General features: G+C 59.8%; 330 protein-coding genes, 1 tRNA gene, 2 rRNA genes and 1 pseudogene (1 of these 334 running past the window's edge). 176 read left to right on the top strand and 158 right to left on the bottom strand.

Going from position 1 to position 461373, the window contains the following annotated elements:
- The 3 genes from Mal15_RS19705 to Mal15_RS19695 all read right to left on the bottom strand — a co-directional run.
- Positions 1-718: the 5' portion of a 2-hydroxyacid dehydrogenase gene (locus tag Mal15_RS19705; protein WP_233902901.1), read on the bottom strand. The gene continues 428 nt to the left of window position 1, outside the view; the window shows 718 of its 1146 coding nt (coding positions 1-718); it begins with the start codon at positions 716-718; its stop codon lies off the left edge, out of view.
- Positions 719-1454: 736 nt separating this feature from the next.
- Positions 1455-2381, bottom strand: a complete 927-nt coding sequence (locus Mal15_RS19700) for a hypothetical protein (protein WP_147869333.1) — start codon at positions 2379-2381, stop codon at positions 1455-1457.
- A 540-nt stretch (positions 2382-2921) separates the two neighbouring features.
- Entirely contained in the window at positions 2922-4016 is a 1095-nt protein-coding gene (locus Mal15_RS19695; protein ID WP_147869332.1) for a DUF1573 domain-containing protein, read from the bottom strand.
- A gap of 803 nt (positions 4017-4819) precedes the next feature.
- Between Mal15_RS19695 and thrS the strand changes: the two genes are divergently transcribed.
- Positions 4820-7027 (top strand): threonine--tRNA ligase, encoded by a 2208-nt coding sequence (gene thrS, locus Mal15_RS19690; RefSeq protein WP_147869331.1) that lies wholly within the window; start codon positions 4820-4822, stop codon positions 7025-7027.
- 261 nt (positions 7028-7288) lie between these two features.
- On the opposite strand, the gene Mal15_RS19685 is transcribed toward thrS, so the two are convergent.
- A complete protein-coding gene (locus Mal15_RS19685) occupies positions 7289-8011 on the bottom strand; it encodes a pyridoxine 5'-phosphate synthase (RefSeq protein ID WP_147869330.1) in 723 nt (240 codons plus the stop codon).
- 158 nt (positions 8012-8169) lie between these two features.
- Entirely contained in the window at positions 8170-9894 is a 1725-nt protein-coding gene (locus Mal15_RS19680) for a HEAT repeat domain-containing protein (RefSeq protein WP_147869329.1), read from the bottom strand.
- A 774-nt stretch (positions 9895-10668) separates the two neighbouring features.
- Between Mal15_RS19680 and Mal15_RS19675 the strand changes: the two genes are divergently transcribed.
- The 5 genes from Mal15_RS19675 to Mal15_RS19655 all read left to right on the top strand — a co-directional run bounded on the left by Mal15_RS19675 (position 10669) and on the right by Mal15_RS19655 (position 16451).
- Entirely contained in the window at positions 10669-11394 is a 726-nt protein-coding gene (locus Mal15_RS19675; RefSeq protein ID WP_147869328.1) for a hypothetical protein, read from the top strand.
- A 692-nt stretch (positions 11395-12086) separates the two neighbouring features.
- Complete coding sequence (locus Mal15_RS19670; protein WP_233902900.1) at positions 12087-13367, top strand: MFS transporter; 1281 nt, start codon at positions 12087-12089, stop codon at positions 13365-13367.
- On the top strand, positions 13364-14413 hold the full coding sequence (locus Mal15_RS19665) for a Gfo/Idh/MocA family protein (protein WP_147872236.1): 1050 nt from the start codon (positions 13364-13366) through the stop codon (positions 14411-14413). Before Mal15_RS19670 ends, Mal15_RS19665 begins: the two co-directional genes overlap by 4 nt.
- Positions 14410-15051 carry a cyclase family protein gene (locus Mal15_RS19660; RefSeq protein ID WP_147869326.1) on the top strand — a complete coding sequence of 214 codons (642 nt, stop codon included), beginning with the start codon at positions 14410-14412 and terminating at the stop codon, positions 15049-15051. Before Mal15_RS19665 ends, Mal15_RS19660 begins: the two co-directional genes overlap by 4 nt.
- Positions 15048-16451, top strand: coding sequence for a four-carbon acid sugar kinase family protein (locus Mal15_RS19655; protein WP_233902899.1), 1404 nt, complete (start codon positions 15048-15050; stop codon positions 16449-16451). Before Mal15_RS19660 ends, Mal15_RS19655 begins: the two co-directional genes overlap by 4 nt.
- A 154-nt stretch (positions 16452-16605) precedes the next feature.
- Here the strand turns inward: Mal15_RS19655 and Mal15_RS19650 are convergent, their stop codons facing one another.
- Entirely contained in the window at positions 16606-17310 is a 705-nt protein-coding gene (locus Mal15_RS19650) for an RsmE family RNA methyltransferase (RefSeq protein WP_147869324.1), read from the bottom strand.
- A gap of 7 nt (positions 17311-17317) precedes the next feature.
- Positions 17318-18643, bottom strand: a complete 1326-nt coding sequence (locus tag Mal15_RS19645; RefSeq protein WP_199773693.1) for an outer membrane protein assembly factor BamB family protein — start codon at positions 18641-18643, stop codon at positions 17318-17320.
- 286 nt (positions 18644-18929) lie between these two features.
- Here Mal15_RS19645 and Mal15_RS19640 point away from each other — a divergent pair, with 286 nt between their 5' ends.
- Positions 18930-19838, top strand: a complete 909-nt coding sequence (locus Mal15_RS19640) for a sugar phosphate isomerase/epimerase family protein (RefSeq protein ID WP_199773692.1) — start codon at positions 18930-18932, stop codon at positions 19836-19838.
- Here Mal15_RS19640 and Mal15_RS19635 read toward each other — a convergent pair.
- Together Mal15_RS19635 and polA are read right to left on the bottom strand one after the other, a co-directional pair.
- Complete coding sequence (locus tag Mal15_RS19635) at positions 19833-20498, bottom strand: hypothetical protein (protein ID WP_147869321.1); 666 nt, start codon at positions 20496-20498, stop codon at positions 19833-19835. The genes Mal15_RS19640 and Mal15_RS19635 overlap by 6 nt on opposite strands.
- 278 nt (positions 20499-20776) lie before the next feature.
- On the bottom strand, positions 20777-23581 hold the full coding sequence (gene polA, locus Mal15_RS19630; protein ID WP_147869320.1) for a DNA polymerase I: 2805 nt from the start codon (positions 23579-23581) through the stop codon (positions 20777-20779).
- Between the two features lie 532 nt (positions 23582-24113).
- Between polA and Mal15_RS19625 the strand changes: the two genes are divergently transcribed.
- From Mal15_RS19625 to Mal15_RS19575, 11 genes are all read left to right on the top strand, one after another.
- On the top strand, positions 24114-25226 hold the full coding sequence (locus Mal15_RS19625; protein ID WP_147869319.1) for an SPFH domain-containing protein: 1113 nt from the start codon (positions 24114-24116) through the stop codon (positions 25224-25226).
- Positions 25227-25544: 318 nt separating this feature from the next.
- Positions 25545-25955 carry an S-adenosylmethionine decarboxylase family protein gene (locus Mal15_RS19620; protein ID WP_147869318.1) on the top strand — a complete coding sequence of 137 codons (411 nt, stop codon included), beginning with the start codon at positions 25545-25547 and terminating at the stop codon, positions 25953-25955.
- Positions 25952-27505 carry a DUF4178 domain-containing protein gene (locus Mal15_RS19615; RefSeq protein WP_147869317.1) on the top strand — a complete coding sequence of 518 codons (1554 nt, stop codon included), beginning with the start codon at positions 25952-25954 and terminating at the stop codon, positions 27503-27505. The genes Mal15_RS19620 and Mal15_RS19615 overlap by 4 nt, the downstream gene beginning before the upstream one ends.
- Positions 27506-27700, top strand: a complete 195-nt coding sequence (locus tag Mal15_RS19610) for a hypothetical protein (protein WP_147869316.1) — start codon at positions 27506-27508, stop codon at positions 27698-27700.
- Between the two features lie 16 nt (positions 27701-27716).
- On the top strand, positions 27717-27983 hold the full coding sequence (locus tag Mal15_RS19605) for a DUF350 domain-containing protein (protein ID WP_233902898.1): 267 nt from the start codon (positions 27717-27719) through the stop codon (positions 27981-27983).
- Positions 27980-29515 carry a polyamine aminopropyltransferase gene (locus Mal15_RS19600; RefSeq protein ID WP_147869314.1) on the top strand — a complete coding sequence of 512 codons (1536 nt, stop codon included), beginning with the start codon at positions 27980-27982 and terminating at the stop codon, positions 29513-29515. Before Mal15_RS19605 ends, Mal15_RS19600 begins: the two co-directional genes overlap by 4 nt.
- Complete coding sequence (locus Mal15_RS19595) at positions 29512-31149, top strand: flavin monoamine oxidase family protein (RefSeq protein WP_167546922.1); 1638 nt, start codon at positions 29512-29514, stop codon at positions 31147-31149. Before Mal15_RS19600 ends, Mal15_RS19595 begins: the two co-directional genes overlap by 4 nt.
- Before the next feature lie 389 nt (positions 31150-31538).
- A complete protein-coding gene (locus tag Mal15_RS19590) occupies positions 31539-32078 on the top strand; it encodes a SixA phosphatase family protein (protein WP_147869312.1) in 540 nt (179 codons plus the stop codon).
- A 12-nt stretch (positions 32079-32090) separates the two neighbouring features.
- Positions 32091-33293 (top strand): metallophosphoesterase, encoded by a 1203-nt coding sequence (locus Mal15_RS19585; RefSeq protein ID WP_147869311.1) that lies wholly within the window; start codon positions 32091-32093, stop codon positions 33291-33293.
- 364 nt (positions 33294-33657) lie between these two features.
- Positions 33658-35187, top strand: a 16S ribosomal RNA gene (locus Mal15_RS19580).
- A 2038-nt stretch (positions 35188-37225) separates the two neighbouring features.
- Positions 37226-38755 (top strand): 16S ribosomal RNA (locus Mal15_RS19575).
- Between the two features lie 413 nt (positions 38756-39168).
- On the opposite strand, the gene Mal15_RS19570 is transcribed toward Mal15_RS19575, so the two are convergent.
- Positions 39169-40491: an IS4 family transposase gene (locus Mal15_RS19570; protein WP_167546921.1), complete on the bottom strand. Its 1323-nt coding sequence runs from the start codon at positions 40489-40491 to the stop codon at positions 39169-39171.
- Positions 40492-40908: 417 nt separating this feature from the next.
- Here Mal15_RS19570 and Mal15_RS19565 point away from each other — a divergent pair, with 417 nt between their 5' ends.
- Positions 40909-42180, top strand: a complete 1272-nt coding sequence (locus tag Mal15_RS19565) for a BBP7 family outer membrane beta-barrel protein (RefSeq protein WP_167546920.1) — start codon at positions 40909-40911, stop codon at positions 42178-42180.
- Between the two features lie 227 nt (positions 42181-42407).
- Here the strand turns inward: Mal15_RS19565 and Mal15_RS19560 are convergent, their stop codons facing one another.
- Complete coding sequence (locus Mal15_RS19560) at positions 42408-47057, bottom strand: beta strand repeat-containing protein (RefSeq protein ID WP_233902897.1); 4650 nt, start codon at positions 47055-47057, stop codon at positions 42408-42410.
- Positions 47058-47600: 543 nt separating this feature from the next.
- Here Mal15_RS19560 and Mal15_RS19555 point away from each other — a divergent pair.
- Together Mal15_RS19555 and Mal15_RS19550 are read left to right on the top strand one after the other, a co-directional pair.
- Positions 47601-48767 carry a cohesin domain-containing protein gene (locus Mal15_RS19555; RefSeq protein ID WP_147869307.1) on the top strand — a complete coding sequence of 389 codons (1167 nt, stop codon included), beginning with the start codon at positions 47601-47603 and terminating at the stop codon, positions 48765-48767.
- Positions 48768-48936: 169 nt separating this feature from the next.
- Positions 48937-49527 carry a hypothetical protein gene (locus Mal15_RS19550; protein ID WP_147869306.1) on the top strand — a complete coding sequence of 197 codons (591 nt, stop codon included), beginning with the start codon at positions 48937-48939 and terminating at the stop codon, positions 49525-49527.
- Here the strand turns inward: Mal15_RS19550 and Mal15_RS19545 are convergent.
- The 4 genes from Mal15_RS19545 to Mal15_RS19530 form a co-directional block, all read right to left on the bottom strand.
- Positions 49524-50492 (bottom strand): AraC family transcriptional regulator, encoded by a 969-nt coding sequence (locus Mal15_RS19545; RefSeq protein WP_167546919.1) that lies wholly within the window; start codon positions 50490-50492, stop codon positions 49524-49526. The genes Mal15_RS19550 and Mal15_RS19545 overlap by 4 nt on opposite strands.
- 218 nt (positions 50493-50710) lie before the next feature.
- Positions 50711-51871 (bottom strand): hypothetical protein, encoded by a 1161-nt coding sequence (locus Mal15_RS19540; RefSeq protein ID WP_147869304.1) that lies wholly within the window; start codon positions 51869-51871, stop codon positions 50711-50713.
- Between the two features lie 22 nt (positions 51872-51893).
- Positions 51894-54686 carry a serine/threonine-protein kinase gene (locus tag Mal15_RS19535; RefSeq protein WP_147869303.1) on the bottom strand — a complete coding sequence of 931 codons (2793 nt, stop codon included), beginning with the start codon at positions 54684-54686 and terminating at the stop codon, positions 51894-51896.
- Positions 54687-54701: 15 nt separating this feature from the next.
- Positions 54702-55406 carry a sigma-70 family RNA polymerase sigma factor gene (locus Mal15_RS19530; RefSeq protein WP_147869302.1) on the bottom strand — a complete coding sequence of 235 codons (705 nt, stop codon included), beginning with the start codon at positions 55404-55406 and terminating at the stop codon, positions 54702-54704.
- A gap of 352 nt (positions 55407-55758) precedes the next feature.
- Between Mal15_RS19530 and Mal15_RS19525 the strand changes: the two genes are divergently transcribed.
- Positions 55759-56487, top strand: coding sequence for a hypothetical protein (locus Mal15_RS19525; RefSeq protein WP_147869301.1), 729 nt, complete (start codon positions 55759-55761; stop codon positions 56485-56487).
- 392 nt (positions 56488-56879) lie between these two features.
- On the opposite strand, the gene Mal15_RS19520 is transcribed toward Mal15_RS19525, so the two are convergent.
- Complete coding sequence (locus tag Mal15_RS19520; RefSeq protein WP_147869300.1) at positions 56880-57614, bottom strand: hypothetical protein; 735 nt, start codon at positions 57612-57614, stop codon at positions 56880-56882.
- 548 nt (positions 57615-58162) lie between these two features.
- On the opposite strand from Mal15_RS19520, the gene Mal15_RS19515 reads away from it, so the two are divergent.
- On the top strand, positions 58163-58366 hold the full coding sequence (locus Mal15_RS19515) for a hypothetical protein (protein WP_147869299.1): 204 nt from the start codon (positions 58163-58165) through the stop codon (positions 58364-58366).
- 94 nt (positions 58367-58460) lie between these two features.
- Here Mal15_RS19515 and Mal15_RS35150 read toward each other — a convergent pair whose 3' ends face one another.
- Entirely contained in the window at positions 58461-58892 is a 432-nt protein-coding gene (locus Mal15_RS35150) for a WD40 repeat domain-containing protein (protein WP_147869298.1), read from the bottom strand.
- A 245-nt stretch (positions 58893-59137) separates the two neighbouring features.
- On the opposite strand from Mal15_RS35150, the gene Mal15_RS19505 reads away from it, so the two are divergent.
- The 5 genes from Mal15_RS19505 to Mal15_RS19485 all read left to right on the top strand — a co-directional run bounded on the left by Mal15_RS19505 (position 59138) and on the right by Mal15_RS19485 (position 64801).
- Complete coding sequence (locus Mal15_RS19505) at positions 59138-59944, top strand: hypothetical protein (RefSeq protein ID WP_147869297.1); 807 nt, start codon at positions 59138-59140, stop codon at positions 59942-59944.
- Positions 59945-60007: 63 nt separating this feature from the next.
- Positions 60008-60649 carry a hypothetical protein gene (locus Mal15_RS19500; protein ID WP_147869296.1) on the top strand — a complete coding sequence of 214 codons (642 nt, stop codon included), beginning with the start codon at positions 60008-60010 and terminating at the stop codon, positions 60647-60649.
- On the top strand, positions 60646-62964 hold the full coding sequence (locus tag Mal15_RS19495) for a serine/threonine-protein kinase (RefSeq protein WP_233902896.1): 2319 nt from the start codon (positions 60646-60648) through the stop codon (positions 62962-62964). Before Mal15_RS19500 ends, Mal15_RS19495 begins: the two co-directional genes overlap by 4 nt.
- The gene (locus Mal15_RS19490) at positions 62961-63563 is read left to right on the top strand and encodes a hypothetical protein (protein WP_147869295.1); all 603 of its coding nucleotides are present in this window, start codon (positions 62961-62963) and stop codon (positions 63561-63563) included. Before Mal15_RS19495 ends, Mal15_RS19490 begins: the two co-directional genes overlap by 4 nt.
- 620 nt (positions 63564-64183) lie before the next feature.
- Positions 64184-64801: a response regulator transcription factor gene (locus tag Mal15_RS19485; RefSeq protein ID WP_233902895.1), complete on the top strand. Its 618-nt coding sequence runs from the start codon at positions 64184-64186 to the stop codon at positions 64799-64801.
- 126 nt (positions 64802-64927) lie between these two features.
- Here Mal15_RS19485 and Mal15_RS19480 read toward each other — a convergent pair whose 3' ends face one another.
- The 5 genes from Mal15_RS19480 to Mal15_RS19460 form a co-directional block, all read right to left on the bottom strand.
- The gene (locus tag Mal15_RS19480; RefSeq protein WP_147869293.1) at positions 64928-68152 is read right to left on the bottom strand and encodes a hypothetical protein; all 3225 of its coding nucleotides are present in this window, start codon (positions 68150-68152) and stop codon (positions 64928-64930) included.
- Complete coding sequence (locus Mal15_RS19475) at positions 68149-68676, bottom strand: KdsC family phosphatase (protein WP_147869292.1); 528 nt, start codon at positions 68674-68676, stop codon at positions 68149-68151. Before Mal15_RS19475 ends, Mal15_RS19480 begins: the two co-directional genes overlap by 4 nt.
- 27 nt (positions 68677-68703) lie before the next feature.
- Positions 68704-69804, bottom strand: coding sequence for a KpsF/GutQ family sugar-phosphate isomerase (locus Mal15_RS19470; RefSeq protein WP_233902894.1), 1101 nt, complete (start codon positions 69802-69804; stop codon positions 68704-68706).
- A 127-nt stretch (positions 69805-69931) separates the two neighbouring features.
- Positions 69932-71017 carry a redoxin domain-containing protein gene (locus Mal15_RS19465; protein ID WP_233902893.1) on the bottom strand — a complete coding sequence of 362 codons (1086 nt, stop codon included), beginning with the start codon at positions 71015-71017 and terminating at the stop codon, positions 69932-69934.
- Positions 71018-71175: 158 nt separating this feature from the next.
- Positions 71176-72417 (bottom strand): NAD(P)/FAD-dependent oxidoreductase, encoded by a 1242-nt coding sequence (locus tag Mal15_RS19460; protein ID WP_147869291.1) that lies wholly within the window; start codon positions 72415-72417, stop codon positions 71176-71178.
- 566 nt (positions 72418-72983) lie between these two features.
- Between Mal15_RS19460 and Mal15_RS34150 the strand changes: the two genes are divergently transcribed.
- The 6 genes from Mal15_RS34150 (at position 72984) to Mal15_RS19435 (ending at position 79337) form a co-directional block, all read left to right on the top strand.
- Positions 72984-73130, top strand: coding sequence for a hypothetical protein (locus Mal15_RS34150; protein WP_167546918.1), 147 nt, complete (start codon positions 72984-72986; stop codon positions 73128-73130).
- Between the two features lie 84 nt (positions 73131-73214).
- The gene (locus Mal15_RS19455) at positions 73215-73808 is read left to right on the top strand and encodes a hypothetical protein (RefSeq protein WP_147869290.1); all 594 of its coding nucleotides are present in this window, start codon (positions 73215-73217) and stop codon (positions 73806-73808) included.
- Between the two features lie 92 nt (positions 73809-73900).
- A complete protein-coding gene (gene radC / locus Mal15_RS19450) occupies positions 73901-74854 on the top strand; it encodes a RadC family protein (RefSeq protein ID WP_147869289.1) in 954 nt (317 codons plus the stop codon).
- Positions 74855-74983: 129 nt separating this feature from the next.
- Positions 74984-76714, top strand: coding sequence for an alkaline phosphatase (locus Mal15_RS19445; protein ID WP_233902892.1), 1731 nt, complete (start codon positions 74984-74986; stop codon positions 76712-76714).
- A gap of 371 nt (positions 76715-77085) precedes the next feature.
- The gene (locus tag Mal15_RS19440) at positions 77086-77937 is read left to right on the top strand and encodes a suppressor of fused domain protein (protein WP_199773691.1); all 852 of its coding nucleotides are present in this window, start codon (positions 77086-77088) and stop codon (positions 77935-77937) included.
- 23 nt (positions 77938-77960) lie between these two features.
- Positions 77961-79337 carry a DUF1501 domain-containing protein gene (locus Mal15_RS19435; protein WP_147869288.1) on the top strand — a complete coding sequence of 459 codons (1377 nt, stop codon included), beginning with the start codon at positions 77961-77963 and terminating at the stop codon, positions 79335-79337.
- 235 nt (positions 79338-79572) lie between these two features.
- Here the strand turns inward: Mal15_RS19435 and Mal15_RS19430 are convergent, their stop codons facing one another.
- From Mal15_RS19430 to Mal15_RS19415, 4 genes are all read right to left on the bottom strand, one after another.
- Positions 79573-82389, bottom strand: coding sequence for a c-type cytochrome domain-containing protein (locus Mal15_RS19430; protein WP_147869287.1), 2817 nt, complete (start codon positions 82387-82389; stop codon positions 79573-79575).
- Positions 82390-82502: 113 nt separating this feature from the next.
- Complete coding sequence (locus Mal15_RS19425; RefSeq protein ID WP_147869286.1) at positions 82503-82814, bottom strand: hypothetical protein; 312 nt, start codon at positions 82812-82814, stop codon at positions 82503-82505.
- Between the two features lie 196 nt (positions 82815-83010).
- Entirely contained in the window at positions 83011-83907 is an 897-nt protein-coding gene (locus Mal15_RS19420) for an aminotransferase class IV (RefSeq protein ID WP_147869285.1), read from the bottom strand.
- Positions 83882-85024, bottom strand: coding sequence for an alpha/beta hydrolase (locus tag Mal15_RS19415; protein ID WP_167546917.1), 1143 nt, complete (start codon positions 85022-85024; stop codon positions 83882-83884). The genes Mal15_RS19420 and Mal15_RS19415 overlap by 26 nt, the downstream gene beginning before the upstream one ends.
- A gap of 214 nt (positions 85025-85238) precedes the next feature.
- On the opposite strand from Mal15_RS19415, the gene Mal15_RS19410 reads away from it, so the two are divergent.
- Complete coding sequence (locus Mal15_RS19410; protein ID WP_147869283.1) at positions 85239-85727, top strand: hypothetical protein; 489 nt, start codon at positions 85239-85241, stop codon at positions 85725-85727.
- A gap of 289 nt (positions 85728-86016) precedes the next feature.
- Complete coding sequence (locus Mal15_RS19405; protein WP_147869282.1) at positions 86017-86994, top strand: transglutaminase-like domain-containing protein; 978 nt, start codon at positions 86017-86019, stop codon at positions 86992-86994.
- A 137-nt stretch (positions 86995-87131) separates the two neighbouring features.
- Here Mal15_RS19405 and Mal15_RS19400 read toward each other — a convergent pair whose 3' ends face one another.
- Positions 87132-89324: a family 16 glycoside hydrolase gene (locus Mal15_RS19400; protein ID WP_147869281.1), complete on the bottom strand. Its 2193-nt coding sequence runs from the start codon at positions 89322-89324 to the stop codon at positions 87132-87134.
- Positions 89325-89455: 131 nt separating this feature from the next.
- On the opposite strand from Mal15_RS19400, the gene Mal15_RS34145 reads away from it, so the two are divergent.
- Positions 89456-91483 (top strand): alpha/beta hydrolase fold domain-containing protein, encoded by a 2028-nt coding sequence (locus Mal15_RS34145; RefSeq protein WP_167546916.1) that lies wholly within the window; start codon positions 89456-89458, stop codon positions 91481-91483.
- A 218-nt stretch (positions 91484-91701) separates the two neighbouring features.
- Here the strand turns inward: Mal15_RS34145 and Mal15_RS19390 are convergent, their stop codons facing one another.
- Positions 91702-93591 carry a sulfatase-like hydrolase/transferase gene (locus Mal15_RS19390; protein WP_147869280.1) on the bottom strand — a complete coding sequence of 630 codons (1890 nt, stop codon included), beginning with the start codon at positions 93589-93591 and terminating at the stop codon, positions 91702-91704.
- Between the two features lie 208 nt (positions 93592-93799).
- A complete protein-coding gene (locus tag Mal15_RS19385; protein ID WP_147869279.1) occupies positions 93800-95419 on the bottom strand; it encodes a DUF1559 domain-containing protein in 1620 nt (539 codons plus the stop codon).
- Positions 95420-95884: 465 nt separating this feature from the next.
- Here Mal15_RS19385 and Mal15_RS19380 point away from each other — a divergent pair, with 465 nt between their 5' ends.
- The 5 genes from Mal15_RS19380 to Mal15_RS19360 all read left to right on the top strand — a co-directional run bounded on the left by Mal15_RS19380 (position 95885) and on the right by Mal15_RS19360 (position 100276).
- On the top strand, positions 95885-97309 hold the full coding sequence (locus Mal15_RS19380; protein ID WP_147869278.1) for a CmpA/NrtA family ABC transporter substrate-binding protein: 1425 nt from the start codon (positions 95885-95887) through the stop codon (positions 97307-97309).
- 20 nt (positions 97310-97329) lie between these two features.
- Positions 97330-98235: an ABC transporter permease gene (locus Mal15_RS19375; protein WP_147869277.1), complete on the top strand. Its 906-nt coding sequence runs from the start codon at positions 97330-97332 to the stop codon at positions 98233-98235.
- A 1-nt stretch (position 98236) separates the two neighbouring features.
- Positions 98237-99142: an ABC transporter ATP-binding protein gene (locus Mal15_RS19370; RefSeq protein WP_147869276.1), complete on the top strand. Its 906-nt coding sequence runs from the start codon at positions 98237-98239 to the stop codon at positions 99140-99142.
- Between the two features lie 78 nt (positions 99143-99220).
- Entirely contained in the window at positions 99221-99679 is a 459-nt protein-coding gene (gene cynS / locus Mal15_RS19365) for a cyanase (protein ID WP_199773690.1), read from the top strand.
- Positions 99680-99682: 3 nt separating this feature from the next.
- Entirely contained in the window at positions 99683-100276 is a 594-nt protein-coding gene (locus Mal15_RS19360) for an ANTAR domain-containing response regulator (protein WP_147869275.1), read from the top strand.
- 225 nt (positions 100277-100501) lie between these two features.
- Here the strand turns inward: Mal15_RS19360 and Mal15_RS19355 are convergent, their stop codons facing one another.
- Positions 100502-101569 carry a nucleoside hydrolase gene (locus Mal15_RS19355; protein WP_147869274.1) on the bottom strand — a complete coding sequence of 356 codons (1068 nt, stop codon included), beginning with the start codon at positions 101567-101569 and terminating at the stop codon, positions 100502-100504.
- Positions 101570-101760: 191 nt separating this feature from the next.
- Between Mal15_RS19355 and Mal15_RS19350 the strand changes: the two genes are divergently transcribed.
- Together Mal15_RS19350 and Mal15_RS19345 are read left to right on the top strand one after the other, a co-directional pair.
- On the top strand, positions 101761-102699 hold the full coding sequence (locus tag Mal15_RS19350) for a putative 2-dehydropantoate 2-reductase (RefSeq protein WP_147869273.1): 939 nt from the start codon (positions 101761-101763) through the stop codon (positions 102697-102699).
- A 496-nt stretch (positions 102700-103195) separates the two neighbouring features.
- Positions 103196-103603, top strand: coding sequence for a hypothetical protein (locus Mal15_RS19345; RefSeq protein ID WP_147869272.1), 408 nt, complete (start codon positions 103196-103198; stop codon positions 103601-103603).
- A 446-nt stretch (positions 103604-104049) separates the two neighbouring features.
- Here the strand turns inward: Mal15_RS19345 and Mal15_RS19340 are convergent, their stop codons facing one another.
- Together Mal15_RS19340 and Mal15_RS19335 are read right to left on the bottom strand one after the other, a co-directional pair.
- Complete coding sequence (locus Mal15_RS19340; protein ID WP_147869271.1) at positions 104050-108285, bottom strand: beta strand repeat-containing protein; 4236 nt, start codon at positions 108283-108285, stop codon at positions 104050-104052.
- 187 nt (positions 108286-108472) lie between these two features.
- The gene (locus Mal15_RS19335) at positions 108473-110128 is read right to left on the bottom strand and encodes a BBP7 family outer membrane beta-barrel protein (protein ID WP_147869270.1); all 1656 of its coding nucleotides are present in this window, start codon (positions 110126-110128) and stop codon (positions 108473-108475) included.
- 704 nt (positions 110129-110832) lie between these two features.
- On the opposite strand from Mal15_RS19335, the gene Mal15_RS19330 reads away from it, so the two are divergent.
- Both Mal15_RS19330 and Mal15_RS19325 read left to right on the top strand, forming a co-directional pair.
- Positions 110833-111906: a hypothetical protein gene (locus Mal15_RS19330; protein WP_147869269.1), complete on the top strand. Its 1074-nt coding sequence runs from the start codon at positions 110833-110835 to the stop codon at positions 111904-111906.
- A 45-nt stretch (positions 111907-111951) separates the two neighbouring features.
- On the top strand, positions 111952-113205 hold the full coding sequence (locus tag Mal15_RS19325) for a DEAD/DEAH box helicase (protein ID WP_233902891.1): 1254 nt from the start codon (positions 111952-111954) through the stop codon (positions 113203-113205).
- A gap of 214 nt (positions 113206-113419) precedes the next feature.
- Here Mal15_RS19325 and Mal15_RS19320 read toward each other — a convergent pair whose 3' ends face one another.
- A complete protein-coding gene (locus Mal15_RS19320; RefSeq protein ID WP_147869268.1) occupies positions 113420-114187 on the bottom strand; it encodes a HisA/HisF-related TIM barrel protein in 768 nt (255 codons plus the stop codon).
- A 40-nt stretch (positions 114188-114227) separates the two neighbouring features.
- Positions 114228-114779 carry a DUF2617 family protein gene (locus Mal15_RS19315; RefSeq protein ID WP_147869267.1) on the bottom strand — a complete coding sequence of 184 codons (552 nt, stop codon included), beginning with the start codon at positions 114777-114779 and terminating at the stop codon, positions 114228-114230.
- Between the two features lie 339 nt (positions 114780-115118).
- Between Mal15_RS19315 and Mal15_RS19310 the strand changes: the two genes are divergently transcribed.
- Both Mal15_RS19310 and Mal15_RS19305 read left to right on the top strand, forming a co-directional pair.
- A complete protein-coding gene (locus Mal15_RS19310) occupies positions 115119-115697 on the top strand; it encodes an anthranilate synthase component II (protein WP_147872216.1) in 579 nt (192 codons plus the stop codon).
- 218 nt (positions 115698-115915) lie between these two features.
- Positions 115916-116674: a hypothetical protein gene (locus Mal15_RS19305; RefSeq protein ID WP_147869266.1), complete on the top strand. Its 759-nt coding sequence runs from the start codon at positions 115916-115918 to the stop codon at positions 116672-116674.
- A 130-nt stretch (positions 116675-116804) separates the two neighbouring features.
- Here Mal15_RS19305 and Mal15_RS19300 read toward each other — a convergent pair whose 3' ends face one another.
- The gene (locus Mal15_RS19300; RefSeq protein WP_147869265.1) at positions 116805-117269 is read right to left on the bottom strand and encodes a hypothetical protein; all 465 of its coding nucleotides are present in this window, start codon (positions 117267-117269) and stop codon (positions 116805-116807) included.
- Positions 117270-117408: 139 nt separating this feature from the next.
- The gene (locus Mal15_RS19295) at positions 117409-117945 is read right to left on the bottom strand and encodes a hypothetical protein (protein ID WP_147869264.1); all 537 of its coding nucleotides are present in this window, start codon (positions 117943-117945) and stop codon (positions 117409-117411) included.
- Between the two features lie 299 nt (positions 117946-118244).
- Here Mal15_RS19295 and Mal15_RS19290 point away from each other — a divergent pair, with 299 nt between their 5' ends.
- Together Mal15_RS19290 and Mal15_RS19285 are read left to right on the top strand one after the other, a co-directional pair.
- The gene (locus Mal15_RS19290) at positions 118245-120356 is read left to right on the top strand and encodes a multiheme c-type cytochrome (RefSeq protein WP_147869263.1); all 2112 of its coding nucleotides are present in this window, start codon (positions 118245-118247) and stop codon (positions 120354-120356) included.
- A 5-nt stretch (positions 120357-120361) separates the two neighbouring features.
- Positions 120362-122263: a hypothetical protein gene (locus tag Mal15_RS19285; RefSeq protein ID WP_199773689.1), complete on the top strand. Its 1902-nt coding sequence runs from the start codon at positions 120362-120364 to the stop codon at positions 122261-122263.
- Positions 122264-122351: 88 nt separating this feature from the next.
- Here Mal15_RS19285 and Mal15_RS19280 read toward each other — a convergent pair whose 3' ends face one another.
- Positions 122352-124016: a glutamate ligase domain-containing protein gene (locus Mal15_RS19280; protein ID WP_147869262.1), complete on the bottom strand. Its 1665-nt coding sequence runs from the start codon at positions 124014-124016 to the stop codon at positions 122352-122354.
- A 136-nt stretch (positions 124017-124152) separates the two neighbouring features.
- Positions 124153-125130, bottom strand: coding sequence for a uracil-DNA glycosylase (locus Mal15_RS34925; protein ID WP_147869261.1), 978 nt, complete (start codon positions 125128-125130; stop codon positions 124153-124155).
- Between the two features lie 105 nt (positions 125131-125235).
- Here Mal15_RS34925 and der point away from each other — a divergent pair, with 105 nt between their 5' ends.
- Together der and Mal15_RS19265 are read left to right on the top strand one after the other, a co-directional pair.
- Positions 125236-126573: a ribosome biogenesis GTPase Der gene (der, locus tag Mal15_RS19270; protein ID WP_147869260.1), complete on the top strand. Its 1338-nt coding sequence runs from the start codon at positions 125236-125238 to the stop codon at positions 126571-126573.
- Positions 126574-126577: 4 nt separating this feature from the next.
- Positions 126578-127972 carry a hypothetical protein gene (locus Mal15_RS19265; RefSeq protein ID WP_147869259.1) on the top strand — a complete coding sequence of 465 codons (1395 nt, stop codon included), beginning with the start codon at positions 126578-126580 and terminating at the stop codon, positions 127970-127972.
- Positions 127973-128026: 54 nt separating this feature from the next.
- Here Mal15_RS19265 and Mal15_RS19260 read toward each other — a convergent pair whose 3' ends face one another.
- Together Mal15_RS19260 and pgsA are read right to left on the bottom strand one after the other, a co-directional pair.
- Complete coding sequence (locus Mal15_RS19260) at positions 128027-129160, bottom strand: CPBP family intramembrane glutamic endopeptidase (RefSeq protein WP_147869258.1); 1134 nt, start codon at positions 129158-129160, stop codon at positions 128027-128029.
- Between the two features lie 7 nt (positions 129161-129167).
- On the bottom strand, positions 129168-129806 hold the full coding sequence (gene pgsA, locus Mal15_RS19255; RefSeq protein ID WP_390623378.1) for a CDP-diacylglycerol--glycerol-3-phosphate 3-phosphatidyltransferase: 639 nt from the start codon (positions 129804-129806) through the stop codon (positions 129168-129170).
- A 366-nt stretch (positions 129807-130172) separates the two neighbouring features.
- Here pgsA and Mal15_RS19250 point away from each other — a divergent pair, with 366 nt between their 5' ends.
- The 5 genes from Mal15_RS19250 (at position 130173) to Mal15_RS19230 (ending at position 134202) form a co-directional block, all read left to right on the top strand.
- Complete coding sequence (locus tag Mal15_RS19250; RefSeq protein ID WP_147869256.1) at positions 130173-130649, top strand: 3-hydroxyacyl-ACP dehydratase FabZ family protein; 477 nt, start codon at positions 130173-130175, stop codon at positions 130647-130649.
- Entirely contained in the window at positions 130646-131485 is an 840-nt protein-coding gene (locus Mal15_RS19245) for an enoyl-ACP reductase FabI (RefSeq protein WP_199773688.1), read from the top strand. The genes Mal15_RS19250 and Mal15_RS19245 overlap by 4 nt, the downstream gene beginning before the upstream one ends.
- A gap of 47 nt (positions 131486-131532) precedes the next feature.
- Positions 131533-132390 carry a branched-chain-amino-acid transaminase gene (gene ilvE, locus Mal15_RS19240; RefSeq protein WP_147869255.1) on the top strand — a complete coding sequence of 286 codons (858 nt, stop codon included), beginning with the start codon at positions 131533-131535 and terminating at the stop codon, positions 132388-132390.
- Between the two features lie 408 nt (positions 132391-132798).
- Positions 132799-133197, top strand: a complete 399-nt coding sequence (locus tag Mal15_RS19235; protein WP_147869254.1) for a hypothetical protein — start codon at positions 132799-132801, stop codon at positions 133195-133197.
- Positions 133198-133542: 345 nt separating this feature from the next.
- Positions 133543-134202, top strand: a complete 660-nt coding sequence (locus Mal15_RS19230) for a 3-keto-disaccharide hydrolase (RefSeq protein WP_147869253.1) — start codon at positions 133543-133545, stop codon at positions 134200-134202.
- Positions 134203-134732: 530 nt separating this feature from the next.
- On the opposite strand, the gene Mal15_RS19225 is transcribed toward Mal15_RS19230, so the two are convergent.
- Positions 134733-135431 carry an RsmD family RNA methyltransferase gene (locus Mal15_RS19225; protein WP_147869252.1) on the bottom strand — a complete coding sequence of 233 codons (699 nt, stop codon included), beginning with the start codon at positions 135429-135431 and terminating at the stop codon, positions 134733-134735.
- Positions 135432-135621: 190 nt separating this feature from the next.
- Between Mal15_RS19225 and Mal15_RS19220 the strand changes: the two genes are divergently transcribed.
- Positions 135622-136998 (top strand): peptidylprolyl isomerase, encoded by a 1377-nt coding sequence (locus tag Mal15_RS19220; RefSeq protein WP_147869251.1) that lies wholly within the window; start codon positions 135622-135624, stop codon positions 136996-136998.
- Positions 136999-137198: 200 nt separating this feature from the next.
- Positions 137199-138596, top strand: a complete 1398-nt coding sequence (locus Mal15_RS19215; protein ID WP_147869250.1) for an asparagine synthase-related protein — start codon at positions 137199-137201, stop codon at positions 138594-138596.
- A gap of 157 nt (positions 138597-138753) precedes the next feature.
- Here the strand turns inward: Mal15_RS19215 and Mal15_RS19210 are convergent, their stop codons facing one another.
- Positions 138754-140067 (bottom strand): CCA tRNA nucleotidyltransferase, encoded by a 1314-nt coding sequence (locus tag Mal15_RS19210; RefSeq protein WP_233902888.1) that lies wholly within the window; start codon positions 140065-140067, stop codon positions 138754-138756.
- Between the two features lie 84 nt (positions 140068-140151).
- On the opposite strand from Mal15_RS19210, the gene Mal15_RS19205 reads away from it, so the two are divergent.
- On the top strand, positions 140152-140595 hold the full coding sequence (locus tag Mal15_RS19205) for an NUDIX hydrolase (protein ID WP_147869249.1): 444 nt from the start codon (positions 140152-140154) through the stop codon (positions 140593-140595).
- A gap of 353 nt (positions 140596-140948) precedes the next feature.
- Here the strand turns inward: Mal15_RS19205 and Mal15_RS19200 are convergent, their stop codons facing one another.
- The 3 genes from Mal15_RS19200 to ubiE are packed head-to-tail and all read right to left on the bottom strand — an operon-like array spanning position 140949 to position 143391.
- Positions 140949-141887 carry a 4-hydroxybenzoate octaprenyltransferase gene (locus tag Mal15_RS19200; RefSeq protein ID WP_147869248.1) on the bottom strand — a complete coding sequence of 313 codons (939 nt, stop codon included), beginning with the start codon at positions 141885-141887 and terminating at the stop codon, positions 140949-140951.
- Positions 141884-142588 (bottom strand): UbiX family flavin prenyltransferase, encoded by a 705-nt coding sequence (locus tag Mal15_RS19195; protein WP_147869247.1) that lies wholly within the window; start codon positions 142586-142588, stop codon positions 141884-141886. Before Mal15_RS19195 ends, Mal15_RS19200 begins: the two co-directional genes overlap by 4 nt.
- Positions 142585-143391, bottom strand: coding sequence for a bifunctional demethylmenaquinone methyltransferase/2-methoxy-6-polyprenyl-1,4-benzoquinol methylase UbiE (gene ubiE, locus Mal15_RS19190; protein WP_147869246.1), 807 nt, complete (start codon positions 143389-143391; stop codon positions 142585-142587). The genes Mal15_RS19195 and ubiE overlap by 4 nt, the downstream gene beginning before the upstream one ends.
- A 511-nt stretch (positions 143392-143902) precedes the next feature.
- Between ubiE and Mal15_RS19185 the strand changes: the two genes are divergently transcribed.
- The 3 genes from Mal15_RS19185 (at position 143903) to Mal15_RS19175 (ending at position 146606) form a co-directional block, all read left to right on the top strand.
- Positions 143903-144577, top strand: a complete 675-nt coding sequence (locus Mal15_RS19185) for an HAD family hydrolase (protein ID WP_147869245.1) — start codon at positions 143903-143905, stop codon at positions 144575-144577.
- A gap of 338 nt (positions 144578-144915) precedes the next feature.
- The gene (purE, locus tag Mal15_RS19180) at positions 144916-145440 is read left to right on the top strand and encodes a 5-(carboxyamino)imidazole ribonucleotide mutase (protein ID WP_233902887.1); all 525 of its coding nucleotides are present in this window, start codon (positions 144916-144918) and stop codon (positions 145438-145440) included.
- A gap of 5 nt (positions 145441-145445) precedes the next feature.
- Complete coding sequence (locus Mal15_RS19175) at positions 145446-146606, top strand: 5-(carboxyamino)imidazole ribonucleotide synthase (RefSeq protein WP_315854271.1); 1161 nt, start codon at positions 145446-145448, stop codon at positions 146604-146606.
- Between the two features lie 301 nt (positions 146607-146907).
- Here Mal15_RS19175 and Mal15_RS19170 read toward each other — a convergent pair whose 3' ends face one another.
- Positions 146908-147576: a redox-sensing transcriptional repressor Rex gene (locus Mal15_RS19170; protein ID WP_147869244.1), complete on the bottom strand. Its 669-nt coding sequence runs from the start codon at positions 147574-147576 to the stop codon at positions 146908-146910.
- A gap of 527 nt (positions 147577-148103) precedes the next feature.
- Between Mal15_RS19170 and Mal15_RS19165 the strand changes: the two genes are divergently transcribed.
- Both Mal15_RS19165 and Mal15_RS19160 read left to right on the top strand, forming a co-directional pair.
- Positions 148104-149858, top strand: a complete 1755-nt coding sequence (locus tag Mal15_RS19165) for a hypothetical protein (RefSeq protein ID WP_147869243.1) — start codon at positions 148104-148106, stop codon at positions 149856-149858.
- 366 nt (positions 149859-150224) lie between these two features.
- Positions 150225-152054: a prenyltransferase/squalene oxidase repeat-containing protein gene (locus Mal15_RS19160; RefSeq protein WP_233902886.1), complete on the top strand. Its 1830-nt coding sequence runs from the start codon at positions 150225-150227 to the stop codon at positions 152052-152054.
- Positions 152055-152353: 299 nt separating this feature from the next.
- On the opposite strand, the gene Mal15_RS19155 is transcribed toward Mal15_RS19160, so the two are convergent.
- Positions 152354-152812, bottom strand: a complete 459-nt coding sequence (locus Mal15_RS19155) for a DUF2752 domain-containing protein (RefSeq protein WP_147869242.1) — start codon at positions 152810-152812, stop codon at positions 152354-152356.
- A gap of 184 nt (positions 152813-152996) precedes the next feature.
- Between Mal15_RS19155 and Mal15_RS19150 the strand changes: the two genes are divergently transcribed.
- The 3 genes from Mal15_RS19150 to Mal15_RS19140 all read left to right on the top strand — a co-directional run bounded on the left by Mal15_RS19150 (position 152997) and on the right by Mal15_RS19140 (position 156685).
- The gene (locus Mal15_RS19150) at positions 152997-153809 is read left to right on the top strand and encodes a sugar phosphate isomerase/epimerase family protein (protein ID WP_315854270.1); all 813 of its coding nucleotides are present in this window, start codon (positions 152997-152999) and stop codon (positions 153807-153809) included.
- Entirely contained in the window at positions 153809-154738 is a 930-nt protein-coding gene (locus tag Mal15_RS19145; RefSeq protein ID WP_147869241.1) for a glutamate--tRNA ligase family protein, read from the top strand. The genes Mal15_RS19150 and Mal15_RS19145 overlap by 1 nt, the downstream gene beginning before the upstream one ends.
- 282 nt (positions 154739-155020) lie before the next feature.
- Positions 155021-156685, top strand: a complete 1665-nt coding sequence (locus tag Mal15_RS19140) for a BBP7 family outer membrane beta-barrel protein (protein WP_147869240.1) — start codon at positions 155021-155023, stop codon at positions 156683-156685.
- A 161-nt stretch (positions 156686-156846) separates the two neighbouring features.
- On the opposite strand, the gene Mal15_RS19135 is transcribed toward Mal15_RS19140, so the two are convergent.
- Positions 156847-157788 (bottom strand): nucleoside hydrolase, encoded by a 942-nt coding sequence (locus tag Mal15_RS19135; RefSeq protein ID WP_147869239.1) that lies wholly within the window; start codon positions 157786-157788, stop codon positions 156847-156849.
- A gap of 119 nt (positions 157789-157907) precedes the next feature.
- Here Mal15_RS19135 and trpD point away from each other — a divergent pair, with 119 nt between their 5' ends.
- From trpD to Mal15_RS19115, 4 genes are all read left to right on the top strand, one after another.
- Positions 157908-158918: an anthranilate phosphoribosyltransferase gene (gene trpD, locus Mal15_RS19130; RefSeq protein ID WP_147869238.1), complete on the top strand. Its 1011-nt coding sequence runs from the start codon at positions 157908-157910 to the stop codon at positions 158916-158918.
- 99 nt (positions 158919-159017) lie between these two features.
- Positions 159018-160160, top strand: coding sequence for an aminofutalosine synthase MqnE (mqnE, locus tag Mal15_RS19125; protein ID WP_147869237.1), 1143 nt, complete (start codon positions 159018-159020; stop codon positions 160158-160160).
- Positions 160161-160405: 245 nt separating this feature from the next.
- Entirely contained in the window at positions 160406-161845 is a 1440-nt protein-coding gene (locus tag Mal15_RS19120; RefSeq protein ID WP_147869236.1) for a pectate lyase, read from the top strand.
- A gap of 269 nt (positions 161846-162114) precedes the next feature.
- On the top strand, positions 162115-163455 hold the full coding sequence (locus Mal15_RS19115) for an outer membrane protein assembly factor BamB family protein (RefSeq protein WP_147869235.1): 1341 nt from the start codon (positions 162115-162117) through the stop codon (positions 163453-163455).
- 110 nt (positions 163456-163565) lie between these two features.
- On the opposite strand, the gene Mal15_RS19110 is transcribed toward Mal15_RS19115, so the two are convergent.
- From Mal15_RS19110 to Mal15_RS19100, 3 genes are all read right to left on the bottom strand, one after another.
- A complete protein-coding gene (locus Mal15_RS19110) occupies positions 163566-164969 on the bottom strand; it encodes a DUF1552 domain-containing protein (protein ID WP_147869234.1) in 1404 nt (467 codons plus the stop codon).
- A 66-nt stretch (positions 164970-165035) separates the two neighbouring features.
- On the bottom strand, positions 165036-167729 hold the full coding sequence (locus Mal15_RS19105) for a DUF1592 domain-containing protein (protein ID WP_147869233.1): 2694 nt from the start codon (positions 167727-167729) through the stop codon (positions 165036-165038).
- A 200-nt stretch (positions 167730-167929) separates the two neighbouring features.
- Entirely contained in the window at positions 167930-169504 is a 1575-nt protein-coding gene (locus Mal15_RS19100) for a BBP7 family outer membrane beta-barrel protein (protein ID WP_167546915.1), read from the bottom strand.
- Positions 169505-170093: 589 nt separating this feature from the next.
- Here Mal15_RS19100 and Mal15_RS19095 point away from each other — a divergent pair.
- Together Mal15_RS19095 and Mal15_RS19090 are read left to right on the top strand one after the other, a co-directional pair.
- Entirely contained in the window at positions 170094-172433 is a 2340-nt protein-coding gene (locus tag Mal15_RS19095) for a hypothetical protein (protein WP_147869231.1), read from the top strand.
- A 221-nt stretch (positions 172434-172654) separates the two neighbouring features.
- Entirely contained in the window at positions 172655-172894 is a 240-nt protein-coding gene (locus Mal15_RS19090) for a hypothetical protein (protein WP_147869230.1), read from the top strand.
- Between the two features lie 464 nt (positions 172895-173358).
- Here the strand turns inward: Mal15_RS19090 and Mal15_RS19085 are convergent, their stop codons facing one another.
- Positions 173359-173613, bottom strand: a complete 255-nt coding sequence (locus Mal15_RS19085; RefSeq protein WP_147869229.1) for a hypothetical protein — start codon at positions 173611-173613, stop codon at positions 173359-173361.
- A gap of 246 nt (positions 173614-173859) precedes the next feature.
- Here Mal15_RS19085 and aroH point away from each other — a divergent pair, with 246 nt between their 5' ends.
- Together aroH and Mal15_RS19075 are read left to right on the top strand one after the other, a co-directional pair.
- On the top strand, positions 173860-174288 hold the full coding sequence (gene aroH, locus Mal15_RS19080) for a chorismate mutase (RefSeq protein WP_147869228.1): 429 nt from the start codon (positions 173860-173862) through the stop codon (positions 174286-174288).
- Between the two features lie 22 nt (positions 174289-174310).
- The gene (locus Mal15_RS19075) at positions 174311-175321 is read left to right on the top strand and encodes a hypothetical protein (RefSeq protein WP_147869227.1); all 1011 of its coding nucleotides are present in this window, start codon (positions 174311-174313) and stop codon (positions 175319-175321) included.
- A 166-nt stretch (positions 175322-175487) separates the two neighbouring features.
- On the opposite strand, the gene Mal15_RS19070 is transcribed toward Mal15_RS19075, so the two are convergent.
- Entirely contained in the window at positions 175488-176255 is a 768-nt protein-coding gene (locus Mal15_RS19070) for a hypothetical protein (RefSeq protein ID WP_199773687.1), read from the bottom strand.
- A gap of 290 nt (positions 176256-176545) precedes the next feature.
- On the opposite strand from Mal15_RS19070, the gene ndk reads away from it, so the two are divergent.
- Positions 176546-177004 carry a nucleoside-diphosphate kinase gene (gene ndk, locus Mal15_RS19065; RefSeq protein WP_147872199.1) on the top strand — a complete coding sequence of 153 codons (459 nt, stop codon included), beginning with the start codon at positions 176546-176548 and terminating at the stop codon, positions 177002-177004.
- Between the two features lie 264 nt (positions 177005-177268).
- Here ndk and lexA read toward each other — a convergent pair whose 3' ends face one another.
- Entirely contained in the window at positions 177269-177949 is a 681-nt protein-coding gene (lexA, locus tag Mal15_RS19060; RefSeq protein ID WP_233902885.1) for a transcriptional repressor LexA, read from the bottom strand.
- Positions 177950-178775: 826 nt separating this feature from the next.
- Between lexA and Mal15_RS19055 the strand changes: the two genes are divergently transcribed.
- Together Mal15_RS19055 and dnaB are read left to right on the top strand one after the other, a co-directional pair.
- Entirely contained in the window at positions 178776-180551 is a 1776-nt protein-coding gene (locus tag Mal15_RS19055; protein ID WP_167546914.1) for a DnaA/Hda family protein, read from the top strand.
- Positions 180552-180777: 226 nt separating this feature from the next.
- A complete protein-coding gene (dnaB, locus tag Mal15_RS19050) occupies positions 180778-182220 on the top strand; it encodes a replicative DNA helicase (RefSeq protein WP_147869225.1) in 1443 nt (480 codons plus the stop codon).
- Positions 182221-182503: 283 nt separating this feature from the next.
- On the opposite strand, the gene Mal15_RS19045 is transcribed toward dnaB, so the two are convergent.
- The 5 genes from Mal15_RS19045 to Mal15_RS19025 all read right to left on the bottom strand — a co-directional run bounded on the left by Mal15_RS19045 (position 182504) and on the right by Mal15_RS19025 (position 187099).
- Positions 182504-183004, bottom strand: a complete 501-nt coding sequence (locus Mal15_RS19045; protein ID WP_147869224.1) for a glycine cleavage system protein H — start codon at positions 183002-183004, stop codon at positions 182504-182506.
- Complete coding sequence (locus tag Mal15_RS19040; protein ID WP_147869223.1) at positions 182988-184304, bottom strand: coproporphyrinogen-III oxidase family protein; 1317 nt, start codon at positions 184302-184304, stop codon at positions 182988-182990. The genes Mal15_RS19045 and Mal15_RS19040 overlap by 17 nt, the downstream gene beginning before the upstream one ends.
- A gap of 69 nt (positions 184305-184373) precedes the next feature.
- Positions 184374-185345 (bottom strand): RluA family pseudouridine synthase, encoded by a 972-nt coding sequence (locus Mal15_RS19035; RefSeq protein WP_147872194.1) that lies wholly within the window; start codon positions 185343-185345, stop codon positions 184374-184376.
- A 322-nt stretch (positions 185346-185667) separates the two neighbouring features.
- A complete protein-coding gene (locus Mal15_RS19030) occupies positions 185668-186546 on the bottom strand; it encodes a tetratricopeptide repeat protein (protein WP_147869222.1) in 879 nt (292 codons plus the stop codon).
- A gap of 181 nt (positions 186547-186727) precedes the next feature.
- Positions 186728-187099: a DUF2237 family protein gene (locus Mal15_RS19025; protein ID WP_147869221.1), complete on the bottom strand. Its 372-nt coding sequence runs from the start codon at positions 187097-187099 to the stop codon at positions 186728-186730.
- 184 nt (positions 187100-187283) lie between these two features.
- On the opposite strand from Mal15_RS19025, the gene Mal15_RS19020 reads away from it, so the two are divergent.
- A complete protein-coding gene (locus Mal15_RS19020) occupies positions 187284-189737 on the top strand; it encodes an ATP-dependent helicase (RefSeq protein WP_147869220.1) in 2454 nt (817 codons plus the stop codon).
- 334 nt (positions 189738-190071) lie between these two features.
- On the opposite strand, the gene Mal15_RS19015 is transcribed toward Mal15_RS19020, so the two are convergent.
- The 4 genes from Mal15_RS19015 to Mal15_RS19000 form a co-directional block, all read right to left on the bottom strand.
- Positions 190072-191538, bottom strand: a complete 1467-nt coding sequence (locus Mal15_RS19015) for a sulfatase-like hydrolase/transferase (protein WP_147869219.1) — start codon at positions 191536-191538, stop codon at positions 190072-190074.
- A gap of 207 nt (positions 191539-191745) precedes the next feature.
- Positions 191746-193146, bottom strand: coding sequence for a 3-phosphoshikimate 1-carboxyvinyltransferase (aroA, locus tag Mal15_RS19010; RefSeq protein WP_147869218.1), 1401 nt, complete (start codon positions 193144-193146; stop codon positions 191746-191748).
- Positions 193147-193219: 73 nt separating this feature from the next.
- Positions 193220-193492, bottom strand: a complete 273-nt coding sequence (locus Mal15_RS19005; protein WP_147869217.1) for a hypothetical protein — start codon at positions 193490-193492, stop codon at positions 193220-193222.
- A 517-nt stretch (positions 193493-194009) separates the two neighbouring features.
- Positions 194010-195041 (bottom strand): hypothetical protein, encoded by a 1032-nt coding sequence (locus Mal15_RS19000; RefSeq protein ID WP_147869216.1) that lies wholly within the window; start codon positions 195039-195041, stop codon positions 194010-194012.
- Positions 195042-195306: 265 nt separating this feature from the next.
- On the opposite strand from Mal15_RS19000, the gene Mal15_RS18995 reads away from it, so the two are divergent.
- Complete coding sequence (locus tag Mal15_RS18995) at positions 195307-197979, top strand: PSD1 and planctomycete cytochrome C domain-containing protein (RefSeq protein ID WP_147869215.1); 2673 nt, start codon at positions 195307-195309, stop codon at positions 197977-197979.
- A 352-nt stretch (positions 197980-198331) separates the two neighbouring features.
- Here the strand turns inward: Mal15_RS18995 and Mal15_RS18990 are convergent, their stop codons facing one another.
- Complete coding sequence (locus Mal15_RS18990; RefSeq protein ID WP_233902883.1) at positions 198332-199075, bottom strand: HEAT repeat domain-containing protein; 744 nt, start codon at positions 199073-199075, stop codon at positions 198332-198334.
- A gap of 172 nt (positions 199076-199247) precedes the next feature.
- A complete protein-coding gene (locus Mal15_RS18985; protein ID WP_147869214.1) occupies positions 199248-199799 on the bottom strand; it encodes a hypothetical protein in 552 nt (183 codons plus the stop codon).
- Positions 199800-200356: 557 nt separating this feature from the next.
- On the opposite strand from Mal15_RS18985, the gene Mal15_RS18980 reads away from it, so the two are divergent.
- From Mal15_RS18980 to Mal15_RS18960, 5 genes are all read left to right on the top strand, one after another.
- Positions 200357-207289: a hypothetical protein gene (locus tag Mal15_RS18980; protein ID WP_147869213.1), complete on the top strand. Its 6933-nt coding sequence runs from the start codon at positions 200357-200359 to the stop codon at positions 207287-207289.
- Positions 207286-212727, top strand: coding sequence for a protein kinase domain-containing protein (locus Mal15_RS18975; RefSeq protein WP_147869212.1), 5442 nt, complete (start codon positions 207286-207288; stop codon positions 212725-212727). Before Mal15_RS18980 ends, Mal15_RS18975 begins: the two co-directional genes overlap by 4 nt.
- Before the next feature lie 250 nt (positions 212728-212977).
- Complete coding sequence (locus tag Mal15_RS18970) at positions 212978-215503, top strand: DEAD/DEAH box helicase (protein ID WP_233902882.1); 2526 nt, start codon at positions 212978-212980, stop codon at positions 215501-215503.
- A gap of 583 nt (positions 215504-216086) precedes the next feature.
- A complete protein-coding gene (locus Mal15_RS18965) occupies positions 216087-217109 on the top strand; it encodes an SPFH domain-containing protein (protein WP_147869210.1) in 1023 nt (340 codons plus the stop codon).
- 65 nt (positions 217110-217174) lie between these two features.
- Entirely contained in the window at positions 217175-218062 is an 888-nt protein-coding gene (locus Mal15_RS18960; protein WP_147869209.1) for an SPFH domain-containing protein, read from the top strand.
- 212 nt (positions 218063-218274) lie between these two features.
- On the opposite strand, the gene Mal15_RS18955 is transcribed toward Mal15_RS18960, so the two are convergent.
- Together Mal15_RS18955 and Mal15_RS18950 are read right to left on the bottom strand one after the other, a co-directional pair.
- Entirely contained in the window at positions 218275-220617 is a 2343-nt protein-coding gene (locus Mal15_RS18955; protein ID WP_167546912.1) for a PVC-type heme-binding CxxCH protein, read from the bottom strand.
- Between the two features lie 116 nt (positions 220618-220733).
- A complete protein-coding gene (locus tag Mal15_RS18950) occupies positions 220734-221897 on the bottom strand; it encodes a c-type cytochrome (protein WP_167546911.1) in 1164 nt (387 codons plus the stop codon).
- Between the two features lie 602 nt (positions 221898-222499).
- Between Mal15_RS18950 and Mal15_RS18945 the strand changes: the two genes are divergently transcribed.
- From Mal15_RS18945 to Mal15_RS18930, 4 genes are all read left to right on the top strand, one after another.
- Positions 222500-224035: an efflux RND transporter periplasmic adaptor subunit gene (locus tag Mal15_RS18945; protein ID WP_147869206.1), complete on the top strand. Its 1536-nt coding sequence runs from the start codon at positions 222500-222502 to the stop codon at positions 224033-224035.
- A complete protein-coding gene (locus Mal15_RS18940) occupies positions 224032-227292 on the top strand; it encodes an efflux RND transporter permease subunit (protein WP_233902881.1) in 3261 nt (1086 codons plus the stop codon). The genes Mal15_RS18945 and Mal15_RS18940 overlap by 4 nt, the downstream gene beginning before the upstream one ends.
- Before the next feature lie 35 nt (positions 227293-227327).
- The gene (locus tag Mal15_RS18935; protein ID WP_233902880.1) at positions 227328-227717 is read left to right on the top strand and encodes a hypothetical protein; all 390 of its coding nucleotides are present in this window, start codon (positions 227328-227330) and stop codon (positions 227715-227717) included.
- Positions 227718-228069: 352 nt separating this feature from the next.
- On the top strand, positions 228070-229521 hold the full coding sequence (locus tag Mal15_RS18930) for a leucine-rich repeat domain-containing protein (RefSeq protein ID WP_147869205.1): 1452 nt from the start codon (positions 228070-228072) through the stop codon (positions 229519-229521).
- A gap of 154 nt (positions 229522-229675) precedes the next feature.
- Here the strand turns inward: Mal15_RS18930 and Mal15_RS18925 are convergent, their stop codons facing one another.
- Entirely contained in the window at positions 229676-232090 is a 2415-nt protein-coding gene (locus Mal15_RS18925) for a CehA/McbA family metallohydrolase (RefSeq protein ID WP_199773686.1), read from the bottom strand.
- A gap of 223 nt (positions 232091-232313) precedes the next feature.
- On the opposite strand from Mal15_RS18925, the gene Mal15_RS18920 reads away from it, so the two are divergent.
- From Mal15_RS18920 to Mal15_RS18910, 3 genes and pseudogenes are all read left to right on the top strand, one after another.
- Complete coding sequence (locus Mal15_RS18920) at positions 232314-232583, top strand: hypothetical protein (protein ID WP_147869204.1); 270 nt, start codon at positions 232314-232316, stop codon at positions 232581-232583.
- Positions 232584-232763: 180 nt separating this feature from the next.
- Positions 232764-233162, top strand: a pseudogene (locus tag Mal15_RS18915) (ABC transporter permease); the annotation flags it as partial.
- 8 nt (positions 233163-233170) lie between these two features.
- A complete protein-coding gene (locus Mal15_RS18910) occupies positions 233171-233629 on the top strand; it encodes a hypothetical protein (protein WP_147869202.1) in 459 nt (152 codons plus the stop codon).
- Positions 233630-233631: 2 nt separating this feature from the next.
- Here the strand turns inward: Mal15_RS18910 and Mal15_RS18905 are convergent, their stop codons facing one another.
- Entirely contained in the window at positions 233632-234258 is a 627-nt protein-coding gene (locus Mal15_RS18905; protein WP_147869201.1) for a BON domain-containing protein, read from the bottom strand.
- 204 nt (positions 234259-234462) lie between these two features.
- On the opposite strand from Mal15_RS18905, the gene Mal15_RS18900 reads away from it, so the two are divergent.
- Entirely contained in the window at positions 234463-236391 is a 1929-nt protein-coding gene (locus Mal15_RS18900) for a hypothetical protein (protein WP_147869200.1), read from the top strand.
- A 117-nt stretch (positions 236392-236508) separates the two neighbouring features.
- Positions 236509-238698, top strand: a complete 2190-nt coding sequence (gene recG, locus Mal15_RS18895; protein ID WP_147869199.1) for an ATP-dependent DNA helicase RecG — start codon at positions 236509-236511, stop codon at positions 238696-238698.
- A gap of 287 nt (positions 238699-238985) precedes the next feature.
- Here recG and Mal15_RS18890 read toward each other — a convergent pair whose 3' ends face one another.
- Positions 238986-240335, bottom strand: a complete 1350-nt coding sequence (locus tag Mal15_RS18890) for a DUF1598 domain-containing protein (protein ID WP_147869198.1) — start codon at positions 240333-240335, stop codon at positions 238986-238988.
- A 217-nt stretch (positions 240336-240552) separates the two neighbouring features.
- Between Mal15_RS18890 and Mal15_RS18885 the strand changes: the two genes are divergently transcribed.
- Entirely contained in the window at positions 240553-242697 is a 2145-nt protein-coding gene (locus Mal15_RS18885) for a sigma 54-interacting transcriptional regulator (RefSeq protein WP_233902879.1), read from the top strand.
- 408 nt (positions 242698-243105) lie between these two features.
- On the opposite strand, the gene Mal15_RS18880 is transcribed toward Mal15_RS18885, so the two are convergent.
- From Mal15_RS18880 to Mal15_RS18850, 7 genes are all read right to left on the bottom strand, one after another.
- Entirely contained in the window at positions 243106-244278 is a 1173-nt protein-coding gene (locus Mal15_RS18880) for a cadherin repeat domain-containing protein (protein ID WP_147869197.1), read from the bottom strand.
- The gene (gene pilM / locus Mal15_RS18875) at positions 244275-245855 is read right to left on the bottom strand and encodes a type IV pilus biogenesis protein PilM (RefSeq protein WP_147869196.1); all 1581 of its coding nucleotides are present in this window, start codon (positions 245853-245855) and stop codon (positions 244275-244277) included. The genes Mal15_RS18880 and pilM overlap by 4 nt, the downstream gene beginning before the upstream one ends.
- Positions 245856-245934: 79 nt before the next feature.
- Positions 245935-247644, bottom strand: a complete 1710-nt coding sequence (locus Mal15_RS18870; RefSeq protein WP_233902878.1) for a type II secretion system minor pseudopilin — start codon at positions 247642-247644, stop codon at positions 245935-245937.
- The gene (locus tag Mal15_RS18865; RefSeq protein WP_147869195.1) at positions 247641-248618 is read right to left on the bottom strand and encodes a prepilin-type N-terminal cleavage/methylation domain-containing protein; all 978 of its coding nucleotides are present in this window, start codon (positions 248616-248618) and stop codon (positions 247641-247643) included. Before Mal15_RS18865 ends, Mal15_RS18870 begins: the two co-directional genes overlap by 4 nt.
- Positions 248615-249127, bottom strand: a complete 513-nt coding sequence (locus Mal15_RS18860; RefSeq protein ID WP_147869194.1) for a type II secretion system protein — start codon at positions 249125-249127, stop codon at positions 248615-248617. Before Mal15_RS18860 ends, Mal15_RS18865 begins: the two co-directional genes overlap by 4 nt.
- The gene (locus Mal15_RS18855; RefSeq protein ID WP_147869193.1) at positions 249124-249762 is read right to left on the bottom strand and encodes a pilus assembly FimT family protein; all 639 of its coding nucleotides are present in this window, start codon (positions 249760-249762) and stop codon (positions 249124-249126) included. Before Mal15_RS18855 ends, Mal15_RS18860 begins: the two co-directional genes overlap by 4 nt.
- Positions 249763-249980: 218 nt before the next feature.
- A complete protein-coding gene (locus Mal15_RS18850) occupies positions 249981-250427 on the bottom strand; it encodes a type II secretion system protein GspG (RefSeq protein ID WP_233902877.1) in 447 nt (148 codons plus the stop codon).
- Positions 250428-251352: 925 nt separating this feature from the next.
- Here Mal15_RS18850 and Mal15_RS18845 point away from each other — a divergent pair.
- From Mal15_RS18845 to Mal15_RS18835, 3 genes are all read left to right on the top strand, one after another.
- Complete coding sequence (locus tag Mal15_RS18845; protein WP_147869191.1) at positions 251353-252834, top strand: hypothetical protein; 1482 nt, start codon at positions 251353-251355, stop codon at positions 252832-252834.
- 240 nt (positions 252835-253074) lie between these two features.
- Positions 253075-253614 (top strand): hypothetical protein, encoded by a 540-nt coding sequence (locus Mal15_RS18840; RefSeq protein ID WP_199773685.1) that lies wholly within the window; start codon positions 253075-253077, stop codon positions 253612-253614.
- Between the two features lie 52 nt (positions 253615-253666).
- A complete protein-coding gene (locus Mal15_RS18835) occupies positions 253667-254446 on the top strand; it encodes a class I SAM-dependent methyltransferase (RefSeq protein ID WP_147869190.1) in 780 nt (259 codons plus the stop codon).
- 831 nt (positions 254447-255277) lie between these two features.
- Here the strand turns inward: Mal15_RS18835 and Mal15_RS18830 are convergent.
- Together Mal15_RS18830 and Mal15_RS18825 are read right to left on the bottom strand one after the other, a co-directional pair.
- Entirely contained in the window at positions 255278-255634 is a 357-nt protein-coding gene (locus Mal15_RS18830; RefSeq protein ID WP_199773684.1) for a nucleotide pyrophosphohydrolase, read from the bottom strand.
- Positions 255631-256896, bottom strand: coding sequence for an FG-GAP repeat domain-containing protein (locus Mal15_RS18825; protein WP_147869189.1), 1266 nt, complete (start codon positions 256894-256896; stop codon positions 255631-255633). Before Mal15_RS18825 ends, Mal15_RS18830 begins: the two co-directional genes overlap by 4 nt.
- A gap of 381 nt (positions 256897-257277) precedes the next feature.
- Between Mal15_RS18825 and Mal15_RS18820 the strand changes: the two genes are divergently transcribed.
- The 3 genes from Mal15_RS18820 (at position 257278) to Mal15_RS18810 (ending at position 260349) form a co-directional block, all read left to right on the top strand.
- Positions 257278-257808 carry a MaoC family dehydratase gene (locus tag Mal15_RS18820; protein ID WP_147869188.1) on the top strand — a complete coding sequence of 177 codons (531 nt, stop codon included), beginning with the start codon at positions 257278-257280 and terminating at the stop codon, positions 257806-257808.
- Positions 257809-258157: 349 nt separating this feature from the next.
- Entirely contained in the window at positions 258158-259522 is a 1365-nt protein-coding gene (hflX, locus tag Mal15_RS18815) for a GTPase HflX (RefSeq protein WP_147869187.1), read from the top strand.
- Positions 259523-259551: 29 nt separating this feature from the next.
- On the top strand, positions 259552-260349 hold the full coding sequence (locus tag Mal15_RS18810; RefSeq protein WP_147869186.1) for an SDR family NAD(P)-dependent oxidoreductase: 798 nt from the start codon (positions 259552-259554) through the stop codon (positions 260347-260349).
- A 101-nt stretch (positions 260350-260450) separates the two neighbouring features.
- Here the strand turns inward: Mal15_RS18810 and Mal15_RS18805 are convergent, their stop codons facing one another.
- The 5 genes from Mal15_RS18805 to Mal15_RS18785 form a co-directional block, all read right to left on the bottom strand.
- Positions 260451-260651, bottom strand: a complete 201-nt coding sequence (locus tag Mal15_RS18805; protein WP_147869185.1) for a hypothetical protein — start codon at positions 260649-260651, stop codon at positions 260451-260453.
- Complete coding sequence (locus tag Mal15_RS18800) at positions 260629-261465, bottom strand: hypothetical protein (RefSeq protein WP_147869184.1); 837 nt, start codon at positions 261463-261465, stop codon at positions 260629-260631. Before Mal15_RS18800 ends, Mal15_RS18805 begins: the two co-directional genes overlap by 23 nt.
- A gap of 308 nt (positions 261466-261773) precedes the next feature.
- Positions 261774-262877 (bottom strand): quinolinate synthase NadA, encoded by a 1104-nt coding sequence (gene nadA / locus Mal15_RS18795; RefSeq protein WP_233903558.1) that lies wholly within the window; start codon positions 262875-262877, stop codon positions 261774-261776.
- A 532-nt stretch (positions 262878-263409) separates the two neighbouring features.
- Entirely contained in the window at positions 263410-263928 is a 519-nt protein-coding gene (locus Mal15_RS18790; protein WP_147869182.1) for an adenine phosphoribosyltransferase, read from the bottom strand.
- Positions 263929-264200: 272 nt separating this feature from the next.
- A complete protein-coding gene (locus Mal15_RS18785; protein WP_147869181.1) occupies positions 264201-266117 on the bottom strand; it encodes a hypothetical protein in 1917 nt (638 codons plus the stop codon).
- A 302-nt stretch (positions 266118-266419) separates the two neighbouring features.
- On the opposite strand from Mal15_RS18785, the gene Mal15_RS18780 reads away from it, so the two are divergent.
- Positions 266420-267391: an ABC transporter substrate-binding protein gene (locus tag Mal15_RS18780; protein WP_147869180.1), complete on the top strand. Its 972-nt coding sequence runs from the start codon at positions 266420-266422 to the stop codon at positions 267389-267391.
- A 78-nt stretch (positions 267392-267469) separates the two neighbouring features.
- Here the strand turns inward: Mal15_RS18780 and Mal15_RS18775 are convergent, their stop codons facing one another.
- The 5 genes from Mal15_RS18775 to Mal15_RS18755 all read right to left on the bottom strand — a co-directional run bounded on the left by Mal15_RS18775 (position 267470) and on the right by Mal15_RS18755 (position 270836).
- Positions 267470-268012 (bottom strand): hypothetical protein, encoded by a 543-nt coding sequence (locus Mal15_RS18775; RefSeq protein WP_147869179.1) that lies wholly within the window; start codon positions 268010-268012, stop codon positions 267470-267472.
- A gap of 325 nt (positions 268013-268337) precedes the next feature.
- Entirely contained in the window at positions 268338-268607 is a 270-nt protein-coding gene (locus Mal15_RS18770) for a WXG100 family type VII secretion target (protein WP_145387697.1), read from the bottom strand.
- 10 nt (positions 268608-268617) lie between these two features.
- The gene (locus Mal15_RS18765) at positions 268618-269511 is read right to left on the bottom strand and encodes a tetratricopeptide repeat protein (RefSeq protein ID WP_199773683.1); all 894 of its coding nucleotides are present in this window, start codon (positions 269509-269511) and stop codon (positions 268618-268620) included.
- Positions 269512-269801: 290 nt separating this feature from the next.
- Entirely contained in the window at positions 269802-270164 is a 363-nt protein-coding gene (locus Mal15_RS18760; protein WP_147869178.1) for a hypothetical protein, read from the bottom strand.
- 57 nt (positions 270165-270221) lie between these two features.
- Entirely contained in the window at positions 270222-270836 is a 615-nt protein-coding gene (locus Mal15_RS18755) for a hypothetical protein (protein WP_233902876.1), read from the bottom strand.
- Between the two features lie 506 nt (positions 270837-271342).
- Here Mal15_RS18755 and Mal15_RS18750 point away from each other — a divergent pair.
- Positions 271343-273772, top strand: coding sequence for a DNA gyrase/topoisomerase IV subunit A (locus tag Mal15_RS18750; protein WP_147869176.1), 2430 nt, complete (start codon positions 271343-271345; stop codon positions 273770-273772).
- A gap of 59 nt (positions 273773-273831) precedes the next feature.
- Positions 273832-275748 (top strand): DNA gyrase/topoisomerase IV subunit B, encoded by a 1917-nt coding sequence (locus Mal15_RS18745; protein WP_147869175.1) that lies wholly within the window; start codon positions 273832-273834, stop codon positions 275746-275748.
- Between the two features lie 156 nt (positions 275749-275904).
- Here the strand turns inward: Mal15_RS18745 and ribH are convergent, their stop codons facing one another.
- The 9 genes from ribH to Mal15_RS18700 all read right to left on the bottom strand — a co-directional run bounded on the left by ribH (position 275905) and on the right by Mal15_RS18700 (position 285830).
- Positions 275905-276375, bottom strand: a complete 471-nt coding sequence (ribH, locus tag Mal15_RS18740) for a 6,7-dimethyl-8-ribityllumazine synthase (RefSeq protein WP_390623538.1) — start codon at positions 276373-276375, stop codon at positions 275905-275907.
- A complete protein-coding gene (rho, locus tag Mal15_RS18735; protein ID WP_147869173.1) occupies positions 276368-277882 on the bottom strand; it encodes a transcription termination factor Rho in 1515 nt (504 codons plus the stop codon). Before rho ends, ribH begins: the two co-directional genes overlap by 8 nt.
- 181 nt (positions 277883-278063) lie before the next feature.
- Positions 278064-278747: a dephospho-CoA kinase gene (gene coaE, locus Mal15_RS18730; RefSeq protein ID WP_147869172.1), complete on the bottom strand. Its 684-nt coding sequence runs from the start codon at positions 278745-278747 to the stop codon at positions 278064-278066.
- 19 nt (positions 278748-278766) lie between these two features.
- Entirely contained in the window at positions 278767-279483 is a 717-nt protein-coding gene (locus Mal15_RS18725; protein ID WP_147869171.1) for a zinc ribbon domain-containing protein, read from the bottom strand.
- Between the two features lie 62 nt (positions 279484-279545).
- Positions 279546-280940 carry a class I adenylate-forming enzyme family protein gene (locus Mal15_RS18720; RefSeq protein WP_147869170.1) on the bottom strand — a complete coding sequence of 465 codons (1395 nt, stop codon included), beginning with the start codon at positions 280938-280940 and terminating at the stop codon, positions 279546-279548.
- A gap of 316 nt (positions 280941-281256) precedes the next feature.
- A complete protein-coding gene (locus Mal15_RS18715) occupies positions 281257-282597 on the bottom strand; it encodes an excinuclease ABC subunit UvrC (RefSeq protein ID WP_147869169.1) in 1341 nt (446 codons plus the stop codon).
- Between the two features lie 604 nt (positions 282598-283201).
- The gene (rpoN, locus tag Mal15_RS18710; RefSeq protein ID WP_449336641.1) at positions 283202-284689 is read right to left on the bottom strand and encodes an RNA polymerase factor sigma-54; all 1488 of its coding nucleotides are present in this window, start codon (positions 284687-284689) and stop codon (positions 283202-283204) included.
- A 165-nt stretch (positions 284690-284854) separates the two neighbouring features.
- Positions 284855-285454, bottom strand: a complete 600-nt coding sequence (gene recR, locus Mal15_RS18705) for a recombination mediator RecR (protein WP_147869168.1) — start codon at positions 285452-285454, stop codon at positions 284855-284857.
- A gap of 19 nt (positions 285455-285473) precedes the next feature.
- Complete coding sequence (locus Mal15_RS18700; protein WP_147869167.1) at positions 285474-285830, bottom strand: YbaB/EbfC family nucleoid-associated protein; 357 nt, start codon at positions 285828-285830, stop codon at positions 285474-285476.
- Positions 285831-286214: 384 nt separating this feature from the next.
- Between Mal15_RS18700 and Mal15_RS18695 the strand changes: the two genes are divergently transcribed.
- Together Mal15_RS18695 and Mal15_RS18690 are read left to right on the top strand one after the other, a co-directional pair.
- Positions 286215-287285, top strand: coding sequence for a formylglycine-generating enzyme family protein (locus Mal15_RS18695; RefSeq protein ID WP_233902875.1), 1071 nt, complete (start codon positions 286215-286217; stop codon positions 287283-287285).
- 343 nt (positions 287286-287628) lie between these two features.
- Positions 287629-288996 (top strand): Gfo/Idh/MocA family protein, encoded by a 1368-nt coding sequence (locus tag Mal15_RS18690; RefSeq protein WP_147869166.1) that lies wholly within the window; start codon positions 287629-287631, stop codon positions 288994-288996.
- A 120-nt stretch (positions 288997-289116) separates the two neighbouring features.
- Here Mal15_RS18690 and Mal15_RS18685 read toward each other — a convergent pair whose 3' ends face one another.
- The 7 genes from Mal15_RS18685 to Mal15_RS18655 form a co-directional block, all read right to left on the bottom strand.
- The gene (locus Mal15_RS18685; RefSeq protein ID WP_233902874.1) at positions 289117-290814 is read right to left on the bottom strand and encodes a TolC family protein; all 1698 of its coding nucleotides are present in this window, start codon (positions 290812-290814) and stop codon (positions 289117-289119) included.
- A 26-nt stretch (positions 290815-290840) separates the two neighbouring features.
- Positions 290841-292184 (bottom strand): HlyD family secretion protein, encoded by a 1344-nt coding sequence (locus Mal15_RS18680; RefSeq protein ID WP_147869165.1) that lies wholly within the window; start codon positions 292182-292184, stop codon positions 290841-290843.
- A gap of 25 nt (positions 292185-292209) precedes the next feature.
- Positions 292210-294402 carry a peptidase domain-containing ABC transporter gene (locus tag Mal15_RS18675; protein ID WP_147869164.1) on the bottom strand — a complete coding sequence of 731 codons (2193 nt, stop codon included), beginning with the start codon at positions 294400-294402 and terminating at the stop codon, positions 292210-292212.
- 187 nt (positions 294403-294589) lie between these two features.
- Positions 294590-296251, bottom strand: coding sequence for a putative ABC exporter domain-containing protein (locus tag Mal15_RS18670; RefSeq protein WP_147869163.1), 1662 nt, complete (start codon positions 296249-296251; stop codon positions 294590-294592).
- Positions 296244-297014, bottom strand: a complete 771-nt coding sequence (locus tag Mal15_RS18665) for an ABC transporter ATP-binding protein (RefSeq protein WP_147869162.1) — start codon at positions 297012-297014, stop codon at positions 296244-296246. Before Mal15_RS18665 ends, Mal15_RS18670 begins: the two co-directional genes overlap by 8 nt.
- A gap of 116 nt (positions 297015-297130) precedes the next feature.
- Positions 297131-297346 carry a DUF4827 domain-containing protein gene (locus tag Mal15_RS18660; protein ID WP_147869161.1) on the bottom strand — a complete coding sequence of 72 codons (216 nt, stop codon included), beginning with the start codon at positions 297344-297346 and terminating at the stop codon, positions 297131-297133.
- Positions 297347-297559: 213 nt separating this feature from the next.
- Positions 297560-297949, bottom strand: a complete 390-nt coding sequence (locus tag Mal15_RS18655; RefSeq protein ID WP_147869160.1) for a hypothetical protein — start codon at positions 297947-297949, stop codon at positions 297560-297562.
- A gap of 141 nt (positions 297950-298090) precedes the next feature.
- On the opposite strand from Mal15_RS18655, the gene Mal15_RS18650 reads away from it, so the two are divergent.
- The gene (locus Mal15_RS18650; RefSeq protein ID WP_147869159.1) at positions 298091-298798 is read left to right on the top strand and encodes an ankyrin repeat domain-containing protein; all 708 of its coding nucleotides are present in this window, start codon (positions 298091-298093) and stop codon (positions 298796-298798) included.
- A 167-nt stretch (positions 298799-298965) separates the two neighbouring features.
- Here the strand turns inward: Mal15_RS18650 and Mal15_RS18645 are convergent, their stop codons facing one another.
- The 3 genes from Mal15_RS18645 to Mal15_RS18635 are packed head-to-tail and all read right to left on the bottom strand — an operon-like array spanning position 298966 to position 303774.
- The gene (locus tag Mal15_RS18645) at positions 298966-299334 is read right to left on the bottom strand and encodes a VOC family protein (RefSeq protein ID WP_147869158.1); all 369 of its coding nucleotides are present in this window, start codon (positions 299332-299334) and stop codon (positions 298966-298968) included.
- Positions 299335-299359: 25 nt separating this feature from the next.
- Positions 299360-299851 carry a hypothetical protein gene (locus Mal15_RS18640; protein ID WP_147869157.1) on the bottom strand — a complete coding sequence of 164 codons (492 nt, stop codon included), beginning with the start codon at positions 299849-299851 and terminating at the stop codon, positions 299360-299362.
- Positions 299848-303774, bottom strand: a complete 3927-nt coding sequence (locus tag Mal15_RS18635; protein ID WP_147869156.1) for a S1 RNA-binding domain-containing protein — start codon at positions 303772-303774, stop codon at positions 299848-299850. The genes Mal15_RS18640 and Mal15_RS18635 overlap by 4 nt, the downstream gene beginning before the upstream one ends.
- Before the next feature lie 403 nt (positions 303775-304177).
- On the opposite strand from Mal15_RS18635, the gene Mal15_RS18630 reads away from it, so the two are divergent.
- From Mal15_RS18630 to Mal15_RS18615, 4 genes are all read left to right on the top strand, one after another.
- Positions 304178-304561: a hypothetical protein gene (locus Mal15_RS18630; RefSeq protein ID WP_147869155.1), complete on the top strand. Its 384-nt coding sequence runs from the start codon at positions 304178-304180 to the stop codon at positions 304559-304561.
- 92 nt (positions 304562-304653) lie between these two features.
- On the top strand, positions 304654-305517 hold the full coding sequence (locus Mal15_RS18625) for a ParA family protein (RefSeq protein ID WP_147869154.1): 864 nt from the start codon (positions 304654-304656) through the stop codon (positions 305515-305517).
- A gap of 422 nt (positions 305518-305939) precedes the next feature.
- Positions 305940-307190 carry an outer membrane protein assembly factor BamB family protein gene (locus Mal15_RS18620; RefSeq protein WP_147869153.1) on the top strand — a complete coding sequence of 417 codons (1251 nt, stop codon included), beginning with the start codon at positions 305940-305942 and terminating at the stop codon, positions 307188-307190.
- The gene (locus tag Mal15_RS18615; protein WP_147869152.1) at positions 307190-308911 is read left to right on the top strand and encodes a hypothetical protein; all 1722 of its coding nucleotides are present in this window, start codon (positions 307190-307192) and stop codon (positions 308909-308911) included. The genes Mal15_RS18620 and Mal15_RS18615 overlap by 1 nt, the downstream gene beginning before the upstream one ends.
- A gap of 30 nt (positions 308912-308941) precedes the next feature.
- Here Mal15_RS18615 and Mal15_RS18610 read toward each other — a convergent pair whose 3' ends face one another.
- Complete coding sequence (locus tag Mal15_RS18610; RefSeq protein ID WP_147869151.1) at positions 308942-309574, bottom strand: adenylate kinase family protein; 633 nt, start codon at positions 309572-309574, stop codon at positions 308942-308944.
- Between the two features lie 327 nt (positions 309575-309901).
- On the opposite strand from Mal15_RS18610, the gene Mal15_RS18605 reads away from it, so the two are divergent.
- On the top strand, positions 309902-312169 hold the full coding sequence (locus tag Mal15_RS18605; protein ID WP_199773681.1) for an alpha/beta hydrolase family protein: 2268 nt from the start codon (positions 309902-309904) through the stop codon (positions 312167-312169).
- 131 nt (positions 312170-312300) lie between these two features.
- On the opposite strand, the gene Mal15_RS18600 is transcribed toward Mal15_RS18605, so the two are convergent.
- The gene (locus Mal15_RS18600; protein WP_147869150.1) at positions 312301-313296 is read right to left on the bottom strand and encodes a C-terminal binding protein; all 996 of its coding nucleotides are present in this window, start codon (positions 313294-313296) and stop codon (positions 312301-312303) included.
- 132 nt (positions 313297-313428) lie between these two features.
- Entirely contained in the window at positions 313429-314859 is a 1431-nt protein-coding gene (locus Mal15_RS18595; protein WP_167546909.1) for a sulfatase-like hydrolase/transferase, read from the bottom strand.
- Between the two features lie 169 nt (positions 314860-315028).
- Here Mal15_RS18595 and Mal15_RS18590 point away from each other — a divergent pair, with 169 nt between their 5' ends.
- The gene (locus Mal15_RS18590; RefSeq protein WP_147869148.1) at positions 315029-315286 is read left to right on the top strand and encodes a putative signal transducing protein; all 258 of its coding nucleotides are present in this window, start codon (positions 315029-315031) and stop codon (positions 315284-315286) included.
- 314 nt (positions 315287-315600) lie between these two features.
- Here Mal15_RS18590 and Mal15_RS18585 read toward each other — a convergent pair whose 3' ends face one another.
- Complete coding sequence (locus Mal15_RS18585) at positions 315601-316680, bottom strand: Gfo/Idh/MocA family protein (RefSeq protein WP_167546908.1); 1080 nt, start codon at positions 316678-316680, stop codon at positions 315601-315603.
- A gap of 332 nt (positions 316681-317012) precedes the next feature.
- Here Mal15_RS18585 and Mal15_RS18580 point away from each other — a divergent pair, with 332 nt between their 5' ends.
- From Mal15_RS18580 to Mal15_RS18560, 5 genes are all read left to right on the top strand, one after another.
- A complete protein-coding gene (locus tag Mal15_RS18580) occupies positions 317013-318014 on the top strand; it encodes an aldo/keto reductase (protein WP_167546907.1) in 1002 nt (333 codons plus the stop codon).
- 210 nt (positions 318015-318224) lie between these two features.
- Positions 318225-319076, top strand: coding sequence for a TauD/TfdA dioxygenase family protein (locus tag Mal15_RS18575; protein WP_199773680.1), 852 nt, complete (start codon positions 318225-318227; stop codon positions 319074-319076).
- Between the two features lie 95 nt (positions 319077-319171).
- Entirely contained in the window at positions 319172-319609 is a 438-nt protein-coding gene (locus Mal15_RS18570; RefSeq protein WP_147869144.1) for a hypothetical protein, read from the top strand.
- Between the two features lie 47 nt (positions 319610-319656).
- Positions 319657-321648 (top strand): redoxin domain-containing protein, encoded by a 1992-nt coding sequence (locus tag Mal15_RS18565; RefSeq protein WP_147869143.1) that lies wholly within the window; start codon positions 319657-319659, stop codon positions 321646-321648.
- 35 nt (positions 321649-321683) lie between these two features.
- Positions 321684-323987, top strand: coding sequence for an efflux RND transporter permease subunit (locus Mal15_RS18560; protein WP_147869142.1), 2304 nt, complete (start codon positions 321684-321686; stop codon positions 323985-323987).
- 367 nt (positions 323988-324354) lie between these two features.
- Here Mal15_RS18560 and Mal15_RS18555 read toward each other — a convergent pair whose 3' ends face one another.
- The 7 genes from Mal15_RS18555 to Mal15_RS18525 all read right to left on the bottom strand — a co-directional run bounded on the left by Mal15_RS18555 (position 324355) and on the right by Mal15_RS18525 (position 336855).
- Complete coding sequence (locus tag Mal15_RS18555; protein WP_147869141.1) at positions 324355-324936, bottom strand: hypothetical protein; 582 nt, start codon at positions 324934-324936, stop codon at positions 324355-324357.
- An 869-nt stretch (positions 324937-325805) separates the two neighbouring features.
- Positions 325806-327188, bottom strand: a complete 1383-nt coding sequence (locus Mal15_RS18550; RefSeq protein ID WP_233902873.1) for a DUF1552 domain-containing protein — start codon at positions 327186-327188, stop codon at positions 325806-325808.
- Between the two features lie 4 nt (positions 327189-327192).
- Entirely contained in the window at positions 327193-329142 is a 1950-nt protein-coding gene (locus Mal15_RS18545; protein ID WP_147869140.1) for a DUF1588 domain-containing protein, read from the bottom strand.
- Between the two features lie 345 nt (positions 329143-329487).
- Complete coding sequence (locus tag Mal15_RS18540; protein ID WP_147869139.1) at positions 329488-331035, bottom strand: sulfatase-like hydrolase/transferase; 1548 nt, start codon at positions 331033-331035, stop codon at positions 329488-329490.
- A gap of 61 nt (positions 331036-331096) precedes the next feature.
- Positions 331097-333775, bottom strand: a complete 2679-nt coding sequence (locus Mal15_RS18535; RefSeq protein WP_147869138.1) for an FAD-dependent oxidoreductase — start codon at positions 333773-333775, stop codon at positions 331097-331099.
- A 126-nt stretch (positions 333776-333901) separates the two neighbouring features.
- Positions 333902-335311, bottom strand: a complete 1410-nt coding sequence (locus Mal15_RS18530; protein ID WP_199773679.1) for a DUF1501 domain-containing protein — start codon at positions 335309-335311, stop codon at positions 333902-333904.
- Positions 335312-335751: 440 nt separating this feature from the next.
- Positions 335752-336855: a hypothetical protein gene (locus Mal15_RS18525; RefSeq protein WP_167546906.1), complete on the bottom strand. Its 1104-nt coding sequence runs from the start codon at positions 336853-336855 to the stop codon at positions 335752-335754.
- Between the two features lie 355 nt (positions 336856-337210).
- Between Mal15_RS18525 and Mal15_RS18520 the strand changes: the two genes are divergently transcribed.
- Positions 337211-338803, top strand: coding sequence for a sulfatase family protein (locus Mal15_RS18520; protein ID WP_147869137.1), 1593 nt, complete (start codon positions 337211-337213; stop codon positions 338801-338803).
- A gap of 27 nt (positions 338804-338830) precedes the next feature.
- On the opposite strand, the gene Mal15_RS18515 is transcribed toward Mal15_RS18520, so the two are convergent.
- From Mal15_RS18515 to Mal15_RS18485, 7 genes are all read right to left on the bottom strand, one after another.
- Positions 338831-339784 carry an amidohydrolase family protein gene (locus Mal15_RS18515; protein WP_147869136.1) on the bottom strand — a complete coding sequence of 318 codons (954 nt, stop codon included), beginning with the start codon at positions 339782-339784 and terminating at the stop codon, positions 338831-338833.
- Between the two features lie 156 nt (positions 339785-339940).
- Positions 339941-340273 carry a hypothetical protein gene (locus tag Mal15_RS18510; RefSeq protein ID WP_147869135.1) on the bottom strand — a complete coding sequence of 111 codons (333 nt, stop codon included), beginning with the start codon at positions 340271-340273 and terminating at the stop codon, positions 339941-339943.
- Between the two features lie 313 nt (positions 340274-340586).
- Complete coding sequence (locus Mal15_RS18505; protein WP_147869134.1) at positions 340587-342152, bottom strand: sulfatase family protein; 1566 nt, start codon at positions 342150-342152, stop codon at positions 340587-340589.
- A gap of 86 nt (positions 342153-342238) precedes the next feature.
- The gene (locus Mal15_RS18500; protein WP_147869133.1) at positions 342239-343684 is read right to left on the bottom strand and encodes a sulfatase family protein; all 1446 of its coding nucleotides are present in this window, start codon (positions 343682-343684) and stop codon (positions 342239-342241) included.
- 382 nt (positions 343685-344066) lie between these two features.
- Positions 344067-345662: an ankyrin repeat domain-containing protein gene (locus Mal15_RS18495; protein WP_167546905.1), complete on the bottom strand. Its 1596-nt coding sequence runs from the start codon at positions 345660-345662 to the stop codon at positions 344067-344069.
- Between the two features lie 17 nt (positions 345663-345679).
- On the bottom strand, positions 345680-347026 hold the full coding sequence (locus Mal15_RS18490; protein ID WP_233902872.1) for a DUF1552 domain-containing protein: 1347 nt from the start codon (positions 347024-347026) through the stop codon (positions 345680-345682).
- Positions 347023-349467 (bottom strand): DUF1592 domain-containing protein, encoded by a 2445-nt coding sequence (locus tag Mal15_RS18485; protein WP_147872164.1) that lies wholly within the window; start codon positions 349465-349467, stop codon positions 347023-347025. Before Mal15_RS18485 ends, Mal15_RS18490 begins: the two co-directional genes overlap by 4 nt.
- A gap of 468 nt (positions 349468-349935) precedes the next feature.
- Here Mal15_RS18485 and Mal15_RS18480 point away from each other — a divergent pair, with 468 nt between their 5' ends.
- Both Mal15_RS18480 and Mal15_RS18475 read left to right on the top strand, forming a co-directional pair.
- A complete protein-coding gene (locus Mal15_RS18480; protein WP_233902871.1) occupies positions 349936-351666 on the top strand; it encodes a Na+/H+ antiporter NhaC family protein in 1731 nt (576 codons plus the stop codon).
- Positions 351663-352571 (top strand): DMT family transporter, encoded by a 909-nt coding sequence (locus Mal15_RS18475; protein ID WP_147869130.1) that lies wholly within the window; start codon positions 351663-351665, stop codon positions 352569-352571. Before Mal15_RS18480 ends, Mal15_RS18475 begins: the two co-directional genes overlap by 4 nt.
- Positions 352572-352972: 401 nt before the next feature.
- Here Mal15_RS18475 and Mal15_RS18470 read toward each other — a convergent pair whose 3' ends face one another.
- Positions 352973-354214 (bottom strand): lipase family protein, encoded by a 1242-nt coding sequence (locus tag Mal15_RS18470; protein WP_147869129.1) that lies wholly within the window; start codon positions 354212-354214, stop codon positions 352973-352975.
- 91 nt (positions 354215-354305) lie between these two features.
- Complete coding sequence (locus Mal15_RS18465) at positions 354306-355112, bottom strand: hypothetical protein (protein ID WP_147869128.1); 807 nt, start codon at positions 355110-355112, stop codon at positions 354306-354308.
- A gap of 340 nt (positions 355113-355452) precedes the next feature.
- On the opposite strand from Mal15_RS18465, the gene Mal15_RS18460 reads away from it, so the two are divergent.
- The 3 genes from Mal15_RS18460 (at position 355453) to Mal15_RS18450 (ending at position 357837) form a co-directional block, all read left to right on the top strand.
- A complete protein-coding gene (locus Mal15_RS18460) occupies positions 355453-355647 on the top strand; it encodes a hypothetical protein (RefSeq protein WP_147869127.1) in 195 nt (64 codons plus the stop codon).
- Positions 355648-355764: 117 nt separating this feature from the next.
- Positions 355765-357015, top strand: coding sequence for a DUF1559 domain-containing protein (locus tag Mal15_RS18455; protein WP_147869126.1), 1251 nt, complete (start codon positions 355765-355767; stop codon positions 357013-357015).
- 129 nt (positions 357016-357144) lie between these two features.
- Positions 357145-357837, top strand: a complete 693-nt coding sequence (locus Mal15_RS18450; protein ID WP_147869125.1) for a gamma-glutamylcyclotransferase family protein — start codon at positions 357145-357147, stop codon at positions 357835-357837.
- Positions 357838-357962: 125 nt separating this feature from the next.
- On the opposite strand, the gene Mal15_RS18445 is transcribed toward Mal15_RS18450, so the two are convergent.
- The gene (locus tag Mal15_RS18445; RefSeq protein ID WP_390623537.1) at positions 357963-359288 is read right to left on the bottom strand and encodes a Gfo/Idh/MocA family protein; all 1326 of its coding nucleotides are present in this window, start codon (positions 359286-359288) and stop codon (positions 357963-357965) included.
- Between the two features lie 153 nt (positions 359289-359441).
- Between Mal15_RS18445 and Mal15_RS18440 the strand changes: the two genes are divergently transcribed.
- On the top strand, positions 359442-361766 hold the full coding sequence (locus Mal15_RS18440; RefSeq protein ID WP_147869123.1) for a serine/threonine protein kinase: 2325 nt from the start codon (positions 359442-359444) through the stop codon (positions 361764-361766).
- Between the two features lie 25 nt (positions 361767-361791).
- Here Mal15_RS18440 and Mal15_RS18435 read toward each other — a convergent pair whose 3' ends face one another.
- The 3 genes from Mal15_RS18435 to Mal15_RS18425 form a co-directional block, all read right to left on the bottom strand.
- Positions 361792-363582, bottom strand: a complete 1791-nt coding sequence (locus Mal15_RS18435; protein ID WP_147869122.1) for an acyltransferase family protein — start codon at positions 363580-363582, stop codon at positions 361792-361794.
- A gap of 78 nt (positions 363583-363660) precedes the next feature.
- On the bottom strand, positions 363661-364770 hold the full coding sequence (locus Mal15_RS18430; RefSeq protein ID WP_147869121.1) for a glycoside hydrolase family 26 protein: 1110 nt from the start codon (positions 364768-364770) through the stop codon (positions 363661-363663).
- A complete protein-coding gene (locus tag Mal15_RS18425; protein WP_199773677.1) occupies positions 364757-366478 on the bottom strand; it encodes a glycosyltransferase family 2 protein in 1722 nt (573 codons plus the stop codon). The genes Mal15_RS18430 and Mal15_RS18425 overlap by 14 nt, the downstream gene beginning before the upstream one ends.
- A gap of 725 nt (positions 366479-367203) precedes the next feature.
- Here Mal15_RS18425 and Mal15_RS18420 point away from each other — a divergent pair.
- Together Mal15_RS18420 and Mal15_RS18415 are read left to right on the top strand one after the other, a co-directional pair.
- Positions 367204-368139, top strand: coding sequence for a PEP-CTERM sorting domain-containing protein (locus Mal15_RS18420; protein WP_167546903.1), 936 nt, complete (start codon positions 367204-367206; stop codon positions 368137-368139).
- 279 nt (positions 368140-368418) lie between these two features.
- Positions 368419-370227, top strand: coding sequence for an arylsulfatase (locus tag Mal15_RS18415; protein WP_147869119.1), 1809 nt, complete (start codon positions 368419-368421; stop codon positions 370225-370227).
- A 268-nt stretch (positions 370228-370495) separates the two neighbouring features.
- On the opposite strand, the gene Mal15_RS18410 is transcribed toward Mal15_RS18415, so the two are convergent.
- A complete protein-coding gene (locus Mal15_RS18410; protein WP_147869118.1) occupies positions 370496-371245 on the bottom strand; it encodes a carboxylesterase family protein in 750 nt (249 codons plus the stop codon).
- A 766-nt stretch (positions 371246-372011) separates the two neighbouring features.
- Between Mal15_RS18410 and Mal15_RS18405 the strand changes: the two genes are divergently transcribed.
- Positions 372012-373151 carry a DcaP family trimeric outer membrane transporter gene (locus Mal15_RS18405; RefSeq protein WP_167546902.1) on the top strand — a complete coding sequence of 380 codons (1140 nt, stop codon included), beginning with the start codon at positions 372012-372014 and terminating at the stop codon, positions 373149-373151.
- 144 nt (positions 373152-373295) lie between these two features.
- Here Mal15_RS18405 and Mal15_RS18400 read toward each other — a convergent pair whose 3' ends face one another.
- Positions 373296-373679, bottom strand: a complete 384-nt coding sequence (locus Mal15_RS18400; RefSeq protein ID WP_147869116.1) for a hypothetical protein — start codon at positions 373677-373679, stop codon at positions 373296-373298.
- A gap of 128 nt (positions 373680-373807) precedes the next feature.
- Positions 373808-373881: transfer RNA gene (locus Mal15_RS18395), tRNA-Arg, on the bottom strand.
- A gap of 218 nt (positions 373882-374099) precedes the next feature.
- Between Mal15_RS18395 and Mal15_RS18390 the strand changes: the two genes are divergently transcribed.
- The 16 genes from Mal15_RS18390 (at position 374100) to Mal15_RS18315 (ending at position 386869) form a co-directional block, all read left to right on the top strand.
- Positions 374100-375281 (top strand): tyrosine-type recombinase/integrase, encoded by a 1182-nt coding sequence (locus tag Mal15_RS18390; RefSeq protein WP_167546901.1) that lies wholly within the window; start codon positions 374100-374102, stop codon positions 375279-375281.
- Positions 375278-375739: a hypothetical protein gene (locus tag Mal15_RS18385; RefSeq protein ID WP_147869114.1), complete on the top strand. Its 462-nt coding sequence runs from the start codon at positions 375278-375280 to the stop codon at positions 375737-375739. The genes Mal15_RS18390 and Mal15_RS18385 overlap by 4 nt, the downstream gene beginning before the upstream one ends.
- 127 nt (positions 375740-375866) lie before the next feature.
- Positions 375867-376115: a helix-turn-helix domain-containing protein gene (locus tag Mal15_RS18380; protein ID WP_147869113.1), complete on the top strand. Its 249-nt coding sequence runs from the start codon at positions 375867-375869 to the stop codon at positions 376113-376115.
- Positions 376116-376245: 130 nt separating this feature from the next.
- Positions 376246-376536 carry a hypothetical protein gene (locus Mal15_RS18375; protein WP_147869112.1) on the top strand — a complete coding sequence of 97 codons (291 nt, stop codon included), beginning with the start codon at positions 376246-376248 and terminating at the stop codon, positions 376534-376536.
- A 3-nt stretch (positions 376537-376539) separates the two neighbouring features.
- Positions 376540-376914: a hypothetical protein gene (locus Mal15_RS18370; RefSeq protein ID WP_147869111.1), complete on the top strand. Its 375-nt coding sequence runs from the start codon at positions 376540-376542 to the stop codon at positions 376912-376914.
- Positions 376914-377237 carry a hypothetical protein gene (locus Mal15_RS18365; protein ID WP_147869110.1) on the top strand — a complete coding sequence of 108 codons (324 nt, stop codon included), beginning with the start codon at positions 376914-376916 and terminating at the stop codon, positions 377235-377237. Before Mal15_RS18370 ends, Mal15_RS18365 begins: the two co-directional genes overlap by 1 nt.
- Complete coding sequence (locus Mal15_RS18360) at positions 377234-380092, top strand: hypothetical protein (RefSeq protein ID WP_147869109.1); 2859 nt, start codon at positions 377234-377236, stop codon at positions 380090-380092. The genes Mal15_RS18365 and Mal15_RS18360 overlap by 4 nt, the downstream gene beginning before the upstream one ends.
- The gene (locus Mal15_RS18355) at positions 380089-380592 is read left to right on the top strand and encodes an ERCC4 domain-containing protein (RefSeq protein WP_147869108.1); all 504 of its coding nucleotides are present in this window, start codon (positions 380089-380091) and stop codon (positions 380590-380592) included. The genes Mal15_RS18360 and Mal15_RS18355 overlap by 4 nt, the downstream gene beginning before the upstream one ends.
- A complete protein-coding gene (locus Mal15_RS18350; protein ID WP_147869107.1) occupies positions 380589-381143 on the top strand; it encodes a hypothetical protein in 555 nt (184 codons plus the stop codon). The genes Mal15_RS18355 and Mal15_RS18350 overlap by 4 nt, the downstream gene beginning before the upstream one ends.
- Before the next feature lie 190 nt (positions 381144-381333).
- Positions 381334-381594, top strand: a complete 261-nt coding sequence (locus Mal15_RS18345) for a hypothetical protein (protein WP_147869106.1) — start codon at positions 381334-381336, stop codon at positions 381592-381594.
- Positions 381595-381927: 333 nt separating this feature from the next.
- On the top strand, positions 381928-382152 hold the full coding sequence (locus tag Mal15_RS18340) for a hypothetical protein (RefSeq protein ID WP_147869105.1): 225 nt from the start codon (positions 381928-381930) through the stop codon (positions 382150-382152).
- A complete protein-coding gene (locus tag Mal15_RS18335; protein WP_147869104.1) occupies positions 382139-382843 on the top strand; it encodes a hypothetical protein in 705 nt (234 codons plus the stop codon). Before Mal15_RS18340 ends, Mal15_RS18335 begins: the two co-directional genes overlap by 14 nt.
- Positions 382828-383493, top strand: coding sequence for a hypothetical protein (locus tag Mal15_RS18330; RefSeq protein ID WP_147869103.1), 666 nt, complete (start codon positions 382828-382830; stop codon positions 383491-383493). Before Mal15_RS18335 ends, Mal15_RS18330 begins: the two co-directional genes overlap by 16 nt.
- A gap of 177 nt (positions 383494-383670) precedes the next feature.
- The gene (locus tag Mal15_RS18325; protein WP_147869102.1) at positions 383671-386193 is read left to right on the top strand and encodes a phage tail tape measure protein; all 2523 of its coding nucleotides are present in this window, start codon (positions 383671-383673) and stop codon (positions 386191-386193) included.
- Positions 386193-386438, top strand: coding sequence for a hypothetical protein (locus Mal15_RS18320; RefSeq protein ID WP_147869101.1), 246 nt, complete (start codon positions 386193-386195; stop codon positions 386436-386438). The genes Mal15_RS18325 and Mal15_RS18320 overlap by 1 nt, the downstream gene beginning before the upstream one ends.
- Positions 386438-386869 (top strand): hypothetical protein, encoded by a 432-nt coding sequence (locus Mal15_RS18315; protein ID WP_167546900.1) that lies wholly within the window; start codon positions 386438-386440, stop codon positions 386867-386869. Before Mal15_RS18320 ends, Mal15_RS18315 begins: the two co-directional genes overlap by 1 nt.
- Here the strand turns inward: Mal15_RS18315 and Mal15_RS18310 are convergent.
- Entirely contained in the window at positions 386866-387504 is a 639-nt protein-coding gene (locus tag Mal15_RS18310) for a thermonuclease family protein (protein ID WP_147869099.1), read from the bottom strand. The two genes, Mal15_RS18315 and Mal15_RS18310, sit on opposite strands and share 4 nt — an antisense overlap.
- A gap of 363 nt (positions 387505-387867) precedes the next feature.
- Here Mal15_RS18310 and Mal15_RS18305 point away from each other — a divergent pair, with 363 nt between their 5' ends.
- The 3 genes from Mal15_RS18305 to Mal15_RS18295 all read left to right on the top strand — a co-directional run bounded on the left by Mal15_RS18305 (position 387868) and on the right by Mal15_RS18295 (position 389265).
- Complete coding sequence (locus tag Mal15_RS18305; RefSeq protein WP_147869098.1) at positions 387868-388440, top strand: hypothetical protein; 573 nt, start codon at positions 387868-387870, stop codon at positions 388438-388440.
- Positions 388441-388494: 54 nt separating this feature from the next.
- Positions 388495-388917, top strand: a complete 423-nt coding sequence (locus Mal15_RS18300) for a hypothetical protein (protein ID WP_147869097.1) — start codon at positions 388495-388497, stop codon at positions 388915-388917.
- A gap of 126 nt (positions 388918-389043) precedes the next feature.
- Positions 389044-389265: a hypothetical protein gene (locus Mal15_RS18295; protein ID WP_147869096.1), complete on the top strand. Its 222-nt coding sequence runs from the start codon at positions 389044-389046 to the stop codon at positions 389263-389265.
- Positions 389266-389411: 146 nt separating this feature from the next.
- Here the strand turns inward: Mal15_RS18295 and Mal15_RS18290 are convergent, their stop codons facing one another.
- Positions 389412-390332, bottom strand: a complete 921-nt coding sequence (locus Mal15_RS18290) for a hypothetical protein (protein ID WP_147869095.1) — start codon at positions 390330-390332, stop codon at positions 389412-389414.
- A gap of 1656 nt (positions 390333-391988) precedes the next feature.
- Between Mal15_RS18290 and Mal15_RS18285 the strand changes: the two genes are divergently transcribed.
- The 4 genes from Mal15_RS18285 to Mal15_RS18270 all read left to right on the top strand — a co-directional run bounded on the left by Mal15_RS18285 (position 391989) and on the right by Mal15_RS18270 (position 396696).
- Positions 391989-393746: a sensor histidine kinase gene (locus Mal15_RS18285; RefSeq protein WP_147869094.1), complete on the top strand. Its 1758-nt coding sequence runs from the start codon at positions 391989-391991 to the stop codon at positions 393744-393746.
- A 10-nt stretch (positions 393747-393756) separates the two neighbouring features.
- Positions 393757-395100 (top strand): sigma-54-dependent transcriptional regulator, encoded by a 1344-nt coding sequence (locus Mal15_RS18280; protein WP_147872160.1) that lies wholly within the window; start codon positions 393757-393759, stop codon positions 395098-395100.
- A gap of 474 nt (positions 395101-395574) precedes the next feature.
- The gene (locus Mal15_RS18275; protein WP_147869093.1) at positions 395575-395859 is read left to right on the top strand and encodes a hypothetical protein; all 285 of its coding nucleotides are present in this window, start codon (positions 395575-395577) and stop codon (positions 395857-395859) included.
- A gap of 186 nt (positions 395860-396045) precedes the next feature.
- Positions 396046-396696 carry a hypothetical protein gene (locus Mal15_RS18270; protein ID WP_147869092.1) on the top strand — a complete coding sequence of 217 codons (651 nt, stop codon included), beginning with the start codon at positions 396046-396048 and terminating at the stop codon, positions 396694-396696.
- Positions 396697-396963: 267 nt separating this feature from the next.
- On the opposite strand, the gene Mal15_RS18265 is transcribed toward Mal15_RS18270, so the two are convergent.
- A complete protein-coding gene (locus Mal15_RS18265) occupies positions 396964-398970 on the bottom strand; it encodes a hypothetical protein (RefSeq protein ID WP_147869091.1) in 2007 nt (668 codons plus the stop codon).
- Between the two features lie 1057 nt (positions 398971-400027).
- Between Mal15_RS18265 and Mal15_RS18260 the strand changes: the two genes are divergently transcribed.
- Positions 400028-401671, top strand: a complete 1644-nt coding sequence (locus tag Mal15_RS18260; protein WP_233902869.1) for a S41 family peptidase — start codon at positions 400028-400030, stop codon at positions 401669-401671.
- A gap of 216 nt (positions 401672-401887) precedes the next feature.
- Here Mal15_RS18260 and Mal15_RS18255 read toward each other — a convergent pair whose 3' ends face one another.
- The 3 genes from Mal15_RS18255 to Mal15_RS18245 form a co-directional block, all read right to left on the bottom strand.
- On the bottom strand, positions 401888-402649 hold the full coding sequence (locus Mal15_RS18255; RefSeq protein ID WP_147869089.1) for a polyprenol monophosphomannose synthase: 762 nt from the start codon (positions 402647-402649) through the stop codon (positions 401888-401890).
- A gap of 245 nt (positions 402650-402894) precedes the next feature.
- Positions 402895-404457 carry an ExeA family protein gene (locus tag Mal15_RS18250; RefSeq protein WP_147869088.1) on the bottom strand — a complete coding sequence of 521 codons (1563 nt, stop codon included), beginning with the start codon at positions 404455-404457 and terminating at the stop codon, positions 402895-402897.
- A 124-nt stretch (positions 404458-404581) separates the two neighbouring features.
- A complete protein-coding gene (locus Mal15_RS18245; RefSeq protein ID WP_147869087.1) occupies positions 404582-405397 on the bottom strand; it encodes a hypothetical protein in 816 nt (271 codons plus the stop codon).
- A gap of 142 nt (positions 405398-405539) precedes the next feature.
- On the opposite strand from Mal15_RS18245, the gene Mal15_RS18240 reads away from it, so the two are divergent.
- From Mal15_RS18240 to Mal15_RS18200, 8 genes are all read left to right on the top strand, one after another.
- A complete protein-coding gene (locus tag Mal15_RS18240; protein WP_233902868.1) occupies positions 405540-406205 on the top strand; it encodes a phosphoribosylanthranilate isomerase in 666 nt (221 codons plus the stop codon).
- A 1173-nt stretch (positions 406206-407378) separates the two neighbouring features.
- On the top strand, positions 407379-408725 hold the full coding sequence (gene ahcY, locus Mal15_RS18235; protein ID WP_147869086.1) for an adenosylhomocysteinase: 1347 nt from the start codon (positions 407379-407381) through the stop codon (positions 408723-408725).
- 662 nt (positions 408726-409387) lie between these two features.
- A complete protein-coding gene (locus Mal15_RS18225) occupies positions 409388-410134 on the top strand; it encodes a ParA family protein (protein ID WP_147869084.1) in 747 nt (248 codons plus the stop codon).
- Complete coding sequence (locus Mal15_RS18220) at positions 410127-411098, top strand: ParB/RepB/Spo0J family partition protein (RefSeq protein WP_147869083.1); 972 nt, start codon at positions 410127-410129, stop codon at positions 411096-411098. The genes Mal15_RS18225 and Mal15_RS18220 overlap by 8 nt, the downstream gene beginning before the upstream one ends.
- A gap of 763 nt (positions 411099-411861) precedes the next feature.
- A complete protein-coding gene (locus tag Mal15_RS18215; protein ID WP_167546899.1) occupies positions 411862-413985 on the top strand; it encodes an NfeD family protein in 2124 nt (707 codons plus the stop codon).
- Between the two features lie 3 nt (positions 413986-413988).
- Positions 413989-414576, top strand: a complete 588-nt coding sequence (locus tag Mal15_RS18210; RefSeq protein WP_147869081.1) for an NfeD family protein — start codon at positions 413989-413991, stop codon at positions 414574-414576.
- A gap of 416 nt (positions 414577-414992) precedes the next feature.
- Positions 414993-416060, top strand: coding sequence for a flotillin-like protein FloA (floA, locus tag Mal15_RS18205; RefSeq protein ID WP_147869080.1), 1068 nt, complete (start codon positions 414993-414995; stop codon positions 416058-416060).
- Positions 416061-416077: 17 nt separating this feature from the next.
- A complete protein-coding gene (locus Mal15_RS18200; RefSeq protein ID WP_147869079.1) occupies positions 416078-416518 on the top strand; it encodes a hypothetical protein in 441 nt (146 codons plus the stop codon).
- Positions 416519-416674: 156 nt separating this feature from the next.
- Here the strand turns inward: Mal15_RS18200 and Mal15_RS18195 are convergent, their stop codons facing one another.
- The 8 genes from Mal15_RS18195 to Mal15_RS18160 form a co-directional block, all read right to left on the bottom strand.
- The gene (locus Mal15_RS18195; RefSeq protein ID WP_147869078.1) at positions 416675-418030 is read right to left on the bottom strand and encodes a serine/threonine protein kinase; all 1356 of its coding nucleotides are present in this window, start codon (positions 418028-418030) and stop codon (positions 416675-416677) included.
- 2 nt (positions 418031-418032) lie between these two features.
- Positions 418033-420216: an APC family permease gene (locus Mal15_RS18190; protein ID WP_233902867.1), complete on the bottom strand. Its 2184-nt coding sequence runs from the start codon at positions 420214-420216 to the stop codon at positions 418033-418035.
- Between the two features lie 221 nt (positions 420217-420437).
- Complete coding sequence (locus Mal15_RS18185) at positions 420438-421250, bottom strand: TatD family hydrolase (RefSeq protein ID WP_147869077.1); 813 nt, start codon at positions 421248-421250, stop codon at positions 420438-420440.
- A gap of 48 nt (positions 421251-421298) precedes the next feature.
- On the bottom strand, positions 421299-421574 hold the full coding sequence (locus tag Mal15_RS18180) for a hypothetical protein (RefSeq protein ID WP_147869076.1): 276 nt from the start codon (positions 421572-421574) through the stop codon (positions 421299-421301).
- Positions 421575-421705: 131 nt separating this feature from the next.
- A complete protein-coding gene (locus Mal15_RS18175) occupies positions 421706-424033 on the bottom strand; it encodes a hypothetical protein (protein WP_147869075.1) in 2328 nt (775 codons plus the stop codon).
- Positions 424027-425136: an HlyD family secretion protein gene (locus Mal15_RS18170; protein WP_167546898.1), complete on the bottom strand. Its 1110-nt coding sequence runs from the start codon at positions 425134-425136 to the stop codon at positions 424027-424029. Before Mal15_RS18170 ends, Mal15_RS18175 begins: the two co-directional genes overlap by 7 nt.
- Before the next feature lie 17 nt (positions 425137-425153).
- A complete protein-coding gene (locus Mal15_RS18165) occupies positions 425154-426920 on the bottom strand; it encodes an efflux RND transporter periplasmic adaptor subunit (RefSeq protein WP_147869073.1) in 1767 nt (588 codons plus the stop codon).
- Positions 426921-426947: 27 nt separating this feature from the next.
- Positions 426948-427253 carry a YidH family protein gene (locus Mal15_RS18160; RefSeq protein ID WP_147869072.1) on the bottom strand — a complete coding sequence of 102 codons (306 nt, stop codon included), beginning with the start codon at positions 427251-427253 and terminating at the stop codon, positions 426948-426950.
- A 1089-nt stretch (positions 427254-428342) separates the two neighbouring features.
- Here Mal15_RS18160 and Mal15_RS18155 point away from each other — a divergent pair.
- Positions 428343-431336, top strand: coding sequence for a vitamin B12-dependent ribonucleotide reductase (locus Mal15_RS18155; protein ID WP_147869071.1), 2994 nt, complete (start codon positions 428343-428345; stop codon positions 431334-431336).
- 613 nt (positions 431337-431949) lie between these two features.
- Here Mal15_RS18155 and Mal15_RS18150 read toward each other — a convergent pair.
- The 6 genes from Mal15_RS18150 to Mal15_RS18125 all read right to left on the bottom strand — a co-directional run bounded on the left by Mal15_RS18150 (position 431950) and on the right by Mal15_RS18125 (position 440347).
- Positions 431950-432696 (bottom strand): YebC/PmpR family DNA-binding transcriptional regulator, encoded by a 747-nt coding sequence (locus Mal15_RS18150; protein WP_147869070.1) that lies wholly within the window; start codon positions 432694-432696, stop codon positions 431950-431952.
- A gap of 76 nt (positions 432697-432772) precedes the next feature.
- Complete coding sequence (locus tag Mal15_RS18145; protein WP_147869069.1) at positions 432773-433882, bottom strand: hypothetical protein; 1110 nt, start codon at positions 433880-433882, stop codon at positions 432773-432775.
- A gap of 108 nt (positions 433883-433990) precedes the next feature.
- Entirely contained in the window at positions 433991-434437 is a 447-nt protein-coding gene (rbfA, locus tag Mal15_RS18140; protein ID WP_147869068.1) for a 30S ribosome-binding factor RbfA, read from the bottom strand.
- Positions 434438-434541: 104 nt separating this feature from the next.
- Positions 434542-437526, bottom strand: a complete 2985-nt coding sequence (gene infB / locus Mal15_RS18135) for a translation initiation factor IF-2 (protein ID WP_390623370.1) — start codon at positions 437524-437526, stop codon at positions 434542-434544.
- Between the two features lie 387 nt (positions 437527-437913).
- Entirely contained in the window at positions 437914-439362 is a 1449-nt protein-coding gene (gene nusA, locus Mal15_RS18130) for a transcription termination factor NusA (protein ID WP_147869066.1), read from the bottom strand.
- 151 nt (positions 439363-439513) lie between these two features.
- Positions 439514-440347, bottom strand: coding sequence for a hypothetical protein (locus Mal15_RS18125; RefSeq protein ID WP_147869065.1), 834 nt, complete (start codon positions 440345-440347; stop codon positions 439514-439516).
- A 547-nt stretch (positions 440348-440894) separates the two neighbouring features.
- Here Mal15_RS18125 and Mal15_RS18120 point away from each other — a divergent pair.
- The 11 genes from Mal15_RS18120 to Mal15_RS18070 all read left to right on the top strand — a co-directional run bounded on the left by Mal15_RS18120 (position 440895) and on the right by Mal15_RS18070 (position 453342).
- Positions 440895-441323, top strand: coding sequence for a type II secretion system protein (locus Mal15_RS18120; protein WP_167547224.1), 429 nt, complete (start codon positions 440895-440897; stop codon positions 441321-441323).
- Between the two features lie 81 nt (positions 441324-441404).
- Positions 441405-441914 carry a response regulator gene (locus Mal15_RS18115; RefSeq protein WP_147869063.1) on the top strand — a complete coding sequence of 170 codons (510 nt, stop codon included), beginning with the start codon at positions 441405-441407 and terminating at the stop codon, positions 441912-441914.
- Positions 441907-443439 (top strand): ATP-binding protein, encoded by a 1533-nt coding sequence (locus Mal15_RS18110; RefSeq protein ID WP_147869062.1) that lies wholly within the window; start codon positions 441907-441909, stop codon positions 443437-443439. The genes Mal15_RS18115 and Mal15_RS18110 overlap by 8 nt, the downstream gene beginning before the upstream one ends.
- 18 nt (positions 443440-443457) lie before the next feature.
- A complete protein-coding gene (locus Mal15_RS18105; protein ID WP_147869061.1) occupies positions 443458-443790 on the top strand; it encodes an STAS domain-containing protein in 333 nt (110 codons plus the stop codon).
- A gap of 18 nt (positions 443791-443808) precedes the next feature.
- Entirely contained in the window at positions 443809-445644 is a 1836-nt protein-coding gene (locus Mal15_RS18100) for a GspE/PulE family protein (protein ID WP_147869060.1), read from the top strand.
- Positions 445645-445675: 31 nt separating this feature from the next.
- Positions 445676-446908, top strand: a complete 1233-nt coding sequence (locus Mal15_RS18095; RefSeq protein ID WP_167546897.1) for a type II secretion system F family protein — start codon at positions 445676-445678, stop codon at positions 446906-446908.
- A 206-nt stretch (positions 446909-447114) separates the two neighbouring features.
- Positions 447115-448227 (top strand): hypothetical protein, encoded by a 1113-nt coding sequence (locus Mal15_RS18090; protein WP_147869058.1) that lies wholly within the window; start codon positions 447115-447117, stop codon positions 448225-448227.
- Complete coding sequence (locus tag Mal15_RS18085) at positions 448224-449093, top strand: hypothetical protein (protein WP_147869057.1); 870 nt, start codon at positions 448224-448226, stop codon at positions 449091-449093. Before Mal15_RS18090 ends, Mal15_RS18085 begins: the two co-directional genes overlap by 4 nt.
- Entirely contained in the window at positions 449090-449785 is a 696-nt protein-coding gene (locus Mal15_RS18080) for a hypothetical protein (RefSeq protein ID WP_147869056.1), read from the top strand. The genes Mal15_RS18085 and Mal15_RS18080 overlap by 4 nt, the downstream gene beginning before the upstream one ends.
- On the top strand, positions 449775-450407 hold the full coding sequence (locus tag Mal15_RS18075) for a hypothetical protein (RefSeq protein ID WP_147869055.1): 633 nt from the start codon (positions 449775-449777) through the stop codon (positions 450405-450407). The genes Mal15_RS18080 and Mal15_RS18075 overlap by 11 nt, the downstream gene beginning before the upstream one ends.
- Positions 450408-450555: 148 nt before the next feature.
- A complete protein-coding gene (locus Mal15_RS18070) occupies positions 450556-453342 on the top strand; it encodes a type II secretion system protein GspD (protein ID WP_147869054.1) in 2787 nt (928 codons plus the stop codon).
- A 266-nt stretch (positions 453343-453608) separates the two neighbouring features.
- Here the strand turns inward: Mal15_RS18070 and zwf are convergent, their stop codons facing one another.
- The 3 genes from zwf to Mal15_RS18050 form a co-directional block, all read right to left on the bottom strand.
- Positions 453609-455069 (bottom strand): glucose-6-phosphate dehydrogenase, encoded by a 1461-nt coding sequence (gene zwf, locus Mal15_RS18065; protein ID WP_147869053.1) that lies wholly within the window; start codon positions 455067-455069, stop codon positions 453609-453611.
- A 276-nt stretch (positions 455070-455345) separates the two neighbouring features.
- Entirely contained in the window at positions 455346-455816 is a 471-nt protein-coding gene (bcp, locus tag Mal15_RS18060) for a thioredoxin-dependent thiol peroxidase (RefSeq protein WP_147869052.1), read from the bottom strand.
- Between the two features lie 1714 nt (positions 455817-457530).
- Complete coding sequence (locus tag Mal15_RS18050) at positions 457531-457734, bottom strand: hypothetical protein (protein ID WP_147869050.1); 204 nt, start codon at positions 457732-457734, stop codon at positions 457531-457533.
- 61 nt (positions 457735-457795) lie between these two features.
- Here Mal15_RS18050 and Mal15_RS18045 point away from each other — a divergent pair, with 61 nt between their 5' ends.
- The 3 genes from Mal15_RS18045 to Mal15_RS18035 all read left to right on the top strand — a co-directional run bounded on the left by Mal15_RS18045 (position 457796) and on the right by Mal15_RS18035 (position 461223).
- On the top strand, positions 457796-458668 hold the full coding sequence (locus Mal15_RS18045) for a hypothetical protein (RefSeq protein ID WP_147869049.1): 873 nt from the start codon (positions 457796-457798) through the stop codon (positions 458666-458668).
- Positions 458668-460131, top strand: a complete 1464-nt coding sequence (locus Mal15_RS18040) for an NAD(P)/FAD-dependent oxidoreductase (RefSeq protein WP_233902866.1) — start codon at positions 458668-458670, stop codon at positions 460129-460131. Before Mal15_RS18045 ends, Mal15_RS18040 begins: the two co-directional genes overlap by 1 nt.
- 108 nt (positions 460132-460239) lie before the next feature.
- Positions 460240-461223 carry a 2-hydroxyacid dehydrogenase gene (locus Mal15_RS18035; RefSeq protein ID WP_147869047.1) on the top strand — a complete coding sequence of 328 codons (984 nt, stop codon included), beginning with the start codon at positions 460240-460242 and terminating at the stop codon, positions 461221-461223.
- Positions 461224-461373: the final 150 nt, after the last annotated feature.

Below are 461373 nucleotides of genomic sequence, written 5' to 3'. Positions count from 1 at the left end.
GGTTCTTCATGTCGTGGTAGGTGACACCTGAACGGTCCACGAGATCCGGATTTGGGTGTTTGTCATAGGCGATCACTCGGCAACCGAAACCGAGCAGAATGTCTGCCAGGCACTTTCCGATCGTACCCGTTCCCACGACGCCGACCACTTTTCCTCGCATGTCAAACCCGGTCAAGCCGTCCAATAAAAAGTAACCCGCACGGTTGCGTACGTAGGCTTGATGCAACTTTCGATTCAGCATCAACATCAAAGCAACGGAGTGCTCGGCAACGGCGTAGGGGGAATAGGCCGGAACCCGCGTAACGCTAACTGAATGACGCTGACAGGCGTCGAGGTCGACATTGTTGAATCCGGCGCAACGCAAGGCGATCATTTCAACCCCTTGTGACTTCAACGCCTCGACGACGGACTCATCGCAGGAATCATTCACGAAGATACAGACAACTTTACAGTTTTCCGCTGCTCCGGTCGTGTCCCTCGTCAGTGACGCCGGGATGTACTGCCAGGCAACTCGGTCGCTGGCGGTCTGGTCGAAGGATGCGCGATCATACGACTTCGCGTCAAAAAAGGCGACGCGGAGTTTTCCGTCGGGATCGTAGCCAAACGGTTGCGACGATTGACCAATCTGCCGCATCAATCGTTCGTAGGTGGCAGCGTCGACACCATGGACCGATGCCAACGCTTCCTTCAACTTCGACAACCGCTCTTGGTCATTCATGAGGAATCTGTCAGGTGGTTTTGTTCGGAAATTTGATCGCGGAACAGGCGGCAACCTGACGCTCGCAGCAGCGTAGCGGATCGGAAAGGGTGTGTCCGTCGCTGCCGGGGTGAAGTAAACGACGGCTCAGTTTGGGGCGGCGTTTTTCTCAGCGTAGGGTGGCGTTTCAGGGCTATCGCCCGTGGGGCTCTAAGCGACGCCCCAGAAAGGACGTCGCCCCCTTCCACCGACCGGTTTCAACTCAATTGTTCAGGCCATTTGGGTTGATTGCGTCTGGCCTTTGCCAGACGCTGGACGGTCCCTAGGGGCCAGGACCGCTATGTTTAGGCCGCTCGCCCTTACGCGAACCGGCTGATGTCAATCGATGATCCGCCGTTCGTCGCGAGTTCACGTGCCCTCCTTAGAGGAAACGACATTTAACGATGCGGTATTGCCCAAAAAAACAGTCGCTATCACTCAGCCTCGTCCATTGTGTCCTTGATCAAATCAGGGCACGCGAGCTTAAGAGCGGCTGAGCGAAGTCTGCGGATCGCTCGCACTTCTTTTGCGATGTCGCTCCCTTGAACTGCTGACGAAGATCGGACGACTGGCCATTGTTCGCGCAGAAGCAAAACCTCTGGGCAATAGATAATCCTGTCTATGAGTGCCAATCTGCGTGATTCAGGGCGCACAACGGAAGTCACAGCCCACCCGTCTTAGCATGTCAGTACAGGATGCCGGGGTTTCGCCTGTATGATTATTGTTGACTTTTCGATTGCTCACTTTCTTCGGTTGGCGAACTAAGCTTGAGAAGCAAATTTGCATCGCCGAGGGTTTTTTTAGTGAAGTATTTGTCGTCGAGCGTCTCGTTGACTCTGAGCCAATGAAAATCGGCGATAAGGATCGATGTGCCGAAAACCTTTTTAGAATTTATTTCTTTGCTCTGGATTCGCTCTTGAACAATCTTGTCCGGCAATCGAATCCCCTGATGAAGGGAAAAGAAATAAGATTCCTTCCAGGAAATGACCGGTTCACCGCTTTGTGGGGTAAACCATTCTGTTGATGATCGAGGTACCATATTCGTTCGGTCAAACAATAGAATACGATGTCTCGAATCGGTGACTTGAAACTCCACTTTAAACTGCCGGTCACCAAGGTCGATCTTGTTGATGTTTGCCAATAATCGCTTGCGCTCTGCAGAGCGTTTTTCGTCCTTCTGCGCGCGAAACCCGGCAGGGAATCTAAACAGTCCAATATTCTGGATGTCAGGCGTGTCTTGCATATTGCTAAAGCTCTGTTCCAGGCTGAGGCTAGAGAAGCGAAGGTCTGGGCGGAGCCGCAATGCGGCATCTCCGTCAAGGCTGATCGCACCGGCGAGTCGGTCAGATCGTTGCGTCTCAACCTCCTTGCCGGGGCGAACCCAACCTTGTGTTGTCGCACGCTCCACTGACAAATATTGCTGTCGCTCTCGATCAATCATCAAGCGGACATAAGTTAGTGTTTGTGATACCGGGGCTTGGTCACTCACCCATGACTTGTCCATTTCGATTAGAAGGTCATAGCTTTCAAGCGACTGAAGATTCAACGCGTAGCCGGAAAAGATAGATGCTACCTCGTCCACGTCATCGTCACTGACAGATTCTTTTTCTTGGGCAATCGCGTTTAGCGAGAGTGCGGCAGCCATGAGGAAGGTCGCCGTCCTTGACAGACGTATGAAAACCCCGGTTGGACGAAAAGTCATGCAGTATGACGTAAAGGCACGGTTTAGCATCAATCACAGTCTCCGCAGACATCGCCTATTAAATTTAGATTGGGCATGGGATAGGTCATGTAAGATGTCGAAAAGTCGGATTTGCATTTGTTGTACGGATCACAGTCTTTGCACTCCGTGAGCATGATGCAGGTCGTTTCAAAGTTCCAGTCCGGCTCATCGTCGTATTTTCCGCATTCACCATCTGGCGGCGGAGAAAGCGCATAGTCCACCCTTGTAGCTGGGTCATAAAACGATGAAAGCGCGCCCGACGGGCAGTCCCATTCTCCTCCCATGTTCTCATCGCAAGGAGTGTCCTGGCACAATGAATGAGGAATCCCTATCACACTTTCCATTTCGGCGCAAGTTGGCCGGTAAATAAAAAGGCACTCGTCTGCGAAGGAATTCGATGTGATGCTACCAACGGAAGTCAGCAACAAGCATGTGAGGAGATGTCTACGCACGTATCACACCTTAAGGGGTTCGGGAAAGCGAAGCAGTTGAAGAGAAGTGTGCTCGAGACGAAAGGCCTAGCGTGCGGGAGGCTGTGACGATGTGCCAGGAAATATCAGGCGGCGTATTTGTCTTCTTAAGACGATTCGCCAAATCGGCAATCGTGCTTGAGACGTGGACTCGATAGATGCCTTTGCCGATCCTGGTGCATTTGACGGCCAACTTGCTTTCGCCTAGCATCGCATCAATACTGGGGACGCGGTCGTCCTCTGGGAGATCCGTTTCTTCATTCAGGCAAAGAATGCCGTCTGCCCAAAGTCGTCCCTTTGCCTCGCGAAACACAAAGGTTCGAGGCGAGAGTTCCACATCTTCGATATGGAATAGCGACAGTGTCATGGAATCGATTGTCTCGCCCAGTCGATCTCTGGCGGTAATGGTGGTGAATACACCCTGTTTTGGGAGGAAGAGTGGATCAATGTCAACGACTACATGCCAATCGGATCGCGTGCCCTGAGCTAGGCGTGCGGTGATTCCATCGCTGTTTGGAGGCAGGGCGATGGAGACGTCCTTTGAAGATTTCGGAGTGGTTAATACAAAGGGTAGGGTTAAGCGTTGTCGATCGGCACTGGTGTTTATCTGATGCGACGCTATCGTTTGGCCGAATGCCGCAAGACCTGAAAGGCGATAGCGAATCGCTAATGTTATGTCCTTTTGAGCACCGCTTCCTGACACCAAGCGAATCTGAAACGACTGCTCGGGTTTTCGACGTACTTTCGGGGTGTTGAGTATCACCTCCAAGCGGCTTGTTGAGTCTGCGGCAACGGAGTCCTTTTTGTAGCTAACCGAGGTGCAGCCACAGCTCGCGGTTAAGTCGTTCACCGGAAAATCGAAGTCGAAGTTGTTCACCAAATCGAGGTGGATTTTGCCATCCGCGCCCGCGGGTAATTCACCCAAGTCGACCAGCATGTGATAGAGGCCTCCATTGAACTGCTGGATCGCAACTTCTCGGGTAATCTCGAAACTTGAATTTTCCTGAGAATAAGCGTCTGCTGTCGCGAAGATGAAAAGGCAAAGGGGTGCGAACGTATTGGAGACCAGCCAATGAGTCGTCTGCATCTCGTAGTCTCATTTGATTTTGATGACGTACTGGCTGGTTGAGGCCGGCTCCCGGGAGGGGGTGGCTGGGGGCTAGAGTATGCCCGGCCGTGTTCCATGGCATGCTGTTCCCCTGTTCCCCTGTCTGAGTCGGGATAGGGGTATGAAATTACGGGGTTTTCTCCGATAACGAAATGATCTCCAGTGAGGTGCTGTTGAGGTAGACACTTAGGTTATTGCTCGATCTTGAGCTCAGCGGGTGCGTTTGTGGTCGCCCGCTTGGTGGCCCTTCCAGGCGGTGCTCTCGAATCAACGCGAAGCGGACCGGCCTACTGGTCTAATCAGCCGTATGGCGCGAGCCTGCGGGCCCCGGTGCGATCTTTCGCCGCTTAATGCCCGCACGCTCGCGCGGAACGGCTGATCCCACGTAGGGTCGGATTCAATCAACGCGCCGCGGACGCGAGTCGCTTCGCACGCCGGTCTGTGGGAAACCGGTCGGTTTCTCGAAGTGAATCGCCTGAAATGCCACTCAACACGGCGGCGGCGATGCCGGTCGGAAGCCCATTCATGTGTCGGCCCCGTCATGGGGCCTGTAGGGTGTGTCGGGCTTATGGAACTCATTTTTCTTATTGGTTCTATTCATCGTGGTTCCCGCAGGAAGCAGATTGTGACGGCTGCGAACCTGCCATTTTCCTGGATTGTCCTCCCCTGTATGCTGCCAGCGTCCAGTCGCCAGATGAGGAACGCCCGCGGTGCTGGATGCCAGGCCATCCTCTTTCGTTTGGAGGGGCCGCCGAATTCCCGATCTTTCTGATTGAAACACAATGAGCCAATCGACTCCTGGCCCCGTTTCCGCCGCATCGGTCGCTTCTGATGCCGCCCCCCTGGCCCCGGTGACCGTGAAATTGCCCGATGGGACCACCCATCAGCATCCCGGCCATACCACGGCGATGGACATCGCAACCGGGATCAGCGAAGGGTTGGCGCGCAGCGTGATCGCAGCGGAAATCGACGGGCGCATCGTCGATGCCGACCGTCCGCTGGGCGAGTTGGACGCCGATGGGCCGCTGTCGCTGCGGCTGTTGACCAGCCGCGACGGCGACGCGCTCGATGTGCTGCGTCACTCGGCCGCCCACGTCATGGCCCGCGCCGTGATGCGGCTCTACAAGGGCGTCTCGCTGGCCTTCGGTCCGACCACCGAAGGCGGCTTCTATTACGACTTTGATTTGGACGTCCCGATCAGCGAGGACGATTTTCCCAAGATCGAAGCCGAAATGAAGGCGATCATCAAACAGAAGGAGCCGTTCGAGCGGTTCGTGCTCGATCGCGCCGAAGCGAGAAAGCTGTGCGATGACCTGGACCAGGATCTGAAGGTCGAACACATCGATACCGGGCTGGCCGACCAGGCGACCGTCAGCTTCTACCGTCAAGGCGAATTCGTCGACTTGTGCCGTGGCCCCCACATCCCCGATGCCGGCAAGATCAAGGCAATCAAATTGATGAGCGTCGCCGGGTCGCACTGGAAAGGCGACACCTCCAACCGCCCGCTGCAGCGACTTTACGGCACCGCCTTCTTCGACAAAAAGGAACTTAAGGCCTACCTGGAGCAGATCGAAGAAGCCAAACGCCGGGATCACCGGGTGCTGGGCAAGCAGCACGGCTTGTTCGCGATCAACCCCGAAGTCGGCCAGGGCCTGTGCTTGTGGTTGCCCAAGGGCGCTCGTGTGCGTGTCACCTTGGAAGATTTCCTCCGCCGCGAACTGCTCAGCCGTGGCTATGACCCGGTCTACAGTCCGCATATCGGTCGGGTGGAATTGTACGAAACCAGCGGGCACTTTCCGTATTACCGCGACAGCCAATTCGCGCCGCTGTTTGGCAGCGAAGTCGGCGCGCTGTTGGATGCCTGGGGCAATCGTTTGGAAGCCGGCACCATCGATAGCGACGGCGAAGACAAACTGATGGCGGCGGCCGAAGTGCTGGGCGTCCAGCTGCCCGATTACAAGCCGTCGATGTCGGCCGAGCAAAAGCGCGAGGTGTTGCACGAGTGGCAACTGGTCAACGAGCGATATCTGCTCAAGCCGATGAACTGCCCCCACCACTGCCAAATCTTCAAGGCGCAATCCCGCTCCTATCGCCAGTTGCCGTTGCGGTTGTTCGAGTTCGGCACCGTCTATCGACACGAACAAACCGGCGAGTTGAACGGGATGTTGCGGGTCCGTGGGCTGACCCAAGACGACGCGCATATCTTCTGCACTCAGGATCAGGTGGAAGAGGAATTTCGCGCGACCATCGAATTGACCAAGTTCGTGCTGCAATCGGTCGGCTTGGATGACTACCGCGTTCAGCTTTCCTTGCGCGATCCCGACAGCAGCAAGTATGTCGGCAGCGAGCAGCAGTGGGACGCCGCCGAAAACTCGCTGCGTGGCGTGTTGGAACAAAGCGGGATGGACTTCAACGAAGAGCCCGGCGAAGCGGCGTTCTATGGCCCCAAGGCGGACTTCATGGTCCGCGACTGTATCGGACGTTCCTGGCAACTGGGCACCGTCCAGCTGGACTACAACCTGCCCGAGCGGTTCAAGCTGGAGTACAACGGCAAGGACAACGCGGCGCATCGACCGGTGATGATTCACCGCGCGCCCTTTGGTTCCTTGGAGCGGTTTACCGGCATGCTGATCGAGCACTTCGCCGGCGCGTTCCCGATGTGGCTGTCGCCCGAACAGGTCCGCGTCTTGCCGCTGAGTGACAAGTCGATCGACTACGCCGTCCAGGTTGCCAAGCAGCTGGACGAAGCGGGGTTGAAGGTGACGGTCGATTCGACCGGCGGAAAGGTGCAAGCCAAGATCCGCAATGCCCAGTTGGACCTGGTCAATTACATGGCCGTCGTCGGCCCGAAGGAAGCCGAGACCGGCCAGATCGCACTCCGTGACCGAATCGACGGGGACCTCGGATCGATGCCCGTCGCCCAGGCGATCGCCCGGCTGACCGACGAGGTCAACAACCGCACCGTCCGCCAGGCCGTGACGGCCAAGTAGGGGCGCAGCGCTCGCGGTGCGGAATACGCCGACGGGTAATGGTGGGCAAGCTGCCTGCCGGGTGACCGCCGCAGCTTGATTATCGGTTGGGCTGGACAGTCGCCGTCCTCTCCGAGGTCGGCGCGGGGCGAAGCTTCGCATTCTGGACGCCGAGTTCGGAGAACACGGCGACTCTCCGAACACGTTGGCAAGTATGCAAGTGGCGCTGCGGCGGAATACAGTCGCCGGACGACTTGGCGACTTCCGCTACCGCCGGCAAGTTCACGGGCAGCAGGCGTCCAGGATCCGCCGCATCTCCGCGACGGCTTCGCGCATGCCGACCATCACCGCGCGGCTGACGATCGAATGGCCGATGTTCAACTCGATCATTCCCGGAAGCTTTGCGACCGGGCGAACGTTGGTGTAATTCAGCCCGTGGCCGGCGTGCAGTCGCATTCCGGCTTCGTTGGCGACCTGGCCGGCCGTCTGCAGGCGTTTGAGTTCGACGTCGATGGCGTCGCGCTTGGCCAGTGCGTAGGGGCCGGTGTGCAGTTCAACCGCGTCGGCGCCCAGCTTGGCTGCCGCGGCGACTTGATCGGTGTCCGGGTCGACGAACAGGCTGGTCAGGATGCCCTGATCTTTCAGTCGTTCGATCGCCGCGGCGATCCGGCCGTCGTCGCCGGCGACGTTCAACCCGCCTTCGGTGGTCACTTCCTGGCGGCTTTCGGGGACCAGCAACGCCCAGTCGGGGCGGGCGCGAAGGGCGATCGCCAAGACGTCTTCGGCACAGGCCAATTCCAGGTTCGTTTTGACCGTCACGGTCTGCATCAGCACGTCGACGTCGCGGTCCTGGATGTGTCGACGGTCTTCGCGTAGGTGAAAGGTGATGCCGTCGGCGCCGCCTTGTTCGGCCAGGGCGGCGGCGATCGCCGGGTCGGGTTCGTAGGTGCGGCGGGCCTGTCGCACGGTGGCGACGTGGTCAATGTTGACGCCGAGTTCGATCATGGGGGCGTGTCGTGGTGGGGGCCGGAGGTTCATTGCCAGCGGGGCCGGGCGTGGCTTAGATTCCAAGCGCGGCGTCGCTGATCTGGTGAGCCCGGAAGCCTATCGCGCTCGTTGGCAGCCTGGAAGCCTATCCCGCGGATTGGCGAGTCTGGGGCCTCTTAGGACTCGTCCTCGCTAGACTCGTCTTCCCGATAGTAGGTTCGCAAGGCTTTGGGCAGCGGGTCGATCGCCAGTTGATCGGAGATGTACCCCTTGGACTTTGCTTCACGCAGCACTTCGACCACGTCGGCATAGTCCCCGCCGATGGAGATGATGCCACGGATCAGACCGCCGATCGTGGGCGGTGCGGTGGTGCGCCGATCGTCCTGGCCGACCTGAAAACGGCTGATCCGCAGTTTGCCGGGGGCCGACGATTCGGGTTTGATGATCAGCGCGTTGGGTCCCAGGATCGCGCCTTGGATGCGGACCGGGGCGGGGGTTCCGAAAACCACGACCTCTGGCACTTCCCGGGTCGACAGTACGATCGCCGCCGGCGCGGTTGAGTCGATCTGGTAGTACTGCAGCGCGGTGCCCAGTTTTTCAGGTGAAAGGGCGAGGATCGAATCGTTCCGCCCGCGCAGTGTCGCGAAGGCCCCGTAGCGGCTCTCGATGCTGGAGTGCTGGAACAAACTCACCAGCGCGTCGACCACTTCGGGATGTTCAAGCCCTTTCAGGGCGGCCAGGGCAGGGTGGCGGAACGCCGGCTCGGCGGCGATTGCGGCGGCCAGCGGGGCGATTGCGTCGCGGCGGTCCAGGTAGGCGAGTGCTTCGGCGGCGTAAAAACGCAGCTCTTGGTTGTCGGTGTTCAGTCCCGCCGTCAGCGTCGGGATCGCGCTCTCCCCGAGTGCCTCCAATTGCAGCGCCGCGTCGGCGGCCGTCGCCGGATCGGCCAGCATCGACGCCAGCTTTTGCAGTCGCGGCTGGCTGTTGCCTTGCCGCTCGTTGATTGCGATGGAGCGGACGACGGTGATGTAGCGGCCCAGCGACTCTTCGTATCGCGGGTGCAGTTCCAGTTCGATGTAGTCGTCCTCGATGGCTTTGGCAACGCCACGGCGGGTCGTCCCGTCAAAGAAAAAGAACCGGCGATTGATCGCCGCGGCGATCTCGCTGGAAACTTTGACGTGTTGGAATTCGGGCCGCAGGACCAGGCCCATGTTGCGGGTCTTTTGAACCGTGCCGCCGGCCAGGACCACCCCCTGGGTCTTCATCCGTGTGTCGGCGTCGCCTTCAAATGCGGCGCGGGGCATGATGGAGCCGGTCCCCATCGCCAGGACTTCGCCCTTTCGCACCCGCCCCTGCAGCACCTGTTGCAGCCGCAGTCGGGTGTCCAACAGCCAGCCCCCGTGCAGGTCGGTCGCGTTGCTGCCGGCCGGTGAATCGATCCGCAAGTCGACGGTGTCGCCTCGCTTCGCACCGGGGGGGATCGTCGCGTACACGCGGACGATCGCGTTGGATTCCTGTTCCAGGATATCGTTCGGATTTTTGACGTCATTCCTCCGCATCTCCTCGATCAGCTGATCGCGGTACGGTGACGGGTCGGCCGGGCCGCCGGTGCCGGGCAGCGAGTTGGCCAGTCCGACGCCCGTGATTTCGATCGCGTTCAGGCCTCGAGGGGCGGCTGCTTCGCGGATCAGTTCGGGGGGTTCAGGGGCGTCCAGAAGTTTGGCGACCCCGTTTTCGTCCGAGGACGCGTTGCGGCCTAGGAAGGACGTGCACCCGGTCAGCGTGCCCCCAAGTAGCAGCGAGGTCGAAACGCTCAGCAGCAGTCCGCGGCGGTCAGTCAATGCGGGTTTCGGGCGCGCGGTCTCGTCGGTGCGTTTCGGTTCGGGCGTCCTGCCTGGCATGGGTGCGTCCGTGGGATGAGGGCGGTCGGAGCGGTGATGGAAGATCGTTCACTGAATGATGCTTGGCTATAGCGGAATTCGACCGCGAGAAGCAAGGCGAGTGCCGCCGCCGTTGCTAGCAATTCGGGGGGGCGGTCGTGGACGACGCGAGGAGTACTGGCAGTGTGCAATTCGAAAGGACTTGTCGCCCCGAATGGACTCGTCGTGCCGAATGGACTCGTCGCCTCGAATGGACTCGTCGCCTCGTCCACTACCTGATAGCCGAGCTGCGGCGGAACGCCTGTGGGTTCCGCTTTGCGGGCGGATCGCCGACCCGCCATGCGCAGCAGAGGCATCCCCCGAATGGTCGTTTTGATGGTGCGAGAGGCGATTGGCCGGCGGTGTTGGCTGCCCTATCGCCCGTCCGTCTCGGCAGCGTTTTTCTCTTCGGCGGACCGCTTTGATCGCCTCGAACGAAGCGTGCCCGTCGTCGCGAACTGATCCCGCGGATTCGCCGGTTATTCCGACAAAAATCAAGCCCTGAATCGACGTGGACACTTGGGTGATGGTGTGAATTGGCGTGCGTAAAAAGCGGGCGGTCGCCGCGGTCGCGGGTGCGGCGGGCTTGCTGAAAAAGTGTGCAAGTGGCCTTTGCTGTCGTAAATCGTTTTGACAGCAACCTTTGTGACGGAGCGTTTGACCGGGCGTCAGGATCGGCACAGTCAACCGCGGCGGGCCCGTTCGAGCCCGTCAGCGGTCTCACGACAACGATCGTTCGCAAAGGAATCACGCCTGATGAGCCAGCCCAATTCGAAGGAAATCAACCCGCAGGTCGACACGAAGGAGCAGGACGGCCCGGGGGAGGGGCTTCGATATGCGAGCGATCCCAGCCCTGATCAGGCGAGGGAATTGCCGCGGCTGAAGCTGCCCGAGCCGAATCTGGATGACGACTACGACGGCCGCTGTCGCCAGACCCTCCTTTTGGCGGAGGAAGCCTTCGCGGCGACCGGCAGTTGGGTCGTGTTCTTCCGTGAGATCCTGGGCGTCGGCGGGGTTGTCATGCAGCTGTTTCCCGAGCAAGAGGAGTACCGTCGCTTCACCGCTGGCCCCGAGTTTGCCACCTTGCACGAAATGCTCGCCGCGATCCGCAGCCAGGACCAGTCGAAGTCCGACGCGGCCGAGCCCGAGCGGATGATCACCATTCGGATTCCCCGGTCGCTGCACGAATCGCTCGCCGAGGAGTCCCAGGCGTGTGGGCTGAGTATCAATAAGCTGTCCATCAGCAAACTGCTCTGGCCGGCCAACCCACGCTTCATTCCCGAGCAGCAGGGGCGACGCCGTGGTCGTCGCCCCGGGCCGCAGCGGAAGCGGGCCGATGCGGCCGACGCCGGCACGCCTGTTCCGGTGGATGCCTCCGGGGATGTGCCGCCCGTGGCCGAGCCGACTCGGATCCGCGACGGGCGACGCGCCATTCATCGCTGGGGCGAAAACACGCACCAGGATTCACTCCGGCAAGGGTGATTCGGCGAGGGTGATTCGGCGAGGGTGATTCGGCGAGGGGATTGGGCGAGGGGATTGGGCGGGATCGCGTTTGTCTCGAGGCTCCCGCCCCCCAGCTAACAACGTGGGCTCCCCCGCAGTCAGCCCGCGCGATCGCCCCGAGGAACGTCGTTGCCTTACGTATACAACCGACGTTCCGGAGGTCCTGTGGTTTCTGGAGATCATCCTCCTGGCAGGAGGGGCGAGCGCAGCGAGGGGCATAGGCATCAAGTTAAGACGAAATCCACTTTGCAAGCATTGATGTCAATACAACTTGCAATGCCTCCCTTCTCCCCGGCTTTGTGGGGGAGAAGGGCTGGGTATGAGGGGGTCAGCGCCACGGAAACTGGTTGGGTGTGCGGCCCCTCACCCCAACCCCTCTCCCCAAAACAGATCGCGGTCATCTTCCTTCCGCGATCAAATTCTGTTGACGCGATCTGTTCTAGGGAGAGGGGAGCTATGCCCTAAATTGCGGGTCGATTTGTGTAGGCACCAATGGACTGGAAGGGGGCGTGGCGTCGCGTGTTTAAAAACCGCACGACGTCGGCCCGTGGGGATCCGCCCTGTTCGGTGGTTAGCGGGCAACCACGCCTTCGGATTGTTCGTTACAATCTCGCCTCTTCTTGCCGTTCCCGCTTCTCTTCTGCCAGGCTGCTCTCCTTATGCCGATCCGTGTGTTTTTGATTCTTGGCGCCTTTCTTGTCTCGGTGCTGATGTGGGTGGACCGCGCTTGCATCTCGGCCGCTAAGGATGACATGGCCAGCGACCTCGGGTTTTCCGACCAGCAGATGGGCTGGGTGATGGCGGCGTTTTCGCTCGGCTATGCGCTTTTCCAGGTCCCCAGCGGCAAGTTGGCCGATCGCTTCGGTCCCCGCATTGTGATGACCGTGGTGTGCCTGTTCTGGTCCTTGTTCACCGCATTGACCGGGGTCGTCCGCGGCGTCTACGCGATGATCGGTCTGCGTTTCCTGTTCGGGCTGGGCGAAGCCGGCGGATACCCCACGTTGGCGCGGGCGTTTACCAATTGGCTGCCGATGAATGAACGCGGGATCACCAACTCGATCAGCTTTTCCGGCGGTCGTTTGGGGGCTGCCCTGGCGATGCCGGGGGTGGTTTGGTTGATCGGGGCGCTGGGCGGTTGGCAGCAAACGTTTTGGTTTTTCGGAGCGATCGGGATCGCCTTTGCCGTGTTGTGGTTCGCGCTGTTTCGCGACCGTCCCGAGGACCACTTCGCGGTCTCTGCGGCCGAACGCGATCACATCATCCAGGCCCGTCGGCCCAGGGCTTCTGCTTCCGACGCTTCCTCCAACCCGGACGAATCGGCGGTCGAAGCCCCGATCACATTTGCCGACATGTTGCGGTCGCCGAACCTGTTGATGCTGATGGTTCAGTACGTCGCCCACAATTTTACGTTTTTCTTTACCGTCACCTGGTTCTTCCCTTACCTGAAGGACAGCTACCAATTGACCAGTGAGCAGGCCGGTTGGTACGCGATGTCGCCGTTGTTGTGCGGCGTGCTGGGGAATTGGTTGGCCGGATTCACGGTCGATCGTTTGTACAGCCAGGGGCGGTGGCGGCTTTCGCGTCGCTTGCCAGCGGCGATCGGATTTTTACTCGGGGCGATCGGGATGAGCCTGTGCGTGAACATGACGACGCCGTTTTGGGCGGTCGTGTGCATGTGCATCGCCATCTTCGGCAGCGACATGATCCTCAGCCCCAGTTGGTCCACCTGCATGGACATCGGCCGCGGCAGCGCAGGGGCGGTTTCCGGGGCGATGAACATGGTCGGCAACCTGGGCGCGTTCTTCACCGCGTTGTCGTTTCCCTACCTGAAGGACGCCTTGGGATCGCACCAGCCGTTTTTCTATGTCGCGGCGGGATTGAACCTGTTGGCGATCTTTTTGTGGTTTCGCATTCAACCGGATCGAAGCATCGCCGAGGAGTTGGAGGCCTGATGAGCCAAATTGACGGACCGAAGTTGCGTGGCGCGGTGGTCGGCGCCGGTTATTTCAGCCAATTCCATTTTGATTCCTGGAAACGGATTCCCGGTGTCGACTTGGTCGCGGTCTGTGATTCCAATCCTGCCGCCGCCGAGCGGGCGGCAAAAACCTATGGCGTCGAAGGGATCTACACCGATCATGCGGCGATGCTGGAGCAGGTTCGTCCCGATTTCGTGGACATCGTGACACGGCCGGACACGCATTTCACGCTTGTCGATGATTGTGCCCGCGCCGGTGTCGCGATCATTTGCCAAAAGCCGCTGGCGCCGACCGTCGCCGAGGCGCGGCAGATTGTCGACATCGCTGACAGGGCCGGCGTTCGGTTCATGGTGCACGAGAACTTTCGCTTCCAACCATGGTACCGCGAGATTAAGTCGCTGCTCGACAGCGGCGTTGTGGGCCAGAACGTGCACACGATCACGCACCGCAATCGGATGGGCGATGGCTGGGGAGACGATGCCTATCTGGCGCGTCAGCCGTACTTCCAGACGATGAAGCAGTTTCTGATTTTCGAAGCCGGCATTCACACGATCGATACGTTTCGCTATCTGGCCGGCGAAATCGATCGGGTGTGGTGCATGCACCGAAAACTGAACCCCGTGATCGCCGGCGAAGACACCGCGATCGGCATCTTTCAGTTCCGTCATAGCGGCGTCGGGGTCTATGACGCCAATCGGTTCAACGAGTCGACGGCGGAAAATCCACGTTACACGTTCGGGGACCTGCTGGTCGAATGCGACGGCGGGACCATCCGGTTGTACGATGACGCGCGGATTACGGTCCAGGAATTGGGGCAGCCTGAAACGCCACACGCCTATCAGCCCAGCCGGCACGGGTTCGCCGGTGACTGTGTGCATCAGACCCAGCTGCATTTTGTTCGCGGATTGCGATCCGGTGACGCCTTTGAAACTGACGGCGCGAGTTACTTGCGGAGTATCGCGGTCCAGGAAGCGATGTACCGCAGCGCCGAAACGATGATGTGGGAGTCGCCGTCGCCATGAGAGTTCTGGACCTGACGCTGCGATTGGAAAAAGGCATGCGCGGCGTCGATTACGAAACGAAGTACACCGTCGCGCGAGACGGTTGGAACGCGCGGACGTTGCATTTGTATTCGCACTGCGGCACCCACATGGATTCGCCGTATCACTTCGAGGCGGGCGAGCAGACGATCGATCAGATTCCGATCGCCGACTGCATCGGCAACGCATGGGTCGTCGCGCTTGACAATTTGGCCGACCAAACGCCGATCACGCTCGCGCATCTGGGGCCCTTGGTCGATCAGATCCGGCCCGGTGACGGGGTATTGCTGCGGACGCTGTGGAGCCGCCATGTCGGCGATGCCGACCACTACCGCGACCACTTCCCGCCGATCAGCCCCGAATTGGCGCGCTGGATGGTCCAGCGCCAGGTCCGGATGGTCGGTGTCGAGCCGCCGTCGGTGGCCGATGTCAACGACTTGACCGCCGTCACGGAGATTCACCAGATTTTGCTCGGTGCCGGGATCATCATCGTGGAGGGGCTGACGGGGCTCGATCAGATTGACGGGCCGAAGTGCATCTTCGGAGCGATGCCGTTGAAAATTGCCGGCGGCGACGGGGCGCCCTGCCGTGCGTTCGCGATTGTTGGAGCTGACTGGTGAGTGATGTATTGAAAGGGCTGCCGCCACAACGCAGCAAGGATCTGTTGCCCGCGTTGCGTGAGAGCGTCCGGGAATCCGGCAAGTGTGTGGTCGTGTTGGACGACGATCCGACCGGGACGCAAACGGTTTATCAAACGCCGGTGTTGACCACCTGGGGCGTGGACGCCTTGGTCGACCAGCTTGGTCGCGACGACGCGATGTTTTACATTTTGACCAACTCCCGAGCGCTGCCCGAGCGTGACGCCGTGGACTTGGCTCGCACGCTCGGCCGCAATCTGCGTGAAGCGTCCGCCGTCACCGGTCGCGATGTCAGCGTGATCAGCCGCAGCGATTCAACGCTACGGGGGCATTACCCCGCCGAAGTCAACGCGGTCGCCGAGTCGCTGGGGCATCCCGATGCGATCCACGTCATCATGCCGTTTTTTCTGCAGGGCGGTCGTTTAACGATCGGCGACACGCACTATGTGGCTGAAGGCGATGCGTTGGTGCCGGCGGCGGAAACACCGTTTGCCAAAGACGCGACATTCGGATTCTCTCGTTCCAACTTGTGCGACTGGGTGATCGAGAAGTCTGGCGGGGCGGTTGATCGCTCTGCATTGCATTCGATCTCGATCGACGATCTTCGCTGCGGTGACCCGGATGTCGTGGCCGCGCGGATCGCTGCACTACCGCCGGGCAGCGTCTTGATCGTCAACGCCGTCGCGATCACCGATGCCCGCGCATTTGCGTTGGCGGCGCGGAAAGCGGAACGCTCGGGTGCCGAGCTGGTCTATCGCACCGCGGCGAGTTTTGTCCAGGCCTATGCCGGGCTGGATGAAATGCCATTGCTTCGCGGCGAACAGATGATCGCATCGGAAAACAATGCCGGATTGATCGTCGTCGGATCGTATGTCCCGAAAACAACGGTGCAGTTGAACCGTTTGCTGGCCGCCGATGATCCGCCGCAAGCGGTGGTGCTGGACGTCGGGCGGTTGCTGTCCGAACAAGCCGCCGAGCATTTGGCGGAGGTCGCCGGTCGCGTCAACGCGCTGCTCGCCCAGGGGCAGGATGTCGTGCTGCACACCTCGCGCGGATTGGTCACCGGATCGGACGGCGAATCGAGTTTGCGAATCGGCACTGCGGTTTCCAAGGCGGTCGTCGATGTCGTTCGCGCGATCGAAGTTCCGTTGCGTTTCTTGATCGCCAAAGGGGGCATCACGTCCAGTGATGTCGCGACCCAAGGGTTGGACGTGAAGCGAGCGATGGTGTTGGGGCAGATCCTGCCGGGCATCCCGGTTTGGAGTCTGGGGCCGGAAAGCCGACGACCCGACTTGCCGTACGTGGTGTTCCCCGGCAACGTCGGCGACGACGACGCACTCGCCCAAGCCTACAAAAAGCTGCAATGCCAGAGGGACGCGTAAGCGAGCGGCCCCGGTCACGGCAGGAACCTCGCCATCTGGTGGCTTGGACGGGCAAAACGATGGGGGCAAAACGATGGCAGAATGATTCGATCGCAGAATGATTCGGGGCAGAATGATGCCGGGAGGATGACACGCTGTCATGGGCGTGCTGCCGTTATCCCGCCAAGTGCGCTGCCAGGACACAGGCGGCGGTTTCGACGCGGTAGATGCGTGCGCCCAAGCCGACTTGTTCAAAACCCGACTCGATCGCCGAGCGGACTTCCTGGTCGCTGAATCCGCCTTCGGGACCGACCAAAACCGTGGCGGCGGTCGCGTCCTGGCATTCGGCCGCGACTGTTCGGATCGGCCGGCCATCGGGGTGTGCGATCCAGCAGGCGCCTTCGTGGGGTTCGGCCAGAAACACGTCGATGGGCATCGGGGCATCGATCGACATCAGCACATTCCGCTCGCATTGCTTGCTCGATTCGATCACGATGCGACGTAATTTGGCCAGCAGCGACTCGGTCGGCGGACGTTGGGTCCGGTTGCAAACCAGGGGCGTGACGCGATGGACGCCGAGTTCGGTCAAGCGTTCGATCAGCTCCTTGGTGCGTTCGGGTTTGGGCAGCGCAATGCCGAAATGCATGCGACAACTCGGTTCGCGATCGACCGCCACGGCCGATCCGGCTTCGACGACACAGTTGCGTTTGTCGATCGCGGTGATGCTGGCTTGGGATTCGTGTCCGCGACCATCGAACAGGGTGATCGTATCGCCGGCCTTGGCACGCATCACGCGCGCCGCGTGGCTCGCTTCTTCGTCACTCAGTGAGACGGTTCCGCCAGCGGTCGGCAGATCAGGAGCATAGTAACGACGTGTCATGCTGTGGTTACTTGAACCGATAGATCGCGTCGGCGGTTCGCAGAATCAACGAGTCGTCGACGACGGCGGGGCTGGCCATGATCTGTCCGTCCAGTTGGTTTTCGGCAAGCACCTCGCTGTCGCGACCGGTGCTGATCACCGTCACCGTTCCTTCGTGCGATCCCAGGTAAATCCGGTCGCCGACCAACAGCGGTGAGGCGCTGTACTTGCCACCGATTCGCTTTTTCCAGACTTCGTCACCGCTTTCGGCTTCAAAGCAACTGGCGATCCCGTTGTCTTCCATCACGTAGATCAATCCGTTGTGAAGGATCGGCGAGGGTTTTGCCGGAATGCCTTTCATCACGGTCCACTGGACATGCGTGTTGGTGACATCACCCGACCCATCAACCTTGACCGCCCAGAGTTGCGGTTTTCCGAATCCGGTCGAAAAATAGACGACACCGTCGGAATACACGGGGCGTGGGACAACGGAGAATCCTTTGCCGTGACGCACCTTCCAAATCTCATTGCCCGTGGCCGGTTCGTAGGCGACCATCCACTGCGATCCCATGCAGATCAATTGTTCGCGTCCCAGCCGATCGGTAATTTTGATCGGCGTGCAGTAGGCTTTCTTTTGGTCGCCGGTCGGGGCATCCATCTCCGGCCGGTCGGTCTCCCAGATCGTTTCGCCGCTGTTTTTATCGAGCGCCGTGACGTACTGGCGTTCGGTGCCGTCCTGGATCAGGATCAATCGGTCGCCATCGATCAGCGGAGAACTGCCTGGGCCCACGGAGTGATCCAGGGGCAAGCGACGCTGCCAGAGGATCTCGCGGCTCGTGCGGTTCACGCAGAACGTGCCGTAGGTTCCGAAGTGGCAGTAGATCTGGTCGCCATCGATCACCGGCGTGGGCGAGGCGTAGCTGTTCAGGGAGTGGATCGGGTCGGGTGTCGCGATCTCGGTCAGGTCGATTCCGGCCAACTGTCGGCCCGACTGTAGATCCAGCGCGAACAATTTCAGCTGAATGGCCTTGGCCACCGCGAGCTGTTTGAATTTCTTTTCTTCGATTCCCGCAGCGCGGAGCAAATCCAGACGCTCCTCTTCGTTTGGGAACACTTCGATCGCCGTCGTCGCCCAGACCAAACCATCGGCGATCACCGGCGACGACCAGGCTTTACCGGGAAGCTCCGATTTCCAAACCAAGTTTTCTTTTTCGCCGAACTTCAGCGGTGCGTTTTGGTCCAGCACGATGCCGTCACCGGCGGGGCCACGAAATTGGGGCCAAGGAGACGCGGCGTGGGACGTCGACAAAATCAGCAACAAACAGGCGGTTTGGACGCAAGGGCGAGCGTGCATGGGCGGGATCGCAATGACGGTGCGGTGTAAGTGGAAGGCGGTGCAGTATAGCCAGAATCGTCGTCCGCGTCTGTTGGGGGCGGGAGTTGGACCACGGATGGCAAGGCGTCCCCACGGATGACAGGCGGTAGAAAATCCGTGGGTTCGCGCTGCCATCCGTGGGAATCGTTTTTCGGGCCCAGGTCGTCGCTGCTCCGGTTCTCCGCATGGCACCCGCCATTGAGCTAGAATCCGTCGCTTCGCCACCGACTTTTCCCACCAAATTCCCCCCCGCAGGTTCTTTCTCGTGAATCTTAATCGCCGTTCCGCCCTGACGCTCGCCGCATCTGCGTCGGTGTCATTTGCCCGTGCCTTGCAAGCCGCTCCGTCTTCCTTTCGGTTTCGTTACGCACTCGCCTCGTGCATGTACGGCTACACCCCGCTGGCAGAGATTCTGCCGGAGGCCAAAAAGATCGGGGCAACGGGGATCGATATTTGGCCCAAGGTGCATGGCGACCAACGCGAGCAATTGGATGCTTTGGGGGAAGAGCGATTCGCAGCGATGTTGCGAGAGCATGACGTGGAGTTCTCCTGCATCACGCAGTACAAGTTAGGGCCGTTCGGGATCGATGATGAAATTCGGCTGGCGTCCCGATTGGGTTGCAAGCTGATCGTGACCGGCGGTTCGGGGCCGAGGAATTTGAAGGGCGCGGAGCTGAAGGACGCGATCGCCGCGTTTCTAAAGAAGCTGACGCCGACGATCAACCTGGCACGTGACAACGGCGTCACGATCGCGATCGAAAATCACGAAAACAACTTGATCCACGACGCCGATTCGCTGCGCTACCTGGTGGACCTGGCCCCGGCGGACGCCATCGCCGTCGCGTTTGCACCGTACCATTTGCCGCAAGACAACGACTTGCTCTGCCGATTGCTACGGGACCTGGGCGATTCGGTGGCCGTGTTCTATGCCTGGCAACACGGCATGGGGTGCAAAACGAAACTTCCCAAAGAGCAGGAATTGTTGCAGATGCCCGGTCGCGGCGAGTTGGACTTCGGCCCGATCGTCAAGACGCTCGCCGAAATCGGATTCGATGGATGGACGGAGATTTTCATGCATCCGGTGCCACGCGGGATCCCGATCCTGGAAACGACTGATGCGGTGACGGCGGAGATCAATCGGTCACGATCCTATCTGCAACGCTGCCTTTCATGACGCCGAACGACTGTCGCGACGACGACGGCAGGCGACTGCGAAGCTCATGGCCGCAAAAATTGCAAACGAACTCGGTTCGGGCGCCGCGGCGGTCGGCAGGGGCGCCGATGGCGGGTTAGGGGTGGTTGAACCGCTGCCTGAAGTGGCAAAGGTGACTAGAGTCGCCGACCCGGCGTTGATGGCGTTCGAACCGAACGGAACCAACGGCAGCACCGCGCCACTTAGGTGGATGAAACCTGCGCCTTCGGCAATGACTTGCGTCTGGAAACTGAATTGAGGTTGGAAGAGCCCAAGACCGATGAGCGATAGCGTGGAACCGTCGAAGCCGAGAGCCTTCAGATTTGCGGCGGGCGACACGAAGCCGGCAAGCCCACCGGACAACTGCAGACCCGGGCCCCCAAAAGAAAAGTTGATCGGTGCACCAAAAGTGTCTGACAGTTGTACGGAATTCAACCAGAGCGCCGGAGTCGATGGTTCGATACCGTCCAATGTCACCGTCACGTCCAACGTCTGGCCGACAACCAATTCCTGTGGATCTTCGCCGCTCAGATCAATTCTGGTCGTGATCAGGCCGGCAAAAAGCGAATGGGAAGATAGAGCGAGCGAAAGGACGACTGCGGCAACCGCACAGCCGAAAGTTTTCGGGGACAGGAGATGCATTCTGATCCTGGCTTGATGATGGTCGTGGAGGTGGATTCTTGAGGCGCGAGCGGTGATCGAATCGGGATCCGAACGCTCTTCCTGAACAAGCGGGAGCGAGAGGCAATAACCGTACCAACTCAGAGAATTTTTCCGCAGTCAAGATCGGGTGCCCTGGAGCCCTCCTGGTCTGCGCTGGATCAATCGACGGCACCTGTGGACTGCATTGAGGGGCGTCCGTTGCCGTCCTGTTTGGGGGGCGCCTCAGTGGAGCCGGCGGGTGAGGTTTTGTGAGGCGATCAATGCGCTTCCAACCAGTTCGTTCCGGTACCCATTTCGACGACGATCGGGACGGTCATCGGTAGTGCGGTTTTCATCGCCTGTTCGATCACCGGCAGCACTTGCTCCTGCTCCGCTTTCCAGAGATCGAACACCAGTTCGTCGTGCACCGTCAGCAGCATCTTGGTCTTGAACCCGCCTTCGCGGAGCGCCCGGTGGACTTTGACCATGGCCAGTTTCAGCATGTCGGCCGCGGTGCCTTGGATCGGGCTGTTCATCGCCAACCGTTCTGCCGCCGCGGCGGTGCCGCGTGACTTGCTGGTGATGTCGCGGACGTAGCGTCTGCGCCCGGTCTTGGTCACCACGTAACCGTGTTCTTTGGCGAAGGCAATGGTTTCGTCGATGTAGCGCTGGACGCCGGGGTATTTTTCGAAGTAGTTGTTGATCAACTCGCTCGCTTCGGCCCGGGGGATGTTCAGCCGCTGTTGCAGGCCGAATGCGCTGATGCCATAGATGATGCCGAAGTTCACCGTTTTCGCTTTGGCCCGCATTTCGCGAGTGACTTCATCCAGTTCCACCTTGTAAACCTTGGATGCCGTTACCGTATGGATGTCTTCGCCGTCGACGAAGGCCGCGATCATCGATTCATCACCACTAAGTTCCGCCATGATCCTCAGTTCGATCTGGGAGTAGTCGGCCGACAGGATCAGATGGTCTTCGTCGCGGGGGACAAACGCGGCGCGTATCTCTCGGCCGCGTTCCTTGCGCACGGGGATCGTTTGCAGGTTCGGATCGTTGGACTGCATGCGTCCGGTGGCGGTCCACGTTTGGCTGTAATGCGTGTGCAGCCGTCCGGTTTCCGGATTGACCGCTGCTGGCAACTGATCCACGTAGGTCGACTTCAACTTCCGCGCGTTTCGATAGTCCAAAACGTCGCGAATGATCTCGTGTTTCCCGGACAGGCGTTCCAGTTCGGCTTCGCGAGTGGAATACTGTCCGGTCGCGGTCTTTTTAGGCTTCTCTTCCAGTTTCAATTCTTCGAACAAGACGACGCCCAACTGCTTGGGCGAGTCGACGTTAAATTCGTGTCCTGCGGCGGAGAAGATTCTTGCCTGCAGGTCGTCGATCTCACTCTGCAGCACCTCGGCGTACTTTGCCAACGACTCAGTGTCCAGCGTGATGCCGTTGTATTCCATGTCGACCAGCACGGGCACCAGTGGGCATTCAACTTCCTCGCAGACTTGCTGGACGCCGCGCTCGATCATCATCGGCCGCAGGATGTTGGCGATTTGCAGCGTGACATCGGCGTCTTCGCAGGCGTACTCGGCCAACTTTTCCAGCGGGACATCCGCCATGTTCTTTTGCTCGTCGCCTTTGGGGCCGATCAATGCTGATGTCGGGATCGGCTTGTAGTTCAGGTACAGCTCGGACAGCGAATCCAATCCGTGACGCATCTCCGGTTCGGTCATCGTGTGGACCAGCATCGTGTCGACCAGCGGCGCGCGGACTTCGATCCCGTTCCACTTCAGCAGCGAGATGTCATACTTGAGGTTGTGTCCGATTTTGACGATCGATTCGTCGTTCAGCAGTTCGACGAATTCGGCCAGCATCGATTGACGCTCCTCCGGATCGCTCGGGCAGACGACGTAGTAGGCTTCGTGTTTGTTGATGCTGATCGCGATCCCCAGAGGTGTGGCCGTGCGCGGATCCAGTCCCGTCGTCTCGGTGTCGAAACAGAACGATTTAACGCGTCTGATTTGTTCGATCAGCTTCGCGCGGTCTTGTTTGGTCGTCACCGTGTGGTAGGTGTGCTCGACTTCGTCAATCGTTGTCTCATCGGACGGTTCTTCGAAAAGCGATTGTTGAATTTGTTCTTCGCGTTTTTCTCGAACGACGGCCGAACGCGCCGACGCAACGGAGAAGGATTTCCCGAAGATCCGTTTTCCGATGGTTTCGAATTCCAGTTCGGTCAACAGTTCGCGGAGCTTCTTGTCGTCACGGTTTTGACGGGCCAGCGAGGGAATGTCGATTTCCGTGGGGACATCCAACTGTATCGTGACCAGACGCTTGGACAGCATGGCCTGACCGGCGTTCTCCTGGACACGTTCCTTTTGTTTCCCTTTCAGCTTGTCGACGTTTTCCAACAGGCCTTCAACGCTGCCGAATTGGGCGATCAGTTTCTTGGCGGTCTTGGGGCCGATGCCGGGGACGCCGGGGATATTGTCGCTCGAATCGCCCATCAGTCCCAGGACGTCGATGACCTGATCGACACGCTCGATTTCCCATTGCTGGCAGACGTCCTTGACGCCCAGGATTTCCGACTCTCCACCCTTGCGTCCCGGTTTGTAGACGTGGATCTGGTCGGTGACCAGCTGGTGATAGTCTTTGTCGGGAGTGACCATCCAAGTCTCGAAGCCTTCCGCGGCCGCCTGATGGGCGAGGGTGCCGATAATGTCGTCGGCTTCGTACCCTGGCATGCGGATGGTTTTGATGTTCAGTGCATCAAACAGCTTGTCGATCCAGGGGAGTTGGCTGGCCAAATCCTCGGGCATCGCGTCACGCTGGGCTTTGTACTCCGGGAAATCAAGGTGTCGTTGAGTCGGCTCGGAGGTGTCGAACGCGCAAGCGATATGCGTCGGTTCTTCTCTGGTCAGGATGTCGGTGATCGCATTGAGCATCCCGAACACGGCGGACGTGCACTGGCCCCCGGAGGTGAATCGGGGACTGCGGATCAGCGCGAAATGGGCTCGGTACGTCAACGCCATCCCGTCCAGCAAAAATAGTTTCTTTGACGGCGAGAAGAGGTCGGGAGTGTCGTCGGCCATGGGCGCGGGGTGGTTAGAGAGCAGGTGCGAGATTTGGGAGAATGTACGCCGCCGCGGTGACTTTCGGAAGATCGCGGCCGGCCGGTCGATCGGCGGAGTAGTGGCTAGGAAATAGGACGAATGCGACCGATAAGACCTATAGGTCCTATCGGTCGCATTGGTCCAAGCGTTGGTGTACAGGCTTTAGCCGCCCGCCGTCGCCGTGATCGCAGCGACTGGAGGTGTACGACGTCCTTTCTAGGTCGTCGCGCAGAGCCCCACGGGCGACGACCAGGAAGGGCCATCGTATATCAGAAACATCGTCCATCAGAAAAGCGAACGCCCTACGCTGGTCAGTTCTTCAAGGCTAAACGCCAGCCCTTCAAGGCCAAACGCCAGCGGCTGGCGTGCATCGCAGTGAGCATTTTGCTAGATTAACGGCGCTTGTCGTTTTCAGCGCCCCGGCGGCGGCCGTTTCCGGCCGGTCCTTCGGGGCAGTTTTGGCGGTGTGAAACGGTTCGCCTCGACTTTCTTTTCGCGTTCAGGACTAGCTATGGGATTGTTTGACAGGTTGCGCCACGAACTGATCGACATCATCGAATGGATCGATGATTCCAATCACACATTGGTTTGGCGGTTTCCCAGGTACAACAACGAAATCAAAAACGGCGCGCAGTTGATCGTCCGGCCCGGCCAGATGGCGATCTTGGTCAGCGGCGGAGAGATCGCCGACACCTACGGTCCAGGGCACTATGAACTGGAAACCAACAACATGCCGATCCTGTCGACGTTGCAGGGTTGGAAATACGGCTTTGAAAGCCCCTTTAAAGCCGAAGTCTACTTTGTCAGCACGCGACAGATCACCGACCTGAAGTGGGGCACGCCGAATCCGGTGATGCTGCGGGATCCGGAATTCGGGCCGATCCGCATTCGCGCGTTCGGAACCTATGCCTTGCAGGCGGTCGAGCCGAAGGCGTTGCTGAGGGAGATTGTCGGGACGGACGACAATTTTCAATCCGATGAGATCACCGACTTGATGCGTTCGATGATCACGTCGGCCTTCACGCAAGCCCTGGCGGACTTGCAGATCCCCGCACTCGATTTGGCGTCGCGCTACCAGGAACTTGGCGACACGATTCGGGCCCGGGTGGTCGAACAGATCGATGACGAGTACGGGTTGGATTGCCCACAGTTGTTCGTCGTCAACATTTCGCTGCCCGAAGCGGTCGAAAAGGCGCTCGACACGCGGACCAGCATGGGCGTGATCGGTGACATGAGTAAGTACCAGCAGTACCAGATGGGCAATGCGATGACGGAGGCGGCCAAGAACCCGTCCGGCGGTGGTGCCGCCGAGGGGTTGGGATTGGGCATGGGAATGGCGATGGCCGGCCGCATGATGGGCGGCGCGATGGGAGCCGCTCCGGCAACCGGCCCCGCCGCCGCACCGCCCCCGCCACCGGCCGCCTGGCACGTTGCGGTCGGAGGTCAAACCAAGGGCCCGTTCTCGATGGCGCAGCTGTCCAGCGGCATCGCCAGCGGCGAAGTCACCAAAGACACGATGGTTTGGACCGCCGGGATGGACGCCTGGGCCGCTGCGGCGAGCGTGCCGGCCTTGTCGGGCTTGTTCGTCTCGCAAGCCCCGCCCCCACCACCGCCGCCGATGTAATCGCACTCGTTCCCAGGCTCCACCTGGGAACGCAAATCATGTAATCGCACTCGTTCCCAGGCTCCGCCTGGGAACGCAAATCACGTGAGGCTCCGCCTCACGAAACCAGAACAGCCAAGGCGGAGCCTTCAGGAATCCCGTTCCCAGGCAGAGCCTGGGAACGAGGTTTGACGTAGCTACCTTCGCCAGAAGGTGGATCCCCCTAGTGTTCCACGCTCTGGCGAGCGTAGCTACGTTAATGAGACGCTGTCCAATTGCAGGAACGATCGGCTCACCGCCAACTGACACCATCATCATCTGACCAGGAACAGAGTTTTCGTGGACAAGCGCGTGCAAGGATCGGAACCGCTGGCCGATTTCGTCGGTGGAACCGAATGGATGATCGATGCGTCCGGCTGCGCCGCCGATCCGCTGCGGGATCTGCAACGCGTCCAGTCGCTTTGCCGGCGCGTCGTGGCGGACCTGGGGTTGACGATCGTCGGACAGCCGACGACCCATACCTTTCCAGGCCCCGGCGGCGTCACCGCGCTGTACCTGTTAAGCGAATCTCATCTGGCCTGTCACACGTACCCCGAGCACGAATTCGCCACCTTCAACTTGTATTGTTGCCGCCGCCGACCCGCTTGGCCTTGGCGGCAGGAGTTGGAACGCATCTTCCATGCCCGTGATGTCGTCGTACGAGAGTTGCATCGCGACTTGCGAGTGACGCGAAAGGAATCGTTACGATGAGACGCCTCAATACGAACTGTCCTGCCTGCGGTGGCCCGGTGGAGTTTAAGACCGGCTCATCGCTGGTGACGGTGTGCGAGTTCTGTCAAACCGCGGTGGGACGCGGCGATCGCGATGTCAAGGATTATGGCAAGGTGGCCGAGGTCGGTGATCCGGCGTCGGGGCTGGCACGCGGGATCACCGGCAAGTGGAAAAAGAAATCGTTCACGATCACCGGTCGAGTCCGCTACCGTCACTCCGGCGGCGGATCATGGGACGAATGGTACCTGGCATTCCCCGGCGATCGATGGGGTTGGCTGGCCGAGGCGCAGGGGAAGTTTTCGTTGACGATGCAGCGAAACCTGACCGCCAGTTCGCGTTTGCCCGATTACGACAGTGTTCAGCTGGAGCAGAAGATCACGCTCAAGGGCGTCGAGTTGACGGTCCGCGAAAAAGGCGTCGCGGTCGCTGAGGGGGCCGAAGGCGAGCTTCCCTGGGACTTTCACCCCGGGGCCGACCACTTGTATGTGGATTTGTACGGTGACGACAAGGCGGTGGCGACGTTCGAGTACGGCGATGGCAGCGACGACGCACAGCAGTCCGCCTATTTGGGCAGCGAAGTCACGCTGGAAGAGCTCGGGATCAGCATCGATTCGCTGGATCCCGATGCGGGCAAGGTCCGCGTCGATGCGTTGCAATTGAATTGTCCCAAGTGCGGCGGTGCGTTGGCGCTGCGGGCGCCCGATGAAACGCAGCGGGTCGCGTGTCCGAATTGTTTGTCGATGTTGGACGCGAAAAAGGGAAAGCTGGCCCTGCTGCACACGCTGAACCAGAAACGCATCAAGCCGCTGATCCCGCTGGGCAGCGTCGGAGAGTTCGGCGGGATGAAGTACACCGTGATCGGGTTCATGGAACGTTATGCCAAGTATGCCGGGCAAACCTATCCTTGGACGGAGTACTTGTTGTACAACCGCGAAACCGGATTTCGCTGGCTGGTCTGCAACGACAACCATTGGTCGCTTGTCGGCCCGGTCGACAAACCGCCGTCGTCGATCGGTGATGAGGCGACTTACGATGGCGAGACGTTCAAGATTTACGATCGGGGAGTCGCCTACGTTCGCTACGTCGTCGGTGAGTTCTATTGGAAGGTGACGGTCGGAGAACAAGTCAACACGGCCGATTACATCGCACCGCCACGGATGTTGTCCTGGGAGCGGAGCGGGTATGGTCCGTCGCAGGAAGTGACGATTTCCGAGGGGCACTACATCAGCGCCGAAGAGTTGGAACAGAAGTTCGGGGTCAAGGACTTGCCGCGTCCCTGGGGCGTCGGAGTGATCCAGCCGCGGCCTTCGCCGGGGCCAAAATTCTGGTTGGCTTGGTTGGGCTTTCTGTTTTATCTGTTTTTTGCCTACGCGGTGATCGGTCGTGGCAAGGCAGACGGATGGCTGTTGTTCTATGCCTTGGTGGGCGTCACGATGATCCCCGCCGTGGTGATGGCGTATCTGCACAACTTCGAGGTTCGGCGCTGGAGCGACAGTGACTTCAGCCCCTACGCGTCTTCGGATGATTAGATGAAAAAAACACTATTGATCGTGTACTTGGCCATGGGGCTGGTGATCAGCGGTTGGTACACCGCCGCGGCGGTGCTGGGCTGGAAATCGCCCAATTTGGGAATCGCCAAGGCGCTCCAAGGCAGCGGTTCCAGCAGTGGCGGTTACTACGGCGGCGGACGCTCGTTCGGCGGTTCATGGGGAGGAGGGAAATAACATGGAGACAACATTGATGAAAGGTTTGGAAATGACGCTGCCGTTGGCGCAAGACATGGCGGTCACTCCGACACAACTGCTGGGGGCTCATTTGATCGCCGCGGTCGTGTTTTCGCTCGTCGGGATCGTGGTGTTCGCGCTGTGTTTGTTGCTGATGGAGAAGATCACTCCGTTTTCGATCGTTCATGAGATCGGCGAAGAGCACAATCAGGCGTTGGCGACGATCGTCGGCGCGATCGTGTTGGGCATCTCGATCATCATCGCGGCCGCGATCCTGGGATGATCCAACGGGCGCCGAACTACCTGCTCTATTTGAACGTGCTCGTCATCGCGACTTGCGGGTTGATCTATGAGTTGTTGGCCGGCACGTTGGCCAGCTACCTGCTCGGCGACAGCGTCACCCAATTCTCGCTCGTCATCGGTGTTTACCTGTCCGCACTCGGCGTCGGGTCGTGGTTGTCACGCTACGTGGACCAGAAAGTTGCGCGAACGTTCATCGAAATCGAGATCGCGCTGGCGCTGTTGGGCGGGCTGTCGGCGCCGCTACTGTTCGTCGCGTTTGCCCAGATCACCTGGTTCCGGATCGCATTGTTCGGATCCGTGTTTGCCATCGGAACACTGGTCGGTCTGGAATTGCCGCTGTTGATGCGGATTTTGCGAGAACACCTGGACTTTCGCGAACTCGTCGCCCGCGTGTTGACGTTTGATTACATCGGGGCGTTGTTGGCGTCGGTGATGTTTCCGGTTTTATTGGTGCCCAGCTTGGGGTTGGTCCGGACCTCGTTGCTGTTCGGCATTTTGAATGCGGCGGTCGGTGTTTGGGGGACGTATCTGCTGCGGCCGCTGCTTTCGGCGCGCGGTCTCGGGGCGCTGCGGGGGCGTGGGTTTCTGGTGATCGGGTTACTGGTCGTCGCCTTTATCAAAGCAGACACGCTGACCGACTGGACCGAAGAAGTGATTCTGGAAAACCCGATCGTCTATTCAAAGCAGTCGGAATTCCAACGGATCGTGGTGACGCAGCGGCAGGGGGAGTTCCAATTGCACCTCAACGGTCACCTGCAATTCAATTCCAAGGACGAGTATCGCTATCACGAATCCTTGGTGCATCCGGCGATGACGATGACCGATGCGGCCGAGCGTGTGCTGGTGCTGGGTGGCGGAGACGGATTGGCGGTGCGTGAGATCTTGCGATACCCGAACGTGAAATCGGTCACGTTGGTGGATCTGGACCCGGCGATGACACGGTTGGCCAGTGAATTCCCGCCCCTGGCAACGCTCAACGAGCATGCCTTAGCCGACCCTCGCGTGAGCGTTCTGAACCGCGACGCCTTTGTCTGGGCCGGTGAGGGGGAATCGCAATTTGATGTCGCGGTGATCGATTTCCCCGATCCCGGATCGTATTCGGTTGGGAAGTTGTACACGACGCGTTTTTTTCAACTGCTCCGCCGTCGGTTGACTCCATCGGCCGTCGTGTCGGTTCAGTGCACGTCACCGCTGGTCGCGCCGAAATCGTACTGGTGCATCATCCACACGATGCAGCAAGCGGGGTTTGATGTCCGACCCTATCAAGCCGCGGTGCCTTCGTTCGGCGTGTGGGGGTTCGCGCTGGCGGGAATGCAGCCGCTGGAGAGTGACAGCGACGGCAGTTTTTTGATGTCCAACCCGTTGCCCGAGGGCTTGCGTTTTTTGGATGCCAAGACGACGGTCGCGATGTTTGACTTGCCTGCCGATTTGGTACGCGTGGAGACGAATGTCAATCGATTGAACGATCAGGTGTTGGTTCGCTATTACGAGCAAGAGTGGGGGGCGTGGTGAGTGGCGATCCTGACCGGCTGACGCCCCAGCTGACGCGTCGTGAACTGGTGGCCTACCTGGCCGGTGTGCCGTTGTCCGGGCTGGCGGGGTGTGGATTCAGCGACGGGATTTCTTTCGACGGCGAACTGCTCAATCCGGCATTTTCGATTCCCCATCGGTTGCGAGACGGGTGGCGCCCGCCGCCGTCGACTCTGCCGCCACAAAGGCACCGTGTGCTGATCATCGGCGGCGGGATCGCCGGCTTGTCGGCCGCCTGGCAATTACAGCGCCGTGGCATCGAAGACTTTGTCGTCTTGGAATTGGGGGACCGGCCTGGGGGAACGTCGCTGAGCGGTGAACGCTCGGGATTCCGTTTCCCCTGGGGCGCTCACTACGTTCCGGCGCCGATGAAAGAGAATGAACCGTTGGTCCAGCTGTTCCGGGAGATGGGGCTGGTTGTCGGTGAGACGGATCTTGGAGAACTGAAGTTTGCCGAGGAGGCGCTCTGTCGCGAGCCGGAGGAACGTGTCTTTTTTCAGGGCCGATGGATCGAAGGGTTGTATCCCGATGTCGGCGCCAGCGAAGACGATCTCGGGCAGCTGAAGCGGTTTCGCGAGGTCATGCGGGATTGGGCGGTGCGTCGTGACGAAACAGGGCGGAGGATGTTTGCGATTCCGATGTCGTCGGCGTCCGATGGCGAGGTGGTCCGGAATCTCGATACGATTTCGATGGACGCCTGGATGAATTCCCAGGGGTTCGATTCCCCGCGTCTGCGTTGGCTGGTCGATTATGCCTGTCGTGATGATTATGGATTGACGCTCGGGCAGACGAGTGCCTGGGCGGGGGTGTTTTATTTTGCGTCACGATTGCAACCGGGCAGTGATCGGTCTCAACCCGTGATGACTTGGCCGGAGGGCAACGGTCGGATCGTTCGGCATCTGGCGGATCGCTGTGGCCAGCGGATTCGTTGTGGCCAGGCCGTGGCAGAGGTTCGCGATCGCGGCGAAGCGGGAGTTCTGGTCCGCGCAGTCGACGCCGGTTCTTCGACCACGGTGGAATTTGTCGGCGAAGAGGTGATCTTTGCGGCGCCGCAGTTTTTGGCGCCGCATGTGATCGCCGATTGGCAAACCAGCGGGCGCAGTTTGGCGTCGTTTCACTACGGCGGCTGGGTCGTCGCCAATGTGTTCCTGAAGGCCCGGCCGCGGGAGTCGGGCAGCGAAATGTGCTGGGACAACGTGATCTTCGACAGCCGTTCGTTGGGCTACGTCACGTCGACGCATCAAACCGGGCGCGACCACGGAGCGACCGTGTTGACGTGGTACCAACCGATGACCGACGACGATCCGCGGGTTTCGCGTGCGGAGCTGATGCGGCTTTCCTGGCGCGATTGGGCGGATGTAATCGTCACGGATTTGAGCAAAGCCCACGGCGACATACGGGGGTTGATCGAGCGAATCAATGTGATGCGCTGGGGGCACGCGATGATCCAGCCCCGTGTGGGATTTGTTTGGGGCGGGCAGCGCGAGGCGGCGGCGGAATCGCTCGGCAGAATCCACTTCGCCGCAACCGACTTGAGCGGCATCGCGTTGATGGAAGAGGCGTTTGACCGCGGCGTGCGGGCGGCCGATCGGTGTTTCGGCGGGGCCGCGGGATAGGCTTTTCGGCTGTCGCGTCCCTTCGATGTAGCGTCGCTCGTCGGCAGCGTGTTGATTTAATCAGCCGTTTGGCGCGAGCCTACGGGCCCTGGTGTGTTTTCTTGGTGTTGAAAGGCCCGTACGCTTGCGCGAAACGGCTGATCCCACGTGTGATCGGATTAAGTCAACACGCGGGATGCGAGCGTGGGGATCGCCGGGGAACCACCTTCCGGCAAAGGTCGCTACGTTAGACCGCTGGTTCACCGGAGTGACAGGCGGGAAACCTCTCCCGCTGGTTTTTGCGGGCGGTAGCAATCGCCGCGGTGATTCTCGATGATGATGATCCCGCGGCTGAGCGAACACTCCCGTTCGGCCGCATCGTCACACCAAACCGATCAGGCGGGAGAACGATGACACGTCAGTTGATTTTGATGCGGCACGCCAAAAGTGACCATGACGACCCGTCGTTGTCGGACCACGATCGGCCGTTGGCAAAGCGCGGCCGCCGGGCAACGCCCAAGATGGCCGATTGGTTGGACGAGCACGGCTGTGTTCCGGATTTGATCCTCTGTTCGTCCTCGTTTCGGACGCGAGAAACGGCGGAGTTGTTGTTGGATCATTGGGGCAAGAAGCCCGTCGTTGTGTCCAGTCCGGATCTGTACTTGTCCAGCCCGCATACCATGCTGGATGTCATCGGCACCGAGAGTGGTGATGCGGCCAGCGTGATGGTTTTGGGGCACAATCCCGGGATCTCGGCCTTGGCGTCCATGTTGGCCGATCGATCGCTGGAGATGGTGACGGCGGCGGTGGCCGTTTTTGACGTTGACGATTTGGGCAAGCTGGGGCCGGTTGATCTCCCCGAACACGCACCGCTCTCGCACTTGATGGAACATTTGGCTACACAGTGCAACTGCAAACTCACGCATTTTGCCGCCCCCAAGACCATTTGACCTTGAAGCTCGATGTACCGATTCGCCGTCTGGTTGATATTCGCGATGGCGCTCATCGGCCACGGAGGGCTGCACATCGCCATCTACAATCGCGTGAATTGCCTAGGGTGGCGCCGGAAGACGATTAAGCGGATCACCAAGTTTTTTCTGTTCACAACGCTGGCGATTCCGCTGGCGGTCTTTGTCCTGCAGTTTGATTCGATCGTGGATGTCGTGTTCCACGACGGGGCCTGGAGCCAGTTTGGGCCGGTCACGCTGGCCTACGGGAGCGTCTGTCTGGCCGCCTGGGGCGTGTTCGGGGTGCCGTGGTTGTTGTGGCGCCCGATTTTTCGGCTGGAGTGGGTGGATGCACCGCGAAAGGTCAAGGTCGTCGACGTTTCGCGTGTCATCGATCATCCGTTGCCGTTGACGACCAAGGCACGTTGGGAGTCGCGTTTGCCGCTGAATCAAATCTTCGACTTGGCGATCGAAGAGGTCGAGTTGCCGGTGGTCGGATTGCCTGCCGAACTGGACGGCTACCGGATCGCACACTTAAGTGACATTCATCTGACCGGCGAAATTCACGCCAGCTACGTTCGCTATGCCGTCGAACAGGCCACTCGGGCGCGTCCCGATTTGATCGCGTTGACGGGCGACATTATCGACAAACAAATGTGCATTGATTGGTTGGTCGATATCTTTTCACCGGCCGAAGCCATCGACGGTTGTTTCTTTATTCTCGGCAATCACGACACGCGGGTGGTCGACTCCTGGGAAACGCGTGCGGCGATGGACCGTGCCGGCTGGATCGATTTAGGCAGCCAGACGACTCGCCGTGACATTCGCGGCGTGCCCTGTCATGTGATCGGGAACGAGTATCCGTGGTTCGAGCGGCCGGAGCTGGGACCTTGCGATGCACGCTTCCGATTATTGCTCAGCCACAGCCCGGACCAATTCACCTGGGCACGTCGCCACGGGATCGAATTGATGTTGGCCGGCCACACGCATGGTGGACAAGGGCGATTGCCGTTGGCCGGACCGATCCTTAGTCCCAGCTATCACGGCAGCCGTTATGCGTCGGGGGACTTCTATCGCGCCCCGACGACGATGCATGTCACGCGCGGGCTCGGCGGCGTTCACTTATTGCGGATCAACTGCCGTCCGGAGTTGTCGATTCTGACCTTGCGCAGAGTCGCTCGGCAAGGCGATCAGCGGGGGGCGCTGCGGACCGTTTGAGGGACGCGTGAGCTGTTGAAAACCTGTTTGTGATTTTTTCTTGTGAAATGGGTGAAGCACCGTTGACGCGGCGTCGTCTGGTCGCCACAATCCCCGCCCACGTCAGACGCAACGGCACTTCAAAAGGCTAGCAAAAGACGTAACCGATCATTGACAATTTGGTGGTGAAACTTCTGTTGAGTTCAGTAGTTGCGAGATCGCTTTGCTGTGCTTGTGGCGGGTTCCTAATGCCCCGCCTTTTCGAGTGCAGCGAAAAATGGCGAATCGCTGGGCCGCGTAACCGAGCGGCCCGGAGCAGAATTGAACTTTCGGTTTTAACTTTGATTTTCCCAGAGTGGCTTTGGTCGCTCTGTGATGCAATACAAAATTGAAGGGTTTGATCCTGGCTCAGAATGAACGTTGGCGGCGTGGATTAGGCATGCAAGTCGTGCGAGAAGAATTTTTTGCTTGCATTAAATTCGGACAGCGGCGAAAGGGAGAGTAACGTGTGGTTACATGCCCAGGGGTCCAGGATAGCGTCGGGAAACTGGCGGTAATACTGGATGACATCTTCGGATCAAAGGTGAGATTCCGCCCTTGGATTGGACCGCATACTATTAGCTTGTTGGTGAGGTAATGGCTCACCAAGGCAGCGATGGTTACCGGGTGTGAGAGCATGGCCCGGCTCACTGGGACTGAGACACTGCCCAGACACCTACGGGTGGCTGCAGTCGAGAATCTTCGGCAATGGACGAAAGTCTGACCGAGCGACGCCGCGTGCGGGATGAAGGCCCTCGGGTTGTAAACCGCTGTCAGTTGGAAGGAAGGACCTGTGCAGAGCAGGTCTTGACCGATCTTCAGAGGAAGGACGGGCTAAGTTCGTGCCAGCAGCCGCGGTAAGACGAACCGTCCAAACGTTATTCGGTATCACTGGGCTTAAAGCGTGCGTAGGCGGCTTGGTAGGTTTGATGTGAAAGCCCACGGCTCAACCGTGGAATTGCGTCGCAAACCCCCAAGCTTGAGGAAGACAGGGGTGTTGGGAACTTATGGTGGAGCGGTGAAATGCGTTGATATCATAGGGAACACCGGTGGCGAAGGCGCAACACTGGGTCTTTACTGACGCTGAGGCACGAAAGCTAGGGTAGCGAACGGGATTAGATACCCCGGTAGTCCTAGCCGTAAACGATGAACACTGGGTTGAGGGGACTTCCACATCCTCTCGGCCGTAGCGAAAGCGTTAAGTGTTCCGCCTGGGGAGTATGGTCGCAAGGCTGAAACTCAAAGGAATTGACGGGGGCTCACACAAGCGGTGGAGGATGTGGCTTAATTCGAGGATACGCGAAGAACCTTATCCTAGATTTGACATGCTTGAGAGTCTCTATGAAAGTAGAGAGTGCCCTTCGGGGAGCTCTTGCACAGGTGCTGCATGGCTGTCGTCAGCTCGTGTCGTGAGATGTCGGGTTAAGTCCCTTAACGAGCGAAACCCTTATCTCTAGTTGCCAGCGGGTAATGCCGGGGACTCTAGAGAGACTGCCGGTGTCAAACCGGAGGAAGGTGGGGATGACGTCAAGTCCTCATGGCCTTTATGTCTAGGGCTGCACACGTCCTACAATGGTACGGACAAATGGACGCAAAGCCGCGAGGTGGAGCAAATCCCAAAAACCGTGCCTCAGTTCGGATTGCAGGCTGCAACTCGCCTGCATGAAGCCGGAATCGCTAGTAATCGTAGGTCAGCATACTACGGTGAATGTGTTCCTGAGCCTTGTACACACCGCCCGTCAAGCCACGAAAGTTGGGAGGGCCCGAAGTCGCTGAGCGAAGAGCAATCACGCAGGCGCCGAAGGTCAGCTCGACGATTGGGACTAAGTCGTAACAAGGTAGCCGTAGGGGAACCTGCGGCTGGATCACCTCCTTTCTAAGGATTCTTAGAAATAGGTTCTCCACTGGTGACAGTGGGAATCGAATCCGTGGAAGTGGTCTCGCAAACGACTCAACAGAGAATCGTCAGATTCATTTCACCACCAAAGACTCACGAAAGCCCGCTTCGGACTGTCGCCAGCCGAAGCGGGTTTTTTCGTGCGCGCTCGGGCCGGTTGGGAGTTGGGAGTTGGGAGTTGGGAGTTGGGAGCGATCGGGCATGTGGTGGTGACTGGGCGTGTGGGGAGAGAGGACCAATAGGACCGATGCGACCGAGAGGACGCCACCGTCCCCCGATCACACCTCGGTCCCATGCGTCCCCTATGTCCCATTGGTCCTATTCCCCCCAGCGCCCCACCGGGGATCCCCGCCCGCGGCGTCACCACCGCGCCCGAATGGTGCTGCCCGAATGGTGCCACCCATCAACCACACCCCATCCGCGACCTTGCTCACTGCCCGAATGGTGCCACCCATCAACCACACCCCATCCGCGACCTTGCTAGCATCTGCATCGGCACCCACGGTCGCCTGTTTGGTGGGTGGCACCAATTGAGCTCGCGGCGTCACCACCGCGCCCGAATGGTGCTGCCCGAATGGTGCCACCCATCAACCACACCCCATCCGCGACCTTGCTAGCATCTGCATCGGCACCCACTGCCCGAATGGTGCCACCCATCAACCACACCCCATCCGCGACCTTGCTAGCATCTGCATCGGCACCCACGGTCGCCTGTTTGGTGGGTGGCATCAATTGAGCTTGCCTGAATGGTGCCACCCATCAACCACACCCCATCCGCGATCTTGCTAGCATCTGCATTGGCACCCACGGTCGCCCTATTTGGTGGGTGGCACCAATTGAGCTGGTGGCACCAATTGAGCTTGTTTGGTGAGCTTGTTTGGTGGGGGGCATCAATTGAGCTGGTGCCGCGGTCCCATATGTCCCCTACGTCCCACTGGTCCTATTTCCCCCGGCGCCCCTCCGGGGGTCCCCGCCCGCGGCATCACCACCGCGCCCGAATGGTGCCACACATCGCCAATTGGTGCCACCCACCAATACCTCGCTATCCGAGACGTTCCAAGCATTCCCGCCATCAGCCGCCATCACCGATTTGATGGGTGGCAGCAATTGAGCAGGTGGCACCAATTGAGCAATCTTGGTCCCATATGTCCCCTACGTCCCATTGGTCCTGTTCCCCCCGGCGCCCCACCGGGGGTCCCCGCCCGCGGCGTCACCACCGCGCCCGAATGGTGCCACCCATCAACCACACCCCATCCGCGACCTTGCTAGCATCTGCATCGGCAACCGCAGTCGCCTGTTTGGTGGGGGCACCAACTTGAACTCCGGGGAGGGCGGTGCGTCCTTTCCGGGCGCTGATTCGGCCGGCCGATCCCTGTGGGCGTTGGTATCTTACACATCTCAACGCGGAAACACCTCTATCGGGTGGTGTGCTGCGTGAGGCGTGTGAACTAAAGCGGTGTCACCAATCAGGCCAAGTTGTGTCCTTGTTCGCGTTGGCAGTGCGCGTGCTGTCCTATCTGAATGGTGGATGGCACCAAATTGAATTGCTTCGACTGGCTCCCGCCGCGGGGCTCCGCACCGGTGCGGAGCAAGCCGGCCGACGACAGTCTGGGGTGCCTGGGAGGTTTGGAAGGGAATTTGGGTGCATGAAACACGGGTGTTTTCGCTGTGAAGAACGTGTTTGGTTTTTTTCTGGCAAAACGGCCCAGACACCGTTGACGCGGCGTCGTCTGGTCGCCACAATCCCCGCCCACGTCAGACGCAACGGCACTTCAAAAGGCTAGCAAAAGACGTAACCGATCATTGACAATTTGGTGGTGAAACTTCTGTTGAGTTCAGCAGTTGCGAGATCGCTTTGCTGTGCTTGTGGCGGGTTCCTAATGCCCCGCCTTTTCAAGTGCAGCGAAAAATGGCGAATCGCTGGGCCGCGTAACCGAGCGGCCCGGAGCAGAATTGAACTTTCGGTTTTAACTTTGATTTTCCCAGAGTGGCTTTGGTCGCTCTGTGATGCAATACAAAATTGAAGGGTTTGATCCTGGCTCAGAATGAACGTTGGCGGCGTGGATTAGGCATGCAAGTCGTGCGAGAAGAATTTTTTGCTTGCATTAAATTCGGACAGCGGCGAAAGGGAGAGTAACGTGTGGTTACATGCCCAGGGGTCCAGGATAGCGTCGGGAAACTGGCGGTAATACTGGATGACATCTTCGGATCAAAGGTGAGATTCCGCCCTTGGATTGGACCGCATACTATTAGCTTGTTGGTGAGGTAATGGCTCACCAAGGCAGCGATGGTTACCGGGTGTGAGAGCATGGCCCGGCTCACTGGGACTGAGACACTGCCCAGACACCTACGGGTGGCTGCAGTCGAGAATCTTCGGCAATGGACGAAAGTCTGACCGAGCGACGCCGCGTGCGGGATGAAGGCCCTCGGGTTGTAAACCGCTGTCAGTTGGAAGGAAGGACCTGTGCAGAGCAGGTCTTGACCGATCTTCAGAGGAAGGACGGGCTAAGTTCGTGCCAGCAGCCGCGGTAAGACGAACCGTCCAAACGTTATTCGGTATCACTGGGCTTAAAGCGTGCGTAGGCGGCTTGGTAGGTGTGATGTGAAAGCCCACGGCTCAACCGTGGAATTGCGTCGCAAACCCCCAAGCTTGAGGAAGACAGGGGTGTTGGGAACTTATGGTGGAGCGGTGAAATGCGTTGATATCATAGGGAACACCGGTGGCGAAGGCGCAACACTGGGTCTTTACTGACGCTGAGGCACGAAAGCTAGGGTAGCGAACGGGATTAGATACCCCGGTAGTCCTAGCCGTAAACGATGAACACTGGGTTGAGGGGACTTCCACATCCTCTCGGCCGTAGCGAAAGCGTTAAGTGTTCCGCCTGGGGAGTATGGTCGCAAGGCTGAAACTCAAAGGAATTGACGGGGGCTCACACAAGCGGTGGAGGATGTGGCTTAATTCGAGGATACGCGAAGAACCTTATCCTAGATTTGACATGCTTGAGAGTCTCTATGAAAGTAGAGAGTGCCCTTCGGGGAGCTCTTGCACAGGTGCTGCATGGCTGTCGTCAGCTCGTGTCGTGAGATGTCGGGTTAAGTCCCTTAACGAGCGAAACCCTTATCTCTAGTTGCCAGCGGGTAATGCCGGGGACTCTAGAGAGACTGCCGGTGTCAAACCGGAGGAAGGTGGGGATGACGTCAAGTCCTCATGGCCTTTATGTCTAGGGCTGCACACGTCCTACAATGGTACGGACAAATGGACGCAAAGCCGCGAGGTGGAGCAAATCCCAAAAACCGTGCCTCAGTTCGGATTGCAGGCTGCAACTCGCCTGCATGAAGCCGGAATCGCTAGTAATCGTAGGTCAGCATACTACGGTGAATGTGTTCCTGAGCCTTGTACACACCGCCCGTCAAGCCACGAAAGTTGGGAGGGCCCGAAGTCGCTGAGCGAAGAGCAATCACGCAGGCGCCGAAGGTCAGCTCGACGATTGGGACTAAGTCGTAACAAGGTAGCCGTAGGGGAACCTGCGGCTGGATCACCTCCTTTCTAAGGATTCTTAGAAATAGGTTCTCCACTGGTGACAGTGGGAATCGAATCCGTGGAAGTGGTCTCGCAAACGACTCAACAGAGAATCGTCAGATTCATTTCACCACCAAAGACTCACGAAAGCCCGCTTCGGACTGTCGCCAGCCGAAGCGGGTTTTTTCGTGCGCGCTCGGGCCGGTTGGGAGTTGGGAGTTGGGAGTTGGGAGTTGGGAGCGATCGGGCATGTGGTGGTGACTGGGCGTGTGGGGAGAGAGGACCAATAGGACCGATGCGACCGAGAGGACGCCACCGTCCCCCGATCACACCTCGGTCCCATGTGTCCCCTACGTCCTATTGGTCCTATTTACCCAGCGCCCCACCGCCTCGGTCCACCGCCGCGCCTGAATGGTGCCACCCAACGCTGATAATGATTTCTACACGATGCGTTCCATCGCAAGTTTTCGCAGATCGTCGCTGATCGGTTCTCCGGTCTGCCGCTTGCGTTTCTTACGCGGATAGTCTTTGCTGTTCTTGTCGCTCTGTCGACCAGATTCGTCCGCGATTACGCAACCGGAGAGCTGCTGCGCAAGATTGAGCTTGTTGGCACTACGACGTGCAACATTGGTGACCAAGTCGCAAAGCGCTCGTAACACTTTCACCGGACTGATGCGACGATCTTCCGGGATATGCTTGCAACCCTCAGTCAACGCCATCCACATGCCAAGCATCGTCCACTGGATTTCCTGCTTCGCATTGTCTGGAGTACGAGAAAGCAGCTTCGCACGCTCGTAACTTTGTTTGACCGTCCTGAAGAACACTTCAATTCCCCAGCGTTTGGCATAGAGTTCCGCCAGTTGGCTCTCGGTAAGTGTCAGCTCGTTGGTGAGCAGGAACATCCGTTTGCGACCCACCATGACAGTCACCAGACTGAGAATAATCGGATCGCTGCCTGCGTCGATCGCCGATTGCGGCCAGTAGAAAACAAGGTCTCCGCGACACTTCACTTTCCCCTCCAAACGCAATTGCCCAAGCAAATCGATATTCTTTCCGGCACGAACGACAAAGGTAAACCCCGAGTCAATCAGTCGATTCCAGAACTTGAATCCGAAATAGTAAGCATCCATGACCAAACGCGAATCTTTTGGCAAACGGTCCAGCATGTCCAGCAGGAGCCCACGCTCTGAATCGGATGATCCGCCAAGGTTCCAAAAGGCAGGAAATCCAGAACTCAGGTGCTGGCAAAGGGAGACGGCGATCTGAGTCGTCTTGGCTTTTGCGTAGTCGGCCTGATTCTTGTAGGCAGCCTTGCATTTTCGACCGGCGGCGGCGAATGCGGCAAGGTTTTTTGCTGTCCGTGGCACAGCAAACTGACTGCCATCGACAGCGAAGGTCGGACGTCCGAACAACAGCCACCCCGGAGTGGAACGGAGGTGTTCGAGCAGGCGAGCGGAAATTGCTTGACAGAGAGCGTCTCCACAGGCTCGCAACGCAACCATCAGTGCCTGATACGAGCCGGCCACCCAAATCGAGGAGAATCCTCGCTTGGTTGCCTCGTAGGCATCATCGAAACGGCGATCGAGAGTTTGCTGCTGATTCCAGCCGAAAGTGAGCAACGCCGTGATGGCCACCCCCATCAGGTTCAATGTGGAATTCCCGTGCCTTTTGATTGTCTCGAAATCGCACTCGAGAATCGGTCGAAGTCGCTCTTTAAGTTCGGCCAGCGGTGTGCGAAGATCATCCTTGTCTTGATGCGACATCCCGGACTCCATTCGGGTTTGAGGTAGCAAGTGTGGTAACTCGCATTTCAAACCAGAAGCCGTTGTCGCATCAAGACTTATTTCAATTTCGCGAAATCATTACCAGCGTTGGGTGGCACCAATTGGGCCGGTTGGATTCAACAAATGAGTTTACCGATTGGGTAAGGATTAACGATTGTGCTGGATGTGGTCGATAATCAGATCATGGAAGCATTGTCGTAGTGCATTCGTTCACCAAGTCGATGACGTTGAGCCTGAAAAATGTCGTTCTTTCCGCGTTTGCGATCCCGATGGACCGCTACCACCCTCGGCTGTCTGCTGGTCACATGCGGCGTAATCGTCGAAACGACAGCCGCTGCCGATGGACGCGCACGCCAGCCCCATAACGATCCAGCCGATTCGGACGATTCACCTCGGATGACCTGGCGACCGGTGGCGGCAAAGCGAACGAGCGTCAAACAGAACCACGCGAAAAACGCGAGCCATCGAGCGGTGGCACCGGTGTCGCATGAGACGATTGTCGGCGAGGGTTTTGCCAGCGAAATGGTTTCGCCCGGCTGCACGACTTGCAGCGGGCACTGTGACGCGTCGGGCTGTGACAGCATCGGCTGTGACAGCATGATTGGCGCGCGACGCCGTCGACCATTGTTTTCCGTGCATAGCGAATACCTGCTCTGGTCGCTCGATGCGATCGATTTGCCTGCTTTGGTGTCGACCAGTCCGGCCGGAACGGCGCCGGAAGACACGGGGCGATTGAATCAGGCAGGCACGTCGATTCTGTTTGGCGGTCGAGGCGTCGGAGACGAAATGCGTTCGGGAGCACGAGTCACGCTGTCTTGGGGCGTCAACGATTGTGGCGACGGATTTGAACTGGTCGCGATGGGCGTTTTTGAAGACACCGAAACATTTCGCGATAGTCGAGCATTGTTGGCGCGGCCCGTGTTCGACACCGGATCGGGCAGCGAAAGTGCGATGTTGGTCGCTCACCCGGATTTCTTGACCGGCAGCCTTTCCGTCCGCGTGGATAGCGAATTGTTTGCCTTTGACGTGATGCGTCGTCAGCGACTGTGCACGTCAGCGTGCGATCAGTTGGATCTGTTGATCGGATACCGCCACGGCGGACTGGACGAATCACTGCGTGTCGATCAGTCGGGGACCTTCACCGCAGCCCAGGGACAGATCGTTGCCGGGACGACTCAGTCCCTGTTCGATGATTTTCGGGCAGAGAATCGATTCAATGGTGCCCAGATCGGTTTGCACTATCTACGTCGATGCCGCAGCGCGTCGACGTTCAACGTGATGGCAAAATTGGGCATGGGCGTCAACCAAGCCGACGCACGAATCGCTGGTGAAACCACCAACACGGTTCCCGGCGGCGGGGCAAGCTCCTTCACGGGAGGGTTGCTGGCCCAGTCGACGAACATCGGCAACTATGACGAATCCGAATTCAGCGTGATTCCGGAATTGGGGGTGATGTTCACGACTCGATTGGACAATTACATCGATCTGTCGATCGGCTACAACGTGTTGATCTGGTCCAACGCACTACGTGTCGGCGATCTGATCGATCGAAACGTCTCGCAATTTCCTCCGGAGGTTCCCTCGGGGACCTTCGATCCGTCGTTCGAATTCGAAACCGACACCTTCATCGCCCACGGGCTGACGTTTGGTGCCGTGGTTTCCTTCTAGAGACGTAGAGCAGGGTCCGCGAAATGGAGGGGAAATGGACGAATCGACCCTCCCCTCGCTACGCTCGACCCCGCCTGCCAGGGAGGATTTTGTCTCGTTCCAAGGCTCTGCCTTGGAACGCACCGCGTGTGTGGCTCCTGCCACAAACACCGCGTGCAACCAGAGGCGGAGCCTCGGGAAATGCCCGTTCCCGGCGGAGCCCGGGAACGAGGCAGTGGCCTGCAATCTTAGGACGACTGCACGGTGATGGTCAGCTCTTGCTCGACGGTCAATCCGTATCGATCCTGTGCCTGGACTCGGATGCTGAAGGAGCTTTGGGTTCCCGAATCCATCGTCACCGTGGTCTTCAATTGATCGCCTTCGATCGTGAACGAAGCGTTGTCTGTGTCACCGCTGCCTGCGACCAGGCTGAAGCTGTGAAGCTCGTTCGCATTGGAGTCCGTTGCGGTCAACGTGCCGACGACGGTCCCGGACGGATCGCCATCGTTGAGCGTCGAACTGCTCAGCGTGACCGCCGTGGGGGCGACATTCGCCTCGGTGACGTCGATGCTGAAGACCTGTTCGGTGAACAGTCCTTGAGAGTCTTCGGCTCGCACTCGGACCGAGTACAGCGATTGGATCGCATCGTCGACCGCTTCGGTGATCACGAGCTGATTGTTCTCGATTTTAAAGTCAGCGTTGTCGGTGTCTCCGTCGCCGGCGACGAGTGACAGCGTCAACGTGTCACCGCTGTCGGGATCGTCGGCGAACAGGTCACCGATCACCGTGTCGGCCGGTTGTTCGTCCGCGACCGCAGCATAGCTCAGGCTCAGGTTATCGGGTGCCTCGTTCACATCTGAGACGTTGATGGAGAAGGCTTGTTCGAAGGATTCTCCGAAATTGTCCGTCGTGCGGACACGTACGCTGTAGGTCGACTGGGTTTCAAAATCCAGATCGGTCGCGGTTTGAAGCTCACCATCGATAATCGTAAAGGCGGCATTGTCGGTGTCGCCGGTCCCGGCAACGAGTTCGTACGTGTGGCTGTCGCTGGTGTTGGCGTCGGTTGTTGTCAGCGTCCCGACCGCGCTTCCCACGGCGGCGTCTTCGTCAATGGTACTTTGCGACAACGCGACCGCCGTCGGGGCGACGTTGGACTCGGTGACATTGATGGTGAAGGTTTGTTCGGTGTTCAATCCACCGGCATCTTCGACCCGGACGCGGATCGAGTAGGTGCTCTTGGTCGATTGATCGGCCGCGAACGCGGTCAACAATTGATCGCCGCTGATCGTAAACTCGGCGTTGTCGTCGTCTCCGGTTCCGCTGATCAACGTGTACGTCAGCGTGTCCGATGCATCGGGATCATCGTTGTCGAAGAGACCGACCACGGTGCCCGATGCTTCGCCGTCGGCGACGTGGGACGAACTGAGCGTGAGCGTCGACGGGCCTTCGTTGACATCGGTGACGTTGATCGTGAATGTTTCTTCGACAAACAGTCCGCTCGAATCGGTGCTGCGGATGCGGACCGAGTAAGCCGATTGGGTTTCGAAGTCAGCGACGTCGACGATCTGCAATTCATCTCCGCTGATCGTGAACAAAGCATTGTCGGTGTCACCGGTGCCGCTGACCAGGGTGTAGGTGTGCGTGTCGGATGCGTTGGCATCGGTGCTGGAAAGAGTTCCGATGGCGGTGTTGGCGGCGGAGTTTTCCGCGACGGTGTTGGCCGACAGGGCGATGGCCGATGGAGCACTGTCGGGCTCGGCGACGCTGATTGTCAGAACCTGCTGGAAGGTCAGCCCGCCGGCGTCTTCGGCTTGGACGCGGATTGAATACGAGCTCTTCTGGAAGAAGTCGGCATCAAAGGCAGTGACCAGATCAGATCCCGAGATGGTGAACGACGCGTTGTCGCTGTCACCTTCGCCGGCGACCAGCGTGTAGGTCACCGTGTCACCGCTGTCAGGGTCAGTGGAACTGAGCGAGCCGACGGTGGTCCCGCTGGGGTCTCCGTCGTCGATTTGGTCGGAATCGATCGTCAGCGATTCGGGGGCCTCGTTGACGTCGGTCACGGTGATCTGGAAGACGTCTTCGACAAACAGGCCGAACGGATCGGTGCTGCGAACACGGACGCTGTAGCTGGACTTGGTTTCAAAGTCCAGGGCGGTGTTGAGTGTCAAGGCGTCGCCGTCGATGGCGAAGGAGGCGTTGTCGCTGTCGCCTGTGCCGGCGACCAGCGTGTAGGTGAAGACGTCCGATGTATTGGCGTCGGTGGTGGTGAAGGTGCCGATGACATCGTCGATCGCAGCGTCTTCGGCGACCGTCGCATCGCTGAGTGCGACGGCGGTCGGCGCGACGTTTTCGTTGGTGACGGTGATCGTGAACGAGTTTTCGGTCGTGAGACCTCCGGCGTCGGTGACTCTGACCCGAAGCGAGTAGCTCGATTTGGTGCTCTGGTCAGCGGCAAATGCCGTAAGCAGTTGGTCCCCGGAGATGGTGAACGATGCGTTGTCGGTATCGCCGCTTCCGGACACCAGGGTGTACGTCAACGTGTCGCCGGAGTCGGGGTCATCACTGGAGAGCGTGCCCACGGTGGTGCCGCTGGGCTGGCCGTCGGCAACGCTGGAGTGACTGAGCGACACCGTGGTGGCGGCTTCATTGACGTTGGTCACGGAAATGACCAGCACCTGTTCGACCGACAGGCCCGAGGAATCGGTGCTGCGGACACGAATCGAGTAGGAATCTTGTGATTCGAAATCGAATGATTCGGCGGTGAGGAGTTGACCAGCGGAAATCGTAAACGAAGCGTTGTCCGTGTCCCCTTCGCCGGACACGAGCGTGTAGGTGTGGGTGTCGCTGGGGTTGGAGTCGGTCGATTGCAGATCACCGACCACGGTTCCCGACGCGCTGTTCTCGGCAACCGTGTCGTTGCTGAGTGTGACTTCCGAGGGAGCCGAGTCGCCTTGGGTGATCGTGAAGGTTTGCTCGAAGGTTTCGCCGCCGGAGTCCGTCGTTCGCACGCGGACGCTATAGCTGGACTGGGAGCTGAAATCCAGCGTGGTTGCGGTTTGCAGTTGGTCGCCGGAGATCGAGAACGACGCGTTGTCGTCGTCGCCCGTGCCGCTGACCAGGGTGTAGGTGAACGTGTCTCCGGCATCGACGTCGGTGCTGGAAAGGCTGCCGACGGTCGTTCCGACTGTGGCACCCGCTCCGACGGTGGCGTTGCTAAGCGTTAGCCCCGTCGGAGCTTCGTTCACGTCGTTGACGGTGATCGTGAAGGTCTGGTCGACGGACAAACCGCCCGCGTCGGTGCTGCGAACGATCACGCTGTAGCTGGACTTGGTTTCAAAGTCCAACGCCGTCCCGACCAGCAACGAATCGCCGGAAATCGTAAATGCCGTGCTGGTGGTGCTGCCGTCGATCGAGACGATGCTGTAGGTGTGTGTGTCCCCGCCGTCCGCATCGGTGGTGCTAAAGGTTCCGACGGTCGAACCGACCGAGGCGTCTTCGTCAACGCTGGTTTCGGTGATGGCCAATGCCGTCGGAGCGGTGTTGGTGTGGGAAACCGTCAAGGTCAGCACGCGTTCGATCGATCGCCCGGTCGAGTCGGTGGATCGAACACGAATCGTGACCGAATCTTGGACTGAGGCGTCAAAGGTTTGGGCGGTGACCAACGCATTGCCGTTGATGGTGAAGGCGGCGTTGTCGGTATCGCCGGTACCGCTGACCAACGTGTACGTGTGGGTGTCACCGGCATCGGGATCGGAGGTGGTGAATGTTCCCACCGTCGTGCCGACTGCAGCGCTGTCGTTGATCGTATCGGTCGACAAACTGATTCCGGTCGGCGCCTGGGCGTCGGGCAGAGCAGGGATGTTGGGCGTCGAAAGTCCGACGACACGGCGAAGCACATCGCTGGCGTCCAACGGGCTGACCCCATCGACGCCGGTGACATCGCCCAGCACGTTCGGATCGATGGTCGGGAACAGCAGTGTCGACGCGGTCGTGCTGGTCGGGTTGGTGAACACAAAACCGGAGTCTAAATCGACACCGACCCGGGCGATCAGTCGAGCGTCTTCGGCGTCGTAACGTCGGTTCTGATTCACGTCGCCGGGAAACGCGACGACGTGCAGCGCGTCGTCGGCGGTGGCATCCATCGCGCCCGCGTTGACTTCGATCGACGTCATGCGAATCGCTTGGCTGGTGCCATAGGCGGCGTCTTCGGGGACCGTCGCGATGATGTCGACGATGTCCGCGGCTCCGGCGTCCAGGGGCGCGATGCTGAAGAATGAAATTGTGGCGACGCCGGGGACCGTCAGATTGACGTCGACTTGGCTGCCCGTCGGTGCGTCGCTACCCAGCTGGACGCCGCTGATGTCCAACAGCTCCGAATCGTACTCGATCGTCAACGTGACCGACGTGACACCATCGGCATCGCTCAACTGGATCGGCAAGCCGTCCGGCAGCTCGACACCGCTTCCACCGGCAGGCACCTGGATCGTTTGGGTGGGGCCGCGGACGAAGTCCGGCAAGCTGACGACCAGGTCGCCGCCGCCGGTGACAGTGAAGGTGTCGACAAAATTTCCGCCGGCGACAGAATTGTTGTCACCGTCCAAGAGTTCTCCGTCGGCCAGATCTTTGAAGCCATCGGCCGCGCTTCGAAGCGTCACGGTGTAGCTGTCGGCGGCGAGCGGTCCGCCGGTCGCGATGAAGGTCACCGAAGTGCCGTCGATGATCAACGACCCGTCAACGGTACCGGTCGTCGCACCGGTGAGCGTGACGTCGGCTGCGCCGGCCAGCCCGTTCTCGGAGTCGTACAGGTTGATGACCGATGAATCGATTTCTTCGCTCAATTCAGCCACAAAACCGCTGGCGGTCGGGGTGAACGACGCGATCGTGGCCGCCAGCACGCGTCGTGATTCGAGCGTTTCCAGCCGGGCGCGCCGTCCGGAACGTTTGCGCCCGGATCGATTGGACCAGCGTTTTCGGGATCCCCCGGCGGATGAACGGCGTGACGACAGGAGCGAAAATAATCCCTTGCTGATGTGGCGCATATCGACGTGAGACCTTACGAGTGGGGAAAGCCGGTGCAAAAGCGGGGTCAGGCAATCCGTTGCAATAGATCAGTCGCCGTCGAAAATCCGGTTCGCGGCACCAGGGGCAAGGACAGGATCGACGATTTTGGCGATCTGCCCGTGCTTGTCTGGCGGAATCGTCGGCCACGATGTCACACTTCGAAGCGTCTTTTTAAAACTTTTCCGGTGGATCCGGAGATGCCGAATGGGCAGCTGAGTGGGCTGGATCCCTGATTCAAAACTGTCCCGCAATCGGTTTTTCGAGAAAGTTCGTGACATCGCGACCCCGAAATCCTTCCCTAGAGAAACGCGGGGGCGTGCCGATTGCGCCCCGCCCCCTATCAATGCGACTCCGACCGATCCCGCCGCCTCAGCATGATGAACTTGATTCCCCGCTCGAAACGACGCCGTCCCAGGATTGAAACGCTATCGGCCCGTCGTTTGTTGGCCGCCGTCGACATTGCCGATGACCTGACCGCCGCGCCGGCCGCGGTGGTCTCGGTTCCGGTGGACATCGACGATGCCGCCGGAGTCCGCGGTGCCGAGATCCGGATCAGCTATGACACCAACGTCTTGGACTTGGAACAAGCAGACGTTTCTGCCGGATCGGTGTGGGATGGCAGCAGTGATGCGCAATTGACCGTGAACGTCGACGATGCGTCCGGGACGGTGATTATCTTCGTCGCCGCATCGTCCGATTTGGCGTCCGGGGCGGGCAGCTTGGTCGAATTGAACTTCACCGTCGATAGCGACGCGACGCTCGGCAGCACGACCACGCTGGACCTGACATCGGTCGTGCTGAACGAAGGTCAAATCGATGTCACGCCGACGCCGGTGGCCGGGGCCGATTCGACCGACGGGACGTTGACGATCATTCAAACGGGCTCCGACACGATTTCCGGGGCCGTGTTTGCGGACGCCAATGCCAACGACCAACTCGATTCGGGGGAAGCCATTCCCGGTGTCACGATCACGTTGACGGACACGGCGACCGGCGCACAGCAACAAACCGTGACGGCGGCTGACGGAAGTTACCAGTTCAGCGATCTGACCCCGGGGACATACACCCTCACGCAACAACAACCGGTCGCCTATTTGGACGGTGGACAAAATGAATTGACCGCAACGCTGACTGCCGGCGAAGCGCTGGATAATCAAGACTTCGTCGAAATCGGCCTGCATCCGGCGTATCTGTACAACCGTTTGTTCACGACGCTCGTGTTGCCAGTCGGCTCCGACGCATGGACCAGCCAGATCGAACGAATCAATGCGGACGCGGAATCCGGCAACGAAGCAACGGCACCGCCACCCGCCTCGACGACGACGGCATTGATCGCGGGCGAATCGGCGGCCGGCGCGGCGGTTTCCGAATCCATGTCGCTGACAACGGTGTCGGCTGGTGAAGGCGAACAGGTTCAGGCGTTCACCGAGACGATCATCGATCGTTCAGCTCATGCCGTCGCACTTGATCCGTCGTCGTCCGGATCGGGAAAGCAGGACGAAGATCTGGTCGATCAGGTCTATGCGACCACGCAGTTGTGGTAGCAGGCGCCGCTGTCCGATCGGATTGTCCATTTGTCCAATTCGATCGCAAACTTCACCAACGGCCAACAGTTGCTCTTGCCTGCCTTGAGCTTTCGAAGGTAAACGTCGCTCCGTCGCAACGCAACGTGGCAGGACGCCACACTTCTTTTCTTCTGGTGGCGGTACAAGGATGGCACTTCAGACACGTCGGCTTGCTGCCGAGCGGTTGGAATGTAGACGGCTGTTGGCAAGCGTTTCGGTGGCGCAATCGTGGAACGAGTCCGAGCGTGAACTCAGCTTGCCGTTTCGTGTCGAACGAGCAAACGATCTTCGGGCGGCGGAGATCCAGATCCGGTACGATCCCGACGTGATTCGGACAGACGACTTGAACATCCAACCCGGCCCGATTTGGAACGGTGATGTTGCCATGGCCGTCAAGATCGATCACGACTCGGGAACGGTCACCGCGTTCCTTTTTTCCGCCGATCCGGTTCAGGCCGACGCGGGAGAGGTGGTCAGCGTCGGGTTCCAGGAAAAGGCCTGCGTGAGCGATCTTCGATCCGCACCCATCCACATCGCCCAGGTCCGCGTCAATGAAAACGTCACGCAGTTATCTGTCGCGCCGCCGGTTCCGCAGGACCGTGTGGTCGATGGCCCGCGTCGCGACAGCGATCGTGCGTTGACCAGCGCGATTCACCGCAACAGCCCACCGATGGGACCGCTGCGTCCCACGGACGTCGATACGTTGATGAGCGAATCGTCGAACGGGCGGTTGGTTTAGTCGCGGCCACGGCGGAATTCGGCCGGAGAGCACTGGTTCCACCGCCTGAAGACACTGCTGAACGACGACGGAGATTCATAGCCGACCAGGGTGGCGACGTGAGAGATTTCGACACTCGTCTCTCGCAACAATTGGCGTGCCTTTTGCATTCGCAATTCGGTCAAGTATTGCAGCGGGGCACGCCCGAGCAGATTGCGAAACCGGTCCGAAAATGCAGACTTGGAAACCTTGGCTTGCTGGGCCATCGCAGGCACCGACCAGGGCTGCTGGGGGGATTCGATCAACTGTTTCAGCACCGGGCCGATCACCGTGTCTGTCATCGCACGCAGTAATCTCGATTGACCATCCCCGTCGATGCACCGGGCATTGCGGCGCAACTCCGTCGCGATCGTTCGTATGAACACCAACTCGGCCAGTTTGCGGACCATCAGCTGCCATCCCGGTTCGGCATCCATGGTCGTTTGATGCACCAAATCGATCAGCGGCACACAGGATTTTAGATCCTGATCGCGACGATGATTCAGATGGACGAGATCCGGCAGACCGATTGCCAATGGATTGATCAGAGGATCGGTCAATTCGAATTGGGCATACAGCAACGTGGTCGCATCATGGGCGGCCGGAACCAAGGGCCAAATGGAATCCGACAATCGTTCCGCGACCGGTTCGGTGTCGGCATTCGGCTCGCGAAGCAATCGATGGGGACTGCCGTCGGTCGTGATCAGATGGTCACCGCTGACAACGCGGATCGGACTTGTTTCAGGGCTTCTTGATCCACTGCGGCAGGGCACCAACCATCCACCGCCGCGGATGACAACGTACATGCTGACGACCCCGTCGGGGACTTCCAATCCCCATGGCGGCTGCAGATGCCAAACCGCAGCCTGCCACTGGGGTAAATACAGTTTGGCCAATAATTCCGTGACCGGATCGGATTGCAAGGGATTCATCAAACAAGCGTTCATTGGCGTCTGATCCGCAATCGTGGGCACCAGCGGACGCCGATCGACGTTCGTTGCAATACCGCAGGGACCTGCAGCGGCAACGTCGTGCAGGGCAAGATCATGCAGGGCGTCACCGATCCTTTCCATGGCGGAAATCCCAACCCGGCTGTCACGGTCTCGCAGCCGGATTCGCCAAAAAAGTTCGCCTGTCGAGAATCAGAGTTGCAAATCCGGCTGTCTTACGGAGTGCGTCCCGTGCCGTTCGGATGGACGCGGCCTGCCAATTCACCGCTCAGCAGGGCGCTTCCGGAGACGACGGACACCGAGGAGGGGATGGACTTGGATAGCCGCTGCGCCCATCGGAGTTTCCGTTTCGAGCGTGGCCCATCGGTGGAATCCCCAGATTCACTTCGGCTGACCAGCGTGGACGACCGGTCGGAGTCCCGTTCTGAATCCAGCCCCGGTGCATCGGCAAGTCGAAAATTGCGATAGTGCCCCATGTTGGGAGCGAGTTGAATCGGGACGCTGGACGAAAGTGTCGTTGACCCGGTTGCCGGTAGCGTGGTGCTGAAAACACGAATCATCCCCCCGTCGTCATCTCGTGAGGGAGACGCCGACGCGACGGGGTTTTCAGGCAGGGATTTCTCAGGCAGGGCGGGCTGTGGCAGCGAGTTCTGTGGCAGGGCCGCTTGGACCATCGGGGTGCCGGAATCGACTTGCAGCGTGGTCGATGTCGTGACCGCACTTTGCCCCAGGTTCGAGACGCGGAGGGCCGAGGGCTGATTGGCAGGTGATTGGGGAGCGCCGGCCCAGGTTGAATCTTCGCTCACAAGGCTGAATTTCAAGTCGATGGTGTCGAACTGATCTGCCAGGTCGTCGATGTCATCGGGAGGCAGTGGGTGAGAGCCCACCGAGATCATTCCGCCTTCGCGATCCGCCCGCATTTTGTCGTCCGGCGACGCGTCAGGATCAGGCCGATCGGTTGGGCTCGCGATGCCTGCTTTGCGCCGGCCGTGGGGCGACGTTTGCCCCAGATCGACGGCCAGCGTGTCGATCGATTCATCCAACGTTATTCGATCGATCGTCGTCGCATGAGGGAACGCTGGCATAGGGCGGATCGTTTGAACCACTTGCCCAGCCGAGTGATCCGCCGTGTTTTCAGCCATCACCGCGACGGGCTGAGCGGGCGCGACAGATGCCGGGAGCCGACCGTCGTGTTCCGTTGACGCAGCATCGGATTGAAAATCCAGTTCGATGTCGCCTGCCAACATGGTCCGACATTCCAACCGTTCGACATTCAACGGTGGCCTGCGAGAGGCACCGTGGCGACGGCGGCGCGATGAACGGTTGGCGTGGTGGTTGATCATTGAAGGTTGCGGCTTGCCGTCAATCTGTTTCATGAATTGTGTAAAAGATTAGTTATCAGGTTTCGTCAAGGTGCTGCTTTTGCATCAATTCCGCAAACTCTGGACGATTCAGCAAGTCGGCTGCATGTTGATACCCCACTTCGGTCGCCGTCTTCAGCGTTTCTTTGGCATGATCGATACAATCCGACGCGATCGCCTGTGACGGGCGGTTCGCCGCAACGGATTGCCGAATCTGTTGAGCAGTCGTCAACAATTCTTCGGCGACGCTCGCCAATCGGTCGCCGTCGTCGGGCCAGAGGTCGCGTCGCTGGAGCGCGAACTGGACCGCTTGGTCAAAGTGGTCGCTCTCACGTAGCAGTCTGGCGCAGTTGTAAAAATGCTTGCTCAGGTATTCGCGATACCGGGGCACTTCGGGTGCGGCCAGAAGAGCCCGTTGCTGATGTTGGACGGCCAAGCGATAGGAGTCCAACGCCTGGGGATGGCGGTTCAGTTTTTCCAGCACGAAGGCGTGGTTGTTGTAGATCCCTCCGAGCGTGCTTTGAAGCTCTGCATCATCGGCAAATGCTTCAGTCAAAGCGACTTGGTAATTCAATGCTTGATCGAATGCGCGTCTGGCCGAGTCGAATTGATCCTGTGCGGCCAAGGCCATCCCCAGATTGTTCTGGGTCACCGCCAAATCGCGTTGATACGTTAACTCGCCGGGCCAGCGACCGATCAGTTGTTGCTGCAGCTCGGATGCTTGCCGATAGGATTCGATCGCGGCGTCGGACTCTCCGCACGCCGATTGGGCCGCGCCCAGGCTGTTCAAGGTCAGCGCCACGCGAGCCGCGGCGGTCGGGCTGGCGTGCCCGTCGTCAAGCTCTCGCATCTGGTACTCAAGGGCGGCCCGGGCATAGCTGACGGCCTGGCCCGGATCGCGTTCGGCCAACAGCCCACTGAGGTTTTGGTAGGTCGACGCGAGTTGTTTCGCCAACGGGGCATTCGGGGCAACGGATGCGGCCGAGGGCGCCGATTGGGCGATTTCCAGGCTGCGGTGGAACATCGCTTCGGCTTGATCCGGGCGGTCCGTCTTGCTCAACAGCAACGCAAAGTTGCCCACGGCCATCGCCCAACCGGCGCGGGCCTCGACGTCCGCCGGATCGGCATCGGACAGGTCTTGCCATCGTTGGATCGCCGATTCGTAGTGTTGTTGGGCGGCTTGGTATCGGCCGGCACGGTCCAACGCGAGCGCCAAGTTGTTTTCACTGCTGGCCAAACGGTTTTGCAGAGTTGCGTTCGGCCGGCCGGCGTCGGCCAATTGTTGAAACAACCGCATCGATTCTTCCAACGACGCGATGGCTTCGGCCGGCGATCCGATTTCGTTTTGCAGCGACCCGATTTTGCCAAACGTGATCGCCAAGTCTTCGGTCAATGTTTCATCGTCATCGGCCTGTTCGGCGAACGCCTGGTAATAGGTCAACGTCTCGCGCAACAGTTGTTGTCGGACGGAACTTGCCGCAGGGATATCGGACAACAGTTCAGCCATTTGCGCGCCGAGTCGATCGACCGTTGCCCGGGCCAGGCGGTCGCTGCGTTTGGCGAGGATCGCGTTGGCATCGGATTCCTGTTTCGCCGAGGCGATCATGGCGATGCTAATTGAAAGCCCCAAAAGCGTGAACAAACCGAACGCGAAGGTCATGGCAACGGCGTTTCGATGGGCATGCGCCCAATGCGCCAAACGGTCGACCAGGGTCGGTGGGCGTGCGACGGTAGGTTGGCCATCGAGAACGCGTTGCAAATCTTCGGCGAATTGCAGTGCGGTTTCATAGCGATCGTCGCGTGATTTCGACATCGCCTTGGCGATCACGGTCTCCAAATCCTGGGGGATCTTGGCACGCTGCGAACGCAGCGGAGTGGGCGATCGCTCCTCGATCTGTCGCAGCACGGCCGGGGTGTCGTTGCCATCATAGGCCGGCCGCAGACACAGCATTTCATACAATGTCGCACCCAATGAATAGACATCGGTTCGCCCGTCGACGATCGCCGATTCGCCCCGCGCCTGTTCGGGGCTCATGTATTTCATCGTCCCGACAATGTCACCCGTTTTTGTCATGCTGGCGTCGGTTTGGCAACGCGCCAATCCGAAGTCGGTGACCCAGATCTTGTCGTCCTTGTCGAGGATCAAATTGGACGGTTTGATGTCGCGGTGTACGACACCAAATTCGTGGGCGGCATGAAGAGCCTGGGCGACGTCGATCGCTCGCCGAAGTGAGTCGTCGACATCGGGCATCTCTCCCCGGGCCGATTGATCGGCGATCACGGCGTCCAGCGATCGACCTTCGATGAACTGCATCGCATAGTAATGGACACCGCGTTGGACACCGACGGTGTACACCGGCACGATGTTGGGATGGTTCAGCCCGGCGGCTGCGTGTGCTTCGTTCTTGAATCGGGCGATCTGGCGGGCATCCAAGACTGCTGCAAACGGCAACAATTTGATTGCGACGATTCGTTCCAGTGACAGCTGTCGGGCGCGATAAACGACGCCCATGCCGCCGCGGCCGACTTCCTCGAGCAATCGGAAATCGCCAAGTCGCTTCTCATCGTCTGCAGCGGCGTCGGTTGCGCCGTGCGGGGCAAACCCCGCGGCGATTCGGTGCAAGTCTTCCAGCCCGTTGATGTAACACCGCAGCGGTTCGATCAGCTCCGGATCATCGACCGCCAGTTCTTCCAGTGCCGGTGGAACATCTTGTTCGAGTGCCGAAAGGTAGCGATCCAACAGCAGCGTCATCCGATCCTTTTGAGCATCGGACAGGTGTCGTGTCGCCGACGGCTCGACACTCAAGTCGGAAATGAATGAATAGTCCAACACGTTGCAGTGGCGTCACGCTTGAGGTTGCTCGTAGGTTTGCTTGAATTTGTCCATCGCACGTAGCCAAAGCATGCGGACGGTGCCGGGGCGCCGGTCCAACCGTTCGGCGATCTCGTTGAAGGACAGCCCCTGCAGGTTTCTCAATACGATCACGTCGCGGTACTCCGGCCGCAGCTTTGCCAATTGATCGGCAAGCTCGACGGCGCGCTCGCGCCGCCGCGCCGGTTCGCTGGGCGATGGGCCGCGATCGGCCAAGACGTTGGCCAACTGACAGGCACTTTTGTCCAACGATTGTCCGACCTGTTCGATCGAGACCTCTCGACGCAAATCCCGTTTCTGGGCGTTCAGGTGCATGTCGATCGCGTCACGCAAACAGTTCACCAAAATCTGTCGAAGCCAACACAGGAGTTCGGGCTCGCTGGATCCCCGAAAGGATCGGAAATCCCGATGGGCGGCCAACATCGCGTCTTGGACCAAATCCGACGGACTCATCCGGCGCCGCAGCCGCCGGTCTAGCTGGGTCGTCGCTAGGATGGTCAGGTAATTGCGATAAAGCTGCAGCAATCGCCCCAACGCCTGGCTGTTGTCGTTGCTCCCATCCTGGTGGTGCCAGTCCTTGGGTAGCTTTTCGCCGCCGAGAGATTGGCGCGCCTGGCAGAGTAATTGCGAAACGTCAGATTCGATTCCTGCGTCCGGGGCGATGGATGTTTGGGGCATGTTACGTCTGGCAATGGTGTTCGGCGGACAGAAACCGACGGTCGCGAACGGGGGCGATCCGCCGGTGCCCTTTCGCATGGAGATCGGTCTATTACACACGAAAAACTCTGGTACTCTAGCGATCGCGCGCCGGAATCCCATTCTAGGTAGAAGATAGATCGTGTTTTGACGACATTGGCAGCTGGACAGTTCCGTTTCAGAGCCGGAATCCGATCCGGCGACAGGAGTGCCGGTTGGTGCGGCCGAACACCGCCGGCTGGACCATTCCGCAAGTGAATCGGTCGAATGTGCAGCGGCAATCCGGCGAGATTTGCCATCCTAATCACACGGCGTTCATACGGAGACCCAAGCGATGAGTAAAACGGAACAGAGCCGCCAAAAGAAGTTGGCAAAGAAACGGAAGAAAGAAGTTGCCAAGCGGAAGCAGTTGGCGGCGGAAAAAAATGCGATGAAGTCGATCGTCGGCCAGATTTCCGCAGCCCAGCGGGCGCCGATCATCGGATGCTACGTCGCGAATGGGTTGCTCGACAACGAACGCTCCGACGAGATCGGTGGCGTCACGGTCGGCCGCCCCCTGCCGGATGGGCGAGTAGTGTTCGTATGTTTCCTGGTCGACAAAGCTTGTTTGGGGGTCAAGGACGCGTTCGCGCGTTTGGTGACGCCCCAGCAGTTCTCCGAGCAAGTCAGCCAATTCTCCTCCCGCGACCCGATGACAAAATGCGATCCGACGCTGGCGAAAAAGCTGGTGACCGATGCGGTCGACTGGGCGGGGCGATTCGGCTTGAAACCGATGGGCGACTACCAACGTGTCAGCCGGATTTGGCAGGATGTGGATGAAACCGCGTGCGAGCAGGAATTCCTGTTCGGCCGCGACGGCGTCCCCTGCTACATCCAAGGCCCCAATGACAGCCCCGAGCTTGTCCATCGTGTGATGAACACCATCGGCCGGCATCTCGGCGACGGCCAGATGCCGATCCTGGTGACCGACGATGACATTGAAGCCATGGAGGACTGGGAAGAGGACGACGAGGACTACCCCGGCGACGAGCAACGCAACTTGCGACTGGACCAACCGGAGTGACGCAGACTCCTACGAGCCGCGTCATTCCAGCTTGAACCTCCATCTGGTGCCACCCATTGAACCTCCATCTGGTGCCACCCATCATCTGAATTGCTAGCACCTGCTCCATCTAGTGCCACCCATCAATTGATTTGCTAGCGTCTGCTCCCAATTGGTGCCACCCATCATCTGTGCTCCCAATTGGTGCCACCCATCATCTGTGCTCCCAATTGGTGCCACCCATCATCTGGAATGCTAGCAGTTGCGCCGTCGTCTTGGATCAAGATTGATGGGTGGCACCAATTGAGTGTGAATTGAGTGTGCAGGTGGCACCAATTGAGTGTGCATCGATCCGATTGCTAGCAGTTGGGGCTGGGGGGCAAATAGATGGGTGGCACCAATTGAGTGAGGGGTTAGCGGCGGCGTTTGCGGCGGAGGCCGGCGAGCATAAGGCCGCAACAGGCGATGGCCATGCTGGTCGGTTCGGGGACCGTGCTGTTGACCGCCGCGTTTTGAACCTGATAGCCGGGGTCGCCGCTGACGTAGTTGGACAACGTGTCGCCGAAGACCCAGTTCACACCATAGGACTCATTGGTCGCCCGACCGGAAAGCACGATCGGGGCTCCCGATCCCAGGCCGGCCCAATCAGGCACGTTGTTGGGGGCCATGATCGTGAAATCAGCCAGGTCCGCAAACGTCAGTCCCACACCACTAGAGGGCAACCACGACGTGTCCGCGTTCTCATAGATCTTGGCTGTCTTATCCGCCAGATCCGCAAACGTCAGGTCATAGCCGTTGTTGAACAGCGGTTGAAAGGCTGCATTGGATGGTTCGTTGGCAACCACCGCGAAGTTGGTCCCGTCGGTGATCCAGAAGTTCAAGTACGGTCCGACCGCGGGACCGCTTCCGGCGGAAAATCGACTGACATCATCGAGACGCTCGATCGACAAGCGGCCAATGTCGCCCAACTTGGTGCCATCAATGTCTGACGAACCGAGCGCGGCTTTTTGACCGCCTTGCGTGATGACAATCTCCGTGCCGCCACCAGGAAGTGAATTGATCGCCGGTGCGGACCCGCCGCCTTCGCGGATCACAAATGGGGTGAAACCTGCGAGCGCAATTTGGTTGACGCCGAGCGTTGCAACCATGGCAAATGCGCAAAGAAAGCCTTTCATCCGATAACGCATGAACAGTCCTCAAGAGGGGAAGGAAGGGGAGGGGAGGTAGACCGGGAGGTCTGATTGGGAAGGCAAAACTATTCCGAGGGGGAGGGGCATTCAACCAGATCGCACCGGTCATTCTGTACAGAAAGGCCAAAAGCGTTCTTCTGGTGATTGGGAGTGATCCATTCGGTGTGGCTCAATCGGAGGGGCGGTTTCTGCCGTTGGTTGGGTTGCACCGAGGCAGGGGGCGTACGTGTCAAGAAGTGGTGCTTGGACGCGTGACGGCTTTGCCGATTTGAGACCAAACGACGGACGTTGAAACACATGCGTGCGCTTTCGAGGCCGGCTTGACGCGTGTTAAGCTATCTCCCCATGCGGCGGCACATTCGTCTGGAATCCACCCACGAGGAGTGATCGCGAGCGTTGTTGAACGTCTTCAGCGACCCGCTTGCGCCTCCTTCTGCTTCCTGCTTGGACGTCGAACGATGCCTTCCGCTGAAAGGACTTCCATTGGTATTTCGAGGGGCATTTTTGTGATCGTTAAGAAATCGAGTTTAGATCGAGACGATATTGGTTCTGACCAAAAGCACTCCCGGGAGACGCAGCAAACGTCCAGGAATCCCGTCGACGATCCCGCGGTAGATCTTCAGGACTTGATCCTGTTCCTCCGCCGCGACGCAGCGGACGATCCGATGCACTACTTGATCCGCAGCAACACGTTGTGTGACGGCGAGTGATCACAAGATGCGAGACGTTGTGTCGTTTTAAAAGAGGTACGTCGCTGGTTGTAGCCATCGTTCAGGAACGACATGAAGTAACCGCAATGGTTGGCTACGGATTGGTTTCGCCAGCTGCTGCTTCTCGGCTTCGGTGTGGAAGCGGTTGATCGATGCCGTCGACTCCCCGTTTGCCAGAATGCGATTCCAAAGACCAGAGCTTTGCGGTGTGGTCCCAGCTGCCAGAAGCAAGTTGTCGATCATCGGGAGAGAAAGCCACGCTGTGAATGTGTGCCGAATGAGCTCTCATGGAGAACGTTGGCTGAAGTGTCCAACGCGACCAAAAAGACGACCAAGTGTTGGTTCCCTCATGGTTGTATTCGCGGAGCAAGTTGCAACTCGCGATTTCCCAGACGATGACCCAACCATCGTCGCCAGCGGATGCCATCAGTGTGCCATCTGCCGAGAAGTCAATTGAAATGACAGATCGAAATGGTCCACGTAGGGAGGGATTGGAACTTGAAGTTCTTGTGCGGTTTTCAGCCAAACGTGATTGGCGTTCACAACCGGTCGTCGCACCATAGGTGGACGCAAATCTGGATACGAGGGATTAGCACGACTGGCCGCTGAATTCCCCGCTGGCCGCGTTTTACGATGAAATTGGCGAAAGATCGCAAAATTTTCGATTGCTCCGCCCCAAGAATCCCGTTCGCGAGCCGAACAGTAGGACGAAAACCGAGCCGACCCAATGAAGGCTCCTTCTCGAACGCCAATTTTTGGGGATTGAAGTCCATGTTGAAGAAAGCCATCGTCGCCGGCGGTGCCGTCGCACTTTTGTCAAGTTTGGCCGTCGGTGTTCCGCTGGCCAGTTACACCCGATGCGGCGTCAGTTGGCTCCGCGATTCCGCCAGCGATGCCGTCCCCCTGGAGTGGGAACTGAAACGGGCCCGCCAAATGATCAGTGATCTGAAGCCGGAGATCACGGACAATGCCAAGCGGATCGCCTACGAAAAAATCGAAGTCGCCCGGCTGGAAAAACAGTTGAATGAAACCGAATCGCGTCTGGCGTCGGCCCAAAGCGATATCCAACGGTTGACCACCGACCTGGAAGGCGGCGACAAGTACTTCACCTACGCCGGCCGCACCTACACCTCGGTCCAAGTCAAAGACGATTTGAAGAACCGCTTCAAACGATTCAAGACGCGTCGTGCGACCGCAGACAAGTTGCAACAAATGTTGACCGCTCGACAGTCGACGTTGACCGCCGCCCAGCACCGCATGGAAGAGATGCTGAGTGCGAAGCGGCAGTTGGAAGTGGAAGTCGAAAATCTGCAAGCACGCCTGGGGGCACTACGGGTCGCTCAAACGGCCAGCGAACTGAGTTTGGATGACAGCCATCTGTCCCAGACCCGCCGCTTGCTGGATGAGATCGAAACGCGGATCGATGTGGAAGAAGAAACGATGAGCGTGGATGCAGAGTACTTTGGTGAAATCAACCTGGAGGATTCCGGCGACGAAGATCTGTTGGACGACATCGCCAATTACTTTGATGCCGAACGCGAACAGCCCAAGGCACTTGTCGCGATTCAATTGGACTGAACCTCCGGCGTCCGCGATTGAGAACGTTTTGCAACCAACAAGCCCCCGCTCGTCATTGCTCCGATGAATCAAGTGATCCGCCCAACGACCGAAGGCGCCCGAACGTCCGCGTGGCGTTTGTGGATCGATCGTTGTGGCGGATTCACCTTGTTGACCGGCGACCGGTTGACGGTCGGAGGAGCTCGTCTGGAAGGAACCACGGACGTCCAGGTCCGATCGGATTGGCGACGCTGCGAAGGGACGTTGGTTCGCCGCAACGGCGATTACTTTTGGACCGCAGAAGAGGCCCAAAATATCAGCGCGCAAGTGTCTGGCGGGCGGGAATCCACAGGGACGCTGCTCCGGTCGGGGAGTGTCTTTCCGATTACCGGTTCGGCAACGTTGCGGCTCTCGCAACCGTCACCACTTTCGCGATCAGCGGTCCTTTCGCTCGATCCGCCCCATCGATTTGACCAACATGTCGATCATGTGTTGTTGGTGGACCAAACAGTCTTGATCGGTCCCAATCCGGGCGACCACATCAGCTGCACCTCGGTCGACACCGCCGCGGTCCTGGTGTTTCGCGACGGTCAGTGGCGGGCGAAGTTAAAGCCCGCAGCGGCAGCCGGGGGACCAGGGCAGAAGACACCGTCGCCGATGGTCGACCTTGTCCCGGGCCAACGGATTTCGCTGGGAGATCTCGACATGATGTTGGAAGAAGCATGAACACTCTCGTCCCCGATCACCGCACCCTCGCTGGCCGAGACATGAATGAACAACCGATTGACGCGTCTGACGATGTTGCCGCCCCGAACAGCGGGCATCCGGTCGCATCACCCGACGGCAGCAAGGTGAGCCGAATGAAGTGCCAGGGACGAAAAAACGGACCCGGATTTGCGGCAAAGTTCTTCCGGTCCTGTCAATCGAATTCGCCCGGCAAAACACGGGAATCGGCTCAGGGACGCCCCCAAAATCCGGATGACGGAGCGGGGAATGGGGCTAGAATGCAAACTGCGTTCACCGAAACCTCACTCGGATCGCCGCCCGAAAACCGATCGATGTCCTTTACGTTTTCCCCAGGATCGCAACCGCTGCCGCCGTACACGATACGGCGTGGGGTCGGCGTGGGTGGATTCGGCGAAGTCTATTTCGCTGTCAGCCAGGCGGGCAAGGAAGTCGCACTCAAGCGAATTCAACGTAACCTGGAGATCGAACTGCGTGGTGTGTCGCAGTGTTTGAATCTGAAACACCCCAACCTGGTTTCGCTGTACGACATTTGCCGTGACACCGACGGCGGATCCTGGGTGGTGATGGAATACGTTTCGGGGGCGAACCTGCGTGACGTGTTGGATCGCAACCCGGACGGATTGCCTGAGGCCGAAGCGCGACGCTGGTTCGCCGGGATCGCCGCGGGCGTGGCACACTTGCATAGCGCGGGGCTGGTGCACCGCGACTTAAAGCCCGGCAATATTTTCGACGATCTGGGCATTGTGAAGGTCGGCGACTATGGGCTCAGCAAGTACATCTCGTCCTCCCAGCGGGGCGGCCACACCGAAAGCGTGGGGACGTTTCACTACATGGCCCCGGAGATCGGACGCGGCAAATACGGGCGCGAGATCGACGTTTATGCGATGGGGGTCATGCTGTACGAACTGTTGACCGGACGGGTGCCGTTTGACGGCGAGAGCTGTCACGAGATCATCGTCAAGCACCTGACCGCACTGCCCGATTTGACCGGCGTCGCGTCGCCGTATCGCGAGACCATCCTGGCGGCCTTGGACAAAGACCCGGCCAAACGACCGGCGACGATTGCCGAACTGGTGGCTCCGTTGGGCCTGTCGGTCGCCGACGCCGTCGCGATCCCGACGTTGGTGAGTGAACCGTCCAGTGAACCCGTTCATGCGGTGACTCGCTCGGAAGCACATCCGGTGAACCCCGGCGTGTCGCAGCAGCCACCGCAGTCGGAACCTGCGTTGGTTGATCCCGTCGTCGGCTTGGCCTATCCAGAAGCTTCACCGGCCCCGATCGCCGCCGATGAACCGCTGCTGCGGGCGATTCGCACGTCGGCGCATGATCTGCGTCGCTGGTGGAAGTCGCTGGAACAATCACCGCGGTCGCGGTTCTGGATCGGTGCCTTTCTGGCGTTCGTGTTGTTCATCAACACGCACTGGTTATTGCCGGCGTTGTCGATCCTGGGGGCGTTCTACGTTCCCTATTACATCATTCGGCAGATGGTGCTGCATTCGAGCGAACAACCCAGCTATGCCAAGGCCCACCGGATTGCATCGCAAGCCGGGTCGCCCGCGCGTCCGCGGACCCGCCAAGAATGGCGAAGCGAAGTGCGGCACTTGCTACGCGCCAAGCACAATCTGGTACGGCTGGCGGAATTGAATACGTCCTGGATCGCATCGTCGTTGACGGTGTTGACCATGGCCGTTGCCGCCGGCGTGATCGGACTTCGCAGCGGCGACGTCAGCGCGGTGGACGTCGCGCCCTACTTCTGGATGGGATTGGTCGTGCTGGTCGGTGCACAGGGGATCTTGGGGTTGGGGAAACTGTGGGAACGCGATGAAGGCGAAGGCTTGCCGCGACGTTTGGTGTTGGCGGGCGTCGGTGCCGGCGTCGGCTTGTTCGCCTATGCGTTGAACGAGTTCTTTCTGTTGCCGCTGTTGCCCGGCGGCAGCGAACTATTGGGCGATGAACTGCCACAAGCGCTCTACCGCGAAGATTCGACCATCCGTGCGGCGGGCATGATGGCCCACTTCGCGTTGCTCTTTGGCGGCATCCGCTGGTGGAAGTCCGTCGATCCGCTGCGACGCACGCGGTTGAGTTTGTGGAGCGTGGCGGTCGTGTGCGTGGCGGCTTGGGGCGTCCATCAGTTGATTCCGGTGCCACAACCGGTGGGGCTGTTGGTTGCCGGCGGACTGGCCATGGCCACTCAAATGTCGGCTCCTTGGATCAATCCGCGGATGTTTGCCGCGAACCCCTGGCCGAAACGCAATCGCCCCACACCACGCCATCTTCGGGAGGCCAACGTATGAGAACGCTTTTTCCTGCGGCTTCGGCCTGCTTTGTTGTCGCGTTCGTCGCTTCGGTCGGGCTGGCGGAATCGTCCATCGAATCGGTCACCGAGCGTGGTGACGAACCGAAACGCGCCGAGTTGTCGGTGGCACCGATGGACCATGTCACCTACCCCGATGATCGCCCCAGTTGGATCGAAACCGAACCCGACCTTCAATCACCGGTGCATCGCTGGGTGGTGACGACCAGCGGGGCCGAGACAATGGAGTTGTGCGAAGCGGAATTGGAGGTGCTCAAGCCCGCCGCGGTCGCGTTGTACATCAAGGAAACGACCGGATGGATTTGCGACGATGCGCTGTTGGACCCGCAGTGGATCGAAGACGATTTGGTCGATCGACGGTACGTCGGCACGCTGCAAATGGGCGATCGAGAATTGAAGGAAATCGCGGTCGAGTTGACGTTTGATGCCGACGACCGAAAACGAATCCGACGGGCAATGAATAATGCCGTGGTCGGCGAAAGGATGCGGGCCACGGCAGGCTTGTTCGCGCTTGGAGTGATCGGGCTGTGTTTCTCCGGAGGCGTGCTGGGGATATTCAGTCGTCGTTACGGGGCGTGAGGGCCAGGCGGAGCCTGGGCTGCGCAAAACCGTTCGACTCGCAGGGCGATCCAAGGCCCGCGGCTAGCGCCGTCGGCTCATTAAGTAGGTGCCATCGGGCGCCAGCCTACGGGCCTCCATCGCCGCAGACTCCAGATATTGCCCAGCCCAGGGGGAGCTAACTTTAGGGGCTTTCAAGAATCAGCTGTTAGGTGTCAGGTGGCGCGCACGCTCATCATTCTGCCCTCCCTCTGCTCACTGTCACCGAATTGGCGAGGCATCGTGTCCGGGTGGCAAGGTAGGAAGATTTTGGAGGTAAGAAGATTGGGGCATTTGAATGGGGGCGGCCTGGGAGGCCGGTGCGACGCCCCGGAAGGGACGTCGTACAGGAGAACGAGACGACCCGGAAGGGACGTCGTACAGGAGAACGAGACGACCCGGAAGGGACGTCGTACAGAACACGGTACGGAAGGGATGTCGCACGAAATGGGGGCGGTTTGCATGGTCAGGGCGAGCGAATCATGCGATTTTGCTTGCCGGGACACCTGCGGTGGGATGGCTGATCGGGTACATCGGTCTACAATCTCGGGGAAGCGTTCCCTTTGGTGATCCCCCCATGGCAGGCCGCAGAAACGATGATCATGACAGATGAAATTGCCCCCGTTTACAACGCCGCAACGATCGGCGCGGACAGTATCCTACTCGTCGATGACACGCTGATCCTGCGTGATCGGCTGGCGATGGCGTTGCGGCAACGCGGCTTTCGCGTGCAAACCGCCGGCAGCTATGACGAAGCGGTCGAGGTCTACCATCATTCGCCGACCGACTTAGCGGTGTTGGACCTGAGAATGCCGGGGCGTTCGGGATTGGATCTGCTCCGCAAATTGCTGCAGATGAACCCCGACGTTCGAATCATCATGCTGTCCGGTTTCGGCAGCATCCCCGCTTCGATTGACGCGGTTCGCGCCGGTGCCGTCAATTTTCTCAGCAAGCCTGCCGACGCGGACGACATCTTGGCGGCATTCGCCCGCGGCGATGAACCTTCGGTGCCGACCGGTGAGGTCAGTTTTCCCGCCCCGTCGCTGGCTCGAAACGAGTGGGAGCATATCCACCGGGTGCTGTCGGATTGCGGCGGCAACATCAGCGAGGCGGCGCGTCGATTGGGAATTCACCGGCGGTCGTTGCAACGCAAGCTGCGTAAGCGTGCCCCGGAAGATCCGGCCAGCCCGGAAGTTGTCGAAGACGACGATTTGGATTGAGCCGGGGAGCGTCGCAGGGCGACTTCGGAGCGACCGCCCGGAAGGGCCGTCGTACAGGGTGCGGGGGGCGTCGCAGGGCGACTTCGGAGCGACCGCCCGGAAGGGCCGTCGTACCTTAGAGCCAGATTATTTGGGCAGCGTGACGTTGTTGAATTGGGCGTCTTGCATGATCGTCTGGAACTCGAACGTTTTCAGATTCATCAGGATGCGTGGGGAACGCAATTGACCTCCTTTGCGACCGTCGGGCCAGGTTTGCCGGATGAACGCGCTTTGGCCTTGGGTTCCTTGCACGTTCAGCCAGGACTTCTTTGATTCGTAGGACACGCGTGTCGCGGTGCCTTCGATCAACCCCCTCGCTTCGGTGTTGGTGCGAACGACGACGCCACCTTCGGCGATCATTTCCCAGGGCGTCGGCATCCCGGGGATGCTGCGTATGTCGGCCGGTGTGCCGGGGGTAACGCCGAATTTCAGTTGTTGGCAATCCATCGTCATTTCGCCGACCGCCAGACGTTCCATTTGTGCAACGTCGACGACTTCGTCCCACGACGACAGCTTCTTCACCCCGGTGCGAACGCCGCCGGAAAACGCCAACGTTTCGTGTTTCAGGTCGCCGCGCATCGCTTCGCGGAACGTCAGGTGAACGCCTTGCAGCACCATGCCGCCGAGGTGATCGGTTTGGGCGGCCTTGGGGGAGAGCATCGAGTTCTTCTGGTCCATCATCATCCAGCCGCGGTACCATCCCGGACCACTGCCGAGCAGTTGACCGCCCTCACCCGGAGAGAAATCCAACCGGCCAGCGGTAATGACATGGACGGATTGTGTGGTCAGATCGGCAGCCCGCTGTTCGGCCCGTACGATGACTTCCTGTTGTTCCGTCTGAACCAGGCTGACGGTGGAAAGTTCTGCCGACGCCAGGGACGATTGGTCGTGGAATGCGATCGGATTGGCCAGGGAGAGTTGCATTTCTCCACCACTCATTCGAGTCAGCCAGGGATCGGTGCTGTTGATGAATTCCGAGTCGATTTGCACGCCACCGGTCAGCAGCGCCACCTGGCCGTCGAATTGCATGTTGCCGCCCCAACGACACAGTGGCGGGGACGTCCAATTGATGGAGGACACCGATGCGCCGGCCCCCTTTTGGGCCGGATCGTCCGGCGAAGGTTCGGCTTTACGCGACAGTAATTCGACGGGGACCTTCATTTCGCCTGCCCCAGTGACCTGGACGACGTTTTCGTTAGGCCAAACCTTGATCATCGGGCCGACGAAGTAGCCGCTGCCCATCTGCAATCGAGCCGGGGAATCGGGACCACTGCCCAGTTGCAGGTAATCCTGGCCGGACGCCTGTGCGACGGCATTGCGTTGCAACCGCATCGTTTGACCCGCCATCTGGACCGGCAAGGTCGAGGTGCCCGCATTCATCTGGTGCTTAATCAAAACGTCGCCGACCACACTGACGTCTTTGGGTTGAATGCCCGCCGGCGTGATCAGTAATTCGGCGCTGACGTGGTCGCCCGAAAGCGAGGGACGCGGACGCGCGACGGGGGCGCGAAGCTGGCGCGAGGCGACCGGTTGATTGACAAAGCTGGCCAGTTCACCGGGCGACCTGGCGGCAGGGCTTGCGCCCGGGCCGCCGGGGGCGGGCAAGATCGCGCCACTGGACTTGGCCGCCGGAGCTCGTTTGCCGTAATCGGCCGACGGCTCAAAGAACAGGCTCAGCCGATTCATCGATGCGAGCAGGTCGTTGGAATCGATGGTCACCGAATCAAACGCGTGAAAGCTTTCCGGCAACAACGTCATCGTCCGCGTGACTTGCTGGCGTGGTTGTGTGATCGGCCTTGGCAAAGCCGGGTTGATGCTTCCGTCGTCGGGACGTTCGATATAATGCGGTTTCAGGGTGCCTTCGACCGATCCGGCGCGGGCGACGCCGCCGTCGGACAGACGGGCTTGAAGATCGCCATCGATTTGAAAACGCAGCTTACTCTGCTCACGCATTTCCTTGACCGCGGTGACGGTCGCCTGGCCGATCGGTTGCAGCTTGAAGTTGTCGTTCCAGCTGACGTCTCGCAACATGATTCCCGGGTCGTCGATCGAGACACGCCCGTGACCTTGGACGTCGATGACTCCGATCGTTTCCGGTGTGTCGGGGTTGAACTGGTAGGCCAAACGGGCGAGGGTGGCCTGAAGGTTGCCACGCCGAATCGTCACATCGTGGGCGCGGTCGGGTTCGGGCGCGGCGTCGGCGATCAACAGACCGCCGACGGAATCGAAATCGATTTCATCGGCGGTGAGATCAAAGTCATAGGACGTCAACCGGATCCGAGCCGGACGTCCGGTCGCATGCACCCGGTCGATCCAATCCAGCGGTCCACGTCGAACGACGGATTGGTTGGCCGGGTCGCGCAAGATCAGATCCAGGGTGTCGCAGGTGAACGTGTCGATGGTTTGTCCGCGAACCGTTCGCACCATCGTGATCGAATCACGCAATGACAATCGGTCTAGGGCAAAGTCATAGACAAGTCCGTTGTTGCATTTGATCGAGACCTCGCCGTTTTCGTCCGCGGCTTCTTTCGTCCCGATCCTTCGCGGTCGGCCAGTATCCTTGGCTGGGACGCGAACATTGGCGGGATCAATGGCAGGGCCGTTGAGAGGAATCCGCAGTTCTTCCAGGTAGACCAAATCCATCCGGTCCAACAGCGTGGCGGCCGTTTCCGCCTTGGTGGCCGAAGTCGCCGAGGCGGCCAGGTAGATGGTCAAGTCGCTGCCCCGCAATTGGGCTCCGGCGACTTGCATCGTGATCCTTTCGGTCGTCCAAACCTTTTGATTGTCGATCCGAACGTTGCGTGTCTTGACCGCCAACGCTTCGCTCGGGTCAGTGGTCCCACGCCGCTCGATTTCGACGTCTCCGATCATGCGGCCCATCTTGATCGGCGGTGCACTGCCGCCCATCATGTCCAATGATTGGGCGAACTGAATCTCCGCTCCTTCTTTGGCGGTCAAAACGATCGGAGTCGCGGCGGCGTCGTCACTCAAGCCACGTCCGACCACGATCGTCAACGGTTCCAGTTTCCACTGGTCCTCGGAAATCTGACGCCAATTTTCGAACAACAATGCACCGTTGCTGGTCAGCAAGCGTTTGCAATCGCCCAACTGCCAGGCGTCTTCGGGAAAGACGTCGGCCAGATCTTCCTTCAAGTCGACGCGTTGTGTCGGCGGGCGAGGTTCGACGCGTGCGACATCGGGGACGGTCAGCAAACGGATCGCCGCGATGCGATACGCCGACGCGCACGATACCAGCACCGCCAGGGCGATGAAGTAGTTTCGCACATTGCGGCTGACCAACGTCATCTTCACGCGTCCTCCGCCGCCGACCAAAGTTGCTTGGCACGCAACAATCGTTCGATCGCTTCTCGTACGGCACCGTGGCCGCCGGGGGCGCGTAGGATCCAGTGCGCCGCCTCTTGCACATCGGCTGCCGCGTCGGCCGGGGCGACCGCCAATCCGACTCGCTTCATGACGGGCAGATCGGGCAGATCGTCACCGATGTAACACACCGACGAAAGGTCGCAGCCCCAGGTCGGCAGAACTTCCAACGCACGCTGCAATTTGTCTCCGCTGCCTTGGCTGACATGACTGATGCCCAACTCCACCGCACGACGCTCGACCATGGGACTGTTGCGGGCCGTGATGATTCCGAACGGGAACCCGGCTCGCATCCAACGTTTGATGCCCAAACCGTCGCGGACATGAAACTGTTTGGTTTCTGCACCGGCCGAGTCATAGATGATTCGTCCATCGGTCATCACTCCGTCCACGTCCGACAGGATGCAGCGGATCGGCTGGGCGAGCGAATGGTCGCTGGCAGAGGAGTCTGGCATTCGAACTGGGATGACCGGAGGAGGGAGTTAGCCGCGAAAAGGAATCGTCGACGGCAACGACAAGGTGTCGGACTCGGGCGTGATCTCGCCCAGCGCGATCAGATCGGTGATGTCGAGCATCCCGACCGGACGACGGTCCGAATCGACGACGGGCAACTCGCTGATACGAAGCTCGCTGAGCAGGCCGATCGCGTCGCTGAGCAGCGTTTTGGCTGCGACACAATGCGGATCGAGAGTCATTTTTGCCTCAATCGGACCGTCCAAGGCTTCTTCGCAGCGGGATTCCAGAAGCCTGGCCAGATCGCTGTCGGTAAAGATCCCCGTCAGTTGGCCGTCGTCATTGGTCAGCATGACGGCACCGCTGCGACGTCCGGAAATCGAACAGGAAACCATGCACTGGCGAATCGTGATCGACTGTTTGGCGACGCGGCAGCAAGCGAGCGGTCGCATCAGTTGGCCGACGTTGGCTAGTTTTCGGCCGAGCGCGCCGCCGGGATGAAACTTGGCGAAATCGCGTGCGGTGAACTCTCGCAATTGACTCGCCAACAACGCCACCGCATCGCCGACCGCCATCATCACCGCCGTGCTGCTGGTCGGTGCCAGCCCATGCGGACAGGCTTCGGCATGACGCCCGTAAACGACGCTGCAGGTCGATGCGGCTGCGAGCGGATTGTCCGCGTCGGCGGTGAACGAAATCAGCCCCGCTCCCTGTCGACGCAACTGGGACGCGATCTGCGTCACTTCTTCGCTGCGGCCTGAATTGGAAAACGCCCAGACCAAGTCATCGGGTTTGACGCGGCCGAAGTCGCCGTGGACGGCTTCGGTCGGGTGTAGAAAGTGGGCCGGTGTTCCCGTGCTGGCGAGGGTCGCGACGAGTTTCTTGCCGACCAAGCCTGCTTTGCCGACTCCGGTCACGACGACGTTTCCGCTGCAGGCTGCCGTCAATTCCGCCGCCTCGACCGCCGACGGTCCGATCGTTTCGGCGGTCCGCATCAGCGCGGCGGCTTCTCTGGAAATGGTTTCACGGATCGTCCGCAGCCGCTCCAAGGGCGTCTGAGGGGCTTTTGACCCGCCGCCGCCCGGCGGCTTCGGGGTGCGATCTGGCGGCAGCGGCAATGCAGCAGACACGGGGGATCCTTCCAAAAGAGCGTGATTGATCCGGTGTTCCCTACCGGACGCGCGCCCTGAGCGTCCTGTGATTGGTCGCCCAGCGGCATTCGTAGATCCTAGCCAAGATCAACGAATCAGTGAAAGGTCAGAGTTCCGCTAGCAATTCCTCGATCGTCTCACGCATCTGCTGTTCCCCCGGCGTGCCTTTCCAGTTCATTTCGCCCTGCCACCAACGGCGCAAAAAGCCCTTTTTGTCGATCAGGTAGACGGTCGGCCACATCGTGTTGGACCATTGTTTCCAGTTCGCCGACGCCGCGTCCATCAGTACCGGGTACTCGATCTGTTCGGTTTTGATTGCGGCCGCGACGCGTTCGGACGAGCGTTCAGCAGGGGTTTCGGGGGTTTGAATCCCGATCACGACCAAGCCGTCGTCGGCATAGTCGGTGTGCCAGCCGTTGTAATGCGGCAGGTTGCGTCGACAGTTAATGCACTGGAAGGCGTAGAAGTGCACTGCGACGACCTTGCCTTTTAAATCCCCCAATTGGATCGGCGAACCCTGCAACCAGGTCGCTCCATCGTCGGTCAATTCGGGTGCCGAGGGATAGATGCGTTTGACGGCGGAAAAATCAAACGACGGTCCGGTCAGCGCGCTGAGGGTTCGTTTTTGCTGATTGGTCAATGCGTCGACGACCGCCTTCTTCTCGTCCGCTTTGGCCGTATTAATTATTTTCGCGGCTTCGGCGCTGGTCAACTGTTGGCTTTGCAGCTGTTTCTGGACGTCGGCGACTGCTTCGTCTGTTTCTGTGAAAACTCTGTACAACGCGTCGCGTTCTTGCTGTGACAATCCCAAAGCCGTGGCGGTTTTGTCACGCACGATCATCCGTGTTCCGAGAGCCTGATTTTGCAGCTGGTCCAATCGCTCCAGTTGTTTTGAATCCAGGAATCTGGTCAAAGCATCGTTGAGTTGATCGGTCAATTGGCTGATTGCCTCGATCCTCTCTTGAGCCGGAAGAATACGGGCGCGGAACCATGGCCCATCGATCGGCTCCAGGGCGGCGAAGACTTGGCGGATCTGATCTTCCGACAAGTCCAACTCCTGATGAACCGCATCGTCGCGCACCATCTGCAACAGTACCGGTTGCGTCTCCGGCGGCGGAGTCTGGGCGGACGCAGCGCACGGCAGAACGCTGAGGAACACGACGACAGCGACAGCTTTGACGGAGATGGGCATGGGCGGACTGCCGTAGGCACGTAGGAGGTGAAGATTAAGGTCCACTTCTGAATGGCGATGTCCATCCGAGAGTCCTGTCCGCCACATTCAGAGCGTAGCGGCAGCCGCCTAGGCTTTCACGGGTGGGCCTTGAGAGCGGAAACTCTTGGCGAGTTCCGCTACGACGCCATCATCGTCTTGGCTTTCTCGATCGATTTTTCCATGTCGTCGAACATTCTGCCGGCAGCTTCGTTGAAGACGCGACCGATCAGCACGTCGGTCAACGTCCCGCGGTGTTCCGGATGTTCTTTCATGAACCGACCGATGCTGAATTCTTTGGTGTAGAAGGCGTGCACGAGCTTCCGCACCCACATTGCTCCTTCCTTGAAATCCTCTGCCCACTCGGCGAGTTTCTCACCGGACAGGTTGTTTTCGCGCAAGCCCTGGACGACGGAATCGCCCGCCCGGACACCCATCTCGAGCGCGAAATAAACCCCGGAGGAGTAGACCGGGTCGATGAACCCAAAGGCGTCGCCGATCAGCACCCAGCCTTCGCCGGCATGTTGTTTGGTCATGTACGAGAATTCTTTGGCCGTCTTCAGGCCTCCCAGTCGCGTCGCGCTCTCCAAACGCGATTTCAGCCCCGGGCAGCGATCCAATTCCTCGGCATAGATCTGTTCCGGGGTTCCACGGCCTTTCAGCAAGTAGTCGTTGTCGCCGACGCATCCGATGCTGGTGATGCCGCGTGACAGCGGAATGAACCAGAACCACGATTGTTGCGATTCGGTTTGCAGGATGATTGTCGCGCCCGCGTTGTCGCCGTCGCCCCGCACCGCATCGCGATAATAACCCCAGATCGCCGCCTTCTTCAGGTCTGGGTTGACCTCTTTGAGTCCCAACTTATTGGCGATCAAGGATTGTTGGCCGGTCGCATCGATGACGACCTTGCAGTCGATTTCTCTGGATTGGCCGTGATGGTCTTTCACGACGACCCCGACCGCTTTGCCGTTCCCGTCAAAACGCACGTCGGTCACGCGGGTTTCGTCGTAGCAGTCGGCGCCAAGCTCGGCCGCTCGGTCAAACAGCATTTTGTCGAATTCACTGCGTTCCACCTGCCAGGTGTCGCTGCAATCACGGTCATCGTGTTGGCGGAAAAAGAACGGTGCCGATTCGGTGCCGCGGTGGGTGACGAATTGCACACTCTTTTTCACCTGCCAACCGGCGCCGCGAACACGATCGTTCAGCCCCAGTCGCTGCAGTGGCCAAAAGGTTTCCGGCATCAACGACTCGCCCACGTGGAACCGCGGCACACGTTCACGTTCGATCAACAGCGTTTCAAGGCCGGCCTCGGCCGTAATCGAAGCCGCCGATCCACCGGCCGGTCCTGCACCAATGACAACACAATCGTAGGCAGACTTCATCGTCAAATCAGTTCGTTCGTCTAGGAGGGAAGGGGGGAAGGGTAGATACACTGACGGCGTTGACTGAGCTTGTCCGTCGGAAAATGAACGACTCCCGGCGGCATCCGTGGGTAAAACCGCAGCGTCGGGCTCGCGACAACCGTTCGCCCGCATTCTAGCAGCTCGGACAGTCCTGGTCGTGACCGCAGCGCAGCCGAGTGACATCCCTGCTGATCTGAGTTTTTTCCTCGGATTACCTTCGTACCCGCGCAACATACGCGGGCTCCCTTCTCCACCGGCTTTGCGGGGGAGAAGGGTTGGGGATGAGGGGGCCAGCGATCCCGAAACGCCACGGACATAGGTCCCCGAACGGTTCAGCGGAATCCGCCCGTCGCCGGCCTCGAATTCGTCGGGCAACATCTTGGGTGTCACGCCGATTCCCCAAACCCATCTTTCCCGACAACCGGTCCAACACGTCCCGATCGAAAGACGCCTGGGGCAAATTGACGCTGCCCCGCCGCCCCCATCACCGTCCTACGTTTGGAAACGCGTTCCCCCCCAATCCTTTCCGTCATAGGGCCAGTACCGTGAATCGTCGCCACTACCTTTCCATCGCTGCGTGTTGCATCGCCTTGCTCGTGGTGATTCCCGGATGCGCAGAACCCACCGAAGGCTACGTGCATGTGGACAACGGTTCGGATGAATTGATTGTGGTGTTTGTCGATGACAAATAGCAGGCCAGGATCGGACCGGGCCGCTGCCGACGACTGAAACTGCCGCTGGGCGAGCGGCACTTCAAAGTCAAACGCGGCGACGAGGTGGTTTACGAAGAGACGCACACCTTGGATGCCGGCAAGAACTCGTTCCGATCCCCCACGTACGTCCTGAACCCTGACCGTAACAACCGCTACTGCGATGTCGAAGTGGTTTACCATGACGACGCATTCGGCGGACAAGATTTGGCCGACCTGATCACGATGATCTCCAACCCCAACCCGCAAGGCGACGCTGGCCAGAATGCGGCGGCGGAGGAAGCATCATCCGGCGGCGAAGGGGAAGGGGAAGGGGAAGGGGAAGGGGAATCGAAAGCCGACGCGGAAACCGAACAACAGCTGCGCAAGAAGAATCTCGCACTCGTTCGCCAGTATCGACAGGTCACGAAGCAACTGGTGGCCAAGGGCGACCAAGCGTTCTTTGAAATCCATCACTCCGGCGACCTGTTCAAACCACTGCCAACGATCGTCTACAGTCAACAAAGTGGCGACCAGAAACGAACCACACTGGCGCGAATCCCCAAGGTGCTTCACGACTACATCGCCGAAGCGGCCCGCGTGAAGCAGCCGACGGCGGAACAGCTGGAGCGATTGAAGATCGCCCATGAAGTCGCGATTTCTTACGTGCCCTTCCGTTGACCGAGGGCATGGCCCCACGGGCGATCTCGGTTTCGTTACGATCTTGAAAAACGAGACCCGATCCTCACGCAGGGAATCCGCGAGATCCGGCCATGGGGCAGCAACTCAAACGCAAAGAAAAACTTCGTCAACTGTTTGCCACACTCGCACCGATCAGTGCGTTTTCAAAACAGCAAGCGCGCGAACGTTGTGCCGATCTGACGCCCCAGTTCGTCACCTCGGCGCTCAAAGACCTGGTCCGCGAAGGAATCCTGGACCGCTATGAGTCCTCCGACCAGGAAACCTATGCCTGGCGAAACGCTCAGGTCCGCGTCGATCCGTCGCACTGGATCGATCGACAGGTCAGCGGCAATCAGGTCACCGCCCAACCCGCGCAGGAACGACCGCGGGAACGACTGCTGGCCGCCGGTGCGGACGCACTCAGCGACGCCGACTTACTGGCGATTTTGATCCGGGTAGGCGTCAAGGGCGAATCGGCGATCAAAGCGGGGCGACGGCTTTCCAAAAACTACTCGGAGAAACTCTCCGATTTGCGACGCAGCGGCAAAGACGAGCTGCGGAACATCAGCCCCGCGATCACGGTCACCAGCTACGCCGCGATCATGGCAGGGATCGAACTGGGCCGTCGCGTCGCGCGTCACGAACAGCTGCACCGCCGGGCCCACGCGCCGATCACCAGCACCAGTGCCGCGGTCGAGTTCTGTGATGATGCCTTCAGCGGGCTGGCGATCAGCGGCGTCCAGGAGGAGTTCCATATCGTCACACTGAGTACCAAGCACCTGCCGATCAACACGCACTTGATCACGCGTGGGACATTGGACGCCAGTTTGGTGCATCCCCGTGAAGTCTTTCGGCCGGCCATCCGAGACTCGGCATCGGCGGTCATCCTGGTGCACAACCATCCGTCAGGGGATGCGACACCGAGCCGCGAAGACCATCAGGTGACCGATCGAATGACCGAAGTCGGCAAGCTGCTGGGGATCACGGTTTTGGACCACATCGTCGTTGCGTCTGAAGGTTCGGTTAGCATTCGAGAATTGGGGTGAGCCCCACTCGGAGAACGGGTCAAGAACGACTATTCTGGTCGCCGCAATTGCCCCCTTCGTTCCGAGTGCTCTGTCAACGTTGCGGAGTCGGAAAGGGAGGCTCCTTTCCTTCATTAAATCTTCACACAAATGCGTCCTTGCCAAGCAGGTGCTGATCCGCGTTTCTTCGTCGCTTTCCGATGGTTGATCTGGTTGCCGGTGGCGATCGTTTCGTTCACCGGCGTCGTGTCGGCGGAGGAACCGGCGCCGGGTGGGCCGGCAAAACGGGACCTGGCAAGTGCCCAGCCTAAGGCGGCGCAACACAGCGATCCGATGTGTGAGCTGCAGACCCGATCGTCCGAGGGCAAGGTTCCCGTCTATGGACACTGGGGCGTGGATGCATCGAAGTACAGCAGCTGGACCGATCACAGCAACCGCTTGGTGCCCGTCTACACATTCGGGTTGACGCTCTCCGATTGGCGCGAGCGAGGCAGTGTGTACGCCGACGCCGATCGCTTGAAGGTGTTGGATCGGTCCGCGGACGAAAGCTCGGTGAATCCCACCGCAATGTACTATGACCAGGTCGACGTGTATCAGTTGCAGCAAGCAGCCATTGATGCCGGTTACAGCAACATCATCTTGATCCTCTTTGACGGCATGGATTGGCAAACGTCACGCGCCGCGGCGATCTACAAGACCGGACGCATCGCGTATGAATCGGGGCGTGGGACGGGGTTGGCGTTTCAAGACGACCGCCGCACGCAAACGGACTTCGGATTGCTCGGAACGAGCGCGGCGGCGGAGGATGCGACCACGGACGTCGACGCACAGCGTGTGATCAGCGTCAGTGAAAAAATGCACTTCGGATACGACGTCCGACTCGGCGGCCGAACACCTTGGGATGAGCACAATGGCAGCGGATACTTCATCGGCGCAGACCTTTCGCGGCCCCACACCGTGACCGATTCCGCCGCGTCGGCCACCACCTTGTGCAGCGGCATCAAGACATACAACGGGGCGATCAATGTCGCGCTCGACGGATCACAAGTCGTTCCGATCGCTCGACAATTGCAGCGGGACCAAGACTTCATGGTGGGCGTCGTGACCAGTGTTCCGGTCAGCCACGCGACGTCTGCCGCCGCCTATGCCAACAACGTTTCGCGAAAAGACTATCAGGACCTGTCCCGCGATTTGATCGGATTGGCTTCCGCATCGCACCGCAATGACCCCTTGCCCGGTGTCGATGTGCTGTTGGGTGGCGGTTGGGGAGAACACGAGGACGAAGACGAAAAGCAGGGAATGAATTTCGCGCAAGGCAACCCGTACCTGCACGAAGACGATTTGCATGCGGCCGACCTGCAAAACGGTGGCAACTACCGCGTCGTGCAGCGAACGCCGGGCAAATCGGGACGCAAGTTGTTGCGTCAAGCGGCCCAGGCGGCAGCCGACAACCAGGAACGTCTGCTCGGGTTCTTTGGGACCAAGGGCGGTCACCTGCCGTATGCGACCGCCGACGGAGGCTATGATCCGACGACCGACGTCAACGGTGCCGAGCAATACACCGACGCCGATGTGACGGAAAATCCGACGCTTGCCGACATGACCGAAGCGGCGCTGCTTGTCTTGGAGCAATCGATCGATGGGTTCTGGTTGATGATCGAAGCCGGTGACGTGGATTGGGCCAACCACGCCAACAATCTGGACAACAGCATCGGCGCGGTGTTGAGCGGTGAAGCGGCGTTCGTCAAAGTCATGGACTGGGTCGACGAGAATAATGCCTGGGACCACACCGCCGTGATCGTCACCGCCGACCACGGTCACTACCTGGTCCTCGACCGCCCCGAGGCCATCGCCGCCGCCGGCCGCGGCGAGCGCGAGTGAGTGAGGTCTGTTGAATTGATCTGATCGCGCGAGGGATCAGCCGTTTCGCGCCAGCGTACGGGCCTGAACCTCGCGTCCAATGGCACCTACTTTATGAGCCGACGGCGCTAGCCGCGGGCCTTGGATTGCCCTTCGAGACTTGTATGGCCCGAGGCTAGCGCCTACGGCTCAGTTTGTGATCGAAAGTAGGTGGCATTAGACTCGCGCCATACGGCTGATTGAATCGACCAGCCGTGGGCGAGTTCCACGCGCCGGAAAGCTCCCGTCACCCACCCGCCCAAGTGTCTCGCCCCTCGTCGGCCCCACCCCGGCGAACCTGTTAGACTGTTGCGTAAATACACATTGATCGACGCAAACGTGAGCGGTGAACCGTGGTGGACGTTGAATTCCGGTGCCCCAAGTGCGCCAAACGCTACAAGACCAGCGAAGCACACTCGGGAAAAAAGACCAAATGCAGTGGCTGTGGCGAGACGATCGAAGTCCCCTACCCGCCACTGGAAATCCCCGATGAAGTGACCGACGGAGGCAGCACCGTTTACCGCCATGAAGCCAGATCGCGCGAGTTCGAGTTGGCGGTCGGCGATGGAGAAAACATCGAACGCGTCGAGGCCCATATCGCAAAACATATCGGCGAAGTGGAAAGCGTTTGGCACGAGCTGATTTCTGACCTGGTGCACATCGACGTGCACTGGGTGAAACCCTCACCCGAGCGGCCGTTCCATACGCTGGTCACGTCCGGAATGAGCGATCGCCCGATGTCGCCTCCCGAGGGTGCCGAAGAGCTGGCGTATGCCGAGCTGATGATCTGCTTGCCGCCGGACTGGAAACTCGACGAACCATCACTGAGCGACACGGCGAACTATTGGCCGATCCAGTGGCTGAAATATCTGGCCCGATTTCCGCACGAGTACGAAACCTGGCTGTTTGATGGTCACACGATCCCCAACGGTGATCCGGCCGATCCGCTGGACGAGAGCACCAACTTTATCGGATGGCTGTTGACATTCCCGGCGACGACCGACGAAGACTTCATTCGGCTGAAAGTATCCGAGGAAAAATCGATCTACTTTCTCGCCGCCATCCCGTTGTACCAAAACGAGATGGATTTCAAATTAAAGTACGGGACGGAAAACCTGCTGAAACGTTTCGACAAAGCCGGCTACAACGAAGTCCTGGACCCGAATCGCAAAGACGTCACGAAAAAGCGATTCTGGTTGTTTTGACTCGGACCCCCACCACGAACACGATGCTTACACGACGACAATTATTGGCCAACTGCGGCACCGGACTGGGATCCCTGGCGCTTTCGGATCTGCTCGCCCGCGAAGCCGTGCCCACCGAATTGCACTTTCCCGCCAAGGCCAAACATGTCATCCACCTGTTCATGAACGGGGGCCCCAGCCAGGTCGACACGTTCGACTACAAACCCGAACTGAACCGCTATGCCGGCAAAACCGCGCCGACGGGAACGTTAAAAACGGAGCGGCCCACCGGCAACGTGCTGGGCACGCCGTTCAAGTTCAAACCGTACGGGGAATCAGGGATTCACGTCAGCGAACTGTTCGCCAAGACGGCCGAGCATATCGACGACATCTGTCTGATCCACTCGATGCGCGCCGATGTCCCCAACCATGAACCGTCGTTGATGTTGATGAACACCGGGGAGTCGCGGTTGGTGCGGCCCAGCGTCGGATCCTGGTTGACCTACGGACTGGGCAGCGAAAACAACAACCTGCCGGCGTTCGTGACCATGTGTCCCGGCGGCTATCCGATCAAAGAATCACAAAACTGGCAAAACGCCTTCTTGCCCGGCAAGTACCAAGCGACCTATGTCGATTCCAGCCACCGTCAGGTCGACCGGTTGCTGGAAAACATCCGCAGTGAGTTGGTGGCGCCAACGGACCAACGTCAACAATTGGACCTGTTGGCAAACCTGAATCGGCAACATGCTGCGGCGCGACAGCACGATGAACGCTTGCAGTCGCGGATCGAGTCGTTTGAATTGGCGTATCGGATGCAGAGCGAAGCGGCCGATGCGTTCGACATCACGTGTGAACCCCAGTCGGTTCGCGACGCCTATGGCGAAGGGGATTTTGCGCGGCAAACGTTGATCGCCCGTCGTCTGGTCGAACGCGGTGTCCGCTACGTCCAGCTTTACACCGGCGCGGGACAACCCTGGGACAATCACGATGATTTGGAAAAGGGGCATCGCCGACTGGCCGGTCAAGTCGACCAACCGATCGCGGCCCTGTTGGCGGATTTAAAACGCACCGGATTGCTCGAGGAAACCATCGTGATCTGGGGCGGTGAATTCGGCCGAACACCCGTCGTCGAGATGCCGCGTAAAGGCACCAACCAGGGCAAGTTGAACGGCCGCGACCACAACCACTATGGTTTCACCGTGTGGATGGCCGGCGGAGGCGTCAAAGGCGGACACGTCGTCGGGGCGACCGACGAAATCGGTTTCCAAGCGGTCGAAAACCGCGTGCACGTCCACGACCTGCACGCAACGCTGTTGCGCCTGATGGGGCTAGACCACAAACGCCTGACCTACCGCTACGCCGGACGCGACTTCCGCCTGACCGACGTCCACGGACGCATCGTGGATGAAGTGTTGGCGTAGCGATTGATCGATGGCGAAAGATCGTGAAGGGACTTGTGTCCCTCTCTGGAAAACGCCACGCTGTGAATGAATCCCCGTGAATCGCCATGTAAACGTAGCTACCTTCGCCAGAAGGTGGATCTCTGCTGCTTTCCACGCTCGCATCGAGCGTAGCTACGGCAGAATGATACAGGGCAGAATGATACAGGGCAGAATGATGAGGTGCGCGATCGCTGGCTGATTATCCCACAGGGGGCTATGGCAAGACCTCGACGGTGATCGGGTGTGAGGTCAGGCCGCCGTCGATGTTGGCGGTCAGGAAGAACGAGCGTTTTCCGGGGACGGCCGTCTTGTCGGCGGTGACGAAGAACTCGCGATCGGACTGACCCGCCAGAATCAACAATCCGTTCAATCCGATGTTGTCGACGTAAACGCCCTGGCTGGCGTTCCGCCCCGATTGTTCTTTGCCGAACGAGACTTCGTTTTTGAAACCCTCGCGTCGCTGGATCAATACGCGTGCCGAGACCGTTTCGCCACGAGGCACCTGCAGCGTCCAGTTTTCATGGGCGGCGATCTCGGCACCGGCGGGTTTGATCACCGAGATGACTTGCGCGGGACCGGGATCGAATTTCAGTTTTCCCGGCGATCCGGCTTTACGCTCGACACGTTTCTCGGCGACCATCGCCCAGGCCGTCAGCGTCGGTTCGATCTCGCCTTCCCATCCCTTTTCGTTAGGGTCGGCCCAGATCATTCCGGTTGCGAATCGTTGGCCGGCTTCAATGGTTAAAGGAAAGTTGCTGACCAACCGGTCGGGCAACCCGTCGATCTGGAACGTCACCGGGCCATCGTAGCCGTCGATCCGATCGACTTGCACTTGAAACTCACGCCCGGTCGCCGGATGCAGTGGTTTGGAGATCGTCTTGGATGACGGGCGAAAACCGGGCTCTGCCGGTCGAATGGCGAGCGCGTATCCGTAGTCGTCGCCACCTTCGCCGCGGGTGTCGGCGATGCGAACCGTGTACAGGCCGTCTTGGGGAGCGGTGAACAGCAATCGACTGTTCTTACCGGCCAAGCGTTGCGGATCGTCGTCGTTCTCGTACGTCACGTCAAACACCGGCAACCCGTTGGCCAGCGGTTCCGCCCCGGGCGGCAAGGGCCGAACGATGTAGGCCGGTTCGCCGAGCGCGTGCGTGGTCCCGCTAGTTCCAAAATACGTCCAGCGTTTCCCTTCGCCCGGATAGACGTTGAATCCCGAATCGGGCCCACGGGGATGCAGCTGCAGCCGAGTCACTTCGCCGGCCGCGAACAGGTATTCCCCCAGATTCATTTCCTCCCAATTGAACACGCGAAAGTCGCTGATTTGGTCGCTATCCTTGCCGCGAAAGGTGAAGTACGAATCGCGGACCGCCTGCAACCGGACTCTCAGCACCGGCTGATCGCTGTCATCCAGTACGGTGACGATCGGATCGATGCGGCTGTCCGACGTAGCGTCGGCGTCGATCGCCCAGACCTCGCCCTGGCCGGCCCGCCAACGATATCGGTCAGCTTGGCCGGCTTGCGCGATCGTTCCGTTGATCGTGACATTGCGATCGACGTCGATGATCTCGCCGTCAGGAGTTTGGGATCCGGCAACCGGGACACCGGACTGCCGCACCGCGTCACGCAGTTTGATTTCATCCAGTGCCGTCGGTTCCCCAAGGTCCATCAGAACGCGATGTAACTCGGTGCCAGATCGAGTCGTTTGGATCGAATCGACCGGCGGTAGTCTTCGGGCGACGATTTGACCGTTCATCAAGGCGATCTTTGCAAACCGGCTGTCCGGCGTGATGAACAGGTCTGTGCCGGTTTCATTGAGTGTTTCCAACGACGCGACGGGTTGCCAGTCCGCGGTGCGAATCAATTTCACATTTCCCGATTCGGAAATGGCGACAAGTGATCGGTCATCCGGCGCGATCGCGAAATTGACGATTCCCGTCTCGTCGATAAATCGCGTCGCCACCAGAGGATTGATGCGTGGATGAGTGGTCGAGCGCAGCCGCCATGCGCGCAGACGATTGTCGGCACTGACGGCAACAATGAATCGACCGTCGTGCGTGATCGCGACGGCATACACCTCGCCCTCGGGTTGGCTGAGTGTGTCCAGGCGGATGCCGTTTTCGACGTTCCACACCTTCACAGTTTCATCGGCGCAGGCACTGACCAGCACGCTGCCGTCGGGGGAAAACGCCAGGTCGAAAATCGCGCCGTTGTGGCCGGTCAATTCGCGGACCACCTCGCCGGTCGCCACATCCCACAGCACGATGGTGCGGTCGTAGCCGGCGGTGGCCAAGTGCGATTCATCCGGCGAAAAGGCCGCCGCGTAGAGCGTGTCTTTGTGTCCGACAAATTCCCGAATCAGATCACCTGATCCTGTGTCATAGATCGCCGCCCGGCCGTAGGCTCCGGTCAGCCCCGACGCGACCAACAGTCGTTGGGCGTCCGAAGAGAAGGCGAGTGAGTTGATTTTGCCCAGCTGTTGGTCGCGGATCTCCGCTGTGACGTTTTCATCCTTCAACACTTCAATGCGACCAAACATCGCACGCGCGGATGATCGGCCGTCGTTCGAAACGGCGATCGCAGTGACCGGGGCGGCGACTGAGGGGGAAGGTTCGATCGACGGGGTGCGAAGCGTGCGCCGGATCGGCAGGTCGCCTTCGGGGCCGGCCGCGCCCTGTTCGATCCAACGCGACAGCACGTCCAGTTCGTCTTCGTCGGGCCCCTCGGCGTCGTCGGGCGGCATCACCGGTTCCAGTTTGCCGGTGATCATCAACAACAACCGGCTGCTGGCAGGAACGCCCGGCGTGACGGCCAATCCGGAATCGCCACCCTTGGCCAGTCCGGTGTAGGAATCCATCACCAAACCGCCTTGGGGATCATCGGCGCTGTGGCATCCGACGCAGTACGTTTCCAAGATCGGATAAACGTCTCGCGCAAAATCAATGCGTCCAGTCTCAGCGCGTTCGGCGGCGATCCCCGCGGTATGGCAGGAGACGATCCAGACGATCAGCCCGATGGAAAACAGTCGCAAACCCATTTGATTTTCTGGCCAATGGAGGTGTGTGGAACCCAAGCGGCCATTGTAACCATCAAGGACGTGCCGGGCCTTCTCGCCCCTGGATTTCGTTTGAATGATTTCGGCGGAAGGGACTAATTTGGCCCCTGATCAAGTACGAAGAAATCTGCCGTCCAATCAATCTCTGCTGCCATCCACAGCAGGGTCCCCATCCCCGGACGGATCGAATTCAACGGAGTTTCAAGCGATCGAAGGTACGTTTCGCGGCCACGACCGTCGTACCGCAGGTAGTCCAGCGACGCGATGCCGTCGTTTGTAACATCCAATTCCTGATCAAGGTCGAAAAAAGTTTGGGCGGACACGTTGGATGCCGACCCGACGACGATTCCGACGGTGATGATCAGCCCCAAGATTCCCTTGGAAATCCGATTTCGCTTGATGGACATGAATTGCTCTCCGATTGGCTGGCCAGCGGACTGGCTGAGACGGTTGGCGTCCGACACGATGGCGGACGCGTTCAGCAATGACTAACCGGCTCGGCTGGGGTTCCTGCGCGAGATCGCCCAAGAAAAAGATCTTTTTCGCGACTCTGAACGCAGGCTTTTCACCACTGACGGCTTCGACGCGATCATCCAGCCAGGGTCAGTGATCGGCCACCAAAGCGTCAAAGCCCGCTCGGAGCCGTTGATAGACCGGGCCGGCGGATCGCAGCGGGGATCCGTCGATCGAGTTGGCGAACCAGAGTCCGCAACTGGTGCCGGTCAACAGCACTTCGTCCGCGGCACGCAACTCGTCGGGATAAATCCGCCGCTCTCGCCACGGAATGTCCAACGCATCGCACAATTCACGCACGACATCCCGCGAGACGCCCTGCAAGACTTGATCGTCGGGAGGCGAAACCACCTCGCCGGCATGGACGATCAGCACATTGGCGATGCTGGTTTCGGTGATCGAACCGTCGCTATCCAGGAGGATACCGAGCGACCCGGGGTTCTGTCGCGTGGCCTCTCGATCGGCCAAGTAGTAGTGCAACCGACAGCGGACCTTGATGTTTCGTGGCCAGCACTCGGCGGAAGGCTGCCGGACCGACGTGACGATCAGCGGGCTGCCGGAATTGATCCGCCGCTGCATCAAGGCCGAATCGATCGGGTACAGATCGATCACCAGGGTCGGTGATCCGGCGATGCCGGGGGACGCGAACCAGAGGACGCCGAACTCGTTTTGAGTCTGCAGCCAAGCGTCGTTCCGCCGAATCACTTCGTCGATCTGCTCCGCAAGTTCCTGGCGGGACGGCAGCCCCGTGATCGCCAGGGCGTCGGTGGTGTGTTGCCAGCGGTCGAGGTGTCGGTCGATCTGGAACAGCCGACCGTTGTAGACGCGGACGCGTTCGACGGCCGTCACCGCCTGGGTCACCGCCGGATCCCGCATCGGGATACAGAGCTTGTCGCCGGGAATCCATTGGCCGTTGTGATAGGCCAGACGCACGGCACGGGGCACCTGGGGGCGATCGGAATCAGAAGCTGATGGATCGGATTCCATTGATCAGTCTCGCCATATCGATTCCGGCATTGCATCCGCCCTGGTAGTAGTCGATCTCCGAGTGTCGCAGCTTGACGATTGAGGCACAGTCGCGTGATCGAACCGGTAACCGCGTTCCATCGACACGCGACGCAAAGGTCGTCGGCCCGCTGTAACCCAACGCGGTGTCGCGACGGATCTTTTCGAGCAACCAATAGCGTTTCAGCACCACATCGCGACGGTTGTACAGCAGCACCAGCTCGTCCATGTTCTTGGTCGCACACCGGTGGTACCCGTTGCCGCCCAGCCATTTCGATTCGATTGCGGGGGCGACCAAACCGACGCGCACGTTCGCACCGACCAACGGTGGGTCGGGCAAGGCTCGCCCGGAAAGTTTTCCTCCGGCCATTGCATGAAGTGCTCCGGTGGCGACCCGCGCCCCAAAGCTGTACCCGATCATCGCCATCGGAATCGAGGCCTGGGCGTGCTGACGCAAGAACGAAGCCAAGTACAACCCTTGCGCGTCACAGCGGTCGGCCTTGAGCCGAAAATCCTTGACGCCGATCGTCTCTTTCTCGCTGGGCCAACTGTAGATCATCCAGTCGATCCCGCCGCGGCCGCCTCGCATTCGGATCCGGTTGCGGATCATTGTCGATCGTGAGACGACGTCGGTGGCAGGCATTCGATTGCCATGGATATAAAACACGACGGGGCGATCCGGCGAGAGAGACGCCAAATAATCACCGTGCTGGATCTCGCAGGGGGAACCCGAATCGATTCGCCAGATTCGAAACGGAATGTCGACCAACGGGGCGCAGCATGCGTTGGCGGTCAGGTGACGTGTCGAGACGAGAAACACACGGTCGGATTCGCAAACGCACACGTTGTCGTCGGCGATGAAATCGGCCGCAGCGGAGCAGTCGTGATCGCACGTTGACGTCAACGTGGGTATCGCGGCGGGTTGATCCGGTGTCGCCCCGTCATCCGTGGACGGGGCATCAGAATCCGTGGACAGGGTCTCAACCGCTGCCACAGCGCCATGGGTGGGGACGTCGGCTCGGACGACAAACGCATCGACGCACAGTGCGGTCGAGGCAAGACACACGAGCAACACGAACATTCGGATTGACGGGAACATCCGCATCATCTGGCTTGAGGTGGGATCAAAGGCGGGTGGGTGAGACCGAGCGTCTGATCAGACGCAACAAATTGTTGCAGAAAAAAAACGATGTTGCGTTTGCACATCATTCACAGCGTCCTAGTTTTGTGTGGTTCTCGATTCGAGGCCAACGAATACGCTCCCTGTGCCAATCGCGGAAACTCCAATGAACAATCGTTTTATTCTAGTCGTAATGACCGCCGTTGTCGTAACGACGACTTCCGGCTGCACTCCGTTCCGAAACTTCTTTTTCGGTCGCGGAGCACAGTGCGGGACGTGCACACGATTGCCCACGCCGTTTCGTCGACAAGCCGCTCCGCAGGCGGCTCAGCCGACGTGCAACCAACCGCTGCCCGCACAGCCTCGCTATGCGCCTCAGGCGAGCGTCTACGGCTGTAACCCGAATCCCTGTGCCACCGGTTATGCCCCGGCGGGGCAGACGATGAGGGCCTATCCGGCCGATCCCTACTGCTGTGGATCCGGATACGCCGCCGGCGGAATCGTCGACGGGCAAGGCTACGTTCAACCCTACAGCGGCGTTTGGCAACCCGCCCCCACCGACGCCCAAGGCTATCGGACGAACTACATGGGCTATCCCGATCTCGGATACCGTGTGGACGAAGACGGCAATCGGATCGTTTACGAAGATCCGCTTCCGCCCGGTGCCCGAGCGGTCAACTGACACCAGCGACAATCGCACGAAACGCAAGCGGGTGAGACGGGCACGGGGATGCTCACACGTTTGCGTTTCGTGCATTTTATGGCTCAGAGTTCCGTGTACGCTATATCAGTCATATGATTCAGTAGCGTGGTAGCGGATGTCACCGGGACGATCGGCATGACAACGCGCTCGTGCCAGACGCGACGCGTGAGCGAGGGGCGATGCATGACTCCTCGTTCACGATTCGGGCTGGCATAAGCCGATCACCGAAACCGATTCCACCTCATCGTACCTTCTTGCCGGCATTAAAATGCGAACTGACGAATCGATTCTGCGACGACAATGGATGAAGAAGTCGTTGGTCTTGAGCGCCGCCGCGATCGGCTCGGTCGAGCTTGCCGCAATGCCGCGGGCGAACGCTCAATCACTCGTCTACGAAGACCAGCCGATCACGCACTGGCGGATCGGACTGGTGCTGACCACACCGGTGACCTGCACGAACGTGTTGGCGACGTTTCCGATCCCCACCGATTGGCCCGAACAGACCGTCACGGTGCGAAAACAGAACATCACTCCCCATGTTTCGCGTTGGGAGATCCGTGAGCTCGGCGGTGGGACCAAACAAGTGGTCCTGCAGATGCCCCGGGTCACCGCCGGATCGACGGCCGAGTTCACGATCGAAGTCGATATCCAGCGGTCGCGGATTCTGCCCCCGGACGATACCTCGACCCTGGTGATCCCCAAACGACTGTCGCGGGACCTGAGGCTCTACGCCGGAAACAGTCCCTTCATCGACGCTTCGCACCGATCCATCCGCGAAGCCGCCCAAGAAGTCGAGCAGATGGATGCCGACAGCGATTGGCACCGTGTCGAACTCGCCTATGACTACGTCCGCGACAAAGTGCAGTATGTCGAAGGCGACTTGAAAAACGCCTCGGTCGCCTTGAAAGAGGGCAAGGGCGACTGCGAGGAAATGACCAGTTTGTTCGTGGCGATCTGTCGCAACCTAAAAATTCCCGCGCGGGTCGTCTGGATCCCCGATCACTGCTACCCCGAGTTCTATCTGGAGGACGCCGACGGCAACGGGCACTGGTATCCCTGTCAGGCCGCCGGAACCCGCCAGTTCGGACGCATGGACGAAACACGCCCCGTGTTGCAAAAAGGCGACCGCTTCAAGGTCCCGGAGAAGAAGACACCGGTTCGTTACGTCTCGGAGTTCTTTCGCTGTGATCGCAAAGGCAGCGGTACCCCCAACCCGACCTTCATCCGCGAACGCCTGGACGCCTGACGAAAAAGGGGACGGAGGTTGAAAACACGAATGAACCCCCGTCCCAAATGGCACGGGCTTAGTGAGCCGACGGCGCTAGCCGCGGGCGTTGATGCGCCTATAACACGGCGGTAGGGCCCGAGGCTAGCGCCTACGGCTCAGCGTATCGGCTTATCCCCGTGCCATTCACCCCCGTCCCCTTCGATCGGGAAGTGGAACTCGCTGACGGTTTCTCCGTCGACCTTGTGGTGGCGGAGGGTCAATCGCGGTTGTTTTTCCTCGCCGGTGTAGTTCAATTCGCCGGACAGGAATCCGCCGGCGACGCGTAGGAATCGGTGCTGTGGACGCTCGTCGCCCGGTTTCCAGCCCAATTGATGTTTCTCGCTTCCCGGGCCACAGCCGAACTCCCAGAGATCGGCGTCGGAATCAAAGGACGCGTATTGCCAATGACGGTCGCCGCACAACACGATCACGTTGTCGATCGTCGCCAGCTTGGCCCGGATCTGGTCGCCTTCGTGCGCAAAAATCTCGTTGGCGTGATTGTCTTTCTTGTTCGCGCGGTCGGGGCCGACGACCGGCGTCGGGCTGCAGATCACTTTGAATTTCGCCGTCGATTCCTCCAGGGTCTTGAACAACCAGGCTTTCTGCTCTTCCCCCAAGATTGTTTTCTCCGGTCCATCGGGCATCGAATTGGGGCTGCGGTAGTCACGTCCCTCCAGGAACCAGACCTCCAGATCGCGGCCCCAGCGGACGTTGGTGTAACGTGGCTTCAGCGACGGGAATTGTTCCTCGTTGAACAGCCGGACGCCCTGTTCGAAACTGACCGAGCCGTAGCTTTGGCCCGCCCAGCAGTCATTCTTCAACGTGTCGTGGTCGTCCTTTAAAAAGTAGCTGGTGGTCCGGCTGTAAAAGTCACGATTGCTGGGCAGGGCAAAGATCCGGCCCCATTTGAAACGCATCAATTCAATCGTCATTGCCCAGGGGTCGGGTTTGTCGTAGTACTCGATGTCGCCGGCGTGGACGATGAAATCCGGCTGCATCTCGGTCATCACCGGATAGATCTTGTGCCCCTTCATGCCGTCGTCGCGGCGGATGAAGTCATGGCAGGTCGTGATGCAAAACTTGACGTCCTTTTTCGCATTGACCTTGGGTGCAGTGCGAAACGCACCGCGGACGACCGCTGTGGTTTCGTCGCGGTCGAGTGATTGGGCTTCGATGATGGCGGCGTATTGGGTGTCCGGTTTTAGTTCCTCGAGTTTCCACTGGGCCGTGAAATCACTGTCCGGTCCCGTCGTGATCCAATCGGTGGTCTTGGTGGCATAGCGTTGTTTGCCGGGAAAGTACATCAGCCGAACGCGACCTGGCGCTCCGGGACACGCTCCCAACATTTGCGACAACGTTACGTCTTCGGGAAGTTGTGCACCGAGCAGCTTTTCGGGATCGGTTTCTTTGGACAGTTTGGACGCCGCTTTGGTCGAAATCGAAACGAACTCCAAGCCATCGGCGACGAAATCGGGGCGCGCGGTCGTGCGGGTCCAGATCACGATGGAATCCTGGTCCGCCCAACTGTTCCGCATCGCGTTGCCGAGGAACGGGCCCGATGCGGCCGGCGGTTCGATGTCAGCCGCATCGACCTCCAGGGCGGCAAACTGAAACTTGCGGTACGACGCTTTGCCGCCGTGATCGGTCAGCATGATGCGGTCACCGGCCTTGGGGCTGCCGAAGTCCTTCGCACCATAGAATTTGCTCAGCGCGATCGTCTTGTCCCAGCTGGGGCCGGTCGTCGTGGCCGAGGCAACCAGGTGGCCGTTCAGGTAATGCTCCAATCGGTTCCCCCTGGCGACCACGCGCGCCTGATTCCACTGGCCGATCGGATGCAGCGTTTTTTCACCCGCTGGTGCGACCAAATCATAGATCGACGCCGTGCTGCCTTTGTCCAGCTTGGTCGGAGCGTCGTCGATGATCTGGTACTCGATTCCCAAGAAGCTGTTGCTGAACAACGCTTTTCCGAACTTGCGAACGCGGTACTTCAATCCCGTGTTCGTTTTCTCTTGAATATTCCATTCCCATGACAGTTCAAAGTTTGGCGGAAGCGGCCGGCTGATCAGACTGCCATTGCCGCCCCGTGGGTTGACCAGTCGGACCTCTCCGTCGGAAAACTCCCAACTTTCGCCGACCGGTTTTCCGTCGATCGTCTCCCAGAAATCGGCACTGGAAAAATCAATGCCGTCGCCGGCAACCGCATCGCCAACCGGGTTGTCGTTTTCCGCGAGGGCGACGGAACTGGTCAGCAATGCAAGAAGCGGTGAGAGCAACAACGCCGAGAAGTAGCATCGAGTCAATCGAATCATGGAGGGTTGCGTGGGTGGGTGTGGGGAGTGCGTGGGAACACGGGACAGCAGGCGGGGCTATACTTTAAACCATTCCCACCCCACGCGTGTTCAACGCACCTTCCCCGTTTTTCTTCCCTTTGGCAGCCCACATGTCCCACCAATCGCGTGTTCGATTCGCCCCGATCACACTAGCACTGATCACACTTGCACTAATTCCTGTCCCCCGCCTTTGGGCCCAGGATCAAGACACCGAATCCAAGATGCGCCGCGCCGGTGCTTCCGTCGAAGTCTACAAAACCACGGAGGATGCCGAGGGGCAAGCGGTTTCATTGAATCTGTACGTGTTCCGGCCACACGACCACAAGCCGAGCGATCGGCGTTCGGCCATCGTGTTTTTCTTCGGCGGCGGCTGGAAGAGCGGAACGCCGAACCAGTTCACTGAGCACTGCAAGTACCTGGCGTCGCGCGGCATGGTCGCGATGACGGCAGACTACCGCGTGTTGGAACGCCAAGGGACCAAGGCGGTCCAGTGTGTCGCCGACGGAAAATCGGCGGTCCGCTGGATCCGCGAGCAGGCGGATCGATTGGGCATCGACCCGAATCGGGTCGTCGCCGGCGGAGGCTCGGCGGGAGGCCACGTGGCGGCATGCACCGGCGTGATCGAGGGGCTTGATGAATCCGGCGAAAATAGCTCGGTCAGCAGTCGGCCCGCCGCGTTGGCGCTGTTCAATCCGGCCGTCGTGTTGGCCGGGATCGACGATCGGCCGCCGCTGGATCCGGAAAAAGTTGCCGGCCTTCCCGAACGGATGGGCACCGACCCCAAAGCTCTCTCGCCGATCCATCACGTCGGCTCGGAAACGCCGCCGGCGATCATCTTCCATGGCAAAGCCGACTCCACGGTCCCCTATTGGACGGTCGAAGCGTTCTGTCAGGCGATCGAAAAGGCCGGCGGTGATTGCGAACTGGTCGGATTCGATGGCCAAGGACACGGTTTTTTTAACTATGGTCGCGGTGATAATTCAAGCTACGAATCAACGATCCGCCACTTGGATCGGTTCCTCGTGTCACATGGGTTCTTGCAGCCCGCCTCATCCGACGACGCAACATCCCTTTCGACGATCGATTTGAGTGATGATACCGGCCGCCAAGTGATCGTTGATCGCGAAGCCGGACAATACCTCGGCCATCCGACGACGTGTTTGTTGGAAGACGGCAAGACGATGTTGTGCGTGTATCCGAAAGGGCATGGCCGCGGCGGCATCGTTTACAGACGCAGCGACGACGGCGGACGGACATGGAGCGATCGTTTGCCCACGCCCGACAATTGGTCGACGTCCAGGGAAGTGCCCACACTTCACCGCGTGATCGGTCCCGACGGCACCAAACGCATCATCATGTGGTCGGGGCTCTATCCGGCTCGCCTGGCGGTTTCGGAAAACGACGGTTTGGATTGGAGCCCGCTGAAGCCCGTCGGCGACTGGGGCGGGATTGTCGTGATGGGCTTCGTCGAAGCGTTGCGGACGGGAAAGGGGCACTACCTGGCGATGTTCCACGACGACGGGCGGTTCTTCACGGAGAATGGAAAACGAACCGGTGTTTTCACGCTGTATCAAACGCGCTCGACCGATGGCGGTTTGACTTGGTCCACCCCGGAATCGGTGTATCAGTCGAGCGACGTTCATCTGTGCGAACCCGGTTGCATCCGGTCGCCCGATGGGAAACGGCTGGCCGTGCTGCTGCGAGAAAACGCGCGGCGCAAGAATTCCCACATCATCTTTTCCGATGACGAAGGAAAATCGTGGTCGGCGCCGCAGGAATTGCCACTCGCGTTGACCGGCGATCGCCACACCGGAAAGTACACCGCGGACGGTCGATTGTTCATCAGCTATCGTTGCCAGTCACCCATGCAAGACCGAAAGCATCGCCCGTTCGAAGGCGATTGGGTCGGTTGGGTCGGCAGCTGGGACGATTTGGTGGGCGGGCGTGACGGCCAGTACTTCGTGCGGTTGGGCGACAACACGAAAGGCGCCGACACGGCGTATCCCGGCGTCGAAGTGTTGCCGGACGACACGATCGTCACAACCACCTACGGTCATTGGACCAAGGGCGAACAGCCCTACATCTTGAGCGTGCGTTTGAAGCTGAGTGAATTGGACGCGTTTGCTGGATCGAAGTAGCAACGGAGGGGAATCGGGATTCCGCGAGAGGACCGGCTTCGGAGATCAGGCTGAATTGGCCCACGGATGGCAAAGCGTACCCACGGATTCCCGGCTGAATGACATCCGTGGGTACGCTTTGCCATCCGTGGGTTTCTTTTTTGCGATGTCACTCAGCGTTTCTCACCGAGGCTGCCCATCATTCTGCCCCGAATCATTCTGCCAATTCGCTCCCCGCATCAATCCACGACGTTATTCGTTCCCTCAAGTTCGTTGAGGGCGCGGTTGGTCACGCGGACGCGGTACTTGCCGTCGGAATTGAAGCCTTTTTGGTACTGCAATCCCTGCCGCATCTGGTCGATCACCGGCAGCGCCTGTTCATCGATTTCATCGAGCACGATGGCCGCCTGCAACCGTTCCCACTGGGCACCGGTGGTCATCTCGTGGATCAAGACCGGCAGCGCTGCCTCGGGCAATTCCATTCGGCACAACGCCCGGGCCGCCGCGGTGCGGACGGCCGACGAATCATCGGCCAGCAACTGCGTCATCGATTCGAAGGCGGCTTGTTTTGCGACCGTGCCCAGGTTGCCGATCCCCGTCGCCGCCCAATATCGGATGGCGCTGTCGCCGTCTTCGGCGGCATCGACCAGCGTTTTCAAGGCCGACGGACCGCTTGAAGCGGCGACCGCGATCTCACCAAGCCGTTTGTTGTATCGATCCGCATCGACCTGTCGCAGGACTGCGTATTCGCTTCCCAACGATTCGGCTCGCTCGGCAAGGATCGCTTCGGGGATCAATCCCAGGTCCCCCGTGTCGGCGATCCACCGGGTTTGTGCATCACGCATCCGTTTCAACACATCCGCGTAGGCATCGTCGTCGGCCAAGTTGTGGATTTCGTGCGGATCGGCTTCGCAATCGTAGAGCTCTTCGACCGGTTTGGTGGGCGAGAAATAGTATTCGGCCGCCGGCGGCAATTGACCCGCGTCATGTAACCGTCTCAGCTCGCGCATCGTGGCGCCTTTTTCGCAGGTGTTGATGTATTGGTAATAGCTTTTCAGCGGTTCAAAGTTGCGGAGATAACGGAAACGTTTGTCGCGAACCATTCGAATGATGTCGTAGCGTTCGTCCATGCGGTCGCGTGCGCCGAACACATATTGCCTGGGCGCCGGCAGATCGCTTCCCAGAAACGATTGTCCTTGAACGTACGAGGGCAGGTCGAGACCGGCGAGATTCAAGACGGTTGGTCCGAAATCGATCGAGCTGACCAGGTCGTCGCAAACGGTCCCCGGAGTTCCCTGGTCGTCGACACGATACGCCGCTGGAATGCGAACGATCAGCGGGATGTGTGTGCCTGATTCGTACAGCCAGCGTTTAGCTCGTGGTAATCCGACGCCGTGATCGGACCAGAACATGATGATCGTGTTTTCGTACAGGCCGTCGTCCTTGAGCTGCTGAATCAACCCGCCGGCCCAATGGTCCATGGCCGTGATCAATTCGTAGTTGCGTTTCCAATCCTCGCGCGTGATCGTTGTGTCGCAGTAGTAGGGCGGCAGTTGCAATTTCGCGGGATCTTGACGTTGGTCGTCGGTCAACACCTCGGTCACATCCAGATACTTGCTTTTTCGTGCGATGCCCGATTCATGGCAGCCGGTGAAGTTGAACACGGCGAAGAAGGGCGTGTCATCATCGCCGCGGTCACGCCAATGGGCCTTGCCGGATGAAACATCCCATGTGTCGGCGGGCGTTTTGAATTGGTAGTCCTGCTTGGAATTGTTGGTGCAGAAGTACCCGGCGTCGCGCAGGAATTTTGGGAACGGATGGATCCCATCGGGCAGCGTGGCCGTGCAACGCATGTGGTGCGTCCCGAGTGTCGTCTGGTACATCCCTGTGATGATCCCGCTGCGGCACGGCGCACAAACTCCGGCGGTTGTGAACGCATGGCTGTAGCGGACACCTTCGTCGGCGAGTTGGTCCAGGTTAGGCGTGATCGCATGCTCGTCCCCATAGCACCCGAGGTGCGGGCTGATGTCTTCACACGACAGCCAAAGGATGTTCGGTCGGGGCGGCGCGGCGGACGCCAGGGTTGAAAGGCAAAGGAGGGAGAAGCAAACGGCGAGGGGGCGAGTCATTTGAAAACGTTTTGTCGGGGAGGAATCAATGAGAGGGTTCGCACGGGCGTCCGGCGTATCAACCGGGCGCGTTACAACGTAGCTACGCTCGCCAGAGCGTGGAAAACACGGGTATCCACCTTCTGGCGAAGGTAGCTACGTCGGGCCGGCCGAGCGTCCGTGCTCGGGTGAGACGCTGGCTGTTGCGATCCGCCAAAAAGACGAGTAATTAAAAATTAACCGGTTCGCTGCCGGCCCGCGTCAGCAGTTTCTTGAAGACTTCGGGATCGATGGAATTGGCGATGAATCGGACGGCTCCGTCACCCATCAGCACGTGAAAACCACCGGGGCGGTTGTCGCCCATTTTCGCGAGCGGATCGGATGGATCGATCTGCAGATCCGCAGGTTTTGTCCACGGCACCGCCGCTTGGGCACTGCTTTCGATCGCCATGATGGTGTTGGACGTGCCGTCGGTGATGTCACGCATCCTGATCTGCCCGGAATCTTCGAACATCATGCCTTCTCCTTGAGGTACCTGGAACACGGTGTGTCCGGGAGGCACGATCGCACTGGGGTCGCCATAGGTTCGAGGCATTTGCTCGATCAGTTGGCGGTTGTGGGGGCTGTCCCAGGGTTCATCCAGATGGAACTGTTCATAGAGTTGCTGTTGTTCGATGTAGGGCAGGATTGCGACGCGCCAACTGAGCAGAGGATTACCGTTGTCGTCACGGATCGCGCGATCGGGAAACGTGTTGTAGGTCGCGTGGTAATTGTGCATTGCCAGTCCGATTTGTTTGAGTTCATTGCTGGCTTGCATGCGTCGGGCCGCTTCGCGGGAGGCTTGGACGGCTGGCAACAGCAATCCGACCAGGACGCCGGTGGTGCCGACGTTGCCCGAGAGTCTGACGGTCACGATCTTTCCGCTTCGCTCGGGCCGCACCATGGCAGCGACCTGCGTGCCCAGGCGTTCGATGTATTTCGCCATCGCCTGGTTGACCGGATCTTGGCCTTGGATGTTCTTCATCATTTCGCTGGTCGCCATCATGCGGCCGAAATCGATCGCCTGGTTCAAGACGTTTTCCAGTTTGGCAGCGGAGTCTTCATCGCGACCGACCGCCGAAATCATTAGCGAGCCGGACATCGGGGCGTAGTCGATGTTGATGTACAGTGCATCGGCGTACTCGGCGAATTCCGTCAAGTCGCGAAGTGGCGGAGGAAGTTGACCGGCATTCTGTCGCAGCAGCCCCGTCACCAACGGGCGGATTTGTTGCATGCCGGCCAGCAAGGTCACACCGTCTCGCCGCGTGATCCGCGACGCCAAACTGGGGACTTGACCCGTGCCGTCTTCGCCGGCAGCCAACATCTTTGTCAGATATCCGCCAGAGCCGACCAGAATGGTGCGTGGTCCGGCTTGATGCAGACGCACGATCGGCGGTCGGCGACTCTCATAGACCTCCAGCCCGTCGACTTCCTTGGCGTCGAACTCATTCAAGATCATCGGGTTGAGTTGATCGATCGTGAAGTCGGTGTTCAATTCGATTGCCGCGCCCGCCTGGGGGCCCATCGGGCCTGGCATCCCGACCACGACTTTGATGTCGTCGATGTTTAGCGGGTCGACACCGACGTATTGCAATCCCGCGGCTTGGGCGACTTCGATGGGCGCCAGTTCCCACTCGGGTGAGGTGAGGATTTGTCGCGGCGAAAGGTAGGCTGCGGCGACGGCATCGTCGGGGACATACTTGGTGGAAAGTTTCTCGGCGGTTTGTGCCCGCGTTGATTGCGGTGCGAGCAACACAACTCCACACAGCCAAGTGGCCGTGATGGAACACAGGGTCTTGCGGGAAATCATGGTGGTCTCCGAGCGTGGGGAATGGGGCAGGGACAATTCTAACGAATTCCCCAGTCACGGTTGTTGCTGGTGTGCCGCTGTCCGACCCAATCCATCGCATACCGGACAACGCTTGCTGTGGCGATCGAAATGCACGAATTACAAGCATGGTTGCTGCAACGTTTAGCAATCCTTTCACATCTTCGCATTGCATCGGTCACCGCATGAGACCTTTTTTGCGGCAATCGGATCTGCAAATCATGGTGTTTTCCGCGGCAGGCAAAAAACGACGCCGGGATTGTCTTGGTTTGGTACGGCGATTGCGGAAGTCCCGACCAGCGAAGCACCGAAGTCAGCTGGTGTTTTGAGCGATCAGACAACAAGCGGATGCGCATGCCGGCGTTCCGACTTTCTTTCCCCGCGGACTCTTCCGCAACGCGAGCCTTTTATTCGCGGCTCGAATCACACCTTGCAAGGACTACAAAGATGAGCGTCTTTCGTCGTGATCCATTTGACCCTGATCAGTCGCTTGAACATCAACATCATGCCGGGTGCATGCATGGGGCATCGCCGGTCGACGGTGCGGATGGATCGCAAGGTGAGACGCCGCAATGCTCGTCGACCAGCTGCCACGGCGAGCATGAAAAAGCGATTTCAACCGAAGATGCGATCAGCCATGCCGTCGAAACCGCCGTCGTCAAGGCGATCTTTGGCCAAAGCGATCTTTCGCGACGCAAGGTGCTCGCCGCCGCAGGAGCAGGCGTGGTGGCGGAGATTGTTCGCGGCATGTTTCCGTTGGACACGGCCAAGGCGATGGCGATGGAGGTCGGCAAAATCGAAAAGCCGGATCTATCGATCGGGTTTATTCCGATCACTTGTGCGACGCCCATCATCATGGCCGAGCCGATGGGATTCTACGAAAAACACGGGCTGAACGCCAAAGTGCGACGGGCCAGCGGTTGGGCGATGGTCCGCGATTGGGCGATCACCAAAGAAGTCGACGCGGCGCATATGCTGTCCCCGATGCCGCTGTCGATCACGCTGGGAGCGGGATCACCCAAGGTGCCGTTCTACATGCCGGCGGTGGAAAACATCAACGGCCAAGCGATCACGCTGGCCAACAAACACAAAGGGGTGAAGACCGCCAAGGACATGAAGGGATTCCGGTTTTGTGTTCCCTTCGAATACTCGATGCACAACTACCTGTTGCGATACTACCTGGCCGAAGGCGGCCTGCATCCCGACAAGGACGTTCAAATCCGCGTGGTGCCGCCGCCGGAGATGGTCGCCAATCTGAAAGCCGGCAACGTCGACGGCTATCTTGCGCCTGATCCATTCAATCAACGTGCGGTTTACGAAAACGCCGGCTTCATTTTCAAACTTTCCAAAGAGATTTGGGAAGGGCACCCCTGTTGTGCCTTCGCGATCTCGCAGGAATTCGCCAAGACCTACCCCAACACCTTCTTGGCCCTGTTCCGTTCGATCGTCGATGCAACAGCCTATGCCTCCGATAAATCTAATCGCAAAGAAATCGCCAAAGCGATCGCACCGCGAAACTATTTGAACCAGCCGGTGACCGTGCTCGAACAAGTGCTCACGGGACGTTACGCAACGGGAATGGGAGGCATCGGCAACGTGCCCGATCGAATCGACTTCGACCCGATGCCTTGGCATTCGATGGCCATCTGGATTCTGACCCAGATGAAACGCTGGAAACACGTCGATACCGACTTTGACTACAAGACGGTTGCCGAAGAGGTCTATCTGGCGACCAAGTGCAACACGTTGGCATCGGAGATGGGCTACGAGGATCGGACCGAAACGTACGCCAAACACGTGATCATGGGGAAAGAGTTTGACCCGGCCAAACCCGACGAGTACTTGGCCAGCTTCCCGATCAACAACCTTTAATCCCGACAAGCGAAACAGAGATGAATCCTAAAACCTGGCGCTTGCCGAGTGATCCCAAGTGGTGGCAAGCCAAAATCTTAAGCGTGGCCATCCTGGTCGCCTTGCTGGGCGGTTGGCAGTACGCAACCAGCCGAGCGGCGTTCGATCCCACGGGAATGAACGAAGAAGAATTGATGTTGCTCGAATTCAACGGTGACATCGTGCTGAATGATGCCGGCGAGTACGTGTACAACGAGGAGAAGACGAGCGGAGTCCCGGGCCCGCTGTTGGTCGGCAAAAAGATCGTCGAGGAACTCTCCAATCCGTTTCACAAGAACGGAACCAACGACCACGGCATCGCACATTTGATCTTTTACACGGTGACTCGATTCAGCATCGGGTTTGTGTTGGCCAGCATCGTTGCGATCTTGGTCGGCGTGGTCGTGGGGCTCAACCCGGTCATTTTCAACGCCGTCAATCCGTTCCTTCAGGTGCTCAAACCGATCTCGCCGTTGGCGTGGATGCCGTTGCTGTTGTACACGGTGCAAAAGCCGACGTTGACCGCGATTTTGGTGGTGTTCATGGCATCGCTTTGGCCGACGATCGCCAATACTGCATTCGGATTGGCATCGATCGACAAGGATTACCTGCGGGTGTCGCGGATGCTGGAATTCGGATGGTTTCGACGGCTGTTCACGGTGATCTTGCCGGCCGCGGCTCCGGCGATCGTCGCGGGACTGCGGATCAGTTTCGGGTCCGCCCTGGTGGCCGTGGTGCCGGCCGAAATGTTGCTCGGCGAACTCGGCGTGGGGTACCTGACGTGGATCGAGTGGAACAACTTGGACATCGCAGGTGTGTTGTTTGCGATTCTTGTCGTGGGCTTTGTCGGTTTCTTGATGGATGCCCTGTTCTCCAAACTATCCAAGGCGGCCAGCTATGCAACTTGAAATGCCGACAGCAGAACCCGAAGCGGCTTCCGATACCCAGAGCGACCAGTCCAGCGACGGTCAACTTTCGGTCCGCAACGCATCAAAGTTCTTTCCGTCCCTGACCGGCGGCGGCGAGATCTGCGTCTTTCGAGATGTCTCGCTGGATATCGCCAACGGTGAATTCGTTTCGATCATCGGTCATAGCGGATGTGGCAAGAGCACCTTGCTGAACATCATCGCCGGGTTCGATGAACCGACCTCCGGTGACATCCTGGTCGACGGCAAACAGGTCCAGGGGCCGGGGTTGGACCGAATGGTGGTTTTCCAATCATTCGCGCTGATGCCTTGGATGTCCGCCTTTGACAACGTGCGTGTCGCCGTGCGGTCGGCGTTTCCGTCTTGGGACGCCAAGCAAATCGCACAGCACACGACTCGCTATTTGCACCTGATGGGATTGAGTGATATCGGAAAAAAGATGCCCGCGCACCTGTCCGGCGGAATGCGACAGCGCGTCGGGCTGGCCCGAGCGTTTGCCGTGCAACCCAAGGCATTGTTGTTGGACGAGCCGTTCGCTCAGATCGATGCCCTGACACGCGGCTCCATTCAGGACGAACTGATTCGCATGTGGGACAAGGCCGGGGCGACCGTCTGCATGGTCACTCACGACGTGGACGAGGCGATTCTGTTGAGCGACCGCATCGCGTTGATGACCAACGGCCCCGAAGCCCGCGTCGCCGAGATCGTCGAAATCAACATCCCACGACCGCGGACCCGCGAACAGTTGATCGAATCGGAGGAATACATGCGGTTGCGAACTCGCATCCTGCGTTTCTTGATCGATCACAACCGTCGCCCCACGGCCATGGACGACACGGCGCACGCGATGGACGCCTATCCCCATCGCGACGAGACATCGCACGATTGATCGCCACCCAGTTGATCGCCAAGCAGTGTTTTAGTTATCCCCCCCTCGTTTTCTCTCGGAGATCTCTTTATGACCACGATGACAGAACCCATGCCGACACTCGAACAAGTTGTGACCAAGATCGAATCGGTCAAGGTTTCCAAAGGTCTGACCTGGGCCGAGCTGGCCGAAAAAATGGGGCAAAGTCCCGTTTGGGTCGCCGCCGCACTTTCGGGACAGTGCTCCATGTCCGCCGACGATTGTGCGTCGGTCAAGGAGGTGTTGGAACTGTCCGATGCCGAATGCAAGGTCTTGCAAGGTTACCCCTACCGCGGATCGCTGACACAAACGGTCCCCAGCGATCCGTTCGTGTATCGCTTTTACGAGATCATGCAGGTCTATGGGATGGCGATGAAAGAAGTGGCGCAAGAAGAGTTCGGTGACGGGATCATGAGCGCCATTGATTTTTCGATCGACGTCGATCGTGAACCGGATCCCAAGGGCGACCGAGTAAAAATCACCTTCAGCGGAAAGTTCCTGCCCTACAAAAAGTTCTAAGTGATGGCGATACCGCTTCCGCCGCCGACGTTGAAGTTGATGCTGGTTGACCAGTCCAGCCAGCGTCGCGCGATCCTGGAAAAGATCCTTCGGGACAACGGGTACACCAACGTCTTTTCGACGTCGGGGCTGGATGATTTGTTCGATCTGGTGGCGACCGTCAAACCCGACGTCGTCCTGATCGAGTTGGACAGCCCCCGGCGCGATACGTTGGAGCAGTTGCGGGAGATACGGCAGCGCCAACCCACTCCGGTCGTCATGTTCGCGCAAGACCAAGACGCGCAAACGGTCCACGCCGCTGTCGACTCGGGCGTTTGCGCCTACATGGTCGACAGCGTCGATCGCGTCAAAGTCAAACCGGCGATCGATCTGGCGATGGCGACCTTCGCGGCCTATCGCCGGCTTCGCAAAGAAGCCGACAAGTATCGTACGCAACTGGATTCACGCAAAGACATCGACCTCGCCAAAGCCCTGTTGATGCGGCACCAACGTCTCGGCGAAGGCGAAGCGCACCGCATGCTTCGAAAGATGGCGATGGACAGCAATCGCAAACTTCATCACGTGGCCCTGGAGGTCATTTCCAGCTACAAGGTCTAGGCTTTGTCCCTCATCCCGTAGCGGAAGCCGCGAAGGCTTTCGACTCGCAGCAGTCCACACGGGAAACGCCGAAATTCTTGGCGAATTCCGCTACCACATACGACCCTTGCCGGGTTGAGGAACAAAACCTAGCGGACCGTTCTGCCAAGCACGACCACGCTCGCATGGACGATGGCCCTTCCGGGCCGTCGTTTTTATGACCAACTGCCTGCCCGCTTTGTCGATCTATTTTGAAGGCGGCTGGCTGGTCAGGGCGACCAACGCCTCGGTCGCGCGGCCTTTTTGATCGTCACGCAAAATCAAGTACTGATCTCGGCCGCCTTCGACGGGCTCGAAGGTCGTCAATCCATCCTTGTCGACGGTCACGCGTCCGGGTGGCGAGACATCAAAGTAGGTTCGGTCCGGACGGACGGCGTGCAACACCGAGGTTAAGTCCCAGGTCGGACGATCGTGCGGCGGCGGGTTGTACAGCACATAGGCCTCGGCGATCGGATGGTGGTCGACGTAGTCAAAGTCCTTTTCAATACTCTCGTGCGGATAGCGAAGGTTCAGACCGATCTCAAATCCGCTCCAGACGATCGGGGCCGGCCAATGCTCGGCCAGGTAACGCGCGCTCTCCAAATCCTTGACCACGTTGTATTCGCGGTGATCGTACAACTCGCCCTTGTTGTTGGGGATTTTGGTGAAGGCGCCGGCCATGGCCGAGAGCAGACGCACCTTTTGCTTGACCAAATCCACGCCCGACAACTTGCTGTGTTTGTCCGGTCCGCTACGCAACAGGTTGGCCAGATTGGTCGAAAACCCGACTTGCGCGATCACGACACTGTGGTCCTCGGCCGCAGCGAGGGTTTGGCGCAAGACGTCCACCGCCGACGGTGCCTCGGTGTCCGAGCGGAGGTCGTGTGGGTAACGCAGTCGTCCGTCATCGTGTTGTTCGGCCAACACATTGAACCGACCTTTTTCGGGTGTCACGCCGCTGTCGCATACCCCGATCGGGATTTCGCCACGCCCGTAAAACGTATTGAGCGCGTCGGTGAAGGCGGCCGCCAGCGGGTTGTCTTTGGTGATCGTCACGGCCAGCAATTCGCACTCGCCGCGGGATTGCAGCGAATGGATCACGCCCATCGCCATCACGTCGTCACAATCATTGCCGATATCGGTGTCAAGGATCAGTTGGACGGGCCGCTCGGGCGCGGCGGGATCAGCGGCCGCGACGTGCGAGAGCACGAATAACGCGGAGGTGAGGGAGACGGCGAGACAGAGTCGGGGGAAGGTGATAGGTACGGATCGCATCGGTGGCATCATTTGGCGGGGGTGAAACACAGCTGCTAAAAACACAGCTGCACAAACGATTGTGCCAAATTGTAGTCGGGGCCGACGCGGTTTCGCCAGGGCTTGGTAGCGGAACTGGCCCGGAGTTTCGTAAGTTGAAGGCGATCGTGTCTCTCGAACCGTTCTTTTGACTTTCCCAAACAGCAAACGATATGACCCAGCAAAGCTATGCGATTCTCGGATCCGGGGCCGTCGGTGGCCTGTACGGCGCGATGCTCGCCCGGGCCGGACACGACGTTCATTTCTTGTTGCGTTCGGATTACGAACATGTTCGCGATCATGGCTGGAGAATCGAAAGTCACTGGGGGGATTTCGATTTGGCGCAGGTCAACGCCCATGGGTCGGTTGACACGATGCCCGCCTGTGACGTCACGCTGGTGGGGCTGAAAACCGTCAACAACGATTCCTTGCCGTCACTGCTGTCCAAGCCGACCGGCGCCGGCGGCGTGGCATTGGTGTTGCAAAACGGACTGGGCGTGGAAAAGGATGTCGCCCAGATGATCGGCCCGGAGCGTGTCTTTGGCGGATGCTGTTTCTTGTGCAGCAACAAGGTCGGCCCCGGGCACATCCGCCACATCGATTACGGGCGGATCGTTTTTGGCCCCTACCAGAACAGCCCCGCGACATTGGCCAAAGCGGAACAGATCTGTGCCGAGATGACGGCGGCGGGGATCGAGGTCCAAACCTCGGACGATTTGAACATGGTGCGTTGGCGGAAATTGATGTGGAACATCCCCTTCAACGGACTCTCGGTCGCACTGGATGCATCGACCGACAAATTGATCGGCAACGAATCATCGGTCGACCTGATCCGGGACATCATCACCGAGGTCCATCGCGCCGCCGGCGCCTGCGGTGCATCGATCGATTCGACGTGGATCGAAAAGACGATCGACCACACGCGGACGATGAAGCCCTATGATAGCAGCATGCGTCTGGACTACCTGGCCGGGCGGCCGATGGAATTGCAGCGGATTTTGAAAACTCCGATCGATACGGCAAGCGCGGCCGGAGTCGCGATGCCAAAGGTTCAGATGCTGTACCAGATGTTGGTGTTCATGGAAGCGGTGCGTCGGACAGGGGGTGCGTAGACCGGTCCTCGCTTCCGAGGTCGTGCGGTTCTTAACCGCTCAGATAGCAGGCTCTTACGTTCTTCACTCGCTTGCAGGACGGTTTTTCTTTTTGGCGGTGCGTTCGGAGGCAAGGTCTCGGGAAATCGAAAAAGCCCACGGATGGCAGCGCGAACCCACGGATCCCCGACCGCACAACATCCGTGGGTTCGCGCTGCCATCCGTGGGCAATCACTTCCTTCGTGGTACAGGGCCGCCAGAGTAATTCGCGAAAACCCTTTAGAATCAACGACTTAGAATCCGCACGCTCCCTGCCACGGAGAGTGAAGTCGTAAACGCCTGTTAAATCAGAGTTTTAACATTGCGCGTCCTCTGCCGAGGAAAGCGACGTCCACACGGCAGGTTCTGTGAACATCGTGGGATTGGCGTTCGGATATACTACTCCGCTGATCTCATCACCCACCGCTGCGCGACGGGCCCACGCGCGCCTCTGACAATCCCCGCGGAGAGTCACCTCATGAAGTTTCGCCTTTCGACGATTCTGTTGGTCGTTCTTTCCACTGCTGCGATGTGTGGCTGGTGGGTGGATCACCGTCGGCTGCAAGACGATGCCAAGCGAGCCAACTCCGAAGCGGCCCGCTTCGCGATTGAACTGTACCGAGTCCATTTGAAGCAGAGTTATCAACAGGACTACGGGGGCGTGTTACCGGCAGGGACGCGTGCGATTCAGTTGAAAACTGGGGACGTTCTGGATGTCACGGTGGCGGACGGCAGGCAGGATTTACTCGATCGGCTGGGCGAGGGAGAGACGAACTTTCGTGTCAAGGATCAGACGGGAAAGGTCTTGGAGATCGGGGATCTGCTGCCGGTCTTCCCGATGTGTTCGGGGAAGCGTTGTGCGACGCCGGGGGACAACGGTCTGTGAGGTCGGTATGGTGGTGCGAGTGGAGGACGATCCGGCGTGCGCAGCTTGGATGGGGGCAAGACGATGGGGGCAAGACGATGGGGGCAAGACGATGGGGGCAAGACGATGGGGGCAAGACGATGCGGGGCAGAATGATGGGGGGCAGAATGATGGGCGGGCAGAATGATGGGCGGGAGGATGGGGGGCTGGTGGTGAGGGAAGGCTTCAACCTGCGAGGCCGCGTCTGATTGACTTCCATCCCGGACGCACCGGCGCCAATCCGGCCGTGGTTCAATGCGCATAAAAAACGCACGGCCTTCCCCCCGAAAGGCCGTGCGTTGGCGGCTTCCTCACCGATGCGTGAGACGTCTCGCGGTCGCGGCGACGTCGTTCGTCCTTCTGCATTTCGCTACATCACCGGCTCCGGCGAAGTGCGAGACGAACGGTCGTTCCACGAGGGACAGTCATCACGATGATGCGAGGAAGCGTCGTTTTGAGAGCACCTGTGCTCGTTCTCCAAAGTTAAAGTCGGTCGCGTTGTCATCGATCCCGAGTGCGAGATCGGTGAAGACGTCATCGACGACGGTTGCGGTCGCTCCATTGCCGACGGTGTTCTGGCCACTCACGAAATCCTCCGGCTGAACCTCTTCGACTCGGTAGGTTCCCGCTCCCAGTTGGGTGAATTCGTAATCTCCGTTGGCATCGGTCACGACGGTGCGTTCTTGGATCGCGTTACCGGAGGCCTCGGTGCCGGTCAGCCGGATCGTCACGCCTTGGATCCCGACTTCGTCGGCGTCACGAACGCCATCATTGTCGCGATCGAAGTAGACCGAACCGCTGATCGAGCGAATCATCGGGTCGACGGCCGTGGTCGCCTGATCACTGTTATTGGTATCGTCCGATTCATCGGTGGTTGTTGATACAACCACGACGTTTTGCAGGTTTCCACTCGCGTCGGCGTCGATCGTGACGTTGATGGTAAAGCTGAAGGACGCGCCCGGGGCCAAGTCGCCGGCGTCGACGGTGACGACGCCGCCCGTGGCCGACAGAGCGTTGTTGTTTTGATCGGTTCCGCTGACGAAGGTGACTCCGGAGGGAAGTGTGTCCGTGGCGACCGAATCGAACGCGGTGGAGACGCCGTCGTTGGTGACGGTGACGGTGTAGACGAGTGTTTCGCCGGTTTGTGCGATGTCATCATCGACCGTTTTTTCGACCGTCAGATCGGCTTGCGGCGTGGCGGTGATGGCGGCGGTCGCCGTGTTGTTGGTCGTGTCGGTTTCGCCGCTATCGGCCGTGACACTGGCCGTGTTGGTCACCGTGCCGCTGGTGTCGACGCCGACGGTAAAGACCAACGTGGCCGTCAGCGTTTCGTTTTCGTCCAGTGAGACCCCCGGGAACGTCACGGTGCTACCCGAGACGGTCGCCGATTGTCCGTCCAAGCTTCCGCTGACGAACGTCAGCCCGGTCGGGACGTCATCGGTCAGGACGACGTTGGTGGCCGTGCTGGGGCCGGAATTGGTCAGTTCGATCGTGTAGGTGACGTTATCGCCTGGATCCGGCGTCGTGTCCCCGGCGGTCTTGGTCAGCGTCACATCGAATTGCGGTGTCATCGCCGTCGTGGCGGTGTCGCTGTTGTTGGTCGTGTCGGACTCGCCTCCCGCGACGCTGATGCTGCCGGTGTTGACGATCGATCCCGAGGCGTCTTCGTTGACCGAGGCGGTGACGGTGAACGTTCGCGTCTGGCCGACGGGAATCGGATCGTGCACGACCGTGATGGTCTGTTGTGCGGTGTCGAATCCGGACGAGGTGGCATCGGGCGCGTCGATCGTCAACCCGGTCAGTCCGGCCGGCAGCGTGTCGGTGAAGGTGACTTCACCGGAATCGCTGACGCTGTCGGTATCGTGGGAGATTGTGAAGGTGTAGGTCAGCGTGTCTTGGCCGGGGACCGCCGTTGCCAAATCGACACTTTTGCTGATCACCAAGTCGGTGTCCACGGTGATCGCGACGTCCACGTCATCGCTGTCGTTGGTCGCATCGGTGTCAACATCGGTTGTGGTGATGTCGGCTTGATTGTTCAGCGTCCCGGTGGCGGAGCTGGCGATGTCGACGACGAAGGTGAACGTTTCGGTCTGCCCGCTGGTCAGCGTGCCGACGGTGAAGGTCAGGTCTTGGCCGTTCTGGGCGATGGTCACGCCGGAGGTTCCGGCATCGAAACTGTCAAAGGTCAGGCGTGAATCCAGCGTGTCGGTGACTTCCACGCCGCGGGCGTCCCCGGGGCCGTTGTTGGTCACTTCGACGGTGTAGGTCAATTGCCCACCGGCAACGGCGGTGTCGGTGGTCGTCTTGGTGACGGCGACATCGACGTTGCGAACCACGGGGGTCGTCTCGGTCGCGCTGTTGTTGCTGGTGTCCGAATCGGTGTCGGGCGTCCCGGTCACGGTGGCGGTATTGCTGAGCGAGTTGCCGGCGTCGGCGGCGACCATCACCACGACGTCGATGACGGCCGATGCGGATGCGGCCAGGTCATCGATACTGATCGACAGGTCGCCGCTGCCGGCCGGGTTTTCCGTTACTGTGCCGCTGCCGGTGGTGAACGACGCGCTGACGAACGACAGGTCGCTCGGCAGGCTGTCGGTCGCAACGATTCCGGTCGCGGTGTCCGGCCCGTTGTTGGTCACCGTGATCGTGTATGTGAATTGTTCCCCGGCGACGACCGAACCGGTCGTGTTGTCGGATTTGGTGATCGCCAAGTCGGTGCTCTCGATCGGCACGGAGGCATCATCGGAGTTGTTCGTGTCGTCGGTTTCGACCTGGTCACCAGAGATCGTTGCGGTGTTGGTCAAATCCGCGGTCTGGCCGTTGTCGATGTCCACGGCGATCCGGATCGTGTCGCTGGCACCGGCGGCGAGCGCGCCGATCGCGACACTGAGGTTCTGGCCGTTGATCGTCGGCGTGTACGTTCCGAAGTTGGAATTGCCCTGGTTGATCGTCATCCCGGCGGGGATCACGTCGGCGATCACAACGTTCGTCGCATCGAGCGGGCCATTGTTTTGGAACGCGATGTCAAAGAACGCTTCGCCGCCGCTTTGCAATGTCGACGCGGCCGAATCGAGCGTCTTGGTGATCGCCAGATCGAAGGTCGGAACGACACCAATGTCCAGGGACAGATTGGTGCTGGAATCGGTATCACCGTCGTCGGTGGGTTCGGCGCCGGCGACCAAGGTGATTTCACCGGTGACGATTCCGACGCCCGCGACGAGGGTTCCGTTGTCGTCGTCACTGACGTCATCATCCGGATCCGCTGCGGGGTCGTTTCCGGTACTGGAGACGTGGCCGAACAAGGATTGGCCGGCTCCCAATTCGGACTCGGGGATCACCACCAAGTAGTTACCCGCGGAGAGCTGGGCAAAGGAGTAGTCACCGTTGCCGTCCGTCGTCGTGGTTGCAACCGCGGTTTGCGTGCTCGGATCGATTGCGCCACCGCCGCCGGGTTCGGCGTACAGTTCGACGGTGACTCCGGAGACTCCCGTTTCGCCACCGTCAAGTTGACCGTTGTTTGTGTCCGCCCCACCGCCGAAATCGGAGAAGACGTTGCCGCCCAATGTCAACAACTGCGTGTTCTGCAAATTGGTCGTGACCGGGGCGGGGCCTCGCGATTCGACCACCGAAAAGAAGATGTCGTTGTCGGCGTTGGTGATGACGGCTTGAGCGCGAATCGCGATCACGCTATTAAAGTCGGCCGGCGCGCTGATTCCTGGTAGGGTGGATGTTCCCCATCCGGCATCGGTGAATTCGACAAAGATGGATTGCAGCGTCGCGTTCTGCTGTACCGGAACCGTGATCTCCGACGCTTCGGTTGCCGAGGTGATGACGGTCACGATCATCGATTCTGCTTGGTTGGCCCCACGACCGACGAGTTCGATCCCGGTGTTGGTCGGCACAGCCCCGCCGGCGGTTCCGCCTGCCAAAGAAGAGGTCGGCGAGAATCCGGGGGGCACGGTCAATCCGAATGCTCCATCGTTTCCGTCGTATTCGACCGTGACTTCGCTCGTCGCTCCGCCACCGGTGCTCAGACTCATCAGCTGGTTGGCGGTATCGACTTGGAACGTCGTGTTGCCTGCAGCACCGGTGTGAGTCAGCCGGGCGTCTCGAAATTGCCCCAAGGCATTCCCCGCAGAGACCGACTGATCGACCGTCTGTGCGGCAACCGCTGTCGCGATTTGCGCACCGCTGGTGAAATCATCGATCGTCACGATGGTTGCGCCATCGGCGTCATCGGCGGTGATCTGGACCAGTTGAGCCGACGGCTCGTCGACGTCACCGGGGGCGGCGCCCTGAACCACGAAGTAGGTGTCCACCGAGAGGTCGTCGAAGCGATACTGTCCCGGCACAGGGTCCGCATTCGTGTCGGTCGTGACGCTGTCGACCAACACGTCGGTTCCGGCATCGTACGTGTTGTTCGCGTTGGTGTCGCGATAGAGTTCAACCGTCACGCCTTCCAAACGTGGATCATCGCCGGTCAGACCGTCGCCGGTCAGGTCCGTGAAAGCGACGCCAGAGATTGCACCGATATCGGCGGCCAGCAATTGGCGTTTGACCAATGACTCGTGACGCAACACGCGACGACGATTCTTGTTCTTCGCTTCGGTATTTGAACGACGCTTGCGACCAACCAGTCGCTGAATCATTCGCTGCCAGACCATGGGAACCTTCCTATTATCGGGTGATCCGAACGCCGATCGTCACGATGTCGCGATCGTGAGCAATGCACCGCCTGTAAAGCCAACGGCGTTCAATTGTTCGGGGGGAGTCAGTCTCAATCGCTGCTATCGACCCGATGCGGAAAAGAATTCACCGGTCTGCGGGTTGTAACGATTACCACCGGTGCTCCTACCACCTGTATTCCAAGCCATAGGTCAAGCCGTGAGCCCAGTAGTCGGTCGTGTCAAAGGCGAACTGGGGGCGCGGGTCGCTGTTGCCCGTGATCGCCGGCGGCAGCTGGTTGGTGTCGATCATGGTCGGAATGTGCTCTCCGGGACGGACCACGTTGGACCAGTAGATTCCGGTGTAGCCGAAAGTCGCTTTCAGATGGTCGGTCAGCTGGTAACCCAGTGTCAGATTCACTTCGGGCAAGACCGAGAACTCGTCTTGCTGGTGTGTTCCACTGTTGGACGCCAGCGCCAACAGACCCGCGTCGTAGGTTTCGGTGGTTTGGTTGTTCGGATCGTTTCGATCGACGATCACCGTCTGGCCCGCAATGCGAACGGTTTGACGGGTGTTGCCGATGGCCAGACGGACAAGACTTTCGCAGGTCCAATAGCCGCGTGTGATGCGGTGGTTCCAGGCCAAGTCGATGCCGTTGAATTGGTTCTCGGTATCGAATTGATCCATGATGTCGAAGTCGCCGATGTTGAACGTGCCGTTGTTGCTCAAGTCTTCGCTGATGCCGACGCCTTCATCGAGTTGCATGAACCGGTACCCGACACGGAATTCCGACCGCGTGCAGTAGTGGCCGGCACATCCGCAAAACAGCCACTGACGGCAGCCTTCGTCGCAACAGGTCATGCGACGCAGGTACACGCTGCCGCCGGTCAGTTCGCTGTAGGCGCTCACGGCGACGGTTCCGGTCAATTGGATGTCGGCACCGTTGTTCAATGCCACCAACTCGGCGTCTTCGCGGCCGGTCAGGGTGTTGAAGAACGGCCGTGCCAAGATCGGATCTCCGGTGCTGGTGGCCGAGAAGCTCTCGCTTTCGCGGTCCAATTCCAGGTAGTCCGCACCGACACCCCAGGTGTGGCAGCGATCGAGCCAGAATCCGAATCGAAGTCTCCAACCGGTGCGTGAATCGTCAAACAGGGCTCGTCCGGGGCCGCCAAAGAGTGTCGTGGTGTTGCTGCGGTTCAGAACTCCGGCATCGGCTTGATCCGTTCCCGAGGGGGATTGGGTCACCAGGGCCGGCAGTTCCATGCCGTCGGACCACATTCCCAGCCCTTCGAACGACACCCAACCGTCCTGGGGAAGACTCAAGGTGAGCGCCGGTCGCCAAGCGCGTCCGCTGGGGAGTTCGCCGCACAGGCTGCACCCGCAACCCGGCTGGCAAGCCCCCATGGAATCGCAACCGATCCCGTCACAGCCGCATGCCGGTCCCATCGCGTCGCAGGAGCCGTCGACGATCGCTGTTTCGTAAATGATTTCACCGTCCATCGGCGGCGGGGTCGGGATGTAGTGTCCCGCCTGGCGCACTTCGGTCGGCTGTTTCGCGGCGGCGTCCGAGCCGCGCGTGGATCGTTGGCTGGGCCGAACCGCTTGGGCGTGACGGCTGTTCTTGGGTTGGACCGCCGCGGTCCGCGAAGATCGCTGGGCAGCGTGCGTCGCTGCGCCTGGGGTCCGAGTCGGCGTCCAACCGGCTCGAGCCGCCTGGACGTGCTCGCGTTGATCCGCTTCGTCGCCACGTTGGCTGGATGCTGTCTGTGCGCCGAGCGGGCTGAGCGTAAGCGCCGTCAGCAAAACGGCGGTGAGCGGACGGGGAATTTGAAAGTTTGGCACGGTCGTCACCACTTGAGACTCTGGGGGGGTAAAACCCGGCTACGGCATACTCCGCGACGCTCGCGGAGGACTGCCGTGTTGGCAATGGGAGGCCAGTCGTAGCCATGGTTTTCGGAGTGCCGCCGCGTTTGACGCTGCGGGCACGACTCGTCAGATGCGGTATCGACGACGCCTCAAACGAACCTGAAGGCAAAACCGGAAAAATCGGAAAAATCATCAAAGTTGGCGCAACCGTTACAGATTGACATCGGCGGTGGTTGGTCGTGTTGGGCGCATTCGTCTGAATCGAATTGGTCCCATGAGTCGGTTTGGTCCTATTGGTTGCTGGGCGCTGTGGGGAAATAGGACCTACGGGACGAATGGGACCTCTGTGACCGATTGAACCTGAAACCTGAAACCCAGCCCCACCCCAGGAACCCTTGACCTGAACGCGGTCAGATTGGTACTCGACAGACTGCGAACCGGCGCACCGGCCGTTCGACGTGGATTCTTCACCCAATCGCCAGAGATTTTCAAAGATCCTTGTGACAGCCCGATCGGTCGACTCCGTTCCTGACTCGCCACGCTCCAGGCAAACAAAACCTGCCTGGTATGCTAGCAATCGGGCTGCGCGCGCCTGGGCGTGTTGGCTGGCCGTGTGTTGTTTGCTGTCGCTGTCACAGGGCTGTCGGGGACGCGCGCACGAAGATCTGTATCGGGCCAAGATGGCCAATGAGATTCGAGTTCTGGAGGACCAGCTGTATGACGCCGATTACCAGAATCGGGTGCTCCGCGACGAATTAGAACGATCGCGGCTGCGAGACGCGGCCGACGATCCGAACGATCCGCCACAGCGACAGAACCAACGCCGCCCCGCACACGGTCCACCCACCCCTGTCGAGCCCGACGACTACGAAATTCTGGAACTGGATCCGCCCGCTGCGGCGGATCGACCGGCCCCGAAGTCACCGACGCCTGCAGTGATACCCACTCCGGCGGACGAGCCCGGTATGGGGTTGCCGCTGCCGCCTGCCAGCGACGACCAACCGGCCGACCCCGCGCCGGAACCCGAACCGACCCCTGATCCGGCAACACCCCAATCGCCGCAGCCGTTGGTTGATCCACCCACCGAGGGCCTGGGGATGCCGCGAGAAGCGATTGAGACGCCGGCGCCGGCGGAATCCGAAGGGCCGTTTTCCGAGCTGCCGCCGCCTACGGAGTTGATTCCGCCTGGCGAGGGCGAATTGATGGACGATCAAATCATTCCCGGACCGCCGTTGCCTCCGGATGAAGATCCCGAGTCGCCGCCGGGGAAGGTGACGCCGCCGAGCGATGCGAAAAAGATGGGGTTCGAGCCCCCGGAGGCGGCGCCGTTGGCGATCCCGGATCGTTTGGAGCTGCACGACGGGCTATCCGGTGGCCACCAATTTGACAAAGACGCCGAAATCGACGGACTGTTGCTGATTGTGACGGTCGTGGACCAAGATGGCCGGGCGCTGTCGCTGGAGAACTTTGACGTCGACGCAGAGTTGACGGTGGTGGTGTTGGACCCCGAGGATGATTCGGAAGACGCTTCGCTCGGGCGCTGGGAGTTTGACCCGGACCAAGTTCGCGACATGGTCCGGCGCACCCCGATTGACGGGATTCACGTACCAATCGAGTGGCAGGACCGGATTCCCGACGGTCACGACGTGATGGTCCATGTCCGTATGGCGGCTGCGGAGGAAGAAATGCGCTGCCAGGGACGCGTGCGGCTGGAACAATCGGTCGCGTCTGCGAATTGGTTGCCACGAGGTTGAGCAGCTGTCGTAGTGGAAAACGCGCGATGCCGCTATGCTAGCGGGATGAATGCACAACAAATGGAAACCCTCGATCCTGCGAAAGCCAGTTTCGACGACTTGGACTTGTCTCCGGTGATGCGACGAGCGCTCGCCAAAGCCGGATTTGAAAAACCTTCACCGATTCAAGCAGAATTGATCCCGCTCGCCCTGCAGGGGCTGGACGTGATCGGTCAGGCCCGCACCGGGACCGGGAAAACGGCCGCGTTTTCGATCCCGATTCTTGAACAGCTCGATTCGCTGGAGGATTGTCGCGACCCGCAAGCGATTGTGGTCGTGCCGACGCGCGAGCTGGCCGACCAGGTCGGACGCGAGGCCCAGCGTTTGGCCGCCGGCGTCCACACCGAGATCGCGGTGCTGGCCGGCGGAAAGAATATCCGAACACAGTTGCGACAACTGGAAAACGGCGCCCAGATCGTGGTCGGAACCCCGGGCCGGCTGCACGACCACTTACAACGACGGTCGTTGCGGACCAAGGACGTCTGGTGTGTCGTCTTGGACGAAGCCGACCGGATGTTGGACATCGGTTTCCGTCCGCAGATCGAACGGATTTTGCGCAAGTGTCCGCGCGACCGCCAAACGCTGCTGCTTTCGGCGACCTTGCCCCCGACGGTTCAGCGGTTGGCGGAGTCCTACATGCAGGACCCGGTCGTGATCGACTGCTGCAAGAACGAGATGTCGGTCGAAACGATCGAGCAGCACTATTTCACGATCCCGCAAGATCGCAAACAGGAGTTGTTGGTGGCGCTGTTGGAGCGTGAGAAGCCGGAGCAGGCGATCATCTTTTGCCGTACCAAACGCGGCACCGATCGACTTTATCGGGCGCTCAGCAAAGACCACCCTTCCTGTGCAGCGATGCACGGCGACATGCAGCAACGGGAACGCGACCGAGTGCTGCAACGACTGCGCGATCGGAACTTGGAGATTCTGGTCGCCACCGATGTCGTCGGACGCGGCATCGACATCAGCACGATCTCGCACATCATCAATTACGATGTCCCCGAAGACAGCGACGATTACGTGCACCGTGTCGGCCGTACCGGACGAATGGGCCGCGACGGCGTGGCATTCACGTTCATCGTTCCCGGCCAAGGCGATTTTTTGACCAGCATCGAACAGCGGATCAACAAGCTGTTGATTCGTGATTCGATCCCCGGGTTCGAAGCCCCCGAGAAGCCGGCCGAACCTGAAAAGAAGGAGGCCGACCCGATGCGAAAGCGGCTCAACCCGATGCACCGAAAAGTCAAACGACGCCGCTAGTCTTTGTCCCAGAACCCGGAAAGGGTCGAACGTGGTAGCGGAATTCGCCAAGAATTTCGGCTTTTCCCAACTCAGTTTGCGATTCTGACAATGCTTTCCGAGTGTCGCCGTGTTCTCCGAACTCGGCGTGCGCGAATAAGCAAAGCTTTGCCCCGCGCCGACCTCGGAGAGGACGGCGACTGTTCAGAACAATCGAAAACAGAGCTGCGTGCGCTCACCGGGCATACAGGCTGGCGACGAGCAATTGATCAGCGCCGGCGTCGAACAGACGTCGGGCGTCGGCGGCACCGCGAACCCCTCCGCCGGTGATGTAGCGAGTGTGCGGTAATTGGAGTCGGACCCGCTTGCACAATTCGAGCGTGCGCTGGATCGACGTGCTGCCGACGCTGGCCAAATCCAGCCCGATGACGGTGGAGATGCCTGAATTGCGACAGGCGTCAAACCAATCGTCGTCCGTTGTTTCCTCGGAAACCCAACGCCCGTCTTTGTAATCCAGGCTGACTGCGATTTGATCACAAGGCAGGTGGGTCAGCAGATCGCTCAACAGCGACACGTCGGTTGCGCACTCGGTCGCTAAAATGACGACGACGTTGGCGTGATCGTTTACGAGTGACTCGATCCACGACCAACGTTGCGGTGGCATGGTGGTACGGAAACCTAAATCGAGAAAGAGTGTTCCGCGGTCGGAGCAACGCTCGACGATCGAACGGATTTGTTGCCGTTGCCAATCGCCAAATCGGATGCCATTGAGATCCGCTACGTAAAGCGAGTCGATGCCGACGCTGTGGTAGCCGTCGATCAGACGTTGCACGTGTCCGTCGATGCGGTGAGCCGCGCGTCCGGGTGCGTTGAATGTCCCCACGGGAAGGTAGTGGTCACGGTCGCCGCCGACACCGTGGACGGCGAGCCCGTCTTGTAGATCGATCACACCGATGAACCGTGACGTGAAGGCGTCGGGTGGGATAGGCTTGCAGCCTGTCATTTCGCGTCGACAGGCTGGAAGCCTATCCCACGGGGAGGCATCACGCGTCGGGCAGGGAGAACAGCGATTCGACTTTCACGATCGCGTAATCGTCGGGAAAGGTGTGAATGGCCTGGACCAGCATGGATCGCTGGCGGGTTTCGATGTTGACGTAGCTGAGGGCGCCCAGTGACATCCGTCCGCTGGCGTCAAAGTTGTGCAACAAACCCTCGGTGGGCTGTTTGGAGAGTTGTTGCTGGACCATGAAAAACATGTCCGGTGCAACGGGTTCGAGTTGGAAATGCGTCCGGTAGGCCACGCCAAGGTGAAAATCAGCCTTTTCGGTCCGACTGCCCTTGAGCGACTGGCTGATCAAACAGCGTTTGGACGGCAGCGGCTGGTGGGCACTGGTCGCGACTTCGCACACCGTGACCGGCGTTTTTCCGGTCGTGTTCCAGGTGATCACATGCCCGCAATTGGTGATGTTGACCTGAGCGTGATAGGCACTTCGCTCGATACGACGTGTGCGATGGACCCGATACAGCTCGGGGTGGAGCGACCGGCTGAAAACATGAAAAGCAAGTTCGGCGACTTTGGGGCGAACCGAGAGCACTGGCGGAATTCCGGGATCGACGAATGATAAGGTGCCCGAATCGGCTGCACAAAAAAGGGGATCGGGATCCGAATTTTGGCGAGCGCTCGATTCGAACGGCAATGGACAACAGATTACGATAACGCGCGACCGGGGGTCGCAAACCGCCGAGCGTTTCGTCTCTTTTCCGATTCGAAGTGACGCGTCAGGCTCTCGGCAAATCGCCTGATGCACGTCATTATAGATGCTCGCGTGAACGAGACAGAAGAGCGTTTATCGCCCAAAATGAAAGATTTGGATTTTGTCCGATCGCGTTCAGATTCCCATTGACAGATCGCTCCGTTGTTACCTGGCTTTTTCATGGTCATCGTCATCGATAACTACGATTCATTCACCTACAACCTCGTGCAGCGGCTCGGTGAGATCGACCAGACGACCCAGCTGCGTGTGTTTCGAAATGATGAGATTTCGATCGACGAAATGGAATCGCTCTCTCCGGACCGCATCTTGGTTTCGCCCGGCCCCTGCACTCCCAACGAAGCCGGGGTCAGTGTCCAGTGCATTCAACATTTCGCCGGCAAAGTCCCCATGCTGGGCGTCTGTCTGGGGCATCAGTCGATCGGTCAGGCCTTCGGAGCATCGATCATTCGCGCCCCACAGTTGATGCACGGCAAGACGGACGAAATTTTTCACGACGGCAGAGGGCTGTTCCAGGGGCTGGCCAATCCGTTCGTCGCGACCCGCTACCATAGTTTGGTGATCGATCCGGAAACCATGCCCGACTGTTTAGAAGTCGCCGCGTGGACCGACACCGGAGGCCAACGGCAAATCATGGGCGTGCGACACAAAGCGTTTCAACTGGAAGGCTGGCAGTTTCACCCCGAAAGTTTCCTCACCCAACCGGGCATCGAAATGTTGACTCGGTTCTTACGGTGGTGAACCGGCGTGTTGATTTCGTCCGAACCTACCTGGGGTCAGCCGTTTCGCGCGAGCGTACGGGCATTGAAACAGCAAAAGATTGCACCGGGGCCCGTAGGTTCGCGCCATACGGCTGATTAAACCAGCAGGCCGCTCGCACTTCGGGTAAGTGTGACACGCGAGCGAGTGGTGTGCCCTACCGTAAAACCAATCGACGCAACTTTTCACCTGGACGTTCGATGTCCCAGCCACCGCATGAACGCTTACCACTGAATCATCGGTTGGCGTTATGCGGCGTTTCCATCATTGCTTCCCTTCTACTGATCACACCGGTGACGGGGCAGACGGTCGGTCGCGAATCAAAGGGTCAGGGTCAAGACGAAAGCATCGAAATCCGTCTCGATGAATTGCCCAAGCCGCCGACAGAGTTCGCCAAGTTGATTCACAGTGGGGCGGTCCGGTTGATCACCGGCGGGCAGCCGACCAGCGATCCGGATTCGTTGCCGGCCGGTCGACGGTTGGCTGGCGAAACAAGATTCACGTTTCGTTACCGATACGACAGCCGCGCGCGGTGGCAGGTCGAAACTCGCTTGTCAGGCGCCGCACTCGGTCAAGCGATGGTGCTCGTTCGTGTCCGCTTTCGCTCTCTTCAACTGATCACGACACACGAAGTCTGGATTCGTGACCCGCCACCATCGGATCAATTTTGGGACAACCGCGTGGTGCGTCACGAATTCGATCACGTGCGGATCTCTTCCGATCCGCGAATCGAAAAACACTTCCTCGACGCGGCAAAGGAAATGGAACAGATGCGCGTGCCGCTATCGTCGGTCGCCGGCGCGGGCGCGGGCGGGCGAGTCGAAAACGCAAAGGTCCAAGCGTTGATCGAAGCCGGGATGAAGCAGGCACTCGACGACACCACCGATCTGGTCCGCGTCCGCTATCGCGAACTCGATCGGCTGACCGAGCATGGCATGCTGCCGCTGCCAAGGCCCTAGCTGGACAGTCGCCGTCCTCTCCGAGGTCGGCGCGGGGCAACGCGTCGCTGTTTCGCGGACGCCGAGTTCGGAGAACACGGCGACTGTGCGAACGCGTCGTCAAGAACGCAAATTGAGTCCCGGTAGACGATTAGCGGAAATCGGGCGGAGCCGGTTCGCCGGGAACGATGCCCGCGTTTAACATTTTTTCTTCTTGGAACTTTCGAAGCCGCTCTTGGAATTCCTGTTCCGTTTCCTCATCCGACTTTCGTTCCGGGCGGACAGGTTCGGGTAGCGGATCGCCGTCGGACCCGCGGGATTTGACACCGCCCAATGGCGCGACCCGCTCGCGGGCCTCCAGGTCATCCTTGGCCGAATCGCGCGGCGTGACGTCCGCGGTACGAGCGCCGCCGGGATCAAACAGGCTGCCGACGCGGCCGGAGTTGCGTTGGGTCCGTTCCCAGATTCCGCCGTACGCCGAATAGGCTTGGTCTTCGCGGTCGCAACACAATCGACACCCGGTGCTGGTGGTCACGACGCAGCAGAGCAGCGATAGGCCCAGCAGCGTCCGTGAAACACGCCTCGTTCGATTCTCTCGTCTGCGGTCAGCTCTCATCGCGTTGCTCTCGTTCACCACTTCTCAGCGGGATAGAGGTCCGCCCTCACAAGCAGGGCGCATAAAAAACGGCGTCCGCGGATGCGAACACCATTTGTATCGGTTGCGCCGACCTGAGGCTTTAGGAAAGATTTAACGACTAGTGGCGAATCGCGTGCACGACATCGCTGATGTTCTTGCTCATCATCGCCAGGGCCGATTCGATTCGGGGGGCCGTGCCGAGTCGGTCGCCGACCCCCGGTAGGGCCATCACGCAGAACAGCACCAAGACGAATCCGCCATAGGCCGCACCGCTGTTGATTCCGGAATCATGTCCGATGATGCGGCTGCCTTTGGTAAAGGGCAGCCGAAATGCCCAACGCTCTTTGGGTTCGTACTCGTGGATCGTGCCGACTTGCAAGCGGGCTTCGCCTTGCACGGTTTCGACGAAGGTTTCGGCGATGACCTGAATCCGGCGATCATCGTAACGCAGGTCGTAACTTTTTCCCGACTTGATCCTCTTGGCCACTTTCGTGCTCAGCCCCAGCGTGAAACCGCCACCGGATGTTTCACGCACGAAGACCTTTTGGAACTTGCGGCCGACCAATAGCTTCGCGGCACTGTCGCCGACGACTTTGCATCGATACGTTTTCGCTTGCCCTTCGGTAGGCAGGGTTCGGTAGGAATGCGATGACATTGTTCTGACACCCGTATTAAAAGGGTCTGCCGGAGTCGGACTGAGAACCAGTCCCGGGTTGATAAGCATTCGCGCTCGGTGCGCGAACACTGAACGCTAGTTTGCAAAGTCCATCCGAAGACGAAGTTGGACGACCCAGCCGAGGGATTTTCTTCAATAAGCTGTTCCGATTAGGAGGTTTTCAACGGCTGTGACAGTCCGACGGGATGCAGCGGTCCTGTTGAGTCGAATCGAAGGGTCGGGCCGGTCGCTGTCGACCGTTGCCGATCGGTTTCTTTCGTGTCACGGACAGAAGGGCGATGCTGGCCAAATCCATCGTACACGCGCGGGCCCTCTGCTGGCTCTTGGTCCTGCCGCTCTCCTCCGCTTTCGCCCAGCAATCGTCTCCGCATAACTGGTCGAAACCGACCGATCGGGCGTCGTGGGGGAACCCCGCCGGCCAGGCTGCCGCCCACCGTTGGAATCCGGACGCGTTCTACCAGTTGCATCGCATCGCGGCGGCCCCCAAAGACGCGGCCCCCAACGAAACGGCCCCGCGCCCGCTGTCGGTCGCCCAGCTGCGGAAATCGTTGTACGACGCGACGAGCAATGCCAGCGGATCGCTCGGCGATAGCGGAGATGACCTGCTCGGCGGCGATGACCTGCTCGGCGGCGATGACCTGCTTGATGGCGAGGACCTGCTCGGTGGTGCTCAGCAGCAACCGACCAGCGACGATCCACTGGCCGGACTGGGCCCGGTCCGACCCGGCGACGCGGCGCCGCAACGTGATCCCCACGCCGACCTCTGGACCGAAGACTGTTATCCCTCGGCGGAGTCTTGCCGTGCCTGTCATCCGACGCAATACGAGCAGTGGCGGGCCAGCGGGCATGCCTACGCCAGCGTCTCGCCGATGTTCAATCGATTCGAGCAAGCGATGACCGAATTGACCGAAGGCACGGTGGGCAGCTTTTGCAATCGCTGTCACTCTCCGGTTCAAACACAACTGAAAATCCCACGCTCGGTCAGCGTGCTGGATGCACCGCCGGTGGTCCGCGAAGGCGTTACCTGCATCGCGTGTCACCGCATCAACGAACATTTCTGGCGCAGCAACGGAGATCGTCGAATCGTTCCCGGCGATATTCACGCGCCGGTCTATGGCGGCCATGGCGGAGCGGGCGTGCGAGAGGCGGTCGCCAATGCCGAGTCATTAAAATTGAAACTGTCCCCCGACGACCAAGGTCCCGGACAGGCGATTCACCTGCAGGGTCGATTCTTCAAACCGCTGACAAACAGCGACGTCTGTGTCTCCTGTCACCAGGTCGCCGTGCATCCGGGGATTTGGTTGGAAGTCGTTCACGCCCAATACCGAAGTGGGCCGGCAGCCAAACGTGGCGTGTCTTGCCAGGACTGTCACATGGGCGCCGTGCCGGGCAAACCACAGGGTTACCAAACCGATTTCGTCGCGCACATCGGCGACGAACCTTTCGGCGAAAAACGCAAACAGTCCAACCATATGTTCTGGGGACCGGGTTATTCGATCGCCCATCCGGGAATCTTTCCACACCACCCCAAGGCGAAACAATACACGCCGCGTGAGTGGCTGGCGTTTGATTATCGAGCCGGCTGGGGGACCGATGTGTTTGAAAACAGCGTGACCGATGCGATGACGTTCCCCGCACCCTGGGACACCAGCGACGACCGACGCGACGGCCGAAAAATCATCGACGAAAACCTCGCCAGGCTGGCCGAGAAGCGTGTCGGTTCGATCGCGACCATGGAAGGCGGGCTGAAGATCGATGGCCCTCATTTCCATCACGAACCGACCGCGGGACGAAGGCTGAAATTCAGTTACACGGTTCGCAATGTCAGCGAAGGACACAATCTGCCGACCGGATCGCTGGGTGCCCAACCGCAACTGTGGTTGAACGTCGCCTTGATCGATCCCGACGGTTGCCGAGTGTGGGAGAGCGGCTACCTGGATCGACACGGTGACCTGGCCGACATGCACTCGGTCGATGTCGCGACGCACCGAGTGCCACGCGACAAGGACCTGTTCAATTTGCAAACCAAGTTCTTGATCAACAACGTACGTGGGACGGATAGGGAGGCGGCGCTTCCGCTGAACTTTTCTCTCGATCAACTCGTGTTCCTGCGCCCCGGTGCCGTTCCCGTGTCGGTGCTCAATCACCCGCCACTGATCCGCATGGAAGCCCATTCGATCGCGCCACTGGATTCGCGGACGGCACGCTACTCGATCCCCGCCGGAGTGATGACCAAAAAAGGGGCTTATCGTTTGAGCGTGCGGATGCGAAACCGGACCGAACCGATCTATTTCATGCGCCAGATCAACAGCACTCCGGACATGATTCAGCGAATGCTGGAAAACACGTTGGATCTGCACCCTTCCAGCCATACGTTTTGGGTGCGCTGATGATCGTGAATCGAATCCATTTGATCGGACTGGTATTGTTGTCGTTGTCGACGCTCGGTGCCGACCGTCCGCGACGATTGCCGGCGGTTGAGAAACCGACCGGGGCTGAATCGTCGACGGAGACCACCGCGATGGTGACGCAGGACTTTGATCGGGCGCTGCTGCGTTCGCTTGCCCAACTACAACACGCCTCGATCGCCGATCCGCCGGCGTCACCGTCGGTGACGCAAGGAGTCTCACGGAGCGTCGGATCGACGTCACCGATGCCGAGCCAATCGCGGCCCTCGACGTCGCATCGCGTGGACGAATTCACGGTCGCATTGGAGCGTTACCACCAGCCGCAAGCGGCGCGTTCTCTGTCGGGCCTTCCGACAACGGATGCGAACCTTCCAGACGTTCCGCTCGAGTTATTCGATCACGACTTGGTGCCGGCAGCTCCGGTCGCCGAGCACACGTCACGCACCGAGCACACGCGATACACCGAGCACACGCCGCTGGCCGAGAGGCTGAGTGCGCCGCTGCAGGTGGAACCTGCGCCGATGGTGCTGCACAATCACAGCATGGATTTTTCGCCGATGCCGGTCGATCCCGCCGCCTGTTATCACGACGGCGGGCGCGAAGCCTGGGTTTATGACGCCAAGCAAGACGTGCCGACGCAACACCCGTGGGTCGAATGGGGGCGCGTTTGGTACGGGGACGGAATCACGCCGCGAGGGCGGGACCTGTTCGGGCCGATGAATCTGGTCCGGCCGAAATTCTATGTCTACGGCGACGTTCGCTCGGGTATCCAGTCCGGACGCAACGCCGGCGGGCGGGCCGACAACTGGGCCAATCGGCTGAACCTGGACATGGATCTTCAGATCACCGACACCGAACGGTTTCACGCCTTCGTCGGTCCGCTGGACAAACAAAACCGGTTCACGCGTTGGGAATTGGTCGACGGCGATTTGCGGTACCGCAATGAAATGAACCTGACTCCGGCGACCGCATTCTTCGAAGGTGACCTGGGCGTGATGCTCGGGGCGTTGGGTAACCAGTCCTCGCCGTTTGAGTTGCCGATTTCGGCGGGGCTGATGCCGCTGTTGTTTCAAAACGGCATTTGGATGGAAGACGCCGTCAGCGGGATCGCGTTTGCCATTCCCGCCAAGCATAGTCGACTGCTCAATTGGGCCAACTTTGACGTCAGCTTCTTCGCCGTGTTCGATCAACTCAACAGCCCGGCGTTTGCCGACAACAGCGACGCACAGGCATTCGGGACGGCGTGGTTCATCGAAGCCTATGGCGGATACATCGAAACGGGATACGCGTATTTGAATCACCGCAACGACGATTCATTGAGCTACCACAACGCGACGTTCAGTTTTACGCGTCGCTACCTTGATCGGATCAGCAACAGCGTGCGAGTGATCGTCAATGCGGGACAGGATCGCGCCGGGGCGGACCGGACGGCCGACGGCGGATTGTTGTTGGTCGAAAACAGTTGGATCACGGCCGCGCCGTTGACCGTCGTCCCCTACGCCAACTTTTTCTACGGCTGGGACCGGCCGCAGTCGGTCGCCCGTGCCGGAATCTCGGGAGGGATCTTGCGCAATACCGGGATCAACTTCGACACCGACGGGCTAAACGGTTTTGCAACCCTGGACACGTCCGCGGCCGACACCGCCGGGGGCTCGGTCGGCGTCGATTTGATCGGCGACGATTTGGACCGGCAGTTGTTGCTCGAATTGACCTACCTGACCACCCACGGTGATCGCGCACTCGCCCGCGGCGACCAGTACGCGATCGGAGCCCGCTATCAGTTTCCGATCTCCAACGCCACGCTGCTTCGGTTCGACGTCATGCACGGTTGGCGCGAGGGCGAGGACGACGTGTACGGAACGCGGATGGAGTACCGCTGGAAGTTTTAGCGGCGACGGCCCGGAAGGGCCGTCGTACTTGTTGATGGGAGTCGACCGCCCGGAAGGGCCGTCGTACGGGTTGATGGGAGTCGGCGTGCTAGCGGAACAGTTTTAATTTGATCGGAGCGCCGACGTCGGCGGTGGGATCGGCTTCGGCCGCGGCTTCTTCTTCGGCGTCTTTCTTAGTGCGCGCCGCGGCGACCCACTGTTCCAACGCCGCCATTTCGGTTCGGGACTGGTGGGCCGGTTGGGCTCGATCGTTGGTGATCACGACAATCGTGTCACGCGCCCGAGAAGACTCGATCGCCCACTGAAGGGCTTTTTGTTGATCGACCACCAGGCGAATCGCGGCGCACTTTTTCACACCGTCGAGCAATTGGTGGGAACGCTGCAAGAACGCTCCGCTATGCTCCGGGCGACTGGCCACCACGCAATGGTGTGCAAAACGTTCGATAACATGTCCATAGCTGGCCAGCAGCTCGGCGTCGTCTGCTTCGCCGATCGCCAACACGCACCAGACACGCCCGCCCGCCCCGACCGCTTTGGCCGTCCGCAATGCCGCCCTCACGCGGTCAACGGTGCCGCCGGTTTCCAGCACCACCGTTGCGTGTCCGAAATCGACCAGTCGCTGGCCACGCCCCGGAATCGATCGAAGCGTCGACAAGTGTTTGGCGATCTCGTGGGGCGAATGCCCGAGCAATGCTCCCAGTGCGGATGCCGCCGCGATGTTGGACGCCATCGATTTTCCGCACAGCGGCGTTTCCATCATCGCACTGGTGTCGCCGGCGGTCAGCATCAGTGTCGCCATGCCGCCGGATTGGTCGATCATGATCGCGCCGAACTCGCTCTCGGCGGTCGTGCCGTAAAAGATCGATTGGCAACGCGATTCTTCCAGCACGCGAACCGTCTTGGTGTCTTCCCCCGGTGCAATCACGATTCCGGTCGGCGTCAATCGCTCCATCAAGCACTGCAAGCCACACGGTCCGAAGTCGTCCGACAGCTCTCGCTTGCCGGTCACCATCAACACGTCAAACTGCAGCGCGTCGTAGTGTCCGTCGCGAGCTGCCGTTTCATCGATTTCGATGATCGCGATTCGGCTCAGGCAGTCGCCCGACTCGGCGATCCAATCGATCAGCGGGGCACCGTGCGGGACCGCTTGCGCGGGGGTCTCGTTGACGACGCCGTCGCTGGCCCCGAGGTCACACTGGTACGCGGTTCGAATTCCCAACGCCTTGGTCAACGTCGCCGCCAATAAACAGGTTGATGTCTTTCCGCTGTTGCCCAAAACACCGACCGTCAAAAGCTTGCGGTCGGGATGCTGGTGTTTGGCCGACGTGATTCGCGCGAGCGCATGATCCACACTGCCGACGATGCATTGGGGAAGCGGGCACGGCAGCAGTTGTTCGGTCAGGATTCCGCCGGCGCCACGTGCCAGTGCGTCCGAAATCAATTCGTTCGGATCACCTTCGCCGACGCGATAGGTCACCACGTCGCCGGGGCCACACTCGTGGACGTCTTCGGCAAGCGTGGAAAGACAAACATCCTTGCAGCCAAAGAACTTGGCTTCGGGGAATAACTCGGCCAGCGAGATCGAAATCGGTTGGTCAACTTCGTCCGCAAAGGTGTCGATGGAGACCGAGGTCATCGGAGGCACATCGGTCGATGACAATTTCGGCAGCAACGCCAATTCTTTGTTGACCGAATCTTCGCCGAGAAGGGTGCGAAAAGAAACGCTTTGTCGAACGTCAAATGCGTGACGCATCAGATGGCCTCCATGCACATCGTGGGATTCAGCTCTCGCGGACTCTCAAGCGATCCTTTCGCTTGGCGGTGACATCCGCGATCCACACAGATTGTTCTGGTATTCCAAAACCGGTCAATACGAGTTTTTTACGCCGCTACATCAACCCCGCATCACGCAACATCAACTGCAGATCTTCCCAGGCCGCTTTTTTCGCGGCCGGATTGCGCAACAAGTACGACGGGTGATAGGTCACCAACACTTTGCTATCAAAGTAAGAATGGAATTTTCCTCGCAACCGTCCGACGGACAGTTTGGTTTGCAGCAGTGCTTGTGCGCTGACCAGGCCTAAGCAGACGATGTACTCGGGCCGCAAGATTTGGAACTGGGCTTGGAAGTACTCGCGACAGTTTTCGATCTCGGTCGGTTCGGGGTTTCGATTGTTCGGTGGTCGACATTTGACGGTATTCATGATGTAGACGTCTTCGCGCGCGAACTTGCAGGCCCCGATCATCTTGGTCAGCAACTGGCCGGCTTTACCGACGAAGGGCCGGCCTGACAGATCTTCCTCGCGACCGGGGCCTTCGCCGAAGAAGACGATCCGGGGCGTGACGTTGCCTTCGCCGAAGACCGTTTTGGTGCGGCACTTGGAAAGGATTTCGCAGCGGGTGCAGGCGGCGACGGTTTCGGCAAACGCGGCCAGTTGGGCGGCGCGGGCGTCGGCGGCCAGTGGCGGCCCGGCGTAGGGTTCGTTCGCGGCGGCCGAATCGCTTTGCAAGGCGAAGCCGGGTGCGGGGCTGCCGCCAGGCGGACTCGGCGCTGTCGCGGGCGCGGCGGGCTGGGCTGCGGCGGGCTGGGCTGCGGCGGGCTGGGCTGCGGCGGGCTGGGCTGCGGCGGGCTGGGCTGTGACCGGTGTTGCCGGGGCGGACGTCGGTCGGGATGCGGCTTCGGGCTGTGGTTGCGGTGTGTCCTGGCCGGCAACGCGGAATTGGGTCGCCAGGGCCTGTGTGGATTCGGCATCGGGGGTCGGCAGCCACTGGACGCCGATCCGCTGGAGATGTTCGGCCAATCCGGCGGCTTGGGCGAGCGTTGCGGCGGGGTCGGGCCCATCGATCGTTGGTTTTTCTTGCTCCATGGCACCATAGATAACACACGGCCTACTTGTTTTGCACCACGGCGTTTAACATACCACGCTGGTTTCCCCTTCCGTTCACGCTACGTTTGTCCGACAGACTGTTCCATGCCCGTCCCCCAAGTTGCGATCGTTGGCCGCCCGAATGTCGGCAAAAGCAGTCTCTTTAATTGGCTTGCCCGCCGCCGATTGGCGATCGTCGACGACTATGAAGGCGTCACACGCGACCGGATGACGACATTGATCGAGTCGGAGGGGCAATTTTTTGAGCTGACCGACACCGGGGGGTTGGGCATCGAAGACCCCGACGATTTGACGGCGGACGTGCGTCGTCAGATCGAATTGGCGATCAACTCGGCCGACGTGATTTTGTTGGTCGTCGACGTCCAGACCGGCTTGATGCCGCTGGACGAATTGGTCGTCGAGCGGTTGCGTGGGGTGGAACGCCCGGTGATTTTGGTCGCCAACAAGTCCGACCAGCGGCACCACGACGTGCATGCCGAGGAATTCCATCGCTTGGGGCGCGGCCATCTGATCACCGTCAGCACGACGCAGAATCGCAACCGCGAAGAGCTGCTGGAATTGATCCGCGATCGGTTGCCGCCGTCGGACGAGTCGATCAATGTGCCGACGATGAAACTGACGATCGTCGGACGCCGCAACGTCGGCAAAAGCACGTTCGTCAACACGTTGGCGGAAACCGATCGCATGATCGTCAGCGAAGTTGCCGGAACGACGCGTGACAGCGTGGACGTCCACTTTGAAGTCGACGGCCAGACCTTCATCGCCATCGATACGCCGGGGCTGAGAAAACGCAAGAGCCAACGCACGGACTTGGAATTCTACGGCATGCACCGCGCCCAGCGGAGCATCCGTCGCGCCGACGTCGTGCTGATGTTCTTCGACGCGGCCGAAACGGTCAGCAAGGTCGACAAACAACTGATCGGCTATGTCATCGACAACTACAAACCGTGCATCTTTGTGATCAACAAGTGGGATCTGCTGCACGACACGATGCCGACCGAACGTTGGGTCAGGTACCTGCGTCGTCAGTTCCCCACGCTTTCCTATGCGCCGATCGCGTTCATCACCGGACAGACCGGCAAGAACGTCAAAGCGCTACTGAATCACTCCAGCATGCTTTACAAGCAAGCCCGCGAGCGTGTCTCGACCGGACAACTCAACCGCTTGTTGCGCAGCGCGATCGAAGCCCATCAGCCGCCGCTGTATCAGAACCGTCGGCCCAAGATCTACTATGCCACGCAGGTTGCCACCGAACCGCCGACGATCGTGGTGATGTGCAACGAACCGAAGGCGTTTTCGAACGACTACAAACGGTATTTGATGAATGTGATGCGCGATCACCTGAAATTCGGTGAAGTGCCGATCAAGATGTACCTGCAGAAACGCGCACGCAACGACGAAGAAGACGCGATCAATCGCTAAGTCCATGAAGTTCAACGCCGCTCCGATTCGCTGGCTGCTGTTCGCCATCATCGGTGTCGCTGTGGCCGCCATCTCGGGGCGACTGGCCATGCACATGGTCAACGACACGCCCAGCTATGTGGATTATCCGCTGGGTTCGCTGACCGATGCATTGCTTTCGATTCGCACGCCCGGCTACCCGGTCTTTTTGGCGGTCGTCTCCGCGACGGTCGGCCTGTCGTGGGTTCCGCTGTTACAGGTGCTGTTGCATGCCACCGCGTCATGGTCCTTTACCGAAGCCCTGCATCGCCGCGGCATGCCCCTGCGTTCGGCGGGCGCCGCTGGCGGTTGCATCCTGGTCGGATGCACGGCGGCCGACCACATCAGCACGATCAGCACCGACGCTCCGGCGGCGTCGCTGGGGGTGATCACGGCGTCGCTGTTGATGAACGCGTGTCGGACCCGATCCGCGACTCAGACAGTGGCCTGCGCGATCGCCTGTGCGGTGGTCGCGATCATCACCATCTTCGTGCGACCGGCCTATTTGTTTCTCGTGCCCTGGATCGCCGTGACCGGATGGCTGTTGTTCGATCGCGGTGCGGTGGTCACGGCTGATGCCGATGCGGATGACGGGGCGGATGCGACGGTCGCTCCGTCGCGTTTATTAGGGCTGAAGATCGCGTGCGCGGTCGGCATCGTCGTCGTGGGCTGGATGTTCATTCGGAAGTTGGTGGTGTCCGACTTCGCCATCGCCCCGTTCGGCCATCAAAACCTTTCTGCCGTCCTGGTCCAGACGGTTCCTGCGGAGACGTTGCGAAATCTGCCTGGCGAATCCGCGGAACTAGGGCGACGTGTGGCCGACGAACTGACCCGCCGAGGATTTCAATTGCCCGATCCATCCGGCGGGTCGCTGCCCACGCTGACGATCGAACAGCAGTGGGGACAGATCAACTATGGCATCGTTTGGCCGTTGGCGCGTGAAGTCGATGCCAAGAAAGATGCGTCGAATCCGCTCGCGCCGGAAGTCCGGGTGCATCGGCAAATCGGCACGCTCAACCGTGCGATCCTGTCGCAATCGCCGACCGGCTATCTGCGTTGGTTGTTGCTGGCGGTTCGGCGCAGCGTTTGGGGGACGGCGGCGAACATCGCGATGCATCCGATTTTTTTGCCGACGGTTTTGCTGGGGTTGTTGTGGCTGCTGGTCAAGGTCGTCCGGCAACCGGCGATCGGTCCGATCGAGTTACCGGCCGGCTGGAATGCGTTTGCCATCGTCGCGATCACCTACGCGGTCTTCAGCATCGGGTTTGTGATTTTGACCAGCCCGCCGTTGGGACGATTCGCCGATGCCGGTGCGATCTTTTTGCCGGGGCTGGTCGCCAGCGTGGTGGTGGCGAACTTGGCCGCGGCGAGAGGTTCGTGAAGTTTCCGGGCGCCGCTCGCTAACGCTTCCCGCTGGCATGGTGATGCGCCGGTATCATAAACCCGCGTTGACGCGGCAAAATTCCATGCACAGCGTTGCCGTGTTGAGCAGGATGTGGACCACGATGACGGGGACGAGCCGGCCGGTGCGTTGGTACAAGAATCCCAGACCGACCGACAGAAAAAACAGCGGGATGGGCGCGGCGCCTTGTCCCAGGTGCATGGCGGCGAACAACAAACTGGTGGCGTAGACCGGCCAAGCCGAGGTCGGGTGCCAGGCCGTTGGCGGAGGCGATTGCGGTGAAAGCGCGGAAACCGGCAGGTCGGCGATCCGCTGCAGTCCGCCTTGCAGCAGCAAGCGAAACTGAAACTCCTCGACGATCGGCGTCACCAACGCGACGGACAAGAGCAACGCCAGGAACGTCTGCGGCCCCGTCTGTTCGGCCATTAAATCTGTCACCGTGTGTTCATACCGTACCAGTTGGGAGACCACCCAGTTGATCAACAGAACCGGTGTCAGAATCCAGACGGTCGCGAAAAGCCCGCGCCGAACGTCATTCCCGTTGGGGATCAAACTCAAATCCGCAAGGGTCAGACCTTGCGTCAGCCGCAGGAAGATCAAGGTCAGTCCCAAGGCGGTCAGGTTGGCGACGAAGTGGATTTTTACCTGGGTCACCAGTTTTTCAGCGGGGGCCTGTGCGTCAGCGGGGGCCGGTACGTCAGCGGGGGCCTGTACGTCAGCGGGGGCCTGTACGTCAGCGGGGGCCTGTACGTCAGCGGGGGCCTGTACGTCAGCGGGGGCCGGTACGTCAGCGGGGGCCGGTACGTCAGCGGGGGCCGGTACGTCAGCGGGGGCCGGTACGTCAGCGGGGGCCGGTGCGTCAGCATCCGCCGGCGCTTGATCGACGACCGCCGCGTCGCCGGCCGGTTGGTCAGCGGCGAGCGTTTGATGCAACAGTGACCCGGTCAAGATCATCACACCGAACATCAGCACAAAATCGAACACGCTCCAGCGGGGAAAGTGCTGGGGCAGCGGCGTGATCAGATGTTCGGACGCGTCGCCGCACAGGTTCCGTTTCCGCAGCCCGGACATCCAGCCGATCCAAAGCAGGCTGCCGACGACGACAACGGCCAACACGATGAACCAGACGATGAAGAAGCCGGCTTCGAATAGGGTTTCACGCTGCATCGGGCCTTCATTCCGGATCGTCGGGTTCGTCCTGCATCAGCCTGGCGGCGGCCAAGGTGTAATCGTAGCCTGAATACACGGTCAACAGAATGGACGACCAAACCAGCCCCAGCGTCGTGAACGTCAACCAGGCGGGCGATGTTTCGTATTGCAGATAAATCAGCGAGGAGACGACGGCGGCACACTGCAGGACCATCTTCCATTTTCCCAACCAACTGGCCGAAAAATCTTTGCCGCTGCCCTCGACCATTCCCCGCAAACTGGTCACCAGCAGTTCGCGTCCGACGACCAGGGTCGCCATCCACGAAGCGATCGGTGATCTGGCGACCCCGACCAAGGCGATGAACGAGCCACAGATGATGATCTTGTCCACGAACGGGTCAAAAATCCGGCCGAACTTGGTGACTTGACCGTATTTGCGGGCCCAGTAACCGTCCATCCAATCGGTCGAGGCGGCGACGAGAAACACGATGGTCGCGGCAAGGAAAAAGTTCAACGGAATCAGCGCCATCACGGCGATCGCCATCGCAAACCGAATGCTCGTCAACGCGTTGGGAACGTTGTAGATCGACCGTTTCCCGGTGGTGCGGACCAATTCGGGAGTCGAATCAGGAGCGGGGGATTGCGGTGTCGACGGCAAGGGCACTGGCTTTGGGGGTTTCTTCGGGATCGTCGAAGCTGCACCGGGTGATTCCGCACCGTGGAGCGATTCACAGGCGACTTCAGCACAACGGATTCGGCACAAGGGATCTCTGACATGATGATCGTCTGTGGCCGAGGAGGAAAGGGGCACGGCGGGTTTTGGGCCTGATGACGATGCAGAGCCCGTTCTGTTGGCGATGCTTCGCAGACCCGTCTCTGATGTGGGCATGTGTTTTCATCAAATCAGCCTCCCGACAGGCATCGGCGTTTGCATCGCCTACGATGGCTGTTTTCTCCCCCGGCTTTGCGGGGGCCTCTCCTGTCCACCAGCCGTCTTGGCGCTGCGGCGATCAACACTTCAATTACGCCCATGAGTACCCGAGAAATAGAACAGGCGATTCCCCACCGCCCGCCGATGCGGTTGATTGACGAAATCTGTGAGCGGGACGAAACGTCGATCGTATGCCAAAAGACGTTTTCGCCGGAAGAATTTTTCGTCCAAGGCCACTTCCCGGACCAGCCGATCGTGCCGGGAGTGATCCAGTGCGAATGTTGTCTTCAGGCCGGCGCCGTGTTGCTGCATCAGCGGATGGAGCAGTCGCCGGACAGCGTTCCCGTGGCGACCCGCATGGACGGCGTGAAGTTTAAACGCATGGTCCGCCCGGGTGACACCGTCCAGATTCACGTCACGCTGAACGATCAGGTCAGTAATGCGTTCTACCTGACCGGCAAAATGATGCTCCGCGGAAAACTCGCGATGCGGCTGGATTTCGCGGTCAGCATCACCCAAACCGATCCGTCGGCTGGGAGCACAGAGTCGGCTGGGAGCACAGAGGAGAAACGATGAGTGGAAGTGAGACCCCGCCGGCGGTGATGGATTTCTTGCAGATGTCTGGCAAGACCTACTTGGTCCTGGGCGTCGCCAACAAGAAAAGCGTGGCCTATGCGATCGCCCGCATCATCGAACAGTCCGGCGGAACGGTGATTTATGCCGTCCGCAGCCAGGCCCGGCGGGAAAGCACGGCCAAACTGTTGCGAGACCGCGACGTGCGGGTTTGCGACGTCGAGCACCAAGACCAGATCGACGCCTTGGCGAACCAGCTGGCCGAGGAAGGTGTCGAGTTGGCGGGAATGGTGCATTCGATCGCGTTTGCCGACTACCCCGATGGCATTCGGCCGTTTCACGAAACAACGCGTCAACAGTTTTTGCAAGCCGTGGACATCTCCGCCTACTCGCTGATCAACCTGGCCAACGCGCTCAAGGGCCGGTTCGTCACCGACGCGTCGGTCGTCACGATCGGCATCAGCACCACGCGGATGGCCAGCGAAAGCTATGGGTTCATGGCCCCGATCAAGGCGGCGCTGGAATCGTCGCTGGCCTTTTTGACCAAATCATTCAGCCGATTCAGCCGCGTTCGATTCAACGCCGTGGCCGCCGGATTGCTGAAAACGAGCGCCTCGGCAGGCATCCCCGGCTACGTGGATTCGTACCTTTACGCCGAACAAGTCATCCCCCGCAAAGAGGCGGTCAAGACGGAAGAAGTTGCCCAGACGGCAGCCTTCCTGCTGTCGCCACGCAGTAGCGGGATCACGGCCCAATCGTTGGTTGTCGACGCTGGAATGTCGATCAACTATTTTGACGCCTCCGTCGTCGGTGCCGTGACCGATTCCCAACTCGGCTGATCCCTTTCCCAATCCCCCCAAAAACGCACTCCGTTCCTGCAATCGACATGTCCCGACAGATCTATATCAACGGTCAGTTCCATGCCCCCGAAGACGCCAAAATCAGCGTCTATGATCACGGTCTGCTCTACGGCGATGGCGTCTTCGAAGGGATGCGCAGCTACGGCGGAAAAGTCTTTCGCTTGAAAGAGCACCTGGACCGGTTGGACGAATCGGCGCGGGCGATCAATCTGCAGTTGCCGGTCTCGCTGGAGCAACTTGCCGCCGACACCAACGAAACCGTCTCCCGCAACGGAATCGTGGACGGCTACATCCGCTTGTTGGTCACCCGCGGCGCCGGCCCGTTGGGGTTGGACCCGTTCAAGTGCTCCGACCCGCAAGTCATCATCATCGCCGACAGCATCACGTTGTATCCCGAATCGTTCTACGATAACGGGCTGGATCTGGTCACCGCGTCGACCATTCGCAATCACCCGGCGGCGCTCAGCCCGCGGATCAAGTCGCTGAACTATCTGAACAATATTCTGGCCAAGATGGAGGGGCTGAAAGCCGGCTGCATCGAAGCGTTGATGTTGAATCACAAGGGGGAAGTCGCCGAATGCACCGGCGACAATCTGTTCGTGATTAAGCATGGGCGGTTGAACACCCCGCCGATCGAAGCGGGCATTCTGGAAGGCGTCACCCGCAACGCCGTTTTGGAATTGGCTCGAGAGGCGGGAATCGAAACGACCGAATTGCCGATGACACGGCACGACATCTACGTCGCCGACGAGTGCTTTCTGACCGGTAGTGCTGCCGAAGTCATCCCCGCAGTGACTTTGGACGGACGGAAAATCGGCGACGGCAAAGTCGGCCCGATCACGCAACAGCTGAACAAGGCGTTCCGCGAACTGGTGCGGAAATAGACGCCTGCTGCCCGTTCCCCCTCATTCTCCCGGCTGTAATCAATTCGAACACGCAGGGTGGCCGATGACTGTTTGTGCAGCAGCAGACGACTCGGAGTGCGTGGGGCAGGCCGGGTCGGAACACTGCCAGCAGAAAGTCGAGCGACCTGGGTTTTCTCGAAGTGCTTGCCGGAAACGGCAGGTGCGTTGGGGCAGAAAACCTGGGTCGTCTCGCATGCGCCGAGTGTGCCGAAACGGCGATTCCACTCGAAAACCCTCCAAAAAAGCTCTCCCCGATTTGACTTTCCGGTCGATTTGAGCGTTAATTAGGGCAATCAGTTGAGCAACACTGATGCCCCACCCACCTCAGCCCCCTATCTTGGGCATGCCTCCAACGCCGAGGCATCGATTATTCCCCGGAGACACTGCATGAAACGGTTCGCGATCCTATTTGGTTGTCTCGCTCTTTTGGCCAGCCCGGCGTTGGCGACGAGCGAATTCAGCAAACAATGGAAGAATAAATACCTCAGTGGCGATGACGTCGACGCGGACTTCGTCAAGAAAGCGCGCAAGCACGGTTGCTACATTTGCCACGTCAACAAAGAAGACAAGAAAAAGGTTCGCAACGAGTACGGCAAGGCGATCCACGAGTTCCTGAAGGCGGAAGACTTCCCCAAGGACTGGGTCAAAGAGAACCCGGAAGAAGCTGAAAAGTTGATCTACGCCGGGTTTGAAAAGGCGGGTGAAAAGAAGAGCAAAGACGGCAAGACGTTCGCCGAAAAGATCAAGGCAGGTGAAGTCCCCGCGACCGACTCCGGCAAAGAGTAGTCGTCGATTCGGACGATCGCTGGAAAAAACACAAACGCTTGCAGCACTGCGGTGCCGCAGGCGTTTTTTTTGCCCGCTTAAGTATCAAGGCCCGCGGCTAGCGCCGTCGGCTCACTAGGCCCGTGCCATTCGTCCCTGGGCGGTTGATTTAATCAGCCACGGTTCTCGCCGCAACAAAACCGGGGCTAGCGCTCATCGGCTGATCGTTAGCTTGTTCATTTCGATTAAATTAATCAGCCGTTCCATACTCGGGCCGGCGTTGCGACGTCCCAGTGGCACTGCATCGCGAAACAAACTCCCTCGGCCACTCCTGGCCTTCACCCCCCCACACAAGAGTCTCTTAAAATGCGCGTTTTCGTCTGTTCACTTGCCGTTGCCCTGGGATGCATCCTCAGCTGCCACGTCGCCACCGCCGAATCACCCGAATCGGAAGACGGGTTCATCAAGATCTTCGACGGCAAGACGATGGAAGGTTGGAAACTGGCCGAGGAAAACACGGACGCTTGGCATGTCGAGGACGGAAAACTGGTCTGTGATGGCGAGCGTTGCCATGCGTTTTACGCCGGGCCGTTGGCGCCGATGAAGGACTTCCACTTCAAGGCCGAAGTGATGACGACGCCGGGCAGCAACGCCGGGATCTATTTTCACACCAAGTACCAACCGACCGGCTGGCCCAAGTTTGGCTATGAATGCCAAGTCAACGTGTCACACGGCGACCCCAAGAAGACCAGCAGCTTGTACGCGGTGGAGAACGTTTCGGCCGACGATCTGGCGGCCGCCGGGATCAAAGACAACCAGTGGTACACGCAAGAGATCATCGTCACCGGTCGACGGATTCAATTGATCGTCAACGGAAAGACGATGGTCGACTACACCGAACCGGAAAACAAACCCGCGTTCGACAAGAACTTTGAACGACGACTGGACGAAGGCACGATCGCGCTGCAAGCCCACGACCCCAAGAGCGTGTGCTACTTCCGTAACCTACGCGTCAAACCGCTGTAGGGCTGCGGCGCTCGCAGCCCCGTCCGAGCCGCCACGACACATCACGCACGGAACGTCGACTGTACAAGTGACGGATTGGAGCGTCGCGGAAGTCGCAACGACTTTTGCAACGCGGGCCCTCTCTGGCGTTTGCTTGCTGCGCAAACGCCGTCTCTCGAGGTCATGCGGCTTTGAGTTAAGGCGAACCCACTTTGGAAGCATTGATGTCAACACAAAGTACAATGGCTGCCTTCTCCTCCGGCTTTGCCGGGGAGAAGGGCCGGGGATGAGGGGGCCAGCTGCGAGATGATCGTCGCTGTTATGGTGGCTCAGACGGCTCGGGTGTACGGCCCCTCACCCCCCAGCCCCGCTCCCCAAAACAGATCGCGGTCATCGTCCTTCCGCGATCAAATTCTGTTTGCGCGATCTGTTTTGGGGAGCGGGGAGCCATGCTCTAAATTGCGGACCGATTTGTGTAGACACCAATGCACTGGAAGGGAGGGTGGGATCGTAAACGCCTGTTAAAACAGATGCCCCCGGCATGAGTGACGTCACATCCGCATGCCGCAGATCATCGGCGGCTCGATCAGTGATAGTCGCGTGCCGCCGTACAGTCGATGGTCCCATTGGCCCGGCGGCAGCTTGGACTCGTCGTAATGCTTGTCCGTCTCGGCGATGATCAGGCTGCCCGGCGGGGAGTGGTCCATCGCCGACCGGATCAATCCCTGCAGCGGTTCGGCGGCGCTGTCCCACATCGCGTAGGGGGGGCAGAGGAAGACGATTCGCGGCGTGTCCTCCAGCGGCGCGTCCGCGGCGGCCGGCCCCAACAAGCTGCTGCCCAGCCGGAACGCATCACCGTACAGCAACTTGATTTTCGAGGTCACTCCCAGCGTCTCGGCGGTCGATTCCAAAAACGCGTGTGCCCGGCGATTCTTTTCGATCGCGATCGCCGACGACGCTCCGCGGCTGAGCGCTTCAAAGGCGACCGCGCCGGTTCCGGCAAACAAATCGACCACGTTTGCCCCCTTGATCCGCGGCCCGATGATGTTGAACAGGCTCTCCCGGACGCTGTCCTTCATCGGCCGCGTGAATTCTGCACCGTGATAAACCACCGTCCGACCACGCATCGATCCGCCGATGATCCGCAGTTTTTGCGGGCGGCGTTTTTGCGGTTTTTTGGGTGCGGCGGGGGGATCGTTCGATTCGATCGATCCGGATCGCGGGCGACGCGGCTTGCGGGAGCGGTTCATATCGGAAAGTATACGCGGGCAGCGGTTTTTCGCGATCCCCGCTCGATCCATGCGATCCGATAGGTTCGGCCCATCCGCCGCCCGCCCGCGGCAGGCTGCGTCGAAAACCGAAACGGCGGTCGATGCGTAGTGCTGCTGAACTTGGCTCTCCAGCCGCCGGATCCCCCACCCGCAGACACCGACAAGCTCAATGATCGCCCGCAGCCCATTCAACACCCGTTTTCTCCTCTGCCTTGTCGCGGCATTGTCATTGGGGCCGGCTCAGGGAGTTTTCAGCCAAGGAGTAAAAGGAGTAATCAGCCAGGGAGCAGCGGGACAGGATGCCGCTAGCCAAGAGTCCACTGCGGGGCTGACGGACGCCGCCGATGACCACCAAGGGCACAATCACGGTGTCGGCGTGGGGGATGTCGGGGCCGCCGAGTCGGCGAGCGCCCCGATCGACTCCGCCGCCGAGACCGCGGCGATGATCAAGGAGTTCAAGGAGAAAGCGCCTCCGGAGTTGATCGATGAGGGCTTGGCCGCGGCAGAGAAATTCGTCGCCGCCTCGGATGAATTCAAAGCCAAGGTGTTGCAGATGCGACACCACTACATCTTGTTTGTCAACGGATACAACGAAGATCGCCAGCGGTACTTTGTGCTGCGAAATGAAAGCCGGGAGCTGATGAACCAGTTGTATCGAAAGGCGCTCGATGTGATCGACTTCTTTCCGCATCCGGTGGCGATGCGGTATGTCGTGACGATTTTGGAGCAACGTTTCAAACACGATGTGTACGACGCTGAAACGCTGGAAGGTGCTGCGAAGTTGCTCGATTACGGCGTCCGGCTGCGATACGTCGCCCTAGCCGCAGCCCGCGCCGGAATGTGCGCCGGAGATTTCCCGCTGGCCGAAAGTCTGTACCAGAATCTTCAGGAGGACGAGATCGAGGACCAGGACAAGGCGATGATGATTCAATTTGACGCCATCAAAAAACAATTCGAAACCGAACAGGCACAGTTGCGAAACGATCCCGAGGATCTTCCGCAGGTGCGTTTGAAAACCTCGCGTGGCGAAATCATCGCCGACCTGTACATTCACGAAGCGCCGTCGACGGTCGCGCACTTCATCAACTTGGTGGAAAGCGGTTTTTACGACGGGCTGGATTTTTTCCAAGTCGTCGAGGGGCTGTTGGCATTGACCGGCGATCCGCTGGGCGACGGCAGCTCACGGCCCGAACGATACTTGGCCGATGAACATGGTCGTGACATCGTCCGAATGCCCTTGGCCGGATCGCTGGTGATGGCAAAACTGCCTGGCCCCGACAAGGACTTCATCCCCAACACCGCCGGCACCCAATTCGCCATCCTGTTCATGCCGCTGCCATCGGTTAGCGAGCAACAGACGGTGTTCGGTCGCATCGTCAAAGGCCTGGACGTCCTGGGAGCGCTGCGGAGGGTGGATCCGCACAAGGAAAAGAAGAAAGGTGAGGTGATCCTGCCGCCGGATCGAATCCTGGAGGCAGAGATTCTGAATCGCCCTGAAACGCTGCCCGAAGTGATCTACGCCGACCCACCGGTGATGCTGCCGTAGGCTGAGACGCGCCGCAGGTGCCGGCGGGAAGCGTCAGCGAGCGGCCGTCGGTCAACTCCACCACCACGGCCTGCCACTGGCTTACGCCACGTGCTGGCATCTCATGCCGGCGGTAAGCGTTAGCGAGCGACAGGCGATACCGTTACACTACGCTCTTTGCGTCTGCCCCAACTCCCAACTCCCTCACGCTTTGCACGCCGATGTCTCAATCGCTCGAACCAACGTCGCGCACCACCACCTACGATGGACAAGCTCCGGCGCTGATCGATCGCGTCGTCAACCTGATGGACCCGGGCGGTGACGTCCTGTTGAACGTGACACACGAGCAAGCCTGCGCGGCGGTTCGCAGCGGTGACGCCGAAGCCGTCCGACGGATCCGCGGCCAGTTCGCCATCTGTCAACAACAGGGCAAGACGATCCGCATGGCGCGGTCGATCGGTCGACCGATGCGTTACTTCTTGGCCAAACGCGCCGAAGGCCCGGCGCTGATCATCGCCGAACGGATGAGTCAGATCATCGAGCAATTGAAGATCGAAGGGTTGGCCGATCAGTTTCATCCCTCGTACACCCGAATGGTGCCGGCCCATTACCTGCTGGAACTCCAGTTGGTCGGTTGCCCCGATCCGAACCCCGAACTGACCCGGTACTTTGCCCCCGAACGCAATCGGTTGCCGGCCGACGTCGACGCCATCGGTGCGGCGTACATCGAACGACTGGCGGAGGTGATCGACCAGTACCTGGTGACGATTCCCGACGACCAGCCGATCGGCGTGATGTTCAGCGGAGGAATCGACAGCGGTTCGATTTTGGTGTTGGTCGATTACTTGCTCCGTCGACGTGGCCATTCATCGTCTCGGATCAAAGCGTTCGCGCTGTCATTGGAAGGCCGCAGCGAAGATGTCGATCAAGCGCGGCAGTTTCTCAAAGCGATCAACTTGGAGATGTTGCTTGAACCGATCGACGTGGCCCTGGCCGACGTGCGTTGGCAGGACGCCGTCGCGTCGATCGAAGATTACAAACCGCTGGATGTTCAATCGGCAACGATGGGGTACGCGCTGCTTCGCGAGATCCGTCGACGCTATCCCGATTGGAAGTACTTGATCGACGGTGACGGCGGGGACGAAAACCTGAAAGATTACCCGATCGAAGACAACCCGGAACTGACCATCCGTAGCGTCCTGGGCAACCGCATGCTGTATCAAGAGGGCTGGGGCGTCGACGCGGTCAAACACTCGCTCGTTTACAGCGGCGGGCAAAGTCGCGGCCACAGTCGCACCAGTGCACCGGCGGCCGAATTCGGATTCCAGGGCTTCAGCCCCTACGCCGTGCCGGACGTGATCGAAATCGCCGAAGCGGTGCCGTTTGTCGCGCTGACCGATTGGGATCACGAAAAACTGTACGCGCTCAAAGGAGACATCGTCGCCGCGGGCATTCGCCAGGTGACCGGAGTCGAGATGCCGGTCTACAAGAAACGACGCTTTCAACACGGCGCGGCCGACCCGAAAGCGTTCGAGCGGCTGTTCCCCAAAAACGAGCACACCTACCGCGACGAATTCGCCCGCATGATCCGGGCCAAAACGCCCGAGGCGTTGCGTTAGGGCCGTGGGGGGACGACTATCGCTGAATTTAGCGACGCTCGCGGAGCAGTCATTCCGCAATAGGACCAAATAGGACCAAATAGGACTTATGGGACCTATGCGTCCTATCAGTCCCATTCGTCCTATCACGCACACGACCGCCCGCACAGCAATCCAGCTATCCCAGTCGCTCCACCAACGCCAGCGCCTCTTCCGGCGTGGTGATCTGACCGTCCAGCTGGGCGTCGCGCGCCGCTTGCAACCAGGATCGAAATTGGGGGCCGGGTTGATAACCGGCCGCCCGCAGCGCATCGCCTGTGAGCAGGGGTTGGGGATCGAGTTGTTCACGCGGCCATGACCGCGCTTTGCGGGCCAGATCGACGCCGGCTTGGGGTAATTCTTCGGCGCAGGTAATCGCCGCGGCGACTTGCAGCACACAATCGGCATCGCGATCGACCAGCGTCGGCTGGACTTGCGACCACGTTCGCTGGTGGGCACCGGCGATGATCGGCCAGCGCCGCGTCGCCGCGGTGATGCGACGGGATTCCTCGCCCGACAGCCGCCATCGTTGGGTGATCTGGTCGATCAGTGATTCCAGCGGCGGCGCGGCGGGGTTTTCGCTGATCAGGTACAGGATCAACGCCATCGAGGAGTCGAACGCCAACGCATCGCGATGCCCCAGATGGTTCACCAAACAAGCCGGGTCGACGAAGTGGATTTCCGGCAAAATCAATCGGTCCAGTCCCGACTCGATCAACAGTTCCAGACCGCGCGGTGCGTGCATCGACACCACAATGCGTCGCATCTCCGCGCCGATCCGTTCGGCGCTGACGACGGCGATCTCGGGGGCACGGGCGACGATTTCCGCTTTGGTGGCCGGGTCGAGTTCAAATCCCAGCGTGGTCGCGAACCGGACCGCCCGCAGCATCCGCAACTTGTCCTCTTCGAAACGTTGATCCGCGGCGCCGATGGTTTGCAACCGTCGCGCGGCCAGATCGACTTGGCCACCAACAAAATCGATCACCTTTTCTTCAGCGGGATCGAAGAACAATCCGTTGATCGTGAAATCTCGCCGCAGGGCGTCGTGTTTGGCATCGCCGTAGTGGACCTTGTCCGGGCGTCGGCCGTCGCTGTACTCGCCGTCGCTGCGAAAGGTCGCGACCTCGGTCGGGTGGACGTGGTCGAGGGATTCCGTTGATCTGTCGCGGCGTTTTTCCGGCAGCACGCCGATCACTCCGAACGACGCACCGAAGGCGAGTGTGTTTCGCCGACCGAAGATCTCGCGGACCCGGTCGGGGGTGGCGTCGGTCGCCACGTCAAAATCTTTCGGTTCACGACCGAGCAACGCATCACGGACGCATCCGCCGGCGAAGTACGCGACGTGGCCCCGCTCGCGCAAGCGCGCACAAATCCGGATCGCCTCGGCCAGCGACGCCTGTGTTTCGCGCGAGTGGTCGCTGGCGGAATCGAAAAGGGGACCGATTTTCGTCAATGTTTCGCGGTGGATCGAGGATGTTTTCGTCGCCGAGGCGGATCACGATTGTCGATCCGCCCGCATTCGGTTACAAGCTGGGATATGAATTCTCCCCCGATCAAGCCGAGGACGCGCCGAAAACGAGGCGTCGTCGCCGTCGTGTTCCGCGATGCGAAACTGCTGATCATCCGTCGCTCATTGACGGTGACCGCACCGGGAAAGCTCTGCTTGCCGGGGGGAGCGATCGAAAAAGGAGAAACGGAGCAGCAAGCCCTGGTTCGCGAAATGCAGGAAGAGCTTGCCATCGACGTCACTCCCGCCGCCCTATGCTACCGCAGTGTGACCGCCTGGGGCACCAATCTGGCCTGGTGGCATGCTCACTTGGAGTACGACCATCACCCGGTCGCCAACCCCGACGAAGTCGCCGAGGTGTTCTGGATGAGCCGCGAGGAGGTGCGAAACGCACCCGACGTGCTGCCCAGCCTGCCGCCCTTCCTGGTCGCTTGGGAACAGGGCGAAATCGAGCTGGATTGCGAGTGGGGCTGAGGGGCCTTGGGCCGAGCGATTGTCAGGGGGAGGCCCGCAGGCATGCGCCAAACGCACCGACTCGATGAGCCGACGGCGCTAGCCGCGGGCCTTGGATTGCCCTTCGAGACTTGTAAGACCCGAGGCTTGCGCCTACGGCTTTTGTAAGGCCCGAGGCTAGCGCCTACGGCTCTTGTAAAGCCAGAGGGTAGCGCCTACGGCTCAGTTTGTGATCGAAAGTTGGTGGCATTGGGCTTGCGCCACACGGCTGGTCATCGAATGAGATCAGCGGGGTCGCGCCGGCGTCCGGCCCCCCATTTTTTGACCAGTCCATCTTTTGGCCCTCTCCGCTCCGCTGCCGCGAGAACCAATCGCTACAACCACAGGCAGTCGATCGATCCGGCGACCAGCAACAAAACGCTGATCGCCACATTGGCATGGAAGAACGCCTCGTTGACTCGGTTTAAATCGTTGGGCCGCACCAGCGTGTGCTGTCGCACCACCAACCCCGCGATGCACGCCAGTGCGATCCAATACAGCCAGCTGAATCCGACATCCGGGGCCAATCCGGGCAGCAACGCCAGGACGATCAGCATCACCAAATGGGATGCCGCTGCGATTCGAAACGCACCGGCCACGCCGAACCGGCTGGGAACACTGTGCAGCCCCGCGGCGGCGTCAAACGCTTGATCTTGGCACGCGTAAATGATATCGAATCCGGTCACCCAGGCGGCGACCGATGCCGCTAGTAACAAGGGCGCAATCAGATCGCTGATCGGATCCAGCGACGACGGTCCACGGATCGCAACCCAGGCGCACAGCGGCGACAGACTGAGCGCGACGCCCAACCACAAATGCGCCGCGCTGGTAAATCGCTTGGCCAGTGAATACCCCAACAAGAACAGCAACACCGGGACAGATGCTGCCAGCGGGATCCAGTTGGGCAAAAACAACGCGGTCGACGCGACGAACACGACACTGCAGCCCACGGTGAACCACAACACGGACTTGCGAGACAGGATGCCGGCGGGGATGTGACGTCCCTTGGTGCGTGGGTTTTCGGCGTCGATCTTGTGGTCGACCAACCGATTGAACGCCATCGCCGCACTCCGCGCCGCAACCATGCAGACCAGAATCCCGACCAAGTCTCGAATTCGGATGTCGACCGACTGGCCGCCCGGCAGCGGTGTCGCGATCGCCATCACGGTCGCCAGGGCCGCAAAGGGCAGCGCGAACAAGGTGTGGCTGAATCGAATCAGTCCCAGCCAGTCGGCCAATCGCCCACCGCCGGTCGGCGTGTGATTAGAAGTCATGATCCGTCCTTCCATCGCTGGATCAATCGGTTGTCCAGTTCCAGTTGGTCCAAGATCCTGCTGACGACAAAATCGACGAGCGAGTCGAGTGAATCGACACCGTGGTACCAACCCGGCATCGCCGGCAAGATCACCCCGCCGGCTAACGCGATCTTGTGCATGTTTTCCAACTGCAAGGCACTGACCGGAGTTTCGCGGGGGACGACGACCAGTTTACGGTGTTCTTTCAAGTGCACCTCTGCTGCGCGCTGAATCAGGTTGCTTGCCGCCGCACGGGCGATCCCGCTGAGCGTGCTGCCGCTGCAGGGACAAACCACCATCGCGCTGGTGCGGAAAGAACCGCTGGCGATCGGAGTCATGTAGTCGTCGTGCTGGTGATAATAAAACCGGCCGGCCAAGGCGCTGTCCCAATCGGTTTCCTGAATCAGTTGGCGATGTCGATCGGTTGACCAGGCGGGAATGTAGGAAACCAGTCGGTTCAGATTCAGCTGGCGCAGGTTGATCGCCAGTCCCGTTTCCTGGGTGATCACCGCCGCGCCACTGGGGCTGATCGTCACGTGGACGTCGATCTCGGCGGCGGCCAGCGACTGGAGCAACCGTATGGCATACATCGCTCCGCTGGCGCCGGTGATCCCGACCACGACCGGATTCCGCCTCGCGGTCGGATGCCCGGTGACGTGCGATGAAACGGTCGAACTCATGGGGACGCTCCACTCGGTTCGTCGGCGAGCGGTTTGGTGCCTTCGTAAATCGTGCACACGCCGAAGGTCAGCGGGGTGAATTTAACGTCGGTCAAGCCCGCCGCCAGCATGCGATCGGCCAGGGCTTGGCCGTCGGGGAACCGGCTGACCGAATCGGGCAGGTAGGAATAGGCCGACTTGTTGTTCCGGGCGAACCACTGTCCGACTTTGGGCAAGATGTGCTTGAAGTAGAAGTTGTAGGTTTGCCGCAGTCCCATCATCGTCGGCTTGGAGAACTCCAACACCATGACTTGGCCGCCCGGGCGACACACCCGTGTCATCTCTTGCAGCCCCCGGTCGGTGTCGGCGACGTTCCGCAATCCGAAGGCGACGGTCACGCACTGGAATCGGTCGGCGGGAAAGGGCAGTTGTTGAGAGTCGGCTTCCAGAAATTCGATCGATTCGGACCGTGTTCCCGCGACGCGTTTACGCCGTGCGATCTCCAGCATCGCGTAACAAAAGTCGCTGCCCACGACCGCGACGTCCTCGGGGGCTGCGTCGGCGATCGCGATCGCCAGGTCGCCCGTCCCGGTGCACACATCCAGTGCGGGCACGCCGGGGGCAAGACGCAATCGTTTGACCGCCTGGGTTCGCCAATACTTGTCGATGTTCAACGACAACAGATGGTTCATCAGGTCGTAGCGCGGCGCGATCTGGCGAAACATTTCGCGCACCCGGGCGTTGCTCTTGTCCAATTCCCCCGCTGACGATTGGGGCGGCGGGGCGCTGCGCGTCGGTTCGTGCTCGGTCACGTTGGCGGTCATCGAATCTTCGGTTGTGGGGAGAAACACTAGGTTCTGGCATGCGGATCCCGATTTGGGAAGGACAGGGCAGAGAACCGCGAAAAGTGAACGGGGAAAAACAGCGGATTCCTGGAAAATCTTGCCGCATGACCGGCGAAATGGTGCGGTTTCGGGCAGTCACCCTCCTCGTTCCCCGGCTCCGCCTGGGAACGGAAGTTTCCAGAGGCTCCGCCTCTGGCTGCGTAAACTCCTTCGATTCGTTCGCGGTTTCGTTCGTATTGATGTTGGCGGTTTCGATTCCGCTAAACCCTCATGGGATTAGCCGTTTGGCGTCAGCCTACGGGCCTCCGTAGACACAGGGGCCCGAACGCTTGCGCGAATCGGCTGATATCACTCGTTATTCCTCATTCCTCGCCCGATGGATGCTGTGAGTCGACCATCCTTCGCGTGACGGGCGACGGCGTGGATGAGGCGCAAACGAATCGATGGGCCAGACTGCCCGCGGCGGCCGACTTTTGTTAACTTTCCTCACATGCGGACGCTGTTTTTCGATATCGACGGGACGTTGTTGGTGACTCAGAGTGCCGGAAGCGGTGCGCTGGTGCAAGCGATGCGCACCGAATTCGAGGTGACAGAGGCTTCCGCCGAAGGGATTCGGTTCGGCGGACGCACCGATCGCGACTTGGTGTGCGAGTTTTTGGTGGCTGCAGGCATCGACCCGACCCCGGAGAACCAGGGGCGGCTGCGACGGCGCTACGCGGTGACGCTCCGCGAAGCCCTGCGGACCGTCCGGGGGAACGTGCTGCCGGGCGTTACCGAGTTGTTGCCCGCATTGTCGGTCACGCCCCATGTCTCCTTGGCCGTCATGACCGGCAACTTCCCCGAAACGGCGCGGATGAAGTTGGAAACCTACCGCTTGATCGACTATTTCCCTTGGGTGGTCGGCGGCGACCTGGATGCGGTGCGCTGCGACATGGCCCGGCGAGCGGCCGATCAACTGGCGCGGCGGAGGGGCGAGGCGGCGCGGGATAACGTGATCGTCATCGGCGATACCCCGAACGACGTCCGCTGTGCCCAGTCGATCGGCGCCAAATGTCTGGCGGTCTGTACGGGGACGGCCAGCCGCGACGAACTCGAATCCGCCGGCGCCGACCGCATCGTCAACGACCTGACCGACCAGGCCGCGATGGAGTTTCTGGTGGGGTAGGGGCTGTGTCCCGCGGTTGCCGGCTCGCAATGGCAAGGTTCGTGCGGGCAAAACGATGGGGGCAAAACGATGGGGGCAAAACGATGGGGGCAAAATAATGAAAACGGAGATGCCGGCGCCCGCCCGCCCAACTTCATGCCTTGATTGTTTGTTTGGCATCCTTCAATTCATTGATTGTTTTGCCCCCATTGTTTTGCCCCTCCTCTTCACCACTGACTTATTCGTCCAACGTTGAATTCACCCTGCCTCTCGCTACTTTCGGTGCCACCGGTTTCCCTTTAAAACTCTGGTTTGACCGGCATTCCCCACCTCCCTCCGCCAGCTCAACTGCAGCGAGTATGACGACACCTGACACTGACGGCACGCAATTCCCCGCCACCGACGCCCTGGTCGGGGTGATCATGGGCAGCAAGAACGATTGGGAAACGATGCGACCGGCTTGCGAGATTTTGCAACAGTTGGGCATCGCACACGAACGCACGGTCGTCAGCGCCCACCGCACGCCGGCTCGGATGTTCGCCTATGCCCAATCGGCGCGGCAACGCGGATTGAAAGTGATCATCGCCGGGGCGGGTGGCGCGGCCCACCTGCCGGGCATGGTGGCATCGGAGACCTCCTTGCCGGTGATCGGTGTGCCGGTGCAGAGCCGGGCGCTGCAGGGACTCGATTCGCTGTTGTCGATCGTTCAGATGCCGGGCGGAATTCCCGTCGCCACGATGTCGATCGGCACCAGCGGGGCAAAGAACGCCGGCTTGATGGCGGCTCGGATTCTGGCGACCAGTGACGATGATGTCCGCGTGGCGTTGGAGTCTTTCATCGAATCCCAGACGCAACAAGTCCTTGCCGCGACCGAGTTGGAGTAACCACGGTGTCAGCACTGAAATCGAATCAATCGGTGGTCTTGCCCGGATCGACCATCGGCATGGTCGGCGGCGGCCAGCTGGGGCGGATGTTTGCGATCGCGGCGATGCAAATGGGCTACGACGTGGTCGTGTTTTGCGGTTCGGCCGATGAACCGGCCGCACAAGTCGCCACGCGGACCGTGGTGGGCGATCTTTTGGACCACGACGTCGTCTCGCAGTTCGCCCGACAGTGCCAAGTGATCACGCTGGAGTTTGAAAACATCCCGGCCGAGACGATTCGTTGGTGCGGGGAGTTCGCGCCGACCTACCCGTCACATCACGTGCTGGCGACCGCCCAGGATCGGTTGGTTGAAAAAACGACGTTTCGCGACGCCGGGTTGGCGGTGACACCCTTTGCCGCGGTCGATTCGGCCGCCGCGGTCGGTGAATTTGCCCAGCAGCATGGATGGCCGGTGATCGTCAAGACCGCGCGCAGCGGCTATGACGGCAAGGGCCAACACCGCTTGGCCGGACTGGAGGATGCGGCCGAGGTGCCGTGGGACTCCGCCGACGCCTGGATCGCCGAACAATGCATCGACTTTGATCGAGAAGCGTCGGTCGTCGTCGCGCGTTCCAGCGTCGGCCAAGTGCGATGTTTTCCGCCCTTCGAAAACGACCACCGCAATCACATCCTGGACGTCTCGGTGTGCCCGTCGAACCTGTCGGCCACACAGCGTGAGATGGCCACGACGATTGCCACGCGAGCCGCGGAAGTTTTGCAGTTGGTTGGGGTGCTTTGCGTGGAGTTCTTCGTCGTCGATGCCGACACGATTCTGATCAATGAAGTCGCGCCGCGTCCGCACAACAGCGGTCACCTGACGATCGAAGGGTGTCACACCAGCCAGTTCGAACAACACGTGCGCGCCGTTTGTGGATTGCCGCTCGGATCGCCGGAGCTTCGAGTCGGCGGCGCGGCGATGGCGAACCTGTTGGGCGATCTGTGGGGCGACCAGGGCGAGCATCCCGATTGGGATCACGCCGTGGCGGTGCCCACCGTTTCGCTGCATCTGTATGGCAAGTCGGACGCCAAAGTCGGCCGCAAGATGGGGCACCTGACGGCGACGGGCGATTCGGTCCAGGCTGCCAAGGCGGCGGTGATGCAGGCGCGGGAGAGCCTCAGCGAATAGGCGGCTCGGCCGACTTTCGATCAAAAACTGAGCCGTAGGCGCTAGCCTCGGGCCTTACAAGTCTCGAAGGTCAATCCAAGGCCCGCGGCTAGCGCCGTCGGCTCATGAAGTAGGTGGCATTGGGCGCCAGCCTACGGGCGTCCATCGAGGCTGGGGCCCGAACGCTTGCGCGATTCGGCTGATGTCACTCGTGTTTCGTCGCCCGAGGGCTAGGGTGAGTCGACCATCCATCGCGGAATGATTTCGCTTGAATAAGGTGCCGAATCCATAGGCCAAAAAGCGATTCTCCCAAGCGAGGGCTTCAGCGGTTTTGGACGCTGAAGGCGAGGCGTTGCAGCTCGCTGGCCAGGTCGACGTTCACCACGGCGGTCGATCCGGGTAAACGCAAGGTGGTGGGGGCAAAATTCAGGATCCCGCTGATCCCGGCGGCGACCAGATCTGCGGCGACCGAGGGGGCTTGATCGACCGGGACGGCCAGGATGGCCAGGTCCGGTGAAAGTTCGGCCAGTTTGCCGGCCATGGTGGCGGCGTTCCAAATCGAAACGCCGCCGATCTGCCGATCGATCTTCGCCGGATCCAGATCGAAGGCGGCGACCAGACGGAACCCCAAGCGTTCAAAACCGCGGTAGCGGAGCAAGGCATCGCCCAGGGAACCGACGCCGACCAGGATGACTTGCCACTGCAGCCCGCTGCCGAGCACGGTGCCGATTTGTTCGGTCAGCTTGTCGATCGGGTAGCCGACGCCGCGGCGGCCGATCGTGCCCAAGCTGCTCAGGTCACGCCGCACGACGGCGGGCGAAACATCGACGAGGGCCCCGAGTTGTTTGCTGTTGATGTGGGTTTCGCCCTGGTCGGCCAAACGATGCAGCTCACGAAAGTAAAGGCTCAACCGACCCACGGCAGGGCGAGGTAGTTTGTTGACGCCGCTGTTGGGGTCCGAGGTCGTTTCGGGGGTCGGATCAGAAGGCATGATCGAATTGTAACGACCACGCGGGAGCGAGACGGGGTGAAGGGGCACGGGAAACGCACAGAAAAACTCAACTGAAACCCACCTCCCACCTCCCACCTCCCACCTCCCTGAAACCTGAAACCTGAAACCCATCTCTCCTGATCGCTACATCTGTTACGGATTGCAATGGCGGCACTCCCGGACAGCCCAGGCGTCTTATTTTGCCTTGATCGACCTGTTTGCTTGGTCGGAGCACTTTGCGCAGACGATGAATTGACGGCATAAGGACCCAATTCGTTGGCACGCAGAGTTTGTGTGTCCGCACCATCTTCCTCCCACCGTTTGTGCGGGTAGATGGGGACAGAGGTCAAGTCAGGCGTCGAACGGCATCCACGGGTGCAACGGCCGGAGTCTGATACGTCTCGAACGGGGGGTCTTTCGTCGCAGTGCACGTGCACGCAAAAAGTGCAGGAGGGTGTGAGCAATGGGTCTCGCATCATCCAGTGCGTCCCTTTGCAACCCAAAAGTGTTTCCTGGAGAAAGAAGAGATGAAAAGGCTGTGGTTATTGCCCGCCTTGGCGATCATCGCGATCGTCTCGGGGGCTCAATCCGCACGCGCCGCTTATTGTGGTGCCATCAGCTATCAAGGCTGTAGCAATTGCGGAGAGTCAGTGGTCAGCGACGGCACCGTCGTTGACGGCGCGGCGGCTGAACCAGTCGCTGACGGAGCGGCATCGGCAAACGCCGATGGCAGTTACACCGTCATGCGTAACGTCACCGAAACCGTTTACGAGCAAGTCCAAGAGACTCGCTATCGGACGCGGAACGAAGTGTACTATGAGGACGTCGAAGTCCAAGCGACCCGCGTGGTTCCTTACACCGAACAGCGTGAAGTCCAGTACACCGTGATGGTGCCGACGTACGAAACGAAAACGCGTACGATCAACTACACCGTCAACAAGCCGGTGTACGAGACGCACGAAAAGGTCATCAACTACACGGTCAAAAAGCCGGTGTACGAGACCAAAACCCGTACGATCAACTACACGGTGATGAAGCCGGTGTACGAGACGCACGAAAAGGTCATCAACTACACTGTCAAAAAGCCGGTGTGGGAGACCAAGACGCGCACGATCAACTACACCGTCAACAAGCCGGTGTACGAAACTCGTGAAAAGACCATCAACTACACCGTGATGGTTCCCGTGCACGAAACCAAAACGCGCACGATCAACTACACGGTTTACAACACCGTGCGTGAAGACAAAGTTCGCACCGAGAACTACACCGTCATGGTTCCCGAACAGTACACCAAGACCGTCTTGGTCAAAGGTGGACACTGGGAAACGCAAACGGAAACCGTTCCCGGCCCGATGATGCGTCGCACGGTTCGTGAGCCCGGCACGTGGGTTTGGGACGCTGCAACCTGCCGCTGCGTGTACTGCCCCGGCAAGTGCCGCGTCGAGTGCGTCCAAGGTTGCCCCAAGACGATCTGCAAGAAAGTCTGGGTTCCGACCTGCGAAGAAAAGGAAATCTGCTGCACGCGGTACAAGAAAGAGTGCCGTACGCGTGAGATCCCGTACACGGTTTGCCGACGCGTCCCTGAGTGCAAGACCAAGACTTGCAACTACACCGTCTGCAAGATGGTCCCCGAGTGCCGCACCAAGACCTGCAAATACACCGTTTGCAAGATGGTCCCCGAGTGCCGCACCAAGACCTGCGAGTACAAGGTTTGCAGCTACGTCTGCGAGCAACGCAGCAAGGTTTGCAAGTACACCACTTGCAAGATGGTTCCCGAGTGCCGCACGAAGACCTGCAACTACACCGTTTGCAGCTACGTCTGCGAGCCCCGCACGAAGGTTTGCAAGTACACCACTTGCAAGATGGTTCCCGAATGCCGCACCAAGACCTGCGAGTACAAGGTGTGCAAGATGGTTCCCGAGTGCCGCACCAAGACGGTCTGCGTCAACAAGTGCCGCACCGAGTGCTACACGAAGACCTGCAAGGTCAAGAAGTGCCGTCAGGTTTGCGAGCCTTACACGGTCACCAAATGCGTCCCGCGTACGGTCTGCAAGCAAGTCCCCGTGACGGTTTGCTGCCCGGCTCCGGTTTGCTGCGGTGCCGCTGACGCTTGCGGATGCTGCGAGCCGGCTTGCTGCAGCAAGCCCCGTGGCGGACTGCTGAAGAAGCTGTTCGGCGGACACAACGGCTGCTGCAACAGCGGCTGTGACGTCGCCCCCAGCTGCGGATGCGAAGCCGAGCCGACTTGTGGTTGCGAAGCCGCTCCTTCCTGCGGCTGCTAATTGAAACGGCCGAGCGGGTTGCCGCCGAGTTCCTTGAGCTCGGCGGGACCTCTCAGCCACTCAAAACTGCACGCGACAAGCCAGGCGGGGTGAGTCCCTCGGATCGAGGCGGCTCGCCCCGTTTTTTCGCTTGTCCGTCAGCGCCGGCCGCCCCGCGGCCTTCGCCGCGACACCTGTAAAAACCGCCCAGGCGTGGCCGACCACGCCGCGGGCGTGTTTTTTGTCTGAAAGCGACAAATGCGATATACTGCGTGGAAGCGATGGAGTCGCGAAACTCTTTCCTTTCTCCTTGTCGAGTCGAATGCTGTGTCGCAGAGTCTTTTTTCGAGTGACTCCTCGTCCGCTCGCACACTGCAACCGATCGATATGTCGTCCGTCCCCCCGGCACCACCGCCACCCCCGTCAAGCGGCGATCCGCGCGATCGCAGCCCCTGGGCCTCGGATGACGCAGCCCCCTTGCCGCAGTCTCAACCTTCCGCCGAATCGCCGTCTCCCTCACCGCCCGAGCCGCCGGCTGAGCTGTTGATCGATTCGGACGAAGAGACGCTCGGTGGCGATCAGGTTGCTGCCGGTCCGCCGGCGACCCAGGCCGGATCGGAGGGACGCGACAGCCGTTTTTCGGACCATCCGGCCAAATCGATTCCGCCGCCACCACCGCCGCCGCGGGCAACCCTGCCGCCGACCCGATCGATTGCCGAAGTGTCCGTTCCGCGAAGCGGAATCGGATCCGCCGTCACACGCTGGCGCGGAAGTCTGCCCGAAGTCACACCGGTGGGCGCCGATGCCGACGATTCCCAATCAGCGATTGCCGCGGCCGACCAAGAAGATCCGACGGCCGAAGTCACCCGATCGGCGCCCTCCTGGCTGCTCAGTTTGGTGATTCATTTGATCGTGTTGCTGGTGCTGGCACTGATCACCTCCCCGCCGGGCAACGGGTTCACCCATTTGGTGCTCGATTTCGGGATCAGCAACGACCCCGTCGAGGACGCGCTGGATCTGGACCTTTCCACGCCGCTGACCGAGGACCTGATCGAAGCCCCCGAGGACGCGTTGGACGACACGCTGGTGGAGTCGGAGATCCCGGACATCTTCGAAATGGTCCAGCCGGCCGAGATGGAAGCCATCGAGCCGGTGCTGCTCGGGGCCGAGCCGATTGAGATCTCTAAACCGATGTTCAGTGGTCGGACGGGGGCGATGCGCAAGGCGTTGATGGCGATGTACGGCGGGACCGAGGAAACCGCTAACGCCGTCAAACTCGGACTGGCATGGCTGAAACGTCAACAGCATCGCAGCGGGTACTGGAGCATGGTGCGGCCGTACAGCAACGGCGCCGTCTCCGAAAATCGGACTGCCGCGACCGCGATGGCCTTGCTGGCGTTTGCCGGTGACGGAAACACCCACCTGGAAGGCCCCTACCGCGTGGAAGTCGAAAAGGGGGTCAAGTACCTGGTGTCGCAGCAGGATCGCGGCGGGTACATGGCCGCTTCGGCGCGCGGGAACGAACGGACCTATGCCCAAGCCCAAGCGACGATCGCCTTGTGCGAGTTGTATGGCATGACCAAGGATTCTTGGTTGCGCGCTTATGCCCAACGGGCCGTCGATTACGCGCTCAAAGCCCAGGCTTCCGACGGCGGATGGCGCTATCGGCCCAACGAACCCGGTGATACCTCGGTGACCGGTTGGTATGTGATGGCGCTGCAAAGTGCCCGCGGGGCCGGGCTGGAGGTCGATCCGGGACAGATGAATCGCATCAGCAGCTACCTCGATTCAGCCGCCGTCTACTATGGCGCCGGCTATGCCTACCAGCCCGGTCGCTCCGACGCCACGCCGACGATGACCGCCGAGGGATTGTTGTGTCGACAGTATCTCGGCTGGGAGCGAAACCATGGCGCGCTCCAGGACGGACTGAGACTGCTGCGCGCCGATGCGCCCTTCGATATCAACCAGCAAAACGTCTATTACTGGTACTACGCCACCCAGGTCTTTCACCACGTCGGCGGTCCGATGTGGACCGAGTGGAATGATCAGATGAAGGTCAAATTGCCGGCGCTGCAAATCAAGGACGGCAGCGAACGCGGCAGTTGGGCGCCCCAGGGAGACCGCTGGAGCATCGGCGGTCGGCTGTACACGACCTGCTTGTCGATCTATTGCCTGGAAGTTTATTACCGGCACCTGCCGCTGTACGACCAACAGTAACCTCGTTCCCGGGCTCCCGCGTTCCGCTTGGGAACTCAATTCAACGCCGGCTCGGGACGTCGATTGTATTACTGATGGGGTCAGTTGCTTTTGTTCCGTGCGTCATCAAAGATCACTCCGCTCGGTTCGCCAACGGCGATCGACGACTTAGCCTGGGGTGAGACCGGATGAGCCCCAGCGAATCCGGGCGTAACCCCAGGCTATGGATGTGGATGCCCTTTGGGCAAGTGCTGCGGAATGAGTTCCGCAGCATCGTGAAGCAGCCTTCTGGGCTAACAAAGAAGATCGATGATCGTCCTCTACCCCAACACCCGCATGCCCCAATCGGCCAGCGTAACCAGGGCGATGGCGATCAATGCAATCGTGTAGCGCCGGATCGTGCGCTCCGATGGGATTTTTCCCTGCCGGACGATTTGCAGCAGCGTGCCCAGACCGCAGAGCGCGTAAATCGCCAACAACAAACCGCCCAGGTTGGCGGCGGCCGCGGCGCGAAACTCTCCCTCCATCATGTGCGCCCACGACGTCGTCATCCCGCAACTGGGACAGCGGATTCCGAACAGCACGCGTATGCTGCACGGGGGCAGTCCGAGTTGATGATGCGTGCCCAACCCGGCCGAATCGGGCTGCAGGGCCGCTGCGGTCGCCAACAATCCGACCAGCACGACTGCCGCGATCGCCGCAGCGATCCGCAGCAACCATCCGCGCCGACCTGCCGGCCCGGTGTAATCGGTTGATGTCAGCGGTTGCAAGGTTTCCACGCGATGGGGGCTGTGGCGATTGGGTGTGCCAGGGCGAGCGGATCTCCCGTTGGACGTCCTAAGCGGGACGGTCCCGTTGGCCGAATCGCAGGTCAGGTGTCTGTGGGCCCGTGCGGACCGATCCTCCGACTGTTATTCTGACGGTTCGATGGAAAAAACCGCAACCCGAACAGAAACTTTGCCCGTGAAGTACGCCATTTGTAACGAGACCTTCGGCGAGATGCCACTGGACCAAGCACTTCAAATCGCTCGCCAGGCGGGCTACACCGGCTGGGAAGTGGCCCCGTTCATGCTCACCGACGACGTGACACAATTCACCGCCGACCAGCGCGCCGCCTATCGCGATGCGGTGGCCGTTGCGGGGCTGGAAATCATCGGGTTGCACTGGTTGTTGGCCAAAACGGAAGGGTTTCATCTGACGACGTTGGACGAAGCGGTCCGCCGGAAAACGAGCGACTACTTCTGCGAACTCGCCCGGTTGTGCCGTGATCTGGGTGGCGATGTGATGGTGTTGGGATCGCCCCAGCAACGTAATTTTCCGCCCTCTCAAACCGAAGAACAGGCGATGGACGCAGCGGCAGATTGTTTGCGTGCGGTCGTGCCGACGCTCAATGAGTGCGGGGTCCGAATCGCGATCGAGCCGTTGGGGCGGGGTGAGGGCAATTTTCTTAACACCGCCGCAGCCGGTCGCGACCTGATGAATCGGATCGACAGCCCGCAGGTGGGGCTGCACTTGGACGTCAAAGCGATGAGTGACGAACCGACTCCGGTTCCCCAGATCATTCGCGACAACGCCGACGTGATGATGCACTTTCATGCCAACGATCCCAATTTGTTGGGACCGGGCATGGGCGACGTCGACTTTCGACCGATCTTTGAGGCCGTTAAAGAAGTCGGATACGTCGGCTGGACCAGCGTCGAGGTCTTCGATTACTCGTTGGGGGCCGAAGCGATTGCGCGACAGAGCATGGCCAACATGATCGCCGCGCAGTCGTGATGCGCACCCGGCTTGCTCCGTCACCGACCGGGGCGCAGCACCTGGGCAATGCGCGAACCCACTTGATCGCCTATTGGGCGGCGCGTCAGTGCGGAGGAGAATTGGTCTTTCGAATCGACGACCTGGATTCGCCCCGCGTCAAGGACTGGGCGATCAAGCAGGCGATCGAGGACATCCGCTGGTTGGGCATCGATTGGGACGGTCCGCCGACGCTGCAAACCGAGCACCAACCGCGCTATCGGCAAACGCTCGCGACGATCACCGGTGGGCGAAACCTTGCCTATCCCTGTGTCTGTTCGCGCAAGGACATCGCCGAGGCGTTGTCGGCGCCGCATGAAAGTCGGTTTCAAGGTGAGGGCCCGGTCTATCCGGGAACCTGTGCGGGGTATCGCGACGGAGCCCCGATTCCGCCGCAGCTGCATTGTTGGCGGTTGCGTGTCAGCGACGAAACGTTGGTGTTTGATGATCAGGTGCTTGGCCGCCAACAATGTAACCCGGCGCGGGAGTTGGGTGATTTCCCGATCACCACCAAGAACGATCAAGTTTCGTATCAATTGGCCGTCGTGGTGGATGACATGTGTCAAAACGTGGACTGGGTCATTCGCGGCAACGACCTGGTCGCCAGCACGTTTCGCCAATTGGAACTCTATCGCCATCTGGGATGTCGGCCGCCACGCTACGCCCACGTGCCTTTGGTCCGGGGAGTCGACGGCCGGCGGTTGGCCAAGCGTCACGGGGATACCCGGTTGAGCCATTATCGCGAATGCGGGGTGGCTGCCGAAGCCATCGTCGGTTGGGCGGCACACTCGCTGGGGTTGACCGACACGGCAGAACCTCAAAAAGCCGCGGACCTGATCGACCGCTTCGACTGGTCTCGTTTGCCCAAGCAAGACACCGTGATCGACGCCGAGCGATTGTTCGGATTGTGAGCATCGTCACGTCCACGTTCTGATTGACGGCTGCCCCATCGCTTGCGTTTAGCCAAACACAGACGGTTTTCTCGATGCGTCAGGGCAAACACGATTGCGAGTCTGCGCCCCAGCATCCCGCCGCAAAATCCGTCGACCGTTGCGGCGAAATCACGTCGCCCGGGTCGATGAAGGACCGACAGCGAGGTTCGCCGAGCCGATTGCGACGAAGCCGCCCTCGTTTTCTCGACTGACAGTCATCTGAGCAGGAAGCGACGAAAAAAGGATAAAGGAGTTAGGACAGTGAGAACTCATTTGATGCGACACTTCGCACTCGTACTCGGGTTCAGTCTCGGCGGCCTCGCTGCTATCGACTGTGCCGCATTCGATTCGGGCTACGCCGCCAACGGCACCTATCAACCGCCTGCTCGATGGAATAATTTTCGACATCCCGCAGCGCCGATCCAGTCTGCATCGCCGGCCCAAACGGCGATGCCTTTCGGCGCGACGGTGCAGTCGGCTGCGGCGCAAAACACCATTGAGGAATTGCCCGTCCCCGAAGGCAATCGAGTTTATCCGCCGGTCCCGACCATGCCGCCGGCACCGGTCGTGCCGCGGCAACCGATCGTGCCGCAGCAACAGGTGATGCCGCCGGCGCCGGGGATGGCTCCACAAGCCCATTACCACCAGCCGGGGCACGCGGCGCCGACGGTCGCCCCGGTGCATGCCCACGGGCCGATCGCCTCACCTGGGCCGGTCGCATCGCACGGGCAACCCTGTGACGCCCCGTCGTGTGCCAGCCCCTATGCTGCCGCGGCGGCGTCGCCATGGCAGGGTTCATCGTGTGGAACCTGCGCGACGGCGCCCGCGCCAGGTCCGCGACCGATCGCTCCGTGGTTCGGCGGGTCAAGCTTGATGTTCTGGAATATCGCCGGCAGCGACAGCACCCCGCTGGTCACCGACGACAGCAGCATGGTCTTGCTGCGAAACCGCGACCTGGAGCCGAATGACGACACCAGCTTTGACGTGCACGCCGGCCGTTACTTCGGATGCGGACAGTACGCCGTCGATGTCGAGTACATGTTGTGGGATCCGGAATGTCTGTGTCGCCAAGTGCCCGACAGCGGTGCGGGTTTGCGGTTGATCAATCCCGCGCTCCAAACCGCGTCGATCAATCGCGGCGCCGGTGCGACCACGGTCTACGACGACTACGACATGAACGCGGCGAGTATCCAGGTGATCCGCGACTTGAGGATCCAAAGCCTGGAGGTCAACCTGGTCGGGTTCGGACTGATGGGGGCGCGACGGCTGGGTTCTTGCAGTCCTGCGGCGCCTTGGGGAAGTTGCGGTCTGTTCGGCTGCAACGGGAAAGCGTGCGGCGGTGCGATCGGTCCGCTCGCACGAGCCGCCGGTGGACGACTGCGGATTCAAAACTCCCACGGGTTCCGCTGGTTCCAACTGGAAGACGAGCTTGAAATCGGCGGTGATGTCGACGGCATGACCGGCTACGGGGCGAACGACCTGTACTACAAGTCGATCGTCGAGAACAATCTGTTCGGTTATCAGTTCGGGTCGCGTCTGAGCTATTGCATGGGCAGTCGTGCGATGCTGAATCTGGGCGGCAAGATCGGCATCTACGGAAACGATGCCGAATTCTTTCACAGCATCACGACCACCACCGCGACGGCTTACACCAACTCGCAAGGTGCCGGTGCCGGAGACCTCTACACGCGGCAATCGGACATCTCGCTGGCCGGACTCGGCGAACTGGACCTCGGACTGGGGTACCGGATCAGCAACTGCTGGAGCGTCAACGGCGGCTATCGCGTGCTGGCGGCTTGCGGCGTCGCAACCGCGGTGGGGCAAATGCCGACCCAATACACCTCCGCCGCGACGGCCGGGGCGGTGCGTGCCGACGACTGTCTGATCCTGCACGGTGCCTACATCGGATTCGATTACAACTGGTAGGGCGGCGGGCGCCGACGAGGCGTCTGAGTGGAAGCAAGCCGTTCTCTTCCGAGATCCCGCGTTTCATGCCTCGTTCCCGGGCTCGGCCCGGGGGCGGGAATCTGCCCGGGCTCCGCCTCTGGCTGCACGTGGTGATTAAGGTAGCTACCTCGGGCAAGACACTACGACTTCTGCCCGGCATAGCGCAAACTTCGACGGACGAGCCCTTTGACCTCGTCAATGTCTGCCGACAGGGCGACTTCCATATTGGCATGCCATTCGGGTCGCAGGCGTTGGTCGAACACCGACATCCCGCGGGTGAGCAAGCCTTGCGTTTCGACCTTTCCGGCCATCTCCGTCCAGTCGAACAGTTCTGGTTCGACGACCGCGGCAATCGTCGCCGCGTCAATCAGTGGCACCAGTTCACGTCCGAGTCGTTGATGGGCGGTACGGAATGCAAACGGCAGGATCTGGTGCAGCAACTCGCCGGCCCGCGATTGTTTGGACGGTAACTGCTCCAGCAGGTCGACGCCGAATTCGACTTGGCCGGTGACATCCAACGGCAGCAGGCTTTTGGTCGTCGGTGAGGCAAAGACCTCGCTGGCGGCGGCGGGATCGAAAAACAGGTTGAACTCGGCCACGCTGCTGGCGTTTCCGGCGACGTTCACCGCGCCGCCGCTGATCACGACTTTGTCCAGCAGGTTGACGGCCGCCGGGTCTCGCCGATACAGGCGTGCCAAGTTGGTCAGCGGTCCCAAGCACACCAGCGTGATTTCGCCGGGATGTTGCCGTGCGAGTTCGGCGATCACCTTCTCGCTGGTCGGCAGGTGTTGGCGTTGGGTTTGGCCGATAGTCAGTTCCCCCAGCCCGCAGACGCCGTTGAGGAACAAATCGTCGATCGCGGAAGCGGTTTCCGGCGGCACGGCCTTGCCGATGCGTGGATAACGGGGGGGATCGAGCATGGAGACGATCGCACAGGCGTTGGACGTCGCTTGTTCGGCGGTGACGGTTCCGGCGGTCGCCGTCACCGCTAAGACGTTTAAACGAGGGTCAAACAGCGATGCCGTCAACGCGACGGCATCGTCGATTCCAGGGTCGGTGTCGATGATGATTTTTCGTGTCATGCGAAAAGTGTAGGTTGACGGGCGTTTCGAAACGAGCCCGATCCGCTAAAGTGCTGATCGTTCCCCGAAACCGACGCGGATGACGCCCCGATCGGCTCACCAGACACCCTGAATTACCGATGACGACCTTCGACGACGCGATCCAACAGGCCCAGCGCAACGAGGATCTGTCCGCCGATCAAACGGCGGTCCTGATCGACCAGATGCTCAGCGGCGAAGCGGCCGAGGATCAGATCGGCCAATTGTTGCTGGCACTCCGCGAGAAAGGCGAGGCGGTCTCGGAAATCGTCGGCGCGGCGACCGCCATGCGCCGCCACATGACCCGTATTCCCCATCGCCACGATTGCTTGCTGGACACCTGTGGGACCGGCGGCAGCCGCAGCGGATCGTTCAACATCAGCACCGCCGTCGCGATTGTGACCGCCGCCTGTGGGGTTCCCGTGGCCAAACATGGCAACCGCAAAGCGACCAGCGTGACCGGATCGGCCGACGTGCTGGAGGAATTGGGGGTGGGAATCGAGTCGGACGCCGATCAGGTCGCTCGGCGGTTGGACGAAATCGGTTTGTGCTTCTGTTTTGCCGTCAAATTGCACCCCGCGATGCGGCATGTCGTTGGAATTCGGCGCAAACTGGGCGTCAAAACCCTGTTCAATCTGCTCGGACCGCTCTGCAACCCGGCCGGAGCGACGCACCAATTGCTGGGCACCAGCAACGTCGATGCCCAGGAGAAAATTGCCGCCGCGATCGCCCAACTGGGGACCCGGCGTTCGTTCGTCGTCCATGCCGCCGACGGCCAGGACGAGGTTTGCCTGGATCGTTACACCGCCGCCGTCGAAGTTACGGGCAATCAGGTCAGCGGTCGATCTCGCTGGACGCCCGAGGATTTCGGTTTGTCGCCGACCGACGTCACCGCCCTGGCCGCCAGCGGACCCGCCGAAAGCGCTGCGATCATTCGCCGCATCTTGGACGGCCACCCCGGACCAGCGCGGGACACCGTCCTGGCCGGCGTTGCGGCGGCACTGCTGCTGACCGACAAGGTCACCTCATTGGCCGATGGCGTCTCGCAAGCCGCCCAGGTGATTGACAGCGGGGCGGCAAAGGCCAAATTGGAGCAACTGGCTCGGGCGTAGCGACGCTCGCCAGAGCGTGGAACGCATCCTGTTAACGCCCCCCTGACGTTACGGTTCACTCCGTGTTTACACTCGTCCCACTCGATTCCCAGCCTCAACATGCCTGCTACCGACGTCGCCGCACGATTCCGAGAAATCCGAGACAAAGTTGAAGCCGAGCAGCGGCTCACCTTGGACGACGGGATCTTCTTGTACGATCCCGCGGTGCCGCTGCAACAGATCGGCGAACTGGCGAATCTGGTCCGTGAACGCAAAAACGGCAACGTCGGTTACTTCAACATCAACACCCACCTGAATCCGACCAACGTCTGCGTCTATCGTTGCCGGTTCTGTGCCTTTCGCAGCGATTTGCGCGATCCCAAAGGCTATGTGATGAGCGACGAACAGATCGTCCAGCGTGGCCGCGAAGCGACCGAAAACGGGTGCACGGAAATGCACATCGTCGGTGGGCTGCATCACAAGATGCCCTACCAGTGGTACCGCGGCATCATCGAATTGCTGAATGAAACGTACCCGCAAATTCACCTCAAAGCCTGGACCGCCGTCGAAATCAATTGGTTCGAATTCCAGACCAAAAAATCGAAACAATGGGTGCTCCAGGACATGCGTGATGCCGGGTTGGGCAGCATGCCCGGCGGCGGGGCGGAGATTTTTCACCCGGAGGTTCGGGACCAGTTGTGCGAGCACAAAGCCAACACGCACGAGTGGTTGCAAATTCACCAAACGGCGCACGAAATCGGGCTGCGAACGAATTGCACCATGCTGTACGGGCACGTCGAACAAGCCTATCACCGCATCGATCACCTGATCCGGCTGCGCGAACTGCAGGATCGCACCGGCGGGTTCCAGGTCTTCATCCCGCTGGCGTTCCACCCCGAAAACACCAAGCTGGACAACATCAAAAAGCCTTCGGCGCTGATGGACCTGCGGACGATGGCGATCAGCCGTTTGATGCTCGACAACGTCCAACACATCAAGGCGTACTGGATCATGCTGGGCATCGAAACGGCCCAGACGGCGCTCGCCTACGGTGCCGACGACATCGACGGTACGGTCCGTCACGAATTGATCTATCACGACGCCGGGGCGACCACCCCGGAGTGTCTGAGCGTCGATCACATCAAACAACTGATCACCGAAGCCGGGCGCGTTCCGGTCGAACGCGACACGGTCTACAACCACGTCCACCGCGAGCCCCACGACTTCACCAAGTGGACCTCCGGCGCCCCGGTCGGCGTGTAGCTGGACGGCGCCTCACCTCGTGTGGAATTGATCGATTTGATCTCATTTCCAGGCGCCGCCATCGACGTGTCAGGCGGAGAGGTAGAAAAATTGGTGTTACGGAACAGAAGGGGCTATCCAACATTTTCTTACCCACGAAATTTTCTTACCTAATTTCCGCAGACGGCTAAGAGACGGGATCACATGGGATAACCGGTTACAATCTGGGGAGTTTTGAATTTCTCCTCCCACACCCCGCCCCACCCATGCGTCACAACTCTCGGATGCCCCGCCCGCTTCTGTGGATCGTCTGCGTTGTAATCGTCACTTTCATCGCGACGCCCGCTCGTGCCGATTTGGCTGACGATGCGCTTGCGGCCGCGAAAAAGGCAACCTCATTTTTGGTCGATCAGGTCAGCACCGAAGGCGGCTATCTGTGGAGCTATTCGGCGGACTTGGGGGCGCGGGAAGGCGAGGGAGTCGTCAACACACCAACCATCTGGGTCCAGCCGCCTGGGACACCGTCGGTCGGTGAAGCGTTTGTCAAGCTTTATGAAGCGACCGGCGACGAGCAATTCCTTGACGCAGCCAGGGCCGCCGCGGAAGCTCTTCGTCGCGGTCAAATGCGTTCCGGCGGATGGCAGGCGATGGTGGAGTTTGATCCGGAGCGTCGTCGCCGTTGGGCGTACCGGATCGATCCAGCCAGATCGAAGGCGAAAGACCAGTCCAGCCTGGACGACGACAAGACGCAATCGGCGTTGCGATTCCTGATCCAGTTGGACCGGGCATTGAACTTCAAGGACGAATCGATTCACGAGATGACGCTTTATGCCCTGGACGGACTGATCCAGCGCGGCCAATTCTCCGGCGGCGGATTTCCCCAGGTCTGGACCGACCAGCGCGGTCCGGCGGCCGACACACCGGACGAAAACGCGAGCTACCCCGAGTCGTGGCCGCGGACTTATCCCGGCCACAACGAGTACTGGCATCGCTACACGCTGAACGATCACCTGGCCCGCGACGTCATGAAGGTGTTGTTCCTGGCCGACGAAGTTTACGGTGACGCACGCTATTGCGATTCGGCAGTGAAATTGGCCGATTCGCTGTTGGCCGCCCAGATGCCCGATCCCCAGCCCGCCTGGGCCCAGCAATACAACGCGCAGATGCAGCCGATTTGGGCGCGAAAATTCGAGCCGCCCGCGATCACGACCAGCGAATCGTTCAGCGTGATCGAAACGCTGATGTTGGTCTATCGCCACGTCGGTGACCCGAAGTACCTCGATCCGATCCCCCAAGCACTCGACTACTTGGAACGCTGCCAACTGCCCGACGGCCGCGTCGCGCGGTTCTATGAACTGAAAACGAATCGGCCACTGTACTTCACTCGCGACTACCAGCTGACCTACGACGACAGCGACATGCCGACGCACTACGGATTCCAGCTGCAAAGCAAGGTGCCGCAACTGCGCAAGCAATATCAGCGCCATGAACGCTTGACGCCGCAACAGCTTGCCGAATCCGAAAAGCAGCGTCGCCCCAACCCTCGGGCGGTGCAGGCGATCATCGATCGGCAAGACGAACGGGGGGCGTGGATCAGCGATGAGGGGCTGAGATTCAACAAGCTTCCCGGGCCGACGGTGCAGATGAGCGTCGCCGTAGAACACCTCACTACGCTGGCGGAGTACCTGGCTGACCAAACCCGCTGACCGCATCCAGTTTCGACGTAGCTACGCTCGCCAGAGCGTGGAAAACGTCGGGGACCACCTTCTGGCGAAGGTAGCTACGTTTTAACGGCTAATCACAACGTTTGTCTGCCGAATCAACATTGCTCTGCAAGCCACCCGCGGAGTGTCCCTGTGTCACAGGTGGAAAAAACTGCTAGCGTAAGAATTCCTCGGTCGCGGGGTATATCGCGATAATTGGTTCATGGACGGGCGGAAACCTCCCGTGACTTCCACACTCAGGTAACAAATTCATGGCAAAACACGTTCTTTTCTTCGCCAGCCTTTTCGTTTCCGGGGCGATCTTGATCGGTCCGGGCAGTGTGATTGCGGACGACTGGTCGGGCTGGCTCGGTGCAAACCGAGACGGCGTGTACCGTGAAACCGGCGTCGTTGATGAGATCCCCGCGTCGGGATTGCCCATTAAATGGCGAACCCCGATCGCCGGTGGGTACGCGGGCCCCGCGGTCGCCGATGGCAAAGTTTTCGTGTTTGATTACCAACGCAGTGGCGGCGACGTGGTGAACGATCCCGGCAGTCGCGCCAAGCTGACCGGCAAAGAGCGACTGTTGGTACTGGATGCCAAAACCGGCGTGAAGATTTGGGAATATTCTTATGATCGTCCCTATGAAATCAGCTACCCCGCCGGTCCGCGGGCGACCCCGACGATCGATCAAGACAAGGTCTATTTGCTCGGGGCCGAAGGCGACCTGACGTGCCTGTCGGTGACCGATGGCTCGCTCGTCTGGACTCGGAATCTGCCCCAAGACTTCGGCGCCGAAGTGCCGATCTGGGGTTTCTCGGCGCATCCGCTGGTCGATGGCGATCTGCTGTACACGATGGTCGGCGGTGATGGTCAAGGCGTGGTTGCGTTCGACAAAGCGACCGGAGAGGTGCGTTGGAAGTCACTCGACGCCAAAGCAGGTTACTGTGCCCCGCGGATCATCGAAGCGGGCGGAATGCGGCAGTTGATCGTGTTCCACCCCGAGGCGGTCGAAGGTTTGGATCCGGCCAGCGGAAAATCGTTGTGGAATGTCCCGATCACGCCCGCCTACGAGATGTCGATCGCGGTGCCGATGGTTGACGGCGATTTGATGTATGCCAGCGGGATCCATGCCGAAGCCGTGATGATCCGGCTGGGAACCGACTCGCCCAGCGGCGAAGAATTCTGGCGGGGCGGACCGAAGAACGCGGTCCACAGCAGCAACGCGCCTCCGATGTTCGTCGACGGCGTGGTCTATGGAACCGACTGTGTCAAAGGCAACTTGATCGCGGTCGATGCCAGCAATGGCGAGCGGCTTTGGGAGACCTTTGATGCGACCATTCCCGGTGAAAAACGCTTCGGTCGCCACGGGACCGCGTTCCTGACCCGATTGGGACAAACGGATCGTTACCTGGTGCTGAGCGAAACGGGCGACTTGATCATCGCCGAGCTGACCGCCAAGGGATACGATGAAAAAGGTCGGATGCATGTCGTCGAGCCGACCAACGAAGCGTTCGGACGTCCCGTCGTGTGGAGCCATCCCGCCTACGCCGGCAAGACCGCGTTCGTCCGCAACGACAAAGAAATCGTGGCGGTCGATCTGAGTCGCTAGTGCGGCGGGAGCCACACCTGCAGTGCGTTCCAAGGCCGAGCCTTGGAACGAGGTAGGCAGTCCGATCGCCTTTCCGGGCCGTCGCGCGATGCTTTTCCATGCACCAGCCGTCAACTCAAGTCGATTCTACCTGTGCTGTCACTAAACGATTCCGTTCGGACTCCCAAGTGATGCAGCATCGAGACGAACAGGTTGGAAAGCGGAAGATCGTCGTTGGTGGCTTTCTTCTGCCAGGGCTCGGTGCCGCCATCCCAAGCGCCACCCTGTGGATTCGCTCCGGCTTTGTTGATGTAGCGGCCGTGTTGCAGGCCCATGTTCCCCCCGCCGGCCAAAATCAACGGGTAGTTGCGTGACAGGTGAAATGCACTGGAGGCCGAACCGAACAGCAACAGCGTGTTGTCCAGCATCGTGCCTTCGCCCGCCGGTTCGGGTGTTTGCTTCAACTTGGTCAGGAATCGGGCGTATTCTTCGTTCAAGAATTGGCAATACAGCCCGAAGTTTTTCCAGCCGTCTGGCTTCTTTGTTTCATGTGACAACTGGTGCGAAAGATTGAACCCGATCGCCCGGGCCAGGTGATCACTGCGGCCGACACCGTTCTCTCGACCGATCTGGTAGGTTGCCACGCGGGTCGAATCCGTTTTGAATGCCAGATAGATCAGCTCGAACATCGTCTGCAGATATTGACGCGGCTCTTCTGTCGTCAGTTCCAGGTTCAAATGGTCGGCGTCGACCTGGGGCAGCGGAGCATTCAGCCACTGCTTGGCTTTTTCGACACGACGCTCCGCTTCGCGAACCGATTCCAGGTACTCGTCCAGCGTTTTTTGGTCGTGTGTCGAGAGCGACTTTCGCAATCGCCGGGCATCGGCAAGCAAGTCATCGAGCGCGCTTTGGCTGAGCGCCAGACGTTTGGCCGCGTCTTCGTTGCTTTTGACGAACAACATGTCGAAGACGCGTTTGGGACGGTGTTCGGCGGGAATCGGTTTGCCGTTGTGGTCGAAGGAAATCGTGTGGGCGCCCCGCGCGGTCCCGGTTCCACCATCGGTCGACATCACCAACGAAGCGAATCGCGTTTCGTGCCCGACGTGGTTCGCGTATTGTTGATCCAACGAGATGGTGTTGTGGTATTCCATGTCGCCGCCGCCGGTCGGGGCGCCGGTCAGGAATTGATCGGCGTTGTTGTGACCGTGGACGATGCGGCCGGCGGGGTGCGAGAACCCGGACAGGACGGTGAGTTCCTGACGCAGTGGTTGCAGGGGCGTCATGCACTTGGTGAACTGAAAGTCGGATCCGGCCCCGTGGGGAAACCAGGACCAGTCGCCGTAGGCAGGGTCCTCGGGCAGCGGCATCGGCACGCCGTCGGGAAAGTAGAAACACCCGAGGCGTTTCGGCGGCGAGGCGATTTCGGTTCCGCGAGCCGCCGAGGCTCGAAAGGTCTCGAACAGGGGCAACGCCAATGCCAACCCCGCGCCGCGAACGAATCGACGGCGGTCAAGCGAGTTTAAGTTCATCGACATGGCGGTTCTCTCCTGAGTGGGCCTGGCAGACGACGTGCCGCGAGGAAATCAAACACTGACAAAACTCTATTTGGTCCGAAACAATTCACTGGTGGCGATCATCCGAATCATCGTCGCCAATCCGTCTCCCTGGCGACGCAGGTCGGCGGCGATTTCATCCACGTCGGAGCGATCTGCGAACGTCAGCGACCGCCCGAGACCGTAGGTGGTCAGCTTATGAACCAAGGAACGCACGAACTGATCCTGACGCTGCTCCAAAAGGAATCGTTTCAATCCCTGCATGCCGTCTAGCGGTTGCGCATTGAACAGCTTGCTGGTTGCATCCACCGGTTTGCCACCGACCTGGTCCCGCCACCGTCCCAGCGCATCGTAATTCTCGAATGCGATGCCCCAGGGGTCGATCTTCGCATGGCACGACATGCACGCCGCGTGATTGCGATGGTCTTCGATTTGTTCCTTCAGCGTCATCTTGGCGATCTCCGGATCGGCCAGATCGATTTCCGGAACGGCGGGCGGAGGTGGTGGCGGTGGATCGTTCAGCAGACACTCCAACAGCCAAACGCCACGCTTGAGCGGATGCGAATCATCACCCGCGGAATTCATCGCCAGCAAACCCGCTTGCGTCAGCAAACCACCGCGGCGGCCGGTAGGATCCAAGGGGACGCGGCGGAAGTGGTTTCCTTTGACGCTGCTCAGCCCATAGTGAACGGCCAGTCGCTCATCGGCCATCGTGTAGTCGGCGTGCAGAAAGTCCAACACGCTCGCGTCGTTTCGAACCATTTCATGAAACAACTCGATCGGTTCCCGCTGCATCGATTCCTTCAGTGGTTCCAACGAACGCGGAACGTTCAGGAAATCGAGCAACTGCAGGTCCAGCCATTGGTGCACAAAGTGCTCGGACAGTCGCTTCGCGCGGTCGTCGGCCAACATCCTCGTGATCTCGCGTTGCAACACCTCCGGCTGGAGCAGCGCGTCGTCGGCGGCGAGCCGGCGCAGCCGGTCGTCGGGGATGCTGCACCACAGGAACATCGACAACCGTGTCGCCAGTTCGGTGCCGGTCAGGGGGACGCGTCCATCGGTGTCGGCATTTCCGTCTTCGACGATGTACAGGAAGCGCGGCGACGCCAAAACCGTTGCCAGCACTTCGACCATCGCTTCTTCAAAGCTGTCGCACTGTGGCCGCATCGTCGCGAACAATTCGAGCTTGCGATCGATCTCGGTTTGGGCGACAGCACGCCCCCAGGCACGTTCGATGAACGCGGTCAACACCTCGCGTGCGTAATCGGGTTCGTGATCGCGGTTGGTGCTGTCAAAAAAGATCCGCGTGTGCGATTCTGGAGGCCATTGATCGTAGACGGGAGCCGTCACTTCGACATAGTCGATCCGGATCGGTCCTTGCGAAACCGAGTTGTTGACAAAGGCGATGTATTCCGACGGGTTCGGCATCGCCCCCAGCGGGGATGTCTTTCGCACCGAGTTGCGCGGATAGATTTCACCGAGCGGCACGTCCCACTGATAAAACTCCGGGGTGTCGGACGGCGCCGTGATCGGTGTGTCCGCCCGTCCGACCGTCAGCAGCGCGCGGCCTTCGTTGCTCGCCTGCCAGCCGAACAACAACTTCAGACTCGGCGGGCTGGCCTCGTCTGCATTTTCACACGCCGCACGGACGCGGACACGCAGCGTGCCTTCGTCGGGCAACCGGTTGCCCAATTCGATTCTGAAGCGGTTGTTTTGCCCACGCGGAAGGATGGCGACGTGATCCAGCGACTCGGGGATCTGCGGCGGTGACGTCGTCGGCTTGTGCGCGTAGGTCGCCTTGCGGTACTGCCAACTGGCGCGAACGGTTTGTCCACCGGATAGGTCTTTGAAGTACGGAACGTTGTGCCGTTGGCGAAAACTTTCCTCCAGTTTTTGCAGCGTTTGTTGTTGAGCTTCCGGATCGTCCGCGTTCTCTTCCTTGGCCTGATCTATTTGTTTCTGCTGCTTCGCCCAATCGATGCGTCCGGCATCCTTCATGGTCACGCCCCAGTGCAGCACCTGGGGCTGCTCGCCGCGAACGGTCGCTCGCAGCAACGCCCGGCGGGCCAACCGTCGATATGCTTCAAATTGAGAGACCGACATGTGCAACAGATCGGAACTGTTTTGGAATCCTTCTTCCGAATGCGCTTCCGGGGGCAGGTCCTTGGCAAAGTCATAGGGCAGCCCGAGCAAATCTTGTAGCGCGTAATTGAACTCGTAACGCGTCATCCGTCGAAACGAATGGTGTTCCCCCGAGGCCCGTCGCACGATCGATGCGACTTGAATTTCGTTGGACAGCCACTGAACGATCTTGGTCCGATCCGCGTCGGACAGTTCAGCTTCGCCCGGAGGCGGCATCTCGTTGTTGCTAACCACCGCTTGGACTTCGAGCCACCACTCCCTGTCCTTGCCGTGCAGCAGGTCGGGGTCGAGCGTGTCGATCCGAACATTCCCTTCTTGGGTGTCGGCGCCGTGGCAATCGGAACATGCTTCCCTCAGGATCGGCCCGATCGTTTGGGCGAATTCGTCTCGATTCGGCTTGACATCGGAGGCAATGCGAACCGGATTCTGGCTGCGAAGCTTCGACCGTTGGAGACCGATCGCGCGCGATTGCCGAAACGAACGTACGCCCGATGGTGTTGATTCAACGGAATCGGCTGCTTGGCTTGGACGTGTCAGTGTGGCCAAAACGAAAATGGCAAGCCATGCGGCGGAGTTCAGTCGCAGCAGAATACAAGTCATGGCGTCGTCACTGTCCGCGATGGGGGCGGAGCAATCAAAGGCGGGGGCCGGCACGGCGGGTGGTGGGAGAATCGATTATACCGGATCACCGTCAAAATGCACGAGCAATCCGCGGCTGACTCAGGGCCGCACGCGAGGCATAAAAAAACCCCGCTCGGGATCCGAGCGGGGCATATCGTTTTTCCGATCGTGTTCGGCGTCTACCACATGTATTCGGCACCGACGGTGAAACCTTGTAAGGTCAAACTGTCGTAGGCGAGGTTGCCTGGAACGATACTTTGGGTCGCCCCATTGACTTGAAAGTCCATGCTGCCGAAGGCAATGTCGTCGACGGCCAGGACGTAGTAGGAACCGCGAAGCGTCAGTGAGTGCGACAGTCGATAGATCCCTTTCAGTTCGAGGTCGGCCAGGATGGTGCCGCGTTGATCGCCGTCGAACGCGTTTTGCGTTGCCAACGAGTTGGCGGAGATTTGAACCGCTCGGTCGACATCGTTTTGCACCCACGCTCCCTTGGCACCCAGCCCGACGGAGATGCCCGGAACCACGTTCCACCAGAAGTCGAATCCGGCCTGCGGTCCGAACAATCGGTTTTCGGTGTCGGCGTCGGCATTGAAGAATCGATTCTGGGTGATCGTGGTGGGACCGATCGTCGTTTGGGTTTGTCCCTGGGTTGCGTAGCGGAGCCCGTCGTCGTATCGCATGAACCGCAGACCGACGAGCCAGGAACTTTGGAATCGGCAGTAGGGGAACATCGTTCGTCGGCGATAGTTAAACTCGGCCGAGTGGAAGCGGCTTCGTGCTTCGATGGATTGGGTGGTTGAGCGATCGGTGTCGTCAAATCCGCCGGCGCCAGGGATGGTCCCGAAATCGCTGAGGAAGGAGTACAGGTTGCCTTCCAAGTTGGTTCCGATCACATCCGCTTGAGCCGATGCACCTTCTTTCCATTCGTTGCCACCCATGTATGTCAATTCGACGTTGCCGCCCACGCCCCAGATGAAGGCGACCGATGCCCGCACGCCGGCTTCCAGTTCGTCCAACCCGTCGTCGCTGAGACTCAAGACGGGAGTTCCGCTCGGCCCACTTCCACGTTGTGTGATCACCGACGAGCCCGCGCTCTTGATCTGACGATCCAAGAACAGAGCCTCCAGGCTGACATCGTACCAGCGTTGATTGCAGATTCCTGCCTCTTCGTAAGGACGCAACAAGCTGACGGCGGAGGCCAGGCAAGATCCCGCGTACCCGAACGGCAACTCTTTGCAGGCGGTGCATCCGGCGCCGCGACAGAACAGACACGCCGAACCGCCGTTGCGAAGTTTGCCCAGGACGCCGCCGCCGCCCAGGAAGCTGTTGCACGAACAACCGCCTCCGCCGCCGCACGTTCCACAGACCATCCGGTCCATGCAGGCTTGCATCGGCAACGCGTCGCAGTTGCCCGAGTCACATCCATACGCGTTGTAGCCGACCGGCATCACCGGCGAACCACTCATGCCCATCATGCCGGGCGTCCCGATCGGCGGCACGCCGGCCGGCGTGACAAAGCCGCTGGCGGCCAAGTCGTAGTTGGCAAGCGAGACGCCCGCCGAGGGATAGCCCTGTGCCGAAACCTCGCCCGAGAGCAGGCCGGTGGCGAAGATCGCCGCCGCTACCGCCAGGCTGGTCCCCACCAGCGCCGAACCGGCACGGCGAAGACGGGAGAGAGGTTTGGCAGCGGGCAGACGGGAAACTCCCGCTTCGCTGTTCATGTTTGTCAAACGGTTGACCATGTTTCGAATCATTCGGTGCATCGCAAACGTCTCCGCGGTCGCAGCCGCCTCGCTGTTGGGGCTCGTTCGCCCGAGCCATGCGTGCACACCTGTGTCACGCTGGGATCCCGAGCCGCAATATGGAGAGAGGAAATGACCGCGCGCTCATGCATCGCATTGACGCCCGCCGCATCGGATTGCGGCGATCAACCAGTTTCCCCCCTGGTAATTCAATGTCGAAACGAATCGCCGTCGGCACGCCATGGTTCAGTCTGTCGGCAGGTTTCCGACAGCGATCGGCACAGCGGATGCCTCCAAAAAATCGCTTCAGGCGGACTTATCGGCACAAACCACCCCGATGGTTTGGTTAATTCCGGTAGAACCACTAAGGAAATCTGTATCAGTCAAGACGGATAATCGCAAAGTCTCGCTTTTTTTAGGCTCCGTCGGGGGAGCATGTCGCTGTGGGGTTTGATTGCTCGCCGGCTTCAGTTGACAATGGCAATCCGTTTGCATCCCTGACGCTTCGCCCCGACCGTGCCACGCAGCACCGACGCAAGCCAGCGCCAAACCACGCCCGCCCCGAACCACGCCCGCTATCGCTCGGATTTATCGAACGGTCATGTCACCACCCTCACCCGACGCACCGAAACGCAATGAACCGCCAGACGGTTCTTCGGGGTCGCCGTCGCGGCGAAAAGCGCGGGTGGCGAAGCGGCGCCAAGGCAAAACAACACGCCGATCGACCGATGGTTCCCACGCAAAGCAAACCGTTCTCGCCCGACCGGCCGATTCGGCGACTGCGGACGAGGCGGAAACGGTCGCATCACTCGTGCGACGACTCGGTACGCCCCCGCACGATCTGGCCTCGCGATTGGGCGTGCGTTTCAAAGAAGCCTGTCGCCGAGTGCTGGACGATGGCGGCTCCATCGCCGCGATCGAGTTGGAGTCTTGGGCGATCAATCGACAAGGCGAACTTGTGTTTCTCGGTGAAATTCTGCCGGCCGGTCAAGGAATCGACAACGTCGACGAGCTGGGCGACCAATTCCAGCAGCGGCTCGCCGTCCCACGTCCGGCGATCGCGCATCGCAGCCGTCAGCTCCGCGTCGATCAAGCCGAGGCTCGGTTCGCGCTGCGTTTTCAGCGGCATGCCGACGATGATCAATACGCCCCGACGCTGTCAGGTGATGAACGGGACCGGCGAGAGAAGCTGATCGATCAATTCACCGCGTCGCTGGCTCGTCGGTTCGGCGAACAAGCGATCACGTCTCCCGATCCGTCCGAAGAAAAGGTGCGTCCGAGCAAGCCGCAACCGATGGCGCGAGATCGCCGCTTCAATTGGAATCTGACGCTCGGGCTGGCAACCGCCGTCGCCGCGGTGGCAATGGTTTTGGGCGGAACCCAACTCGCCAAAATGCGGAAACGGCAGGCCGAACTTGGACGTCGTGACGCCACCAGCGGCGAACCGGAATCGATGACCCATACGGCGGACCGGTCCAGCGGGAATGCGTCCGCCCAGTTCGCGAATGCGGCCCCCGTTGCCGCGCCCGAGATGCAGCCCGATGTCCCGCCACCGCCGTCGGATCCGGCACGAGACGAAGCCAGCCGCAGCGAGCCGAACCGAGACCCTGCCGATCGCGATCCGCAACGTTTCGATCCGCAATTTGCAGACGGTGGCACGCCCAACGAGCCCGGGGACCCGCCCGAATCCTCCGCAAAGACGATCGTCGACAGTCGGGGCCAACGTGGCGGGTTTGATGTCATGGACGATCTCGACGCGCTCGTGGCAAGCAACGCGCCATCGGGTTCCGCAGACAACATGGCGGTGAACTCGGATGAAATCGATCCGGCGAAAACGATGCGGATCGCCAGCCCGCTCCGAACAACCGGCGATGTCCCGGCAGAATCCACCCCCATCGCACGTCTGCCCGGCATGGACGTTGCTGATGATGTCACGCTGGAAGACGTGCTGAGCACGGACGCGCCGGAGCAGGACGTCCCGGAAGTCCTCCAAGAAACGCGTCCGTCCGAGGACCGATTTGTCGAATTGCCACCGGCAAGCGATACCGCTGCGGAATCCGTCATCGATCAGACGGGCGCCACGATCGAGCGGCTCGATTTTCCCAGCGAGATCCCGATCGTGATGTCCGGCCCCGACGAAGACGGGACGACCGAGCTGATCAATCAACAGAGCGGCAATCGGATCGCGCAATTGACTCGGTCCGGTCCATCAACCGTGCTGCGATGGTCCGAGTCTGCGTCCAAGGACCGGTTGGCACAGAAGCTCCTTCATGGACGTCTGGTCCTTTCCGGCGGCGAAATCGTCTACTTGCGACCGTCGATCGAAACCGATGCCTATCCCATCTCCATGGATCCCCGCGAATTGCGTCCCAGTTGGAAACTCGGCGGCCCGCTGTTGCCCGAGGTCGCGCGCCTGGAAATCGACCTGCAGGTCCCCGACTCGATCGACTTGGCTTGGCACACGCCCCTGGATCCCAATCACGCCCGCGACGGGACTGCGATCGCGATCCTGACGCCGACTGATGGTGAGACCGTTGCAATTGCTGTCAAAATGGAGATCGATTGCTCGCGAACACTTTCCTGTCGTTTGCAATACGGGGCTCGGTTGGACTCCGCCATGCCCTGGTCCTCGCTCAGCCAAGCCAGTTTTGCGATGGAGAACACCGCTCTCGTCCGCAATCGCAGCAAACTGTTGTTGCAACGGGATCTTTTCAAGCAAAGTTACGGCGCGGCCAGCACGATGGAACGCACGATGATGCGGGGGCGGGGGGAGCGGATCGACGCCGAACTTGAACGTCTCGATGCCACGATCGACCGCATGAGCATGCTGGGAGAATTGGCGATCCGGGTGCACGAGAGCGTCAAATTGAACCTGCACGCCTTTGTCCAGTGGCCCGATGCGGCCCAAACCCTGCTGCGGACAAAGGCAAAGGACCAGTAGCGGGTTCAAACGAACGAGGTCGTGAATCCCCGATGAATCCAGCGATTCACTTGGCGATTCGCCCTCGTCCCCTGGCGGAATCGCGCCGCCGGGGCACGATTTCGACAATTTCTTGGTGCCCGGTTAATCTCTGCCGGTTATTCATCCGATACCGGTTGTGACGGGAATCGAGTTCACTCGATGGCCCCGGTACGTGACGATTCACACAAGGCATGGAAGCCATGAGCCGCAAATCGACAACTGGACGCATCACACGAGTTACCGCGATCGCTCTGCTAGCGGGCACCTGCCTGGCCGGTGCGACCGGTTGCCAGGTGGGCATCAACGGGCAGACGCTGCCGAGCCCCTATTACCTGCAAGACGACGTGCAGTACTTCCCCAGCGGGCCCGAGTTTAAACTGTCTCGTGAAGCCGCCGCACTGAAAGCCGCTCGCGCTCAAGAAAAAAGCGATCGCAACTAGCCGGCGGTCGTCCACTGCCGGTGGGAAATCGCGTCTGCGGAGTTCGCCCAGTGTTTCGCGCCCTCACTGCCCCGCCCGAAACCCTTGGCGAGTTCCGCCGTCGGCCGGTCATGTGTCGCGATGTCGGCCGCTTGCGCTCTTCAGTCTCGCTGTCTCGTTCCAGGGCTCTGCCTTGGTACACACTGTCTCGCTGCCTCGTTCCAAGGCTCTGCCTTGGAACGCACTGCCGGCGTGGCTCTTGCCACACGCTCCTACGATCGGTTCGTGTTTTCGTTCGTAGGATTTTGGCGTTCTCGATTCCGCGAAACCCGCTTGGGATCCGCCGTTTGGCGCCAGCCTACGGGCCTCCATTGACGCTGGGGCCGCGATCGACGCTGGGGCCCTGATCGCCGCTGGGGCCCTGATCGCCGCTGAGGCCCGAACGCTTGCGCGAATCGGCTGATGTCACTCGTGGTTCATCGCCCTCAGGCAAGTTTTCCGATGGCTTCGGCGACCAGGGCGGGATCATCTTTTTCTCTCAGGTGCGCGATCTGCTCGGCCGATAGCCCGGCCTTTTCCAGGTGACTGCACAGCCGTTTCCACACGGTTTCGCGTTTCTTACCTTGGCTCAGGTACAATTCGGTGACCGCTTCCTGGGCCTTTTGGATTCCGATCGAATCCCGGTTTTGGTAGTAATTCTTGATAATTCGTTCTTGATAGGGCGAACGGTGAGCGCTCATCTTCGGTTTCCGATCTGAGAAAAGGTGTGGTCGAATGTCGTCGGTGCGGTAAGACGGTTATCGGCGCGGCCATTTGGCCCCTATAGTAGGCGTCTCCGAGTAAGCTTTATACGGCGAAATCGGCATCAGGAAACCCGTCCAATCGGACCACCGTCCCAATCGGGCGGGCGGTGAAACCGGGGACTGGCGCGTGGCGGGCGTCGCCCGCACAGAGTTATGGTCCACTGCCCAAAGGAATCAAAAAGTATGTTGGCTTGCCGAGGCGTCCGCGGTGCGACAACGGTCCAAGCGGATGATCGTGACGAAATCCTGCTGGCAACGAGACAGTTGTTGGCGCTGATGATCCGCCAGAACGGGATCGACACGGCGGACTTGGCCAGCGCCTACTTCACGGTGACCAAGGATTTGACGGCCGAATTTCCGGCACTGGCCGCGCGACAGCTCGGCTGGCTGGAGGTCCCGTTGTTGTGCGGCTACGAAATCACCGTGGAAAAATCGTTGCCACGCTGCATCCGTGTCTTGTTGCACTGGAACACGGTGAAATCACAGAAGGAAATCCAGCACTTTTATTTGCACGACGCAGTGAAATTGCGACCGGATTTGTCGGAGCTTCCGCCCGTCGATTTTGACGAATTGGAACAATGGATTCAGTCCCAGCTGTCTTCCACCCCCTGATGGTCCCACGAGTCTGAGAGCCTTGGCCAAGAAATCAAACCTCCGATTTCAGCCCGCGGTCGACTTGAGCGTGATCCACGCTTCGTTTGTCGTCGCAACCGGCGGGGTCTGCAGCGACCAGCGGACCGAATCGGCGCTGCTGGGACCGACCAGCGAAATCAACACGCGGCTGGTTTCGGCGTTGACCGATGTTCGGGCGTTCTGGTCGGCGCTGTTCGCGGCGGTGGCCGCCGGACGCAGTGCCCGCCAGGCGTGTCCCTCGGCCCTCGCATCGGCCGGTTGCAGCGAGCTGCAGATCGACCAGACCGCGGCGGCACTGGGCAGCCAGCTGGATCAATGTCGCATCGTGTATCAACAGCGGTTTCCCAAGCTGAAAGAGCAACTCGATCTACGCGCCGGGCCGTTAAAAGATCGCTGGCAAACCTACGGGCCCGGGTTGTTGATCGAAACCGCGCGATTGATCTGGGGCTCGACGCCGCCGGAAAAGTGGTGGCCCGATGAGGTCGATTGCTTGTTGGTCCAGCCGGTCCGCGGCGGCGACGGCGGATTCGATTCCGGCCAGTGCCGGGTCTGGATCGAAGCCATGCTGACCGACGCCGATCCGGCGGTGGGCGAGATTTTTCGGCTGGCGTTTTGGGTCACGCAAGTTGCCGTCGGACGCCATTTGGCGGCCACGCTGGGGCACGTCGAAGCGACCAGTCATCCCGAAGATTTTGGCTCGGGGACTCACCGGCGGACGTCCCTGCCTTGGGATCTGGGCTGCGTCCCGGTCGTGTTGACCGCCGGTGCAAATTTGGAGCTGTTTCGCGCCGACCCGCTCCCCATCCAAACCGCCGTGGGCCTCTGGCGGCTCGGCGACGAATCGGTCGGCGCGGTCGTCGCCAACTGGTGGGACCAATGGAAAGACGCCGGGGCGGCGATGCCTGTCGCTCTCAAAGCGCTCGACCGGATGCTCGCCCCGCTTCGCAAACGGCCGGAGACGGCAGGCACGTTGGATGAGGATGACTCAAGCGACAACCGATCCGTCCGCTAGCGGTCTACGGCAACTCAACTTGCCCACTCGTCGATGCGTTCGGAGAGTCGCCGTGTTCTCCGAACTCGGCGCGGGCGCGAAAAAGCGAAGCATTGCCCCGCGCCGACCTCGGAGAGCACGGCGACTGTCCAGCCCAATCGAAAACTGAGCTTGGGCGGAACGCTCGCTACGTACCGCTGTCCTCGCCGATCTTGACCTTGATCGATCCCAGCATCTTCGTCATCTGCTTTTCCTTTTTGCTTACAAACAGGATGTTGTCGAGCACGATGGCGCGCTTCTCGGTGGTCGGATGCAGGATCAATCGCCCCGCACCGAGCAGCATGTATTCAAAGACATCATTGATCTCCTTGTCGACCCGCAGGTTCGGGGCGGGGTAGCGTTTCAAGTCGCTGAGCAGACCGTGGTGATGCAACAATTCGTTGTTGGACAATTCCCAGTAATTGAATTTGGTGCTGATAAACACCGCGGCATACATCAACACCATCCCGATCGTCGTGCACATGAAAAACGTCGTGTTGGCGACCGGCCGGATCCCCTTGATCCAGTGCCCGACCGCAGGCAACAGGTCGGGCCGCGAAAGGAACAGCAGCCACAACCCCATCGCGACCGTGGTCACGATGAACACCAACGTCAAGGACGTGGCGCGGGGGAAGTCGAAGACGATGACAAACAGGTTGGCCATCATCACGCAGAGGAACAATCCCGTCATCACCACCGGCGTCGTGTCGGCCGGATCGGCGATCGAATGTCCGCCGAACCACAGCACCAACGTCGCGATGATCGCGACGATCAACGTCGGGTACATGAAAATGAACTTGGGATAAGGCACCAGCAAGATGCGTTTCTTGCCGCCCGATCCGTGGGAATGCACATGGGCGTGGGAGTGCGGCTGGTCACCGTGGGACGCGTCGTCGTGCTGCTCTTCTTCGGTCATCGTGTCGCCTTCATTCGGTTCTCATTGCTTGATCGATTCAACCCACGTCCCCGGGCACGAAGAACGCCGGGCTAGGGCGCGCGACACGCCGGCAAACACGTTCACCGTTTGCGTCGCGGGGCTGAATCTAGCACGTCCCCAGGCTTCGCTTAATACCCGCTTCGCGCAACCGCGACAGAAGCTGATAATTAGACCTGAAATCGTTTCGAAACGGCTCGGCACGAAGTCCTACGCCGGTGCCGCTATCAATTGAAAGGCACGAGTGGAGTTAATTTTTGATGAGTGATCTGATGCAGCGCACCCTGGTTCTACTGAAACCCGACGCGGTCCAGCGGCGGTTGATGGGACAGCTGATCGCGCGGTTCGAAGCGAAAGGCTTGAACATCGTTGCAATGAAGATGCTGAAAGTGACCCCGGAGATGGCGAAAAAGCACTACGCCGAACACGTCGAAAAACCTTTCTATCCCAGCCTGGAATCGTTCATCACCTCGGCCCCGATCGTTGCCATGGCGATCGACGGACTGGATGTGATCAAAGTCGTCCGTGACATGCTGGGCGCGACCAGCGGTCTGAATGCCGCCGCCGGAACGATTCGCGGCGATTTCAGCAGCAGCCGCCAGATGAACCTGGTGCACGCCAGCGACGGTGCCGAAGCGGCCAAGCGAGAATTGAAGATCTACTTCGATGACAGCGAATTCTGCCGCTACGAACCCGTGCTGACCCCGTTCATGCGCGCCGCCGACGAATAGGGATCCCAGGGGACGACGCCCCCAAGGCCTCGTTCCAAGGCTTAGCCCTCGTTCCGAGGCTCCGCCTTGGAACGCACTGGCGCTGTGGCTCCTGCCACACATGCAGACGCGACAAGAGATAAAACCTCTGGAAAAACGGAGCCCCCGGAACGGAGTCTCCGGAACGAGCCTCCCGTAACGAGCCCCCGGAACACAAGCAAAAAACCCTCCCAGCCCGGGAGGGGTTCGTCGTTTTGATGGCGTGACGTCGTCGACCAGCCGGCGTTAGAGCCCGTTTCTGACGACGCCGACGGCGACGCCGACGACTTTGGCGTCCTCGACATACAGCGGAGACATTTCGGCGTTGGCCGGTTGCAGCCGAATGCGGCCGTTCTCGGGGAACCAGAACTTCAGCGTCGAATCGCCGCTGGGGAGTTCTGCCACCACCATTTGGCCGGGCTCGGCCGTTTCCTGTTTTTGGATGACGACAAAGTCCCCGTCCTGGATGTGGGCGTCGATCATCGAATCACCCGACACCTGCAGGATGAAGCGGTCGTTCTGGCAGAACATCCCGCTGAAATCCATGGTGTCGCTCTGCTCAAACGCCAATGCCGTCGTTCCCGCCGCGACCATCCCAGCCATCGGCAAACTGTGCTGGTGACGGTCGATCTTTTCGGTCAATTCGATCGCCCGTGACTTGTTGGGACTGCGGTGGATCAGCCCTTTTCGCTCCAACGCTCGCAAGTGACACATCACCCCGTTGGGGCTCTTGATGCCAAATGCCTCGCCAATCTCGCGAACGGTCGGTCCGTAGCCCCGGTTGAGAATTAACTCTCGAATCAACTCGTATACCCGCCGTTGGCGGTCGGTGAGTTGCTTGGTCCCCATTAGCCTTCTCAGTTTACGGTGTGATGCCGTCGGCGTGACGACATGGTAAGTATATCCGGTCCACCCGATATCGTCCATCGAACCGGGCTCGCCGATCGATGGTGCCCCTTGTGGATCGGGACGGAAGTTTGAAAGGAAATCGGACGAGTGCCTAAATGATTAGGAGCACATCTGTCCAATACTGTAATGCTAATCGTCAGCGCCTCGGATTGCCCGACGCCCGATCGCACTCGGCACAGGAATTTCCTGGCCCGATGGCGATTGTGAACACTCTGCGAAAGATGGCCCTTTTTCGCCTCCGGTTGTCACGGTGGATTTGCAAGTGCTTGGATGGCAAGGGGTTGCGGCGTTTTTCGGGGCGGGGGAAATGACGGCATCGGGAGCGTTCGACACTTTTTCCACGCCCCGGAAAACCCTGACAAGACGGGCAGGTTTGACTGCCGGCGAGCCCTCCGACGGGCATGCGACCGGGAATTATTGCCCCAGCTGAATGATCCTCCGCGTCGAAAAAAAAAGCATCCGCAAGTTGCTAGCAATCGGTTTGACTTGCGTGCTAGCAAACATAGAATCTGCCCCACTTGATGAACGCGACGTGAAGAAATCGCGCCCCAAAAGCACAGCGACCGCCGCACCAACCGCGGGCCGCACCACCGGGGGGCAAAGATGCTTCACCCCGCGACCGTCAAGAACCTGTCGATCCGGGAGGCTGAAATGCCACCCAGCGGAGCTAGGTTGGCTGCTATTCTTGCCAACGCTTTGGCTGCTTTTCCGGATCGATCGGCACCCGACAATCCCCACCGATCAGAACGACACCGCACTTAGATGCGTGGCCGCATGTCAGTGTCATCTGATCGGATCCCGACCGATCCCGCGAACATCCATGATGGAGGACTGCGCTCCCGGTATGTCCACACCGCAAGGCTGCACCGATGACTCGGACGTCATCGCGACATTCAAGGAGGCTTTGAAGCAACGTGTGGGGCAGGAGCGTTTCCAGATTTGGTTCTCGGGCGTTCGCTTCGCACTCGAAGCGGCCGAATCGGCTGTCAGTTCCCCCGAATCGCCGACCGCACCGCGTTCGATCGTGGCGATCGCTGCTGGCCAATTCGCGGCCGATCGATTGAGCAACCATTACCTGTCCGCGATGCGTGGGGCTGCCGCGTCGGCCTGTGGCACGTCGACGTCCATCCGAATTCACGTGGAGGACCGGCCGACGCGTCAGGCCGAGTTGCCGTTCCCCGACGAAGGCGGCTCAGCTGAAGGCACCGCGGCCGAGGTCCGCCCGAGCGGCGACGTCAATCAAACGGGTACCGGCGTCAATCAAACCGGCTCCGGCGAACCTGCCCGGCGAGTTGCCGGACAGGCTGCGGGGCGCACCCGTCCGGCGGCGGCAAAGCGATCGGGGCGTCACCATCACCGCGGCGCGCAGTCGTTGCAGTCGATTCTGCGTGACGGCACCGACTCGCGAAAACCCGTCCGACCGAAACCCGGTTCCGTCGCGCCGTCGCTTGGGAAATCAACGCTGGGCACATCGCCGCTGGCGATCGACGCAGCCCACAACCAACCGCCGCGCCAGTCCGCGGCGGAACACCGCGCGGCCAAGCCTTCGGTGCCCGATTCGACCGGCAACGGCTCGCCCCAGCGAAATGAATGCACCTGGGAAACTTTCGTCGGCGGCCAGTGCAACGAGCTGGCGCGAACGGCGTGCAAGATGGCGATCGAAAACCCCGGCAGCGCGTCACCTTTGGTGCTGTGGGGGCCGCCGGGGTCTGGAAAAACACATTTGTTGAACGCCGTAGCGGGAAAGCTCCGCAGCCTGCATCGGATGCGACGGGTCGTTTCTCTGTCGGCCGAAGATTTCACGAACGATTTCATCAAGGCGCTCAACGGAAATTGTTTGCCCGCGTTCCGCTCTCGCTTTCGCGACGCCGACGCCTTGCTGATCGATGACATCCAGTTCTTCGTGGAGAAAAAGGCGACGATCCGCGAGCTGCATCACACCATCGAAATGCTGGCCGAAGTCGGCAAACCGCTGGTGTTTGCCGGGACGAAAGCCCCCAACGAGATCAACGGATTGGGCGGTGAGCTGTCCGGACGTTTGGCTTCCGGGTTGGTTTGCCAAGTCGAAGGGTTGGACGCCCAGACACGGCAGCAATTGCTGGCCCGCTATGCCGAAGACCGCTGCCTGATCCCCTGGCCGCAGCAGACCTTGCAGGAAATCGCCTCGGTCGCCGGCGGCGACGGACGACTGCTCAGCGGGATCGTCAATCTGGTCGCCCTGCTGCAACGGATGTACGGGCAAATGCCGACGATGGACCAGATCCGCCAGCACGGCGCCCATCTGCTCCGCTCCTCCGGTGTCCCGATCACGCTCTCCTCCATCGAACGCGCCGTCGAAAAGGTGTTTCAGCTGGACTCCAAATCACTGCAGTCGGGCTCGCAAACCAAGTCCATTACCGAACCCCGGATGTTGGCGATGTACTTGGCCCGCGAGATGACCAGCAGCGCGTTTTCGGAGATCGGCGGACACTTCGGGGGACGCAGCCACAGCACCGCGATCCTGGCCAACCAACGCGTCCGCCAATGGCTCGACGCCGGCCGCAGCGTCGGCAGGGGCCAGGCCGCCCTGTCGGCCGACGAAGCGATCCGACGTATCGAATCGATGCTGAAAACGGGATGAGTTTTTAGTCGTCAGTCGCCAGTTTCCTGAGCTGCCCTGATTTTCTAGTCACCCATTTTCTTGTCTGTTTCTCCGTTAACCCTTTTCATTTTTCTGCCCCCCAATTTTTCTGTCATTCGCCGTCTGCCGACTTGGAGTCCTGCGTTTTTCCGGACCCTTGTCGTGACGATCACTCGGCGTATGCTAACGGACGCTTCTTCAAAACCTTCCAGGGATCGGAATCTGTATGGCTGACCAAAACGAACGTCCGTGGGACAAGAAAAAGAAGAAACCGCTGTCCGCCGCTGAAATCCTGCAGCGTCAACCACCGTATGATTTGGAAGCGGAGATGGGGGTGTTGGGCAGCATCCTGTTGTTACCCGAAGTCTGCGACGACACCGCGTCGCTGAAGGCCGATGACTTCTACGACGACGCCAATCGGATCCTGTACACGCATTTGCGCGAGATGTACGACAACGGCGAAAAGATCGACGTCATGTTGCTCGTCTCGCGGCTGAAAACCTCCGACGAATTCGAGAAGATCGGCGGCGCCGCCTACCTGGCCAAGCTTTCCAACGCGGTGCCCAACGCCGCCCACGCAGTCTATTACGCGGGCATCGTTTCCGAGAAAGCGGTCTATCGAAATCTGATCAACGCCAGCACCGAAATCCTGCGCGACGCCTACGACCAGTCCAGTGACGCGCGGGAGTTGTGTGCCCAGGCGGAACAGAAAGTGTTCTCGATCATGGACGGTCGATCGTCTAACTCGTTGCACTCGATGAACGATGTCTTGCATGCGGCGATGGACCGGATGGAAGCCCGCTTGCGCGGCGAAGTCACCGACGGGACGGTAGAGACGGGGCTTGCCGACTACGACACCATGACCGGCGGGTTGCACAACGGCGAATTGATCATTCTGGCCGCCCGGCCTTCGATGGGCAAAACCGCGCTGGCAATGAACATCGCCGAACATGCGGCCATCGAAATGCAGCAACCCGTCCTGTTCATCAGCTTGGAAATGTCAGGCATCGAATTGGCCGACCGGATGCTGTGTTCGCTGGCCCGCGTCAACGGACACCGACTGCGGAACGGAACGATCAGCGCCGACGATCAAACCCGTTTGATCAACAAAGCCAATGAGATCAGCACCGCGCCGTTCTTCGTCGATGATTCACCCAGCCGGACGGTCAGCGAAATCGCCGCCGCCGCCCGCCGCATCAAGCGTCGCCACGGCAACCTGGGGCTGATCGTGATCGATTACCTGCAGCTGATCGAACCGGACAACTCGCGCGACCCGCGACAGGAGCAGGTCGCCAAGATCGCGCGGCGGTTGAAAGGGATGGCGCGTGAACTCGAGACGCCGATGTTGTGTTTGTCACAGTTGAATCGTCAGGCCGAAGACAGCAAGGACCACCGGCCCAAGCTCAGTCACCTCCGCGAATCCGGAGCCATCGAGCAGGATGCCGACGTCGTGATGTTTGTCCACCGTGAAGAGTATTACCACCGTGGTGAAGAACGCGCCCAGTACGCCGGCCAGGCCGAAATCATCATCGCCAAACAGCGGAACGGTCCGGTCGGTGACGTGCAATTGACTTGGGAATCCGACTTCACCCGGTTCAGCAACCGCGCCCCCGAACACCACGATGAATTCAGCGACTACGCCGAATTCACCGCCCCGGGCGGTTTCTGATCCGACGGTGTGTCTGGACGCTACGGAATGCCGATCGGCTAAATGGTCGACGGGAAATAATGTCGTAGCTACGCTCGCCAGAGCGTGGATGGCCTCTCGATTGAACCGGTGTGCCAAAATTGGTGCGGACATGCCACACGCCGCACGAGCATGGGGCACCGCGTTGCCCCTTGCTTACGCATGCGGGCTGGCATCAGCAGGCGGTGAAGGAAACCGCCGTCTGGCGACGGCAGCTACGAAAACGAAATAGGCCATGACCGTTCGTGCATCGGCCATTTGCGGACTAAAAATTCGCCTGCCCCTTGATCGTGCGTTGGGCGATTTCCCAGGCTTCGGTCAGGTGCTGGGCGTATTGGTCGGGGACCAACAGCGCCGTGGTATCGTCGTTCGCAACGGCCAGTTCGATCATCCAGCCGGCACCATAGGGATCGGCGTTGATCAGCGACGGGTCGGCCAGGACGTGTTCGTTGATCGCTGAAAGTGTGCCGGTAACGGGCGCATAGAGATCGCTTTCTGCTTTCTTGCTCTCGATCGCTCCGATCATCTGTCGCTGCTGGACGGACTCGGGGGCATCGACTTCCCAGTCCAGAAAGTAGACGTCTTGCAGCAAGCGGACGGCGTAGGCGGTCAGCCCGAATCGCCAGGTCGCATCCGCTGCCGATTCGGCGGTCCCGATGCACTTGGCCCACATGTGGTTTTTGGCGTATCGGCGGTCCAGCGGAAACGTGGCGTCGAATTCCCCCATCGCAAAGGAGAAGGAATCGGTGCTACGTGTATCGGACATTCTGGTGTTCCGGTTCGAAGAAGGCTGGCAACATGGCGTCGACCCGCAGCAATCCATAGCGGGTCAATTCGATTCGGTCTCCATTGACCGTCGCCCAGCCGTCTTCGACATACTTGTCCCACTCCGATTGCCAGCGTTCCAGGATATTCACGCCGAACTTGTTCTTGAAGTAATCGAGTTGCAAATAGCCCAGCTTCAGCATCAACACCATTTCACGGATCAGCCGTTGATGGTCCGTCGGCACATAGCCACGTCCCAGCGGCAGCGACCCCGATTCGATCGTCGACAGGTACTGTTCCAGTTCGGCGACGTTTTGGTAATGCACGCCGCTGGCGTGTCCGAAACTGGCGATTCCGGTGGCCAGCAGATCGGCGCCTTTGAACAGATTATCGCGATAGGAAAAATTCACTTTGGACGGATCTTTGACCACCGTGTAGGCGCTGCTGATGCTGTACCCGGCATCGAGGAACTCATTGAAGGCGTAATCCACCCAGGCCCGCTTGGTGGCCCAATCGGCGACGGGGCTTTCGGTGTGGTTCTCCAAAATCCCTTTGCTGATCACGGTGTTGAAGGGCAACTCCATTTGATAGATCGTCACGCTTTCGGGTGACATGTCGATCGCCTGGCGAATGTTGTCTTTCCAGTTATCCCAGGTTTCGCCGACCATGCCCGAAATCAGGTCGATGTTGACGTTGGGGAATTCGGCTTCGGCGATCCATTCCCAGGCCCGGAAGACTTGTTTGGACAAGTGGGCGCGGCCGTTTTCTTCCAGCAGCGTGTCCGAAAAATTTTCCACCCCCAAGCTCAATCGCGTCACGCCCAGTTCTTCACGCAGCGTTTTGACCTTCGTCTCGCTCAACGTCCCCGGTTCGCATTCAAACGTGACCTCTTCGGCACCGTCCCAGGTGATGTGTTTGCGCAGACGTTCGGCCAGTTTGGTCAGCTGTTTCGGGGACAAAAAGCTGGGCGTCCCGCCGCCGAAGTAGACGAAGCGGAACGGTCGATCTTTCATGATCTCCGTTTCGCTGACCATCGAGATCTCGTTGCACAGGGCGTCGACGTACCGCTGGACTTCCGGCGCGGTGACATCGGTGAAGACCTTGAAGTAACAGAATTTGCAGCGTTTTCGGCAAAACGGGATGTGCAGGTACAACCCCAGCGGCGTGGTCTCTTTGGGCGGGCTATGCAGTGCCGAAACCACCGCGTCCAAGGCACCTTTGTTCCATTGGCTGTACGGCGGGTAGTTCGAAATGAAATAGCTGCCGACTTCGGTTTTCGAATCGCTTGCGGCGGACGACATGGGCTGGCTTGGGCGAGAGCGTGGAACGGGGTGAACGGCATCTATTGTAACCAGTCGTCACCCCCGGAGTCATCGGTGATCTCGTTCGCGGATCACCTGGATCGTCCGCTCGATGTCATCCGGCAGGGGGGCTTCGAAAGTCATCGATTCGCCGCTTTGGGGATGGCACAGTGTCAACCGTCGCGCGTGAAGCGCCTGGCGGTCCAACACTTCGGGGCTGCCGTCGATCGAGCCCTGACCCCGCAGCCACGATTCGCTGGCCACGGCGTGTCCGGCATACAGTCGGTCGCACAAGATGGGGCAGCCCAGATGGGCCAGGTGCACACGGATCTGGTGGGTCCGTCCGGTCTTGGGGCGAACGCAAACCAGACTGTAGCGACCGATTCGCTCGATCACTTCGTAGAACGTGCTGGCAGGTTTCGTGGTCGGATGGTTCTCGCGAATCGCCATCTTGTCACGTTGGTAGGGGTGGCGACCGATCGGAGCATCGACGACGTCTCGGTCGCGATCGAGACGGCCGACGGTGATCGCAAAGTACTCCTTTTCGACTTCGCGATCATGCCATTGCTGGGCGAGCGCCATGTGGACGGCATTGGTTTTTGCAACGACGATCACGCCGCTGGTGTCGCGATCGAGCCGGTGGACGATTCCCGGCCGCGTCGGGCCGCCGACATCTGACAAGCTTTGGAATCGGTGCGCCAGCGCGCTTGTGAGCGTTCCCTGCCAGTTGCCACGGGCGGGGTGAACCACCATCCCCGGCGGCTTGTTGACGACGACAAATCCGTCGTCTTCATACAGCAGTTCCAGCGGAATGTTTTCCGGGATGACTTCATCGGAAAACGCTTCGGGAAGCCGGAATCGGATCGATTGTCCAGCCTTGATCCGAAAGCTCGGACGCACCGTCCGCCCGTCCACCTCCGCACCGTCTTCCTGGACCGCCAAGCGAATCTGGCTGCGGCTATAGCCGTCGCAGGCACTGGTCAGAAACAGGTCGATGCGCTGGTTAGCCGCGGAGTCCGAGACGACGAAGTCGCGGAACACCGGATCGGCTGCGGTGTCGTCGGGCGTGGAGTCGGAAATGGCGACGTTGTGGTTGGAAAGGGATGCGGTGTTCACGGTAGGGGACTGGATAGCGTTTGCAAGGTTCTCCCCAGCAGGAAGCGTGCGGTTTCTTTGCTCGTTCCCAGGCTCCGCCTCTGTGGCCTCTGGCCTCGTTCCCGGGCTCTGCCTGGGAACGGAATTATTCAGAGGCTCCGCCTCTCGTTGCACGCGGTGTGTGGCGGGAGCCACACTTGCATTGCGTTCCAAGGCGGAGCCTTGGAACGAGGCGGGGGGGCAGAACGCAGGCGCGCGACCGGCCAGTCTACTCGGCCGCGTCTTCAGCTTCTTCCTCAGCCGTCTCTACGCTGGTCGTTTCTGCCTCAGTCGATTCCGGTTCAGACGTTTCCGGTTCGGTCGTTTCCGGCTCGGTCGTTTCCGGCTCGGTCGTTTCCGGCTCAGTCGTTTCCGGCAATTCCAGGCCGCCTTCGATCGGCGCGGCAGGTTCTTCGGTCGCCTTCATGTCGTCGCCCAGGTTCAGATCGGGGAGATCCAAATCGGGCAGATCCGGCAGAGTCGACGCACCGGGTAATTCTGGCGGCAGCGAGGGGTCGGCCGGTGCAAAGTCCTGTTCGGAGAACCAGGCCAAGAACTCGACCGTGTCCGGGTTGGACAGTCGATCAATGCGTTCCTGGGCCACGGCGACCATCTGCTCGGACTCGTTGGCGTCCACCGCCCGCTTGTAGGCCTCGATCGCCTCATCGATTTCGCCGAGCGATTCGGCGGCCATGCCCAAGCCGAAATTGGCACGCGAGAGCAGCAGTTTATCGTCGGACGCCGAGCGGGCGTCGCTGAATTGGTCTTTCGCTTGGGACAGCAGCGTTTCGGCTTCGTCACGGTCTTGGTACAGCGAATTGATGCCTTGGGCCAAGCTGTCATTGCCCTGGAACAACAGCGACCATGCCGCGGCGACGGTGTCGGGGTACTGCGATGCGACTTCCGGGTTTTCCATCAGCAACTGCAGTGTCGCGTCGCTGCGTTTGGCGACTTCGCCGCTGGAGTACAGCCCGGCACCGATCAGCCCCACCACGACGATCACCAACACGGTCAGGATCAGTTTCGAATAGGGCTCGATCTTCTTGTAAAAGCCGGCCAAATTCTCGGCGACGATGTTCTGTTCCAGTTGGGCCTGGCGATCTTTCATGTGTGGTCTTGTCCGCGTTGTCTAAGCGAGACGTGCCGATATCGGTGGGGAAACGAATGGAAAGCGATCTGGCTGGGCGAGCCTCAATGTCGCACAAGTGTCAATCGCGGAGTATAGGAGCGACAAAAAGTTATCGTCAATAGAAGGCCCCGGCCGCCGCAGGTTGCCCAGCTGGCCGAAACTACCGCTCCGATTCGTCCGCGGCGTGCTCCTGCAGCTCTTCCAGAGAGGCGAACTCCAGCGCCGAGACATGGGTGGCGCGGAGAACCACCTGGGGAGCCTGGCCGGCGTCGTAGGCCTCTTTCCATCGCGCCGCACACAAACACCATCGATCGCCCGGTTGCAGCCCATCGAACCGGTACAGCGGGTTGGGGGTGCTCAGGTCGTTGCCGCGCGATTTACTGAACTCCAGAAACTCGGCGGTCATCACCGCACAGATAACGTGCAGCCCGGCATCTGAGGCGCCGGTATTGCAGCACCCGTCGCGGTAAAACCCGGTCAGGGGATCGGTGCTGCAGGTTTCCAAGTCGGTTCCGAGAACGTTTTTTGCCATTTGGGGCGGAGGGTTCAAAGGGAATTGGGCCAGAGGGTCGCGTGTCGATCTGTCCCTGATTGTAACGCTTCGTCGGCCGCCCCGTAGTCGCCGGCGGGCGATTTCAGCGTCATGGTCTCGGCGTCGCCCTTCGCTATGATGATGGCGTTTCTTACGATTTTCTGTTCACGCCATCGACCCCGCCATGGATGATCCCGACAGCGCTGCTCGCGACGATGCTGGTCACAACAATCACGCCTTGCTCCGCGAATTAACCGCCCCGCAATGCGATGCCGTCCAGCATGTCGATGGCCCGATGTTGATTTTGGCGGGCCCGGGCAGCGGAAAAACACGGGTGGTCACGCACCGCATCGCGTATCTGTTGTCCCAGGGCATCCCGGATTGGCAGATCGCCGCGCTGACGTTCACCAACAAGGCGGCCGACGAAATGCGGTTGCGTTTGGATAAGCTCGCGCCCGGGCAAAACGTCTGGATGGGTACCTTCCACCGCTTCTGTGCGCAATTGCTGCGGCGCTACGCGTCGATGGTGGGGTTGCAAGAGAATTATTCGATCTACGACACCTCGGACTCCAAGCAGGCGATGAAGCGTGCGATCGAAGCGGCCGGCGTTTCGACGACGCATGCATCGCCGGATCAAATCGCCGGCGTGATCAGCAAGGCCAAGAACAAACTGGTCACGCCGGAGGTCATGCAGGGGCAGATGCTTTCGCCCAAAGAGACCGTCGCCGCGAAAGTCTATCCCGTCTACCAGCGTCAATTGCTGACCGCCAACGCGGTCGACTTTGATGACCTGTTGCTGCACGTGGCGAACCTGCTGCGGCACAATCCGGAACTGCGTGGGGAGTTGGACCAGCGGTTCCGCTACATCCTGGTCGACGAATACCAAGACACCAACCTGGCGCAGTACGCGATCGTTCGGGCGCTTTCGATCGATCATCCTAATCTGTCCGTCACCGGCGATCCGGACCAATCGATCTACGGTTGGCGGGGGGCGGACCTGAACAACATCCTGGATTTTGAAAAGGATTACCCCGCGGTCAAAACGGTCCGGCTGGAACAAAACTATCGCAGCACACCCAACGTGCTGCGCGTCGCCGACCAGTTGATCCGCCACAACCGCCGCCGCAAACAAAAGGACCTGTTCACCGACAACGACGAAGGCGAACCGGTGATCTTGCGGTGGTACGAAAACGGTTATGAAGAAGCCGATTCGATCGCCGACGAAATCGTCGCCGCGATCGCGTCGGACCGTGCGCGGCCGAACGATTTCGCGATCTTCTGTCGCATGAACTCGCTCACCCGCTCGCTCGAACACGCCCTCCGCGGTCGCGGCGTTCCCTACCAAATCGTCAACGGGGTCGAATTCTATCAACGCAAGGAGATCAAGGACGTCTTGGCCTACCTGCATCTGGTCAACAACCCCGGACACGACGTCGCGCTCTCACGCGTGATCAACACGCCGACACGCGGGATCGGCGCCAAGACGGTCCAGCGGCTGCAAGAATTCGCCGACCGACACAACGTCCCGATGTTGGAAGCCGCTCGCCGTGCCGAGGAAATCGAGTCGCTGGCTAAACGTAGCGTGACGATGGTCCAGAAGTTCGTCGCGATCTATGATCGAATCGCCGCCCGAGCAACCGCGCCGCTGGAGGAGTTGATGCGGTTCGTGGTTCAGGAGTCGCAGTACGACAAGTACCTGGAAAAAACATCCGATGAATCGGACGATTCCAGCCCGCTGGGGAACGTCGACGAATTGATCAGTGCCGCCGTCGACTTTGACCGCCGGCACCCCGACGACGGATCGCTGGAGGCGTTCTTGGAACAAGTCGCCCTGGTCAGCGACACCGACGCCTTTGAAGAGAACGACCAGCGGGTCACGTTGATGACGTTGCACGCGTCCAAGGGGTTGGAGTTTCCGCGTGTGTTCATCGTCGGTGTCGAAGACGATCTGCTGCCGCACAAACGGTCCAAGGAAGACGACGCGCAGTTCGAAGAGGAACGGCGGTTGTTGTTCGTCGGGATCACGCGTGCCAAAGAATGGTTGCAACTGAGTTGTTGCAAGCGGCGGATGATCCGCGGCGACACCCGGCCGGTGATTCCCAGCCCGTTCTTGAACGAGTTGCCGTTGGAGGAGATGAAACGCATCGAGTCGGCCGTGGAACGCAACTTTTTCGATTCCCACATCGACCAAAGCGGCAGCGGCGATTGGGATTTGCCTGCGATTCAAATCGGCGATGACGCCCAAGCCGACGTGTCGTTCGATTTCGGTGCCAACCAAGATGTCAATCAAGACATCAACCAAGACGATGGTTTTGAACCGTCCGATGAACCGTCACGGCAAACCAAGGAATCGACGGCCGCGTTTGAAGCCGTCGCCGACGAACCCGCGGCCGCGACATCCGCATCCGACTCGATCCCGGACATCGGGAAATTAAAAACGGCGGCGGACCTGATGTCCGCCAAACGGCCTCCTCTGTCCGCGTTCCGCGAAGGCACGACGGTGCGGCACTTCGATTACGGCGAAGGCACGATCCTGGCCGTCAGCGGCCTCGGCCCCAAACGCATGGCAAGGGTCCGATTCGCCGACGGAGAGCACAATTTCCGACTCGCATTCGCCAAGTTGGAAGTCGTCGGGTAAACGCACCGATCAGGACGACGGCCCTTCCGGGCCCGTCCCCTTTCGACACGTCCTAAGTTAAGCGTTGTTTCCTGCGGGGAGGGCCCGTAGGCTCGCGCCAAACGGCTGATCATCGTCCGACATCAGCCGGTTCGCGCCAGCGTCCGGGCTTCTCCCTCGGCCTTAACTTAGCGGTATTGGGCTTAAGCCAATACGCTGAGCCGTAGGCGCTAGCCTCGGGCCTCACCGCCGTGTTGAAGGCGTATCAAGGCCCGCGGCCAGCGCCGTCGGCTCACTAAGCCCGTGCCATTCAGACCTGATCCCTTTGATTTCTCCGATCGCAGCGATGATCAACTCAGGAACCCGATCGGGTGTAGCGCGATAACTTGCCCAGGTTCAGTTCGTCGTTCATCTCGGCTTGCAGCGTTTCCAGACGTGAGAACAGTCGCTTGATCTTGGCCGCGTACTGCGGTGAAGCCGCCACATCGTTCATTTCCAGCGGATCGGAACTCAAGTCGTACAAACGAATCTTGTTGGCTGCCGGATAGACGATCAACTTGTGCCGGTTGGTGCGGATGCTGCGCTGCTTATCCAGATAAGCGCCGTACACGACGTCATACGGGCTGTCTTCGCCGGCCAGGATCGGCAACAGGCTGTGAAATTGGACGTGTTCGGGTTTCTTCACGCCGGCCAGTTCCAGCGTTGTCGGCATGATGTCTTGCAGGTACACGTGGTGATCGATCTTGCGGCCCGCTTCCACCCCAGGCCCGACCACCATCAACGGCACTCGGACGCTGTGATCGTACAGGTTTTGTTTTCCCATCAGCCCGTGTTGACCGCAGGCCAAACCGTGGTCGGCGGTGAAGAAGATCCAGGTGTTGTCCTCTTTTCCGCTGGCTTGGAGGGCGTCCAGGATTCGGCCGATCATCGCATCCATGTGTGTGATGATCGCGTAATACTCCTGCCGGTTGGTCTGGACGGCCAAGGCCGTGCGCGGGAACGGAGCTAAGCGTTCGTCCCGCAGTTTTTTGCCCGCCGCCATCGCTTCGGCATACGGGTATTCGGGAAGAAAGTTCTCCGGCAATTTGACTTCGTCGACCGGGTACTTGGCGACATATTCGGCCGGCGATTGACGTGGGTCGTGCGGCGCGTTGAACGCCAGGTACATGAAGAACGGCTGATCGATCGCGCTGGCTTCGCTCAGGTAGTCGACCGAGTGGTTGGCGACGACTTCACTCCAGTGCGTGCCGCCTTCCCAAAAGCCGCCGAACTTCGGATCGCTCGGCGACCAGGGATCCGTCACTTCTCCCGTCTCCGGGTCGACCAGCGGGCGGTTGTATCCGGCCGAGGTTTGGTCGGGCATGCCGCCACGAACATCGCGGGCAACGTCGAACGACTTTTCGGCACTGGCACGACAATGCCACTTGCCAGTCATGTAGGTGCGGTATCCGGCTGCCTTCATGTATTCGCTCCACCATCGCCCCGCTTCACGTTCCTGTTCGGCTGTTTGATAGACCGGTTCGGCGTCCCACAGGAACCGTCCCGAGTTGAGCATCATGCGACTAGCCACACAAACGGCCCCCGACCAGGAACCCATGTTGTAGGCGTGCGTGAACGTGGTCGCACGCCGCGCGATCCGGTCCAGATTCGGCGTTTCGATTTCCGAATTGCCCAGTGAGGCGATCGTGTCGAAACACTGATCGTCGGCAAAGATGAACACGATGTTCGGTGGCTCGTCCGCCGCAGCGTTCGGTGCGACGTTCGGCGCGGGAGCGAGAGTCCAAGAGAACGCGGCAAGCAGGCAAAAGAAGAGGCGTTGCATAGTGGCCAGCCGGAAAGTGTGAGACAAGGGATCAGGTTGACGAACGAGATTATACGTTAGTCGAAGTCACACACAGTAGCGGCAAACGCGGGAAATCTTTGGGAGGTGGGAGGTGGGAGGTGGGAGAATAGAATCGGACAAGAAAATGGGTGACAAGAAAATGTTGGACGGACTCCAGCAAACCTGAAACCTGAAACTTGAAACGTTCTAGCACCAGCGGTGTGGACGTCCGATCAGCGTTTCCAGGTCGGCGAAGAATTCCGGGTAGGTCTTTCCGGTGCAGGAGGGGTTCAGCACGCGGACGCCTTCGGCGGCGAGTCCCGCCAGCGAAAGACTCATCGCCATCCGGTGGTCGTGATAGGTTTCCAGCGTGGCCGGGGTGACGCCCTGTTCGGGCGGATGGATCGTCAGCCCGTCGTCGTGTTCTTCGATCGTCGCGCCCAGATTACGAAGCTCGCAAGCCAAGTCGCCGATGCGATCGGTTTCTTTGAATCGATTGTGCGCGACGCCTCGGACACGAGTCGGTCCGTCAGCGAACAAGGCCACCACGGCGAGCGTCTGGACGGTGTCACTGATTTGATTCATGTCCACGTCGATCCCACGCGACGCGCGACCGGAGATCGTCATGCCGTCGGCATCGGAGGTGAACGTGCAACCCATCTGTTCCAGCACGCGGCAGAATCCGACGTCGCCTTGCATCGCATCGGGGGCCAGCCCCAACACAGTGACTTCGCCGCCGGTGATCGCCGCGGCGGCCCAAAAGTAACTGGCCGCCGAAGCGTCGGGTTCGATGGCGTATTCGGTTCCGCGGTAACCGTCGCCGGACACAATGACTCGCAGAGAAACCGAATCGACCGCGTCGGGGTCGACGTCTTCGATCGCGACGTTTGCGCCGAAGGAACGCATGACTGAAGCGGTCATTTCGACATAAGGCCGCGAGACCAGTTCGCCGATCACATCGATTCGGATGCTGTCAGACGAAGCGTCACGACCGGACTGCGCCCGTCGGGTTTGAAGGGCGACCGGCGCGGCCATCATCAACCCGCTCAGGTATTGGCTGCTGACGCTGCCGCCGACCGAAACCGGTTGGTCGCTCCAACCGCGCGAGGAGATCGCGACCGGCGGGCATCCACCGGGCGATTGTGTTTGGATCGATCCGATTTGCACGCCTGCCAGCGCGTCGACCAGATCGGCGATCGGCCGCTGGTGCATCCGCTCGACGCCCGACAGATGGTGATTCCCGCCGGCCGCCGACAAGGCGGCCGTCAGGAACCGGATCGAAGTGCCGCTGTTGGCGATGAACAGCTCGTGGGGCGCGTCTGAATTGACATCCCGGGTCGACGCATCGACCTGGATCATACGCCCGGCCTGAGAAACGTTGATCGACACGCCGCAGATCCGCAGGCTGTCAATCATCACCGCCGTGTCTTCGCTGCGGAGCGTTCCCGAAAGCACGGATTGCCCGCTGGCCATCGCCGCACAAATCAGTGCCCGGTTGGTCAGACTTTTACTTCCCGGGGGACGGATTTTCCCGCGTGTCGGCCCGCCCGGTTGGACGGAAACGCTGGTCGATTCGGCAGTTGGGGGGCTCTCGGGATGCTCGGGCATGGCAATATCGGGGCAGGCGACAAGAAGGAGCCGCCCAGTATCGCGTTCCGCCGCCAATTGGCAAAGTGGAGGCCTAGACCGCCAAGGCACCTTCGCGGCTGGGCACCGTGAAGACTCCCAAGACCATCGACGCCAGCGTCAACGTGTGGATTATCCAGACGTCATCCAAACGCATCACCGTCCGCAACGTCACCAGGCTGATGATCACCAACGCGATCATGAAACGGCGTTCGGCGCGGCGCAGCGCTTCGCCGACGGACAACTTGGTCGACAGCAGTGCCCAAAGTCCGAGGATCGGCAGGGCGAGCGCGTCCACAACGGCAAAAAGTTCGGTCAGTTCTGGCATGACGATCCGTCGTCCCACGTGGTCGAGAAAAGGAAAAGGATGCGGAGGGAAGGCATCGTAAATCGGCCGCCTCATGCGGCGCGATCCTTGGAGCGTCAAGCGTCGCAGGAAAAGGCACCCCAGAGGAAGGGCGGACTTGAGCAAAAATCGTCAGATTCGGGAAAAAAAATCGTTCGATTGGTTCGCGTTTTCGTTCGTAGGATTTTGCCGTTTTCGATTCCGCGAAACCCTCGTGGGATCAGCCGTTTGGCGCCAGCCTACGGCCTCCATAAACGCTGGAGCCCGAAGGCTTTGGGGCCCGAACGCTCGCGCGAATCGGCTGATGTCACTGGTGTTTCGTCGCCCGATGGCTGATGTGAATCGACCATCCATCGCCGAATGATTTCACGTCAATGCTGAACCACCGCAGCATCGAGGTTTCGCGCAGCCCACGCTCCGCGCGACGACCTCGAAAGGACGTCGTACACCCCGTTTTGCGAACCGACGATGAACCTGAACATCGAATCGGAGCGCGCCGCTAGCTGCGGATCAGCACTCCGACCGCTTGCACGTAGCGTTCGACCACATCGACTTCGACGTCGCGCCATTCGGCCGCTTTGTGTCGCAGGATGGCCAGCTTCAGCGATTCGACGGCTTCGTTCAAATCGTTCGGCAGCGATGGCAATCCGATGAACGGTTGGACCGGAGCGGCCGGCGCCTCGGTCTCCTTTTCATTTTCATCCGGACGAATGCCTGCTTCGCCGTCCTGATTCTGTCCGGCCAGCGTTTGAAGTTCTTCTTCGTCGCCGAAGTCGGGGCCTTCGTAGGTCGGGCCGGATTCGACACCGCCGCTGTCGTTGTCGTACTCGCGGCTCTTGCCGTCGCCTTGGGCGGGCAACGTGACGTCTTCGTCGGTGTCCACTTCCACGATTTGGCTTTCCGTCGGACGTTTGCTGTCGACGGCTCCTTCGGCTTGCCAGCGTTTTTCACGCATCACCGAAATGCTCCACTTTTCGTTCGCGGCGCCCTCGAGCCACATCGCGGCGTCCTCCCAGTCCAGGGCGGCCAGGAAATGGCTCCAGTACAACCCCTGGTAGCTCTGGTACGAATCATGGAACCGTTCATAGACGCGGCGCAGCCGGCCGACGTGGGGCGCGGTCACACCACCGACGCGTCGGGACCAAGCGTCATCGGAGTATTGGGTCGCGTCGACGCCCGACTGGATCAGTTCGTTGCGCCATTGGCTGATGATCCGGCCCTTTTCCCAGTTCGTGGTGCTGATCAACTGGTTCCATTGCCCGACGAACGGCTCGGCCAATTCACTCGCCCGCTGCAGGTCTTCATCGCTGACGCCCGCCGCATCCGGATCGGTTTGCCCAGGATCCGTCTGCCCCTCCCAGGCCGCCTTGGCGGCATCCAAATCGGCGTCGTTGATCGCCTCCTCCGGTGCAGCGTCCGGTGTTTCGCTCGGGGGGGCGGCGGCAGCGTCGGTTGCCTCCGCAGATTCTTCGATCGTGTCGGTAACTTGTGATTCCGTTTCGTTGGCGGAAGAGAGTTCGTCCTGAGGCATCAGCGTCCGAGTGGTAAAAATGTCGTGTGGAGATGATTTCGTGACCCAGTCACAGCGGTCGCACACGCTAACGAAAGAAGTTGCCGGTGGAAAACGGTTCCGCACTCCAGAACGCGCGAGTCGACGATTTTCGGATCCACACGCGCCGCTTGGGTAAAGTTTGACATGTGGAAAGACTGTCGGGGAGTTCGCGTTCGGTTTGGCGTTTCCGGGCCGATGTGGTTATCCTGTCCGCCCCTCCATACCACCTCGCCCACCGTCCGAAATGAAACACCCGTCCGCTCTTGCCGCAGTGATCGCTGCGGTCGCTTGCTGCGTCACGCCGACTTCGATTCGCGCTGATACCCCTGCGACCAAAACGCCCGTAACCGAAACGCCGGCGATCCATCCGGACCAGGAAGCGTTTTTCGAATCCAAGATTCGCCCCCTGCTGATCCAACATTGCTACGAATGCCATTCACGCTCCGCCGGCGAATCCTCCGGCGAATTGTTCGTCGATGACGCGGCGTCACTGCGCAGCGGCGGCACGTCCGGCCCGGCATTGGTACCGGGCGACCCCGAAGCCAGTTTGATGATCCGCGCCGTCCGCTATGACGACGCGGATTACGAAATGCCGCCGACCGGAAAGCTGGATGACGCGGAGATCAAACTGTTGGAGGACTGGGTGCGGATGGGGGCACCCGACCCCCGGCAGTCCAGCTCGCCCCAGCCGAAAAAGATGTCGCCGATGGAGATCGATCCGCGATCGCATTGGGCGTTCAATCCCCCGCAACGTTTTCGCGACTCGGTTTCGCCGGCTCCCGAGGACCGTGACTTGATTGATGCGATCGCCGGGCGGGCTGCCGATCAGGCGGGCGTGTCACGATCGCCCCGCTGTGACGACGAAACCTTGATTCGGCGGCTTTACCATGACTTGACCGGATTGCCACCGAACATCGACCAGATCTCCGCGTTTGCGTCTTCGACCCAGGTCGACAAAGTGGAGCGGCTGGTCGATCGCTTGCTCGCTTCGGCGGAGTACGCCGAGCGGTTTGCCAGGCACTGGATGGACGTCGCACGCTACGCCGACACGATCGGATACGCGCTGGCCGGCAAAGAACGCCGCCTGGAGGGCAGCGAGCGGTATCGCGATTGGTTGATTCGGGCCTTCGCGAGGGACGTTCCGTTTGACCAGATGGTCCGATTGCAATTGGCCGCCGATCGGATCGATCCGAACAACGAACACGGTGACTTGGACGCGATGGGGTTCCTGACCGTCGGCCGCCGGTTTCTCAATCGCTATGACACTATCGACGACCGGATCGATGTCATCACCCGCGGATTGATGGGGATGACGGTCGCTTGCGCACGATGCCATGATCACAAGTTCGACCCGATCCCGACGAAAGACTATTACTCTTTGTTGGGGATCCTGCAAAGCAGTGAGACGCCCGAAGACGGCGCCAGCCCGCTAGCGTTGGTGGATAAACCCAAACCCGCCGACAGCCACGTGTTCTTGCGTGGCCAACCCGGCAACCGCGGTGAAACGGCACCGCGCCAGTACCTGACCGCGCTGCGAAAACCCGATGAACCCCGGTTCAATGACGGCAGCGGTCGACGTGAACTGGCCGACCGGCTTGCGTCGCCGGAAAACCCGCTGGTCGCGCGTGTACTGGTCAATCGGATCTGGTTGCATCTGATCGGGCGGCCATTCGTCGATTCGACCAGCGACTTTGGAGTTCGCACCGAGGCGCCGCCGTTGGTCGACGTGCTGGACGAATTGGCCGCGGAATTTTCCGAGCACTGGAGCGTCAAACGACTGGTCCGACGAATCGTGACCTCGCGGATCTACGCCCAATCGGCACAGCCTGCTGACGACCGTTCGTTGCAAGCGGATCCGGAAAACAGATTGGCGGCCCGGGGCAATCGTCGCCGACGTGATTTCGAATCGTTGCGTGATTCGGTCCTGGCGGTGTGCGGCCAGTTGGATCGAACCGTCGGCGGACCGCCGGTGGAGATCCATTTGGCATCGCCCAGCCCCAGACGCACGTTGTACGCGATGATCGACCGACAAAACCTGCCGGCGCTGTTTCGCACCTTTGACGTCGCCAGCCCCGACGCGCACACGCCGAAACGGTTCTTTACCACCGTGCCGCAGCAAGCGTTGTTCTTGATGAACCACCCTCAAATTGGCGTGTTCGCCCGCTCCGTCGCCCGGCAGATCAGACACGGCCGACAAGGCCTCGACGGACAGGTCGATCAGATGTTCGTTCGCCTGCTTTCGCGGTCTCCCACGCCGATCGAGCGCGACACCTGCATCGCGTTCCTACAGGAACCGGCCGGCGAGCGACCGCAACAATTTGATCCGCGATCGGCATGGCAATACGGAACGACGCCCGTGGACACCGAAAGCCGTGTGACCGAGTTCCGCCCGTTGCCGGTTTTCAGCGGATCGTCGTGGCAGGATCAAGAGAAACTGCCCGCGTCATCGGAGTACGGTTACGCTTCGATCGGTGAGGAGAACGGGCATCCGGGTCCCAAACACGCCGTCGTCCGGCGCTGGACGGCACCGGCGGGTGGACGCGTGTCGATCAGCGGCATGGTCGGCCATCGCAATGACAAAGGCGATGGCGTCCAGCTGGCGATTTGGGTGGGCGACAAACGGATCTGGCGCGAAGACCAAAAGAGTAACAATCGACCGTTCCGTCATCTCAGTGCCGACGTCACTGCGGGAGAAACCGTCGATTTCGTGGTTTCTCCGCGCGATTCCGATAGCTTTGATTCGTTTTTCCTGCGCTGTCAGATCTCGCTGCGAAGCGACGGCGGCGAGTACTTCGAAGGCGATTCGAAGCGCGATTTTTCTGGGCCCTTGGAACAAGTCAATCAAGAACCGTTGGGGCGTTTGGCGCAACTTGCTCAGACGCTGTTGTTGTCCAACGAATTCATGTTCGTCGACTAAAACACTTCGGGTGCGAGCATGCGGTTGGTAGCGGAAGCCGCGGAGGCTTTCGGTTTTTCCGGCGCCTTGCTCCCTATGCCAGCCCGACGCGTAACGGCCTGTCGATTTAGTGAGCCGACGGCGCTAGCCGCGGGCCTAGCGGTGCCAGCATCGCCCTTCGAGGCCCGTGGCTAGCGCCATCGGCTCACTCTTGTTTCGGTTGCGATTAAATCGACAGCCCGGTAAGCGAGGGGCAATGTTCGGCCCCTCGCTAACGCGTCGGGCCGGCATGATTACATCGCGTTTGGAAACTTGGTGAAATCGACAAGCCGTTGCTGAGTTCCGCTACGAGGATTCCTGGCGGGCGGAAACGCTACCGCAAAGTCGCTCCGTCGTCTTCGGCGGCGACGCGGACGTCGTCTTCGGATTCTGCCGTGGCGTCGGTGGGCGCGGCCTGTCCGTCGATCGCCGCGATCCATTGCTTGGGATCGCTGCCGTAGTCCTTGCCGATGACGCCTTTCAAGCTTTTCATCGCCAGATCGATGGTCGCCGGATCACGGTCCTCCAGCGCCAGCCGCAGGGATTCGACGGGAATCGTTCCTTTGTGATTCCCCAGTGCCGCGATCGCCGAGTTCTTCACATCCAATTCGGGGGTCGTTCCCAGGGTGGAAGCGAGCAACTGGGCGGCTTCCGGTTCACGTCGCTTGCCGAGTGAACGACAGGCTTCCATCTGGACTTTCAAACTTTCGTCATCCAGTCCGCGTTCGATCATTTCGATGGCACCGGGTGTTTTTAATTCGGCAGCCGCCAAAATCGACAATCGCCGCATTTCGGGGCTGGGATCGTTTCCCAGGATGCGATCCAGGTGGGGCGCCCACTTCGCCTGTTCTTTGGCACTCATGTCGCCGATCTGCCCGGCCAACGATGCCAGCTCTTCACGTCGCTGGTGATCGGTGACCCCCAATTCGCGGTCGCGTTTCCATTCCCGCATCGAATAGTAGGGGTTGATGCGTTTCAGGCCATACAGCGGTCCGTCGTGACACCCGCACGCCAGCACGCAGAAGACTGCGGCGATGCCGCCACAGGTGAGGTTGCGTAAGCGATGATGTTGCGTCATGTCAGTCTGCAGGGTTGGTGAGAGGGCATGCCGTTTCCGACACCGGGACCTTCAACAGGAACGCCCGGTGATGGTCAGGCCATCGTTGCGGCCGGCGTCGTACGGCGCGGCGGATCATCGAACCTTGGGACTTATCAAAGTCAAGGCGGGCTCGCCAAGACCACTTCCGAATTCACTCGGCCAGCGCGCCCACCAATTCGTCCGGCCGCTGTCGGATCATGCGAAAGGGCAGCAATGCCGTATCGACCAGAAACTTGGCTCCGGAATGCAAATTGGTCAGGATGCCACTGGAAAGCACGTGGTCGGATTTTCCGCAGCGTTCCAATGCGGCGTCTTCGAAGTACAGCCGCCGCCGCGCATAGGTGGTCACCGATTCGAGTTCGTTGTGGGTGCTGATTCCAGCCGCGGTCATCCAGCGAACTTCAGCCGGTGTGGAACCAGGGCGTGAAACTTCGGCCGACGCCGACAATCCCGAGAGCTCGATCTGTGACATCGGTTTGTCCAATCGAACAAGTCCGCGGGCGTTGTCGGCGGCATCGGGGCGGTTGCCGGTCGAGGCGGACGTGTCGGGCACGCTGTCGGCGTGCGACCGCTCCGTGGCCGATGGCTGGCTGACGTCATCGACCTGGACCGGGGAAAGTCGCAACGGATCGCCGGCTTCCTGGCCCACCAGGCTGGAGCCGACGGCCAACGTGACGATCAGTGCGAGCGTCTGCGATTTCATGGCGAAACGTGGATAGCGAGGCGATTCGGCAGCGGATTTTCGACGGCGACGTGTTGAAAACGCGAACTTGCGGACCGTGACGATCTGCCACGCTCGCATGGATGACAGGCGGAAAGCCCATGCCTTCGGTTTTTCGACTACGGTCGCCAGCGCCGGCTATTAAAATCGGTTCCTCGGGAAGATTTTCGCGTGATTAACAAGCTGGGGGCGTGCCCCATCGGGCGCGAGCGTGATTGTGGTCTGTCTGGTGTACCGAGATTGTCTGATTTGCGCAGTGTAAAGGGCTGTTCGTGACCCCCTTCAACGACTCGCCGACATCCCTGGATCGTTCCTCACGTCCGTCGCTGGCTGCTGCGCAGGGTCAGGCGATGACGGTGTGTGCCGACGACTGGGTCGGTAGGCGGTTGGGCCGCCAAAGGGTGGGGGCGCGGATTTGGGGGCGAATCGCCGCATGCCTTGAGGGCTTGTTCTCGACGCGGCAGCGGCAACAGCATGATGCCAGGGCGACGCGTAAGCGAGGGGCGCCGTACGAACCCTCGCTTACGCGTCGGGCTGTCATGGAGACCTTGGACTCGGAAAACTCGGTCCGCAAACAAGCCCGCGCTAACGGGCACAACCGATTCGTGCCACGACTGACCCTGCTGGAGCCACGGATCGTCCTGAACGCGACGGCGGAACTTTCGGCGGCCAGCGGGCTGTTGATTTTTGGCGACATCGCGAATGACGAAGTCCATCTCCAGACCGTTGGGGCCGGCGATGAGATCCAGCTGACCGACGGCAACGGGACGGTGATTCCGATCAGCGGCCACACCGGTGGTGCGACGGGGGATCCGAGCGATCCGCTTTCCGTGACTGAGATTGCGGGCGGTCAGGTCACGATTGATCTGGGCGGCGGTGACGATTTGCTGCGAATTGAATTGCCAGACGGAATCAACTTGGACGTGATCGAAGGGGACGGCAATGATCGTGTCATGTTGGAGTTCCAACCGGTCACGTCGCCTTCACCGGCAACCGAACTCGACATCGCTGCCGAAACGATCGAATTGTCACCGAGCGGGACGTCGATTCAATTTGCCGACCGTGACGTGAACCTGACCGGCGGCGTGCGGATCGGATCCGCCCTTCCGAGCGGACTGACGCAGGTCGATGTCGGTTCGGGGGCCTTCAACGTTGATGGAACGGTCACCCTGGACGGCAGCGTGCGTGTGATCGGCGGATCGGGCGATGTGGATTGGCGGGACGCGATCATCAGCGCGTCGTCCGACAACAACAGTTTGTTCTTTGATTTTGATTCGGGTGCCGACGCTTTGATTCGCATCGGGCAATTGGATGCCTCCGACGGCAGCCGAGTCGAAGACGTGCGTGTTGCCAGTGCGACCGAAGTCGATCTTGCGGGGGACGTTGAGATCCAAGGCACGTTGTCGATTCACGCGATGGATGCAACCGTGTTGCAGGGTGACGTTTCGGCCGGGACCATCAACCTTCATTCGGGCCAAATCACAGCGACGGGCGAGGTCGTTGCTGATGCCGGACCCTTGGTGATGGTGGCGACGGATCAACTGTCGATCGCCGGCAAGCTGGAAACCTCGGCCGCCGGCGCTGACGGCAGCGTCAGTGTGAACGCGCCAAACTTGTTCCTCAGCGACGCGTCGATCGCATCGGGCGGCGGCAACGTGCTATTGAACGGAGATGCTCGTCTTGTCGGTGAGGTGGTGATTCAGACCGGTGCGGGGGCGATGGTCGCCGGCGACGTGACTTGGTTCGGACCGATCGTCTCGGATGCATCCATGGCGGCGGGGCGACTGACGATCGATGCAACCGGAGCTTCTGACGGCGGCTACGTCGACATTCGGGGCAACGTCGGCGGAGCATCACCAGGCAGCGCCGCGGACTTGGCCGCGCTGGTCGTCGCGGCGGATGAGTTGGATGTGCGCGACATCTCCGTCGATGGCGGCGATGTGGTGCTGTCCGCCGATCAGCTGCGACTGTTCGGCGCGACGATTCGTTCAGTCGAAGCGTCGCCCACGATCGGCGGCAACATTCAACTGACCGGCGACGTTGTTTTTCAGCGAACGTTGTCGCAGCTGACTGCGGCCCAGGACTTGATGCTCGATGGCAATCATCGCACGCTCAGTCCCGACGATCAGGTAACGCTGTCGGCAGGCGACTCCCTCACGCTGCGGGGCACGTTTGCCGGTGGGGATCGATTGTCGATGGACGCTCAGGCTGCGATTCAATTGGACGCCGACTTGACCGATTGGCAGGACATCACGCTGGCTGCCGGCGGAGGAATTCAGGTCGTTGCCGCGGCGATGTCGATGCGGCAGATTCTGACGAACGGCTCGGTGACCTTTCAAAACGCGGTCGAGTTTGAAACGGACACGCTGCTGCGATCGGCCGACGTTCGATTCGATCAATTGATTTCGGTCCAGCCGGATCGCGTCGTCCAGCTTGATGCCATGACCATCGTTTCCCAGGGTCAGGTTGGGGTCGAAAAACACGGTGACGGTACATTGGTTGTCGTGAAAGACACCACGTCCGACACGGACCTCGTTGTCATCGGCGGGACCTTGCGTGTCGATGGCAGCATCAGCGGCGACGCACGTGTCAACGTCCAGCCCGACGGTGTGCTCTCCGGCAGCGGAACGATCTCGGGTGCCGTCACGATCAACGGTGGCACCTTGGCACCCGACCAGTTCGCGAGCGGCGCGGCAACCGGTCAGCCGCAATTCGGTTCGCTGATCCTCGATGGCGATGCCGTGTTTGCGGCCGACGTTGACGGGGCGACCGCGGGTGATGCGTACGACTCGGTCGGCGTCACCGGTCAGCCGATTGATCTGGGCGGCGCATTGTTGCGGTTGGACATTTCCACCGCCTTGCCCGGCGACACCGAATTACTGATCCTGCAGAACGATTCGTCGCAACCGGTGGTGGGGCGGTTCTACAGCGAGTTCGACGAGGACGGAAATCGCTTGGCGAACCCGCGTGAACTGTTCGATGGGGCACGCGTCTTTACCCAGTTCGGTCCCGGGGCGGACGCGGTGCCGGCTTTCATCACCTACTTCGGCGGCGACGGAAATGACGTCGCGATCGTAACCGCAGGCGATCACGTTCAGATGGTCGACAAGGTGACTCTGGTCAACCGAAACGGGGTCAACCTGGAAATCCGCAGTGGCGATTCGTTTGCCGATGCACAGATGTCCGACCCGACCGTCCGACCGATCGCCGGATTGAACGGCGGCAACTTAATCCTCGATGCCACCGTCGACCAATCACAGCTGTACATTGACGTCGACGGTTTCGTCGGAACCGGCGCGACGCCACTGCACTTTGATGCCGACATCGTGTTTGACACCTCCCAAGTGATGGGCGACGGTGCGGTTTGGATGATGGACAGTGATCGCAGCAGCAACGATTCACCCGAACAGTTTGACATCGTCTATCAAAGCACCGATCAGCTGCGTCTGACCGCCCGGCATGCTCCGTCCATCGCGCCCGACTACGACGTCACGTTGGTCGGCGTCTCCCAGATCGATTTACAGCTGCCGACAGCCGTTCTGTCGGCACAACTGACTGCCGGGGACGATCAACTGGCCGTCCATCCCGATGCGGATCCGTCGCAGACCCGATGGCAGCTGACCAGCGGTGGTCGTACCGGCGAATTGAAGTTCGAAGCCCCCGCGGACAGCCTGTCGATCGATGGCGGCGGCGGGGACGACCGGTTGCAGTTTTCGGGATTCAGCCAGGATTTTCGTGCCGTGCCCCTGGTGGTCGGCGGTTCGGGAGACGACCAACTGATCTGGGACGCCGAGGTCCAGCTCGGTTCGCCCGGCGTCGTCCGGGGACTGCTGCTGGAGGCCGAATCGGTGACGATCGATGGTGATCTGACACTCATCGGCGGCGGCGATGTTGAAATCGTTGCCGATGATCAGCTGATCATCCGTTCGATCGTCGACGCATCCGACGGACACGTGGTGATCGATTCGGATGCCCCGATCAGCGATTTGTCACTCGCAGAACTCCGCAGCGTCGCGACTGATGACGCCGTGTCCTTGCACGGAGGTGACTATCAACTCGGTCGGATCTCGGCTCCCGTGGGCACCGTCGTCCTCGGTCGCAGCGATGGACTTGGACAGATCGGATCGGTGACGCAGACGTCGGGTTCCAAGATCGACGCGGCGCGAGTCGCCGCGGTCTCCAGCGGTAATCTGGACATGGGATCGATCACCAACGCCATCGGTGAAGTGGATTTGTCGGCGGCCCAGGCGGTCGTCGTTCGCGATGGGGTGGGCGACTTGCGTGTGTTCGTTTCTGCAGGTGACTCGATCGACGTTCAAGTCGCTGGGGATCTGATTTTGGGGTCGGCGGTAACCACCGGCGGGCCGGTGACGTTGGTCGCCGCAGGAAACGTCGTCGCCGATCCCGGGCAAGGGAGTGTCAACGTCGCCGGCGATGCGGTGATGATCGTAGCCGGAGGAGCATATCCAGGACAATCAAACATGCCCGGCTCCGTCGCCTCGATCGGTTCGGTCGCCGTTCCCATTAACGTCGTGGCGCGACAATCCTTTTCCGCTACCACGTCTGGGACCGGGGGATCAATCTTTATCGTCAGCGACGACTCCTCGGGAACCCCATCCGCCACCGGAGCACTTCCGATTGGATTGGTGGATGCCGGCGACGGACGTATCCAGATCGACGCGGTCACGATCGACGATGCGGATGCCGATGACGGAATCGATTTGGTCGGCCGTGAGATTCAATTGGGCTCGCGATTCGGCATCGGCGCGGCCGACACGCTGAAGGTGACCGGTGTGTCGGATTTGCAGGCGGTCACGGACCAGGGAACGATTCGATTGGACATCCTCGCCGACCGCACCGTCACTTTGTCGCATGTTTTCAGCGGCGGCGGGAGTGACAGTGAGATCTTGATCCGGCACGCCGGCGATGATCGGATAAGTATCGGACAAGTCGTCAATCAAGGCGGCGAGGTCAGCGTGTTGACCGAGACCGCGTCGATCGATGTCTTGTCGCAAGCCGCCGGCGCCGCGCTGTCGGCCGGCGGGACCGGTGACATCCTGTTGCAGAACTTCGGTGGGCAATCCGACATCACGGTCCGCGGCGGTATCGCCAGTGAACAGGGCGACGTGACCATCGCCGCTCGCAGGAACATCGTGTTCACGCCATCGGGAAATTTGACATCGACCGATGGCAGCGTCCGCCTGACGGCCGGAAACGCCGCGAGCTTGCAAGGCAGCACCATTGCGCTGCAAGACGGTTCCTTGATCGATGCGGGCCGCGGCACGGCATTCTTGCAGGCCCCCGGAAACCTCTTCGTCTCGTCGATCCGGTCGGCGGCCGACGGGTTGGCGATCCAGATCGAATCCGCGTTCGGATCGCTCGCCGATGCCGGTGATCAACACGTCGACCTGATCGCAGAATCGGGGCGAGTGCAAATCGAGGTCGCCGGTGGCATCGGCGACGGCAACGCGATCGAAACCGAGATCAAAGAGCTGGTCGCGTCGGTTCAACAAACGGGCGTGTTGGAGATTGCCGAAGGGTCAGGCATCGAGTTGGTCGACGTGCGGACCAGCGACGGACGCATCGAGATCGTTGCGGTGGGGGACATCGTGGCGCATCAAGTACGTTCCGAAAACGCCAGCGGCCTGGATGGCAACGAGCACCGTGATGTGCGACTGGTCACAACGGCCGCCGACAGCGACATCTTGGTCCGGTCCATCGTGGGGGCGACCCACGGCGGCTCGCTGCAACAAGACAACGTGACCGACGTCCATCTCGTTGCCAGCGATGACGTGCTGTCCTTCGGCGTTGACTCGTTGGTGATCGCCGACGATTTGAGCGTCACCAGCGGCAACGGGACCGGCGACGGGAGTGATGCGATTCGGTTGGTCACCAACGTCAATGAGTTGACGTTTCGTGTTTCCGGCACCGCACGTGGTGACGCACAGATCCAAGAACTCGATTCGATCCGGTTGGCGTCGTCGGATCGAAACGATGACCGCGAAGTCATCTCGACGACCAACGGGGAAATCCGAATTCACGCGGGCGATTCGATTCGGGTGACCGACTCAATGTCCGTTGCGGACCTGGACTCACTGCAAGGAGACGAAGAGATTATCGCGGGCGGTGCGAATGGTCGAATTCGGTTGCAAGCCGAGCGGCTGATTCACTTGGGCGACCTGGTGCAGATCGATGCTGGTCAAAGCAGCGCCGGAGCGGTGATGATCGATGCGCCGGAGATCGTGCTGGGGCGAGACTTTCAAATCGAAACCGGCGGCGGCGTCGGTGTGGCGAGGATCTTTGCCACACGACCGCGGGACGGACTCGGCGATACCGCGTTCTACGATGCGACGACGGTCACGACGAATCGATTGGAACAGGCGGCGGTCAACGATGCGACCGGCGTATTGACGGTGAAAATCGGTAACGAAGGCGAACGTGGGCTTACAATCAACATCGACTGGGGCGCGGCAACCCAACGATTCCAGCAGATCGATTTGTTGAGCGGTGATGCGCCCCCGTTGCAAGTGGAGCATCTGTATTTGGAGCCGGACATTTTGGAATCACGGCTGAACGGTCGAACCTCAGCAACCGACCCGCTGCAGGTGCGGTTTTCGGTGCGGCATCATGAGTCCATTCTGGTGACCGGTCAGTCGATCCAACAAGCCGACAGCGATGTTCAAGTGGTCGAGGGCGAATTGATTTCGTCGACCGACAACCCGCTGACCGCAGTGAATCCGCAAACGCCGATCCTGGAAAACGGCACGGCGCAATTCATTATCCCCTCGTTGTCGATCCCGGTCGCCTTCTTTCCGGTGAGAGATGTGATTCCGGTCATCGAGCAAGCCCCAGTCGTCGTCAGCGCCGAACAAACCTTCGTCGTCTTAGGTGGCACAATGGAAACCACCGAAGTCATCGCGTCGACCACGATCGTCCGCGAGGAGTACTTTCAGCTTCGCGTCCGTTCGCCTGATCCACAGGCCGCCGATCTGGTGCCGCCGACGCGTTTGCCGGACGACATCATCAGTGGCGATCAGCTAAAAAAGTTGTTTGAATCGCTGCCCGATGGCCGCTACGAGATTCAATATGTGCTGGGCGACGGAAACGTGCGTTCGATTTTGAGCGTGGATCTCCGCAACGGAAAACCGATCCTGCCCGGCGATGCCCCCGACGGAGGCGCTTTACGACTCGTGCCGGTCGATCCCGACGCCGATCTGGAAGACCTGGAAGACCTGGACGTACAACAGGATCAAGATGCCGAGCAACCGACCGAGTCCCGTCCGGATCCGAACCAATCCTCCAGCTGGGTTCCCTCTCGAACGCGAACGGATCACGCCGATCGCGTTGATGTTCCGCCCCCGTCAGACATCAATCGGCATGACCGATTTTCCGTGGCAGGTCGTTTCCGAGCTCGTCTGCAACCGTCCGGCGCGCCGACTAGCTCGTTGACCGAACGGGGGGCCATCCAGTGACCGACCACTTCGAGAACGACGACGAAAACGAACCGGATGAGGAAAACGGCCCCGAGGATACTCGGCCGGATTCCGATCACGGCGGCGGTCCAGACCCCAACGAAGAGACCGTCCAGTGGTCCGAGTCGCCGGGTCAATCGACGGTGGATATTCCCCCGACCCCTGGTCAGTCCACACGCATCTTTGCCGGCGGACAACGCGGTCGATCGGCCGACAGCGATGCGACGACCGACACTCTCGATGCCGAATCGATTCATGCGACGCGAGTGGACAACCATGACTCCGGCAGCGATTCACGCCCCATCGACGCCACAATTGATGCGATCGATGTCACCGTGCCGATGGACGCGCCGGACATCCGGCTGCCACCCGATGAGCGTGATGACCAGGACACGCTGGATCCTGCGGACGCCCCCGACCCGGCACCTCCCTCGGTGATGCAAAGCCGAGACATTTCTCAGACGATCAATCCGCGCGAACTGAGCAAAGAGGACGCGGCGTTTTGGGGATCCGCGGCGATCGATGCCAGTAAGGCGAATCGTTCGCAGCCGACAAAGCTTCGTCCGGCGGTAGAGAGGTCGATCCACGAATCGAAGCTGCACATCCGCGAGCGCGACCTTGCGATTCCGACCCGCGACCCTGACGCGCCATCGGACTACCGTCTGATTCGATTGCTCGGACGCGGCGGGATGGGCAACGTTTATGTCGCCCGCCAATCGTCACTGGATCGGATGATCGCCGTCAAAGTCATCAAGCCGCTCCCCAAAGACAAACGACAATCGTTGCGCCAGTCTGGCCGTTTGGAAGCGGTTGAACGGGAGCGACGACAACAGTTTCTCTCCGAAGCGGTTGTCACGGGCGACCTGGATCACCCCAACATCGTCCCCATCCACGACATCGCCGTGGCGGCCGACAACACGTTGTTTTACGCCATGAAACGCGTGGTCGGAAAACCGTGGCTGAAGACGATCCACGAGAAAACACGCGACGAGAATCTGGAGATCCTGCTGAAGGTCTGCGACGCCATCGCGTTTGCGCACACCCGCGGTGTGATTCATCGCGACATCAAACCCGAAAACATCATGCTGGGGGATTTCGGCGAAGTCCTGGTGATGGATTGGGGACTCGCGATCGCCCAACCGGAATTCGAAAAGAAGCAGACGATCACTTTCTCGGCCGGCCTTGGCGGGACACCCGCTTTCATGTCCCCCGAAATGGCCCTCGGCCCGGTCGACGCGATCGGCCCGCACAGCGACATCTATCTGTTGGGCGCGACGTTGTATTACATCGTCACCGGTCACGCGCCGCACCAGGCGGAAAACGTCACCCAGTGCATTCGCAAGGTCGCGGTGAACGAAATCCAAGAGGTGTCGCCACAGCACCGCGGCGAACTGATGGACATCGCCCTTCGTGCGATGGCGACCGAACCGAAGGATCGCTATCCATCGGTCCAGGAATTCCAACAAGCTATCCGTTCTTACCGATCACACTCCGAAAGCATCGCCATCTCCACCGCGGCCGAAAGGGAGCATCAGCGTGCGGTCGAGACATCTCGCTACGAGTCCTTTTCACGTTCTGCCCACGGTTTCGAACAGGCGCTTGAACTTTGGGACGGCAATCAAGCCGCTGCCGAGGGACTTGCCCGTTGTCGCATCGATCATGCGACGGCGGCCTATGACAACGGCGACTATGACTTGGGGTTGTCGCTGCTCGATGCGAGCAACTCCGATCACTTGGATTTGATCGAAAAACTGAACGAAGGCCTGCGGCAACGCGAGCTTCGTTCGGTTCGATTGCATTTGTTCCGACGTCTGGTCGCCGCCAGCGTGCTGTTCATTCTGGTCGGCGGCAGCATCGCTCTGTACGTGATCAACGACAAACGCAATGAAGCCAACGAGCAACGCGAAATCGCCGAGACCGCATTGAAGGTTGCGAAAGAGCAAACGCAGATCGCGAAGGCACAGCGGGACCGAGCAATCGCATCGGAAGAGTTGGCTGCCGACCGGTTGACCGAAGTTGAAAAGAAGAAGGCCGAGGTCGAACGGCAGAAAGGAATCGCCGAAGAAAACGAGCGGCTGGCAATCAAGGCTCGCGCTGATGCGGAAACCAATGAGCAAAAGGCGAAGGACCAAAAGAAGATTGCGGACCAAAACGCCGCCGATGCACTCCGCCAGCAGCAGCGGGCCGAAACGAGCGAACAGGCCGCGCTGGTATCGCTTCAGCGGGCACGCTACGAATCCTATCTGTCGCAGATCGGGTTGGCGAAAGCACGCATCGATGGGAACGAATTCGACGACGCACGCTTGATCTTGAAAGCGATTCGCCAGGCTGCCCCGGACGATCCGCCGACTTGGGAGTGGCGTTATCTGTGGCAACTGGCCAACCAATCGCGCGATGAAGTTCGCTTTGGCGCCGGTGTCGTCGATTTGGCGGTCACCTCCAACCGTCGATCCGCCGTCGTGGTCTGCAACGACGCCTCGGTGCATCGGTCGAATTTAGACCCTGGCTACGGGCCGACCTGGATCCGCAAGGACTTGGACGCCACCTGCACCGACATCGCCGATGACGAACGTTGGATCGCCGTCGGAACCAAATCGGGCGCCGTCCTGGTCATCAATCCGCTGACCGGGCAAACCCTTCGACGGCTGGACGGACACGATGCAACAGTGACGGATGTAACGTTTCTTCCCGACGGACGGCTGGTAACCGCATCCTCGGATCGAACGATCTCGCTGTGGGATTTGAACCGACCGCAACGCTTGGCCCAGGGATGGCATCTCGCTCCGGTCGTTGCCTTGGCGGCCCATCAATCCAACGCCGGCGATCCGCCGACGATCGTCGCCGCAGTCAGCGACGGAAAAATCAGCCGCGTGGTCGCGTGGCGTATCGAAACGGATCGCTTCGGTCGGATCGGAGAGTTTTCCGAGCATCCCTTCCCGGTCGCCTCTTTGGCCCTGTCGGCCGACGGTCAACTGGCCGCTTCCGGCGACACCCGCGGGAATGTTTACTTATGGCGACCGCAACAATTGCGTCCGACAGATTTCGACGCCGCGATCAAAAAGGCAATCACATCGATCGGCGATGCGTCGGATTCACCGTCACAGTCCAACGAAGTCCGAAATGAGTCGGATGCCTTCGTCGCAAACTGGACGGCCCATCCCGATGCCGTCGGAGTGATTCGATTTGATGACGCCGATGAAACATTGTTGACCGGGTCCGACGACTACACGATCCGGGCCTGGAACCTTGCCGATCAATCGCTGCGATACACGCTCCGCGGCCACGGCGGCTGGGTGCGCGGACTGGACATCACGTTGGACGAAAGCGGGGGCGGGGCCATCGTGTCCGGATCGGTCGACCAGACGGTCCGGTTGTGGGATCGTCCGGCACGCGAGTCGCTTGCGCAGGAACAAGACGAATCTGCCGACGGTACAGCGAAGTACGAGACACGATTGCACCAAGATGAAATCCTCGCCGCGCGGCTGGATCCTTCCGGATCACGTTTGATTTCGGCCAGTCGCGATCACACCGCCAGAATCCTTGGGGTCGATCGCACGACGATGACGTTTCGTGAGATCTCGCGGTTCAACATCAAAGAACGGCTACCGGGGGAACTCAACGAAGGCACCGAGTTCTTGGCGATGTCGGCGCGGCTGGATACAGCGGGAAAGCGTTTATTTGTCGGTAGCGCCGATGCGACGATCCGGATTTGGGACGTCGGATCCGGCACCCAACTCGGTTCACTGGCGGGCACGGGAATCAACAATGCCTTCGCGCTCTCGCGTGACGGCCGACGATTGCTGTCCGGTTCCAGTCGCCCCGATGCCAAAGCGTTGTTGTGGGACGTGGATCCATCGAGCGGCGTTCCAAAGATCCTGCACCGTTTGCCTGCCGGGGAGCAGGCCGTCACCGCGTTTGCGATCTCGGCCACCGGCGAAATTGCCATCACGGGGGATCGCGGCGGCCGCTTGATCGTTTGGGACACGACGACGGGACAACCACTCGGCCAACCGGTCGATCTTTTGCGCGGGCACCGGATCAACGAATTGGCGATTTCTCCCGACGATTCGTCACTTTGGGTGGCCAGTGACAACGGTCAACTGGTGGAGATCGATCTTTCGTCGCGGCAACCGCGTCGTCGGCTCGATCACGACGGATTCGTGACCTCGGTTTCCTTATCGCCTCGTGGTGATCAGGCCGTCACGCTCTCCGCCCAGACGACTCGCGATCGTTTCGTGACGACGGCGACCTGGTGGGATTTAGCGACCGAGCAGAGCCGCCGGCTGGATCAAGTGCAAGCGGAACTCGACGAGAACGGACAAACCTCCGGCGACCATCCCCACCTGACCTCGGCCCGATTCGGCGACCGGGGCAGCGACGTGGTGATCTGCCGCCAGGCGGGCGGTGGACGGGGCGGGCGGGTGACGATGGTCGATCTGGCCGGCGAGCAAACCAAGTCCTTCGACCTGCCGGCCGCGATCGGCGCCCCCGAGTCGGGACTGCTGTCGGGAGACGATCACTTGATCACGCTCAACGGCGAAGCGGCGTTTCGTTGGTCGATCCGCGCGATGGAGCATCAAAAGAGTTATCGCCCCCACGCGTCGGTCGTCGATGCCTGCTTCACCCCCGACGGCAAGTTCGCCGCGACGGCCAGCCGAAGCGTGCGGTTGTGGAAGACCGACACCGGCGCCGCGATCGACAAACTGGAAAACCCACACCCCGGTGCGATCACGGGGATGGACATTGCCAGCCGCATGGACGAGCGCGGCTATCGGATCATTACTTCGGGTGCCGGCGCGGAGGCACGGCTGTGGCGATGGAAGGATCCGGAAACCGGGTTCGATTTGGAGCGTGTGTTTGGAATCGAGGGAACGGAGGTCGCGCACGTCCGGTTCGCTCCCGACGGAGAAACGTTGCTGTTGGCCGGGGCGGATGGATCGATCCGCGCTCAGCCTCTCGATGGTGCCGCCGCGACGTTCGGGTGGCGATTGCCCGCCGGGCTCGCTCCGACTTGCATCGCTTGTTCGAACGACGGTCGCTACATCGCCGTCGGCGCTTCGGACAAAACCGCCTGGTTGATCGATATGTCTGCCGGGGAGAGTGTCAAACCGCGTGTGATGCGAGGGCATGCCGATCGCATCGAATCGATCAGTGTCGTCAGCGATGGTTCCAGCCCGATCCGTGTGCTGACAGCATCCCGCGACAAATCGGCGCGCGTCTGGGATCCCCGGCTGTCGGTTCAACAGGATGATTTGTCGGCGGCATCGGACGTGATTTTCGGTCGCGAAGTCCTGGCCCTGCGGCGTCACACCCAGGGCGTCACCGCGATCGATCGCAGCGCCGACGGAAACCTCGTCATCACCGCCGCCCGCGACGGCAACGTGTTGCTGTGGCCGGCCCCCGACGCCCGGCCGATCGACAATGACGCCCAACCGTAGCCGAACTCGCCAAGAGTTTCGCTGAATGAGTCGCCGCAAGCCTTTGTGGCTTGGGGAGTCGATCGATGTTTCGAAATTGACGCGGTCATGCCAGCCCGACGCGTGAGCGAGGGGCGCCGTGAGACCCTCGCTCACGCGTCGGGCTGGCATAGGGATCTTGGACTCGGACATTACAAGACGTCTGGGCAGCTTACGCTTTGGCGCCGCATCCCCGTGTCAGTGCCCACCCCGGTCATGCTACAACATGGGCATGAATCACCAAGAAACCGCCGCCAAACACACCGCCGTTGATCCCGACCTGGATCGAGATTCGCTAGCCACCGAGTATTTTTCGTTGCTTCCCTACGACCCCTATCCGGTCCAAGAGGAAGCGATGCTGGCCTACTTTGCCGGCGACCCGGGGCTCGGGGACCAGGGCGTGTTGATCTGCGCGCCGACCGGAACTGGCAAAACGATGATCGCCGAAGCCGCGGTCTACGAAGCTCTGCGGACCGGGCGGCGGATGTACTACACCACCCCGCTGATCGCCCTGACCGATCAAAAACTAGACGAATTGCGCGAAAGCGCGGTCCGCTGGGGTTTTCCGGCCGATAGCGTCGGACTGGTCACGGGCAACCGACGTGTCAACGGCGACGCCCCCGTGCTGGTCGTCGTCGCCGAAATCCTGCTGAACCGACTGCTCAACCCCGAAGCCTTCGACTTTTCCGACGTCACCTCGGTCGTCATGGACGAGTTCCATTCCTTCAACGATCCCGAACGCGGCATCGTTTGGGAATTGACGTTGGCCTTGCTGCCGCCCCACATCCGCACGATGTTGCTGAGCGCGACCGTCGGCAACTCGCTGGAATTCACCTCCTGGCTTTCACGTGCCCACAACCGTCGGCTGCAACTGGTCAGCGGCGATGAACGCAAGGTGCCGCTGCAATACGAGTGGATCGGCGATGAGATCTTGAATGACTTTGCCGAGAAAATCGCAGCCGGTGACGATGAACTCCGCCGCACCCCCTCGCTGGTGTTTTGCTTTTCTCGATCGCAGTGCTGGACGGTTGCGGAGATGCTCAAGGGGAAAAGTCTGATCGACAAGGATCGGCAAGCCGAATTAGCCGACTACCTGAACGCGGCCGACATGGCCGCCGGAGCCGGACCGAAACTGAAACAGATTCTGATGCGCGGCGTCGGCGTACACCATGCCGGTGTCATGCCCCGCTATCGCCGCATGGTCGAAGAACTGTTCCAACGCAAACTGTTGGCGATGTGTGTCTGTACCGAAACGTTGGCCGCGGGAATCAATTTGCCGGCGCGAAGCGTCGTGCTTCCGAGCTTGTTGAAGGGGCCCAAAGACAAACGCAAGCTGGTCGACACGGCGTCGGCACAACAGATCTTCGGCCGTGCCGGGCGACCGCAGTACGACGACCGTGGCTTTGTCTACGCGCTCGCCCACGAAGACGACGTCAAACTGAACAAATGGCGTGAAAAGTACGATTCGATCCCCGAGGACACCAAGGATCCGGGACTGCTGAAGGCCAAGAAACAGCTCAAGAAGAAGATGCCTAAGCGGCGTTCCGGCGAAACGTACTGGACCGAGCAGCAATTCCTTCAGTTGCAAGAAGCCGCTTCGGCGGACCTTTCCAGCCGCGGACAACTCCCCTGGAGATTGCTCGCCTACATGCTGGGGAAAGACGCCAGCGTCGCTCCACTGCGGGAACTGGTTTCCAAGCGATTGCTGACGCCAAAGAAGATCGAAGAGGGGCAGCGCGAGCTGAACCGCATGTTGATCACCATGTGGCAGGCGAACTATCTGTCGCTGGATCCTAAACCGACGCCGGCGGCCGATCCTGGAAAAACAAAAACGGATTCGGGGAAAAAGACCGAAGCAAGCCAAGCCGAACCGCCGCCCGCGACCGGTGGACTGTTCGGCGAGATCCTTGATCAGATGCGTGAGGATGAACCGGCGGCGCAGCCCGACGCGGTCGAGCAACCGGAGTCCGATGAAGAGGACCAGCCGCGGATCAAACAGTACGACTTGGACGCCTATCGCCCGCTGACCGCCACGCCCACACCGCGGTTGGAGCGTCTGGTGCATCTGCGCAGCATCAACCCGCTGTTCGGTGTCTACATGGCCGACTTGTTGGCGACCGCGGATCCCGAGGAACGGATCGCCGCATTCGAAAGTGTGTTGGAAGTGCCCGGAACGGTGGCACGATTCACCCGCATGCCGCGGATCGAAGACATGCCACCGGGAACGTTGGCGACGACACGGTTGGACCCGCAGCTATTGAAACTGGGGTTGGCGACCCCGGAAGAGCTCGGCGCCCAAGGTGGAGAAGATGACGAGGAAGTCAAGGATCGAGGCTTCGGTCGCGTGATGTTCGAAGAACCTCGCGTCTGGCCGCTGACGATCGGCGAGAAGATTCATCGCTTGTTCCAAAACGATTATCCGACCGTGCAGGGCGTGCGTGTCCGGCCGGTCTGGATCGTCGGCGAGTTGCTCAACTATGACGGGGACTTCAACAAGTATGTCACCACCAAAAAGTTGCAAAAGGAAGAAGGCATCTTACTGCGTCATTGCCTGCGGATGATCCTGTTTCTTGACGAAATGGCCAACGTCCCGCCGGAGAACACGACGGTCGAAACCTGGGAGGACACGCTCGACGATCTGGCCGACATCCTGACCGAAAGCTGCCGCAATGCCGATCCACAGACGACCGAAGAAGTTCTGTCTCACAACGAAAACCTGGAAGACACCCTGATCAGCAGCGGACGACGTCAGAATTGAAGAGGCGGAGATGCGGAGAAGGATGGCAGAATAATACGGGGCAGAATGATGGGGGCAAAACGATGGGGGCGAAACGATGGGGGCGAAACGATGGGGGCAAAACGATGGGGGCAAAACGATGGGGGCAAAACGATGGGGGCAAAACGATGGGGGAGGCGCGTTGGATAACGTAGCTACCTTCGCCAGAAGGTGGTTCTGCTGTTCTCCGCACACCGGCGAGTGAGTGGACGCCAACGCGGGACATCCCGTTGGGCGGTCGCCAATCGTCCTTCTTCCTCGGAGATCGACTGGCGGAGCTTGGTAAGAAGATTTCGGGGGTAAGAAAATGACGGTGTGCGTTCTCCCCTCGCCTTTCACAATCTTCTTACCTCCAAAATCTTCCTACCTCTCCGCCCAGCCAGTCTACCCGGTTGATGCGAAGAGAAACTGGCGAATCGATTGAAATGCTTCGCCCTGGATGATCGGGTTTGGGGCCCAATTGGGGTGATGCGGGGATGAACCGCCCGCGAGGACCTAACCATGGGGTATTCTTGGATTCTAGATTCGGTCCCCCACTACTCGCCCAAACACACCAAGCACGGCCATGACATTCTTTCTCGGACTGATGATGGGCATCATCATCTACAGCTTTTTCCGCTGTATTGTCGGCGGTTTCTACACGGTCAGCCCCGACCAGCGGGCGATCGTGACGAGTTTCGGAAAAGCGCAGCGACTCGAAGGGATGCAGGTCGCCGACGGTGACGCGGATTCTGACGGATTGAGCGACGAGGAACACCAGCGGTATGAATACCCTCAGGTGCGCGTCGTCGGCCCCGGCGGACCGTACTTCAAAATGCCTTGGCAAGACGTCCACAAGGTTTCCGTCGCGACCCAGGCGGTCGACCTGTCGTGGGACCCTTCCAAAGCCCAAGACACGATCGAAGCGGTCACCAAAGACAACTTGACGACCGGGATCAACGGCCAGCTTCGTTATCGGATCAGCGAGAGCAACCTGTACCCCTATCTGTTCGGCGTTGCCAGTCCGCTCGAGCACGTGATGGGCTACTTTGTCAGCGTGCTTCGCGAACGCGTCGCCAATTTTGTCGACCCGAAAGGGCAAACGCTGTTGGTCGATGCGGAAGTCGACGAAGCCGACGGCGACCAAGAGGAGTCGTCCATCGATTTAAGCGAAGGCGTTTCGATCAACGACTTGCGAAAGAACTTGCCGCTGTTGAACCAGTACATGGAAGAGCAGTGCCGTTCGACGACCGGTCGCTACGGCATCGAACTGGACGCAGCCTTGATCACCGAGATCGACCCACCCGCCGAAGTCGACCGAGCCCTGTCGGCGATCAATAGCACCCGCAACCAAGTCGCCGCGGACCTGAGCACGGCACGGGCCGATAGCGAGCAACAAATCACGATGAGTGCCCGCGCCGTCGAAATCGCGACCAACAACGCCCAGGCAGAGGTCGCACCGCTGCGCGAACTGGCCCAAACGCTGACCGAGATCAAAAAGGAAGGCGGTTCGTCATGCTTGCAGGCCTATCTGCGGAACGCCCGGATCCCACTCTATAACGTTGCTCGTCGCGTGATCCAGACCACCAAGACCGACGCGGCCGGTTGAGACACGCCGGTAACGAGTGACAATCAAAACTGAACAAAGACAACGAAAACGAAGAAGGTGATACGATGGCATGGTTCGGCGGTGGATTTATTTTCGGTTTGATGTTGATTCCGATTCTGCTCGGATTCGCACGCTTTTTTGGACTCTACGCCTGCGTCGGCGAGTGCAAGGCACATGTCTTCACCCTGTTCGGCAAGGTGATCGGGACGCTGGATCAACCGGGGCTGCAAATCCCGGTGTTCAAATTCGGCCCACGGGCGTTGCTGGTGCCGTTCTTTGGAAAGTCGTATGTTGTTGACACCTCGCTTCGGCAGCATTATTTGCGGAGCCAAATGGTCAACTCGGAAGAGGGCACGCCGATGGGCGTGGGGATCTGGTACGAAATGCGGGTGACCGATCCGGTTTCGTACCTGTTCACCAACGCCAACCCGGACGGTTCGCTGCAAGCCAACGTGACCAGTTCGACGATTTCCACGCTGAGCAATCTGGAGATGGAAAAGATGCTCGAAGACCGTCACTCGCTCAGCCGAACGGTTCGCAAAACCGTCTCGCCGCTGTCCGAGAAGTGGGGCTACACTCTCGGATCGGTCTACATCCGAAAGGTCGCGTTTACTGATCGGTTGATGGTCGACAACATCACCGAAAAAGTCGTCAAACGCTTGGTGCAGGTGACCAGTGCGATGAAGCAGGACGGAGAGAACCGCGTCGGTTTGATCAAAAGTGAAACGGCCTACCGCGTTTCACAAAAGATGGCCGAGGCCTCCGCATCGCGTCCCAAGATCGTCGGCAAGGCACTCAATGAGATCGCGGCTGCCGACCCGGAAATCTTGAACACCGTGTTGTCGGTGATGGAAGTCGACACGCTGATCGAATCCAACGCCGAAGTCGACTTGCTGCCCGATTCGAGCAACGTGCTGATCCAGGTCGGCGAAGGAGCCGGGCGGGAGTCGTAGGGGCGTGATGATGGGGGCAAGACGATGGGGGCAAAACGATGGGGAGGCAGAATGATGGGGGAACTGCGGTTGTGACCGTCGGGTCAGGGAGTACTGGTGGGGAATGGGACCGATAGGACGCATGGGACCTATACGTCGTATGTGTCCTATTGGTCCCATTGCGTGATCGCCCACCGTCTGGCGACGGTAGCTACGTCGAGCAGATCGATCTGCTAGTGGACGACCAACTTGACTTCGTTCCAATAGGCCCATTCGTTGTGCCAATCGTTGGCTCGGTTTTCTAGCGTCAAGCGAATCTGCTGGCCGGCGTACTTTGACAGGTCGACAGTGACGTCCAACCATTCATCGTTTGCAACGGTGCTGGAGCTGACCGTTTGATCGGCGAGGACGTCTTTTCCGACCAGCACTCGCAATTGCCAGTCACCGTGGGGGTGATGGCTGACACGCAGCTGCAATTCGGTCGCCTTGCCGGCGGGGACCTTGACATCACGGAACATTCGGCACGGCTGGTGGCGGTCCTTGGGATGCGTCTGCACGGCCGATCGGTTTCGGAACACCTTGTGGTGCACGATGCCTCCCTCGCCGACGTCACGGACGCCAAACCCGGGCGCGACCTGCGCCACCACACGCCGCCAGTTGGGATCGGAATCTTCGGCAATGTCTCCCGTCGCCAACCGTCGGGCCACGAATTCTTGCAGGTTCGACAGTTTGCCTTTGACGGCCAAAGCCAGCGATCGCTCGGGGAATTCCGGCACCATCGGTTCCAAAGCGAACCAGTACATCCGGGCCAAGTTGTTGTCATGGACATCGTCGGCGTGCATCGCCAACTGCTCCAAAATCGGCCAGCGATCGGCAAAGGGAAGTCGCTGGACCGCCGAGGCCAAGTACAACCGGACGACGGGCGAGTCGTCGTGTTTGGCCATCGCGGAAAACTTGTTCAGGACCGTCGGGGTTAATCCGGATTCTGACGATTCGATATCGGCCAAAAAGAAGGCGTCCACCGTCGTCTTCTCGCTCAACAACTGGATCGCCCAGGCTCGTACGTAGTGGTCGTCATGGTCCAGTAAGTCCGTCAGTTCCTGCGATGTGATCACCCCTGTGACGTGGGCTGCCCATAAGGCGCGCAATCGTCTCGGGGATGAGCCGGCGGTGCGAAACATCTGCTTCAGCTGAGTCTTGGTCGCGGATGGATCGAGTGTTCGGTCAGCTGCGCGTGCGTGCAACAGCACACGCGCCTGGCGGACGTACCAGTCATTGGTGTGCCACTGCATCGCGATCAATTCGCTGTCGGACAGCGAACGCAGGTTGGGCCGCGCGATCGGCTGGCTGCCTTCGGGCATGATCCGATAGATCCGACCGCTTTGGGGAAAATTGATCGCGTTGCCGCAGATGTCGGTGTCGTGCCAATCCAGGAGATAGACACCGCCTTCAGGGCCGATTTCCACGCTGAACCCGACCCAGGCCAAATCGTTCGTCGGCAGGAAGTCGTCCCCGTGTTTGCCGATGAAGCTGGAACCGTTGGGAACCATCACGTCGGTCAGCACACAGTGCTCGTGGATGTTGCACATGAACAACCGGTCGTGATACTGCTGCGGAAACGCGTCGGCCAGATAGAACCGCGCGCCGCCGTGGGCGGACAAGTGCGTGTGGTCGCGGATCGTTGTGATGTCGTCGTAGATGTGCGGATTGATATGCGGGCGGCTTTGCTTGGTGTACACACCGCCTTGGACGACGTGAAACAGGTGCGGGATGACGCAGCAGGTGGCGAAGCCTTGGCCGTGATTGTCAAAATCAAAACCCCACGGGTTCGAAAGTCCCCTCGCGAACACCTCGTACTTCTTCGTCACCGGATGGAACCGCCAGATCCCGCCGTCAATGAACTGTCGCCGCGCGTCGTCTTCGCCGGGTTTGCCGACTCGTGATTGCGTGAACACCCCGTGGCATCCATACAGCCATCCGTCGGGGCCCCAGATGAAACTGTTCAGCGTTTCGTGACGATCGTTGATTCCCCAGCCGTCCAGAAGCACTTGCGGCGGACCGTCGGGGCGGTCGTCACCATCCGCATCGGGGATGAAACTGAAGTTCGGCGGCGATCCGACATAGACGCCTCCGAAGCCGACGGCGATCCCCGAGGTGAAGGTCAAATCGTCGGCAAAGGTCGTCTTTTTGTCGAACACGCCGTCGCTGTCGGTGTCCTCCAGAATTTGAATCCGGCTGACCTTGTCATCGGTGTGTTCGCGACGGGTGCGGTAGTTCAAGTTTTCGACCACCCACATTCGGCCGCGGTCGTCGAAGCAGAACGCGATCGGTTCGGCCAGGTCCGGCTCGGCGGCGAAGACCGAAACCTCAAAGCCGTCCGGGATCGACATCGTCTTGACGGCTTCAGCGGGCGTCAGAAACGGTGCGTCGCTGGTGCGGTGTTGTTGTTTGGGCAACCGTTGTTGTGCCGTCGCGACCGCCGGGAAACCGAAAGCGAGTGCGAGCCCCAGGCACACCAGAGATAATGGGCTGTGGGCCCGTAGGCTGGCGCCAGACGGCTGATCCTCGACCGACATCAGCTGGTTCGTGCCAGCGTCCGGGCGTTCAGCGTGGTGTGGGTGGCGGGCCCGTAAGCTAGCGCCAGACGGCTGATGGGCGTTGAAGTGTTGATTGACATCTTCCATTGCGATCTTCATTCCGCCGCCTCCACTTGCGATTTGGTTTGCATGTATTTCACCAGGTCGAACAGGTCCTCACGGGGGAGTTGTTCCAGTTGCCCCTCGGGCATCATCGATTTCTCGGAGACCTTCCGCGCTTCGATCTCGTCTTTGGCGATCACCAGTCTCGGTTGGTCGACGGTCTTCAGCACGATCCGCCGGCTGTCTTCTTCGGCCAGCACACCGGTCAGCACCCTGCCATCGACGGTTTGGACCAACTGCGTCCGATAGCCTTCGGGAACGTCGCCACTGGGGTCGACGCTGTTGAGCAGAAAGTAGTCCAGGTTGGCGCGGTTGGATCCGGTTAAATCGGGTCCGACCTTGCCGCCGGCTCCGTACATCAGATGGCACGCGCCGCAGGTCTTTTGAAAAACCACTCGGCCGCGACGAGCGTCAGCCGTTGCGAGCGCTTCGTCGGTGATCAAGCGTTTGAACTTGGCGATCCGCTCGCTGACGTTCTTTTCCAGCTCGGGGATCTCGCCATAGACCGCCGTGAATTCCTGTCCCAGCAGCTCACGTAGCGTTCGGGCGATGTAGGAGGGGATGTGCTCGCGCGGTACCGTTTGGTCCTTGATCGCCCGCACGAGTTCTTTTGCATAGGCTTTTCGCGTGGCCAATGTTTCGATCGTCGCCGATTGGGCTTCCCGCGGGCTGGTGGCGTAGCGGGAGAGCAGGATTCTCGGGGCGTCCTGGGTGGCGATCACCGCGTAGGCGCGAATGGCGTCCAGACGTAGGGCGTCGACGTCTAAAAGTGATTCCAACTCCTCCGCCAGACCTGTATCGCGCTGCGAGACCAGTGAAGCGAGCGCGGCTTGACGCTGGCTGTCGGGCGCGAGTGGATCACGGAGTGTCGCCAGGGCACGCTCGGTCGCGGCGGTGTCGCCAAAGATCTGGGACAAACGGTTGGCGGCGTCACGGATCGAGGGATCATCGCTACGGGCCAGTTCGGTCGCCAGCGAATTCCACTCGTCCGGCGGCTGGACGTCGCGTCGACCCTCCAGCCCTCGCAACATGCCCTTCATCAACGACGATCGAACGCCGTCGCTTTCGGACTGCTGAATCGTTCGTACCAACAGGGCAAGTGTGGCGGCTTCGTCCAGGGCCAGCGCCGCGGTCGGACGGGCGATCCATAGAAGCATGCCGAGTATCGCGAACCATTTGCTGCGCATGAGGAGATCTGGGGAAGGCATGAAGCAAAGCGGTCCAATGGGGAGGGAGTTGGAAGAGAGGCGTCGATTCGAGGGGAGACTGATTGTAGTAGATCGCCTGGGTAAAGGGGCGTGTGGAGGAAAAACGATGGGGCCGAAATGCCGGCGGGAAGCGTTAGCGAGCGGCACGTGTCGGGGAGATTTGAACACGGGGAGGCAGAATGATTCGGGGCAGAATGATGGAGATGGGGGGCGAAACAATTGGGCCAAATGCCAGCGGGAAGCGTGACGGCCTGTCGATTTAATCAGCCGTTTGGCGCGAGCCAACGGGCGCCACTGCGTTTTCTTGGTATTGGGAGCCCGTACGCTCGCGCGAAACGGCTGATCCCACGTGTAATCGGATTAAATCAACAGACCGGTAAGCGAGCGGCGCATGTCGGGGAGCGTTGCATGTGGACGGGGCAGAACGATGGGGCGGAGGGCTGGTGCGGTCGGAACGGTGGACATGCGAGACTTCAGCTATGATGGCGTGTTGAAAGAGAGCAGGATTGCACCACCGCGTTTACAGCTCGCTTAACCTACGGGTGTCGTTGATGAAAAATTGGATTCCGGCTCTGGGACGAGCGTTTGTGTCGATCGGCATTTTGGCCGCCGGTGTGGGCGGCTTCTTTTTGATGGGAACGCCGGAAGTCCCGGTCCAGCCGCCAAAGCCCGCTCCGCCCCCGCTGGTGGTGGCCAAGCCGGCGCTCGCGCACACCGACGGCATCGCCTTTGACGTCGACGGTGTGGTCGTTCCCTACCGCGAGATCGATCTCACCGCCCAGATTTCGGGAAAGGTCCAGTACAAATCCGATGCCTGTCGCAGCGGGCGGACGGTCAAAAAAGGCGATTTGTTGTTGCGGATCGAACCGGACGACTATCAATTGGAAGTGCGTCGACTGGCCGAGGAACTGGCACAGGCCGAGGCGATGATTCGCGAACTGGATGCCGAAATCACCGCGGCGGACAACCAGATCGAATCGTCCCGTCAGCAACTCGCCATCGACGTGCGACAGTTGAAACGCAACGAAGATCTGATGCTGCGTAGCGCCGCGTCCGATTCCGAAGTCGATAGCGCGCGGAAGGCCGAGCTGGCAACCCGTAACACCCTGCAATCCCAGATCGATCAACGAAACCTGCTGACGCAGCGTCGGCTGAGAATGGAAAGTGCCAAGGCGCTGGTGCAGGCGAATCTGGACAAGGCCGAACTGAATTTGGCGCGAACCGACATCAAGTCGCCGATCGACGGGGTGGTCGTCAGCGAAAGCGTCGAGCAAGACGGGTACGTGCAAGCCGGCGGTTCAATCGTGGTGCTGCAAGACACGTCGCGGCTGGACGTCAGCTGCAAGTTGTACATGCAGCAAATGCATTGGCTTTGGCAAAGCGGTTCGCCTGCGGGGAGCGACGATGACTACCAACGCGGCTACGATTTCCCCGAAACACCGGCCACCGTGATCTACTCGCTGGGTGATGAACAGTTTGCCTGGCGGGCGGTCGCGGATCGCTACGACGGCGCCGGCGTGGACGCTCAAACCCGCATGGTGCCTTGCCGGGTGCACGTCGATGATCCGACCGCGGTGACGCAGCTGGCCGAATTGGAATCGATGGGGCGTGGCGATGCGTTGGTCGCGACGCAGGACAACTCTGGGAACGGTTCGGGTGAACAACAAGCGAGTCTTGGTGCGGAAATCACCGGCCGCGGCACCACTCAGCAACCGCCCACGTTGATGACGGGGATGTTTGTGAAGGTGCGGATTCACGCGACTCCACCGATCCCGCTGGTCCGATTGCCACACGAAGCGATCCAGCCGGGCAACACGGTTTGGACGGTTCAGTCGGGCAAGCTGCACAAAAAAACGATTGCGGTCGCCAATTCGACCGCCGACTATGTCGTCGCCTATCAGCGGTCGGGCGGTTTGCGCGCCGGAGACCTGATCGTGACATCACCCCTGGCGACACCGGTCGAAGGGATGGCGGTCAGCGCGTCGGCGGACCCGTCGTCTAAAAAACGATCGGGACCGCCAGGCGGCACACCCGGCGCCGACGGCGAACGCCGCGGCGACTCCGGCCAAGGAGGGCGGCCGCAATGATGAAGGCGATCGTCAACACATCGATCCACAATCGCGCCGCACTGAACCTGTGCATGGTTGCGATCATGATCGTCGGTTGGTTCTGTCTGAGGGCGATGCACCGGGAATCATTCCCCGAATTCGATCTCGACCGGATCACGGTCACCGTGCCCTATCCCGGTGCGGCCCCTCAGGAGGCTGAACAGGGGATCGGTCAGAAGGTCGAGGAAGCGGTCCGCTCGATCGAAGGTATCAAGAAGGTCACGACGGTGGCGATGGAGGGTTCTTGCACCGTTTTGATGGAATTGATCCCCGGGGCTCGTTCGCCCGATCGCGTCTTGGACGAAGTTCGTTCGGGCGTAGATCGAATCCCCAGCTTTCCGCTCGAAGCCGAAGACCCCGTGGTCACGTTGGTCACCAACCGACGCCCTTCGATCCGTGTCGGCGTGCTGGCCCCCGAAACGGCCCCGCGGAACGCCGACGACACACTGTCCTCGCAAGCACAATTGGACCTGCGCGAGGTCGCCGAACGCATCCGCGACGACTTGCTGGCGATCGATTCGGTGTCGCAAGTCGACTTTCTGGCCGCGCGTGATTACCAGATCGACATCGAGATTCCCGAGGAAACGCTGCGGGCCCACGGGCTGACGCTACGGCAGGCCGCCGAGATCATTCGCCGAGAAAACCGCGAATTGCCTGCCGGATCGATCCGCAGCCAATCCCAAGAGGTGTTGTTGCGGGGAAATAATCGACGGACCAACGGCGACGAGTTGGCCGAATTGCCTTTGGTCACCGAGCCCAGCGGCGCGGTTCTGACGGTCGCCGACCTCGGCACGGTCCGCGATGAGTTCACCGACGCCACGGCGATCAATGTGATCAACGGTAAACCCGCGCTGGCACTTTCGGTCGAGCGCAGCACGTCGGAAGACTTGTTCGTGATGATCGACGCGGTCAAAGACTACGTCGCGAATGCCGAATTGCCGCCGGGTTACCAGCTGATGACCTGGAGCGACGAATCGGTCGAGGTCCGGGGGCGCTTGGACCTGTTGCTCAACAATGGCGCTCAGGGGCTGGTGATCGTGTTCACACTGTTGCTGTTGTTCCTGGATCCGAAATTGGCGTTTTGGGTCGCGTTGGGAATCCCGTTCTCCATCCTCGCCGCGGGCATCTTTTTGTATTTGACCGGCCAGACGTTGAACCTGATTTCGATGTTTGCGTTTGTCATGGCGCTGGGCATCGTGGTCGACGACGCGATCGTCGTCGGAGAGAACGTGTTCGCGCATCGGCAGATGGGAAAGCCCCATTTGCGAGCTGCGATCGACGGGACGGTGGAGGTGATTCCGTCGGTGACGACGGCTGTTTTGACGACCGTGGTCGCGTTCGCGCCGCTGTTGTTTGTCAGTGGAACCATGGGCAAGTTCACTGCGGTGATGCCGGCCGCGATCATCGCCATCCTGATGGTCTCGCTGTTCGAGTGCATCACGATCTTGCCCTGTCACTTGGCACACGAAGACAGCATCGTGTTTCGATTTTTTAACGTCGTGCTGTACGTGTTTCGGCCATTGCTGCTGGTCGCCCAAAAGTTGAATCGGGGCGCGACGTGGCTGTTGGATCGTTACATCGATCGTGTCTATGGTCCGACGCTGCGCTGGTCGCTCGGCAACCGTTCGATCGCCGTCGCCCTCTGTTTCGCCGCGTTGATCTTGACCGGCGGTCTGTACCGCAGCGGAATCATTCAGTTCAATTTCTTTCCTCGGGTCGATGGCAATACGCTGAGCGCGACCGTGGTGTTTCCCGACGGGACGCCGGAAAGCGTGACGGTCGCGGCAACCAAGCAGGTGGAAGACGCGTTTTGGCGGATCGCCGATCGCTACGATAAACGTGGTCAGCCGATTGCCAAGACGTCCTACCGCGTCGTCGGCGCTGCGGTTTCAGGCGGCGGCCCCGGTGGATCCCCGATGCCCTCCGGCGGCGGAGGGCACAAGGGCAGTGTCGAAGTCGAATTGGTCAATGCGGAAAGTCGCGGCGTGCACAGCCGGGCCATCGTCGCCCAGTGGCGTGAAGAGGTCGGGACGATCGTCGGCACGGAGGAATTGACGTTGGGCACGCGGTCCTTCGGCCCCGGAGGGACACCGATCGAATTCAAGTTGCTCGGTCCGGCCCGCAGCGTGGACAAACTGGAAACCGCCGTCGAAGAGTGCAAGGAACGTTTGGCCAAGTACCCCGGTGTTTATGACATCAAGGACGACTCGGTGCCCGGGAAATGGGAGTATCGTTTCCGGATCAAACCCGAAGCGTTCGCGATGGGCGTGCGGACGGCCGACCTGGCCGAAACCGTGCGGGCGGCGTACTACGGTGAAGAAGTCATGCGGGTGCAACGCGGACGCCACGAAGTGAAGATCATGGTCACCTACCCGCGTGACGACCGGCGGTTGCTGGCCAATTTTGATGAAGTCCGGGTCCGATTGAGTGACGGGATCGAACGGCCGATCACCGAACTGGCCGAAATCGATGTCGTCCGCGCCTACTCGGAAATCAATCGCATCGATCAAGCCCGATCGATCACGGTGTCGAGCAATCTGGACGAAGAAACCGGGAACGCTGAAGAGATCGTTGCGGATCTGCAAGCGGAGTTCTTGCCGGGATTGTTGGCGAAGTATCCGGAGCTGAGAGTGCGTTGGGAGGGGCAGCAGGAACGTCGCGCCGAGTCGATGGGCAGTTTATTCAGCGGGTTCGGCGTCGCTTTGTTTGCCATGTACATCCTGTTGGCGATCGAATTTAAGTCGTCCGTTCAGCCGTTGTTGGTGATGTTGATCATCCCGTTCGGGGCGCTCGGTGCGGTGGTCGGGCACTTGATGATGGGGTTGCCGCTGACCTTGTTCAGTTTTTACGGGATCATCGCGCTGACCGGGATCGTCGTGAATGACTCGATCGTGTTGATCGACTTTATCAATTCCCGGGTTCGCGGCGGGATGCCGATCGGACAAGCGCTCACGGAATCGGGGGCCAGGCGGTTCCGGCCGGTCTTGTTGACCACGATCACGACGATCGGTGGGTTGGTGCCGATCCTGTTGGAGTCGTCGATTCAGGCCCAGATTTTGATCCCGATGGCGACCAGCATCGCTTTTGGCGAGTTGTTTGCAACCGTTGTTGTGTTGTACCTGGTTCCGGTCACCTATTCGTTGTACTGGAGTGCCGGCGGCCGCTTGGTTGCCGAATCGGAAGACGAGATCGGAGAGTATCAAAGCGACGAGCCGGCCGTGCCGGTCCCGGCGTAGCGGGGGCCGCTTAACGTAGCTACCTTCGCCAGAAGGTGGATGCCCGCAACAACAAGCACCTGCCCCGTCTCTCGCCTGAGTGCTATCAGGGCGACGCCTCTGTGCATTGGACGATGACGATCCAGGACCGCGCGACTGGCTGGCTGCGTCCCATCTTCCTCTACAAATTTCGGGAGCTTTTAACACACGCCATGTTTCGATACGGACTTGTCTGCCCGATCTACTGCCTGATGTCAGACCACTTACATGCTTTGTGGATTGGCATCGATGCGGCGTCAGACCAGTTGAAGGCGATGAAGTACTTCCGAAAGCACATGAATTCAGCGCTTGGCAAAATCGGATTTCAACTGCAACACCAACCACATGACCGTGTGCTCCGAGACGACGAGCGAAAGGAGTTTGCGTTGTGGGATTTAGTCAATTAGATCGCTCGAAACCCAGAGCGCGCCGGATTGGTACCTGTAGATTGTTTTCGCGATTACAAATACACAGGGTGCTTGGTGCCTGGGTATCCTGAGTTGACGATCTGGGAAGACGATTATTGGAGTCGATTTTGGCGGGCATACTCTTTTCTTCAAAAGCATGGATTGTTCCGGGCAGCGAATGAGGTTGTGCGGGAATCGTAGCCGCATCGTCTGGCGACGGTAACTACGTTTGCCGGAGCGTGGATGTGCTGGGGACCACCGTCTGGCGACAGTAGCTACGCTTGCCGGAGCGTGGATGTGCTGGGGACCACCGTCTGACGACGGTAGCTACGTTTGTTGGTACGATGATGCCATGAAACGTCTTCGATTTTCGATTCGAACGCTTTTGCTGCTGGCGGCCGTGACCGCGATCGGGATCCTTGGTTACCAGCGACAGACGCGGATTCGCGAGATCGTCCAACGTTTTGAATCGCTCGGCGGGAAGGTGCATTATCACTCATCTGTCCTGGACACTTTTCATCGGCGGACAGATCATTTTTTTGCGACGCCGACGCAGGTCAATCTTTCTCACAGTCGACTCAGGCGTGGTGGCCTTGACGGCATCGAACACCTGAAATCACTGCAGCGACTCTACCTCGATCGCACCTCGATCGCAGCCGACGACATCGCCGAATTGGCTAAGTGCAAGCAGCTGAAACGAATGTCGTTGTGGGGCAATCACCACCTGACAAGCGGCGCGATCGACCATTTGTTGGACTGTCAATCACTCGAGGCGTTGGACATCCACGACACACGAATCGCCCCGGCAAAGGTCGGCCGGCTGGGAGAGTTGCCGCAGCTGCAGCGACTGGTGTTTTCGCCTGAATATTACAACCAAAAGTCATCTCGCATGACCGGCGACGTGATGCGTCAACTCGCGTCGATCGAACACCTTCAACCGGTCGGGTCGTGTTTTCTGTGGGATTTCGACGCCGAGGAGATTCAACTGTTTTGTCGCACGGACACGTCTCGCGTCGACAAATTGCTGTTGCGTGATTGTGAACTGACCGATGACGCGTGCCGTGCGATCAATACGGTTCGGGCGCGAGAACTTGATCTTCAAAGCTGCACGATCGATGACCGTCGGTTGCATCTGATCGACTACCGAAACTTCGGCCGGATCGACATCTTCAACCGAAACGAAACAAGCACCCCCGACGTCACGCTGGCAGGAATCACCGGTTGGTTACGGCCGGGGCTGAGGAAGGTGGGGCTGTTCGACACACGCGTCGAGTTTGTCTATTGGGGGGACGCGTTTTGGCGGTACCGATTGTCGATTGCGTCGCCACGGTTAAACGCAGGTCTGCTACGTTCCTGGGTGAGTTTGGGAATGAGAGAACTGGATCTTAATGTCCAGGAGCATCTTGAACACGACTTAGAAGTTGTCGCATCGATGAACCCGCCGATCGAGTTGCTGGTTCGGAATCATCTGTTCGTTTGGCAGTACATCGCACGGATGAATCGGCTACAGGAGTTAACGCTGTATAACAAAGTGCCGACACCGATACGGTTTACCGACGGTCTTTCACTGCGTTCGTTGGATCTGCAGGGTCGGGTCTATCCGACCAAGGCGACGTTTCGCGAGATCGCCAAGTTGGAGCGATTGTCGTTTCTGGTCGTTCGAAATCGCAACCAGGTGACGCTTGATGATGTTCAACCACTGGCAGAATTAAAACAGCTGACAACGATCCGGATCGCCAAGTTGACGCCGGAAGCGGAAACGTTCGTCGAACGCCTGTGCGCAAAGAACACAGTGGGGAACTGATGAACTGTACGACGTCCTTTCTAGGTCGTCGCACCGAGTCGTTTACGACGACGGCCCGGAAGGGCCATCGTACTCTGAAAAGAGCAGCCCACGGTCGCTGCGATGCGGCGACCGAGAATCGCCTAAAGGCTAAACACCAACACGGGCGGGAAGCCTAATTGCTGGATTCGGCGAGGATGGTTCGATAGCGCTCGGCTGCTTGGTCGTAGGCGGCTTTGGCTTCGGCTCGTTCAGACTCGCGGATCTGACCTTGCTTGGAATTCCAGCACGCCGCAACGGCGTCGATGCACCACCGCGCGCTTTTTCGGTTGGCCCGGATCGGTTTGTCTGCGACGTGGACAAAGACGGGATTGGTGTGGACCGAGGGCAGGATTCGAACGGCGACCCACGAGGACTGATCGATTTGTACCGGGATCGAATGCGACGTGACGGATCCGTCGGCGGTGATTTCGCGTGTTGCAGCCACTTCGCCATTGACGATCACTTCCACCGGAACGCGTCGAGAATCACCGAGTCGACAGCGTTCGAGATGCCAGTACGGTTTTTCGTCCAATCGCAGCTTGCGAATCCGCTCGGTTTCCTCGGTCGGCGTTTCCTTCAACAACGCGGCGACATCGAAGGTCGCGTTCACCGTTCCGGGACGATCAAGATCCAGACGACTGGCAGGGCTGTCGGCGGATTGCTTTTGCCCGACGCCCAGACCGTCGACGGCGAAATCGATGATGTGGCTGAGTCCGTCCCCGCAGTAGCTGCGCCCGTCCTTTAATCCCGCAATCCAGTTTTCGTAGTCCAGTGGTTGATCGTCGTCTAATTGGACATAGATTCGTCCCAGGCCGACGCGGTCACCGTAGATGCAGGGGAAATCGGTCTCGCCGCTGATCCGTGCGGTCATGCCGCAATTGAGCGTGTGGTACCAGATGTTGAGTTCCCAGATCGCCGGCGTGTCGACGGCCGAGATAAAATCGCAGACGTCTTCGGCGACGGTGACGATGTATTCGTTGGCCCCGATCCCGTCAAACTTCGGCATCGCAAAGTCCGGCAACGTGTCGGCGGCCTTCCCACGCCAATCTCCCTTGGCACCACCCCAGGGGCGTCCGACAAACTTGCGTGATCCGTCGGGCATCGTGTCGGGAAGGGCCAAACCCCATCCGCTGTGGCTGTACCCGACGACTCCGCCTTGCTGTTTGCCCCATTCCAAGACCGGCAGCGTCCAGCTCGGCCAGTCCTCAATCGCTTTCGTGCCCGGATAGTCATCTTCGCTCAGATTCAGCAGACACAGGTGACCGGCGTGGGAACTGGGGAATCCGCTGACTTCGACGTCGTATCGCATCAAGTTGTCTTCGGTCGACAGTGCGGACGTTTGACCATTGAAGAATTCTTTTTGGGTGTACCAGCAGGGGCCCCAGCTGAGCACGCAGCCGACGTTGACATCTTCGCCCAACAGGTGCCGCATCATGTCTTCCGGGCCGACGCCTTCGGTCGGACTGTCATAGTGAGCACAACCCGCCGCGTGGACATGGTGGTCGCCGGAATACCAACGGCGTTTGGCCAAGTGGATCCAACGTTGCAGTTGAAAGGACTCTTGATGCCGCTCGATTTCGGGGACTTGGATGCGACGTCGGATCGGCACGTATTCCGGCCCACGCGTCACCGTCACGTTGTATTCGCCGGGCGGCAGCAGCACCGACTCGCCGTCGGCCCGATAGACTTGGTGGTGAAAGAAGAAATCAGGGGCCAAACGTTTCGCCGGGTTCGGGTACACGCGTGCTTGATCGTCGGTGATCAACAGCGAGGCGGTCGTCGGCTTTCCGTCGACGTCGATGATTCCCAGTTGGACGTCCACCGCACTCTGGCAATCGAACAGGATCGCGACGCTGTTTCGAAACCCGATGTCCTGAGTCCCCTGGCCGACGTTGAAGGCGATGTTGGCTTCGCGTTTGCCGGCATCGCGGCTGCCCAGCATGACGACTCGGTATTCCAGGTTCAGACCGCTGAGTTGCTTTTTCAGCGGTGACCGGTTGAGCATCGACAGGTCCAGCCAACGGTCTTCGGTTTCACTTCCGTCGACCAGATCTTCGTCGCTGCGGGGACGTTGACGGGCGCCGCGGCCTTTCTGATAAACCGGCGCCGCATTGGGACTGTCGACGACCAATTCGGGTGTGATGCCGGCTTCGTTATGGACTTTCACCAGGAATGCTCGCCAACCCTGTTGCATCAGTTGCTTTTTCACCGGACCCTCGACGACCTTGACTCGGCTCTCGGCATTGATGTGCACCGCAGCCAAACACAACGGGTCCAGGGCGGATTGGATCGCGCGCGACACGTCCGCGGGCGTGTCGAGCTTGCCGGCGGACTGGATCGCGGCAAGGGTTGCGTCATCCATGGGGGAACCGGCAAACTGCATCGCTTCGACCAATCGCGTCGTCGCGGCCAGCAGCGGCTGCTTCGGCACGCGATGTACGATCGCCAGGTCGTCTTGCCCGGCGGCCCAATGCGCCGGTTGCAGCAAACAGATCGCGATTCCGATCGACAGAAGTATGGAATGCGCGACGTCGCGTGGAGTGTTCATGAATGGTCCTGGGGCAGGCAATTCGGGGGAGTGTGGAGTATCAATTTGTAACGCATTGGCCGCCCGTACGTGTGTGGTGGGCTGTTTTGGCAATCGTCCGGATTCAGTTTGGAGCTCAAAAGAATGAAATCAGAGGGTAGAATGAGCGGTTCGATTGCTGCACGCCTTCTGTGCCGGATAACCCGCCGCAACTTCTGCCACTGTCCGCTTTTGCAACTGTCCGATGGCCAACACGATCACCGCCGAAAGTGACGTTGCGGTCGCCGAAAAAAGCATCACGGAATACCTCGAAGGCACCTTCGTCGAAGAACGCGGCACGATCGAAAAGGAAATCTTTGATGCCGAACAAGCACTCAAGCAAGCCGAATTGAGCTATGAGTCCAATCTGAGGATGGCCGCCAAGGGATTGATCAAGCCGCTGCGACTGCAGGGAGAGAAATTCGCGGTGGAATCGGCGCGGAAGGCGCTCGAGCTAAAACAGACGTCCGATTGATCGGCGAGGTCAGCGAGATCGCCGAAGTGACCAAGCCGACCGGTTGGTGGACGGGAAATCTGGTGAAGTACGACACCATCATCAAACTGCAACAGCACAAAGGGCTGAGGCCGGGCATGAGTGCCATCGTCGACGTCGTGCTGGCCGATCACGACGATGTTCAATGTCTTGCTGGTCGTCATCGCAGGGATTTCGCTGCTGGTCGGCGGGATCGGGATCATGAACATCATGTTGGCAACGGTGACCGAACGGACGCGTGAAATCGGGATCCGCCGCGCTCTGGGGGCCAGACGCAGCGACATCATTCAGCAGTTTTTGACCGAGACGTTGGTGTTGACCGGAAGCGGCGGGCTGTTGGGCGTGTTGTGCGGATTGATGTGTGGCCCGATCTTTCGCTTCTTGCGGACGTTTGTGTCAGCGGTATCTCCGGAGATCGTTTATACTTTGGAGCCTCGGATTGCGTTGTGGTCGGTGCTGTTGTCGCTGTTTATTTCACTCGGCGTCGGATTGATCTTTGGAGTCTATCCGGCACGGCGTGCGGCCTACATGAGCCCGATCGAAGCCTTGCGTCATGAGTAGCGAAACCGATGGGACCGGAAATCAACCCCTATGCGGCTCCTCGAACCGTTCCCGCTCGACCGCCACTTCCGGTCGAGACTCTCCCCGGGCGGCGACGATTGAAGATCGCCGTCGTGATCGCCTCGCTGATTTTGATCGGTTCACCGATCGCCTCGGCATTGGCGATGTCCGACATCGAAACGATCGTCATTAGTGGACCGGTGTTGTCGTTGATCGCCATCGTGCTGGCGATTTTTGCGTGGCGATCGGATCTCCGCGCATTATGGATCATCAGCTATTCGATGATCGCGATGTCGATCGGATGCTTTTTGACGATCGTTTTGATGGAGTGGAGTCCGGCCGAAGCACAGATTCCGATCGGAAGAGCGACGATCGTGTTTGCGTTCGGGATTCAGGCCGGCTGGTTGGCCATGTGGAACGTCTGGGCTCGCCGGAGGACGTTGGAATGGCAGAATGATGAAGAATGAGATTAGTTCACGGTCGAATTCACGACGACTTGGTTGTCGACGTTGCGGACTCCGGGCTCGAGTCGCATCAGCAATTCGCTCATGCGGCGGTCTTTCTCGCTGGCGACGGTGCCGCTAAGGATGGCGGTTTGTCCGTTCATGGTGACGTTGACGCCAGGAATGCGACTGCTGTACGGCAGGCGATCGAGCGTCCGTCGTGCGGATTGTTGGACCTGGGCAACCGGTCGCGGTGGGACGTCAATCGCCGATCGCAGTCGAACGCGGATGATCGGTTTTTCGCTCGAGGCGCCCTGGCCTCCGAAGGCGCCGCCAAGTGCACCGAACAAGCCTCCCAGGCCGCCACCGAATCCGCCACCGCCGCCGAATCCACCGGTCGTACCCCCAGCATTGCCCGTGCCGCTTTCGGCGGCGAGTCCGAAGCCCTGCGTGGATGCCGTGCCGACCGAATCACCGCGCTCGATGCCTTCAAACGCACTCATATCCGGCTCGACGCCTTCGAATTGAGTCCCGCCGGTGCCTTCCGCCTCATCCTGAGCTCTTGCGAAGTCACCGCCGGCGACAAAAACGCTCGCCAAGACGACGATCGAGAACCAGCGGCAGAAGCGAGTGATTTGATTCGGCGAGACCATGAGTGGACCTTGGACAATAGACGGGCAACCAGATTTCAAGATCTGATACGTTAGTTTAACATCCGGCGCCCTGAAACGTTTCGGATTTAGCCGAACAGACTTCGGGCGGTCGCAACCAAGATCGAACCCGAAAAATCGAATCAGCCCTCAAATCCCGTCTGATCTTCCCAGCATTTTCCTCCCCTTTTTGCGACGACGAAATCGATGTCACTCTCTTCCCCGGATTTCTTTTGTCACACCCGGCGTTCCGCCGTCTTGTCGGTGCTGGTGTGCTTGATGGTGGCCTCCGCCCCGCTGGCAACCGCCGCGGACAGCAAATCGGACGACGATGCTGCCCCCGGCGCACCGCGTTTGTTACCAAGTGATACACTCGTCTACGTCCGGTTGGACAGTGCCGACGACCTGCGGGAGCAGCTGGACAAGACCTCGATCGGCAAGATGATCGACGATCCCAAGATGCGGCCGTTTGCGGATCAGTTTTACGCGACCGCCCGCGATCTATTTGATGAAATCAGCGATCGGGTCGGGGTGAACCTGGACGAGCTGTTGGCCATCCCGCACGGCCAAGTCGCCTTTGCGATTCACCCGGTCAAACCCCTGGATGAGGACGAAAAACCGGAGCTGCAAGCGAGAGAAAACGAAGATCAAACGGCATTGGAGCAACGCCGCGAACGTCAGAAACGACGCGAGTTGTACTCGTTCGGTGGTACATTGATCATCGACGCGGACGACAATATCGATCAGTTGATGTCCATCATCCAGCGGTTCGAAGAACAGGTCTTGCAAGGTGGCTACGTCCGCCGTATCCGAGAGATCGATTCGACCGAGGTGACACGTCTGCTGCCCGGGAGGGGCGGTCAGCAGCCGATCGAGTTCTTTGAAAGAGACGGCACGCTGGTGATCGGGGTCGGCAACTCGACGGCGCAAGACGTACTCAATCACTGGCTCGACAAGAGCGACGAACCGACGCTGGCGGACAGCGCAAAATTCGGAACCATCATGTCACGTTGCATCGGTGCCGAAGAGACGCGACCCCAACTGACGTTTTTTGTTGATCCGCACGCCATCATCGATCGGGTGATCAAACGCAGCGGGTCGCTGACAGCCGGATTCATCTGGCCGGTCATTCAGGACCTGGGGGCCAATCGCATCGGCGGGATCGGCGGCAGCTCGTTTTCCGGCGGCGACGTGTTCGAAGGCATCGCCCATTACCACATCAAAATCGATCCGCCACGCGACGGCGTGCTGGGCGTGTTGCGACCGGAAACCGGTGACACGACGCCGCCGAACTGGGTGCCGGATTCCGTTGCCGGATACACCTCGATCAACTGGGACTTTGAAAAGGCCTACGAAAACGTCGGCAAGGTCATCGACAAGCTGCAACAACGCACCGATGCGCTGCAAGAACTGGTTGAAGCTCCGGTCGAAAAACGACTGGGCGTGAAGTTGCGCGAGGATTTGCTGCAGAACATGACCGGTCGGTTGGTGCGGGTGACTTGGATGGAACAGCCCATTCGATTCAACAGCGGAGTCAACGCGTTGGCGATCGAAATGAAAGACCCGATCAAAACGAAATCGAATCTTGCCCAAATCCGTGACCGCATTCCGAACCAGATGAAGGTCGATTCGATCAGCGGGCACGTCGTTTATCGCCTCCGCGGCCCGGGCGATAACTTTCCCAAAAATATGCGACGGCCCGAACCGAGTTTTATGGTGCTGGGGAAATGGTTGATCTATGCCGACAGCACCCAGTTCATGGAGAAGGCGGCACTGGCCGACGCGGGCAACTTGCCACGTCTGGTCCAATTGCCCGAGTATGATCTGGTGGCCAGTGAATTGGGTGGCAAGCTTGACGGCGAGGCACCGTTTTTGCTTTCGTTCATCGACGGTGCCCAGGGGATTCGCGTGATCTATGATCTGGCCAAGGACGAGAACTCGCGAAACATGATCCGCCGCGCGGGTGAAAACAACATCGTCGCGCGAAAGTTCTCCGAACTGCTGGATCAAAACGAGTTGCCTCCGTTTTCCGAGTTCGAAAAGTACTTCGCCCCGACCGGATTTTTCGGCTATGACGAACCCGACGGGATCCACTTCGGGTTCTTTACCTTGCGGGCTGAGCCGTTGGACGATTGAGCAACGTTGGTGTTCAGGCTTTAGCCGCCCCTTGTCGCTGCGAGCAGCGACGGGGAATCGCCTAAAGGCTAGACACCAACGGTTGCTGGATCTCGTTTCGCAAATCACTGGATTGAGATGACGGAGAACTCGACCCCGACGACGCTTGCAACGCCGGCGCAATTCCTGGCGGGCATCGGATCGATGCGCGCCGGCAAACTGGCCAAGATCGGGCTGCGGACGGCCGGCGACCTGTTGTTCTGTTTCCCCCGGAATTACGAGTTCCCGGCGCCACCGAGCAAGGTCGACCAATTGCGCGAGGGGCAATCCGCGTCGCTGGTGGGCACGATCGTGGACGCCGAAATCGTTTCTCGAACACCGGGGAAATCGATCTTCGGCGCCGTCGTGCAGAACGAGTCCGGCGCGGTCCGAATCGTGTTCTTCAACCAGTCCTTTCGCGCCGAACAAATCACCTTTGATCGCCGTGTCATGATCAGCGGCGAACCCAAGCTGAACGGGCTGCGCTGGGAATTTGTGCACCCCAAGGTGACGCTGTTGGAAGAAGACGAGGGGATCGCCAAGCCGAAGATTCTGCCGATTTATCCGCTGACCGAAGGCGTCAAGCAAAATGAAATGCGGCGTTATGTCAGCACGGCGATCGAGGCGCTGTGCGAATCGCTCACCGAAGTCTTGCCGACCGATCTGCGCGACAAGGTGACAGAAGCGCTCCGGGCGGCGGAAATCGATCTGCGGCTTCCACTGCCGGACATTCATCACGCGATCCGCAGTGTCCACTGGCCGGCCGACGAGTGTGATCTGAAGGCGGCGCGAACGCGGTTCGTCTTTCAGGAGTTGCTGGTCATGCAACTTGCCCTGGCGATGCGTCGTCGAAAGCTGACGACCGACTTGCGGTCCACGCCGCTGCCGACATCGGCGATGTTGGATGCGCGGATCACGAATCGATTCCCGTTCGAATTGACCGGCGACCAAAAGGCGGCGATGCTGGCGATCGGACGCGACATGGGCCGGCAATTTCCGATGAACCGGTTGTTGCAAGGCGACGTGGGTAGCGGAAAAACTGTGGTGGCGATCTACGCGATGATGCTGGCCGTCGGCAATTCTCACCAAGCGGTATTGATGGCACCGACGGAGGTCCTGGCCAGACAGCATTTCCAAACCCTGTCGCGGATGTTGGCCGACAGCCGAGTCCGAATCGGGTTGCTGTGCGGTTCGCAGGGGGCGGCCGAGCGGCGTGAGACGCTCGAAAAGACGGCGTCGGGGGAAATCGATCTGCTGGTCGGCACGCAATCGCTTCTGTATGGCATCGAATTCAAGAGTCTGGGGCTGTGCGTGATCGACGAACAGCACAAATTCGGCGTCCGCCAGCGCGTTCAACTCCGCAGCGGCGGCGTGGACCCGCATTATTTGGTGATGAGTGCAACGCCGATCCCGCGTTCGGTGGCGATGACCATTTTCGGCGACGTGGATCTGACGACGCTGCGTGAAAAGCCGCCGGGTCGCGGCAGTGTGAACACGTACTTGGGCCGCGACCAGTGGCGTCAGCGTTGGTGGACGTTCGTGAAAAAACAACTCGACGAAGGCCGGCAAGCGTTCGTCGTCGCGCCCCGGGTGAGTGCCCAGGTCGCGACCGGAGAGTCCCAGACTGCGACGCAAGAGGATGTCGACGACGTCGCGTCCGATGCCACGACCGACGAAGACGTTTCGTCGGTCGAATCGGTTTACCGTGACCTTTGCAACGATGTTCTGGCCGATTACCAGGTCGGGCTGCTTCACGGCCGGCTTTCCAGTGACGAAAAACGTGCGGTGATGGAGGCGTTTGCCGACGGTGAGACCGACGTCTTGGTCAGCACGACGGTGATCGAAGTCGGCATCGATGTGCCCAATGCGACCGTGATGACGATTCTGGGGGCCCAGCGATTCGGACTGGCACAGCTTCACCAGCTCCGCGGACGTGTCTCCCGCGGCACCCACGCCGGTCACGTGTGTGTGTTCACCGACGGGGAACAATCACCGGAGGAGTTCGAGCGGTTGAAAGTGTTTGAAGACACCAGCGACGGATTCGAACTGGCCGAAGCCGATTTTAGAATGCGCGGCCCCGGTGACGTGTTCGGGGCACGTCAAAGCGGTTTGCCGCCGATGCGGATCGCTGACGTGATGAACGATATCGATGTCCTGCAGGTCGCTCGCGAGATCGCACAGGCGACGATCGACGAAGACCCCGAGTTGTCCGATCCCAAGTGGCAGCCTCTTAAGAAGCAGCTGATGCGGCGCTATGGCAAACGCCTGGACCTGGGCGACGTCGCGTAGCGGCGACCGTCGTGCGCCCCGAGCTTTGTTTTGTTCAACGGCGGGGGCGACCTAAGAGACTGAGCGGAGTCAAACCACGGATGGCAAAGCGTGCCCACGGATGGAGTGCTGCCTGAGATCCGTGGGGACGCTTTGCCATCCGTGGGGTTTCTTCCGTTCCGTGTTCCGCGATCACCCAAACCGCGGACGCGAACACGGGCTCGCGTCGAGGAAAAAAACTCAACGGGCGGTCGAATCGGAAATTTGCAAGTTGCAATGTTCATGTTGCAATTTGCAATCGTCCCGCCCTACTTATTCCACCACCAGGCGTCGGTTCGCGCCGAAGCGATCTTGTTGGTCAGCGAGGCGTCGACTTGCTGGTCATGAACGATCTGAAAGGCGTTGATCGAAACGCCGCCGGAGGCGGTCACGACCCAGCCGCTTCGCCCTTTGATGAAGCTGCACTCCGGAGAGATCGTTTGTGGGGCATCGAACGCCGGCGGCGCGAGGGTTTCTTGGTCGCGAAGCACGGTCAATTCCAACCCGGAGCGGTTCTCCAGTTGTTCTTGAACGATCAAGGTCGACGCAACGGTCAGGTCCATCAGGTTTTGCAGATCACCGAAGACCGGCATTTCTTTGGCCAGCTGTTCGAACCGTTCGGTCATCGACGTGGCCCATTTCTGTGCCAGCTTGTCCGCCTTTTGGGTGCTCGATGCGCTGCCGTCGGCGGCGATCGCGTCTTGTTCGGTCATCGTCTTGATGCCTTGACCGGTCAGCTTCCAAACCGTGCCTTCTTCGTTGCGGGTCAGGCTGTCGTACTCGCACTCCATCCACCAACGCGGGTTCATGCTGCCGGCGTGAGAGGTGTTGCGTGCCAGTTGCAGGTAGCTGGGCAGGCCTTTGACCGGGGAGTCCTCAATGGCCATTGCAAGCCGTTTCATTTGATAGTCGGCCGCGACCAGGGTGCAGGCGTAACGGCTGGTTGCGGGGATGCCGGTCAGCTTGATCATTTGCGGGCCGAATGCCTGTTTCATGCCGGCTTCCAGCGCGGCCGGGTTTTGTCCCGGACGCAGCTTCATTCGGCTAAGAAATGCGTTCAACCGTTGGCGTCCTTCGGCGGTCGGTTCGATCGAGCAGCTGATGCCTTGGGCCCGCGAATTTTCGACGTTGCGAAGCGCCACGACCAGGTCTTCCAATTGCAGGATCGCGGCGCCGGTTTCGGTACCGACGACGCTGCCGGTTTCGGACAACGTCCACGGTTCGGCCGGCCCGGCCAGAATCAAGTCGTTATTTTCGTGGTCGACCAGGACGTAATCGACCCCGGTCAGACCGGCCAGGTAGCGGATCTCCGCCGGCAGTCTGGCGCCCGACTTGCGGACTTCGATGATCGCATCTTGGAGTCCGGACAAGGAGACCATTCGCAGTTCGGTGGCGGCGGCCAAGTCGCCCGCCGGTGCCGTCACTTCGTTCCGAAGCAGGTTGACGAGTTCCTGGTTTTCTTGAACCGTTGCCGAGCGAACCACGCCAGCCGGATCAATCGAAACACCACCAACGTTATTGCCGCCACCGTTGTTGAATCCCGCCGTCGTCAGCGAGGCGACCGCAACGAGACAGCTCATCGCAATCGCGATCATGAATCGAGCTTGGCTCAGTTTCATCGAAAAGTTACTCCGAATGGAATTGGATTTGAGGCGCCGGGGATTCGCAAAGACGCGTCATCGTGCGGCGGAAAAGTCGGTTGGGAGGCGGCCTAGACTGATCTAGAGAATAGTTGCCGCCGATTCTGGTCGCAAGTTCGACCCGCCGATCTGGTAAACTAATCGCCTGGCATCCTTCTCCAGGGACTTTCAGCAATTTCCAGGGAATTCGAGCGTTTTGAGTGACAGCAGCACGACCTTGCCGCCGCACGGCGACGATTCCGCCTCCGGCAGCCTGTCGATGAACGGGGGGGCGGCACGAAACCACGATCTGGAAAGCCCCGTCGGTGGCATTGATGGCGGGTACCTGGTGACTCAATCCGCCGGCCGCTGGAGTGATGTTTTTCGGCTTTCCGCGCCCGGACAAGTCATCCTGGGACGCTCCAGCACCAACGACATCGCGATCCGCAGCGAACGGGCGAGCCGTCAACACGCGCGCGTCTGGTCGTCCCCCGATGGCTGGATGATCGAGGACTTGGGCAGCCGCAACGGCACGTCCGTTTCCGGGCGTCGGATCGATTCGCCGACCAAGCTGGCTGACGGCGACAAGATCGAAATCGCCGGATACTCCCTCCAGTTCGTGCACCAAATCCAATCGGCCGAGGGGCCCGTCGCCTCGCCGCTGCCGGCCGGCGCGACCGAGGACCACTTGACGTTGGCGATGGAGGCGGCGTCGATCACCGATCGTCGTGCCAAAAGTGAATACCTGCACAGCGATCTGTTTGAAACCAAGCCGTTTCGCGCCGGGCTGAAGGACGGTTTGGCACAGACCGAAACGGCGCGGGCGACGCTGTTGCAGTTGGCGTTCGAACTGGCCGGTGCCGAGTCGGCCGCCCAAGCGATCGAATTGGTCCTGGATCGCCTTGCCGCCTCGATCCCCTTTCGCAGCGCCGGTGCCTTCGTCGTCAAATCACAATCGCAGAAACAGGCCGGCCATGTTGCGGCTGCCGATTCCTCGAACCTAGTTTTGGTGGCCACGCGTCATTCGAACCAATCGGCGTTGGGATCGAGCAGCTACCGGCGTCCGGCGGACACGGCGATCGCCAGCGTGATCGGGCCGGACGGGCAAGCGATTTTGGCCCGGAACGTCGCCGGCGACCGAACGTTAGCGACCGAAAACAGTCGCGGTGAAATCGATGCGGTCAGCATGATCTTGGCTCCGGTCAAAGATCGCGAAGGAAACGTGCTGGGCATGTTGCACCTGCTGACGACCGACAAAGAGACCGTGTTTTCGCCACGTGATCTGGAATTTGTGTTGGCGGTCGCCGAGATCTTGGCCGAGTCGCTGCGCAATTTGCGTGTCCGCGGAAAACTGGATCGTTCGCTCCGTCGATCCCAACGCCAAATCCAGACGTTGCAAAAACAGATCGGCGGCAAAGTCCAGATCGTCGGTCAAAGCGATGCCGTCCGCGACATCATCGAAAAGATCTCCCTGGTCGCTCCCACCAACGCGACGGTGTTGGTGCGAGGCGAATCCGGGGTCGGTAAGGAATTGGTGGCCTCGGCGATCCACCATGCCAGCGGGCGCGCGTCGGCGCCGCTGGTTTGCATGAACTGTGCGGCGTTATCGCCCTCCTTGCTGGAAAGCGAATTGTTCGGGCACGAGAAAGGTGCCTTCACCGGCGCGACCGACCGCAAGCAGGGTAAATTCGAAGCGGCCGACGGTGGCACGTTGATGTTGGACGAAATCGGAGAGATGGATGCGGAAATCCAAGCCAAGTTCTTGCGGGTGCTGGAAGGCCATCCGTTTGAACGCGTCGGTGGGCAAAGTCCGATCAAAGTCGACGTGCGGGTGGTCGCGGCGACCAATCGTGATTTGCAAGCGATGGTGGCCGACGGCAAGTTCCGCCAAGACCTGTTCTATCGCTTGCACGTGGTTGAAATCCTGGTGCCACCGCTACGCAGCCGGGGCAGCGATATCCTGCTGTTGGCCGAACATTTTTTGGCGCAGTTCAACGAACAGATGGGACGGCGGATCACGACGATTACCGAGCCGGCGCGACGCATGCTGTTGGATTATCGTTGGCCCGGGAACATCCGTGAATTGCGGAACGTGATCGAACGCGCGGTCGTGCTGAATGCGGGATCGACGATCGACGCCGAGCATTTGTTGCTGACACCGGCGATGTCGGCCGGCAATGGCGGAGCGGATTCGGCGGTGGCGAGTTCACCCGTGGAAATCTCATTGGCGGACCTGGAGCGTTCTCACATCGAACGCGTGCTCCGCCACACCGACGGCAACAAGAGCCGAGCCGCCTCGATCCTTGGCATCGAACGAAGCACGTTGGATCGAAAGCTCAAGAAATTCAACCGATACTCGTAGCGCCGGTGGGATAGGTTTCTCGCCTGTCATCTCCAAGAGCCGTGCGTCTCAGAGTGAAGGCAGAATGATACGGGGCAGAATGATGTGATAAATGCTGGTCCGTCCTCATCATTCTGCCCCGCATCATTCTGCCTGCCTTCTCCTGTCGATTCGCCAAATTGGTGCCACCCATCTATTCCACTCCAGCACCAACAGAGAGACTGCTAGCAAATCCAACTCTGGACCGCACTGAGCTTCTCTGCTAGCAAACCAGGTGATGGGTGGCACCAATTGGGGCATTGGGAGCTGGAGCGATTGGTCAAAAAATGGGGTGGTCAAAAAATGGGGTGCCGTGTTTGTTGGAACCCGCTTTTCTAGGGCATTTGATTTTTGACCATCAAATCTTTTGACCAAATATCATCCAATGGGTCACTCGACCGAATCGACGGCGGATTTGAGGGTTCCGCCGCTGGTCAGGGTGATGGTCTTGTCGCCGATCTTGATTTTGACGCTGTCGGCGTCGATCGAATCGACGACGCCACGCACGCTGCCGATTTCGAACTCGTCGCCGACGCGCAGCTTGAGTGTCGTGCCGCGGGTGCGGACGTTCATCCAGGCCGTCCAGTCGTCGGCCCCCTGCACCAATCCGGTCAGGTACGTCTGTTTTGCATCGTCAAACTCCAGCGGCGGCTTTTCCGGTGGCGGCGGCGGTGGAGGATCGACCACCTTGACCAGCAACGTCTCTTCCACCGTTCGCTTGGGATAGCCGCTATCGGTGGCGCGAACGGTGACGTCAAACTCCGTCAACTCTTCGGAACTGACGCGCAGCGTTCCGCTTCGTTGGTCGATCGAGATGTTTTCCGGCGGATCGACCAACTCATACGACAATCGATGCTGTTCGGCGTCTTTGAAGACCAGCGAGACGGATTCGCTGCGGCCCTTGGTCACTTCGATCGTCTTGCTGCCGTCGTAGGTCGGCGCGCGGTTGGGCGGTTCGAATAGGTTGCGGTTTAAGATCGGGTCGCTGTAGGCCAACGAATCGGGATCGACACGCCAGGCTTTGGTCTCGGGGGTCTTGGCGTCGACCGGCGCATTCCTCAATGAGGCGACTTCGATGGTCATGCTGATCGTGAACCCCGATTCGGTCTTCGACGGTTTGAGGTCGAATTCGCGGATTCGGTGAAGGTAATCCTTGGACTGAATCTCGTGTACGAAGTCGAAAATCTTCGGTGCCTCGGCACGTCCGGTCAGCAAAAACGTCATCTTTTGATAGAGGTCGCCGGGTTCCGTTCGTCCACTTTCAATTTTGGCGTCTTGGATGTTGTGATTTTCCACCACATCGAACAACCAGCTCTGGTAATCACTGCGGGCACGCTCGACATCACTGGAGACCGATCGCACCAGGTACTCGCCCATCTGGCGATCGGCCAGTGCCCCTTGGTTGCGTTTTTCGGCAAGTTGAACCTGACGTTCCTGCAGCGATTCGTATTGCGATCGTCGCTGCTTGATCGCGGTCTTGTACTTGGTGAATCCCCATTGGCCGAGACCGAGGACGAAAAGCCCGCCGACCAGAATCGCTAGTACTCGTTCACGTTGGTTCATGCTTCGACCTCCGCCGATTCGGTGGCGTTTTCAGGTGAATCCTGTTCAGAAGATTCTTCTTCGGGCATTTCGTCTGCCGGAGCCGAATCGGTAGACGGTTCTGTTTCGGCGGCATCGGCTGCAGATTCGGCTTGCTGCATTTGTTCTGCCATCCGCGAGTACCGTGTGTTGCGGATGGTTTCCCCGGCGACGGCTATGGATTCGGTAAAGGTCCATGCATAAGCGTCTTGGTCCTTCTGTTCCTGTGATCCCTTGCCGACGACACCGTGCGTTTCATCGCGGAGTGATGCTTCCAATTCGTCGATGACCCCCGGCTCGGTCACCGCGCCGACGACACGCAGGGTGCCGCCACCGCCACGAATGTTGGCGGTCCCCGAGATGTTACGGACGATCATCTTGTCGCTCGGCGGCGCCTTTTCGGCCAAACGCCGGATCTCATCGAGCCAGTTGACGTCTGCGTCGAGGAATTGGTCGATGGCCTCGGTTCGTGCGATGCTCTCATCGGCCGCTTCGGACGAAGGCAGCAACAAATTGACTTCGTTGGTCGCACCTGCGATCTTGCGATCCCACTCGGCGAACTGACGGTAGATGAAGAAACCGACCAGGAAGACCGCGGCGATCGGGCCGGCGATCACCAGGATACGTCGCACGCGATCCGGTTCGACTTCCGGTTTTTTGCGTGGGTTCAGGAAATCGATCAGGGTTTCCGGAGCCGTTTCGTCACTGGCGAGTAATCCGACCAGCGGCGCGAGCCGCCCGACGTGTTCGGGCAGCGCCTCGCGATCGATCTGCAATCCGACCAGATCAAACGGATTGACCGCCTGAACGTCGTCGCAATTGATCGTGTTTTTGATCGCCGCGATGTCGCCGGCATGAACGGTGCCCGTCCCCCAGACCACGATGCGATCCGGAGTGGAGGTTTCGCCACAGGCCACCATCGTGCGGTGCAATTCGCTGGCGATCGCGCCGCTGCGATGTCGTTCCTCCGATGGCAGCCGTACCGTTCGGACGAAGATCACTTTGCCGTCGCGGGCGATCACGATTTCGGCATCGTCGGTCAGCAAGTCGATCATCACACAGATCGGAGGCTGTTTCTGAGTTCGCAGGTACAGCGATGCGGCCGTCAACGGACGCAGCGCGATCCGTTTGGGCAACAATTCCGACGTGTTACAAAGCTCGCGAACCTTGTCCATTTCCGCCGGTGCGACGGCCGCGGCGATCAACGTGTTGTTTTCGTTGGTGCGACGCGTCACCAAGAAGTCGACGATCGCACGCTCGCTGGCCGAGGCAAAACTGCGGATGGCCTGGAATCGCACCATGTCCGGAAGCTCGTCCTCCGGCACCGGCGGCAGTTGCAATTCTCGCAACTCCGCCTTGCCGCGGCCGATCGCCACCAGGGTTTCCGTTTTTTGCAGCCCCTGGCCGGAGATGTAGCCGCGCAGCTTTTCCGACACCGAACCGTTTTCGGGGATCGGAATGACCTGGGCATCGGTCACCTGCACTTTGGAACCGCTGCAGTTGGCGACGACAATCCGCAATTCGCGGCTGTCATAGTCGAGGGCTATTCGTTTAGGCATGGTGATAGTCTAGTCGGAGAGTGTCGGAAGGCACGCAATGCATTGGGGCGGTTGTCGGTAGCATGTTTGTGGGGCGGCCTTATTGTGGGGAGGCCGGTTGATCGCCGCTGACCGCGGCAACGTTTCGGATGCCCAGGACGGAGACGTCAAACGCCCGACCGAGATGGCTGAGGTCGCGGTAGGAGACGATTTTGGGATTCACGGTGGTTGCGTCGATGATCACTTCTTGGCGGTGGGCCAGTCCGGTCGATTCGAAGTAGCCGACGATTTGAGCCCGGTAGACGTCGCCGCCGCCGGTCAACAGCGGCACCAGGTTTCTCATTTCCGACAGCGTCACGATGCCTTCGACCATCAACCACGTTTCATAAAGCCGGTTTTCGTCGTCCGATTCGGATCCGCGGGCTTCCAGGATCGCACCGACTTGCTCTTCGGTCAAAAACGGTATGCCATACAGCAGTTCGGCGGGACATTCATTGACGTTGATCCGGCCGGGCATCGCCGGCGTATCGCTGGTGACCAGTTTGTCCATGATCAACGGCAGATAGACGCCCGCGGTCAACAGATCAAACGGGCTGCGATAGGTGACCGCGTTGTCGCCTCCTCCGACCGTGACCGTGGCGTCGATCAGATCCAACACCTGGTTGAACTGGATGCTTCCGCCGGCCGACAAGTCAAAACTTTCCATCAGGTCTGCCGTCCAAACACCGCCGTCGGATCCCGTCTGTGTTTGCGTGTCGCCACCGGGAGCAGCGCCCCCGCCAGGGGCAGCAGCCACCGAAGCCGACGGCGCGCCGGACATTCGGTAGGCACAAATGAAACTGGCGTAGACCTCGTCACCGAGCACCTCGTTCAAATCCTCATACAGGATTTCCAGATCGTCCGAGTTGATGTTCACGCGGAATGATCCGTCGCGCTGCCGGTTGGCTTCCTGGCCGTGGATGGTGAAGTACGCTGCCAGCCCGAGCGCGCCGGGTGTGTCGACGCTGACGTTAAAGCGTTGTTGTTCGTCCGGGTCCAGCATCCCGTTTCGGTTGGTGTCGGCGCCGAACAGCAGTGTCGGGGTCATGCCGGCGACCAACAGCAATTCTTCGACGCTGTTGATCGGACCATTGGTCGGTTCATACGGGGTGGGCAGACCGCTGTAATACTCCAGTTCCGCACCGTACGGCCGGGCCTCGTCGTCCTCATCCAACCAGTCCAGGATTGAGTCGGCGATCTCCTCGGTCATCCCCGGCAACGCCAACAGCAGTGCGGTGGCGATGCTGTCGGGCAACTCCCCGGCGGCGTCCTCCTCGGACATCAAACTGAGCGCCGCCATCAAGCCGTCGGAGTTCTCGTCCAGAACCGTCAGCGTGTTCAAGTTCAACCGCGCCGATTCGTCTTGCAGCCCGAACCGGATTCCGCTGAGCATGCCGTTTTCGTTCAGATCCGGCGCGGGGACAGCGAAGTCACAGACGTTGGCCGGGTCTTGGTTGGAAACCGCCACCGCCTGAAACAAGTTGGGATTGTTGTACACGCCACCCATTTCGTCGCGCATCAATTTTGGCTGGGCCAAGATCAAACGAATCGCCTCGGCGCCCGAGTCGGCTGCCACCCGTGCCCGGACCAGATCGCCGGACAGATACGCTGCGTCGTCGTAGGCCACCATCACGCCGGTAAAGGAGTAAACCGACAGCGTGGCGACGACGACGACCAACAAGACCAACACCAAGAAAAAACCACGCCGCGCTCGCGGCGCTCGTTTCGCCAGTGAATCCCGCTTCGCCAGTGAATCAAAGGTTGACGTCACAGACCGGCCCCCGAGAGATCGTCTTCCTCTTCTTCTTCGATTGGTTTGGCCATCGGCAGTCGGACGACGTGCGAAAACAGTCGCGGCTCTTGTTCGCCCTCGGGGACCAATGGATCCAACATCGACATTTGGATTTTCACCGCCAAGGGAAGCTCACCGAGTTCATCGCTGTTCCATTCGATTTGCCAGGTCACGCCGTCCCAGTAAGAAAACTCGATGCCGGTGACTTCCGGGGCGAGCAATTCGCCGGTTTGCCCGAGTGCCGAGAGGTTGCCCGAGGTCGATGCGAAGGTGGTTGCCGAGCGATCCAACACGCGACGGACCAAGCCGCCGCCGGTCGACGCGGAGGCGTCCAACTTGGCCAGTGGGTCATCGACCCCAACGGCATCGGACGCTTGGACGTAATAGGTCACGGTTTTCAGATCGCTGGGCAAATCGGCCAAGTTGCCTGGGTCCACGTCCATCAACACCGTGTACTCTTCCAGACGCGGCAGCCGGCTCGTATCGATTTGCAGCTGATACTGGTCTCCGATCAAACCGGGGGTTTGCAGCACTGCGACGCCAGAGACCGACGTGGCGACTTCTTCCTCCAGTGCCGGATCATCCATGCCGGCTGCTTCGGCGGCACCGGGGTCACCGCCGGTGTTGCCGCCGCCGGTGGCGGATGACGCGGTGCTGGCCAACAGGGTTTCCAGCGCGCTGGTGTCCAACGGGACCGGATGAAGCGATGCCCGCAGGTCGTCTTCGATCATTTGCATCACCGCCGATGCCAACATCGTTCGCCGCATGTCTTGATCGCTAGAATCCATTTCGACGGCATAGAACCGAAACGCGGCATTGACCAGGGTCATCAGCACGACGGCCAACGAGAGCGTCAGAAACAGTTCCAGCAAGGTAAAACCGCGTCGGCGTCGGCGATGTTTCGTCAATTGTGACGGATCAGCCGCCGTGAGTGCGATGTGATTGAATATCATGTGATCGGTTCCTCGCCGCCGCTGGCGATTTCCTCACGCAACGCCTCTTCTTCCGCCTCTGCCTCTTCCAGCCCCAGCGCGGGATCGATCACCCAACGGTCGAGCGCGAACGCGGCGAGTTGTTCACTGCCGTCGCCGGCGCGTGCGATGACGCTGACACGGAGAGAAAGCAGGCCGTCCAGTTGGCCCGGCAAGACTTCAACGGAATAGACGTAGGATTCTGTCGAGGCGCTATCGAACGACTCGGCCGCAGCCTCGATGATCGTCGTCGGTGTTTGGCCGGCCTGCATGTTCAACAACAATTCGCTGAGTTTCGATTGGCAGATCATCCTGGCCGTCGCCAGCGCCCGGGCCTCGCGGGCGGCGCTGACTCCGGTTCCGGCGATTTGTGCCAAGATCGCCAAACTGCTGCCCAAAATAGCCAACGCCAGCAGCATTTCCAGCAACGAGAACGCAAGCCGGCATCGTCGCGGTCGACGTTCGCCAGTCAGCAATCTAGACGGCATCATTGATTCGGCCCCACTTCGCTGAGCGTGACGTCACCGGTGATCCCACGCAGCTTGACGGTGATCTGGCCGTGTTCGGGATGGGACAGCACGACGGCGGCGGTGCTGGTTGTTCCGTCGGGGTAAAACAGAATCGGTTGGCTGTAGCCTTCGGCCTGGTTACTGATCGTCGCTTGCTGGATTTCCATCGCGCGGGCCGCCGAGACGACCGACACGCTTTTCACCACCACATCGTCGGGCAATTCCAACTGACGGATTTCCGATTCGTCTTGGACCACGGGGACGAATTGTCCCTGCTCGGCTCCGGACAACATCGCCGATTGCGTTCCCGTTTGGTCGATCGCGTTAACCGAGTCGGCCATCGAGAAGTATGGTTGCACGCGGAGCTGTCCGGATTCCAGCATCGCATCGACCATCAGGATCCGGCCTTGCCGCATCGCATCGACGCGAGCGAGGATCAGTTCTTCGCGGATCAATTTTGCGCCGCGAACGATTCGGCGGTCGCCCAACAGCCAGGCGACTTGCGGGATCGCGATCGACGCGAGTACCGACATGATCGCCAGTACCAACAACAACTCCAGCAGCGTAAAGCCGCGTCGTTGTTCTGTCGTGCGATCACTCTCTTCAATGAACATCATCGGCTAGCGCTGTCGGATCGTGATCGTCGTGGATCATCACCGCTGCGGCTGTGATCCTAGTCGTCTACCGCAGCGTCGTTTTCGGTTGGGCTGAACAGTCGCCGTCCTCTCCGAGGTCGGCGTGGGGCAATGCATCGCTTTTTCGTGCGCGCCGAGTTCGTAGAACACGGCGACCCTCGGAACGTGCCGTCAATTACGCAAATTGAATTGCGGTCGTCTTAGGGGGTGACGACGATGTCGTCTTCGGTGTTCTTTTGGCCGTCGATGCCGGCGCTGCGAAGTTCGTAGCTGTTGCCGTTGACGCTGAAGTCGATTTCATTTCCCCAGGCGTCTTTGGGGATTTCGGTAATGATCGGCGCAACCCACTTGGCTTTCTTGGCCGCGTCGGAGGGTCCGTCGCGCAGTTCTTCCAGGGATTGCGGCAGGCTGTTCATGCGGATCTGAAACATATCGATGTTGGATTTCAGCATCTTCAATTGGGCCTCCGTCGCGTCGGCATTGGCCGCCTGGCCCGTTCCGACCACGTTGACCGCGACGATGCCACCGAGCACGACCAGGATCGCGAGCACCAGCAACAGTTCGAGCAGCGTGAACGCGTGGCGAGCGGCGCGGCGATGGCGGCGGCGACGATGGGAAGTGGCGGGGCGAGACGAAGGACGTGGCATGGATCGAGTTTGCATGTGAAAGAGTCTGGGATTGTTCCGAAAGGGGAAAGGCCGACCGCCGGGGGAACGTCGATGGTTTGACGGCGATCGCTGCCGGTTGGTGTTACCCGTGGAGCGTTCGAGGGGGGCTAGGACCCCTGGTCAATGTCCCCGAGTCAGCGGGCCGATGCAAGTCAGCGGCCCTTGGGACGAGCGGTTGGGCTCGTGACCGGTCATCTGGCCGGGGCACCGTCGTGTACCAGCCCCGAGGAGGTGGCCATTGACGGCACTTCTTATCTTAACCGCTCGCCCGGTCAAAGGTTCCGCCATTGTGGCCCAATTCGTCGGGTGATGCGATGACTGGGCCGGCCGTGGCCACCTTCGCCAGAAGGTGGGCCCCGGTAATTCCGACGCTCTGGCGCGCGTCGATTTTGTGAGCCGACGGCGCTAGCCGCGGGCCTAGCGGTGCCAGTGTCGCTTGGAGGCCCGTGGCTAGCGCCCTTCGAGGCCCGTGGCTAGCGCCATCGGCTCACGAATGTATCGGTTGCGATTCAATCGACAGCCCGCTGGCGAGCGTCGCTACGACGAGGACAACCCGGAAGGGATGTCCTGCGGGGGGGGAAGATGACGCGGCGCCGTCAGGCAGGAAAGGAGAGAAAAAGCCCGAATCGCCAATTCGCTGGCCGACCCGGTTGTCGCCGATTACCGTAGGAAACACTCGTCATGGCCGTACCCATTGGTCGCACGGGGCGCTAAAACCCGTCCAGCCGGACCGGGAAGCTCGGTGTTTCTGGCGCAGAAATGCTAGAATGACGCAGACAAGTGAATATTCTGTGGGTGGAATTGTTGCCGATGGTCGCTGCGTTCGGACGGCGCCGGTCGGCCAGCGGCTTGTCCATCCACTCGGTTTCTCCCGTCCTCTCCACTTTTCGCTCGGAATTTTGCCATGGCGGCACGCGACGATTCAGTCATTCGCGGCAGCTTAATCACCTGTTTGATTCTGCTGGTCCTCTCTCTTGCCCTGAACTTCATCCTCTGGAGTTGGGGGAGCGGACAGGCCGAGGAGCGGACGACCATCGCCAACCGATTGGCCGATGTTCAGAACGGTCTGCGTGCGGCCGAGGAAAAGAACATCACGATGATGGAAATGCTGGGCGCCGAGCAGATGACCCAGGACAAGTTCGATTCGTTCGCCAACAGCAGCAGCGGTGACGCAAAGTTCGACACGCTGACCAATCAGTTTTACAACGACATGCAGGTGTTCGGTCAAGACGTCGGCATCCAGGATCGTCACTATGGCGCGTTGGTCGACTATTTCATGAACGCCATTCGCGACCGCAACGAGCAATACGGGGTTGCCCGCGACGACGCCAACAAGATCCGCGCTCAAGCCGCCACGGATGTGGAAACCGCCCGCGCCGCTCAGGCCAAGGCGGAAGAAGAACGTGAGAATCTGGCAAAACAATTGGAAGACGAGCGGACTCAGTTCACCGCCTATCGCAACGACATGCTGACCAAAATGGAGCGTGCCAAGGACAGCAAGACCAAAAGCGAACGGGATTTGCAAGAACTGCAACGCAAGGCCGGTAATGAACGAAACCAACTGGTCCGACAGACTGAAATCCTGGAAAGCACGATCGAAACCCAGAAATTGGAGCTGAACAAGCTTCGCGGCGGTCGCTTCGAAACCGTTCAAGGCGAAATCCGCTACGTCTTGCGAGGCGGCAAGATCGTTTCGATCAATCTCGGTTCGGCCGACGCGTTGCGGCCGGGAATCACGTTCGGCGTCATCGATCGTGACGACACCACACGACTGCAAGACGCGGACATCAAAGCGTCCATCCAAGTCACCAAGATCCTCGGTCCGCACTTGGCGGAAGCTCGCGTGGTGGCGATGCCGCAAATCGGCAATCCGATCATCGAAGGCGACGCCGTCTACTCGCCCTTCTGGGCTCCCGGACGTACGGTGCGAATCGCGCTGGCCGGTGGCATCGATATCGATGACGACGGTCGTCCCGACAACGACGTTCTGGAGGGGATGATCAAGGCCGCCGGTGCGGAGATCGCTGACAACGGCGAACGAACCGGACGAATCGATCCCAGCGTGCGTTTCCTGGTCGTCGGGGAATCACCGAAAATCGAAGGCCGTGACGAGGACGCTGCCGCGGCCGAACTGGCGGCGCTCGGTGAAGCCAAACAGCGTGCGACCGAAGCCGGCGTCACTGTGATCCCCGCATGGAAGCTCCAGTCCTACCTCAAGACGCTGGACGATTCGTTGACCACGCCGCTCGGTTCCGCGGTGCGTGGCGAAGATTGGCAGCCCGAACGCGTTCCGGGGCCCCCTCGACGCCGTCCGGTCAATCTGCCGGAGATGTACAAGAACCAAAAGGAAAACGTCCAGCGGACCAACGAGATCGTGAATCCGTAGGACGTTTGACGTGGGCAAATGTAGCTACCTTCGCCAGAAGGTGGATCCACGGTGTGTTCCACGCTCGCGTCGAACGTAGCTACGTCAACGTAATGTTTCGCTCTCTGCGATCGACTTGTTTGGGATCGGTGTCCAAGCCGATCCCGTTTTTTCTGCGCCGATCCTCGCCGGCCGCTCTTATCTGACGATCGGACGACGTTAAACTGGTGGCGTTGAACCGTTGCTCTCCGAGGTGCCACCATGACGACTCGTCTATTTCATCTGTCGCCGGCGTTCCTGGCGTTGGGATTGATTGCTTCGGGTATGATCACGCCCGAGTCCTCGCGAGGAAATGAACCGACCCCGCGCGAGACCCGATTGGCAGCGTACCTGAGTGGGACTCAGTTCATCGGCAAATTCACCGTCGACGGAAAAGACGGGACTCCGAAGACGGAAGCCTACACGATCAAGTCCTGTGAAAAACTTCCCGCAGCGGATTTGTATCGGCTGACCGCGCGGATCAAGTACGGGAACGTCGACCAGGAATTGCCGATGGATTTAAAGATCCTGTGGTCCGGAAACACGCCGGTGATCACGCTGGATTCGCTGTGGATTCCCGGCATGGGGACCTTTGACGCGAGAGTCTTGATCCAGGCCGGCCCCGACGCGGGACGCTATGCCGGGACGTGGCAGCACGGCGAGCACGGCGGCCATTTGTTCGGCAAAATCGTCCCGGTTGAAGAAAGTCCTTCCGAACCGGCTTCGGAAAGCGAAAACGAAAACGAAAGCGATCCGAATTGAATCGAATTGCGTTCTTGCGCCGATCGAGAAATACAACCTGGGCATCACACTCTTGGCAAACTGGTACGATCATCCCCAATACTTCGACATGCTGTTTCGGGAAGAAACGCCGGTCGAAGTGGCGTTCTTTGAAGAAGCCTTCCGACGCTATGCCGACCGTCGCGTGCGGCGCGTTTTTGAACCCGGTTGCGGCAGCGGACGGTTGGTCGTCGCGATGGCCGCCAAGGGTTACGACGCGACGGGATTGGACCTCAGCGACGCGATGTTGAATTACATGCGCCGCAAGTTGAATCGTCGCGGTTTAGCGGCGACATGCGTCAAGGGCGACATGACGCACTTGGATTTCGACAAGCCCTTCGACGCGGCATTTTGCACGTACAATACCTTTCGGCATCTGTTGACCGAAAAGGACGCGCTGGCCCATCTGCGGAGCATGGCCGACTGTTTGGCTACCGGCGGGATCTACATTTTGGGCATGCACTTAGTGCCCGAAGAAGACTACGAAGCGGTCGTCGAACGTTTCAAAATGCGTCAAGCCGGCACGACGCTGACGACAACGATCAGCGTGCCACACACCGATGCCAAAAAGCGTCTGGAAACGCTGCGCGTCAAATTGCGAGCGGTCAAATCCAGCGGCGAAGTGATCCGCATTCAAAGCGAGTTTCCGCTGCGGCTGTACACACCGACCCAGCTGAAACGGCTGTTCAAGAAGGTCAGCGACCAATTCGAATTGGTCGAATCGTTCGATTTTGCCTACGACATCGACGACCCGCTGCCGTTCGACAAGGAGCTGCTGGAAGGCTTGTTCGTGCTGCGGAAGATCGCCTCGTAGCGGAAGTCGGCAAGGTCTGCGACGACCCGTGGGTGACCGCCCCTCCACTGCGAACTCTTGGCGGCTTGATGATTCTTCCGATACGCCAGGCCGAGCGCAATGGTGCCATCAAGCACGCGTAGGCACTCTCACTTCCAGAGGTCGTGCGGTTTTTATCTTTGATAGTTCAGGCGTTTACGCCTTCATCCTCCCTCTGGGAGGGTCGCGGAGGAGTAGGCGACGACGCGGGGAGGGTTGATCTGCGTTTCGACGTGATCCGAGGACGAAAGTTGGTCCGATGATTCACCGTTCGACCTCCCCTCGCTGCGCTCGACCCCATAGGCATCAAGTTAAGACGAAACCCACGTTGGAAGCATTGATGTCAACACAACGCACAGTCAACACAACATACAATGGCTCCCTTCTACCCCGGCTTTGCGGGGGGAGAAGGGCTGGGGATGAGGGGGCCAACGCCGCGGAAACTGGTCGGGTGTACGGCCCCTCACCCCCAACCCCTCTCCCCAAAACAGATCGCGGTCATCATCCTTCCGCGATCAAATTCTGTTTGCGCGATCTGTTTTAGGGAGAGGGGAGTCATGCCCTAAATTGCGGACCGATTTAAATAAACACCAATGCACTGGAGGGGAGGGTGACTTCGCGTGTTCAATAGTTCCCCGCCTTAACTTGGGGCCAATGCTCCTCGCTGCGCTCGACCCTCCTGCCAGGGAGGGTGAATTCCCAAAAACCGCACGACCTCTACGAGGGCGGGTAAAGGCCAAACGACGCGTCTGGCCTAGTCCCCCTGGATACGATTCAATCAACAGGCCGTTGGCGATCCTCCGCGCCGGAAATTTACTCCCGCAGCTTTTCATTGTTGCGGTGGCGGTCTTTGTCGCGCGAGGTTTTCTTTTCCAGGTTCGCCCGCAGCGCTTCGGTCAGGTCGATGCCGGACTGATTGGCCAGACAAATCGTGACGAACAGCACGTCGGCCAATTCATCGGCCAATTCACCGGGCTCGTCAGTCGATTTATAGGACTGTTCGCCGCGGGTTCGCGACAGAATCCTGGCGACTTCGCCGACCTCTTCGACCAGTTGGGCCAGATTGGTCAGCTCGCTGAAGTAACGGACGCCGATGGTTTGAATCCAGCGGTCGACATCGTCTTGCGCTTGACGCAGTGTCAGCGCGGACGGGGCAGGGGATCGATTCATTGAGCCAGCAACAGATAGGTGCCGCTTTTGCCGGCCACCGCGATGTCGACTTTGGAGTCACCGTTTAGATCCTCGGCGACGATTTGCAGGCCACATCCGACGTGACCTTCGTCGATCGTATGACGCTCGAACGACTTGGATTCTTGGTCCCAGGTGTAGTAGTACAGGCACGGCGGTTCGGTGCCACCGGGGTCACGGCTGTTGTGGGCGTAGTAACGTTTCCCCGTGATCAGGTCCTTATTTCCGTCGCCGTCCAGGTCGACCCAGGCCAGCGTGTGGGGTTGGCTGTAACTGGAATCGATCTCGTGAACCGTAAAACTAAGCTTGCCGGTCTCCTTGTCCGGATCGGTTTGCTCCCACCACGACAGCCCGTAATCGTGGCCTTTGCCGATGATCAGATCGCTGTCGCCGTCTTGATCCAAGTCGGTCACGATCATCGGCAGCGAGCTGTGCAGGTCCCAATCGGCGTGGAAGATCCACGGTTGGCCCCAGGGGTCGGATTGCGGTTGCTCATACCAGCCTTGGCCGACCAGCACATCGATTTTCCCGTCCCCGTTTAGATCGCCGACGGCGACCCCGTGTCCGTTGGCGGATTCACCAAGCATGTGTCCCGCCAGGGCATATTTGGCGGACGGGCTGGCTTGGGCAGCCGCCTTTTTGCCCCCGCCTGCCTTTGCACCCGACTCGCCGTCGTCGGCCGCGGCGTCATTGCCAGCCGGTCGATCGACCAGGCGATAGACCATCATCGGACAGTCCTTTTTCCAGCTGTTGACGATCCATTCCGGACGCCCGTCACCGTCCAGGTCTTCAAACAGCTGGCCTTCGTTTTGCGACTTCTTGGTGTCTTTCAGCAGATGCGCCGGCCATTGCTTGCCCAGCCGGAGCGCCTCTTCGCCGGGATTCTCGTACCAGAAAACTTCCGTCGGCAAGAACGATCCGGCGATGACATCCAGCCGGCCGTCGCCGTTGACGTCAAACAGGTAGTCGCCGTTGCTTTGGACGTAACCGTTCCAGTCGTCGATGTTACGCAGCGGTCGTGCCGCCCAGTCGCCGCCCTTGTACCACTGGCGGCCGGCCACCAAATCGGTCTTTCCATCGCCGTCGACGTCGCCAGCGGCGATCCCTTCATTGGCATCCAAGGCGAGCATCCGCACCGTGAATTCCACCGGTTTGCCGGCATCGGCGTCGGTCCAGGTGGCCGACACGAGCGTGATGAGGATTGGGAGGGTGAGACAGAGACGGACGGTCAACCGTGTGCTCATGGCGGGATTCGCAGGTGGGAAGTTTGGTGAGAATTACAGGTACGGCGTTGATCACGCCTCTATTCTATCTTAGGCGCAAGCCAGAACGACACGCGACGGAGTGCCTCAGTTTACTAAGTCTGCCTTCGCCCCCCAGTCGGTTTGATCACCCTGGACGCCGCAATCCAATAATATCCAAAAACGCTGGGAAAAACCGCAGATTGTTGCCCCGCAATCCTAGGAAGTCACGGCCGAATGCGGCATGATGTTGGGCGTCGCATGTCGACACGCGTCGCCCCCCGTCTGTCCTAAGAGTTTGCCGTGGATCCGATGATCGAATCAAGTGCCGTTAATGTCGACGCGGAACCCAATGTTCGAACGGCACGCAGACGGGACCCCAAGATGGATTGCGATGCCTTTGCATCGAATCGCGACGTCGCGTCGCCGGCGGAGCCCGAATCGCAAACGCTTATTTCGCCCCCCCGTACGTTGTACGCAGAAGACTTGGCGGTTGGCGATATCTGGACCACCGAGATGCGTCAGGTGACCGCTGACGATGTCCAGGAATTCGCAAATTTGACGGGCGACCACACCGCGCTGCACGGGGATCAGGGGGCGGAATCCCCTTACGGCAAGCCGATCGCCCATGGTTTGTTGGGCCTGAGCATCCTGGCGGGTTTGGGGACCAATCACCCCAAGGCATCGACGCTGGCGTTCGTTTCGGTCGAGGACTGGCGGTTTGTCGCCCCGGTTTTCTTGGGCGACCGCGTTCAAGCGCGCAATGAGATCGTTGAAATCGAACCCCACGGACGCCGCGCCGTGAAGGTGCGATGGCTTCGGCAGCTGGTCAATGAAGCCGGCAGTGTCGTCCAAGAGGGCTATTTTGTCACGCTGGTTGCCTCCAAAGCACGCGGTCGCAAAAAGCCACGCTGATACCGTATCGCTCTCGATCCGTCCGATCTTTTTCTTCGCGGCGTTCTGCATTGCGACGAAGCCCAGCTACATGCGAACCCTGCTGCAGCAAACGGCGTCTGAAGGGGCATCCGGTGGTGAGCCCCCTAGGGGCGGGCGATGTCCGGGCGGGCGATGTCCGAATCTGGTCGAATCTCCTTTGGGTTTTGCCCTCAAAAGCCGTACAATTCGGCCGAAAGGGGCTGATCTACCATTGGTTGGCATGGGATCTGCTCCTTCGGAAACCACCCGGCAGACCGTGCCAGACTTGCTCAGCTATAATACAGGTGTCCGCAGTGACCCGACCTTTTTTAGGAGGACGATTCCCTAAGTGCGTGAACCACATAACGTCAGTGATGACACTCCGGAACGAAGTGTTTTGGCACGCTTGATCCTGCCCGACACACCCGCTCCGGCAGACCCGCTTGAGGAATTGCACGGATTGGCAACCACGGCCGGTACCCAAGTGGTCGGCGAATTGATTCAGCGTCGTGCTTCGGCTGAACACGGCACGTATCTCGGCAAAGGAAAGGTCGAAGAATTACGTCTGCTGGTCGAAAAGACCAAGGCTGACGTGGTGATCTTCGACAACGAACTGACTCCGGGGCAAATCCGAAATCTTGAAAAAGCGATCGGTGCCAAGGTGTTGGACCGGACGGAGTTGATTTTGGACATCTTCGCCGCGGGGGCTCGAACCTATGAATCGCGGTTGGCCGTCGAGTTGGCACAGTTGGAGTACTCGCTTCCACGCTTGAAGCGGATGTGGACTCACCTTTCGCGCCAAGCGATGGGTGTCGGCATGCGGGGCCCCGGCGAAAAGCAATTGGAAGTCGACCGTCGATTGGCCCAGAAACGCATTCATGATTTGAAGCAGGAACTGGGCAAGGTCGAATCCCGTCGTGAGCGCCAAGTCGCTTCGCGCAAAGAGGCGCCGACGGTTTCGTTGGTCGGCTACACCAACGCCGGCAAGAGCACGCTGATGAACGCCTTGACCGCCGCCGGCGTTCAGGCCGAAGACAAGTTGTTTGCCACGTTGGATACCCGCACCCGTCGTTGGTACCTGCCGCATTGGGGCACGGTGTTGCTGAGTGATACGGTCGGATTCATTCGCGATTTGCCGCACTCGTTGGTTGCCAGCTTTAAATCGACGCTGGAAGAGACGCGGCAGGCGGATTTGTTGTTACACGTCGCCGATGCCAGTAACCCGAACGTGTTCGACCAGATTAGCGCCGTGTACAAGGTGCTCAGCGAGTTGGAGATCGAGGAGAAGGACACGCTGCTGGTGCTCAACAAGATCGATGCGATCAAGTCGCCGGCGATGTTGAATCGTGTGCTGGATCGTTACCCGAACGCCGTTCCGGTGAGCGCGAAGAGTGCGAAGGGGATCGAGATGTTGACCGAAGCGGTCGGTGAAGCGCTCGGTCGCGAGTTTCTGGATCTGGACATCGAAGTCGAACCGGGGGACGGAAAGTTGCTGGCGTATTTGGCGGCCAAAGGCGAGATCGTTTCACAGCACTACGGTGCCGATGTCGTCAAGGTCCGCGTCAAGATGCCCGTCGCGGCGATGGGACCGGCACGCAAGTCCGCCGTTTCGATCCGGCCGGCGGGGACCGGGACGTTTGCGCCCCGTGACGCTGCGGTCGAACCCGCCGTCGACACGGCGTCCGTCGATACTCCGGCCACTGACGTCGCCTAATTCGGCGCTGCTACAACAGGACGGTCGCCGTGGCGCACTGGAATCCGAGCGGAAAACTGGCGGTCGTCACCGGCGCCAGCAGCGGCATCGGACGTTGCTTGTCAAAACAGCTCGTCGCGCGTCGCTGCTGTGTGATTGCCGTCGCTCGCCGCGGAGATCGGCTGCAGGAGTTGGCCGACCAGATCGGACGCGATCGTGCCGATGGCATGTTGTTGCCGATCGTCGGCGACGTGACCGACCCCCAGACCCGCGGGCAGATTGAATCGCAGGTTCGCTCGCGCGGCGGGAGATTGGACTTGCTGGTCAATAACGCCGGAATCGGCGGAATCGGGCCTTTCGAACGGGCGACCGAATCGCGGTTGCGGAAGATCATGGAGGTCAACTTCTTCGCCCCTGCCGAGCTGACGCGTCGATTGATGCCGTACTTGAAATCCAGCGGCGATGCCGTGATCTGCAATCTCGGCAGTGTCTTAGGGCATCGGGCGGTCCCGGACAAATCCGAATACTGTGCCAGCAAGTTCGCAATGCACGGATGGAGTGATGCGTTGCGCGCCGAACTGGCCGGGGCGTCGGTCCAGGTGACATTGGTCAGCCCCAGTACGACACGCAGCGAGTTCTTTGACACGTTGGTCGAGTCGGACGCCGGAGCGACCTCCAAGAGTATCGGCAGTTGGCCGGCCGAACGCGTCGCCGCGGCGACGCTGACGGCGATCCGAAAGCGACGTGCCGAAGTCGTGCTCAGCGTGGGCGGAAAGCTGCTCGTGTACGCCGACCGCCTCTGTCCGCCGCTGATGAATTGGCTGTTGCAAAAGCGATCCGGCCAGTAGCGGAAGCCGCCAAGGCTTTCGGGGAGTGGACGAGGCGACGAGTCCATCCGGATGGCCAGCGACGAGGACTCCTCGCGTCGTCCACTACCGTTGCGGAATCTCTAGGCGAAGTGGTCGACGTCGTGGACGACTTGGACCATCGGATTGGCGCCACTGGTACGGAAGTAATCCGGCGCCCAGCGTCGCAGTTCGATCCACATTGCGATCACGGCGATCAACAGGAACACCATGCTCAGGATGAGCATCACGGTGTAAACGCTTGGCGGCTGTTTGCCACCCTCAGTCGATGGAAGTGTCGACACGGTCACCCTCCAAGATAAATCCTTCGCTGTAGTCTTTCATGATCTCGCCGACGGCGCGGTTGGGGGTCGCTTTTAGAACCTTCAATCGTCCGATGTAGCGAGATTTTCGGGTCACTTCCAATTCGTGTCCGGGACGGATCCCGTCATCCATCCCGATCGAAACCTCGGCCAGGCCCTTGGTTCGATTGATGACCAAGACGTTGCCGTTTCGCTCCGGCGGTGCACCATCCAACGGTTCGTTGGGATCGATTCCCAGATGATCGGCGACTTCACGGAAACGTGTCAGCTCTTTTTGCAACGCCAGGTTGCGGGTTTGAAATTCCAACCGGACGCCGCGGGCTTCGTTCAACTTGTCTTGCAGCACCAACGTCTGGGCGAACAGTGCGTCGCGATCTTCCTGCTCCTTGCGAACCTGATCACGCAGTTTCGCGGTCGTGTCGGTCAGTGTTTGCAACTCGGTTGCCCGGATCTTGTCCAGCTGAGCCAAGTTGGAGAGTTCGCCTTCGAGTTTTTGAACCGAGCTGATTCGCAATTGCAATTCTTCTTGCAACTGGTCCAACTGGGTTTGCAAGGCTGCCAAGGCGGTTCGGCGGGCGACTTGCTCGCGGCTGAGTGCCGCTTGAGCACGCTGTTTGGCGTCCTCGAGTTGTTCATTCTCGCGAGAAATTGCCTCAATTCGTTCCTTGTAGCCGCTCGGCCCCAACACGACATCGCGCCAATTGCGATGCGAAGCATTGACCGCCAAGGCCAAGACCATGAAGGACAGGCTGAGCAGGAAAATGATGACGGTAAACGACTTCCCAAGTAAGGTCATTTTAGGGGCTTTCCTTTGACAGGAGCGGTCCGAACACGTTGTCGAATCGGGATGGGAATTGGCGACAAAATGCCGGGTTCATGGGCGACGATAAGCCTGGTGCCCAGGGTGGAATATCCTTGCGGAAACACAGGATGCACTCGCATCGACCGCCATTCCGCACCTCCGGAAGTATAGTTACCGCAAAAATCAAGTGTCAACGAATTCGGCATGAAAACCGCCAATCACCCAGTTTGCCCCAGTTCGGGATGGTGAAATTCTGCCATTCGTCAATTCTGAGCGGGCTGTAAGGGTCGTAGGGAGGGCGGTTATTTGACCGCCAACATCCGCTCCAGTGCGACCAGACTCCACTTGCGAACCTCCTCAGGTACCTCGATCGTGTTGACCGGCGTCCCCTCCCGTAGGTTTTCCAGCGACCAGCACAGGTGCGGCAGGTCGATCCGATACATCGTCGCACACATGCAGACGACGGGGCTGAGGAAATGGATTTCCTGTTCGGGGTGTTCCGCTTTGAGCCGGTTTACCAAGTGCAACTCGGTCCCAATCGCCCATTTGGTCCCCGGCGGACTGTTCTTGACCGTTTTGATGATCAATCCGGTGCTGCCCGAGACGTCGGCCAAATCGTTGACTTCACGTGGGCATTCCGGGTGAACCAAAATCTTGATCCCGGGGTGTTGCTGGCGAAATTGTGCGACATGTTCGGGGCGGAACATCTGGTGGACGCTGCAATGCCCTTTCCACAGGATCACGCGGCTGTCTCGGATCGCCTGTTCCTCGTTGCCGCCGAGTTCCAGTTCATACGGATCCCAGACCGGCATCTGGTCTTCGCCGATCCCCATGGTCAGGGCCGTGTTTCGCCCCAGGTGTTGATCGGGGAAAAAGAAGACACGGTCCCCGCGCTCGAACGCCCACTGGAGCACCGCACGGGCGTTGCTGCTGGTGCAAACGATGCCGCCGTGTTTTCCGCAGAACGCTTTCAAGCTGGCGGCGCTGTTGATGTACGTGACGGGGATCACGCGTTCGGTGTCGATGACGTCCGACATGTCTTCCCAGGCCGCCTCGACCTGCGAGATCGCCGCCATATCGGCCATCGAGCAGCCCGCGGCCATGTCCGGCAAAATGACCCGGACGCGCTGCCCGCCGCGGGCGGCAAGTTTGTCGGGGCGGTTGGCCAGAATGTCGGCCGTTTCGGCCATGAAGTGCACACCGCAAAACACGATCGTCCGACACGTTTCACTTTGGGCGGCCATCTCGGACAACTGATAGCTGTCGCCGCGAAGGTCGGTGTGCTCCACAACTTCGTCCTGCTGGTAATGGTGTCCCAGAATCAACAGCGAATCACCCAACTCTTCGCGCACCGCGGTGATCCTGGCGATCAGCTCTTCATTGGACCGCGTCTTGTAGGGCGCCAGCTCGTGGGCCGATTGGGGGGAGGGGGTAGGGGTGACGGTGGGAAGCGTGGGCGTCGTCAATGGAACTACTTTCTTGTTACTGAAGTCACCAGGAAGTGTGGCAAAACGCAACCTGCATTATAGGGGACTGGCCGAAAAGTTTCGATTCCTGGCCGCGGTTTCGCGACGAAACTCTGGCGGACGCGGCTCTTCAGGAAAGCTGGGGACTTCGATTCCGCTAACCCGTCTTGGGATCAGCCGTTTGGCGCCAGCCTACGGGCCTCCATCGAGGCTGGGGCCCGAACGCAGCTGGGGGCCCGAACGCTTGCGCGACTCGGCTGAGATCACTCGTGTTTCGTCGCCCAATGGTTGCTGTGAGTCGACCATCCATCGCGGAATGATTTCGTTTGAATTCTGAACCACCGCAAAGTCCAGATTTTGTACGGTCCAGGCGGAGCCTGGGAACGAGAAAGATGCCGGGAAGATGACCCGTTCGTTTCACGCCCTGGCGAGTACGTCGGTTGCCCCCGCCATTCGGTAAAGATCACGAAATTCAATAAATGACAGCGGATTCGACCCGATAGGGTTGCAGCTTCGATTCACCCTTCAGGTCGGACAGATGAATCAGGAAGGAACAGCCCAGGATTTCGGCCTCGCAGCGTTCGAGCAGTTTGCAGCACGCCTGCATCGTCCCGCCGGTGGCCAGCAGGTCGTCGACAATGATCACACGTTGACCCGGCAACACGCCGTCAATGTGGACGTGCAATTCGTCACTGCCGTATTCCAGGTCATAGGAGTGCGAATGGGTGTCGAAGGGCAGCTTGCCGGGTTTGCGGATCGGAACGAACCCCGCGTTCAGGTGCAATGCCAAGGGCGCAGCAAAGATGAACCCGCGGGCTTCTGCGGCGGCGACGATGTCGACCGTTTCGCCGTCAAACGGAGCCGCCATCGCCTCGGTCGCCGCTTTGAACGCTTGGGGGTCGAGCAGCAAGGGGGCGATGTCGCGATAGACGATCCCGGGTTTGGGGAAATCGGAGATATCGCGGATGAAACTCTTTAGGTCGATCGTCATCGGAGCGTCTTTGGCGTGTCGGGTTGCGTAGCGCCAAAAGGGTAGCCTGATCGGGCCCCCAGTGGTAGCGGATTGCGCCGACATCGCGTCTGGCTTGGATCATCCCGAGGTGATTCGGCCAGTTGCAATAGATGCCCGCAGCGCGAGCAAGGGGCAAGTCAGACCCCTCGCCTGCGATTCACGCCTGGTACTGTCCCGTTCATTTTCATCGAAAACGACAACATCAACAGGCCGCGAGGGAGTGTCCGCTGTCACGGGACTCCGAAGCGATTTCAATCGTTGCTGGACATCCCGCTGGCGGCCATTCGGCTGGACGCGATCAGGTCGCGGTGGTGATACCACAACCGGTGCAGGGAGATGAACAGGAACGCGTTGGCGACCAACGAGCAGAGCAGGAAGACGTTGACATAGGGGTTGGAACGACCGATCGCACCGGCGGCTCCGCCGATCCCGGCTTGGTCCGCCGGCGGAACGCGATTGCCCAGGCCGCTGGCTTCGTTTGCGCCGTCGCGCGGACGTGTCGCCGGCGCCGAACCCGATGTGGGGACGACTGGTGCAGCCGATTGACCACCGGATACCGCCAGATCGCTGGCGCTTCCCGGCCGTGAGGACGGAGATTCGGACGACAGGCCCAGCCGAGCTCGCTCGGCGTCTAGCCGCGCCAGACGCTCTTCTTCCAACCGCCGCTTTCGACCGATCGTCAACTCCCACTGCGTCTCTTCGTCGACGCGCTGTCCGAAGCGATCCAAGACGTAGCGTTCCTTGTCGATCGGATTACCGTACTTGTCATAGGACCAGGCTCCCGGCGGCAAGCCATCAATATCCTTTTGGCTGAGCCGCGGATCGACATCAGTCGGGCGCGGGGAACTGGCTGCCGCCGAGCCCCAGGGATCGGTTGCCGTTGCTGCCGTGGTGGCCCCGTTCAAGTTGGCAAAACGTGGATCGCTGGTCGGCTGTTCCGCGGTGCCAAACGGTTGCGACGGCGTTCCCAGCGACGGGATCTGCGGGGACGTGAATTGCGTTTGGTTGTTGGACGTGATCGCTGTTTGTGCGGCCGATTGTTGCTTTGCCTGGTGCTCGCGGTAGCCGACGTACAGATCGTTCACAAAGGCTTTGTCACGCATGCGCGGATCGGTCGGTTCGATTCCGAATAAGCGCCCGAGCTGTGCGATCTGGTCGTAGGTCCAGCTGGTCGGCAGCGAGGGGGCTGTGGCGCGGGGATCGGCCGTCTGCGTCGCGGCGGCGGTTGTCGTGGTTGCAGGCAGATTCATCGCGGGCATTCCCAACGATGATCCGCCGACACCGGAGCCGCTCGGCGCTGAAGTGCCGCCGAATTGTCCGGGAAGTGTCAGGTTCTGTTGCGCGGTCGTCCCGGCGGTGTTCTGCCCGAAGGTCTGTCGCGGGACCGTGTTCGAGGGATGTTGCGCGGCCCTGTTGTTGGCGTTGTAAACCGACAGATCGAAATTGGCTTCCTGGGCCGTCGGGGGGCCGAAGACGGGGCGGGTAGGGACGTTGGATGGTTGCGACATGGTCGATGATGAAGCGCCTCCTCGAGCGAATTCGCTGCCGAAGGTGGAGGTGCTGGTTGACGTGTCGCTCTGGTTGGGCAATTGCACTCCCGGCGGCAGACTGCCGAAACCACGCGACGATCCGCCGGTGGTGTTTGTCCCGGCGTTGTTTGATCCACTACCGTTGTCTCGGGCCGCCGCCATCAACTGTGCTTCGCGACTTTGTGGATCCTGCGTTGCGCCGACGGTGGCGATCGTGTTTGGGTTTTGATTGGTTCGCAGATCGTTACGGATCGCCGACGACGTTTGGGCACCGAAGCCGGTGGATTCCACCGGATCGGTCGTTGGACGGGTTTGGCCGGTGCGCGCCAGTTCGCTCAGCCAAGCCCGGTCGCGCGATGACATCGGTTCGGTTGTGGGGCCGCCGGTCCGTGGTCCGACACGCTGGGGGGCCACGCCGCTGGTGAAATTGGGCAATCCGATGGATGAAGATGCGGATCCGCCGGCCCGCTGATCATTTTCCACCCGTCCCTGAGTGGTCTCGCCGAACGCTCCCGAAAGAGATTTCGGAATTTCGAAACCGCCACTGGGACCTTGGGCGACAAGCCCGGTCGGCTCGATTCCCACCATCGAAATCAGTGCGACAACGGCGACCATCAAGCATCGAATGGTTTCGCCCATGACATTCTTCCCTGAACAAACGATTGGACTTCAAATCCGTTTCACGCCAGACCCAATGAACTGAGCTCCAAATGAGACCAACAATACCGAATACGAAACGGCTCAGACGTATTTTCGGCGCGTGTTTCATGACAAGGTAACGGCACCCCCGGGCGAACGTAAAGAGAGGTTTCACGCGCGATCGACGGGCATGCTGCACCGACCCCGTGGGGATTGATACATTGCGATCATTCTGAGAGCGCATTCCTGGCCGGACCTCTTCAGAGGTGCCCCTATTCGGACAACCCTATCTGCCAACTTCCATGAAGCCTTCGCATCTTTCCTATTTTGTGGCCGTCGCCATCCTGGTCGGTTGCGGTTCCACGCCGCCTCCGTCGGTCGACGAAGGGACTCCGGTCCAGGTCCAATTGAACTGGTACCCCGAATCGGAACACGGCGGGTTGTTTCAAGCCCTCGCCGATGGATCCTACGAAACGGCCGGTTTCGCGGTCACCATCCAGCCCGGGGGACGAGCCACCCCGATCGGTCCCGAATTGGCACTCGAGCGGGCACAGTTTGCGATCGCCAACGCGGATGACGTCATCATCTATCGCCAGCAGGGGATCGATGTGGTCGCCGTGATGGCGGCGATGCAGAATCACCCCCGCTGTATCATGGCCCGCAAAGACAGCGGTGTTGAATCCTTTGACGACCTGAAGGGCAAGACGCTGCAGCGTCAGGCCGGTCGGGCGTTCGTCGAATTCATGCGTTCCAAAGGGATTTTGGACGGTGTCCAGGAAGTGCCGTATCACGGCAGCATCGCGTCGCTGGTCGGTGATCCCAACATCGTGATCCAAGCCTACAGCTGTGCCGAACCGCTGCTCGCACAACAGCAGGGCGTACCGGTCAACACCTTGATGGTCAGCGATTTGGGATTCAACCCGTATTCCAGCGTGCTGGTGACGACCGGAAAACTGATTCGCGAGCAGCCGGACTTGGTTCGAAAATTCGTCGATGTCACACGCCAGGGCTGGCGCGACTATTTGACCGAGGGCAGCCAAGGGAACGCCGCGATTTTGAAGGTGAATCAAGAAGGCATGACCGAGGAGGCACTGCTATTCGGTTCCCAGGTCATGCGCGACTTGGCGATGCCCGATGGTGCGACCACCCAAAGCGTCGGCACGATGACAGCCGAACGTTGGAAGGAGCTGTTTGATCAGCTCCAGTCGCTGGATCTGGTCGACGCGGACAAGGTCCGTGTGAAAGAGTGCTACACACTGGAATTTTTGAGGTAGCGGAACGATTGATTCAATCGTTGGGGGAGCAATTGTGACAATTGCTCTTCACTGCAGCTGCGGGGTGTGGGCCGACGGCTATTGCACCGCTGGTTCGTTCGCGGTTGATCGTTTCGACGGACGATCGGACATCAACCCGACATTCCATTCCACCTTCCACTCTCGATCTTTGTAGACCATCTGCTGCAATGAGTCCAAATCCTGGGGGCTGGAGACGTAGCCGTGGACCGACAATCGTTCCTCGGATTGCAGCGGCGGCGCGTGGTACGAGAGAATGACCAGGTCGAACTGCGGCTGGTCTTGCAATTGGGAACGCAAGCGGTTCGCCTCGCGGACGCGGGCGCGCGTGTCGTGCAGTCCGTTTCGGTAGGAGTCCCAACCGATAAAAATTCCCGTCACCGTCGCGACCACGATCACCGCGGTCATGATGCGACGCTCGCTCCGTCTCGTGTTGCCGCGGCGGAAGATCCAGACGACGGCTTCAAAAATCGCGATCCCAAACGTCGCTCCAAAACCGAGCGCGGCCACCGGTCCGAACAGGTAGTGCCCCAATCCCACGAGCAACAAGTTCAGAACCGTCGCAGCGACGCAAATGATCAATCGAAAACGCGCTGATTGCATTGAAACTACACCGATCTCTCCACTCCGCGAATGTATCGCAGACCCATCGACTCGCCCTGCCGGGGCACTGCATGCTGATTCGGCATGCTGCTGGTCCGGCTCGCCGCGAAACACGATCGCGCAAAGCGGGCACTCAAGAAAGGGAACGCGTGAACCATGCCCCACCACCGCACCCGGCGCACGTTCGATGTGGTCAAATCGTTAAAAAAACGCGGCACAGACGTCGTTTCAGTCCGCTCACAACGCTTCAAAGAGGGGGCCAGGCCCCCGTCGCAACCGCGCTGAGGGGAAACGGTCACGCAATGTCACCTTGCCTCGACGCCGGTCACCGTCCCAAGTAGGCGTCGATTTGTTCGGCTTTGCGAAGCAGGTACGGTATGTGTTGCTCGGTGGTTTTGACCAACCGCGATAGCTGACGCAACTGCTCGCTGAATTCGCCCGCGAACTTTCGTTGTTGTTCGTCGCGCCAGGTTTGTTCGAGCTGGTTCATCTGGGTGCCGAGTGCCGTCGATCGCTCTTTGAGTTCTTCAACAAAGCGATGCAGGTGAGATGCGAATTGTCGGAGCTGTTCGGGGTCGACGACGGCTTGATTCATGGCTTGGATCTCAGGGCTTGGATTGTGAACCGGTCTCTTGGAGGCGTTTGAGGTGTGCGTGGTATTGATGTCCGGTGGCATCAAGGGAGTGTTTGTCGGCCAAGTCGCAGAGCAGTTTTAAACTGGCCAGACGTAACGTGTCGGGGGCGACGACGGATCTTCGCAGCGCCACGGCACGCAACTCCTTCATCGCCGGCAAGTCTTTGCCGAGTGCGAGCAGGCATCGCGCGCGAAGAAAGTGTGCCTGAGGTGAAAATTCGTCGAGTTCCAACAGGTGTCCCGCGTCGGCAAACGCCTCTTCAAACATTTCTGCGTCGAACTTCGCGTCGGCCATTGCCAACCGCAGTTGGACCTGAGACGGGTCGCGCGCTAGCCGAGCCTGGCAGACCTCGATCCGTCGCATCGCCCAGTCGCCACGGCTGCGTTCGAGTTCACGATCGGCTTCGGGCGTTTTTAAACGCGACGCCAGATCACTGACCTCACGGTATTGTTGCAGCGACCGAGCCAGGATCGCCTCTTCTAATTGAAACGTGATCCGTTCCTCGTCCGGGAAAATCTCGGTCGCCTGCTGCAGCAAACGCTTGGCTTCCAGCGGTCGATGCTCGCTGCGATAGATGGCGGCGAGTTCCAGAAAGCCATCCAGGTCCGTCGGATTGGCCTTCAGCTTGTGTTCCAGCTCTTGGCGGCGCTCCAGCCGGACGGTGCGATGGTGTTCCCGCTGCTCGTCGTCCAGGTCGTCGTGCGATCCGGGGACGTTTTTTCGCAACAGCTCACCGGGGCTGACCGGACGCCACCGTCCGCCGTCGAGCGGGCTGAGGTTGGGATTGCCTGATTCGACGAAGCTTTCTTTGGATTCCGATGAGGGCCCCGCAGAGGAAGCGGTTTTTGAATCGGAATCGGACATCGGATCCCCGCGCTGCGAAAGAAAAGCGTGTCGCGGCGGACAACCGCGCCCGCCTTCCAGTTTGAACGCAATCACGGCTGGATGCAAATCCGCGGCCGAATGAAAAACCGCGGCCGGCGGGATCGGCTTCCAGCCGGTCGCGATTCAACCTCAACACGTCCAGGAATCGTTAAAACGTCGCTACCTTCGCCAGAAGGTGGCCTCCCGAAAAATTCCACGCACTGGCGAGCGTAGCTCCGTTCGTGGATCGCAGTCCAGCGAGCGCGGTCGCGGGGGGGCCATGCCGGACACTACCAGGGCGCTCGGATGTAGTAGTACCCGAACTGGTCGGTGTGACTGGGCCAAGGCGGCGTCGGTCGGAACGCGCCGTGGGCAGCGGCTCCATGGCCCGGTGCGTTGCGACCGAACTGCGACCCGATCGGGTACATCAAGTTCTGGCTGACGCCCCAGGAGTACGTCTGACGCATGTTGGCGGTCGGTGGAACCACCACGGCCAGCGGCTGTCCCCAGCTCTGGTGATAGTAACTTCCATGCCATGGGTGGCTGACCGGAGGGCTCTTTTGAAAGATCCCCGGCCCGCCGGCGGTGGCGTTGGATTGCGCGGCAATCTGGACGGTCGCCAGACACGCGACGAGGACGAGCAGCTTACGCATGGGTTTATCTCGGTGGGTGGAGAGTGATGTGGTTCAGTGGTGTCCGGCCGAACCGGATCAACGCGGCAATCGCAATTTGTTCCAGTACAGATTGCTCATCGCGCGTCGGACCGGCGGATAGCCGTAATGCACTTTCGTGCGATTGATGCCTCGACCGTTGTCGTAGATGTTGTGGTACCGGTCGTGATGCTTGTACAGGAATTCGTGCGGGTACAGCGGCTGGTAGGTGTTGAACGTGTGGCCGACGAAGTGCGGCACGGGCAACGGCGAGACGTACATTTGGGCGTTGGCCGTGTTGCAATTGCCGCCGGAGTAAAAGTTGTAGAACAGGTCCTGGTGATCGTATTGGCGGTTTTGGCAAATGGCGCCGTCCAATCCGCCGCATCCTCCGGCGAGTTTTCCCAGCAGCCCTCCGCCACCGGTGCCGATCCCGCATTCGCCGCCGACACACACGCCGCCCCCATCGGCTTGGCAACTGCTGCAGCTGCCGTCCCCGATCGACGCCGAGGCCAAATCGCCGATGTACCCGCCTTCGGCCGGCAGGGCGGTGTCGCTGACGATCTGGCTGGAAACGATAAACGATTCAGTTTGCGCCTGGGCGTTTGCGACCGAAGCGAATAGGCAGAGCACCGCGGCGGCGGCAATGATGTGTTTTGTCAGTCGAAGTTTCATCCGGTGGTTCCTCCGAACCCGTATTTCAGCCATTGATTCCGTTCTTGCCCGACCGCCCAGTGCGGTTCGTCGCTGACAATCCGTGTCGGCGACCGCAGGCCACCCGGGACGGGGACGTCCACGGACGGCCGGCCGGATGCGGGCATTCACCCTTCACTCGGTTCTCTTCTTCGGCGCACCGTCCGCCGTCGCGATAGCTCGCCGCCTGGCGCTGGCGATTTCGGATCAATGCTCAGCACCGCTAGCACCGCTGCCGATCGTAATTGCCATTCGACCCGGCCAACCGTTAAAGTCCTCCCGTCGCGGCGGCCGTTGGTGTTGGAGTTTCGCCTTGAGGCGATTCCTGGTCGCAGCGTCGCAGCGAGGGGCGGTCGCCTGCCGCCCCCGCTTGTCGCCCTAGAATTTTCGCCCTATCTACCCTAACTTGAGCAAATCGGCGTGACCGTGCGGCCGATGGAGAAGGTGGAGATCACGGCCAATCATTTGAGTACAAGGACCCCTATCGCGTGGCAAAACGTCGTCCCCGCAAGCAATCGGAAAAGAACGGAAAGTCGTTGTTTGACGCCGTCGAAGACTCGCTCTTGACGGCGGTCCCGCTGCGCCAAGCCGCCCAGGAACGCTACCTCAACTACTCCCTGTCGGTGATCACCAGTCGCGCGCTGCCGGACGTGCGGGATGGGCTGAAACCTGTCCAGCGCCGCATCTTGTACACGATGCACCAGCAGGGACTCTCCAGCACGGCCAAGCACCGCAAGTGTGCCAAGGTCGTCGGCGACGTGATGGGTAATTACCACCCCCACGGCGACAGCTCGATCTACGAAGCCCTGGTCCGGATGGCGCAGCCGTTTGCCATGCGGATGCCGCTGGTCGACGGCAGTGGCAACTTCGGCAGCGTCGACGGCGACAATGCCGCGGCGATGCGTTACACCGAATGTCGGATGACCCCGGTCGCCGGTGAAGTCCTGGCCGATCTGGCCACCCGCACCGTCGCCTACAAGGCCAACTATGACGGCAGCCGCGAAGAACCCGTCGTGCTGCCGAGCCGCCTGCCCAACCTGTTGCTCAACGGCGCCACCGGAATCGCCGTCGGGATGGCCACCAACATCCCGCCGCACAACCTGCGCGAGATCTGTAACGCGCTGCTGAAATTGTTGCGTGATCCGGAGGTCAAGGATTACCAGCTGGTCGCCAACGACGCCGTCCAGGCCCCCGATTTCCCCACCGGCGGGCAGATCATCAACACCAAGGAAGAACTCCGCGAGATCTATCAGACCGGCCAAGGCACGATCAAGCTGCGCGGCACCATCAAACCGGGGGCCAAGAGCCGTGCGGGAAAGGTCATGCAGATCGACTCGATCCCCTACACCGTCAACAAAGCCCTGCTGGTCGAACGGATCAGCGAACTGGTCTTCGACGGAAAACTGCCGCTGGTCACCGAAGTGCGGGATCTGTCGACCGACGAAATCCGCATCGATCTGTTGCTAAAAAAAGACGCCGATGAAAACAAAGTGCTGGCGTTCCTGTACAAGCACACGGACTTTCAAAAGAATTTCAACGTCAACCTGACCTGCCTGGTCCCCACCGAAAACCCCGAACTGGGAACCCCCGAGCGACTCTCGCTCAAAGAGATGCTGTGGCACTTCCTGCACTTTCGCTTGGAAGTCGTCACCCGCCGCCTGGAAAACGAACTGGCATCGCTGGAGCGACGCATTCATATCCTGGAAGGATTCGCGTTGATCTTCGATGCCCTGGATCAGATCATCAAAATCATTCGCCAGTCGGACGGAAAAGCGGACGCGGCGGAGAAGATCATGAAGCGGTTCCCGGCCAGCAAAGGCGGCTTGGACGCCGAGCAGACCGACGCGATTCTGGAATTAAAGCTGTATCGTCTGGCGCGTCTGGAAATCAATCTGATCCTGGACGAGCTGAAGGACAAAAAGAAACGCGCCCGCCAGATCCGCAAACTGCTGAGCGAAGACACCAAAGACACCAACGCCTCGGGACGCTGGAAAATCGTTCGCGAGGAAATCGAGGGGCTGGTCGAACAATACGGGCGCGACGCGTCAAGCCGTCGACGCACCGCCATCAACACCATCGATGACGAAGTCGAATACTCCGCCGAAGACTTTATCGTCGCCGAAAACTGTCACGTCCTGGTCACCAAAGACGGCTGGATCAAACGGCAAAAACAGATCGTCGATCCCTCCAAAAGCCGGCTTCGTCAAGGCGATGCGGTGCTCGCCTGCGTCGGCGGCAGCACCCGCGCGACGTTGGGCCTGTTCTCCTCACTCGGCGTCTGTTACACGACCCGCTTCATCGACATCCCCGCGTCGACCGGATTCGGCGAACCGATTCAAAAGCTGTTCAAGATGAAGGACGGCGAACGCATCATCGCGGCCATTTCGTTCGACCCGCGACGGATCGGCCAGATCCACGAAGACCCCAAACACCCTGACTATTGCCCCGAGATCCACGGTTTTGCCGCGTCAAGTAACGGGTACGCCTTGCGATTCGGGCTGGCTCCCTTTGCCGAACCGTCCACCCGCAGCGGTCGCCGCTACGCCCGCGTCGCCGGCGACGCTGCGATCGTCGATGTCGTCGCCATCACCGGCAGCGAGATCATCTTGGCCGTCTCGGCCAATTGCCGTGCGATCATTTGTGAATCCGAAGAGATCAATTACCTGTCCGGTGCCGGCAAAGGCGTGATGCTGATCCGACTAGCCGGTGACGATCGGTTGCTGGGGTTCAAAGCCAGCACGGGCGATCGAGATCTGATGACGATCGAGACCAACCGCGGCGCGCAGAAAACCGTCTCGACCGCCAAATACCGTGTCACCAGCCGCGGCGGCAAAGGCGTCGAACTGCAAAAGAACGGCAAGATCGCCAAGATCATTTCGCCGCCGGTCGCGGCCCCCGAGCCGTTCGAAGACGATTGAATTTCACAAGTTTCAAGTTTCAAGTTTCAAGTTCCCGTGTTCGTGGAACATGAGTTTTTATGTCAGCAATCGCGACCAAAACGAATTACAACGCCGATGCCATCGTCGCACTCGAAGGCCTGGATCCGGTCCGCAAACGCCCGGGCATGTACATCGGTGGCGTCGGCAGTGCAGGGTTGCACCATCTGATCTGGGAAATCGTTGACAACTCCGTTGACGAAGCGATGAACGGCCACGCCAGTGAGATCGTGGTCACGCTTCACAACGACGGCCAGACGATTTCGGTTGCCGACAACGGCCGCGGCATCCCGGTCGACAAGCACCCCAAGACGAAGAAACCGGCACTGGAAATGGTGCTGACGATTTTGCACGCCGGGGGAAAATTCGAAGGTCAAAACTACAAGACCGCCGGCGGTCTGCACGGCGTGGGCGCGTCGGTCGTCAACGCGCTCAGCAAAGAATTGACGGCGGTCGTCCGTCGCGACGGCGCGCAGTACAAGATGGAATTCGAACGCGGCAAGCCGACGTCCAGACTGAAGAAACTGAAAGGCGCCGTTCGCGGCAGCGGGACCACGATCACGTTCACGCCCGATCCGCAAATCTTTCCCAAAACCAGCTTCGATTCGGCGATCATCCGCGCCCGCTTGGAAACGGCCAGCTTCCTGCACCGCGGCGTCAAAGTGACCTATGTCGATGAAGTCGCCAAGACGAAAGAATCATTCGTCCACGAACACGGCATCGTCGACTACCTGAAAAAAGTCCTCAAGGAACGCAAGGCGCGGCCGATTCATGAGGCACCGTTCAGCCACTCGGTCGACGACGACATGCGAATCGAAGTCGTCTTGCAGTGGACCGAATCGACCGACGAACACGTCCGCAGCTACGTTAATGGAATCCCGACCGGCAGTGGCGGGACCCACGAAAACGGCTTCCGCAGCGGACTGAATAAGGCCGTGCGGAACTACATCGACACACACAACCTGACACCCCGCGGCGTCAAGATCACCCACGAAGACATCCGCGAAGGGATGGTCGGGATCGTCTCGGTCTTTGTCAGCGAACCGCAGTTCCAAGGCCAAACCAAAGACCGCTTGAACAACCCCGAAGTTCAGGGCATGGTCGAAGCCGCGGTGCGTGGCGAGATCGAACAGTGGATGAACAGCAATCGGTCCATCGCCGATTCCATCATCGCCCGGATCATCGCCGCCGCCCGCGCCCGTGCCGCCTCCCGCGCCGCTTCCGAAGCCGTCTCACGCAAGGGCGGCGCCAAACGCACCATGCTGCCGGGCAAGCTGAGTGATTGTTTGTCGGGCGGGAAAATGGAGTCCGAACTGTTCATCGTCGAAGGGGACTCCGCCGGCGGCAGTGCGAAACAGGGCCGAGACCGGAATTACCAGGCCATCCTGCCGCTCCGCGGCAAAGTCCTGAACACCGAAAGCGCGACGCTGAAGAAGATTCTGGACAACAAAGAAATCCAGGACGTCGTCGCCTCACTGGGATGCGGCATTGGACCCAAAATGGACATCGGCGGACTGCGGTATGGACGCATCATCCTGTTGGCCGATGCCGATTCCGACGGGCACCATATCACGACGCTGTTGTTGACGTTCTTTTACCGTCACATGCCCCAATTGATCTCCGACGGTCGGCTGTTCATCGCCGTGCCGCCGCTGTACCGGATCGATCTCGGTAAAGAAACCTATTGGGCCAAGGACGACGCCCACCGCGAAGAGATTTTGGAGAAACATGCCGGTCGGGCCAAGCCGGAAATCACCCGCTTTAAAGGCCTGGGCGAAATGATGCCCAAAGTGCTTTGGCAAACCACCCTCGACCCCGCCCAACGTCAGCTACTGCGCGTCGAAGTCGATGACCAATTGGAAACCGACCGCGTGATCAGCGACCTGATGGGACGCGACGCGTCAGCCCGCTTCCGCTTCATCATGGAACGCGCCGCCGATGCCGAGGTGGATGTTTAGGGGCTTGGGGGAGAAGGATGGCAGAATGATGAGGGGCAGAATGATGGGTGTTTGGAATCAAGTTGCGGAAAAGTGATCGGGGAATGTCTCGTATCATTCTGCCCCGTATTATTCTGTCTTCCCACTGTCTGACGCCACCACAGCATCGCGCCGCGTTCAAGTCTTCAGTTTCTCTCCCAGTCGCAGCAACTCCACGACCGCGCCGGCCGCTTCGTCGCCTTTATTGCCCACCGTTCCGCCGCTGCGTTGGAGCGCTTGTTCCAGCGTGTTGCAGGTCAATAGGCCGAAGCCGATCGGTTTGCGCGTCTGAACGCCCAATTGCATGATCGCATCACTGACGCTGCGGTTGATGTGTTCATCGTGCGTCGTTTCGCCTTTGATCACACACCCCAACGTGACAACGCCCAGCACTTCCTTTCGGTCCAGGGCGTTCGCGGCGACCATGACCAGTTCCCAGGCGCCGGGGACGCGGAGGATTTCCAGGTCATCTTGGGCAAACCCGGCGCGGGTCAACGTGTCGACACTTCCGCGGACCAGCGAATCACAAATGCCTTCGTTATAGCGGCTGGCGATGATGACAATTTTCCCGGAGGGAAGTTTGCCGTCGATACCCGTCATCTCAGTCAACATCCTTCACACTCAGCAAAAACTCGGCGTTGTTTTGTGTTTTTCGCAACCGTTTGATCAAATCGTCCATGGCGTCGACCGGCGAGACTTCGGCCAGGCCGCGGCGCAGTGCGGAAATCCGCTTGAATTCCTCCTTGTCCAGCAACATCTCTTCGCGGCGTGTTCCGCTGCGGCTGATGTCGATCGCCGGCCAGATCCGCCGGTCGACCAATGATCGGTCCAAGACGATTTCCAGGTTTCCGGTCCCCTTGAATTCTTCAAAGATCACGTCGTCCATCTTGCTGCCGGTGTCGACCAAGGCCGTGGCGATGATCGTCAACGATCCGCCTTCTTCGGTCTTTCGTGCCGAGCCGAAAATCGACTTGGGTTTCTGCATCGCGCCGGCATCCAAGCCGCCGCTGAGCAGTTTGCCGGTCGATTCACCGTCGCTATTGTGGGCGCGGGCCAGACGCGTGATCGAATCGAGGAACACGACCACATCGACTCCGGCTTCGACCATCCGCTTGGCTTTTTCGATCACCATCTGTGCGACCTGGATGTGTCGCTGGGCGGGTTCGTCAAAGGTGCTGCTGATGACTTCGCACTGTGGCCCGCGGACTTCGCGTTCCATGTCGGTGACTTCTTCCGGGCGTTCGTCGATCAACAGGATGAAGACGTAGGCTTCGGGGTAATTCGTCAACACGGCTCGCGCCATGTTTTGCATCAAGACGGTTTTGCCGGCCCGCGGCGGGCTGACGATCAAACCGCGTTGTCCGAAACCGATCGGCGTCAGCATGTCGACCACGCGGGTCGACATCTCGCCGCCTTCGTGTTCCATCATGATGCGGCGATCGGGATGCAGCGGCGTCAGTTCTTCAAACGGGATTGACGCGTTGCGTTGTGACGGATCGCGACGGTTGATCGCCTCGATTCGCAGCAGCGCGAAGTAGCGTTCGTTTTCTTTGGGCGGGCGAATCTGGCCGGCGACGTGGCTGCCGGTTTGCAGCCCGAAGCGGCGGATCTGGCTGGGCGAAACGTAAATGTCGTCAGGGCAGGAGACGTAGTGGTGCTTGCTGCTGCGCAAGAATCCGAACCCGTCGGGCAGGATTTCCAAGGTGCCTTCGCCATACATCAGCCCGCCGACTTTCATGCGGTGCTTCAAAATGGCAAAGATCAGCTCCTGCTTGGACATCTGGTCGAAGTCCGGGATGCCTTCCTCGCGCGCCATGTCCAGCAGCGTGGTGTCGCTGAGCTCTTGCAGTTGCGACAGGTTCAATTGGGGGCCGTCGTCGCCCGACGGGATCCCCACGCGTTTGCCGACTTTGGTCGCCTCGCTGACGATTTCTTCGGGCAGCGACAGCGGATCGCGTTCCGCGTCGAGCTCCCGGATCCGTCGATCGACGACTTTGTCGGGGTGTCGTTGTTGGCGTTGGCGGCGTTGACCGGAATACTCACGGGATCCGCCATGACGTTTGGAGCCGCGGTTGTCACCGCGGTGTTCGTCGCCCGAAGGCCGATTGGATTGCATGGTTCTGGCGCCCGGGGAGGACGCATGGGAAGAAGAAGAGTGGGGGAGTCTGGCAGCAAACTGCAACGAGGAGGGAGGCAGGAGGAGGTGTCGAACCGTCCGGTGGAGCCGGCCCAACGGTGGAGGGTAACGGAAAGGTTAGCATCGGCGAAAGCTCGCCGACCACTTTCCTGGCACCGATTCAGGAATTCGTCTCGCGGTCGGACGTGCAGTGACGCTTTGCAGGCGGCGAATTCGCAGCCGTTTTTGCGTCGCCACGTGAAATCATTCTAGCGAGATGCGCCCACTGTAAACGCAGATTTTGATGCAAAGCGTCTAAGGTGGCGTCATTGCGCATAACGAGATTGCTGAGTCGGCATTTCGTCTCTATCGGCATCTGATTGGCTTCGCGCCGATCCAATTCTTCGGCGTCCCAGCCGCGTTTTCTACTGCGACGCAACCGATTGTCGCGTGTCGCGTCGACACACCAAATCTGGTCGCAGCTGCGATCCCAGCCGGATTCGAACAGCAGCGGCACGTCCAACAACGCGACCTTCTTTCCATGGTCAGCCGCCTCGGCGATCCGCCGCTGAATTTCCTGGCGTGTGAGCGGGTGCAGCACCGATTCGAGGAACGCAAGGTTTTCCCGTTTTACCGAATCGTTACCAAACACCAAATCGGCCAGTGCGGATCGGTCGATCGCTCCGTCCGGGGCCAAAATCCCGTCACCGAATCGGGCTGAAAGCGTCGCGACGACATCGGGTCGGCCCAGGAATTGGCGGGCGATCAGATCGGCATTGATCCACTCCGCCCCCAGCGAGGCGAGGAATTCGGCGGCCGAGGATTTTCCGCCGGCCGGCGATCCGACGATTCCCAGAATCAACATCGCAATCCGATTCAACCGACTACGTAGAATACAGCCAGGCCGAACAGGCCGGGCAGTGGGTCAAGTATCCCAAACGGACGCGATCGACCATCTGTGTGGTTAGCGTTTGATGACATCCGCCGCAGGAATCGTCTTCGATCGGTGCCAGCGCCTCGTCTCCGCGGCCCTCGATCAATCGCTTGTATTCCGATCGAGCCGCGGCAGGGATTTCCGCCTCCGCTTTGACCAGTTCATTGCGGACATGGTCCAAGTCTGCTTGGACGACGGCCATCCGGTTTTCAACCGATTCGACCCGCTTTTTGTGCTCGGTCGTTTTCTCCGCGAGATCCTTTTCGGCAGCGGTGACGGCGTCGTTCAGTTCGTCGATGCGTTCCAGGCCCTCGAGGATCTCGTCGCTTTGAACGCTGTTGGCTTGTTGGTCGGCGGCGATCTGTTCTTTCAGCAGATCGAATTCCTTGTTGCTGGCCGCCGTGTTCAGTTTGGCTTTCAGACCCTCGATGCGATCTTCACGGGTCTTCAGTTGAAGCTGTTTTTCGTCGCAGGCGATCGTGGCGTCCTTGACGTTCTGTTTGGCCGCCTCGACCGCGTCGCGGCAGCTATCAAGAATGCTCTCGCCCGCTTTGATCTGTCGCGGCCCCCGATCCAGTTGGCCCTCCAAGTCGTCGATCTGCAAGAGCAATGAGTGCAGACGACGCAACAATGCGCTTTCGAATAGTGTCTTGTTGTCGACGGCCATGAAGATCTGTATCCCAAGGAGAACGTGTCACCAGCGGGCACCATGATACCGCCGCGGGCCACTCAGCAGGAACCCGTCGACCGCTCGAGGTGCCGCAGCATTTCGGATCGTCGGATCGCTCCCTTGCGATTGAACAGTCGGTCGCGGGCCGCGTAGGGCACGATCAGGCGCCGGACCTGTTTGGGCCGTTCCCAACGCGGCAGGCAGCGCGTGATCGCCTCGATTTCTTCCATCGGAAGCGCGTCATCGGCCGTCTCAATCCAGTACTCCACCGAGCGACCTTCCGCGTCGGCCGCCACGACCGCCGTTCGCACGCCACCGATCGCCGCCAGCTGATGCTCCAGTCCCGACGGGTCGATCTTGTGCCCGTTGGATAACACGATTCGGTCGTCGCATCGACCCAAGATCTGCAGTTGTCCCGAGGTCGGACAGATCCGGACTCGGTCTGCCGTGTCCAGCCAACCCGCCGCGTCGATCCGACGGCGGGTCGATTCTGGGTCCTGCCAATAGCCACGCATCAGATGCTTTCCGCGAACAAACAGCCGGCCTTCATCCAAGCGAATTTGCCAGCCATCGACAGGGCGTCCGGCATGTCCCGGGATCGAATCCTCGGGCGTTTGACTGGCGATCACCGGCCCCGCTTCGGACAATCCGTATCCTTGGATCACCGTCACTCCACGCTCCCGCCAGCGCCAAAACTGGTCTGTCGTCATCGCCGCGCCCCCGCAGCCGACCAACCGCAGCGACGCCGGGATCGGCCCACAGTCCATCACGCGGCCGGCCAGACTGGGAACCAGATTGCAAAGTGTCGGTGACAACCGATCGCAAGCTCGTTGCCAGCCCTCGAACCCACGCGCGATTGCCAAACTGCATCCGGACAACAACCAGGTTCCCAAGTCGCATGTTCGCGCGTAACCGTGGGCGATGGACAGGACGGTCAATCGCAAGTCCGATCGGGATTGCGGCACGGCACGCAGTTTGGCGGCCGCATTGAGCAACTGACCTTCGTGTGACAACGCCACGCCTTTGGGCTCTCCCGATGTGCCGCTGGTCCACAGTACCAACGCATCGTCGCCCGGCTGCACCGTGTTCGGCACGGCGACCGGCTGGTCACGACCGCCGCGCATGGCCGCGAGGTAACCGCGGCGGACAAGCTGGTGTTTTTCCGAGTCGTCCAGCCAATGGCAATCCACCTTGCGACGACAGCTGGCCAGATAATCCGGTCCGCCGTCGACGTCGACGGGGATCTCCACCCGTCCCGCCGCCAGACACGCCAGCGCAACGATGACGTCCTCCGGCGTGTTTCGCACCACGTGCATGATCGGGGCGACGTTCGGGTCGTGCGTGCGAAACTCGACGGCAACCTGCCGGACCCATCGAGCCAGCTGGCGCCAGGTGACGGATTCCAGCGGCGCGGGGCTGTCCGTCGGTGTCAGGAATTGCTGTCCCAGCAACATCAATGCCCGCTCATCGGAAATGCGCTTCGCATTTCTTTCAAGCGCGTCGATCAGGGTGCGGATGGGCTGGGGCACACGAAAGCAGGGGAACGATCGGTCGGGGTGGATGCAGGGGGTTTTAGGGTAGGAAGATTTTGGAGGTAAGAAAATGGGGAGGAGGAAATGGGGACAGGCCGTTGGTTTTCGCGTGGTGGACGAGTTCTCGCGTAGTGGACGAGGCGACGAGTCCCTTCGGAATGCAAACCGCGAGGACTCCTCGCGTCGTCCACTACTGTTTACCCGTCGATTGAGGCGAGACGGAATACGAGGGGAGCCGCTACCGATCAAATGTCGATTTATTGCGCAGGATGTGGTGATAGTGTTGGGCGAATCGATGGGATTCGTCGCGGACGTATTGCAGCAATCGCAGCGCGAACGAATTCTTGCTCAACCGCAGCGGGTCGCTCTCGCCGGGCCGAAAGATCTCTTCGTCGCGTTTGGCCAGCGAAATGACCGTCGGCGGGGTGATGTCTTGATCCCGGAACGCGGCCATCGCGGCATTCAATTGGCCTTTGCCGCCGTCGATCAGCAAGATGTCCGGGAATGCGTCGCTGTCGTCACTGAGCCGACGGAAACGCCGAGAAACCACCTCATAGATGCTGCGGAAATCATCGATCCCGTTGACGTCTTTGATTTTGAATCGGCGGTAGCCGGGTTTGAAGGGCAATCCGTCGATGAACTGGACCAGGCTGGCGACCGTTTCGCCGCCGCCCAGGTGGGCGATATCGACACCTTCGATCACCCGCGGCGTTTCGCTGAGCGCCAAGACCTTGCGCAGACCCGCGAGGCCTTTTTTGGGGTCGATGTAAAACACTTCCGGTTGAGCGTGGGTGTCCAGTTCGCCGCGTTCTTCGAGCCGTTCCAGCATTTGGATTTCATCGCGCACGATCGCCGCGCGTTCAAAATCCATCGCCTTGCTGGCGGCCATCATTTCATCACGCATCTCTTTGATCAGTTTGCGTTTGCCGCCTTCGAGAAACGTTTGCAGCCGCTTGATGTCGCGGCGATAGTCGTCTTTGCCGATGCGGAAATTACACGGCGCGGTGCACTGGTTGATGCTCGCCAGCAAACAGGGGCGAAACCATTTCCAGCGTTCGTCGGATTCAGAGATGTCCAGCGAGCAGGTGCGGAATTTGAAGATCCGTTGCAGCACCTGGATCGCGCCGCGGAGTGCGCCGGCGCTGGCGAACGGCCCGTACAGTTTGACACCTTTCGCTTTGGGTTCGCGCGTCACCTCCACCCGCGGAAACTCCTCGCGGGTCGTGATCATCAGGTACGGGAACGTCTTGTCGTCCTTGAGTTCCTTGTTGTGTTTCGGCTGGATGTCTTTGATCAGCCGCGATTCCATCAACAGCGCGTCGACTTCGCTATCGCAGTCCATGTAGTCAATGTCTGCGATTTCGCCGATCCAGGGCGCCGTCCGCGCGTCTTCGGCGGCGGCTTTCAAAAAGTAGCTGCCGGCGCGGCTGCGCAGATTCTTTGCCTTGCCGACATAGATCACCCGTCCGGCGTCGTCCTTCATCAGGTAGACGCCTGGCGACTGGGGAAACGTTTTGACCTTGGCGGCGGCCTGGTCAAATCCGGTCGGTGTGTTGTCGGGGGAGGAAGCGTCGGTCATTGGATGAATGGGTGACTTCCTTCCGGAAGTTGCGTGGCTTTTCTGAGCACGTCTCTTGGCGGGCATTGGTGTCAACACACATCAGTCTGCAGTCCAGAGCATGGCTCCCCTCGCCCTAGGACAGATCGCGCAAATAGATTTTGATCGCAGAGGGGCGTTTACCGCGATTTGTTTTGGGGAGAGGGGCTGGGGGTGGCCTGCCGAAAATCAATCGAACTTGGAACGTTGGGTAGGTTCGGGGACGTTCAGCGATTCTGCTGGATCCCTCGTTTGCAAATTGCAAACTGGTCATTGCAAAGTTCAATTTGCCGGGAATCGTCGCTCAAATCATTTCGCAATTTGCACTGTTCATTTTGCAATTTTCAATCGTTGCCGGTTCACCAGTTTTCGACGCCACGTACTTTTCATCAGGCCAGGATGGGGTTGAGGGGCCGTACACCCGACCAATTCCCGGCCGCCGGCCCCCTCATCCCCAGCCCTTCTCCCCCGCAAAGCCGGGGAGAAGGGAGCCATGGTATGTTGTTTCGCCTCGAATGCCTGGAAGGGAGGTTGAAGACGTAAACGTCTGGCATCTCAGAAGCGATAAAACACACGGCTTCGTCAGTCACTTCTTCGCCAGCGACCAGTCTTTGCGTTGGCGGCTGCTGGGGATGCCCATGCGTTTTCGATACTTGGTCACCGTACGTCGGGCCACCGTCATGCCTTCTTCGGCCAATTTCTTGACCAGGCTTTCATCGCTCAGCGGATCGCGTTTGTCTTCGCCGTCGATCAACTCTTGCAGCTTCAAACGGATCGTGTCCCAGGCGACGTCTTCTCCGTCATCGGTTTGGGTGCCGCCGACGAACAGCCGGTGCAAGGGGATGATCCCGCGCGGCGTCTGCATCCATTTGTCGTTGACTGCCCGGCTGACCGTCGTCACGTGCACGCCGACCTTCTCGGCGATCTGCTGCATTTTCAGCGGTTCGATGGCTTCGGGGCCTTCGTCAAAGAACTTCTTTTGATGTGCCACGATCGCTTCGGCGACTTTGGTCAGCGTGCTGCGGCGCTGTTCGATCGATTCGATCAGCCATTGGGCGCTGTTGATCTTTCGCTTGATGTACTCGCGTTCTTCTTCGGTGCACGAGCGGTCTTGAAGCCGGCGGCGGTAATACTCGCTGATGTACAACGACGGCACGCGGTCGTCATCCAGCGTGATCTTGTACTCTCCGTTTTCGTCCTGCTCCAAAATGATGTCCGGGGTCACGTTGGGGACGTACGTTTCCATGAACGCCGCGCCCGGTTTGGGATTCAAGATTTGCAGTTCGGCACGAACGGTCTGGATCAGTTCGATGGAATAGCCGGTCGCCTTTTGGATCTGTGGCAAGCGGTTGGCGGCCAAGTCCTCCAGGTGCGAACTGATCAGTTTCTCCATCTCCTCGTAGTGCTCGAATTCCGGGCGCAGCTGCATCAGCAAACACTCGCTCAACGATCGGGCGGCGATCCCGGTCGGTTCGAGCGACTGGACAACCTTCAGCGCCCGTTCGGCGACCTCGTAGTTTTCCGCCGTGTGGTCGCTCGGCAGCAGATCCGCCAACGGGGTCCGCAAGTAGCCTCCGTCGCGGGCGTCCAGCGTGCTGATGATCCGCTCGGCGATGCGTTCGACGTCGTCATCGATGTCCAATTCGGCCAGCTGGTGAAGCAGGAAATCGTTCAGCGACTCGGGCCGCGACTGGGCGTTGGCCATCAGGTCGTGTCGCCGGTCGGCTTCCTCTTGCATCCGGCCGGCGGAACGGCGGAATGAATCGTCAAAGGTGCTCGGCAGCTCGGCGACCATGTTTTGCAGTCGCTCGAAGTCATCCGAATTGTCGCCGTTGTCGTCGACGACCAACTCCTTTTCGTCCTCGCTGCGGGTGTCCGCCGAAGGTGCTAGGTCCCCGTCTTCGGGCGACCCAGGCTCGGTTTCCTGCTGCTCCAGCAAGGGGTTTTCGTTCATCTCCTGTTCAATGCGTTCCTGCAACGCCAGCATCGGCAATTGCAGAATCTCCATCGACTGGATCATCCGTGGGGCCAGCTTTTGGGTCTGGACCATTCGGGCCTGCAGGCCCATCGACATTCGCATTCCGCTCATGAGATCCGCTTTTTACGTTTAGACGCACGTTCGCCGCCGCGGGCCACATTCCTGCGCGGGCTCTCCGGCGATCCTCGGCTCGCGTATTATCATACGCATTTTTGCCGCCCGCGCGAGCATATCGTGTGCCAAAGACGTCGATTTTGGCGATTAAAGTTTTTGACGACCCATCATCGCATCGGCAATCATTTCCCGATTGGCATATTCCAACACGCTGCCGGCGGTGATCCCCCTGGCCAAGCGGGTGATTTGGACCGGGTACTCGGCGAGCAGATTGCTGATGTACAACGAGGTGCCGTCCCCTTCGACGTTGGGGTTGGTCGCCATGATCACCTCGGTGAAATTCCCGTCACGGACCCGGTCGACCAGTGCTTCGATGGTCAATTGGTCCGGACCGATCCCGTCCAGCGGGGCGATCCGACCCAGCAGCACGTGGTACAACCCGTTGAAGGCCTGGGATTGCTCCAGACTCATCAGGTCGCGGGGCTGTTCCACGACGCACAAACGGGTGGTGTCGCGTTGGTCGTCACGGCAGATCGAACACAATGCTTCTTCACAGAGGTTGAAGCACGCCTGACAGTAGCGAATATCGCTACGGACACGACGAATCGCCTCGGCCAATGCGATCGCTTCGGCCTCGGGGACCCGCAGCAAATGGAACGCCAGCCGCTCGGCACTTTTCCTGCCCACACCCGGAAGTCGGCCGAGCTGGTCGACCAGTTCAGAAACGGCACCTGCATGCTTTTCCACGTCACACTCTCACTCGTGATCAGCGGCCCATCATCGACGTCAAAAAACCATCGATACCGGGGATATCCAGATTCATGTCGGCGACCATGTCGCGAATCGCTTCGGCGTAGGTCTGCTTGGCCACGGCGCCGGCGGCGTTGGTGGCTTCGACGACCGCTTGTTCGGTTTCCGCTTTGCTGATGCCGTCATCCGTGATGTTCACCGATTGAACCTGCCCGACGCAGTTGACGATCACGAACACCCGGCCGCAGGTCGAATCGCCGCGAACGTGTTCGGTTTGCATGCGGGCGTTCAATTCCTGCATCTTTTGCGGCAAATCCCTGAATGCGGCCATCATGGACGCGATGTTGCCGAGATTGCCAAGTCCTTTAAACATGTGATTGCAGAAAACGAGTGCGGAGGGGGAGGGGAAATCAGGCCGCCGATCCGGCCCCACGGGAGGCCGACAAGGCACGATGACGGCTGAAATTGTAGCGAATCGGGAAAGTCTCCGAAACGACCGCACTGCGACTGGCCGGCTGCTAAAATGCCACCGATTTCAACGTAGCTACCTTCGCCAGAAGGTGGGGCCCAGGGCGTCTGCCACGCTCTGGCGAGCGTAGCTACGTCCAAACACCGCTGCCCGGGTTACCGTCAGTCCCGGCAGTCCGCCCCTGCCCACCGAACGCCTCCGATCCGATATGCTGACGTCGCGATTGAACAATTGTATTAAACTACAAACCAAGTCCGTTTGTTCCTAGTTTCTGGTAGCCCCACCACAGTGATCCACCCCACGATATCCGTCTCCGTCCGTCCGGCCACTGCCGCGATTGTTTGTTTGTTGGCCATCGGGCCTGTTTTTGCCGAGGCCCCCGTCAAAGTGGAACCGTTGCCCGTCGCCGACGCCGTTGCATCGACCCCAGCGGAGATGAAGCCCTATGCCGAGCCGATCGAGCACACCGAGTTCAGCATCGACATGGTTCCCATCCCTGGCGGCGAGTTTCTGATGGGCAGCCCCGACGACGAAGACGATCGGGGCGACGACGAAGGACCGCAGCGGACCGTCAAAATCTCGCCCTTTTGGATGGGCAAGTTCGAAATCACTTGGGAACAATACGACGTCTGGAACGAGTCGGTTGACCAGCGGATGCGAAAGATGCTGGCGATCCAGGCCACCCCTCGCGATCTGGCCGTCGACGGCGTCTCCAAGCCGACCGAACCCTACACCGACATGAGTTTCGGGATGGGCCGCGAGGACTACCCTGCGATCTGCATGACCCAACACGCCGCCCGCACCTATTGCAAATGGTTGTCCGCCAAAACCGGCCGCTATTACCGATTGCCGACCGAAGCGGAATGGGAATACGCCTGCCGCGCCGGGACCAAATCGGCATACTCCTTCGGCGACGATCTCGATCAGTTGGAAGACCACGGCTGGTTCTTTGACAACAGCGACGACACCTACCAACGCGTCGGTCAGAAAAAGCCCAACCCCTGGGGCCTGCATGACATGCACGGCAATGTTTCCGAATGGGTTCTCGACCAGTACACGCCGTACGATTCGATCACCGAATCGGTCGATCCCCTGGTGATCCCCAAGACGCTGTACCCCCGCGTCGTTCGCGGCGGCGGTTGGGACGACGATCCGGAAATGCTGCGCAGCGCCGCTCGAAAGGCGTCCAGCGACGAATGGAAAGAGCAGGATCCGCAGGAACCCAAGAGCATTTGGTACCACACCGATGCCTTGTCGGTCGGATTCCGGATCGTCCGCCCCTTGGAAGAGCCCACGCCCGAGGCCAAGGCCGCCAAATGGGACAAGACCGAACCGGAACAAAAGGATCCGGAGGAATAGGTCGCCGACTGGCGCGGATCACGGAAGGACTACACTCGTTACGAGGCTCCGCCTCGTAACGCACGGCCGATGAGGCTCCGCCTCATGCAGACCACCCCCGGAGGCGGAGCCTCCCACAACACGCGTTCCCAGGCCGGAGCCTGGGAACGAGATTGAAGCCACACGTTACGAGGCGGAGCCTCCCACAACACGCGTTCCCAGGCCGGAGCCTGGGAACGAGATTGAAGCCACATGTTACGAGGCGGAGCCTCCCATATCCCGCGTTCCCAAGGCGGAGCCCGGGAACGAGATTGAACGTATCGCCCCCAACCCACCTATCCCTTTCACAACCGAGATCTCTTCGATGACGAACCCCACCCGACGACAGTTCTTAGCCACGACCACCAAAGCCGCCGCGGCCGCCACCACCCTTGCCGCGGCACGTCCGCAAACCGTCCATGCGGCCGAAGACAACATGATTCGTGTCGGTCTGCTCGGTTGCGGTGGTCGTGGAACCGGTGCCGCGATCAATGCCTTGTCCGTCGACAACGGCCCGATGACCCTGGTCGCGATGGGCGACGTGTCGGAAAACAAGATGAAGAGCTCCTACACGTCGCTCTCCGAAAAACGAAAGATCGGCGACAAGGTCGACGTCCCCGAAGAACGTCGCTACATCGGCTTCGATGCCTACAAAAAAGTCATGGACACGTTGGAGCCGGGCGACATCGTGATCATGGCCACCCCGGCCGCTTTCCGTTGGGTTCACTACAAGTATGCCATCGAGCGCGGGCTGAACGTGTTCATGGAGAAACCCGTCACCATCGACGCACCGACATCGGTGCGAATGCTGGAGATCAACCAAGCCGCGATCGCCAAGAATTTGAAGGTCGCCGTCGGTTTGATGTGCCGCCACTGCGTCGCCCGCCAAGAGTTGTTCGATCGGATCCAAAGCGGCGAAATCGGCGACCTGTTGATGCTGCGTGCCTATCGCATGGCCGGGCCCACCGGTTCAGCCGCCGCGCCGCCCAACACGGGCGATCTGAGCGAATTGATGTATCAGATCAAACACTTCCACGGCTTCTTGTGGCTCAGCGGCGGCGCGGTCAGCGACTTCCTGATTCACAACATCGACGAGTCGTGCTGGATGAAAAACGCTTGGCCGGTTAGCGCGATCGCCAGCGGCGGACGCCACTATCGCGGCGAAGATGTCGACCAAAACTTTGACGTTTATTCGATCGAATACACCTTCGCCGATGGAACCAAACTGTTGGTCGACGGTCGCACGATGCCGGGTTGCAAACGCGAATTCGCCAGCTTCGCGCATGGCACCAAAGGATCGGCGGTCATCTCCACCGCATCACACACGCCCGCCAAAGCTCGAATCTATTCCGGCCAAGCGTTCGATAAAGACAACTTGACCTGGGAATACCCCCAGCCCGAACCGAACCCCTATCAATTGGAGTGGGACGATCTGGTCGCCGCGATTCGCAGCGACACGCCCTACAACGAAGTCGAACGCGGTGTGATGGCCAGCGCCGTGACCAGCATGGGACGCATGGCCGCACACACCGGTCAAGAAATCACGTTGGATGAGTTCATGAAACACGATCACGAATTCGCTCCCAACGTCGACCAACTGACGCTCGATTCCGACTCGCCGCTGCAACTGAACGCGCAAGGCAAGTACAACATCCCGATGCCCGGGTTGGTCACCAAACGCGAGTACCTGTAGGCGGGATTCCGTTTGGCAACCGCCTGGCGCCTTTACGTAGCTGCCGTCGCCAGACGGCGGCAGAACCACACTCTGGCAAGCGTATCTACCGTTGTTCTTTTCCTTCGAGCCGAGTTCGCCTCACTCGGCCGGCTGGAAATCCTGGTCGATCTGCTGGTCGTCGATCTCGTCCACCTCGGGCAGGTTGCCCGGGCCGGGCATTTCGCTGGCCGGCAGCGACGAGACCACGACTGCTTGATCGAGCGGGTCCAGGCCCAGCGAGATCTGTAATGCCCCCAGCGCGGTGAACCAATCGCGTTGGGCTTCGACCAGTTTGATCTCGGTCTCGTTGGCTTTGGTTTCCAACAGGTTCAAGTAGATCAGGTCGATGTAGCCTTTTTCAAATCCTTTCTGGTAGCGAGCCAACGTGTCCAGCGCCGCTCGCAGCGACAATTCGCTCTGCTGGACGATCTGTTCGGCCAGCATCAATTGGTTCTGTGCGATCTGCAGGTCGGTCGCGATCTTGTCTCGCACCAATCGCAGCTTTTCGTTGATCTGGATGATTTTTGCCGATGTGGATTGGATCTTTCCGCGCGCCTTGCGCCGCTGAATCGGGACTTCGCTTTGAAATCCGATCATCAGTTCGAATTCGCCTTTGTCGTCCGACTTGGTCGCCGGCTCGCCCATGTCTTGCGACGCTTCGGTCACAAAGTCAAATCGGGGCAACATCTCGTTGCACGCCAAGCGGCGGTCCCATTGAACCTGACGCAGTTCATATTGCAGGATCTGTGGTTCGGGCCGACGCCCCAAGGCAGCGGCCAGATCGGCGTTGAAGTCGAATTCACGTTGCGGCTGAATCCGTGGGAACCGCGTCGGCAACCAATTCTTTGACGGAACAAGCGGTTGTCCCGCTTCGTTTCGCAGGTACAGCCCCAACTTCAGCGAGGCCGCTTGGAACTTCTGTTCTGCTTTCAACCGAAGTGCGCTTCGCTCGGCGATCAGTTGTTGGTTGAGGACCAAGTTGACCGTGGCGAACTTTCCGGCTTTGACACCGGCTTCGAATTGCTTGCCGCGCTTGACCGCCAGCTCCAGCAGTTCTTGCTGAGCTTTCAACACCGCTCCGGCGGCGACCCACTCCCAATACAAGGAGATCGCATCACTGGACGTCTCTAGGATTGCAGCTTGGAATTGTGGCCCCGCGGCCTGTTGTTGCAGCGATGCCTGGAACACGGCGACACGTTGCGGGTCGATCGCGCGACCTTGCAAGAGTGGCTGGGCGACGCCGATCTTGAACTCGCCGGCATCATCGGTTTGACGTTCTTTGTACCACGGTTGATAGAAGCCGCGGCCGATGCGGTAGCCCGCCTTCAAATAGCCGCCCCACCACGTCTGTCTCGCCAGCCCCAAACCGCTGCGATAGTTCTCGTAAAAACCCGTCGGCTCGGAAAGGGAATGGGCGTCGAACTTGGTGTCGTAAGCCCCGTAGGCCGACAGCAGCTCTCCGCCGGCAAGCGGTCGCAGTTGTCGGGCGCGCTGGATGTCCGGGTACGCACGGTACAGACTGGCGATCACATCGGCCAGCTTCAACGATTCGTCGGGGCCGACGACAGCTTGGCGATCGGATGGTTGAACCTCGGTTGCATCCGGGGGCCCGTTGGCATCGGTGGCGGGGGCATCATTCACCGCCGGTGGCTGCGATTCGTCTTGGACCATCGCCAGGAACTCGGCAAAGGAGCGTTGGTCCTCGCTGCCGAGTTGTTCGCCGAACAACTGCTGGGCATTGGTTTCCGCGGTGCCAGCGATCCACAACAGCGCTCCCAGCGTCAATCGCGTCCCCAACCTGCGGCCGGTCCGAGCGACCGCTATCAGGCCTTGGGCAGTTTGACCTTGGCGGTTTTCCCGCTTTTGGGCTCGTCGTCTGCCACGACCGGGGGGAATCCGTTCAATTGACGCCATATCTCATAACCGAGAGGAACTCGTTTCAGCAAAACCCATCCGTTGGCGCGCACGCCTTGACGAAGGTATCGGTCATCCGGCCAACCGTCCTCCCGCGGAAAATGATTGTCTGGGGTGACGATCACGCGAAAGTATCCCATCCCGTCGTCGGTTGGGAAAACTCGGTTGACTTTACCGCCGAAGGTGCCGACCGCGACCGAAGGCCAGCCGACAAATTGGACGGCCGGCCAGCCCTCAAACTGCAATCGCACCCGGTCGCCTTCCTGAATCAGTGGCATGTCGTTGCCGCTGACTTTTAATTCCACCGCCAACTCGTCTGCATCGGGGACGATCACGAACAGTTGGTCACCCTCCTTGATCGTGTCGCTGCCGGTCACGCCGTTCCACTGTTGGATGTATCCAGAACGAGGCGCCCGGATCTCCAGCCGATCCAACTCGCTGCGTTTGTTCCTCAAGTCCGAGATCTCTTTCTGGACCGTGTTGACCTTGCCGGTTGCCGCGTTGATCTTGTCGTTGGCTTCCTGGTTCTTGATCCGGATCTCCTGCTTTTTCGCTTCGATTTCTTCTTCTTTCGCTAGCAGCGCCGCATAGACTTCCTGTTCGGCGTTTTCGGCCTTAAGCACCTTGGCTTCTTGGGCATCGACCGACTGGCGTTTGGAAAACAGCTCTTCGCGCGAGATCAGGCCTTGTGGAAAGACGTCCTCGGCGACCTGCAACTGATTGATCTTGTCGCGCAGTTCGGCTCTCAGCGCGGTGACTTCGTTTTTTGCCTGTTCCCACTTTTGCCGGGCCGCCTTGTAGTCTTGCTGCAGCGCTTTCTCCAGCGACTCGCCGGATTGAAGTTGCAACTGGGCGTTCGTTTTCGCCACCTCCAAACTTGCGTTTTCCGCTTGCAGCTTGGATTCGAGCGCGATGATCTGGGTGTCGATCTGGGCGACTCCGTCGACCGCAAACGGCGTCATCTGCAACAGCAACTCGCCCTCTTCGACATAGCTTCCTTCGCGCAGCCCCGGCTTGACGTAGCTGACGACCCCTTTGGATTGGCTGAGCATCGGCTGGGGCCGTTGCTGGGGGTCGAGCGCCAACACGGTTCCGGTGCCCCGCGCGGTTTGACGCCAGGGGACAAACACCATCGAAATGATCGACAGGACCAGGGTGATAAACGTGATCCGGCCGACGATGCGAACGATCCGTCCGGTGCGTACCATCTGCAGCGCCGGAAAATCGTCGACGGAGGGTTCGGTTTCAATCATGGCAGTGATGCGATAGGGCGTAGCGTTAGCTCAAGTGCAACGAAATCTGGCCGTCACAAAGGTCGGCGACTTCGTCTCGATTGGTGAACACGATCAGCGTCCGATTCGCTTCGGGGCCGGTGATGTTGTTCCAAATCAAATCGCGGTACTGGCGGCTCACTTCGTCCAGCAATCCGTTGATAACGACCAATCGGGGACGCGGCGCGATGGCACGCGCAATCACCAGTCGCACCTGCTGTTCCCGGGTCAGCGGGTAACCACCGGTCTGTATTTTAGTGTTCAGTCCGTCGGGAAGCGAAAGCACCAATTCGAGCAAGTCGACCGCGGTGAGGACCTGACGCACGCGATTGGGTGAGACATTGGGTCGTCCCAGGCTGACATTTTCGACAATCGAACCGTAGAACAACTCGGGCTCACCGGCATAGCCGACCAATTCGCCCGGGTTGGCGATGGCCGCTTCCATGGCGTCGAACCCCGCGACTTGGATCACCCCCGCGTTGGGATCCATCAATCCGGCAAGCGATCTCGCGAAACGATCTTTGCCGGCCTGGTCATCACCGATCACGGCCAAACGCGATCCCGCCGCCACATCGGCTTCGGGGACGCGAGAGCGGTGCGTCACCGAGTGAAACGCCAGATCGCTCCAGCTAACCTGGGCTGGTCCGTCGGGGATCGTGCCGATTTCCGTCCGCGGATCCGGCGGAATGTCCAACAGGTTTCCGACTTTATCGATCCCGGCCATCATGTCGTAGAACTTCTCCAGCGATTTACCCGCTTTGGCGAACGCGCCGACCACCACCGTGACGACCAACTCGCTGGCGACCAACTGTCCCAGCGTGAGCTGGCCGTTGATCACCAACCATCCCCCCAATCCCAGCAAGACGGTGGAGGCGACAACTTGCAGCCCGACGGCGAAGATCACCTGCCGAATCACGACGCCGAACTGTTTCTTGCGGGCTTGGATGTACTCGGTCGTCAGTTGGTTGGCGCGCAGGATCGCCAACCGCTCGCCGCCACCGGTCTTGAACGCCGACGGCATGGCGATGACGTCCTGCAGCCAATGCGCGACTTCATACTTGGTCTTCGATTCCTTGATCGCCGTTTGAATGCCGTTGCGGCCCAACAGCCAGGTGAAAAAGACCATGGCAAAGACCAGGACCAGGTCGAATCCCAGCAGGAACGGATGGTAGAACGCGAGCAGAAACAGTCCCAGTGCCGTCGTCAAAATCACCGTCACGCCGTCCAGCAACAGCACCGCGGTCGCCTTCTGGATCGTCATGATGTCGAAGACGCGGTTGGCAAACTCTCGCGGATACTTGCCCCGCAGCGACGCTTGATTGGCACGCGGAAATCGGTGCGACAGATCGCTGACGATCCGCACGAACTGGCGGCGCTGGATGATTTCCACCACCCAGGTCTGCAACACTTTTAAAACGCCTGCGATCCCCAGGCACGTCAGCAACATGCCCGCCAAGACCACCAAGGGTTGGAAATACGTTCCCCAACTGACGACGTTGACCAGCCCTTCCACGACCAGCGGTGTGGCCAATCCCAACACCCCGGCCACGCCGGCAAACAAGACCACCAATCCCAGGTCGCGCCGGTCCATGTCCAATAACGCGACGAAGCGCTGCACCGGGCTGGGGGGGGATCCGTTCCCATCGCTCTCCGCCGCCGTGTCGCTTCTCGAGAGCGTCTCGCATTCCAATTCCTTCTTGGCGACCAACATCCTCACCGACTCCACGTCTCCCAGTCGTTCGATCAGTTCCGACTTGCTCAGGCTGTAATGCTCGGTGCTGTTCCCGATGATCGATGCGGTCACCCGGCGCCCCTCGGGCCCCTCCAACACCAACATCTTTCCGCCTCTCAGGGCGAACACCAGCGCGTATCCGTGCTGGACCGCCGCAAACGCTTCGCCGGCACTGCGAAACGGGGTCTCGCGGAGCACGATCCCGGCGTTTTCGGCCGCTTGAATCAAGGGGCGAAACGGGTCTTCCGGGTCATGCGGCAGCACGGTGAATGCGATCGGCTGTTTGCTCGGCTGGACATCCAGCGCGATCACCAGCGCCGCAACCGTCTTTTCCACGACATTGACGGTCGGCGCCCGAGCGGCACTTTCGGCTCTCCACGCCTCGTTCCCGCGACCAGACGACGATCGGCGGGGATCACTCTCGGGGTGTTCCAATTGCGGGGCGTTACTTTCACCCGGTGGTGACATGTCGATGGCTCAGTGGGAATCGAAACGACAGCAGGATCCAGGTCACTCCGCGGGGCGGCAGACCCCAACAAAAACCACCCGAAAAAACTTGGGACAACTGTACGGTCCATTCTTGTTTTTTGACAAGCCGTTTACCAAGACCACCTGCCAAGAAAGAGCAATTGTTCCGGGCATAGCCCCGTCGACGTTATGCGGTGTCGCCGACAGGCTCGTGGTGCACAAATCTCATTCCCGAAAACCACCACAAGGCCGGCAACCACGCCAGCATCGCCAATCCTGCGGCGATCGAACAGTACGTCCAAGAAAACCCGAACAAGGCACCGGCAACGGCCGCGGATCCGACCGCCAGCAGCAGGATCGGCGTCATAGACAGACCTAGGATCATCATGAAGACCAACGCACGTGCCCCCTGGAAGACGTCGGGGGTCCCGCTTGGCATCGGCCGCAATCCCGTGACCGCTGCGATGAAGTTTGTCATTGTGGCAAATGCCAGGCTGAAGGCGACTCCGGCAAACAGGATCGAGAGAGACGCCACGACACTCTGGGTACTGATCACCAGAGCGGGCAAACAAAACGCGATCTGAATCGCGATCAACAACGTCGCCGACCCGCTGACCATTCCCGCCGCGATCGCCATCGGACGGATGGGCAACGTTTGATACCACGTCAACAGGCGAGCGCTCGCGGCGAAACCGGTTTGGGAGGTGATCGAGAGCAGGAAGCCGACATAGGCCGACGCGCCCAAGGCGATCGGAACCGCATAGGTTCGCCCTGCGTCGGGAATCGTGTCGGGAAAGATCTGCAAGACGGCTGCTGCGGTAATCGCAGCCACGATGCCCAAAACGATGATTCCCGGGACCAGCCGTCCGGTGCGCCGGATCGCCGACGTGATCTGCGACCATGCCACCGGTCCGACACCGCCGAACCACCCGAATGCCGGCAGCATTTGAGACCGTTCTGCCTTTCGCGTCGAAATCCCGTAGACGTTGCCACCGCGGATGCGCTCAAGTTTCTTCTGACGTCGCGCGACGCCTTCAACGGCAAGCTCCGAAAATCCACGGTTGGTTCGATAGCAACTGACCGTGACCCCGGTGATCAGCCCCAGACCGATCAATTGCCCGACCAGCAATTCAATCCCTAGGTCACTTGTCATCACGGTGGCAAACGGGCGAAACGGCAACGACAGTCCCCATGCTGCCGGGCCACCGTTGATGGCACGAGAGACCACCGTGATCGAATACGATTCTTCAACCGCGATCACCCGACCGGCGGCTTCGATCACAATCACCGCGACGCTGGTCAACGCCGCCAATCGGATCGCTCGCAAGACACCGGGCGAGAGCCGCGGTTTGAGCAACGTGTATTGAAATGCCAGCATCGTGATCAAGATTCCGCCCGAGCTGATGCCCAGGAACCCGCCCAGAAAACTGCCCAAGTGCGGCAGCATGAACACGGCAAAAAAACCGCTGATCGGCAGCCAACCGAAAGCCAACGTCAACAGACGGTAGGACAGGATGTGCGAATTGGTGAACGGTCCGGCAAGAACGAATTGCAATTCGGCCGGTTTCAATTCCAGCAACGCTTCGCCGGAATTCGTCGTCACCATCGCTGCTGCGGCAATGTACATCAGCACCGGGATGGAGTCGGCAATCACACGGGCAAACGCCGATGGCGTGGGTTGATCGGCCGTCAATATCATCATCACGGTGGGCATCATTCCGAACCCAACCATGCCCAGCATGAACACCGCAAAGAACGCCCCCGAAGGCCGTTTGACCAGCCGCCAAGCTTGACGAAACGCCGCTCGTGACAGCATCTGCATCAATCGCGTCAACGCGGGGTCAATCATCGCGATTTGCCCGTTCACCGTTCGTGACGTCGTTCGCCTCTGGTTCGGCCTGTCCGGTCAGCCGGAAAAAGACTTCTTCCAGGGACCGGCTTGCACCGCCGAATTGGGTGCGGGCCTCATCCAGCGGGCCGCTGAACAAGACACTCCCCTGGCAAATCAAGACCAGGAAATCGCATAAATCATCGACCAGCGATAGTAAGTGCGAACTGACCAGCACCGTCGCGCCACGCCGTGACTGTTCACGAATCGAATCTTTCAGGATACGGATGCTCGGCGGATCCAGCCCCGTCATCGGTTCATCCAACAGCAAAACGTCAGGTGAACGCAAATACGCACACGCGATCGCCACCTTTTGACGCATCCCCCGCGACAATTCCGATGCCAGCGTGTTTTTTTTGTCACTCAAACTGAAACGGCTCAGCAATCCGTCGCCGTCGCGTTGCCAGTCGGCCAATCGGTACGCCGAAGCGATGAACTGCAGGTGTTCCCAGACCGTCAATGTATCGAAAAGGGGCGGGTCGTCGGGGACATAAGCGGTTCGCTGCTTGACCAATAGCGGATCGCTGGTCAAGTCCGCACCGGCAACGCTCAATCGTCCGGCGGTTGGACGCAGGATGCCACATAACGTCCGGATCGTGGTCGTTTTGCCGGCACCGTTGGGGCCGACCAAGGCGGCGACTGAACCGGCGGGAACCGCAAACGATGCACCCGCAACCGCGACGAAATCACCATAGCGTTTGACAAAAGCTTCGACTTCGATCACGGCTTGCCGACTCGGATTTCAAGAAGATGGCTGTGGGGATGCAAATGCCTTGTCACCCGCCGGCCCCGCACCCGCCGGCCCCGCACCCGCCGGCCCCGCACCCGCCGGCCCCGCCCTTAGCGGCCCGGCGATTCGATTTCGAACAGCATGATCACGGTCACGTCTCCGCCGGAAAAGGTGTTCATCGAACTCGCCCCGGTCGCCAGAGCCGCCGAATGATTGCCCGAGATCGACAACACGCGAATGTTGTTCTTTCGGATGAACCGGTTGATCTGCTTTTCCAAATCATCCAGTTCGGTGTCGACGGACTTGAATATTTTGACCTGCTGCACGTGATGACTCCGCAGTCTCGCTAGGTGTAAAGGATGCAACGTCGATCTCGGGGGGAAACAAGCGATCGACACGACATCCGCCAAGGTAGCACGCCGATACCGGCCGTGCGAGCAGTCCTACATGTTGGTGTCCAGGCTTTAGCCGCCCACTGTCGCTGCGTAACAGCGACTCGGTATCGCCTAAAGGCTAAATACCAACGGATTGACAATCTACTATCGCGGCCGTCGAGGTGTGGACACCGCATGATCGATCGCACACGCCCCGGCCAGTACCGCGACGCTGCGGTCCAGCCCGGCCTGGCGAAACAACCGTCGCATGCCGACCATCAACGCGTGCCAGGTGTGAATCGTTTCCGGCACCGGAAACTTGCGGGCGTCGATGCGGTCAAAACCTTGTTCGCTGACGCTGATTTCCGTCGGCAGATGCATCAACGCTTCCAGCATCAAGTGTTGGCGGCATTCCAATTCGCTCAGGTCCGGGTCATCATAAATCCACATGTGGGGACCAAGGATCCGATCGATCATCGCCAGCGCCGCCGATTCTGCCGCGTCGCTGGAAAGCACCAAATCCGTTTGCCCACACTGAACGTAAAACTTTGCCATCGGATCGCTCCTCCGTGAAGAAATGTGAGATACTGCCAGCAGGCCGCGGCGTTTTCGCCCCCGCTGTCCTGCAAATAGGATCGCGGGAGCGTTGACACAGCCGGTCACGACTCCATCCACGCCCGTTTTCAGCAGCCAATCATGCCCATCCGTTCGATCCTGATTTCCCGTGTTCTGGCCCTGCCGCTCTGTGTTGTGACGCTGTTGTTGGCATCCGGTTGCGGATCGGAAAACGCAGATTCAACCGACCAAGGCCCAGCAACCGCCGAAGCGGCAGCCGCCGAGGCCGGGGGCGAATCAGACGCCGCCGAATCTCAGTCGCTCAGCAGCTCCGATCCTGGGACCGATGCAACGCCGGAAACCGCGGCGGATGCGCTTTACAGCCCCGAGGCGTTTCGGATGGCGGCACACGATGGCAAGCTCCGCGTCGTCCAGCTTTGTCTCGAGAGCGGCATGGACATCAACGAGGCCGATGCCAATGGGCTGACCCCGCTGGCTATGGCCGCCTACAACGGTCACGACGACGTCGTCACGTTGCTGATCGCCAATGGCGCAACGGTCGATTCGCGTGATCGGACCGGAAAGACACCCCTGATTCACGCCGCCAGTGGTCCAGCCCCCACCACGGTCGAAATCCTGCTGGACGCCGGTGCAGAAATCAACGCCGTCGACAACGGCGAACACTGGACCGCATTGATGATGGCCGCCGCCGAAGGACAAGCCGAAGTCGTCGAAGTCCTGCTAACACGTGGCGCCAAAAAAGACATGGTGGACATCGACGGCGAATCCGCCGCCTATTTCGCACGCCAAAACGGCCACGTCAAAATCGCCCAACGGTTGGAACAGTGAGTGACGAGTTGGCAGTCAGTCTCGTTCCTGGGCTCGGCCTTGGAACACGCTGAAGACGTGGCTCCCGCCACACACGCAGCGTGCCGCAAGAGGTGGAGCCTCTGGAAATTTGCGTCCCCAGGCGGAGCCTGGGAACGATGAAAAACCTGAAACTTGAAACCTGAAACTCAGTTCGCCGGGACGCAGAGTTCGATCCAGTGCCCGTCGGGGTCTTGGACGAAGGTTTGTTGGGCGCCGTCGGGGCGGATGCGGCGGGGCAACCGATTCGCGTCGTTGGCGTCGAGGTGTTTTTCCCAGGCATCGAGATCGTCGACGACCAAGGCCAAATGGGTGCCTCGGTGTCCCGAATGCACCGGCAAGTCACGGTCGCCGATCAAGTGAAGTTCTTGGTCGACCCCCAAGCGAAACCATGCGCCGGGGAAATCAAACGCGGGGCGATCCATCGGAGGCAAGCACAGAACATCCCGATAGAACGCGACACTGGCCGGAACATCGGCGACGTGCAACGCGACATGATTCAGCTGATGGACTTTCAACTTGAAACTTGAAACTTGAAACTTGTTAAACCGACTTCGCTGCATATTGCTCGGCGTATTCAATCGTCCACGCGTCGATCACCTCTTCGAACTCCTGGACGTCGACGTCGGCGATATCGCGGAACAGCGACCGGTTAAAAATCTCGCCGTTTTCCACAGTCGCCTTGCCTTTCAAATCCAGCACCCGCAGGTCGCTGTAGGGGCGGATCACCATTTCGAAGCGGCTGTATGTGTTGGATCGACGCCCGTTCTTGATCCTCAGGTCATCGCGATAACAGGCCGATCCCCAGCCGATTTCGCCGAACAGTGATTCCTGGCGGAAACCGGGGAACGCGTCGATAACGCTGCGCATCTTCGCTTCGATGCGTTCGGACAGCGACAGGCGGTAGGAGGTGTGCAGCCGTTTGAGTTCTTCTTCGGTCAGCTCCTTACGTTTCGCTTCGCTGGCCGAATGATCGCGTCGCCGTTGGCCCCGCTGAATCGCCGATTCCAAACGCGACTGAAAGTCATCGCTCATTCCGACGCCTCCGTTGGTTTTTCCGGAGCCGAGTCCTTGCCCACTGCATTGTTGCCCATTGCATCGTTGCCCATTGCATCGTTGCCCATTGCATCGTTGCACGCTGACTCGCTGGCAACGGCCGTTTCGACGGCGGCCGGCTGGGATGGCGGTGCGTTCTCGGTCGGTTTGGCGGGCTCAGGCTTCTGCTGCTCGGGTTGAGACTTCTCAGGCTTGCCTTGGGACTCTTTTGCCGCGGGCGTTTCTTCCTGTTTGGAATAGAATTGCATCAGATCGCCGAACGAACGCAGCGGTTCATCGCCTTTCTGCATCGCGTCGCTGATCGGTTTCGCTTCGGGTTTGGCGACGACACGATAGGATTCCGGTTGCCGTGGTTTCCGCGAATCACGTCCGCGTCCGCCACGACCTCCCTGGCCTCCGCGTCCCTGTCCACCACGCCCTCCCTGTCCGCCACGTCCCTGTCCGCCACGTCCCTGTCCGCCACGTCCCTGTCCGCCGCGGCCCTGGCCACCGCGACCTTGACCGCCCCCACGACCCTGCCCTCCTTGGGCTTGATCGCCGCGACCAGCGGGCTGTGCTTGGCCGGCGGGTTGACCTTGACCGGCGGAAATGCGTCCGCCGCCTTGACGTCCCTGGCCGCGTCCTTGTCCCCGACCCGGTCCGGCACCGGACCGGCTATCGCGGCGGTACCCGCCACGGCCACCGGAGGATTCGCGATTTTGGCGTTCCTTTTCCAGCTGTTCCTCTTGTTGCGGCGACAGGGCACTCAAACCGACGCGGCGTCGTTTTTCGTCGATGCCCGTGACCCAAGCGGTGACCACATCGCCGACTTGAATGGCTTCGTTCAGATCTTCGACGTATCCGTCACTCAGCCGGCTGACATGAATCAGACCGCTGCAATCCGGGGCCAGTTCGACGAATACGCCAAAGCTCATCACTCCGACCACGACGCCGACCACTTGGTCGCCGGGGTTGAGTGTTTTTAGCGTGGGCATCGTGTCCAACACGCCGGGAGGATCGTTGCTGATTGCGGTTTCGCCGAAGGGGTCGCACAGCCATCGGACCACTTGGTTGACGCGATGGCGTCCGACTTGCCACTCCTTGATGCACTTGTCGATTTTGGCGCGTTCGGGCAGCGGCCGCCGAACCGGCTCGGGCACCGCCGCCGCTGCGTCGGTGCTTGTCGATTCTTGGGCTTCGGATTCCTTCGCCTCTGGTGTCTCGCTCGTTGCTTCAGGACTCACCGACGAATCGGATTCGCTTGCCGTTGCCTCCGCATCCTCTGCGGACGCTTCGGTGGCTCCGTCGGTCGCGGCAATTTCGCTGACATTGTCCGATGGTGCCGACTGGGCGGCGGCCTCGGTTGAATCCTCGGGTGAATCCTCGGGCGCGTCAGGCTTTCCGCCTTCGGAGTCACCGCTTTGTTCCGGAGCACTCGCTTCGTCACTGCCGGCTGTCGCCTCGTCGCCGATCTTAAACTCACCGGCCTTTTCACCGGCGTGGTCGAAATCTTCGACCGGAGCCGGCTGGGCGGGCGTCGTCGCATCGACCAGCTTGGGTTCGGCGATGTCGGCCAGTTTTTCGTAGCTGGGTGCTTCGTACCCGGGCGGTGCCGGCGGAGGCAGTTCGATCTCGAGTGCGTTGGCAAGCTTTTTAGCCAGCGCGTAATCGTCGGGGTGAATCAGTGTTCCGTCGAGCACCTCGTCGCTCTCAAAGACCCGCAAAAACGGCAGCGCCTGACGCGACTGCACGTTCGATTCCCAGCCTTCAAGCGACAACAGTTCCTGTCGCGAACTCAGCAATTGTTGTTCGCGGCGGGTGATCAGCGATTGAGCCACCGTGGGGTTCATGCCGGGCAACTGCTGCAACCAGCCCAGTGGAGCGGCGTTGCTGTCCACGCCGCCACGCGATGCGCCACTGGACATGATGTGCCCCAGCGAAATCGCCAAGGCGTCTTCAGACAATTCGCTTTGGAACGATGCCAGTCGCAATCGCAACGGATCGACTTTGGCATAGGCCTGGGCGGGATGCATGACGGAGAACGCGATCCAGGCCGCGGCACGGAAACGCCGCGGCGTCGATCGCATTTCGGAATTGGCCACATCGCTGCTGGCATAGGTGTCGGCGCCCGAGCGATCGGCGACGGTCCAACGGACCGTGTGGTCAGGACTTTGTGCGATCAAATCACCCAGGGCGATCAGGCAGGCACGCCGCGCGGGCCCGTTGCTGACGATCACCAAGTCGACGTGGTGTTGGTGGATCAATTCGCCCATCTTGGCGACGGTTTGGCCGCGCACATTTCCCGACAACTGACACGGCAAATCTTCACCGTGCAGCACGCGTCCGTCGGCCGAAACGATCGCCGTCGCGGCGGTCTTGGGCCCGACGGCATCGATCGACATCACAACCTTGGCGTCGACCGGGCCGCGGTTGACCTGGCGTCGCAAATGGTCGGCGACGACACCGACCAACCGTGTCGACGCACGTTCGTGAAGCTCATCCCACCACGCCGCCTCGGCGGCCTCGCGAATGTCGGCTTCATGCTGCATCACGACGTCACCCAAGATCGATTCGATCCCCGGGTTCAGGCTGATCACGGCACGTTTGATTTCACCGACCAACTTGGCCGCGTCGTATTCGAACGCGCACACGGCGACTTGGCTGCGGAGGGCTCGGCCGAGCATGACGATCTGAAACGCGCTCAGCTTGGTCGCCGGCATCCGCTTGCCTTCCAGCGGTTTCAGGACGCTGACCAGCCAGCGGCGTCGACGTTGACGCGGGGAAATCTTTTTCTGTTTCTTAGGAGCCGCGGATTTCCCTTTCGATTTCTTCGCCGCCGGTTTTTCCTGTTCTTCCGGATCCGGTTTGAAACCCGGCAGGTCGGCGTCGGCATCCGCACCGGCCGTCGCGGGCGCGGCGTTGGACTCACCGTCCGCCTTCGCTTCGGGCTGATCCCCTTCGGCCGGTTGAGTGCCGGCGGCACTGCCTTCGGCCTCGGCGGGCGGTTGCGATTTTGTCTCGGTCGACGTTTCCGCTGGCCCTTGGTCGGTCGCGTCGGCTTCGCCCGGCGTGTCTCCGGCCGCAGGTGATTCTGCCGCGGGTGATTCGGCCGCCTGTTCTGAAGCGACCGCATTTTCGTCCGGTGCCGCGGGCGTTGCAGCCGGCGTCTCGGTCACCGCCGCCGGTGCTGCATCGGTTGCCGGTTCGGCTTGCGGTGTTTCTTGCTCCGCCGTCACATCTGCCGCCGCTGCCGGTTTCGCTCCGTCCGTCTTTTCATCCGGCTTGTTCGATTTCGGCTCGCTCTGCTTGCCCTCGGCGTCGGCTTGGTTTTGTTCGGCCGCGGCGATGTGTGGATCATGCACATCGGAGATGTGAAGTTTCGCGTTTCGGCTCAGCCAGCGAACCGCGGCGCTGATCACCCGAGGATCACCGGCCAATCGACCGGGAATCGCCTTGCCCAGTCCCTCGACGGCAGCGGCGGCATCGGAGACCGATTCCATCGTCTCGGCGACGGCGGCGGCATCGGCAGGATCGCCCTTTTGGGGATTGAGCATCCGCACGGCCAGCCGGTTGGCGTCACTCTCGACGCCTGCGGTGGTTTCTTGTCGCAGTCGTTTTGCCAGCCGCTGCAGCGTGCGATTGGAGCCGCTTTTGCGGATCGCATCACCGATCGCCGGATCCGCCAGCGGCGTCGCTTGCCACATCTGGTGAAGCTCATCGCGGTACTCTGCCAGCGATTTCTCGGCGTCCAAGGCCGCCTTCAGACCCCACAGCGTCGCTTCGTCCAGCCCGCCGAGTTCATCGCGGCGGTACCGCGCCAAGAAAGGAGCTTCATAGCCCTGCTCAATCAACGGCAGGGCAAGTTTCAGACTCGATGCATCGCATCGCCCGCGTCGGGCGATCGCTTCTAGATCGACAGCCATGATCAGTCGGTCTCGGTGTTGGTCCGGACGCCACTCTGGCCGGCGGTGCAAACAACGCACCAAGGCGGGCGGCGATCCAGGAATCGTTGGTGTGCCGCGTTGCCAACCATCCCTCGGGTTCGGGTGTCGACGTTCGCGGCGGGAAAATCCCCACGTGGGGCGAGGCGGGTGGAACGCACCAATAAACAGCGTGCTCCCCCCAGCTTTCGCCGCGCGAGAATAGCGCCACAGGCCCTGCCTGTCAACTGAGGGACCCGACGAATGAGTCAACCGCCGATCGGCGTGAAACTGGGATAACCGGCAAAATCGATCATTTCGCCTTTACTTGCCCAGCCGTCAAAGTCGATACCGTTAACGCACACCCGTCGGATGACCGACGCCACTGTGCTTTGGATATTGTGCTTTGGATACTGAACTTTGGATTTCGATCGACCAAAAGAAATTGATGAGCAACTTTGATCAGCGATTGCAGGCGGGATGGAGAGTTTGGTCCGAAGACGATCCGTCAGATTGCGACACACCGACCCGATCGGATCCCCGCTGGCTCAGGGAACTGGACCAGATTGCGGGCACCGGCCCCAAAAAGACCCGTTCCGTCCCAATAAAACTGCTCACCCGGTTGCTGCTCAGTGCCCATCGCTGCAACAGCGCCTGGCTGGACGATTTTGCGGATGACGTCGTCGTGATCGATGCGGACCTGCACGAAGTGTTGCTGGCCTTTGAAAAGTTTCAACAGGAAAGCACGGGGCAAGACGGCCCCAACCTGACTCCCAGAGTCGCGGCCTGATCGCTTCCGATCAATCGCCTCGGCTCCGGCGTATTCACCTCCCCAAACGTCGCTCCCCCACGGAGCGAATCGATTCCGAAGGAAATGTACCCATGCGCTCCATCGCTGTGATCAACCAAAAAGGCGGGGTTGGAAAAACCACCAGTTCGGTGAACCTTTCGGCGGCTCTGGCCCAGTCCGGACGCCGCGTTTGCGTCATGGACCTGGATCCCCAGGCCCACGCCTCGCTACACCTCGGCATCACCGCGGTCGATGACCAGCCCAGCATGTACGAAATCCTCTGTAGCGATGCGACGATCGCCGAGGCCAAGCGACAGGTGAACGACAACCTGTGCGTGGTGCCGTCCAACCTTGATTTGGCAGCGGCGGAATTGGAATTGGCCGGCGAAGTCGGACGAGAGATGATCCTCCGCGACAAATTGGACGACGACCCCGACGAATACGACTACTTGATCTTGGACTGCCCGCCCAGTTTGGGTGTACTGACGGTCAACGCTCTGGTCGCCGTCAACGAAGTCTTTCTGCCGCTCCAGCCACACTTTCTCGCCCTCCACGGCCTGAGCAAACTGTTGCGGACCATCGAAGTCGTCTCGCGTCGCTTGAACGACCAACTGCGACTGTCCGGCGTCATGCTCTGCATGTACGACTCCAACACCCGATTGGCGGCCGAAGTCAGCACCGATATCGACGAGTTCTTCCAGGCGACCAAGGGCGGACGCGAGTTCTTCCGCGGGGCCAAGTTCTTTGAAACGCGGATCCGCCGCAACGTGCGGCTGGCCGAGGCGCCCAGTTTCGGACAATCGATCTTCCAATACGCTCCCCAAAGCAACGGCTCGATCGACTACCAGGCCCTGGCCGAAGAAGTCATCGCGCAAGAGCAAAACGGTTCCGCCGAAGAACCTGTTGCGGTTGTCCAGCAGCACAACGCAGCGGTCGAGCAACGCATCGCCGCCTGAATTGGCAGCTCCTGCAAGCCCGAAACGCAAGCGAGTGAATCTGCTGCGCCACTTGCTCACGCCGCGGGCTAGTCAATCCACAGACGCTTAGACCTTGTCCCTCAACGCGGCAAGCGTCGTACGTGGTAGCGGAATTCGCCAAGAATTTCGGCGTTTCCCCTGTGGACTGCTGCGAAGTCGAAAGCCTTGGCGGCTTCCGCTACGTGTTGAGGGACAAAGCCTCGCCTAGGAGGGCATGCTGTGCATGCCAACGCTTGTCATTCACAGCCTGACCTACCTATAGCGCCGAACTCGATATCTCTTTCTTGCAGCGGCGCTTGGTCCGGCACGGCCATGTGACCGGCGTTCTGCGATTCGAATATACTTTGCCGACCCAGCGGATCGCCGCGTGAGGGCAAACGAATTCGTTCAAGGACCGCAAAATGAGAGTCGGATTACTTTTCACCATGCTTGTCGTCGGTGCCATCTGTCACGCCGAAGACTGGCCGGGGTGGCGCGGCCCACGCGGTGATGGAACCAGTCACGAAACCGACGTTCCGACCGAGTGGGACGCCGCCAGCGGAAAGAATATTCGGTGGAAAACGCCCATCGCCGGGGCGGGATATTCCTCGCCCGTCCTCGTCGGCGATTCAATTTTCCTGACGTCCTGCGACCAGACCACGCAAGCTCGCTTGCTGCATTGCCTGGATCGTGCCAACGGCACCCCCAAGTGGACGCGCGAGGTGATCGCGGCGCCGCTGGAGGGCATGCACAAATTGAATAGCCACGCGTCGGGAACCCCCGCGGCCGACGCTGACCACGTCTACGTCACGTTCTTTCAAACCGATGATACCAGCGGCAAACGCGGCGAACCGGGCGAGATGGTCGTTGCCAGCTACGATCACCGGGGAAATCAACAGTGGTTGGTCACCGTCGGAGCGTTCTCCAGCATTCACGGCTATTGCACCAGCCCGGTCCTTTTTGAAAACTTGCTGCTGGTCAACGGAGATCACGACGGTGAATCGTATCTGGCAGCACTCGACAAAACGACGGGCGATCTGGTCTGGAAAACCCCGCGCGTGCATCAGACACGAAGCTACGTCACGCCGCTGTTGCGTGAAATCGACGGCCAAATGCAGGCGGTCATGACCGGCAGCAAACGTGTCGCCGGATTCGACCCACGCAGCGGCCGGCGACTTTGGTGGATCGAAGGTCCGACCGAGCAATTCGTCGCGTCGATGGTCTATGACGATCAAAACTTCTACCTGACGGCCGGCTTTCCGACCTACCACGTGATGTCGATTCGTCCCGGCGGCGTCGGTGATGTCACCGACACCCACGTCAACTGGCACGTGACCGCGGCGCAGAGCTATGTCCCGTCGCCCGTGGTCACCGGCGGATTGCTATTCATCGCCGACGACCGCGGCATCGCCCATTGTTTCGACACGGAGTCGGGCGAGCGACTGTGGCGCGAGCGTTTGGGACGCCACTTCAGCGCCTCGCTGGTGACCGCCGGCGGCTTGGTCTACTTTACCACCGATGACGGCGAAACGATCGTGATGAAAGCATCACGAGAGCCCGTGGTCGTCGCAGAAAACTCCCTCGGTGAATCGGTGTTCGCGTCACCGGCAATCTCCGACGGAAAACTGTATCTCCGAACCCGTGAGCATTTGTATTGTATTGGAAATCCTTGATGTCCCGTTTCCGGTCGATCGTGATGCTGCTGGTCGGCTTCGCACTGTGGACCAACCCGCTGCTGTCATCGTGCTCCCAGGGCCAAACCACGACCTGGGACGGAAAACATGACACCTCCATCATCAAGCTGACGGTCGTCTACTTCGTCCCCGCCGATCGAAACCCGCTGGTCGATTGGCGGGACCGCGTGGATTACTACTGCACGCGGATTCAGCGGTTTCACCAGCGAGAGTTTCAAGGACAAAGTCGCTTGGACGTGACCGTCCATCCGACTCCGATGGTCTCCAAGTGGACCACGTCGGAGTTGCGTCGCGGCGATGCCAATGCGATTTTTTTCAAAACACTTTCGGAGATCGACCAGCGGATGGAATTGGGATCGGCCAGCGACGATGGGTTCCCGATCGTGTTGGCTTTGAGCGATATCAACCATCGACCGTTGGACGATTTCTATCGCCTCGCGTGGAAAGACGGTCGGGCCGAGTTCGAAGGGATCTTGACCGGAGGAAATCATTTTCCGGGGTCGGCACTCGGCGGCGCAAGGGCGACCTACCTGGCCGATCGAGGCATCGGGTGGGGATTGGTCAGTGCCGACGGATGGCGTGTGCCCTATCGCGGTTCGGATTGCGTGATCTATCACGAAGGACTCGGACACACGGTCGGGCTGCCGCACCCCGAACCGGGCAACCGATCGGTCATGAGCAGGGCGCAGTACCACGGCTGGATCAATGAATCTTGGATCGACGACGACCAGAAAAAACGTCTCGGGTGGAAACCGACCGAACCAAAACAAGATCCGCAAATCGAATTGTTCACACAATTCCGCGCCCGTCCCTCTCCGCCTCAGCCCCAGCCGGGACAAATGGCAATGCTCAAGCTGGATGTTCCCGACGCCGCGATTGTGAAATCCCTGCGTGCCCGTTTTCAAACTGCAATCGATGGTCCCTGGATCGATGTCGACACTTCGACGGACGCTGGCGAAGCCGACCCGATCGAACTCGGTGTTTTCGATCGCCCGACCCCGGTCAGCTATCGCGTGGACATCGAAACCGAGGGCGGTCGCGAGCAGCTTTGGGGCTACTTTCAAGTCCGCGACGCCGACAATTCGCCACCCCAACCGATCGAATTCAAGTCGGACTTGGCCAAACCCACGATGCTCGGTCCGGCTGTGATTGCAGATCCGCCGGGCGAAGAGCTTGACCTGCTGGATGGACTCGAGTTGGACCGCTGCTTTAAAACCGGAAAATGGTCCCACCAGCAGCAAACAATTCAATCCAATAAGCAATACGGTGTGCGGTTGGAACTCCCCTACACGCCTCCACCACACTACCGGATCACCGTCGTCGCAGAGCCTTTGGACGTTCCGAATGGTCTGTTGCTGGGGTTGCGCAAAGGGGACCGACGGTTCGTTGTGCTCGTCAACCACACGTCGGGACGCGACGCGTCGACGGCACTGGAGAATGTTGACGGAAAAAACGTCGGCAATGACACGACCTTTGTCGGTAACCTCTTCAAACAAAACCGTCTCTCACAGATCGTCGCGACCGTTCACGAATCGGGTGTGACGGTCACCGTCGATGGGAGATTGGTGATCGATTGGAAGGGATCGGCGGATCAATTGTCTTTGTCGGACTACTGGAAAACGCCCAACGATCGATCACTATTCTTGGGGACCTATGATTGTGCCTACTGTTTCCACCGCGTCACGGTCGAGCCGTTGTAGATCGCAGCCGTTGCGTCCGTTCTGCACCGCTCAACGCCCCAGTTTTTTGCGGATTTCTAGATGGATCGCATCGGGTGATGCGGTCCCGTCGATGTTTAGCACCAACTCCTTGCGCTCAAACAGGCTTAGCACCGGCTTGGTTTTCGAGTGGTAATCCTTTAACCGCCCCGCCAGCGCTTCTTCGGTGTCGTCGGGACGCGATCGCAACGGGCTTCCGCACACGTCACAGACGTCTTCGACCTCCGGACGGTGTGAGATCAGGTTGTAGTCCAGCCCACATCCGCTGCACAATCGCCGCGACAAGACGCGTTGGCGGACAACTTCATCGGGCACCTCGATGTGGATCACCGCGTCGATGTCATAGGTCTCCAAGAAGAACAACGCTTGCGACTCGCTGCGGGGAAATCCGTCCAGGATGAATCCGTAATTCCAGTCGTGTTCGTCCAACCGCCGATGCACGATGCCTTCCACCACGTCGTCGCCGACCAGGTTGCCCGATGCGACGATCCGCTTGACTTGGGCGCCCAGCTTGGTGTGATTCTTGATGTGCCAGCGAAAAATGTCCCCGACACTGATGTGCACCAAATCAAACGTCTCGACCAGTTTGGCCGCCTGCGTTCCCTTGCCACATCCTTGAACGCCCATGATCACGTATTTGTGCATTTTCTGAATCGGTGTTGGTGGAAATTTGGGGGGAGAGACCGTCTCACCGCCAGCAACTACGGTGCCGCCCGGTGGAGAGTACACTCTAACGTGTCAATGGGATCGGATAGATGATGTCGCTGATGAGCAAATGCCCAATCCATCAGCGTTTGTGCCGTCGCTTTGTGCGTCAGCAGCTCCCTTCCCGGTCCCCAAAACCGCTCGACCGACCCTCCCCGCCCGGCTTTGCACATGGCTTGTCTCCGTCCAATTTCATCAGTCCGATCCGTTCGACTGCGTTGTGTCACGTTCCTGATCGTGATCTTTGGGGCGACAGTCAGCGGCCCGATGGGGGTTGCTCAAGAGTCCTCGGACCTTGAGCCACGTGGAGTCTTTCCCGCTGCGTCGCCGCTTGAAATTGATGGTGATCTCGCATCACGGATGGTCGACGGCGTCGATCGGTACTTGCTCCGCAAAATCGACCAGTCCGCCGCGAGACGCTTGCGGCATTGGAACCGCAACTTTGAATCCGAACTGACCTATTCCCAGTCGGTTCAGCCCAACCGCGAACGCTTGGCCCGAATCCTCGGCGCCCATGATGACCGCGTGTCGCCGGTCGACATCGAACGCCGTTTTGTCGTCGCAGCCGCCGACGTTCGCGCGCCGTCAGGTTATCGAGTGCATTGCGTCCGATGGCCCGTTCTGGAAGATCCCGATCCGGGCCGCTCGATCGTTTCCGTCTACGGCGAAGGGCTATTGCTGGAACCAGTGGAGCCCGCCGCGGTGACCGCCAATGTGATCGCGATCCCGGATTGCGACCGAACACCCTCGCAAATCAGTGGCGTATCCGAGGGGATCGGCCGCGACTTGCAATTCGCCCGACGGTTGGCCGAACAAAACTGTCGTGTTCTCGTTCCCATGTTGATCAATCGCGAAATCAATCCACGAGGCCGCGCCAAACTGACCAACCGAGAGTACATCTATCGCGCGGCGTTTGAACTCGGTCGCCATCCGGTCGGCTATGAAGTCCAGACGGTGCGGGCGGCGATCGATGGCTTCGATTCCGCGTTGCCGATCGGGGTGATCGGCGCCGGCGACGGCGGACGCATTGCCCTGGCAACCGCCGCGCTCGACCAGCGTATCGATGCGGTCTGTGTCGCCGGCTGCATCGGCAAAAGCGAATCGGTTTGGACCGAGCCGATCGATCGGAATGTCTTTGGCCTGCTCGATGAATTTGGCAATGCGGAAATGCTGACGTTGATCGCGCCCCGCAAAGTGTTGGTCAATCATGCCCGCATCGCCGAACGGACTTTTGACGGCAGTGGTAGTGGTGCTCCCGGGGTGATCGCGTCCATTCCCTTCAGCGAAGGCCAGCAAGAAGTCGAACGCGCACGCCAGTTCGCGCGGCTTTGGATCGAAAACGATCATTGGAACGTCGAAGAAACAACATTGCGTGACGCACCATGTGACCAGGAAACGACGGACCGCTTTGTCGAATCGCTGACCGGTCGCGCGTCTGCCGGAGTGCCGCCAAGCGATCTCAAGGTGACACAGTTGGTTGATGAGGCGTCGATGCAAACACGTCTGGTGGAACGACTTGATCGACATAATCAACTGTTGTTACGCGAATCGCCTTTCGTCCGCAAGGAATTCATGAACGACCTGGACACGAGTTCTGTGGAGAGCTACGTCCGGTCATCGCAGCACTATCGCAACTTTTTTCGTCACTCCGTCATCGGCCACTTCGACGATCCGCTACTGCCGCCCAATGCCCGTGTCCGTAAAACCTATCGCCAACCCGGCTGGACCGGATACGAAGTGGTGCTGGATGTTTTTGACGATGTGATCGCCTACGGAGTGCTGCTTCTGCCGGACAACCTGAAGCCCGAGGAAAAACGTCCGGTCGTCGTCTGCCAGCACGGTCTGGAGGGTCGCCCCACCGATACCTTCCTCGGCGACCATCGCGCCTACCACGACTTTGCCGCCAACCTCGCTCGGCGCGGCTTCATCGTTTTTGCCCCGCAGAATCCGTACCTGTTCAAAGACCGTTTTCGAACGCTTCAACGCAAAGCCAACCCGCTGGGCAAGACGCTGTTTTCGGTGATCGTTCCCCAGCACCAACAGATCGTCGATTGGCTGCAGACCCTGCCCCAGGTCGATCCCCAGCGGATCGCGTTTTACGGTCTCAGCTACGGTGGAAAGTCTGCGATGCGAATTCCCGCACTCGTGACCGACTACTGTCTCTCGATCTGTTCGGCCGATTTCAATGAATGGGTGCTCAAAAACGCCTCAACCCGGCACCCGTTCAGCTATGTCGGCACGGGGGAATACGAGATCTTTGAGTGGAACCTCGGCGAGACGTTCAACTATGCCGAGATGGCGGCGCTGATCTGCCCCCGCCCCTTCATGGTCGAACGGGGGCATTTCGACGGCGTGGGCACTGACCAGTGGGTTGCGTTTGAATACGCAAAAGTGCGAAATCTGTATGCCGCCCGACTCAAAATCGGCGACCGGACCGAGATCGAATGGTTCGACGGCCCCCACACGATCAACGGCAAAGGCACGTTCGATTTCTTGCACAAACATCTCGATTGGCCGAAACCGGCATCAGATTAGGGCAAGACGATGGGGGCAAAATGCCAGTGGGAAGCGTTAGCGAGCGGCGCGTGTCGGGGAGATTTGAATTTAGCGATGGCAGAATGATGCGGGGGAACGAACATCCAGTCTGCACCCGCTCAAGTGAGGCGTTAATTCACCACGTTGCGAAGCGGTTGTCCTAACAACGCTCTCATGACTTCTTGTGCCCCCTTGGTGCGAAACTCGTCGCTGCCCTCCTCGCAGTAGTAGGCGGTGTGCGGATTGAGTAGCAGTCGGTCGTGCGCGGGGTGATTCGGATCACGCCATGCAGCCAGCACGGGGCTGTCTACCGGCGGTGGCTCTTGTTCCAACACATCGATCCCGGCACCGGCCAAGCGGCCTCGCTGCAAAGCGTCCACCACCGCAACGGTGTCGACAATGCCGCCCCGCGCCGTGTTGACCAAAAACGATCCCTGCGGCATTCGGCTGATTTCCGATGCCGCGATCATTCCACGTGTCTCGTCCGTCAACGGGCAGTGCACGCTGAGGATGTGTGATGATGACAATAAATCGTCCAATCGTTCGACACGCCGGATTCCCAGGGCTTTGTCGATCCCATCGGGAAGATACGGATCAAAGAACGCGACCTCCAACCCGAACGCTTTGGCACGCAGCGCCGCGGCGGTTCCGATGCGCCCGCACCCGACGATGCCAAATCGCCGACCGCGAAGTCGTGGAATCGGTTTCGCCTGGTCGACGTTCCACGGGCCGACACCGCGTCGCAATCGATTGCAGAGCAGGTGGGTGCCGCGGGCGAGTGAAACCGCCATCGCGACCGCCGAATCGGCGACCTCTTCGCTGCCGTAGTCCGGGACGTTGCAGACCGGGATGCCACGCTCGCGTGCGGCAGCGATGTCAATCGCGTCGTAGCCGACTCCGGGACGTACGATCACTCGGCAATAGGACAACCGATCGATGCTGCTTTTTGAAAACGTCAGGTAGTGATAGACCATCACCGCGTCGGCGTCTTCGATTTGGCCGACCAACTCCGCTTCGCTCTTCGCATCGAGCGCAATGACATCGGCGACCTCGCCCAGCACAAGCCGCTCCGCATCAAGCGGTTCGGTCATCAGATCGGTGATCACCACCTTGAATCGTTTCGTCATGGATTGCTGTTCCTTTGTGCGAAAAACCGACTTTATCAGTAACGAACCAAGGTCCATGATGAAAGTCGCCAGCTTTTGGCTGGCGGCCATCTACAACCTTGCGCGTCGTGGATTCTCAACCAATCACGTTTCTCAATTCGCAGCCGACGCAAACTTCGCTCCTTGCTCCTGGAACCACCGGTGCATCTGATCGGCCAGTTTGTCTCGGATCGCCGCATGCTCATTGGACGATGCAAGGTCGTGTTGCTCCAGTGGATCGTTCTCCAGGTCAAAAAGTTGCACCTCGTCAATCCGCGGATACTGGATCAGCTTCCAACGCTTCGTGCGGACCATCCGTTGGACATCATGGTAATAGCCATAGACTGCCGGATAGATTTGGTCTGCGGTGCCATTCAAAACTGCCGCAAGACTCTTCCCGTCGACTGAATCCGGGATCGCGATACCCGCCAATTCGCATGTCGTCGGATATATGTCTCGCAAGTAGATTTGCGCATCGGTACGTTTTCCATGGGGGATCCCCGGCCCGGCGATGATGAAGGGAACACCGATCGTGTGTTCGTACATGTTTTGTTTGCCCATCAGCCCGTGGCTGCCCAAGGCCAACCCGTGGTCGCTGGTGAAGATGATCACCGTGTTTTCGTCGCGGCCGGATTTCCGCAACGTGTTCAAGATCCGTCCGATCTGATGATCCATGTCGTCGATGACCGCATAATAAGCCGCGATCTCTCGGCGGACATCCGATTCGGTTCGCGGCCACGGAAGGAGTTGTTCATCACGACCTCTCAGGTTCCCGTGGTCGAACGGATGCTCCGGCAACAGGTTTGCCGGCACCGGCACCTCGTCCGGATCGTATTTGTCTTCGTATCCCGGCGGGATGATCAATGGATCATGCGGCGCCGTGAAGTTGACGTGCAGAAAGAAGGGTTTGTCCGATTTGCGTTCCAACAGTGCGATCGCGCCGTCGGCGATGTGCTTGCTCGTTTCGCCGACCAAGCCGATTCCCTTTTCCAGTTCCGGTTTTCCGTCGTCGGTTTTGAAGGTCCAGCCACGGTAGCCCGTGATCAGCCGCCCGTAGCGTCCGTAGCGGGGTTCACGGCCCAGTGCCCCCGCACCGCCGCTGCTGAACAACGCACTTGTTTCTTCGTACCCGCGCGTCTTCGGTGAGCCGTCATTCATCCATTTGCCCGAATACCAGGTCTGGTATCCGGCCTTCCGCAACGCATCGGCCCAGAACGTTTGTCCGGGCTTCAGTCGTCCGCCGCCGTAGGGGACGCCGTTGCGAAACGCCGTCGCGCCGGTCAGGATTTCTGCGCGGCTGGGAACGCACAACGGAAACGCGCACGTCGCACGTTCAAATGTCATCCCTTCACGAACCAGACGATCCAGGTTCGGGGTGTCGATCACCGGGTTGCCCAAGGCGGCGATCGTGTCGGGCCGTTGATCATCGCTGACGATCACCAAAAAATTCGGCTGCGGTGTGGCTGCAGAAACTTGCGACGGCAAACGGACCAGCATCGTCAGGAAGATCGTCAAAGGCACAGTGATGTCAGTGAAACTTCGCATCATTTTTCCAAGCATTCGAAACTACGAACCGATTTGACGCACGGATGGCAAAGCGTCCCCACCGATGTCAATCCGAGTGAGATTGAGGGCCACGTTGTGCCGTTGGTGGTGTATCGTAGAGGATCCATCACACCGCTGCCGCCTTTCAACGTCCGACGAGCTTTCGATCATGCCCGAAGAAGAAAAGAACCTTGACCTCTCGAAACTGGTCACGGTCGCCGAGCGGCCCGATGAAGCGTCCGCCGCGATCGTCGTGTCGGTGCTGCAGGATGATGGGATACGCGCCATCGCCACCGGCGGCTTTACCTCCGGATTCCGCGCCGAAGCCCCCGGCATGGTCAAGATCAAGGCGTTCGAAGAGGATGCCGAGCGGGCGCGACAAGTGATCGCCGAGATCAAAATGGATCCATCGGTCTTCGACGACTGACAACCATGCCAGCGGGACACGTCACGGCCTGTCGATTTAGTGAGCCGACGGCGCTAGCCGCGGGCCTTGCGGTGCCAGCATCGCCCTTCGAGGCCCGTGGCTAGCGCCATCGGCTCACGATTGTTTCGGTTGTGACTAAACCAACAGCCCGTCATTCCACGTGCTGGCACCGCAAGTCACCATGCGTTCGAATTCGGCGACGGATAATTGCAAACTGGTGCTCATCGCGACTGCTGGGGCAAGTCAATAACGAGGGGGCAACTTCATCTCGGACACGAAACGAACACCACATTCGTCCGTCGACGATGAATGCGTCAAAGCATGCCGCTGGCCCGCAGCACGGCTTCGTGCGTCGCGATGTCGTGATCGGCGTCCCAACGCAATTTCTTTTCGCCGCGGATCACCTGCGCCAAATCCAAAAATTCCGCGTCGTAGCGTCCCGTGGGACTTTCGAACGTCACGTCTTGGTAACCCTTTTTGAACTGCCCTCGCGGGCGATCCAATCCCAACCGTCCCCTGGGCGTTGGTTCCAGGGGACGGATCTCGAACGTGCCTTCGGTCCCGGTGATCGAGAACTGCCGACGCGCGCCGCCCATCGGATCGATGTGATTGCAGCGAATCGTTGCGATCGCTTTCGGGTAATCAAACACCGCCAACTGGTTGTCGGCAAAGGAGTCTTTCTCGGGAAAGGTCCGTCGCAAATGTGACGTCACACTCTCCGGCGGCCCGAGCAACGAGACGACTTGGTCGATCAAGTGACAGGCAAGTTCAAACATCCCGCCGCCGGAGATCTTGGCCAGTTCCAGCCGGCCTCCGTCGTTCATGTACTTGCCCATCATGCCGTTGATCTCGGTGATCTCACCCAGCCAACCGTCGCGGACGATCTGATCGGCAAACTGAAACGCCGGGTTGTACCGCAGCATGTATCCCATCTGGATGGTCAGTCCACGCTCGGTGGCGATCTGGTGCATCGCACGACAGGCATCCAGTGATTCGCCGGCCGGCTTGTCCAAGTGAATGTGCATCCCCGCATTCAAACATCGCACCGCCGTCGGAACCAAGTTCGGGATGTCCGTTTCGACGGCCACCGCTTGCAGACCAGGCGTCGAAAGCAACTCCGACTCGGTCAGCCATGTGACGCCTCGATAGGGATCACGCCCACGCATCGCCGCACGGCGTTCCGCATCGGGTTCGACAACCCCGACCAGCTCATACGTTTCCGGAAATTTCAGGATCGCGTCCAGCTTGCCGCTGGCGTGGGCGTGTTTCGTTCCGATTTGGCCGATGCGAATTCGAGGTTGCTCGGCCGCCTTGCAGAAGTGTCCGGCTGCACTTGCAACCACCGGCAACGCGGCCAGCCAATGACGACGTGAAAGAGAGCGGTGATGGGTCATGTGGTGTAAAGCTTGGGGGGAAAGTAGCGTCCAGTTTCTCAGCATGGCTCCCTTCTCCCCCGGCTTTGCGGGGGAGAAGGGCTGGGGATGAGGGGGCCAGCGACCAGCATAACCCACTGAATAGAAGATCGTATTTAAATGGGAAATGCGTCGGTGCCGTACCACAACGATGGCGACGAAAGCCGAGCCGATTCGTGCAAACCTGATGCACGTCGACATCGCAGACGTATTCACGAGTGCGATCGACATTGTAACCTCAATGGACTGCTACACTGTTGCACTCGTGATCCTCTTCAATGGCGCCTCCGCAGTATCCACGCACCAATCGATCAATGAAATACCACTCCTTCCCTGGCACCGACCTTTTCGTTTCCCAATTGTGCTTTGGATGTTGGGGGATCACCAGCGACTTCCATTGGGGCCAGCGTGCCGAAGTCGAATCGGTCGACGCGATGTTGGCCGCCGTGGATGCCGGAGTCAATTTCTTTGACACCGCCCCAATGTATGGCGAGGGTGCCAGTGAAACGCTGCTGGGGAAAGTGGTTGCGGAGAACAACTTGCGCGACAAACTGGTCATCGCCAGTAAGATTCGGCCCGACAAGATGCGCCCCTCCGATGTCGTCGCCGACTGCGAGGAATCACTCGCTCGCTTGCAAACCGACTACTTGGACCTCTATCAAACCCACTGGACCAGCCCCGACGTGCCGATCGCCGACACGTGGGGAGCCATGCGAGAACTGCAAACACAGGGGAAAGTGCGACACATCGGGGTCTGCAACGCGGGCGTGGGCGACATGGGCGATCTCTTGCCGCTGCAAAAGCCGTTGACGAACCAGTTGCCTTACAACCTGATCGCCCGAATGATCGAGTTTGAAGTCCAACCACGCTGCGTCGACGAAGGCATCGGGATCCTGGTCTACAGCCCGTTGATGCACGGGATGTTGGCCGACAAGTACAAGACGGCCGCCGAGGTTCCCGACGGCCGCGCCCGATCGCGGCACTTCACCACCGATCGTCCCAAGGCGCGTCACGGAGAACCGGGCTGCGAGGCGGAAACCTTTGCGGCGCTCGATCGAATCCGAGCGATCGCCGCCTCGGTCGAATCCTCGATGGCCGAATTGGCACTTGCCTGGACGATCGCCAAACCCGGCATCGTCAGCATCATCGCCGGGGCGCGCAATGCCGATCAGGCTCGACAAAATTCCGGCTTCCTGGAGCGTACATTTCCAACGGAAACGATCGACCAGCTCGACCAAGCAACCGAAGAACTCAAAAACGCCCTAGGCAGCAATCCCGACCTCTGGGACGGCGGCGACAATTCTCGGTACCGCTGATTCCAACCAGTACGACTTCTCCAGTACGACGGCCCTTCCGGGCGGTCGTCCGCGGGACTCAGCGCGACGACCGAGAAGCGACGTCGTACAATGTGCCGCATCTCCAGTACGACGGCCCTCCCGGGCGGTCGTCCGCGGGACTCAGCGCGACGACCCAGAAACGACGTCGTACAATGTGCCGCAAGTCGCGTTCCAAGGAAACTCCACATCGTGCAACGCTACAACACCATCACCGCCGCTCCGATCGCCGGATCGCTCGGCGCCGAGATCACCGGCGTCTCGCTCAGCGAAAACCTTCCCGATGACGTGGTCGCCGAAATCCGACAGGCGTTGCTCGATCATTTGGTGATCTTCTTTCGCGGCCAAGATCTCTCGCCGCAACAACAGATTGCCTTCGCACGCCGTTTCGGGCCACTGGAACAACACGACTTTGTCAAAGGCATGTCGGACTATCCCGAAATCATTCGCGTCGTTCGTGAAGCTGACGAAACGACGAAGAATTTTGGTGGTTCCTGGCACTGCGACGTGACGCATCAGCGCTGCCCCGCGCTCGGGTCGGTTCTTTACGCCGTCGACGTTCCTCCCTTCGGCGGCGACACGCTGTTTGCCAACCAGTACCTTGCCTACGAAACCCTCTCGCCCGGCATGCAGCGAATGCTCCAGGGGCTGACCGGAATTCACACCGCGCGCGGGCCGTTCGCGCCCGAGGGGCGCTCGAAATCGAATTGGAAAAACATGGAAGTGCAGACCAGCGACAAGGCCTACGAAGAAATGGAGCACCCGGTCGTTCGGACGCATCCAGAGACCGGCCGCAAGTTGTTGTTCGTCAATCGAACCTTCACGGTCAGGTTCAAAGAGATGACCGAACAAGAAAGCGCGCCGCTGTTGGAGTACCTGTTCCGACACGCCAGCGACGAACGGTTCACGTGTCGATTTCGTTGGTCCCAAGGGGCGGTCGCGTTCTGGGACAACCGCGCTGTGCTGCACCATGCGGTCGGAGACTACTCGGGATACCGCCGCGAGATGCGCCGGGTGGCAATTTCCGGCGACCGCCCCGTGTAAGTGGCAACAACTTCTCCGGTGCGATATCCTGAAACCAGCCGCATCGCTGGTCGACTCCGCACTCCCCTCCGTCTCGACGCCACCCGAAAGGGCCGATGAACGTTCTTGCGAATCCCTATCAATCGCCGCCGGAAACGGACCAAACGCCCGACAGCGAGGTGCAGGGTTCCGGGCTGGCGTTTTTATGCTTCTGTACGGGAGCAACATCGGTATTGATGGGATTGGGGGCATTGATGGTGCCCAATCTGCCGCCGCTCGGATTCATGCTTCTCGCCTTGGCGTTGTTTGTCGTCAGCTTGTTCGCGAGCAGAGCCTACCGACGGCGGGCAATCATCGCGATCGTTCTGTGTTTCGTCCTCGGATTGGGGATGCTCTTCCAATTGCGACTGATGCACGCGAGAATTGCAACGCAGCGCGCCCGAGAACATGCGATTGTAGCGGCCCGTGAGGCGGAACGTGCGGCAGCGCGAGCGGCACAGTCACAGACGGCATCGCGTCCAGCAAACCAAGTCGATTCAACGATTGTCCCCTGACAACAGCGGCGTCAACGGTAGGATTCGGACCAACGGAGAACGCATTGATGTACCTTGGAAACGATCGCGTTTCGGTCTTCGGTTGCCTGGCAACTGCTTTTTTTGTCGGCATCTTTTGGACGTGCGGCGTGCACGGACAACGTCCACTTCCGCTCCGGCAATTGACGTTCCGGGGGACGGACGGGGAACCGGTTTCGGTCGGCGACGCCACGTTGACGGCGGTTTGTTTTCTGGGAACGGAATGTCCGCTGGCAAAACTCTACGGGCCTCGCTTGCAGCGATTGGCCGATCGTTATGCCGACCGTGGCGTCACCTTCTTGGGCGTCAACAGTAACCTGCAGGACTCGCCGGCGGAAATCGATGCGTATGCGAAGAAGTACGTGCTCGAATTCCCGATGATCAAGGACGCCGATCAATCGATCGCCGACGCGTTCGAAGCAACCCGCACGCCGGAAGTGTTTTTGGTCGACTCCGGCGGCATGATCGTTTACCAAGGGCGAATCGACGATCAGTACGAACCGGGCATCTCTCGCGCCCATCCGACCACCAACGACTTGCGTGACGCGATCGAAGCGTCGCTGACCGGCGCACCGATCGACCAGCCCAAGACGACTGGCGTGGGGTGTTTGATCACGCGAGCGACGAAGATGAATGGAACCGCGACTTCGTCGGCCGATGTGACCTTCAATGCCGATATCGCCGCGATCCTGAACGAACACTGTGTCGAGTGTCACCGGCCGGGCGAGATCGCGCCGATGGCGCTGACGGACTATGACGAGGTCGTCGGTTGGGGACAAATGATCCTGGAGGTCATCGACCAGAAACGCATGCCGCCCTGGCACGCCGACCCCGACATCGGGCATTTCGTCGGCCAACGCCGCATGTCCGATGAAGCTCGCAACAAGATCGCTGCCTGGATCGACGACGGGATGCCACAAGGCGACGCCGCTGATCGACCGCCGTTGCCGCAATGGCCCAGCGGTTGGCAATTCGCCAGCGAACCGGACGTTGAAATTGCGATCCGCGATCGTCCCTTCACCGTCCCCGCCGAAGGTGTTGTCGAATACCAGTACTTTGTCGTTGACCCGAAATGGACCGAAGACCGTTGGATTCGCGCGGCGCAGGTCATCCCAGGCGATGCGAGTGTGGTGCATCATGCGATCGTTTTCGTCCGGCCTCCCGACGGCAGTAGCTTTCATGGCATCGGCTGGATGGCCGCCTACGTGCCGGGGCAACGAGCCGTCGCACTGCCGGACGGTCACGCCCGATTAGTCCCGGCAGGTTCGAAGCTGGTGTTTCAAATGCACTACACCCCCAATGGCCACCAGACAGAAGATCTCACGCGGGTCGGCGTTTGGACGGTCGATCGCGAAGACGTCACCCACGAGGTGTTCACCCGGATGGCGATTGATCACGAATTCGAAATCCCACCAGGTGTGGAAAATCACGTGGTCAAGATGGCCGTGGATTCATTTCCGCCAAACTCGCGGATGTTGGGCATCACGCCGCACATGCACTTGCGTGGGAAATCGTTTCTGCTGCTGGCCAATCGTCCGGGTGGCCAGACCGAACCGTTGCTCCGCGTGCCCCACTATGATTTCAATTGGCAACACTGGTACGAATTCGCTAAGCCCGTCAATCTGAGCGACGTCGATTCGCTGGAAATGTCCGTCAGCTTTGACAATTCCACCGGCAACCCGTTCAATCCGGCACCGGACGACTTTGTGTCCTGGGGCGATCAAACCTGGGAGGAAATGGCGGTCGCTTTTTTCGATGTCGCCATCCCACGCGGCGGTCCGCACTATCGCGTCCAACCGACGGTTTCGTTGTCGCCGCGCGAACGTCAGCAGCGCGAGCAGAGAATGGAGGAACACGTCACCGCATTTCTCGATCAGATGGATGTCAATGCGGACGGGATCGTCGAGCGTGATGAGACGCCCGTCACCTTCCAACGTTTCGGGTTTAATCGGATCGATCAAAATCGCGACGGTCGAATCGAACGCGACGAAATATCAGCCGCCGCAGCGGAGCGACTGTGACAGGGACGACACGACCAGCGAGTTGGAGCTCGCGATTGTTTTTCTGGTGGGCCGATCACCCGCTCGCCCAGATTGCCGTGTTCATCGTCATGTCGACGCTGGCGACAATCGGATTTACCAATCCCTCGTTGATCACCGATTGGATCCCCGAGCGTCTGGAGCAAACGGACCAATCAAATGCGTCGACCCGTTCCGGTCGGGATCGCAATCGCCGCAACATGGACTATCCCGACGGTGGTCGAGTCCCGGAGAACGTCCAGCCGTTTCAGGTCGGCGGGGGGCAATGCATCCTGGTCGCAACGATCGGTCCTTCCAGTGATGCGGATTTCTTTTCCGGGCCAAACCTGCGTGCGCTGCGCCGGGTCGCCGAGGGGCTGCAGGAGATGCCGCAGATCGACGACGTGATGTGGCTGGATAGCGTTCCCAGTTTCAACTTGTTCGGACTCTCGGGAACGCTGCTGCCAAGCGACAACGCCTCGCAGCGTCAATTGGACGAGGCGAGAAGTCGGGTGTTGGAGAATCCGTTGGCCGTCGGGCAGTTGATCTCCGGTGATGGGCGAACGGTATTGATGCACCTGGGGATCGATTGGTTCTTTGTCACCAGCGACGATGCGGTCACCACCGAGATTCGCCAGCGTGCCGAATCGATCGCGTCGCAAGTTCCCGGTGCGTCGTTGAGGTTTCAATTGACCGGACCGGTCCCGCTGCACCTGATGATGGCCAACAACCACGTCACCGATTCGACCAAGTACCAATTGATCGGCTATTCGATCATGTTGCTTTCGGCGGTGATTCTGTTTCGCGGATTCTCGGCGGTGGTGATCGTCGCGGTCGCGCCGGCCGTCGGCGTGCTGTGGACGACCGGGATGCTGCACTACTTGGACCTGCAAGACAATCCATTCAACGACATTATTGTTCCGGTTCTGGTCAGTCTGGTCGGTCTGACCGATTCGGTGCATTTGATGGTCGAGATCCGCCAGCAACGCGCCAGCGGGCTCGAAGTCAACGAGGCGGCTCGCCGAGGCGTCTCGCGCGTCGGCATGGCTTGTCTGTTAACCAGCACGACCACGGCGATCGGGTTTTTGTCATTGTTAGGGGCTCACCACGAGATCGTACGCGATTTCGGGATGTGCTGCGTGGTCGGTGTCGCCATGACGTTCATCAGTGTACTGACTGTGATTCCGCTGGGATGCCGATCACCTCTGGGGCGACGGCTGCATGTCGGATTGGGCAAGAGTTTGGTCGATGGGCAATTGCGACGGATCGGGCCGCTGGTCGATTGGGTGCTCCGTCGCGACCGTGCCGTCGCTCGGGTCGCAATCGCGGTCACGCTCGCACTCGCACTGATTTCCTTGCAATTGCAGCCTGACGAGAAGCGTTACAGCGGGTTGAGTGAATCGGGGGAGGCAGCACAGGCGCTGCGGCACTTGGACCGCGCGCTCGGCGGATTGGAGTTCAGCACCGTCGACGTTCGTTGGTATGGCGATTCGGATGACGGCGAGTTGTTGGACGTCCTGGGCGAAGTTGACACGTTGCTTGCTGGTGAACCGCTGATCGGTAATCCGTTGGGGCTGGGGCAATTGCTCGCGGCGCTCCCCGGAGAAGGCGACGCGAAGGAGCGGATGACGCTGTTGGAATTGTTACCGCCGTCACTCAAACGCGCGTTCTACGTTCCCGAACGCCGCTTCGCCTCCGTTCAGTTTCGCGTCCAGGATTTGGGGATTGCCGCGTACAACGATACCTTCCAGCGGATCGAAAAAGGGTTGGAATCGATCGCCGATCGACATCCCGATTTTGAGTTGATCTTGGAAGGGCACGCGGTTTGGCGTTGGAGCAACATTTATCAAATCGTCACTGACCTTGCGACCAGTTTGGGGACGGCCAGCGTGGTGATCTGGTTGGTGTTGACGATCGTGTACCGCTCCGTCCGGATCGGATTGATCTCGATCATCCCCAATCTGTTTCCGCTGGCCGCAACGGCGGCGATGTTGGTTTTCAGCGGCCAGCACTTGGAGATGGTCACCGTGTGCGTGTTCACGATCTGTGTTGGGATCGCGGTCGACGACACGATTCACTTTTTGACGCGGTATCAAGAAGAGATGAAGCAGGGAGGAGAGCACGAGGACGTGATCCGCCGCGCGTTCACCGGCGTCGGTTCGGCGTTGTTGATGACGACGATCGTCTTGGTTGCGGGATTGGCCTCCGCGATCGCTGGCGATTCCCGCGACGCCCGCATCTTCGGCATCATGGGCTGTCTGACCCTGGCCACCGCACTGTTCGCCGACGTGTTGCTGCTACCCGCCATGCTCAGCCGATACGCCAAGTCCCGCCGCCGATAATGCACGCACAAACGTTGGTGTCTAGCCTTCAGGGACCGTCCAGCTTAGGGCAGAGGCGAAAGGCGACAAATCCTGCAAATCTGACCGCTTGTTTAAGAGGGGGGCGGCGGGTGTACGACGTCCTTTCTAGGTCGTCGCGCAGAGCCCTACGGGCGACGGCCCGGAAGGGCATTGTACCCCAAGAAAAGCATCGCCTTAAGCTGGACGGTCCCTTCAGGCGACTCCCCACCCTGCTCGGGACGTCAATGGTATGGCAGCAGCATTTGCAACCAATTTGGCTTCTCTCCGTCTGGGAGAGACGGCGTTTGCGCTGCAAGCAACCGCCAGAGAGGGCCCGCGTCGCGAAAAGGTTGGCGATTTCCGCTGCTTACGATCCTGCCTGGGAATTTGAAATGTCATCAAATGCAACAAACCTGCGCAGGAGTTCAGCAGACAAGAAGGGCCGATACGTTTCCGGCGGAGGACCTTCAGGTCTTAAACTCGGGTAAACCATCGCGTAATCAGCAAAGTACGCGGCACGTTTCAGTATCTCTCGGGGGGCCAGGCGGTCGGCAGCCGCCGGCGGGTGTAGCAGGTGACGATACGAATCATTGGCACGGACGTCCGCGATCCATTTTTCGATGCTGTCCGGTTCGGTGTTGTAGTCAATGTTGAATGCGGCACCTTCAACGTAGTAGTTGAATTTATTCAGTTCAACATTTGACACCTTTCCATCAACCCACAGTTCGGCGAGCTCAATGCCCCGCCGACTGGCTTTTTGGGGAAGCAGGGGCCAAATGGATCGGCAACAGGCAAGATAATATCGATGCAGCTCGACACTCGGGTGATGACTGCGGTTCATGCCCCGACTGAGCTTTGGCAGGGGCGATCGCGAATCGTTTGTGACACCCCAGATGTAGCCGATCATCAGAATAGCGTCATCAGTCGTCTCCCACTGTTGCTCGGTCATTTTCGGTTCCTGTCAGACGTCAACAGACAATGCTCGGGCACAGACAATGCTCGGGGACATAGGCAATGCTCGGGGACATGGCACCACGATCTGGCGGCGGAGCAATAAGGCAATGCTCGGGGACATGGCAAGGCAATGCTCGGGGACATGGCAATGCTCGGGGACATGGCAATGCTCGGGGACATGGCACCACGATCTGGCGGCGGAGCAATAATGCTGGCGCGCGTACTGTCACGGTCCATTCGTGTTATGTGTCTGGACAGGCGGCCACTGCTCAACGTCAGAAAAATAGGCGCGGCGAAAAACTATGCTCGGGACACGGCACTCTCGCTGGGCGGTGGATTGGCAATGCTAGCACGCACCTTGAGCAATAGCGTTCAGCCCAACGGGGACACGGCACTATTGTCTGGTCGCGGATCCGAAATGCTAGCACACGAGTTGTCGCTTCACATTCGTGCCATGTCCCCGGCGGGAATCTTGTCCCCGGCGGGAATCTTGTCCCCGGCGGGAATCTTGTCCCCGGCGGGAATCTGTCCCCGGCGGGGAACGCCGAGGGGATCGTTGCGTGTTCCCGTTTGTGAGGGCCAACGGGGACATTGTGAGGGCCAACGGGGACATGGCACGATCAATTGACAGCAACCATTGATGCTGGCAACAGGTCGCACGAAACCCACCTGGGGAAAATACACTCGGGGACATGGCATGATCTGTTGACAGCATCCAAGCGATGCTAGCAACCGATTGCCGGAGGTCCATTCGTGCCATGTCCCCGACCGGAGATGTCCCCGACCGGAGATTCTTCGTGCCATGTCCCCGGTGAAGTTTGTCCCCGGTGAAGTTGATGTCCCCGACGGAGTTGTACTCGGCGGTTAGCTGAGCACACCGGGCAGAATGCCTGTGCTGTCGGCGAATTTTTCTTGGCCGGTTCCGAAGGCGTTGAGCATGGCGGCGTACAGGTTTGCTAGCGGTGTGTCACGGCCGAAGGACAGGTGCTGGCCGGTGGCGATGCGGCCGCCACCGCTGCCGCCCAATAAGATCGGCAGGTTGTGTGGGTTGTGGCTGTTGCCGTCACGCAATCCGGATCCATACAGAATCATTGAATTGTCCAGCACCGTCCCTTCGCGCTCTTTCATCGCGCGAAGTTTCCCGAGCAGGTAGGCATACTGCTCGACGTGCCAACGATTGATCAGCTGGTACTGCCGCAGCTTTTCTTCGTTGTTTTGGTGGTGAGAAGTGTCGTGGTGCCCGCCGGAGACCCCGTCCAAGAACGAGAAGTTCCGCCCGCTGACGGCATTGCCGAACATGAACGTGCACACGCGTGTGGTGTCGGTTTGGAACGCCAGCGCGATCATGTCCAACATCAACCGCACTTGCTCGACGTACTCGTCAGGCCGTTCCTCCGGAGGACGGTTCTTGCGATCAAGTTTGACCAATGGCTGCCACTGCTTGGCACCACCGGCGTCTTGATTCTGCAATCGTTTCTCGACCGACCGAACCGATTGCAGGTATTCGTCCATCCGCTGTCGGTCCGATGCACCGAGCCGGTGTTTCAGCTCGTTGGCATCTTCTAGCACCCGATCCAACAGCAATCGATCTCGCTGAGCCGCTCCCTTTTGAGGGTTACCAGCGCGAAATAATCGGTCAAAGACCAGGTGCGGATTCAGTTCCCGCGCAAGTGGACTGGTCGGACCGCTCCAGGCGATGTGCGAGCCATAAACACGCGTGTAGCCGACGTTGGTGTCGACACCGGTCGTGACCGGATCGATGCCGAGCTCCAACGACGGCAGTGGTGTGAATTTGCCCGAATAGTCGGCCGCCACCTGGTCCATCGAGCGCCCGTTGCAGTTCAGATCGATGCCGAGCGACTTGTTAATCGTCGTGCAGGTCAGAAATCCGGAACATTTCACATAGTGTCCGTCACCGAAATTGCTGGCCTGGTTCCACAAATTGGTTAACACCAGTAGCTGGTCTTTCACATCGGACAACGGTTCCAATGTCGGCGAGAGCTCAAAGTCCGCTCCCGTTTTTTCCGGCGTCCACATGTCCTGCCGAACGCCGTTGGGAACGAACAAGGCGGCCATTCGCAACGGCGCATCCTCCGGCGCTTTGCCCTCAGATTCTTCGGCGGACACCGCTCGCGGCATCATCGCTTCGAGCCAAGGCAACGCCAGCGCCGCCCCGGCGCCACGCAGCAGCGTTCGCCGCGACAACGGCAATTGGCGATTTGAATCGTCGTCTAGGTAAACGTTCACGTGATTAATCCTTGGAACCTTGTTTGTATCGAAACGGAATGCTTTTGACGATTTCCAAAATCAACGTTTGGGCTTTGTAGTCGTCTTCGGCCAATGTTCGCGAAATCGACTCGACCACGCATGCATCTTCGTTGGTCAGCCCCCGTGCCAGGGCATAGCCGAGCATCTTTGACGTCAGGTTGCGGATGAATTGTTCCTTCCGCTCCATCAATAGCCCCTTCAGCTCTTCCGGCCCGTCAAAGGTCTCGCCACTGGGCAGTTGTCCGCTGGCATCGATTGCGACTCCATCGGCTTCGGTTCGCCACCGACCGAGCACGTCATAGTTCTCCAGCCCAAAACCCAACGGATCCATCGCCTGGTGACAGGACGCACAGACGGGATCGGATCGGTGCAGTTCCAGCCGTTCCCGCAGTGATGTGGGGTTAGCCGCGTCGCCGTGTTCCTCAAGTTCCGGCACATTGGGGGGAGCCGGTGGCGGAGGCGTGCCCAACAGCGTTTCCAAAACCCACTTGCCTCGCAGCACCGGGCTGGTTCGGTGTGGGAAGGAGGAAACGGCCAAGACGGCGCTCATGCCCAACAACCCGCCGCGGCGATCCTTCTCACTCAGTTCCACCTTCTTGGGTTGTTCACGAAACTCACCTTTCACCTTGTAGTGACGGGCGAGCGTTCGGTTGACGTAAGTAAAATCGGAATCGATCAGGTTCAACAGCGATCGGTTGTCGGCCAGCAAGTCTTCGAAAAAGAAGATCGGCTCGTACTTCATCCCGCCTTCCAGCTCAGAATCGTAACGTTCGGCGACCGATTTGTCGGGTTTGAATTCACGTCCGAGCGCCCGAGTGCCGAGCCATTGCTCGACGAAACTGGTCGCAAACTCACGGACCTTCGCACCACGCCGCAACCCCCGGCGATCGACGTCGCTGCGCAGCATCCGCGCGACCTGCTGCGTGAGGACTACTTCGTCGTGCAACTTTTCTTCCGCCGCCAAACGCAACAGTTCTGTATCCGGCATCGACGCCCACAGAAAATACGACAACCTCGATGCCATTTCATAATGGGACACCGGCGTCGGTTCATTGGACTCGGCCGGCTGTTCGTACAAGAACAGAAACTTTGGCGATACCATCGCAGCGACCAACGCGAACTCGATCGCACTGGAATAGGACTCGTCTTCCTGAAAGACCTGGTTGAACACCTCAGCGTACTCGTCGATTTCCTCGTCGCTGACCGGCCGCCGAAACGCTTTGGGCAGAAATCCGGCAAGCACCTCACGAGCGGCTTGTTCCGGCGAGCGTTTCTCGCGCGGCATCGACGTGATAATGCGTTTTCGATCGTCCGGATCTTTCAGTGCATGACCGATCGCTGAACGTGCGGCGTCAAGGTACTTCTCTGCGTAGATCGGGGAGATGAACAGCGTTTCGGCTGCGTTGTCAAATCCCTCGCCGCCGGCGCCGTCGTCTGGCAGCGCGTGACCCGCATTGATCGGGATCCCCAGCAGATCGCGTACGGTATTGGCGTATTCGGTCCGATTGAGACGTCGCAGCATCGGGCCGCCCGGGGATACGCCGTCGTCGCAGACCGCTTGGTAGATCGTACTGCGAATCCAAGCGACAAACGCGGCCCGGGTTTCCGGCTCGGGCGTGTCGTATTCTTGCGGAGGCATTTGGCCTTCATGAACGCGCGTCGCAATTCGGTTCCAGGCTTCGATCGCACTGGTGACTTTTTCGGAGGAATCGAACCCTTCCAGGTCCAATCCCGACTCTGCGTCCTCCCCCATGTGACAATCGATGCAATACGTGTGAACAAACTCGATCGCATTTCGTTCGGTAAATTCAACCGAGTCTTTGGTGTCCGAATTTTCGGCGGCAGCTTCATCTCCGAGTGTCGTCATTCCACTCAAAGCGAGTGCGAACACCGCAAGCGGCGCGCGAACGTAATGGGCAATTTGTAATGCCATATATAAATTTAGAGGTGGGCAAGGGCGAGTTCGCTGGCCGGATCCGCTCGCCACGGGGGGACGATTGGGATCCTAGGGGATCGGGGGCTCCAGGGAATTCCAGAAGCACCCGTGTTTCGCTCTTCGTTGAGGATGGGGCTCGAATTATAGACGACGTTCAAGCTGACGAATACTCGAATCGATTCGGAACGTCGGTTTCCCTTCCAACTATCCGCTGAGTCTCCCCAGAGTTTCCTCAGCGAAATCCCACCCATTACGGCGTCGCCCCACACCCCCTCGCTTGGATTTCACGCCGCCAGGCACTGACATTCGTCGCGGGGCACACCGCAGCCCTTCCGCTGGCCGCTATGGCAGTTGCGGGACCACTGCGTTGCCGGAATCGTCGATCGGGTACACCGCGTCATGCTGTTGGAGCGCGGCGATCATTCCCTGCATCATTTGCTTCAGCACCTCCGGCCGGGACTTCGCCAGATTGGTGGATTCGAACGGATCATCGGCCAAATTAAATAATTCATAGTTACCGTCGGCGAACTGAATGTGTCCGCCGCTTGTCTTGGTTTCCGGCAACGCGTGATAGATGACTTTCCAATCGCCGTCGCGCCAAACGGTGAAGTAGTTGCTGCGGTGCGGTCCGTGTGGATAGTGCATCAAAAACTGTTGTGGACGCTTCGCATCGGGTTCCCCGGTCAACAGCGCTTGCAGGGGAGAGCCATCGACGACGTGGTTTTGCGGCACTTTTGTGGCAGTGAATTGCATCAACGTGGGGAACAAGTCTTCGACCGATGCGACTTGATGCTGGATCGCGCCGGCACGGATCTTCAGTGTTTGCTGATGCACGTTGTCGGGATTGCGTTTGGCCCAAGCGGCGATCAGTGGCACTCGCATTCCGCCGTCGTAGTGGGCGCCTTTCTTGCCACGCAGCGGTTCGGCACAGGCGACGGCATGCTGATGTCCCAGCGGCGCATCGCTGCCGTTGTCTCCCAGGAAAAAGATCAGTGTGTTTTCCGCGACTCCCAGTTCTTCGAAATGGTCCAACATGTCACCGAGCGATTTGTCCATCCCTTCGATCAACGTGGCAAACGCTTGAGCATTGGCGGGTTTGCCGGAGTCCTTGTAGTGGTCGGCGAAACGCGGATCGGAATCAAACGGGGCGTGGACGGCGTAGTGGGAAAAGTACAGGTAGAACGGCTTGTCCGCTTGCACCGTCTCGGTCACACGTTTCTTGGCCTCGATGGTCAGCGCCTCGGTTAAAAACGTGTCACTGCCGTGATACTGTTCCAAACCCGGAACGGCATGGTGGGCACGCTTGGTCGCCGCCCCGTAGTTCTTTTCCGCGTAGTAGCTGCCGGGGGCTCCAAATGCGGCTCCGGCAACGTTGACATCAAAGCCCAGGTTCAAGGGCTCGGCACCTTCATAACCGGTCGGCCCAAAGTGCCCCTTGCCGACGTGGATCGTCGTGTAGCCCTGTCCTCTCAACAGGCCCGGCAGGGTCACATCGCCTTCTTTCAGTCCCGTCCAATTCCAATCCGGCGCGCCGTTTGTTCCGCGGTTGTCCTGTCGCGGATTGATCCAGTTGGTGGTTCGGTGTCGGGCCGCGTTCTGGCCCGTCATGATGCTCACCCGCGTCGGCGAACACACGCTCATCGCATAGAACTGGTTGAATCGGACGCCTTGGGCCGCCAATCGCTCCATGCCAGGGGTGCGGTAGTAGTCGTTCAGCGGGTAGCGTTTGGGGTTGCCCGCGTCATCGGTCAAAAAGGGGACGGACGTGTCCATCATTCCCATGTCGTCAACCAAGAAAACCATGATGTTTGGTTGATCGGCGGCGTAGGAGGGTGGTGATACGACGACAAAGGTGGCCACGGCGAAAAGCAAGGTGAAGATCGTTTTCATGGCTGAACGTGTTTCGGAGAGAGAATGGGTGGGAGTCGCAGGTGACAGATTGTAGCCTGAACTAGAGAGGACCTTGGATCTGCAGCCAGTTAACGCAGGTATTGCAGCCCTCGATGCCGGAGCCGATGTCCATCGTCAATACGCCGTCCTGGACCGCGACCTCGCCGGTTGCCTCGATGAATTCGCCCTCGGCGGTGTCGTGTTGGTCGATCAACGGCTGTCCTTCGAAAGAAACCGATTGCGACGACTGGTCGTGTGCGGAATCGCCGACACAGACGGTGAGGCGGTAATTTCCGTTGGGCAGCAGACATTCCCAGCGTGCTCTGGAGCGGGTAAACAGGAACGTGTCGCCCGGGCCTTCGATCCGATTTCGCGAGCGATGGTTTTGTTGATGGTCTTGCGTCCATCCGAAACCACGTTCACGCTGAAAAACTTGCCCGCGGTCGGCGACGAACCCTGCAGCTTGGCGGACGTTCGGGCCGCAGAAATCAATGGCGCGATCAAGATCGTCGATCGGTTGGGGAACGCCATCTCGATCGGGCGGCAACTCGCGTCGTTCAATTTCAAACCGAATCGGTGTGTTGGGCGTGAACAGCAGCGCGTCGTCGCGATCCGGAATCCCATCGCCATCCGCGTCGTCGGTGGAGTGATCTTGGATTTGCCAAGATTCCCAGCCTTGTTGTTCGACGCGAGGCCACCACCAGCGACAAAACTCACCGCGACTGCCCCCGGTCCACTGTGCCGGCCCCTGCGTTTGGTCACTTCGGGCGACGACCTTGGCAATCCATTCCGGGCTGGCCGGATCGTCGGGCCGAAAGTCAACATCGCGAAGTCCCAGCGGAAGCAATCTCAACGCGGCCAAACGATTGATTGCCACAAATGCCGGATGGCTGGGCTCCAAATCGCGGAAGGGCCACAGCAGGATCGCAGTCGACGACTCAACTTCGCCGCACAATGCGTGGCGGACGGACTCCAAGAGTTCGCGGTCGTAGGGGATTTGACGCGGGGTGACGCCAGAACGCAAGGCCACCGCCGCGGTCGCTCCGGCGGCTTGTCCGACGTGAATCCGCTGGTCATGCAATCGGATCGCGGCGCTGACGATGCTGCTGAAACCGACGTTGCCTTGGGCGCCGAGCAGGCCGTTGAATTGTTCGGGAACGAGACTTCGCAGCGGGAACACGCTGCGGTCACTTAAGAAATTCGTGTGCCGCAGTGGTTTGTGGTAATCGATCCATGGTCCTTTGTTTTCGCTGCGATTGTGTTTCGCGTTGGCATCGATGTTTTCGCTGACCAAATAAGTGCGCCCCGTGCGGTGAAAATCGTAGTGGAACTGCCATGCAAACAGCCCATCGGGATACATCACTGCTGCATAACGTTCCGTCGCCTTGTTCTTTGTCGCTCCGTCACGATTGCGCCCGTCTTGCTCGCGCATCATGTACATCGCTTTCAGACGCAATGATTCGCGGATGTAAGGCTTAGGTGGCAGGTGGTCCGGTGTGCCGAACTCGTCACTCAAATGAAACCGACGGAAGGAGTTTGTTTTATCGGCCGCTCGATCATGGACGAAGTTTTGCAGGTGGTACAACACGCCGAGGGCATGCTGCTTGGCATCGCGAAAAATGATCTCACGCTGTGGTCGCGACAGGATCACAATGTTCTTGGTCGACGCGCCGGGTTCGGTAGCATCGAGTGCTGCTGCGACATGGGCCGGCAACCGTTCCAGCGGGTAATCTTGGCCATTCATGTAATTCAGCAGGATGGCCGTTTTGCCGTCACGACTGGTTCGGCCCTCAACGATTCGGCGAACAGAATAGACCGTCAATTGCCGATTGGAGGTCTCTTTAGCGTCGGGCCAATGTTTGATCGCGCCCAGGTGGATGTTGTCGACGTCCCAATCCAAGTCGCGATAGGTATCCAAGCTGAATCGGGTCGCGCGGGGGTAGTTTCGATCGTCAAATCGTTTCGGCTTCTCGATCGGTGTTTCATCGTTTGATTCTGCAACGATCATCGCCCAGGTGATCGGGTTCATCTCGTTCGGTGGCGCGTTTTCTGGGGCACTGGGTTCGCCGTAGCGCGACGGTGGGTCCGGACCATATTCAAACGCGGCTCCGGAGACCTGGATCGCATCTCCCCAGTCCGACGCGTCGATGGTGAGTTTCGCTTGCACGTGTAGGTCCGCGACGGTGCTGTCGACCGGCGCGAACCAAAGCCCTGTCAATTCGGGGATCGACGCCGATCGGTCGACGTCGGCGCGGACTGGATAGCGATCGGTGATCAGGGTGACTTGCCCGTTGGCGAGGTAGGGATTAAGCATCTCGCGAAAAATCGCTTCTGCTTCTGCCGGCCGAAAGGTCGACGGCCCGTGGTGGGGCCTGCCCGGCATCGGGGAGCCGTATTTTTCGGTGTTGAAGGCTTCGATGCGATCCATTAATTCTTTGAACAGGCCGAAGCGGTGAAAAGAACGCTTCATCGGGTGCCAGTCCACGCCCCAGCCGACTTTGCCGACGCCCTTGTTCTCGTCGACACAGGCGAGTGCTTGTTCGGTGAATTGGCCGCCCAGCCAGCGGCCGTCATGCACAATTACAATTCTGGGGACGCCCAAACGCGCCGCTTGGATGGCGGATGCCCAACCCGATTCGGTGCCACCGACGATCAAAAGGTCGGCGCGAATCTCATCGGCCGACTTTGCCTTGGGAGTGAAAACGAGCAGACCAAGTAAAACGACGAAGACAAAACGCATGCCACAAGAACCAGGGGCTAGTCGTGAAAAGCAAGGAGGGAGTGATGGGGCAGTGGGATTGGCATCCAGCCTGTCGACGCTGCAATCGCGTGCCGAGAAGCCGAGCCTACCTGATGTTGATGGTTTCTAAACCAACTCATGGATCACTTCACCGTGATCCATCAACACATGGGGACGACCGGATCGATCGTGAATCATCTGTCCTGGATCGATGCCCAGCTGATGGTAGAGAGTTGCGACGACGTCGGCATAGTCGACCGGACGATCCGTTGCTTCGCCGGCCACCTTGTCGGTTTGTCCCAGGAGGATGCCGCCCGGCATGCCGCCGCCGGCCATCATCCCCATCGACAACCGTGGCCAGTGATCTCTGCCGCCCTTGTCGTTGATCTTTGGCGTTCGTCCAAACTCGCCCCAGGCCAAGACGGTGACATCATTCAACATGCCTCGCGATTCCAGATCGGTCACCAAGGCGTGGAATGCAAAGTCGAACAGCGGGCCGAGCTGTTGCATCCGTTTGTTGTTGTCCGCGTGAGTGTCAAAGTCACTCAGTGAAATGCTGACCACACGCACGCCGGCTTCCACAAGACGTCGCGCCAGCAGAAACTTCAGTGCCGCCTCGGGGCCTTCGCTGGTGTAGGACCGGGTTCCATCGGCGGTTTGTTTTGGAGTGTAGTGCTCGATCACCCGTGGATCCTCTTGGTCCAAGTCCATTGCGCCGGCGAACTCGCCGGACGTCAAAATGGTGTAGGCCTGCCTTGTGAAATGATCCATCGCGTCCATCTCTCCCGAATCGTCCAGCGAGCGATTGAACTGATCCAGGCGTTTCAGTAGTGCCAGGCGATCGTCGATGCGGTCGACCGGTAGAGATTCGATCAATTTGAGTTCCGTCTTGTGCCCGTCGCCCAGTCTGGCCAATTCGCCCTTCATCCCTTCTTCCAGCTCGCGGTGGAATCGATCCGAGATGTCCGGCCGAAAGGGTTTGACACTTGGGCCCAGGAAACCGGGGCGGGCGCTATTGCGAACCAGCGGTCGGCCCTGCATCAGGTCGACGAAATTCGGCACCCGATCTTGTGGGGAGCCCATCAAGTGATTGACCACGCAACCGAGTGCCGGCCGACCGCCGATGGATTGCAGGACGGTTTCCTTGTATCCGCTTTGGCATTGGAATGCATGGTGTTTGCCATCGGCCCCGATCAGGGACCGTAGAAAAACCAGTTTGTCTGCGATCGATGCAGATCGAGGCATCAATTCGGTCAGACCGATTCCGGGTACCTTGGTGGGGATCGGCGCGAACGGGCTTCGCAGTTCCGCCGGGGCGTCCGGCTTGGGGTCGATCAGGTCCATTTGAGGCGGACCACCATCGAGGTGCACGACGATGATCGACTTGCGTGACGACCCATTGTCCGATCGAGCGTCCGCGGCAAGGAGTTCGGGAAGACTTAGTCCGGCGATCCCGGCGGCACCGGCACAGAGGAAACTTCTGCGTTGAAGACCGGTACAATTGGCAAACCGATGGCCCGAATCGAATCGCATCATGACAGAGACTCCCCCGGCGGTGGCACAAACAAACGTCCATCCATCCTATCACGAACCACGCCCCCCTGCCGAACCCACCCCCAAAACCACTCCCCCGGGGACATGGCATGTCATCGCCAACCGCATCGGGGACACGGTACTTTGAGACTTGTGGGTGACCAGAGGGACAGGGTGACCAGAGGGACATGGCACTTCAACCTGGAGGACGACGCCGAGCGACGGGCAGATGCAGTATCGATACGAATTGGGGCTGTTTTACGGTGGGACGCGACCGACTTTTCGGGGGCGATCCTCAGCCGCTTGATTCATGACGGGGTGCTTGGAATCCACGGTGACCGGTGAGTTCGTGCACGGACCAAGGTGATCTACGCCGCGAGCTGGAGACGTGCATCGTGAAATGCGTCTTTAAGAGGGAGCAGTCAACTAGAAGATCAGTCGGGCTAAGCCGCTTGGGCAAACAGTTCGCGGGTCTGCTTGCGAACGTGGAACGGGCGGCCGGTTTGTTTGCCACGCTGCTGATCAATGTGTTCAGGTAGCCCGGCCATGGTGGTGAACAGATCGTCGAAGTCTGCTATCAATTTCAGCCAGACCGTCGGCGAGAGACCGAGACGAATCAATATCGGGGGAAGGTCATCAGGTGTTCGCCCGCGTTTCCCGTCGCGAATCTGCCGTGCCGACCAGTCGAGGAGTTCCAAGTACTCTAGGCGGCTCATTGACAAGAACCCCTTATCGCTACATCGCGCACCGCTATCACTCGGTTGTGGACCAGGAGGATTGTTAGCTTCGCAAAGATCGACAGGGGCTAGAAACGAGTCTGGCAGCGATTGATGACACCGTGTCGATGCGTCATTGCCTGATTCTGCTGCAGAATCATCAGGCTCCGTTACCTGTTGCTCCGAGTCAACGGCCGCGATCCGGCGTTGTGCAGATGTGTGTTCGCTCAGTTCCAGCGTCTCGGCCATACAAGCTCGAATCCAATTCAGATCCACATAGACGGCACAGGCCAACACCGATTCCTCATCGATCACGGGAATCCCCTTGAAACGATCTTCGAAGAAACGCCCACCGGCATCGTCTTCACGATTGGCTCGCTGTGCGATGCGTTGGTTCAGCAGTCGCATCCACCACGAGATGTCACTGAGTCGCAGTCGCAATTCTTCAACCCGAATCGGACAATTGCGGATCGTGTCCAATTCAGGCTCCGAGGGTGGGAGGGCATTGCCGGCCTTGTCTTTACGCTTCGGACAGATCATCAACCAACGTCGGGCCACTTCGGTATCGTCCCAGGTCTGGACAATATCGGGGCGAGAACGGAGCAGTTGGTGATGGTGAGTGGAAAGAACCGAGAATGACAGCACGTCGATGGCAAATTGGGCCGCAAATCGCTGAATGAGTTCGTCGACCCATTCCTTGCGGTGGTCGTAGTTCTCGTCCGAACCGGGGACGCAGCCCATTAAGTAGCAAGCCCGTGTGGTGCGGCTGATGGTGTGGACGATTTGAACCTCGCGAGGGTCAATCTTGTCACCGCGATTAGAGCGTGTCATCGCATCCTCCTAACAAAGAGACTCGTTTTAGCTGTCGCTGCGACTAGAAGATTGTCTTCAAATATCGCAGCCAAAACGAGTCGTTTCTTGCGACTCCACGAACCCTCATTGCACCGGACATCATGCGGGAAGTCAAGCATCTTTAGAAGAGGAATCGAAGATCTAGATACGATTACTGGCGGTGTTTTGATATCATTGCACTGGTGGAAACATGCCCTGTCCCCAGGCGGCTCTGTACCCAGACGGCTTGGGGACATAGACGGCTTGGGGACATGGCATAACCGATCATGCCATGTCCCCGTGTGGCGAGGACTGGAGTGCCATGTCCCCGGTGGGGGAGTGAATGGGAGGAGCGATGAGATTGTTGATTGATGGGTTTTGGGGTTGGGGGAGTGTCGGGGGCGTTGCGCCGTTGCTGCTGTTGATGGTGGCGGGGGCAGCGGCGGCGGAGCGTCCGATCAACGCAGAACGTCCCAACATCGTGGTGATCTATGCGGACGACCTGGGTTACGGTGATGTGCAGTGCTACAACCCCGAGCGGGGAAGAATTGCGACGCCCGCGATCGATCGGTTGGCCGAACAGGGAGTGATGTTCACCGACGCCCATTCCTCGTCCGGTGTCTGCTCTCCATCACGCTACACCCTGCTGACCGGCCGCTATCACTGGCGCTCGCGTCTGCAAGCGGGAATCGTCGGGCTGTGGGGAGCACCGTTGATCGCCCCCGACCGCCTGACCATCGGTTCGCTCGCGCAGCAACAGGGCTACCAAACCGCATGCATCGGCAAATGGCACTTGGGATGGGATTGGCCGATTCCGGCCGACGTTGCCAAGCAATTCAAAGAACGTCCCAAAGGACGCGCTGTCGCGACCGACGCCCATCGAGCCATCTGGCGCGAGGTCTTCGAAAATCCGATCGGCGGCGGACCCACCACGCGCGGTTTTGACGTCTACTTCGGCACCGACGTCCCCAACTGGCCGCCTTACTGCTTCATCGAAAGCGATCGAACCGTTGGTATCCCCTCCGAATTCTTGCCGGTCGAGCTGCTGCGGAAGAATCAGGCCAGCAACCAGGGGCCCGCCCTCGCCGGGTGGACGCTGGAACCGATTCTGCCCGCATTGGCCGATCGGGCTTCACGCTACATTCGCGACGCCGCTGCGGACGCCAAGCCCTTCTTGCTCTACATGCCACTCACGTCCCCCCACACACCCTTGTCGGTCAATGAGTCCTGGAAAGGCAAAAGCGGCCTGGGGCTTTACGCGGACTTTGTCATGGAAACCGATGCGGTCGTCGCCCAAGTGCTCGACGCGATCGAGCAGAGCGGCAAAGCAGACAACACGCTGGTGGTGTTTACAAGCGACAACGGCTGTGCACCGTACATCGGCGTCGACGCTCTGGAAAAGCAGGGTCACTATCCAAGCGGCCCCCTACGAGGCTACAAAGCGGACGCGTGGGAAGGTGGCCATCGCGTCCCCATGATCGTCCGCTGGCCAGGCGTCGTCGAGCCGAATAGCCGATGCGATCAACTGGTTCATCAAGCCGATCTATTGGCAACGATGGCTGACCTGATGGCGGTGGCGTTGCCCGACGATGCCGGTGAAGACAGCTTTAGTTTGATGTCGCTGTTGCGAGGCGAGGACCGACCAGTTCGCGAATCGGCGATCAGTTGTTCGATCCGCGGCGTCCCAAGTCTGCGGCGTGGCAGCTGGAAATACATCGCCGCACCCGGTTCGGGCGGCTGGGGCAAAGGCGGCGATCAAAGCCAGCCGGTGCAGCTGTACGATCTGGCGGTCGACCTTGGGGAGTCCAAGAACCGTGCCGCAGACCAACCGGAACGTCTCGAACAGATGCAGGCCTTGTTGGAAGCCATCATCCGCGGCGGACGCAGTACGCCAGGGCCGCAAAAACCCAACGATGTCAGTGTTCGGCGCTACCCGGCAGCGCCTTGACAGAAGGACCTTTTATCCCGCGTCGCACTACCCCTCCAGCGCGCGCATCGCGTTGTTGTAAAAGATGTCCTGCAGCGTATCCGGGTCCGTCACCAACTCCTCCAAGAACGCTTGCAACTGCCGGCTGTAACAAAGGTTCTTGAAATGGGCGCCATGGCCGTCGTAGCAGGGACAATCGCTGCCGAAGAGCATTTGTTTGGAGTGTCGCTCGATAAACCCGGCCGTGAAGTCTTTGTCACGCGACAATGCACCGAACCCGCTGCCGGCCGACATGTCGGCATACAGGTTGGGATAGTCGGACAGCAATCGATCGAGCAATCCGCCGGGTTTGACGGGGCCTTTCGGATACAGCGTCTTGTCGGCCGGTGGCACTTCGGCACTGATGTTGGCCCACCACGTTTGTGCGTGCCCGATGATGCGGACGTTCTTGTACCGTTTCAGGTAGGTTTCCAGGTGGTCTGCCAAACCTTGGTTGTATCCACCGGGACCGTCCTGGAAATGAATGGTGATCGGCCAGTGGACGTCGTTGCAAAATGCGATGACACGTTCCACACGCGGATCGTTCAGCGGAAGATGCTCCTTTTGCTCACCGATCCCCCGGCACCCGAGTAAATGGTACGCACGCAGACGCGCGATCACGTCGTCGCTGCGAATGTCGGTTTGGCAGAACGGGATGATCCGATCGCGGTATTGATGATACGCGTGCAAAACGGTCTCGGTGCGCAATAACACCCCGCCTTCGCCCGTTTCCAACGGCAACACGAACGCCTTGTCCGTCCCCGTCGCATCCATATGCCGGATCGTGTCTTCAATCGTCCGCTCAAAATGATTGATGTGCAGGTGGCAATCCAGCAAACGAGGCTGCTGCACGTTTGCATCGGCGGCGGGAAGGATCGATGGATTGCCGATGTGCACGGCGGAAGATGCGACGGACGCGGCGATCCCAAGGAATCGTCGACGCGAGGAAAGGGAGGACGGCATGGCGAGATCACTCCGGTGGGACTCTTAACGCGGATGGGATGCGGAAGAAGAGATTCTAACCGGATACGACGCAAGGTGTCGTTCTCCACGCTCTGGCGAGCGTAGCTACTGCAGTGTTCTCCACGCTCTGGCGAGGGTAGCTACTGCAGTGCGTTATCAAGTTTCCGGATCGGGCGTCGGTGTCGGCAGCGACTCCACGGCGGGCGCGGAACTGTCGGTCGAAGGCACGCTCATCGGTGGATCAAGCCGGCTTTCGATGACGGTCTCGTCGAGCATCCTGTCATAAATGATCCCGTCCTGGACCGTTGCACCCTCCAGCACCATCGGCTCGGAGGAAACCGCCGATCCGATCGGCGTGGCCGAAGACGGCGCGCAGTGAGAGCAGGGGGAACGGTGATAGACGACCGGGGTTCGCCGAAACCAACTCAATGGCCCCGATGAACTGCAACCGGACAGAACGACAAGAAACGCGGGAAGCAAATAACGCACGGATGGATCTCCGAAATTGGCTCAGCATCCATTCACGGCAAAAAGTCCCGACCTTGGTTTGATCCATTTCGGCAGCATCGACCGCGGCGGTGGAGCAAAAGCGAAACGGTAGCGAACAGATGGCTCGTGCCGATTGGGAACGCCGTGTCGGTCGTGCAGGTTTCTGGCCTCGGGGCGTCCGCTGCTGATGACAGCACGACGCGTAAGCGAGTGGCCAATGGTGGTGTGGTTTTAGCGTGGGCCGCTCGCTGACGCTTCCCGCTGGCATTTGTTCCTCCTTGGCGGAAATGACAGGCTGGATGCCTGTCCCGGGTTAATAATCTGCTTCTTGCAGGCTGTTGAGCACGGAGGTTTGCCAGGTGCGCAATTGTCGACTGAGTCGCTCAGTTACTTCGGCGTTGGACTGGGCCAAGTTCGTTGCTTCTTCGCGATCGGCATGCAGGTCGAACAGTTCCACGTTCGTCGGATCTTTCGCGCTTGCATCGACGACCAGCTTGAAACGGTTGTCCAGGATCACGCGAGGTCCGGCGTAGTCTTCGTCCGTGATTTCCGGCTGATGATAGTTGTTGAAGCTGCGTGTCAGTTTTCCGGCCATCTCCTTGACGAGCGGCGTTGTGCCTTCTTGAAATGCCGGATCGATGTAAGGCTTGGGCTTCGCTTGCGCCGCGGTGACTCGTTTCGTCGGATAACTCCAAAAACAAATCGGTTTGGGACGTTGCGTCATTTTGCCATCGATCACCGGGACGATGCTGATCCCATCCAGCGGCCGGTCGGGTGTCTGGACGCCGGCCAGTTCACAGAGCGTCGGAAGCATGTCACTGGTGACGGAATTTACCTCGCTGACCCGACTGGTCGCGATCCGCGCCGGCCATTCGATCAACCCGGGAACCCGGATGCCGCCTTCGTACATCAACCCTTTTTCGCCGCGGAACGGAGTCGTCACACGTCCGCTGCTTCGCGGGCTGCCGTTGTCACCGCAGTACCAGATCAGGGTGTTGTCTCTCAGGCCTTTGTCAGCCAGATAGTCACGCAATGTTCCGATCGACCGATCCATTGCGGTGATTTCGGCATAACGCTCGCGCAATACGTCTCGCAGTGGCCGCGTCGTCTGTTTCCCGGTTTCCATCGACGTCAATCGCACCGTGCGTTCGGCGAGCGTTTGCGGCAGGTCATCATAGAGCGCGAGATCCTTGTCCAAGCCGCTGTAGGGTTCGTGGGGCGACCCGAACCAAACGACCGCCAAGAACGGTGTCTCGTCGGCTCGAGCGCGGTCGATAAACTTGATGGTTTCGTCGATCGTGACTTCGGACCCTTCGCCTCGAATCGTTTGCGGCGGGTCACCGTTGCGCGAGAAGGGCGGGTTCATTTCATAGAAGTTGTCGTGGGAGACGTATTCGTCGAAGCCCATCGCACGCGGGTTGGTTGGTGAGTCTGATTTGACCGGACCGAGGTGCCACTTTCCGAAATGACCGCATCGGTAACCGGCCTCGGACAGCAAATGCGCGATCGTGATTTCTTTTGGACGGATCGACCAGCCCGGCGAGAAGGTTCCGTAGCGGTTGGGGTGGCGTCCGGTCAGCACACTGCCGCGGGTCGGTGAACACGAAGGATGCCCGGAATAGAAATGATCCAGCCGCAAACCGCTGCGGGCCATTTCATCCAACACCGGAGTCTGCAGATAGGGATGTCCGTTGTAGCCGGTCTCACTCCATCCGTGATCGTCTCCCATCAGCAGAATGAAGCTGGGGCGGTCATCGGCACGGCAAAGGGTCGCGGTGAGAAATACCAGTGTCAGTACCGACCAACGGGTGAGGTAGCGAGGCTTTGAGGTAGCTGCGCTCACCAGAGCGTTGGGAATACTTAAAGACGCTGCTTTCATGGGAGGATTTCAAATGGTCTTGGTTGGCGATCAAACGGGGCGTGAGGCGAGGCACATACGGCCTGCATTATCTCTGGAAACAACAATCAACGCACATAGTCCTTCCCCGACCAGCTGTCCAAGACCGACCGCTGCCAGGCCTCGAGCTGCGTTTTCATTTGGGCGGCGCGATCGGGGTGTTTTTTGACCAGATTTGTTTGCTCCATGGGGTCAGTTTCCAAGTTGTAGAGTTCCAACTTGATTTGGTTGTCGTTTTGAATTCGGTGCAGCTTCCACGGCCAAGCGTTCCATGCCGCGTGGCCTCGCATCCCTTCGTCGCCGAAGGTCGGAAACTCTTGGACGTTCTTTAAAACTCGCTCGGGGAACGGGTTGGGGCGTCCGGATTGTTTGGCTTCGAGTAGCGCGCGGATGATCCGGTCGCTGTACGTGCTTTGCCCTTGGGTGTGTCCGTGCCAGAATCCCATCGGCGGTCGCGTGGTTTGCTTGCCGGCCAACACGTCGGCAAGGTCAACGCCGTCCAGTCGCGGTTGATGCGGAACTTTGGCGCCGGCGATGGGGACCAGCGTCGGGTACAGGTCGGCGGCAAACGCAGGCGTGTCGATCGACTGATGACCGAATCGCGCCGGCCATTCCAGAATCGCGGGAACCCGCAATCCGCCTTCATAAATACTGCCCTTTTTGTTGCGACCGCCGGACGATTCGACGATCAACCCGCCGTTGTCGCTGCAGTAGAACAGCAGCGTGTTTTCGGCGATGCCAAGGTCGCGCAAGGATTGACGAAGTCGTCCGACTTGTTGATCCAACAGCGTGATCTCGCGAAAGTAACCCGGTTTCTTCGTACTTTGGTCGTTGTAAAGTGTCGCGGCATCGGGAACGTTCTGTGGCAATTCCTGTTGGGGATCGTGGGGAGAAGGAAACCAGGTGACGGCGAACATCGGGCGATCGCCAGCGTGGTGTTTCGTCAGGAACTCGATGGTCGCTTCCATCGTGATCACGGTTCCGGGGCCTTCGATGTGTTCGTAGTTTCCGTTGCGGCTGAGGTAGGGATCGTTGTCGAAGAAGTTCAATCCGGAGAGCCACTCGTCGAATCCTGCCCCGCCGGGACTGGTCGGGCTGTCCGGTTGAACCGATCCGATGTGCCATTTGCCAAAATGGCCGGTGACATAGCCGGCGCCGCCGAGCGCCTCGGCGATCGTCACTTCGTCGGGCCGCATGTAGTGGCCGTGATTGGGAACGTTGGTGCGAAACGGATGGCGACCGGTCATCACACTGGCGCGGGTCGGTGAACAGACCGGCGCACTGGCGTAAAAGCGGTTGAATACGACGCCCGCCTTGGACATCGCGTCCAGGTGCGGCGTTTGGACGAAGGGATGTCCGGTGAATCCGGTGTCGCCATAGCCGTGGTCATCGGCCATCACCAAGATGATGTGCGGCCGCTCCGATGTCTCGGCAGCGAGTGACTTGGAGTTGGCTAGTTGGGCAACGAGGAGGGTGACCAGTGCGACGGAGAGGGTTTGTTTTTGCGCGAGCATGAGAGGCGGGCGGTGGGGAGGGGCAAGACGATGGGGGCAAGACGATGGGGGCAAGACGATGGGGGCAAGACGATGGGGGCAAGACGATGGGGGCAAGACGATGGGGGCAAGACGATGGGGGGGCAGAACGATGGGGGGCAGAACGATGGGATGTTGCGTGGGAGTGGTTGGGGACAGAAGGTTGATTGAAGGAACAGGTCAATTGGACAGCACAACGATGCACTCCAATTGCCGGCCATGGTCGTTCAATCGTAGCTACCTTCGCCAGAAGGTGGGGCCTCCTCGGGAATTGACTTGCTCTGGCGAATCGAACGACCTCCGAGCGGCGGAGTCGCTACGACATTGTTTTGCCCCCATCGTTTTGCCAATTTCTCGTCGGCAACTAATTCCCGTCTTGTCGATAGCCTTTTTCGAGCTTCCGTTTGGGCGGTGGCGGCGGGGTGATGCCTTCGGCGATCATCAAGGCGCGGATGGCATCAGCGGTTTCGTAGGAGGGTTTAAAATTTCCTCCGCCGCGATGGCCCATGGCGATCCACAACGGCATCCGGCCCTGTTTGGTCACCTTGCTCCAGACGTTGATGTCGGCGCCGCTGGCAGCGAGACGATTAACGACCGACGGCATCATTTTATAGGCGGCACCGTGCATGGCCGTTTCGCCGTTTTCGTCGACGGCGTTGACTTCGGCCCCCAAGTCGATCAGGAAGGAAACCGCTGCCAGGCATTCCGGTTCCGAGCCCGCCGAGTCGCCTTCGGTTCCCGAGCCGATTCCCGCCGCGATCATCAACGGTGTCCAACCGTTGTCGGCGGCAAGCGTCGGATCGGCGCCCAAGTCCAATAGCGTTTGCATCAGGGCGACATCGGCGGTTCCGGCCGCGGCGAAGAAAGCCGTCGCCCCTTTCTTGCCGAACTTGCCGCGACCGCCACTGCGTTCTTTCCTCGCGTTGACGTCGGCCCCGTGTTCGACGAGCGCCCGGACGAATTGCAAACTGGTCATCGATCCCGATCCGATCGGCGGCGGGTCTCCGTCGGCATTGTCCCCCAGCGGCGGTTTGCGAACCCATGACATCGTGAACAGCGGTGAAAACCCGGTCCGCTGATCGTTCGGATCTGCACCGGCCTTCAGCAATTCGACGGCGAGTTCAAAGTGGCCGTTTTCGATCGCCAGGATCAGCGGTGAGGTCCGCTTTTGAACGTTCTTGCCGGAACTGTTGGCGGGCATCATCACCGAATTGACATCCACACCGGCATCGAGAAACCGTTTCACGACGGAAGTGTGTCCTTGGCGAACGGCAAAGGTCATCGGCGTGTAACCCGATCGCAAGGGCGTGTCAAAATCTGCGCCCGCGTCGAGCAACAAATCGACGACATCAAGGTGGCCTTCGTGGGCCGCCCACATCAGTGCGGTCTGATCGTTGCGTTCTTTCGCGTCGACATCGGCGCCGTGCTCAAGCAACGCGCGGACCGGGCCGACACGTCCGGTCCGGGATGCTGTCATGAGGGCTGTCTCACCACCATTGAGCGTCGCGTTGGCGTCGGCGCCGTTTTCGAGCAGCAATCGCACGATCTCGGTGTTTCCGTTGGTGCAGGCGAGCGATAGCGGAGTGACGCCGTAGCGGTTTTCGCAATCCGCGCGTGCCCCCGCATCGACGAGCGTCTTGCACATGTCGGCATCATCGAAATAGGTGGCCCAGTGCAGTGCCGTCATTCCGTCGACTTGTGGTGCATCGACGTCGATCGATCCGTCGTCAGCTCCTTTGAGTAAGCTGACGACCCTCGCGTGGTCTTGATGTTCCGCCGCATCGGCCAGCGAAGAGTCGGCGGCGTGGAGCGATGCACCGCTCAGTAGGATCCAGCAAAGCGTGACAGTAAGAATGCTCCGTTGATGCGCGAAAGCGGTTGGCGGATGGATCTTCCGCGTCGTCCACGCTTTGGTGAGCGTAGCGACGTTGTGACGCAAGCGAACAAGAAACTGATTCACCATCCGTTTCACCGTGATTACACCGAAAGCGGTTCGAAGAGTTCGTCGACGGGGCCTTCGCTGTCGGCGAATTTGTCGAGTTTGACGCCGACCTTATCCAGCAACGTCAGGTGTAAATTGGCCAGCGGGGTGGGGCGGTCGTATTGAATGTGCCTCCCTCCCTGCATGCCACCGGCGGCACCACCGGCGACGATGATCGGCAGGTCCGAGTGGTCGTGGACGTTCGGGTTGCCCATGCCGCTGCCGTAAAGCAACAGGGAATGATCCAACAGCGACCCGTTTCCGTCGGACGTTTGCTGAAGTTTTTCCAGGAAGTACGCGAACAGCGAGACATGAAACGCATTGATCTTTGCCATTTTTGCGATCTTCTGTTCGTCGTTGCCGTGGTGCGACAGCGGGTGATGCGATTCGGGAACGCCCAATTCGGGATAACTACGGTTGCTCGTTTCCCGGGCCAACTGGAATGTGATCACGCGTGTGATGTCGGCTTGCAATGCTAAAACCTGCAAGTCGAACATCAGTCGTGCGTGGTCGGCGTAGGAGGCAGGGACGCCCATCGGCCGATCCAGGTCCGGCAACTCGTTGTCCTTCGCAGCGGCTTCGGATTGTTGAATCCGCCGCTCGACTTCGCGCACCGAATCCAAGTATTGGCTGATCCTGACGCGATCCGACGGACCGACTTCGCGATTCAGCCGCGCGATGTCCTCGGACATCCAATCCAACAGACTCGCCTTTTGATTGCGTTCGGCCCGCCGCTGGGCTGCCGTTCCGCCCGCCCCGAACATGCTCTCGAACACGATCCGCGGATGTGCTTCGGACGGCAGCGGTGTCGTGGGTGATGACCAGGACAGGTTGTTTTGGTAAACGCAGGCATAGCCGTTGTCGCACTGGCCGACAGTTTGCATCAGATCCATCGACAATTCCATCGAAGGCAGCTGCGTCGATTGACCGATCTGCTTGGCCGCGAGTTGATCGGCGGTCGTGCCCAAGTAGTAATCGGTGCCTTCGGTGTGCTTCGCCTTGGCGGCGCTCAAGAACGCGGAATTGGACGTTGCGTGCGAACCCGGGTAAGCGTTAGCAAGCTCCAAGTTGCTGATCACCGTGACTTGTCGGCGCACGGGCTCGAGCGACTGCAGGATCGGCGGCAATTCACCCAGCGTGGTTTCGCCGGGCGGTTTCCATCGCGACAGGTCACAGCCCATCGGCATGAAGACATAACCGAGCCGTCGAACCGGCGCCGCGGCGGTGGATTCCGATGCGGTTGCTGCCGGTACCATCGCATCGAGCAGCGGTAGCGCGACGGCGCCGCCGAGGCCGCGTAGCACCGTTCGACGTGAGAGAGCTTTCTTTCGAATCAGATTCACCGGAAGGTCCTCATTTGAAAAGCCGGGCTGTTGATGATTTCCCAAATCAACGCAGAAAAACGATATTGATCTTGTCCAGCACGACGCACGATTTCGCGAATCGCGGGGCCGTCGGAGGTAGTGACGCCGCGACCGAGCGCATAGGTGATCAGTTTTTCGGTCATCGCCGTGGCGAACAATTCGGGCCGCTGCAATACGGCGGCCTCTAATCCCGTCACGCCATGGAAACTGTCGCCGCTGGGCAACGCGCCCTCGGCATCAACCGGAACACCGAATTCGGTGTCTCGCCATCGTCCGACCGCATCATAGTTTTCCAACGAAAATCCGATCGGGTCGATGATCACGTGACAGCTGGCGCAGGCGGCGTTGGAGCGGTGTTTGGCGAGCCGCTGGCGGATCGGAAGGTCCGCCCCGATCACCTCCTCTTCCAGCGACGGAACGTTCGGCGGTGGCGGCGGAGTTGGCGTGGCGAGCAAATTTTCCAGGACCCAGTTGCCGCGGATCACGGGCGAGGTTCGCGTCGCATAGGAGGTCACCGTCAAGATGCTTCCGTGCCGTAACAATCCGCCACGATGGTCATCACTGGAAAGGTTGACGCGACGAAACCGGCTGCCATAAACATGCGGGATGCCGTAATGTTTGGCCAAGCGTTCGTTCAGGTACGTGTAATCGGCTCGCAACAAGTCCAGAACGCTGCGGTCTTCGTCGACCACGCTTTGGAACAGCAATTCCGTTTCACGCCGCATCGCTTGGCGGAGGTTGTCGTCGAAGTCGGGATACAGTCGGGCGTCGGGCGTTTTGCTTTCCAGGTTTCGCAGATGCAGCCACTGGTTGGCGAAGTTGGTCACCAGCGCTTCGGCACGGCGGTCGCTGAGCATCCGCAGCATCTGCTGGCGCAAGATTTCGGGATCCCGCAGCTTGCCTTGTTCGACGACCGTCAGCAATTCGTCGTCGGGTAGGCTGCTCCACAGGAAGAACGACAACCGTGATGCCAGTTCGATGTCGCTGATCGGATAGACTTCGCCGGCGTCCAGGCCTTCGGGGTCTCGTTCGATGCGGAACAGGAACCTGGGGCTGACCAACAGCGACGCCAGCGCCCGTTCGATCCCTGCCTCGAATCCACCTGCGGCCTCGCCATCGCGATAGAACTCCATCAGCGGGGCGATGTCCGTGTGGTCGACGGCGCGTCGATAGGCAAGTCGGGCCAGACGCGAGAGGATTTGTTCGGCACAAGATTCGTTCTGCGCGGACGTCGACGGATAGCAGGTAAACACGCGACGTCGGCTGGGCGTGTCCGGGGCGGTTTGCGTCGCGGCTGACGTATCGGCATCGACGTACGGACCGGTGATCGACACTTGAAACACCGCGGGGGTCTGTCGCGGATGCCGGTGCGAATTGAAATGCACATTCAATGGTTGGCGTTTGGTTTCGATCAGCGACGACTTGTTTTTAACGAAGGTGACACCGAAGTCGTGAGGGCCGGCGGTCACATCGATCCGTGCCTTCAACCGGCTGTCATCGAAAAAGTAGCGACTCTTGGCCTTCGGCGGGACGAGTTCGAAATCGGCGACGCGATCCCGATCCAACAGAAACTCCATTTGGTACTTACCGTTCAAACCTTCGACATGCTCGTTGCGATCGCGTGCCAAGTGGACTTGCACTTCGTAGACACCGGAGCGTGGGAAGGTGTGGTGAATCAACATGCCGCCGCGGGTTCCCGGCGGCAATCCGACCACGTGTTGCTCTTGAGTCACATCGGCGGGCATGCGGTACGTGTGCCCTTCCAATTGATCCGATGGCTGGGCGATCGCAAGTCGGCTGATGGTTCGTGCCGCGTTGATGTAACGCGAGACCAACGTCGGCGGCAGGTCTGCGACCGTGACGTTGTCGAACCCATGGCTGGATTCATCGGCCGGCAACATCGCTTCGGCGTCGACGTCGAGCGCCAGCAGATCTCGGATCGCATTCTGATATTCAAACCGGTTCAATCGCCGGAACGTATCCGTGCGACCCGGCTTGGGATGTTTTGCCGCGACGGCCGCTAACGCTTGGACCAGTCGGTTGCTCGCTTTTTGATAGTCCTGTTCCGAGGGGCGGTAGGCGTCCGGCGGTGGCATCCGCCGTGACATCAACTCGCCGAGCACACGTTCCCAGATTTCATCATGCGATTCCAGGCTGTGGTCGGGCAAAAGCGAAAGGTCCAAGTCTGCCTCCGGAGCATCCTCGCTGTGACAGTCCAAACAGTACTCGGTTAAAAACAACTCCAACGCCGGGGCGGCCGCATGCTCAAGCGACTCGCCGGTCGCGTCCTTGGGCGTCGTCGCGGTCTCGTCGGCGCGGATGTTTTCGCAGAAAAGTGCCACAAACCAAACGAGCAAGCCGGAGCAACAAACCGAGACGGTGCGATTTCTGACGGGAAGGAGCGAGAATCGGTTCGCCATGCGTCGATCCACTTTTTCGTTCGGCATTCGTTTTGTTGCGTCGGACAGTAGGCAGGTCTGGGCAAGCCGGCGTCTGCGGCATGAGACGCAAGCGATCACGCGATTGAATGTGATTTGCGGGGAAACTGAGGGACGTCCAGTTTAACAGATCTGCGACAGCGAGAGCCGAGATCTTCGCAGAAAATCCGCCGCGCAGAACCTCTCGTCCGGCTCAGATCGAACTTCGGTCGGGGCGGGGAAGATTGGCAGTTTGCACTCTCTTTCGGGATCAAACCGGACGTATCGTCGCCAGATGGCTGTGCTGATGTGACCGTGACGCCTGACGCGATCCGCTACATCGACGCGACGCGATCCGGCCAAAGTGCAATTGCCCAGAGTCGACCGGCGGGTACATTGTCGGGAAATCCGATCCGCTGGACCGGCTTTCGACCTGCCCTGCTTCACGCCGATTTTGATTCTGCCAGTCCCTTGAATGATCATCCTTACGGCTGGCTCAGCCTGTTACCACCGCTGGTCGCGATCGTCTTGGCGATGGTCACCAAGCGGGCCGCATTGTCATTGCTGGTGGGGATTTTTTGCGGCACACTGATTACGACAGGCGGCGATCCGATCGCGGCGGTGGTGGATTTTTGCGAGGTTCATCTGTGGCCGACGCTGGCCGACCCGGGAAAACTGAGGATATTTGCCTTTACGCTGCTGATGGGGGCGATGATCGGTGTGATCAGCCGCAGCGGCGGAATGCTGGGCCTGATCAAGTTGATCACTCCGATCGCCAAGACACGGCGCGGCGGGCAATTGACGACATGGTTGTTGGGGATGGTGGTTTTCTTTGACGACTATTCCAACACCGTGCTGCTCGGCGGGACGTTGCGACCGCTTTGCGATCGGCTGAAAATCTCGCGTCAAAAACTGGCCTACATCGTCGATTCGACCGCTGCTCCGATGGCCAGCTTGGCGTTGTTGTCGACTTGGATTGCGGTCGAAATCGACTACATCGCCGAAGGGCTCGGTGACATCGAAGGGGCAGAGGTTTCGCGGGCGATGGAGTTGTTTATCGCCAGCATCCCGTATCGTTTTTATGCGATTCTTGCCCTGGTGATGGTGCCGATGTTGGCGCTGACCCGGCGGGATTTTGGGCCGATGTTGCGGGCCGAACACGAGACAATAGAGGCTGGATCCGATGGGCGATCGTCTCACGAGGGGGCGAGCGCGGATCCGTTGACGGAACCGGCCGCGGAAACGTCGTGGTTGGTTGCCGTCGTGCCGATTGCGGCGACTTTGGCGGTCGTGATCGGGCTGCTTTATGCGACGGGCATCGCGTCGCTGCAATCGGGAGAGAGCGATTCGTTGGGCGAGGCCCCACGTTTACGCGACATCCTGGGCGCCGCCGATTCAAGTTTGGCACTGCAGTACGGCGCATTGACCGGACTGGCGACCATCGCGTTGATCTGTCTGGCGCGGCGGCTGTTGACGCTGCAACAAATTCGTGAAGCGAGCTGGGGCGGCATGAAGATCGTTCTTCCGGCGATCGTGATCCTGTGGACCGCGTCGGCGCTCTCGCGCCTGACAGGCGGCAAGTCGGTCGAGGGCCAAACCGGCGAACAATTCGAGTTTCAAGACCACCGGTTGTACACCGGGCAGTTTGTCGCCGAGACGATCTTGTCTGGCGCGAGCGTGTCGTCGACGGGGGACGCGGATTCAGCGGCTTCCGGTTCGGTGCCGCTGGTCGTTCGGTTGTTGCCAACCATCGTGTTCTTGTTGGCCGCAGCGCTCTCGTTTTCCACCGGCACGAGTTTTGGGACGATGGGGCTGCTGATGCCGATGACGTTGACGTTGACCGCTCCGCTGGTGGCGGCGCTTCCAGGCGACGTGGCATCATCGCCGGATGTCTTGACGCACCCGTTGATGTTGGCGACGATCGCAAGTGTGCTTTCCGGGGCGGTGTTCGGAGACCACTGTTCGCCGATCTCGGACACCACGATCTTGTCGTCACAAGCTTGCGGCTGCGACCACATGGAACACGTGCTGACGCAAATGCCCTATGCCGTCACGGCGGGCTTGATCGCGATGGTGGCCGGAACGCTGCCGATCGGCTGGGGCATCGGTTGGGGATGGTTGCTACTAATCCAAGTGGGACTGCTGGCCGCAGTGGTCGCGATCCTCGGGCGGCGGATCGCCGCCGGTGAGGCAATTGGGTGAGTGCCGAACGCGATTTGCGTTCTGGAGACGCGTGGCAAGGCAGGGGGCTGATCGTACTTGCGGCGGTGATGTGGAGTATGAGCGGCTTTTTTGCCAAGGCGCCGTGGTTTGACGGCTGGCCGGAAGAGTCTCGGGGGGCGCTGCTGGCGTTTTTCCGCAGTTTCTTTGCGCTGATCATTTTAGCGCCGCTGGTGCGCCGCGTGGAGTTTCGCTGGGCGATGATCCCGATGACGATCTGTTTCGCCCTGATGGTTTGGTCGTTCATGTCGGCGATGGTCTATGTGTCGGCGGCCAGCGTGATTTGGTTGCAGTACCTTTCTCCTGCCTGGGTGATGCTCGGTGCCGTGACGATCTTGAAGGATCGCGTTGGCATCGCTGATGTGCGGATGTTTCTGTTTTGTATTGCCGGTGTGGCGTTGATCGTTGTCATGGAACTGCGCGACGGAGGCCACCTGTGGGCGACGTTGCTGGCCATTCTTTCCGGGATCACGTTTGCCGGCGTGGTACTTTCTATGCGATCGATGAGCGATGTCGATTCGGCGTGGTTGATCACGCTCAACCATGCCGCGGCCGTGATCTTGTTGTTTCCCTGGGCTTGGTCGACCCACCAAACGATCCAGGCGTCTGCGTATTTGGCATTGGGAGCATTCGGCGTGATTCAAATGTCGATTCCGTACATCTTGTTTGCGCGTGGACTACGTCGGGTCGCCAGTGCCGAGGCGTCGATGTTGATCTTGATCGAACCCGTGCTGGTTCCGATTTGGGTTTACATCGCCTGGCGCCACCACCCTTCCTATGATCCGCCGCAGTGGTGGACGCTCGTCGGCGGTGGGATGATCTTCGCCGGCTTGGCACAACGATATCTTCCGGCGGTCCTCCGCAACGCCCGCCGCCGAAACGCCTGAGTCCCCGGCCGCAAGTCGTCCATCGCGCGAACCTCACCCCCGCATCCCGCCCCCACCGGGGACACGGCACCAAGTAGATCCCGGCGGGGACAGATCCCGGCGGGGACACGGCACCAAGTAGATCCCGGCGGGGACAGATCCCGGCGGGGACACGGCACCACTCGTCGCGTGCGGATTGCAGCAGATCCCGGCGGGGACACGGCACCACTCGTCGCGTGCGGATTGCAGTGCTAGCATTTCCAAGGCCGCGCCGTCGGGTCAGGATGTGCCATGTCCCCGGAGAGGAGAATTTGGATCCGTGAGTGCCATGTCCCCGGGTGGGAAGTGCCGTCCCCGGGTGGGAAGTTCCGTCCCCGGGTGGGAGATTGGTGGGCTGGGGGGCTGCCCGCGTTTTTGGCGGGTCATTGTTCGACCGATTCGTACTCGATCAGGAGATCTTTGATCTCGATGTACATCGGGTCATTGATCACTTCGTGCAGCAAGGCGTCGTCGTAGAGCATGTGCTCGTTGTCGCCCGCACCGCTGAGGAACCCGATCCATTGCGAGGCCGTCGGAACAAAGAAGATCTCTCCACTGTCAAAGAGAATCTCGTAGTGGGCACTGTTGGTACCGGTCAGCGGATTGATGTTGTGGGTGTTGCCGACGTGCTCGTAGTAGATGATCGTCGGGGTTTTCCAGTTTTCCCAGATTGCCTCTTTGTCGGGAAAGGTGGTTGCCGGGTCGCCGAGCACGACGAATCGCTCGGTCACTTCGGCCAACTTGATCCCGTCAGGGCCGACGTCACCCAAGATCGATCGGAATTGGACGTCGCCGACTTTGGGGGAACCAAAGGTCTGTAGGCTTTGGACGGGGATGTTTTCGTCATAGTGCAAGCGTGCCGCGCAGACGGTGGCACGAGCCGCACCGAGACTGTGGCCGGTCAAGAACACCTTGCGTCCGGCATTGTGGGCGCTCCTGGCGTGACCAGCGACCCAGTCAAAAACCGCATCGGCGCTTTCCCAGAACCCCTGGTGCACGCGGCATTCTTTGTCATTCAGTTTGACTTTGATCGGGACATCGAGCAAATCGACTTCCGCGTCGCGTTCGGGAGTCAGCGTTCCTTCGGCACTGGTGCCTCGAAAGGCGATGACGGTCGCGTTGCCGATTCGAAAGGCGGCGGCCTCCGATCCCGAAATGGCATCCATGATCACGTCGATCCCGTCGGCCGGGATCCCTTGCGGAGTAAACCGATCGATCAAATCTTGGCGAAACGCCGTTCCGCTGAGCGCATCGCTGTAGACACCCATGCTGAGCTGGGACAAAAAGTAGGAATTCAAGCTCGACATGCCGTTGTCTTCGGCGTCGAAAAAGTCGTAGGGCAAGATGACGGGCGTCGCAATTTCGTCGTCAGACGTGCCGGTCGACGTTCCTCCCGACCCCGTGCTGCGACTTCCCGTTGTCACTTCGCCGGTTCGCGGATCGATGCTCCACTGCACCGACGACTCGATCGTGTCAATCTGGGCGGTGTCCGCAACGGGTTTACTGGCACTGGACTGCTTGGTCGTGTCAATCCGTTCAGCGGCGCGGGCGGTTGGCAGCCAGGCGAGGACGGCGGCCAAACAAAGCAAGAGCGTTTTCTTGGACAGGGTCATTGTCGATTCCATTTTGATCGTTGGAGTGAAAGGGCCACCCGATTCATGGGCTTGCCGATCCAAGCGAATCCCCGATCAAAATGTGACAGTGAATCTCCCCGTCCTAACGATTCGGTCCGACCATCTGTTTGTCGCTGCGATGCGACCGGGTGTTGTGCCGGGTGGAATTCGACTCGCGTGCGGCCGCCGGGTCGGCGACGCCGCTGCCGGCCATGTCAAAGATCTGTTGCGTCTCTTTGGCCCGAGCCATCGCGTCGTCATGGCTGCGGCCGGCTTCGCGCTGGAGCCCATAAATCCCGGCGCCGATCGTGTTCTTGCTCATCCATTCGATCTCCGCGAGCATCTTGCGCCGTCGTTCACGATGCAGACGTTCGGTTTCCTGCTGGTACCGCCATTGGTGCGAGCTTCGATTCGCGTTGTCGATATCGTTCTTATATCGTTTAAGGATTCTGTCTTCGTGCCGCTGTCGGTCGGCCGGGTTTCGGTAGCACGGCATGAACAACAGTGCATCAGCGACGTGGCCGGGAATGGTCAAGTTGCGTTCCTTGAGGATGCGTTTCATTTCGGCGTACCGTTTCTGCAATCGAGACGCTTCCATCTCCGTTTTTCTCAGCTCCTTTTTCGCGGCGGCACGTCCGGCGGCGGCGTTCTGCTGTGCGAGTCGTTTGAGATGATTCGGGTCATTCTCCGAAGGGGGCTTTGATGCGGTGTTTGTTTTGCTTTTCTTCCGCATCGGCGGGGGAATGTAGCCCGGCGGGAATGGACCGCTTGGCCGGCGGACCGGTTCACCGTTGATCTGTGTAATCGTCTTTTGCAGGGCGCGATTGATGTTTTGGGGCGTTCGCCCGTATTCGGTCCACCACGCATTGAACGTGACATCCACTTGCTGTTGCGTCAAAAAATCTGACATCGGCATCCCCATGCATTCGTAGGTCTAACTGCTCACTCTGTCGCTTGGCCCCCGGTCATAAGAACTAGGTCGTGGGCGGTTCCCAACAGGGCGCCCCAAAACGGAAAACTCAGTTGAATTGTCTCATACAGGCAGATTAGGGGCAAATTCGTCCCAGGACGCGTCGGGTCTGGCAGTCTGTGTCGGCGGCTGATGTACTTGCCGCTCGCCCTGATCGCCTCATCCAACACAGGGGCGGCTGGATGATTCCCCTGCGGTGCGATCCGATTGAAGCGTTGAGTGGTTCTATAGACAACCCGATTGGTGTCCTCCCATTGCCTTTTCCGACAGGACCACGTTGATGCTTCATTTACGGTTGCGGTTTCCGCTTGGGATCGTGCTTTCCTTGGTGACTATTCTTGGCTGTGGTTCGGGGTCAGGGTCGGCGAGACCGGTCGCCGACCTAGATGAGTTGTCGCAGTTTCTCGACGAAAATCCGGAGCTGAACGTCGACGGTCTCGAAGAGATGGATGAAGAGCTCGACTTGGCGGAGTAGCCGCCGGTCGGATCGGACCGATTCCGCCGCGTCGACGAGTCGCAAAGGTGATCGCGTCTTGGTGAGTCCTTGTTTTGACGTTGTGTCGTCTTTTTCTATTCTTTCGAAGGTACTCTGATGAGAAAGTCAACTTCTCGCGATGGCTTCACGCTTGTGGAGCTCCTTGTTGTGATCGCGATCATCGGCATTTTGGTCGGGCTGTTGCTGCCGGCTGTCCAAGCGGCGCGTGAAGCGGCACGCCGAATGAGTTGCGGCAACAACTTCAAACAGATTGGTCTGGCGCTGCACAACTATCACTCGGCCTACAAACAAATCCCAACGCATCTCGGTGGAACGACTAGCAATGGGACCAACACGACTGCGGATCAGGAATTGCGACCGCCGACGGGACACAACAATTTATTTCTAAGCATGATGGTCGGGCTGACCCCGTTCGTGGAGCAACAAGCGATTTGGGATTTGATCAGCAATCCCTATCAAAGCGAGAATCCGACGGGCACACCGGTGGGCATCTACCAGGCGATGGGACCGCGGCCGGACAAGGGACTCGGCGGGGCCAATGGTCATGCGACCGAACCGTATGAGCCATGGTTGACCGAGTTACCGACGCTACGCTGTCCCAGCGACCCTGGCGTGGGCCTGCCCGCCCGTGGCCGCACCAACTACGCGGCGTGCATCGGTGATTCGAGTCGCTTCAGTAACAACGGTCCCCGCAATCCAGAGGGGATCGTGACCACGGGGCGGTCGCGGCAGTCGATGGCCAGCCAGCGTGGTGTTTTCGTGCCACGCAAAATCGCCACGAAGTTTCGCGATATTTTGGACGGTTTGTCCAACACGATCGCGATGGGGGAAATCTGCACGGACCTTGGCGATCGTGATATCCGCGCTCATTTGGGGTCGGTGTTGGCGAGCGGTTTGCGGCCCTGGGACGTAGACGGGGCCGTGCAGTGTGAACAATGGAAGGATCCGGATCGGCCGCGGTTCTGGTCACCGACGGCGTCGTTGTCCGGCGGGGTGCAGGCCAAACGGGGGTTCGCGTGGGCGCATGGCATGCCCTTTTGGTCCAGCATGAACACCATCTTGCCACCCAACCGCGAGCAATGTGGCTGGAACGGAGTCTCCAGCGAAGGGATTTACCCGCCCGGCAGCCGCCACCAAGGCGGATGCCACATTTTGATGGCCGATGGCGCGGTGATCTTTATCACCGATTCGATCGAAGCCGGCAACAGCCGGAGCGCCCAGGTGGTCGATGGAACGCCGGGCGGAGCGGGCGGGCTGCCGCCGGGATCCCCCAGTCCGTTCGGATTGTGGGGGGCACTGGGAACGCGCGCCTCGAGCGAAACGATCCAGGAACAGTTGAACCAATAGCCGCTCTGTCGTTTGAGCAGCTGGTAGACGCCGGTTGGGAATTCGGGGGGACAGTTTCGGTCAGCGATTCACGTTAAACTGAATCGCTGCTGAAACGCTCACTGTTGTTCCAACGCAGGCCTCTTGGATATGAAGTACTTCGCATACGGATCGAACTGCAACCCGGCCATCATGGAGAAAAAGGGTGTCTCGTTCACGACCGCCCGCCGCGCCGTGTTACCGGGGTATCGGATGTTGTTCAACAAGCTGGCGCTAAGAGAGTCATTGCCGGCCGGGATCGGATTTGCCAACATCAACGAGGACGCTGGAGGCGAAGTCGAAGGTATTTTGTACGAGATCGTCGACGATCATCTGGATCGTTTGGACCAGTCCGAACGTTATCCCGATCACTACGGGCGCATCGAAGTCACGGTCCACTGCGACGATCAAGCCATCCAGTGCATCAGCTACCAAGCTCAGAGCGACAAGATCGCCGACGGGTTGCGGCCGTCTCGCAACTATTTGAACCACATCCTGGAGGCCAAAGACTTCTTGTCTTGGCAGTACTTTGAGGCGCTCGACAAGTCGCAAACGTTCGAAGACGCTTGCGCGTGCTGTGGCAAGTTGGGTGAAGTGGTCTTCATCAGAGAGGAAGACCAGTTGCACATGCTTTGTCAGCCCTGCCGCGAGGCGAGACTGATTTGGGGAGACACGCGGGGGCGTCGACTGACGGTGGCCGAGACCAAAGCGATGATGACGCAAGTGGTTCAGGTCGGTCCCGGCTTCGGCTCCATCGGCGAACTGGTGCAGCACGCCATCGACACGAAGGTGATTGATCCCTGAAAACGTGTTCGCGGCCAAAGCTTGACCGGCCGTCGACCCTTCCCTCGCCGCGCTCGACCCTCCCTGCCAGCAAAGGTTTCGTCTTCAGTTGATTCGTAGGCCTTTGATTGACCCGAGTCGCGGGATCACATGTTGATCTCGAAACCCTTTCGGATCGGTCGACTCAGGAAGCTGTTGGCCTGGTCATCGCCGACGACTTCTCGTTTGTCCGCGTCCCAGTTGAGTTCGCGTCCGAGTCGCATTGCGATGTTCGACAAGTGACAAATCTCCAGCATCCGGTTGTGAGTCCAGACATCGGAGATCGGTTGCTTTCGCGACCTCATGGCATCGATGAAGTTGGCGGTGTGGTTTTCGCTGACCGGTCCGCCGTAGACTTCCTCGACCGCTCCATCGGGTAGCGGGTTTTTCTCGAGATCCTCGACGGGGCGTCCGACGATCTTTCCGCGGTTGACGAAGAACCGGCCATCGGTGCCTTCGAAAAGAATTCCGTTGTCGCCTTCGCTGGTGATGATCATCTCGACATCATTGGGCATGTCGACGCGGATGCGGAACTTGGTCGCCGCGTTGTATTGGTCGTCAACGGTGGGGTGACCGTCCTTGTATTCGACCGGCAATGTGTACTCGACCGGGGTCACTTTGCTGGGACCCGTGTCGCTTGCCCCGAGTGCCCAGCAAGCGATATCGACGTGGTGGGCTCCCCAGTCGGTCAGTTTTCCGCCGGAATACTCGTGCCAGTTTCGGAACGAGTAGTGCGCGTTGCTGTACAGCGGCACGCCTCCGCCGTAGCCTTCGCGAAGTTCCGGTAGTGCGCGGTAGGGAACTTTGGGGGCCGGTCCGAGCCAGAAGTCCCAATCGAGTTCTTCGGGGACCGGCGCGACGGGGATGACCGGCGAGGCGATCATGCCGTTGATACCGCAGGTGACCTTTTTGACCGTTCCGATCCGTCCATGGTTGACCAATGCGACCGCTTGCAGGAATCGCTGTGCGGATTCCGTTCGCTGCATCGTGCCGACCTGGAACACCTTGCCGGTTTCCTTGACGACCTTTTCGATCAGTTTGCCTTCGTCGATGGTCAACGTCAGCGGTTTCTCACAGTAGACGTCTTTTCCCGCGTACATCGCTTCGACTGCGATCTTGGTGTGCCAGTGGTCCGGCGTGGCGATCATGACCGCGTCGATGTCCTTGCGATCCAGGATTTCGCGATAGTCCTTGTAGGCATCGGGCGCCTTGCCTTGGGCCTTTTTCACTTTTTCAACGTTATCGCCCAGTACGTTGGCGTCGACGTCGGCGAGTGCGGCAAAGTCGGCAAACTTGAAGGACTTTTGCGTGATCGTCCAGCCTTGATTGCGAAGCCCGATGGTTGCGAAGACCGGTCGATCGTTGGCGGATTCCAGCCCGAGTGCACGGTTGGAAAACGATGGCAGGACGCTTGCGGCCCCCACGACGGCCATGCCTTGGAGGATCTGACGGCGTGTTGTTTTGCGATGAGCTGACATCGGTTGAAATCCTTGGAGGCGGGAGCAAATGAATCCATCGAAACCGGCAATTATACTAAAAACCCCCCCGGCAATAACTCTGCCTGAACGCCGCTTCTGTTGGTCGCCATGTACCCGTTTAAACTATTCCGCCGCTCCAGACGTGACGTCCCGCAGGCCCACGCCCACATGACCTGGGCCACCCAGAGCGTCTCGGACACGATCACGCGTACTCGATTGTTTTTGACCAAGCAGATTTGGGCCTGGCCGATCGTCGCCGTGGTGCTGTTGTCGATCGTCGGTTTTTTCGTTCGCAACGCCATCGAAACGACGATCAAAGGGAACGTCAGCTCGGGGCTTCAAACGCTGGTCGAACTGGAAACGGAGATGCTCCGCAAGTGGTTCGCGGTCCAGGAGTCGACGGCCGAGTCGCTGGCCAACGACAGCCGGGTGCGGCAGGTCGTCTACGAGTTGCTGGAGCCCCCCGCCGGCCAGGCCGATTCCCCCGCCGCTGACGAGGCCGACCTTCACGGGCAGCTTGCCGAAGAACTCGGGCCCGCCATCGCGGCGCACGACTATGTCGGATTCGTGCTGGCAGACAAATCAAAGCGGATCCTGTCGTCGTCCCATGGGGCGCTGATCGGTCAGTCGGAAATCGCCGAATACGACCGTTTTCTGGACCGAGCACTGCAGGGCGAGACTTTCGTTTCGGCGCCGTTTCCGAGCGTGGTGATGATCAAAGGAAGTGACGGCAAGTCCCGCGTCGGGCTGCCGACGATGTATGTGTGCGCCCCGGTCCGTGACGCCTCGTTTCAAGTCGTCGGAGCGCTGGCGTTGCAAATCCCTCCCGAACGCGAATTCACCGAAATTCTGCAGATGGGGCGGGTCGGCGAGTCGGGCGAATCGTATGCGTTTGATTCCAAAGGCGTGATGATCTCCAACAGCCGATTCGATGAAGAATTGATCCTGCTGGGATTGCTGCCCGACCAGGAGGGATCGCGATCGATGTTGCAGTTGCTCGTCCGCGACCCTGGTGATGACATGACACGGGGCTTTCGTCCCAGCGTCCGTCGATCCCAGTTGCCGCTGACCAAACTGGCCGCCGCGGCAATCGGTGGTCAATCCGGTGTGGACGTCGACGGCTATCGTGATTACCGAGGTGTCTCCGTGATCGGCGCGTGGACGTGGTTGCCGAAGTACGAAATCGGAGTCGCGATGGAAGTGGATGCCGCCCAGGCGTTTCGGCCGCTCGTGATTCTGCAACGCGCGTTTTTTGCCGTTTACACGTTGTTGATCGCCAGCGCCATCGCGATCTTTGTGTTCACCATCATCGTTGCCCGGTTGCAGCGTCAGGCGCGGGAAGCAGTGATCGAGGCACAGCAGCTCGGACAGTACACGTTGGAACAAAAGCTAGGCGAAGGAGGCATGGGCATCGTCTACAAGGGACGCCATTCGATGCTGCGGCGCCCGACCGCGATTAAGTTGCTGCATGCCGACAAGGTCAACGAAGCGTCGATCGCACGCTTCGAACGCGAAGTCCAAATCACGTGCCAGCTGAACCATCCCAATACCATCGCGATCTACGACTACGGACGAACGCCCGAAGGCGTGTTCTACTACGCCATGGAGTATCTGGACGGGATCGATCTGCAGCAGTTGGTCAACCAATACGGCCCGCAGCCCGAATCGAGAGTCATTCATATCTTGTTGCAGATCTGTGGCTCTCTGTTCGAAGCCCACTCCAACGGCCTGGTCCACCGCGACGTCAAACCTGCCAACGTGATGTTGAATCGGCGGGGCTGTGAACCAGACATGGTGAAAGTGCTCGATTTCGGCTTGGTCAAAGATCTCGCGCAAAACGCCGGAGGCGCGAACAATCGCGGTGAACGATCCGAGGACGGAATGTTGACGGGCACCCCGCTGTACATGTCGCCCGAATCGATCCAGGCACCGATGACCATCGATTCCAGCACGGACATCTACGCCGTCGGAGCGATCGGGTATTTTCTGCTGACAGGGTCGCCGGTCTTTGAGGCAGCCAGTATCGCGCAGTTGTGTCAAAAACACATCGAAGAATCCCCGGTGCCGCCGTCCCGGCGGGCCAAGATCGACGTGTCGGCGCAACTGGAAGATGCGATCATGAGTTGTCTGGAAAAGTCACGCGCCAGACGCCCGCAAACCGCTCGTGACCTGGGGCTGCAAATCTCGCACTGCCCGGAGGCCGGGAAATGGACGATCGAAGACGGCGACCGCTGGTGGGGCCGCCACGATCGAGGCACCAAAGACCAATCGATCAGCGGCCCGTTGAACTCGCAACTGAACGCGCCGCTGAACGCTTCACTGAACGCTTCGCTGAACGCTTCACTAAGCGGTGTCGGCACCATGCCGACGATGGATCAAACCATCGACGTCGCGCCGTGCGAAAACGATGATGGCAACAATTCCATGCGGTAGCAATTCGTGAAATGATGGTCGTGGATCATTGACCGATCGGTAACTCGGTCGTCGTCGGCACCGCGGACGAGCCGACTTGGAAAGTAACGGGCGACGCTGATTGATCGGCTGTTCTCCATTTCAGTTTTCGACTCAATCGTACGCTCGGTCGCTCGAACAATCGATACATCAATTCGGCGCCCGCGATGCTCGCGGCCAATCCTATCAAAAACATGCACAAAGTCATGGTCGTGGACTGGGTCGGACTCCACAGCATGTTGACCAAGGAAACTCCGATTAAAATGTGCACCAGATACAGGCTGTAGGAGATGCGGCCGAGGTATTGAAGCCATGATGCCGAGAGCGCCGACGACAAGTGACCGGTTCGCCCCGCGGTGTATATGAGGATCGCTGTCGTTGTGGCGGTGCCACCTCGAAGATCAGATGAGTAAATTGCAAGTGTGGCGAGTACGAATGCATAGGCGACGAAAGCAACTGAATTGATCCGTTGAGCGAACGCCCAGTAACACATGACGCCGACAAAGAATCGATGCCACGATCCAAAAAAGCTGAAATCTGACAGGCTGTTATTCCAGCAATAGATTGAAGCCAACGTGAGCGGCAGAAACGCGATCAACAAAGCCACTTGAGAGACATCAACATCGCAGTGGTCGGGTAGCCTTTTAATCCGCAAATGACGTGACACGAACTGCGCTAAACTGAATAGCCCGATGTATGCCAGGTAGAATTGAATCTCCAGGCAGAGCGTCCAGGCCACCCCGATGATGCTGGGAAAGCCCAGGATGTTTTGTAAATAGAGCGAATTGGCGACAATGCCTTTCCACCCGTGGCTTTGCTGGTAACACTCCCCCAAGCCGCCGGGCAGATACGCCGCCCACAACAGCACCGAAAGGGCGATCGCCGCCAAGTAGGGTGGGTCCAGACGGATCGAGCGACGGAGAGCGAAATTTGCAATGTAACGCCCCGACATTCGTCGATTGCCGATTGAGTATGCGATGACAAAACCGCTGAGGACGAAAAAGACCTCGACTCCCAAGTCACCGTGTCGCGCCAACGTCGGAATCGGATCGGGGAAAATCGAGTTCAACTTCGTTGCAATAGAAGACATTTCTGGAACGAAGAAGTGACAGCAGACGACGCCCAAGGCTGCTGCGCCGCGCAATCCGTCCAGCATGATCAATCGTCCTGGCGGCGATGGTTCCGACGGCACGTTCAAGGGGAATTCATCGGCGTTGTTCGACCGCGATCGACGATGCGTGAGCGTCCAAAGAAGCATGGATGTCCCTAGCACTGATGAACCGGCCAGAATCAACAACCATGCACGAAATTTCTGTGGACCGTCATAAATCGTGACATCGACGGACAGACCGGAATGGTACGTGTCGGAGTTGGGATCGTCACCTTTCCCCGTTGTTCCCTTGACGAAGACCAGATACTGGCCACGCTCGGAAATCTCGATGAATCGGGTCGCGACCTTGTTTCCCGTTTCCCAACGCTCGGTTCCATCGGTTCCGTGATAGTAGGAGATGTTTACGTCGAAGGGGATGGAACGTCCGGTTTTTGTTTCCAATAGGCGGAACTCTAGATTCACCCACGCGTTGTCGACTTGGCACTCGCAACGTACCGTCCGTATCTCACCATCGCGTTCGACGTTCAGCGTCGTCTTAGGCAAGAACGTTCCGAGTCGCTCTGTCGGCCGGATGGCGAACTGTTTCAGTGGGGCTTCAGAAACCGGGGCCGCCCGAGTGGCGCACACCCCTGCGGCGACCGAAAGGATCAAGAAACACGCCGACAGCAGCCTCATCAATCTGACCATGCGTCTTGTTTCGATTTGTTGGGCGGTGGGGAAGGCGATCGTCGATTCGGCAAAGCTTGATCGTCGAAACGATTTGTATTACGGACCGTTTGCTTCCTGCGACGCAGCTTGGCGAAGTTCCCATTCCACCAATCCTCGGATCGAATCGGGATGAACTCTCCAATCTGGCGTGGCGAGCTCGCTGCCCCACGCGCCCTCGATGTCCTTGGCGTAAAAGAACACGATCCCCTTCAGCTGTTCGTGATCGCCCAACCCCATGAATGCTTGGTGCAGCCAAAAGGATTCGAAGTCGGAACTGCCGCTGACTCCCAATTCGGTGATCAACAATGGGACGTCGAGTTCCTCCACGACCTTTGCCTTTTCCTGAAACGTCGTGCGAAAGTCTCGAATGTATCCATACGTCTTCTGATCCCATCTCGGATAGCTGTACACGGGCATGCCAACGTAATCCGCGTAATCTGTACCCGGCCAATAGCTCAAACTGCCTTCCTTCAGAACGCCCGCCCAAACAAAACGCAACTCCGTTTTCACCTGTCGGCGGAATTGATCGATGACATGGCGATAGGCACCAACAAATTGATCGGGATCCGTTCCCGACCAGGGGTACCGCTCGGTCAGATCCTGGTCCATTTCGTGTCCCCACGACACGAAGACCGGTCCCTTCAGACTGTTCAAGACCCCTGCGAGATCCTTGAGCGTTTGGTCGTAGCTGCCAGAAAGTATCGAAGCGAGCAAATCATCGCCACGGCCTGCAATCGGCCATGGTTCGATCGTCAGCAGAATTCGGAATCCACGGCTCTCCTTCGCAACGAGTGACTGACGCAACTCGCCGGGATCAAAGTCTGCCCAAGAGACATAAACGTGTCGTAAACGCAACGAGTGGTCGCGATCAAATTCCCCGTCCGGGTCGTAAACGCCGAAAATCAACGAATCATCTCCATCGGGAAGTGGCTGAGAGTTTGCGGGGACGACGGGGCCGCCGTCGGTCGACTTGTTCAAGTTCAATGCAATCGCGCCCACCCCACCAGATTGCGCCGCGGAATCCCCGCCGGCGCCGACTTCACCCCGCGGTTCGGCGAGGATCCCGTAGAAGGCTCGTGCACCGTTGACGGCAATCATCGAAACCGGCAGTACCGCCAGAGCGACCAGACTGACGAACTGCATCGCGAGTCGGTTATCGTTTTTCATTTGAGACTTCATGGCGATGAATCAAGACCAAGGAAAACAACGCTATGGCGTAAAACACCTGCGTCAGGATGATGAAGAAATAGTAGCCGGAGGCGCGGCCGGCCTCGGAAATCAACATGGTGGGGACAAATGTTGCGATCAGTACCGCGATGTATGGGCTGAGCACTCGCCATGGAAGTGAGACCGGTTTTGAGCCGCCTTTGGGCGTCACGCGGAACTCAACGACTTGGCGACGCACCGACATGTAGGCGCCCATCACGGAGCCGTAAAACGACCAAGGCCACCGCACAATTTGGAACAGCGCGGCTTCCCAGCTCAGCAGCGGACTATGGATCGGACGCAGGACCCCGTGTCGTTTGAGATGCGACTGAATCCCAAGCAACAACAGGCACAGCGGCAGAGTGTGGACGACAAAGTCCAGATAGCTGACCTCGACCCACGGCTCACCGGAAACGATCGCCCAAACGGGGAGCAACAAGCCCACGGGAATCGAGAGGGAGAACAACGGGTACCAAAGTTCGCTGAAGAGGAATTGGGTGCGTAATTTCCACGGTAGTCGACTCCAGTACTTGGGCAATAGCGTCAACAGCAGGACCATCAAACTGCGCGACCACTGAAACTCTTGCGTCACACAGTCGGCAAACGTAGGCGGTCCCTCCCCGTGAGCGATCGCATCGAGCGCATGGATCCCTCGCCAACCGTGTCCGTTCATCATCAGTGTTGTACTGTGGTCCTCGGCCAGTTCCGGTCCCAGGCCACCGATCTCGCGGAGGGCTGCCGTGCGTACTGCGTAATGGGAACCGATACACAGCGGTGCAAAACCGTTTGAGTATCCGGCCTGCAACGGCCCATGCATGATGGCTTCGGCGTACAGTCGCCCCCGAGCGGACCAACTGGATGCGGCGTTCTTATCACAGATACTCGGAGCCGAAACATATCCCACCGAATCGTCAACGAAGGGCCGTAGCACCGCTTCCAAATAACCTTGCTCGGGCACATGGTCCGCATCCAACTGTGCAACGAAGTCGTAGTTCTCGTAACCGAAGTGGTCATAGAAATACGCCAGATTACCCTCTTTGCATTTGGTCCGTCTTGGCCACGTTTGCTGATGGTACTCGGGCGAGCCTCGTCGCGTCGAAACTCGAATACCACGGTCCGCACACCACTGTAAGATGTCGTCGCTTGGGTCTTCGTCAGCCAGCCAAGTGTCGTGCGGATACGATTGATTCAACATCGCCAGCAATGTCTCCTGAACCACTTCGAATGGCTCCGAAGGAGCGCGTGTGGTCACCATCGCGACCCGCCAGGTTTCCGGGATCGCAATCCTTGGATTGACACGCTTCATCTGGACAACAAAGAACAACAGATAGGCGGGAATCACCGCAGTCCAAGTGACCAACAACGTGTTGAGCGCGAACTTGAACGCACCGGTGACATGGTTTTCATCGCACCACCAGAAATAGAAGAAACCAACGCCCAGCAACCAACCGGCGATCAAAACGAGCAACGTTCGCTGTTCACGCTTTGATAAGACGTCGACCAGGTACGGAGCGCTGGAGATGTAGACTCGCTCGTCAAAGCTGGCCGACGAGATGTCTTGAAGGGAGACTGAGACCGAGGAAGCGGCCCGCGAATCCTCCACCAAAGGCGATTTAGAACTGAGACCAAATTCAGTTTCACCGGCCGGCTTGTACGCTGAGTTGCTCACGTGATTGCCAAACAACGCTGTTGAATCAAAGGTTTGTCGGCCCCGGCGACTACTGTAGCTATTCGCGTTGCGTCATCAACTCAGTACACCCGTCTTTGAAGCTGCGGGCTTGTCGTGGTTACCGAAGGTCTGATGGCAAAACAACAACTCACGTGATTCAACCCAAGAAGGCTGGCAGATCTCCATAAGGAGGCGATTGAGGAGGACGAAAGCGACTTGTGCTTCCATCGTCGGATTCCGGCCCATCCGAAACGCGCTACGCGGCTGTTTCCAATGGAGGTTAGAAGGCCGTAGCCGGGACGTAGTGTCAGTCTGGAGCCCGCGGATTTTTGTGGAATTCGTTCTGTATTCCCGGCAATTCTTTGACGAGACCCGTGGTCATCATCGACGAGGACACTCGGACGCCCTGACGCACGGCCGGTTGGCGGTGTGATGTACAAAAAACATCGCTCAAATGCTTGCACCGGCTGCAGCCGATGACTAGATTCTAAGTGGCTCTGTGGAGGGGGTGTTGAATGGCCCTTCCTGTGGCTGCAACGTTTCTCCCAGTGGAGTGGGGCCGGAAGATTGTGGACCGGCAACTTCAGCGTGCTTCTCCGCCGTGCCCAGCGACTCCCAGCGATCCCGGACTCCCAGCGATCCCGCCTGAACGAACCACCACGACGCCCCGGTCGTGTGATCCTGCCTTTCCCCTTTCCCCACCTCTCTGCACCGGAGACTCTCAGATGAAGCTCACGTTACTTTCTCTCGCGATCATGGTTGGCATGGCATTGATGTCAACCATTGCCGAAGCCGGCATTGTCACCTTTGATTCGTTCACTCCCAACACGAGCGTGAATGGACAGGGTGGATGGACGGTCGGAGATTCCTTCGGCAATTCGGCCGGAGTCTTCGACCAAGCGGTTGTCGACGATGGGACCGGCAACCAAGTCTGGCGGATGTCCAACGCCGGCACAGGCTCATTTAGCAACCAACCGTTTTCCCATCGATCCGCATCCGCGGCAGGTGAAACCGGCGCTGGTCTTTACAACGACTATGGGACCGATCACACCTCGCCGAACAACCCGCCGCTTTCATCGGCCACCGCGGGTAGCAAGTACTTCCATGCCGCATGGGATTTCAAGTCGGCCACCGACGGGGCACAATCAGGCTTGTTCTTGTCGCTTTCTCCTGCTGCGTCGCAAAGCACTCACCGTCTCTCCTACATCGGAATCGATGGCTCGGCGGCAGGCGGTTTCGCTTTAAACTTCTTCGACACACTGGGTGGCGGGTTCAATCAGACGACGTTGGCCACCGGTCTCAGCTATTCCGACTGGCACACCGTTGAAATGTACATCGAATTCGTCGATGGGATCGGAATCGGCGGTGTGGGCAATGACATCGTCAACATTCTCATTGATGGGACTTTGGTGCATTCAGGCACAACGTGGGAGTCGTATTACGAAGCGTTTCCGGGAGGGATCGTGGGCCCACGGGCCGTGGATTCACTCATGTTTCGTGCTGCAGGAACCGCGGTGCCCGGAAACTCGGGGAACGGAATTTATTTCGACAACGTGTCGATCAGCAATGCGCAATTCAACGCTGTACCTGAACCGTCATCCATGCTGATCTTTGCCGCCGTCGCGGGCTGCTGCACGGTTCCGCGACGACGTCGGGGCTAATGCTGCGCGTCGAGAGCAGAAAATGGAAGTTGGGCAATCACTCCGCCTTCGGGCCGATTTGATGTCGGCCGTTTCTGGGGGCTGAACGTCGCTTGTCGTAAGAGCAACAACCGGCCAGCCGGTTGTTTGTGGGCAAGTTGATCGAAGGAGATAGGTATTCTCGGGACAGGTATTCCGAGGACACGGCTTGTTTACAGCAGATCGGTTTGCTCCATTGGGCTGACCTGCCGACTAAACTTGGCAATTGTTCCTCGCCCGCCCCCACGATTTGCCTACCCGATGATGCGATTTCTTCTCGCTGCAGTTGTCCTCGTCTTTAGTGTCCCACTCGTTTCTGCCGATCGCCCCAACGTGATCGTCATCATGACGGACGACCAGGGGTATGGCGAGTTTTCTTGTCACGGCAACCCGCTGACCGAGACGCCGAACATCGATCGTCTGGCCGGCCAGGCTGTGCGGCTGACCGACTTCCACGTGGCGCCCATGTGCACGCCGACGCGTGGGCAATTGATGACCGGGCTGGATGCGTTTCGCAACGGAGCGAGTAACGTCAGCAGCGGTCGCACCTTGCTGAAGGCCGACTTGAAGACGATCGCCAACGTGTTTCAAGACGCCGGGTATCGCACCGGCATCTTCGGCAAATGGCATTTGGGCGATAACTATCCGTTTCGCCCGGAAGACCGCGGTTTCGAAGAGGCGTTGTGGTTTCCATCGTCGCACATCAACAGTGTGCCTGATTTCTGGGACAACGATTACTTCGACGACACCTACATTCACAATACGAAGCGACAGCGATACGAAGGCTATTGTACCGATGTCTTCTTTGACGAGGCCGTCGATTGGATCGCCGGAGACGATGACCGTCCCTTCTTCGCCTACATCGCCCTCAACGCGGCGCATTGGCCTTGGTTCGTGCCCGAAAAGTATCGTGAGCCACTGCGCAAGGCGATTGGGGACAACCCGGAGATCGTCAAACACCTGAACCAGCAGAAGCAGGCGGATCTGGTCAGCTTTCTGGCGATGGGAGCCAACATTGATGAAAACGTTGGAAAGTTGGATCAACGTCTGCAGCAAGAACAGCTGTTTGAGAACACGATCGTGGTGTTCTTGACCGACAACGGCAGCACGATGGGACCGGACTACTTCAACGCCGGCATGCGTGGCAAGAAAACGCAGCTTTGGGAAGGCGGCCACCGTGTGCCCTGCTTCATCCGCTGGCCCGCCGGATCGATCGGGCCGGCTCGCGAGATCGATGAACTGACCCACGTCCAGGACCTACTGCCGACGCTCGCCGATCTGGCCGACGTCGCGCCCCCGTCGACTCGGTTGGACGGAGAAAGTCTGGCGCCGATTTTAAGAGGTGAGCGTGATAAGCTGGACGAACGCATGTTGGTGATTAACTACAGCCGCATGCCCGGCTTTCGAGTCAAGTACACGAAAGAAAGTCCGGCGATCCCGCATCGCGACGGCGCCGGGGTGCTGTGGAATCAGTGGCGATTGTTGGAAAACCAAGAGCTATACGATATCGAAGCGGACCCGCACCAGGACCGCAATGTCGCTGCGGCCCACCAGCTCGTCGTCGCTAAAATGCGCCGACACCTACAGACGTGGTGGGATGGAGTGAAAGACGATGTCATGACGCCGCAACGAGTCATCATCGGCAGCGACGCGGAGAATCCGATGCTGTTGACGGCGTGTGAATGGCTGGATGTGTTTGTGGATCAACAACGCCAAATCCGCCGCGCCGATCTCAAAAATGGGACCTGGCATCTGCACGTCGATCGTGCCGGAACGTATCGGCTGGAACTTCGGCGTTGGCCACGTGAATCCGGGCTCTCGTTGCAGACATCCGTGCCGGAAACGCCCGTTGTCGATGGAACGTTCATCAAGGGCGAATCGTTGCCGATCGCGTCGGCCACGGTCCGGATCGGAGACGTCACAACAACGCTTCAGCCCGATGAATCGAACTCGTTCTTTGCCACCGAGGTCGACTTGGAATCGGGGCCGATCGAACTGACGGCCACGTTTTTAGACGACAAAGCGAACGAGATTTGTGGTGCGTACTACGTCTACGTCGATCGTCAGTGAAGTTCAAGACGAGGCCATCGAAATGTAACGCTGTCGACAGCATGATTGGGATCCCTCCCTCGCGGCGAACGTCGAGCGAAGCGTGGGAAGGGGGATCGGTGGGTATTGGACGTGTAGGGGAACCAATGCTCGAATTTGGTCAAAAAATGGGTTGGTCAAAACATTGAATCACCGGCGCGTGATACGACATGCCTCTGCATGCCAAGTTTTTTAACCATCGATTTTTTTGACCACCAGGTTTCTTGCCCCCTTGTCTCCCCTGGCACCCTTACTTACCGCGTTCCTGCTTGCTAATCCAATCAAACAGTTCGGGCGTCGCGTAGGTTGCCGACCAGCAATTGTGTCCGATGTGTTCGAGGGTGGTGAACCGAACTTTTTCGCCGCCGGCTTGCTTGATTGCGTCAAACATTTCAACGGAACGCTGGAACGGAACCGCTCGGTCTTGGTCTCCGTGGAAGATCCAAATCGGCAGGTCCTTGAGTTTCGATGCATCGGCAGGATCACCCCCGCCGCACACCGGGACGGCGGCGGAGAATCGTTCCGGGTGGTCGGCTGCCAGTCGCCAAGTCCCATAGCCGCCCATGCTCAACCCGGTCAGGGCGACGTGGTTCTCATCGATGCTGAGTGTGGAGACGATGTGGTCAAGTAACTCGACCAGTCGCTTCTGTTGAGTGGGGTTTTTCCAGGAATCGTCGCCGGGGCATTGCGGGGACACCAGGATGTAGGGCAGATCGTCACCACGGGCGGCAAACCGCGGCGGTCCCCATTTCGCGACCAGGCTCAGTGGTCCGTAGCTTTCGCCGCGACCGTGAAGGAACAGGAGCAGCGGCGTTTTCGAGTCGGCGTTGTAATCCTTGGGCAGATAGAGCAGGTAGGAAATACTGCCGCCGTCAATGGTCTGGAGAGTCTGTTCGATCTGTTTGCCCGGAGTCGGCGCATCAGCCTCATCAGCAAGGCTTGGGCTATCAAACGAAAACGCGAGGCACAGCAGGGCAATCGAGGTGAACACCAGCTTCATCGTCAGTTCCAAAATCAAAGGGGAAAGAAACGCTCGCCCAGCGACAAGCTCGCCCGGGGACACGGCACCAGTTTACACCATGCAAGCAAAAGCTTGTTCGGGGACAAAAGCTTGTTCGGGGACATGGCACCAGTTGACAGTATGCTTGCAATGTGATGTGCCATGACCCCGAGCTTCCATCTTCGTCCGGGAAGAGGGGCAAAAATGGAGTGGTCAAAAAATGGTTGCCTCGTGTTGGTCTGATTACAGCCATGTGACCCATTTTTTGACCAGCCTATTTTTTTGACCCACAAATACGCCTGGCGAGCCTGGGGACACGCCTGGCGAGCCTGGGGACACGGCACTGTCCATTTGATGCAAGCATTAGCTCGGTGCCGTGTCCCCGTCTCGATTTACTCGGGTTTACTCGGGGACACGGCACCTGCCCACATCGTGCTAGCGAATCCGGGTGCCATGTCCCCGTGGTGGCTTGTGATGTCCCCGTGGCGGCTTGTGACGCGACGATCTTGACATTGCTGATGGGGGCTCGGATTGCGTACCGTCCGCAAAAGGGTGCAATTTCGGGTGGCGAGTGAGGCTGATGCGCGGTTTGATTGGAGTGATAGCAAAGCTAGGGGCGATGCTCCTTTTTTCAGTGTTTGCTGTTGTCGCGCGCGGTCAGGGCACCGGATCTGATTTGCGGGCCTTGCTGGAATCAACGGACGCCACACTGGTCGCGTCTGTGGGAGGGCCATCGGAAAGCGGGGGCGGGTTCGGATCACGTTTGATGAACCTCGATCGCTTTGTGGGACGTCGGATTTCCGAGGGGCGACGATTCGACGTCGGGTTGGACCTCTATTCGGCGCCCGATTTTGAAGGGGGCCTGATCGTTTCTGGACAAGATGTAGCACTCAAGATCGGTGGCTATGTCAAAGCGGACTTCATCTATGACTTCGATCCGATTGATTCCACCGACACGTTTGTGACGACCAGCATCCCTGTGTCGGCGCCCGAGCGAACGAATGCTCGTTTTCATGCCAAACAGACGCGGCTGAGTCTGGACACGCGATGGACGACGGAAGGGCGCGATATCCGGGTCTTTGTGGAAGGCGACTTCTTCGGCACCGACAGTGAATTGATCCGGCTGCGACACGCGTACGGGGAAGTCGGTCCGATTGTCGTCGGCAAAACATGGACGACATTCACGGACGTTGCGGCGGCACCGGCGACGATCGATTTCGAGGGCTCGGTGTCGAGTGTCAATCGCAGGCAAGTCCAGGCTCGCTGGACGCGACCGATTTTCTCGGACGATCTTACGTTCGCTTTGGCAATCGAAGACACACAGTTCATCATCGAGACACCGGTCGGGCTTACCGGTGAGGCACGTTCTCCGTCGCCCGACTTTGTGGCCCGGTTGCGTTTCGAGCGTGAATGGGGACGTTTCCAGATGGCAAATCTCTACCGTGTCGTCGGATTTCAGCCGACCGGTAAAAAGGTCGTGACCGCCAATGCCTGGGGAATCAACTTCACTGGTGTCGTTTTAATGAGCGAACGAAATACCGTTTACTCACAGATCGTGTTCGGCGAAGGCATCGGCAGTTATCGCGGGTTGCCGGACGCGGCGCCGACATCCGCTTCGACGGGAGAAATGCTGGGGCTGTTCGGTTGGATGGTGGGATTGACACAGGAGTGGAGCGACCGTTTGGCCTCCAATTTCACCTACGCGGAAAACAGTCTGGACAACACGCCGTTGCAGGCTGCCGACGCCGTCCACCGCACCACTTACCTGGCCGCCAATTTGATCTGGCAGCCACTCGAACGCGTGCGCCTCGGCGTTGAGTACCTGTACGGCATTCGTGAAAACGTCGACGGCGCGAGCGGATCGGCCAACCGAGTCCACTCGGCGGTCATTTTCGAACTACCATGACAGCTCGCCCGGGGCCACGGCACCAGTGTACGGCTTGCAAGCAAACCCGAGTGCCGTGTCCCCGAGGAGGCAATGTGTCCCCGAGGAGGCAATGCATTGAGTAATGACACTGGGCACGCAGCGGCCCAACGACATTGGTGAATGTCAAAACCCAAAAATCTTGGGTTCCACGATTCGTTCTGGGGGATGTTCGTGAAAAGGGGCGTTCCATTTGGGGCGAAGTTGGTACCGTGCTTTACGCTCCAACATATCGATCATCATTCCCTGGTCTGGGGCGGAAAAATAGGGAATGCGAACACGGTGGCCCGCAGGCTCCGCAGCTGGCGTTACCACTCCAATCGCCTCACCAATTCGAGACCGGGCTTCCAAAGCTTGCATGCGCCTTTCAAAATCTTCCAACTTCGAAAGTATCGCATCGAGCTTCCGATTGATTGCCGACAGACCTTCAGGGGCCTGCGCGGAAACGGTCGGCGAAAGGCCGAGCGCAGCACTTAAGACTGTAAGTGTCAAAAGTAATCGGGGCATCATCAGTACCTCTACTGAATGGAGCAAGTGTGACCCAGGTAGTCGATTCGTTTCATCCGAATCAAGCCGAGGAAAATAGAAAACGCCGTGATTTACAGGACGCAACTCGGCTGTTGCCGCTTTTTCCGCAGCACGCCCAGGAGGATTCGAACCTCCGACCGTCGGATTAGAAGTCCGATGCTCTATCCAGCTGAGCTATGGGCGCGGGTGTGTTTTTCGCTTGGTATACCCGACCGGTATACCCGAGACGGCGAAAACTGCTAGATTAAGGGGACTCCGCCGGTTGTGGGACCGGCGAAGCCCATCACCACTTGAAATTGAGGTTCAAGCGATGAGACGAAAGTCTATCTGTTCGGCACTCTGCCGGCAATGTCACGGGTATACCCGGTATACCGAAACCTCCCGTCGATGGGAGGTTCAGCGATGAGCGTGAAATCAGGCGCAACCAGGCCGGGCAAGCCCCATCCTGATTTTCCATTGACGGCGAACCCCTGCGGTCAATGGTCCAAGAAGATCAAGGGCAAAGTCTACTACTTCGGCGTTTGGAGCGATCCTGACGCCGCGCTGGCCAAATACCGCGCGTCAATCGATGCGATCCTGGCCGGAGCGACACCGACGACGCCCAGCGGCCCCGGAACCGTGGGATGGCTCTGCAATACGTTCATGGACGCCCAGCAAGCCAAGTGTGATCAGGGCGACTTGGCCAAGCGGACTCTGAAGGACTATCACCGGGTTTGCAAATACATCGCTGCGGTCTTCGGCAAGGGGCGGCGGTTGGAGACCCTAGGGCCGGCGGATTTCCAATTCATGCGATCGAAGTTCAGCCCGGATTGGTCCCCGGCAACGATCAACACCCGAATCAGGGACGTGTCGATCGTCTTCAAGTTCGCTTACGACATCGAAGCAGTGCCGACCCGGATCAACACCGGGCCAAACTTCAAACGTGTCTCAAAGAAGCGTCAACGACTCCACAAGCGGAATCAGAACACCAAGCGATTCACCGCGGCGGAGATTCACAAACTGATTGATGCGGCACCTGTCCAGCTGCGAGCAATGATTTACTTGGGAATCAACGCCGGCTATGGGCCAGCTGATTGCGGTCGACTGCGTGTCTCCGACATCGACTTCAAGCGTCACTGGCTGAGGGGGCTGCGAGAGAAAACTGGCATTGAGCGATCGGCGTGGTTATGGCCCGAGACAATGACGGCGATCAGGGCCGCAATGGAGATCAGACCGGCAGCTCGCAAACCGGAATGGGATGATCTGGTTTTCATGACGACGCACCGTAAACCGTGGTACGTCGACGGCGAGAACACCTCGCCGATTCAGCAAGCGTTCAAAAAGGCCGCTGAGGCCGCCGGCGTCTACCGTAAAGCCGTTGGGCACTACGCACTACGTCATACGCTGGAAACGGAGGGCGGCACCGATCAGGCGGCGATCGATTACATCATGGGTCACGTCGAAGGAACGATGGCCGGCGAATACCGGGAGGGCGTTCCCGACGAACGGGTCAAGAAAGTCTGTCAACAGATGCGTAAGTGGTTCCAAGATGGGAAGCCGACGCCGACGAAGAACGGCACCAAGGCAAAGCGGGGTGCAAAATGAACGAATCAGAAGAAGCCGCATTTTGGCGAGATGTCGAAGAAACCAACGAGTGGATGCGTGAGCACAACCGAAAGCTGCGGGAGATGGAGGCCGAAGCGATCGACTTCAAACGCCGACTTATCAAACTGTGGCGCGAAACCGGTATTTCCGTTGACAAGCTTAGACACATGGAGCGTTGGGAGCTTGCCGAATGGGAAGCCGCATCCGCAGCCGAGGCAAAAGCCGGGGCAACGGATGGCATTGCAGAAGAATCCAGCGACGGCCCCGAGTCGCCGCCAGTGGGTAAGACGTTCCAGGATCTGACGTGGGCGCGTTGCTTTGGTGTCGAGACAAGAACGATAGGTCGCTGGCGAAAAGACAAAAGTTTCCCGTCATCGCCCTGCACGGTCGAAAGCGTCAAGCAGTGGGCTGTGAAGAACAAAAAGACCATGGCAGAAGACCCGGAGGAAGACAATTGAATGTCCGGATTAGGACATCGCCGGACATCGTAGGACATCTGGCCTACACCTGAATTGAACTGCTGAAAATCGCCTTTACTCTTCGTGTGTCAACGGTAATCAACCGCAACACACGGAGAGTTTTTTTATGTCTGAGATCAAGCTTCACACATTGGACGAAGCGGCGGAGATCTTGCGGACGCATCGCGAATCGGTGCGGCAGATGATCGTCGAAGGCGAGATCCAGGGTACGCCGATGGGCAGGGGAACCAAACGTCGCAAGTGGCTGGTCTCCGACGACGCGCTACGTCGATTCATCGCCAACCGGGAAGAGTCGGCCAAACCCCAGCCGAAGCGTAAACGTGCATCCGCCCCCATGCCCAAGCAGTGGGTCTAGCGATCCTTGCCACCGGCAACGGAGCGCCGGCGGCCCCAAAAAAAACCGCCACACCGAAACGGACATTCGGCGGGCGGCAACTGGTCAAAGTTTTGGCGACGGCGACCAGCGACACAAAGGAGTCACTCCCATGTTACGCGATGGATTGAATCATTCAAGCCAATTCCCAAAGCGGGCGATCGTCCCGCCGGCACCGATCCCGGCAACTTGGGACGCGATGGTCAAGGCCGAGCCGCGGCTATTGGCACTCGAACAACGAGCCCGAAGCTACCGCGGCGATCGTGACATTTGGGACCGGTATTCACTGGTCAAGGCGAGTCTATCGCGTCTGGTCGGCTGGGAATGTCACCGGCGGGAATTGGCGGACACCGAGCACTATCGGGTTGCCCTTGATCGCATCTGCGAAGCGTTGGGGGTCTGAACGATGAACGAACCAAAACCGATCCCCAAGAAATGCTATTGCGGCGAAGACTTTATCCGCACCCCTAGCGGCTACTGTTGCCCCAAGCCGCATGGCAAGTTGTTTCTCGCAAGCCTGGACCATGACGTCGATGATCGGCTGGACGAACTGGAACAGACCGAGCCGGTCAAGCCGGTTGTTGAGTGTCGCGGTTCTTTTCTGTTTTCACTGCGGTCACTCTGCACCCAGGTTTTAGAAACCGAAATGCCAGATGAACTACGCGATCATCTTTTGGTGGTCGTCAAATGGCACGTTGACGCGGCACTGGAATACGTCGACGCGGTTGACGGCTGCCTGCAATCGATGGCCGAAGCGGAAGTCAAGGGAGGGGCTAAGTGATGGAGATTCAACGCGAGATCATCAACATCATCGCCGGCGATTGGGACGTAATTTGGCGGTGCAACGCACTGGACGAAATCTACACGTCAAAAGCGATGTTCTGCGCTGCGGTGCGTGAATACGAGGTCTACCGGGACACCGGCGGACACATCACCGAGCGTATCTATCAAGGCGATGCGGTCATCCCCATCGACCCCAACGACTGTTCGATCGGGAGTCTTGTCGACAATCCCGAGTTTATCGGATTCGTGCCGGCTGGCACTGACCCACATGACCCAAAGTTTGCACTGGACGTGCCATCTATTGCGAGGGACGCATCGTGAGTTTTGAGACGATCAAGCAAACCGCGGCCGGTCGCTGCGTGGAAATCATCGTCGCGTTGACATCGATTGACCGAGAGATTGGAACCGCCAAAAAGGACATCAACTGTCCGTTGTGCGATCACGGTAGCCTTCACGCAGACCGCCGCGATGATGGGGTAAACCAGCACGGCAAGGTTCGCTGCCACCACTGCCTTGACGCTGGGACCGGCGACATTATCGACACGGTGCGAGTGTTCGGCGGTCACGACTCACAAGGATCGGCAGCGAAAGCAGTAGCGGACTACCTTGGGCTATCTGCCAGCGAAGCGACGGGAGCGAAACCCATCGTTGACATCATCGAAGCGGTAGCCAAAGCAAAGCGAATGCCGTTGGATGCGTTCCGCCAATTCGGCCCCAAGGTCGACAAGCGGGGACGCAATCAAAAGCCGGTTGCACGGGTGCCGGTCTATAACGAAAGCGGCGAGATTCATAGCCACTTTGATCTGACGCCCACCGATAAAGGATTCTTCAAACGTGGCGACGGGAGCCAAGGGTTATTCCTCCCCGGTCGGCTGCCCAAGGCCGGCGAAACTTGGCACCTTGTCGAAGGCGTCAAGGATGCTGCCGCACTGGTCGGGCTGGGGTTCGATGCGTGCGGGCTGCCGTCGTCATTCATGGCACCGAAGTATGCCCGACTCTTTCAAGGCGTTCACGTCGTAACTGTTGCCGATCTGGACCAACCAGGGCAGAACGGGGCACAACGAACCGGCGGCAACTTGGCCGGGGTTGCGGCATCGGTCAAAGTCGCTCGACTGCCTGGCGAGATCGTCGCATCGAAGGGCGAAGACGTGCGCGACGTGATTCGACGACACGGAGAACAGGCGGTGCGTGATGCGATCGCAGCGGCGACCGAGTGGCAACCCAGGGACGGGGAGATTTTCGGAAAGGATAGCCGGCCCGAGGAAATTTTGACGCTGCGTTATGCGTGGCACGTCGACCGTGTTATCGGGCACCTTGGCCAACTGGGATGGAAAAGCCCCTGGCTGCCCGAGGCGAAACGCGAAACCCGTAAGCTGTACCAGCGTGGCGGCGTGCTGGTCGATGTTGTGACCGAATCGAAGGCCGACGCGACGGCCAAGGGCGGTCAAGTCAAGATCGCACAAGGGACGCCGCGGCTACGGGTGCTGCCAACTTCCCAACTGTCGCTGCGAATCGCCGATGCGTGTCAATTGATCGTCGAGAAGGAAAAGGACGGCGACATTGAAAAGCAAGCTGTCCCGCCTCCCAAGTGGTTGATCGATGGCATCCACACTGCCGGCGACTATGGCGGCTATGTTCGGCACTTGGAAGCGATCGTCACGGCCCCGACAATCCGGCCCGATGGCAGCGTCTTGCAAAAGCCGGGCTGGGATGCGTCTGGCCTGCTGTTCCGGCCATCGATGAAGTTTGAACCGATCCCCGATGAACCGAGTCAATCGGATGCGGTAGCGGCGACTGAAAAGCTGTTCGAAGTGGTCGCAGACTTCCCGTTCACCGACGCCGCCGACAAGGCCGCATGGTTGGCAATGCTGCTGTCTATGATCGGTCGGCCATGCGTTACGGGGCACGTTCCGATGTTTGCGGTGACGGCCAACATTCGCGGGGCTGGCAAGTCGCTGCTGGTCGATGCTGCGTCAATCATCGCCTACGGTCACTCGGCTGCCAGAACTGCGTATGCGTCCGACGACGACGAAATGCGAAAGCGAATCACGGCGGTCATCATGGAGGGTTCGCCGGCGGTATTGCTCGACAACATCGATCGACCGATTGGCGGGGCGTCCCTTGATGCCGTGCTGACCGCGGAGCGATGGAAGGATCGGGAGCTAGGTTCATCGCGGACCATCGATCTACCGGCCCGAGCCGTCTGGACTGCAACCGGGAACAATCTACGGTTTCGGTCTGACGTCGCCCGGCGTGTTGTGCCAATCCGCCTGGACAGTCCCGAGGAACGCCCAGAACTGCGTACAGACTTCCGGCACAACGATCTACTCGGATGGACGCGGGAGCACCGTGGCGAGCTTGTGACGGCTGCCCTGACCATCCTGCGGGCCTACTTCGTCGCGGGATGCCCCAAGCAAGATGGCGGGCAATTCGGATCTTTCGAAACGTGGTCTGACGTCATCCGCGGTGCTGTCGTTTGGGCCGGCTGTTCCGATCCGATGGACACCATCGAAACTGCCCAGGCCGACGACGATTCAGCGGCGATTGTCGCGGGGTTGATCGGCGGGCTACTCGAAATCGATGACACCGGCGACGGGATGACGTGCCGAGAGATCATCGACCGGTTGAATGATGCCGAGAATGCCGGCCGATTCCCGGCCATGCGTGAAGTGGTCGCGGAAGTGGGCATGAAGGGCGGCCGGCCGGACGTTTCGCGGTTGGGCTACGCGATGCGGAAGTATCGCGGCCGAGTGTGCAACGGGTATCGAATCGCCCAGGAGCAGGGACACGCCAAGCAAAATCGGTGGTTTGCCAAGCCGGCATCAATTGGTGGTCATGGTGGTCATGGTTCCCAGGTTGAAGAAAGCGAAACCGGCGATGTTGTGGGTGAAAGTGGTGGTCATGGGGGTCATGGTGGACATGGTTTTCCCCCACCTATACGCGAGACGTGTTGTGTTGCAACACAACACGCACACGACACACACACGCCCGCGTATAGAGATGGGCCGGAATCATGTCCTACATCGCCACCATCGCCACCACATCGAAAAGTGCCTTGTCCTAAGTGCGGCGGGGCAATGACGCCGGCAGAACCGGTTGACGGATGGCGGAATTGGGATTGTCAGACGCCGGGATGCGGTCACGTCAAGCCGATGCGTGAGGGGGCGGCCCAATGAGTCGCCACCCACTCCCCGCCGAACTGCCCGCGTCCGCGATCACGGCAATCATCGATACCAGGGAACAAATGCCGTTGGTGCTGCCGGGTCTGCGAACCGAGCCGGCGACCCTCCCGACCGGCGACTACAGCGTGAAGGGCTTGGAATCGGTTATCGCCATCGAACGCAAGTCACTCCCCGACTTGCTGGCGTGCGTTGGCCGAGAGCGTGAGCGTTTCGAACGGGAGATTGATCGTCTGCGGGCCTACCCCGTGCGTGCCCTTGTCGTGGAGGCCGATTGGTCCGACATCGAGCGGGGCGATTGGCGAAGCAAGATCACGCCGAAGCAGGCCGGCGCGTCGCTCGTCAGTTGGCAAGTCAAAGGTTTGCCCTGCATCCTGGCCGGCACACCAAAGCGGGCGGGGCAACTGGTCGCGTCAATGCTGCGACGTGCTGCGGTTCATCGCTACCGCGAACTGAGAGCGTTGACCGCGGGGCTTGTGACCGAGGCGACCGAATGACCGAGCGACCAGCACCCTATCGAATCACCAAACCCCAAACCGCCGGCGGCAGCGGTGCGGGCTTCAATCAATCTGCCGCAATGGAGAATCGAGAGATGGAATCAGCAATCGCAAAGCCCGAGCGGACCTATCTGGGAATGTTCAGCGTCCGAACTGGCGTCTTAGTTGCCACCGATCCATGTTACGACATCGGGAGTTGTGGCGGACTGATGGCAGTATCCCGAGGCGTGTGGTCCGCAATGGTCGACGCCGGGTTTGACGAGAACACATTGACGGTCTGCCACGAGAGTTTCAAACCGTCCGACGCTGACAAATGGGAATTGATGCCGTTTCAAGTCGGAGTTGATACCGGCCGTTTCGGTCTGTTCGATGCAGTCACCTACGACAACGACAACGATGAACTGCTGGATGAATGCTGTATTGCGATGGGGACCAGCATTGGAGGCGTTGTGGCATTCGGTGCGGTATCGCTGACCGGTTTCGGTGATGGGTGCTTCTCTTGTTCTGTCATCCGGCGGGACCGGCGAATCGTTGCGGTCAAGCTGAACTGACACACACAACGCCCGCTCGCAACCGCCGGCGATCGAATCACCACGACGTCAGCAGGCCGCACAGCCCCCAGGCGACCCCCGGCACCCTGCCATGCCCCCCCCTGCCGGGTTGTAGGTTCTTCCGGAGAGAAGAAAGAGGAGGCCTGGCTTTCCCCACTTCAGAACTTTTATGCATTCACGAGTTGAACTGATGACAAAACAACAACAGACCGGCCGAGACATTCGCATCACTGGCCCCGATGATCCTGGACTCATTTTGAAGACCCAAGCCGACGTGGCACGCGCGTTTGACGTTGAGAGATCCACGGTTCATTCATGGGTTCAAAAAGGGATGCCGGGCAGCCCCGGACGATACAACTACGCCCACATCATGAGGTGGCTGTTTGCGTTTGGCCCGTGGCGATCCGAGGCAGCACGGGACGAGATGCTGTGGAAGCACATCACGGAATAATCGGCTGACCGAGACGCAAACCAACGGATTGAATCAATGAGCGACACACAACCGGCGGCCCCTGTCCCGTGGTCCGATGTTCCGTTTCTGTACGCACCTCGCATCCGATGCCCCTACTGCGAAGCCGACAGGCCGATCAATGTTAGGTCGACCCTGCAAGGCGATGACAGCATCGAACGAAGGTACACATGCCGAAGCTGTAGCCGGCGGTTCAGGATCATCGCCGAAAAAACAGACGAGACCGATTGGTTAATCCTTGAGACCCTGCCTGATTCTGGCACGGTGGAAAAGCCGTTCTGTAAGATTCGACCAACAAGCCAAGGAGGTTAGAGAATGTCATTTTTCGGAAAGCTGATTCGCGGTGATCGGCAAGACAAAGAGCCACCGCCACCACAACAGGATGATTTCCCATCCTACGAATACCGGAAGCCGTCAAACGAGATCCACGCCGTCGAACCAGACGACCGAGACGGGTTCGAAAAGTGGCGGCAGGATGCCCAAGGCCGATGGTGGTACCGACGCAAGCGAACGGAGGCCAAGGCCGATGTTCAATCTTGATCGTCTGCACCTGTTGGCGAGTCACATTCTCGGCACGCCGATCTACATCATCCGCACGGGCGACGGAGTGGAGCCAAAGCATACGGTCCCCCATGCCGTAGCGTGGACGGCAGCGGCCCTGGACGTGACGCACAAGCCGTTGCTTGAATCGATGGGCAAATGGGAAGGCCGACGCCCCGCGGTTGTCTTGCATGACGCCGTGTTCGCTGAGCAAGTCGCTGAGGCCGAAGCGTGCGGGATGGACGCGGAGAAGTTTGCGACCGAATACGCCGACGCTGTGATGGTTCACGAGCTCGCCCACATCGCTTGCCGCGGCGGAGTCGACCTGTCGGAACCGACCGACAAGCTGTGTCAGTTTGCCGACGCGATCGCCACGTATAGCGTGCGGTGCCACATCGCCGACGAAGCTGCCGACGACCACCGCGAAGCGGTCAAGAGTCACGACGCAGACTTCGTTCGTGCGTGCGTTCATGCCGTCCACCGGGCCAGACAAATCGGTTTCCGTTTCCCCGGCTATTACTGCTTTGGCGAAGGGGCAACGTGTGACTTTGACTATGACCTAGCTGAATCGGCACTGAGCACCGAGCCGGAATCATTGTCCTACATGTCAATTTTCGACATCAACAAGACCACTCGACCAACCTACAACTTCCGCAGATACAAAGAGGCGATTCAATGTCAGCAACAATGACCGAAAGCACCACCGAAACCCGCCGCGAAGCACTCAAGGCGAAGATTGCACAGACGAAAGCCAACAGCGAGCGTATCGCCGAATGGCGAGCGTCGATCAGGGATCTGGAAGCCGCCATCGATGCCGCGGCCGATGCTCACTCCGACAAGTGTGCTCCGCTACAGCAAATGATGCGTGACCTGGACGCGAAACTGTCGTCCGGCAGCGTCACCGCGGCCGATTCGAAAAAGCGTCACGAGATCCTAACGTCGATCACCGCGGCAAACATCGAACTCGAAACGACAAGCCGGGCAAATCAATCGACGATCGATCTACTGAAAAAGAACATTCGCGAACTGAAACGCGGCAGCGCGACGTCAGTGCAATCGATCGAGAACGAATTGGTGAATACCGCTCCGCTGGATCAACGAGCCGAATGCAAGGCTTGGGATGCCCAAGCGACTGTAGCGAGCCAGTGGGGCCAAGCCGCAGGCGAAAAAGCCACCAAGTTGGAGAGGATGATCGAAGTCAATAACGCGAACGGGTACGACACCAAGGGGGCAAAAGAACGTGTTGCGTTCTATCGTGCCGAGTCGTTGCTTGCGGCCGAACTGGCGGCGGAATCACAGCGGAAAGCCGATCAACTGCGTCGGCAGATGATCGAAGCCTAACGACGTAGCTTTTTTGAATTTTCACTACGTCGTCGCTGCACGTTGGGAGGGAACGGCCCAGCGTGCAGCATTTTTCAAACTGCCCCGGTGCGTTGCCGGGGACGTGCCCCGGCCAGCGGGCACGTTTTGTCGTGGGACGTTTGCCCGCTGCCGGGTTCATCACAAACGGATTGAGCTATGAGTTTTCGAAGTGTTATCGCCGGTCGCGGAAGTGTGATTATTGGCCTGGACGCATCCGGCCTGAAACGCGGTGCCCGCATGGTGCAGCGCGACCTAGATCGTCTTGGCGGGAAGATGCAGGGGTTCGGCCGCATTGCCGCTGGGATCGGTGCGGCGACGGCAGCACCCATGGCAATCGCCGTAAAGAGCTTTGCCGATTTTGACGACGCGATGCGTGCTGTCGGAGCTGTCGCCCAGGCGAGCCAAAGCGACTTGGCCAAGCTAACCGACACGGCCAAGAACTTGGGGGCGACCACATCGTTTGCCGCCATCGACGTGGCCAACCTGATGACCGAACTGGGGCGGGCTGGTTTCAATCCTACGCAAATCGATTCGATGACCGGGGCGGTGCTCGACTTGGCCAGAGCGACGGGCACCGATGCTTCGATGGCCGCGTCGACCATGGCGGCATCGATCAGACAGTTCGGGCTTGGGGCGAACGATGCTACCCGTGTGGCCGACGTGCTGACCGTTGCAGCGAACAAGTCATTCAACAGCGTCGAAACCCTCTCGGAATCGCTGAGCTACGCCGGCACGGTTGCTGCTGACTTTGGTATGTCGATCGAAGAAACAGCGGCGATCTTAGGGACGCTCGGCAACGTTGGCATCCAGGGCAGCAACGCGGGCACCGCACTGCGGCGATTGCTCACCCTGACCGGTGCCGAAGCGGAGAAATTGAAAGGCATCTTTGGCGTGTCGTTCGTCGATGCAGCCGGGAACGCTCGCCCACTGGTCGATACGTTGGCCGAAGTGGCCCAAGCGACCAACGGGTTGGGAACAGCAGCACGGTCGGCCAAGTTCAACGAGGCTTTCGGCCTGTTGGGCATCACCGGGGCCAGTGCGATCGGCAACGCCGCGGCGGAGACTAAGAATCTGTTGTCGGCATTGCAAGGTGCCGGCGGTGCGGCGAGCAAAGCGGCAAAGGAAATGGACGCCGGCATCGGGGGCAGTTTCCGAAAGATCATGTCGGCCGCTGATGGCGTGCAATTGGCGATCGGTGATGCATTGGAGGAACCGCTCCAAAGGTTCACCGATCAGGCGACCACCGGCCTGTCGGCTGTCTCCCAGTTCATCGACCAGAATCAGGGCCTTGTTATCTCCTTGGCTGCCGGATCTGCCGCACTGGTCGGCATCGGTGGCGGACTGCTTGCGGCGGGAACAGCGGCAAGCGTGGCGAGTATGGCGGTCGGCGGACTGGCGACCACCGTAGGCTTGCTGACGTCGCCTGTCGCACTCGTCACGGCCGGTATCGGTGGTTTGGGTTATGTGATTCTGACGCAGACGGAGATGGGCGGTAAAGCCATTGACTGGCTGTCTGGCCGCTTTGAGGCATTGGTTGAATCGGTCGGCCTGAGTGTCGAAGGCATCAAGGCTGCGATCGAAGCCGGCGATTATGCCGCGGCTTGGGATCTGGCAGTCAACGCGATGGAGTTGACTTGGCTGGACCTGACATCGGAGATCAGGGACGCATGGACCCGCGTTTCAACATTCATCGTCAACGTGTCCGCCGGAGTGACCGAGCAAGTCGGTGTGATGTTTCAATCGTTGGGCGAGTTTCTGGGATCGCTGCTGGAAGGATATCAAAAATACTATGACGCGGTGTTCAATACGATCACAAAGAAAGTTGGCGAGCTATCGGGTGTCGCGACGATTGGCGAACAAGGCAGCGCGTTTGAATCGAATTTTGGCGGCGCTAAAAAAGCGATGGAGGCCCGCATCGCTGGCATCATCGATTTCGGGAAGCAACTTGAGACCAAGGGGCAGGGCGACCGCGAAGCGAACACCCGAGCCGGAGCGAAGGAACTATCCGACCGTCAACAGCGACTTGACGCGATGCGTGCCAACGTCAACACCCAGGCCAGCAAGGAGATCGGCAAGGGCATGTTGCGAGATGCCGGCGAGGGGGTGGGGTCACTGCTGGACGGATTGAAAAAGATGGTCGCGACCGAGGCGACCAAGAACGCCACCGACGCCAGCGGGAGGGCTGCTGCGGCACTTGGCGGCACATCATCGGCCGGGGACACGACCGGCGGCCCAGCAACGTTCTCGGCGATGGGTTCACTGTTGCTCGGCATGGGATCGAGCGGACCCATGGACCGAACGGCCAAGGCATCTGAAAAGCAAGTCGGCCTACTGCAATCGATCGATGCCAGCATCAAGCAAAAGGGCGGTGGCGGTCCCGGTTTCGGGCTTTCGGATCTGGGGGCGGCAACCGTCGATGGCGTGCAGAAGTTTGCAGACGATCCGCTCGGCACTGTCCAGAGTGGCGGGGCGATGATCGGGGATCTTGCTGGCTCAATGTCGCGCGGCATCGCCGATGCGTTTGCCGGTCAATCGCTGTTCCAGTTTGGGGCATCCGGCGACCCAGGGGCCAAGACGCCGCGCGATGCCAAGGGCGACAAAGCACTCTCGGACATCGCCACCGGTATCGGTGAGATCGTCCGAAACACCCGAGATCCGATTGCAGCGAGGTTAGCGTGATGGATGATGACAAGACCCGAGCGGAGTTACTGGAACAAAACGCCGACCTGTACGGCAGGATCATTGAAGGCCACATCCAGCAACGTAAAGACGCGATGCAGTACCCGATGAGCCCCGAGCGGGTGCGATTCATCATCAAGACCGGCGAGGTTATTGAGACGCTTCGCGTTCTACAGCGTGACATGCGGGCACTGGCGGCGTTGTGGTCTACGATCGAGGACCAGGACGACACGGTTGCCGTTTGATGCTTCCCGCATCGACCTGTCGGCGGTACAGTTGGGACATGGACTGGCTACAGAGGGAACGCATACGGCTAAAGCATCGCATCCCATCGGTGACGATGGCGGAGATGCAAGGCGAAGTAGCCGCACTGGTCGCACGTGGCGTCGATGTTGCCGAGGCGTGTTCAATCATCGGATTACCGCCGGCACTTTACTATGATGGGTGCAGCGCTGCGATTGAGTTTCTGCCGACACCGCGAGAGATCGCCGCGATAACGCGACGGATGCAAGCCGGCGAGCGAGTGTGTACGCGCCGGAGCCAAGTGCGTTGGCAACGTCTCAAAGTGACCGCCACAGGCAACGAATCGGAAGCTGACGCGGTGTTCGAACTGGCGGGGCGGATCGATGACGATGCGTGTGATGTTCCGGCGTGGCTGAATTGCGGGGGCAGTTAACGCAACTGATCCCGTTCATCCTTGGACAGTTTCCGCCACTCCCACGGGGCGACGTGCCGGGGATCGGACCACAAGCCCCGTTTCGCTTCCCGTGCTGTCCGTTCCGCGTCGGCCAGTTCAGTATCGTCGGGCGAATACTTGACGTAATGCCAAGCAAGCCCCGCGGCGACAAGATCGACACCGAGGCGACGACCGCCGGCGATCACTTCGCCGATCGTCCGACCGTAGCGATCCTGGCCCAAGTCGATGATCGTCACGTCTGGCGAGCGGTGGAACGTATCCGACACATAGCGTTTGGCGTTGTCTCCGAACGGCTGCCCGCGTTCTGGGGCGTCGACGCCGTTGAATCGCACCCTGACCGTGCTGTTGTCGCTGCGTAGGACGTCGAGCGTATCGCCATCGGTCACGCCGACGACGCGGCCGGAGAACTTGCGGATGGTCACACCGTCGACATCGATCGACACATCGGCCGAACCGGCGGAAACCTGGACGCTGCCGCGGGACTGCGATTGGACCGCCACATTCCCGACCGTTTGTTCCACGGACACCGACGCCGTAGCTGTGGACGTTGGCGGTGGATCTGACGGGCTGCACCCGATGACGGCGATGGCGAAAAACGTGACGATGGAACGCATAGCGGTGCCCCTGATGTTGCTGGCATGGTGATGACCGATTCTACCGCCGGAGCGGGGAAAGTCGATTCAATGTTGACATTGACGCGGGGGTTGGGGTAGGCTTTTCGGTGCTGTTGGATCGGACTTCAAACCGATTCGACTTGGCCCTGTCTTGTGAATGGCAGCGGCGACGAAGCAAAACTATCACCTTTCTGAAAACAATTGAGAAATGACGACGCCTCAGATTTTGGGGGAGCACTCCCAAGCTATGACCTGGCACAGGCCAGATAGCGACGGACCCGACCGGGGGTGATAGCCCGGTTTGAACCAGGATCTGAGGCGTCGTCGTGCGCGGACATCACTTGTCCGCAAGGAGAGTCAATTATGACTTTCGTTTCTATGTCCGAGGCTGCCCGTCGTGCTGGCGTTCATGCCGATCACGTCCGCAAGTTGGCCGACCGTGGCGTCATCACCCGCCACACCGTTCCCGGCTTTCGCTATCCCGTGATCCGTGAATCAGACGTGGCCGTCATCGCCCGCGAAAGCCCCTCTCGGTATCTGCCCCCTGTCGAGATCAACATTGGCGTCCCGTTCACCGATCCGACGCCACAACAGATTGCCGATCGATGCAAAGCAATCCTGGCGAAGCGTCACGCCCCGAGTGACGACGACCGACGACGATGCCGGCGGATTGTCGACACCATCGCCATGCGACCGGGAACGACGAAGCAAGACCTACTCGCCAACGTGTCTTGGCATGAACCGGCGATTGATCGGCACCTTGATGAACTTGTGACCGCGGGAGTGATCGAGCAACGTGGCCAGCGTGGCTACTTCATCGCCGGCACAGCGGCTACCGGCGGGATGGAGCCGGCCGACCGGATCTTAGAGCGTTTCCGCACTCGAGCGGTACGTCATGCCCGACGTCAACGGCGACGTCTTGCTGTCGCCGGCTGAGCACTCCGCCGGCATCTTGTCCCAAACAAATCCAAAACATTCAAAGGCCGAAACATGACTACCCAACTTCATTCCCTGACCGCCCTGCGACTGCAACGTCAACAACGCTATCAGGAAGCCAAAGCGGCGACCGCTCCGACGCTGGCACCCATGACGCTGATGGATCGATTGCAGCACCTTGACGCCGTTGTCGGGGTGCTCGAAAGCCTGCAACCGATCGATGCCCGCCCACTGGCCCAAGCGTTGCTGGCAAGTTTACTCCGCTTGTCATGGGCACGAACCAGCGGAAAGCCCCACACCTGCCCCGAGGCCGCTGAGATCCCGCTAAAGCTGTTCAACCGGAAAGCGATCGACAAGCCGACGCTGACCCGTCTGCGAAGCCTGACGGCCCCAGAGGCATCGGTGCGCGACGTTATCGCCGGATGCCGGGATCTGATGGTCTGGTTGGCAATGGACCGTGGCGCCGTGCTGGCGTGATGAAATCGCCGCTGCTGCGAACAGTGGCACCCGCTGGCGGTCTGGTCGCATCGTTGCCGCGATGCGGCCGGCTGCCGGTTTTCTGATGTATCGCATGCAATACAAAATCGATCAAAAGGCGAATCAATGAAAATCACCAAGACATCATCGGGCTACCGGGTCCAGGCGAGCACCCAGCGGGAGAACGCCGTCGTGAGCGTCCTAGTCGCTTTGCTCCAATCGTCGCCCGAGATCAGCCCCGACGAACGGGAGCGGCACAGCGAGATTGCAGACGGCCCGACGTGGCGGAATTGGGCGATCGTGCCCGAGCGGATCTGGCCGGAGCAATTGGAAGCGATGGCGGGCTAATTGACCGCGACCGCCGGCAATTGCCGGCACTCATGATTTGAGGATTGCCCGCAGTGCCGGGCGTCCGTTCTGGAATTGACCGAATGATTTTGCCGCTGGGACGCTGGACGTGTCACCCAAGATGGTCCAAAGAACTGCGTGTGGCGTCACCAGTTCTCACATTGCAGCCTCATTTCGTCGTCGCAAACTTCACTGTCTAAAAGAACGTCGAAGCCTGGAAATGCTCCCGTATTCAGGGCATGCATCACTTCCGCCAGACCGTCTACTGTGATGATTTCAAGGAAACTGAAACGGAAGTTTTCGATGCTCTTTGGGAGATTTGGCGGGTGATAGTCAATGTAGAAAGGCGTCCAGCTGACCGCGCGAACAGGCCCCGTTTTTCTGCCTTCTTCGTCGTAGTCAACCACGAATAGTCGGTCGTTGGGAACAACCAAAACGGGTACGATCGCAGTTCGCATGAACGCCTGTTTGTTGAGGGGCAACACCTCTCTTGCAACATCAATCAGTGATGTTGCGGATGCCACTGCCTGCGACCACCTACTGTAAATGTCTTTGTCTCCTCCTTTGATCCTGCTGCCACTATTTACAATGTGGTCAATCGACTTTCCGACCATCTCCCCCTCGCGGTAGCGAGAGTACAAGCCTCCAAACTTGGCCGTAAACAGATGCTCATCGGAAGCGAGGCAGTATTGACGTTCAGGCCCGCGAGTCCATTGTGGTGATTTGGGAAATTTTGTATGCAAAAACCAATGCCCAGACTCTTGCCGCGTGCATTTTGAACGAGAGATCAAAATTGGTCCGCATTCAGTCAGGTTCTTGCATTCGACGGCATGAAGAAAACGCGACCAATGGAAGTCATTGGACACGACATGTTCGGACTGTAAGTCAAATTGACGTGGAAGGTCGGTGTGGGGGTCGCGGTACGTTCCTCCATGCCGCGGAAATTTTTGTCTGACTTGCATTAGCTTCCTGACCTGCATTTCGAACGCGAAGTCAGAAGACGACGTTGCGAAATCTTCGAGATCCTGGATTGTCACAGTCGCCGGCGAATTCTGTTTTTTGTTCATACCTGACTAGTGATTTTGCGGGGCAGAAGGGTTCGCCGCCAAATGAGACAAACTTTTTACTAAAAACAACACAGCGATTAGCGTGTTTCCACGAACCTGCCTCATTTTTAAGACCAGTGCCTAACGCCGAGACCATCAATGTGAACGGTTGGGAGCGATCCTGGCTGCCGTTTTTTTCGGTATACCCGGTATACCCGCAAGGGCTGAAAACCGCTGTTTTTGACTGCTTGCCGCTGGTTAGAGAATCTCGATTTACCGCGTAAAACACGGTGAAAACTGATTTTTTCGCGGTTCACCCGAAAGCCTTAGAAGTCCGATGCTCTATCCAGCTGAGCTATGGGCGCGGGTTTGGGGGCTTGGTTGAGCCGTTCAGTGGACGTGCCGCGGCAGGACGTGCGGACGGTGAGCGGCGGATCCACTGAAATCGCGGCTCAATCGGTGAGCCGGCAGTGTATCGGCCCGGCACCCTGTCGGCAATGTCAGGCGTTGTCACGGTCGTGTGACACGTCCAGAGACCGAGGGGATCGCGATCGCGGCTCCCGGCGGGTGATCGATGACAGCGGCGGCGACCTCTTCGGGGGGCGTGTACAATCAGGTCGATACCGCAAAGTAAAGTATCAGATCCTCTAACTCGTGCCCGAAGGCTTGCTTTGATTGGTTGATCATTGTTACCGACGCGATGTTAAAGCGAGGCGGCAGCGAGGTTGCGGGCAATGATGAATCATTGATCGCCGGAACCCTCCCCTCGCTACGCTCGACCCTCCCTGGCAGGAGAGTTTCATCCCAAACCCGCTTGACCCTGCTGCATACGGGCGGGGGCTTTTCTTTCTCGCCCTGCACGGAACCGCCAGAGGCGCACAAAAAAACCCGATCGCCGAGACCAAGGTAAAATCTCGACGAACGGGTCTGTATCTCGCGATCAAAAGATGATCTCGAGTGGGGAAGCTGACCCATATGCGTCAGCCCGCCGACTTGGTCTACGGGTTGCTTCCCCGTTGGCTAGTACAGCAATAATCCACTTGATCACCTCCTTTAAAAACATGGTTTGACGCCTCCGACCCTTGCGCCAACAAGAGTGGTGCCGGAAGCGTTCGGAAGTAGTCCGTCGCACCGCGTTAGCGCGACCCGACAGGAGAAGTATCCTTACTGGTCAAGTAAAAAGCAAGGTAAATCTTCATGCGGGAGAGGACGCGTGGAGCGTCCAAAAGGTTCGCTGGGGCAGTGGCGAGCGGAGATCGTGCGAACGGCGAGGCGTCTCGATTGAGTGTCGGCGGGAACCGATCCGATTGCAAATGGTTGGCGGGAGTTGGGGCGAATGCTGGACACGTCGGTTTAAGCTACCTCGGTTTGCAGGCTATTCTTGGCGCAACTTTTGGGCCGATCGTGTTGCGGCCCCCTCATCCCCGGCCCTTCTCCCCCGCAAAGCCGGGGAGAAGGGAGCCCTGGTAATGAATCGGTAATGAATCACTGCGTCCGGCGGAGGAGCCCATGTGTGGCTTTCAGAATACTCCTTCCCGGTGGATCGGTTCTTGCCATCGGGGTGAATTACTCTGGGTTGGTCTTGCCGCTTGGCGGTGCCGGCCGTATTGTCGATGACAGCCGAGTTTCACGGTGGACAGTTGGCTCTGGTTCGTGCAAGGGAAGGCACCGGCAGCGATGCGAAAGTGGAAAATCCGTACCAAGATGGTCGCCGGCCTATCGGGGCTGGCATTCGTGATCGGTCTGCTGGTTTTTAACAGCTGGTCGCAACTGACGCGTGACCGCTATTTGGCGGCCGAGATCAGTCAGCTGGCCGATGAAATCGAGCATGCCCACGAGCTCAATCAGTTGGCGGTGTTGTTGAGCCAGTCCTATGTGAATTTCGACAAGCTGAAGGACCGGATCGCATCTAACCAGATGATCGGGTTCGAGGGGATTGATGAGTCGGCGCTCAGCTGGGAAGAAGGCAACATCCATTCGCGTTTGATGGCCTTTCGTCGACACTTGGACCCCTACATGTCGACGGTCTTGGCACGTGGTGGTGACCATGCCGAATCGCGGTTGTTGCTGGATCGAGGCCGGCAGGGGGACAGTCTGCGAAAAATCGATGCGTTACTCACCGAGGTGAACGACAAATGGTCCACGCGAAAATTGCTCAACGGATCGTTTTCCTCGAGCGAATCTCAGCACGCTGAAATCAGGGAGGGGATCGACCGCCTGGTCGCCCAGACCAGTTCCTACTTCGGCGAAATCCAAACCAACATGAAAGAATTTCGCGATAGCGTCCACTCCGAGCAGCGGGCCAATCGCAACGGATTTCGGGTCTACACCGCGCTGTCGGCATTTCTGATCATCTTTATCGCGTGGCAGTTTTGGACCTTGATCGTCGTGCCGTTCCGGACCCTGTTTCGCGGGTCCCAGTTGATTGCCAGCGGGCATCACCAGCACAAAATCCTGTTGGGGACGAACGACGAGATCGGGTTGATGGCCGACACGGTCAACGACATCACCGACCGCTTCAACCGGGCCGTCGCCAATGAGATGTCGGCGAAGCAGCGAGCCGAGCAAGAGGTTCGCGATCGAACGAGAGAAGTGATTCAAAACGAACAGCTTGCCAGCGTCGGCTTTCTGGCCGCCGGTGTGGCTCATGAAATCAACAATCCTCTCGGCGCGATCGCCTGGGGCGCCGAGGCACTCGAGGAGACGTTGGAAGAATTGCCGGCAGAGGAAAAGGAACGTTTCGACCAAGATTTCCTGCAAGAGTTGCAGACCAATCTGGGCTTGATTCAATCGGAGGCGTTTCGCTGCAAGGGGATTACCGAGCGGCTGCTGAATTTCAGCCGGCTGAGTGACCGCAGTCGCGACCAGGAAGACCTCGGCGAACTCGTCTCACGCGTGGTGTCGATGGTGGGCAAGGTCGGCGAGTACCGCTGCAAGACGATTCAGACGCACGCCGACGAGGGCGTCACGGCGTACTGCAATTCACAGGAAATCCAGCAGGTCGTGTTGAACCTGGTTTCCAACGCGTTGGAGTCGGTGGACACCGATGGAAAAGTCGACGTCTATGTGCGCTGGGAAACCGATCCGTTCAGCGGGATCAAGGAAGCGGTGGTCGAAGTGCAAGACGACGGCTGCGGGATGGACCAGGAGGTGATGGATCATCTGTTTGAGCCGTTTTTCACTCGCCGCCGCGACGACACCGGGACCGGGTTGGGATTAAGCATTAGCTATCGGATCGTTTCCCTGCATCACGGATCGTTGACGCCGCAAAGTGACGGCGAGGGCTGTGGGTCAAAAATGATCTTGCGACTTCCGGCTGAGCCCGCCAAGAAAGAGACGGCTTCCGATTCCGCATTCTTCACGTCTCGGGATTTGGGCCAACACGATGAATTGAACTCCTCGACCAAGTGGAACGATGTCCAAAAAGTCGCCTGAATGTGAATCCATGCACGTCTTGTACGCCGACGATGAAACGTCGCTGCAGACGCTGATGAAGACCCAGCTCGAAAAACTCGGCCACAGCGTGGTGGTTTGCCCGGACGGCGAAACCGCGGTGGCGGCACTGGAACGCGAGCCGTTCGATTGCCTGATCGTCGACTTGGACATGCCGGGCATCAAGGGTGCCGAAGTGATCGCCCGGGCACGCAAAATCCGCCCCGCGATCGAAGCGGTGGTGATCACCGGAAAACCCGATTTGAATTCGGCGTTGACCGCGATCGAAAACCACGTGTTTGCCTTTATCAGCAAGCCGTGCAGTTTCAAACAAATCAAAGCACTGTTGAGCGAAGTCTATCATCGGCTTTCACAGTCCAGACGTCTGGCCGCGCTTGAGCATCGTGTCCGGCAAGCGGAAGGCGATTCGGAGTTGGTGGGCGACGGCAAGTCGATGCTGCAAGTCCGCAAGGTGATCGAGAAAGTCGGTCCGACCGATAGCACGGTGTTGATTCGAGGCGAAACCGGGTGCGGCAAGGAGTTGGTCGCCCGCGCGGTGCATCGCGCGAGTTTGCGCGCCGATGAGCCGATGGTCTCGATCAACTGTGGTGCGTTGCCGGAAAACCTGATCGAAAGTGAGTTGTTCGGACACGTGAAAGGCGCATTCACCGGTGCCGACAATGCGCGCGTGGGACTGTTCGAAGTCGCCGACGGAGGCACGATCTTTCTGGACGAGATCGGTGAGTTGCCGCTGACGATGCAGGCCAAGCTATTGCGTGTGCTGGAGACCGGCGACATCCGCCGGTTGGGCAGCAATCAATCCAAGCGTGTTGATGTGCGCGTGGTTTGCGCCACGCACCGCGATCTGGAAAAGATGGTCAGCGAAGAACAGTTTCGCGAAGACCTGATGTTCCGGATCAATACTTTTGAAGTCCATGTGCCGCCGCTGCGGGAGCGGAGCGATGACATCATGCCGTTGGCGATTCATCTGCTGCGTCGGCATCGCAACGACGGCGACGATGACGCGCTGTTTACGCCACAGGCCACCGCGGAACTGTTGGCCCACAAGTGGCCCGGAAACGTGCGTGAATTGGCCAACGTCGTCGAGCACGCGGCGATTTTGTGTGACGCGTTGCCGATCGATGCCGAGCATCTGCCCCGGCACTTCAGCCGCCGCCAATTGCGAAGTGAAATCCGCGACGCCGGGCCGATGACGATCCGTGAAATGGAAATGATCGCGATCGAGCGAGCGATCGAACGCAACAACGGCGACAAGAAGGCGGCGGCGGAGGAGTTGGGTGTCAGTGTGAAAACGCTGTACAACAAACTCAATGCCGCCGAAGAGAAAGCGGCGTAGTTGTCCGACGTTTTGCCCGTTGCGGAAAGCGGGTAAGAAGATTTCGGGAGTAAGAAGATGATGAGATGCTTCGTCCAATCGGGCGAGGCATTTCTCTTAGCTTCAGGCCTATCATCCTACGCGACTTTGCCGCCGATTTCTGTCCCATCGCTAAGAGCGATGGGACGGATGGCAGAATGATTCGGGGCAGAATGATGGAGGTGCGTGTCGACACCCGCGAGTCGTCCGCTCCGACGAAACAGGTTATCGGTAAGCTGCAGTTTGACGCAGCTGCGCGCAGCGTAGCGTCGAAACCGGCATGGAACCACCTTCTGGCGAAGGTAGCTACGGTTGTATGGCGAGTTGCGATGATTCTTGTAGACGGGGGGCAAACTGTCGGTGCGGAATGCTCTTTCCCCCTGCCGCTGGGTCTTCGTAACATTCCGCTCTCACGGACAGACGTGCCACGGTGATACGAACCAAGGAGGATTGAAGATGTTTCGGACGCTTGTGATTCTGGGTGTGTTGGCGGTGTGCGCCTTCATGGCGGGGTGGTTTACGATCCAACGCGATGAAAACGAGACGACGATCCGGTTTAACCGGGAGGAGATCCGCGCGGATACCTCCAAAGCGATCGCCAAGGGACGCGAGTTGTTGGAAAGTGGTCAGGACCAGCTAGCCGAGGAGGACGGTCTGTTTCCCCAGCAAGCGACGCGTCCGACACCGCCCTGGGAGCAACCGTTCTTTGACGACGCATCCACTGCGCCACGACAGTACTAGGCTTTGTCCCTAAACGCGTAGCGGAAGCCGCCAAGGCTTTCGACTCGCAGCAGTCCACGCGGGAGCAGCCGAAATTCTTGGCGAATTCCGCTACCACGTACGACCCTTGCCAAGCGACCATTTGGTGACAAATGTTCTACAATGGGGCAGGACTCCTTCGATGACGCCTTGCCCCGAGTATCACTTGTGACCAATGATCCGTTTGCCGTGCCGGAAGACGAGCCGAATCCGTTTGCGCGGCAGCCCGTCGTGTCCAGCGCCGGCGCTGATGCTGCGCTGAACCCTTATGCCCCGACGTCCCACGTTTCGGATAGCGAGGGTCTGGAGTCGGACGTCGAAGCCTTTCGGCGACGTTTTTTGTCGCATGAAGCATCGATCCAATCGATCGGCACGTTGTATCTGATTCCTGGCGTGTTGTTGGTCGGCCTGTTCCTGATGATGGCGGGGTTCGTGGTTTTCGAGCTCCTCGCCCAAGGCGGGAACGTGGTGGGAGTGATGGAGGGAGTGGCGGTGACCTCGATCTACGGCGGGTTGGGCCTCATTCAGATTTACACCGGTTTGGGACTGCGCCGCTTCAGAATTGGGGCGCGGCGCTTGGCGACGTTTTTTGGGGTCATCGGGCTGCTGGCGTTCCCGTTTGGAACGCTGATCAACGGCTACATTCTGTACTTGCTGCAAAGCCAGAAAGGGAAGGTGGTGTTTTCCGAAGAGTACCAGGATGTGAGACACCGGACCCCGCACATCAAGTACCGCACGTCGGTGATCGTGACGATCTTTGTGGTGATCCTGGTCGTCTTGCTCGCCTTGGGATTCGTCGCGGCGATTGTCGGTGTCTAGTGCTTTCGGGATTGGATCCGCGATTTCGAATAGACCAGGATCATCTTGAAAGTGCAGGAGAGGAGGACGGCGATCATTGGATCGAATTCCTGTGAAGGGCGAAGGATGGGGAGGGAAAAAGATCCGCTCATTCTCGCCAGGAGGAGGGATACCTGTGAGAATGAGCGGATCCGGCAGTTGGAGTCCGAATCAAAGTGCCTGCCGGCAGGATGGATAAGACCGGCTTGATTCGTCGTGTTTACCGAAAGCGTCTCTGAAGTCTGTCAGTTACCGCCGTTTCGAATCGTTCTGAGTTCCTCGATTACGGGCAACCTCAGTCACGTCGTTCAGGCGATCGGAAAGATCATCAAACACACCTTGGGCCACGTCGACCCACTGCCACAACGTGGCGCCGGCCCGGGCGAGCTGCTCTGGCGTGAAGGGTTTCGCCTGACCCTCCGCCGGTAGCTGCTCTGCGGCCTCGGCTCGCGCCAACAATTTAGCTCCAATCCCCGGGATCGGTTTCGCGGGGCCGGCGTTGACCGGCCATACCAGGGCCAGCTCGCTTGCGACCCGCGATGCCACTCGGTCACCGCCCACCACCAGCGATGCCAACCGTTTCCCGACCCGGTTTGGTCGGAGCCATTGGTCAGTCACGGTTGCGTCTTCCATCGCAACGCTGACCTGCCAGATCAAATCTTCCAACAAGCAATCCGGAGACCCGACCAATCCGGACGCTTCCTCAACCATCACTTCATCTTCCACTTCATCTTCCACCATCAGCTCGACCGGCGGGGGCACCACGGGAGCGACTTCGGCGACGACCAACTCCGGCTCAGCCGGCGGCTGTGGTTGCTCCGCCTTGTCGGCCACTTCCTCTGCCGCGATCTGCTCGGCTGCGGGCGTCACCTCGGGGGCTTCCAGGGCGACAATCAACTCCGGCTCGGCTGACGGCTGTGGTTGCTCCGCCTTGTCGGCCACTTCCTCTGCCGCGATCTGCTCGACCGCGGGCGTCACCTCGGGGGCTTCCTGGGCGACAATCAACTCCGGCTCGGCTGACGGCTGTGATTGCTCCGCCTTGCCGGCCACTTCCGCTGCTGCAATCGGCTCGATCGGCGGGGGGACCAAGGGCGCGTCTTTGACGAGGATCGACTTCGGCTGGACGGGCGGTTGGGTTTGCTCCTCGCTGGCACCCAAGTTGGCAACCGTATTCTCTTCCGCGTTTGAATCCTCGCGCGGCTGGATGTTGACGCTGTCAGCCGGCAGGGCGGCGACGCGTTCGGCGGCCGGCCATGCACTCTTGGCGAGCGGGCTCCAACCGGGCTCTCGCATGTATCCGAGCGAATGGATGCAGAACGGTTGCAGCGAAGGCGAGAATAGCCCGTCCGTCCAAACGAGTTCGTGATGCTCGGGGTTGTTTCCCTCGGGGGTGTCCCCGTCTGCGACGGCGTCGATCTCTGCGGGCTCGTTGGACGGGGGCAGGTCCTCGGCGGCCAAGTCGTAGGGCTGATACGCTTCTTCGATGGTCGCGATGACGGCGGAGCTGCCGACCAAGGGATCGGCGACGGGAGCGGGGCTGTCTGCGTCGTGATCGCCAACTGCAACGGAATCAACCGGTTTTCCCGCCACTTGGCCGTCAAAGTCGACGACGGGAACAAACTCGCTGAAGGCCCCGTTTCCGAGCCCGGCGACGAAGGCTTTGCTGTTGTCGAACCAAGCTTGGAAGGCTTTGATTTCTTTCGGGGTATGACTTCCGTCAGGACCGACCATGGCGAAGGGTTCGGTCCACTGGGTCAGCGGGATCGGGTTGCCGGCCGAGGCGGCAGCGGCAATCGTGGCGAGCGTCGCGTTGAACTGGCTGGAGGTCCGCGATGCGGAGGGCTTGGTGGCAGCGACGGTGTCCTGTTTGGCGTCGGGTTCGTGCGGGACGTCGGGTTGTTGCACGGCTTGCTCGTGGGATGGATCGGCGACTTGCGAATTGCTTTGCGACGCCGTCAGGAGGTTTGCCAGATAGGTGTCGTAGTTGCAGGTGTCGATCGCCAGTTCGTCGTCGACCGAGACGGAGAGGAATGGTGCGGCGGGCGGCTGAGCGGACTCGTTTCGATTCGCCAGAGCGGCTTTGCTGAATGTGGTTTGTGAAAGGTCTTCGACCCAGCCGCACAGGTCGCCGCTATCGTGCGTGTCTTCGGCCATCAAGGACGTTGAGGTTTCGGCGATCCCTGCGCTGGTCGCCGTGAGAAGACATAGCAGGGCGTAACGGCGAAGCCGTTTTCGAATCGATCGAGATATGGTCATCGTGACTTGCTCCTTCCTAAGAAGGACTCCATCCGTGCTGGATCTGGGAATTCCATTGGCGACGTGCGAGTGGCGATCAGGTGTGGGGGCACAAGCACTAGTCGTGTCTGGAAGAGACACGTTCCATCCCTAATGCTTTGTCATCCTTCGATCGAAGGATGCTGACCGAATCGCGATCGCGTATGACTGGGAGTCCTTTCCTGAATGAAACGGGGTGTGGTTGGGCGGGAAGTGGTTCGCGGTCGAACCGTGTTCATGAGGCCTGCCGAGGCAGGTGTCGTCCGAGTCAGCGACGGGGAAGCATAGCCGCTTGGCGACATAGACCACTATCGGAAGCTTTGCGTTCTGGGGCCCCTGATGTGGCTGGTAAAAGTTTGAGATTCAAGTGAACGCGTCGGGTTGTGACGGCGGGACGTGGTGTACGGAAATCTCCATGTTTGAGTTGCAGGGCAGGAGGGCAGGAAGACGGGGGACAGAAAAATTGGGGGCAGAAAAATGGCGGGGAAGAGGGAGACAAGAAAATGGGTGACAAGAAAATGCCGAGGGGACATGCAAAACCAAAACCAAAACCAAAACCTGACGACCCGCGGTTTTGACTTCGGGTTGGACAGTGCGTATTTTTGGTTTGCCGCCGGAAGTGCGGCTCAAAGGAATCTGAGGCCATGGCAGCGACTGAGTTGCTTTCTGCGTAGGGAACGCATGGTGGGCCGCGAGAAAATCGAGATCTATTGGAAGATTTCTTTTCGTCGCAACTGAACCAGCCGGCTCAATCCGAACGCTTCGTGTCAAAGCGTAGCGATCGCAAGGTTTGGCTGGGTTACCCATCAAACGGTTTTTTGACCGGGCATCTTTTGTGACCTATATTCGCGTGGCCGCCCGCTGTGGGTGTCTTGCGCGGCCGTTTGGCGGACTTGTCGTTTCCCGGCCGGTCCGTCGTCCTTCCCTCCCCTCCTGAAGGCACCCCATGGGCCGAATCGGTATGCCAATCACTGCACGGGTTTTTCAGTCGCGACCGGTCTGTCGACAACCACTCACAGCCGGCACGTTGACGTCATCGATGACATTGCTATGCCTGATCGCACTGATGATTTCCGTCAGCGTGACCGCAACCGCACAGCAACCGTTGTCCGTCGACCCCGCTGCTGAGCCGCTGCAACAGGACAGCCTGGCCCGCTCGATCGACGAGGGGGCGTTGTTGGAACGGGAGCGGCGTTGGATCGAAGCCGTCCGACATTACGAGCAGGCGTCGCGTGAGTTTCCCGATTCGCGTCACGTCTACCAACGCTTGGTGATCAGTCGGTTGCACTATGACGTCAACCGCCGCTACGCCGACACGAGTTTTGTTGACGCGGCCCATTCGATGAGCGTGTCCCAAGCGTTGGACTTGTACTCGGAGATCTTGGCAAACCTGGACACGCACTACGTCGAAACGGTCGATTGGTCGCGGGTCCTGTTGCACGGGACCGCGGCGCTGGAAATCGCGTTGACCGAAGAGCGGTTTGTTCAAGACGCGTTGCCGGGGAAAGACCCCGCGGTGTTGCACGACTTTCAACAGACGATTCATCGCCGGATCGCTGACCGACCGTCGACGAACCGCTTCGACCTGCGAGCCACCGTGGCGTACGTGGCCGAAGTGGCGCGGCAGGACATCGGACTCAATCCGGCCACCGTGGTGCTGGAATACGTCAGCGGTGCGATCTCGACACTTGACCCCTACACGCGTTTGCTTTCCGGCGATCAGCTGGACGACATGTTCTCCAACATCGAAGGCAACTTTGTCGGACTGGGGATCGAATTGGAAACGGATGAGAACTCGCTGAAGATCTTGTCGGTGATCCCCGGCGGCCCGGCCGAGGAAGCGGGGTTGAAACCGGGCGAGCGGATCGTTCGTGTCGAGCAGGCCGAGACGCATGTCGCCGATCCCGAAGTCGCTGCCGACTTGTTACGCGGTCCCGAGCACACCTACGTTTCGATTTCGTTGGTCGATCGCCAGGGCGAACGCCGCGATTTGAGAGTTCAACGGCGTCGTGTCGAGGTGCCGTGTGTGGAGAACGTTCACCTGGTCGATCCGGTCGCTCGTATCGGTTACCTGCGTCTGACCAATTTTCAAAAGACGACCACCCGCGACGTCGAGCGTGCCCTGTGGAGTCTGCATCGCCAAGGCATGCGTGCACTGGTGTTGGACGTCCGCGGCAACCCCGGCGGATTGTTGTCGGCCGCGGTCGAGGTGGCCGACCGTTTCTTGAGCAACGGACGTATCGTGACGACGCGGGGACGCAACTCGCGAGAGAACTTTGACTACGTCGCCCATCGTCCCAACACCTGGGATGTACCGCTGGCAGTGTTGATTGACAGCGACAGTGCCAGCGCGAGCGAGATTTTTGCGGGGGCGATTTCAGACAGTCGTCGCGGGATCTTGATCGGCCAGCGAAGTTACGGAAAGGGCAGTGTTCAAGGGATTTTTCGGATGCAGACGGCGAAGTTCGGGCTGTGCCTGACGACCGCCAAGTTTTATTCGCCCAAAGGCACCGCGATCAGCCAGAACGGTGTGATGCCGGACGTCAAAGTGGACTCGCCCTACATCGCCGCACGTCCCAACGACCAGGGACAGGTGACGTTGGACCACGAAGATCTGGTGCTTCAACAAGCCGTGCAAAAGCTCTCCGCGAGCAACAATTTGCTCAGCCAGCGAACCCCTTGAGTAAGCGGCCGTTCAGGCGTCGACCGGTCGTTCGTAGCGGAAGCCGCCAAGGCTTTCGCTCGCCCTGCTCGACAACCGACGCTCAGGTTTCACGCCTCATCCACCGATGCCGTTTGGTTTGTCAGGTCGAGGGCGAGACGGTCAGTCTCTTTGTCTTGTGAACGGTGAGGACGATCGCCGACAGTGACGGGAGGCCGAAAGCCTTGGCGGCTTCCGCTACGGGACGTTGGGGTTGCGGCGGAGGGTGAGCGCCAGCCGCAACATGAAGCGGACCGAGCGGAGGGCTTCCTTGAAGGTCAATTTGCTGTGTCCCAGTTCACGTTCGGTGAACGTGATCGGGACTTCGACCATCCGCCGACCGTCGCGATGCAGCTTGACCAGCAATTCTTCCAGCACGGCATAGCCGGTGCACTGCAGTGAATTCAGATCCAGGGCATCCAGGGCGGAGGTTCGATAGCACCGCATCGACCCGCTACAGTCCTTGACCGGCAACTTCAGAAAGCCGGTCGCAAATCGGTTGACCAGCTTGCTCATCAATCGGCGGCGGATCGGCCAGCCGACGATCTTTCCGCCCGGAACGTAGCGTGAACCGATCACCACCGCGACCTCCGGTTCGGCTCGCGCGACGCGGACCAGATCGGGCAGCTGTGCGGGGTCGTGGCTCTGGTCGGCATCCAGATTGACAAAGAAACGATAGCCCTGGGCGACGGCGTATTTCATGGCATCGACAATGGCGGACCCCAATCCACGCTTGTCACGGCGGACGATCAATTCGATCCGGCGATCGGTCTGCTGCGCTTCGCGAACCAGATCGGCGGTTCCGTCGGGGGAGTTGTCATCGACCACCAGCAGGCTGGCGTCGGGAAAGACGCGTCGCAACCCGGTCAGCATCGCCTGGATGTTTTGTGATTCCTGGTACGTGCAAACCGCGATCAGCAGGTCGTTGGAAAGCGATGGAGAGTTGGTGGAGTCGTCCAAGACGATTGACAATGGGGAGGAGTTGCGGCGTGGTTTACTTCATTGAAGATTAAAACCACTGCGATTGCATGGCAAGGGAGAGGAGCCGGCGGAGTGTCGCGTCGATCGCGCAAAAAGGAAAACGCGCCCTTGGAAAAGGCGCGTTTTGAGTAAGTCGTCTGGCGATCGGACTCGGCGGGCTGGCTGGGCCGGTTGACTGTGCGGCGACCGAATCAGGCCGTGGCGAGGTGTGGAAAACCGGCCGTCTAGGCCTGGTTTCGCATCTTTTCCAACATTTCGCGGTAGTCCACGCTCAGCTTGGGGGCGTCGTGATCGGACGGCGGATCGACGCGGCGTGAGGCGACCGCCGAGGCCGGTTTGATGACCTTGCGATCCACGTCGATGTCTTCGGTGATCCACAGCAGGTCGGTGTCATCTTGTCCGGCCGCGGAATGGTCGGCGTCGTTTTCGGCCGGTTCGTCGTACCAGACAACACTTGGGAAGTCGCCATTCGCCTCGGGGGCCATTTCATCAGCCGGCTCTGGCGTCGATTCACTGTTTGCCGATTCACCGCTGTTGACGCTCTGGGCGGCATCGCCGTCGGCGGCGGATTCAAAGCCCGGCTCTTCGAACACGGCCAACGAGTCGAATTCGGTGTAGCGTGAGGCGGTGTTTTCGGACACGAATTGGCTGAGGCCGACGATTTGCGAGTGCAGCATCGCTTCGAGGTCGGTCCCGACGGGCTCAATCGGCCTGGGTTTGACCTGGGCGACCCCGATCTCGATGTTTTCTTCGTCGTCGAATTCACCGAACAGCGTGGCGGGGTCGGTCGTGACCTTGGCGTCTTCGGCGACCGCTTCGGAATCACACTCCTGTTCCTGGTCGCAGTCGGCGATTGCGTCGGTCGCCTCGCTCGCGGTTTGTGCCGGTTTGGTGATCGGCATCGGATCGCTCAGTTCGCCGAATTCGACGACCGAGCTTTCCATTTCGATCCGCGGTTCGTCGATCATCGGGCCGGGCAGTTGTTGCAGACTGGCCCACGCTTTATCGACGGTGTGTTCGCCGATCAAGGTCTCGTTAAGTTCGGCCGCGCAGTCAATGGCTTCGGTCATCAACTGGTTGATCAAGCGGGGGACGCCGTGGGTGGCGTGGTAGATCGCCGAGATGGCTTTGTCGGCGATGGTCTCATCGGACGGTGCGCCGCAGACTTCGATGGACTGTCGGATGTATTGCCTCGCTTCGTCGGCGGTCAACGGGTGCAGGTAGCAGCGCGCGGTGACGCGTTGGACGAACGGCTCCAGCGACGGCGCGGTCAGGGTTTCATCGAGTTTGACCCCACCGGCGACGACGGCACTGACCATGGGTTGGCCGTCGCGCATCAAATTGGTCAGGCGTCGAATCGCTTCCAGGACATCGGCCGACAGCGAGGCGGCTTCGTCGATGATCAGCACCGCGCCGTTGGGCTTGGCATCGTTTCCGCACAATCGTTCATGGATCATCCATTCGAAATCGTCACGCTTTCCGGCTTGCAAGGGCACGCCGAGACGATGGAGCAGAAAGCGATAGAACGAAGTTTCATCGGGGATCGGTGTTTCACCGAGGGCGATGACGTCGTGGGTGGCGGCAAATTCTTTGGCCAACAAGGCACACACCAGCGACTTGCCAGTGCCGGGTGGGCCGATCACCAGCGAGATCGCTTCACGAGCGAGGATGCTGCGTGAAACGCGTGAGAAAGTTTCCAACACCGGCCCGACCGAGACGAAACGATTGGCGGAGGGAAAACCTGGAAAGGGAGGCAAAACGAAATCGTGCTCGAAGTTCTTCATCATTCGATCGTGTCCGAGAGGGTTGTGGCTGTGGGGACGCACTTGGCGAAAGCGATCCCTCCAATCGGAATAATCGGCAGAATCTAACGCGAACGTGAGCACGATCTTCGTATTCCCGCCGATGCCGTCAGATCCAGACGGCGATGGCGCTGATCATCGCCAGTGCGATCACGCCGGAGAACGTTCCGATGCGAGCCAGCACTCCGCCCGGTTGCTGGTCGAACGAGGTGTTTTTGAGGAGCGGGGCGAGTGCGAGCCAGTGCATGTAGCCGCAAGCCGCCGCGATTCCGAACAGGAAGGCAAAGTGGAACGCCAACTGAGGCCAGCTGGCCGGGGTGACCGTGTCGAAGACGATCGGGGCGCTGGCGGTCCGTGCTTCGACCAATTCCATCGACGCCACCGCCGAGGCTTTGACAGTCGACCAGTAGGTCGAATCGTCCGCGGGTTTCGTGGCCGTCGCAGTCGCCGAGGCCGTCGGCTGTTCGGCGGGTGCATCGACCGGCGACGTGACCGGCTGGACATAGGCCGCCATTTGAACGGCCTGTTTCGGGACTTCCAATTCCGTTTCGTAGGACGCCGTCGTCACGGTGTCGGAGATGGTGGCGGTCATCGGGGAGCGAGAAGCACGTTTGACCGGTCGCGGGATCGGCTTCGCTTCGGCCGCCGCCGGTTGGCTGTTCTCGTAGAATTCGGCCACTTCCTTTTGCCACTTTGCGGTCACGTAAGCCGGGTGCGATTCGGGAGTGGCCCACCGGCGCAGCTTTTGTTTCAGGTCATCCAGGCTAGGATCGTTGATCGCGATGCTGTACGTTTTCCAGCCCTGGTCGGCTGTGTTGCATCGGACGATTTGTCGTGGTGCGTCGCGCGGCCAAAGGGCCAACGTGATGACGAACGTGGCGGCAAAGGCGAGTACCAGGTCGACGATGTTGGATCGATCTCTCATCGCTGGGATGGCTCCGAATGGCTGTGCACGTAGGTGAAGAGGGCTCCGTCGATGGAGCGTGTCGTTTTCGGGTTATCGACATCGCCCGGCCGAGTGGCCAGCGGAAGTGGTGCAGTTTGTTAGGTTTGAATCGATCGCTCGGGTGGCAACTGTGTTTCGGACAAAAATCTGTGGAGTACGACTGGCCGAAGACGTTCGTGCGGTCGAGAAATCGGGCGGCGACGCGATCGGCTTGAATTTTTTCCCCCAGAGCGTTCGCTACGTTGATCCCAGCGACCCGGCGACCGGAGCGTTGTCCGAGTTGGCCGGCCGGCTCGGGCTGCTGCGTGTCGGTGTCTTCGTCAACGAATCTGCCGTGGAAATGGAACGGATCGCCGGATCGGTCGGACTCGATGCCATCCAGCTGCACGGGGACGAGCGCCTTCAAACCGCCGCGTCGCTACGGCAGGCGGGCTGGCCCGTGTTGCGAGCGATCAAGCTGCCTCGGGGGCCCTTTGCCGGGGAGTTGATGAGGGAGCGAGCGGCGCCCTGGATTGAGATCGGTTGTCACCTGTTGCTGGATGTGGATGCCGGTGCCGCGCACGGCGGCAGCGGCAAGACACTGGACTGGCCGTCGGTTGCGGCGTGGGCGGAGGCCAATCCGTCGATCGGCTGGACGCTCGCCGGCGGTTTGAAACCGGAGAATGTGCGGCAGGCAATCGATGCGACCGGAGCCGTCTCGGTGGACACGGCCAGCGGAGTGGAGTGCCCGCGCGGCGTCAAAAACGAAGCCCGCATCCGGGCGTTCATCGCCGCGGCACGCGGTTGATGCGGAGGGCTCGACAGGTCGGGCATCGGCAGCAGAGGACGCGGGGTACCGTAGCGAGGGGGGCGTTTGTACCCAGCGTTGGTGTTTAGCCTTTAGGCGACTCCCCCGTCGCTGCTTGGAACCTGAAATCTATTGCTGCTGCATCTCGATTGCCCCACCAAGTCTCCAGCGATCCTGTGATGCAATTGTTGCCGGTTCTCTCCACTTCGGCGTGGAATCTCTGCGTCAGATCTACCACGCTCCAGTGCTAGGACCACGCCAGGGAGTCCCCCTCACCCCCGGCCTGGCCTGGCGCAATTCAATGGAACTTGAAACGTTGGGTAGGTTCGGGGACGATCAGCGATCCAGCTGGATCCCTCGATTGCAAATTGCAACCTGTTCATTGCAAAATGCAAATTTGCCGAGAATCGTCGCTCAAATCATTTCGCAATTTGCACTGTTCATTTTGCAATTTTCAATCATTGCCGGTTCACCAGATATTGCCGGTTCACCAGATTTCGACGCCACGTACTTTTCATCAGGCCGCCCTCGGCCCCTCTCCCCCAGTAAACCTGACTCGCTGAATCTCACCAGGTTTACTGGGGAAGAGGGGAGCCAGAATCATCAATATCGTCTCGCAATAAAGACGAGTTTACCAAGCTTGGTCTGGCAACATTGTCTTGCTCGCAAGGATATTGGTCAGCAATACACTTCACTTCCCGTCGCAGCGAGGAGCGACCGCCCGGAAGGGCCGTCGTACGTGAGGCAGCGAGGAGCGACCGCCCGGAAGGGCCGTCGTACGTGAGGCAGCGAGGAGCGACCGCCCGGAAGGGCCGTCGTACGTGAGAAAGCGAGGAGCGACCGCCCGGAAGGGCCGTCGTACGTGGGGCAGGGGCCCTGCCCAGACTTTCTGGCTAGGCCCGGTGACCAGAAAACGATCCCTCGCTAGACTACGCGGTTCAATCGAGTGGGATTTTCCGGCGGGTGCCGGAGCTCGATTCGGCCGTCCTCGGTGCAGTTGCTTTTCTGATCGCCTGTGCGATTGACAGCTCAGTGCGATCGACAGCTCAGTGCGACTGGGAGGGCGGCCAGCAAACGCGTTCGGGGAGCGCGTGCCAGCGGGAGTCCCTGTGGTAGGTCCGTAGCCCCTCATACGTGAGTGAATTTGATTCACCACACTTTAGGAGTTTACCCGTGTCGCAAGTCGATACCGAACGATTGCCGTACAAGGTCAAAGACATCTCGTTGGCCGAGTACGGCCGTAAAGAAATCAATTTGGCCGAAACCGAAATGCCGGGCCTGATGGCGCTGCGTGAGAAGTACGGCAAGTCCAAGCCGCTGGCAGGCGCGCGGATCGCCGGCTGCCTGCACATGACGATCCAGACCGCGGTCTTGATCGAGACGTTGATCGAGCTGGGCGCCGAGGTGACTTGGAGCAGCTGCAACATCTTCAGCACCCAGGATCACGCCGCCGCCGCGATCGCCGCCGCCGGTGTCCCCGTCTACGCATGGAAGGGGATGACCGAGGAAGAGTTCGATTGGTGCATCGAGCAAACGCTGACGTTCCCGTCGGGCGAGAAGTTGAACATGATCCTGGACGACGGCGGTGACTTGACCGCGATGGTCCACGATCGCTTCCCCGAGTTGTTGAAGGACATTCACGGGATCAGCGAAGAGACGACCGCCGGGATCCACCGCCTGGAAGTGCTGAACCGGTCCGGCAAATTGCAGGTGCCGGCGATCAACGTCAACGACAGTGCGACGAAGAGCAAGTTCGACAACTTGTACGGCTGTCGCGAATCGTTGGCCGACGGCGTCAAGCGGGCGACCGACGTGATGTTGGCCGGCAAGGTCGCCGTGGTCTGCGGCTACGGCGATGTCGGAAAGGGATGTGCCCACAGCCTGCAACGCTACGGATGTCGCGTTTTGGTGACCGAGATCGATCCGATCAATGCCTTGCAGGCGGCGATGGAAGGGTTCGAAGTGACCACGATGGAAGAGGCCTGTAAGGAAGGCCGGCTGTACGTCACCACGACCGGCAACAAGGACATCATCCTGGGCGAGCACATGAAGCAAATGCCCGAGGACGCGATCTGCTGCAACATCGGCCACTTCGATACCGAAATCGATGTGGCGTGGTTGGAGAACGAAGTCGAGCAGGGGCGGGCGACCAAGGACGAAATCAAGCCGGCCGACATCGGCGCCGTCGACCGCTACACGTTCAAGGATACCGGCCGCAGCGTGATCATCCTGGCCAAGGGCCGCCTGGTGAACTTGGGCTGTGCCACCGGCCACCCCAGTTTTGTCATGAGCACCTCGTTCACCAATCAGGTGCTGGCCCAGATCGAACTGTGGGGCAGCCGCGAAAGCAAGTCCTACAGCACCGCCGTCCACATGCTGCCCAAGCAACTGGACGAGGAAGTCGCCCGCCTGCACCTCGGTCAGCTCGGTGCCAAACTGACCCGGCTGTCCAAAGAACAAGCCGAATACATGGGCGTCGACGTCGACGGCCCGTACAAGCCGGACCACTACCGGTATTGATTTCGGGGTTTCAAGTTCCAGGTTTCAAGTTGCTCGGGACCTGAGGTTTGAAGATTCACTGACTCGCTGCAGGGCGTTGCCTTGCGGCGAGTTTTTTTGTGGGGCGATCGGGCCGTGTTGGGAGTTGGGAGTTGGGAGTTGGGAGTTGGGAGTTGGGAGTTGGGAGTTGGGAGTTGGGAGTTGGGAGTCGGGAGTTGGGAGTCGGGAGTTGGGAGTCGGGAGTTGGGAGTTGGGAGTTGGGAGTCTTGGAGGCCGCCAGGAGTTTTCTGGGCCACCAGCGCTTTCGGCGGCGGCTTTTTGTGAGGCCGGCCCTCTCTGGCGTTTGCTTGCTGCGCAAACGCCGTCTCGCCCGGAGGGAGAGAATCTACTTTGGATGCCAAAAGCTGCCCCATCCAATCGGCGTCCGGCAAGGCCTGTCGAGTTCTGCCCCACGCGCACACCATCATTCTGCCAATCGTCTCCCCGCTCCCCGCTCCCCGCTCCCCGCTCCCCGCTCCCCACTCCCCACTCCCCACTCCCAAAAACCCCTGCAACAGGCTCGCCCCTGTCAACCCCAGTTTCTTGTGAAACCGGCCTTGTTTCACCAGAGTCGCATTGCCTAGTTTCCCGCGAAACGAGAACCGCTGTTCGGTTCGAAACTGTTTCTCTTGGGAACGAAGGCCGTGGGACGAATCCTTTGCGTGGTGAACCAGAAGGGCGGCGTCGGTAAGACGACGACCGCGGTGAATCTGGCGGCCGCGCTTTCGATCGCCGAGCAGTCTTGTTTGCTGCTGGACATGGATCCGCAGTGCAACGCGACCAGTTCGCTGGGGCAGGAGCCGACCAACGGGCATGCCTTGGTCAGTGACATGTCGATCGCCGAATCGATCGTCCAGACCCGCCAGCCGGGATTGTCCTTGCTGCCGGGCAGCCGCACGTTCCAGGACATCGACTTGCTGGCCACCTCGGACGACCAGCAATCGATGCGGGTCCGCAAGCACCTGGACAGCGTGCTGGAGGAGTACGACTTCGTGCTGATCGACTGTCCGCCCAGCGTCGGCGAACTGACTCAGACCGCGTTGGCGGCCAGCACCGAGGTTCTGATGCCGATCCAGTGCGAGTATTTCGCGATGGAAGGTCTGACGCAGTTGATCAAAACCATTCGCAAGGTCATCGTCGCAACCGACGGCCGACTGACCTTTGGCGGGATCTTACTGACCATGTACGATCCCGGATTGGAACTGACTCGCGAAGTCGACCAGGAGGTCCGCGAGTTCTTCGGTGACATCGTGTTTGAATCCGTCGTGCCACGGGACGTTTCGCTGAGCGAGGCCCCCAGTCACGGCAAAAGTGTTTTCCAATACGCCCCGCGATCTCGTGGTGCGTTCGCTTATACGCAGTTGTGCATGGAGGTGCTACAGCGTGACTAGTTCATCTGCCGGGACAAAAGATCGTCGCTTGGGGAAAGGTTTGGCCGCATTGCTCGGCAGCCCGCTGGACGAGGAAGGGAATCCGACGCAAAGCGAATCGAGCGTTGGCGGCCAGTCGAAGGGAATTCAGACGCTGTCGTTACCGGTCGACCAGATCGAGAACAACCCGTTCCAGCCGCGGCGGGAGTTCAACGCCGAAGAGATCGCGTCGCTGGCCGAGAGCATCAAGAGCCACCAGCAGCTGCAGCCGATCCTGGTCCGGATCGTCGACGGTCGCTACCAGTTGATCAGCGGCGAACGCAGGCTTCGCGCGACGATCCATGCCGGGATGGACACGATCCGTGCAGAGGTCCGCGAGGCAGACGATCGACTGGTCGCAGAACTGGCGATCATCGAAAACCTGCAACGCAAGGATCTGAACCCGATCGAAAAGGCGTTATCGTTCAAACGCTACATCGACGAGCACAAATGCAAACAAGACGACCTGGCGCGGCGGCTGAGCATTGACCGCAGCACGATCGCCAACCTGATGCGGTTGTTGGAATTGCCCGAAAGCATTCTGGATCTGCTGCAAGATGGGAAAATCACCGCCGGACATGCACGGGCATTGTTGCCGATCGGCGACGAACAGGTCCAAATCACGACTGCCAAGAAGATCATGGACGACCGGATCAGCGTCCGTGCCACCGAGACGTTGGTTTCGGAAATGTTGAAGGCGGAAGAAGATCAGGAGACCGGACGAAAGGTCGTCAACGCGACCCGCCAAAAACGTCGCCAAGCCTCGCCGCACCTGGAAGCAATGCAGCAGGAACTGCGGATGGTGTTCGGCACCAAGGTCGAAATCAAAAGCAGCGCCCGCGGCCGCGGAAAGATCACCATCCATTTCAGCGACGGCGAGGATTTCGAACGCATCCGAGCGATGCTGACCGACGAATCGCGGCCCAAGCTGCGAGTGGCCGGCTGAGGCCACCTTTGACAGCGGTCGACCAGGTATCAGCGTCGCCGACGTGGGACGCACCGATTTGATAAGGGTGGCCTGGTTTAAAACCCGGTGCCGGGACGCCGCGACGAGTCAAACCCGCGGTTGGCAGGGCGTGCCCATGGATTCCAGGCCGAATGACATCGATGGGCACACTTCGCCATCCGCGGGTTGATCTTTCTCCCAAAGCCGATTCAGTCCCTGTCGGAGCTGCGCGAAATCGTTCGATTTTTCGTTCGTAGGGTATTGGCGTTTTCGATTCCGCTGAACTCTCTTGGGATCAGCCGTGTGGCGCCAGCCTACGGGCATCCATCGACGCTGGGGCTCTATCAACGCTGGGGCTCTATCAACGCTGGGGCTCTATCAACGCTGGTCCTCTATCAACGCTGGGGCCCGAACGCTTGCGCGAATCGGCTGATGTCACTCGTGCTACGTCGCCAGATGGCTGCGGTGAGTCGACCACCCGTCGCGGAATGATTTCGCTAGAATCCCGAACCACCGAAAAACTTGGATTTTGCGGAGCCCAGCCCGAGTCTCTCTTTCGCCCGTCGATTTGTCGATAAAGTGCAGCGAACCCTGCCAGGGGAGATTCGGCGTCTTTTCCACGCTTTGCTGAGCATCCTGGCATCGAGCGATGTGGCCCGCTTTAAGCGGGAACGACTTCTACAAGCGACAGCGACCTCGTCCTGGGGCTTTCGTGCCCTATAATCAAACGTGCGTCGTTTTTGTCGTTTATGGAGTGGGTGTCGTGACCTTTCGAGCTTGGTTTTCGTTCGCCTTTTTGGCGCTGCTGTGGATTCCGCCGGGATTCGCCGCGGACGCCGAAAGCGGCTATGTGGTGGACGTTCCCGTGCCGCTGGGCAGCCAATCGGCGACGGCCCTGGTCGGACAGCTGGAACGACTGGCAAAATCCGCGCCCGCCGATGGGCGTTTGGACGTGGTGCTCCGCTACGGCGTGGATTCCTCGGGCGGGGAAGCGACCTCGTTTGAAGATGCGCTGAAAGTCGCTCGGGCAGTCACCGGCGACCGCCTTCGGTCCCTGAGAATCGTCTCCTTCGTCCAGGGGACGGTGACGGGGCATTCGCTGCTGCCGATCCTGGCGTCGGACACCCTTCTGCTTTCCGCCGAAGCACAGTTGATTGACGCGTCGGTCGGCGAGAGTGGCGACGACGAAACCATCGTGCTGACCTACCAAAGTATTGCCGCGCGGCGCGGGCTGTTTCCAAAACCAGTCGTCAGCGCACTGATCGATCCCGACGTCGAATTGGCGTGGGTCAGCAAGGTCGGCGGCGGAAAATCGTTCGCTGCAGGCGACGATCTCGTGAAACTGCGTGAAACCGGCGACGTGCTCGGGGAAGAGGTCTGGAGTGCAGCGGGCGTTCCGGCGTCGCTTTCGGCCAACCAACTACGCTCGGCGCGGATCGCCGCGGGGATTGTGGAAACGTCGGAAGAAGCCGCCGAGGTGTTGGATCTGGCACAACTGACGCCGGTTGATTCGGCCGCGGTCGGTGGCGCCAGCGAAGGCGTGTTGCTGGAAATCGCAGGTTCGATTTCACGAAGCCGCGTTCGACGTTGGCAAAGCAATCTGAACGGATCGCTGACCGAAGGCTCGGTTAACACCTGGCTGGTCGCGTTCGATTCCAACGGCGGGGATCTGGATCAGAGCGCCAGTTTGGCCAGCATGTTTGCGATGCCCGAACCGCCCCTGCGTTCGGTCGTCGGTTTCATCAGCACCGAGGCCCGCAGCGACAGCGCGCTGCTGGCTCTGTCTTGCAAACCACTGTACATGACCGCCGAGTCGGTGCTGGGGGGAACCGGTGCCGATGAGATTTCACTGACGGATTTGGACAACCACGACGAATTGATCGACACCATCGCCCGGGCGACCAAACGACCGGCGGGCTTGATTCGCGGTTTGTTGTGCAGCGAGTTGGAGGTCTATCGATACACCAACACGAAGACCGGGCGAGTCAAGTATTCGACCCCGGCCGATTTGGTGGCCCAGGCCGACGACCCCGATTTGGAACGCGACCGCTGGGAGAAAGGCGAACGGATCGAAATGAAGGACGGGCTGTCGGCAGATCGGGCCATTGAGTTGGGGTTGGCCGACGGTCGCAGCGACTCGATCGATGACGTCGCCCGCCGCAGTGGAATGGAGGCTGTGCCCAAACCGGTTTCTGATCGCGGCTTGGTTCGGTTCGTGGAACGGCTCGGTCGAAGCCAGGGGCTGATGATGATCTTGCTGATGGTCGGATTCGTCGCCTTGTCGGCGGAAATGAATGCGCCCGGAATGGGCGTTCCGGGTTTCCTGGCGATGGTGTGTTTCGGGCTGTTTTTCTGGATGAACTATCTGGCCGGTACCGCGGAGTGGCTCGAGCTGGTGCTGTTGATGCTGGGATTGGCGTGCATTGCGCTGGAGATTTTTGTGATTCCGGGTTTCGGGGTGTTCGGCATCGGGGGGCTGATCATGACGATTGCATCGATCGTCCTGATGAGCCAGACATTTGTGCTGCCGCAAAACTCCTATCAGCTGACCGTGATCACGCGCGGGATCTGGGCGGCGCTGGGCGGGCTGATGGGATTGTTTGGCGGATTTGTTTTAATGCGACAATTCTTTCCCCATTTGCCCCTGTTTCGCCATTTGATCATGGAGACGCCGGATGCAGAGGCGATCGATCGAGCGGAGAAACTGGTGGATTTTAGCGCCCTGCTGCATCAGACCGGGCAAACCACGACGCCGCTGCGGCCGAGTGGAAAGGCCAGGTTCGGAGATCAAATCGTCCAGGTCGTCAGCGATGGATCGATGATCGACAAAGGAGTCTCGGTGACGGTGGTCGACGTGCAAGGTGCCAAAGTGGTGGTCGAAGAATAGCCGATGCCCCTGACCTACTCCCTGGCTTTGCTAGCTTTGTTCTTTGTCCTGCTGGTGGGCGAGTTCTTTATTCCCAGTGCGGGGATGGTTGGTGTTGCCGCGGCGATTGCCGCGACGACGTCGATCGTGATCGCGTTCACCCACAGTGCGGCGGCCGGTTTTGTGGTCACGGCGACGGTGTTGGTTTCGACGCCCGTGGTGTTGTATCTGATGATCCGATTCTGGCCGCATTCACCGATCGGCAAACGGATCTTGAACCGGCGACCCGGTCAGGTGGACGAACCGACCGAGAGTCGACTTCGGAGCGGTGAAAAGCGGAAGGATTTGGTGGGGCATGTGGGGGTCGCCAAGACAAATCTTTTGCCCAGCGGATTGGTGGTCATTGATGGCAAGCGGTTGGACGCGGTGTCTGATGGCAGTCCGATTGATGCCGGAACGCCGATCGTCGTGATCAGCGCGGTGGCCGGAAAGTTGCGTGTTCGCGTAGCGGAGCGTGTCGATATGGAACCGGAGCAGGTGGCCTTGGAACGTCGAACCGACGCGATCGAAGCGACGCTGGAGTCGTTGGATTTAGAGGACATGGACGAGTGAGTGTTTATAGGCATGGTCATGCTGACGTTGAATCGAACGCGGAACCAGCCGCCTACCGCCGCTGATTCTTCGGATTGAAGATGCGATGGGAGGGTCGCCGTGTTCACCAAACTCGGCGTGCGCGAAAAAGCGAAGCTTTGCCCCGCGCCGACCTCGGAGAGTACGGCGACGGTCCAGCCCAACCGGAAACGCAGCTGCGGTAGACTCCTAAAACGGTCCCTTGATTCTGGTCCTCGGCCGTGTTGAAGGGTGTCGCGACGGGTGTTCGGATCCTGTACATTTGACGGAAGTCTTGATCGACCGACTGCGTCGGCCTTCGATGCGGTCGGCCAAGCAAGCCGATCGGCTGAACTCGATTCGCACGGACAGGATGCAACACAATGGTTTTCGGGTCGTCACTATTCTCTGCACCGGACATGTCGTCATTTGGTTTGCTCGCCGTTGATGCGAGTGATTTGACGGTCCCGGCGCTGGTGGGCGCATTGATTTTGATCGGCGTCGTGCTGGTCGTCGTGTTTGTTTTTGCCAGTTACTTTGGGATCTGGGTTCAGTCCTGGTTGACCGGTGCCGGCGTTGGCTTTGGCGATTTGATCGGGATGACATTTCGAAAGGTCAATGCCCGATCGATCGTCCGCAGCAAGATCATGGCGGTTCAAGCGGGATTGGATGATCCGGCGATGACCAGCGAGGCGCTGGAAGCCCACTACCTGGCCGGCGGCAATGTCCAACAAGTCGTCCGTGCGGTGATCGCGGCCAAGAAAGCAAAGACGATTTCGTTGACATTCCGAGAGGCCGCGGCGATTGACCTGGCCGGCCGCGACGTGTTGGAGTCGGTCAAGACGAGTGTGTATCCCAAAGTGATCGATTGTCCGCCACGCGGTTCGGTCAAACCGTCGCTTGATGCGGTGGCCAAAGACGGGATTCAATTGAAGGTTCGTGCCCGGGTGACGGTTCGAGCCAATTTGCAGCAGCTGATCGGCGGTGCGACCGAGGAAACAATCATCGCCCGTGTTGGCGAAGGGATCGTCAGCGCGATCGGCAGCGCGGACAGTCACGCCGCGGTACTGGAAAACCCGGACGTGATCAGCAAGGCGGTGCTGGCGAAACGGCTTGATTCCCAAACGGCGTTTGAAATCGTCTCGATCGACATCGCCGACATCGACGTCGGCGCGAACATCGGTGCACGGCTGATGGCCGACCAGGCCGAAGCCGACACGCAAGTCGCGCGGGCCCGCGCCGAAGGCAAACGGGCGGCCGCGGCGGCCGAAGAGAAGGAGAACGAAGCCAAGATCGAAGAGAGTCGTGCCGCATTGGTGATGGCCCAAGCGTCGGTCCCCGAAGCGATGAGTGAAGCGTTCCGAACCGGAAAACTACACATTTTGGATTACTACAAACTGCAAAACGTGAGCGCCGACACGGAGATGCGAAAGTCGATCGCCACGACCGGCCAATCGCGCAGCAATCTGGAACGCAAGAACGCCTAACCCCACCCGAGTGAAACATGGCTGGCGACCTGGAAGATTTTCTCAAACGTGCCGCCGAACGCCGTGCCCAAAAGCAGCAACAAGCTGGCGGGGGCGGAGCGGCCAGGCCGAAGCCGCGGCCGCGCCCGGAGTACACCGAAGCCAAGCGTGAACGACAAGTTCGTCAGCCGGTGGAGGAGCCGATTCCGGTCGCGGAGGTCGTCGAAGAACCCGTCAACCCGTTGGCCGAGCGGCGACGCAAACTGGCCGAGGCGAAAAAGAAGGCCGAAGAGGCGCGAGCTCGATTGGCACAGCAAAAAGCCGAGATCGATGAACGTCGAGAGGGTGAACCCGGTGTGATTTCCGCCGCCGGGGGTACACCGGCTGAGCAGTTGCTGGATCTGCTGCACCGCCCCGGCGGGCTGCAACAAGCCTTCTTGCTACGCGAGATCCTGGAGCGTCCCGAAGACCGTTGGTAGTGGTGCGATTGAGTTGAGTTCCTTGAAGTGTCGTGTTTGCTCACGCCCTGTTTTGAGGTCGCGACACTCGTCAATCTTTCGATGCCAGGAGCGAAGCGTGAGCGAGGGGCGATGTGCGGCCCCTCGCTCACGCGTCGCGCCTGGCACTGTGCGAGATCACAGAAACTCGCGGACGCAGTAAAGCGCCGTCAGGGCGCCGAGTAAAATACCGAGCAGTAATCCACCGACAAAGCCGACGGGGAACGGCTTGCGTCGCTCGCGGGCCATGGCCGGATCGATCGGCTGGTCCAACAGCACCGGCATCGAGGAATCCGAGGGGACCATCCCGACCTTGGAGCCGAAGTTGCCCGACCCTTGCTGGCCGGAACTGTATTGGCCGGAACTGTAATGTCCCGATCCGTTTTGGCCCGGACCGAACAGGGGCGGTGCATCGGGGCTGGCGTTGGGATAGAACTCTGGTGCGTCGTCGATTCCGATCGGCGGCGCGGTCCAAGCCTGGCGTTCGATCGGCCGGTCCACTTCGAACGACGTGGTGCACCACGTTTCCAGCCGTTCGGCTACGTCGGTGGCGGTCGCAATCCGCCGCGCCGGATCTTTCTCCATCATGTCGGCGATCGTGTCGACGAAGTCTTCTGACAGGTCCGGGGCAAATTTCCGCGGATGCCAGGGCGTCTGTTCGCAATGGCGTTTGCACTTGCTTTTGGAATCGCCGCCGGGAAAGGGGACTTTGCCGGTCACGGTGTAGTACAGCGTGCAGCCGAGCGAATAGAGGTCGCTCGCGGGGCCGATCGCGCGTGGATTGCGGATCTGTTCGGGCGACAAATAGTCGGCGGTGCCGACGATCTTTCCGGCTCGCGGATCATCGTCCAACCCCATGCTCCAGGCCGCCAATCCGATGTCGGAGACTTTGGTGTGGCCTTCGGGGGTAACCAGGATGTTTCCCGGTTTGACATCGCGATGCACCAGTCCCAGGTCGTGGGCGTATTGCAGCCCGCGTGCGGCTTGGGAGATCACCAACGCGGCGTGCTGCATGCTGAGTGGTCCGCCGCGACGGACCAGTTTTCGCAGGTCGGTTCCCGGCACATATTCGGTGACCAGGTAGTGCACGTTGCCGTCGCGACCGGCATCGTAGGCCCGGACGACGAAGGGGCAATCCAGTCCCGCCTGCAGTCGGATTTCTCGTGTAAAGGAATCGCGTGAAAGCGCCGTCGACTTTTCCAGCGGCAGGACCTTCACGGCACACTCGCGGCCCATCACCTTGTGCACCGCTTTAAAGACCTGCCCCATGCCGCCTTGCCCGATCCAGTCGGTGATCAGGTACGGCCCCAGCGTCAACTTGGTCCGTCCGACGTGCAGCTGTTGTGCCTGGTATTCGGTGATCAAACCGCTTTTGACCAGCGTGGCGGCGATCAACGCATCGTCCTCGCGGCCGATCTTTTCCAGCACCTTGTCCATTTGTCGCTTGGAAACCAAGCCGCTACGGACGGCAGACTCTTGGAACACACTGCCCATTTCTAACTCTCTAACTTCATTCCGCCGCCGCTGTGAACCAGTGCCACTCGCGGCAGCTCGCCGACAAGTGCTTCCAGTCGTGTCAGAAACTCCACGTCATCCCCTTCGGCCGGAATCGCCAGTCCCAGAAAGACGAACGCGGCGTCTCGGCTGGTCGTTTGGATCGCGGTGGCCGGATCGTCCGAAACCACGACTTCCGTGTGGCCGACGATGCGGGCTTCGCGGAGCAAACCTTCCAGGTGTGAGTTTACTTCATCGATCGCCGAATCGCTTTGCACCACGCGGAGCAATCGCAATTGTCGTCGCTGCCAGGTCGGGTGGGAGAGCATCAGGTGGGCCAGCAAGACCATCAGTTCCCCGTTGGCTCGCCCCCGCCACCAGACGTCAACCGTTCCGGCCGGTGCGACGTCTTCGCCTTCGGAATCGTCGGTTTGCCGCAGCACCACGACGCTGCGATCGAGTCCTTCCAGATTCCTGAGCAGGCCGCCAAAGACGCGCATCCGATCAGCCGACAGGGGGCATCCCATCAAGACCACGTTGGGACGCAGACGCCCGAGGCCCTGGCATTGAACGAGCGCTTGGACGCCGGCGGTGTAATCGCTGGCGACGACGACCGCGGGGAATGCCGCCAAATGGCGTTCCTTGATCATCGCGTGCAAGATCGATTCCTGGGTGGCCAATCGCTCCGACTGGTCATCCAGCCCGCCGGGGATCACCTGTGCCAGTGCCAAGACGCCGGTTTCACGTGACAGCCAACTGCCGAAGACGACCAGATGGGGACGCGAAAAACCGCTGCCGCTGAACGCCAGAATGAACGGCCGCCAGTTCTTAGGGTGATAAAAGCTGTCTTCCAATTTCAACAGATTGCGACGGGTGCGCTCGAACAGCAAACCGCTGCTCAAATCGCCCCAGTCCGCGTTCACGTCCGCGCGCGTCAGGTAGCTATGCAAGGCGGCGACCAGTCCGCTGGCGACGATAGCCCAGCGCCAATCGATCAATAACATCACCAGGCCGCATCCGATCGCGCCGGCAAGCGCGGTGACCCAGTTGCTGTAACGAAACTGTGGTCGGTAGCTGGGATTGTTCGTGATCGATTCGTAAAACGTCGCCAGGTTCAGCAGGCCATAGGTCAACAGGAACGCCATCGTGATCAAGGGCGCGATCGAATTCAGGTCTGCCGCCATGATTCCGGTTTGAGCGATCAGGGCGGTGGCCAGAATCGCCCGCCGCGGTTCTCCGTCGTTGCCGCTGACGCCGAAGGGGACCAGTCGCAAAAAGACCCGATCGCGGGCCAACGACTGCAGGATCCGCGGCGCGCCCATCATGCTGCCCAAGGCGGACGAGAGCGTTGCCGCAAACACGCCCAAGGTGATCAGCATCGGAAACATCGCGACCTTGCTGACGACCATGTTGTTTCCGATCAAGTCGTCACGGCTGGCGCTCGCACCCAAGCAGACCGCCATCGCGGCGTAGATCAGCATGGTCGTCGCGACGGCCGAAAGCGTCCCGGCGGGGATCGAACGCGCCGGATCGCGAAGGTCGCCCGACATATTCGCTCCGGCCATGATTCCGGTCACCGCCGGAAAAAACAACGCAAAGACGGTCCAGAATGATTCGCCATCCTGAAAGCCGGTACCCCAATTGGCGGTCAGATGTCCGGCGTCGAAACCGCCCGCCGCACCGCCAAAAAACGACAGCAGCGAGATCGCAACGCTGGCCAGGATCACAAATTGAATTTTGATCGCCCAACTGGCGCCGACCCAGACGCACACCGTCACCAGCAGATTGGTCACCGAAGCGACCAAGATCGGCGACGTCCCCTCGGGCAGCAGGCCCAGAAACGCCTCGGAGAAACCGATCACGTACATCGCCACCGAGAGGGCTTGGGCGGCGAAAAACACCAACCCGATCGCGCCGCCGAATTCCGGACCCAGGCTGCGGCTGATCAAAAAATACGCCCCGCCGCCTTCGACACGGGTGTTGGTCGCGATCGCCGAAAGCGACAAACTGGTCAGCGTCGTGATCGCGTTGCTGGCCAGCACAATGACCAATGCCGCAAACACTCCGGCCTGTCCGACGACGAACCCGAAGCGCAAGAACATGATCACGCCCAGGATGGTCAGCACACACGGGGTGAAGACGCCACCAAAGGTCGAAAACGAATTCCCTTTCTCTTCACCCTTCACAACGGACTCCGGGTCGCATGGCTGAAACGCGCGACCGGTTCCTGCAAGACCGGCCGGTCGCCGGAAGATTCTAACGGCAAAGCGTCGATTGCGGGATCCGGCGGTGTGGGGGGCGGTAGCGAAAGCCGCGGAGGCTTTCGGCGTTCTCCCGGGCGGCTTCGCCGCAGACAGCGAAACTCTTGGCGAGTTCCGCTACCCCAACACCAGAATTGACGGAAGCCCTAACCCCGTGGGGTGAAATTAAATTGCTTGCTCTTGGAGAAGAATTCCAGCGGGTTGTCGTAGACGACTTTGCGGATCAGCGATTCCGGCAGCGAGCGTCGTCGCATTTCGAAGATCAGATCCGGGACCGCGGTCGGTTTACTCGGCCCCCAATCACCGGCCGAATTGGCCAGCAGTCGTTCGCCGCCGGTCTGTTCGATCATATCGACGGCCCGCTCGGGCGTGCACTTGGTGACCGGGTACAGCGTCATCCCGCCCCAGAATCCGCGATCGAGCACGTCGGTGATCGTGTGCTCTTCGACGTGGTCGACCAAGATCCGGTCCCGATCCAGTCGCTGGTCGTCGCACAGCATGTCCAGGATCATCCGTGTCCCCTGGTACTTGTCTTCCAAGTGTGGCGTATGGATCAGGATCGACTGGCCGTACTCGGCCGCCAAATCCAGATGCTCCAAAAAGATCGTCGCTTCGTTCTTGGTGTTCTTGTTCAGTCCGATTTCACCGATCCCGAGCACGTTGGGTTTGTCCAAGAACTCCGGAATCATGGCGATCACCTCGCGCGACAGCGAGACGTTCTCCGCCTCCTTGGCGTTGATGCACAGCCAGGTGAAATGTTGGATGCCGAACTGTGCGGCGCGGGCCGGTTCGGTTTCGGTCAGTTGACGGAAATAGTCGCGAAAACCGTCCACGCTGCCACGATCATAGCCGGCCCAGAAGGCAGGTTCGCTCATTGCCACGCAGCCCATCCGCGCGAGCGTCGCATAGTCGTCCGTGGTGCGGGAAACCATGTGGATGTGCGGGTCGATGTAGTCCATACGTCATCAATCAAGGTGAAGGTGGTGCGCGACGACAGCCAGGGTACGTCAGTTGGCGGTGATTCCAAATTGCCGGCGCCAGTCGGCGTCGTATTCGCGAGAAAACAATTGCTGCAGTTGCTCGGCACGGTTGGGAGCGTCGGACAACACAATCTTCGTTGCCGCGTTCAACAGGTCCCGCTTCGATTGGGCCGGCTCCTGCAACGTCCCCGACTGGCATGCGCGGTCGATTCGATCCAACGTGGCGGCGACTTCAAGCAGTTTGGCGCGGACATCCAAAAACGATTCCGCGACAATCGCATCGCCGTTTCGCTCGTTTGTCATTAATTTGCTCGATGATGTGAAGGGACAAGCCGGATACCTGTCCGACACGTGCGTTCGGATTCCGTGTGTTCCGACTTCGATGCATTATAACCCGCCAAGGGTCTTTCGCTCGACTCCCCCAACACGCGGTGTCAAAGTCCTCGATATTGCGAGGCCGTGAATCGTCGCAGCCGGTTCCATACGCTGATCGAATCCACGTGGATTTCTGCGCTGACCACCGATCGCGGCGGCAATGTCAGCGGCAACGGTTCGTCCAGCGTGATTCGGACCCAATACAACGTGTCCGGAAACTGTGCGTCCCGAGACTGCGTGTTCCGCGTCCGCGTGTCCTGTGATGTTGCACCATCGATCCTGGCGATGTCGCCCGCTGACAGCTCCGGGGGGATCGATTCCCTGGCGGCCCGGGCAACCCGTCGCACCGTTGCCCGGCCGCGCCCCGGCCAAATCGACGCGTGACGGACCCGCACCACTTGTTCGGCGCGAACCAAATCCACCTGATCTTGATCGATCAATGCCATTCCGTTTCGATCGATGGGGTGTCCGACCCAACCCAACAGTGTGCTGCGTGGCACCCATTGTCCGCACCGCAATCGTCGGTCGCGCGCGTCGACCGGCCGCGGGATCGAATGCACGAAGCGACCGGCCGAACGCGCGACAAGCGTCAGACGATCGACACGCCTGGCCAGGACCCGATGCTGCCGCTCCGCCGCGTCTCGGCGTTTGACCGCGAGCGCAAGCGCGGTCGGGTTTGCACCGGTCGATCCCTTGCGCGATTCCCAGGCCGCGACCAGCGCGGTCGCAAGGTCCAGTTCAGCCCGGGCGCTGGCAAGCTGATCGTCCAAAGCATCGTTTTGCAGCCGCACCAACACCTGACCTGCCGTCACTTGGCTTCCCGATTCGGCGAGTTCGATGATCCGCCCGGATTCCAACGCAAGCAGTTCCTGTTGATCGGCGGCGACCACTAACATCGGCACCACCACTTGCCTTGGAAACGGAATCACCATGCCGACGACCAACAGCAAGAAGATGCACGAAACCACCGCGACCGCCCGAGAATGATGCCACCATCGTTGCGGCGTCTCGGCTGCTGACGATTTGACCGCTGACGATTCTGCATTCATGGACTCCACCGCGACCGAGTCCGAATCTGGTGGTTGCAATACCGGACCGATGGCCCGCATCAGCATCGATCCCAGCAGCGTCCCGGCAAACGCGGCGCCCAACCATCCCACGCCGACGTCAATCGAGGCGTGGTAGATCAACAAGGTGATCACCCCCACGACGAACACGCGATAGAGGGCGCTGGCGGCGGCGTACAGCAACAGCGTGCTGGGCGGAACGGCGCGGCCGAGTGGCTCATTCGGCCGGACGCCAGCCGCAACACCCCAGACAATCCGTCTGGCTGCATGACGCATCACCCCGCTGGCACGCTGGGCAAGATTGGGGACGCCGATCCAATCGGCCAACATGAAGTAGCCGTCGTAGCGCAGCAACGGATTGCCGTTGATCAGCACGGTGGAAACGCCGCCGACGACCATGACGACCAGTGCCAGGTCGTGAAGGACCGACGGCCCGGTGGCCGCCCACAGGATCGTCGCCAAACCGGCCAAGCACAATTCGGCCAGCATGCCGGCGGCCGAAACCAGAACCCGTTCGCCGCGTCGGGGCACACGCCACAAGTCGGAAACGTCACAGTACAAACAGGGCGTTGCGAACAACAGCATCACCCCCAGTTCGCGACATTCCGCGCCGACACGCCGACACGCCAGCACGTGCGCCAATTCGTGAACCGATTTGACCACGGCGATCGTGATCAGCAGACAGACCAGCCAAACCGGGTCGCGTCGTGCGATCGCCAGTGAGACTTCCGCCGCGAACACGTCGAAGCGGCCGACCAGCAGCGCGATCGCAATCACTGCCAGACAGATCGGTACCAGCAACGCCGCCGTCGGAACCACGCTTTGCGTTGGCGGATTCGCCGGCCCCAGCCATCGGTTCGGATTGATTCCCGGCAATCGAAACGCCACTAATCGGCTGACCCAGCGGGCGATCCCGCCGGCACGCACGGATCGCCCACCGGAGGCTGCGGCTTGTGATTGCAACGTTTGCTCGATCGGGCCGCTGCCGCCGACCGACAGCAACAGTCCCTTGCGACGGGCTTGCGTGTAAAACGACAGCAACGCGCTGAGGCTGGATTCCAGCGGTCGGATGGTCGCGGCGGCCAGCTGACACAGCTCGCCTATCGAACGACAGCCATCGGCGAGTTCTAACAATCGCTTTTCGACTCGCGAGAGGCAAAACCACTCGCCGGCCAACGGATCGTTCACGACCCAGTAGCCATCCGCGTCGCCGATACCGTCGACCCAACAGAAGTGCAGATCCATCCTCAGTCGCCAGAGGTCACGGCCGCGCGTGTTGGCGTGGGTTTGTATGCCGCCCGGCGTCGGTCCGCTCACCATTGGATTTCCACACGATCCCCCGGGAAGAACTCGCCGCCGGCCAGGCCAACCAGAAAGCGAAACTCACCACTGACGCGATCGCGTTCCGGGCTGACAAAATCAACCGTTCCGACGACTTCTCGATCCGCCGATGTCAACCGGACCTTTTGCCCGGGCTTCGGTCGGACACGACCGCTGAAAAATCCTTCGGCATGCAATTGATCCAGATTGATCACACGCACAACCGAATCTCCCGGGCGAACCCATTCGCCGCGCCGTTTGTAAATTTCCACCACGACACCATCGATCGGAGCGACGACCCGATGGCGGGCCACGCTCAATTCGGCGATGTGCAGTGTTTTCTGTTTCGTTTCAATGTCGATCCGCAACAGTTCGGCGTCGGACTGGGCCACCGAGCGTCGCAATTGGGCGCGTTTAGCGGCCAGCTCGGCGATCTTGACGCCCTGGGTTTCGCTTTGGGCTGACAACAAGTCCATCCTCTGTTCAAACTGGGCCTGGACGCGTTCCAATTGAGAACGGTCGTATTTCAATCGCAAGTTTTCCAGCTCGGATTCGGAGACGCTGTCGGCAAAGGTCTCGCGCGCCTCGACGGCTCGCGACCATTCGTTCTTGGCGACCGCTTCTGCCTTTTCCGCTGCCGAAACGCGAACCTGGTTGAGCGATTTTTCCGATGCGATCTTCGCCAACAGGCGTTGTTGCTCCAGCAGTGCTTCCTTCTCTTGGGATTCCGTATCGGCAATCACGTCGTCGCGATACTGGCTGGATCGCTGTCGACTGGTGGCCAACTCGGTCGCTGCCAGCTCGTGCCGGGCCTGGCTGATGTGGTCGTCGATTCGCGCGATCACTTGTCCGGCTTTGACCGGATCACCCAGCCTGACTTCCAGGCCGGCGATCGGCCCCGATTCCAGTGCCGGCACCTCGACCTGGTCGATCAGCTTGATCACCAGCGGGCCGATGACTTTGGGCTTGGCCGCCTGAGGATCCTCCGCCGCGCCGATCTGTGTGATGCAAAGAACCAACACGATGGCGATCAATCGCGTCAGGCTGCCGGACCAGACGACCGGGCCGCGATTGTCAGCGAGCGTGAAACGGCAACAACCCATTGGAAAACGATCTTCATTCATAGCCATCCCCATAGTCTGAGTTGCTCGATCACCTTGCGAGAGAGGACGAATCCGGCGGCTGCCGGATTGCAGTCGATCCAGCCGACCACTCCGGAGTCGGCGTTGAACGTGATGTCGTGTTCGTGTGGCTGGACCGAAGCCGCAACGATCAAGCGCCCGAAGCGATCCAGCGAGGCCGATGGATCCAACCCCAGCAGCGTTCCGCGGCGCTGCCGCTGGGGTTGAGACCGCAGCCGGAATCGACACTCGACCGGATCATCTGTTTGTCGTTCCAAGGCGGCCAACACGTAGCCGACTTCACGATCGGGCACGTCCAATTCGACCCGATACCCGTCGGCCGGATTGATCACGCGAATCACGGCGTCGCCGCGTTGAACCGGTCGAGGTGTCTGCAGGCCGCCTAAATCTTCGTCCGGCATCAACAACGTGACGATCCCCGCAATCGGACTGTGCACGACCAACTGGTCGCGGCGTTTTTCCAGCAAGGCGATCTGCCGCCGAAGTCCACCGCGGCGGGCTTCCAAGACTCGACGATCCGACCCGATGTCCTGGCCGGACTCGTCGCCGCGCCGCGTCGCCGCGATTTGTAACTGTTCCTCGACGGTGATCAATTCGCCGCCTAGTCGTGTGATTTCCAATTCCAAGTCATGGCTGGAGAATACACAGAGTACCTGACCACTGGTCACTTCCATCCCGGATTCGCATTCCAGACGCGCGATTTGTCCGTCCACGGGGGCGTGGACGACGGTTTGGGTTTGCGGGACGATGCGGCCGTCGGCAGCGACACGAATGGTCATCGGATACAGGCAAAGAACCAGCAACACCGCGACCGCAGCGGCCAGTCGCCAGCGGGCGGCCGGTTTCTGCCAAGTCGATCGCCACCGGCCCCAAGTCTTTTCACCTTGGCGGCGGAGGACGTCCGCTAGGGCGGCATCAAACAACTGGCGACGTAGTGGTGAAAGATCGCCGGTGCCCCGTTTCGTCGCGTCGAGTGGTATCGATTCGAAACACTCGCCGATCACCAGAATTCGATCCGCCCCCAGCCGAGTCGCCTGCAGTTGCGTGGCGTTCCCCGCTCGCAGGAACGACTCAATCGCATCGCCGTCTTCGTGTTCCAGCGTGATGACCGAACTCGTACGGGCATCCAGTTCTTGATCGATTGCTTGAGCGACTTTTTGCGTCCGCCACACCTGGTCGGCTCGTCGGTCGAATCGAGCTTGGACCGAGCAACCGATCATTACATAGCGTGCATCCGATCGTCGTAGCAGGCTCAATCGATCGACACGCAACGACTTGGCCAACGCGGCGGCGATGTGGTGCAATCGCACGTCGGCATCACCCTCGGCAAACAGTTGATCGCTTAGCTCCGTGAGCGCGTCAAGTTCGTGTTGTGATTGAGCCAAACCGATTCGGGCGACCGCCGCGACCAAAAGGTTGCCGATCGCCGGCAACGCTTCCTCGATCGCCTGCTTTGTCGCCGCGTCGGGTGGCGGGGAGGATTGCAGCCACAGATGAATCGCCAGCGACGAAGATTCCGTCACCGGATGCTGACATCGCAGATCCGGATCCCCGGCGAGTGATTGGCCGCGACGACAGAGCAGTTGATCGGCAGGAAAATAGATCGCGAGGGCCGAAATAGCGTTCAATCGCTGCAAGAGGTCGTCGGCTGTCTCGGGAAAGAGGGTACGGTCGATCGGTGACTTCAGGCGGTCCTCAAGCCGCGCGAGGGCGTCGGCACACCGTTCCCACGGATCATCGGGCATGACTGGACCACCGACCTGGCATGTTGGTTAACCCTCGCGGACTTTGTTGAGCCGTTGTTTCAAGGACGCGAATCGATACGTGCCGATCGCTCCGACGATCGCGCCACAGCCGATCAGTCCCCATCCGAGCACGACGAAATCGAACGACACGTCCAAGAATTTAACCAATGAGACGCCCGTAGCGACCAACATCAGCGCGGTTCGACCATAGGCCAGCAGGGTTCGCTCGTTGGCAAGGTCGGTCCGAACAAGGGCCAAATCCGGCACGGCTCGCGGCGGCTGGGGGGAAGGTGGGGCTTCCTGTGAACTCGACGGATCGTGATTCGATGGCATGATCGTTTGGAGATTCTCCCTGGAAACGCTCGTGCAGGAATTGACAAATCGCCAAGTTAAGGCGGGGAACGATTGAACTCGCGACGTCACCCTCTCTCGCAGTGCATTGGTGTCTACACAAATCGGTCCGCAATTTATGGCATGGCTCTTCTCCCCCACAAAGCCGGGGGAGAAGGGAGCCATTGTAAATTGTGTTGACATCAATGCTTCCAACGTAAGTTTCGTCTTAAGTTAACGCCTGTGCCCCTCGATGCGCTCGACTCTCGGTTTTGTCTTAACTCGATGTCGATGCCGTCACCTGGAAAGCACGCCGGACGGCTCGCATTGGATCGTCACGCTCGCACGCATTGGTGTGCATCGACCGTCCGGACGCCGAGATCACTTGGTTCTTGTGCCGATGGCCGATTCTTTCTGCGGGGACAAACGCTGGGCCGCTAAAGTCGACCCGCGCTTCCCCGTTTACCCAGTCCTCCAGGTGGTTTGGGCTCCGGTAGAAAAGTTTTTGCCACTCACATGTTTTCCACCAAACACCCAATCGACCACGGAATCTTCACTAACCCTTCATCTCACCACGGTTTACGTCGACGGACGGGAGTGGGGTTGGTCGCAGATGCTAGCGAGACGGTCGACGTAACCCATTCCCAGATAAAGGCTTGCAAAACGTCCGGGAATTTCATTGACACTCTACAGGCAATCTCTAAGATTCTCCGCGTCGCCCATATTTAGTGCCGAACGCAATAAATTCCACTACCGGTAGTGACATCATTACTGGTATTGCAGGATCTGTCGCGGGTGGCCCTATAGGAAGACTTGCACGGTTGGGAAGGATCCCTGGAGGACTTCTTTGCCGTTGTCTCGGCATCCTCAACTTGGGTCGGCGTGATTGGTGTGTTCTTTTTCCTTTTTTCACGGACGACCAAAACCATTCAATCAGTGCGATCAGGCGGCCCGGGGAAGGTGACTTGGGGGGCTGGTCAAGCCAAAGAGGCGGCGCACGATGCGGGGCAGAAACGTTCGCGTCGGACGACCTACTGAAGGACAATCGAATGGAGTTGGTCCCACGGACGATTCACGGAGTTTGTTTCAACGATGGCAACTGTTCTCCCCACTCAATCTCAGTCTTCGGCCGGTGGCGACTCTGACTTCGAAAAGGTCAACGAGCAACACGGGCTGGAGTATGCGACGCGCGTGTTTGGCACGACGCTTCGCGGCGACCGATCCGGACTGAAGATCGATCCCGTTTTTTGCCCGGCCGACGGCAAGACCCCGTTTGCGACGACGCAGTGGGAACTGCGTTCGGCTGCGATCAAGGATGAAAACGGCAATGCGCTGTTCGAACAGCACAACTGCGAAATCCCTGCCAAGTGGAGCCAGCTGGCGACCAACGTGGTGGTCAGCAAGTACTTTTACGGGGATCCCAAGAAGATGGACGAGCGGGAGCGCTCGGTCCGTCAGCTGGTGCACCGGGTGACGCGGACGATTGCGGACTGGGGGTTGGCCGACGGTTACTTCGACACGCCGGCCGACGGCGAGAATTTCTATCGCGATCTGACCTGGTTGTGTCTGCACCAGCACGGTGCGTTCAACAGCCCGGTCTGGTTCAACGTCGGTTTGCACCAGCAATACGGTGTGACCGGAGCGAAGTGCAACTGGGCGTGGAGCCGCGAGGAGAACGAAACGTTCCAGCCGGAGAATCCCTACGAATTTCCGCAGGGTAGTGCGTGCTTTATCCAAGCCGTCGAAGACAACATGGAAGACATCATGCGTCTGGCGTGTGCCGAGGCGATGCTGTTCAAATTCGGTTCGGGAACGGGAACGGATTTGTCGACGATCCGGTCCTCGCGCGAAAAGCTGTCCGGTGGTGGAACGCCTTCGGGGCCGCTGTCGTTCATGCGGGTGTATGACTCGATCGCCGGGGTGGTCAAAAGCGGCGGAAAGACACGCCGTGCGGCCAAGATGCAGTCGTTGAAGGTCTGGCATCCGGATATTTTGGAGTTCATCGAGAGCAAGTGGTCGGAGGAAAAGAAGGCCCATGCGTTGATTCGCGAAGGCTACGATTCGAACTTCAACGGTGAAGCCTACAGCAGTGTTTGTTTCCAGAACGCCAACCTGTCGGTCCGCTTGACGGACGATTACATGCACGCGGTCCGCGACGGCCAGCGTTGGCAGACGCGTTGGGTGACCGACAAGGCGACCGGCGACGCGCCGTCGTATGACGCCAAAGAACTGCTCAATAAGATGTCCGAGTGTGCCTGGCACTGCGGCGACCCCGGCGTCCAATACGACACGACGATCAACCGGTGGCACACCTGTCCCAACAGTGGTGCGATCAATGCGTCCAACCCGTGCTCGGAATACATGTTCCTGGACAACACGGCGTGCAACCTGGCATCGATCAACTTGATGAAGTTCGCCGGCAGCGACGGATCGTTTGACGTCAATCGATTCCGCGCGGCGGCTCGTCTGTTCTTCATCGCCCAAGAGATCCTGGTCGATCACGCCAGCTATCCGACCGAGCCGATCGCTCGCAACAGCCACAAGTATCGCCCGTTGGGACTCGGTTACAGCAACCTGGGATCGCTGATCATGTCGCGCGGGATGGGATACGATTCCGACGCCGCACGAGGGTTGTGCGGATCGTTGACCGCGTTGATGCACGGCGAAGCCAACCGCACCAGTGCCGAACTGGCCGGCGTGGTCGGTCCGTTCGACGGCTACAGCGAAAATGAAAAACCGATGCTCGGCGTGATGCGAATGCACCGCGAAGCGGCCGACCAGATCAACGATGAAGGCCCGGCCGGACTGAAGCAAGCCGCACAGAAGCTGTGGGATGACGTCTTGGAGATCGGTGAGCGGTACGGTTTCCGCAACGCCCAAGCGACGGTGTTGGCACCCACCGGCACGATCAGTTTCATGATGGATTGTGACACGACGGGGATCGAACCGGATATCGCGCTGGTCAAATACAAGCAGCTCGCCGGCGGGGGCATGTTGAAGATCGTCAACCAGACGGTCGCCCAGGCACTGAAGAAGCTCGGTTACAATACCGACCAGATCGAAGCGATCCTGGCCTTCATCGACGTCAACGACACGATCGAAGGTGCACCGGAATTGAAGACGGAGCACCTGCCGGTGTTTGATTGTGCCTTCACACCGGCCAACGGCGTGCGAAGCATTTCTTGGCGGGCCCACATCACGATGATGGCCGCCGCACAACCGTTCCTGTCCGGAGCGATCAGCAAGACCGTCAACATGCCGCAGGATGTGACTCCGTCGGATATCGCCGACGCCTACTACTGGGGTTGGGAATTGGGGCTCAAGGCCATCGCGATCTACCGCGACGGCAGCAAGCAGTCGCAACCGCTGAACACGAAATCCGAAGACGGCGAAGGGGCGGCCAGCCAGAACGTGGTCACCAAGACGGTCGAGAAGATCGTATACAAGCCGCGGCGGGAACGGTTGCCCGATACCCGCAGCAGCGTGACGCACAAGTTCACCATCGCCGGTCACGAAGGCTACCTGTGCGTCGGGCAGTACCCCGACGGACGACCGGGCGAAGTCTTCATCACGATGGCCAAAGAAGGTTCCACCGTCGGCGGCATCATGGACAGCTTCGGAACGGCGCTTTCCATCGCATTGCAATACGGCGTGCCGTTGGAAGTGCTGGTCAACAAGTTCAGCCACACCCGGTTCGAACCGATGGGCCACACCAGCAACAAGGACATTCGGATCGCCAAGAGCGTGGTCGACTACATCGCGCGATGGTTGGGGCTGACCTTCATGAGCAAGGATTCCAGTGTCTCGGCCGATCCGGTGCCGACGGTGACCAGCGATCCGATCAACAGCGCCAACGGTCCCGAGGTCGTCGTCGCCGATGCGTCCATCATGGCGTCCGAACGGGCCGGTTTGCTGGCCAGTCTGGCCGGTGGAAATGGTCATGCGGCCAAGGACGGAAATCGGCAAGACCAGTTTGCCAGATTCCAGATCGATGCCCCGAGCTGCGACAACTGTGGCAGCATCACGGTCCGCAACGGCAACTGCTACCTGTGTCACAATTGCGGCGCGAGCATGGGTTGCAGCTGATCAATTCGGTCGCCCCAGTCAAACGACAAAAGGCCCACGCGAATGCGTGGGCCTTTTTTGGTTTCAGGGGCGTGCGCCCCGAGGGGAATGCGCGTCAAGTCGAATCGAGCATTCATTGCTCATGTAGATCAACTCTCCCTGACGGCATGGGGGCAACACAAGTCGGCTCGCAGTCTAGAGCAGGGCTCCCCTCTCCCTAAAACAGATCGCGCGAACGACTTCGATCGCGGAACGACGATGCCCGCGATCTGTTTTGGGGAGAGGGGCAGGGGGTGAGGGGCCATGCACCCGAGCAGTTTTCAGGCCGCTAGCCCCTTCATCCCCGGCCCTTCTCCCCCGCAAAGCCGGGGGAGAAGGGAGCCATCGTAAGTTGTGTAAACACCGATGCGTAGAGGGAGGGTCGCGGAGGAGTCTGCGCTTGGAGCGGCGAGGGTTGATCCGCGATTCGATGTGACCGGAGGACAAGAGTTTCCCGGCAATTCACCGTTCGACCTCCCCTCGCCCTTTCTGCCACCAGCACGTTGATATCCAAAAACCGCACGACCTCTGCCAGGGAGGGTGAATTCTAAACCTGTGCGTTTGTTCGCTCTTGGCTGGGAGGGGCGTCCCACGCCTACTCGCCGGCCATCATCTCGTCGGTGATGTTCAGATTGGTGCTGACGTTCTGGACGTCATCGTGGTCGTCCAGTTGTTCCAGCAACCGCATCGCCTTTTGACCGGTGGCTTCATCGACGTCGACGGTCGTTTGTGGGATCAGCGTGACCTGTTTGACTTCCGTCTCCAGTTCGGCCGCTTCGAAGGCGTCTGAAAGTGCGTCGAAGTGATCGGGCAAGCACGTCACTTGCAATTTGCCTTCATCGGTTTCTTCGACGTCTTCCCCGCCGTGTTCGAGCGCGATCAGCGTGACACTTTCTTCGTCGACCGACTGGGCATCAAAGACGAACAAACCTTTGCGGTCAAACAGGTAGGAGACGCACCCGGTTTTACCGAGTTCGCCGCCGAGTTTGGAGAAGATCGATCGCAGTTCGGGGGCGGTGCGATTGCGGTTGTCGGTCAAGCTTTCGCACATGATCGCGACGCCGCCGGGCCCGTACCCTTCGTACAGCACTTCCTCCACACGATCACCGCCCAGTTCACCGGTGCCGCGTTTGATCGCACGGGTGATGTTGTCTTTGGGCATACTGACGGCTTTGGCGTCGTCGATCGCTTTGCGCAATTTGAAGTTGGCCGCCGGATCACCACCGCCGGACTGGGCCGCCATGATGATCGCCTTGCTCAGCTTGCTCCAAAGTTTACCGCGGGCGGCATCCACGCGACCTTTGCGGTGCTGAATGTTCGCCCATTTCGAGTGACCTGCCATGACCGTGCTCGGAATCGAAGATGGAAGAGAGGGATAGGGGGACCTGCCCAGTGGGCCGCTTCCGCGTCGGCAAAGCCTAACGTGGTTTGCGTTTGGACAGTTTGCGGTTCGTTGATTTTTTGGTCGCGGCCTTGGTGGTCGCTGATTTGGATGAACCCGACGCCTTTTTGGAGCTTTTCTTGGTCGCCGTGCCGGACGACTCTTCGGCGTCGGCCTTTTTCGCCGTCACCTTTTTCTTGGCGGGTTCTTTTGTTTCAGCTGGTTTGACGGCGCTTTTTTTTTCAGCCGACTTTTTCGCGCCTGAAGCCGCGGATTTGCCGTCGGATTTTGACTTCTTGGTTGTGCTCGCGCCGGCTTTGGACTTGGCGGAGTCCGTCTTTGAAGACGCTTTCTTCGCCTTCGCTTGCTTTGCGACTTCGGCTTCCGCCTCGGCTTCCAATTCTGCGGCCGCTTTCTCTTCGCGTCGTCGTTTCTTGACGCGGCGGATCGCGGCCTTCTTGCTCGCTTCCCACTCGTCGTACCGTTCGGAGGAACCCTTGGCGACCGCATCGATCAAGGCACGCGCCTTTTTGTCGTTGTGGTCCAGCAACAGCGCGACGCCGGCTTGGTGCAACAGCGCCGAAAACTCCACCGCCTTGTTCTTCGGGATCGCTCGCTCCAGGCCGGGGATCTTGCCGTCGGCGGCTTCGTTCTGCGATGCGATGCCGGTGGACAACATGATCACCATCCCGGCGTAGTCGACGGGAATCGAGTGACCACCCAAGCCGTGTTGGATGGTGTAGCTGAGTACGAACGGCGTCATCACCGGCATCGATTCGAATCGGGCGACGGCCTTGCCCAAGTTCTCTTTCTTGAGATGGTCCAGGTCGAACGCGTAGAACTCTTCAAAGACGGCTTGCAGGATTTCTTTCAACCGTCGCGCGGTCTTGGCCGGATCGGGCATTCCCGACAACACTTGCGTCAATTCGGTGACGGTGGTCACGCGGACTTCGTTCCAGTCGAAAAACTCCTGCTCGCACTTGGCCAAGCCTTCATCAGCCAGGTCATAGGGAGCGTCCTGAAGCAAGCAAGCGTACAAGAGGTGTTCGAGCAGCGGACGGGAGGGTTGCGAGGGTGGAAGCGTGTATTTCTTCTTCAGCTCGGTGTGCAGCTTCGTGATCAGCTTGGCTCGGTTGCTTGCGGCCATCGTTTTTGTGGTTCGGGAATTGTGTTTGCGGGAGTTGCGTCGTGCGTCCAGTCGCTGCGTCGCAGTCTTATCAGAGTGGATCGTCTTGGTAGGTGTCGGCAGCGAGAATCACGAAGATTCTGGGGCGCCGGTCGCGGATGTCGGGGGATCGCCATCGATCGGCGCCGGATCGACGTCGGAATCTTCCGTCGCGGCGGACTGTTCGGCCTGTTTTTCACGGCGGATCTTGCCGAGCAATTCGCCCACAACCATGGCGTTTTCCATGCCGCGGTTGAGTTCAAATTGCAGGCGGGGCGTGTACCGCGTGTCGATACGGTTGGCGATCTTTGACTGCAGAAAACCGGCGGAGTTCTGCAGCCCGCGGAGCGAGCGTTGCTTCTGCGCTTCGTCGCCCATCACGCTGATGGAAACGGTGGCTTCGCGCATGTCGGGCGTTACTTCGACACCGATGACGGTCACGTCTTTGACGCGGGGGTCTCTAATTTCGGTCAAGATAGCCGACGCGACGACCTCGCGGATCGCTTCGGCGGCTTTCAACATTCGACGACTGGTCACGATGAACCTGAGCGGGGAAAAAACGAGAGAAACGGTCGTTGGACTTGTCGATTGACCCGGGGCGTGCCGATGCGGCATTGCCCCAGGGGTCAACGCGATACGAATCAATCCAACGTTCGGGCCACTTCTTCGATTCGGTACGCTTCCAACACGTCATCCTGTTTGACGTCATTGAAGCCTTGTAAACGAATCCCGCACTCCATTCCACGAGGCACTTCTTTGACGTCTTCTTTGATACGTCGCAGCGAATCCAGTGCGTAATCGCCGATCGTTCGACCGTCGCGATTGACACGGATGCGACAACCGCGTTGGATCGAACCCTGTGCGACGTAACAACCGGCGATCGTACCGACGCGGCTGATCGAAAAGACTTGTTTGACGAGTGCCCGTCCGAGTTCGACGACGCGTTCTTCCGGCTTCAGTCGGCCCTCGATCATCGCCCGGATGTCGTCGGTCAACTTGTAGATCACGTCGTAGCGTCGAATCTGAACGTCGCGTTCGTCGGCCAGCGACCGAGCCTGTTCGTCGGGGATCACATTGAATCCCAAGATGACGGCGTTGGACGCACTGGCTAGCGTCACATCGGCCAGCGTGATGCCGCCGACGCTGCGTTGCAGCACCTTGATCTCGACTTCCGGGTGATCGAACTTGCCCAGTTCTTTGTCGATCGCTTCCAACGACCCTTTGACGTCGGCACGGACGATGACGTTCAGTTTGACCTTTTCTTCGGTCTGTCCCAAGCGACCGCCTTGCAGCATCTCTTGGAAATTCTCGAACGAGACGGCGGTGGTGTTGCCCGAGAGCGTTTGTCGACTGGACGCGTCGGCACGTGACGCGGCGATTTCGCGGGCGTCGGTGATGTCTTCCAACACGTGGAATCGGTCGCCCGCACCCGGCGGGTCTTCCAGACCCATCACACTGACCGGTGTGCTCGGACCGGCTTCGGTCATCGCTTCCCCGGTCAAGGTGTTGGTCATCGCGCGGACCCGGCCGTAGGTGGGGCCGCAGACCAGGATATCGCCGACGCGGAGGGTGCCGTTTTGCACGACCAGTTTGGCGACGACACCGCGGTCACCCTGTTGCTCCGATTCCAGACACACGCCCAAGGCGTTGCGGTCGGGGTTGGCCGTGTATTCGTTCAGCTCGGCGATCGTCAGCAGCGTTTCCAGCAATTCGTCCATGCCGGCACCGGTGATCGCACTGGTCGGAACGACTTCGACGTCGCCGCCCCACGCGCTGGGCGTCAATTGATGTTCGGTCAATTGCGTCATGACCCGGTTGGAGTCGACGCCTTCCAAGTCGATCTTGTTGAGCGCGACGACGATCGGAACCTCGGCCGCCTTGGCGTGGCTGATCGCTTCTTCGGTCTGCGGCATGATGCCGTCATCGGCGGCCACGACCAGGACGGCGATGTCGGTGACGTTGGCACCACGGGCACGCATTTCGGTGAACGCTTCGTGACCCGGCGTATCGACAAAGGTGACGCTGCGGCCGTCTTTTTCGATTTCGTAGGCACGGATGTGCTGGGTGATCCCGCCGGCTTCGCCGCTGACGACGTTGATCCCGATCAAGTAGTCCAGCAAACTGGTTTTCCCGTGGTCGACGTGCCCCAGGAAGGTCACGATCGGCGGGCGAGTCACCAACGCGTCGGGATCGTCGGAAAGCTCTTCGATTTCCGTAATCAGTTCGTCTTCGAGAGACTCGGATTCCTTCAGCTGCAGTTCCAGGTCGAGCTCGGCTGCGATCAATTCAGCCGTTTCGTATTCCAGTTCGGCATTGATGTTGGCCATGATTCCCATGCCCATCAACGCTTTGAGGACTTGGGCCACACCGATACTGGCGGCTTCGGAGAAGCTCCGCACGGTGCACGGCAGTTCGATCTGGACGGGTTCCTTCCGCGGTGCTGCGGTGTTGGTCCCCTTGTGTTGCAGCGTTCGGCGTTGACCGCGGTTGTCGTCGCGGCCATAGCTCCGCGACAGGTCACCGGATCGACGACGTTTTCCGCTGCGGTCCTGACGAACCCCGGCCATCCCGGAGAGCCCCTTCTTGCGAGGCTTTTCGTCGTCTTCGATGCCGCGTTTGCCTTTGTCGGTGAACCCAGACAGTCCGCCACGTTTTCCGGACGGACGTTTCTGCTCGTCCGATTCAGCGGCCAGTTTTTCCAACGGCGCCTTCATGCCTTGTTTGTGGCCGGCGATCAAATCGGGGCTGAGTTTGATTTCGGGCTTTTGCGCCTTCGGTTCACCCTTGGCCTTGGCGGGGACTTCGGGCGGGGCGTCGGGCAGCGATGCGAGGTTGACGGCGATCCGTGGCTCGCGACGCTTGCTCTTTCCTTCGCCCTTTTTTCCTTCACCGCCGCCGTTGGAGCGATTGTCCAGGGAGCGCACTCGCCCGGCACCGCCGGTGTTGCCACGAACGGCCAACGGGCCTGCGGAGCGTTGCGGGGGTGCGGTGCGTGTCGGCGGAGTCGGTTTGGCGGGCGGCGCCGGTTCCGCTTTGCGGGCCGGCGGCGCGGGAGCTTTTTCCGGCTTGCTCGGTGACTTGGCTGCCGGCGTTTCCGCGGCGGGCAGTGATTGGGGGGAGGACGGCGATCCGGGCTCCTTGCCCCGCGCGACTCGTCCGGCCAGCCCGCTGCTCCGTCGGCTGGTGGCCGGCAGTCGCACATCGGGGGACTGTGCGGGCGTTTCGTCTGTGGCGGCAGCCGGCGGCTCGGAAACCGGGGGCAGCGGGGCGGGGGCCCGCAGTTTCGGTTCCGGCTTGGCGACGGGCTTGGATTCGGCGGGCGCTTTGGCTGCTGCACCTCCGCCTTTGGGAACGGATTGAAGATTCACGGGCTTTCGTTCGGGCCGTACGGCCTCGCGAACGGCGACGGGCTTGCTCTCTTTGACTGCCGTCGCGGTTGAAGCCGGAGCGGGTGCCTTTGCCGTTTCGGCACCACCGCTTAGATGATCGCGCACCCGTTGGGCTTCGTCATCGGTCAGGCTGGCAAGTGCCGAGCCTTTTCCGGTGATGCCAACTTTCTTAACGAGATCAACCAGATCTTTACTATCGAGATTAAGTTCTTTTGCGAGCGCGTAAATGCGTGCCACTGGGTCCAAATCCTGTCAAATTGGGCGGAACCCGCCATGCCTCTCGTGCATTGCCTGCTTTTCTCATGGCGGCGTTCCAAATCATCTTTTCTAAAGGTCACATAAAAAGCTCCTCCATCGGCCGAGATTCAGCACGCACGTTGCACGCCGAGCGTCCAACGGACGACCGAACCAAGTCTCAATCTGACGCGGTGAAAGGTTAGACCGCGAGAGCGTGGAACGGGGTAGGCCGGGATGGTTTTCTTCTTTCAGTTAATGGTCGGGCCAAGTCGAGGAGATCGAAATTGCCCGCTGCGGAAGCAAAGGATAGCGAAAAAGACCGTCTTCGCAGAGGTCCGACCTGGGGGCAAGACTAGATTTCACTCGACTTTTTCCCTCAGCACCGCTCTAGCCTTCCTGGGGCGACTTAACCTCCGATGCATCGGCGGGCTCGGAATCATCCGAAACCGACTCTGCAGTGGGGGGCTCGGGCGGCTCTTCGGGCGTGTTTTGCTCCCCTTCCTCCATTGCGGCCGATTCGCTCCCTCCGTCGGAAGGGGCGGCATCGGGTTCGGTTTCGCCGGCGGCCTCTGTCGGAGCTTCGGCTTCTGCCTCCGGTGTGGGTTGGGGTTCCATCACTCCGGCGGCTTCGGCTTCCTTGTGCAGGCGTTCACGTTCCCGGCGGGCCTGCCGTTCTTGTGCCGCCGCTTCTTCTGCTTCCTCTGCCTTTGCCTCGGCAGTGTTCACAATCAAATCAACCTGCTGCTCGGTCAACCCGCTCATTTCCATGAAAGCGTCGGGTTCGATGACGGATAAATCGTCATAAGACAAATATCCCTGCTCGACGAGGACCTGAGAGATCTCGGGGGTCATCCCTTCGAGCTGGCTAAATGCTTCGACCGCACGTTCGATCTGTTCTTCCAGTTCGCCGCCGGTCATGATTTCGATATCCCAGCCACAGAGCTTGCTGGCCAGTCGAACGTTTTGACCCCGGCGACCGATCGCGAGCGACAGTTGGTCTTCTTGGACCAAGACGATCGCTCGGCCGATCATGTCGCACAGCAGCACCTGTTCAACTTCGGCCGGCTGCAGGGCGTTGGGGATCAGGACCTCGGGGTCTTCGCTGTAGCGGACGACATCGATGTGCTCCCCGGCCAATTCTTCGCGGACGGCTTTGATACGACTGCCGCGATAGCCGACACAGACAGCGATCGGGTCGACCTGGCTGTCTTCGCTGCTGACGGCGACCTTGCTGCGGTAGCCGGGTTCGCGGCTGATGGAATTGATCGCGATCACCCCCTCGCTCAGTTCGGGGATCTCTTGTTCGAACAACCGTTGGACCAGCTGAGGTCGGGTTCGGCTGAGGACGACGCGGACTCGGTTGCCGGTCGCTTTCACTTCGAACACCACCGCTCGCACCCGTTCGCCGGCATGCAGGGTTTCGCCGGGGATCTGTTCGCTGCGCGGCAAGATCGCTTCCACATTGCCCAGATTGACCGTCGCCACGCCACCGTCGGCGCGACCGATGATCCCTGCGACGGTGTCTCCGATCTGCTCGCGGTATTCCGCCATCAGCGAGTCGCGTTCGGCCTCTCGAACCTTTTGGATGATGACTTGTTTGGCGGTTTGGGCCCCGATTCGGCCGATCTGATCGTCACCGAGTTGTTCGCCATCGAGCGAAGCGGCGATGCGTCCGTTTTCGCGATTCAATTGAACCTTGATATCGGCGTCTTCGCCATATTGTCGCTTTGCTGCGGTCTGCAAAGCCGCCTCGATTGCCGAGAACACCAGTTCGGTGTCAATATTTTTTTCGCGGTGAAGTGAATCGACATATCGGAGAATGTCTTGTGGGTTCATAGCAAGCGTCGCGGCATGCGCTGGTTGGGCGGAATCGGGCTTGGTTCAGGGCCTAGGCGAGCAATCCAGCACTGATCGACGGCAAAAAATAAACCCGGGCCTTGGGGCAGGACCGGGCAGTTGCGTGTACCAGTGCTGATGAAGTGTCAAGTTACTGATAGGGCCATCGAGTGTCAACCAAGACCGCAGGACGCAAGGTGATCGGGGTGACCGCGTCAAACACGCCTTCGCCGGGCACCGAGACACGAACCCGCAATTGGCCGAAACTCGCCATGCCGATGGCCGACCTGGCGGATGCTCGGTCGTGCCGGTCGGTGAGTGCCGTGGGGCTTTCGAATGCCGGGCTGGTGTGGCGGATGATGCCCCGACGCGACGCATGAAAGCCACCCGCATCGCCCACGGCCGGATGGGAGGTCGCTGGCCAACCGGTCAGCGGAGCGATCGGGTTGCGAAGCGGCAACCGAACCGTCGCGATTCCATCGGCGGCAAACTGGAGCGGCGAATTCCAAACGATCGGCTTGAGGTTTGCATCGACGTAGCCGGTAAAATCGTGGGTCGGTAGCCGTGGCATCAATTCGAACCGTGCCGTCGCCCGCCGCACGGTGACCACGCAGTCGTCGTTGCCGATCAACATCACTTTGGCCAACCAACCATCGGGATCGGAATCGGAATCGAATTGGGCGATCTCGGCACTCACCAAGGCGGACTTGGGACGCTGCGACCGCGCGGTCTGGCGACCGGAAGGAATTGCCGGAGTCGAAGCCGCCGCGGTGTCGGATTCGGCCGACGCACGTTTGACCATGACGATGCGCTCGCCGATTTGCATTTCCGTGTAGGCCGAAGCGTCGTCGCTCGACTGCGTCTCCGCATTCCGGTGCGATTGAGTGTCTTGGCCGTTCGTTTCTTGACCGTTGGATCGGATCGCGATGCTTGCCAATAGGATCGCAAAGATGATGATCCACAGGGGGCGTTGGTTCTCGTTCAACGGACGTCTCGATGATGGGGTGGGGGGAGTCTGGCGTGGTGTGCCGATGCGGTTTGCAAATCGAGGGCCAAGTTCAGTCGATCGAGCGGGATTCGCCGCGCTGTCATCCGCCGCAGGCACCGCCCGATCCCGGGCAGGAACGTGTGAATTCCCATTGGGCGGCCGTTTGCCCGCAAAAAAAGGGAACGTTTCGGGTCCGTTGTGCGGAACAACCGGGGCCGGCGGCAAAAGGTTGCGTCGGCGAGGCGTGCGGTGACATCTTGCAACACGGCGTTCCGCTGGGGCAACGCGTGTCGCAGGCCCGCCACCGTTGATCAATCGCAACGGTCGTGCCGATTGCAATGCGACGAGGCACTCTTCAGGGTGGGCCAAAAGAACGGAATTTGCCCTTGCACGACATCAATCAGGGAAACCCGTCCTAGTTTTCAGTGCGTCACAAGGCGGACCGGCACTCGAACCAATGACAGTTGTCAACGGTGAGTGTGGGATCGCCGTTCACCACAAGACAGCTGGCGCTTCAGCAATCAACCAACAAGGGCAACTGGATATGACACGCAACAAGCGTCAAGGTTTTTCATTGATCGAAATGGTCATCGTGATTTTGATCCTGGGCATCATCGCCGCAGTCGCAGCTCCGCGGATGTTTGATACCGCCGAACAGGCAGAGATCAACACCACACGTCAACAGCTGGCAGTGCTGCGAAACGCGATCGAAATGTATCGCGCCAAAGAGGGTGAGTACCCGCCCAGCGGCGACTTGAAAACCGCGATGGCGGACATGCTGAACGGCCCGTTTCCGGTGCCGACGTTCGGTCCCGTTCGAGGCCTGGATGAAGTCTATTACGACACCACGACGACCTCCGCCCCGGTGGTCCCGGCACCCGACGGCACGAGTGGATGGGCCTACAAGCCGCACAACGGCAGCTTGAAATTGAATCTGGATCCGGCCGGAACCGACATCGGCAAGGATTGGTGAACCACGCTGCCGTTCATCGTAGCTGCCGTGTGATTACCCCAGTTTCGTACGACTGAAGCCTGCCCCCAGAGATCGCTTTTCATGTCCACTCCCCCGACCGTGCTGATTATCGAAGACGACCCCGTCTTTCGCCGCGTGCTTAGCTTTACGGTCGCCAAGAGTGGACTCGCCGTCGAGACGTGCAACGACGGTCAAGCCGGATACGAACGCCTGCAGCAGGGCGGCATCGATTTTATCGTCACCGATTTCCAAATGCCGCGTTGTGGCGGAGTCGAACTGCTACAGCGGCTCGATGCACTGGCCGACTACAAACGCCCGCCGGCAATCCTGTGCACCGCCAAGGGCTTGGAACTGGATAGCGAACAGCTGCGGCTGGACTTCCGATTGGCGTGCATCATGCACAAGCCGTTCAGTCCTCGCAAATTGAGTGAAGTGATTGTCCGGCATCTGGAACAGGATGGCCAACTCAACGCGTCGGACGCGCCGCGTGTCGAACGAGAGTTTCCCACCTTGCCGCCGTTGAATCTGTCGCTCGGTTTGCCGCCGGGGCAGGGAATTCCCGATCCGCCTCAGGGCCACGGAGATGTCTAATTCCCCATCGTCCGCCGCGTTCGGCAGCGGTGAACGCACGGCGGCGGAAGTCGATACCGTCTGCGCCGATCGAGCGTCCGAAACGAATCCGTCCGCTCCCGGTCAGGCCTTGGTCACCACTCGGATCGGCGTTCTGTTCTGCGTCACCGCCCTGTGCGCGCTGTTATGCGGCGTGGCGGCCAGTTCGCTGCCGCAGCTGCAATCGTTTCAGTCGCTGATGTGGGTGGCGACCGTCGCGGTTTGTTCGCTCAGCGGCGTGATGTCGATGCGTTCGGTCCGCACGCTCCGCACGATCGAAACGGAATTGCTACAAAGCGGCGGCAAACCGGAACGCTGGCGAACAGTCCGCCCGATCATCGGCCAGGAGCGGATCACCGAGGCGTGGAACGAATTGCTGCGCGAAGCCGAGTCGGCATCGAGCAACCGGGACGATCGCACGCCCGCATCGTTGGATCAAGAAGCGATCACGCTGGCCCGCGCCATGCGCGGGCTTCCGGCGGCTTGGGTGATCACGGACTTGGACGGCCGACTGTTGTTTATCAGCCCACCGGCGTGCAGTCTGTTCGGTCTGACCGAAGACGCCAATCACATCGGACGCGACTTGTTGGACCTGCTGGGGCTGCGTGCCGGCGACGAATCGGTGATCGCCAAACGCCAACGGTTTCTCAGCAATGTTCGCATGATCCAAGAACGCCACCAGGTCGCAATGGGCGGAGAGCGCGTGCACCTGCGGATCGCCCGCTCCAGACTGGATGGTCGCAGCGGCGACGGTGAAGGGATGGCGTGGATCTTGACTGATGTGACCCAACAGGAATTGGCAACCCAATCGCGTGATCAGTTTCTGTTGACCGCGACCCACGAGCTGCGTACCCCGCTGAACAACCTGCAAGCCTATGCCGAGGCGCTGCAGGCCGAAGAGAACCTTGAAATCGATCAACAGAAAGAGTTCTGTAACGTGATCGTTTCCGAAGCCCATCGTCTGGGCCGATTGGTCGATCAACTACTGACCGTCGGGCAGATGGAAGCCGGATCGATGGTCGCCAATCGGCACGAGTTGGAATTGTTGCCGATGGTCGAATACGCCGCCGATCAAATGAAAGCCCAGGCCGATCAGAAACGGCAACGTTTGGTCACGGACTTTGCCGCCAAGCTTCCCACGGTCTTCGGTGACCGGGACAAGCTGCAAGCCGCACTGGTCAATCTGGTCGGCAACGCCGTCAAGTACACCCCGACCGCCGGCGAAATCATCGTTCGTTGCGGCGTCGTCGACAACTGGATCCGCATCGACATCCAGGACAACGGCCCTGGAATCGAGGAGGAAGAACAGGACAAGGTGTTCGACAAATTTTTCCGCGGCAGCCATGCGGCCAACAGCGAAATGCGCGGCAACGGATTAGGACTGGCATTCACCCGCGAAGTCGCCCGAATGCATGGCGGCGAAGTCGACCTGGATAGCGAGGTCGGTCGGGGGTCGACGTTCTCGATGCGTTTGCCGATCGGCGGCCATTCACGCAGCGGGATCTAAGGAGATCAGAGTACGTCCATGGTCCGTCTTGATAAACACGGCAGCGTCTACGTCGTCCGCAGCGAGGGTCCGCTGCGGGCCGAAACGATCGGTCCGATCGGAGAGATGATCGGCAGCAAGCTGACCGGCGGCGTCCCGGCCGTCATCGTCGACTTTAGCGACACCCCGCTGATCGATAGCCGCGGATTGGAGTGGTTGTTGGATCTGAGCGATGAGTGTTGTCGTCGTGGCGGATGTTTGCGGCTGTGCAGCGTCGGCGAATTGTGTGACGACCTGTTGCGAATCACGGGCGTCGGATCCAGCATCGAATCCTTCCCCGATCTGACGACCGCACTCGGCAGTTTCGCTTAATCGGAGGATCTGATCACGATGAAAACCAGCTCGGGTCCCTCCCAATCTTCCGTCGGCATCGCCCCGGCCCGGATCGTGCATCCGTCGCGCCGCCCCGGCACCGAACGCTCGGTCCAGCCGCTCGGCAGCCGCTTGATCGAAGCGGGCTTGATCCGCGAAGACCAGTTGGAAACGGCATTGGCCCACCAGGCCAGCGAAGAGGATCGGTTGCAAGCGTTGGCGGCCCAAGAGGGCACCGACACGATCGGCCGAATCAAGCGAAAACACTTCAAGCGTCTCGGCGAGGTCGTGGCCGAGTTGGGGCTCGTCGACGAGGCCAATCTGCTGCCCATGCTCGGCGAACAGCTGGGGGTGGAAGGCGTCAAACTGCGGGAAGGATTGATCGATCCGGTCGCTGTTTCGTTGATCCCTCGCGACTACGCCGAACGGTATCGTGTCTTGCCGCTGATGCGGGTTCGGGATGAGTTGACCGTCGCGATGGCGGATCCACAGGATCTGGCCGCGATCGATACCCTGGCCGATGTCAGCGGTTGTCGGATCCGCCCGGTGTTGACCCTGGCCAGCGGCATTGAGCGGCTGTTGCCGCGATGCTATGAAGATGACTTCGCCGTCGATTCGGTCACCGCCGACCTTGACGTCGAACAGCTGGAATTGGACAGCGAAGCGATCGACCTGGACCTGCACGGCACCCAGCAGCTGGCCGAAGGCAGCCCGGTGATCAACCTGGTCAATTACGCGATCATCCAGGCCGTCCGACAGGGCGCCAGCGACATCCACATCGAAGCCGGTAAGAAGTTCACCTCCGTACGGTTTCGCATCGACGGTGCACTCCGCGAGGTCATGAAGCCCCGCAAGGAGATGCACGCCGCGATCGTGTCGCGAATCAAGGTCATGGCAAAGCTTGACATCGCCGAACACCGCCAACCACAGGACGGACGGTTGCATGTGCGGATCAGCCGTCGCGACGTCGACCTGCGCGTCAGCACCTTGCCGACCGTGCTGGGCGAAAAGGTGGTGATGCGGGTGCTCGACCGCAACAGCGTCACCTTCGACCTCAACAGTCTGGGCCTGCCCAATGCGTCGTTGACCTCCGTCCGTCGCATGTTGTCGCGGCCGCACGGGTTGGTGTTGGTGACCGGGCCGACCGGAAGCGGAAAAACGACGACGCTTTATTCGGCCATCGAACTGATCAAGGGGATCGAGCGGAACGTGATCACCGTCGAAGACCCGGTCGAATACCAGTTGGAACTGATCAACCAGGTTCAAGTCGCCAAAGAAACCGGGATGACGTTTGCACAGGCCCTGCGGAGCATCCTGCGGCAGGACCCCGATGTGATCATGGTCGGGGAAATCCGCGACCGCGAAACGGCTGAAACGGCGATCCAGGCCGCCCTGACCGGACACCTTGTCCTGAGCACCCTGCACACCAACGACAGCGCCGCGGCGATCACACGTTTGATGGACATGGGGATCGAAAGCTTCAAGATCGCCGCCAGCCTGGTCGGCGTGATCGCACAGCGGTTGATGCGGAACTTGTGTCCGAACTGCAAGGAGACGTATTACGCGTCGACCAAAATGCTGGACGAACTGCACTACACCGGTGACCCGCGGCAAAGCTTTGCGCGCAGTCGCGGATGCGGGGAATGTTACGAATCGGGCTATCGCGGGCGTACCGGGGTCTACGAGCTGTTCGAAATCACCCCGGACATTCGCACGCTGATCAATCAGGGCGCCGATTTGGAAACGCTGCGACAATCCCGCAACGGGCCGTCGTTGTTGAGCGAAGGGATTCAATTGGCCCAGGACAAAGTGACCAGTTTGGAGGAGGTCGGGCGGGTCGCACTGGTCGATTAAAGTCATGAAAGCGTTTTCCCCCCTGACACCGATGCCAGGCGATCGTGATGCGGCGTCGGATTTTTCCACGTCGCCGTCTTTCGATCGGTTCAACGTCGGTGAAAAATCGTACCGGTCGACCGGCAGCACGACGCCCGCCCCACGCCAGGGGACTCGGGGCAACTTGACCGCCGGCGGATTGGGATCGCCCCAGCGGCAAACTTCACCAGGCGGCGTCTATTTGTTTCCCGTCTCGTCGTCGACGGTATTGTTGAGTCTGAATCAACTGGCCGTGATGAGTCAAAATGGCGTGGAGATCGCCGAGGCGGTCGGACACGTCGCCGGTCATTGCCAGGATCCGCGATTGGCGGCATCGCTTGACGCGATTCACCTTTCGCTCAGCGGAGGGATGACGTTTTCCAACGCCGTGGCGACGCATGGCGAGTACTTTCCCGCTTCGTTGCCGGCCATGCTGGCAGCGGCCGAAGCAACCGGCGACGTCCCAGAAACGTTGGCCAACGTGTGCGAACGCATGCGGGGACAATTGGAGATGCGGGCGTCGATCGTTGGTGCGATGATCTATCCGGTGATCTTGATTGCCGCCGCGTCGGTGGTGATGACGGCGCTGATTCTGGGCGTGTTGCCCCAATTCGGACGTGTGTTCCAGTCCACGGGGCGGCCCGTTCCCGCATCGACTCAGTTCTTGTTGGATGTCGGCACGTTCGGGCGAGATTACTGGATGATTCTGTTTCCCGTCGGCATCGCGATCATGGCGGGGGCGTTCATGCTTCGACGGCATGCGTTGATTCAGCGACCCGTTGGCAAGATGTTGTTGTACGCGCCGATGATCAAGGACGCCTACCGACCCTTAATCGCCGGACGTTACTTTCGCACCATTGCGGCGATGGTTCGGGGCGGGGTGCCGATGTTGCAAGCGGTTCAATTGACACGAAACACCGTCCAAGACCAGTCGTGGCACGAGTTGCTCGGTCGGGTCGAGGACAATCTGATCGACGGGTTGAGTGCCAGCGACGCTCTCGCCACGGCGGACTTTTTGCCCACCGAAGCAACACAGATGATGGCGACCGGCGAGCGGACCGGACGCGTGGCCGAAGTGCTGGAAGACATCGGTCGGTTTTACGAACAAGAGGGCGGGCGGAAAATCAAACGACTGGTCGTTGCGCTCGAACCGATGATCATTTTGCTGATGGGCGTCTTGGTCGCGGGAATCGTCATGTCGGTCATGCTGCCGCTGTTGGACGTCTCGACCATTCAACAAGGTTGATCGCTCGCTGGTGATGCCGTCGACGGGTGGTTCGGATGTTCCGATTGCGACGACAATGCTAGTCCGCCCTGCAGGTCAGGCGCTGCCGTACCGCCTTGCGCTGGCCGCATTCGTTTGTACGTGGCGTCTCTGTGACGTACATCCATGGTGATTCACCATCGTGGATGAAACTCGCTTGCTCGGTTGCATCTTTCTCGCGTCCCCCCATGACATCGGCCCCGCCCCAATCCTCGATCCCATCGGCAGACGTCAATCACGCTGCGCCGGTGACGACCCCCGGGCGACGAAGCCGGTGGTTTTCACAGACCGGCAAGGCCTATGTCGGCATCGACGTCGGGGAACACGTGGTGCGTGTGGCAACGCTGCGGCCGATCGGTCGCAATCCGGATGACTTTAAGTGGGCCGGCCGGCATCAATTCGATTTGCCGACCGAGCGAAACCAAGACATGACGCCGGAGTGGTTGGACGGCGTTCTGGAAACGATCGACCGGCGGCTGCCGCGCTGTATCGACGGGGACACCAATCTGACCGCCATCGCCCTGCCGATCGCTTGGACCCATTATCAGACCGTCATCGGCACCGAAATCCCGCAAATGCGTCAGCGCTGCAGTGAAATGTTCGCCCGTTCGGTGTTCCAAAGCCCGGCACACCTTAGCCATTGGCCCGTCGTCGGGGCCCATCATGGAAAACCGGGGGGCGAAGACCAATATGTCATCGCAGCCACGGCCGAACAGACCGCGTGTCAGATCACCGACATCGTCAGCGACAACGGGTACATTGTTCAGTCCATCTTGCCGCACGGAGTCGCCCTGGTCCACGCCGCCGAATCGCTGACCGGGATCGATGCCCAGTGTGTCTTGTGGCTCAGTCAGGCCTCGGCGCTGATCGCCGTGCGACACCAGACCGGCGTCGGATTGACCCGCACGCTGCCTTCGGTCCCCGATCAAATTCTCCGGTTGGATCAGGCCGATCGTCCGTTGGATGCCCACGCCTTGCGTCCGTACCTGTCGGAGGTCGCCAGAGAATTCCGCGCGACCGCGCGTTATGCCGCCCGCGCGGACATGGCTGCGGGATCGAAAAAGCCAATTCTGATCGCAGGTCCGCTGGCTGAAATTCCCGGCGTGGATGAAATCATCGCGACCCTGACGGAAACACCCGTCGCCATTTGGTCGTACCAAGGGACCAGCCGTCCGGCAACTTTGGCAAAACACCGCCATCGAGATCCGGAACTCGTTCGCCGACTCGATTCGTCCTACGCCGGAGCTCTCTCCCTGGCCTTGGCTGCTTCCCGTGGGTCTCGGCGAGGGTACGGCAGATGAGACAGCAACAGCAACGCGACGCGGTCGCCTGCCCACGCGAAAACAGCGTCGGCATCGATTTTGTCCCCGAGCCGTCCGGCGCCGCGGACCAGATGCCGTGGCCGCCCGCGGATTCCCCCAGTCAGACGTCCAGTCGGACACTCAGTCAGACGCCCAGCCAGACGTCCGGTCACACGCCCGGTCACACGCCCAGTCAGACGTCGCCCGAAGCGGATTCGTCCGGCAGATCGACCATCGTCCTTGACTCGTTCGGCGGATGGCAGGATTTTGAGCTGCTGCCTCCGAGTTATCGCTCGCGTCGTCACGCCGAACAGGCGTTTCACAAATGGTCGGGGGTGTTGTTGGTGCTGCTGTCGATCACCGTCGGGTCCTCCATCGCGTTGTGGATGCGCGGGCGACGATTGATCGCCAAGAACGCCGATCTCGTCACCCAGTCCGCTCCGATCGCCGAGCTGCGCCGAAAGACACAGCTGTTAGAAGCCGAGAACGCCGTGCTGGAAAAATGGTGCTCTTGGGTTGAGTCGGCCAAACCAGACGATAGTGTGGCTCAAGTGATGGGGGCCGTCACGCTGGCCACGCATCCCGGACCCGCCTTACCGCAGCAGCAACATCTGGATGTCCAATCGATCGAGATCAAATTGCCGCTTGAATATGACGCGTCGTTGAAAGAGCCACCGAACTGGGCAGCCTCCCGATTCACGTTGACGGTGATGGCCAACAGCCGGGACGTCTTGATGCCCTGGAATGACCGATTGGAGAAAAGTGGTCGTTTGAAAGATGTCGCGCTGACCACCCCGGGTGGCGCCTGGCGCGAAGCCCTGATTCGTGTCACCGCACAACCACTTTCATCAAGGTTGGTGCCATGAAACAAACCAACCGTCTGCTTCGCAGGAAATACAAGCTGCGCTCAAGATCTCCGCTGATGGTGCATTGGTTGAACACGCCGCTGCGGTGTCATGTGGTTTGTGGAATCAGCGCCTTCGCACTGGTTGCGTCGAGCTGTCTGTTGTGGTTGCGTCCTGAACTCCTGGCCGCCGACCGCACTCACCAACCACAAGAAATCGCCCAAGCGATCGAATTGATCTCCAATCGAAATCAATTTCGCAATCAATATCGGCAAGCCCAACAGCAGCGTGAGGAAAACCAGTCACGCGTCGATCGTATTGCGGGCTGGTTGCCGGAAAGCCGATCTTGGGAAGACGTCCGCTCGGTCTTGCAAGACCTGGCAACGGACTGTGACGTCCAGCTGGTCACCATGGATCGAGGGACCACCCACGGCGGAATTCGCGTCGCGGTGTTGGACACCGAATGCGAAATCCAGGGCACCTACGGCAACGTTTGCGAGTTTCTGCACCGGATCGTCGCCGCCGAGTTGCCGATCTGGTGCGACGAGATTCAAGTCGTCCGGGCTGAGGGGGCCAAGCGTCCTGCCGAAGCGTCCCGCGGCAATCATCCGCCCGTCCGTTGTCTCGCCACGCTGTCCCTGAGAGTCCCTTACGCGGGGAAAGCGACGACGGCGGCAAAATTGTTACAACGGAGGAGCGATGATGACAGCTGACCTCGCACGTCCCGGTACTCAAGGCCCGAGCACCCATCCGTCCAGCACCCATCCGTCCAGCGCCCGTCCATCCAGCGCACTTCGTCCCCGAACGGGCGGAGCGCAAGATGCGAAAAAGAAGAAACAACTCGTGCTGGTCGCCGTTTTGTTGGTCGTGCTGCTGGTCGCACTGGTGTTTTCTCCCTCGGGTGGTGACCCGAGCGGATCGGGCAGCCCGGCCGGTGGCACCGCGGTGCCGTCCGTCAAGACGTCGCCTGTTTCGTTGAAACCGCTCTCGCAGAAAGATTCGGGTGACAAGCCGAACGATTTGACGCAGGATTTTGTTGCCGTCGACGAACTCCCCAGGCTGACACACGAACAGCTTGCGGCGGTGGATTTGTTTCGCAGCGCGGCAGTTGAAATTGACGAACCGCTCGACGAATCGCCGGTCAATGACTCGCTCGCTGAGCCGAAAAGGCCCAAACCCAGGGCGGAATACACGTTGGGAGCCGTCTACGGGGCCTACGACGGTCGAGATCGCAAGGCGTTGATCGACGGGAAAATCGTCCAGCCCGGTGAAGAATTGGACGCCGGCGTCATCGTTCTGCACGTCTCTCCAGAGGGGGTGGAAGTGACGCCGTAGACCCCGAATCTGGCAAAAGCGGATCAAGTTGCCGGGTTTTCCTTCGCTGCCACACCTCAGACGCCGATAGGTCAAGAGAGTTGGTTTATACCGATTGTGCGGATTATTTGGGTTCTCGTTTCATCCACGGCGCAAGGAAGCTCTCCGGATGCGGATTCTGTCTCTGGCGATCATCGCGATCCTCTGTGTGGGGATGATGTGGTGCGCGCATGCCGCGGATTCCAAAGAAAAGCGGGGCGGCGACGTGGTTGTGTCTGCCCCGAGGGCGATCGCGTCGCGCAATTCCCGACCCGAAATCGCGAATCGGCAGCGATCCCACGGGAAAACAACGACCGCAAGGGAAAAGGGCCGCCCTGCGCCGCGGCAACAGCCTGTCCTCGTCGACTCCTCCATCGTTCTCCTGCGCGGGAAATCCAAATCCGTCTTGCAGGCCGAAACCACGCCGGCGACCGAGTTGCGACGCGATCCTTCGGCGGGCGGGAGAAGCGAAGTCGAGGGGGCCGCGACCACGCCGAAACCGAACGCGACAGCCTCGCGGAAAGCGGCCCCTCCGCTGATTCCCCTGCCGGCAGAGATCGACGCTTCGGCGATTCGGCTGGTTGCCGCAATCGACGAGTCCCCCAGCGGTTCGACCGCGCCTGCGGCGCTGCAGCAATCGCCAGCAGCTCGGCGGAAGATGCCCGAAATGCCGATGGGGCCGATTGCGCAAGTTCAGTGGACCGCTCGCCGGCCCGCGGTCAATCAGTCCGGCCGAGGTTTTTCACCGCTGATGTCGACGCCATCGCTTCCGACCGATTTGAAACCATTGCCAAAGTCGTCCCGATCGGCGAATGATCTGTCGACCGCCACGACAAAGAAACAGTCGGCGATCGAATCGTCGCAGCGGTCGGATCGGAACACCGGCGTCAGCGCGACGATGTTGCCGCAACCCGACACGTTGGATCTGGAACTGGATCGTTCCGCACGATCGTCGGATTTTCGTTCCGCATCCACCCAGCCGCGTCGACCCGTCGAGAGTACGCTTGATCGCGACCCGGCCGTTTCGAACGTTGCCCCCATCGTCGGACGCCAACGAAGATCAACCGACACGTCCAAAGTCATCCCCATCGCGGGAAGCACGCCGACGCAGATCCCCGTCGCGGCCGCACCCCATGTCACCGCTTCCCAGGCGGGCGGATCATCGCAGCAGAGGACGACGACAAGAAACGTCCTGCAGCCCACCCGCGTGCCGGACCGGTTGCGCCCGGTGGCAACGTCGCGGTTGATCCCGGCTCCCGAGCCGGTCGGGTCGATGCCGCACCCGACCAAACCGTCGCCCCTGAAGGCGCCTTTCAAACCATCCCTGCCGATTCAGCCGACGGACATCGGGAATATCAACGCGATCACCGTCGCCCCATCACCGAGGCCCCAGCAACGTCAGGCAAACGCCGAGATCCAATCGGTGGTCCACCGCGAGGAAGTGTCCGCGAATGAACAACACGGAGATGCAATCGCCGACTTAGTTGTCGGGGCGCTCCCCTTGCCGTCCAAACGCGTGGTGCAAGTGGCCGCAGAGTCCGAGGAGGAGGACGTACAGGAATTAGAGGCACCGGTCGCGCTCGCTCCGCCGCCGACCGACCAGAAGGGAATTGCGATTCCGCTCAAGTCCGCGCCGGGAACCGACCGAGCGACGCTGGAAAAACACCAGGATCTGGTCACGCTGGTTGCCAACGACGCCGAGCTTCGCAGCGTGTTGCGAATGATCGCCGACCACCACAAGTTGAATCTGGTGATCGGCCCCGATGTCACCGGGCCGGTCACCGTCAGCATTCGTGGCGCACGTTTGGACGAAGTGCTGGATGCGATTTTGGGTGTCGCCGGATTTCATTGGCATCAATCGGGCAATTTGTTGTACGTCACCGGGGCGGACGCGGCGTCGCTGGACCCCAAGGTCCAGGGGCGACGGCTGCAGGTCTATCCGCTCAACTACGTTGCCGCCGCGGACGTGCAACCGGTCGTCACCGGATTGCTTTCGCCGGTCGGAAAGGCGCACACCAGCGAATCCGATGCCGTGGATCAGCTGAAGACGCGCGAGTTGTTGATCGTCGAAGACAACGAGGCAGGGCACCAACGTGTCGCACAGTATCTGGCCCAAATCGACGTACCGCCACGCCAGGTCCTGGTCGAAGCCCATGTGTTGCAAATCGACTTGGATGACGAGGAACGTTATGGCGTCAATCTGCGTGGATTGGCTCGGATCGCGGGTGCCAAGGTGATTTTGGAAGGATCGAATTTCGCCGAAGAAAACCCCGAGGGGCCGTCGTTCGCGTTCCGGATCAATGGAACCGATATGGGGCACTTGATCGAAGCGATTCACACCAACACCAATTCACGCACATTGGCGTCTCCCAAAGTCAGCGTGGTCAATCGGCAAACGGCAAAGGTGCAAATCGGTCAACGCTTGCCCTACGCCGTCGCCACCACCACGCAGACCGCGACGATTCAAAACGTGCAGTTTTTGGATGTCGGGATCGTGCTGGAGGTCACTCCGGTGATCACACACGACGACCAGATCCTGATGACGGTGCTGCCAAAGGTCTCCGGCGGAAAGATTACCGAAAGCGGCTTTCCGGAGGAGGACACCACCCAGGTTTCGACAACGGTGCTGATGCCCGATGGCAGCGGGCTGGTCATCGGCGGCCTGATCCGTGAAACCGACACCCAAAGCGATGCGGTCGTCCCGGTCGTCGGACAAATCCCCGTCATCAAGCGGCTGTTCAACAAACGCGCCGCCGAGAGCCGCCGCAACGAGTTGGTCGTTGCGTTGGTCACGCACATCATGCACGACGCTAACCCGGTGCGTGAAAAAGAGTGCTTGGATCTGCAAAAAGCTTTGCCGCCACACGCCGCATCGCAGCTTCGCTATTCGCCCGAAATCCGCTACTCGAACCAGTAGGCTTTGTCCCTCAACCCGTAGCGGAAGCCGCCAAGGCTTTCGACTCGCAGCATTCCACACGGGAAAAGCCGAAATTCTTGGCAAATTCCGCTACCACATACGACCCTTGCCCGGTTTAGGGACAAAGTCTAGTCGATTGCCGCCACTTGGTTTTCGGCTGGGCTGGGCTGAACAGTCGCCGTCCTCTCCGAGGTCGGCGTGGGGCAAAGCGTTGCTTTTTCGCGGACGCCGAGTTCGGAGAACACGGCGACTGTTGGGACAATGGACTATGGATGCGTCAGCACGGGGCAGACGTCGAACCACTCGCGGTGGTGTTGATTGCCCATCCACTCGTTCGCTTCCGGGGGTCCCCACAATCCGGGCGTGTATTGGAACAACTCCGGTGCGGCGGGGCTTCGCCAGGCGGCCAGGATGGGGTCGATGATTCCCCAGGCCAATTCGACTTCATCGCTGCGGGCGAACAGGCTGGCGTCGCCCAGGACGGCATCGAGCAGCAAGCGTTGATAGGCGTCCGGCATGTCGCCTTTGGAAGATTGGTTGAAATCGAAGTCCAGCGTGCTGGTTCGCGTTTTCATTTCGCTTTCAGGCACTTTGGACTCGAAGTGCAGCTGAATCCCTTCGGCCGGCTGGATCTGCACGACCAATCGATTGCCGACCGGGCTGCGGGTTTTCTGCCCGAACAGGATGTGGGGCACGTGGCGGAACTGGATCACGATTTGTGTCGTTCGGCATGACATGCCTTTGCCGCTACGCAGATAAAACGGGACGCCTTTCCAGCGCCAGTTGTCACAATACAGCTTCAGCGCCGCATAGGTTTCCGTTTGACTGCCGGCCGGCACGCCCTCTTCCTTCAAATACCCTTCGTATTGGCCACGGACGGTGTTGGAGGCGAAATCCGCACCGGTCATCTTGCGGACGCTGTGCAGTACCTTGACTTTTTCGTCACGCACCAACGCGGCGTCGTACTTCGCCGGCGGTTCCATCGCCGTGATCATCATCAATTGCAGGATATGGTTTTGAAACATATCACGCAGGATGCCGGCGTTGTCGTAGTAGCCGGCCCGTCGCCCGATGATCACCTCCTCGGCGACCGTGATCTGGACGTGATCGACGTAGTTGCGGTTCCAGATCGGTTCGAAGATCGAGTTGGCGAAGCGAAGCGCAAAAATGTTTTGGACCGTTTCTTTGCCCAGGTAGTGGTCGATCCGATAGATCTGGTCTTCGCGGAAGACCTTGTGGATCGAATCGTTCAGCGCACGCGCGGTCGCCAGATCGGTGCCGAACGGTTTCTCGATGATCACCCGTCGGAAGCCGTCGGTATCGTCGGCCAACCCGGCGGCACCGAGCTGTCGAATCGCCTCTTCGTACAACTGGGGCATCGTCGACAGGTAGTACAGCCGTCCCGATGGTTCTCCCTGTTCGATTTCGTCCAGGAACCTAGCCAAGGCATTGAAATCCTCGGCGTCCTTGATGTCGCCCGGCTGGTAGTAGACGTGCTGAGAGAACTCGTCCCAGGTCTGGGCGTCGAAAAGTTTTCCGGCAAACTTCGCGACCGACTCGCGGAGTGAATCGCGAAACTGTTGGTTTTCGAACCGCGAACGTGAGACCCCGACGATTCGAACCACGTCGTCCAACTTGTTCTTTTTGAACAAGCTGTACAGTGCGGGGATCAGTTTGCGACTGGTCAGGTCGCCCGAGGCACCAAAAATGACGATCGTGTGAGCCATGGCAAAGGCAATTGCAGCGCGGAGAGAAAGGGGTCGCGACGCCAGAGCGTTCCCACGAAGGGTAGCCCGCGGTGTAATTCGTTGCCAGGGGCCTGCGTTCGTCGCGGGCCGGACTTGGACGACGTCCTTTCCAAACCATCGCTTGGTACGATGGCCCTTCCGAGCCGTCGCGGCGAAGCACTGTACGATGGCCCTTCCGGACCGTCGCGGCGACGAACTGTACGATGGCCCTTCCGGGCCGTCGCGGCGACGAACTCGAGGGCGTCCCTGGCCGCCTTACAGTTCTGCTAGGGCGTCGATCACCTGCTGGTCGTGACCGTCGACCTTCACGCGTTTCCAGACCTTGGCGACCTTGCCGTCGGCATCGATCAGATACGTGCTGCGCTGGATCCCCATCGATTTCTTGCCGTACATGTTCTTCTCGCGCCAAGCCCCATATTTTTCCAGCATCGCGTGCTTCTCGTCGACCAACAGCGGGAAGGGCAACGAATACTTGTCGCGGAATTTGGCGTGGCTTTCGGCCGAATCAGCACTGACGCCAAACAGCTGTGCCCCCAACTCTTTCATTTCATCGTACCGATCACGAAACGCGCAGGCCTCTTTGGTGCAACCGGGCGTGTCATCGCGTGGGTAGAAATACAACACGACGGGATCGCCTTTGAGATCGCTCAGCTTGACCTTGTTGCCCTGGTCGTCTTTCAGGGTGAATGCGGGAGCTTTGGTACCGGGTTCAAGCCAATCAGCCATCAAAGAAATCCTCGGGGGAAAGTCACAAGAAATCACGTCGTTTCGTCGCTGTCAGCGGGAAGCGTCCATAGGAATCCTATCACCAGCCACTGGCTCACGCCACGTGCTGGTATCAATCAGCCGTTTGGCGCGAGCCTACGGGCCCCGGCTCGTTTTCTTGGTGTGGGATGCCCGTACGCTCGCGCGAAGCGGCTGATCCCACGTGAGATCGGATGAAGTCAACAAACCGGTCGGCGAGCGGCCCATCAGCCTCCCGTCGGCGTGCCCCCCATCATTCTGCCATCCAGCAGCAGTTTTCCACCCGGCTTTCAATCACACGGGTGGCTTCCCATCGTTTTGCCCCTGCCGTCCTAGCGCCCCTCGAACCAACGAAAAAAGCCCCGATGGCTTTCGCAAACCATCGGGGCTTTCGAGATATTCGCTTCGAAATCGGAATCGGCTCGGAGCGTTGCACAGCGGACTCGGATAACTCGCCAGGGAGAAGATGCGAGTCGTTTCCTTGTCAGCCGGTTGGAGCAGGGTGCTTGGCGGGAACTCCTTGAGGAATGTCGTCCCGATCCTCGGCATCTCTCAGTTCAGTCTCAGTTGCATCCGCAAGGAGCAGCGACTTCGCATCCGCAAGCCGGCTCGATGATTTCGCAACCGCAAGTCGGCTCAGCGGCACAACCGGAGTCGCAACCGCAGCAGCTTTTCTTGCTGAACAGCTTCTTCAGCAGGCCGAAGTGGCTTTTCTTGGGGGCACAGCAGCTGTCGCATGCGGGGACTTCGCAACCGCAAGTCGGGGCAGCGACTTCGCATCCGCAAGCCGGTTCAGCGGCACATCCGCAAGGAGCAGCAACTTCGCAACCGCAAGCCGGCTCGATGTCGCAGCAACCGGCGTCGCATCCGCATCCGCGGTGCTTGCCGAACAGTTTGGCGAGCAATCCGCCACGCGGTGCACAGCCGCTGTCGCAGCCGCAGGGATCAACGACTTCGCAGCCGCACATCGGCTCAGCTGCACAGCCACAGGGTGCGGCCACTTCACATCCGCAGGCAGGCTCGCACGCGACTTCACAGCCACAGGCGGGTTCTGCACAGCAGCTGTCACAGCTGCTCTTACAAAGTTTGTCCAACAGGCCAAACGCGCTTGCGTTTGACGAAGTGCTTGCGACCAGTGCGACGGCCAACAAAGCAGGAACGATTACACGACGCATCGTGATTCTCCATGAATTAGATTTGGAAGGGTCTTGCCAGCGCTTCGGCTGCTGAATCGGTGGTGGTGGTGACCCGTGCCGGTGAGCACTTGCCAGATCGTGTCTTGCTATTTCGATCATCACTCGCCGACACTACCGTTTGGTTTTGCAGCGTTTGCTTCACGAGTCCCTCGGATCATTGATCCGTGGTCTTTCGTGCAGAAGTGGCTATCGTCCTGCGGGCATCAGCTCCCCTTGTTTTCCTGACAGAATTGCCCGCCAAGGACTCCCCGGCGGTCACGTCACAACGGCTCGCCCGGACGTTCCGGATATGACAGTTTCAACGGGCCCCGGCAGCCCCAGTTGAATGATCAGCGAGAGTAGGAACACGCCCGGGGCATCGACGCCAGGAGTGAGAGAACCTCCCTTGGGGCGAGGGGAGGGCGCGCCCCTTCGATCAGCCGTCTGCGCCAGCCTGCGGACATTTCATCATTCTGCCCCGAATCATTCTGCCATCCCTCTGCGGACTCCCGCCAACGCAATCAGACGTCGCGACCGGTTAGCGACATCAGCCACATCAACAGCGCGGCCAGGGTCAAGATCGTGATCAACGCTCCCAACGACAGCCGCTTACGAATCGGCGTCGCGTCCGGGATTACTCGCGGTTGACCGCACCAGGGACACTCGGTGACGCGCGCATTGATCCGCGCGTTACAATTCAGGCATTCTTCGATCGCTTGCTTCATCGTCCCCCGTTCGCCTCGCTGCCTGTTTGCTTTTCCACACGCCCACCTTTCTACAAGCCGCTTGTCCGCAGTCCTCGATCCCAGCCGTCCCTACGCCTTTTTAAATGAGCGCGAACCGGCGCGCGACGCTCACGGTCAGCGATCGGTCGCCACGGTCGCGACCGTCTTTTTGACCGCCAGCCGATGTCCGATCGGTTGCTCGATGTGTGATCTGCATCGAAACACCTTGCCCGGACCGTCACAGCCCGGCGCGATCCCCGATCAAATTCGCCACGCCCAGACTCGGCTGAAATCGTCCAACTGGATCAAGCTGTACAACAGCGGCAATTTCTTCGATCCGTCCAGTATACCGCCACGGGACTACGCAGAAATCGGACAAATTTGCGCAGGGTACGACCGTGTGATCATCGAAAACCACCCTCGATTCGGCGCTCGGCGCCATGAAGCGTTTCGCGATCTCATTTCCGGAACGCTTGAAGTCGCGGTGGGATTGGAAACCGTCCAGCCCAGGATCTTGAACCGTTTGGGAAAGCAGATGTCGCGCGATGATTTCGATCGCTACGCGTCGTTCTTACGCTGGCGCCAGATCGATCTCCGCGTGTTTCTGATCGTCGGCGCACCGCAGCTGTCGGTGAAAGAATCGCTCCGGTGGGCGCGCCTGTCGGTCCGGCATGCGATCCATTCGGGCGCGCGTCACATCAGCTTGATTCCCGCGCGATCCGGTCACGGATGGAACGGCATGGCGGAGTCCCTGCCCGAGATCGATTTGGAGCATCTGGCCGAATTGTACGATGATTCGCTGACGGATCTGGGAACAACCGCGTGCCTGTCGGTCGATCTGTGGGACATCGACCGTGACCGATTGAGTGAACAGCGACGCCGCCTGTTGGATCGATTCCAATCCGCCATCCTTGATCAGCAGGCCAGCCGGTGATGGACGGTCGATTTGATGTCGCGATCATCGGTTCCGGGTTTTCCGGTTCGATTCTGGCGAGAATCTTGGCGTCCCGCGGTCGACGTGTGGCGCTGCTGGATGCCGCGACGCATCCGCGATTCGCGATCGGAGAATCATCGACGCCGATTGCGGACTTGTTGCTTCGGCGTCTGGGCCGGCAATACGGTTTTCCGGATTTGGAAGCTCTTTCTGCCTATGGAAACTGGCAGCAATCGTTGCCCGAGTTGGCATGTGGGATGAAGCGTGGATTCAGCTACTTCGATCACCGAACGGGGATCGTTGAATCTCGCTTGGGCGAGCGTTCGATGATCGTTGCGGCCAGCCCCAGCGATTGGAAAAGCGATACGCATTGGTACCGCAGCGACGTCGATGCCTTCCTGTTTGCCAAGGCGGTCGAAGCCGGAGCGGTCGCTCAGGAGGGCGTCGCCGTGACGTCGCTGGAGTTGTCCACCGCGGGGGACGCACGCATCGGATTTGCGTCCGGCGATCAGGTTGCCGCTGCGATGGTCGTCGACGCCTCCGGTCCGGCCGCGGTGTCGGCGCGATTGCTGGGCGTCGCTCCGTTGACCGATCGGCTGCAGACCAAGACCTGTGCGGCATTCGCTCATTTTCGCGGCGTCGATTCCTACTCCAGTGTGTTCAATTCAATTCATGGCGACGGGCGCGGCTGCGATCCCTTCGATGCCGATGCCGCAGCGCAACACCATTTGATCGACCAGGGTTGGGCCTGGATGCTGCGATTGGACAACGGCATCACCAGCGTCGGGATCACGTCGCCTCTGCCCGCCGATGCCGCGACCCGTCACGACACGGTCGATCGGGCCGTCCAGATTCTGGCCGATCGTTTCAGCGCTTACCCGACGCTGCATCAGATCATGCGAAACTGCGAGATCGTGGCGCCGCATTCGACGATTCACACCATCGGCCGTTTGCAGCGTTTGTACGATCCCGTTGTCGCGGAAAACTGTGTGATGATGCCGACGACCGCCGTTGCGATTGACCCGCTTCACAGCACGGGGATCGCCCATGCACTGGCCGGCGTGGAGCGATTGGCGGGGTTGATCCTTACGCCCGATCGAGGCGATGGTGTCCAACGCTATCGCGAGGTGATTCTTGGCGAAGCATTCCATCTGGACCAAATCGTCGCGTTGGGCTACCGAGCGATGCCCTCGTTTCGGCGGTTCGCAGCTTCCTGTATGGTCTACTTCGCCGCCGCCATTGCCTGCGAAGAACGCATCGGTCGCGGTGACGTGCCAACCAAGTTGTGGCAAGCCGATCAGGAACGGTTTGTCGCGGCAGTCGGTCGCTGTGCCGAGTGGGTTGATTCTGACGCGGATGACAATGAAGTGGTGCGTCGGATGCGAGAGCTGATCGAACCCTGGAACACGGCGGGGTTGTTCGACAGCGTCGGAAATCGCTACGCCTACACCGCGACGAAGTAGGTTTGGGGCAGTGGATAGAAAAATGGGGTAGAAAAATGCAGGCTGGAGGAGGAAAAAAGGACAAGAAAATGGGTGACAAGAAAATATTGGCCAAACCTGAAACTTGATATGAGATCTCCGAAGGTTCTTTTGACACGACGCTTGCCGCCTGATTCGATGGAGCGGTTGAGTGCCGAGGCACACCTTTGTCATGGCGACTTGGATCGTGCACTGACGCGCGAGGAATTGATCGATGGCGTGCGTGATGTTGAGGGGCTGATTTGTTTATTGACCGATCAGATCGACGCGGAGGTATTGGATGCCGCTGGGAACCTGAAGGTCGTGTCGAACTACGCGGTCGGCTACAACAACATCGACGTCGATGCCGCGACGCAGCGAAACGTTGCGGTCACGAACACGCCGGGTGTGTTGACCGATTGCACCGCCGACATGGCGTGGGCGCTGCTGATGGCCTCGGCCCGGCGGGTCACCGAAGGGGATCGTTTGGTGCGTTCGGGCCAGTGGACCGGCTGGGAACCGCTTCAAATGCTCGGCGCGGAAGTGACCGGAGCGACGATCGGCATGGTCGGATTTGGCAGGATCGCCAAGGCGATGGCCAAGCGGGCATTGGCGTTTGACATGCGCGTCCGCTACTGGAATCGCACCCGGCTGACGGTCGCGGAGGAACGCGAACTCGGGGTGGAATATCGAGCACTGGACGAGTTGCTGGGCGAGTCGGATTTTGTTTCCATTCACGTCGCGCTTTCGGACCAGACCAGGCATCTGATCGGGAAACCGCAGTTGGAGAAGATGAAGCCGACCGCCACGTTGATCAATACGGCGCGTGGAGCGGTGGTTGATGAAGCGGCGCTCGTCGAGGCGCTCCGCGAGGGGAAAATCGCACGGGCCGGCCTGGACGTTTTTGAGCGGGAGCCGACGGTGCATCCCGAGTTATTGACGCTGCCCAACGTGGTGCTCGCCCCCCATCTGGGCAGCGCCACCGTCCAGACACGCACCCGGATGGGCGAGTTGGCGATCGAAAACTGTCTGGCCGCCTGCCGCGGCGAGCGTCCACCCCATCTGGTGAACCCCGACTGGACGCCTCGCCAGTGAGACGAGTGAGCGAAGAAAATGCCAGCGGGAAGCGTCACGGCCTGTTGATTTAGTCCGATCACACGTGGGATCAGCCGTTTCGCGCGAGCGTACGGGCTTCCTCTACCAAGAAAACGCACTGGCGCCCGTAGGCTCGCGCCAAACGGCCGA

This window comes from Stieleria maiorica, from assembly GCF_008035925.1.
GTDB lineage: Bacteria > Planctomycetota > Planctomycetia > Pirellulales > Pirellulaceae > Stieleria > Stieleria maiorica.
This window is presented reverse-complemented; position numbering and strand designations above follow the sequence as displayed.

Coding starts and splice junctions, on each gene's coding strand:
- Mal15_RS19700 (WP_147869333.1), bottom strand. CDS start 2,381: ATGGCTGCCGCACTCTCGCTAAACGCGATTGCCCAAGAAAAAGAATCT.
- Mal15_RS19695 (WP_147869332.1), bottom strand. CDS start 4,016: ATGCAGACGACTCATTGGCTGGTCTCCAATACGTTCGCACCCCTTTGC.
- thrS (WP_147869331.1), top strand. CDS start 4,820: ATGAGCCAATCGACTCCTGGCCCCGTTTCCGCCGCATCGGTCGCTTCT.
- Mal15_RS19685 (WP_147869330.1), bottom strand. CDS start 8,011: ATGATCGAACTCGGCGTCAACATTGACCACGTCGCCACCGTGCGACAG.
- Mal15_RS19680 (WP_147869329.1), bottom strand. CDS start 9,894: ATGCCAGGCAGGACGCCCGAACCGAAACGCACCGACGAGACCGCGCGC.
- Mal15_RS19675 (WP_147869328.1), top strand. CDS start 10,669: ATGAGCCAGCCCAATTCGAAGGAAATCAACCCGCAGGTCGACACGAAG.
- Mal15_RS19660 (WP_147869326.1), top strand. CDS start 14,410: ATGAGAGTTCTGGACCTGACGCTGCGATTGGAAAAAGGCATGCGCGGC.
- Mal15_RS19650 (WP_147869324.1), bottom strand. CDS start 17,310: ATGACACGTCGTTACTATGCTCCTGATCTGCCGACCGCTGGCGGAACC.
- Mal15_RS19645 (WP_199773693.1), bottom strand. CDS start 18,643: ATGCACGCTCGCCCTTGCGTCCAAACCGCCTGTTTGTTGCTGATTTTG.
- Mal15_RS19635 (WP_147869321.1), bottom strand. CDS start 20,498: ATGCATCTCCTGTCCCCGAAAACTTTCGGCTGTGCGGTTGCCGCAGTC.
- polA (WP_147869320.1), bottom strand. CDS start 23,581: ATGGCCGACGACACTCCCGACCTCTTCTCGCCGTCAAAGAAACTATTT.
- Mal15_RS19625 (WP_147869319.1), top strand. CDS start 24,114: ATGGGATTGTTTGACAGGTTGCGCCACGAACTGATCGACATCATCGAA.
- Mal15_RS19615 (WP_147869317.1), top strand. CDS start 25,952: ATGAGACGCCTCAATACGAACTGTCCTGCCTGCGGTGGCCCGGTGGAG.
- Mal15_RS19610 (WP_147869316.1), top strand. CDS start 27,506: ATGAAAAAAACACTATTGATCGTGTACTTGGCCATGGGGCTGGTGATC.
- Mal15_RS19605 (WP_233902898.1), top strand. CDS start 27,717: ATGAAAGGTTTGGAAATGACGCTGCCGTTGGCGCAAGACATGGCGGTC.
- Mal15_RS19600 (WP_147869314.1), top strand. CDS start 27,980: ATGATCCAACGGGCGCCGAACTACCTGCTCTATTTGAACGTGCTCGTC.
- Mal15_RS19590 (WP_147869312.1), top strand. CDS start 31,539: ATGACACGTCAGTTGATTTTGATGCGGCACGCCAAAAGTGACCATGAC.
- Mal15_RS19585 (WP_147869311.1), top strand. CDS start 32,091: ATGTACCGATTCGCCGTCTGGTTGATATTCGCGATGGCGCTCATCGGC.
- Mal15_RS19570 (WP_167546921.1), bottom strand. CDS start 40,491: ATGTCGCATCAAGACAAGGATGATCTTCGCACACCGCTGGCCGAACTT.
- Mal15_RS19565 (WP_167546920.1), top strand. CDS start 40,909: ATGACCTGGCGACCGGTGGCGGCAAAGCGAACGAGCGTCAAACAGAAC.
- Mal15_RS19555 (WP_147869307.1), top strand. CDS start 47,601: ATGAACTTGATTCCCCGCTCGAAACGACGCCGTCCCAGGATTGAAACG.
- Mal15_RS19550 (WP_147869306.1), top strand. CDS start 48,937: ATGGCACTTCAGACACGTCGGCTTGCTGCCGAGCGGTTGGAATGTAGA.
- Mal15_RS19545 (WP_167546919.1), bottom strand. CDS start 50,492: ATGAACGCTTGTTTGATGAATCCCTTGCAATCCGATCCGGTCACGGAA.
- Mal15_RS19540 (WP_147869304.1), bottom strand. CDS start 51,871: ATGAAACAGATTGACGGCAAGCCGCAACCTTCAATGATCAACCACCAC.
- Mal15_RS19530 (WP_147869302.1), bottom strand. CDS start 55,406: ATGCCCCAAACATCCATCGCCCCGGACGCAGGAATCGAATCTGACGTT.
- Mal15_RS19525 (WP_147869301.1), top strand. CDS start 55,759: ATGAGTAAAACGGAACAGAGCCGCCAAAAGAAGTTGGCAAAGAAACGG.
- Mal15_RS19520 (WP_147869300.1), bottom strand. CDS start 57,614: ATGGTTGCAACGCTCGGCGTCAACCAAATTGCGCTCGCAGGTTTCACC.
- Mal15_RS19505 (WP_147869297.1), top strand. CDS start 59,138: ATGTTGAAGAAAGCCATCGTCGCCGGCGGTGCCGTCGCACTTTTGTCA.
- Mal15_RS19500 (WP_147869296.1), top strand. CDS start 60,008: ATGAATCAAGTGATCCGCCCAACGACCGAAGGCGCCCGAACGTCCGCG.
- Mal15_RS19495 (WP_233902896.1), top strand. CDS start 60,646: ATGAACACTCTCGTCCCCGATCACCGCACCCTCGCTGGCCGAGACATG.
- Mal15_RS19490 (WP_147869295.1), top strand. CDS start 62,961: ATGAGAACGCTTTTTCCTGCGGCTTCGGCCTGCTTTGTTGTCGCGTTC.
- Mal15_RS19485 (WP_233902895.1), top strand. CDS start 64,184: ATGACAGATGAAATTGCCCCCGTTTACAACGCCGCAACGATCGGCGCG.
- Mal15_RS19475 (WP_147869292.1), bottom strand. CDS start 68,676: ATGCCAGACTCCTCTGCCAGCGACCATTCGCTCGCCCAGCCGATCCGC.
- Mal15_RS19465 (WP_233902893.1), bottom strand. CDS start 71,017: ATGCCCATCTCCGTCAAAGCTGTCGCTGTCGTCGTGTTCCTCAGCGTT.
- Mal15_RS19460 (WP_147869291.1), bottom strand. CDS start 72,417: ATGAAGTCTGCCTACGATTGTGTTGTCATTGGTGCAGGACCGGCCGGT.
- radC (WP_147869289.1), top strand. CDS start 73,901: ATGGGGCAGCAACTCAAACGCAAAGAAAAACTTCGTCAACTGTTTGCC.
- Mal15_RS19445 (WP_233902892.1), top strand. CDS start 74,984: ATGCGTCCTTGCCAAGCAGGTGCTGATCCGCGTTTCTTCGTCGCTTTC.
- Mal15_RS19435 (WP_147869288.1), top strand. CDS start 77,961: ATGCTTACACGACGACAATTATTGGCCAACTGCGGCACCGGACTGGGA.
- Mal15_RS19430 (WP_147869287.1), bottom strand. CDS start 82,389: ATGGGTTTGCGACTGTTTTCCATCGGGCTGATCGTCTGGATCGTCTCC.
- Mal15_RS19425 (WP_147869286.1), bottom strand. CDS start 82,814: ATGTCCATCAAGCGAAATCGGATTTCCAAGGGAATCTTGGGGCTGATC.
- Mal15_RS19420 (WP_147869285.1), bottom strand. CDS start 83,907: ATGGAATCCGATCCATCAGCTTCTGATTCCGATCGCCCCCAGGTGCCC.
- Mal15_RS19415 (WP_167546917.1), bottom strand. CDS start 85,024: ATGTTCCCGTCAATCCGAATGTTCGTGTTGCTCGTGTGTCTTGCCTCG.
- Mal15_RS19410 (WP_147869283.1), top strand. CDS start 85,239: ATGACCGCCGTTGTCGTAACGACGACTTCCGGCTGCACTCCGTTCCGA.
- Mal15_RS19405 (WP_147869282.1), top strand. CDS start 86,017: ATGCGAACTGACGAATCGATTCTGCGACGACAATGGATGAAGAAGTCG.
- Mal15_RS19400 (WP_147869281.1), bottom strand. CDS start 89,324: ATGATTCGATTGACTCGATGCTACTTCTCGGCGTTGTTGCTCTCACCG.
- Mal15_RS34145 (WP_167546916.1), top strand. CDS start 89,456: ATGTCCCACCAATCGCGTGTTCGATTCGCCCCGATCACACTAGCACTG.
- Mal15_RS19390 (WP_147869280.1), bottom strand. CDS start 93,591: ATGACTCGCCCCCTCGCCGTTTGCTTCTCCCTCCTTTGCCTTTCAACC.
- Mal15_RS19385 (WP_147869279.1), bottom strand. CDS start 95,419: ATGATTTCCCGCAAGACCCTGTGTTCCATCACGGCCACTTGGCTGTGT.
- Mal15_RS19380 (WP_147869278.1), top strand. CDS start 95,885: ATGAGCGTCTTTCGTCGTGATCCATTTGACCCTGATCAGTCGCTTGAA.
- Mal15_RS19375 (WP_147869277.1), top strand. CDS start 97,330: ATGAATCCTAAAACCTGGCGCTTGCCGAGTGATCCCAAGTGGTGGCAA.
- Mal15_RS19370 (WP_147869276.1), top strand. CDS start 98,237: ATGCCGACAGCAGAACCCGAAGCGGCTTCCGATACCCAGAGCGACCAG.
- cynS (WP_199773690.1), top strand. CDS start 99,221: ATGACAGAACCCATGCCGACACTCGAACAAGTTGTGACCAAGATCGAA.
- Mal15_RS19360 (WP_147869275.1), top strand. CDS start 99,683: ATGGCGATACCGCTTCCGCCGCCGACGTTGAAGTTGATGCTGGTTGAC.
- Mal15_RS19355 (WP_147869274.1), bottom strand. CDS start 101,569: ATGCGATCCGTACCTATCACCTTCCCCCGACTCTGTCTCGCCGTCTCC.
- Mal15_RS19350 (WP_147869273.1), top strand. CDS start 101,761: ATGACCCAGCAAAGCTATGCGATTCTCGGATCCGGGGCCGTCGGTGGC.
- Mal15_RS19345 (WP_147869272.1), top strand. CDS start 103,196: ATGAAGTTTCGCCTTTCGACGATTCTGTTGGTCGTTCTTTCCACTGCT.
- Mal15_RS19340 (WP_147869271.1), bottom strand. CDS start 108,285: ATGGTCTGGCAGCGAATGATTCAGCGACTGGTTGGTCGCAAGCGTCGT.
- Mal15_RS19330 (WP_147869269.1), top strand. CDS start 110,833: ATGGCCAATGAGATTCGAGTTCTGGAGGACCAGCTGTATGACGCCGAT.
- Mal15_RS19325 (WP_233902891.1), top strand. CDS start 111,952: ATGAATGCACAACAAATGGAAACCCTCGATCCTGCGAAAGCCAGTTTC.
- Mal15_RS19320 (WP_147869268.1), bottom strand. CDS start 114,187: ATGACAGGCTGCAAGCCTATCCCACCCGACGCCTTCACGTCACGGTTC.
- Mal15_RS19310 (WP_147872216.1), top strand. CDS start 115,119: ATGGTCATCGTCATCGATAACTACGATTCATTCACCTACAACCTCGTG.
- Mal15_RS19305 (WP_147869266.1), top strand. CDS start 115,916: ATGTCCCAGCCACCGCATGAACGCTTACCACTGAATCATCGGTTGGCG.
- Mal15_RS19300 (WP_147869265.1), bottom strand. CDS start 117,269: ATGAGAGCTGACCGCAGACGAGAGAATCGAACGAGGCGTGTTTCACGG.
- Mal15_RS19295 (WP_147869264.1), bottom strand. CDS start 117,945: ATGTCATCGCATTCCTACCGAACCCTGCCTACCGAAGGGCAAGCGAAA.
- Mal15_RS19290 (WP_147869263.1), top strand. CDS start 118,245: ATGCTGGCCAAATCCATCGTACACGCGCGGGCCCTCTGCTGGCTCTTG.
- Mal15_RS19280 (WP_147869262.1), bottom strand. CDS start 124,016: ATGCGTCACGCATTTGACGTTCGACAAAGCGTTTCTTTTCGCACCCTT.
- Mal15_RS34925 (WP_147869261.1), bottom strand. CDS start 125,130: ATGGAGCAAGAAAAACCAACGATCGATGGGCCCGACCCCGCCGCAACG.
- der (WP_147869260.1), top strand. CDS start 125,236: ATGCCCGTCCCCCAAGTTGCGATCGTTGGCCGCCCGAATGTCGGCAAA.
- Mal15_RS19265 (WP_147869259.1), top strand. CDS start 126,578: ATGAAGTTCAACGCCGCTCCGATTCGCTGGCTGCTGTTCGCCATCATC.
- Mal15_RS19260 (WP_147869258.1), bottom strand. CDS start 129,160: ATGCAGCGTGAAACCCTATTCGAAGCCGGCTTCTTCATCGTCTGGTTC.
- Mal15_RS19250 (WP_147869256.1), top strand. CDS start 130,173: ATGAGTACCCGAGAAATAGAACAGGCGATTCCCCACCGCCCGCCGATG.
- Mal15_RS19245 (WP_199773688.1), top strand. CDS start 130,646: ATGAGTGGAAGTGAGACCCCGCCGGCGGTGATGGATTTCTTGCAGATG.
- ilvE (WP_147869255.1), top strand. CDS start 131,533: ATGTCCCGACAGATCTATATCAACGGTCAGTTCCATGCCCCCGAAGAC.
- Mal15_RS19235 (WP_147869254.1), top strand. CDS start 132,799: ATGAAACGGTTCGCGATCCTATTTGGTTGTCTCGCTCTTTTGGCCAGC.
- Mal15_RS19230 (WP_147869253.1), top strand. CDS start 133,543: ATGCGCGTTTTCGTCTGTTCACTTGCCGTTGCCCTGGGATGCATCCTC.
- Mal15_RS19225 (WP_147869252.1), bottom strand. CDS start 135,431: ATGAACCGCTCCCGCAAGCCGCGTCGCCCGCGATCCGGATCGATCGAA.
- Mal15_RS19220 (WP_147869251.1), top strand. CDS start 135,622: ATGATCGCCCGCAGCCCATTCAACACCCGTTTTCTCCTCTGCCTTGTC.
- Mal15_RS19215 (WP_147869250.1), top strand. CDS start 137,199: ATGTCTCAATCGCTCGAACCAACGTCGCGCACCACCACCTACGATGGA.
- Mal15_RS19205 (WP_147869249.1), top strand. CDS start 140,152: ATGAATTCTCCCCCGATCAAGCCGAGGACGCGCCGAAAACGAGGCGTC.
- Mal15_RS19200 (WP_147869248.1), bottom strand. CDS start 141,887: ATGACTTCTAATCACACGCCGACCGGCGGTGGGCGATTGGCCGACTGG.
- Mal15_RS19195 (WP_147869247.1), bottom strand. CDS start 142,588: ATGAGTTCGACCGTTTCATCGCACGTCACCGGGCATCCGACCGCGAGG.
- ubiE (WP_147869246.1), bottom strand. CDS start 143,391: ATGACCGCCAACGTGACCGAGCACGAACCGACGCGCAGCGCCCCGCCG.
- Mal15_RS19185 (WP_147869245.1), top strand. CDS start 143,903: ATGCGGACGCTGTTTTTCGATATCGACGGGACGTTGTTGGTGACTCAG.
- purE (WP_233902887.1), top strand. CDS start 144,916: ATGACGACACCTGACACTGACGGCACGCAATTCCCCGCCACCGACGCC.
- Mal15_RS19170 (WP_147869244.1), bottom strand. CDS start 147,576: ATGCCTTCTGATCCGACCCCCGAAACGACCTCGGACCCCAACAGCGGC.
- Mal15_RS19165 (WP_147869243.1), top strand. CDS start 148,104: ATGAAAAGGCTGTGGTTATTGCCCGCCTTGGCGATCATCGCGATCGTC.
- Mal15_RS19160 (WP_233902886.1), top strand. CDS start 150,225: ATGTCGTCCGTCCCCCCGGCACCACCGCCACCCCCGTCAAGCGGCGAT.
- Mal15_RS19145 (WP_147869241.1), top strand. CDS start 153,809: ATGCGCACCCGGCTTGCTCCGTCACCGACCGGGGCGCAGCACCTGGGC.
- Mal15_RS19135 (WP_147869239.1), bottom strand. CDS start 157,788: ATGACACGAAAAATCATCATCGACACCGACCCTGGAATCGACGATGCC.
- trpD (WP_147869238.1), top strand. CDS start 157,908: ATGACGACCTTCGACGACGCGATCCAACAGGCCCAGCGCAACGAGGAT.
- mqnE (WP_147869237.1), top strand. CDS start 159,018: ATGCCTGCTACCGACGTCGCCGCACGATTCCGAGAAATCCGAGACAAA.
- Mal15_RS19120 (WP_147869236.1), top strand. CDS start 160,406: ATGCGTCACAACTCTCGGATGCCCCGCCCGCTTCTGTGGATCGTCTGC.
- Mal15_RS19115 (WP_147869235.1), top strand. CDS start 162,115: ATGGCAAAACACGTTCTTTTCTTCGCCAGCCTTTTCGTTTCCGGGGCG.
- Mal15_RS19110 (WP_147869234.1), bottom strand. CDS start 164,969: ATGTCGATGAACTTAAACTCGCTTGACCGCCGTCGATTCGTTCGCGGC.
- Mal15_RS19105 (WP_147869233.1), bottom strand. CDS start 167,729: ATGACTTGTATTCTGCTGCGACTGAACTCCGCCGCATGGCTTGCCATT.
- Mal15_RS19100 (WP_167546915.1), bottom strand. CDS start 169,504: ATGATTCGAAACATGGTCAACCGTTTGACAAACATGAACAGCGAAGCG.
- Mal15_RS19095 (WP_147869231.1), top strand. CDS start 170,094: ATGTCACCACCCTCACCCGACGCACCGAAACGCAATGAACCGCCAGAC.
- Mal15_RS19090 (WP_147869230.1), top strand. CDS start 172,655: ATGAGCCGCAAATCGACAACTGGACGCATCACACGAGTTACCGCGATC.
- Mal15_RS19085 (WP_147869229.1), bottom strand. CDS start 173,613: ATGAGCGCTCACCGTTCGCCCTATCAAGAACGAATTATCAAGAATTAC.
- aroH (WP_147869228.1), top strand. CDS start 173,860: ATGTTGGCTTGCCGAGGCGTCCGCGGTGCGACAACGGTCCAAGCGGAT.
- Mal15_RS19070 (WP_199773687.1), bottom strand. CDS start 176,255: ATGACCGAAGAAGAGCAGCACGACGACGCGTCCCACGGTGACCAGCCG.
- ndk (WP_147872199.1), top strand. CDS start 176,546: ATGCAGCGCACCCTGGTTCTACTGAAACCCGACGCGGTCCAGCGGCGG.
- lexA (WP_233902885.1), bottom strand. CDS start 177,949: ATGGACGATATCGGGTGGACCGGATATACTTACCATGTCGTCACGCCG.
- Mal15_RS19055 (WP_167546914.1), top strand. CDS start 178,776: ATGTCCACACCGCAAGGCTGCACCGATGACTCGGACGTCATCGCGACA.
- dnaB (WP_147869225.1), top strand. CDS start 180,778: ATGGCTGACCAAAACGAACGTCCGTGGGACAAGAAAAAGAAGAAACCG.
- Mal15_RS19045 (WP_147869224.1), bottom strand. CDS start 183,004: ATGTCCGATACACGTAGCACCGATTCCTTCTCCTTTGCGATGGGGGAA.
- Mal15_RS19040 (WP_147869223.1), bottom strand. CDS start 184,304: ATGTCGTCCGCCGCAAGCGATTCGAAAACCGAAGTCGGCAGCTATTTC.
- Mal15_RS19030 (WP_147869222.1), bottom strand. CDS start 186,546: ATGAAAGATCGCCAGGCCCAACTGGAACAGAACATCGTCGCCGAGAAT.
- Mal15_RS19025 (WP_147869221.1), bottom strand. CDS start 187,099: ATGGCAAAAAACGTTCTCGGAACCGACTTGGAAACCTGCAGCACCGAT.
- Mal15_RS19020 (WP_147869220.1), top strand. CDS start 187,284: ATGGATGATCCCGACAGCGCTGCTCGCGACGATGCTGGTCACAACAAT.
- Mal15_RS19015 (WP_147869219.1), bottom strand. CDS start 191,538: ATGCAACGCCTCTTCTTTTGCCTGCTTGCCGCGTTCTCTTGGACTCTC.
- aroA (WP_147869218.1), bottom strand. CDS start 193,146: ATGCCCGAGCATCCCGAGAGCCCCCCAACTGCCGAATCGACCAGCGTT.
- Mal15_RS19005 (WP_147869217.1), bottom strand. CDS start 193,492: ATGCCAGAACTGACCGAACTTTTTGCCGTTGTGGACGCGCTCGCCCTG.
- Mal15_RS19000 (WP_147869216.1), bottom strand. CDS start 195,041: ATGCCTCAGGACGAACTCTCTTCCGCCAACGAAACGGAATCACAAGTT.
- Mal15_RS18995 (WP_147869215.1), top strand. CDS start 195,307: ATGAAACACCCGTCCGCTCTTGCCGCAGTGATCGCTGCGGTCGCTTGC.
- Mal15_RS18990 (WP_233902883.1), bottom strand. CDS start 199,075: ATGACGCAACATCATCGCTTACGCAACCTCACCTGTGGCGGCATCGCC.
- Mal15_RS18985 (WP_147869214.1), bottom strand. CDS start 199,799: ATGAAATCGCAGACGCTCGCACTGATCGTCACGTTGGCCGTCGGCTCC.
- Mal15_RS18980 (WP_147869213.1), top strand. CDS start 200,357: ATGGAGACCTTGGACTCGGAAAACTCGGTCCGCAAACAAGCCCGCGCT.
- Mal15_RS18970 (WP_233902882.1), top strand. CDS start 212,978: ATGAATCACCAAGAAACCGCCGCCAAACACACCGCCGTTGATCCCGAC.
- Mal15_RS18965 (WP_147869210.1), top strand. CDS start 216,087: ATGACATTCTTTCTCGGACTGATGATGGGCATCATCATCTACAGCTTT.
- Mal15_RS18960 (WP_147869209.1), top strand. CDS start 217,175: ATGGCATGGTTCGGCGGTGGATTTATTTTCGGTTTGATGTTGATTCCG.
- Mal15_RS18955 (WP_167546912.1), bottom strand. CDS start 220,617: ATGTCGGTCGAGGATCAGCCGTCTGGCGCCAGCCTACGGGCCCACAGC.
- Mal15_RS18950 (WP_167546911.1), bottom strand. CDS start 221,897: ATGCTTCTATGGATCGCCCGTCCGACCGCGGCGCTGGCCCTGGACGAA.
- Mal15_RS18945 (WP_147869206.1), top strand. CDS start 222,500: ATGAAAAATTGGATTCCGGCTCTGGGACGAGCGTTTGTGTCGATCGGC.
- Mal15_RS18940 (WP_233902881.1), top strand. CDS start 224,032: ATGATGAAGGCGATCGTCAACACATCGATCCACAATCGCGCCGCACTG.
- Mal15_RS18930 (WP_147869205.1), top strand. CDS start 228,070: ATGAAACGTCTTCGATTTTCGATTCGAACGCTTTTGCTGCTGGCGGCC.
- Mal15_RS18925 (WP_199773686.1), bottom strand. CDS start 232,090: ATGAACACTCCACGCGACGTCGCGCATTCCATACTTCTGTCGATCGGA.
- Mal15_RS18920 (WP_147869204.1), top strand. CDS start 232,314: ATGGCCAACACGATCACCGCCGAAAGTGACGTTGCGGTCGCCGAAAAA.
- Mal15_RS18910 (WP_147869202.1), top strand. CDS start 233,171: ATGGGACCGGAAATCAACCCCTATGCGGCTCCTCGAACCGTTCCCGCT.
- Mal15_RS18905 (WP_147869201.1), bottom strand. CDS start 234,258: ATGGTCTCGCCGAATCAAATCACTCGCTTCTGCCGCTGGTTCTCGATC.
- Mal15_RS18900 (WP_147869200.1), top strand. CDS start 234,463: ATGTCACTCTCTTCCCCGGATTTCTTTTGTCACACCCGGCGTTCCGCC.
- recG (WP_147869199.1), top strand. CDS start 236,509: ATGACGGAGAACTCGACCCCGACGACGCTTGCAACGCCGGCGCAATTC.
- Mal15_RS18890 (WP_147869198.1), bottom strand. CDS start 240,335: ATGAAACTGAGCCAAGCTCGATTCATGATCGCGATTGCGATGAGCTGT.
- Mal15_RS18880 (WP_147869197.1), bottom strand. CDS start 244,278: ATGAACCAACGTGAACGAGTACTAGCGATTCTGGTCGGCGGGCTTTTC.
- pilM (WP_147869196.1), bottom strand. CDS start 245,855: ATGCCTAAACGAATAGCCCTCGACTATGACAGCCGCGAATTGCGGATT.
- Mal15_RS18865 (WP_147869195.1), bottom strand. CDS start 248,618: ATGATATTCAATCACATCGCACTCACGGCGGCTGATCCGTCACAATTG.
- Mal15_RS18860 (WP_147869194.1), bottom strand. CDS start 249,127: ATGATGCCGTCTAGATTGCTGACTGGCGAACGTCGACCGCGACGATGC.
- Mal15_RS18855 (WP_147869193.1), bottom strand. CDS start 249,762: ATGATGTTCATTGAAGAGAGTGATCGCACGACAGAACAACGACGCGGC.
- Mal15_RS18850 (WP_233902877.1), bottom strand. CDS start 250,427: ATGCCACGTCCTTCGTCTCGCCCCGCCACTTCCCATCGTCGCCGCCGC.
- Mal15_RS18845 (WP_147869191.1), top strand. CDS start 251,353: ATGGCGGCACGCGACGATTCAGTCATTCGCGGCAGCTTAATCACCTGT.
- Mal15_RS18840 (WP_199773685.1), top strand. CDS start 253,075: ATGACGACTCGTCTATTTCATCTGTCGCCGGCGTTCCTGGCGTTGGGA.
- Mal15_RS18830 (WP_199773684.1), bottom strand. CDS start 255,634: ATGAATCGATCCCCTGCCCCGTCCGCGCTGACACTGCGTCAAGCGCAA.
- Mal15_RS18825 (WP_147869189.1), bottom strand. CDS start 256,896: ATGAGCACACGGTTGACCGTCCGTCTCTGTCTCACCCTCCCAATCCTC.
- Mal15_RS18820 (WP_147869188.1), top strand. CDS start 257,278: ATGGATTGCGATGCCTTTGCATCGAATCGCGACGTCGCGTCGCCGGCG.
- Mal15_RS18800 (WP_147869184.1), bottom strand. CDS start 261,465: ATGACCTTACTTGGGAAGTCGTTTACCGTCATCATTTTCCTGCTCAGC.
- Mal15_RS18790 (WP_147869182.1), bottom strand. CDS start 263,928: ATGACGATCGACCTAAAGAGTTTCATCCGCGATATCTCCGATTTCCCC.
- Mal15_RS18785 (WP_147869181.1), bottom strand. CDS start 266,117: ATGGGCGAAACCATTCGATGCTTGATGGTCGCCGTTGTCGCACTGATT.
- Mal15_RS18780 (WP_147869180.1), top strand. CDS start 266,420: ATGAAGCCTTCGCATCTTTCCTATTTTGTGGCCGTCGCCATCCTGGTC.
- Mal15_RS18775 (WP_147869179.1), bottom strand. CDS start 268,012: ATGCAATCAGCGCGTTTTCGATTGATCATTTGCGTCGCTGCGACGGTT.
- Mal15_RS18770 (WP_145387697.1), bottom strand. CDS start 268,607: ATGAATCAAGCCGTCGTCGACCCCGAACAGCTCCGACAATTCGCATCT.
- Mal15_RS18765 (WP_199773683.1), bottom strand. CDS start 269,511: ATGTCCGATTCCGATTCAAAAACCGCTTCCTCTGCGGGGCCCTCATCG.
- Mal15_RS18760 (WP_147869178.1), bottom strand. CDS start 270,164: ATGCGTAAGCTGCTCGTCCTCGTCGCGTGTCTGGCGACCGTCCAGATT.
- Mal15_RS18755 (WP_233902876.1), bottom strand. CDS start 270,836: ATGAAACTTCGACTGACAAAACACATCATTGCCGCCGCCGCGGTGCTC.
- Mal15_RS18745 (WP_147869175.1), top strand. CDS start 273,832: ATGTCAGCAATCGCGACCAAAACGAATTACAACGCCGATGCCATCGTC.
- rho (WP_147869173.1), bottom strand. CDS start 277,882: ATGCAATCCAATCGGCCTTCGGGCGACGAACACCGCGGTGACAACCGC.
- coaE (WP_147869172.1), bottom strand. CDS start 278,747: ATGTTGATTCTGGGAATCGTCGGATCGCCGGCCGGCGGAAAATCCTCG.
- Mal15_RS18725 (WP_147869171.1), bottom strand. CDS start 279,483: ATGGCCGTCGACAACAAGACACTATTCGAAAGCGCATTGTTGCGTCGT.
- Mal15_RS18720 (WP_147869170.1), bottom strand. CDS start 280,940: ATGTTGCTGGGACAGCAATTCCTGACACCGACGGACAGCCCCGCGCCG.
- Mal15_RS18715 (WP_147869169.1), bottom strand. CDS start 282,597: ATGACCGACGCTTCCTCCCCCGACAACACACCGACCGGATTTGACCAG.
- rpoN (WP_449336641.1), bottom strand. CDS start 284,689: ATGTCGATGGGCCTGCAGGCCCGAATGGTCCAGACCCAAAAGCTGGCC.
- Mal15_RS18700 (WP_147869167.1), bottom strand. CDS start 285,830: ATGTTTAAAGGACTTGGCAATCTCGGCAACATCGCGTCCATGATGGCC.
- Mal15_RS18690 (WP_147869166.1), top strand. CDS start 287,629: ATGACGAACCCCACCCGACGACAGTTCTTAGCCACGACCACCAAAGCC.
- Mal15_RS18680 (WP_147869165.1), bottom strand. CDS start 292,184: ATGATTGAAACCGAACCCTCCGTCGACGATTTTCCGGCGCTGCAGATG.
- Mal15_RS18675 (WP_147869164.1), bottom strand. CDS start 294,402: ATGTCACCACCGGGTGAAAGTAACGCCCCGCAATTGGAACACCCCGAG.
- Mal15_RS18670 (WP_147869163.1), bottom strand. CDS start 296,251: ATGATTGACCCCGCGTTGACGCGATTGATGCAGATGCTGTCACGAGCG.
- Mal15_RS18655 (WP_147869160.1), bottom strand. CDS start 297,949: ATGGCAAAGTTTTACGTTCAGTGTGGGCAAACGGATTTGGTGCTTTCC.
- Mal15_RS18650 (WP_147869159.1), top strand. CDS start 298,091: ATGCCCATCCGTTCGATCCTGATTTCCCGTGTTCTGGCCCTGCCGCTC.
- Mal15_RS18640 (WP_147869157.1), bottom strand. CDS start 299,851: ATGAGCGATGACTTTCAGTCGCGTTTGGAATCGGCGATTCAGCGGGGC.
- Mal15_RS18635 (WP_147869156.1), bottom strand. CDS start 303,774: ATGGCTGTCGATCTAGAAGCGATCGCCCGACGCGGGCGATGCGATGCA.
- Mal15_RS18625 (WP_147869154.1), top strand. CDS start 304,654: ATGCGCTCCATCGCTGTGATCAACCAAAAAGGCGGGGTTGGAAAAACC.
- Mal15_RS18620 (WP_147869153.1), top strand. CDS start 305,940: ATGAGAGTCGGATTACTTTTCACCATGCTTGTCGTCGGTGCCATCTGT.
- Mal15_RS18615 (WP_147869152.1), top strand. CDS start 307,190: ATGTCCCGTTTCCGGTCGATCGTGATGCTGCTGGTCGGCTTCGCACTG.
- Mal15_RS18610 (WP_147869151.1), bottom strand. CDS start 309,574: ATGCACAAATACGTGATCATGGGCGTTCAAGGATGTGGCAAGGGAACG.
- Mal15_RS18605 (WP_199773681.1), top strand. CDS start 309,902: ATGGGGGTTGCTCAAGAGTCCTCGGACCTTGAGCCACGTGGAGTCTTT.
- Mal15_RS18600 (WP_147869150.1), bottom strand. CDS start 313,296: ATGACGAAACGATTCAAGGTGGTGATCACCGATCTGATGACCGAACCG.
- Mal15_RS18595 (WP_167546909.1), bottom strand. CDS start 314,859: ATGCGAAGTTTCACTGACATCACTGTGCCTTTGACGATCTTCCTGACG.
- Mal15_RS18590 (WP_147869148.1), top strand. CDS start 315,029: ATGCCCGAAGAAGAAAAGAACCTTGACCTCTCGAAACTGGTCACGGTC.
- Mal15_RS18585 (WP_167546908.1), bottom strand. CDS start 316,680: ATGACCCATCACCGCTCTCTTTCACGTCGTCATTGGCTGGCCGCGTTG.
- Mal15_RS18580 (WP_167546907.1), top strand. CDS start 317,013: ATGAAATACCACTCCTTCCCTGGCACCGACCTTTTCGTTTCCCAATTG.
- Mal15_RS18570 (WP_147869144.1), top strand. CDS start 319,172: ATGAACGTTCTTGCGAATCCCTATCAATCGCCGCCGGAAACGGACCAA.
- Mal15_RS18565 (WP_147869143.1), top strand. CDS start 319,657: ATGTACCTTGGAAACGATCGCGTTTCGGTCTTCGGTTGCCTGGCAACT.
- Mal15_RS18555 (WP_147869141.1), bottom strand. CDS start 324,936: ATGACCGAGCAACAGTGGGAGACGACTGATGACGCTATTCTGATGATC.
- Mal15_RS18545 (WP_147869140.1), bottom strand. CDS start 329,142: ATGGCATTACAAATTGCCCATTACGTTCGCGCGCCGCTTGCGGTGTTC.
- Mal15_RS18540 (WP_147869139.1), bottom strand. CDS start 331,035: ATGAAAACGATCTTCACCTTGCTTTTCGCCGTGGCCACCTTTGTCGTC.
- Mal15_RS18535 (WP_147869138.1), bottom strand. CDS start 333,775: ATGCGTTTTGTCTTCGTCGTTTTACTTGGTCTGCTCGTTTTCACTCCC.
- Mal15_RS18530 (WP_199773679.1), bottom strand. CDS start 335,311: ATGATGCGATTCGATTCGGGCCATCGGTTTGCCAATTGTACCGGTCTT.
- Mal15_RS18525 (WP_167546906.1), bottom strand. CDS start 336,855: ATGACACGCTCTAATCGCGGTGACAAGATTGACCCTCGCGAGGTTCAA.
- Mal15_RS18520 (WP_147869137.1), top strand. CDS start 337,211: ATGAGATTGTTGATTGATGGGTTTTGGGGTTGGGGGAGTGTCGGGGGC.
- Mal15_RS18515 (WP_147869136.1), bottom strand. CDS start 339,784: ATGCCGTCCTCCCTTTCCTCGCGTCGACGATTCCTTGGGATCGCCGCG.
- Mal15_RS18505 (WP_147869134.1), bottom strand. CDS start 342,152: ATGAAAGCAGCGTCTTTAAGTATTCCCAACGCTCTGGTGAGCGCAGCT.
- Mal15_RS18500 (WP_147869133.1), bottom strand. CDS start 343,684: ATGCTCGCGCAAAAACAAACCCTCTCCGTCGCACTGGTCACCCTCCTC.
- Mal15_RS18485 (WP_147872164.1), bottom strand. CDS start 349,467: ATGGCGAACCGATTCTCGCTCCTTCCCGTCAGAAATCGCACCGTCTCG.
- Mal15_RS18470 (WP_147869129.1), bottom strand. CDS start 354,214: ATGGAATCGACAATGACCCTGTCCAAGAAAACGCTCTTGCTTTGTTTG.
- Mal15_RS18465 (WP_147869128.1), bottom strand. CDS start 355,112: ATGTCAGATTTTTTGACGCAACAGCAAGTGGATGTCACGTTCAATGCG.
- Mal15_RS18460 (WP_147869127.1), top strand. CDS start 355,453: ATGCTTCATTTACGGTTGCGGTTTCCGCTTGGGATCGTGCTTTCCTTG.
- Mal15_RS18455 (WP_147869126.1), top strand. CDS start 355,765: ATGAGAAAGTCAACTTCTCGCGATGGCTTCACGCTTGTGGAGCTCCTT.
- Mal15_RS18450 (WP_147869125.1), top strand. CDS start 357,145: ATGAAGTACTTCGCATACGGATCGAACTGCAACCCGGCCATCATGGAG.
- Mal15_RS18445 (WP_390623537.1), bottom strand. CDS start 359,288: ATGGCCGTCGTGGGGGCCGCAAGCGTCCTGCCATCGTTTTCCAACCGT.
- Mal15_RS18440 (WP_147869123.1), top strand. CDS start 359,442: ATGTACCCGTTTAAACTATTCCGCCGCTCCAGACGTGACGTCCCGCAG.
- Mal15_RS18435 (WP_147869122.1), bottom strand. CDS start 363,582: ATGGTCAGATTGATGAGGCTGCTGTCGGCGTGTTTCTTGATCCTTTCG.
- Mal15_RS18430 (WP_147869121.1), bottom strand. CDS start 364,770: ATGAAAAACGATAACCGACTCGCGATGCAGTTCGTCAGTCTGGTCGCT.
- Mal15_RS18420 (WP_167546903.1), top strand. CDS start 367,204: ATGAAGCTCACGTTACTTTCTCTCGCGATCATGGTTGGCATGGCATTG.
- Mal15_RS18415 (WP_147869119.1), top strand. CDS start 368,419: ATGATGCGATTTCTTCTCGCTGCAGTTGTCCTCGTCTTTAGTGTCCCA.
- Mal15_RS18410 (WP_147869118.1), bottom strand. CDS start 371,245: ATGAAGCTGGTGTTCACCTCGATTGCCCTGCTGTGCCTCGCGTTTTCG.
- Mal15_RS18405 (WP_167546902.1), top strand. CDS start 372,012: ATGAACCTCGATCGCTTTGTGGGACGTCGGATTTCCGAGGGGCGACGA.
- Mal15_RS18400 (WP_147869116.1), bottom strand. CDS start 373,679: ATGATGCCCCGATTACTTTTGACACTTACAGTCTTAAGTGCTGCGCTC.
- Mal15_RS18390 (WP_167546901.1), top strand. CDS start 374,100: ATGAGCGTGAAATCAGGCGCAACCAGGCCGGGCAAGCCCCATCCTGAT.
- Mal15_RS18385 (WP_147869114.1), top strand. CDS start 375,278: ATGAACGAATCAGAAGAAGCCGCATTTTGGCGAGATGTCGAAGAAACC.
- Mal15_RS18380 (WP_147869113.1), top strand. CDS start 375,867: ATGTCTGAGATCAAGCTTCACACATTGGACGAAGCGGCGGAGATCTTG.
- Mal15_RS18375 (WP_147869112.1), top strand. CDS start 376,246: ATGTTACGCGATGGATTGAATCATTCAAGCCAATTCCCAAAGCGGGCG.
- Mal15_RS18370 (WP_147869111.1), top strand. CDS start 376,540: ATGAACGAACCAAAACCGATCCCCAAGAAATGCTATTGCGGCGAAGAC.
- Mal15_RS18365 (WP_147869110.1), top strand. CDS start 376,914: ATGGAGATTCAACGCGAGATCATCAACATCATCGCCGGCGATTGGGAC.
- Mal15_RS18355 (WP_147869108.1), top strand. CDS start 380,089: ATGAGTCGCCACCCACTCCCCGCCGAACTGCCCGCGTCCGCGATCACG.
- Mal15_RS18350 (WP_147869107.1), top strand. CDS start 380,589: ATGACCGAGCGACCAGCACCCTATCGAATCACCAAACCCCAAACCGCC.
- Mal15_RS18345 (WP_147869106.1), top strand. CDS start 381,334: ATGACAAAACAACAACAGACCGGCCGAGACATTCGCATCACTGGCCCC.
- Mal15_RS18340 (WP_147869105.1), top strand. CDS start 381,928: ATGTCATTTTTCGGAAAGCTGATTCGCGGTGATCGGCAAGACAAAGAG.
- Mal15_RS18335 (WP_147869104.1), top strand. CDS start 382,139: ATGTTCAATCTTGATCGTCTGCACCTGTTGGCGAGTCACATTCTCGGC.
- Mal15_RS18330 (WP_147869103.1), top strand. CDS start 382,828: ATGTCAGCAACAATGACCGAAAGCACCACCGAAACCCGCCGCGAAGCA.
- Mal15_RS18325 (WP_147869102.1), top strand. CDS start 383,671: ATGAGTTTTCGAAGTGTTATCGCCGGTCGCGGAAGTGTGATTATTGGC.
- Mal15_RS18320 (WP_147869101.1), top strand. CDS start 386,193: ATGGATGATGACAAGACCCGAGCGGAGTTACTGGAACAAAACGCCGAC.
- Mal15_RS18315 (WP_167546900.1), top strand. CDS start 386,438: ATGCTTCCCGCATCGACCTGTCGGCGGTACAGTTGGGACATGGACTGG.
- Mal15_RS18310 (WP_147869099.1), bottom strand. CDS start 387,504: ATGCGTTCCATCGTCACGTTTTTCGCCATCGCCGTCATCGGGTGCAGC.
- Mal15_RS18305 (WP_147869098.1), top strand. CDS start 387,868: ATGACTTTCGTTTCTATGTCCGAGGCTGCCCGTCGTGCTGGCGTTCAT.
- Mal15_RS18300 (WP_147869097.1), top strand. CDS start 388,495: ATGACTACCCAACTTCATTCCCTGACCGCCCTGCGACTGCAACGTCAA.
- Mal15_RS18295 (WP_147869096.1), top strand. CDS start 389,044: ATGAAAATCACCAAGACATCATCGGGCTACCGGGTCCAGGCGAGCACC.
- Mal15_RS18290 (WP_147869095.1), bottom strand. CDS start 390,332: ATGAACAAAAAACAGAATTCGCCGGCGACTGTGACAATCCAGGATCTC.
- Mal15_RS18285 (WP_147869094.1), top strand. CDS start 391,989: ATGCGAAAGTGGAAAATCCGTACCAAGATGGTCGCCGGCCTATCGGGG.
- Mal15_RS18280 (WP_147872160.1), top strand. CDS start 393,757: ATGCACGTCTTGTACGCCGACGATGAAACGTCGCTGCAGACGCTGATG.
- Mal15_RS18275 (WP_147869093.1), top strand. CDS start 395,575: ATGTTTCGGACGCTTGTGATTCTGGGTGTGTTGGCGGTGTGCGCCTTC.
- Mal15_RS18265 (WP_147869091.1), bottom strand. CDS start 398,970: ATGACCATATCTCGATCGATTCGAAAACGGCTTCGCCGTTACGCCCTG.
- Mal15_RS18260 (WP_233902869.1), top strand. CDS start 400,028: ATGACATTGCTATGCCTGATCGCACTGATGATTTCCGTCAGCGTGACC.
- Mal15_RS18250 (WP_147869088.1), bottom strand. CDS start 404,457: ATGATGAAGAACTTCGAGCACGATTTCGTTTTGCCTCCCTTTCCAGGT.
- Mal15_RS18245 (WP_147869087.1), bottom strand. CDS start 405,397: ATGAGAGATCGATCCAACATCGTCGACCTGGTACTCGCCTTTGCCGCC.
- Mal15_RS18210 (WP_147869081.1), top strand. CDS start 413,989: ATGCCCCTGACCTACTCCCTGGCTTTGCTAGCTTTGTTCTTTGTCCTG.
- floA (WP_147869080.1), top strand. CDS start 414,993: ATGTCGTCATTTGGTTTGCTCGCCGTTGATGCGAGTGATTTGACGGTC.
- Mal15_RS18200 (WP_147869079.1), top strand. CDS start 416,078: ATGGCTGGCGACCTGGAAGATTTTCTCAAACGTGCCGCCGAACGCCGT.
- Mal15_RS18195 (WP_147869078.1), bottom strand. CDS start 418,030: ATGGGCAGTGTGTTCCAAGAGTCTGCCGTCCGTAGCGGCTTGGTTTCC.
- Mal15_RS18185 (WP_147869077.1), bottom strand. CDS start 421,250: ATGGACTACATCGACCCGCACATCCACATGGTTTCCCGCACCACGGAC.
- Mal15_RS18180 (WP_147869076.1), bottom strand. CDS start 421,574: ATGACAAACGAGCGAAACGGCGATGCGATTGTCGCGGAATCGTTTTTG.
- Mal15_RS18175 (WP_147869075.1), bottom strand. CDS start 424,033: ATGGTGAGCGGACCGACGCCGGGCGGCATACAAACCCACGCCAACACG.
- Mal15_RS18170 (WP_167546898.1), bottom strand. CDS start 425,136: ATGGGTTGTTGCCGTTTCACGCTCGCTGACAATCGCGGCCCGGTCGTC.
- Mal15_RS18165 (WP_147869073.1), bottom strand. CDS start 426,920: ATGCCCGATGATCCGTGGGAACGGTGTGCCGACGCCCTCGCGCGGCTT.
- Mal15_RS18160 (WP_147869072.1), bottom strand. CDS start 427,253: ATGCCATCGAATCACGATCCGTCGAGTTCACAGGAAGCCCCACCTTCC.
- Mal15_RS18155 (WP_147869071.1), top strand. CDS start 428,343: ATGGCAACTGTTCTCCCCACTCAATCTCAGTCTTCGGCCGGTGGCGAC.
- Mal15_RS18150 (WP_147869070.1), bottom strand. CDS start 432,696: ATGGCAGGTCACTCGAAATGGGCGAACATTCAGCACCGCAAAGGTCGC.
- Mal15_RS18145 (WP_147869069.1), bottom strand. CDS start 433,882: ATGGCCGCAAGCAACCGAGCCAAGCTGATCACGAAGCTGCACACCGAG.
- nusA (WP_147869066.1), bottom strand. CDS start 439,362: ATGAACCCACAAGACATTCTCCGATATGTCGATTCACTTCACCGCGAA.
- Mal15_RS18120 (WP_167547224.1), top strand. CDS start 440,895: ATGACACGCAACAAGCGTCAAGGTTTTTCATTGATCGAAATGGTCATC.
- Mal15_RS18115 (WP_147869063.1), top strand. CDS start 441,405: ATGTCCACTCCCCCGACCGTGCTGATTATCGAAGACGACCCCGTCTTT.
- Mal15_RS18110 (WP_147869062.1), top strand. CDS start 441,907: ATGTCTAATTCCCCATCGTCCGCCGCGTTCGGCAGCGGTGAACGCACG.
- Mal15_RS18105 (WP_147869061.1), top strand. CDS start 443,458: ATGGTCCGTCTTGATAAACACGGCAGCGTCTACGTCGTCCGCAGCGAG.
- Mal15_RS18100 (WP_147869060.1), top strand. CDS start 443,809: ATGAAAACCAGCTCGGGTCCCTCCCAATCTTCCGTCGGCATCGCCCCG.
- Mal15_RS18095 (WP_167546897.1), top strand. CDS start 445,676: ATGCCAGGCGATCGTGATGCGGCGTCGGATTTTTCCACGTCGCCGTCT.
- Mal15_RS18090 (WP_147869058.1), top strand. CDS start 447,115: ATGACATCGGCCCCGCCCCAATCCTCGATCCCATCGGCAGACGTCAAT.
- Mal15_RS18085 (WP_147869057.1), top strand. CDS start 448,224: ATGAGACAGCAACAGCAACGCGACGCGGTCGCCTGCCCACGCGAAAAC.
- Mal15_RS18080 (WP_147869056.1), top strand. CDS start 449,090: ATGAAACAAACCAACCGTCTGCTTCGCAGGAAATACAAGCTGCGCTCA.
- Mal15_RS18075 (WP_147869055.1), top strand. CDS start 449,775: ATGACAGCTGACCTCGCACGTCCCGGTACTCAAGGCCCGAGCACCCAT.
- Mal15_RS18070 (WP_147869054.1), top strand. CDS start 450,556: ATGCGGATTCTGTCTCTGGCGATCATCGCGATCCTCTGTGTGGGGATG.
- zwf (WP_147869053.1), bottom strand. CDS start 455,069: ATGGCTCACACGATCGTCATTTTTGGTGCCTCGGGCGACCTGACCAGT.
- bcp (WP_147869052.1), bottom strand. CDS start 455,816: ATGGCTGATTGGCTTGAACCCGGTACCAAAGCTCCCGCATTCACCCTG.
- Mal15_RS18050 (WP_147869050.1), bottom strand. CDS start 457,734: ATGAAGCAAGCGATCGAAGAATGCCTGAATTGTAACGCGCGGATCAAT.
- Mal15_RS18040 (WP_233902866.1), top strand. CDS start 458,668: ATGGACGGTCGATTTGATGTCGCGATCATCGGTTCCGGGTTTTCCGGT.
- Mal15_RS18035 (WP_147869047.1), top strand. CDS start 460,240: ATGAGATCTCCGAAGGTTCTTTTGACACGACGCTTGCCGCCTGATTCG.